Consider the following 451663-nt stretch of genomic DNA (forward strand, 5'->3'; position numbering starts at 1 on the left):
GCCATGCAGCCCGAGGTCAAGATGACCAACGAGGACTGGAAAGAAGGCGACGACGTGCAGGTCGAACTGACCTACGAAGCGCTGCCGGAAATCCCGGAAGTCGACCTGAAGTCGGTCAAGCTGGAAAAGCTGGTCGTCAAGGCCGAGGACAAGGACATCGACGAAGCTCTCTCCAACCTGGCTGAATCGGCTCAGGACTTCGAGGCGCGTGCCGAAGGCGAAGCCGCCGAGAATGGCGACCAGGTCGTGTTCGACTTCGTGGGCAAGGTCGACGGCGAAGCCTTCGAAGGCGGCAGCGCCGAAGACTACCCGCTGGTGCTCGGCTCGGGCCAGTTCATCCCCGGTTTCGAAGAGCAGCTGGTGGGCGTCAAGGCCGGCGAAGAGAAAGCCGTGACCGTGACCTTCCCCGAGGAATACGGCGCCGCGCACCTCGCCGGCAAGGAAGCCGTGTTCGATTGCACCGTCAAGGAAGTGAAGGCGCCCAAGGCTGCCGAGATCGACGACGAGCTGGCCAAGAAGTTCGGCGCCGAAGACCTCGCGACCCTGAAGGGTCAGGTTGTCGAGCGTCTGGAAGCCGAGTACGCCGGTGCCGCCCGCGCGGTCCAGAAGCGTGCCCTGCTCGACGCGCTGGACGGTCTGGTCAGCTTTGACCTGCCGCCGAGCCTGGTCGATGCGGAAGCAAGCCAGATCGCGCACCAGCTGTGGCACGAAGAAAACCCGGACGTGCACGACCACAACCACGGTTCGATCGAGACCACCGACGAGCACAAGAAGCTGGCCGAGCGCCGCGTGCGCCTTGGCCTCCTGCTCGCCGATCTGGGCCAGAAGGCCGAGGTCGAAGTGACCGATGCGGAAATGACCCAGGCGATCATGGGCCAGGCACGCCAGTACCCGGGCCAGGAGCGTCAGTTCTTTGAATTCGTTCAGAAGAACCCGCAGATGCAGCAGCAGCTGCGTGCTCCGATCTTCGAGGACAAGGTCGTCGACTACGTCTTCGAACTGGCAGAAGTGACCGAGAAGCCGATCTCGAAAGAAGATCTGCAGAAGGCCGTTGAAGCCCTGGAAGACGAATAAGGCGGGTCAGACACCCTCCGAAATCACGAAGGCCGCCCATTGGGCGGCCTTTTTCGTTGTCGGGGACTTGGTTGGAGAGCCGTCCGGGCTCAGGACCGCAGGCCGGTCTCCTGCAGCATGCCGCGCCGCTTGGCTTCGTAGTAGTAGCCGCTGGCATAGTGACGGACCGCGGTGTCATAGCTCCCGTCCGACAGCAGCCAGGCGCCGCGCAGGTACTTTACCGCGTATTTCAAGTTGGTCTCGGCATCGAGCAGGTCTTCGGGATTGCCACGGAAGCCCATCGAGCGGGCGGTGGCGGGGAGGATCTGCATAAGCCCGTAGTAGGGCCTGTTCATCGCCTCTGGGCGATGGGTGCTCTCGCGGACGATGACGCGCTGCACCAGCGGCCGGGGCACCTCGTAGAGATCGGCGTACTGGTTGATCAGCGAACGCATCTCGGGGGTTTCGTTGGGGTAGAGGGGCGGTCCCGCCGTTTTTGTCTTGGCGCCGGTCTGGGCGCATGCCGAAGTCGCGAGGCTGGCGACGAGGGTGAGGGCAAAGGAACGGCGGGTAAGTGGCGACATCTATCTACCGAAAGCAGTTGAACGGGCGCAGATTACCCAGCATGCCTCTCCCGGCAAGCGCGCAGATCCCCGCTGGGCGGTCTGCCGCCGATAGATCGGGCCAAATTCGCCTATGCGCCGCCCAAAGAAAAACCGCGCCCCGAGAGGCGCGGTTCAATTCGTCTTGGAAGGGGAAGGAGATTACTCCTTCGATTCCTCTTCCGCAGCGGCCGGGGCGCTGTCGTCGTCGTCGGAGGCAGCACCACCGATATCGTCGAACAGTTCCGAGATTTCGAACTCGGCAGCGGCTTCTTCTTCGGCAGCCAGTTCCTGGATCGACTTGCCGGATGCCTGAATCTCGGCTTCTTCCGGCGAACGTGCGACGTTCAGGGTGATGACCACGGAAACTTCGGGGTGCAGCGTCACGTTGACGGGGTGCAAGCCCAGTTCCTTGATCGGCTTCTCGATGACGACCTGCTTGCGGTCGACGGTAAAGCCAGCTTCGGTTGCCGCATCGGCCGCGTCGCGGGTGGTGACCGAACCGTAGAGCGAGCCGCCGTCAGACGCCTGGCGAATCACGACGAACTGCTGTCCGTCGAGCTTGTCACCGAGGGCTTCTGCCTCTTTGCGGGTTTCCAGGTTGCGGGCTTCGAGCTGGGCTTTCTGCGCCTGGAAGTTGGCGATGTTCGCCTCCGACGCGGTCAGAGCCTTGCCCTGCAGCAGCAGGTAGTTGCGCGCATAGCCGGGCTTGACGTCGACGACGTCGCCCATCTGGCCAAGCTTGGCCACGCGTTCGAGCAGGATAACTTGCATTGCGGTCTCTCCTTACTTCACGGCGTAGGGGAGCAGGGCGAGGAAGCGGGCGCGCTTGATGGCGCGGGCCAGTTCACGCTGCTTCTTGGCCGACACTGCGGTGATGCGGCTCGGCACGATCTTGCCACGCTCGGAAATGTAGCGCTGCAGAAGGCGGGTGTCTTTGTAGTCGATCGCCGGAGCGTTGTCGCCCGAGAAGGGGCAGACCTTGCGGCGGCGGAAAAACGGTTTCGTTGCCATGGTTTAGTGTCCTTTTCCCAAGCTTGTGATCAACGGCGCTCGCGGCGCTCGCTGCGCTCGTCGCGCTTCTGCATCTGGACCGACGGGCCTTCCTTGTGCTCGTCGACCTTGATGGTCAGAACGCGCATGACGTCGTCGTGCAGGCGCATCAGGCGCTCCATTTCCTGAACGGCGGTCGCCGGGGCGTCCGAGCGCAGGAAGGCGTAGTGGCCCTTGCGGTTCTTGTTGATCTTGTAGGCCATCGTCTTGACGCCCCAGTACTCGTGATCCACGAGTTTGCCGCCGTTATCGGACAGCACGGTGCCAAAATGTTCGATGAGGCCTTCGGCTTGCGTGTTGGACAAGTCCTGACGCGCGATCATGACATGCTCGTAGAGTGGCATGTAGACTCCTGTTTCTATCAAGGCGCATTTCATAGGTGGGGCCCAAGTCCTTTTGCGGCCCCGCCACGAGAGACTGCGCGGATCGGTGAAGATGCAAAAGGAGCCGCCCATATACACGGTTTTGGCGCAGGAGCAAGCCGTCTGTCCCTGTCGCCCGTGGGCGTCACATCGGCATCGCGCGGCCGGGGGATGCAACCTGCCCGTGTAATTCCCAGAGCGCGCCCAAATCTTGACGCTTTGTTTACGTTAATCGGCATCCAAGCGGCTGGCGAGGCACCAGGTACCGGACACAGGTCCGGGTTCGATGCCATCGCCGGCACGAGTCATGAATAAGGCGAGAGAGATGAAGACGGTTCCCGGCGATTTCGAGCAAGCCACCGAGATCGAGGACAAGTATGGCGAAGAGGCGCCGGTCATGCTGCGGTTCGCGCCGAACTGGCAGCTGCGCGCGCTGATCTTCCGGGGCACCGGCGTCCTGCTGGTGCTTGGCGCCGCGGCGCTCTGGCTGCTGCCCGGCGTAGGCGGTGGCGATACCGAGATGGTGCTCTTCAAGCTCGGGATCTCGGTCATCTTCCTCTTCGCGGGCCTCGCCCTGCTGCTCCAGCATCACACAGACAATCGGCCGGACGCCTATTTCGACCCGATCCGCCACGAGGTGCGGGTGATGCAGAAGAACCGCCGTGGCCGACCCCAGGTGATCCTGCGCCGGACTTACGACAGCCTTGGCAGCGCCAGCTTCACCAACAAGTGCGTTCAGCTGTTCGACGTCGACGGCAGCCTGCTGATGCGGCTCCAGATCGACAATGCCGAGGTGCGGCATTCCCTGCGCAACCAGCTTGGCGGACGGGTCCGGCTGGCGGGCTGAGACACCAATCTCGACAGACTTCGAACGAGGCGGCAGGAATGCCGCCTTTTTCTATTTTCCAACCACTTACCTGTTCGCACGAACACAGGTCATGTGGGGTTTTGAAGAGTTGAGCGCAGGGGGTGCGCATTCTTTATTCGGGGCAATGCAGTTGCAGCATCCCAATTCAGGAGATACCCCATGAAGACACTTGCACTCGCCTCCCTGCTGGCCACCGTCGCGACCGTCGGTTTCGCCGAACCGGTCAAGTACAACCTCGACCCGAGCCACAGCCAGGTGATGTTCCACTACTCCCACCTCGGCTTCTCGACCACCTACGGCCTGTTCTCGGGCTTTGAGGGCGAGATCATGTTCGACAAGGAAGACCCGGCCGCGTCCAGCGTCACCGTCACCATCCCGGTCAACTCGCTGCTGACCGGCTGGGACGCACGATTCGAGCACTTCATGACCGACGACTTCTTCGGCGCCGAAGCGAACCCGCTGGCGACCTTCACCTCGACCGGCATCGAAGTGACCGGTGAGAACACTGGCAAGATCACCGGCGACCTCACCATCAACGGAATCACCAAGCCCCTCGTTCTGGATGCCGTTCTGAACCAGACCGGCCCGCACCCGCAGGCCGGCACCGAGTGGGCCGGGTTCTCGGCCACCGGCACCATCCTGCGTTCGGACTACGACATGGGCGCCTTCGTTCCCTACGTCAGCGACGAAGTCGAACTGAACATTTCGATCGAGGCCGGCAAGGCCGAGTGATCGGACCCGACCGATAGAGAATAAGGAACCGCCGGACCCTGTGCAGGGCCCGGCGGTTTTCTTTTGCGCGGTGGGTTCGGGTGTCAGTGCGAGGTGCGGCTGGCGGTCAGGGCGACCTTGATCGCGACCGTGAACCCGACCGACCCCTCGTCCGGCATCGACTTGCCAAGGCCAAAGTCCAGCCGGTTCACCTCTGCCTCGCCCGACATGGTCGCCGTGTCGCCGTCGATGGCCAGCGTGAAGGGCAGGGTGAGCGGAACGCTCTGCCCCTTGATCGTCAGCGGACCGGTGGCGACGTAGCCATCGGCGGTCTTCTCGATCTTGCCCGCAAACTCGGCTGTCGGGTGGTTCTCCGCATCGAAGAAGTCCGCCGCCATCGCCTGTTCGGTGACCGAGCCGAGCGTGAGCGAGGGGATGGATACGGTAACCTTGACCTCGCCCGCAGGCCCCGGGGCCACCGGTTCCTCGAAGGTGATGGCAGCGGTCCAGTCGGCAAAGCTCCCTTCGACCGGCTTGCCAAGCTGGGTCACCGTGATGCCAAGCGTACCGGTCTCGACCTGCCAGTCCATCGCGGCGGCCTCCAGCTTGGGCGCCTCGGCGGCGGTGCCGCGCACCGGCAGGTAACCGGCTGCGGCGCCGATGCCGATGGCGACGGCCCAGATGACCAGCGCGGCCGCAAACGGGGCGGGCCCGTGCGACGCTGCAACCGGGGCAGCAGCCGCGACCCGTCCGGGCAGCATCCGGCGCAGCGTGGCATCCCGGTCGATCACGTGGTGCTTGAGCGCCCCTGCGACGTGCAGGCCCACCGCGCCTCCAAGGACGTAGACCAGCACCTTGTGCAGTCCGCCGAAAAAGGCAGCGACGCCCTCGTCGGTGGGAACGAACGGCAGGCCCTGCCCGAAGGGCCACCAGATGGGTGCAAAGCCGGTCGTCGCGGCGTTGTGGATCCAGCCCGAGAGCGGCACGAGCACGAGCGAGCCGTAGAGCACCCAGTGGATCGCATGGGCGAGGAAGGCCTCGGCCTTGCGGTCAGGGTGGAGGAGGCCCGGCCGTGTCTGGCTCAGCGCCCAGAGGATTCGGGCCAGCGCGACAAAGAAGATCGCAACGCCAAGGGTCTTGTGCAGGGAAAACAGGAACACGACGGTGTCGACGCCGGTGTCAGCACCGGCGCGCAGGGACTGGGCCATCGTGTCGGCCACGAATCCCAGCGGGAACATGGTGAGAATGAGCAGGGCGATCAGCCAGTGAAAGGACTTGGCGACCGCCCCGTAGGAGGAGGAGGTGTTCGAAAGGTTCATTTGGGAACTCCGGACTGTCATGCCCCGAACCTGTGTGGCGCGGGCCCGACACTCAATCTCCCAAAGCGCGCGACCCCGCACAGGAACCGTGCGTCAGGGCAGAGCGCCCGGCCACGCTGCGCCGGGGCGTTGCCATATGCGCGGACGCGGGATATGCCACCCCAACTCACAGCAGGAGGACAGGCGATGAGCAGAGCATTGGTATTCCCCGGTCAGGGCGCGCAGGCGATCGGCATGGGACAGGCCCTGGCCGAGGCCTATCCGGCAGCGGCCGCCGTCTTTGCCGAGGTCGACGAGGCGCTTGGTGAAAAGCTCAGCGCGCTGATCTGGGAAGGCGACATCGACACGCTGACCCTGACCCAGAATGCGCAGCCCGCCCTGATGGCGACCTCGATGGCGGCCATGCGGGCGCTGGAGGCCGAGGGCTTTACGCTCGGGTCCGCCGCCTTCGTGGCCGGTCACTCTTTGGGCGAATACTCGGCGCTGGCCGCGGCGGGCAGCCTGTCTGTCGCCGATGCCGCGCGACTGCTGCGCACCCGCGGGCAGGCGATGCAGCAGGCCGTGCCCGTCGGCGTCGGCGCAATGGCCGCCGTGCTCGGGCTCGACCTCGAAACGGTTCGCGCCGTGGCCGCCGAGGCCGCCCAGGGCGAAGTCTGCGAGGCCGCCAACGACAACGATCCCGCACAGGTCGTTGTTTCCGGCCACAAGGCCGCTGTGGAACGCGCCTGCGAAATCGCCAAGGAAAAGGGCGCCAAGCGCGCGCTGCTGCTGCCGGTCAGCGCCCCGTTCCACTGCGCGCTGATGCAGCCCGCCGCCGACGTGATGGCCGAGGCGCTGGCGCAGGTCGAGATCAAGGCACCTGCTGTGCCGGTCGTGGCCAACGTGGTCGCCGCGCCGGTCAGCGCTCCCGAGGACATCCGCCGCCTTCTGGTCGAGCAGGTCACCGGCTCCGTCCGCTGGCGCGAGAGCGTCGCGGCGATGGCCGCCGCCGGGGTCGACGAGATCTGGGAGATCGGCGCAGGCAAGGCGCTCTCCGGCATGATCCGCCGGATCGAGAAGAGCATCGCCTGCAAGGCCGTCGGCACGCCGGACGAGGTCAAGGCCGCGCTGGAAGGCTGAGCCTTCGCCGTTTCAGGCGCTCTCGGCCGTCTGCTCGGGGGCGATCTGGCGCAACAGCATCCAGCGGATGTGGTCGGCATCGTCGCTCGGCAGCACTTCGATCATGTTAAGCCCTGCCTTGCGCAGGGCTTCTCGTTTCACGGCATCGCGCATGAACGCGTTTTGCAGGTGATGGCCGGTGCCCTGATACTCGATAGCGGCCGCGAGATAGCCCTCCCGGTCGATCACTGCGATGTCCAGACGCTTGGAATTGATCGAGGCATGGGCGTCCCTTTCCAGCGTCGGTTCCTTTGCCTCCGCCCTGATGACCTCGCCCAGGCTGACCTGCGCCATGACCCGAAATCCTCTGTTCAGATCATGGCAGACCCGTTCGACGGCTTCGAACACGCGGTACTCCTCCCGGTTCAGCAGCGGGCGCTTGCGAAACTCCGCCTGCCGGACGATCGACTGCTGATAGGCGGGGTCCGCGAGCGATTTCGATTTCGCGTTGGTATATGAAGTCGGGCGGAAACGCTTGGACGTCGAATAGCTCTTGGAGGCCGTGGTACCATTAGACCTGCGCCCCCCGGACCGCCGCCGGACAACAGACATGACGGCCAGCGCGGAAAGGAACACGGCGATCAGACCGAGGACGATCAACTCGTCGATCGTGCCCCTCGAACTGCCGGGCAAAAGGGCCTTCAGCAGGCCCGATCCGCTCTCGCGTGCTTCTACCGTCTTCCACATGGCAAAACCTGTTTCTTGAAAACCGGGGTTCAGGGTGCAATACGCAGGGGAATACAGAACAAATCGGGTCATTTTGGGGCCTGATCGTGGAACGAGGACAAACCCATGTTCGATCTGACAGGTAAATGCGCGCTGATTACCGGCGCGTCGGGCGGAATCGGGGGCGAGATCGCCAAGGCGCTGCATGCGGCCGGGGCCACGGTGGGGCTTTCGGGCACCCGGGTGGAGCCGCTGGAGGCGCTGGCGGCCGAACTGGGCGAGCGCGCCCATGTGCTGCCCTGCAACCTCTCCGACGCCGAGGCCGTGGCGGCGCTGCCCAAGCAGGCCGCCGACGCGATGGGCGCGGTCGACATCCTGGTGAACAACGCCGGCATCACCCGTGACAACCTGTTCATGCGGATGTCCGACGACGAATGGCAGAGCGTCATCGACGTGAACCTCACCTCGACCTTCAAGCTCTGCAAGGGCGTGCTGCGCGGCATGATGAAGGCCCGCTGGGGTCGCATCATCAACATCTCCTCGGTGGTCGGCGCCACCGGCAACCCGGGGCAGGGCAACTACGCCGCCTCCAAGGCCGGGATGATCGGCATGTCCAAGTCGCTGGCCTACGAGGTGGCGAGCCGGGGGATCACGGTGAACGCCGTGGCGCCGGGTTTCATCACCACCGCGATGACCGACAAGCTGACCGACGACCAGAAATCGGGTATCCTCACGCAGGTTCCCGCCGGCCGGATGGGAGAGGCCAACGAGATCGCCGCCGCAGTGCTGTATCTTGCCAGTCCCGAGGCCGCTTACGTCACCGGTTCGACCTTGCATGTGAACGGCGGTATGGCCATGTTCTAGGCCGTGAGGGGGCCATCGGGAAAGCGTTTGCCAATGTCGATCTCTGTGCTATAGGCGGCGCAGATTTCGAAGGCAGGCTCTTGACTTTGCCCTGTCTGGCCCCGGATACCGGGAACGAACTGCTCCAATCGGGGCGAATCCAAACCCACCCCGAGAGGGAACGGGCAGATCAGGGCACAACGCCCGCGAATGAATGAGGAACGGACATGAGCGACGTCGCAGACCGCGTTAAGAAAATCGTTGTCGAACACCTGGGTGTCGAAGAAGACAAGGTCACCGAAAACGCATCCTTCATCGACGATCTGGGCGCAGACAGCCTGGACACCGTCGAGCTGGTGATGGCCTTCGAAGAAGAGTTCGGTATCGAAATTCCGGATGACGCGGCCGAAACCATCCAGACCTTCGGCGACGCTGTGAAGTTCATCCAGGAAGCTTCCTGATCCACTTCGTCAGTTGAACGTCAAAGCGGCGCCCTCCGGCAAGGAGGCGCCGCTTTTTCTTTTTTTCACCGGCAAGGTCTTGCCACCGGGGACCCCTGCCTGCCACAGATTGGTCCGAGGCAGGAATACAGGACGGGCGCGCAATGATCCGATCCACCCCGAACATCAACACGTCGCGGCTGGCGCTGCGGGGCATGCGGCCCGAGGACTTCGACCGCTATGCCGAGATCTGGTCGATGCCGGACGTCGTCCGCAACATCGGCGGCGCCCCCTGGGACCGCAGGCGCGCTTGGGAATCCTTCCTGCGCAACGCCGGGCACTGGCAGATGACGGGCTTTGGCCAATGGGCGGTGATCGACCTGAGAAGCCGGACGATGATCGGCCAGGTCGGGTTCTTCTACGGCAGCCAGGAACTGGGGGACGATTTCGACAGCTTTCCGCAGGCGGGCTGGCTGCTGGTCCCCGAAGCGCAGGGCAACGGGTTCGCGCTCGAAGCGGCCCGCGCGGCCCATGACTGGTTCGACAGGGTCATCCCCGGCAAGCTGGTGGCGCGTATCTCGGGCGGCAATGCCCCGTCGCTGAGGCTGGCCGACCAGCTTGGCTACCGCGAGATCCGCCGCATCGACGATCCTGACGGCGACCTCGTGCTGCTGCGCCGCGATGGCCCACCGGGCAACCGCTAGGGCAGGCGAGCACTGCCGGTGAAGGTTACGAAATCTTAAACATTGGCCCGTCCGACTGTGCTATGATCGCCTGCGTCGATCATGGACAAGAGGGAGGTCCTGGCCATGTTGATCTATCCGACCATCGAAATTCAGGACGGCCGCTGCGTCTCGCTGGACAAGGGGCGGCTGGACGAGCCGCTGATCTGGCACGTCGATCCCGTGGGCATGGCCCAGAGCTTTGCCAAGGCCGGGGCCGAGTGGATGCACCTGACGGATGTCGATGGCATCACCGGCAACGCACGCAACGCGGAACTGGTCGAAACCATCATCCGCAAGGCGGGCATTCCGGTGCAGCTGGGCGGCGGCTTTCGCAGCCGCGACGGCGTGGAGCGGTGGATCGACAAGGGCGCAGGCCGCATCGTGATCGGCACCCTGGCCGCGCAGGAGCCGGACATCGTCAAGCAATTGGCCAAGTACCACCCTGACCAGATCGTGCTCGCACTCGATGTCTGGAACGGCCACGTGATGATCGACGGCTGGCGCCGTCAGAGCGCGATCACCCCCGAGGATTTCATCGCCGAGTTCGAGGATGTCCCGCTTGCCGCGATCATCATCACCGATATCGACAGCGATATCGACGCGGTGGATGGTCGGCTCGGCGTGATCTCGGGCCTCGCGGCGCATTCGCGTACGCCGGTGATCGCCAGCGGCGTGGTGCGCACGGTGGACGATATCGCGCGGCTGAAATACATTCCCAACATCTCCGGGGCGCTGGTCGGGCGCGCGTTGTTCCGCAAGACCGTGGAACTGGGCGCGGCACTGCTCGAGGCGCGCCGTGGTCCCGAGAAAGTTGCGGAATTCATCTGATACATGACGACACTAAGTGAACTGCTGGGCGGCGCGGGCGCGCCGGAAACCTTCCTCGGCCTGCCAAAGGCGGCGGACGCGGGGCAGGGTGACATCGTGATCCTCGGCGCCGATTGCGCGACGCCCTACGCCAGTGTCGGCGCCTACTGCGCGGGCGGGGCCGACGCCATCCGCGCAGGCTCGGCCGATTACATGGGCGACCGGGCGCGGATCAACTTCGACCTCGGCACCTCCATGTTCCCCGAGGGGGTGCAGGTCGTCGACGCGGGCAACCTGCCCACCGATGCGCAGAACGCCGAAGGCAACCGGGCCCGCATCCGGCAGGCCATTGCCGAGGTCGTGGACGCCGACGCGGTGCCGGTCCTGCTGGGCGGCGACGATTCCCTGCCCATTCCCATGCTCGAGGCGCTGGCGCCCCGCGGGCCGCTGACCATCCTCCAGATCGACGCCCATATCGACTGGCGCGACGATGTCGGGGGCGAACGCTGGGGCCTCAGCTCCACCATGCGCCGCGCCAGCGAGATGGCGCATGTCGAGCGGATCATCCAGGTGGGCGCGCGCGGTGTCGGCTCGGCCGGACCGGCCGACCTCGCGGCAGCGCGGGCCTGGGGCGCGACGATCGTGCCCGCGGTCGAGTTGGAGACCGGCGGGCTTCAGGCCGCGCTGGACCTGATCCCGGAGGGCGCGCAGGTGGTTGTCTGTTTCGACTGCGATGCGCTGGACCCCTCGATCATGCCTGCGGTCATCGCGCCGACGAACGGCGGGCTGAGCTATGGACAGGCGCTGACGCTGATCCGAGGGGCCGCCGCGCGCGGCCGGATCGTGGCCTTCGACATGGTCGAGTTCATGCCCGCGAACGACAGGGACGGGGTCGGCGCACGGACCGCGGCACAGCTTCTGACCTCGGTTTTGGGAATTATTGCGGGACAGGTGGCGTGATCGTGCTGGGTTAAGACGGCTTGCGCCCTTGCCCCGGTCCCCCGGTGCAGGGTAATAGCGGTTCGCAATTGAATACTCGCAAGCAGAGTTTAACGGGCAGAAGGGCAGTTCATGCGCAGAGTCGTCGTAACGGGATTGGGTCTGGTCACACCGCTGGCAGACGGGGTGGAGGCAAGCTGGTCGCGGCTGCTGGACGGGCAGTCGGGCGCTGGCCCGATCACCCAGTTCGATCCGGAAGGTCTGGCAACCACCTATGCCTGCGAAGTGCCGCGCGGCGACGGTGCCGACGGAACCTTCAATCCGGACGCCTACATGGAGCCGAAGGAACAGCGCAAGGTCGATACCTTCATCCTGTTCGGCGTGGCGGCGGCCCAGCAGGCCGTCGAGGACTCCGGCTGGAAGCCCGAGAGCGACGAGGACTTCTATCGCACCGGCGTCCTCATCGGCTCGGGCATCGGTGGCCTGAACTCCATCGCCAACACCGCCGTCATGATGGAAGAAAAGGGCCCCCGCCGGGTGAGCCCCTTCTTCGTGCCGGGCGCGCTGATCAACCTGATCTCGGGGCAGGTCAGCATCAAGTACGGCTTCAAGGGCCCCAACCACTCGGTGGTCACGGCCTGCTCGACCGGCGCGCACGCCATCGGCGACGCGGCCCGCATCATCATGCTGGGCGACGCGGACGTCATGGTTGCAGGCGGCGCCGAGGCGGCGATCTGCAAGATCGGCATCGCGGGCTTCAACGCCTGCAAGGCCCTGTCGACCAAACGTGCCGATGACCCGACCAAAGCCAGCCGCCCCTACGACGCGGACCGCGACGGTTTCGTCATGGGCGAGGGCGCGGGCATCGTCGTTCTGGAAGAATACGAGCACGCCAAGGCACGTGGCGCCAAGATCTACGCCGAGGTGCTGGGCTACGGCATGTCGGGCGACGCCTACCACATCACCGCCCCCTCCGAGGATGGCGACGGTGCCGAACGCTCGATGCGCGCAGCGCTGCGCTCGGCCGGGCTGGAGCCGTCTGCGGTCGACTACATCAACGCGCACGGCACCTCGACGATGGCCGACACCATCGAACTGGGCGCCGTGGAGCGCCTGCTGGGCAACCACGCCAGCAATGTAACCATGTCGTCGACCAAGTCGGCCACCGGGCACCTGCTGGGCGCGGCCGGGGCAATCGAGGCGATCTTCTCGATCCTCGCCATCCGTGACCAGGTGGCGCCGCCGACGATCAACCTCGACAACCCGGCGGTGGAAACCCCGGTCGATCTGGCGCCCAACGCCAAGCGCGAGCGCAAGATCGACGTGGCCCTGTCGAACTCCTTCGGCTTTGGCGGCACTAACGCCAGCGTCATCTTCGGAAAGCCCAGCTGATGTGGCGCAGCCTGGCCTCCAACATGCTTACCTTCCTGGTGGTCGGGCTGTTCCTGATTGGCGGCGCGATCCTCTGGGGGCAGTCCCAGTACACCGCCGAGGGCCCGCTGGACGAGGCGATCTGCCTGCGCGTCCAGTCGGGCTCGAACATGGGTAAGGTCAGTCTGAACCTGGCCGAGGAGGGCGCGGTCTCCAACGCTTCGATCTTCCGGATCGGCGCGAACTATTCTGAGAAGTCCAGCCAGCTCAAGGCCGGCAGCTTCCTGATCGAGCCGCACTCCTCGATGTCCGAGATCGTTGACCAGATCACCCGCAGCGGCGCCAGTACCTGCGGCACCGAGATCGTTCTGCGCGTCGGGGTAAACCACCTCGAGACGCAGGTCCGCGAACTGGACCCGTCGACCAACGAATTCACCGTAACCGCCGAGTTCGACCCGGCAGTGGACGAAACCCCGGCACTCTACACCGAGAAGGCCGCCGAGGCCGACACCCGGTTCCGCATCTCGCTGGCCGAGGGCGTGACCAGCTGGCAGATCGTCGAGGGGCTCAAGCAGATGCCGATCCTCGAAGGCGAGATCGCCACTGTGCCGCCCGAGGGGACCCTGGCCCCGGACAGCTACGAGGTCATCAAGGGCGCCTCGCGGCAGGAACTGCTCGACAAGATGGCCGCCTCGCAGAGCAAGCGCCTCGCCGATGCCTGGGAGTCGCGTGATGACGGGCTGCCGCTGGAAAGCGCGCAGGAACTGCTGATCCTTGCCTCGATCATCGAGAAGGAAACCGGGATCCCGGAAGAGCGGCGCGACGTCGCCAGCGTCTTCGTGAACCGTCTCAAGCAGGGCATGCGACTGCAGACCGACCCGACGGTGATCTACGGGATCACCAAGGGGCAGGGCGTGCTGGGCCGTGGCCTGCGCCAGAGCGAGCTGCGCGGCGTGACGCCGTGGAACACCTATGTGATCGAGGGGCTGCCGCCCACGCCGATTGCCAGCCCGGGCGCGGCCAGCCTCGAGGCAGCAGCGCATCCGGCGGCGACCGACTTCGTGTTCTTCGTGGCGGACGGCAGCGGCGGTCACGCGTTCTCGTCGACTCTGGAAGAGCACAATCGCAATGTCGCCAAGTGGCGTCGGATCGAAGCGGAGAAGGCCAACAACTGACGCCGCTCTGCCGCACGCGTTAACGGGTTGTTTACCAACTTCGTTGCGAATCAGTGGGTTAGGCGGCGCGTTTCCGCAAATTTCCTTGACTTTGCGCGCGCTGGGGCGTATGGGTCTAGGCACACTGGAACAAGTGAATGACGGTCGTCGGGATACCCCCGGCGACCGTTTTGCTTTTCCCCCTGCGGCGGGCGTGGCCCACGCGAGAGGACCCCATCGTCATGACCCGAAGATCCGACGAAGACCGGCTGGCTGACAAGACCGAGCTGCTGGAGTCGCTCCACGGCTCGGTGCGCCGTGTGCGGCAGCAGGCGGAAACCCTCTTTCGTGACCTCGCGGCCGGGGAGGACGGCGACATCGCGCAGGTGGGTCGCGAGATCGCGGCGGCCGAGGGGCTGATCCGGACCTGTCAGAAAGTGGAGGCGAGCCTTGTCGAGCAACTCGAAAAGACCGAAGGGGTCGCCGGAAGTGCAGGGGCTCTCGATCTGGACTGGGCCCGGTCAGAGGTCCGCAGCCGGCTGGATCGCCTCCGGACCTCGGCACAGGCAGACCCTCTTCCTGAATGAGCTGAGCGACGGCGAGATGCGGGCGCTGCCCTTTCTCTTCGAGTTCTGGGCCATGTCCCATCAGTTGCCCCCGCCCGGCGACTGGCGCAGCTGGGTGGTGATCGGCGGGCGCGGTGCGGGCAAGACCCGCGCCGGGGCAGAATGGGTCCGCCATCAGGTCGAAGGGGCGCGACCGGGCGATCCGGGCCGCGCCATGCGCGTCGCGCTGGTCGGCGAGACCTACGATCAGGTGCGCGATGTCATGGTGCGCGGAGACAGCGGGATCCTGCATTGCTCGCCCCCCGACCGGCGCCCGCAGTGGCGGGCCAGCGAACGGCGCCTCGTCTGGCCGAACGGGGCCGAGGCGCAGGCGTTTTCCGCCAGCGATCCGGACGGTCTGCGCGGGCCGCAGTTCGACGCCGCCTGGGTCGACGAGCTCGGATGTCCCGCAGTCGACAAGGGCACCAACCAGCCCAACAAGTTCGTGGACCCCAAGTCCTCGGAATCCTCGCTGCCACGCTTCTCCAACGGCCAGCGCGACGACCTGATCCAGGGGCAGTATCTGCGGGCCCAGCTGGGTCACTGGGAGGTGCCGCAGAACAACCCGCTCTCCGAGGTCTACGGCGGCCCGATGATCGACCTCGCCAACGCCTATGCCTGGGCATGGGACACGCGGCCGTTTCCCGCCTTTCCCGGTACGCCCGAGCTCTGGGCCGACGGCGAGAACTACAGGCGCGGCCACTGGCTGAATGGACGCGTCGGCGCACGCACCCTGCGCTCGGTGGTCGAGGAAATCTGCGCGCGCGCCGGTCTGACTGCGGTGGACGCCAGTGAGTTACACGGCACGGTGCGCGGCTATCTCGTCGAGGACGTCGCCGATGCCCGCGCGGCGCTGCAACCCCTGATGCTGCGCTATGGCTTCGACGCCATCGAACGCGACGGCATCCTGCTCTTCCGGCTGCGCGACGGGCGCGGCGCGGTGTCCCTCGACCGCGATCTGCTGGCCCGCGCCGACGAACTGGAGGGCGATGTCGAGCGGCAACGCGCGGCCGAGGCCGAGATCACCGGGCGCATCCGCCTGCGCTTTGTCGAATCCGGGGCCGACTACCGCATCCTCGCCGAAGAAGCGGTGCTGCCGGACGAGAGCACCCATGCCGTCTCGTCCAGCGAGATCCCCCTCGCCATGACACGGGCCGAGGGGCGGCAGGTGGTCGAACGCTGGCTGGCCGAGTCGCGGCTGGCGCGGGATACCGCACGATTTGCCCTGCCGCCCTCGCAGATGGCGCTGGGCGCGGGCGATATCGTCGCGCTGCCCGATGACCGGGGCGCGGGCAGGGCCCTCTACCGCATCGACCGCGTAGAGCAGACCGAGTCCCGGCTGGTCGAAGCCGTCCGCATCGACCCGGCGCTCTACACGCCCGCCGAGATGCAGGAGGATGCGGTCACGCTCAGCGCCTTTGCCGCGCCGGTGCCGGTCCTGCCGCTGTTCCTCGACCTGCCGCTGATGACCGGCGACGAGGTGCCCCATGCGCCGCACCTCGCGGTCAGTGCGCAGCCCTGGCCGGGCACAGTGGCGCTCTATGCCTCGGCCAGCGACGACAGCTACGCCCTGTCGTCGATCATCGCCGCCCGCGCGACCGTGGGGGTGACCGAAACCGCCCTGCCTGCCGCGCCGCCCGGTCTCTGGGACGAGGGCGAGGCGCTGCAGGTCCGGCTGATCTCCGGCAGCCTCGAAAGCCGCGAGGCCGAGGCGGTGCTGAACGGCGCCAATGTCATGGCCATCGGCGACGGATCACCGGGGGGCTGGGAACTGATCCAGTTCCGCGAGGCCGAGCTGATCGCGCCCGACACCTACTGGTTGCGCGGCCGCCTACGGGGGCAGGCGGGCAGCGACGGGGTGATGCCCGGCGCATGGCCCGCCGGGTCGTGGGTGGTGCTGATGGACGGCGTACCGGCCCAGATCGAGCTGACCAGCGCACAGCGCCGCATCGCCCGGCACTATCGCATCGGCCCGGCCCGGCGGGGCGTCGACGATCCCTCCTACGAACACATCGTCGCGGCCTTCGACGGCAACGGCCTGCGCCCCTACGCGCCCGGGCATCTCGTGCTGACCCGGACCTCGGGCGGTGCCATCGCGGCCAGCTGGATCCGGCGCACCCGCATCGACGGCGACAGCTGGGACCTGTCCGAGGTGCCGCTTGGGGAAGAGAGCGAGCTCTACCTGGTCCGGGTGCGCGAGGGAGGAACGATCCTGCGCCAAGAGAGCGTGACCGCACCGGGCTGGAGCTACCCGGTCGCCGACCAGACCGCCGACGGTCTCGGCCCGGAAGCAATCATCGAGGTTGCCCAGATCTCGGCCCGTTTCGGTCCCGGTCCCTTCACCTCGGCCGAGGTCCCCGCGTGATGCGGCCGCTCTACCACGGCGACATTGCCTCGGCCGCCCGCGCGCTGCTGGCCGTCCCGGCGGGCGAGCGCACTGATCTGGCAGAGCGGCTGGTCACCGAAGCGCGGCTCGCCGACCGTCACGTGCGCCGCACCGGCAGGCTGCACCCGGACTGGGGCAACGGTTCGCTGATGGGGGCCGCGCACAAGCAGCCGATGGCGCCGGAGCCCGGCTTTGACTGCGCCGACTACGTAGCCTGCTGGGTCGAGGTGCTGACTTGCCTCGGGCGGCTCGGCGTCACCCGCTGAGCCGGAAAGCGACGCGATCACCCATTACGATCCCGAATGTGGCACATCACGCCTTTGCGTTTGGGGTTCGGTCTCCTAAATGCCTATGCTAAGCTCCAGGCAGCAAAGGACGGAGACACATGCCAACGCCCCGCACCAAACTTGCCGCGGTCGATCCGGTCTGGGACCGCATCACCGCCGAAGCCGAACAGGCCGTCCGCGACGAGCCGCTGATGGGCGGGCTGATCCACGCCTGTATCCTCCATCACAAGTCGCTGGAGCGCGCGATTTCCTACCGGATTTCGGCCAAGCTCTCGTCGAACGAGATGTCGATGACCATCCTGCGCGAGATCGCGGACCAGGCCTTTGCCGATGATCCCGGTATTCTCGAGGCGGCCCGCACCGACCTCGTCGCGATCTACGACCGCGACCCGGCCTGCCATCGCCTGCTTCAGCCGATCCTCTACTTCAAGGGCTATCAGGCCACGCAGGGCTACCGCGTCGCGCACTGGCTCTGGAAGAACGGCCAGCATGACCTCGCCTATTTCTTCCAGATGCGGATCTCCGAGATCTTCGGCGTCGACATCCACCCCAACGCCCGTATCGGCAAGGGCCTGATGATCGACCACGCCCATTCCATCGTCATCGGCGAAACCGCCGTGGTGGGCGACAACGTCTCGATGCTCCACTCGGTTACCCTCGGCGGGACCGGCAAGGAAGACCAGGACCGTCACCCCAAGATCGGCGATGGCGTCCTCATCGGCGCCGGGGCCAAGGTGCTCGGCAACATCCGTGTGGGCGACCGCTCGCGCATCGCCGCCGGTTCGGTGGTGCTGAACGAGGTGCCGCCCTGCAAGACCGTGGCGGGCGTCCCGGCCAAGATCGTGGGCGATGCAGGCTGCGACCAGCCGTCGATCAACATGGATCAGAAGCTGACCGGCTGTAACTGCTCGGACTGAGGCTGACGCCTCATCCCATTTCGAACGGGCGGCCCACTCGGCCGCCCGTTTCATGTTGCACCCCTGTATCGCTTTTGCCCGCTCTTGGCCGGGGCGGGCAGGGCGGCCTTGACCGGGTTGCCCTCCGGTCCTATCCGGGCCGCATTCCAAGGATTACTTGCCGGAATTGTTGATGTTGGAGCTTGTCGCAAGACACTGATCGCCGCCGGAGCACCGGGGCGATCACGACCGGGCGGGGCGTTTGATCGCCTGTCGCCTGACGACGTGTGTTCTACGGACAGGCAACATCATGAATATCTCGAAGACCGAACAGCGCGTGCTGCACGTGCTGGCGCAGGGTGGGCTCATACGCTTCACCCGTGGGTCCAATGGCAAACTGCTCGAAACGGCCTGCTTTACCCATGACGGGGCAATCCTCGACGGCTGCACGCCGGACCTCGTTTCACGATTGCGGCGCAAGCGCCTGATCGAATCCCGCAACTCGAGCCCCTACCGCATTTCCGCGATCGGGCGCCGGGCTGTCAGGGCACAGCCGGACAACCGCACCTCCTAGGCGCAGGACCGGACAACGCAACGAAAAGGGGCCGCAACACTGCGGCCCCTGATCAGCATCCAGAAGGGTTTCGGCGGTCTCAGGCGCTCGCGCCAAGGGCACCGCGCCCGCGCTGGGCGTCGAGCCATGCGATGGCCAGCACGGCAATCCCCCCCGCCGCCAGCGTCGCGCCGACGATCCCGGTCGAGGCCCAGCCATAGCCCGCCGACAGTGCCAGCCCGGCAAGGAAGGGCCCGAGGGCGTTGGCCGCGTTAAAGGCGGCATGGTTCATCGCGGCGGCCATGGTCTGGGCATTGCCCGCCACATCCATCAGCCGCATCTGCAGCGGGATCACCAGTCCGGCGGTCAGGCCGAGGGCAAAGATCGCGAGGGTCATCAGCACCCAGTCCCCGATCACGGCCGAGTAGAACAGGGCCGACACGCCCATGCCCGCCAGCAGAACCAGCGTGGCGCCGAAATGCGACCACGTGGCCAGCCGCCCGGCAAGGAAGTTCCCGATGGTCGCCCCCACGCCAAAGGCCGACAGCGCCAGCGGAATGCTCCAGACGGGGCCCGCGGCAGAGTCGAGCATCGCGGCGGAGAGATAGGCGTAGACGGCAAAGACCGCACCGAAGCCGACCGCGCTGACGGCAAGGGTCAGCAGTACGGCCCGGTTGGCCAGCGCGCTGAGTTCGCTCAGCGGGTTGATCGCCATGTTGCGCGGCACCGAGGGGGCAAAGCGCGAGATCATCGCGCCCGACAGGATGGTGACCACCGTCACGATGGCAAAGCCCCAGCGCCAGCCAAAGACCTGCCCGATGGCGCCCGCCGCCGGCACGCCGATCACGTTGGCGATGGTCAGGCCGGTCAGCACCTTGGCCACCGCCGTGGCGCTGCTCCGCCCGGGCGACAGCTCGGCGGCAAAGAGCATCGACACCCCGAGGAAGGCCCCGTGGGGCAGACCGGAGAGAAACCGTGCCGCGATCAGCATCTCGATGCTGCCCGCCAGCGCCGAGACAAGGTTCGCCACCCCGTAGAAGGCGACCAGCAGCACCAACAGCAGCTTGCGGTTCAGAAAGGCCCCGAGCACGGCAAGAACCGGCGCGCCGATAACCACGCCCACTGCATAGGCGCTCACCGCGTGCCCGGCAAAAGGCTCGCTGACGCCGAGATCGGCGGCGTAGTAGGGCAGCAATCCCATGGAGGCGAACTCGGAAACACCAATGGCGAACGCGCCAATTGCAAGCGACAGGATCGTCAGGCGCGCCTGGCGGTCGTTAAAGGTCATGGATCTGCTCCAGCATGTCGGGGGCCGCACGAGGGGGAGGGATTCCGCAGTGCAGCATCGCCAGCTTTACCTAATGTGAGCGCAACCACAATGGGCCCGGGCACAAGGGCGGCATGACTTGGGCGCATAGATGTGCGGAACGGATTGACGGATCGCCGGGCCGCGCCCTAGCCTCGGCACATCCCGCCCTGCACATTTCTGCCGGGACGGGTCACCGCGAACGCGTGGCGCCCGGCACCCGGGGCCCGATCACCCTGCGGGAGGAGAGCCTGATGCTGCCGGACCACCTTCAGGACGACTGCGCCAGCTGCGCCGGGCTCTGCTGCATCGCGCTGGCCTTCGACCGTGGTCCCTCCTTTGCCGCCGACAAGGAAGCGGGCGAGCGCTGTCACCACCTGAACCGCGACGACCGCTGCGCCATCCACGCCTCGCGCGCGCGCCGGGGCTACCGGGGCTGCATCGGCTTCACCTGCTACGGCGCGGGCCAGCGGGTCTCGCAGGAGTGCCTGGGGGGCGACGGGCTGGCGGGCGAGGGCGCGGCCCTGCGCCTCGGCATCGAGGTCTTCCGCGACGCCAGAACCCTGCACGAATGGCTGGTCCTGCTGCACCAGGCAGCGGCGCTGCCCCTTTCCCCCCTCCAGCGCGGCGACAACGAGGCGCTGCTGGCGGCCCTGACCGCACCCGGACCGCTCGAGGCGGTCTGGCTGCGCGGCGTCGTGACCGCCGCCACCAGGGCCCGGATCACCGCCCACCTGCAGGGCCTGCGTGACCTGATCGCGTCCCGGATCACCCCGGCGGACCCCATCCCGGCGCAGCGCGCGGCCAGCGGACGCCTCTGACCGCGCCCCGCCCGATGGATCAGCTCAGCTGATCGTAGGCTTCCATCGCCTTGGCCCCGTACATCAGGGCCGGGCCGCCGCCCATCATCACCGCGACCGAGATCGTCTCGGCAATCTCTTCGCGCGTCGCGCCCGCACGCAACGCGGCCTTCATGTGGAATCCGATGCAGTCGATGCACTGCTTGGCGATGCCGATGGCCAGCGCGATCAGTTCCTTCTCCTTCACGCCAACCGCGCCGGGCGCCATCGCGGCGTCATGCAGGGCGGTGAACCCCGCGCCGGTGTCGGGCTGGCTCTGCCGGAAGGTCTTGATGTTGGCGCCGGAGGTCGAGAGTTCGTCTTTCCAGTTCATGGTGGCCTCTTACGGTTGTATTCCGCTATTGGAATGCGAAACGCCGGACAGATAGCCCGGCGTTTCCCCATGAACCTTGCGCCAGATCAAACCGGCGCGATGTGCCCTGACCTCAGGCCAGCATGACCATCGGGTTTTCGAGGTTCTCGACAATCGCCTGCAACAGCTGCGCGCCGAGCGCCCCGTCGATCACCCGGTGATCGACCGACAGCGTCACCGACATGACCGTGGCCACGGCAATCTCGCCATCCTTGCCGACGACCGGCTTCTTGACCCCGGCGCCCACGGCAAGGATCGCGCCGTGCGGCGGGTTGATCACCGCGTCGAAGTTGTCGATGCCGAACATCCCGAGGTTCGAGATCGCAAACGACCCGCCCTGGTACTCGTGCGGCGCAAGCTTGCGGTCACGGGCGCGGGTGGCGAGGTCTTTCATCTCGGCGGACAGCGCCGAGAGCGATTTCAGCTCGGCATCCTTCAGCACCGGCGTGAACAGCCCGCCCTCGATGGCGACGGCGACGGCCACGTCCGACGGCTTCAGCTTCAGCATCCGGTCACCGGCCCAGACCGCGTTGGCGTCCGGCACGGCCTGCAGCGCCAGCGCGCAGGCCTTGATGATGAAGTCGTTGACCGAGAGCTTCACGCCACGGCCTTCGAGCTGCTTGTTCAGGTCGGCCCGGAACTTCATCAGCGCATCGAGCTTGATGTCTCGGCGCAGGTAGAAGTGGGGGATCGACTGCTTGGCCTCGGTCAGACGCGCGGCGATGGTCTTGCGCATCCCGTCCAGCTTGACCTCTTCAAAGTCGCGGCCCTGGTACATCTTGATGACCGCGTCGGCAGAGGGGCCAGCGGCCAGCGGCGCAGCAGCCGGGGCCGAACCGGCGGTCGCAGGGGCTGCGGCGGCTGCCGGGGCAGGGGCCGCACCCGGCTTGGCGCTTTCCACGTCTGCCTTCACGATCCGCCCGCGCGGGCCGGAGCCCTTGACGGCGGCAAGGTCGATGCCCTTGTCGGCAGCAATCCGGCGTGCCAGTGGCGAGGCGAAGATGCGCTCGCCGTCCTTGCCCGGTGCCGGGGGAGCAGCCTTCGTCCCGGCCGAAGCGCCGGGACCTCCCGAAGCGCTTGCGGACTCCGGCGCTGGCTCTGGGGCCGGGGCGGAGGCAGCCATGGGTGCCGGGGTAGACCCGATATCATCCGCACTCTCGCCATCGGCCAGCAGCACGGCGATGGGGGTGTTCACCTTCACGCCCTCGGTGCCCTCGGCCACGAGGATCTTGCCGACGACGCCCTCGTCGACCGCTTCGAACTCCATCGTCGCCTTGTCGGTCTCGATCTCGGCCAGCAGGTCGCCGGAGGAGACGGTGTCGCCCTCCTTGACCAGCCACTTGGCCAGCGTGCCTTCCTCCATGGTCGGAGACAGGGCCGGCATCAGGATTTCTGTTGGCATCTCGCTCCCTCCTTACCGATAGGTCACTTGCTTGACCGCCTCGATCACCTCTGCGGTGGTCACCAGCGCCAGCTTTTCGAGGTTCGCCGCGTAGGGCATCGGAACGTCCTTGCCCGTGCAGTTGATCACCGGCGCGTCGAGATAGTCGAACGCCTGTTGCATGATCACCGAGGAAATGTAGCTGCCGACAGACCCCTGCGGCCAGCCTTCCTCGACGGTGACGCAGCGGTTGGTCTTCATCACCGATTGAAGGATGGTGTCGGTGTCCATCGGGCGCAGGGTGCGCAGGTCGATCACCTCGGCGCTGATCCCGTCCTCGGCCAGCTTGTCGGCGGCTTCGAGCGCGTACTGCATCCCGATGCCGAAGCTGACGATGGTCACGTCGGTGCCCTCACGCCAGATGCGGGCCTTGCCGAAGGGAACGGTGTAATCGTCCATGGCAGGCACCTCGAAGGCGCGGCCATAAAGGATCTCGTTCTCGAGGAAGATCACCGGGTTCGGATCGCGGATCGCCGATTTCAGCAGGCCCTTGGCGTCCGATGCGCTGTAGGGCATCGCCACCTTCAGGCCGGGGATCTGCATGTACCACGCCGCGTAGTCCTGGCTGTGCTGCGCCCCCACGCGGGCGGCCGCACCGTTCGGGCCACGGAACACCATCGGTGCGCCCATCTGGCCACCCGACATGTAAAGCGTCTTGGCTGCCGAGTTGATGATGTGGTCAATCGCCTGCATGGCGAAGTTGAAGGTCATGAACTCGACGATCGGCTTGAGCCCGCCAAAGGCCGCACCCACGGCAAGACCGGCAAAGCCGTGCTCGGTGATCGGCGTGTCGATCACGCGCTTGGACCCGAATTCGTCCAGCAGGCCCTGGCTGATCTTGTAGGCGCCCTGGTACTCGGCGACTTCCTCGCCCATCAGGTAGACGTCGCCGTCGCGGCGCATCTCTTCCGCCATCGCATCCCGCAGCGCCTCGCGCACGGTCTGCTCCTTCATCGGCGTGCCCTCGGGCCAGTCGGGTTCGAGCGCCTTCGCCGCAACCCGTCCCGGGCTCGCCCCGGGGCCTCCAGCCGGCTGGCTCGCACTAACTGCAACGCTGGGCTCCGGCTCGGCGGCCGGGGCTTCGGCCGGAGCGGTGGCGACGTCATCCGCGCTCTCGCCTTCCTCGACCAGCACGGCGATGGGCGTATTCACCTTCACGCCCTCGGTGCCCTCGGCGATGAGGATCTTGCCGACGATACCCTCGTCGACCGCTTCAAATTCCATCGTCGCCTTGTCGGTTTCGATCTCGGCCAGGATGTCACCGGACGAAACGGTGTCGCCTTCCTTCACCAGCCACTTGGCCAGCGTGCCTTCTTCCATCGTGGGCGAGAGGGCGGGCATCAGAATTTGGGTTGCCATCTCAGTTCACCTCCTGCGGGATCTCGGCGGCGTAAATGTCGGTCCACAGCTCGTCGAGCGCCGGTTCCGGGCTCTCCTTCGCGAAATCGGCAGAGGCGTTGACGATGGTCTTGATCTCCTTGTCGATCTCTTTCAGCTGATCCTCGGTGGCGTGATCGCCGGTCAGCAGCAGGCCGCGCACCTGTTCGATGGGATCGCGTTCCTCGCGCATCTTCTGCACCTCCTCGCGGGTCCGGTACTTGGCCGGGTCCGACATGGAGTGCCCGCGATAGCGATAGGTCATCACTTCGAGGATGTAGGGGCCCTTGCCCGCGCGGCAGTGCGCCACGGCCTTCTCGCCCGCTTCCTTGACCGCCAGCACGTCCATCCCGTCGACGGCCTCACCGGCAATGCCATAGGCTGCGCCGCGTTCCCAGAAGTCGGGGCTCTTGGTCGCGCGCTTGACGCTGGTGCCCATGGCGTACTGGTTGTTCTCGATCACGAACACGACCGGCAGATCCCAGAGCTGCGCCATGTTGTAGGTCTCGGCTACCTGGCCCTGGTTCGCCGCACCGTCGCCGAAATAGGTAAAGGTGACGTTGTCGTTGCCCTTGTACTTGTCCGAGAAGGCAAGGCCCGCGCCGATCGGCACCTGCGCACCGACGATCCCGTGGCCACCATAGAAATGCTTCTCTTTCGAGAACATGTGCATGGAGCCGCCCTTGCCCTTGGAGTAGCCGCCCTCGCGCCCGGTCAGTTCGGCCATCACGCCGTTGGGGTCCATCCCGCAGGCCAGCATGTGGCCGTGATCGCGGTAGGAGGTGACCCGCTTGTCGCCGTCCTTGGTCGCCGCTTCAAGCCCGACGACAACGGCTTCCTGGCCGATGTAGAGATGGCAGAACCCGCCGATCAGACCCATTCCGTAAAGCTGTCCGGCTTTCTCTTCGAATCGCCGTATCAGCAACATGTCGCGGTAGTAGCTCAGCAGCTCTTCCGCGGAAACGTTTGGTTTCTTTGTGGTTTTCCGGGTGGCCATGCGCGAGATCTCCCCCTTCTCCAAAGATAGTTTAGCGTTAAACTACCTTGTAAAGGATTATCGCGCGGCTGGCGAGAGCTTTCCGCGACGCACCCTCTGGGGGCTGTCTTCTGCCTAGTGGATGACGATTTCGTCCGAGCGCAACAGCCCGAGAACGTCGCGCGCCTGCTGGTCCAGAAGGTCGAGATCGAGGAAGTCGTCCGACAGGCGGTGGGTCAGGTTCTCCATCGTCGCGATCTGCTCTTCCAGCCCGTCGAGGTCATGGCTCAGCCGGTCCGCCTCGGCCGTGATCTCGACACGGCGGAACAGCCCGTAGTTGCCCTGCACGGCCGCGAAGGTGAAGTAGATGCTCAGCGCGAAGGCCAGCGCGAAAAAGAGAAGGCCACCGAAATTTGGCCGGGACGAACGGGTCAAAGCAACTGCCTCGCATGCGCACTCTGTGGACGCTTTCAGGCACTATGGCACAGGTGATTCGCCTTGTGAATCCCCGTTGTTTGTAAACAACGTGTTACAGGCTTGGATCGGGGCTTTTCCGCCGGGTCCGGGCGCGAAACGCGCGCCACGGACGGTGCGGGGCAGGGCGTCGGGAGACGCCGTGCCCCGGAGGTGTCCTCAGCCGGCGACCGAGGCGTCGTAGATGCTCTGGATGGTGGCGTCGATCACCTTGTTGAAGTCGTCGTCGTTCTGCCCGGCGGTCAGCCCTTCGGTCAGCGCGCGCGAGAAGGAGGCGATCATGCCCGCGTTCTGCGACAGGCGCTCGTTGGCCTCGTCGCGGCTGTAGCCGCCCGACAGCGCGACCACGCGCATCACGCGGTCATCGTCCACCAGCGGCTTGTAGTGGTTGGCGACCTCGGGAAGCGTCAGCTTGAGCATCACCTGCTTGCCTTCCGGCAGGGTGGCGAGGCGGCGGGTGATCTGCTCCAGCAGGATACCTTCGGCTTCCTTCTTGTCGCTGATGCTGATGGTCACCTCGGGTTCCACGATGGGCATCAGGTCGTGCGAGATCACCTGCTCGGCCAGGTCGAACTGCTGGTCGACGATGGCGCGGATGCCGCTCTCGTCGGCGGCATCGATCACCGAGCGCTCCTTGGTCCCGAAGATCCCGGCTGCGCGGGCACGGCTCAGCAGCGCGTCGAGCCCCGGGATCGGCTTCATCAGCTTCACGCCGTCGGCTTCATCGGCCAGGCCCTTGTCGATCTTCAGGAAGGGAACGACACCGCATTTCTCCCACAGGTAGGTCGCGGTCGGAATGCCGTCGATCGCGCGGTCCATGGTCTGTTCGAACAGGATCGCACCGACCACGCGGTCGCCGGTAAAGGCGGGCGAGGTGATGATCCGGCTGCGCATCGCGTGGATCAGATCGAACATCTCGTCTTCCGACCCATAGGCGCTTTCTTCGACGCCGTAGAGGCGCAGGGCCTTGGGCGTGGACCCGCCGCTCTGGTCCAGAGCGGCGATAAAGCCTTTGCCCGAGGTCATTTTTTCCGTCTGATCGGTATTCGCCATGATCTGTCAACTCGCTGATCTGAGCGGCGCGCACGGCCGCCGGACATTAAGGTTTACAGGGTCTTAGGCAAAGCCCGGTAACGTTTCAATGTTGATGGCGCTAACAAGCCTTACGCCGTTTCCAGAGCAGCGACGCCCGGCAGGATTTTGCCTTCCATCCACTCGAGGAACGCGCCACCGGCGGTGGAGATATAGGTGAAATCCTCCGCCGCGCCCGACTTGTTCAGCGCGGCAACGGTATCCCCGCCACCGGCCACGCTCACCAGCTTGCCCGCGCGGGTCAGCTCGGCAGCTGCCTTGGCGGCAGCATTGGTCGCCGCGTCGAAGGGGTCGATCTCGAAAGCGCCCAGCGGGCCATTCCAGATCAGCGTCTTGGCCTTGCCAAAGGCCTGCAGGATATGCGCGACCGATTCCGGCCCGGCGTCGAGGATCATCGCGTCGGCAGGCACGTTCTCCGCCACCACGACCTCGTTCTCCGCACCCGCCTTGAACTCGCGGGCCACCACGGCATCCATCGGCAGCAGCAGCTCGCACCCGGCCTCACCGGCCTTCTTGGCAATGGCACGCGCGGTCTCGGCCATCTCGTGCTCGCACAGCGACTTGCCCACGTCGATGCCCTCGGCCGCAAGGAAGGTGTTGGCCATGCCGCCACCGATCACCAGCATGTCGACCTTCTCGACGAGGTTGCCCAGCAGGTCCAGCTTGGTCGAGACCTTGGCGCCTCCGACCACCGCCACCACCGGACGCTCGGGCGCACCGAGCGCGGCCTCCAGCGCCTCCAGTTCGGCCTGCATCAGCCGTCCGGCACAGGAGGGCAGCAGCCGCGCCAGCGCCTCGGTCGAGGCATGGGCCCGGTGCGCGGCCGAGAAGGCGTCGTTGCAATAGACATCGCCGAGCGCGGCAAGACGCTTGGCAAACTCGGGGTCGTTCTTCTCCTCGCCGGGATGAAAGCGGATGTTCTCCAGCAGGATCACGTCGGCGGCGCGCTGTTCGTCGGTCTGGGACTCGGCCGCCTCCAGCGTTTCGTCAAAGGCCACCTTGCGCCCCAGCGCCGCTTCCAGCGCCTTGAGCGTCACGCGCAGCGAAAGGTCCAGCACCACCTTGCCCTTGGGCCGGCCAAAATGCGCGATCAGGATCGGCTTGCCGCCCTTGGCGAGGATATCCTCGATCGTCGGCACGATGCGCCGGATGCGGGTATCGTCGGTGACCTGCCCGTTCTCGACGGGCACGTTGATGTCCACGCGCACCAGAACGCGTTTTCCCGCGAGGTCCATGTCGTCCAGCGTATTCCAGCGCATCTTCATTCCCTTGTATCCGGCTTTCAGCGGGGTTTTTCCTGCATTTGCACCTTGGGTCAATGCCTCACTTGGCAATCGGCGGTGCGGGGCTTAGGTATCGGCGCAAACAAAACATGAGGAGTGCCCCCGATGGCCGAGATCAAAGACCCGGAAAACACCATCCTGATGGAGCTGAAAGACGGCACCGTCGTGATCGAGCTGCTGCCTGACGTGGCCCCGGCCCACACCGAGCGGATGAAGACGCTGGCCCGCGCAGGCGATTACGACAACGTCTGCTTCCACCGCGTGATCGAAGGCTTCATGGCCCAGACCGGCGACGTCCAGCACGGCGACATGGAAGATGGGTTCAACCTGCGCATGGCAGGCACCGGCGGCTCCGACCACCCGGACCTCCCGGCGGAATTCTCGCGCCTGCCGCACGACCGCGGCACCCTCGGCGCCGCGCGCTCGGCCAACCCGAACTCGGCCAACTCGCAGTTCTTCATCAACTTCAAGGACAACCACTTCCTGAACGGCCAGTACACGGTCTATGGCCGCGTGATCTCGGGCATGGAACATGTCGATGCGATCACCCGCGGCGAGCCGCCTGCGAGCCCCGACCGCATGATCAGCGTGAAAGTGGCCGCCGATGCGTAAGCTGACGCTCGCCGCCGCGCTCACGCTGCTGGCGTCGCCCGTGCTGGCCACCGGCCTCGACATCCAGGTCGGGGGCGAGGCCAACGGCACGATCCACATCGACCTGCTGGAAGATGTCGCGCCCAAGCACGTGGAACAGATCACCGCGTTGGCCAAGGAAGGCAAGTACGATGGCGTGGTGTTTCACCGCGTGATCGAAGGCTTCATGGCCCAGACCGGCGACGTGGAATTCGGCCGCAAGGGCGGTGACATGCGCCGCGCGGGCATGGGCGGTTCCGACCGTCCGGACCTGCCCGCCGAGTTCTCCGACGTGCCCTTCGACCGTGGCGTCGTGGGCATGGCCCGCGCGCAGGACCCGAACAGCGCGAACTCGCAGTTCTTCATCATGTTCGACGAGGGTCACTTCCTGAACGGCCAGTACACGGTTGTTGGCAAGGTCACCTCGGGCATGGACATCGTGGACAAGATCAAGCTTGGCACCGGCCCGAACGGCGCCGTCGTCGGCGAGCCCGACATGATGGTCAAGGTCACCGTCACCGAGTGACGGGCGCTGCCCCGGTTCGGCGCCGGGGCGAACGCCGCCAAACCTACGCTCCGGCCTCCGGGCCGGGGCGTGCACTCCCGACACCGCGCAGCGCCATCCACGCGATTGCCGCGCTGATCAGGGACAGGGCCGCTGCCAGATGGCAGATCGCGGCCAGCCCCGCCGACATGGCAAGGGCATGACCCGCCGTCGTCGAACTCTCTCCGAAACTCGCAACTCCCCCGGCCCGGGCATAGGCGCCCGCCGCCAATCCCCCTGTCGCCGCGACCGCGATCAGACCCGCCAGTCGCGTCGCCGCGTTGTTGATCCCCGAGGCGAGGCCGGATTCCTCTTCCTCGACCGCTCCCATGACCGCCGTCGACAGCGGCGCCACCACCAGCGACATGCCCAGCCCTACAAGGCACATGGCGGGCATCACGCCCCACCAGAACAGTTCCGCGGGCGCAGTAAAGGCCATCACCTCGTATCCCGCCGCCACGATCACTGCGCCTCCGGCCAGCAGCGGGGCAGGTCCCGTGCTCTCGGCCAGACGGCCCATGCGCGGGGACAGCAACGCGATGAAGACCGTCATCGGCGCAAAGGCGATGCTGGTTACGATCTCGCTCTCGCCCCAGCCCGCGACCAGCGTCATCGGCAGGTAGAAGAACACCATGCTCAGCGCCGAGTAGAGGGTGAAGGTGACAAGGTTCGCCGCCGAGAAATCCCGGTTCCTGAACATCCCCAGGGGCATCATCGGATGACGTCCGCGCGCCTGCGACAGCAGGAACAGGCCAAGCACGACCACCCCGGCCACAAGCCAGAGCGCACCCGCGCGCGGGTGTGCCTCGGTCTGTGTCAGGCCCCAGGCGATGCCGAGAAAGGCCAGCGTCGCCAGCAATGCGCCCAGCCAGTCGACCGGCGTGCCCGCGCGGGCCGGGTCGCGCTTGACCGCGCGCGCCAGCAGGGCGACCGAGATGATCCCCATCGGCAGGTTCACCGCGAAGATCCAGCGCCACATGCTCTCCCCGCCAAAGGTCAGCACCATGCCGCCCACGACCGGCCCCAGCGCGGTGGTCAGCGCCGAGGCTGCGGCCCAGATGCCGATGGCGCGGCCCCGCTCGCCGCGCGGATAGGCGCGCGCGATCACCGCGAGCGAGCCGGGTACCATGATCGCCGCGCCAATGCCCTGCAGGGCGCGCGCCGCGATCAGAAAGGCAGGGCCGGTCGCCATCGCGCATAGCAGCGAGGCCGCCACAAACAGCACGATCCCCGTGCCGAAGACCCGCGCCAGACCGAACCGGTCGCCAAAGGCGCCGCCCACGAGGATCAGCGCCGAGAGCGTCAGCATGTAGGCGTTGTGGACCCATTGCGCCTCGGCCAGCGTGGCGAGGAGGGAGTCCCGGATGGCGGGGATCGCGATGGCCACCACCGTCCCGTCGATGAACCCCATCGCCGAGGCGAGGATGGCGGCGGTCAGCAGCAGGGGGCGCCGGTCGGCCGCGCAGAAGTCGGAAACGAAAACAGGTGCCGCGGGCTCTGCCGCCGGCACCTGTCCGGGTCTGTCAGACATGGTGTCGTCTATCAGGAGGCGTCGGCCTTGGCTGCGGGCTGTGCCGATGCGGGGTTCCCGGTCTTGGCGGGCTGACGCGACGGGTTCAGCGGATCGTCCTGACGCTGGACCGAGCCCTCGAAATGCGCACCGCTCTCGATGGCGATGGTCTTGTGGATGATGTCGCCTTCGACGCGGGCGGTCGAGGTCAGGCGAACCTTGAGGCCACGGACGCGACCGATGATGCGGCCGTTGATCACCACATCGTCTGCGGTCACTTCACCCTTGACGGTGGCGGTCTCGCCAATGGTCAGCAGGTGGGCGCGAATGTCGCCGTCAACGCTGCCTTCCACCTGGATGTCGCCGGTGGTCTTGATGTTGCCGGTGATGTGCAGGTCCGACGACAGGGTCGACGCCGGCGGTTTCGGCTTCGGAGCGCTGGCCTTGAACTCGTTCTGAGAGGGCGAGCTCATTGCGGGAGTGGGAGCGGACGACACCGAGTCCTCATTCGCTTTTGAGCCGGGCTCGTTGATTTTGCTCTTTGAAAACATTGTTCGCAGCCTTGATGTAGGTCATGGGGTTTACGGGTTTACCGGCAACGCGCACCTCATAGTGCAGATGGGTGCCGGTAACTCGACCGGTGTTACCCATATCAGCTATGTGGTCCCCGCGCGAGACCCTTTGGCCCTCCTTCACAAGAATGCGCGAGGTATGGGCGTAATAGGTCTGAATGCCGAAAGCGTGCTTGATTTTCACCAGCTTGCCAAAGCCCGACATCCATCCGGCATGGACCACGACGCCGTCGGCGGTGGCATAGAGCGGGGTGCCGTAGGCGCCCGCGAAATCGACGCCGTTGTGCATCCGGCGGCTGCCATTCTTGGGGTCGTGGCGATAGCCGAAACCGCTGGTGTAGCGAAAGGCGCTGTGCACCGGCAGGGCAAAGGGTGCCTTCTCGGCGGCGATGCGGTACATGTTCAGCTGGTCCAGCTGGCTCAGCACGGCGTCGGCGCGCAGATCGTCGGCGGTCGGCTCCTCGCCGCGGGTGGAATAGCTGATCTGGGTCAGCGGGCCGCCCTGGCCGCCATAGCCGCGCCGGATCTGGCTCAGCAGGCTCTCGCTGTTCAGACCAGCGCTCTGGAACATGTCGTCCAGCGGCGCGATCGACAGCGCCACCGCATCCTCGATGCGGCGGAAGATGTCCTCGTTCTTCTCGTGCAGCAGCTTGAGTTCCAGCTCGGCCTCGTCGCGCTCATCCTTGGCGGCGCGGGCATCGGCCAGCATCTGGTCACGCTCGGCGGCGGTGCTCTCCAGCGCGTCGGACATGAAGTTCAGCGGCAACGGCGAGGCCTCGGCCAGCGCCACGTTGCTGTCCGCCGTCTCTTCCTTCAGCTTGGCAAGGTCGCTGCGCGCGGCTTCGCGGTCCTGCATGGTCTCGCGCAGGGTCTCCTGGATCACGTCGATCCCGGTGGAGAGCTCGTTGCGGCGCTGTTCGGAGGTCAGCAGCTCGGACTGCATCGCCGAGATGCGGCTCAGCGCGGCGTTGAACCGCTCCTGCGCGGCGCGGGCCTCGACGGCGCGGCGGTCACGCTCCTCGGCCATGGCGTTCAGCCGTTCCTGGAACTGCACCTGGTCGCGCCGGGCCTGGTCACGCAGGTTGCCCGAGCCGATGCTGTCCATCATCAGGATGGCCGTCGCGATGATGGCCCAGGAAACCGTCGCGCTGACACCTGCATAGATCAGCAGCTGTGTCGCAGGTTTGAGTCGGATGAAACGCGTGTCGGTCTCGGATTTCAGAAAAACGCGCCGCTCGGGAAAAAGCCTTTCCATGATGGCGTGTGTCTTAATTGCCAGCCGTGTTCGCACGCTGTGTTCCCTAGTTCCATCCCCATGCAGAATACCTGTCCCATTAACTCGGCATTCTGAGGCAAGTGCATAACTAGGGGATTAACATCGGGCAAGCTGCGAGGCGGCCGATGGGTGGAATCCGCCATTCGATTGAGCAGATCGGCGAAATTTCGCCGATCTGCAAGGGCTTGAGGATAGATTAAGTGTTAATCACTGTGGAAAACCCGGGGGTCTACCCGGCCAGTTGCTCGGAAAGTGGCCAGTAGAAGTCCGGGGGAATGCCCGCCTCGGCCCGTTTCTCCTCGTTGAACGGCGGCTTCAGCGCCCCGTGGAAATAGCGCCGCACCAGTTCGTGAAAGACCTCCTTCGGATCCCGGTCCTCACGCCCGCAGAGGAAGTGGAACCACTTCGACCCATAAGCCACGTGCGAGACCTCTTCCGCATAGATTGTCTCCAGCGCCGCCACCGCCTGCGCGACATCCGCCTTGCGGAAGATGTCGATCATGCCCGGCGTCACGTCCAGCCCGCGCGCCTCCAGCACCATCGGCACCACGGCAAGGCGGCCCATCAGGTCCTCCGCCGTATCCGACGCGGCGCGCCACATGCCGGCATGGGCGGGCAGGGCGCCGTAATGGCTGCCCAGGCTTTCGAGGCAGTCGCACATCAGGTTGAAGTGTCGGCTCTCATCGTCCGCCGCCCGGACCCAGTCGTCGTAGAACCCCATCGGCATCGGCACATGACCGAACCGCGCGAGGATGTCCCAGTGCAGGTCCACCGCGTTCAGCTCGATATGCGCCACCGCGTGCAGCAATGCGATGCGGCCCGCCTCGCTGCCGGTGCGGCGGCGGGGCACGTCACGGGGCGCCAGCAGTTCGGGCCGCTCCGGCCGGGCCGGATGGTCCGGCGGCGACCCGGTGCCCACCGGGATCGGCTCGGCGCCCGGCACGCGCGAGGCCAGCCATGCAGCCGCATGCTCGCGCGACACGCGGGTCTTCTCGCGCCCGTCCGCGGTGCTCAGGACCTCGACCGCGCGCTCGGCCAGCGAGAGCGTCACAGCGCGCGCACCGCGTCCAGCACCTCGGCCACGTGGCCATCGACCTTCACCTTGCGCCAGACCTTCGCGATCTTGCCATCTCCGCCGATCAGGAAGGTCGACCGCTCGATGCCCCAGAAGGTCTTGCCGTACATCGACTTCTCCTTCCAGACTCCATAGTCCTCGCAGACCGTGCTGTTCTCATCCGATAGCAGGGGCACGCTCAGCCCGTGCTTGGCGACGAAATTGTCGTGCTTCTTCACGCTGTCCTTCGAGATCCCGAAGACCTGCGCCCCGGCATCGGCGAAAGCCTGCGCATCGCCGGAGAAGGCGATCGCCTCCTTGGTACAGCCGGGCGTGTTGTCCTTGGGATAGAAATAAAGGACCACCGGCGTGCCCTTCAGCTCGGACAGCGTGACCTCGCCACCGCCGTCCCGAGGCAGAGTGAAATCCGGGGCGGCATCGTCGATATCTGGCATTGCGGGGCTCCGTGGTTTGCGACAAATGTGAGTTTCATAATAGTCCGTTATCGGCAACAATAAAGGCGGGCAGGCATTCATGAACGGTTCCGGCGATCTGTGACAGAAAGTGGCAAGACCCCCACCGCGAGGCCAAGGCGACAGCGGTCGCGGGCCCATAGGATCGGGCTCGCCACGCTGGCCGTTTTCGTGGCAATCGGCCTTGCTGCCGCCGGTGGCCTCTACCTCCTGATGGACCAGACCATCCGCGCGCCCGACTGGCTCCAGTCCCGCATCGAAGAGCGGATCGAACAGGGCACCAACGGGCTGCAGGTCACCTTTTCCGATGTCGAGTTCGTGCTGGGCGAGGGCTGGCGGCCCCGCCTGCGGTTGCGCAACTTCGCCCTTGTCCGCCCCGACGGGCAGCCGGTGGTCCAGCTTTCCAACGCCGAGGCCAGCCTTGCCATGCGCCCGCTGCTGCGCGGTCAGGTCCAGCCCAAGCGCATCTACCTGACCGGCGCCCTCGCCACCCTCCGCCGCAACGCCGACGGCCGGTTCGAGTTCCTCTTCGACGAGGCCGCGCCGCTGCACAGCGCGGCGTCGCTGCCCCTGCTGCTGGACCAGTGGGAACGGATGCTGGACCTGCCGCAGTTCTCCGCCCTCACCGTGGTCGAGCTGCAGTCGATCACGCTGCGCTACGACGACCTGTTCAACAAGCGCAGCTGGACGCTCGACGGGGGCAGGGTACGGCTCGACAGGGACGGGGCCAACGTCGCGGTCACCTCCAGCTTTGCCCTGCTCGGCGGTGGCGATGTCGCCAGCATCGTCGAGGCGGGCTATGCCAGCCGTGTCGGCTCCCCCGAACTGACCTTCGGCATCACGGTGCGCGACGTGCCCGCGCCCGACGTGGCGGTTCAGGCCCCGGCGCTGAACTGGCTGGGCGTGCTGCGTGCCCCGATCTCGGGCGCCCTCCGGGGCAGCGTGAACGACGACGGCAGCCTCGGCCCGCTCTCGGCGACGCTTCAGATCGGCGCGGGGGTGCTGCAACCCAACGACTCCGCCCGGCCGATCCCCTTCGACGGCGCGCACAGCTACTTTACCTATACCCCCGACCAGCAGATGCTGGAATTCAACGATCTCTCGATCTCCAGCGCCTGGGGGTCCGGCCAGGCCGAGGGGCGCGCCTACCTCGGCGATATCGCCTCGGGCAAGCTCGACGAGATGATCGGGCAGTTCACCTTCTCCAACCTCAGCCTCAGCCCGGGCCGGCTCTATCCCGAACCGCTCCAGATCGGGTCGGTCACCGCCGACCTGCGGCTCAAGCTCAATCCCTTCGAACTCGACTTCGGGCAAATCCAGCTCGACATCGGCGACAGCAAGATGCTGGCCAAGGGAGCCTTCGACGCGGGCCCCGGGGGCTGGTCGCTGTCGGTGGACGGCAACCTCGACCAGATGGCGCCGGAGCGGCTGGTGGAGCTCTGGCCCGAGGCCGCCGCACCCAAGCCGCGCGAATGGGTCGAGGAGAACATCTCGGACGGGCTGCTGCGCGACATTGCCGTCGCCCTGCGGATGAAGCCGGGCGAAAAGCCCGAGATCTTCGCCGACTTCCAGTTTCAGGACGCGCAGATCCAGTTCCTGCCCACCATGCCCCCGATCACCGGCGCCGCCGGGCAGGCCACGCTGGTCGGCAACCGCTTTGTCGTGACGGCGGGCGCCGGGCGGGTCGAGGGCGACGAGGGCGGCGCCATCGACGTCACCGGGACCTCCTTCATCATCCCCGATATCTCCATCCGCCAGGCCGCACCGGGGATCGTGCGCTTTGCGGGCGAGGGCTCGATCACCAGTATTCTCTCGCTCCTGAACCGGCCTCCGCTCTCCGTGCTCAAGGACACGCCGCTGCCGGTCGCGCTGGCCGACGGGCAGGTCCGTGCAACCGGCACCGTCTCGATGCCGCTGACCAAGGGCGTGCCGCTGGACGAGATCGAATTCCACTTCAACGGCGTCTCGGGCCCGGTGGTCAGCACCGAACTGGTGCCGGGCTACACTGTTACCTCCGACCGCCTGCGCATCGAGGGCGACCAGACCTACGTGCGAGTCTTCGGGCCGGGGCGGATCGGCGAGGTTCCGGCGGAGGTCTCGTGGCGGCAGGCCATCGGCAAGGGCGCCAGCAAGGACAGCCGCGTCGAGGGCACGGTGGAGCTGTCGCAGACCACCGTCGACACCTTCCACATCGGGCTCCCGGCCGGGACGGTCTCCGGCAGCGGCAAGGGACGCTTCACGCTCGATCTCAGGCCCGGCAAGCCGCCCGAACTCGCTCTCGAGTCCGAGCTTGAGGGCATCCGCCTGCGCGCGCCCGAGATCGGCTGGACCAAGCCTGCCGAAAGCAAGGGCCTGCTGCGCCTGACCGCCACGCTGACCGAACCCGCGCGCGTCGACTCGCTGGTGGTGCAGGGCGGCGGCCTCAAGTCCTCGGGGTCGGTCACCATCAAGCCCGACGGCGGCCTCGACCGCGCGCTGTTCGGGTCGGTCCAGATCGGCAACTGGTTCAACGGTCAGGTGGAACTGATCGGGCGCGGCGCGGCGGCGCCCGCCGTCCGGGTGCGCAGCGGTCGGCTCGACCTGCGCACCGCCGATTTCGGCAGCGGCAGTTCTGGCGGCTCCGGCTCGGGTTCCGGCCCCATCGACATCGCGCTCGACACCCTCCAGATCACCGACAGCATCTCGCTCGCAGGCTTCTCCGGCAGCTTCACCACCGCCCGGGGCCTGACCGGCGATTTCCGGGGCCGGGTCAATGGCCAGACCGGCGTCACCGGGCAGGTGGTGCCGCAGAACGGCGGCAGCGCCTTCCGGATCCGGTCGAACGACGCGGGCGGCGTGTTCCGCTCGGCCGGGCTGCTGCGGCAGGGCCGGGGCGGAGACTTCTCGCTCACCCTGCTGCCCGCCGATCAGGCCGGTCAGTTCGACGGCACCCTCCGGGTCACCGACACCCGGGTCAAGGACGCCCCCGCCATCGCCGCGCTGCTGAACTCGATCAGCGTGATCGGTCTCGTCGACGAGCTGACGGGGCAGGGCATCCAGTTCACCGAGGTCGATGCCAAGTTCCGCCTCGCCCCGTCCCGGCTGACCCTCTATTCCTCCAGCGCCGTTGGTCCCTCGATGGGTATCTCGATGGACGGGACCTACAACGTGCCCACCGGGCAGCTGGATATGCAGGGCGTGATCTCGCCGATCTACATGCTGAACGCCATCGGCTCGGTCCTCACCCGCAAGGGCGAGGGGCTGATCGGCTTCAACTACCGCCTGCGCGGCACGGCCTCCGACCCCTCGGTCAGCGTCAACCCGCTCTCCGCCCTTGCCCCGGGCATGTTCCGCGAGATCTTCCGGGCCCCTCCGCCGCAGGATCCGAACAAGCCGGCCCGCCCCCAGACCCCGCCCGCGAGCAGTGCCGCACCGCCCGACGCCGGGCGCTGAAATCACCTGTGGTCAATCCGCGCGACCGGGACTATAGCGCGCCCGATGAAACTCTCGGATTTCGATTTCGACCTGCCTGACGACCTGATCGCGACACGCCCCGCCGTGCCGCGCTCCTCGGCGCGCCTGCTGGTGGCCGAGGGCGACCGTCTGCATGACCAGATCGTGACCGACCTCGTCGACTGGCTGCGTCCCGGCGACCGGCTGGTCCTGAACGATACCGCGGTGATCCCGGCCCGCCTGATGGGGCGCCGTTTCCGGACCGGTCCCGAGGGCGAGACTTCGGCCAAGATCGAGGTCACCCTGCTGGAACCCCGCGCCGACGGCACATGGGCCGCGCTCCTGAAGCCGCTCAAGAAGGTCCGCACGGGCGAGGCGATCGTCTTTTCCAGGGCGCTTTCGGCCGAACTGACCGGCACCGAAGACGGGCAGGGGCTCCTGCGCTTCAACCTGGCGGGCCAGGATTTCGACGCCGCGCTGGCCGAGGCCGGGCAGATGCCGCTGCCGCCTTACATCGCGGCGCAGCGTGCCGCCGACGAGCAGGACAAGACCGACTACCAGACCGTCTTTGCCGAGCACCCGGGCGCCGTTGCCGCGCCCACCGCATCGCTGCACTTCGACCAGCCGCTGCTGGACCGTCTCGCCGCCAAGGGTGTCACCTTTACCAAGGTCACCCTGCACGTGGGCGCCGGCACCTTCCTGCCGGTCAAGGTCGAGGACGTGACCACACACAAGATGCACGCCGAATGGGGCGAAGTCAGCGAGACCGCCGCCGCCGAGATCGCGGCGACGCGGGCGGCAGGGGGCCGGGTGATCCCGGTCGGCACCACTGCGCTGCGCCTGATCGAGAGCGCGGCGCGCAGCGGCGCGATCCAGCCCTGGCGCGGCAAGACCGACATCTTCATCTATCCCGGCTTCACCTTCCATGTTGCCGATGCGCTGATGACCAACTTTCACCTGCCCAAATCCACGCTGATGATGCTGGTGGCGGCCTTCATCGGCTACCGGGAAATGCAGGCGATCTATGACCACGCCGTGGCCAGCCGCTACCGCTTCTTCTCCTACGGGGACGCCTCGCTGCTCCTCCCTGAAAGACCGACCTAGCCGCTGGCGTCGGAAAAAAGTCGCAAGCGGAAAGAAATGCGCTCCGTTTTCTGTCACATTGTACGGGCAGAGGGGAGCTGAGGAGACTTAAGGGGTCAGGGAATGTTGCAAGTACTGTCGAGTGCCTGGGCGCTGTTGCTCGGGCTCTGCCTGCTTATGATCGGCAACGGGTTGCAGGGCACCCTCCTCGGGGTGCGCGGCAACATCGAAGGCTTCACGACGCTCGAGCTATCGCTCGTGATGTCGGCCTATTTCATCGGCTTCCTCGGCGGTTCGCGCATGGCACCCGAGATGATCCGCCGGGTCGGCCACGTGCGGGTCTTTGCCGCGCTGGCCTCGCTGATCTCCTCGGTGTTCATCCTCTACCCGGTGCTGCCCTCGCCGATCTACTGGATCCTCGGGCGGATCGTCATCGGCTTCTGCTTCTCCGGTGTTTACGTCACCGCCGAAAGCTGGCTGAACAACGCCGCCGACAACGCCAACCGGGGCAAGGCGCTCTCGCTCTACATGATCACCATGATGCTCGGGGTCGTCGCCTCGCAGGCGGTGATGCTGATCGCCGATCCCTCGGGCTATGAAACCTTCATCATCGCCTCGGTGCTGATCTCGATCTCCTTCGCGCCCATCCTGCTGTCGATCAGCCCGACCCCGGCCTTCGAATCCACCAAGCCCAAGAGCCTGCGCGAGATCATGGAGATCTCGCCCCTTGGCTGCGTCGGCATGTTCTTCCTCGGCGGTGTCTACTCCGCCCAGTTCGGCATGGGCGCGGTCTACGGCGCGCAGGCCGGTCTCTCGGTGCTGCAGATCTCGATCTTCGTCGGCACCTTCTATGTCGGCGCACTGCTGCTGCAGTACCCCATCGGCTGGGTTTCGGACCGGATGGACCGCCGCCAGCTGATCATGATCGTGTCGCTTGCAGGCGGCGCAGCCTCCGTCCTCGGGATGCTTCTGGGCGGCAGCTACACGCTCCTGCTGGTCTCGGCCTTCATCGTCGGCGGCACCACCAACCCGCTCTATTCGCTGCTGATCGCCCACACCAACGACTACCTCGAACACGAGGACATGGCCGCCGCCTCGGGCGGGCTTGTCTTCATCAACGGCCTCGGAGCTGTGGCCGGGCCGCTGCTGACAGGCTGGATCATGAGCGACGCCGCCTTCGGTCCGCCGGGCTACTTCCTCTTCCTCGGCGCTTTGCTTTTCGCCGTCACCGTCTACGCGGGCTACCGGATGACCCAGCGCGCCTCGGTCCCTGTGGCAGACACGAGCGGCATCTCGCCCATGACTCCCGTCGCCACGCCGATGGCCGTCGAGTTCGCGCAAGAGGCGAGTTTCGAGGCAGAGCACGGAGATCAGGACACCGTGTGATCGTTCACACTATGTCGAATGTGTTGCAATTTGTTACTGTAACAGCTGTGTAAAACACCCTTACCCTGAACCCACCCTGGGAATGTGACCATAGGAATCTGGAGAGGATCCATGACTGGCCCTGAAGACGTATTGAGTTTCTGGTTGGACGAGGTTGGCCCGAAAGGATGGTACGAGGCGAATGACGACCTCGATGCCAAAATCCGAGACAAGTTTCTGACGACCTGGGAAAAGGCACGCGAGGGCGCCTATTCGCTCTGGCTGACCTATCCCAGCGGCGCCCTGGCCTACATCATCCTGACCGACCAATTCCCGCGCAACATGTTCCGCAATTGCGGCAAGGCGTTCTCGACCGACCGCGCGGCGCTCGCCGCCGCCAAGGCCGCGATCCACAAGAACTGGGATCTGCGGATCGACGAGCCTGCACGGCAGTTCTTCTACCTGCCGATGATGCACTCCGAGAACCTTGTCGATCAGGACCGCTGCGTGCGCCTGTTCTGCGAGCGCATGCCCGAGACCGGGGCGGCGAACATGCTCCACGCCCGGGCGCACCGCAAGGTGATCCGCGAATTCGGCCGCTTCCCCTATCGGAACGAAGCGCTCGCGCGGCCCTCGACCAAGACCGAGATGGCCTATGTCACCGCCGGGGGCTACGGCCAGACGGTACGCGAACTGCAATCCGCCGGCTAAGCCCGGCGGCACATTGCCAGATCACATCGGGCCGGCCCTCGGGACCGGCCCTTTGCTTTCCGGGCGCTCCCACGCCACGCTGCTGCGCGGCAGGGCATCCGTGGCAAATTCCCGCGCTCCCTCGTCACCGTTCCCGCATGGGAAACGACCACCAGAGGGGGGCCAGCACCTTGATCCGGCGCTCTCCGCTATGGGTTACACAACCCCTGCGCGAGTTGCGGCGCGCCTCGGCAAAGGCGTTTGCCCCTGTCCGCGACTGCGCTAGAGTGGTCGGAAACGGGGGCAGAGCTCCCCGCGAGAAAGCGGCATTGAAGCTGCGCGAAAACTAGTTTAACGCTGAACTAGTTTTCGGAGCGCCTGGCGGAGGACATGCAATGGCTGCCCAATCCTTTGACGTGATCGTAATCGGCGCCGGCCCCGGCGGCTATGTTGCCGCCATCCGCGCGGCCCAACTTGGCCAGAAGGTCGCCATCGTGGAGCGCGAGCACCTCGGCGGCATCTGCCTCAACTGGGGCTGCATCCCGACCAAGGCGCTGCTGCGCTCGGCCGAGGTGTTCCACCTGATGGAGCGCGCCAAGGATTTCGGCCTTACCGCCGATAAGATCGGCTACGACATCGACGCCGTGGTCAAGCGGTCGCGCGGTGTGGCCAAGCAGCTCTCGGGCGGCGTCGGCCACCTGATGAAGAAGAACAAGATCACCGTGTTCATGGGGGCGGCCACGCTGCCCGCCAAGGGCAAGGTCGCGGTCAAGACCGACAAGGGCACCGAGGAACTGACGGCGAAGAACATCATCCTCGCCACCGGCGCCCGCGCCCGCGAACTGCCGGGGCTCGAGGCTGACGGCCAGCGGGTCTGGACCTACAAGCACGCCCTGCAGCCGCCGCACATGCCCAAGAAGCTGCTGGTCATCGGCTCGGGCGCCATCGGCATCGAGTTCGCCAGCTTCTACAACACGCTTGGCGCCGAGACGACCGTGGTCGAGGTGATGGACCGTGTCCTGCCCGTGGAAGACGCCGAAATCAGCGCCTTTGCCAAGAAGCAGTTCACCAAGCAGGGCATGACCATCATGGAAAAGGCGACGGTCAAGAAGCTGGACCGCGCCAAGGACAAAGTCACCGCTCACATCGAGAAAGGTGGCAAAATGGAAGCAATCGAGGTCGATACGGTCATTTCGGCGGTCGGTATTGTTGGAAATGTGGAAGGTCTCGGCCTCGAGGAACTGGGCGTCAAGATCGACCGGACCCATGTCGTCGTGGACGGTTACTGCCGCACCGGGGTCGAGGGGCTCTATGCCATCGGCGATATCGCCGGTGCGCCCTGGCTGGCGCACAAGGCCAGCCACGAAGGGGTCATGGTGGCGGAACTGATCGCCGGCAAGCATCCCCACCCGGTGCGCCCCGAGGCGATTGCCGGCTGCACCTACTGCCAGCCGCAGGTCGCCTCCGTCGGCTATACCGAGGCCAAGGCGAAGGAGCTCGGCTACGACGTCAAGGTCGGCCGCTTCCCCTTCATCGGCAACGGCAAGGCCATCGCGCTTGGTGAACCCGAAGGGATGGTCAAGACTGTCTTCGACGCCAAGACCGGCGAGCTGCTCGGCGCGCATATGGTCGGCGCCGAGGTGACCGAGCTGATCCAGGGCTACGTGATCGGGCGCACGCTCGAAACGACCGAGGCCGAGCTGATGGAGACCGTCTTCCCGCATCCGACGCTCTCCGAGATGATGCACGAATCCGTCCTCGACGCCTACGACCGGGTGATCCACATCTGACGCCGGGCCGCACTGCGGGTAGCGCGACAGGCGGTGCCGCTATGGGCGCCTTCCGATGGACGCCTTCCGCCGGGCGTCTCACGACAGGCGTTTGCGCTGAGGGCGCCTTCTGACGGACACCGCCCGACAGGCGCCTTCCTCCGGTCGCCGTCCTCCGGTCGCCTTCCGCCGGGCACCTTCCGCCGGGCACCTTCCGCCGGGCACCTTCCACCGGGCGCCTTCTGCCGGGCGCCGTCCTCCGGACGCCTTCTGACGGGCACCGCCCGACAGGCGTCTTCCTCCGGTCGCCGTCCTCCGGCGCCTTCTGCCGGGCACCTTCCGCCGGACGCCTTCCGACGGGCTCCTCCCGACGGGCGCGTCCTGGCAGGCGCCTTCCGACGCTCGCCTCCGGCCGGTCGCTTCCGCTAAGTGCGACGTCCGACGGTGCCTCCCGACGGTGCCTCCCGACAGGCGCTTCGCGACAGACGCCTTCCGACAGGCGCGCTCCGACAGGCGTCTACCTACAAGCGTCTTCCGACAACCGTCTTCCGACAGGCGCCCCAAGATGGTCCCGGCAACTCGCCCAGCTACGGCCCGGCACCACGGAACAGAGGTCGCCTCTCGGGCGGCCTTTTTCTTTTTCCCCATGCAGGGTAGGGGGTGGTCATCGCAGGAAAGGTTCGACCATGACCGCCACCGCCCAGCCGGCCCCCTCTGAACGGACCTCCTTTGCCACCGTGCTTGGCCTCTGGGCCGCGGGGCTCGGCGCCGCGGCCCAGTTCGGCAAGGTCTCGGTCAGCTTCACGCTGCTTTCCGAACACTACGGCGCCGCCGGGGCCAAGCTCGGGTTCGCGGTGTCCCTTGTCGGCTTCGTCGGCGTACTCTTCGGTGTCGTGGCCGGGCTCATCGTGGCCTCCATCGGGTATCGCCGCGCGCTGATCGCCGCGCTGGCACTCGGGGCCGTGGTCTCGGCATGGCAGGCGATGCTGCCCTCCCTGCCGCTGTTCCTGTTCAGCCGGGCGCTCGAGGGCGCCTCGCACCTCGCCATCGTGGTCTCCGCCCCAACTCTCATCGCCCAGATCAGCGCTCCGCGCCATCGCGGCCTCACCCTGTCGCTCTGGTCCACCTTCTTCGGGGTCGCCTTTTTCCTCCTCGTCCTCTTCGGTCTGCCCCTTGCCCGCGCCTGGGGTGTCGGCGCGCTCTACGGGGCGCATGGCATCTACATGGCCGCGATGGCCCTGCTGGTGGCGCTGATGCTGCCGCGTGACGTCGTCGGGCCGCGCAGCGGGCTGCTCTCATTGCGCTCGGTCGTCGCCGAGCACATCCGCATCTACCGCTCGCCCTGGCGCAACGCCCCAGCGCTCGGCTGGTTCTTCTACGCCGCCACCTGGGTCGCGATCCTGACCATCATGCCCCAGTACCTGCCCGAGGGCACCATACGCGACAGCGTGGTTGCCTTCATGCCGCTGGCGGGCATCTGCTCTTCGATGACGCTCGGCGTGCTGCTGCTGCGCCGCTTCCCGGCGGTCACCGTCATCCGCATCGGCTTTGCCGCCTGCACCCTGGCCAGCATCGCGATCTGGTTGGCACCGCAGAATCCGCTCTGCTACATCGCCCTCGCGCTCTGCCTCGGGCTGGTGCAGGGCTCCAGCTTTACCGCCATTCCGCAGCTCAACGAGGATGCGACCGCGCGGGCCGAGGCCAATGGCGCGCTGGCCCAGATGGGGAACCTGGGAACGACGACCGGCACCCCGATCCTTGCCGCGATGGTCGGCACCTGGGGCCCGAGTGGTTTTCTCGTCTTCGCCCTGGGGCTCTACTGCTGTGGATTCGTGATGCACATGCTGCTGGCACAGCGCCGCCGGCGTGCATCCGCCTGATCGTTCTCCTTATGTTCGCATTTTTCTATTGGAGACTCGATAACACTCACCTATGTCTAAACCGTTAACGGGGACTGCCATGGCCGAGCTGAAACATATCGAGGTGCGCGGCGCGCGCGAACACAACCTCAAGAACATCGATGTCGACATCCCGCGCGACCAGCTGGTGGTGATCACCGGCCTGTCGGGCTCGGGCAAGTCGAGCCTTGCCTTCGACACCATCTATGCCGAGGGCCAGCGCCGCTATGTCGAGAGCCTGAGCGCCTATGCCCGCCAGTTCCTCGACATGATGGAAAAGCCGGACGTCGACCACATCAGCGGTCTCTCTCCGGCGATCTCCATCGAGCAGAAGACGACCTCGAAGAACCCGCGCTCGACCGTCGGCACGGTGACCGAGATCTACGACTACATGCGCCTGCTCTACGCCCGCGCCGGCACGCCCTTCAGCCCCGCAACCGGCCTGCCGATCGAGGCGCAGCAGGTGCAGGACATGGTCGACCGCATCATGGCGATGGAGGAGGGCACGCGCGCCTACCTGCTGGCGCCCATCGTGCGCGACCGCAAGGGCGAGTACCGCAAGGAATTCCTCGAACTGCGCAAGCAGGGCTTCCAGCGGGTCAAGGTCAACGGCGAGTTCTACGAACTCGACGAGCCGCCGACGCTCGACAAGAAGTTCCGCCACAACATCGACGTGGTGGTCGACCGGATCGTGGTGCGCGAAGGGCTCGAGACGCGGCTGGCGGATTCGCTGCGCACCGCGCTCGACCTTGCCGACGGCATCTGTGTGCTGGAGACCGCACCCAAGGAGGGTGAGCCGGAGCGCATCACCTTCTCCGAGAATTTCGCCTGTCCGGTCAGTGGCTTCACCATCCCCGAGATCGAGCCGCGCCTGTTCTCCTTCAACGCGCCCTTCGGGGCCTGCCCCGATTGTGACGGCCTCGGGGTCGAGCTGTTCTTCGACGAACGCCTCGTGGTCCCGGACCAGAACCTCAAGATCTACGACGGCGCGCTGGCGCCCTGGCGCAAGGGCAAGTCGCCCTACTTCCTGCAGACCATCGAGGCCATCGCGCGCCACTACGAGTTCGACAAGAACACCAAGTGGAAGGATCTGCCCAAGCACGTTCAGCAGGTCTTCCTGCATGGCTCGGGCGACGAGGAGATCGAGTTCCGCTACGACGAGGGCGGGCGCGTTTACCAGGTTTCGCGCGTCTTCGAGGGGGTCATCCCCAACATGGAACGTCGCTATCGCGAGACCGACTCCAGCTGGATCCGCGAGGAGTTCGAGCGCTACCAGAACAACCGTCCCTGCGGCACCTGCAATGGCTACCGCCTGCGCCCCGAGGCGCTCGCGGTCAAGATCGCGGGCAAGCACGTGGGCGAGGTGGTGGAGCAGTCCATCCGCGAGGCCTATGCCTGGTGCGAGACGGTTCCGGGCAGCCTGAGCAAGCAGAAGAACGAGATCGCCAAGGCCATCCTGAAGGAAATTCGGGAACGCCTCGGGTTCCTGAATAACGTTGGTCTTGAGTATCTTACGCTGTCTCGCTCAAGTGGCACGCTAAGCGGTGGCGAGAGCCAGCGCATCCGTCTGGCAAGCCAGATCGGCTCGGGTCTGCAGGGCGTGCTCTATGTCCTCGACGAACCCTCCATCGGCCTGCACCAGCGCGACAATGGCCGCCTCCTGACCACGCTCAAGAACCTGCGCGATCAGGGCAACACGGTGATCGTGGTCGAGCATGACGAGGAAGCCATCCGCGAGGCCGATTACGTCTTCGACATCGGCCCCGGTGCCGGGGTGCATGGCGGACAGGTTGTCAGCAAGGGCACGCCGCAGGAGATCGCGGCCGATCCGGCCTCGCTGACCGGTCAGTACCTTGCCGGCACGCGCGAGATCGCGGTGCCCGAGCATCGCCGCGAGGGCAAGAAGAACAAGTCCATCACCGTGGTGAAGGCGACCGGCAACAACCTCAAGGACGTCACGGCAGAGTATCCGCTGGGCAAGTTCGTTTGCGTCACCGGCGTCTCCGGCGGCGGCAAGTCCACGCTGACCATCGAGACCCTGTTCAAGACCGCCTCGATGCGCCTGAACGGGGCCCGCCAGACGCCCGCGCCCTGTGAGACGATCAAGGGTCTGGAGCATCTCGACAAGGTCATCGACATCGACCAGCGTCCGATCGGGCGCACGCCGCGCAGCAACCCGGCCACCTACACCGGGGCCTTCACCCCGATCCGCGACTGGTTCGCGGGGCTGCCGGAGGCCAAGGCGCGCGGCTACAAGCCCGGGCGTTTCTCCTTCAACGTGAAGGGCGGGCGCTGCGAGGCCTGTCAGGGTGACGGCGTCATCAAGATCGAGATGCACTTCCTCCCCGACGTCTACGTGGAGTGCGAGACCTGCAAGGGCGCGCGCTACAACCGCGAGACGCTGGAGATCAAGTTCAAGGGCCAGTCCATCGCCGACGTGCTCGACATGACGGTGGAAGAGGCGCAGGAATTCTTCAAGGCGGTGCCTTCGATCCGCGAGAAGATGGATGCGCTGATGCGCGTGGGCCTTGGCTACATCAAGGTGGGCCAGCAGGCGACGACGCTCTCGGGCGGCGAGGCGCAGCGGGTCAAGCTCTCCAAGGAACTCAGCAAGCGCGCCACGGGGCGCACGCTCTACATCCTCGACGAGCCGACGACGGGTTTGCACTTCGAAGACGTGCGCAAGCTGTTGGAAGTGCTGCATGAACTGGTCGATCAGGGCAACTCGGTCATCGTGATCGAGCACAACCTCGACGTCATCAAGACCGCCGACCATATCATCGACATCGGCCCCGAGGGCGGTGATGGCGGGGGCCGCATCGTGGCGACCGGCACGCCGGAAGAGGTGGCCGCCGTGCCCGAGAGCCATACCGGGCACTACCTCAAGGACATGCTCGACCCCAAGCGCGTCGCGGCCGAGTAGGCCAGGTCACAACGAAAACCGCCATGCCCCGGGGCATGGCGGCGTAACTCGTTACATACAAACAAAACTCAGTTCAGGAACGCACTCGCGAGGCCGATGACGGCCAGTACCTTGCGGGTGTCCGAGTCCACCTGGTAGACGGCTTCGCCCATCCGGTAATAGGTACCGTTCGGGTCGAGGCCATAGCGCGACGGTTCCCGGATCACGATGTAATCGCCATGCACCACGTCGCCGACGCGGTAGTCGTAGTGGCGGTCATAGTCGCGGCTGTCATAGACCGGGCGGCGGCCATCGTGGTCGCGGTCGTGACGTTCGATCACCACCGGTGCCTTCTTGGCCTGGCCGGGCGGAACACAGGGAACGGCCTTCTTGGCAAGCCCCGGCGGGCAGTTGGCGGCGATGGTGTAAACGTTGCCGCCCTTGTTGTGCGATTTGTCCGCCATCGCGGCGCCGGGAAGCGCCAGGGCCGCGATCGCGAGGATCGGGATCATGCGGGTCGTGCGGGTCATGACTGTCTCCTTCCGGTTCGTGAATTCACTTTCCGTCTGCTGGATAAACGCGCGAAATGACAGGAGAGTTCCCGGCGGCGGCGGGAAGCCGCCACCGGGGCCGGGTCAGTGGAGGACGGATGCGGCAAGGCCGATCAGGGCCAGAACGACGCCAGTGTTCGGGTCGATGCGGTAGACATAGCTGTCACGCACGACAAAGGTCTGGTTCTTGGGCAGGCCATAACGATGCGGGTCGGAAACGCGCTGGAAGTTGTCCACGCGGTGGCCGGGTTTGATCGACGGGCCCTTGGGTTTGCCCTGCGCGAACTGCGGCTGGTTCCCGTGACCCTGCTGTTGCTGCGGCTGGTTCCCGTGGGCCTTCTGCGGCTGCTGTTGCTGCGGCGGCCGGTTGCCCTGCTGCGCGTTCTGCTGGTGCTGCTGACCCTGCGCGGGCGGGCGATTGCCCTGCTGCTTGTTGCCCTGCGGCTGCTCGCACTTCTGACCCTGCGGGCAGGCGGGCGGTTGCTGTCCTTGGGCAAAGGCGGCAGGGGCCATCGCGCAGGTGGCCAGGATCGCTGCAAGATAGGTGAGCTTACGCATGTCAGTCTCCTTTGTGACATTTGGTCTTTGATGAACCAAACGTCCCGCAGGAAACTTTCCGTCGGCGCCCTGTCCGGGCGCCGGCGGGAGAGTGCCGATCTCAGCCGCGCCCGCGCTTTTCGAAGCGGGGCAGCATGGCGCTGAAGTCCGTGCCCGAACCGCCCTCGTTCTCGACGAACTGCGTGTAGAGCGCCTGCGCCAGCTGGCCCATCGGGGTGTCGGCATCGACGCTTTCGGCGGCCTGCTGCGACAGGCGCAGGTCCTTCAGCATCAGGTCCGAGGCAAAGCCGGGCTTGTAGCCGTTGTCCGCCGGGCTCTGCGGGCCAACACCCGGGGCAGGGCAGTAGGCGTTCATCGACCAGCTGTAGCCGGAGGAGGTGGAGACCACGTCGAACATCTTCTGCCGGTCGAGCCCCAGCTTGTCGGCCAGCGCAAAGGCTTCGCAGGTGGCGATCATGGTGACGCCAAGGATCATGTTGTTGCAGATCTTGGCAGACTGGCCCGCGCCGGAGTCGCCGCAATGCACCGCCTTCTGGCCCATGATCTCGAACAGCGGCTCGGCACGGGCAAAGGCCGCTTCCGATCCACCGGCCATGAAGGTCAGGGTCCCCGCGGCCGCGCCGCCGACGCCGCCCGAAACCGGCGCGTCCACCGGCAGCAGCCCCGCGTCCTCGGCCAGCGTCGCAACGGCGCGGGCGCTGTCGACGTCCACGGTCGAGCAATCCACAAAGGCCGCGCCCTGGCGCATCGCCGGGATGATCTCCCCGGCCACCTTGCGCAGGATCGCCCCGTTCGGAAGCATGGTGATCACCACGTCCTGATCGGTCGCCGCCTCGGCCGCGCTCGCTGCCATCTCGACGCCCTCGACCGAGACATCGGCCATGTCGAACCCGGTGACGTTGTGGCCTGCCTTGGCAAGGTTGGCGGCCATCGGTCCGCCCATGTTGCCCAGTCCTATGAACCCGATATTCATTCTTGCTCCTCCTCAGGCGTCAAATGTCAGCTCGTCCGCACCCAGCGGGGCCAGCATGGCCTCCACTGTCTCGGCCGGAACGCTGTCGAGCGTATGTTTCCATGTCGGATTGCGATCCTTGTCGATGATCTGCGCGCGGATCCCTTCAAGGAAATCGCCCTGCTCGATCGTGCGCCAGGTCGCGCGGTATTCCTGCTGCAGGGCGCTGCGGATGTCCTGCGCGCCCACCCGCAGCCGCTCCAGCGCGGCAAGCGTCATGGCCATCGCCAGCGGAGAGTTCCGCCGGATCGCCTTGGCGGCAGAAGCGGCGAGGTCGCCCTTGGCGGCCTCGGCGGCGGCCAGTATCTCCGCGAGGGTCCCTGCGCCAAAGATCGCGTCGATCTGCTCGGCCTGTCCGGCTAGCTCTCCCTCCGGCGGGGTCTCGCGCGCCTCGGCCAGCGCCTCGACCCGGCCGGACTGGCAGAGCCCGGCCACCAGTTCGGGCCAGCGGTCCTCACGTATATAATAGTCGGCAAACCCGGCATGGATCGCGTCACCGGGCCCCAGCCGCGCGGCGGTCAGCCCGAGGTAGTCCCCCAGACGCCCCGGCGCCCGCGCCAGCAACAGTGACCCGCCCACGTCCGGGATCAGGCCGATACCCGTCTCCGGCATGGCGATGCGGGTGCTGTCGCAGACGACCCGGTGCCGCACGTGGCCGCCCAGCCCGACGCCGCCGCCCATGACAAAGCCCTGCATCAGGGCGACGATGGGCTTGGGGTAATCCGCCAGCCGCGCATTCATCCGGTACTCGTCGCGCCAGAAGGTCCGGGCGTAGCCAAAGTCGCCCGCCTTGCCGGTGCGATAGAGCTCGGCGATGTCACCACCCGCGCAAAAGGCCTTGTCGCCCTCGGCGTCGATGATCACCAGCGCCACCGTGTCATCCGTCTGCCAGTCGATCAGCGCCCGGTCGATGGCCAGGCACATCTCGTAGGTCAGCGCGTTCAGCGCCTTGGGGCGGGTGAGGGTGATCCGGCCTGCGCGACCTTCCTTGCGTATGTGAATGTCGCCCATGCCGCTCTCCCTACCGTGCCGCCAGCAGGTGCCGCGCGACGATCACCCGCATGATCTCGTTGGTGCCCTCGAGGATCTCGTGGACCCGCAGGTCACGCACCAGCTTCTCGATACCGTAGTCCGCGAGATAACCATATCCACCATGCAGCTGCAGGCACTGGTTCACCGCCTTCGATCCGGCCTCGGTGACGAATTTCTTGGCCATCGCGCAATACTTGGTGGCATCCGGTGCGCCCTGGTCCAGCTTCCACGCGGCCTGCCGCAGGAAGGTGCGCGCCGCCTGCAACTCGATCTCCATGTCGGCCAGGCGGAACTGGAGGCCCTGGAACCCGTCGATGCTCTTTCCGAAGGCCTTGCGCTCGCCCATGTAGGTCAGGGTGGCGTTCAGCGCGGTCTGCGCCGCGCCCAGCGAACAGGCCGCGATGTTCAGTCGCCCGCCGTCCAGCCCGATCATGGCGTACTTGAACCCGTCGCCTTCGCGCCCCACAAGGTTCTCCGCCGGCACCTTGCAGTCGTCGAACTGCACCTGCGCCGTGGGCTGCGCACGCCAGCCCATCTTCTCCTCCAGCGCGCCAAAGCTCAGGCCCGGCGTCCCGTCCTCGACATAGAGCGTCGAGATCCCGCGCGGCCCGTCCTCGCCCGTCCGCACCATGCAGACGTAGGCGTCGGAATAGCTGCCGCCAGAGATGAAGGCCTTGGTTCCATTGAGAGAATAGCCCTCGTTGGTACGTTCCGCCCTGGTCTTCAGCCCTGCCGCGTCCGAGCCCGAACCGGGCTCGGTCAGGCAGTAGGACAGCACCGTTTCCATCGAGACGACGCCGGGCAGGACCCGCGCCTTCAGGTCGTCGCTGCCAAAGGCGTCGATCATCCGGGCGCACATGTTGTGGATCGACAGGAATGCCGCCACCGAGGGGCAGGCCATGCTCAGCGCCTCGAAGACCAGCGTCGCATCCAACCGGCTCAGACCGGAGCCGCCGGAGCTCTCGCTGACGTAAAGCCCGCCGAAACCAAGCGCGCCAACCTCGAGCCACAGCTCCTTGGGAATGGTGCCGTCCTTCTCCCACTGGCGGGCAAAGGGCGCGATGCGCTCCTGTCCGAAGTCGCGGGCCATGTCGAAGATGGCCGTCTGCTCCTCGCTCAGGCTGAAATCCATGATCTTCTCCCCGTCCGCCGCCGGTGAACACCGGCCCTCCACGCAACTTGGGTAGCCTCCGGCAGGGGGGCAATCAAGACCGCTAAGCGCAAAGGAGCTTTGCGAAAACGCAAAATCGCAGGGGCAGGGATGCGGAGCGCCGTGCAAAACCGCCCTTGTAGCTCCGGGAAGGAAATTCGCCCAAAGGGCCAGTCGCCTTTTCGCCGCACAACTGGTCGTTGTGTCAGGAAGTCCCCTAAATTCATGCGGTTTCTTGACCGGAGTGCCGCCGATCCCCTTTTAGGCAAGGTGATTCGGGACGTCGGGCAAGTAATCCCTTCGGACATGGCCATCCTGAGTAATGCGGGTCAGCGAGTTTTGAAACCTGAGGTTGCATTTTCGTCTATTCTTGCCACATTTCACGGATTCCCTTCGGGGCCGTTCTTAAGATGTGTTAACGTCCCCTTTAGAAGTAACTTAAGTCTCAGCCAGTTCGACGGCGATTGACCGTCCAGGGGTAGCTACAATGTATACCAAGTTTATTGCCGGCATCGCGACCGCAGTCGTCCTGTCCGCCGGAGCTGCATCCGCAGCGACAACTTTCACCATCGATGTCGGCGAAGACAGCCTGTTCTCGACCAATTCGCCGGCAACTGGTTCTTCTGCATCGCTGACCTTTGCGTTCGAGCAGGTGACTGCACCCGGAATTACGAGCGACGTCAAACTGACCGTTACCGTGGACAACACCACTGGCGATGGCGACGCTTTTGGAAGCGGGGCGACCGCCAGCAAGCTGGTTGGGTTCGCATTCACCACGCCTGACGCAGTGTCGCTCGGTGACACCGCGTCCAACTATGTGGGTAGCAGCTATTTCCCGTACCTGTTGCTGAACGACGATTCCGTAAACGGTAACCAGTTCAACAGCATCACCTTCGACCTCGGTGGCGGCCTCAAGTCGACGCTCGAAGGGTCGGGTAGCCCGTCGGCTGGCCTCGATCCCGAAGATGGTACGACCTCTGTCTCCTTCTATCTGAAGGGCCTCGATGAAGTGACGATGGCGTCCTACTTCGAAGATGGCTTCGAGGACGGTACCCTCAAGTTGGGTCTTCGCTTCAAGGCGGTGAATGGCACGGGTGCCAGCAGCGACAAGCTTCTGTACGTTGCTCCGACGACCCCGGTTCCGCTCCCGGCTGGTGGTCTCCTGCTGCTGACCGGTCTCGGTGGCATTGCTCTGATGCGGCGCCGCTCGAAAGCCTGACGGCACCACGCAGACACGGATCCTCTAGGGCGGCCTCGGGCCGCCCTTTTTGCATTCCGCATGGCAAACCCGCTGCTGGCGGAGCCTGCGCCCGGAGATTCGGGCAGGGGAGCGCCCACAGCGCACCTTGGATCATTCGTAAACAATCAATATTCTGACCTATATGTTGTTTCCGATATGCCGGAAATTCAGGTCGCGGAACTGCGCGGGAGAGAGCGATTTTCTAGTAAACTTTTGGAAGAAAGGCGTTCATTTTCAATATGATAAATTCATATTCCGGTTCTCGAATTAAATCCGGCCCAAATTGAGCGATACGCCCTGAAATGATAACAAAGCCCCAAGCGACGGCGTCCGGAATTTGTTGGGCGAGACCATCGCCTTGTTCCAAGTAGGGAAGATACCATTGACTGTTAAGACCCTTTTCGCAGCGGGGGCTGCAACGATCCTTATGGCCGGCGGCGCCTCTGCCACCACCATCGACTTCAACGTTGGCAAGGGCTGGAGCAGCTCGGGCCACACATACGGCGCAGTGACCGTGACCGGTGCCACCGTCGACACCAACGGCAAGATCCTGACCAACGACGAGTATGTCGCAAGCTGGTCCGGCTCGTCCGGCGGTCTGGGCATCTGCAGCGCAAGCTCCACCAGCAAGTGCACCACCGGCACCTCCGAATCCTATGGCAAGGACCAGCACACCATCGAGGGCGCGAACAAGTCCGAGATGGCGCTGCTCGACTTCGGTTCCGAAACCGTCCAGATCAACTCGGTGACCTTCGCGTACTGGGATTCGAACGACGACTTCGACTTCGCGACCTACGCCTCCACCAACCTCGGGACCGAGGCAACCCTCTGGAGCGAAGACAACTACAGCAACTCCAACCCGTCGATCAAAACCTTCACCTTTGCCGAAGGGCAGCTGGTTGGCAAAATCTTCGGCTTCGGTGCGGACGACTCCAGCGACGAGTTCAAGCTGCGCAGCATCTCCTACACCGTCGTCTCGACCGTGCCGCTGCCGGCCGGTGGCCTGCTTCTCATGACCGGCCTGGGCGGCATCGCCGCGCTGCGCCGTCGCAAGAAGGCCTGAGACCTCTCAGACGTCAGGAACTCGGGGAGGGCGGCCATATGGCCGCCCTTTTCGTTGGCGGCCCCGAGGCACGGGTCGGGTCAGCTGACAGACTGCAACAACTGGTCCAGGCTCCGCTCGCGCAGACCCAGCAGCGAGAGCGCGTCGGCTTCCGTCTCCTGCACCAGCGAGACGACAAAGCTGAAGGGCCGCCACGAGCGTTCGGCCAGCAGGGCAAGGTCAAAGGCCAGCTTTGTCGGCGCATAGTAAACCAGCAGGGTCTGCACACCGGGGTCCATGAAGACCTCGGCCTTCTTGGCCTGCAGTTCGAAAAGCTTGGGAAAGTCGTTCTCGAAACCCGTCAGCCGGCTGAGATCGACCAGCTGCTTCTGTCCCGGCCGCCGGTCAGGGTGGCGGGCATATTCCGAGAAAATTCTGAGACTCTCCTCCATTCTCTGGTGCCCTTCGTAGCGGACGTAAACCAGACCGTGCTTTGGAAGAATTCTAAATGAAACTGGCATTCAGGCGTGCGTCCAATTCAGAGGGGTGAATACTTATTGATTCGCTTCGTACATGAAAAATTATACATTCTAAATTTGGAATAAATAAAGTTAACATATTTAATTCAATGGGTTAATGTACATGCACATGTCAGGGTATCCGCTAAGCCTGTGTTTTGTGGCTGTTTTCCCTGTTCTGAGTCGATTCTGATCTGGGAATGCCCGCTCATGGGGAGGTGGGAAAATACCGCTCCGCCATTGGTTGAAAATCGGCGCGCTATCGTCCGAAAAACCTGACAATACTACTAAAGAACAAGTGGACATTAATGCATATTCTTTTTCTCGGTTTCGGGATGGGTTAGCGTCAGATAGGGAATGGGGGCAAAAAAGCTTATTCCTTTGAAGTGAAGAACTTGAACCGCCGGTTTGCCGGCCTTGTATAGTATTGAGGAAAACAACATGAAACTCAAAGCAATCGCGCTCGGTGCCGTTATGGCCCTCGGCGCAGCCGCGGGCGCACAAGCTGCGACCACGACCTACTACGCGAACTCGACCGGTCCTTTCACGCTGGGCTGTGCCGTGAATGGTATCCTGAACAACAACTGCTCCGTCACCACCTCGTCGTCCGGCGCAGGTGTCAGCGGCAACCCGGATACCAATCCCTACGAGATCGACAACTTTCCGCTGAGCTCCGAGACGCTGATCGTCACCTTCGACACCGGTGTCATCCTCGAGAGCTTCTACCTCGGCAACTTCGATCGCAACGACGACTACGAGTTCTCGCTGAACGGCGGCGCTTTCAGCGGCGTGACCACCGACAACCCGAACATCGTCGGTCAGTACGTGACCTCGTTCGCAATCCGCGCGTCCTATGACCTGTCGGATGCAAACTTCTTCGACGGCGGCTTCCTCGGCGACGACAACTTCACCCTGAAGAAGTTCACCGTGACGACCGTTCCGCTGCCGGCTGGCGGTCTGCTCCTGCTGGGCGGCATCGGCTCGCTCGCGGCGCTGCGTCGTCGCAAGAAAGCGGCCTGAGCCGTCTGAACGACCCCAGGTAAAAACGAAAGGGCGGGGAATTTCCCCGCCCTTTCCTGTTTCCGAAACCGGACTGGTATCAGTCCATGGCCTTGAAGTTGAACTGGCTGCCGTCCTTGATCCCCGAGAACCAGCGCGCCGTGACGGTCTTGGTCTTGGTGTAGAAGCGGATCGCGTCCGGGCCGTACTGGTTGAGGTCGCCAAAGGCCGACTTCTTCCAGCCGCCGAAGGTGAAGTAGCTCAGCGGCACCGGGATCGGGAAGTTGATGCCGACCATGCCGACGTTCACCCGGTGGGCAAAGTCGCGCGCGGTGTCACCGTCCGCGGTGAAGATCGCCGTGCCGTTGCCGTACTGGTTGTCCATGACCAGCTTCAGCGCTTCCTCGTAGGACCCCGCGCGCACCTGGCTCAGGACCGGGCCAAAGATCTCTTCCTTGTAGATGTCCATGTCCGGCGTGACATTGTCGAACAGCGAGGGACCGACAAAGTAGCCGTCCTCGTAACCCTGCAGCGAGAAGTCGCGGCCATCGACCACCAGCTTCGCACCCTGGTCGACGCCCGAGGACACCAGCCCGTCGATGCGGCGCTTGGCGGCGGCGGTGATCACCGGGCCATAGTCCACGTCTTCGCCCGCGGTGTAGGGCCCGACCTTCAGCTTCTCGATGCGCGGCACCAGCTTCTCGATCAGCGCGTCGGCGGTCTTGTCACCAACCGGAACCGCAACCGAAACGGCCATGCAGCGTTCGCCAGCCGCGCCGAAACCGGCACCCACCAGCGCGTCGGCCGCCTTGTCCATGTCGGCGTCGGGCATGACGATCATGTGGTTCTTGGCACCGCCAAAGCACTGGGCGCGCTTGCCGTTGTTGGCGGCGCGGCCATAGATGTACTGCGCGATCGGGGTCGACCCGACAAAGCCCACGGCGGCGACGGTGTCGTTGTCGAGGATCGCGTCGACGACTTCCTTGTCCCCGTTGACCACCTGCAGCACGCCCTCGGGCAGACCGGCTTCGATGATCAGCTCGGCCAGGCGCAGCGAGGTCGAGGGCACGCGCTCGGAGGGCTTGAGGATCATGGCGTTGCCCGCGACGAGGGCAGGAGCCATCTTCCACAGCGGGATCATCGCGGGGAAGTTGAAGGGGGTGATGCCTGCGACCACGCCCAGCGGCTGGCGCATGGAGTAGAGGTCGATGCCGGGGCCGCCGTCATCGGTGAACTCGCCTTTCAGCATGTGGGGCGCGCCCATGCAGAACTCGACAACCTCGAGGCCGCGCTGCACGTCGCCGCGCGCGTCGGGCAGGGTCTTGCCGTGTTCCTTCGACACCAGCTCGGCCAGCTCGTCCATGTGCTCGTTGATCAGGGCACCGAACTTCATCATTACGCGCGACCGGCGCTGCGGGTTGGTGGCGGCCCATGCCTTTTGCGCTTCCGCGGCGCGGGCAACCGCGTCGTTCAGCTCTTCGACGGTCGCCAGCGGCACCTTGGCAATCTGCTCGCCGGTGGCCGGGTTCATGACCTCGGCAAAGCGCCCCGAGGTGCCCTTGACGTGCTTGCCGTCGATGAAATGCGTGAGTTCCTGCATGTCGGATCACTCCTCCTGATTGGATTTTGCGCGCACCATAGGATTGCAAAATTCCCATGAACAGGGAAAAGGCTTCAAAAAGGTTTTGCAGAAATGCAAAATGAGCGGACTGTCGAGGGAGATGTCATGCCTGAACCGCATTGGGACGATCTCAAGATCTTTCTCGCCGTCGCGCGGGAGGAGAGCCTGTCTGCGGCCGGTCGGGTGCTGCGGGTCGATCCGGCCACCGTGGGCCGCCGCATCGCGCGGCTAGAGGCCGCGCTGGAGGTCCCGCTGTTCCTGAAATCGCCGCAGGGCTACCGCCTCAGTGCGGCGGGCGAGCGCCTGCTCGGTCATTCCGAGGCGGTGGAACAGGCCATGCGCGGCGGGCTCGACGCGCTGGCAGGGCCAGGCGAGCGGCTCTCGGGGCAGGTCCGCATCGGCGCGCCCGATGGCTGCGCCAATTACCTGCTGCCCGGGGTGGTCACCGCGATGGCCCGCGACAACCCCGATCTCGATATCCAGATCGTCGCGCTGCCGCGCGTGGTCAACCTCTCCCGCCGCGAGGCTGACATGGCCATCACCGTCAGCGCCCCCACGGCGGGCCAGTTGCTGGTCCAGAAGATCACCGACTACCACCTGCACCTCACCGCCTCCTGCGACTACCTCGACGGCACGCCGCCGATCACCTCGCTGGAGGACCTCCGGGGGCGGCAGATGATCGGCTACATCCCCGACATGATCTTCGACGCCGAACTCGACTACCTGCAGGAGTTGCAGGTGACCCGCGTCCCGCTCGCATCCAACTCGGTCTCGGTCCAGCTGAACCTCGCGGCGCAGGGCACCGGGCTCTGCATCGCCCACGATTTCGCGCTGCCGGTCTACCCGCGCATGGTCAAGGTGCTGCCCGATCAGATCGCGCTGACCCGCAGCTTCTACCTCGTGCGCCACCAGAGCGACCGCAAGAGTGACCGCCTGAACCGCTTTGCCCAGCTTCTCGTGGACGGAATGCGCGCGGAACTGCTCCGTCTCGAAAGCCTGACTTGACAGAAATTTCCGTTACGGCAACGCTGTAAGTATCAGACAGTATTGGAGGTGTCCTGTCATGCTCGTCCAGCAGATCCTTAAGGCCAAGGCGACGTCCGGCGTCCTGACCATCACGTCCGATGCCACCGTTGCAGAGGCGGCCAAGATCCTCGCAGAGAACAAGATCGGCTGTGTCGTCGTGTCCGACGACGGGGAATCCGCGGTCGGAATCCTGTCCGAGCGCGACATCGTCCGCGAACTGTCAAAGGTCGGCGCACCCTGCCTGCAGCAGCCGGTCAGCGCCTACATGACGCGCAAGCTCGTCACCTGTACCCCGCACTCCAGTTCCGAGGAGGTGCTCTCTGGCATGACCGAGGGCCGCTTCCGCCACATGCCCGTCCTCGAGGACGGCAAGATGATCGGCCTGGTCACCATCGGCGACCTCGTCAAGGCCCAATTGTCCGAGGTTGCCATGGAAAAACAGGCGCTTGAAGGCATGATCATGGGGCATTGACCTACCCGCCCTTGCAATCGGCCGCGCAATGGTGTTTGCAGGTGCGGCATGACAGGCAGGGGCAGGAGGGTGTGCCATGCGCGTGGGTTTGTACCCGGGAACGTTTGATCCGGTCACGTTGGGCCACATGGACATCATCCGGCGGGCGACCGTGTTGGTCGACAAGCTGGTGATCGGCGTTGCGATCAACCGCGACAAGGGGCCGTTGTTCTCCCTCGAGGAGCGCGTGGCCATGATCGAGGCCGAATGTGCCACCTTGTCCGAGGAAACCGGCACCGAGATCGTCGCTCATCCTTTCGAGAATCTGCTGATCAACTGCGCCCATGACGTCGGCGCCCAGATCATCATCCGCGGCCTGCGCGCCGTGGCCGATTTCGAATACGAATTCCAGATGGTCGGCATGAACCGTGCCCTCGACCGCGAGGTCGAAACGGTCTTCCTGATGGCCGAGGCGCGGCACCAGGCCATAGCGTCAAAGCTGGTCAAGGAAATCTGCCGGCTCGAAGGCGACGTGTCCAAGTTCGTCACCCCGCGGGTGAACGAAGCGCTTCTGGCACGGCTCCGCAGCTAATCATCCGATCTCGTCCTGCGCCCGTTCCGGCGGGCGCGGTGGACAAAAGGCAAGGGGGCGTCCCATGAACGCCCCCCGTTAGTCTTTGTCAGGCCGTCGCCTTGCTCAGCGCCTGGTCCAGATCGGCGATCAGGTCGTCCGGATCCTCGATCCCGATGGAAATCCGCACCACGCTCGGACCGGCACCTGCGGCTTCCTGCTGCTCCGGCGTCAGCTGGCGGTGCGTGGTCGAGGCCGAATGGATCACCAGCGAACGCGTGTCGCCAAGGTTCGCCACGTGGCTGAAGATCTCCAGCGCGTTTACCAGCTTGACGCAGGAGTCATAGCCGCCCTTCACCGCAAAGGTGAACAGGCCGCCCGCGCCCTTGGGGCAGATCCGCGCCACGCGGTCGTGGTAGGGCGAGGAGGGCAGGCCGGCATAGGTCACGTAATCGACGCGCGGATCTTTCTCCAGCCATGCCGCCACCTTCTCGGCGTTCGACACGTGCTTGCCCATGCGCAGCGACAGTGTCTCGATCCCCATCAGCGTGTAATGCGCCGCCTGCGGGTTCATCGTCATGCCAAGGTCGCGCAGGCCGATGGCGATGCCGTGGAAGGTATAGGCCAGCGGCCCGAAGGTCTCGGCGAACTTGAGCCCGTGATAGGCCGGCTCCGGCGCGCTGAGCGAGGGGAACTTGTCCGAGGCCGACCAGTCAAAGCGCCCCGAGTCGACCACGCAGCCGCCGGTGACGGTGCCGTTGCCGGTCAGGTACTTGGTGGTCGAATGCACCACCAGCGTCGCGCCATGCTCGATGGGGCGGCAGAGGTAGGGCGTGGCCGAGGTGTTGTCGACGATCAGCGGCAGGCCCGCCTTGTCGGCCACCTTCGCCACCGCGTCGAGGTCGGTGATGTAGCCGCCCGGGTTCGCCACGCTCTCGCAGAAGACCGCGCGGGTGTCGTCGTCGATGGCGGCGGCGATGGCGGCAACGTCGTCGAAGTCGACGAACTTGGCCGACCAGCCGAACCGCTTGATGGTCTGGCTCATCTGCGTGACCGTGCCACCGTAAAGACGGGTCGAGACCACCACGTTCTTGCCGGGGCTCATCAGCGGGAACAGCGCCATAATCTGCGCCGCGTGGCCCGAGGAACAGCAGACCGCGCCCGCGCCGCCTTCGAGCGTCGCAATGCGTTCCTGCAGCACGGCCACGGTGGGGTTGGTCAGGCGGGAATAGATGTAACCCACTTCCTGCAGGTTGAAGAGCGCGGCGGCATGGTCCGCGTCGCGGAACACATAGGCCGTGGTCTGGTAGATCGGAGTCTGCCGCGCTCCGGTGGCCGGATCCGGCCGCGCGCCCGCATGAATTTGCAGGGTGTCGAAACCATAAAGGGGTTGGTCGCTCATTGTTTCTCTCTCTCCCGTGAAAAACCTCTGCGCAGGGGTAGGCTATTGCAGAATCCCTTTCAACAGGCACGTATGGTTGCAACAGTCGGAGAGTTTCCGCCGACAGTTGTTTTAATGGTTTTGGATTCGCGGCGCCTCGAATTAACTATTCGTTATTCTTCGCCAATCCATAGTAGTGAGGGTGCGATGGTTCGCTTCTTGTCTGTTCTTGGCATTGCCTTCGGCGCGATGTCCCTGCTGTCGACCGCGGCCACGGCTTCGACAATCCGCTACGAGTTTGACGTCGTCAAAGTCCGTGCAAACTACCAGGAACTGCTGAACCTCGACACCGGCGAGTCCGCGACCACGCAGGAAAAGAACAGGTTCACCCGCGAGTATCACACGCTGTCCGACTATCGCGGCGATTCCGGTCATGCCGTGCTGGAGTTCGAACTCGACGAGTTCAACCAGGCGACGCTGACCTCCTGTTCAACCGATTTCTCGATCTCCGGCATGATCTGCCAGGGCTCGAGCTACTACGACTTCGTCAACGCCTCCAACCTCGGGTTCGACCTCTACGGCGCCTATTCCTGGTCGCTCAAGGCGGATTCGCAGACGCCGGGCGCGGGCTGGCTGAACTTCCTCGATGACTCCGAGTACTCGGGGATAGATGAACTCGACGGCACCATGTATTTCTGGACCGCGCCGACCTCGCGCTCGAAGGTCGAGAACATGACGGTCACCTACATGACCGAGGCTCCGCGCCTTGCCGCGGTGCCGCTGCCGTCCTCCTACCTGCTGCTTGCGCCCGTGGTGCTGCTGCCGCTCCTGCGCCGCCGCAAGAAGGCCTGAGCGCCCGCAAATCCGACATCACGAACCGTTTGGCCGTGCCGCCCCTCCGGGCTGCGCGGCCTTTCGCTACATAGTTTGCAACAATGTTGACCGGCGCGCGATTTCAACATAGTTTCAAACTATGTTAGCGTTGGAGGCAGGAATGCCCGCAGAGATCGAAACAGCAGAGAAACCCGCCGCCCGCAAGGCGGCCCGCCGCGCAGCCAAGGCGGCCGAAAAGGGCACCGCCAAAGGTGCAGCCAAGGGCGCAGGCAAGGCCAAGGCCGGCAAAGCCAAGGCCAAGGCCCGCCCGATGGCAGCCGAGGCCGACAAGGCCCCGAGCGCGGCCCAGAAGCGCGCGCAGAAGCGCAAGCGCCTGACCGAGGCCAATACCGTCACTTTCGTCATGGAAACCGAGGTGCGCAGGTTCGTGTCCGGACACGCCAAGGCCGCCGGCATGGATATCGCCCCCTTCATGCAGAAGCTGGTCGAATCCTACGTGCTCGAAAACGCGCCCGAAGGCGATGCCCTGGCCAAGCGGATCGCGGCCAAGCGGGCCGTCCTCGACCGTGTCGTCAGCCTCTCGCGCGAAATGGCGCAGGCCGGTGCCTTTGACGAGCACTTCATCCTGAACGTCGTCCGCAACGCCTCGGCCGACGCCGATTTCGTCGCCCAGTACGAGGCGGCGGTGGACGCCCAGACCGCGGACGAGCGCGCGCTCGCCCGGGCCCAGGCACCGATCAACCAGCAGATGGGCCGCCTGATCAAGCGCGCCGCCGCTGCCCGCTCCAAGCGCGACGACCAGGGCAAGATCCTGCGCGCCCAGGTGCAGGGAGAAATGATATCGAGCTACACCCTGCTGGAAAAAGCCGACTAACGGCACCGGCACACCTCAAGACAGGGGCCGCCTCCGCAAAGGGGCGGCCCTTGGCATGCGTGACGCGCCGCGTCTTCGAAGGGGATGCTGCCTCGGATGTCGGATGTGCGCAACGACGCGGACGACAATGTCGTACATCATTGTTCGTGTTGGTAACATGAGGTCGCGAGACTTTGGGAGAGTACCAACATGCGTATAGAACCGGTCGAAATTTACTCCGATCAGAGCAATGCAGCGGTTCTGAGGCACCCCGAGCGACAATTCCCCGGAGTCTTGCTCCAAGGGGACACCCTTCATGCTTTGTGCTGGCGCCTTGACGAGTCGATAAGACACCTGAATCAGGATAGCCCGGCGTACACTCACTTGAACCATGTTCGAAATGCGCTCTGGTCACTCAAGAACGAGTACAAGTCGGTCTTGGTCGAACATGATCTTCCGATGCCCTTTTCAGAGGAATAGCTCTGCGGCTGAACGTTAGAGCGCAAGTGTGGTTGGCGGTTCGACCAGATCGAGAAGCTCCCGGACCCGTCACCGCGACACCCTCAGCCCATCCCGATCTGCAACGCGGAACCACGGCCGCCTCCGCAAAGGGGCGGCTTTTTTCTTACGGCACCCGGAACTTGCGGCAGGCTTTTGAATTCTCTGTATGTGGTGCTAACATCCACGTAACCGATGAACGGGAGTATCGATCATGGCTGAGGTTAAGAAAATGGCTGAAGCGACCAAGACCGAGACCGAAGACCTTCAGGCGCAGCTCAAGCTGCTCGGCGACGACGTCGCCGGTCTGAAGGATATCCTGCGTGATCTGGCCAAGAATTCCGCCCAGCAGGTCAGCGCAGATGCCAAGGCCCGTGCCGACGAGGCGCAGAAATACCTTCTGGATCTCGCGGACAAGACCAAGGGCGCCGCGAAGTCGGAAATCGACTCGCTGGAAAAGACCATTGCGAACAAGCCCCTGCAGGCCACTTTTATTGCACTGCTTGCAGGTCTCCTGATTGGCCGGCTGACCAGACGCTGACTGAATGCTAAGAGCCGCACTGTCCATCCTGACCCGCTATGCGAGCATCGAAGCCGAGCTGATGCTCCGGCGGGTCATGCGCCGGGCGGTCCTTTTCGCCGTCGCCGCGATCCTCCTGCTGCTGGCGCTCGGCGCGCTCACGGCGGCGGCCATCCTCGGACTGGCCCCCGTCGTCGGCGCCTGGCAGGCCGCACTCATCGTCGGAGTCGTGCTGATCCTCCTCGCGCTGCTTGTCCTCGCGCTGACCCGCCGCCCCGGGCGCCGGGTCCGGGTCGCCCGGGCAACCGTCCCGACCGAGGCCGCTCCGGCGGCCACCTCGACGGACCAGCTGCTCAGGGCCTTCGAAATCGGCTATTCCGTGGGGCAGGGAAAAGACAAGTGAGCCGCGCAACGTGACGCCAGACCTCAGAGGCCCGCAACGACACTCCGTCGACCTGTTTGCCTCCTTCGGCCTGATCGCCCTCGTTCTCTACCTCACCTACCAGCTCTTCTCGCCGCTCTTCTCGGCCCTGCTCTGGGGCACGCTGCTGGCGATCATCTGCGCGCACCCCTACGAGAGGCTGGTCTCCCGCCTCAAGGGGCGCCGCCATCTGGCGGACGTGGTCTTTGCCATCGTCCTGTTGATGGTCCTGCTGCTGCCCGCCACCTTCTTCGCCTTCGAGCTGACGCTGAACTTCCCCCGCATCAGCTCCCATCTCGAGGGTCTCGTCACCGGGGCCGTGCCAAGTCTGCCCGAGTGGATCGCACATCTTCCGGGCATCGGCGAGGCGATACGGCAGGGTTGGGCCGAGGCCTGGGCCTATATGCGCACCTCGCTGCCCCAGCTGATCGCCCATGCGGGCGGCGTTGCCACGTGGCTGCTGGCGCAGGTCGGCACCTTCGGCGCGTTTCTCTTCGAGTTCGCGCTCGGCATGGTGCTGGCGCTCTTCATGCTGCACCACCGCTTCGTGCTGCGCAGTTACCTGCACCGCCTGCTCCAGCGGATCGGGGGCGCCTTCGCCGTCGGCCTCGTGAGTTCCGCCTTCGATACGACGCGCACCGCCTTCACGGGGGTCATCGTCGCCTCGGTGGTCCAGACCCTGCTCGCCGGGCTCGGGCTCTACGTGGCCGGGGTGCCCGCGCTCATCCTGTTCTGCGGCTTCACCTTCCTGCTGGCGCTGGTCCAGATCGGCGCGGCGGCAGTGCTGGTAGTGGCCGAGATCATCCTGATCAGCAAGGGAAGCTATCTCGCGGGCCTCGGCCTCGCGTTCTGGTTCATCGTGGTGGTGATGTCCGCCGACAACATCATCCGGCCCTACTTCGCCAGCAAGGGCTCCGACGTGCCCGGCATCCTGTCCTTCCTCGGCTCGGTCGGCGGCTTCCTGTCGTGGGGGCTGATCGGGGTCTTTGTCGGCCCGGTGCTGACCTCGATCCTCTACCAGATGCTGCGCACCTGGATTAACGCGGAAGAGCCGGGCGCCTCCTCGGTGTCGGACCCGCCCGCGCCGCCGGGCTACCCGCTCTGACCCGCCTCAGCGCATCCAGAACCCGTTGGCCTTGATCCGGTTCCGGATGGCCTTTTCCGTGCGGGGCAGCGCATCGCGGTCGAACAGCGCCCGGACCTTGGCGCCACGACCCTGGTAGACCATGCGCTTGATCGGCTCGTAGCTCTTCAACACCTTCTTCAGCCGGTTCGGCGCCGTCACCTGCTCCAGCACCTCCACCACCCGGTCGTTCTCGCGCGCATAAAGCAGGGGGAAGAACCGGTAGTGACAGGCAACCTCGCCGTCGAGCGCGCTCGACAGCGGGGTCGGGCGTCCGCCCCCCAGCGCGTGGATCACCAGCGGCAACGCCACCTGGTCGAGCCAGGGGGCGAGGCTCTGACCGGTCAGTTCCACCGGCGGGTCGTCGCGGATGCTGGTCGCATAGTCGAGGAAGCGCGCGCCGAACTGCCGGGGGCAGGGGCCAAGGAACCATCCCGCGTTGAAGTAGAGGTAGCGTTCCCAGTATTCGTCCGGTTGGCTCAGGTCGAGGCTGCTGGTGAAATCCAGTCCGAACCGATCGTAGAGCGCCTGCCAGATGCCGCCATAGCCCGGCCCGTAGAGCGTCGGCTCCGGCCATGTGCCCTCGCGCCGCATCGAGGCCGTGGGGCGCGTGAAATCGAGGGGCAGCGCGCCAAGGTCGCCGGTCACCAGCGTATCGCTGTCGAAGAAGATGAACGGCTCGCCCTCGGGCAGATGCGCCAGCGCCTCGATCTTGTTGCCCTGCGGATAGGACTGGCCAAATGCCCGGCTCTCGAAGGGCAGGACCTCGGCGCCATACTCGCCCAGCAGCTCCAGCACCGCCCCGTCCCGCAGGGTGGGGTTGTTCTCCCACAGCGGCCCGGCCTCGGGCGTGGCGACGAACAGGCGCCCGGTGAACCCCGGCGCCAAAGCGCGCAGCGAGGCGGCGAACAGCAGGCATTCGTATTGCAGACGGCCGGGTTGGCCGATGATCACGATGTTGAAGTTGCCCTGAGGCGACTGCTGCCCTGTCATGCTACCCCGGTCGCAGATTCTTGCTGCGGCCCCTGCCGTTTGCGGGCAGTATAGGTGCGTTGCCGCCTTGCAAAAACCCGCAATCGCTCGGAAATTTGCGGCCGGGCCGGTTGGGTCGGGGCAGGGTCCCCGAAGGCAGGGCGCAGTCAGGAGGGGTTCAGCGATGCTTCAGTTCTTTTTCACGATTCTCACGGCCGCGGCGCAGTCCGCCGGTGCATCCGGGGACGAGACCCCCTCCGCCGCCCTGACCACTCCGCCGCCCGCAATCACGACCCCCGCCACGCCGGAGCCCACCGCCCCGGCCGCCTCCGAACAGGTGGCCGCCGCCCCTGCGCCCGAACCCGAACCCGAGGCCACACCCGAACCTGCCGCCGCGCCCGAGCCCGCGCCGCAGCAACCGCCCGCCGCCGCGCCGGTCACCGGCATCATCGCGCCCGCGGCCCCGGAACTGACACCCGGCCTCGTCGCCGAACCGCAGACCGCAACCGGGCGCTTCCTGACCGCGACCGAGGTCAGGCCGATCCTCAACGCGACCAAGCCCAACTGGATCAGCGTCCGCGCCTTCGGCGGCAAGGACCTGCTCTACGTCACCCACATCTGGTCGTGGCGCTGCGGCCTGCTGGAACTCCGGGTGGGGGTCAACGGTGCCCAGCCCGAGATCTGGCCGCTGCCCGCCTGTCACACGGACCAGCCCGCGCCCGCCGCAATCCTCGAGAGCGACGGTCTGCCCTACCGCGAGTTCCCGCTGAAATCGGTGCAGCTGATTGAGGTCATGCTCACCTTCGACGACCTCTCGGTCTCGCGTGTGCGCTTCAATCGGGCCGGGATCGTCATTCCCTAGGGCGTCAGCCCATCAGCTGCTCGCCGGCTCCAAATTCGTTCTGCTCCAGCCACAGCCGGCGCAGCGCCTCGCCCTGGCCGGTAAACCTGTCCCCAAGGACCTCGCAACACCAGATCCGGTCCACCCGGAAATGCCGGAAGGCCTGCCGCCACTCGCACCACGCGGCCAGCATCACGCAGTTCAGGTGATAGACCACGGCAACCGGGCGCACGATGCGCCGGGTCTCGACGTCGGCCTCGTCGCGATAGGTCATGTCCAGCTTGCGCTCGTCCCGTACCGCGTCCCGTAGCATCGCCATCTGCACGCAGCCCCGGTCCGGGTCGTCCTGAGGCGCGCCCCAGGGCGCGACCTGCAGCCAGTCCACCGCGCAGTGCAGCGCGTCGATCTTGCCGCAAATCCGCGACGCCGCCTGCTGCAGCGCGCTGTCCCCGGTGCGCGCCAGCAGGGCCAGCCCGACCTGCAGCGCCTGAATCTCCTCGGCGTCAAAGTTAAGCGGCGGCAGATCGTAGCCCTTGCGCATCACGTAGCCGATCCCGGCCTCGCCCTCGATCGGGGTCCGCATCCCCTGCAACGCGGCGATATCGCGGTAGATGGTGCGCTCCGAGACCTCCAGAACCTCCGCCAGCCGGGCGGCAGTGACGGGCCGGCCACTGGCGCGCAACAGCTGGATGATCTCGAACAGTCGGTTGGATCGGTTCATCGGCGTACCCCTCATGCTGACACTCTGCTGACAGCATAGCGCCAGCCCCTGACAACAGGCTGTCAGGAGACCTGTGGTTTCTTCGGAAAGCAACAGGAAACAGGACCATGAATCATTACGACTACGCCACCTTGCTCGCCTGCGGTCTCGACCGCTGGTCGCCGCCCCGGCCCGAACGTCCCCACGAACGCGAGGCGCGACTCGTTCAGGAGCGCGAAAGCGCCAGGGCCCTCCCGAAACCGGAAAAGGCGCCGCTGTGGCGACGCCTCTTCCACCCGGCGCGCATGCGCCTCAGCCAGTGACAACGGACCCGGCCCGCAAGGGCCGGGCACGCCCGGTCAATGCTTCAGCCGGAACCGCTGGACCTTGCCGCTCTCGGTCTTCGGCAGCGCGTCGATGAACTTGACCGAGCGCGGGTACTTGTAGGGCGCGACCGAGTTCTTCACGTGGGTCTGCAGGTCCTTGATCAACTCATCCGACGGGGTGAACCCCTCGGCCAGCACCACATGCGCCTCGACGATATGGCCCCGGTCCTCGTCCGGCACCCCGATCACCCCGCACTCCAGCACCGCCGCATGCGACAGCAGCGCCGCCTCGACCTCCGGCCCGGCGATGTTGTAGCCCGACGAGATGATCATGTCGTCCGAGCGGGCGGCGAAATGGAAGAACCCGTCCTCGTCCTGCACGAAGGTATCGCCGGGCAGGTTCCAGCCGTCCTTCACATAGTTCTTTTGCCGCTCGTCGGCGAGGTAACGGCAGCCCACCGGGCCGCGCACGGCAAGGTGCCCCGGCGTGCCGCGCGGCACCTCGTTCATGTCGTCGTCCACCACCTTGGCGACATAGCCCGACAGCGGGCGCCCGGTGGTCGCCGACCGAGCCTCGCCAAAGCGGTTCGAGATGTAGATGTGCAGCATCTCGGTCCCGCCGATCCCGTCGAGGATCGGCTTGCCGGTCTTCTTCACCCATTCGTCGAACACCGGGGCGGGCAGGGTCTCGCCCGCCGAGACGGCGCAGCGCAAAGACGAGAGGTCGGCACCTTCGTCCATCGCGCGCAGCATGGCGCGATAGGCGGTCGGCGCGGTGAAGCAGATGGTCGCCTTGTACTTCTGGATGATCTCGATGAGGTTCGGCGGCGAGGCGTTCTCCAGCAGCACGGCGGCCGCGCCAAAGCGCAGCGGAAAGATCGCCAGCCCGCCGAGTCCGAAGGTGAAGGCCAGCGGCGGCGAGCCGACGAAGACATCCTCGGGCTGCACGTCCAGCACTTCCTTGGCATAGGCATCCGCGATGATCAGCAGGTCGCGGTGGAAATGCATCGTCGCCTTGGGCACGCCGGTCGAGCCCGAGGTGAAGCCCAGCAGCGCCACGTCGTCGCGCCCGGTCTTTACCGCCTCGAACTTCACCGACTTGCTCAGAGCCGCCCGGTCCAGTTCGGCGTCGTGGTTGGCCGAACCATCAAAGCCGATCACCTTCTGCAGGAACTCGGACTTGTTGGCGCAGGCCATCATCTCGTCCATCATCCGGGTATCGCAGAGGGCGAACTGGATCTCGGCCTTGTCGACGGTCTGGGTCAGTTCCTTCTCGCGCAGCAGCGGCATGGTGTTCACCACCACCGCGCCAACCTTGGTCGCCGCCAGCCAGCAGGCCACCTTGGCCGGGTTGTTGGCCGAGCGGATCAGGATCCGGTTGCCCGGTTTCACCCCGAAGTCCTCGACCAGCGCATGGGCGATCCGGTTGGTCCAGTCCGCCAGTTCCTTGTAGGTCCGCTGGCGGCCATTGCCGACCAGCGCCACGTTGTCGCCAAAACCCTTCTCGACCATGCGGTCGGTCAGTTCGACCCCGGCGTTCAGGTACTCGGGATACTGGAAGTCATCGAGGAGATAGACCGGCTGGTCCTCGGGCGAGGGCAGGTTGTCCCGCGCGAAGGTGTCGGTATGGGCGCTTGGCCCGAGTGCGTGAGCCGGTGACATGGGAATTAACCTCCTGTTGATTGGCGAGCGATCACCACTTTCTGGACGTCCGAGGCCCCCTCGTAGATCCGCAGCGCGCGGATCTCGCGATAGAGGCTCTCGACGATATGCCCCTTCCGGACGCCGTCCCCGCCATGCAGCTGGACGGCGGCGTCGATGACCGTCTGCGCGGTCTCGGTGGCATGTAGCTTGGCCATTGCGGCCTCGCGCGTGACACGGGGCGCGCCCATGTCCTTGGTCCAGGCCGCGCGATAGATCAGCAGCGCCGAGGCATCGACCCCCAGCGCCATGTCCGCGATATGGCCCTGCACCATCTGCAAGTCGAACAGGGGGGCGCCGAACAGCTCCCGCTCCTGCACCCGTTTCAGGCTCTCGTCCATCGCGCGACGGGCAAAGCCGAGCGCGGCGGCGCCCACGGTCGAGCGGAAGACGTCCAGCACCGACATGGCGATGCGAAAGCCCTTGCCGGCCTCGCCGATCAGGGCGGAGGCGGGCAGGCGCATGTCAGTGAACTTCAGCCGTGCCAGCGGATGCGGCGCGATCACGTCGATGCGCTCGGCGATCTCGAGGCCCGGCGTGTCGGCCGGGACGAGGAAGGCCGAGATGCCCTTGGCCCCCGGCGCCTCGCCGGTGCGGGCGAAGAGCACGTAGACATCGGCGATGCCGCCGTTCGAAATCCAGGTCTTCTCGCCGTTGACGACGAACTCATCGCCCTCGCGCACCGCGGTTGTGGTCATGTTCGCCACATCCGAGCCGCTGGCCGGTTCACTCAGCGCAAAGGCCGAGAGCGCTTCGCCCGCGCGGGTCTTCTTCAGCCATTCCCGCTGCTCGTCGCTGCCGAAGAGCGAGACCGAGCCCATGCCCAGACCCTGCATGGCAAAGGCGAAATCGGCCAGCCCGTCATGGCGCGCCAGCGTCTCCCGGATCAGGCAGAGCGAGCGGACGTCGATGTCCTCGCCGCCCGAGAACTGCAGGAATCCGGCCGCGCCGAGGTCGCGCACCAGCGCCTTGCAGGCCCCGTCTACGTCGGAATGATCCACCGGCAGGTTGGCCGCGCACCACTCCTCCAGCGCCGCCGCCAGCTCGCGGTGACGCTCTTCGAAAAACGGCCAGTCCAGGAATGTCCGGTCAGGCATGGTGATGACCTCCCATCATCTTCTCTTTTCAAATACTCAAATCCGGCGCTCGCCACGCAGAGATGCGTTAATCGGGGGCGCCGGGAAAGGGTCAGTCCCCTTCGAACACCGGCTTTTCCTTGGCCACGAAGGCACGGTAGGCGCGTTCGAAGTCCTTGCCCTGCATGCAGATCGCCTGTGCCTGCGCCTCGGCCTCGATGGCCTGGTCCAGGCTCAGGTTCCATTCCTGGTTCAGCTGGGTCTTGGTCATCGAGTTGGCGAATGTCGGCCCGGCCACGATGCGCTCGGCCATCTTGCGGGCCGCCGCTTCAAGCTCGTCCGCCGCGTGCAGCGCGTTCCAGTAGCCCCAGGCGAGGCCCTCTTCGGCACCCATGGCGCGCCCGGTGTAGAGCAGCTCGGCCGCGCGGCCCTGGCCGATGATGCGGGGCAGCATGGCACAGGCGCCCATATCGCAACCGGCAAGGCCGACGCGGTTGAACAGAAAGGCGCATTTCGCCTCCGGCGTCGCCAGCCGCAGGTCCGATGCCATGGTGATGATCGCACCCGCACCGGCGGCGATGCCGTCCACAGCCGAGATGATCGGCTTGCCGCAGTGGATCATCGCCTTGACCAGATCGCCGGTCATGCGGGTGAACTTCAGCAGGTCCTTCATGTCCATGCCGACCAGCGGGCCGATGATGTCATGCACGTCGCCGCCCGAACTGAAGTTGCCGCCGTTCGGGGCGATCACGACAGCGTGGATATCGTCGGCATAGACCAGCGCGCGGAAGGTGTCGCGCAGCTCGGCGTAGCTGTCGAAGGTCAGCGGGTTCTTGCGCTCGGGGCGGTTCAGGCGGATCGTGGCGATGCCGTCGGCGGCCTCCCACAGAAAATGCGTGGCCTTGTAGCCGGACATGTCGGTCATTCGTGGTGATCTCCCAGTCGGTCGAGTAGTTTGATCAGGGTGTCGAGCTCGGCCGCGGTGAAATCCGACAGCTTCTCGTCCACCCAGGTTTCATGCGCGGCGGCCATCTCGGCAAAGCGCTGGATGCCCTCGGGCGTCAGGCGCACCAGCATGGCCCGCCGGTCGCCGTCGACCACGGCCCGCTCCACCAGTCCCTCGCCCGCAAGGCGCTCGACGATGCCGGTGACATTGCCGTTCGAGACCTTGAGCTTGGCCGAAAGGTCGCTCATCCGCAGCCCGTCGCGGTAGCGGTCGAGGGCGGACATCACGTCGAACCGGGGCAGGGTGCTGTCGTGCTCGGCCCGCAGCTTCTCGCGCAGGTAGCCCTCCACCTCGCGCTGAGCGCTCAGCATGCGCAGCCAGAGCCGCAGCCGCTGCTTCGATAACTGGCGGTTGGCGGCGTTCATGTCTCTCCTCCCGAAATCGAAATGGCCTGTCCGGTGATGCCCTCCGAGCCGGGACCGCACAGCCACAGCGCGGCGGCGGTCACCTCGGCAGGCTGAATGAGGCGCTGCTGCGGGTTGGTGCGCTCAAGGCTCTTCCTCGCATCCGCGGCGCTCATGCCGGTCTTGTCCATGATATTCGCGATGCTGCGCTCGGTCATCTCGGTATCGAGAAAGCCGGGGCACAGCGCGTTCACCGTCACCGGGCCGCGCGCGGTTTCCAGCGCCAGCGACCGGACCATGCCGATCACGCCGTGCTTCGCCGCCGCGTAGGGGGCCACATAGGAATAGCCCTTCAGACCGGCGGTCGAAGCAACGGCGATCAGCCGGCCCCACCTGTCCTTGCCCAGCCGCTGAATGGCGGCCCGGAAGGTCAGGAAGGTGCCGGTCAGGTTGACATCGATCATCGCCTGCCAGTCCTCCAGCCGGGTGCGGGCGAAGGGCGCGCTGGACGACGCGCCGGCATTGGCGATGACGATGTCCGGGGTGCCGATGAAATCGAACATGGCCTCGACAGAGGTCTCGTCGGTCACATCGGCCTCGACGCCGTGAATTCCTTCGTGAGTGGCAGCAACAGCGTCGAGAGTCTTCGAGGTGCGTCCGGCAATCCAGACGGTCGCACCTTCCTTGGCGAAATGGCGGGCCATGTCGGCACCGAGCCCGGTGCCGCCGCCGGTGATCAGGACGGTCTTGTCGGCGACCGCCGTCATACGCGGATCCCCAGACCTTCGCCCCGTTCGGCAAGGCGCTGCATCTGGTCGCGGCCCGGCAGGTAGGGCAGCGGCCACTCGGTCGCCGTATCGCCGAGGGCGGCGGCGGCGTGCAGGGTCCAGTAGGGGTCGGCCAGATGCGGACGGGCAAGGCAGACAAGGTCGGCGCGGCCCGCCATCAGGATCGAGTTCACGTGGTCGGGCTCGTAGATATTGCCGACCGCCATGGTGGCGATCCCGGTGTCGTTGCGGATACGGTCCGAGAAAGGGGTCTGGAACATCCGGCCATAGACCGGGCGGGCCTCCTTGCTGGTCTGCCCGGCGGACACGTCGACGATGTCGACACCCGCGTCGCGGAACATCCGCGCGATCTGCACCGCATCTTCCGCGTCCACGCCGTTCTCGGTCCAGTCGGTCGCCGAGATACGCACCGACATCGGCTTTTCCTCGGGCCAGACGGCGCGCATCGCCCTGAACACTTCCAGCGGATAGCGCATCCGGTTTTCCAGCGCACCGCCGTACGCGTCCGAACGGGTGTTCGACAGCGGCGAGATGAACGACGAGATCAGGTAGCCGTGCGCGGCGTGGAACTCGACCATGTCGAACCCGGCGCGGGCGGCCATCTCGGTCGCGCTGACGAACTGGTCCTTCACCGCGTCCATGTCGGCGCGGTCCATCTCCTTCGGCACGGCATTGCCGTCCTGCCAGGGCAGGGCCGAGGCCGAGATCAGCGGCCAGTTGCCGTCCTTCAGCGGCGCGTCCATCGTCTCCCAGCCAACCTGGGTCGAGCCCTTGCGGCCCGAATGCCCGATCTGCATGCAGAGCTTGGCGTCGGTCTCGGCATGGACGAAATCACAGAGCCGTTTCCACGCCGCCTCGTGCTCGGGCGCATAGAGACCGGGGCAGCCCGGGGTGATGCGGCCCTCGGGGCTGACGCAGGTCATCTCGATGTAGACAAGACCCGCACCGCCCTTGGCGCGCTCGGCATAGTGCGAGAAATGCCAGTCGGTCGGGCAGCCATCGACGGCCTTGTACTGGGCCATTGGCGAAACCACGACGCGGTTCTTCAGGCGCATGTCGCGGATCTGATAGGGCGCGAACATCGGCGCGCGGTGCACACCATTGGCCCCGGCCTGCGCCTGGAACCACTCCTCGGCCGACTTCAGCCAGTCGGCGTCGCGCATCCGCAGGTTCTCGTGGCTGATCCGCTGCGAGCGGGTAAGCAGCGAGTAGGTGAACTGCACCGGGTCGAGATCGAGGTAGCGTTCCACCTGCTCGAACCACTCGGTCGAGTTCCGCGCCGCGGACTGCAGACGCAGCACGTCGAGGCGGCGGTCTTCTTGGTAGCGGGTAAAGGCATCTTCCAGCGTCGGCTGGTTCTCGACGAAGTCGGCCAGCGCAATGGCGGATTCGATGGCGAGCTTCGAGCCCGAACCGATCGAGAAATGCGCGGTGGCCGAGCTGTCGCCCAGCAGGACGACGTTCTTGTAGTGCCACTTCTCGCAGAGCACGCGATTGAAGTTGATCCAGGCCGACCCGCGAATGTGGTTGGCGTTGGTCATCAGCGCATTGCCGTCAAGATACTTGGCAAAGACCTTCTCGAGGACAGCGATGCTCTCCTGCTGGCTCATCTCTCCGAAGCCGAAGTTGTTGTAGGTCTCTTCGGTGCACTCGACGATGAAGGTCGCGGTATCCGAGTCGAACTGGTAGGCGTGTACCCAGAGCCAGCCGTGCTCGGTCTTCTCGAAGATGAAGGTAAACGCGTCGTCGAACTTGGCATGGGTGCCCAGCCAGACGAACTTGCACAGCCGGGTGTCGATCTCGGGCTTGAAGTGCTCGGCGTAATGCGTCCGCACCCGCGAGTTGATGCCATCCGCCGCAACGACGAGGTCGTACTCTTCCGAAAGCTTCTCGATATCGGTCGCATCGGTCTCGAACTGGAGGTCGACGCCCAGTTCCCGTGCGCGTTCCTGCAACAGCAGCAGCAGGCGCATCCGGCCGATCCCGCAGAAGCCGTGCCCGGTCGAAACGATGTGGCTGCCCTTCAGGTGAACGGCGATATCGTCCCAATAGGCAAAGTGCTCCTTGATCGCATCCGCGCTCTTGGGGTCGTTGTTGCGCAGGTTGGTCAGGGTCTCGTCCGAAAGAACCACGCCCCAGCCGAAGGTATCGTCCGGCTTGTTGCGCTCAAGGACGGTGATCTCGTGCTCGGGATTCCGCAGTTTCAGGCTGATGGCAAAATACAGTCCGGCGGGACCGCCACCAAGGCATACGACTTTCATGTCCGCTCTCCCTGTCAGGATTCTTGCAGCAAGAGTGGCAGCGGGGCAAATTTATTTCAAGCATAAAACATCAAGCTTCAAGTAAATCGCCCACATCCCGCCGCAAGGCCGGGGAAGGGGCTCCGGACAGGGCTTCCGGGCGAGGGGTTGGGGCACCGGATCGGCATCCAAAACCCCTGACCAGGGGTCGTTCCAGCGCTGAGTCGCCCGTAACCAGCCGGTTTCGGGCCGTAACTGCCAGTCCGATCTGGTGAATAATTGAGCAGCAGTTTTTCGAGGTTTCGAGCGCCTTCAGGTCCGAATTGGCGACGCCATCCAAGATTAAATCATTATTTATCAGGTTATTACACTGCAATCCCACCCGCTTTTCCTCCGTTCCCGCGGGTCAGCCATCATGAGCCCCTCCATTTTTTACCAATTGATAAAAATTCTGCTTGTGGCACTCTTTTCTCAAAACAAGAACGACCCATAGGGAGAATTCCATGGCGAACAGCCAGACGACCTCCGGCATCGTTGCCGGACGCCTTCCAGCCGATCGCATCGCCAAGAACTTCGGCGACTTGCATCCGGCCTATCAACCGCACGAGGCGGCCGTGGCGGCGGACCGCTGCTATTTCTGCCATGATGCCCCCTGCATGACGGCCTGTCCGACAAGCATCGACATCCCGCTGTTCATCCGTCAGATCGCGACCGGCACGCCCGAGGCGGCGGCGAAGACGATCTTCGAACAGAATATCCTCGGCGGCATGTGCGCTCGCGTCTGCCCGACCGAGACCCTCTGCGAAGAGGCCTGCGTGCGCGAAACAGCCGAGGGCAAGCCGGTCGAGATCGGCCGTCTCCAGCGCTATGCCACCGACACGCTGATGGCCCGCAACGCCCATCCTTTCACCCGCGCGGCCAGCACGGGCAAGAAGGTCGCCGTGGTCGGGGCAGGGCCCTCAGGTCTCGCCTGTGCGCACCGGCTGGCCATGCTGGGGCATGACGTGGTGATCTTCGAGGCGCGGCCCAAGGCCGGCGGTCTCAACGAATTCGGCATCGCCGCCTACAAGGCCCCGAACCACTTCGCCGAGCGCGAGGTCGCCTGGCTGATGCAGATCGGCGGCATCACCATGGAAGAGGGCAAGGCGCTCGGGCGCGACATCACCCTCGCCGGGCTCAAGGCCGACTACGACGCGGTCTTCCTCTCCATCGGCCTCGGCGGCGTGAACGCGCTGCGGGCCGAGGGCGAGGACAAGGACGGCGTGCGCGACGCGGTCGATTTCATCGCCGACCTGCGCCAGTCCGGCGACTTGACCGGCCTGCCCGTCGGGCGCGACGTGGTGGTGATCGGCGGCGGCATGACGGCAGTCGACGCCGCCGTGCAGTCCAAGCTGCTCGGCGCCGAGAACGTCACCATCGCCTACCGCCGCGGGCAGGAGTCGATGAGCGCCTCGCGCTACGAACAGGACCTCGCGGCCCAGAACGGCGTGCGCCTGATGTTCAACCTGCGCCCCGTCGCCGTGCACGGCAACGGCAGCGCCGCCGAGATCGAGCTGGAGTATACCACCACCGAGGGCGGCAAGCTGACCGGCACCGGCGAGACAATCCGCCTCAAGGCCGATCAGGTGTTCAAGGCCATCGGCCAGACCCTGACCGACGCGCCCGAGGGCATCGCCATCGAGGGCGGCAAGATTGCCGTCACCGGGGCGGGCCGGACCTCGGTCGCGGGCGTCTGGGCAGGGGGCGACTGTGCCTCCGGCGGCGAGGACCTGACGGTGACAGCCGTGGCCGAAGGGCGCGACGCCGCGCTCGACATCCACGCCACCCTGACCGCCTGAACTGTGCTATGCTGGACACGGGATCGCCAGATCGGGAGGACATCATGGACCACCTCGAAACCCGTGTAGCCCGGCATTACACGAGCGAAGACCTGCTGGGGCGGATCGACGCCGCCCTCGCTCAACTGGGGCTCTCGGGCCGCAACCCCGACGACCTCAAGCCGGTCGACGAGTTTCACACCGGCGGGCTCGAAGCCACCGACGCCCTGCTGTCGCAGCTCGAGATCTCGCCCGAGCTCAAGGTGATCGACATCGGCGCGGGGCTCGGCGGCACGGCCCGGCACATCGTGCACCGCTACGGGGCGCATGTGATCGGGGTCGACCTGACCCGCGCCTTTGTCGAAACCGGCCGCGCGCTGAACGAGCGCGCCGGACTCGAGAGCGCGATCACGATGATCGAAGGCAGCGCACTGAACCTGCCGGTGGCCGCCGGCACGGCGGACCTCGCGGTTATGTTCCACGTCGGCATGAACATCGACGACAAGGACAGGCTGATGCGCGAGGTCGCGCGGGTGCTCAGGCCTGGCGGCACCTTCGCCGTCTTCGACGTGATGCGCGACAACACGTCCGAGGAACTCGTTTTCCCGCTCCCCTGGGCGTCCGAGCGCGAGAACTCCTTCGTGGCGCACCCGCTGGCCTACCGCACCGCCGCCGAAACGGCTGGGCTGGAACTGGTCACCCAGCGCAACCGTCGCGACTTTACGCTGCACTACTTCGGGCGCGTGCTGGAAGCGGTCAAGACCAATGGCCTGCCGCCCCTCGGCATCCACCTGCTGATGGGGGAAACGGCGGGGGAGAAACTGCGCAACTACGTCGCCAACGTCGAGGCGCACCGCATTGCCCCCTGCGAGATGATCTTCAGGAAAACGCCCTGACGCCCTACCCACCAAGTTTCGAACAAGGACTCCGGCCAGACCCGGAGCAACGACAGGAAGGAAGACTAAATGGCTGATCTGACGACTGAATTCCTCGGAATCAAGAGCCCGAACCCGTTCTGGCTGGCCTCCGCGCCGCCCACCGACAAGGAATACAACGTCCGCCGCGCCTTCGAGGCCGGATGGGGCGGCGTGGTGTGGAAGACGCTGGGCTCCGAGGGCCCGCCGGTCGTGAACGTCAACGGCCCGCGCTACGGCGCGATTTACGGCGCCGACCGCCGCCTGCTGGGGCTCAACAACATCGAGCTGATCACCGACCGTCCGCTGCAGACCAACCTCGAAGAGATCACCCGGGTCAAGAAGGACTATCCCGACCGCGCCCTGATCGTCTCGCTCATGGTGCCCTGCGACGAGGAGAGTTGGAAGGCCATCCTGCCGCTGGTCGAGGAAACCGGCGCCGACGGGATCGAGCTGAACTTCGGCTGTCCGCACGGCATGGCCGAACGCGGCATGGGCTCGGCCGTGGGGCAGGTACCCGAGTACATCACGATGGTCACCGAGTGGTGCAAGAAATACTACTCCAAACCGGTGATCGTGAAGCTGACGCCCAACATCACCGACATCCGTAATCCGGCGCGCGCAGCGTTCCAGGGCAACGCCGATGCGGTCTCGCTGATCAACACCATCAACTCGATCACCTCGGTCGACCTCGACCTGATGGCGCCGCAACCGACCATCGACGGCAAGGGCACCCACGGCGGCTATTGTGGCCCGGCGGTGAAACCCATCGCGCTGAACATGGTGGCCGAGATCGCCCGCGACCCGCAGACCCACGGCAAGCCGATCAGCGCCATCGGCGGGATCACCACCTGGCGTGACGCGGCCGAGTTCATGGTGATGGGCGCGGGCAACGTGCAGGTCTGCACCGCCGCCATGACCTATGGCTTCAAGGTCGTGCAGGAGATGATCTCGGGCCTCAGCCAGTGGATGGACGACAAGGGCTATACCTCGACCTCCGATTTCATCGGCCAGGCCGTCCCCAACGTCACTGACTGGCAGTACCTGAACCTGAACTACGTGACCAAGGCCAAGATCGACCAGGACGCCTGCATCAAGTGTGGCCGCTGCTACGCCGCCTGCGAGGACACCAGCCACCAGGCGATCTGGATGAAACCCGGCCGCGTGTTCGAGGTCAACGACGCCGAATGCGTCGCCTGCAACCTCTGCGTCGATGTCTGCCCGGTCGAAAGCTGCATCTCCATGGTCGAACTGCAGGCCGGCGAGATGGACGAGCGCACCGGCAAGGTCGTCGAGGCCGAGTACGCCAACTGGACCACGCACCCGAACAACCCCGCCGCGCTCAAAGCGGCGGAGTGAGCAATCGCTTGCCCGCGTCGAAATTTCCCTGAAAAACCCTTTGCCAATTCCGGTCAAAGAGGCTTTGGGTGAAAGCAACGGGCAAGCGAAACGACTCTGAAAGGCGGCGCGCGTGAAACACTTTCTTCCCATCAGCGCGCTGCTACTCGGCTCGGCCATCCTGCTCTTCGCGGGCGGGATCAACGCCCTGATCCTGCCGATCCGCGGCACGATCGAGGGGTTCGACGCCGCCTCTCTCGGCTTCCTCGGCACCGGCTGGGCCATCGGCTACGTGCTCGGCTGCGTGTTCATGGCGCGGCTCGTGGCCAAGGTGGGCCATATCCGCGCCTTCGCGGTGATGGCCGCCTTCGCCGCCATCGCCGTGCTGATCCAGCTCCTGTTCATGACTCCCTGGGTTTGGGTGCCGGTGCGCGGCGTGTCCGGCTTCTGCTTTGCCGGGGCCGCCATGATCGTCGAGAGCTGGCTCAATGAACGCGCGGATCCGGCCTCGCGCGGCAAGATCTTCGGCATCTACACGATGGTGAACCTCTTCGCCTCCACCGCCGGGCAGATGTCGCTCGCCATCGGCGACACCCACGAGATCACCTGGTTCGTCCTCGCGGCGATCTTCTACTGCCTCGCCCTCGTGCCCCTCGCCATCTCCTCCACCGCCACGCCCAAGCCGCTGGTCCGGGTCAAGCTCGACCTGCGCGCGCTCTGGCGCAATTCCCCGGTGGCCGTGGTCGCTGTGTTCTGCGTCGGCGTCTCCAACGGCGCCTTCGGCACCCTGTCCGCCGTCTACGCGGGCCGGGCAGGGCTCGAACTCGGCTCCATTGCGCTCTTCGCCAGCCTCCCGGTCCTCGCCGGGGCAATCTCGCAGATCCCCATCGGCATGGCCTCGGACCGCACCGACCGGCGCTTCGTGCTGATCGGCGTGGCGCTCGGCGCCCTTGTGGTCGACATCGCTTTCATCACGGTCCAGCCCGACGGGCTGATGACCAACCTCGTGATGGCCGCCTGCTTCGGCGCGATGATCTACGCGATCTACCCGGTCATCGTCGCCCACGCCAACGACCACGCCGATCCGGGCACCTACATCCTCGTCAGTGGTGGCCTGCTGATGATCTACGGCCTCGGCGCCATCGCCGGCCCGACCATCGCGGGTGTCGCAATGGGCGTCTTCGGCCCGGCGGGGCTGTTCTTCACCTCCGCGGGCGCCCACGTCGTGACCATCCTGTTCACGCTGGTGCGCATCCGGTCGCGCAAGGCCGTCCCCGACGCCGACAAGGGCAGCTTCGTCGCCAGCCCGGCGGCACGGGCCCAGACGCCGGAAACCGTCGCGCTGGCCGCCGGGGCGGTCGAGGGCGAAGGCGCCGCGCGGTCCGAGGCCGCCTGATCCCCGGCGCTCAGGCCGAGGGGGTGAGCATCTTGGTAAAGACCTGTTCCAGGTAGCGTTCCGCCCCCGGAAAGGGGTCGGGTTCGCGCGCGCCAAGAACGGCACGGACCTGCACGTCGAAGTCGGCGTAATGCTGGGTCATAGACCAGATCGAAAAGATCAGGTGATGCGGGTTCACCGGCGCCAGCCGGCCCGCCGCGATCCAGCTTTCGATCACCGCCGCCTTTTCGTCGACCAGCGCCCGCAGGCTGCCGCTCAGCTCGTCGCCGATGCGCGGCGCACCCTGGATGATCTCGATGGCGAACAACTTGCTCTCGCGCGGCAGGTCGCGGCTCATCTCCAGCTTGCGCCGGACATAGGCCAGCAGTTCCTCCAGCGGCTCGCCCTCGGGATCGACCTCGCGCAGCGGGTCGAGCCAGGTGTCCAGCAGCCCGCTCAGCAGCGCCGAGTAGATCGCCTCCTTGGACGCGAAATAATACAGCAGGTTCGGTTTGCTCAGCCCCGCGGCCCCCGCGATCTGGTCCACCGTGGCGCCGCCAAAGCCGTTCAGCGAGAAGACGTCGAGGGCGGCCTCGAGAATGGCAGTACGGTTCTTCTGCTGGATCCGGGTCACCGGGCGGGCGTCATTCATCAAGCGGTCCTGCGAGTGCTTATTTTTGCGTCGTTAGTCTCCGGTGGCGAAGGCGTCCGGCGTGCGATCACCTTGACTGACCACCCCGCCGTGATAGCGTCGCTTTGACCAACTGGTCAAATCAGATCTCTTCCGAGAGCCCAACCCGTCCGGCAGCCACCGTCACCGAGATGATAATTGAAGCAAATCCGCACCTGAGCCGCTACCATGCTCCCCGGACCCGTGGTCCGGGCGCCCAGCATGTCGCGGGGCGCGGCCTTGCCATGTCGTCCGGCGGCGCGGGGCGGGCAGGGACGCCGGTTCGCGCCGGGGCAGGAGGGGACGACACCAACACCGCCGCATGCGCAGCCCCTGCGCCGCTCGGCGGAAAAGACTGGAAATGACAGGAGCAGCGCATGTCCGCACCGGGTGAAAATCTCAAGATCAATGGCGAACGGCTGTGGGACAGCCTGATGGAGATGGCCAAGATCGGACCGGGCATCGCCGGCGGCAACAACCGCCAGACGCTGACCGACGAAGACGCCGAGGGCCGCGCGCTGTTCCAGAAGTGGTGTGAAGACGCAGGCATGACCATGGGCGTCGACACCATGGGCACGATGTTCGCCACCCGCCCGGGCGAGGACCCGGACGCGCTGCCGGTCTACGTGGGCTCCCACCTCGACACCCAGCCCACGGGCGGCAAGTACGACGGTGTCCTCGGCGTGCTCGGCGCGCTGGAAGCGGTGCGCTCGATGAACGACCTCGGCATCAAGACCAGGCACCCCATCGTGGTGACCAACTGGGCCAACGAAGAGGGCGCGCGCTTTGCCCCCGCCATGCTGGCCTCGGGCGTCTTTGCCGGGGTGATCAGCCAGGACCACGCCTATGCCCGCACCGATCTGGAGGGCAAGACCTACGGCGAGGAGCTTGAGCGCATCGGCTGGAAGGGCGACGAAGAGGTCGGCGCCCGCAAGATGCACGCCTACTACGAACTCCACATCGAACAGGGCCCCATCCTCGAGGCCGAGGGCAAGGACATCGGCGTGGTGACCCACTGCCAGGGCCTCTGGTGGCTGGAATTTACCCTGACCGGGAAGGAGGCGCACACCGGCTCGACCCCGATGCTGATGCGGGTGAACGCCGGTCTCGCCATGTCCCGCATCCTCGAAATGGTGCAGGAGGTCGCGATGGCGGCCCAGCCCGGTGCCGTGGGCGGCGTCGGCCAGATGCAGTTCTCGCCCAACTCGCGCAACGTGCTGCCGGGCAAGGTGGTCTTCACCGTCGACATCCGCTCGCCCGACCAGGCCAAGCTCGACGGCATGCGCGCCCAGATCGAGAAACGCGCCGCCGAAATCTGCGCCGAGATCGGCGTCGGCTGCTCCGTTGAAGCCGTCGGCCACTTCGACCCCGTCACCTTTGCCCCCGACCTTGTGAGCAACGTCCGCGCCGCCGCCGAGCGGCTGGGCTACTCGCACATGAACCTGATCTCCGGCGCCGGTCACGACGCCTGCTGGGCCGCCAAGGTGGCGCCCGCGACCATGGTCATGTGCCCCTGCGTCGGCGGCCTCAGCCACAACGAGGCCGAGGAAATCACCCCCGACTGGGCCCGCGCCGGCACCGAAGTGCTGTTCCACGCGGTGCTCGAAACGGCGGAGATCGTGGGGTGACCTCACCCGGGGCATATCCGGCGCCACGCCCGAGCGATCCCCGCATCGCCGCGCGCGCTCTCGGCGTGCCCCACGCCCCCCGCGTGCCCCACGCCCCGGGCCTGACCCACGCCCCGGGCTCGCCCCACGCCCCAGGCCTGACCCACGCCCCGGGCTTGACCCGGGGCCTCGCCGACCACATCCCCACCACCGAGGCCCCGGCGTTGCGGCCGGGGCGTGTTCCGAGAGAGCCGAACGCCACCCCCCACGCCCCGGGCCTGCCCCGGGGCCTCGCCAAATCTCACCCAGACCCCCAACCATCTCAACCAGACGTTAACCCTGTGGCGCCATGCTCCGCAGATGCCGCACTTCGTCTACATCCTCGCCTCGCGTCCCGGCGGCGCGATCTATATCGGTCGCACCTCCAATCTGCGGCGGCGGTTCGAGCAGCATCGCAGCGGCGCGGTTCCGGGGCATACGAGCCTCTACGGCATCAGGACCCTCGTCTGGTTCGAGATACATGCGGAGTTCGAACCGAGCCTGCTGCGCGAACGACGGCTCAAGCGCTGGCGCCGCGCCTGGAAGGACGACCTCATCCTGCAGTGCAATCCGCAATGGCAGGATATCACGCACCTCATTCCGGACTGAACACGCCCCGACCCCCGCGCACGCCCCGGCCTACGTGCACGCCCCGGCCCCCGCACACGCCCCGGCCCCCGTGCACGCCCCGGCCCCTGCGCCGGGGCCTCACCGCACTACCGCCCGTCGGCAAGGCCCCGGGGCAGTCCCGGGCCGTGGCAATCCCAAGCAAGGGCGGTCACCAATGACCCCGGATATCCCGCACCAGATCAAGGCGCTCATCGCCTCCGAGATCGCCGAGTACCCGACCGAGGGGCGCGCGGGGCGGATGACCCTCGACGCCTTCCGTGCCGCCCTGCGCGAACCCCGCGAGGTCACCGTGAACTTCTCGGGCGGGATCACCCAGAAATGCTGGTCCGTGACCCGCCCGAACGGCCCCTACAGGGTCATCTACCTGCCGACGGCCGGCTATTTCTCGCTCTGCGTCGAGAGCGATTTCGGCCCGCTCGACATCGGCGTCCACGGCAAGGCGATCGGCTGCTATGCTTCGGTCTGAGGAGAAACATAACTTGGGCTGGCGCCTGCTGATCATATCCCTGAGCGCGGTTTTGTCTCTCTTGCCGCTCGACGTGCAGGCGCGTGATCATGCACGGTCTGGCGCTTCTCCTGAGATCGCCCAGCAAGGGTTCAGAAAATTGGAGCCAGGCCAGACTTGGAGCTACAAGTTTCAACAGAAATCCCCCGGAATCTCTTCAAGTTTCAAGTCGGTCTTTCAGGGGTGGTCCAATGGTCGCGCGGTCTTTTACTCTATCGGCACCCATCGCCTGGACGCGGCGCGCGCCCGGCGCGTCGACGCCGCCGCGGAAGCAGGCCGGGTGCAAATCATCTCGAAAAAGGGTCGAACCTATCAACTTGGTCTGAGGCTGGTGTTCGATGCCAAGGGGAGACTTGTCGAGAGACAGCACATCAGTGGCAACGAGACCTTCAAGCCTCATGATTGCCAGACTGTCGAAGGGACCTGCAGGTACTCGCTGACCGACTCCGAGATCGGCGACACGATCTACCTCGTGCGGCGATCCACCTACCGTGATGGGGTCTGGTACTTTCAGGTCAACGTCGATCCCACGCGTGACCCCAGCCACAGTGACAACCTCCTTGAGACCGGCGAAATTTCCTTTGGAACCGACGGGGTAGTGATGGACAGCGTGCGCTTCCGGGGTGGCAAGACCTTTTCCTGGCTGGAGCTGAGGTAGATGGCACGCGTTTGGCAGGATCTGCTGCGCAACGGGCGGTGTCTGACTGAGACACTGCAAAGGCCAGTGCGAGGGACCCCGCCTGGTTTTGTCGCACGTGTCGATGAAGCCACGCGGCGTCTTTCGGTGCTATTGTGGCCCAGTCCGTTCGGTCAGCAGCGACGCGGTGCACCAGATACCAACCTGCGGGCTGCTATGCTTCGGTCTGAACCACGGAAGGGAACGCAATATGCTTGACGGTCTCCAGGTCGGACGCGCGGCGGCGGCCATCATGGTCGTGCTGTTTCACGCCAATGTCTTCATCCTGCCCGACAAGCTGCTGGACGGCACCCGTGCGGGCAACGTCTTCAACATGGGGTATGCCGGGGTCGAGTTCTTCTTCGTCCTCTCGGGCTTCATCATGTTCTACGTCCATCGCAAGGATTTCGGGGTCGAGGGCAGGGCGGCGCGGTTCATGCGCAAGCGGCTGTTCCGCATCTACCCGATCTACTGGGTGGTGCTTTCGGGTCTGCTGGCGCTCTACTTCGCGATGCCCGGGCGCGGCCCCGAGATGGCGCGCGATCCGCAGGCGATCATCGGCTCCTACCTGCTGTTGCCGATGCCCCACGAACCGATCCTCAACGTCGCCTGGACGCTCCAGCACGAGATGCTGTTCTACGTGATCTTCGCCCTCGTGGTGATGAACCTTCGCCTCGGGATGCTGGCCTTCGTGATCTGGATGGCGGGCTGCGTCGCCAATCTCGGGGCCGAGCCGCAGGGCTATGTCCGGGCCTTCATCTTCTCGGCCTACAACATCCTCTTCCTCTTCGGCATGGCCGCCGCGCTGGTGTTCCGCCGCATCGAGGGCCGCGCCGCGCTGCCGGTGCTGCTGGCGGGCCTCGCCCTGTTCTTCGCCGTCGGCCTGTCCGAAGCCGTCTGGCACGTGAGCTGGAACGAGGACCTGCGCACCATCCTCTTCGGCCTCGGCGCCGCCCTCGCCGTCACCGCCCTCGCCGCAGGCGCCCTGATCCCGGCCACCGGGCGCGCCCGTGTCTCCGAGCACGCCCCGGCCTCCGCGCCGGGGCCCCGCCGAACCCTCACACCCCCCGGAGGCCCCGGGGCAAGCCCGGGGCGTATGGCAGGCCCGGGGCGTGGGGCAGGCCTCCGGCGCTTCTCCCCCCTCCGCGCAGGCGTCTTCCTCGGCGACGCCTCCTTCGCCATCTACCTGACCCACCTGCCGGCAATGTCCTTTCTCGCGGTGATCCTCGCCAAACTGGGCCTGCCCGCGCTGCTGCCGCCTCTGGCGGTGCTGGTGCTGGTCTGCGGCCTCGCCATCGCGGTGGGCTGCCTCGTGCATGTCTACGTCGAGAAACCCCTCAACCGCGCCCTGCGGCCCCTGACACAGGTGGCGACGGCATGAGCGCGCAAACGAACAAGAGCAGGGCGCAAAGCTCTGCCAGAGAACAGAAATTCTACAAGGAGGTGCCAAGATGAGCACAGTCATCAAGAACGGAACCGTCGTCACCGCCGACCTCAGCTACGAGGCCGACGTGCTGATCGAGAACGGGGTCATCATCGAGATCGGCAAGGGCCTGAAGGGCGACGAGGAACTGGACGCGACCGGCTGCTACGTGATGCCGGGCGGGATCGACCCGCACACCCACCTCGAGATGCCCTTCATGGGCACCTATTCCTCCGACGATTTCGACAGCGGCACCCGCGCGGCGCTGGCGGGCGGCACCACCATGGTCGTCGACTTCGCCCTGCCGAACCCCGACCAGGGCCTGCTCGACGCGCTCAAGACCTGGGACAACAAGTCGACCCGCGCGCATTGCGACTACTCCTTCCACATGGCGGTGACATGGTGGGGCGAGCAGGTCTTCAACGAGATGGAAACCGTGGTGCGCGAGCGCGGCATCAACACCTTCAAGCACTTCATGGCCTACAAGGGCGCGCTGATGGTGAACGATGACGAGATGTATGCCTCGTTCCAGCGCCTCGCCGAACTGGGCGGTATCGCCATGGTCCACGCCGAGAACGGCGACGTGGTGGCCGAACTCTCGGCCAAGCTGCTTGCGCAGGGCAACACCGGCCCCGAGGCGCACGCCTATTCCCGTCCGCCGCAGGTCGAGGGCGAGGCCACCAACCGTGCCATCATGATCGCCGACATGGCCGGCGTGCCGCTCTACGTCGTCCACGTCTCCTGTGAGGACAGCCACGAGGCCATCCGCCGTGCGCGCCAGCTGGGCAAACGGGTCTGGGGCGAGCCGCTGATCCAGCACCTGACGCTGGACGAGAGCGAATACTTCGACAAGGACTGGGATCACGCCGCCCGCCGCGTCATGAGCCCGCCGTTCCGTAACAAGCAGCACCAGGATTCGCTCTGGAACGGGCTGATGTCCGGCTCGCTCTCCTGCGTCGCGACCGACCACTGCGCCTTCACCACCGAGCAGAAGCGCTACGGCGTCGGCGACTTCACCAAGATCCCGAACGGCACCGGCGGTCTGGAAGATCGCCTGCCGATGCTCTGGACCTACGGCGTTGGCACCGGGCGTCTCACGCCGAATGAATTCGTGGCTGTAACCTCCACGAATATCGCGAAAATCCTGAACTGCTACCCCAGGAAGGGCGCCATCCTCGTGGGGGCGGATGCCGATATCGTCGTGCTCGATCCGGAGAAGGAAAAGACCATCGCGGCCGCCACGCAGGTCTCGTCCATCGACTACAACGTCTTCGAGGGCAAGAAGGTCAAGGGCCTGCCGCGCTTCGTCCTCAGCCGCGGCCATGTCGCGGTCTTCGACGGCGAGATGCGCAGCCAGGAGGGCCACGGCAAGTTCGTCAAGCGCTCGCCCAACACCGCGGTGAACAAGGCGCTCAGCAACTGGAAGGAACTCACCTCGCCGCGCCCCGTGGAGCGGACCGGCATCCCGGCGACGGGCGTGTGATACCAACCGGCGCTCCGGGCCAACCGGGGCGCCACGCGGCCGCAACAGGCCGTACAGGGATAACAAGGGGACGGGAGCAAGTCGGTTCATTCGCCACTTTGCTTTCGCGTAATAACAAAATGAAAAACCAAGAGAATACCGCGAAATGACGGTGATCCAGGCAAGCAATCTGGATCTCACCTTCCAGACCAACGACGGCCCGGTCCACGCTCTGCGAGACGTGAGCCTGACCATCGACAAGGGCGATTTCGTCAGCTTCATCGGCCCCTCGGGCTGTGGCAAGACCACCTTCCTGCGCTGCATCGCGGCGCTTGAGCAGCCGACCGGCGGCACGCTCACCGTGAACGGCGTCAGCCCCGAGGAGGCACGGCGCGCCCGCGCCTATGGCTACGTGTTCCAGGCCGCGGGGCTCTACCCGTGGCGGACGATCGCCAAGAGCATCAAACTCCCGCTCGAGATCATGGGCTACTCCAAGGAGGAGCAGACCCGCCGCGCCGAGGAGGTGCTGAAGTTGGTCGACCTCGAAGGTTTCGGCGGCAAGTACCCGTGGCAGCTGTCGGGCGGCATGCAGCAGCGGGCCTCCATCGCCCGCGCGCTAAGCTTCGACGCCGACATCCTCCTGATGGACGAACCCTTCGGCGCGCTGGACGAGATCGTGCGCGACCACCTGAACGAACAGCTGCTCAAGCTCTGGGCGAGGACCGACAAGACCATCGGCTTCGTCACCCACTCGATCCCCGAGGCGGTGTACCTCTCGACCAAGATCGTGGTCATGTCGCCCCGTCCGGGCCGCATCACCGACGTGATTGAAAGCCCGCTCCCCAAGGAGCGCCCGCTGGAAATCCGCGACACGCCGGAGTTCATCGAAATCGCCCACCGCGTGCGCGAGGGCCTGCGGGCGGGGCATGGCGATGAGTAGGTTTTCCGGCGTCGCCGTGGGCGCGCACGCCCCGGCCAACACCGCCCCGGCCCCCGAGCACGCCCCGGCCTCCGCGCCGGGGCCCCGCCGCACGCGCCCACGGCGCGAGGTCCCGGGTCAAGCCCGGGAAGCGGTTCACTTCACCCCGGTCTCCGCGCAAACCCCGGCCAACACCGCCCCGGCCCCCGCGCCGGGGCCCCGACGTGTGCGCCCACGGCGCGAGGTCCCGGGGCAAGCCCGGGAAGCGGTTCACTTCACCCCGGCCGCCGCACATACCCCGACCAACACCGCCCCGGCCCCCGAGCACGCCCCGGCCCCCGAGCCGGGGACCCGCGCCACCCTAACGAGGTCCCGGGGCAAGCCCGGGACGGGGGAGTGGCGCCGATGAACCGTATCTTCCCCATCCTCACCGTCGTTTTCGCCATCCTCGCGATCTGGTATGCCGGGTCGTTCCTGATGAACCGCGCCTGGGTCATGGACCAGGCGGCGCGGGCGGGCACCGAGCCGTCCGTCTCGGAGGTGTTCCGCGACACCATGAACCAGCCCCGGGCCAAGCTCCCCGCGCCGCACCAGGTGGCGGCCGAGCTCTACGACGGCATCTTCGACAAGAAGATCACCTCCAAGCGCAGCCTCGTCTACCACGGCTTCATCACGCTCGAGGCCACCTTCTACGGCTTCGTCCTCGGCATCGTCGTGGGCGTGGCGCTTGCCGTGCTGATCGTGCTGAGCCGCGCGGCCGACCTGACGCTCATGCCCTGGGCCATCATCTCGCAGACCATCCCGGTGGTGGCGCTGGCGCCGATGATCGTGGTGCTGACCAACGCCATGGGGGCAGGGAGCCTGATGGTGCCCAAGGCGATCATCGCGGGTTATCTCAGCTTCTTCCCCGTGCTCGTCAGCATGGTGAAGGGTCTGCGCAGCCCCGACCAGATGCAGCTCGACCTGCTCAGAACCTACGGCGCCAGCCAGTCGCAGACCTTCTGGAAACTGCGCCTGCCGGCCTCGCTGCCCTACTTCTTCGCCTCGCTCAAGATCGCGGTGGCCGCCAGCCTCGTCGGCGCCATCGTGGGCGAACTGCCGACCGGCGCCATCGCGGGCCTCGGCGCGCGGATGCTGATCGGGTCGCAGTTCGGCGAGCCGATGATCATGTGGGCCTCGCTCTTCGCCGCCGCCATCCTCGCGGCGCTGCTGATCTGGGTCGTGGGCGGGGTCGAGAAGGTCGCCGCCCGCCTGATGGGAGTGCGCCCGGCATGAGACAGTCCCCCTCGACCGCGATGAAGATCGCCCTGCCGGTGGGCTTCGGCCTCCTCGTGATCCTGCTGTGGGAAATGATGGTGAAGACCTTCGCCATCCCGCCCGCGATCCTGCCGGCGCCCTCGGCCATCGCCACGCGCTTTGCGGCCTCGACCGACATCCTCTGGATCGACTTCGTTCAGACCGTGCTCAAGGGCGCGGTCACCGGGCTGATCCTCGGCGCCATCGCCGGGCTGCTCGTCGCCATCCTGATCGACCGCAGCCCGTTCCTCAAGGCGGGGCTGCTGCCGGTGGCCAACTTCGTCGCCGCGCTGCCCATCGTCGGCATCGCGCCGATCATGGTCATGTGGTTCGGTTTCGACTGGCAGTCCAAGGCGGCGGTGGTCGTGGTGATGGTGTTCTTCCCGATCCTGGTCAACACGCTGGCCGGTCTGCAGGACACCGACAGAATGCAGCAGGACCTGATGCGGACCTACTCGGCGAGCTATCTCCAGACCCTGCTCAAACTGCGGCTCCCCGCCGCGATGCCGTTCATTTTCAACGGCTTGAAAATCTCCGCGACACTGGCCCTGATCGGTGCCATCGTGGCGGAGTACTTCGGCTCACCCACCCGTGGCATGGGCTTCCGCATCTCGACAGAGGTGGGGCGGCTCGGCATCGACATGGTCTGGGCCGAGATCGCCGTGTCCGCCCTCACGGGCACGGTCCTCTACGGCCTCGTGGCGCTGGTGGAACGGGCGGTGACCTTCTGGCACCCCTCGCAGCGCCGCGGGTGACGACGACAACGACAACAACAACGAACAGCCAAGACGACAACAAGGAGGTCTCTATGTTCAACTTCAAGACTATCATGGGCGCGACGCTCGCATCGACCCTGCTCGCCGGTGGCGCGCTGGCCGCCGACGAGGTCACGCTGCAGCTCAAGTGGGTGACCCAGGCCCAGTTCGCGGGCTACTACGTGGCGCTGGAAAAGGGCTTCTATACTGAGGAAGACCTCGACGTCACCATCAAGCCGGGCGGCCCCGACATCGCGCCGACCCAGGTGATCGCCGGGGGCGGCGCCGACGTGGTGATCGACTGGATGCCCTCCGCGCTCGCCGCCCGTGAAAAGGGCCTGCCGTTGGTCAACATCGCCCAGCCGTTCAAGTCCTCGGGCATGATGCTGACCTGCCTCAAGGAATCCGGCGTCGCCACGCCCGAAGACTTCCCGGGCCACACGCTCGGCGTCTGGTTCTACGGCAACGAATACCCGTTCCTGAGCTGGATGGCCCATCTCGGCATCCCGACCGAGGGCGGCACCGACGGCGTCGAGGTGCTCAAGCAGGGCTTCAACGTCGACCCGCTGCTGCAGAAGCAGGCGGCCTGCATCTCGACCATGACCTATAACGAGTACTGGCAGGTGATCGATGCCGGCATCAGCCCGGATGACCTGATCACCTTCAAGTACGAGGACCAGGGCGTCGCGACCCTCGAGGACGGCCTCTACGTGATGGAGGCGAACCTCGCGGACGAGGCCTTCAAGGACAAGATGGTCCGCTTCGTGAAAGCCTCGATGAAGGGCTGGAAATACGCCGAGGAGAACCCGGACGAGGCCGCCGAGATCGTGCTGGAATACGACGAGACCGGCGCCCAGACCGAGACCCACCAGAAGCGCATGATGGGCGAAGTGGCCAAGCTGACCGCAGGCTCTGACGGCTCGCTCGACGAGGCCGACTACCAGCGCACCGTCGACACGCTGCTGGCCGGCGGCTCGGACCCGGTGATCACCAAGGCCCCGGAAGGCGCCTGGACCCACGAGATCACCGACGCCGCGCTGAAGTAAGCGCCAGCGAACGGACCTGGGCGCGGCCTCCGCAGGGGGGCCGCGCTTTTCGTTGGGGGTTTGCCCGTGCCGGGCAAGCCTCCGGCGGGGATATTTGGGACCCAAAGAAGGGCTGGGGCTGGCACTTGGCGGCGCGCTCGGGCAGAACGGGCGCAACGGATGAAGGTGCGTCGGGGATGTGCCTTTTGCAGAAGGAGCAGGATCATGGCGGATCGGGATGCAGTTGTTGCGGCATTGTCGGGCATCGGGATGCCGGGGGGCGGGGGCGATATCGTCTCGGCCGGGGTCGTCAAGGCGCTGACCGTCGAGGGCGGCGAGGTGCGCTTTGTCCTCGAGATCGACCCCAAGCAGGCCGAGGCGATGAAGCCGGTGCGCGACGCCGCCGAGGCCGCGGTGCGGGCGCTGCCGGGGGTCACCAAGGTCTCGGCCATGATGACGGCCCACAGCGAGAAGGCGCCGCCGGAACTCAAGCCCAAGCCAAAGCCCTCGCAGACCGGGCCGCAGCGGGTGCCGGGCGTGCATCACATCATCGCCGTGGCCTCGGGCAAGGGCGGCGTGGGTAAGTCCACCGTGGCCGCCAACCTCGCCGTGGCGCTGGCCGCCGAGGGGCGCCGCGTGGGGCTGCTGGATGCCGATGTCTACGGGCCGAGCCAGCCGCGGATGCTGGGGGTCTCCGGGCGCCCGGCGAGTCCGGACGGCAAGACCATCCTGCCGCTCAGGGCGCATGGCGTGACCATGATGTCGATGGGCCTGATGGTCGAGGAAGGGCAGGCCGTGGTCTGGCGCGGGCCGATGCTGATGGGCGCGCTGCAGCAGATGATGAACCAGGTGCAATGGGGAGAGCTCGACGTGCTGATCGTCGACCTGCCGCCGGGCACCGGCGACGTGCAGCTGACGCTGGGCCAGAAGTTTGCCATCGACGGGGCCATCATCGTCTCGACCCCGCAGGACGTGGCGCTGCTGGACGCGCGCAAGGGGATCGACATGTTCCGCCAGATGAACACGCCGATCCTCGGGATGATCGAGAACATGTCGACCCACATCTGTTCGAACTGCGGGCACGAGGAGCATGTCTTCGGCCACGGTGGGGTGGCGGCGGAGGCGGCCAAGCTGGGCGTGCCGCTGATGGCCGAAATCCCGCTGCACCTCGACATCCGCGTCGCCGCCGACGGGGGCACCCCGATCACCGCCCAGAAGCCGGACAGCCCGCAGGCGGCGGCCTTCCGGACCGTGGCGCAGGGGCTGATCACCATCGGCGTCGCCTGAGCGCGGGAAAGATTGCAGAAATTCAATGGAACCGCGGCGTCGGTCCCCACGTTGTCCATCCACGGAACAGGGCAGCGGCAGAGCCCGCACGATGCGGCACCGCGGCCCCTGGCAACGGAAAGGAAAGACGATGTTCAAGAAGACGATTGTACCCGTTCTCGCTCTGACCACCGCCCTCGCGGGTGCCACCATGGCGACCGCCGATACCGACAAGCGTGTCGAGGTCGGCAACCTGAGCTGCGACGTGAGCGCAGGTACCGGCTACGTGTTCGGCTCGACCAAGGAAGTCACCTGCAAGTTCAACCCGGCGCAGGAAGGTCTGCCGGACGAGATCTACACCGGCACCATCAACCGCTACGGGGTCGACATCGGCAAGACCACCGACGGCAAGATGAGCTGGCTGGTGCTGGCCCCGACCGCCGACGACTATGCCTCGGGCGCCCTTGACGGCACCTATGGCGGCGTGGGCGCCGAAGCGACGGCCGGTGTGGGCGTGGGCGCCAACATCATGACCGGTGGCTCGGACAGCACCTTTGCCCTGCAGCCGGTGAGCGTTCAGGCCCAGAAGGGTGTGAACCTGGCCGTCGGCATCGCCGAGCTGGAACTGCACAAGACCGCCGGGTAATCCGACCCGCAGCCAAACGAAAAGGGGCGCCACCGGGCGCCCCTTTTTGCATTCCGTGGAGCCGTGTCGCTCAGGCGATGGCCTCGGCCGTGGTTTGCTGGATGGCGCTGGCCACGTCGTCGATCGCCAGCATCGCGTCCACCGTCTTCAGCACGCCGCGCTCGCCGTAATAGGCGATCAGCGGCGCGGTCTGGGCGTGATAGGCCTCCAGCCGGCTCGCCACCGTCTCGGCCTTGTCATCGGCGCGCCGCACCATGTTGCCCGAGCCGCACTTGTCGCAGATGCCGTAGACGTCGGGCGACTTGAAGGTGTCGTGGTAGCCCTCGCCGCAGTCGCCGCAGGTGTAGCGGCCCGAGATGCGCGAGACCATGGCGGCGTCGTCCACCTCGAGGCTGATTGCGGCGTTGATCTTCTGCCCGGTCGAGGCCAGCAGGGCATCGAGCGCCTCCGCCTGCACCGTGGTGCGGGGAAACCCATCGAGGATGACGCCCCTGGCGACGTCGGGCTCGCCCAGCCGGTCGCGCAGGATCGCGATGACGATCTCGTCGGACACAAGGTCGCCCGCTTCCATCACCGCCTTGGCCTGCAGACCGGCCTCGGTACCGGCCTTGACGGCAGCGCGCAGCAGGTCGCCGGTGGAGAGTTGCACGAGGCCGAATTTCTGTTCCAGCAGGCGGGCCTGGGTGCCCTTTCCGGCACCCGGAGGGCCGAGCAGGATTAGAACGGCGGGTTTGGTCAGCGTGGCAGCGTCCATGGGGTGTTTCTCCTCAAAAACACAAAAGAATGGGCCCGTCCGAGTGCCGGGCCCTCCTGTCACGATCATGTTACCTGATCGCAGGGAGGGGGGAAAGCGGCAGGATGTCCCGGGGGGTGCACCGGGATGGGGCTGTCCCATCCCGGGTCTTGCGGCTGAGGTTGAGGGACGGGGTGGCCCCCGTCCTCAGGCCTTGCGGTTGGCGATCAGGTCGTCGACCACCGAGGGGTCGGCCAGCGTCGAGGTGTCCCCCAGCGCGCCAAAGTCGTTCTCGGCGATCTTGCGCAGGATGCGGCGCATGATCTTGCCCGAACGGGTCTTGGGCAGGCCCGGGGCCCACTGGATCACGTCGGGGCTGGCAATCGGCCCGATCTCGTTGCGGACCCAGTTGCGCAGCTCGGTGCGCAGCTCTTCCGTGGGCTCCTCGCCGGTCATCAGGGTGACGTAGCAATAGATGCCCTGGCCCTTGATCTCGTGCGGATAGCCCACCACGGCCGCCTCGGCGACCTTGGCATGGGCGACCAGCGCGCTTTCCACCTCGGCCGTGCCCATCCGGTGGCCCGAGACGTTGATCACGTCATCGACGCGGCCGGTGATCCAGTAGTCGCCATCGGCGTCGCGGCGGCAGCCGTCGCCCGAGAAGTAGTAGCCCTTGTAGTCCGCGAAATAGGTCTTCTCGAACCGGGCGTGGTCACCCCAGACCGTGCGCATCTGGCCGGGCCAGCTGTCAGCGATGGCCAGCACACCCTCGACGCCATTGCCCTCGACCTCGGCGCCCGAGGTCGGGTCCAGCACCACGGGCTTGACCCCGAAGAAGGGCCGCTGCGCCGCGCCGGGCTTGGTGGCATGGGCGCCGGGCAGGGGGGTCATCATGTGGCCGCCGGTCTCGGTCTGCCACCAGGTGTCGACGATGGGGCATTTTCCCTTGCCCACGACGTTGTTGTACCAGGTCCAGGCCTCGGGGTTGATCGGCTCGCCCACCGTGCCCAGCAGCCGCAGCGAGGAGAGGTCGCATTTCTCGACATACTGCGGGCCCTGGCCCATCAGCGCGCGGATCGCGGTCGGAGCGGTGTAGAACTGGTTCACCTTGTGCTTCTCGCAGACCTGCCAGAAGCGCGAGGCGTCGGGGTAGGTCGGCACGCCCTCGAACATCAGCGTGGTCGCGCCATTGGCGAGCGGGCCGTAGACGATGTAGCTGTGCCCGGTGACCCAGCCCACGTCCGCCGAGCACCAGTAGATGTCGCCATCGTGGTAGTCGAAGGTGATCTCGTGGGTCATCGCCGCGTAGACGAGGTAGCCGCCGGTGGTGTGCACCACGCCCTTGGGCTGGCCGGTGGAGCCGGAGGTATAGAGGATGAACAGCGGATCCTCGGCGTTCATCTCCTCGGGCGGACAATCGTCGCCCACCTTCTCCATTTCCTCGTGCAGCCAGTAGTCGTTCTCGGGGCGGAAGGCGATCTGCTGGCCGGTGCGCCGCACGATCAGGCACTTCACCTCGTCAAGGTCGTGCATCAGCGCCTGGTTCACGTTGTCCTTAAGCCTGGTCACCTTGCCGCCGCGCGGGGCGCCGTCGGCGGTGATTACCAGCTTGGCGTCACAGCCGTTGACCCGCGCACCAAGCGCGTCGGGCGAGAAGCCGGCAAAGACAACCGAGTGGATCGCGCCGATCCGGGCGCAGGCCAGCATGGCGTAGGCGGCCTCGGGGATCATCGGGAGGTAGATCACCACACGGTCGCCCTTGCCGATGCCGAGCGCCTTCAGCACGTTTGCCATCTTCGAGACGTTGCGGTGCAATTCGGCGTAGGTGATGTGCTGCGCCGCGTCGTTCGGATCGTCCGGCTCCCACAGGATCGCGGTCTGCTCGCCGCGCGTGGCAAGGTGGCGGTCGATGCAGTTGGCGGCCACGTTCAGGCTGCCGTCGGCGAACCAGTTGATGTGGACGTTGCCCAGCGTGAAATCCACGTCCTTCACCTGCGAGAAGGGCTTGATCCAGTCGACCCGGCGGGCCTGTTCGCTCCAGAACCCCTCGGGGTCGGCGATCGAGGCCGCATACATCTGGTCGTACTTGGCCGCATCGACATGGGCGCGCGCCACGGTCTCGGCGGACGGCGCGTAGGTCGCTGGATGGCTGGTGGTTTCGGAATGCGCAGCAGTGCTCATGCGAGGCTCCTCCCTCTGACTGAATCTCAAATAACCGGAAACCCGCCGGATTCAAACGGCACCGGTTACCTTCTCCCCGACGCGGGATCATAACGCTCGCTGCAAAGAATGGAATAAGGCATGGGAAAGAAACGATTTCCGTGTAAACTTGTTGATCGCACGGGCGTCGGTTTGTAAACAAATTGACGCAATCCCGATAAATTTCATTCCGTATCATGGCCTTGACTGTGAAGCGATAGCGCTCACGGTGCCTTGCTCTTCACCGGGGGCAGCCGGGGCGCGCTCGGCTGTCGCAACGGCCCTTCGGCAGGCGCCGCATTACATGCCGCGGGCATATTTTATTGGCGGGATAAAGGGTTGGCATCACGGGATGGTCACGTTAGCCTTTCCCGCAAGCGGCTGGGGATGAGCAACGAAATCGGCCGCACAAGGGAGAGAGATCAATGAACAAGCTTATCACCGGGGCCATAGTGGCCGCCGCAGGTATCGGTATTGCGACCGAGGGCATGGCGCTGGAATGGAACGTGTCCGTCTGGGGCAAGCGCCGCGCCTTCACCGAGCACATCGAGAAGCTGGCCGAACTGGTCGCCCAGAAGACCAACGGCGACTTCACCATGAACGTCAGCTACGGCGGCCTGTCCAAGAACACCGACAACCTCGACGGCATCTCCATCGGCGCTTTCGAGATGGCCCAGTTCTGCGCCGGCTACCACCCGGACAAGAACCGCCTGATCACCGTGCTCGAACTGCCCTTCCTCGGGGTCGAGGACCTCAAGCAGGAAGTCGCGGTCTCCGATGCAGTCTATGCCCACCCGGCGGTGGCCGACGAGATGGCCCAGTGGAACGCCCGCCTGCTGATGACCTCGCCCATGCCGCAGTACAACCTCGTCGGCACCGGCGAGCCGCGCGACACTCTCGACAAGATGTCGGGAATGCGGGTCCGCGCCACCGGCGGTCTCGGCGAGGCCTTCGAGAAGGTCGGCGCGGTGCCGACCTCGGTGACCTCGTCCGAGGCCTATCAGGCGATGGAATCGGGCGTCGTCGACACCGTGGCCTTCGCCCAGCACGCCCACCTCAGCTTCGGCACCATCAACGAGGCCGACTGGTGGACCGCCAACCTCAACCCCGGCACCGTGAACTGCCCGGTGGTGGTGAACATCGACGCCTACGATGCGCTGACTGACGCACAGCGCGAGGCCCTCGACAGCTCGGTGCCCGAGGCCATCGCCTTCTACCTCGAGAACTACGGCAAGCTGCTGCAAAAATGGGACGCGGTGCTGGCCGAGAAGAACGTTCAGAAGGTCGAGATCAGCGAAGACGAGCTCGCCAAGTTCCGTGAACTCGCCGCCGCGCCGATCTCCAGGGAATGGATCGACAGCATGAACGCGCAGGGCCTGCCGGGTCAGGAGCTCTATGATCTGGTCGAGACCACGCTGGCCGACGCCAAGGCAAAAGGCATGTAAGCAGCACGGGCGGGGCAGGCCGACTGCCCCGCCCGATGCGGCCCCCGCCGCCGCCCAACCTCACTCTTCGATCAACAAGGGAGTCGTCCGATGGCCGGAGCCTCCGCGGTCCTGGAAGATTCGTCTCTTCTCAGCCGCCTAGACCGTGCATTGCTGCCGCTCGAGCGCCTGATGGCGCTGATCAGCGGTCTCTTCGTCTTCTCGCTGATGTTCCTCGCCGCATGGTCGGTCGGCGGGCGCAAGTTCTTCGGCGCCCCGCTGATGGGCTATGTCGACCTGATCGAGATGGCGATGCCCTTCATCGCCATCCTCGGCGTCTCCTACGTCCAGCGCGAAGGGGGGCACATCCGCATGGACATCCTCGTCGGCAACCTGCACGGGCGGCTGCTCTGGCTCTTCGAGACCATCTCGATCCTGCTGATCCTGCTGCTCATGCTGGCCCTGACCTGGGGCGCCTGGGACCATTTCGACCGCTCCTTCGACTGCGCCCGCCCGCTCTGCAGCCGTGACAGCACCATCGACATCAGCCTGCCGCTCTGGCCCGCCAAGCTGGTGGTCCCGGTCGCCTTCTCGGTACTCTGCCTGCGCCTCCTGCTCCAGCTCGTCGGCTACGGCCGGGCGCTGGTGCTGGGCCTCGACCGTCCCGCCGCGGTGCCGCTGAACCTCTCCGTCGAGGAGCAGGCGCGCGCCGAGGCCATTCATCTGGAGGGCCACGACTGATGGATCCCATCACCATCGGCCTCTGGGTCACCGGCGCCATGTTCGTCATGGTGGTGATCGGCATGCGGGTGGCCTTTGCTGCCGCCATGGCCGGCTTCGTCGGCCTCGTCTGGCTGCGCTGGAACGGCTTCGGCTACAACCCCGAGCAGTTCTGGAAAGCCCTTACGATCAGCGTGAAGATCGCGGGGCAGGTGCCCCATTCCAAGGTCAGCTCGCAGTCGCTCAGCCTGATCCCGACCTTCATCCTGATCGGCTACCTCGCCTATTACGCCAACCTCACCAAGGCGCTCTTCGAGGCGGCCAAGCGCTGGTTCGCCTGGGTGCCGGGCGGGCTCGCGGTCTCGACCGTCTTCGCCACGGCCGGCTTTGCTGCCGTATCGGGGGCCTCGGTCGCCACCGCCGCGGTCTTTGCCCGCATCGCCATCCCCGAGATGCAGGCGGTCGGCTACAACAAGAAATTCGCCGCCGGGGTGGTGGCGGCAGGGGGCACGCTCGCCTCGCTGATCCCGCCCTCCGCCATCCTTGTGATCTACGCCATCATCGTCGAACAGGACGTGGGCAAGCTGCTGCTGGCGGGCTTCATCCCCGGTGCCTTCTCGGCGGTGATCTACGCCAGCCTGATCATCGGCATCGCGGTGATCTGGAAGAACGTCGGCCCCCCGGTCACCGGCTTCACCTGGCGCCAGCGCTTCGCCGCGCTGCCTCCGGCGCTGCCCATCGTCGCGGTGGTCGTGATCATCATCTTCTTCGTCTACAACCCCTTCGGCGAGGCCTGGGGCACCCCGACCGAGGGCGGGGCGGTGGGCGCCTTCATCGTCTTCCTGATGGCGCTCTACCGCGGCATGCGCTGGGCCGAACTGAAGGACGCGCTGATCGAGACCGCCAAGCTCACGGTGATGATCTTCACCATCATCTGGGGCGTGCTGATCTACGTCCGCTTCCTCGGCTTCGCGGATCTGCCCGGCGCCTTCGCCGACTGGATCACCTCGCTGCACATGTCACCCATGCTGATCCTGGTCTGCATCCTGCTGGCCTATGCCGTGCTCGGCATGTTCATGGACGCAATCGGGATGCTGCTGCTCACCCTGCCGGTGGTCTACCCGGCGGTGATGGCGCTGAACGGGGGCGAGGGCGTCTCGGCCGCCGAGAGCACCTTCGGCATGAGCGGCACCATGTGCGCCATCTGGTTCGGCATCCTCGTGGTCAAGATGGCCGAGTTCTGCCTGATCACACCGCCCATCGGCCTCAACTGCTTCGTGGTGGCGGGGGTGCGTCCCGACCTCTCGGTGCAGGACGTGTTCAAGGGCGTCGCGCCCTTCTTCCTCGCCGATGCGGTGACCATCGCGCTGCTGGTGGCCTTCCCGGCCATCGTGCTCTACCTGCCAAGCCTCGCCTGACCGGGACGACAGAGCCGCCCCTGCCTTCCGGCACGGGCGGCTCCGCGACTGCTCTTCTTTGGGTCTTAAGTATCCCGGGGAGTGTGAGGGGCTGGCCCCTCACTCCCGCACTCTGGTCCGGTGCTGCCTCAGTGCACCGTGGCTCCGGCCGGCACGTCGCTGACCGCGATCCGCATCAGCGCGTGGCCCAGCGTCGCGGCAAGGCCGGTCAGGCTGGGGGCCATGTCGGCCCGGACCAGCAGGGTCGCGATCAGCATCGCGTCCTTGTGGTCTCCCGTCGCGGCGGCGGCGACGAAATTGGCAAAGCAGGCCTCGTCGCTGCCAAGGCAGCGGCAGCGCACGTCGTGGCGCAGGATCGGGCGGCGGCAGTGGCGCGCGCAGAGGCTGCAGAGATCGGCCAGCGCCATCAGCGCCCGGTGCCCGTCACTTGCCCCGAGGCAGCGGCGGAAGTCGTGCTCGACCCGGGCCTGCGCCGCGGGGCCGTCGTTCCACAGCCGCAGGTACATCACCGCGCCGGCCTCGACCGGGTCCAGCTCGGTCAGGTGGCCCACCGGCGCCCCGCCACGGCGCGCGGCTGTCATTTCGTCAGGATGAGCTTGCCCGCGCGAGTGATGCGCAGGGTGTAGATCTGGTTGTCCAGCCGGATCTGCGCCAGATTCCCGCCCTTGGTCAGGTCGTTCGCGTCGTAGACGGGAAGGGATTGGGAAACATCGTCACTGGTGGTTTCCAGCACGCGGGGCGCGGCGTGAGTCTGCATGGTCTGAGCTCCTGAATTTCCGATCGGGCTTCCCCTGGTGCAGACCTCGAACAGGCCGGGGTGGCTTGATGCGCTGTGCATTAGCTGACTAAAATTATCAGGTTTGTCAAGCGGCCTCTCGGTGAATTCCACGGGCGGGCCGGTCCCCGCCCTGTGCCGGGTGGGCCCGTGGGTGCGCATCGCGCCGAACCGGGGTCTTGGCCGCTTTTTTAGTCATCCGCCAAAGCGGCGAAGGCGTGCTCTGCGGGAAAAGATGCGAATCGCGAAAAAGTCGATAGTGTACGAACAATATTAAAAAAATCCGCACTCCCGGGCGTTTTCCGGTAAAGGGTGCGGGGGGCCGGAGGCCATGCCAAGGCCCGCGATAACTGGGACCAACAGAGAGCGCGACGACCATGCAAGATCTCAAGACTCACTCCGAATTCATGTTGCCCCGGCGCAAGCTGCTGACCGGGATGGCCGCGGCCGGAGCCGCGCTCGCGGCGCCCGGCCTCGTCGGTCGCGCCGTGGCCCAGTCGGGCGACGTCATCAAACTCGGCGCACCCTTCCACCGCACCGGCATCGGCGCCGCCTACGGCCGCTGGTACGAGCGCACCGCCAAGGCCGCGCTCGCCATCATCAACGAACAGGGCGGCATCAACGGCATGCCGGTCGAACTGATCATCGAGGATGACGGCACCGACCCGAAACGCGGCGTCGAGGCGATGGAGAAGTTCGCCGCCGAGCACAAGGTCGATGCGGTCTTCGGTCACCTGTTCAGCCACGTGGTCGCCGCCACCGCGCCCCGCGCGGGCGAGCTGAAGATGCCCTATTTCCTCTGCTCCGAGGGTCACGCGCTGGCCGCCGGGGCGTTCAACCGCTACACCTTCCAGCCCTGCATCACCGACGTGAAGAGCCAGATCAGCTCGATGGCGCCGTGGATGTCGAACAACCTCGGCAAGAAGGTCACGCTGATCTATCCCGACTACGCCTTCGGCTATGACCACCGCGACAACATGACGGCGGCGATGCAGGCGCAGGGCGGCGAGATCGTCGCCTCGATCGCGATCCCGCCGACCGAGACTTCCTACACCCGCTACATGCCGCAGATCCCCTTCAACACCGAGGTGATCTACCACGTCATGGTCGGCCCCGGCGTGCTGACCTTCGTCAAGGAACTGGGCGAGCACCTGGGCAGCCAGCGCCCCGAGATCTTCGGCTTCATCGACTCTCTCGAGGCCGTCGCGCTCGACATTCCCCAGCTCGACTACCTCGAAGGCACCTATTTCTGGGAGGCGATGCCGCGTTACGCGCAGGCCGAGCAGAACGAGTTCGACAAGTTCTACCGCGAGAAGGTGGGCGTCGATGCCAATGGCGCCAGCGTCGATGACGCCAAGGACGTCTCGACCTTCTCCCACATGTTCTCGGTCTGGGAGACGCTCTTCGCCATCAAGCAGGCGATGGAGATGGCCGACTACAAGGGACCGGACCAGAAGGTCGCGATGCTGGAGGCGATGGAATCCATCACCGGATTCGCGCAGTCCAACGAGTTCCCGCAGGGCGACAAGGTCTTCAACGGCAAGACCCACCAGGCCTTCGGTCACCAGAACATCTCGAAGGTGGTCGATGGCAAGCTCGAGCTGACCTACACCACCAGCATCGACGAAACGATGTACCCGGACGAGACCGACTATACCCAGATGTCGTTCTAGGGTCCGGTCACGTCCCGCGGGCGCCCCTGGCCGGGCGCCCGTTTCTCTACCTGCAACAGACCTCCCGATCGCGGCGCGCCCGGCGCGCGGGGATGGGCGGGGCACAGGGGTCTCATGAATATCGCTCCCTACCTCCTGCTGGCGACGCTCGAAGGGCTCGTGCAGGCGTCGGTCCTGATGCTCACCGCGCTCGGACTGTCGCTGGTCTTTGGCGTGATGCGCGTGGTGAACGTCGCCCACGGCGAGTTCTTCATGCTGGGTGCCGTCGGCGCCTGGATCTGCGCCACGCTGATCCCCGGACCGCCCGCCGTGGCCTTCGTCGCCGCGCTGGTGCTGGCCCCGCTCTTCGTCGGCGCCATCGCCTGGGCGGCCGACTGGGCCATCCTGAAGCGCATCGACTACAACCCCGAGGCCACCATCGTCGCGACCATCGGGCTGATGTATATCATCCAGCAGACTACGCTCTGGAGCTTCGGCCCGAACGCGCAGGCGGTCGATGCGCCGTTCTACTACACCCTCCGCTTCCCGTGGTTCGGCTACTCGACCTACAAGTTCTTCATCATCGGGGCCGCTGTGGTGCTGGTGGGCGGGCTGCTCTACTTCCTGCGCCATTCCAAGGTCGGCCTCGTCATGCGCGCGACCCAGTTCGACCGCGAAACCGCGCAGAACTTCGGCATCTCGGTCGGTCGGGTCTATTCCATCGTCTTCGCCGTCGGTGCCATGCTGGCCGCCATCGGCGGCGTGCTCGTCGTCCCGGCGCAGCAGGCGCATTACCTGATGGGCCACGACCCGCTGCTGCTGTCCTTCGTCGTCGTCATCGTCGGCGGGCTCGGTTCGATCCCCGGCACCATCGCCGCCGCGATCCTGATCGGGATGAGCGACGGGCTGCTCTCGGTCTTCTTCTCGCCGACGCTGGCCAAGATCTTCTCGACCCTGCTCGTCGCGCTCGTCCTCGTGTTCAAGCCCGAGGGCCTGTTCGGAAAGGCGGGGCGCTGATGGTCCTTCACAACAAGAAGCTGGCGGCGCTCTGCCTCGCCGTGCTGGTCCTGCTGTTCGCGCTGCAGTTCGTGCTGTCGAGCTACATGATCCTTGCCGCCACCCGCATCCTGATCCTCGCGGTCTTCGCGATGGGTTACAACATGCTGATGGGCTACACCGGACTGCTCAGCCTCGGCCACGCCATGTTCTTCGCCGCCGGGGTCTATGCCTCGGGCATGGTGACCTACTACTTCGGCGTCTCGCTGCCGCTGGCCTTTCTCATCGGCATCCTCGGGGCCTTCGCGGCCTCGCTGATCATCGGCCTGCTGGTGCTGCGCACGCAGACCGTCTCGTTCATGATCGTCACGCTGATGTTCGCACAGGCGGCCTACCTGACGACGCTCTACTTCTCGCGCTACACCGGCGGCGATCAGGGCCTCACGCTGCCGACCTCGGCGCGCAGTTTCCGCCTGTTCGGGCAGATCCTGGACATGACCTCGGACCTGACCCGTTACAACATTGCCTTCGCCGTCTTCGCGGTCACGCTGATCGGGCTCTACCTGATCACGCAGGGCCCCATCGGCCGTCTCTTCGTCGCGGTGCGCGAGAACGAGGACCGCACGCGGATGCTCGGCTTCGACACCTACCGCATCAAGCTTGTCGCCTTCACCGTTTCCGGCACTGTCTCGGGCATGGCGGGTGCGCTCTACGGGCTGATGTTCGGGTTCGTCGGATCGTCCTTCGCGGCCTTCCAGACCTCGATCGAGGCGCTGCTCTACACCCTGATCGGCGGCCCCGGGACGCTGTTGGGGCCGCTGCTGGGGACCACCGTCATGACCATGCTCATCGACCGGCTCTCGGGCCTGACTACCGCCTACCTCGTGGTGATCGGCGTGCTGCTGATCGTGGTGACCCTCTGGTTTCCCGCCGGCATCCTCGGAACCATCCGCAACAGGTGGCTGCCATGGCTGAAGTGAAATTGCTCCGGACGCAGGGCCTCGCCCGGCACTTCGACGGGATCAAGGCCGTGGACGGCGTCGACTTCACTCTGCACCAGGGCGAGATCCGCGCCATCATCGGCCCGAACGGGGCGGGCAAGTCCACTTTCGTCGGGCTGCTGTCGGGGCGCATCAAGCCCTCCGCCGGTCGGGTCGAATTCGCGGGCAGGGACGTGACCGGGCTGCCCGCGCACAAGCGGGTGCGCATGGGGCTGGCCTATACCTTCCAGATCACCAACATCTACAAGGAGATGACGGTGCTGGAGAACGTCGCCATCGCGGCCCAGAACCGCCTGCGCCCCAACATGCTGCGCCGCAATCCCGGCGGCGAGGCCGAGATCGAGCGCCTCGCGTCGGAGGCCGCGCGTTCCGTCGGCCTGGGCGAGATGCTGGGAGAGACCGCCGGAACGCTGGCCTATGGCCACCAGCGGCTGGTGGAGGTGGCGATGGGCCTTGCCCAGTCGCCGCGCCTGCTGATCCTCGACGAGCCGACGCAGGGCCTGTCGGACGGCGAGATCGCCAATTTCAACGCGGTGGTGCGCAAGGTGAGCGAAACCGCGACCGTTCTGCTGATCGAACACAACATGGACGTGGTGATGGCGCTGGCCGACCGGATCACCGTGCTGGATCAGGGCCGGGTGCTGGCCGAGGGCACGCCAGCAGAGATCACCGCCAGCGCCGCCGTGCAGGCCGCCTATCTGGGAGAGCCCGCATGAGCGTGATGACGGTCGAGGGCTTCAATGCCTATTACGGCAGCGCGCAGGCGCTGCGCGATTTCTCCATCGAGCTGCAGGCTGGCGAGATCCTCTGCCTGCTGGGCCGCAACGGCGCGGGAAAGACCACCGCGCTGAAGGCGATCATGGGCACCGTGCGCCCCGAGTCCGGGCGGCTGGTGCTGAACGGTGTGGACCTGACCGGCAGTCGCCCCGAGGAAATCCCGCGCGCAGGCATCGGCTATGTCCCGCAGGGGCGGCGGCTGTTCTCGGAACTCACGGTTTGGGAAAACCTCGAGATCGGGCTGATGACACGCGGGCAGGGCCGCGAGGGGCTGGACTATGCGCTGGAGCTCTTCCCGGTGCTGAAGGACCGGATGAAGCAGCGCTCGGGCACGCTCTCGGGCGGCGAGCAAACCATGCTCTCGATGGCGCGCGCCATGTGCGTGAACCCCACGGTGATGATGCTGGACGAGCCGACCGAGGGTCTCATGCCCTCGGCCATCGCCGGGATCCGCGATGCGGTGACGCGGCTGCGTGACGGCGGGGTGGCTGTGCTGCTGGTGGAGCAGAGGGTTGACGCGGTGCTGTCTGTCGCTGACCGGGTGGCCTTCATGGACCACGGCGAGATCAAGGCGCGGTTCCATATCGACGAGGTCCGGGACAACAAGGAGCTGCTGCATCGCTATGTCGGCGTGGGGCACTAGGGACGCAGAGTCTTGCGACAAGGGCAGCCGGGCGGGTGCTCGACACGGTCGACGGATCGCTCGTGTCGGAGCCATGCTTGGCCTGAACCTTCTGCCATCCGCCGCCCTTGCCCACGAGGCCTCGGGCGGCTTTGTCCTGCTGCTGCCGACCGGCTTCTACACGCTTGGCGCCGCGCTCGCCGTACTGGCCTCGCTGATCCTGCTGGCCGTGGTCCCGCAGGCCGGGTTTCATCGCCTTTATACCGGCTCGGTCAAACTGTTCCGCTGGTCGTTCCCCGATCTCGGTCTGCTCTCGCTGCTCTCGACCCTGCTGGTCTTTGCGCTGATCGCGGCAGGGCTCTTCGGGCTCAACGATCCGCTGCGCAATCCACTGCCGCTGGTGCTGTGGACGCTGGGCTGGATCGTCATGACGCTCGCCTCGGCGATGCTTGGCAACATCTGGAACGCGCTGAACCCCTGGACCGGGTTCGTGCGGCTGCTGGGCTGGGGTGAACGGCCCTACCTGCGGCTGCCGCGCCAGCTGGGCCACGGTATCGCGATCCTGCAGTTCGCCTGCCTCATCTGGGTCGACCTGATCTCGATCTACAACATGGACCCGGAGTGGCTGGTGCCGCGTCTTGGCTGGTTCTGGCTGGTGAACTTCCTTGGCATGGTGGTGTTCGGCGTCTCGGACTGGCGGGAGCGGGCCGAGCCGCTGAGTGTCTATTTCCGCCTTGTCGGGGCCATCGCGCCACTGAGACGGGACGGGGCCGGGAACATCCGACTTGGCCTGCCCGGGGCCCATGCCGTGGCGCTGCCGCCCCTTGGGGCCAGCGGCGTGGTCTTCGTGCTGATGTCGCTCGCGGCGGGCACTTTCGATGCGGTCTCGACCACCTTCCAATGGCTCGGGCTGGTGGGGCAGAACCCGCTCGACTTCCACGGGCGCTCGGCGGTCATGTGGCCCAATGCGTTGGGACTGCTGGCGGTGCTGGCGCTGTTGTGGATCGCCTATCAGATTTGCGTGCGGATCGGTGCTCGCCTTGCCGGGGCGCGGGGCGCGGTGGGCAACCTGCTGGGCAGGCTGGTCTATTCGATCCTGCCGATCTCGGTCGCGTTCCATGCCTCGCATTTTCTACCGCGTCTGATCGTGGATGCGCAGTACCTGCTGCAGGTCATCTCCGATCCGCTGGGGCGCGGCTGGAACCTGTTCGGCACCGCGCAGCTGCACACCACCACCTCGATGTTCGCGCGGCCCGAGGTGGTGTTCGTGCTGTGGAACCTGCAGGTCGCGATCATCACGCTGGGCCATGTCATCGGCATCTCGATTGCCCATGCCATCGCGCTCGACCGGCTGGGACACGGGTCCGCCGCGGTGCGGAGCCAGCTTCTGCTGGGTCTGTTCATGGTCGGCTACACGGCGCTTGGCCTCTGGCTGCTGGCCTCGCCACGGCTCTGAGCCCGCTCCACCCGGGGTTGCAAATCCGGGCGCTGGCCGCGTTGTCATCTGGCTGTTGCATCCGTGAACTACCCCCGAGGGACAAAATGTACTGGGGGTACCATGACTTATCGTATTCTCGGAACCGCGATGGCGGTTTCGCTTCTTGCCGTGCAAGCTGCCTGGGCGGATTGCACCCCTGACAACGCACCCAACGGCTCGATCGTCACCTGCACCGGCAGCGACACCGATGGCTTCGATTTCGAAGACCGCGACGAGATCGACATCACGGTCGAGGCCGGGGCGACAGTTTCGAACGGCAGTGAAGGTATCCGGACCGACGACGACCTGACCGCGAAGATTCACGGCAGCGTCACCAGCACCGGCAACAACGGTCTGCAGGCCGACAAGCGGGCGGACGTCACCGTCTACGAGGGCGGCTCGATCACCTCGACCAGCTCGGCCGAGGACGACCACGCGGTTGATCTTGGCGACGACGGCGAAGTCGACAACGCCGGTCTGATCAGCACCGACTACAACGATGGCATTCACGGCGATGCCGATCTGACAGTGACCAACAGCGGCACCATCTACGGCGGCGACGAGGGTATCCAGGCGGGTGACGGGCTCGACGTGACCAACGACGGCACCATCGAGGGCGCCGACGAGGGCATCAAGGGCGAGAACGGCACCAAGATCACCAACAACGCGACCGGCCAGATCATCTCGGGTGATCACGGCATCGACACCGAGGGCTTCGATGACCTCGACGTCACCAACGACGGCCTAATCCAGTCGGGCGGCAAGGGCATCCGCGCGGGCGCGGATGATGACGGCCTTGGCGGCACCGGTCTGGTTGTCGTGAACAACGGCACCATCGACTCGGTGGACGAGGGGATCGAGGCCGGGGACGGCGCGGACATCACCAACAACGGCCGCATCGAGTCGGACGAGGACGACGGTATCCAGCTTGGCGCGGGCGTCGTGCTGAACTCGGCCACCGGCGTGATCTATACCGAGGGCGGCGACGGCATCGACATCGACAGCGGCCTGATCACCAACCACGGCTGGATCGAGACCACCATGTCGGGCGAGGCGGGCATCGACGTGGACGAAGGCACGACCGAGGATGTCACCATCGTCAACACCGGGACCATCAAGGGCAGCTACGGCGTGCTCTCGGACCCGGCCAACACGCAGGGCACCATCATCACCAACTCGGGCACCATCGAGGGCTTTGACGGCTACGCGATGGACCTGGGTCAGGGCAGCGACTGGCTCAAGCTGCTGGATGGTTCGACCATCGTCGGCAAATCGGACTTCGGCACCGGGGACGACCAGCTCGACTTCCTCGGGACCGATTACGACCTTTCCGACGCGGGGCTGTTCGATGGCGGCGAAGGCACCGACCTCGTGACCTTCGCCATCGGCTTCGACGACATCAGCGCGCTGCTGCTGGAGGGCGAGAACCTGTTCTCGCTGACCTTCGGCGACACCACCGTACTGCTGGCCAACTGGGAAACCTTCCAGTTCTCCGACCGCAGCTTTACCGCTGCCGAGCTGGGCGCCATCGCGGCCGTGCCGCTGCCGGCCGGTTTCGTGCTGCTGGGCTCGGGCCTGCTGGGGCTGGGCGCGCTGCGCCGCCGTCGCCGCGCCGCCTGAGCGCCGACGAGACAGGACCAGGACATCGCCCGTGGCCGCCGGCCGCGGGCGATTCCTTTTGCCGAACGGGCTTTCGGGACAGCGTCCGACTACGCCGCAGCGGGATTTTCCGTCGACATCTTCCCGTAACGTCAGCGTGAGGGCGATCCGGGCTCCGGCGGGAAACAGCTTACGGTTTTCCCTTGTAAATCAGGGGATAGGCCATTTGTGGCCGATCCCGGGACCCGGCTTTCGGCGGGATCTTGATCGGTCTGCCGGAGAGGCACAGGTCTCCTGCGCACCGGGTGAGCAGCAAGCGGGATAACCCCGCAAGACCCCGGCGAACCAAGCATCCTTCGAGGTGCAGGACCAAGGAGACAAACATGAAACGTCTTGTGACCGCAGCAGCGCTGGCCGCGCTGAGCATCCCCGCTTCCGCCTATGCCGGCGACTGGACCGGCGCCTACCTCGGTGCCGGTGTGGGCAGCACCAAGGCCGACACCCAGAACCTTGACGACAGCGATGCCGTCTACTCGCTGCACGGCGGGTATGACTACGACATGGGCGAGTGGGTCCTCGGTGGCGAACTCGAATACAGCGATACCAACATCGGCGTTCCCTCGGTGGGCACCATCGACCAGATCGGCCGCTTCAAGGTGCGCGCCGGCTACGACTTTGGCCAGGTGATGGGCTACTTCCTTGCCGGTGTGACCCGTGCCGAGACCGACTTTGGCAATGACAACGGGATGAACTACGGTATCGGCGTCGCCTACAACGTGACCGACAACTTCGTTCTCAGCGGCGAATACATCCGCGACGATTTTGACAACTTCGCCAATACCGGCAGCGACATGAAGAACGACACCTTCCAGGTCCGCGCTTCCTACCGGTTCTGATGCCCTTCAGACGGTAGCAAGGATCGGGCGCCGTTTCCCTCGCGGCGCCCGTTTCTCGTTAATGGTTTGATGGCTTGAGGGAATGCATACATATATTGAATTTGGAATGTGATTGCCGCGACAGGGCTTAAAACCCGGTCGAATGGCAGGGCCGGTTCGCGGAGTTTCAGGTGCTTGGCCGGAAAATGTTTCGCGCGCGAAACAAGTTGAAATCCGGTTAAGGACGGTTGACCAGGGTTAACCGCTGGTCCCGATCTGCGTGGCGATGGCCGCCGTGTCGATGAGGGACCAGACCCGGTGGATGCGGCCCTCGTGGAGAGTGTAGAACACGTTCTCGTCGAACTGCACGCGCCTGCCGTTCACGGGGAGGCCGAAGAGCTCGCCGACCGGGGTGCAGTCGAAGTGCAGGCGGCTGGCGACGTTGGGGGGCTGCGCCACCAGCAGGGCGATGGTGAAGCGCAGGTCGGGAATGGCGCAAAAGTCGCCCTCGAGCATGGCGCGGTAGCCCGCCAGCCCCAGCGGGCGGTCGTTATGCGCGACCGCGTCGTGGACGAAGTCGCCCAGCCGGGGCCAGTCCTGCCGGTTCAGGCAGTCGATGTAGCCCCGGTAGAAGTCTTCCAGCTGGCCGGGTGTCACGCGACCGGCACCTCGGCGCGTTCGGCGGCAAACTCGCAGAGTCGTTCGAGCGCGGCCCCGAAGGCGGTGTCCTCGATCGTCATGGCGACGCGGACATGCCCGGCGGCGGAGCGGCCAAAGCTTTCGCCCGGCATCACTGCGATATGGTGGGTGTCGAGCAGCGCATGGGCGAATTCCTCGCCGGTCATCCCGGTGGCGCGGATATCGAGCATCACGTACATGGCGCCTTCGGCCGGGATCATGCCGACCGCCTGCTGCCTGCCGACGATCTCCTGCGCGATGGCACGGCGGCGGCGGAAGGGCTCGGCGATGCGGGTCTCGAGCTCCTGCCCGGCGTTGAGGGCGAAGAGCGAGGCATCCTGAATGAAGCCGGGAACACCGTAGGTCGTGGCAACCGAGAGATCGGCGAGGTGGGAGATGACCTCCTCGGGTCCGATGATCCAGCCGCAGCGCGAGCCGGTCATCGCGTGCGACTTGGACATGGAGCCGACCACCAGAGTGCGTTCGGCCATGCCGGGAAGCGCGCGGGGGCTCAGGTGGTCGCCGGACCAGACCTGGCTGTCGTAGACCTCGTCCGAGATCAGCCAGAGATCGTTCTCGATGCAGACCTTTGCGATGCCGTCCAGCGTCTCGCGCGAGTAGACCGCGCCGGTGGGGTTGTTGGGAGAGTTGATCAGCAGCGAGCGGGCCCCTTTCGCCAGCGCGGCGATGTCCTCGGCGCGCGGCTGGAAGCCGTCCTCGGCGTGGGTGGGGATGGCGACCGGGGTTGCCGCCGTGGCCCGGATGGTGCCGGGGTAGGTGGCGTAATAGGGGTCGATCATCAGCGCCGTGTCGCCGGGATTGCAGACGGCGGTATGGGTTGCGAAGAGCGCGGCCTGACCGCCGGGAGTGATCAGCACGTTCTCGCGGCGGGTCGGCACGCCGGTCCGCTCGGTCACGCGGGCGGCGATGGCGTCGCGCAGCGCGGGGATGCCGGGCACCGAGGCATAGCCGGTGTGACCGCCGGTGGCGGCGCCGTGCATGGCGTCGAGGATCGAACGGTCGGTGCGGACATCATGTTCGCCGATGGTCAGCTCGGTCACCGAGATACCGGAGGCGATCATGCGGCGCGCCTTTTCGAACACCTCCCACCCGTCGGAGCCGTCGGGATTGATATGGGTGATGCGGTGCGACAGCTTCATGTGGGGCTCCGGTCATGTGGTGCAGGGGGTGTATGGGTTGCAGGGAGAGGGCCAGAGCGGGGCGTGAAAGTCAATCGGCGGGGGAATCGCGTTTTGTGCGCAGGCGGATAACGGGACGTGATGGCGGTTTTGGGCCTAAGGACGGTCCGGCAGGCCGGCGCGCTGTTTCCGTGGCAGGCTGGCGCGGATCAGGTCGTAGGAGGTCAGCACGCGGTGGCGGACTTCCTCTGCCTCGGCAGGCCATTCGAGGCGTACCCAGCTGGCATGGAAATAGGGCGCGCGGATAGCCGGGCCCGCGTCGATCAGCATGCGGGCGGTCTCCACGTCGCGGGTCTTGACCGAGACGCCGTTGCGCCTGCGTCCGTAGAGGGCGAAGAGCTTGCCGCCGACCTTCCAGCCGTCGAGCTCTCCCTCGGCGCGGTGGGTGCGCTCGGCCCCGGGGAGGGTGGCGCAGAGGCTATCGACGATCTCCTCGCTCATGGGCGCGGGGGGAGCGCAGCCTGCGCCTTGCGGGTCAGCGCCGCGCGGATGATGTCGTAGGACTGGCCGAGGCGGTGCGCGATCTCGTCTTCGCCGGTGCCCCAGGGGAGCAGAACCCAGCTGCGGTGGAAATACTTGGCCCGCTCGCCCACGCCCGCGTCGATGAGCATCTGCGCGGTCTCGGGGTCCGGCGTCTTGACCGCGACGCCGAGATCCATCGAGCCGATGCAGGCGAACATCTTGCCGCCCACCTTCCACGCGTCGTGCCCGCCGCCCCAGGGGTCGGAGACTTCGGCTCCGGGGAAGGTGGCGCAGATGCGGTTGACGGTGTCGCGGCTCATGGGGGCAGGGTGGCGGAGGCCTCCGAGTCGTTCAAGACGCTTGATCCGCATCGCGGCTCGGCGTAAGACCGATCCCATGAACCGTACCTGCATCATCATTTGCTGCATTATTCCCTGCTGATACACCAGCGGGCCGGTTTTCTTCGTTTACATCCCACGAACAAGTTGCCAAGCCCGCGCCGGAGGCCCCCGTGCGAGGACGCATGACATGACGACGATCAAGCTGACCAATACCAGGACGCGGACGAAGGAAGCGTTCGTTCCCATCGATGCCGACAACGTGCGCATGTATGTCTGCGGGCCGACCGTCTATGACCGCGCGCACCTTGGCAATGCGCGGCCCGTGGTGGTCTTTGACGTGCTTTACCGGTTGCTGCGCCATGTCTATGGCGCCGACCACGTGACCTACGTGCGCAACTTCACCGACGTGGACGACAAGATCAACGCGCGGGCCAAGGAGAGCGGGCGCGCCATCGGCGAGATCACGGCGGAGACGACGCAGTGGTTCCTTGACGACATGGGAGCGCTGGGCGCGCTGGAGCCCAACGCCATGCCGCGCGCGACGCAGTTCATTCCGCAGATGGTCGAGATGATCGAGGAGCTGATCGCCAAGGGACACGCCTATGCGGCGGAGGGGCATGTGCTGTTTGCCGTGGACTCGTGGCGGGAGGGCTATGGCAAGCTCTCGGGCCGGTCGGTCGATGACATGATCGCGGGGGCGCGCGTGGAAGTGGCGCCCTACAAGAAGAACCCGATGGACTTTGTCCTGTGGAAGCCCTCGTCTGACGACCTGCCGGGCTGGGACAGCCCCTGGGGCCGTGGACGCCCGGGCTGGCACATCGAATGCTCGGCCATGAGCTACGAGCTGCTGGGGGCGAGCTTTGACATTCACGGGGGCGGCAACGACCTGATGTTCCCGCACCACGAGAACGAGATCGCCCAGAGCTGCTGCGCCCATCCGGAGGGGCAGTTCGCCAAGGTCTGGCTGCACAACGAGATGCTGCAGGTGGAAGGCAAGAAGATGTCCAAGAGCCTGGGCAACTTCTTTACCGTGCATGACCTGCTGGATCAGGGCGTGCCGGGCGAGGTGATCCGCTTCGTTTTCCTGAGCACCCATTACCGCAAGCCGATGGACTGGACCGAGGCGAAGGCCCGGGAGGCGGAGAAGACGCTGCGCAAGTGGTATGGGCAGGCTGAGGGGGCGCAGTCCAGCGGTGAGGTGTCTCAGACCGTGATCGACGCGCTGGCCGACGACCTGAACACCGCCGGCGCGCTGACCGAACTGCACCAGCTGTCGCAGGCCGACGATGTGGCGACGCTGCGCGCGACGCTGCAGTTCCTCGGGCTCATGGGGCAGGAGACGCCCGCATGGGCCGCCGCCCCGGATATCGACCTCTCGGGATATGCGGACAGGCTCGCGGCGCTTCGGTCTGCGGCGATGGAGAGCAAGGATTTCTCTGCCGTGGACGCGATGAAGACCGCGCTGACCGAGGCCGGGGTCGAGGTGCGGATGAGCAAGGCGGGCGTGGAACTGCTGCCCGGCGCCGGGTTCGACGCCGCGAAGCTGGAGGCACTGGCATGACGAAGGGTGTGCTGACGTTGGCCGTGGACGGGGGCTGTCTGCCCCCGCCGGACCGGACAGGCCGGTCCGCCCCCGAGGATACTTGGACCCCAAAGAATTCGCGTCGCGTCCCGGGCGTGCCCAGGGACCTTGCGGGTCTTTGCCGGGTGGAGGCCCCGGAGCAGGTCGGGGGCGGGACAGGTGGCTGGGGCGGCATTGAGGTTTTGGGCGGGGGCTGTCTGCCCCTGCCGGACCGTGCAGGATGGTCCGCTCCCGAGCATATTTGGACCCCAAAGAATTCGCGTCGCGTCCCGGGCTTGCCCCGGGACCTCGTGGGTCTTTGTGGGGGGGAGGCCCCGGAGCAGGTCCGGGGCGGGACAGATGGCTGGGGCGGCATTGAGGTTTTGGGCGGGGGAGTTTGGGCATGACACGCGAGCGGCTTTACATCTACGACACGACGCTGCGCGACGGGCAGCAGACGCAGGGCGTGCAGTTCTCGACTGCCGACAAGGTGACGATCGCCAAGGCGCTGGATGCGCTGGGCGTGGATTACATCGAGGGCGGCTGGCCCGGGGCGAACCCGACGGATTCGGCCTTTTTCGACTTGGCGCCGAAGACGCGGGCGCGCATGACCGCATTTGGCATGACCAAGCGGGCCGGGCGCTCGGCCGAGAATGACGACGTGCTGGCGGCGGTGATGAACGCGGGGACCGGGACCGTCTGCCTCGTGGGCAAGAGCCACGACTACCATGTCGAGACGGCGCTGGGCATCACGCTGGATGAGAACACGGAGAACATCCGCGCCTCGATCGCCCATATCGTGGCCGAGGGGCGCGAGGCGCTCTTCGACGCGGAGCATTTCTTTGACGGCTACAAGGCCAACCCGGCCTATGCGCTGGAGGCCTGCCGGGCCGCCTTTGACGCCGGGGCGCGCTGGGTGGTGCTGTGCGACACCAATGGCGGGACGCTGCCCGACGAGATCGCGCGGATCGTGCGCGAGGTGATCGCGGCGGGCATCCCCGGGGATCACCTTGGCATCCATACCCATAACGACACCGAGAACGCGGTGGCGGGATCGCTGGCGGCGGTGGTGGCCGGGGCGCGCCAGATCCAGGGCACGCTGAACGGGCTGGGTGAACGCTGCGGCAACGCCAACCTCGTGTCGATCATCCCGACGCTGCTGCTGAAGGAGCCCTATGCGAGTGCCTTTGACACCGGGGTGAACCTTGAGGCGCTGGAGGGGATCACCAAGGTCAGCCGGATGCTGGACGACATCCTGAACCGCATCCCGATGCGGCAGGCGCCCTATGTCGGCGCTTCGGCCTTTGCGCACAAGGCGGGGCTCCATGCCAGCGCCATCGTGAAGGACCCGAGCACCTACGAGCATGTCGATCCCTCGGTGGTGGGCAACGAGCGCATCATCCCGATGTCGAACCAGGCCGGGCAGTCGAACCTGCGGCGGCGGCTGTCGGAGGCCGGGTTCGAAGTGGAGAAGGGCGACCCGGCGCTGGGGCGCATCCTCGAGACGGTGAAGGCGCGCGAGGACGCGGGCTATTCCTACGACTCGGCGCAGGCGAGCTTTGAGCTGCTGGCGCGCGAGGAGCTGGGGCTGACGCAGCGCTATTTCGACGTGGAGCGCTATCGGGTGATCTCGGAACGGCGGCGCAATGCCAAGGGCATGGTCGTGGTCGAGTCGGAGGCGGTGGTGACCGTGCAGTTCCCGGACGGGACCAAGCGCACCGGCTATTTCAAGAACGAGCATCCGCAGGACCTGCATGACGACGGGCCGGTGAACGCCCTGTGGCAGTCGCTGAAGAGCGACCTCGGGCCCTACCAGGAGCGGATAGAGGATATCCAGCTGACCGACTTCAAGGTGCGGATCACCAATGGCGGGACCGAGGCGGTGACGCGGGTCATCATAGACTTCAAGGACCGCGACAACCGGCGCTGGTCGACCGTCGGGGTCAGCCCGAACATAGTGGACGCGAGTTTCCAGGCGTTGCATGACGCGATCCGTTGGAAGCTGGCGCAGGATGTGCGGGCGCTGTGAGGCGTTGGTGTGAGGTTGACTGGGTGAAGGTGTGTGTTTTCAGATGCTTCCGCCGTGGCGCTGATGTGGCGCGCGAGGTGATGCGTGAGCTTTGACGCGAACCTGACCGCCTGTGCGGCCCTGGTCGAGCGGGCCGATCCGGACCGGTTTTGCGCCGCGATGGCCGCGCCGGTGCGGGCGCGACGGGTGCTGTTCCCGCTCTACGCGATGAACGTCGAGATCTCGCGGGCGCCCTGGGTCACGGCGGAGGCGATGATCGCCGAGATGCGGCTGCAGTGGTGGCGCGACGCGCTGGGCGAGATCGCCGGGCGCGAGGTGGTGCGGCGGCACGAAGTGGTGACGCCGCTGGCGGAGGTGCTGGACCCCGAGCTTGCCGCGCTGCTGGACGAGACGGTGGCGGTGCGGCGCTGGGATATCTACCGCGATCCCTTCGAGGATGCGGGGCATTTCCGCGACTACATCGACCGTAGCTCGGGCAGCCTGTTCTGGGTTGCCGCCGCCTCGCTGGGCGCGGCGGAGGAGGGCGTGGTGCGCGACTTCGGCTGGGGCGTCGGCGTGGCGAACTGGCTGGTGGCGGTGCCGGAGCTGGAGGCGCGGCACCGGGTGCCATTGCTGGACGGAACCGAGGCCGGGGTGCGGGCGCTGGCGGGCGAGGCGTTGGAGCGGCTCGAGGGGGCGCGGCGGCAGCGGTCGAAGGTATCGGCCGGGGCCGCGGCGGCGCTGATCAGCGGCTGGCAGGCGCGCACGCTCCTGCGTCAGGCCGAGGCGGAGCCCGGGCGGGTGGCCGCCGGGGCGCTTGGCGTCGGGCCGGTGCGGTCGCGGGTGCTGCTGGTCAAGGCCGCATCGGGCCGGTGGTAGAGCCGGGGCGGGCGCCGCGCGCCCGCCGGTGATCAGGCCAGTTTCTCTTTCGGTTGGAACATCAGCCAGATCAGCGCGCCGCCGGCGAGGACGAGGGCCGGGGCCATCGCCATGTTGACGGCGGTCCAGCCCTCGACCGGAGAGCCGCCGGAGCAGTTCATCAGGCCGCCGGAGGAGAGCGAGGCGACGGTGACGCCGCCGAAGACGATCAGGTCGTTGAGACCCTGCATCCGGCCGCGTTCCTCGGCGGTATGGGCGCTGGCGAGCAGGGTGGTGGCGCCGATGAAGCCGAAGTTCCAGCCGATCCCCAGCAGCACGAGCGCCACAAAGAAGTTGCCGAGTTCGACGCCCTGCAGCGCCACGAGGCCCGCGCCGAGCAGGATCATCAGGCCGAGCCCCATGATCGGCTTGACCCCGAAGCGGGCGATCAGGTGGCCGGTGAAGAAGGAAGGGACGTACATGGCGAGTACGTGGCTGGTCACGATGTCGGCGGCATTGTCGCGGGTGAAGCCGCAGCCGACCACCGCGAGCGGCGTCGAGGTCATCACCAGGTTCATCAGAGCGTAGGAGACGGTGCCGCAGATCACCGCGACGGCAATGGTCGGGGTGGTGAGCAGCTGGAGTCGGCTGCGGCCCTGCGCGGCGCCCCGCGCCACGCGCGGGGGCGTCGGGATGTCGATCAGCAGGAACAGGAAGAAGCCGAGCACGTTGACCGCGACCACGGCGGCGTAGGTGCCGAGGAAGGGGATCACGAAAGCGTCGGAGGTCAGCTTGACCACCTGCGGGCCGATGATGGCCGAGGCGAGGCCGCCCGCCATCACGTAGGAGATCGCCTTGGGGCGGAAGGCGTCGGAGGCAGTGTCGGCGGCGGCGAAGCGGTAGAAGCCATGCGCGCTCATGTAGATGCCGGTCAGGAAGCTGCCGAGCAGGAAGATCGGGAAGGAGGCGAGGTAGAGGCCCAAGGCCCCGACCAGCCCGCCCGCGATGCCCCCGGTGGCCCCGACGAAGAAGCCCGCGCGGCGGCCCCAGCGCTGCATGATGGCCGACATCGGGGTGGCCGAGAGCATGGAGGCGAGCACGATCAGCGAGATCGGCAGGGTCGCGAAACAGGGGTTCGAGGCCAGCGACTGCCCCGCGAGGCCGCCGATTGTGAAGATCATCGGCATCTGGGCACCGAGGATGGCCTGCGCGAGGACGAGTACGGTTACGTTGCGCTTGGCACGGGCCTGGCTGGCTTCGCTGTCGGGGATGTCGGTGATCGTTGTCATGTGCAGCTTCGTATTCCTGACGCTTCACGGCGGCAAGAGGCTTGCCCCGCTGGAAGCCTGCGCGCATTCTCCGCGCCATGTGGTCCATCTCAGCTTTTCCTTTGCCCGTCGAGACTTGCAGCCGTGCGATCCTGCGGGGGCCTGTCGCATGAGCGTGGGCCGGGTGATCGTCGGGGACAGCTGCGTCGCCGAGGGGGCGGACTGGCTGGCGGGCCGCGACTCGCGATTCGCCGCCGCGCTGGAGCAGACCGGACCGCTGCCGCTGCGGCTGCGCGAGGACGGGTTCGCGGCGCTGCTGAGCGCCATCGTCAGCCAGCAGGTGAGCACGGCCTCGGCGCAGGCGATCTGGGGGCGGATGGTCGCCGCGGGGCTGGTGACGCCAGAGAGGGTGGCAGCGGCGGACGAGGAGGCCCTGCGGGCGGTGGGCCTGAGCCGGCCCAAGATGCGCTATGCCCGCGCCCTCGCCGGGGCCGGGCTGAACTATGCCGCCCTGCGCGCAACTCCGACGGAGGAGGTGATCGCGACGCTGACGGCGGTGCCGGGGATCGGGGTCTGGACGGCCGAGATCTATGCCATGTTCAGCCTCGGGCGCGCGGATGTCTTCGCGCCGGGCGATCTGGCCTTGCAGGAGGCCGCGCGGCTGCTGTTTGATCTGCCCGAGCGGCCGAAGGAACGCGTGTTCCGGGACATGGCCGAGGACTGGCGTCCGTGGCGCTCTGTTGCGGCGCGGCTGCTGTGGTCCTATTACCGGGTGGTCAAGAACAGGGAAGGCATTTCATGACAAGAGTTCTGCAGGCGGGCCGGGTCGAGCCCAAATCGGGGGAGACGCGTTCGGTCGTGGTGTTCCTGCATGGCTACGGCGCCAACGGGGCCGATCTGCTGGGTCTGGCCGATCCGCTGGGCGACCACCTGCCCGACACGCTGTTCGTGGCGCCCGATGCGCCCGAGGAACTGCCGGGGATGCCGGGCGGGTTCCAATGGTTCCCGATCCCCTGGCTCGACGGATCGAGCGAGGAGGAGGCCGAGCGCGGCATGGCGGCGGCGATCGACGACCTCAACGCCTTTCTCGACGCGCTGATGGTGGACGAGGACCTGCTGCCCGAGCAGGTCGCGCTGATCGGCTTCTCGCAAGGCTCGATGATGTCGCTGCACGTGGCGCCCCGGCGCGAGGATGCCATCGCGGGTGTCGTCGCCTTCTCGGGCCGTCTGCTGACGCCCGAAACGCTGGCTGACGAGGTCAAGGTGCGCTTTCCGGTGCTGCTGGTGCATGGCGACATGGACGACGTGGTGCCGCCGCAGTCGCTGCCCGCCGCCGCCGAGGCGCTGCAGCAGGCCGGGTTCGAGGAGGTCTATGCCCACGTGATGAAGGGCACCGCCCACGGCATTGCCCCGGACGGGCTGAGCGTGGCGCTGGCCTTCCTGCGGGACAAGCTGAGTTTCTAGAGGAGGAGACGGGGATGCTGATCGTGACGGGCACCATGCAGGTGCCGGAGACCGAGGTGGAGGCGATGAAGCTGGCGGCCAACGAGGTGGCGCGGGCGACGCGCCACGAGGAGGGCTGCATCGAGTACGCCTTCTGGCAGGACATCGACAACCCGGCCAAGTTCCGCGTTTACGAGGAGTGGCGCGACCTCGACTGCCTCAAGGCGCACGGGAAATCGGCACACATGGCGGTCTACCGGGAGAAGCTGGAAGGCATGGGCGCCTTCGGGCGCGACATCAACCTGTTCGACCCGGGCCCGATCACCAAGCTTTGAGGGGGTCCGTGACATCGGTCGCAGCGCCGCGGGTCAGTAGTGATAGCGGCACTGCGCGATCTCGAGATCCTGCGCCTCGCCGCTGCCGGAGACACGGTAGACCAGTCGGTGCTCGCCCGTGATCCTGCGCGACCACCAGCCCGAGAGATTGCCCTTGAGGGCCTCGGGTTTGCCGGTGCCGGTAAAAGGGTGCCGGCGGCATTCCTCGATGAGCTTGTTCAGGCGCGCCAGAACGGTCGGGTCTGCTGATTGCCAGTAGAGATAGTCGGCCCAGGCGTGGGTCGCGAACTTAACCTTCACGCATCAGGTCTCGTTCTTCGCCGCCTCCGGCGTCCAGTTCCTCGATCGCCTCGCGGAGACGCTTGGCATTCGTGGGAGAGGACAGCAGGTGCAGCGTCGCCTGGATGGCATCCCATTCGCCCTGCGCCACCATGACGACGGATTCACGGCCCGTGCGGGTGATCACGGTTTCTTCCCGGTCCTGAACAACCTTGTCCATTGCACCGGCCAGACCGTTGCGCGCATCTGTGTAGGTCAGGATGTTCATGTGGCCTCCGGTAGCATGGCGTCGCGATCCGGGGCTGCGACGCTCACCTCTATATGTACAGCATTCTGTACAAGTCAAGTGAGGCGGGCTCACACGCCGTCCCAGAGCCAGCCTTCGGCGAATTCCACCGAGTTGCCTGCCGGGTCGCGCACGTAGAGCGAATGGGCCCCGCTGGGCCAGTCGAACTCGGCATCCACCGCGACGCCTGCGGCGATGAGGCGGGCGCGCAGGGCGGCGATCTCGGCGCGGGGCATGGCGAAACAGACATGGCCCGGCCCGCGGGCGCCGTGGGGTGGCACCGGGAGCTTGGGGTTGCCGGGGGGCTTTTCCGTCTCGGCCGGGTTGAAGATCAGCAGGACGGCGGTGCCGACCCGGTAGAAGGCGTGCCGGGTGCCGATGCGCTGGATCCGCTCGAGGCCGAGCAGGTCGCCGTAGAACGCCTCGGCGGCATCGAGGTCGTCGACATAGAGCGCCGCCTCGAGGAGGGCGCCGGGGGCGGGGGCGTCGGGCAGGTGGGACATGGCCCCAGAGTATCAGCGGCGGCGGCGCCTGTCAGCGGTTGGTGTCGCGGGCGGGTCGATCAGGTCCCAGCGGCCGGGAGCGAGCCCGTCGAGGGTCCAGGCACCGATGCCGTAGCGGATCAGGCGCAGGGTGGGGTGGCCCACGGCGGCGGTCATGCGGCGCACCTGACGGTTGCGGCCTTCCGAGATGGTGAGTTCGAGCCAGGTGTCGGGGACCGACTTGCGCACCCGGATCGGCGGTGTCCGGGGCCAGAGGCCGGGCGGTTCCGCCATCAGCCGCGCCTTGGCGGGGCGCGTGAGCCCGTCCTTCAGTTCCACTCCCTTGCGCAGGGCGGCGAGCGCGGTTTCGTCGGGCGTGCCCTCGACCTGCACCCAGTAGGTCTTGGCCATCTTGTGGCGCGGATCGGCGATGCTGGCCTGCAGCTTGCCGTCGTCGGTCAGCAGCATCAGCCCCTCGCTGTCACGGTCCAGCCGGCCGGCCGGGTAGACCCCCTTGAGATCGATGAAATCGGCGAGAGTCGACCGGCCCTGACCGTCGGTGAACTGCGGCAGGACATCGAAAGGTTTGTTGAAGCGAAGAAGGCGGGGCATGGATTTCCTGCTAATGAAAGCTAGAACCAAATGGAAGGGCGACAGGCCGGATCGAGGCGCTGTATCTTCTGTGGATAACTGTCACCTGCCTGTCACGTAATCAGTTTAGGGACAAGCCGAGATGTAGTGGTCACTCCGCGCTTGCCAGAGTTCAACCACGATATATAGTCATACCGAAGCCGGGTGAGAACGGCAGTGGAATCGCTCCCGTTCGGGTCCGGCCGCAGGACCGGAAAGGACGATTACGCGCATGTCAGGCGATTTCAGGACGGAGTTCGTACGCGAACCCGGGGCGTTGAAACACCACCCGGCGCTGGTGCTGAACGCAGACTACAGGCCGCTCTCCTACTACCCCCTGTCGCTCTGGCCGTGGCAGGAGGCGATCAAGGCCGCCTGGCTGGATCGGGTGGATATCGTGGCCGAGTATGACGAGGTGGTCAGGAGCCCAAGTACCACCATCAGGATACCCTCGGTGGTGGTCCTGAAAGATTACGTGAAACCCAGAAAGCGCGTGGCCTTCACGCGCTTTAATCTTTTCTTGAGGGACGAATTCCGCTGCCAGTACTGCGGCAGCCGGGGCGACCTGACCTTCGACCACGTGGTGCCGCGCGCGGCGGGCGGGGTGACCAGCTGGCAGAACGTGGTGGCGGCCTGTTCGCCCTGCAATCTGCACAAGGGCTCCAAATCGCTGCGGCAGGCGGGCATGCACCTGATGAAACCGCCGCGCCAGCCCGGCGCGGAGGAGCTGCGCAACATGGGCCGCAAGTTTCCTCCCAATCACCTGCACGAGAGCTGGATCGACTTTCTCTACTGGGATGCGGAACTGGAGGCCTGACCCCCTGACGCCGCGCCCGGTGGCGGGCTTCGGGATGTGAGTATTTGGGGAGAAAAGATGAGCGGGACCCTCGCAGCTTTTCTTTCCAAATACTCGACTGCGCCGGCGGCGACGCCCGGTCCCACCGCGACAATGTGATCGCCACGGTGCCGCGAAAACCGTTGGCCGCGCCGCGCCGCCCTCCTATAGAGAGGGCATGATTACAGAGCTCGGCCACTTCTCCCTGATCCTCGCCACCTTGGTCGCCGTCGTGCAGATGGTGATTCCGATGGTCGGCGCCCAGAAACGCTGGACCGGATGGATGGCGGTGGCAGAACCGGCGGCGGTGCTGCAGTTCCTGCTGACCGCTTTTGCCTTTGGCGCGCTGATGCATGCCTTCATCGTCTCGGACTTCTCGGTCAAGCTGGTGGTGGAGAACAGCCATTCGCTGAAACCGATGCTCTACAAGATCAGCGGGACATGGGGGAACCACGAGGGGTCGATGCTGCTCTGGGTGCTGATCGTGACGCTGTTCGGCGCCTGTGCCGCGTGGTTCGGGGGCAACCTGCCGCCGAGCCTGCGGGCGCGGGTGCTGTCGGTGCAGGCGGCGATCGCGGTGGCCTTCTTCGCCTTCATCCTGTTCACCTCGAATCCCTTCCTGCGCATGGCGGTGCCGCCCTTCGACGGGCAGGACCTGAACCCGCTGCTGCAGGACCCCGGGCTCGCCTTCCACCCGCCGTTCCTCTACCTCGGCTATGTGGGGCTCTCGATGTCCTATTCCTTTGCCGTGGCCGCGCTGATCGAGGGGCGGGTCGATGCCGCCTGGGCGCGCTGGGTGCGGCCCTGGACGCTGGCGGCCTGGATCTTCCTGACCATCGGCATCGGGCTTGGTTCGTGGTGGGCCTATTACGAGCTGGGCTGGGGCGGGTTCTGGTTCTGGGACCCGGTCGAGAACGCCTCGTTCATGCCGTGGCTGCTGGCCGCCGCGCTGCTGCATTCCGCCATCGTGGTGGAAAAACGCGAGGCGCTGAAGAGCTGGACCATCCTGCTGGCGATCCTCGCCTTCGGTTTCTCGCTGATCGGCACCTTCATCGTGCGCTCGGGGCTGCTGACCTCGGTTCATGCCTTTGCCAACGATCCCGAGCGCGGCGTGTTCATCCTGATCCTGCTGGCGGCCTTCACCGGGGGCGGGCTGATGCTGTTCGCGCTGCGGGCCGGGGCGATGGAGGCCAAGGGGCTCTTTGCCATGGTCAGCCGCGAGAGCGCGCTGGTGGCCAACAACATTCTGCTGGCGGTGGGCTGTTTCGTGGTCTTCACCGGGACGCTCTGGCCGATGGTGGCCGAGATGGCCTTTGACCGGAAGCTGTCGGTGGGGCCGCCGTTCTTCGAGATGGCCTTTACCCCCTTCATGGTGCTGATCGGGCTGATCCTGCCCGTGGGGGCGCTGATGCCGTGGAAGCGGGCGCGGCTGGGGCGGGCGGTGCATGCGCTGCGCTACGTGTTCCTGCTGGCGCTGGCGCTGGCGGTGCTGGCATGGGCGGTGCAGACCGGGCGCAGCGCGCTGGGGCCGGTGGGCCTGTTCCTGGGGGCCTGGGTCGTCGGCGGGGCGCTGTTGGACCTCTGGGTGCGCGCGGGGCGCACGCCCGGGCGGCTGCCGCGACTGCCCCGCGCGGATTGGGGGCGGGTCGTTGCCCATGCGGGGCTGGGCATCACCATCTTCGCGATATCCGGCCTGATGGCGTGGCAGCAGGAAGACATCCGCGTGGCCCATACGGGCGAGAGTTTCGACGTCGGGGGCTATACGCTCTCGCTGGAGCGGGTGGAGCAGGGCCGGGGGCCGAACTACTTCACCACGCGCGGTATCGTGCATCTGAGCGACGGCAGTGGCGAGATCGCGGTGCTGGAGCCAGAGAAGCGGGTCTACCCGGTGGCCGGGATGCCGACCACCGAGGCGGCCATCGACTATCGCCTGCTGCGCGACGTCTACGTGGTGATCGGTGACGCGCAGGCTGACGGCGGCTGGGTGATGCGGACCTATATCAAGCCTTTCGCCAACTGGATCTGGGGCGGGGTGCTGATGATGGGGCTGGGCGGGCTGCTGAGCCTGACCGACCGGCGGTTCCGGGTGGCGGCAGGCGCGCGCGCCGGGGCCAAGGCGGTACCGGCGGAATGAAGCGGGTCCTGACGCTGATTGCGGTGCTGGTGGCGCTGGCGGCGCCTGCTTTCGCGGTGCAGCCCGACGAGGTTCTGGCCGACCCGGCGCTGGAGGCGCGGGCGCGCGAGATCAGCAAGGGTCTGCGCTGCCTTGTCTGCCGCAACGAGAGCATCGACGAGAGCAATGCCGACCTTGCGCGTGACCTGCGGGTGCTGCTGCGGGAGCGGCTGGTGGCCGGGGACAGCGACGCGGCGGCGGTGGACTATATCGTCGACCGTTACGGCGAATACGTGCTGCTGAAGCCGACCGCGGGCGGGGCGAACTGGCTGCTCTGGGCGGCGGGGCCGCTGATGCTGATACTGGCCGGGGGTATCGGTCTGTTCTATCTGCGTGGCCGCGCCCGGGCGTCCGAACCCGAGGCCGGGCTGAGCGCGGACGAGCGCGAACGGCTGAAGCGAATTCTCGAGGATTGACGCGCGGTTCCTCTTTCCACCCGCGCGCCGTTGCGTCACCTTGCGCGCAACCCGACCGGAGGAGAGATTTCCATGTCCTACCAGACCATCACGCTCGACATTGCCGATGGCGTTGCCGTCCTGACGCTGAACCGCCCCGACAAGATGAACTCGTTCACCGCGCAGATGCGGGCCGAGATCACCGACGCCGTGCGGTCGGCGCAGGAGACGGCCCGGGTCATCGTGCTGACCGGGGCCGGGCGCGCGTTCTGCTCGGGGCAGGATCTTGGCGATACCGGCGATGCCACCCAGATGGATCTGGAGCGTACGCTGCGCGACGAGTACACGCCGATGCTGGAAGCGATCACCGGTTGCCCGGTGCCGACCATCGCGGCGGTGAACGGCGCGGCGGCCGGGGCCGGGGCCAACCTCGCGCTGGCCTGCGACGTGGTGATCGCGGCCGAAAGCGCCTATTTCCTGCAGGCCTTTACCCGGATCGGGCTGCTGCCCGACGCGGGCGGGACGTGGTTCATGCCGCGCCACATGGGCATGGCCAAGGCGATGGGCGCGGCCCTGTTCGCCGACAAGATCAGTGCACGTCAGGCGAGCGACTGGGGCATGATCTGGGAAGCGGTGCCGGATGCGGAATTCGCGGAGCTGTGGAAGGCGCGGGCCGCCCACCTCGCGAGCGGGCCGACGCGCGCCTATGCGGCGGTCAAGGAGGCCATTCGCGGCAGCTTCGAGGCGGGTCTGTCCGAGCAGCTGGCCACCGAGGCGCACCTGCAGGGGGAATGCGGACGCAGCCGCGATTTCATGGAGGGCGTGGTGTCCTTCATGGAGAAGCGCAAGCCGGTCTTTGAAGGCCGCTGACTTGCCTAATCCGGGGCCGCCTCGTGGGCAGCCCCGGTTCGCCGCTCAGGCCGAGCGTTCGATCGCGTAGACGCCTACGGTGCGGTAGTCGATGCCGATGAGGGTCGACACCAGCTTGCCGTCGGCCAGAAGGATGGCGTTGCCCTCGTCGTCCTCGCTCATGGTCAGCTCCGGCTCCTCGGTGCCTTCGAGGTAGGAGTAGACGAGGAGGTCTTCGGCGGCGTCGAAGTCGGTGACGACCGATTGGCCGGTCTCGTCGGTTTCCAGCACGGTGAAGATATCGCTGCCGTCGCCGCCCGTGGCGGTATCTCCGGCGCCGATCACCAGCACGTCGTCGCCCGCGCCGCCATCGAGCGTGTCGGCCTCGCCATCGTCCTGAATGTCGAAATCGAGGATATCCCGGGTGGCGTCTTCGTCGCCGCGCTGGATCGCGTCGCGCAGGGCCTCGAGGGACTTGCCGCCGAGGTCTTGCGAGAAGAGATCGCCCCCGGCGAGGAAGTCGTCGCCGTAGCCGCCTTCAAGGGTGTCCTCTCCGGCGCCACCGACGAGGGTGTCGTCGTTCAGGCTGCCCTTGAGCGTGTCGTCGCCCTCGCCACCCAGCAGGAGGTCGTCTCCGGGACCGCTCTGCAGGAGGTCGTCGCCGGTGCCGCCGTTGAGGTAATCGTCGCCCTCGCTGCCGAAGAGCTGGTCGTCGCCGCCGCTGCCCACGAGAACATCGTCGCCTTCGTCGCCCCGGATGAAATCGTCGCCCGAGTTGCCCCAGACGAGGTCGTCGCCGGGACCGCCATAGATCTCGTCGGGCGCGCCCTGGCCGGTGATCGTGTCGTTGCCTTCACCGCCAAGAATGAGGTCGGCGCCGCTGGTGCCGGTGAGGACATCGTCGCCCTCGGTGCCGGTGATTTCCTCGCCGATCGGGACCGGCTTTTCGTCCTTGTCGTCGTCATCGTCGAAAGCCTCGACAAGACCGTAGAGACCGGCGACGCCAAGGACGCCGAGCAGAATGATTTCGATCATCGGAAAATGTGCCCTTTGAAAATTCCCCCGTACCTTGAGAGACCTCATCCGGGGGGAAGGGTCAACATGGGGCGCAGGACCCTCTGGTCATGGGAAACAGAGCGCGCGAAACCGGCGCGACTGTTTGCGGGTTTCGGCGAGGGGCGCGAGAAATGCCCGTGGGGCGGGAAAGGCGCTGCGGGCGTTCACCGCCTGACTCGCGCGCCTTTCCGCGTCAGCAGTTGTTCGACATCAGCGTCGCCCCGTCGGGGAGCAGGGTGTTGCAGGTGCGGGCCTTCTCAAAGGCCGACTCGTCGATATGGGCCCCCTTGAAGCGGGCGCCTGCGAGGTCTGCGCCTTCGAAGTCCACATCGCGGAAGCGGGCGTTGGCGAAGCTTGCGCCGCGCAGGCTGGCGTTGCGGAACGAGGTGCGTTCGATGCGGGCGTCATCGAAGATGGCGATCAGCAGGCCGGAGTCGGTGAAGTCGACGTTGTTGAGATAGGCGCGGGTGAGGTCGACCATGACATAGCTGTCACCGGAGAGGTCGACCTCGTCCATCTTGCAGTCAATGCAGCTGTGGTTCTCGAGGAACTTGTCCCTTGTGCTCTCCTCCGCCAGTGCCGGCTGGCACGAGGCCAGCACGGCAAGGGCAGCGGCCAGGGGTCTGGCAGAACGTCTCATGCCGCTGCTGTCTCCCTATTCGGTCTGGGGCGCGGCGAGGCGTTCGTTCAGCCGCGCGCCAAGCTCGGGGTCGCTCTGGGCGGCCTCGGCGATGGTCATGAATTCCTTGTAGTCGATGCCGTCGACCTTATCGACGCGCTCGCGGATCTCGGCGTTGCCCTTGTCGGCGATCTGCTGGCGCTCGGTATCGCTCTTGGCCTGTTCGAGCTGAGGCGTGTAGGTCTCGCGCACGTCCTGGATCTCGGCCATCGCGACGACGAAGGCTTCGAGCTTTTCGTCGGTGACGGGGCCGGAGGGGGTGGCTTCCGGGGTCTGGGCCTGGGCCTGCGGTGCGGCGGCGGAGGGGGCCTGCGGCGCGGTGGAGGTCGGGGCCTCGGCCAGTGCGGCGAGGGGGGCCACGCCGATGGAGAGGGCGAGGGCGGTCCCGGTGAGGGCGCGTTGAAGGGTCTTCATCGTGAACTCCTTGTGCTTTCGCGTTCGGTTGGTCGAGACACAAGAGTAAGGTCACCCGGGAGGTCCGGCAAATGGCTCAGCGGAATGGTGCGTGGGCGGCGCGAAACACCGGCATGAACCCGCGCGGCGCACGAAAAAGGCCGCCATCCTTGCGGATAGCGGCCTGAATTTACAGCGAAAGTCCGCTCAGCGGTTTTCGATGTCCGTGTAGTCGCGCTCGGTCGAGCCGAGGTAGAGCTGACGCGGACGGCCGATTTTCATCTGCGGATCGCCCAGCTGTTCCTTCCACTGCGAGATCCAGCCCACGGTGCGCGACAGCGCGAAGATCGGGGTGAACATCGAGGTCGGGAAGCCCATCGCCTCGAGGATGATGCCCGAGTAGAAGTCGACGTTCGGGAACAGCTTCTTCTCGGCGAAGTACGGATCCTCCAGCGCCTGCTTCTCGAGCTCCTTGGCGACCTGCAGGATCGGGTTGTTTTCGACACCCAGCAGATCGAGGACCTCGTCGGCGGACTTCTTCATCACGGTCGCCCGCGGGTCGAAGTTCTTGTAGACGCGGTGGCCGAAGCCCATCAGGCGGAACGGATCGTTCTTGTCCTTGGCGCGGGCGATGAACTCGGGGATGCGCTCGACCGAACCGATTTCCTTCAGCATCTCGAGGCAGGCCTGGTTAGCGCCGCCGTGTGCGGGGCCCCAGAGGCAGGCGATGCCGGCCGCGATGCAGGCGAAGGGGTTGGCGCCCGAGGACGAGGCCAGACGCACGGTCGAGGTCGAGGCGTTCTGCTCGTGGTCGGCGTGCAGCGTGAAGATACGGTCCATCGCGCGCGACAGGATCGGGTTCACCACGTATTCCTCGGCCGGAACCGCAAAGCACATGTGCAGGAAGTTCGAGGCGTAGTCGAGATCGTTGCGCGGGTACACGAAGGGCTGGCCCAAGTTGTACTTGTAGGCCCAGGCCGCGATCGTCGGCATCTTGGCGATCAGGCGGATCGAGGCGACCTCGCGCTGCCACGGATCGTGGATGTCGGTCGAGTCGTGGTAGAAGGCCGACATCGCGCCGACCACGCCGACCATGGTGGCCATCGGGTGCGCGTCGCGGCGGAAGCCACGGAAGAAATACTGCATCTGCTCGTGCAGCATGGTGTGGCGGGTCACGCGGGTCTCGAAGTCTTCGAGCTGGGACGCGGTCGGCAGCTCTCCGTAGAGCAACAGGTAGCAGACCTCGAGGTAGTGCGACTGTTCGGCCAGCTGGTCGATCGGGTAGCCGCGGTGCAGCAGTTCGCCCTTGTCGCCGTCGATGAAGGTGATGGTGCTGTCGCAGCTGGCGGTGGAGGTGAAGCCCGGATCGTAAGTGAAGACGCCTGCCTGACCGTAAAGCTTGCGGATGTCCAGCACGTCAGGACCGGCCGTTGGCGAGAGAATTGGCAGCTCGTAGGTCTCGCCATTCAGGCTCAACTGTGCGGATTTTTTGGTTTCGGTCATGATCGTCCCTTCCTCTTACGTATGCGGTTTCCGGGGTTCCGGGCCGCTCGGACAATGGCTGCATCGGGTGCAGCTCGGGTGGTACAGACGCCGCGTTACCCGAGTGTGAACATCAGGCAGGCTTGGCGGCATCCATAAGACGGGCCAGAGTTTCCTCGGGTCCAAGAACCAACATCATATCAAACACGGAAGGCGTTACCGCCCGGCCTGCAAGCGCCGCGCGCAGCGGGCCCGCCAGCTTGCCGAACTTGGTTCCCTGAGCTTCGGCAAAGCCGTTCAGGACCGCTTCCAGATCGTCACGCGACCAGCTAGCATTTTGCAATTGCGGCGTCAATTCTGACAGCATTGCTCGGGCTTCTTCGTCCAGCGCCTTGAGGGCCTTCTCGTCGCACTCAACCGGCCGTTGAGCCAGGACAAAACGCGCCTTTTCAAGAAGTTCCGGAAAGGTGCGGGCGCGGTCCTTGAGGCAGTACATGGCGCGCTCCAGCCCGTCGCCCTGACCTTGCGTCAGCGCCGGTTCCCCGGCTGCCACGAGATAGGCTTCGATCTCGTGCCGCAGCGCGGCATCGTCGCCGATGGCGACGTGCTGGCCGCAGAGGTTCTCGAGCTTCTTCATGTCGAAACGGGCCGGGCTCTTGCCGATGCCGTCGAGATCGAACCACTCCTGCGCCTGCGCGTCAGTGAAGAACTCGTCGTCGCCGTGGCTCCAGCCGAGGCGGGCGAGATAGTTGCGCATGCCGGCGGCGGGGTAACCCATCGCCTGGTATTCCTGCGCCCCGAGCGCGCCGTGGCGCTTGGAAAGTTTCTTGCCGTCGGGGCCGTGGATCAGCGGGATGTGGGCCCAGACCGGGACGGTCCAGCCCATCGCGTCGTAGATCATCATCTGGCGCGCGGCATTGTTCAGGTGATCGTCGCCCCGGATCACGTGGGTCACGCCCATGTCGTGGTCATCGACCACCACGGCGAGCATGTAGACCGGGGTGCCTTCCGAGCGCAGCAGGACCATGTCGTCGAGCTGGTCGTTGCGGATGGTGACGTCGCCCTGTACCCGGTCGCGGATTACCGTGGCGCCGTCCTGCGGGGCCTTGATGCGGATGACGTAGGGCATGTCGGGAAAGGTCGACGGGTCGGCATCGCGCCAGGGCGAGCGGAACAGGGTCGACTTGCCCTCGGCGCGGGCCTGTTCGCGGAAAGCCTCGATCTCTTCCTGGGTCGAGAAGCACTTGTAGGCCTTGCCCTCGGCCAGCAGTTGCAGGGCGACCTCGGCGTGGCGGTCGGCGCGCTCGAACTGGCTGATCACCTCGCCGTCGTGGTCGAGACCGAGCCACGACAGGCCCTGCAGGATGGCTGCCGTCGCCTCGGGCGTCGAGCGGGCCCGGTCGGTGTCTTCGATCCGCAGGAGGAACTTGCCGCCACGGCCGCGGGCATAGAGCCAGTTGAACAGGGCGGTGCGGGCGCCGCCGATGTGCAGGAACCCGGTGGGCGAAGGGGCGAAACGGGTGACAACCGGGTCTGTCATGGGGGCGATTTACCTTCTGGTAACCAATGGGGGCGTAGAGTTGGCGCCTGTCTATCGGGCCGAAAGGCGGGGGGCAAGATGCGCACCTTGTTGTGGCTGCCGGCAGGGATCCTGGGCACGCTCGACCAGATCCTGCTGGCACAGCGCGGGCATCTGTTCCCATGGGCGCCGGTCATATTCGCGGCCGGGATCGCCGCCTATTTCGCCTGTCCGGTAGAACCGCGATGGCCTGTCCACGCCCTGGCTGCGGCTGCCGGGGTCGTGGCGGCGGCGATCGCGTGGCGCCGGCCGGGAGGCTGGTCGGCGCTGGCCTGGGCGGTGGCCCTGGCGGCGGCCGGCTTTGGACTTGCCGGGTTGCGCGCTGCCTCGGTCGCCGCCCCGGTGCTCTCGTGGCACTACTATGGCCCGGTGGAAGGGCGCGTTGTCGGGCTGGATCGCTCCGCCTCCGACGCGGTGCGGATCACGCTCGACCGGGTGCGGCTGGAGCGTATCTCGCCCGCCCGGGTGCCGGAGCGGGTGCGCCTGTCGCTGCATGGCCCGCTCGCCGATCCCCAGCCGGGGGAGAGGGTCATGACCACCGCGCGCCTGTCGCCGCCGCAGGGACCGGTCGAGCCCGGCGGCTTTGATTTTCGCCGACATGCCTGGTTTCAGCGGTTGGGCGCGGTCGGTTACACGCGCGCGCCGTTGTTGACGGTGGCCCCGGCCGAGGGGGTGCGGCTGACCGCGCTGCGCATCGCTATCGCCTCGCACATCCGCGCGGCCTTGCCCGGCGAGGTCGGGGCCTTTGCCGCTGCAGTGACGACCGGTGACCGCAGCGGGGTGACGCAGGAGACGCTGGCCGACCTGCGCGCCAGCAACCTCGCGCATCTGCTGGCGATCTCGGGGCTGCACATGGGGCTGCTGGCCGGGTTCGTCTTTGGCGCGGTTCGCTTTGCGCTGGCGGCGGTGCCCTATGTCGCCCTGCGCTGGCCCCTGCGCGCCCTGTCCGCAGGCGCGGCGCTGGTGGCGGCGACCGGATACCTCGCGCTCTCGGGGGGCAACGTGGCGACGGAACGGGCCTACGTGATGGCGGGGGTGGCCCTGTTCGCGGTGATGGTGAACCGGCGGGCGCTGTCACTGCGCGCCGTCGCGCTGGCGGCGATGGTGGTGCTGGCGCTGCGGCCCGAGGCGCTGCTGGGCCCGGGGTTCCAGATGTCCTTTGCCGCGACCACGGCGCTGGTGGCGGTCTTTGGCGCGCTGCGGGGGATCGAACTGCCCCGGCTGCCGCGATGGCTCAGACCGGTGATGGCGGTGGTGATCTCCTCGACCGTGGCCGGGCTGGCCACCGCGCCGGTGGGGGCGGCGCATTTCAACACGCTATCGCACTACGGTCTGATCGCTAACCTGATCTCGGTTCCGGTGATGGGGCTGGTGGTGGTCCCCGCAGCGGTGCTGGCCGCCTGCCTTGCGCCGCTGGGGCTGGAGCAGGTGGGGCTGTGGATCATGGGGCGGGGTCTGGCCTGGATCCTTGGCGTGTCGGACCGGGTCGCGGCGCTTGACGGTGCGGTCGGGCAGGTGGTGAGCCCGGGGCCGTGGGTTCTGCCGCTGCTTGCGCTTGGCGGTCTGTGGCTGGTGCTGTGGCAGGGGCGCGCGCGGGTGGCCGGGCTGGTGCCGATGGTCATCGGCGCATGGCTCTGGGCCGGGGTGACGCGTCCGCCGGTGCTGGTGGCGGACAGCGGCGGGCTGGTCGGGGTGATGGAGGCGCAGGGGCGGGCGCTGAGCCGGGCGCGGGGCGATGGCTTTGTTGCCCGGGTCTGGCTGGAGAACGACGGGGATGCGGCGACCCAGCAGGAGGCCGCCGCGCGCTGGCCCGAGCAGGAGGGGCGGCTGCGGCGCATCGTCTTTGCCGGGCGCGAGATCGTGCATGTGGCGGGCAAGCGCGCGGCGGCGGAGCTGACGGATTGCACGGAGGGGCAGCTGGTGATCGCCTCGGTGCCCGTCGATCTGACGGGCCCCTGCGAGGTCTACGATGTCCGGCGGCTGCGCGAGACCGGGAGCCTTGCCATCTGGCCCGGGCGGGTGGTGACCGCGCGGGCCGTGTCGGGCGCGCGGCGCTGGAGCCCGGCGCCGCGACGCAAGCGTCAGTAGGTGCGGATCAGACCGACCAGACGGCCCTGGACCTTGACCTTGTCCTCGGGAAAGACGCGCGTTTCGTAGGCCGGGTTGGCGGCCTCGAGCGCGATGGCATTGCCCTTGCGCAGGAAGCGCTTGAGCGTCGCCTCGTGATCGTCGACCAGCGCCACCACGATATCGCCGTTGTCGGCCACCGCGGTTTCGCGGATCACCACCACGTCGCCGTCGTTGATCCCGGCCTCGATCATCGAGTCGCCCTTGACCACCAGCGCGTAGTGCTGGCCGCTGGAGGCGAGCATGGAGGCCGGCACCGCGACGTGACTCGACACTTCGCTGATCGCCTCGATCGGGACACCGGCGGCGATGCGGCCCATCACCGGCAGTTCGGTAGCCTCGGCCATGACGGGTTCGGAATTCGCGGGGCGCGGGCCGCTGGGGCGGTCGCCGTCGATCACGCGGGGCTGGAAGCCGGTCTGCGGATCGCCGCCAAGGCTCTCGGGCAGGCGGGTGATCTCGATGGCGCGGGCGCGGTGCGCGAGGCGTCGGATGAAGCCCCGTTCCTCGAGCGCGGTGATCAGGCGGTGGATGCCGGACTTGGAGCGCAGGTCGAGCGCGAGTTTCATCTCGTCGAAACTGGGCGGCACCCCGTCGCGCTGGATGCGCTTCTGGATGAAGTCCAGGAGTTCCAGTTGCTTCTTGGTCAGCATTGCTCTTGCCTCTTGGGGTTTATCTGCCTTTGTTCTACGCATGTTCCCGTTTTGTGTCAACGTGTTCGCGCTCTGCCCCGGTCCGGGGACCGGGGGTGTCGCGCGCTGGAACGGGGCGAGAGGGCTAGAGCGGGAGGTAAGAGACGGCTTCGCCGGCCTCGCGCGCGGGGTCGTGCGGCGGGCGGACCAGCAGGGCGTTGGCCTTGGCCAGAACCGAGAGCAGGGAGCTGTCCTGATTGTCGAAGGCGCTGACACAGCCGCTGCCGACCTGCGCCCGCATGTAGTGTTCGCGGGGGCCGTTCGGGCCGATGGGTTCGTTCAGCGTGGCCTCGCGCAGGGCGGGCAGCGCGGTGCCGAGGCCAAGCATGGCGCGGACCATCGGGGCAAGGAACAGGTGGCCGCAGACGATGGCCGACACCGGGTTGCCGGGCAGCCCGAGCATGGCGGTTTCGCCGAGGCGTCCTGCCATCAGCGGTTTGCCGGGGCGCATGGCCACCTTGTAGAAGGCGCGCTCCATCCCGAGTTCGGCGGCGACAGGCGCGACGAGGTCGTGATCGCCGACCGATGCGCCGCCGATGGTCACCACGAGGTCACAGCCGCGTGCGAGGTCGAATGCGGTCAGCAACGAGGCGCGGCTGTCGCGGGCGATGGGCAGCAGGCGCGGCGCGGCCCCCAGTTCGCAGAGCATGGCGTGCAGCGCGAAACAGTTGGAGGCGATGATCTGGTCGGGGCCGGGCGCCTCGCCGGGCATCACCAACTCGTCGCCGGTGGCGATCAGGGCGACGCGGGGTTTGCGGGTCACCTGGACCCGTCCGATGTTCATGGCGGCCAGCAGGGCGACATCCTGCGGGCGGAGCCGGCGGGGGGCGTCGATCCTCGCGCCCTCGAAGAAGTCGGACCCGGCGGGGCGCACGTTGTCCTTGTCGCCGGGATCGTCGGTGATGGTGATCAGGTCGCCCTGGCGCGTCACGTCTTCCTGGATCACCACGAAGTCCGCGCCCTCGGGCATCGGCGCACCGGTGAAGATGCGCACGGCCTGACCCGCGCCGACACGGCCGCCATAGCCGTGTCCTGCAGCCGCTTCGCCGACCACCTGGAACATGGCGTGCATTTCGACCTCGGTGCGGTTGACGGCATAGCCATCCATCGAGGAGGCGGCGAAGGGAGGCTGGTTGCGGGTGGCGGCGACCGGGCTCGCCATCACGCGGCCATGCGCCTCGATCAGCGGAACCTCTTCCACGTCGAGCGGCGAAACCAGCGAGAACAGCCGCGCGCGGGCTTCATCCACCGTGATCATTGTGCCTCGTAGCGGCCTGATTTTCCGCCATCTTTCAGGGTTACGCGAATGCCGCCGATCTCCATCGCGCGATCCGCCGCCTTGACCATGTCATAGACGGTGAGCGCGGCGGTCGAGACGGCGGTGAGGGCTTCCATCTCGACCCCGGTCTGGCCGGTGGTCTTGACGGTGGCCGAGATGCGCAGGCCCGGCAGGTCCGCGTCGGGCGTCAGGTCGACCGAGACCTTGGTCACCGGCAGCGGGTGGCAGAGGGGGATCAGCTCGGGCGTCTTCTTGGCGCCCATGATGCCGGCCAGCCGCGCGACGCTCATCACGTCGCCCTTCTTGGCGCGGCCCTCGGTGATCAGGGTGAAGGTCTCGGGCGCCATCCTGACCCATCCCTCGGCCGTGGCGATCCGCGCGGTCACCGGCTTGTCGGAGACATCGACCATATGCGCGTCGCCCTTGGCGTCGAAATGGGTGAGGCTCATCACATCACCCCGACGGTCAGCGGGTGGGCGAGCAACTCGCGCGTGGCCTGTTCGACATCGTCCTGCCGCATCAGGCTTTCGCCGATCAGGAAGCTGCGCACGCCGTAGCGGGCCATGTCGGCCAGATCATCGGGGGTGAAGAGACCGCTTTCCGATACGATGAGCCGGTCGGCGGGCACGTACTTGGCGAGGCCACGGGTGGTGTCGAGAGAGGTTTCGAAGCTGCGCAGATCGCGGTTGTTGATGCCGATCATCCGGCTTTTCAGCAGGGTCGCGCGCTCCAGTTCGGCGGCATCGTGCACCTCGATCAGGCAGTCCATGCCCCACGCTGTCGCGGCCTCTTCGAGGTCCTGCGCCTGGGCGTCACTGACCGAGGCCATGATGATCAGGATGCAGTCTGCCCCCAGCGCGCGCGCCTCGGCGACCTGGTAGGTGTCGTACATGAAATCCTTGCGCAGCGCGGGCAGTTCGCAGGCGTCGCGCGCGGCGGTCAGGAACGACTTCTCGCCCTGGAACGAGGGCGTGTCGGTCAGCACCGACAGGCAGGTCGCGCCGCCTGCCTCGTAGGCCTGTGCCAGCGCGGGCGGATCGAAGTCGGGGCGGATCAAGCCCTTGGACGGGCTGGCCTTCTTGATCTCGGCGATGAGGCCATAGCCCCGGTTCGCGGCCTTCTGAAGCGCGTCGGCGAAGGGGCGCACGGGGTCGGCGGCGCTGGCCTCGGCCTCGACGGCCTCGAGCGGTTTCGCGGCCTTGTCGGCGGCGACCTCCTCGAGCTTGTAGGCCTTTATCTTGTCTAGAATTGTGTCGGTCATGATGCCTCCGGTCAGGCCCAGTTTATGGCGCTGTCGCCGCGTGCCTGCAACCAATCATTCACCCGGCTGAAGGGGCGCGAGCCGAAGAATCCGCGATAGGCCGAGAGCGGCGAGGGATGCGCCGTGGCGATGCGCAGATGGCCGGGATGGGTCATGCGTGCGCCGAGCTTGTGGGCGGGTCCGCCCCAGAGCAGCAGGGCGCGCGGACGGTCGTCGAGCCGGGCGAGCACCTGATGCACGAGGGCCTGCCAGCCGATGGACTTGTGCCCGTTGGCCTTTCCCGAGGGCACGGTGAGCGCGGTGTTCAGCAGCAGCACGCCCTGGTCGGCCCAGTCGGTCAGGTCGGTATCGGTGCGGGGGAGCCCGAGGTCGGACTCCAGCTCCTTGAAGATGTTGCCGAGGCTGTCGAGGCGGCCTGGAAAATCGGTCGGGATCGAGAAGGCAAGGCCATTGGCCTTGCCGGGGGTGTGATAGGGGTCTTGCCCAAGGATCACGACGCGGGTCGCGTCGGGCTGGGTGTGCTCGAGCGCGGCGAACACGCGCTCGGCAGGGGGGAAGACCGGGCCAGCCTCGGCCGCGACGCGGGTCTCGACGGTCGCGAGCCCCCCGGCGAAGAAGGGCAGGTCACCCCATCCGCCGAGGCGCGAGGTGTCGAACAGGCTCACGCGCCCTGCGTGATGCGCGAGAGCGCGGTCACCTTGGCGCTGGCGGCGCCGCTGTCGATGCTCTCGGCGGCCATCGCGACGCCCTGTTTCAGGTCGTCGGCATCGCCTGCCACCAGCAGCGCGGCGGCCGAGTTCAGCAGCACCGCGTCGCGGTAGGCCGACTTGGCCCCGTCCAGAAGGTCGCGCAGCGCGCGGGCGTTCTGGGCCGGGGTCCCGCCGACGATCGACTCGAAGGGGTGGACGGGCAGACCCGCGTCCTCCGGCCCGATCTCGGTCTCGGTAACCTTGCCGTCCTCGAGGCTGGCGACCCAGCTGATCCCCGCGATGGAGAGCTCGTCGGTGCCGTCCGAGCCGTGGACGAGCCAGGCTTTTTCCGATCCGAGCTTGCCCAGCACCTCGGCCATCGGGCGGATCAGGTCACGGCTGAAGGCGCCGGTGAGCTGGCGTTTCACGCCTGCCGGGTTGGTGAGCGGCCCGAGGATGTTGAACATGGTCCGGGTGCCGAGCTCGGCCCGGACCGGGCCGACGTGGGCCATTGCCGGGTGGTGCATCGGGGCCATCATGAAGCCGATGCCGGCCTCTTTCAGGCATTCCTCGACCAGTTTGGGGCCGATCATCACCTTGATGCCAAGCTCGCCGAGCGCATCCGCCGAGCCCGACTTGGAGCTGAGGTTGCGGTTGCCGTGCTTGGCGACCGGAGTACCGGCGCCGGCCACCACGAGGGCCGTGGCGGTCGAGATGTTCAGCGTGCCCTTGCCGTCGCCGCCGGTGCCGACGATGTCGATGGCGCCTTCGGGGGCGTGGACATGGTGGCATTTGGAGCGCATCACGGCGGCGGCGGCCGCGTATTCATCGACGGTTTCGCCGCGCGTGCGCAGGGCCATCAGCAGCCCGCCGATCTGGCTCGGCGTGGCTTCGCCCGCGAACAGGATGGCAAAGGCGTGCTCGGCCTCTTCCCGGGTCAGGGGGCGGTCGGCGGCAGCACCGATCAGGGGTTTCAGCGCATCGCTCATGCCGGCACCTTCATCGTATTCAGGAAGTTCTGGAGCAGGGCATGGCCGTGCTCGGACGCAATCGACTCGGGGTGGAATTGGACCCCCTGGATCGGCAGATCCTTGTGGGCGAGGCCCATGATGGTGCCATCCTCCAGCTCTGCCGTGATCTCGAGGCAGTCGGGCAGGCTGTCGCGCTCGACCACCAGCGAATGGTAGCGGGTGGCCTCGAAGGGCGACGGCAGCCCGGCGAAGAGCCCTTTGCCGGTATGCTCGATGCGGCCCATCTTGCCATGCACGATCTCGCTCGCGCGGACCACGCGACCGCCGAAGGCCTGACCGATGGTCTGGTGCCCGAGGCAGACGCCCATGAGGGGCGTTCCGGTCTCGGCGGCGGCTTGCGTCAGCGCGAGGCAGATCCCTGCCTGGTCCGGATCGCAGGGCCCGGGCGAGAGAAGGATACCGGCGGGGTTCATGGACATGGCCTGCTGGACATCGAGCGCGTCGTTTCGCCAGACCCGTACATCGGCGCCCAATTCGCCGAGGTAATGCACGAGGTTGTAGGTGAAACTGTCGTAGTTGTCGATGAGCAGCAGCATGGGTTCATTCGCTCGATAATGGGTGGAGGCGGGATTGCTTCCGGCTATAGTGTTCGGCGACGAGTTGTTCAAGGATACCGGGCGGCGTCAAGGGCGCCGCGCCGATGGTCGCGTCGGCTGGACCGCTTCGAAGAGGGCGGCGCCGGGGCGGGGACGGGCCGTGACGGCCAGGCAGGGAAGGCAGAGCGGAATGCGCGGATTTTTCAGCGGAATCATTGTGGGCCTCGTGGTGACGGGCGGCGGACTGGCCGCCTTGTCGCTGGCGACGATGCCTCCCGCACCGCGCCCGGTGGTTGGCAGCGAGGCCCCTGCGGCGGCCCCGGCCGTGCCCGAGGCCCCGGCCGAGTCCATGGCCGAGACCGGCGATGCGGCGCGCCAGGGCGATCCGGACCTTGCAGATGCCGGGCCGGTGAGCCCGGATGGTGCCAGCGCCACGGGTGACAGTGCCGCGCTGCCGGACCCGGGCCCGGCGGTCCGGCCCGAGGTGGCGGCTGCGCCGTCGGCCCCCGAGGCGCCCGCGGAGGGCGGCGAGGCGGCGGTCGAACCCGGAGCGGCGCAACCGGTCGAAACGCCGGAACCGGCCACGGTGCCCGCAGCCCCCGATCCGGACCGGAGTGCCGGGGCGGACACGGCGGCACGGGCCCCGGCCACGCTGGGTGAGACGCCGACGATTGGCGAGGCAGGCAGCACCGGAAGCGACCCCGAGGTCGCCGCAGGCACCGACTCGGCCCCGGTGACCGGCGCGGTGGAGCCGGTGAGCCAGCCCGAGGAAGAGAGCGCGCCGGACGTCGCCACGGCGCCCGCGGAGCCGCCCGCGCCCGAGCCGGTGGCGGAGGCGCCGCAGGTTATCGTGCCCAAGCCCGAGGTGTCGCGCACGCTGCCGGTGATCACGGGCGAGACTGCGCCCGAACCGGCAGCGGAGACGCCCCAGCAGGAAGCCTCGGCCGCGGAGAGCGGTGGCGGGCTTGCGCCTTCCATCGGCCAGCCGGTGCGCCCGCTGGTGGAGCTTGGCGGGGAGCAACCCACGGAGTCGGCGGAGGCGGTCCCAGTCGCGCAGAAACCGCTCGACCGGTTCGCGGTGTCCTTCGAGAACCCCGACAACAAGCCGCTGATGTCCATCGTGCTGATCGACGATGCGCGTTCCTTCGGGATCGAGGCGCTGCAGGACTTTCCCTATCCGCTGACCATCGCGATCAATCCGCTTGCTTCGGACGCGGTTGCCCGCATGGCGCGCCTGCGCGCGGCGGGCTTCGAGATCGTGGCGGTGGTCGACCTGCCCGAAGCGGCAACGGCGCGCGACGCCGAGGTTCTGCTGGCCGCCTCGCTGGAGCGGCTCGACGAGGCGGTGGGCGTGCTCGAAGGGCCGGGCAGCGGCATTCAGGGGAACCGCGCGTTGTCGGACCAGGTCACCGATTTCGTCGGGGCCTCGGGGCTGGGGCTGATCACGCAGGGCAACGGGCTGAACACGGTTCAGAAGCTGGCGGTGAAGGACGGGGTTCCGGCGGTGCCGGTGTTCCGCGACTTCGACGGGGCCGGGCAGACGCCCACGGTGATGCGGCGGTTCCTCGACCAGGCGGCGTTCAGGGCGCGTCAGGAGGGCGGGGTCGTCATGCTGGGGCGGGTCCGTCCTGACACGATCTCGGCGCTGCTGCTCTGGGGGCTGCAGGACCGGGCGAGCCAGGTCGCGCTGGCGCCGGTCTCGGCGGTGCTGAGGTCATCGGTCGCGGCCCGGTAGGGCCGCGCCGCATCAGTTGGCCCAGGTCATCCAGCTTGCCGGGTTGCCGGCGAAGACGTTGATGTCGACCGGGCCGGAAATGCCGGGGACCACGCCGGTTCCGGTGTATTGCCAGAAGGTCCAGTCGCCGCCCGGGTAGACATCGCTGGGATGGCCAGCGACCGAGCGCAGCCAGAAATGGGTGCCGCCGAGGCTGCCGATGCCGGTATCGCGGTAGAAGTCCGGCGTGGTGTAGACGATCGGGCGGCGGCCATAGTGGCGTTCGAGGATATCGAGGAACTTGTCCGCGTCGGCCCGGACCTCGCGCCCGCTGGGACGTTTGGTGCAGGTCTTGGAGTGGTGGTTCCATTCCATGTCGAGGACATGGGGCAGGGCGCTTGCATCCTTGGGAACGTTGCGGATGAACCAGCGGGCCTGTTCCTCGGCGGTGCGGCAGAAATAGTAGAAGTGGTAGGCGCCGTAGCGCACGCCCGCCCGCTTGGCCGCGTCGCGGTGCGACTTGAACATCGGGTCGGCGACGTCGCCGCCCTCGGTCGCCTTGATGAAGGCGAAGGCGACGCCGGAGGCGCGCGCCTTGTCCCAGTCGATGTGGGTCTGCCAGCGCGAGATGTCGATCCCGTGGACCGGGTAGTGCAGGGGCTTGCGGCCCTGCCAGTCGTGCGGGTCGGAATCGTCGAAATCGGGCGGCGGCAGGAAGGCCATGCGCTCGGCGGCCAGCGCACCCTCCTGCGCGACAGAGGCCGCGACGGCCTCGGCCACCGCGTCTGACGAGGCGGTGTAGCTGGTTGTCGCGGTATAGCTGGTCGTTGCCGGGCTGGTGGCGGAATGGCTGGCAGGCGAATAGCTCTGCCGACTTCCGCCGCAGGCGCCAAGCACCATGACAGCGGTGCACATCAAGAATCGGGCGGGGGTCATGCTCGTTGTCCCTCTCATCGCTTTTCACGGAGGCATCTCACGCACCTCTCGCATTCGCGTTATGCGGCCATCATGCCGGTTTGCGCGATTCCCCGCAAGGTGCGGTCCGGGACGGGAGTGGGGTCAGCGGTTGCCGCTGCCCCCGAAACGCGCCGCGTCGGCAGCCGCCCGCCGGATGGCGTTGGACTTGTGCACCGTCTCCTGGAACTCGGCCTCGGGGTCACTGTCGTAGACGACGCCGCCTCCGGCCTGAATGTAGAGATTGGTGCCCTTCATCACGGCGGTCCGCAGCGCGATGCACATGTCCATGTCGCCACCGGCGCTGAAATAGCCCACGCCACCGCCATAGACGCCGCGCTTTTCCGGCTCCAGTTCGTCGATGATTTCCATCGCGCGGACCTTGGGCGCGCCCGAGACAGTGCCCGCCGGCATTCCGGCAAAGAAGGCGTCGAGCGCGTCCTTGTCCTCGGCCAGTTCGCCCACGACGTTGGAGACGATGTGCATCACGTGGCTGTAGCGCTCGATGATGAACTTCTCGGTCGGACGGACGGTGCCGATTTTCGAGACGCGGCCGGTGTCGTTGCGCCCGAGATCCAGCAGCATGAGGTGCTCGGCCAGTTCCTTCTTGTCCGCCAGCAAGTCGGCCTCGAGCGCGCGGTCTTCCTCGGGCGTGGCGCCACGGGGACGGGTGCCCGCGATCGGGCGGATGGTGATCTCCTTGCCGAAGACCCGCACGAGGATCTCGGGGCTGGCCCCGATGACCTGAAAGCCGCCGAAATTGAAGAAGAACATGAAGGGCGAGGGGTTGGTCCGCCGCAGGCTGCGATAGAGCGCGAAGGGCGGGTGGCGGAATTCCTGCGTCCAGCGTTGCGAGGGCACCACCTGGAAGATGTCACCGGCGCGGATGTAGTCCTTGGCCTTTTCCACCGCCGCGCGGTAGCTCTCGGGCGTGAAGTTGGACACCGGCGCGCCGGGTTCCTCTTCTTCGCCCATCTCGCGGGTTTCGGCGGGCATCGCGCGTTCGAGGTCGCGCACCGCGTCCATCACGCGTTCGGCGGCCTGGGCATAGGCCGCGCGGGCCGAGAGGCCGTCGCTGACCCATGCGGGGGAGACCACGGTGACCTCGCCCTTGACGCCGTCGAGCACGGCGACGACCGAGGGGCGCAGCATCACCGCATCGGGCAGGCCGATCGGGTCGGGCGGCACGTCGGGCAGGTGTTCGACAAGGCGGACCATGTCGTACCCGAGGTAGCCGAAAAGGCCGGAGGCCGCCTGCGGCAGGTCGGCGGGCAGGTCGATACGGCTCTCGCCGATGAGAGCGCGCAGGGTGTCGAGCGGGTTGCCCACGAGCGGCTCGAAGGCCTCCGGGTCGAAGCGTGCCGAGCGGTTGATCTCCGAAGCTTCACCGGTGCAGCGCCAGACGAGGTCGGGCTTCATCCCGATGATCGAATAGCGGCCGCGTACTTCGCCGCCGGTCACCGACTCGAGCATGAAGGCGTCCTTCTGGGCGCCCGTCAGCTTGAGCATCAGGGAAACGGGCGTGTCGAGGTCGGCGGCGAGGCGGGTGTAGACCACCTGATTTTCGCCCGCCTCGTAGGCGCGGGCGAAATCGGCGAATTCGGGGATCAGGGCCATCTCGGTGCCTTTAGTTGAAGCTCGCCATCACCGCGGCCAGCGTGTCCTGGTCGACCCGCGGACGGGCGCGCAACTGGACGTCGCGCACGTAGGCCGCGAAGATCGCCTGCGCCAGCGCCTGATCGAGCTGCTCGGACAGGCCGTCGCGCATCCGGGTCACGTCGGCGCCTTCGGCGGGCGGCAGCGTCTCGTCGAGGCGCACCAGCAGCACGGTCTCGTCGGAGGGGATCACCTGGTAGTCGCCGGGCTCCATTGCGAAGATCCGGTTCATGAAGTCCGCCGGGGTGCCGTCGATGAAGGCGGTGCGGGTCAGGCCGTTCTCGACCCGGACCTCGAGCCCGGTGTCGGTGAAGTCGGTCCCGGCCTTCAGCTCGCCCGCAAGGGTCTCGGCGCGGGCGGAGAGGGCGGCGCGCAGCTGCTCCTTGGTCCATTCCTCGGCCACCTTGTCGCGGGCGCTGTCGAAGGGCTCGGGGCGCTCGGGCAGGGTCTCGTCAAGGCGCAGGGCATAGATACTGCCGTCTTCGAGGTAGCCGATCTCGGGGAAATCGCCATCCTGCACTGCGGCGGCAGCCTCCTTGAAGCCGGGATAGGCGGCGGGGCCATCGGCGCTGGCCTCGTTCCATTCCATCTGCCCCAGTTCCATCTCGGTCTCCTGGCCGACCTCTTCGAGGGTCGCGCCACCGGCGAGCATGTCTTCGATGGGTTCGGCGCGGGATTCGATCTGGCGGCGGGCGCCTTCGAGCGCGAGTTCGTCGTGCAGCTCCTGGCGGACCTCTTCCAGCGGGGTGGTGCGGGCTTCGAGCTTGCCGTTCACACGGAACAGGGCGGGCCCGAGGTCGGAGGGCAGCGGGCCAACGACGTTGCCCACCTCGGCCGAGAACACGTCATCGGCAGCGGCGCCAACGTCGTCACGGGTCACGTCGCCGAGGTCGATATCGGAGAGCGACAGGCCACGGTTCTGCACCAGGGCCTCGAAGGTGGTACCGCCCACCTCGAGCTGCGCCTTGGCGCCGCTGGCGGACTGCTCGTCGGAGAAGACGAGGCGTTCGACCAGGCGGCGCTCGGGCTGCTGGTACTCGGTGCTGCGCTCGTCATAGAGCTTTTGCACGGCGGCCTCGTCGACCTCGATATCGCCGAGGATCATCTCGGGGGTCAGCAGCACGTAGGTCAGCTTCTTGGTTTCGGGCAGGACGAACTGGTCGCCGTGGGCGTCGAAATAGGTCTGCAGGTCGGCGTCGGTCGGCTGGGCCAGCGGCTCGGGCAGGGCGGCCTCATCGAGGCTGGCCCAGGTGAAGCTGCGGCGCGCGGCGACGTAATCGGTCATCCGGTCGGCCAGAACGGCGGGCATCTTGATGCCCGAGCCGATGGCCTGCTGAAGGATGGTGCGGGCCCCTTCGGCGCGCAGGTCCTTCTCGAAGTCGACCTCTTTCAGGTTCGCCTGCTGGAGCGCGAAGCGATAGGTCTCGCGGTCGAACTTGCCGTCGATCCCCTTGAAGGCGTCGATGTTCATGATCTCGCGCTGCAGGTTCGTGTCGCCCAGCGACAGACCCATCTGCGCGGCCTCGTCGTCGAGCGAGGCGAATTGCACGAGGCGGTTCAGCACCATCTGGTCGAGACCGTAGGCGCGGGCCTGTTCGACCGTCATCGCGGTGCCGGTCTGCGCCTCGATCGAGCGCATTTCGCGCTGCAGATCGCGGGCGAAATCGTCCACGCTGATCGACTGGTCGCCCACGACACCGAGGGTGCGGGTGGTGCCGCTGAAACTGGTGGCGCCAAAGCCGGCAAGGCCGACGATCAGTAGTGCGACGATGACCCAGACAACCGTCTTGGACATGGTTTTGACGCGTGCGGCCATGGTGCCTCCCTTGCGGCGCTGGTCTGCCTTGTAATTGCGGCCCTGCATACTGGCATGCTCGGGGGGGAGCAAGGTCAGAAGGTCAGGCCCTTCAGTCGTTGGAACATCTGCCCGATGCCGTCGCGGTCGAGGTTGGCGAAGGCGATGCGCAGGTGACGCTGGCCCGAAGGGTCGTCCTCGGGCACGAACATGGTGGCGGGCAGCAGCAGCACGCCGGCCTCTCGCACCAGTGCCTTGGCGAGCTGGTCGGAGGGCAGGTCGAAGGGGTGCGCCACGTAGGCGAAGTAGGCGCCGAGGCCGCGCAGGGCCCAGCCCTCGCTCTCCAGTGCCGGGAAGCCCTCGGAGATGGCGGCGCGGCGGTCGAGGATCTCGGCCCGTTCCCCGGCCAGCCAGTCACCGAGGTTGCGCATGCCCCAGAGCGCCGCGTGCTGGCCGATCTGGTTGGGGCAGATGGTGACGCTGTCGACGAACTTTTCGACCTCGTCGAGCATGGCGGACGAGGTCATGATCGCCCCGACCCGGTGGCCGGTCAGGCGGTAGGCCTTGGAGAAGGAATAGAGGTGGATCAGGGTCCGGTCCCAGTCGGGATCGGTGAAGAGATCGTGCGCGGCGCCGGTCCGGGCATCGAAATCCTTGTAGGTCTCGTCAAGGATCAGGCGGATCCCGTTGCGCTGCGCCAGTTCGTAGAAGGCGCGCACCAGCTCGGCCGGGTACTCGGCCCCGGCGGGGTTGTTGGGCGAGACCAGCGCGATGGCGCGGGTGCGGGGCGTGATCAGGGCGGCGGCGCGCTCGGGGTCGGGCAGCATGTCGGGGCCGGTGGCCAGCGGCACGGTCTTGACGCCCGACATGTCGAGCCACATGCGGTGGTTGAAGTACCACGGCGTCGGCAGGATGACTTCGTCACCCTCGCCGGTCAGGGCGTGAATGGCGGCGGCGAAGGCCTGGTTGCAGCCGGAGGTGATCGCGACCTGCGCCGGGGTGATGTTGCCGCCGTAATGGGCGGACCACTGGGTCGCGAGTTCGGCGCGCAGTTCGGGCAGGCCGAGGTCGGGGCCGTAAAGGTGCACGTCGTCCCGGTGCAGCGCCACGTCGGCCATCAGCTGGCGCAACTCTTGCGGGGGCGGGGCCACCGGGGCGGCCTGGCTCACGTTGATCAGGGGCCGGTCCGGCGGAAAGATGACACCGTCAAGCCAGCGCCGCGCGGCGACGATGGGCGGGGCAAAGGTGGACTGGCTGCGGGTGATCGGCATTGGCGGGGCTCCGTCGACTGGTCCGGAAGCCTTAGCAAGCCCCCTCAGGGAGCGGAAGGGGAGAGTATGGCGAATGCCGTCTCGATGATCGCGGAGGGCAGTTCCTTGTCGAGCGGCTGGTGGCCGACCAGCAGGCGGAAGAAGAGCGGCCCGTAGATCATGTCGAGCAGCACCTCCATGTCGGGCGGCGGCTGGAGGCGACCGAGCGAGATGAAGGTCTCGATCATCTCGCGCCCGTCCTGCCGCGCGGCGAGGATCACCCGGTTGCGAAAGGCGCGGGTCAGTTCGCTGCCGGGATCGGCCGAGGCGAGGGCGAGGGTGATCTGGCGCCCGCGCGTGGTGCCGAAGGCGGTGATCAGCCTGTCGAGCTGGCGGATCAGGGCGGCCCGTGGAGCGCCCCGGGTCTCGGGCATCTCCTCGGTATCCGAGATCAGCGCCTCCATCGCCAGCTCCTGCGCATTGGACCAGTGCCGGTAGATGGTCGGCTTGCCGGTGCCGGAGGCGGCCGAGACGGCCTCGACCGTCAGCTTGCCCATGCCATCGCGCATGAGGATGGTGCGCGCTGCTTCGAGCGCGCGGGCGCGCGAGGCGGCTGAGCGGGGGCGACCGGGGCGAGGAAGAGTATCTTGATTCATTTCGAAACGGAACGTATCGTAATTAGTGAAAGTGATTAACGAAACGTACCGTATTATCCGTTGTCCGGCAATCTGGGAGGTTTCCATGGCAACCGAATTTCAATCCGTTACCCCCTACCTGTGCTGTAGCGGTGCCGAAAAGGCGCTGGCGTTCTACATCGAAGCCTTTGATGCCAAAGAGGTTTTCCGCATGACCGACCCCGGAGACGGGCGCATCGGGCATCTGGAGTTCCGCATCGGCGAGGCGCTGTTGTTCCTTGCGGATGAGTACCCGGACTTTGGCGCGGTGAGTCCCGACACGCTGGGCGGCACGCCGGTGTCGCTGCACCTGCAGGTCAGCGATTGCGACGCTGTGGTCGCGCGGGCGGAGGCAGCAGGGGCGATGGTGTTGCGCCGACCTGCGGACCAAAGCTTTGGCGAGCGCATGGCGCAGATCCAGGACCCCTGGGGGCACCGATGGTTCATTGCCCAGACGGTCGAGCAGGTGAGCCCCGAAGAGATGCAGCGACGCTGGGAGGCGGAGACCGGGATCTAGGGGTGCGGTGGCGTTTCGGAGGCGCGGGTTGCGACGGCCCGGTTGGGTGCTCGGTTGCGGTGCGCGGGATCTTTGGGTGTGCCGCCCTGATGGTTTGGGCTTACCGAGGGGGCGTTCCGGGTGGCAGGGCTGGTTATCTGGCTGGTCTGTGGCTGCCCGCTGGCGGAGTTGCAGGCCGCGTTGGAGATACGGGTTCGGTTTGCAGGGGGCGGGTCGCGCCGGGAGGCGTTTCCGATCACGTCGGGCCGGATGTCTGAACGGACCTGGAAGAGTCGCCAGTTGCACCCCGCGGTGTTTTCGATTCCGTCAGGTTGCCTGGCTGGTAGCGGCTGGCTGAGTGACCGGTCGCAAGGGGCAAAAGTCTGGTCGCGCGGGTTGATCTCGAGACAAGCCAAGAGCCTGGGAGCGCGCTCGCGTTGGGGTGGAGGTTGCGGGAGGGGCTTGGATCAGCGCCCGGCGGGCCTTCGATCAAGATCGACCCTCAGGCGTACCGCCCGGCTGCTGCTGTTCGTCGGTCCGCCTTTACGTACCAGCCTGACGGTAAAAGCCCCGAACCGGAAACCTCGGCTCAGTCCTTGCCGCGGTAGGGTTCGACGTATTGCAGCGCCATGTCCCAGGGGAAGAAGATCCAGGTATCCTGGCTGACCCCGGTGATGAAGGTATCGACCTGCGGCTCGCCCGAGGGTTTGGCGTAGACGGTGGCGAAATGCGCCTTGGGATAGAGCTTGCGCACTAGTTCCAGCGTCTTGCCGCTGTCGACGAGGTCGTCGACCACGAGAATGCCTTCGCCGTCGCCCATCATCTCGGCATCGGGAGCTTTGAGCACCTTGGCCTCGGAACGGCTCTGGTGATCGTAGGATTTGACGCTGATGGTATCGACCGTGCGGATGTCGAGCTCGCGCGCCACGATCATCGCGGGGGCCATGCCGCCACGGGTGATGGCCACCACGGCCTTCCATGAGCCGTTGTGCGGGCCCTTGCCGTCGAGCCGCCACGCGAGCGCGCGGGCGTCACGGTGAATCTGGTCCCAACTGACGTGGAACCCCTTCTCATGTGGCAGGCGGTCATTCATGGCAGACATCTCCCTCTATGGGGCAACTCTCTTAGGCCAGGTCGCCGCCGAAGGGAAGCCGATCTTGCGCTCAGGACTTGGCGATATCGGGGGCGTCGACGGCCTTCATGCCCACGACGTGATAGCCGGCGTCCACATGATGCGTCTCGCCCGTCACCCCGGCCGAGAGATCCGACAGGAGGTAGAGTGCCGAGCCGCCCACGTCGTCGATCGAGACATTGCGGCGCAGGGGCGAATTGTACTCGTTCCACTTCATGATGTAGCGGAAATCGCCGATGCCCGATGCTGCGAGCGTCTTGATCGGGCCGGCCGAGATGGCGTTGACGCGGATGCCGTCCTTGCCCAGATCCTCGGCGAGGTAGCGCACCGAAGCCTCGAGCGCCGCCTTGGCCACGCCCATCACGTTGTAATGGGGCATGACGCGCTCGGCGCCGTAATAGGTGAGGGTCACGGCGCTGCCGCCTTCGGTCATCATCTTTTCGGCCCGCTGCATCACCGCGGTGAAGCTGTAGACCGAGATGTCCATCGACAGGGTGAAGTTGGCGCGGCTGGTATCGACATAGCGGCCGCGCAGCTCGTTCTTGTCGGAGAAGCCGATGGCGTGGACCACGAAGTCCAGCTTGCCCCAGCGTTTGCCGAGCTCTTCGAAGAGTGCGTCGATCGAGGCCTCGTCGCCCACATCGCAGGGCAGGACGATTTCGCTGCCCAGTTGTGCGGCGAGCGGGTCCACCCGCTTTTTCAGGGCGTCGCCCTGGTAGGAAAAGGCGAGCTCGGCGCCCGAATCGGACAGCGCCTTGGCGATGCCCCAGGCGATGGACTTGTCATTGGCCAACCCCATGATCAGTCCGCGCTTGCCGCTCATCAGCTGATTTGACATAGAGTTCTCCACCCCGATTGTGCCGTAGAGCTGACCTTTAGGCGATAGATTGGGGGGCTTCAAGAGGATGCGCACGTCGAGGGCTCTTAAGCCTGCCGTGGCGTCACCAGGACACGGAAAGGGACGGATATGAGCGACCGCGACGGCATTTTTGCAGGAGATGACCCTTTCGAGATCGTGCGCCGGTGGCTGGTCGAGGCCGAGGCGAGCGAGGTGAACGACCCGAACGCGATCGCGCTTTCGACGGTCGATGCGGAGGGCTTGCCGAACGCCCGGATGGTTCTACTTAAGGATGTGGAGCCCGACGCCTTCGTCTTTTACACCAATTACGAGAGCAAGAAGGCGGGCGAGCTCGACGGGGCCGGCAAGGCGGCGTTCGTCATGCATTGGAAGTCGCTGCGCCGTCAGGTCCGGGTGAGGGGCCTGATCACACGCGAAAGTGGCGAGAAGGCCGACGCCTATTACGCGTCGCGTTCGCTCAAGAGCCGGCTGGGAGCCTGGGCCTCCCGTCAGTCGCAGCCGCTCAGGAGCCGGGGCGCGCTGATGGCGGAAGTTGCTAAGGTGACGGCCCAACACGGGCCGAACCCGGCCCGCCCGCCATTCTGGGGCGGCTACCGGCTGAAGCCCGTGGAAATCGAGTTCTGGGCCGACGGGGCGTTCCGGTTGCACGACCGTTTCGTGTGGCGCCGGGCGGACCCGGGGGCGGCGTGGCAGGTAGACCGGCTGAACCCATGATGCGGGGATCACGCTATCTAAATGCGCTGTGTGGAAAAGTTTTTTTGGAACTTGAAATTATCTGTCAATATTGCGCAGATCGGTGTTTACTATGTTCGCGCGACTTTGTGACGGGTGTTTTGTGGCAGAAGACTTGAACAGCATGTATCACGTGCGTGGGCAGGTGAAGTGGTTTGATCCGACCAAGGGGTTCGGATTCGTGGTCGCTGATGAGGGCGGCCCGGATATCCTTCTGCATGTCAATGTTCTGCGTAATTTCGGCCAGAGTTCCGTCGCCGATGGTGCCCGTATCGAGGTGGTCAGCCACCGGACCGAGCGTGGGGTGCAGGCGGTCGAGGTGATCTCGATCACGCCGCCCGAGCGCGATGATACGCCCGTTCTCACCGATTTCGCCGACATGTCGCCGGATGCTCTAAAGACCATCCCGCTTGAACCCGCGCGGGTCAAATGGTTCGACAAGGGCAAGGGATTTGGTTTTGCAAACGTCTTCGGGCGGCCCGAGGACGTGTTCCTGCATATAGAGGTGCTGCGCCAGTCGGGCCTGGCCGACCTTCAGCCGGGTGAGGCGCTGGCCATCCGGGTGATCGACGGCAAGCGCGGTCGCATGGCGGCCGAGGTGCAGGCCTGGGAATTCGCGAACCCGAAACCGGGCGAGTGATGTTGCGCTCTTTCTGCCTTTCGGCCGTTCTGGCCCTGTCCGCCCATGCGGTTTCGGCCGGTTGCAGCGCGGATTCCGTCACCCTGCAGGGTGGTTGGGGCACGGCGATGTTCCGTGTCGAGGTTGCCGACGACGTGGACGAACGCGCCCGCGGGCTGATGTTCCGCGAGTCGATGGCGCGCAGCCACGGGATGCTCTTTGTCTACGAGGAACCGCAGCGCGCGGTGTTCTGGATGAAGAACACGCTGATCCCGCTCGACATGGTCTTTCTCGACCGTACCGGCACCGTGACACGGGTGCATTCCAACGCCATTCCCGGGGACCTCACGGGGATCGACGGGGGCGAGGGGGTCTACGCGGTGCTGGAGATCAACGGCGGGCTGGCCAAGGTTTACGGCATCGGGCCGGGCGACAAGATGCAGAGCCCGGTGTTCGAGGGCGGACCCGCGGCCTGGCCCTGCGACCCGTAGGCGCGGGCACCGGAAGAACCTGAATCTAGGGGTTTTCAAATCGCGGACTTGCGTCTAGACAGCCGCATGGTCCGGGGCGTGGCGCAGTCTGGTAGCGCACCTGTTTTGGGTACAGGGGGTCGTGAGTTCGAATCTCGCCGCCCCGACCATCCTCTCTCTCAAGTAGTTCTTTGACTCAGCTGGTTTCGACCGCCTGGGGCACGCCGCCCGCGGCGCGCATCATGTCGTTGACCTTGCGGGTGAAGAATGCGTCGCGGTGTTTGACGCGCACCGGCTGGCCGTGTTTCTGCGGCACGTTGAGGTAGGCGTCGAGCACCACGACATAGCCGGGATCGTCCGGCTGGGCGTTGATCCGCAATACCAGCTGCGGCAGCGACTCGGTGGTGCCGCCATAGCGCAGGATCATCGCGGCGGTGGCGTCGGGCGACAGGTAGGAGCGGCACTCGACCGAGTTGCGGTCAAGCCGGTGAAACTTGTCCGCAGGCTGGGAGCAGACTTCCTCGAAGGCGGAGAAGAGGTCTGTCGGGTACGAGTCGAAGCGCGCGCGATGCTCCAGCTGCGCTACATCTTGGGGTACGCATGCCGCACAGGTCAGGAGAAGAGCGGCAATCAGGCGTGTCATTCAGTGAGTCTCCGGGCGCGGTCGTGTCGCGATGTCTACACATACGACATATAGGGTCGGACTGCGAGAATCGCCCGGAAATAATTTTCGCGCCGCGCGCCATGTTGAGGCGAGGGGTTAAGAAAAAACCCCAAACTTCATGAATATAATGGGAATTCCCTAACGGAAGCGCGGTTGCCGGATCGGCGGTTGTTCACCGCTTCCTGTGGAGGAATCGGGATCCGCCTGTGCACAACCGGTGGGCAAAAGTGGTGCAAGACCAAAGAATCCCTCCGAGGGCAAAAAAACTCGTTGACCTCTTAGTGCGAGCTACGCCAGATTGTGTGTGCCGGGACGTGAGCCACTAAATCTGGTGTCCAACCCAGAGCGGTCACCGCAGCCGGCAGGGACGAACACGTACAACTCGACATATGAACGCGCAGAACGCGCATCCCTGCTTGGGCAGGGACCGGGAAAGTTGTGCCATTCGCCCTCCGGGCAAGGACGGCTCCGATTGGGCGGAGCAAGGCCGGGGCGCCCGCCCGTGCCGAACCGGGATAAAGCTGAAGACAGAGGCAGCAATGAAAATCGAAAGAAAATTCACCAAGGCAGGGCAGGATGCTTACGCGGCTCTGGATTTCGTTTCGGTCACGTCCGAGATCCGCAACCCGGACGGCTCCACCGTTTTTCATCAGAGCGATATCGAAATTCCCGCGACCTGGAGCCAGGTCGCCAGCGACGTGATCGCACAGAAATACTTCCGCAAGGCGGGCGTTCCCTCGAGCCTGAAGAAGGTCAAGGAAAAGGACGTGCCCGAGTTCCTGTGGCGGTCGGTTCCCGAGGAAGGCGCCGTGATGGGCGGCGAAACCTCCTCGAAGCAGGTGTTTGACCGCCTCGCCGGCGCATGGGCCTACTGGGGCTGGAAGGGCGGCTACTTCTCGACCGAGGACGATGCGCGCGCCTATTACGACGAGATGCGCTTCATGCTGGCCACCCAGAAGGCCGCGCCGAACTCTCCGCAGTGGTTCAACACCGGCCTGCACTGGGCCTATGGCATCGACGGCCCGAGCCAGGGCCACCACTACGTCGACTACAAGACCGGCAAGCTGACCAAGTCCAAGTCGGCCTACGAGCACCCGCAGCCGCACGCCTGCTTCATCCAGTCCGTTCAGGACGACCTGGTGAACGAGGGCGGCATCATGGACCTCTGGGTGCGCGAGGCGCGCCTGTTCAAGTACGGCTCGGGCACCGGCACCAACTTCAGCCACCTGCGCGGCGTGGGCGAAAAGCTCTCCGGCGGCGGCAAGTCCTCGGGACTCATGGGTTTTCTCAAGATCGGTGACCGGGCAGCCGGCGCGATCAAATCAGGCGGGACCACCCGTCGGGCAGCGAAGATGGTGATCGTTGACGCCGATCACCCGGATATCGAGGACTTCATCCAGTGGAAGGTTCTCGAGGAGCAGAAGGTCGCCAGCATCGTCGCCGGGTCCAAGATGCACGAGAAGATGCTGAACGGCATCTTCGCCGCCATCAAGTCCTGGGACGGCGCCGAGGCTGACGCCTTCGACCCCGCCAAGAACGACGGCCTGAAGACCGCGATCCGCGAAGCCAAGAAGGTCGCGATCCCGGAAACCTATATCAAGCGCGTGCTGGACTATGCCAAGCAGGGCCACACCAGCATCGAATTCCCGACCTACGATACCGACTGGGACTCGGAAGCCTACAACTCGGTGTCGGGCCAGAACTCGAACAACTCGATCCGCGTGACCAACGCCTTCCTGAAGGCGGTCGAGAAGGACGCGGACTGGGAACTGATCAGCCGCGTGGACGGCAAGGTCGCCAAGACCGTGCGTGCCCGCGACCTGTGGGAAAAGGTCGGCCATGCCGCATGGGCCTGCGCCGATCCGGGCATCCAGTTCCATGACACCGTCAACGAGTGGCACACCTGCCCGACAGACGGCGAGATCCGCGGATCGAACCCGTGCTCGGAGTACATGTTCCTTGACGATACCGCCTGCAACCTGGCGTCGATGAACTTGCTGACCTTCCTGAAGGACGGCCAGTTCCAGGCGGGCGACTACATGCACGCGGCGCGGCTGTGGACGCTGACGCTGGAAATCTCGGTGATGATGGCGCAGTTCCCCTCCAAGGAAATCGCGCAGCTCTCCTACGATTTCCGTACTCTCGGCCTTGGCTATGCCAACATCGGCGGCCTGCTGATGAACATGGGCTACGGCTATGACTCTGCCGAGGGCCGCGCCCTCTGCGGCGCGCTGACCGCGATCATGACCGGCGTGGCCTATGCGACCTCTGCCGAGATCGCCTCGGAACTGGGGGCCTTCCCGAGCTACGACCGCAACGCCGAGCACATGCTGCGGGTGATGCGCAACCACCGCAACGCGGCTTACGGCCGGACCGAGGGCTACGAGGCCCTGACGGTGAAGCCGGTGCCGCTGGATCACGGCAACTGCCCCGACAGCAAGCTGATCGACATTGCCAAGGCGGTCTGGGACGAGGCGCTGGAACTGGGCGAGAAGCACGGCTACCGCAACGCGCAGTCGACCGTGATCGCGCCGACCGGCACCATCGGTCTGGTGATGGACTGCGACACCACCGGGATCGAGCCCGACTTTGCCCTGGTGAAGTTCAAGAAGCTCGCCGGTGGCGGTTACTTCAAGATCATCAACCGCTCGGTTCCCGCCGCGCTGGAGAAGCTGGGTTACGGTTCGGCCGAGATCGAGGAGATCGTCTCTTACGCGGTCGGTCACGGCACCATCGGCAACGCGCCGGGCATCAACCACACCACGCTGGCGGGTCACGGCTTTGGCGCCAACGAACTGGCCAAGGTGGATGCGGCGCTGGCTTCGGCCTTCGACATCCGCTTCGTGTTCAACCAGTGGACGCTGGGCGAGGACTTCTGCAAGAACGTCCTTGGCATCCCGGCGGAGAAGCTGAGCGACCCGACCTTCAACCTGCTGGGTCACCTCGGGTTCTCGCGCAAGGATATCGAGGCTGCCAACGACCACGTCTGCGGCACCATGACCCTCGAAGGGGCGCCGTTCCTCAAGGAAGAGCACTACGAGATCTTCGACTGCGCCAACCCCTGCGGCAAGAAGGGCAAGCGCTTCCTCTCGGTCGACAGCCACATCTACATGATGGCCGCCGCCCAGTCGTTCATCTCCGGCGCGATCTCCAAGACGATCAACATGCCGAACGATGCGACCATCGAGGACTGCCAGAAGGCCTATGAACTGAGCTGGTCGCTCGGCGTGAAGGCGAACGCGCTCTACCGTGACGGGTCCAAGCTGAGCCAGCCGCTGGCTGCCGCTCTGGTCGAGGACGACGACGAGGCCGCCGAGATCCTCGAAACCGGTACGCCGGTCGAGAAGGCCACCGTGCTGGCCGAGAAGATCATCGAGAAGGTGGTGGTGAAGGAGATCGTCCGCAGCCACCGCGAGAAGATGCCGCAACGGCGCAAGGGCTACACCCAGAAGGCCGTTGTCGGCGGTCACAAGGTCTACCTGCGGACCGGCGAATACGAAGACGGCAACCTTGGCGAGATCTTCATCGACATGCACAAGGAAGGCGCTGGCTTCCGGGCGATGATGAACAACTTCGCCATCGCGGTCTCGGTCGGCCTGCAATACGGGGTGCCGCTGGAGGAGTTCGTCGACGCCTTCACCTTCACCAAGTTCGAGCCGGCCGGCATGGTGCAGGGCAACGACAGCATCAAGAACGCCACGTCGATCCTCGACTACGTGTTCCGCGAACTGGCGGTGTCCTACCTCGACCGGACCGACCTGGCCCATGTCAAACCGCAGGGCGCGAGCTTTGACGACATCGGCCGGGGCGAGGAAGAGGGCGTGTCGAACATCTCGGAGATCACCGAGAGCGCGGCAAGCCGGTCGCTGGAAGTGCTGAAGCAGATCAGCTCGACCGGCTACCTCCGCAAGCGCCTGCCGCAGGAACTGATGGTGTTCCAGGGCGGCGGCATGGACACCTCGGCGACGACGGTGCTGCAGCAGCCCGTCCAGTCGGCCCAGGCTCAGGCCAGCGGTTCGACCGCGATGAGCACGGGCACCGTGACCATGGATGCACGCACCAAGGCCAAGATGCAGGGCTACGAGGGCGAAGCCTGCGGCGAGTGCGGGAACTACACGCTGGTGCGCAACGGCACCTGCATGAAGTGCAACACCTGCGGCGGCACCAGCGGCTGCTCGTAAGGCAAGAGACTGAATCGCACCGCCCAGGCGGTGCGTAGGGGGCGCGGGCTGCCACGCGCTGACTGGCCCCCGACGAAACACCGGAAGCAGGCGGGACCCCAAGACCGTCGGTTTCCACGGGCCGGATTGCTCTCGTACCCAAGGAGGTGCGTCCGGTCCAACACCGCAGGTCATCCTCGGAGATCTGCGGGGGACAGGGTGGGGGCGGACAACTGTCCTTGCCCACCTTTCCACGGGGCGGGTGCGCTCGCCCCTGACGACGTTCAGGCCGCAGGCATAAAACCACCGGGCGGTAAATTAGATGAGCCTGAACGGCGAAACTCAAGAGGTGCCCCTCGGCACCTCTTTTTTCTTTGGGGGTGTCTGCATACTGTGTTGGTCGGCTATGCGGACAGAGCTGCCAATCAATAGGTCACGACCCGCATGGCGCTTTTCCAAACTAAAGGTATCGTAGCTTAGAATTATTCCCACAGAGGGTTTGGAACATGACGGCAGACGACGAAATGTTCAGGTGGGCGCAGCGCTGCATCAGCGGTGAAATTACACCAAATATGAGAATGGTTGTTTTGCGGATCGAGGAAAGGAGGGTAACCTTCCGGTACTATCTTGATATTGAGCCGAATTCCTTCCTCTTGGAAAGGGCGGAAATTATAGCTCTGAACTTTGACTGTGGCCTGTCGACGAATCTGGATGCTCTAGATATCGAACTGATTCATACAGTCGAGCCTTTAGGCAAACTGGAATATTTTGATGGCTCCCTCTTTCGCAGATGGGAGAACGATCAGGGCACGACGGAACCAGACGAGTAATTTGTCTCTAAGGGCTCCAAGCCGACCTTCGCCGCGCTTTGCCCAGGCGGACCGGCGTACAGGACCTGATTGACCAACACGGTATGCGGACACCCCCTTTTCCTTTCCGGGCCTCATCGGGCGGCGCGGCGCGGGCCATTGTTCCCCGGGCGCGAAGCGCTTAGGACTGCTGAGGCCATTCAAGCCGACGAGCCGAGCCATGCCAGACCTGCCCGACCTCCTGATCCTGCGCCACGGCGAGACCGAGTGGAATCGCGAGGGGCGGATGCAGGGCGTGCTGGACAGCGCGCTGACCGCCGAGGGGGAGGCGCAGGCGCGCGCGCAGGGCGAGATCCTGGCCCGGCATGGGGTGGAGGGGTTCGACTGGCTGAGTTCGCCGCAGGGCCGCGCCCTGCGCACCGCCGAGATCGCGCGCGCGGCGCCGGTTGCGACCGATCCGCGCCTGCGCGAGATCGGGATGGGGGGCTGGACCGGCCTGCTGCGCGACGAGATCGCCGTGCGTCACCCTGAGTTCTTCGGGCCGGAGGCGGCACCGCTGGCCTATTATGGCCATGCCCCCGAGGGTGAGACGCTGGTGGCCCTTGCCGGGCGCCTGAGGGCGCTGCTGGCGGCGCTGGAGCGGCCCACGGTGCTGGTGACCCATGGAGTGACCAGCCGCATGCTGCGCTGCCTCGCGCTGGACCTGCCGATCGGCGCCTTTGCGCATCTGGAAGGCGGGCAGGGCGTGGTCTATCGCATCGCCGGGGGAACCTACGAGAGGCTGGAACGCGAGGGCGTGGTGGCGCAGAGCCTGCCGCAGGACGGGGTCTGACCCAAGCCTATACCAAGCCGCGCGGAACTGTCGGAAGGATGGTGGGTGATGAGAGACTCGAACTCCCGACATCTTCGGTGTAAACGAAGCGCTCTACCAACTGAGCTAATCACCCGTGCCGCGAGGGTTTAGCCAAGCTTGCCGAGGGTTGCAAGACGGGTTTGGCGGGTGCGGGCGAGTTTCTGACGGGCACAGGTCCGGGGTCAGCTTCGGCGATGGCCCGGCGTGGCCTCGATCTCTCTTGGCAGCCAGTCGCAGAAGGCTACCGCGGCCGAGGACAGCCGCTCGGGCGGGCGGGTGACCAGCGCATACTGACCAAAGGCAAAGCTGCGCTCGCCGAAGGGACGCACCAATGTGCCGTCTGCGAGGAAGTGACCGCCCATGAAGGCATCGTTGATGGCAAATCCGGCGCCCGCACGGGCGAGCGCGAGGGCGTCCTGCGTGCTGGCCACGTGGATGTTGCGGCGCGGGGCGGCCTGATCGGCGCCGATGGCCGCGAACCAGCGCGCCCAGATGGCGCCGCCGTCTTCGTGAATCAGCGTGGCGTCGCGCAATTGCTCGGGCGCGGACTGCCGGGTCGTTGCCAGCAGGGCCGGGGCGCAAACCGGGAACATCTCCATCTCGGCGAGGGACTGCACCCGCATGCCGGGGAATCGGACCTCGTTGAAGGCGATCACCACGTCGGCCTTGGGCAGGACGCGATCCTCGCCGGGGGTGAGGCGGGTGAGCGTGAGCGAGAGATCGGGGTAGAGGTCGAGAAACCGGGGCAGGCGCGGGATCAGCCATTGCGACGAGAAGGCGGGCGGCGCGGCGACCGAGAGCGCGCCGGAATAGGCATCCTCGCCCAGTTGCAGCGCGGTGGAGGCGATGCCGTCGAGTGCCTCGCGCACGGCGGCCAGCAGGCGGCGCCCCTCGAGGGTGAGGACAAGGCGGCGGCGGTTGGCCTCGAACAGCGGTTTGCCAAGTGCGCGCTCGACCGAGCGCACCTGATGGCTGATCGCGCTCTGCGTCACGTTCAGCTCTTCGCCCGCGGCGCGCATGTTCAGGTGCCGCCCGGCGGCTTCAAAACCCTGGAGGGCATTCAGGGGCAGGTGCTTGTCGCCGATCCGCATGATTTCCTCAAATATTGCTCATCGAACAGGTGAATTATTCGCATTTTACAAGAGAAAATTTAACCGGCAAGCTGGATGCAACAATTCACATTCAGGGAGCATTACCGATGGAAGCGAGCTTCTCCCGACGCCGCCTGATCTCGCCGCAGGATCTGCGGGCGCTGATGCAGCGGTCGGACCTGCGGGGCGCGTTGCAACTGGGCAGCCACCTTGGGGCCATCGCCATCTCGGGTGCGCTGCTGTGGAGCCTCTGGGGCAGCTGGTGGGCCGTTCCGGTGTTCATGGTACACGGTGTCCTGATCAACTTCCTCTATGCCGGCCAGCACGAGCTGAGCCACGGCACCGTGTTCGAGACCAAGTGGATCAACGTGCTGTTCGGGCGGCTGTTCGGGTTTGTCCTGCTGTACCCGCGCGATTTCGACAAGATCCAGCACTGGGCGCACCATCAGCATACCCAGAACTGGGAGAAGGACGGTGAACTGGTGCGCGAGCCCTATACGCTGAAGTCCTATCAGCTGTGGTTCTGGGGCGTGACCTACTGGCAGAGCCGGGTGATGCGGATCGTGCGGTTCTGCCGGGGCGAGGTGATCGAGCCCTATATCCGCAAGGAGGAGCATGCGCTGGTGATCCGCGAGGCGCGTCTGCACGCCCTTGGTTATCTGGCCATCGCCGTGATCTCGGTCGCGGCGCAGAGCTGGGCGGCCGTGATCCTCTGGCTGGCGCCGATGATCGTGATGAAGCCGGTGCACCAGTTGCAGAACACCATCGAGCACCTCGGCCTGTCGCACAAGGACGACATCCTCGAGAACACCCGCTCGACCCGGACCAACGCGCTGATGCGCTGGCTGTGCTGGCAGATGCCGTACCATACCGCGCATCACACCTTTCCCAGCGTGCCGTTCTGGCAGCTCAAGCACCTGGACCGCGAGATGCGCAAGAGCGGGGCGAAGCCGCACCAGATGGGCTGGATCGAGTTCCAGGTCGAGGTCTGGAAGAAACTGAGCGCCAAGAACGAGGATGAATACCCCTATGACGACGTCTGGATCGTGCCCCGTGGCGATGGCCGCAGCGTGAAGGTGGAAGCCGCGTGAGAAAACTGAAGGTGTTTCAGTCGCTCTGGTCCATGCAGCCGCATGACCAGAGCGGTGTGCGTCTGCCGGTGGACCGCGTCTGCGGTATGGTGAAGGATGCGGGCTACGACGGGCTGGCGCTGGATTTCGGTGCGTTCGACGTCGATACGGTGAAGGCGGCGCTGCCGCATCTGCAACGCGAGGGGCTGACGCCGCTGGCGGTGGCCTTTCCGAAATCGGTGGGCGAACTGCGCGACACCCTGAAGTTCGCGCGGGACTGCGGCTCGCCCTTCGTCGATGTCGTGGGGCAGGTGTTTCCGCTGACCGTCGAAGGTGCGATCCCGGTGATCCGGAAGTGGATCGAGATGGGCGAGGAGGAGGGCGTTCCGGTGCAGTTCGAAACGCACCGCAACTGTATCACCAACGACCTGTTCACCACGCTGTGCCTGATGGACGCGATTCCCGAGATGCGGCTGGCGGCGGACCTGTCGCATTACATCGTGGACCGCGAGTTCATGCATCCGCTGACCGCCCAGCAGCGCGGATGGCTGACGCGCTGTCTGCAACGGTCGGACAGTTTTCAGGGCCGGGTCGGCGGGCGCCAGCAGGTGCAGTTGCAGATCAATTTCCCCCAGCACAAGAAGTGGGTGGATCTGTTCCGCCAGCTCTGGACCGAGGGGCTGGCGGACTGGCGCAAGCGCAACCAGACGGGCGAGGTGGTGTTCCTTTGCGAGCTGGGTCCGCCGGAATACGCGATGACCGGACCGGACGGAAAAGAGCTGTCGAACAGGTGGGACGAGGCGCTGCAGATCCGGGCGATGATCGAGGAGATCTGGGCCGGTCTGGAGGCTGCCGAACAGGGGTGAAACGCGGTTTTGCTGGAGATGCGGAATTCTGCTTTTTGCCTTGATTTTCAGCATCTTTCGGCGTGTTTCGAAGTTTCTTTCACAGCTGCAGATCAATCCGGTACGTGACGATTGAGAGCCTCGTTTCGAAGGGGCAGAATGACCTCGGGACGGGTGGCAAGCAAGGGTAGCCAGATGCTCGACAAGGTGACGGCAGGAGAGATCGGGGCGGAGGGAATCGGCAAGACGTTCGGCCATTTCACCGCGCTGGACGGGATCAGCCTGACCGTCGGTCGGGGTGAATTCCTGACCCTGCTGGGGCCGTCTGGATCGGGCAAGACCACCTTTCTGATGATCCTTGCCGGGTTCGAGGCGCCGACCAGCGGACGGCTGACCCTGAACGGGCTGGACGTGACCCGGACCACCGCCGAGGACCGCGGATTCGGCATGGTTTTTCAAGGCTATGCGCTGTTCCCGCATATGAGCGTGGAACAGAACATCGCATTTCCGCTGAAGGTGCAGAAACGCAGTGCGGCGCAGATCAGGGCCCGCACGGACGAGATGATCGAGATGGTCGGGCTGGGCGGGCATGGGCACAAGAAGCCCGCCGCGCTCTCGGGCGGGCAGCAACAGCGGGTCGCGCTGGCCCGCGCGTTGGCCTACGAGCCGCCGGTGCTGTTGCTGGACGAGCCGTTTTCGGCGCTCGATCGCAACCTGCGCGGCCAGATGCAGGACGAGATGCGGCGCATTCACCGCGACACCGGCACGACCTTTGTGTTTGTCACCCACGACCAGGAAGAGGCGCTGGCCCTATCGACGCGGGTGGCGATTTTCAACCACGGCCGGTTGCAGCAGATCGCCACGCCGCGCGAGATCTACGACCACCCGGACAATCGGTTCGTTGCCGAATTTCTTGGCGATATCAATGTTCTGCCGCTTGCTTCTGTCGTGATGCAGGAGGGTGCGGCGCAGGCAGTGTTCGAAGACGTGCCGCTGCGCGTGGCGCTGGATGGTCGAGACCCGACCGAGGCCGTCGCGGTGCGCCCCGAGCACATGCACCTCGCGCTGGCGCGCCCCGCCGAGGGCAATGCCATACCGGCGAGCGTGCGCGAGATCGTGTTCCTTGGCGCCGAGACGCGGCTGACGCTGGCTTCGCCGGGGGGGCAGCCGCTGGTGCTGTCGATCCCGAGCGAGGCGGTTCCCGCCGGTCTGGTACCGGGGGCGGAGGTCTGGGTCGGCTGGCCCGAAGACAAGGGAGTTTTCGTCTGACGGCGGCGACGCCGTCACAAAACACACCGGCGGAAGACATGCCGGGTTCAAAAACATAACCCCAACGGAGTGTATGAAATGAAAGACAAGTTCGAACAGGACCAGATCGAGATCCTGGCGGAACGGGCCCGCAGCGGCCTGATTTCGCGCCGTCGCTTTACCCAGCTTGCCGTCGCGCTGATGGGAGGCGCCGCCGTTGCCGCCAAAGGCACGCCGGTGCTGGCCGAAGACGGGCAACTGGTCTTCGTGAACTGGGGCGGCGACGCCGGAACGGCCTATGACACCGCCTATGGCGTGCCCTTCAGGGAGGCCACCGGGATCACCGTGAAGCAGGACGGCTCGGGCCCGACCGAGGGCGCCATCGCGGCCCAGTTCCAGAGCGGCAGCCCGTCGTGGGATATCGTCGACGCCGACCCGTTCTCGGCCGAGACGCTGGGCAAGAAGGGCATGATGGAGCCGATCGACTACTCGGTGGTCGACAAATCCAAGATGCGTGAGGGCTTTGGCTGGGAATACTCGGCCTCGACCTACTTCTTCTCCTACATCATCGCCTATGACACCACGAAGTACGAGACCCCGCCGACCTCGATGGCCGACTTCTTCGACGTCGAGAAGTTTCCGGGCAAGCGGGCCATGTACAAGTGGGGCGCCGGCATGTGGGAGGCTCTGCTGCTGGGCGACGGGGTGGCAGCGGCGGACCTCTATCCGCTGGACATCGAGCGCGCGCACAAGAAGCTCTCGGAGTTCAAGGAGAATGTCGTGTCGTTCTGGGGCGGTGGCGCCGAGAGCCAGTCGCTGCTGCTGAACGGCGATGCCTCGATGGCGCTGATCTGGTCGACCCGGGCCAAGCTGATCGAGGAAGACAGCGAAGGCGACGTGAGCTTTACCTGGGACGAGGGCCTGATCTCGCCGGGGGCGATGGCGGTGATCAAGGGCAACCCGGGCGGGGCCAAGGCGGCGATGGACTTCATCGCCTCGGCGCAGGACCCCGAGAAGCAGCTGGTGATGTTCGAGATGCTGGCGCAGGGCCCGGCCAACCCGGCGGCCGACGCGCTGATCCCCGAGGACCAGAAGCGGTTCAACCCGGTGGACCCGGCGAACTTTGCCAAGCAGATCCCGCTGGACATGGCGTGGTACGAGGAGAACTACGGCGCCGCGCTCGACGCCTATCTCCAGATCGTTTCGTCCTGATCACGACGCCGCCCCGGCAACGGGGCGGCTCTGACCTGCGGAGACGCGCGTGCGTAACCTCTCCAAACCCGCGATCCTGCTCGGGCCGCTGCTGGTATTTCTCTGCCTGACCTACGTGGTCCCGTTCCTCGGCATCCTGCGCTGGAGCGTCACGCTGCCCGAACCGGGGCTGGGCCAGTACCAGGCGGCGCTGAGCGATCCGCTGATCCTCTCGGTGTTCTGGCGCACGCTGCGCATCTGTGCCGTGGTTACCGCCGTTTCGGTCGCCGCCGCCTACGTGGTGACCCTGCTGTGGGTGCGGGGCGGGCCGGTGCAGCGGTTGCTGATCGAGTTCTGCATCCTTATTCCCTTCTGGATCTCGGTGCTGACCCGCGCCTTTGGCTGGCTGGCGCTGCTCTCGAACAAGGGGCTGATCAACACCTGGCTGCAGTCGCTGGGCGTGCTGTCGGAGCCGCTGAGCATGGTGCGCAACGAGTTCGGGGTGATCGTGGGCATGTCGCATTTCCTGATTCCCTTCGCGGTCTTTCCGCTGGCCTCGGCCATGCGCAACCTCGACGAGCGGGTGCTGCTGGCGGCGCGCGGCATGGGAGCAGGGCGGCAGCGCGTGTTCTGGACCGTGTTCCTGCCGATGACCCTGCCGGGCGTGCTGGGCGCCGCGCTGATCGTCTTTGTCTTCGCGCTCGGGTTCTTCGTGACGCCTGCGATCCTTGGCGGCGGGCGCAGCGTGATGATTGCCGAGCTGGTCTACCTGCGTATCTTCCAGAGCCCGAACTGGGGCCTTGGCGCGGCGATCAGCGTGATCCTGATGGCGGGGGTCGCCCTGCTGATGGGGGCGCTGATGCGCGCCGTGCGGCCGGGAGACAAGTCATGAGGCCGACCCGTCCCGGGCTGGTGGCCTCGGTGCTTGCCGCGCTGGTCGGGGTCTTTCTGCTGATGCCGCTGGTTGCGGTGATTCCGGTCTCGTTCACGTCCAAGCGGTTCCTCTCCGTGCCGTCCGGCGAGTGGTCGCTGCGCCACTACCGCGCGCTGGTCGACAATCCGGAGTGGCTGCAGGCGGCGGGCATGTCGGTGAGCGTGGGGCTGATGAGCGCGGTGCTGGCGACCACGTTGGCGCTGCTGTTCTCGCTGGGCATCTGGATGTTGCGGCCGCGCTGGTCGGGAGCGCTGATGGGGCTGGCGCTGCTGCCGATGGTGGCGCCGCCGGTGGTTTCGGCGCTGACGCTCTATTTCTTCCTGATCTCGGTGGGGCAGATGAACGGGCTGGTCGGCTATGACAGCGTGCCCGGCGTGGTGCTGGCGCATACGGTCATGGTCTCGCCCTTTGCCGTGGTGCTGATCACCGTGGCGCTGGCGCAGGTGGACCGGCGCATCGACCTCGCCGCGCGGGTGATGGGCGCGGGGCTCTGGACCCGGATGGTTCGGGTGATCCTGCCCAACATCCGCTTCGGCGTGCTGAGCGCCTTTCTGCTGAGTTTCGTCCTGTCGTGGGAAGAGATCGGCGTGACGATCTTTATCACCTCGGTCAACGTCGCGACCCTGCCGCGGCTCATGTGGATGGGGCTGCGCGACAACATCGACCCCGCGATCGCGGCGGTCTCGGTCGTGCTGATCGCCATCGTCATCGCGGTGATCGTCGCGCGTGCGGTCGTGCGTGGCGTCAGGGGCGGCTGAGAGGGGTGCCGCGCTGCGGGCAGGGGTCTGACGCAGGGGCAAGTGATATGCGGAATCAGGGGGTTAGGGCGAAAACCCCTTGTTCCTAAGGGGGGCGGAACCGGCCGCGAAAATAATCTCGAATTTCGTGCCGAATGTTGCTTGACGCCCCCGCGAGCCTCGCCTATTCAGCGGCTCCACGCGCGGTTGTAGCTCAGTTGGTTAGAGTACCGGCCTGTCACGCCGGGGGTCGCGGGTTCGAGCCCCGTCAACCGCGCCACTTCTTCCTGAAAACTTGTTTTCGCCCACGCGCCCGGCTTCGGCCGGGCCGCCTGGGGCCTGTCCGGCACCCGGTTTGGCACCCGTTTCGGCCTTCTGAATTTTGTCCCCGGAAAAGGTTCAAAAGGCGCTTGACGGGGGGCAAGGCTTGGCCTATCCCCCAATCCCACGCGCGGTTGTAGCTCAGTTGGTTAGAGTACCGGCCTGTCACGCCGGGGGTCGCGGGTTCGAGCCCCGTCAACCGCGCCACTTTCCCCCTTCTCAGAGAATACCCGCTCCCGGGGCACCCTGTTGCTGTCAGTAGCTGTAGCCGAGGGTGGCTTCTTCCTGCATGTTCAGACGCTTGCGCAGATAGGCGAGATCCTCTGCGGCAAGGCGGGCGGGCGTTGCGGGCCGCGACTCGACGGCGGGTTTGAAGCGCGAACCGAGGCGTTTGTTGACCGGCCGGAACGGGGCGCTGCGCGGCGGCTGCCCAAGGGCCGCGAGGATGCGGTCCACGGTCTGCTCGGGCGCCTTCTGGGCCTCTTCCATCCGCAGCACGACGCAGGCACAGCCGCGCCCGAGGTAGGACAGCAGGCCGGCCAGCTTGGCGCGGCGGAGCGCGAAGAGATCGGCAAAGACCTCTCCCGTCTCAGGGTCGCGGTCGGCGGCCAGCGGCAGGCCGACCAGATGCTCGGCCCCACCGAAGTAGCGGGCGCGGTCATAGATGGTCTCCCACGGCGCGCGGATGAACTCGGCGAATTCCATGCTCTGCATGGCGGGCGGCGTGTGCCAGGGCTTGGCGTGCATGGAGCGCGCCCAGTCGGCGGCGTTGCGGACGCAGCAGATCACGGCGAGGTCGGCGGGCACCGGGCCGGGGCCGGGAAAGCCGTGTTTCCATCCAAGCGCCTCGGTCGGTTTCAGCTGCGAATTGCGCCCCAGCAGGCGCTTGACGAAGTTGGTGCCGGAGGAGCGTTCCCCGAGAACATGGAACCGGGTCGGTGGGTCGGCAGGGGCAACGGCGTGAAACCCGGTGGAGGCGAATTCAGGGGGAAGCAGGGCCTGGTCCTCTGGTCCTATGGCGGGGCGGTCACGCCGGCCGCGGTCTTGGATATTTCGATTCTCTTATACCTTCGGGGCCGTTAAGCATATGGCCAAGGCAGAAACGGGGCGGGACAGGCAATGCAGACAGCGGCCGCGGTGACCATGGTGCGCGACGATGCGTTCTTTCTGAAGGCATGGCTGCGCCACTACGGCGGGCAGTTCGGCCGCGAGAACTGCTACATCGTCAACCACGGTCGCGGCGATGAGGTCGCACGGCTGGCCGAGGGCTGCAACGTGATCGGGCTGCCGGGCGATCCGCACCCGAACTTCGACATCAAGCGCTGGCGGCTGCTGAACGGGCTCGTGGCGGGGCTGCGTAACTACTACAACCACGTGATCGTCGGGGATGTGGACGAACTGGTGGTGGTGGACCCGGAGGGGGGCCGCGACCTCGTCTCCTTCCTTGCCACGGTGCCGGCCAACCGGGTGCTGACGCCGCTGGGGCTGGAGGTGATTCACCGGATCGACGTGGAACCGGAGCCGGTGACGGACACGATCCTCGGGCCGCGCCGCCACGTGCGCCCGGCACCGCATTATTCCAAGCCCTGCGTGATCTCGACCCCGACCAAGATCGCGCGCGGGGGGCACTTCACCCAGAACGAGAAGCTGCGCGCGCCGGACGATCTGTACCTGCTGCACCTGAAGTTCTGCGATTTCGCCAACTACGCCGAGGTGATGAACCGCCGGAACGCGGTGAGCGAGGCGACGGGGGCTGGGGTGAAGGAGGCGAGCATCGGGCGCCACTGGTTCGCCGAGGCGCGGGGCGAGGACAGGGCGGTGTTCGAGGCCTTCGCGGACCTCGACATGCAGGAGGGCTTTGACATGGGCCCGCTGAGGCGCAAGATGCATCGCAGCTGGCGGGCGCGGGGCGAAACCGGGTACTGGGAATTCGACCGCCCGGCCTACCAGACGCAATACCTGCTGCCGGAGCGCTTTGTCGGGCTGATCTAGCCGGTCACGTTCACGTCATACCCGCTGCGGCCCGGGGTCGGGGCCTTGACCTTCCAGCGCTGGAAGTCCCGAGAGCCTGCGGCCGAACATGGCACGTATCGAGGGATGAGATATGCGAAACAGGACGGGTTTGATCATTGCGGCTGCAGGGGCCTTTGCCCTCGTCGCCCTGTCGGGGATGCAGGATGCGCTTTGGGCGCAGGGGGATGGCATGGTCGACGTGCAGCTCCCCGAGAGCCTCAGCGCGAATGCAGAGATCGGGCGGACCATGTTCGAGGCGAAATGCGCGGTCTGCCACGGTGCTTCGGCGGCGGGGCAGGACGGGTTGGCGCCGCCGCTGATCCACCGGTTCTACGAGCCGAACCACCATGCCGACGAGGCCATCCAGCGCGCGGTGGCGATGGGTGTGCAGCAGCACCACTGGGATTTCGGGGACATGCCCCCGGTCAGCGGGCTGACCCGTGGCGACGTGCAGATGATCATCGCCTATATCCGCGAGGTGCAGCGCGCCAACGGGATCGAGTAGGTGCGGGAGGAGAGAGGGCGTTTGGGGGGAGGCGACCCTGTTGCAGGGGAAGCAGTTGCCCGCGACCAGGAGGATGCGGCGCACGCCGATTTGTGACGCCATGATCCCGTGGCCGGCATGGCGCACAGTGACCCCAATCCAGGACAGGGGAGTATGGACCCAAACCCTGCCCCACGGAGTGCTCGGTTGTGCTCTATTGGATCGTAATACGCGGTGCTGTTCAGTTCGGGCGGGGGTGACTCAATTTTTGCCTAATGAACGCCCCAACCGGGCGTTCAAATTTTCTGTGTGCGTATGATGCCAAGACCACAGAAATGCAAAGGTAGATCGGCAAAGTGAGATAGCTATCTGCGAACTCACGAGTCCCATCAAAAAGAAGGTCTGCAAGAACCAAGGCTGTCATTTGAATAGGTACATGGATGAGGTAAACGCTGTAACTAATGTCTCCGAGGGCACTCAAGCGAAACCCAGAGACTGGAAAAATCTTATCTAGCCTTGCGGCGAGCGACACTGCTGCGAGAGCGAAACCAGATATGTAGAAATCCTCAATCTCAAAGTGTATTCCCAGAATGACCAGTATGGATCCTGAGAGAAGAATTATTGCAAGTCTATGGTTGTTGCGATCTGGTTGGAGCAAATAGACCAGTGATCCCAGGAAGAAGTATCCAGCACACCTGAATACTCCGCTCTTCAGGAAAGGAAGATCGCTCGAATAAAGGTAAAAAATAGTCCAAGAGGCAGAAAGAAGCGCTATTGTTGATGCTATTGGCCGGCGCCGTAGGAAATAAAGTGAACAGAAGAAAATGGCGTAAACGACGATCTCCAATGAGACTGACCAAATCGGACCGTTGAAGCTCAAGCCGTGAGACCAAGTGTTCCAGTTTGACGACATGAACAGTTGCAGGATGAAATGTTTGATGTCGTTGTTCGCATAGATTTGCCAGTGGCCAACTAGATTCAAGCTAACCAATTGAAGGAATGCGACGTAAAGCAGTGTTGCAAAATGCAGAGGATACAGCCGAGCGAAGCGGGCTACAGAAAATTGCCACGCTGAAGTTGGGCGGTGTAGATACACATGTGCGAATACGAACCCAGATATCAGCCAGAACATTTCGACGGCGCTTGCCGCAAACGACGAATAAAGAGGCCAAACTACGCTTGCATAGGGAAATTCCGTTATGGGCGGAATGGCGTCTCTACCAAATGCATCTTCGAGATAGAAGTGATGGTAGTGAAAGACCACGATGCATAATGCTGCAATGCCACGAAGGGCATCGACCCAGAAGTATCGATGGGATTGAAGATTCACAGTGATAGAGCGAGCAATATCACGGAGCCTACAGCAATCGAAGTTTATACATTACCTTTTCTCCAAAGGCATGCAGGACTGGTGGCGTATATTTCCGCATAACCCGGATTCGATCCTGCTTGGTCGTACGTTGATCTTGCGTACCGGGGCGTGGCCGGAACAAGGTGCTATGGGCCACGTGACTATCTGTCCACGTGGCAGTGTAGTAATAAAGCGCAATGGAAATTCGCGGTTTTCCATCTGGATGGTTAACGGGCTCCGGATTGCCGTGCATGCTTGTTGATGAGGTGCTGAAGCAGCACATCCGATTCATGATCGGAGCATAACTTGCAATCCGTTCCTTCATGTCATCGGTCCAGACCTCAAAAGAACCGCCATACTCGGCTTTCCAGTCTGGGTTGAGATAGATGAGAACGTTGAGCCGTCTCTCCAGGTTCATCTGTTTGTGTTGGTTAAAGTCGGCGTGTATCCCCAGGTAACCACCATTGTTGGTACGGTGTATGCCGCCGCCTTTGAAATAGGGATCGGGAATCAATCCGGTGATGCCGGTCATTTCTTCCAGAAAACGGATGAACGATTGCGAGTTGAGGGCGTTAAAGACAAGCCGCGTGTAATCAGGCAAGATATCAGGGTTGTAGGATGCCTTGAGGTGCTCTTGTGCAGAGCTGTGCTCTGGCGGCTCTTGATCGGTGGCCAAAGCTTCCTGGTAAACCTTCTCGGTGATCTCCAATGGAAGGAAGTCATCGATGCCAATATAGTGGAATGGCTTGCCGGACTGATACTGCTCAGCATAGGTCTTACCGACCTCAGCGGCTTCCTTGGGCGGCAAGTAGAGTGTTTTGGGATCGACCGGATAGGCGGGTTTTTCTGAAGACATTGGAACACTGGTGATTAGAGGTTACTGCGTCGTTCGAGCATAAGGTCGTTCAGACTACAACTATTTTGGGGAGTCAGGCCTCAGCTTCGGGCGATAAGGGTCGTTTTTGTCACGTTCAATCTCCGCACGAGTTATCAAGCTGTTAGCCGCGCCAGCCGACAGTTCCCAAGTAGAACGCTGACCGCTCCATGTTGCGGCGCACCCTGCGCACTGATCAAGCTTCATGGGCCCGCTGTGCCGTAATTTGGTATCTCACGCACGAACCGAGCATGATTTATGGCCTCGTCGGCCGGGATGATCCGGTTCTTGGGCGTGTCGGCGCCCCATTGGGCAGACCAGTCGGCCATCTCCTCGGGAAGGTTTGTGCCTTGCAGGAAGACGCCGAGATTGTGGGCCATCGCTGGCGCCTCGGTCTCGAACCGTCCATCTGGCTCGCGGATGCAGCGTTGGCGCCGCCCGCCCCCAATGGGCCTGTCACACCGCTGAACTGAAAAGGGGCGCCGTGGCGCCCCTTTCCGTTCCGGGTGTCGGTTTACCGGGTCAGCGCGGCGAGGACTCGGGCCCAGCTGCGGATGCCCTTGTGGAAGCTTTCCATGTCGTACTTTTCGTTCGGCGAATGGATCTGGTCGTCGTCCTTGCCAAAGCCGATCAGCATGGGGGTCGAGCCGATGATGCGGGCAAAGTGTCCGGCGATCGGGATCGAGCCGCCGCAGCCGATGTAGGCGGCCGGATCGGGCCATTCGTCGCTGAGGGCCTGTCGGGCCGCTTCGAAGGCGGGGTCGGAGACGTCGAAGGCGCCCGCGCGGGATGCGCCGTGGCCCTTGAACTCGACCTCGACATCGGGGGGCAGCATCTCGCGCACCATCTTGCGGAAGCTCTCGCGGATCGCCAGCGGGTCCTGGTCGCCGACCAGTCGGAAGCTGATCTTGGCGTGTGCCTCGGAGGGCAGCACGGTCTTGAAGCCGGCGCCGGTGTAGCCGCCCCAGATGCCGTTCACCTCGCAGGTGGGGCGCGACCAGATCATTTCGAGCGGGGTGCGGTCCTGTTCGCCGGCGGGCGTGCTGAGGCCCACATCGCCAAGGAAGCGCCCGTGGTCGAAGGCCAGACCCTGCCATTGCTGGCGCAGCTCGTCCGGGATCTCGGGGACGCCGTCGTAGAAGCCCGGCACGGTGATGCGGCCGGTGTCGTCATGCAGGCTGGCGATGATCCGGGAGAGCACGCGGATCGGGTTCATGGCGACGCCGCCGTACATGCCGGAATGCAGGTCGCGGGAGGGCGCGGTGATGGTGAGTTCTTCGCCCAGCAGGCCGCGCAGCATGGTGGTGATCGCGGGCACGCGGCTGTCGAAGAGGCCGGTGTCGCAGATCAGCGCGATGTCGGATTTCAGCTCGTCCTTGTTCTCTTCCATGAAGGGCACCAGCGAGGGCGAGCCCGACTCTTCCTCGCCCTCGAGGAAGAAGGTCAGTTTGCAGGGCAGGGCGCCGTTCACCTCTTTCCAGGCGCGGCAGGCCTCGATGAAGGTCATCAGCTGGCCCTTGTCATCCGCCGCGCCGCGCGCGCGGATCACCTTGCCCTTGGGGGTGTCCTGGATCTCGGGGTCGAAGGGGTCGCGCTCCCAGAGGTCGAGCGGATCGACCGGCTGCACGTCGTAGTGCCCGTAGAACAGCAGGTGCGGGCCCTCGCCGTCGAGATGGCCCACCACCATCGGGTGGCCGGGGGTGGGGCGCTTCTCGGTCTTGATCCCGAGGCTGTTCAGGTCGGCCACCAGCCAGTCGGCGGCGGCGTCGCAGTGTTCCTTGTAGGCGGGATCGGTCGAGATCGACGGGATCCGGAGCAGCTCGAGCAGGCGGTCGGTGGCCGCGGGAAGATCCGCATCGATTCGGGAAAGGACGTCGTCGAGTGACATGGGCTGGGCTCCGGTATTGAGGTTCGGCGCGAACCGTATCAGCCGGGCGGGCAGTGTCCAGTGGGGAGGGCGGAAGGCAGGGGTGCGGAGGGCGCAAGCCCGGTCGCCCCGGGCATGGCCGGTATGACGGGACGGAAAATACCAAGCATTGAAGGTAATCGGGTGCCGGCGACGGCCTGCCTCGACGGGGAGGTACGTGGCTGCCATCGCCGGCGACATGCCTGCCTGTTCCCGCCCGCGGAGAGCCGGGTACAGGTCCGTGCCAGTCACGGACTCCAATAAGAATGGACGCAGGCAACCCTCTGAAAACAAACAGTTACCGGGTTACCGTTGAATGACGGATACTGTTCCTGTTACTCTTACTTCACTTAACGATCACAGACTGGACCCGTGGCGGCTTTACGTAAAGTCGGGTATTCCAGACTTCGCTTCATCATCGGGTTCTGGCTTGATCGAGATCAAGGCTGCGACATGTCGCCCGCGCGTATTCGGTTGAATGCAGGACGCAGAACTTATAATTATTCAAAACCGTGAATGCGGTCCCGCTGTGTCACAGAATGCCGTGATCGGCACCCAGTATAAGGAGGACCCCGGTGGACTACACCGCGAAACTCGATGACGCGATCGCGCGCCTGCATGAAGAAGGCCGTTACCGGACCTTCATCGACATCGAACGCCGCAAGGGGCATTTTCCGCATGCGGTCTGGACGCATCCCGATGGCGGCGAGAGCGAGATCACGGTCTGGTGCGGGAACGACTACCTGGGCATGGGGCAGAACCCCGTCGTTCTGGAAGCGATGCACGAAGCCATCGACGCGGCCGGCGCCGGGTCTGGCGGCACCCGCAACATCTCGGGCACCACGGTCTATCACAAGCGGCTGGAGGCGGAACTCGCCGACCTGCACGGCAAGGAAGCGGCGCTGCTGTTCTCGTCGGCCTATATCGCCAACGACGCCACGCTTTCGACCCTGCCCAAGCTGTTCCCGGGGCTGATCATCTATTCCGACGAGCTGAACCACGCCTCGATGATCGAGGGGATCAAGCGCAACGGCGGGCACAAGCGGATCTTCCGGCACAACGATCTGGCGCACCTGCGCGAACTGCTGGAGGCCGACGATCCGGAGGCGCCCAAGCTGATCGCCTTCGAGTCGGTCTATTCGATGGACGGCGACTTTGGCCCGATCGGCGAAATCTGTGACCTGGCCGACGAATTCGGCGCGCTGACCTACCTCGACGAGGTGCACGCGGTGGGCATGTACGGCCCGCGCGGCGGCGGCGTCTCCGAGCGGGACCGTCTGGCGCACCGCATCGACATCATCAACGGGACGCTGGGCAAGGCCTTTGGCGTCTTCGGCGGCTACATCGCGGCGTCTGACCGCATGTGCGACGCGATCCGGTCCTATGCGCCGGGCTTCATCTTCACCACCTCGCTGCCGCCGGCGGTTGCCGCGGGTGCCGCGGCCTCGGTCGCCTACCTCAAGGGCGCGACCGAGCTGCGCGAGAAGCACCAGACCCAGGCCAAGATCCTCAAGCTGAGGCTCAAGGGCATGGGGCTGCCGATCATCGACCACGGTTCGCATATCGTGCCGGTCATCGTCGGCAACCCGGTTCACACCAAGATGCTGTCGGACATGCTGCTGAAGGACTGGGGCATCTACGTTCAGCCGATCAACTTCCCCACCGTTCCGCGCGGAACCGAGCGGCTGCGCTTTACGCCCTCGCCGGTGCATGGGCCGAAAGAGATCGACAGGCTGGTGCAGGCAATGGATGCATTGTGGTCGCATTGTGCGCTCAACAGGAGCGAACTTGCCGGCTGATTTCTGCCAAGCTGTGCAACCCCTAGGTAGTATGGTAACGTCATCCCAACGAAAAGCGTAGACGAATCATCGGGACGATTCCAATACGCTGCGACTGGGACATTGCAGGCGAGACGGGGCGGCAGTTATGATCGGGCGCAAATCCTCGCGCACATCGACGGATGATAATGCATTCGTGAAGCCGAAAGGCTTTGACGATTTTGAACTCCGCCTCGGGGATACAATGCGTGGCGAGCGTGCGACGATGGGCAAGTCCCTTCTCGACGTTCAGCGCGAATTGCGCATCAAGGCCTCCTACATCGCCGCCATCGAGAATTCCGATCCTTCGGCATTCGACACCCCGGGTTTCATCGCGGGTTACGTGCGTTCCTATGCGCGCTACCTTGGCATGGACCCGGACGAGGCGTTCAGCGTCTTCTGCGAGGAAAGCGGCTTTTCCGTCGCGCACGGCATGTCTGCCGCAGCCTCCGGCGTGACCAAGCGCGCGACCTTCGAGGAGAAGGCCAAGCGCCCGGCGCAGGACCGCGACCCGTTCACCATGCCGAACACGCCCTTCGTGCCGGGCACCGACAGCATCTTCAGCCGGATCGAGCCGCGCGCGGTGGGGTCCACGCTGGTCCTGCTCGCCCTGATCGGCGGCATTGGCTATGGCGCTCTGTCCGTGCTGCGCGAAGTGCAGCAGGTGCAGTTTGCTCCGGTGGAACAGGCACCCGTCGTTCTCTCCGATCTCGATCCGCTGGCCGGGGCGACCCGCAGCGCGACCGAGTCGACCGTCGACTCCTCGACCGCCGAGGCGAATGCCACCGGCCCCAGTGTCGAGGCGCTGGATCGTCTTTACCGCCCGCAGGCGCTGGATGTGCCGGTTCTGGTCGCGCGCGATGCGCCGATCTCGACCCTGGACCCGCGTCTGGTTGGCTCCTTCGCGCAGCCGACGCTGCCCGATGTGCAGGACAACATCGCGGGTGAGGTGAACTCGCTGCTGGCGGGGCTGGTCACGCAGGATGGCTCGATCCAGCCGCAGGGGGCGGGCGAGCAGATGCCGCAGGTGGTGGAGATGCCGGGCTCGGCCCTGCAGATCGTTGCCGTGCGGCTGTCGTGGGTCCGCGTGCGCGCTGCCGATGGCACGGTGATCTTCGAGAAGACCATGCAGCCGGGCGAGACCTGGGAAACGCCGATGACCGAAGAGCCGCCGACGCTGCGGACCGGTGAGAGCGGCGCGATCTACTTCGCCATGAACAACCATTTCTACGGGCCCGTGGGCGAGACGGGGGCAGTGACCTCGAACCTCGCGCTGTCGGTGGCGACGCTGGAAGAGAAATACCAGCCGGTCGACATCAGCCAGGACGAGGGTCTTGTCCGCTATGCCGAGGCGCAGGGGCTGACCGTCCGTCAACCTTCGGAATAAGCCCCGCGTGCATTGCGGCCCGGCGCCGCCGGGACTATCTTGGCGGCAAATCCGGGGCTCGGCCCCGCCCCGTGTCCAAAGGACAGCTCATGTCGCTGAACCACGTGCGCCCGTGGCGCAACATCTATCGCCGTAAATCCCGTCAGATCATGGTTGGCAATGTGCCGGTCGGGGGCGATGCGCCGATCGCGGTGCAGACCATGACCAACACGCTGACGACCGACGTGCCGGGCACCATCGCCCAGGTGCAGGCGGCGGCAGAGGCGGGGGCGGATATCGTCCGCATCTCGGTGCCGGATCAGGCCTCGTCCAAGGCGCTGAAGGAGATCGTGCGCGAGAGCCCCGTGCCGATCGTTGCCGACATCCATTTCCACTACAAACGCGGGATCGAGGCTGCCGAGGCGGGCGCCGCCTGTCTGCGGATCAACCCTGGCAACATCGGCGACCGGACCCGCGTGGCCGAGGTGATCCGGGCGGCGCGCGACCACAACTGTTCGATCCGGATCGGGGTGAACGCGGGGAGCCTCGAAAAGCACCTGCTGGAGAAGTATGGCGAGCCTTGCCCGGACGCGATGGTCGAGAGCGGGCTGGAACACATCAAGATCCTGCAGGACCACGATTTTCACGAGTTCAAGATCAGCGTGAAGGCCTCGGATGTCTTCCTCTCGGCGGCGGCCTACCAGCAACTGGCCGAGGCGACGGACGCGCCGCTGCACCTTGGCATCACCGAGGCGGGCGGTCTGGTGTCGGGCACCATCAAATCCGCCATCGGGCTGGGCAACCTGCTGTGGATGGGGATCGGGGACACCATCCGCGTGAGCCTGTCGGCCGATCCGGTCGAAGAGGTGAAGGTGGGTTTCGAGATCCTCAAGTCGCTGGGACTGCGCCATCGCGGGGTCAACATCATCTCCTGCCCGTCCTGCGCGCGGCAGGGGTTCGACGTGATCCGGACGGTCGAGATCCTCGAGAAGCGGCTGGAGCACATCAAGACACCGATGAGCCTGTCGATCATCGGCTGCGTGGTGAACGGCCCGGGCGAGGCGCTGATGACCGATGTGGGCTTTACCGGTGGCGGTGCGGGGGCCGGGATGGTCTACCTTGCAGGCAAGGCCAGCCACAAGATGAGCAACGAGCAGATGGTCGACCACATCGTCGAAGAGGTCGAGAAGAAGGCGGCCGAACTGGAAAGCCTGCCGAGCGCGGCGGAATGATCCACGCGAAAAATCTCAAGTGATTTCAGTGATCTGAAGATAGGCCCTCATCCGAAAGATGAGGGCCTTTTGCTGTCTCAGCTACGCTTTTCGGCGATGATCTGCGCCATCTGGTTGGCGGGCAGGAAGCCGCGGAGCAGTTCGTCCTGCAGCACGAAGGTCGGGGTGCCGGAGATTTCCAGCGCCTTGGCGAGCTGGTGGTTCTTCGCGATGACCTCGGTCACCTCGTCGCTGTTCATGTGGTCGATGATTTCGTCGGTTTCGAGCCCCAGACCCTCGCCCAGACGGCGCAGGGCCACGTCGCTGACCTCGCCGTTGAAGGCGAGCAGGGCGTCGTGCACCTGGGCATAGGCCTCGTCGCCCGCGATCTGCTTGGTCGCGATGGCAAAGCGCGAGGCGGCGACGGAGGCCTCGCCGAGGATCGGGAACTCCTTGACGATCAGGCGGATGTTGCCGTCGGACTCGAGCAGGCTCGCCACCTCGGGAACGGCCTTGCGGCAATAGCCGCAGCGGTAGTCCATGAACTCGACGAGGGTAATGTCGCCGTCGGGGTTGCCGCCGACCCACGAATAGCCGTCATCGAACAGCGCGTCGGCATGGATCTGGACCAGCTCCAGATCGGCCTGATCCTGCGCGTCGGCCTGTTTCTGCTGCATCAGGGCGACGGCTTCCATGATCACTTCGGGATTGTCGAGCAGGTAGGCGCGCACCTCGGCCCGGAACGCCTCGCGTTCGGAATCGCTCATCGCGGCGGGGTCGAAGGCGAGGAGGGGTGTGGCTGCGAAGGTCAGCGCCGTGACGGCGGAGATCAGGGCAGGGCGAAGCATCGGCAATACCTTTGTTCTTTGGTCTCGGGATGTTGAGCGATGCCGCCATTGACCTTGCGGGGCGACCGCGATCAAACACGGGTTCAGCGCACAATGGGAGACGAAGATGCGAAACTCAACCCGGTCCAATGTCGATCCCTTCATTGTGATGGACGTGATGGAGGCCGCCCGCCGAGCCGAGGAGACCGGGCGCCACATCATCCACATGGAGGTCGGCCAGCCGGGCACCGGAGCGCCCAAGGGGGCCACCAAGGCGCTGACGGCCGCGCTGGACAACGATGCGCTGGGGTACACCGTCGCGCTGGGTCTGCCCGCGCTGCGGCGCCGGATCGCGCGGCTCTACGGTGAATGGTACGGGGTCGATCTGAACCCCGAGCGGGTGGTGATCACGCCCGGCTCGTCCGGCGGTTTCCTGCTGGCCTTTACCGCGCTTTTCGACACCGGCGACCGGGTGGGCATCGGCGCGCCGGGCTATCCCTCGTACCGGCAGATCCTGAGCGCGCTGGACCTTGTTCCGGTCGATATCCAGTCGTCGCCCGAGAACCGGCTTCAGCCGGTCGCGGCGGACCTGATCGGCAAGAACCTGAAGGGGCTTCTGGTGGCCTCGCCCGCGAACCCGACGGGGACCATGCTGGACCGGGCGGCGATGGGTGGGCTGATCGAGGCCGCGGATGCGCAAGGCGCGAGCTTTATCTCGGACGAGATCTATCACGGGCTGGAGTACGAGGCGAAGGCGGTGACCGCGCTGGAGCTGACGGACGAGGCCTACGTGATCAATTCCTTTTCCAAGTACTTCTCGATGACCGGCTGGCGGGTGGGCTGGATGGTCGTGCCGGAGGATCACGTCCGGGTGCTGGAGCGGATCGCCCAGAACCTGTTCATCTGTGCGCCCCATGCAAGCCAGGTGGCGGCGCTGGCGGCGATGGACTGCACCGAGGAGTTGGAGGCCAACCTTGCGGTCTACCGCGAGAACCGCAGGCTGATGATCGAGGGGTTGCCCAAGGCCGGGTTCACCTCCTTTGCGCCGCCGGACGGGGCGTTCTACGTCTATGCCGATGTCTCGGAGCACACCGACGACAGCCGCGCTTTTGCCGCCGAGATCCTGGAGAAGGCCGGGGTCGCGGTGACCCCGGGGCTGGATTTCGATCCCGTGCGCGGGGCAACGACGCTGCGGTTCTCCTACGCCCGGTCGAGCGCGGATATCCGCGAGGGGCTGGAGCGTCTTGCGGACTTCATGAAGGCGCGCTGAGGCGTTCCATCTCGGGGCCCGCTGCGATAGGGTGGCGGGCAAAGGGCCGAACCACGGGCCCGGCAGGCACTATCGGGGCATTTCCATAATGAGCAGGCTGATCGCGGCGCTGACGATCCTGTTGACGATCGCGTGTACCAAGGGGGCGGGGGCCGAGGATTTCTCGGCGCTCACGCGGGTCGATTCCGCGCGCAGCGGGATTTCCGCTGCCGGGTCGGACGGCGTTGCGCTGGACCTCTACCTTGATTTCGGGGTGCCCTGGCGCCTGTTCATGCTCGACTCGCCGCCGCGGCTGGTGGTGGATTTCCGCGAGGTGGACTGGAGCGGGGTACAGGCGGCCGATCTGCTCAAGACCGACCGGATCAAGGGCGTGCAGTTCGGCACCTACGTTCCCGGCTGGTCGCGCCTGGTCGCCGAACTTGGCGGGCCGATGGGGATCGAGACCGCAGCGCTGAAGGTCGAGGAGGCGACGCGCAACGCGCACCTTGCCATTCGGTTGAAGCCGGTCTCGAAGAAGGTATTCGCCGAACGCTCCGGCGCGCCGCACGATCCGCGCTGGGATTTGCCCGCGCCGGCGGTGGTCGAGGCCGCGCCGCGGCGTGGGCCCGACGATCCGCTGGTGGTGGTGCTGGACCCGGGGCATGGCGGGGTCGATCCGGGGGCCGAGACCGACGTGGTCGACGAGAAGGACCTGATGCTGACCTTTGCGCGGGAGCTGCGCGAAGTGCTGCTGCGCACCGGCGGTTTCAAGGTGGTGCTGACGCGGGAGGACGACAGCTTTGTCTCGCTCGAGCGGCGGGTCTCGATCGCGCATCAGGCGGGCGCCGACGTCTTCATCTCGCTGCACGCGGATTCGCTGGCCGAGGGGGCGGCGCATGGGGCGACGGTGCATATGCTCTCGCGCGACGCCTCTGACGAGGCCAGCGCCAAGATGGCCGAGCGCCATGACCGGGCCGACCTGCTGGCGGGCATGGACCTGAGCGAGACCGATGACGAGGTGACGGGGGTGCTGATGGACCTTGCGCGGCAGGAGACGGCGCCGCGCACCCGCGCGCTGGCCGAGGCGCTGGTCGACGGCATGGCGCAGACCGGGGGGCCGATGAACCGCAGGCCGCTGCGCTCGGCGGCCTTCTCGGTGCTCAAGGCGGCCGACATTCCCTCGGTGCTGATCGAGATCGGGTTCCTGTCGAGCCCGCGCGACCTGAGCAACCTGCAAAATCCCGAGTGGCGCGCGACCATGGCCCGTGGTATCCGCAACGGGCTCGCCGCCTGGACACAGGGAGATGCGGCGCAGCGTCCGCTCGTCCGTCAATGAATGCGCGCCTTTCAGCCGTTCGTGTTTTGACCCGGTCCGGGCCCCTCTTTATATTGTGCCTACCGCTAACAAGGGCAGTCTCGTGATCAGGTTCATATTTTCTTTCTTCGGTGCGATTTTCACATTCGTCACCCTTGGCATCGCCATGGCAGCCCTGACCGTGGGCGGTGTGATCTGGATGTATGCGCGCGACCTGCCGAGCCACGAGTCGCTGGCGCAGTACAAGCCCCCGACGATCAGCCGGATTTATTCGGGCAAGGGTCAGCTGATCGACGAATTCGCCAAGGAACGGCGGCTGTTCACCCCGGCGGACGAGATCCCCGATCTGGTGAAGGAAGCGTTCATCTCGGCCGAGGACAAGAACTTCTACGTTCACCACGGCTATGACCTTCGCGGGATCGCGGCCGCTGTCTTTGACGCCGTGCGGACGCGCGGGCAGGACGTGCGCGGGGCCTCGACCATCACCCAGCAGGTCATGAAGAACTTCCTGCTTTCGGGCGACCGCAAGGCCGAGCGCAAGATCAAGGAAATCATCCTCGCCTCGCGGCTCGAGGAATCGCTGTCCAAGGACCAGATCCTCGAATTGTACCTGAACGAGATCTTCCTCGGTCAGAACTCCTACGGGGTGGCGGCGGCGGCGCAGACCTATTTCAACAAGACCCTGTCGGAGCTGGAACCGAGCGAGGCGGCGATGCTGGCCTCGATGCCCAAGGCGCCGTCGGACTTTCACCCGGTGCGCAACAAGGAGCGGCTGAAACAGCGCCGCGACTATGTGCTGCGGGAGATGAAGGAAAACGGCTACATCACGGACGAGGTCTATGAGCACGAGGTGGCGGAGCCCATCCGCTCGGTGCAGAACGGCGACTTCGAGAGCTTCCGGACGGCGGTTCCGCCGCGCAACTACTTCACCGACGAGATCCGCCGCCAGCTGAGCCAGGATTTCGGCGAGGGCGAGTTCTTTACCGGCGGTTTCACCGTGCGTGCGACCATCGACGAGGAAATGCAGGTCATCGGCGAGCACGCGCTGCAGCGGGCGCTCGAGAAGTACGACCGTGGCCGGGGCATCTGGCACGGGACCTACACCACGCTGCCGGCCGAGAAGCTGACGGACGAGAGCACATGGCGCGCGGCGCTGGCCGAGACCGAGGTGCCCCGTGATATCGACCTCGACGGGCGCTGGCGTCCGGCGGTGGTGCTGAAGGTCGGCAACAGCGATGCGCGCATCGGGATCGAAGGCGTCGAGGAAACGGCCGAGGGTCACTGGATCCGGGCCGAGGACGTCACCTGGGCGCGCAAGCGCCAGGCAGACGGCACCCTGTCGAAGAAGGCCACCACGGCGGGCGACCTGCTGGACGTGGGCGACGTGGTGCTGGTGCGTGCCATCACCAAGGACGCCGACGGTACCTTCGTGCGCTGGTCGCTGCGCCAGCCGAGCGAGGTGCAGGGCGGGTTCATGGCGATGGACGTGAACACCGGCCGGGTGATCGCGATGCAGGGCGGCTTCTCCTACCAGGACTCGGTGTTCAACCGCGCGACGCAGGCACAGCGGCAGCCGGGTTCGTCGTTCAAGCCCTTCGTCTATGCCGCCGCGCTTGACAGCGGGTACAGCCCGGCAACCATCGTGGTCGACGCGCCGATCGAGATCAACACGCCCTCGGGCCTCTGGCGGCCGCGCAACTCCTCGAACAAGTATTACGGCCCGACACCGCTGCGGACCGGGATCGAGCAGTCGCGGAACCTGATGACCATCCGCCTTGCGCAGGAGGTCGGGATGGACGTGGTTGCGGGCTATGCCGAGCGGTTCGGGGTCTATGACCACATGGGCACCTTCCTTGCGAACTCGCTGGGGTCGGAAGAGACCACGCTCTACAAGATGGTGGCGGCCTATGCGATGTTCGCCAACGGCGGCGAGCGGGTGGAACCGACGCTGGTCGACCGGATCCAGGACCGCTACGGGCGGACCATCTATCGTCACGACAAGCGCACCTGCACCGACTGCGACCAGCTTGGCCTGCCGCAGGGCGAGGCGCCGCGCATCGTGTCGAACCGGAACCGGGTGATGGACGCGATCACTGCTTACCAACTGACCTCGATGATGAAGGGCGTTGTGGAGCGAGGCACGGCCTCGGGCGTGGTCAACCTGCCGGTGCCGACCGCCGGCAAGACCGGGACGACCAACGACGCCCGCGACGTCTGGTTCATCGGCTTCACCTCGAACATCGTGGCGGGCTGCTACATCGGCTTCGACCGTCCGCGCCCGCTGGGCCACGGCGCTTATGGTTCGTCGCTCTGCGGCCCGGTGTTCCAGGAGTTCATGACGGAGGCGGTCAAGAAGTACGGCGGTGGGCCGTTCAACGTGCCGCCGGGCGGTCACTTCATCAAGATCGACCGCTACACCGGCTCGCGCCTGCCGGATGACGCCTCGGGGCCCTATGTGCAGGCCGAGTACTTCCGCGATGGCTGGGAGCCGATCTTTGGTCTGGCTTACGACGGTGGTTTCGCGATGGGTTCGAACCTGCCGCTGATGGACGAGGTGCGCGAGTCCGGTCGGCAGGTGACCACCTCGACCGGGGAGAGCGTGATCGTCGGGCCCAAGGCCGACTTCGGCACGGTCAGCTCGGGCGGATTGTACTGAGCGACGCGCAAATCGCCTGAGATTACCGGCCGCCCTCTTACCGGAGGGCGGCCGTTGTTTTTGGCAGGGGCCGCGCCAGAAATCCGGTTGACTGTGTAACGGCTGTCATATTTCCTCATCCTAGGGCGGCTATGTCCTTTTTCCGTGGCTGCTGTTTCCATTTTGGAACGCAACCTCTGTGTATTTCGGGAAGGTATTTGTTGTAATTTTCATGACTTGATCCTTCCCGGCCAATTTTTCCTGTCGGGGGCTAAAATGAATATCGTTGGAGATCTTTCCATCGTCGATTCCGTTGTGGATCACGAAACAACTCCGGAACTGAGCGGCGCGACCGCGGTCAAGACACTGGTTCTGGGGAACACGACTTACGTCTATGTCACGTCCCGCAACGACTACGGCATCCAGATCCTCAAGATCGAGGACGATGGCAGCCTGTCGCCGGTCGGTACCTATGTGGACGACAATGCGACCTACCTCGGGCAGCCGTATTACTTCGATATCGTCACGGTCGGCAGCAACTACTTCCTCGTGGTGCCGAGTGCGAGCGAAGACGGGCTGACCACGCTCAAGGTGACCAAGACCGGCATCAACCAGGGCCTGCTGGCAAAGGCCGACACCATCCAGGACGGCACTGGCGATCTGCTCGACTATGCGACGACCGTGGAGGGGTTCAGCACCGCCAACGGCAGCTACGTGGCGGTGAGCGCGTATTATTCGGACGCGATCTCGATCTACAAGGTGTCGGGCACGGGCAAGCTGACGCTGGTCGATACCGCCACCGATGCCTCGAACGCGAGCTTTCTTCTGGATGGCGCCGAGGCGCTTTCGATCCATTCCATCGGCAAGAAGACCTTTGTCTACGTGGTCGCCAGCGGTGAGGACGGTGTCGCGGTCTTCGAGATCTCGGCGACGGGCAAGCTCGACTACGTGACCAGTGTGGCCGTGGCCAACGCCGGCACCCTTGGCGGTGTCGTCGCGGGCGAGTTCAACGGCAAGAACATCATGATCGTCTCGGATTACTACGATGGCGAGTTGAACGTCTATTCGCTGGACGCGGACGGGGTGCCGACCTTTCTCGCCATGTTCGATGCCGGGGCCGAAATCGGCGCCTACCGGATCAGCAAGATCGAGATCGTGGAGATCGACGGGGTCGACTTCGTGGCGGCCACGTCCAACTACTCCGACAGCATTTCGCTCTATTCGGTGGACCCGGATGGCACCATGACGGCGGTCACCACCACCTCGGACAGCACACTGCTGAACGGGGCGAACGACATCCACTACGTCGAGGTGGGCGGCAACCGCTACATCCTCGTCACCGCCACCGACGGCAACCGCCTGACGGTGCTGCAGGTGGATTCCGCCGATGACGCCCTTGTGGGCACGATGGACAACGACCAGATCATCGGGCTGGAGGGCGAGGACGAGCTTCTGGGCCGCGGCGGCAACGACATGCTGAAGGGCGGCGACGGTGACGATGTGATTTCGGGGCATCGGGGCAACGACAAGCTCTATGGCGACGCGGGCGAGGACGTGCTGATCGGCGGCGCGGGCAACGACATGCTGGAAGGCGGTGCGGGGCGCGATATCCTGATCGGCGGTTATGGCGTCGATACGGTTGCCTACGTCAAGTCGGCCGAGGCGGTGAACGTCAACCTCGGGTCCGGCGCGTCGAGCGGCGGCGACGCGGCGAGCGACGTTCTCGACTCCATCGAGAACATCACCGGCAGCAGCTTTGACGACACCCTGACCGGCGACGCTTCGGCCAACGTGATCCGGGGTGGCGGCGGCAATGACGTCATGAACGGCGGTGACGGCAACGACCGCCTGCTGGGCGGCGCGGGCCACGACGACGCCACCGGGGGTGCGGGCAACGACAAGATCATCCTTGGCGGCGGCAACGACACCGGCAGCGGCGGCGCAGGGCGCGATACGCTGAGCGGCGGCGGCGGCAACGATACGCTGACCGGCGGGGATGACCGCGACACCCTCAAGGGTGGCGCGGGCAACGACCGGCTGAACGGCGGTGCGGGCAACGACAATCTGACCGGCAACGCCGGGAAGGACGTCTTTGTCTTCAACGCCAGCTCGGGCAACGACACGGTCACCGACTTCGTGGCCGGAGCCGACCGCGTCGATTTCTCGGGGCATTCGGACTACAACAGCTTTGCCGACGTGAAGGATGACTGGTTCCAGTACAAGGGGACCACGATCATCGGCAGCGGAGGCAACACCGTCGAACTGACCGGGGTCAAGATCTCGGAACTGAGCGCGGACGACTTCATCTTCTGAGGTCTTTCGAACTGGCCGCCCCCGGTTGCTCTGGCCCAGATGTGACCGGGGGCAAAGCCTTGAGCGCTTGCCTGCCCCCGGGTGCTGGTTTATCACCCGCACCTACACAAAGCAGAGCAGGTCCCCCATGCGCGCCGAGACGCAGAACATCGTTGCCGAGATCAAGAAGTCGCTGAACCTCCTGGCCCAGCGGATGGACTGGGAGACCGCGCCGCACCGGCTGGAAGAGTTCAACGCGCGGGTCGAGGATCCGAACCTGTGGGACGATCCGACGGCGGCGCAGAAGCTGATGCGCGAGCGCCAGATGCTCGTGGATTCGATGGATGTCTACACCGGCCTGAGCCAGGAACTGGACGACAATGTCGAGCTGATCGAGCTGGGCGAGATGGAAGAGGACGAGGAAGTCGTCGGCGAGGCCGAGACCGCACTGAAGGCGCTGGCCGACAAGGCGGCGCAGAAGGAGCTCGAGGCCCTGCTCGACGGCGAGGCGGATGCCAACGATACTTTCCTCGAAATCAACGCGGGCGCGGGCGGCACCGAGGCCTGCGACTGGGCGGCGATGCTGCAGCGGATGTATGTCCGCTGGGCCGAAAAGCGCGGCTACAAGGTTGAACTGCAGTCCGAGGAAGCCGGGGCCGAGGCGGGGATCAAGTCCTGCGCCTACAAGATTTCGGGTCACAACGCCTATGGCTGGCTGAAATCGGAAAGCGGCGTGCACCGGCTGGTGCGGATCTCGCCCTTTGGCAAGGGCACGCGCGAAACCTCCTTTGCCTCGGTCTGGGTCTACCCGGTGGTGGACGACAACATCGAGATCGAGGTAAATCCGGCCGATATCCGCATCGACACCTTCCGGTCGTCGGGCGCAGGCGGTCAGCACGTGAACACCACCGACTCTGCCGTGCGGATCACCCACCATCCCACGGGCATCGTGGTGACCTCGTCCGAGAAGTCGCAGCACCAGAACCGCGATATCGCGATGAAGGCCCTGAAATCGCGCCTGTACCAGATGGAACTGGACAAGCGGAATGCGGCCATCAACGAGGCGCACGAGAACAAGGGCTCGGCCGGCTGGGGCAACCAGATCCGATCCTACGTGCTGCAGCCCTACCAGATGGTGAAGGACCTGCGCACCGAGCACGAGACCTCGGACACCAAGGGCGTGCTGGACGGCGACCTCGATGCCTTCATGGCGGCGACGCTGGCGATGGACGTGTCCGGCAAGAGCCGCGCCGAAGCGCGGGCCGAATAAACCCTTCTGACCATTTATCCGAATTGACGAGAGGGCCGGTCCGAAAGGACCGGTTCTTTCTGCTTTCGGGCAATTGTTTACCTAACGTTAACTTTAGCGGCGAAGCACGCATGGATTTCGTGTATTGTTGCCGAGTTTGAACAAATGGCTTTTCGCTCTAGGGGGACAATTCAATGGCGAAAGTGACTCTTGATGTGACATTTGACGGGACCACCACGGTCGATCGGCTTGATGGGCAATCCAGTATCCCATGGTTCGGAACGCCGCCGGATACGACTTCGATGGATATCTACAGCGTTTACCTGGAGGGCGACGACACGCTGGAGGCGACTGCGGGCCTCACGGGTTCGGATTGGCGGATCAAGTATTTCCGAATTGCGGGAGACAATCACGTCACGACGATTTCGGATCTCGATGCGGGGGAAGACCGGCGCATCGAGACGCTGCTGCTTGGTTACAATTCGGAGCTGAGCCTGATCTCGACCCGTGTCGATTTCATCTACGGATGGGAAGGCGACAAGCACGTGATCAAACTGGGGGACCAGCAGGAGAGCAGCATCAAGGCGATCATACTCGCTGCCGATCTGAACATCATCCAGACGGGGGTTGCCCATGTCTCCAACATCAGGACCGACAACGGCGACAACGTTTCACGGATTACCGTCAACAGCGGCGGGGTGGGTTCGATCAAGACCGGGGACGGTGCGGACCGGCTGATCGTCCAGGATGGCGGCTCGGTGGATGCGGTGAACCTCAAGGGGGGCGACGACACCGTCATCGTCCGGGGCGATGCGCGGGTGGAGTTCCTGCGCGCCTACGATGGCGACAAGACGATCAGCATCATCGGCGAAGAGAGCCGCCTGCGGAACATCAAGCTGGGTGACGGGTCGCACGAGGTGACCTCGGACAGCTACATCAGTCACATCAACGCCTATGAGTCCGACCTGACCCTGACGCTGAACGGAGGGGCCGGGGTTATCTCGATTGATCGGGAAACGGGGCAGACCCACAGCCATAACGTGGTGATCAACGGGTCCATCTCGTCCTTTGTCGCGACCGACAGGGGATCGGATGCCACCGACGACCAGAGCACGAGGATCACGCTGAACGGCTACAGCGGCTCGGTCATGCTGGGTAATGGCAAGGACCTCGTGAAGACGGGGACCGAGTATGTCGAACACATCTCGACCTCGGGCGGCAACGACAAGGTGGTCATGGGCACGGGCGGCATCGGGTTCATCCGCACCGGGGCGGGCAATGACACCGTCCAGCTGAATCGGTCAGACCCGGACTACGGGGTCGTCCTGCAGGGCGAGAGCGGGACCGATACGCTCGACTTTCTCAAGCTGAAGAGCGGGGTGGTCTTTTCGCTGGGCGAGGCGGGCGCCTACCAGAAGCCCGAGGGCGACATGTCGGGCTATTACAGCGCCGTCGGCTTCGAGAACCTCAAGGGCAGCAACGCGGCGGATATCCTTGTCGGCAGCGGCAGCAGCAACCAGCTGATCGGGCGCAAGGGCAACGACACGCTGGTCGGCGGGGAGGGGGACGATACCCTGGCCGGCAACGCGGGGCGCGATGTCTTTGTCTTCGGGGCGAATGGCGGGACCGATACCGTGCGGGACTATCAGGACGGGATCGACCTGCTGCTGATCGAGGACAACGCCGGAGGCTTCAAGACCCTCGACATCAGCAAGGAAGGCAAGCATTGGGTCATCGACTACGACGGCGGCACCATCATCCTGCAGGGGGCTGCGGGTGACACCACGCTGACACGGGCCGATTTCGACTTCGTCTGAAGCGCGGAGAGGCTTTTCACTCCCGGGTCATGGGTCTAGGTTCGTCTGACCAATCAGTATGAGCCTGCCCTGACATGACCATGACCCGCGAGTCCGCCAGTACCCTTCTTTCCGGCCTGCGTTCCGGTACCCTCTCTGCCACCGCCCTGATGGAGGCGACGCTGGACCGGATCGCCGAGGCCAACGGCGCGGTGAATGCCGTGGTGTCCCTGCGCGACCGCGCGTCCCTGATGGCCGAGGCCGCCGAAGCCGACAAGGTGCCGCCTGCCGAGCGGGGGGCGCTGCACGGGCTGCCGATTGCGGTGAAGGACCTTGCCGACGTGAAGGGCATCGCCACCACGCAGGGGTCGCCGCTGTTCAAGGACACGATTGCCGATCACGACGACCTGATGGTGGCGCGGATGCGCGCCGCCGGGGCGATCTTCATCGGCAAGACCAATACGCCGGAGTTCGGGCTGGGCTCGCACACCTTCAACCCGGTTCACGGGGCGACGGGCAATCCCTATGACCCCACGCTCAGCTGCGGCGGATCGTCGGGCGGTGCTGCGGTTGCGCTGGCCACCGGCATGACGGCGCTGGCCGACGGGTCGGACATGATGGGATCGCTGCGCAACCCGGCCGGGTGGTGCAATGTCTACGGTTTCCGCCCCTCGTGGAGCCGGGTGCCCTCGGACCCGGAAGGCGACAACTTCCTGCATCAGCTGGCCACGCTCGGGCCGATGGCGCGCAGCCCGGAGGATATCGCGATCCTGCTCGACGTGATCTCGGGCCCGGATCCGCGCCTGCCGCACGGTTGCCCGGCGGACCCGGTGGGCGCGCTGGAGCCTGCCGACATGAAGGGCAAGCGGATCGGCTGGCTGGGCGACTGGAGCGGCGCCTTTCCGATGGACGACGGCATCCTCGAGCTGTGCCGCGACGCCGTGAACGTCTTTGAAGACCTCGGTGCCGAGGTTCATGAACTGGCGGCGCCGTTCTCGTCGGAGAAGATTTGGGAGAGCTGGATCGCGCTGCGCTCGTGGCAGGTGTCGACCGGTCTGCTGCCTCTGCTGGAGACCCGGCGCGACAGCCTGAAGGACAGCGCCATCTGGGAGATCGAGCGCGGGCGCGCGATGAGCGGCATGGACGTGCACCGTGCCAGCGTGATCCGCTCGGACTGGTTCATCGCCGCCGCGAAGCTGTTCGAGAGCTACGATGCGCTGGTGCTGCCGACGGCGCAGGTCTGGCCCTTTGAACTGACCCGCCCGTATCCGACCGAGATCGCGGGGCACCGGATGGACACCTACCACCGCTGGATGCAGTGCGTGGTGCCAGTCAGCCTGCTGGGGCTGCCGTGCCTTGCCATGCCCGCCGGTTTCGGCGCGGCCGGTCTGCCGATGGGCATTCAGCTGTTCGGCGGGCGCGGGTCCGACGCCGCGCTGCTGGCGATGGGGCAGGCCTATCACAATGCGACCGAATGGCCGCAGAAGCGCCCGGCCATGTAAGGGCCGGCGCACAGGGAGGAACTGTCGGCGGGAGGAGGAGCCCATGGACAGGTCGATGGAATTTGGCGCACCGGCGTTCGGTCCGGTGGATGGGTCCGTGCTGCGCGAGGCGTTGCGGCGCGGCCTTGCCGACTTTCGCCGCGCGCCCTTTTACGGGCTGGCGATGGCCGGGGTCTACGTGATCGCGGGATGGATCATGCTGTGGATCACCGTGGCGACCGGCACCAGCTTCTGGCTGGTGCTCTCGGCCATCGGGTTCCCGCTGCTCGGCCCTTTTGCCGCCGTCGGGCTTTACGAGGTGTCGCGGCGGCTGGAGGCCGGGTTGCCGCTTGGCGCGCGCGAGATCTTCGGGGTGGTGCTGCGCCAGCGCAGCCGTCAGCTGCCCTCGCTCTGCGCCATCGTGGTGATGGTCTTCCTGTTCTGGTTCTTCCTCGGTCACATGATCTTTGCCCTGTTCCTCGGCCTGTCGCGGATGACCAACATCTCGTCCTCCTACGAGGTCTTCCTGACCGGCAACGGGCTTGCCATGCTGGCGGTCGGGACGCTGGTGGGGGCAGCCTTTGCGCTGCTGCTGTTCATGATCTCGGTGCTGGCGCTGCCGATGCTGCTGGACCGCGAGGTGGATTTCGTCACCGCGATGATCACCAGCTTCCAGTACGTGCTGGCCTATCCGCTGCCGATGCTGGGCTGGGCGGCGCTGATTGCGGTACTGACCTTCCTTGCCCTGTTGCCCTATTTCGTGGGCCTGCTGGTGGTGCTGCCGGTGCTGGGCCACGCCACCTGGCATCTCTATCGGCTGCTGATGGAGCGTGGGGCGGAAGCCGCGCCGCTGGATGGGGTGTCGGTGAGTTAAAGCTCTTCGCGCCCGTCCGCCACCAGTCGCGCGCGCAGGTGTTGCGCTGCGGGGTGGCCGGTGTCGAGGGCGAAGACATAGGCCTGTGTCAGGAAGAACCCGGCGGCGGCGGGGTCGGATGCGCCCTCTGCCGCCTCGGTGTAGAGGGCGACCAGCGCCTGCCGGTCGCCCGCCTCGTGCGCCGCCAGCAGGCGGGCGTCGAGGTCGTTCACTCGGCGGCCTCGGGGGCAGGGGCGCGGTGGGCCTGCAGGTGTCCGGCCACCCAGTCGTGGAACAGGTGGGTCGGCCCGTCCATCACCGGCGAGAAGCGGCCACCGTCGAACCCGGGCGAATGACGCCCGCGCTGCATGCCTTCGACGACAAAGATGTCCTCTTCGAACACGGTCTTCCAGAGAGCGGTGTTCTGCTGCCGCATGGCCGCGTCGGTCTCGGGGCGCGCGTAGTAGAGGTGCACGTGCTCGCTGGTGCGGTCCTGTGCCTCGGGCTGCAGGATGATGGCAAAGGCGTGGTCGCGGTGCACGCCGAGCAGGACGTTCGGGAAGGCGGCGATGTACTCGGCCGCAGTCTGCCACTTGGGGTCGAGACCGTCGAAATCGGGGAAGACCTGCCCCTCGGCGCCGTGGAACTGGCGGTAGACGAGGGTGCCCTGACCCGAGAAGCGCCCGGGGCTTTCGATGTGGTAGTGATCTTCCAGCCGGGAATAGCTGTTCAGGCCGGGATGCACCCACGGCAGGTGATAGCTCTCGCAGTAGTTCTCGACCGCCAGCTTCCAGTTGCAGGCGACGGGCAGGACAAAGCGGCTGTCGTCGCCGCCGTGGAACAGAGGCTTGTCGAACTCGGCCCAGCGGGCGATGACCTCGGCCATGGCATCCGCGAAGGCGGGGGCGTCGCCGCTGATGTTGACCCAGACCACGTCGCGCCAGATGTGGCTGCGGACCTCGATCAGCCCGAGGGTGTCGCGCTTGATGCCCTCGTGGGTGTTCTGACCCGGACCGCCGACGTGGGGCGTGCTGACCAGCTTGCCCTGGGTCGAGTAGCACCAGCTGTGATAGGGGCAGCGGATGGCGCCCTCGATCTTGCGGGGTTCCTCGACGAGGATCATGCCGCGATGGCGGCAGATGTTCTGGAACACGCGCACGATGCCATCGCGGTCGCGGATCAGCAGCAGCGGGATGTCGAGAAAGGTGATCGGCACCGCGTCGCCCGGTTCGGGGACATCAGCGGCCACGGCAAGGCCCGCCCACTGGCCGATCAGCAGCGCCCGGCTCTCCTCGGCGTGCACTGCGGGGTCGGTGTAATGGGCGTTGGGCAGGCCGTTGGCCTCGGCGATCGGGCGGCGGACGGCGGACAGGTCCGCTGGCATGGATGATCGGGGCATGGCTCTCTCCCGGCTGGCGTTTTGCCCGAGGGTAACGCCTCTCGGGTCGCCATTTCCGCGCGCGGAGCGACCGGAATCTTCCGTCTGCGACAGATCGCGCCGCCCGGGAGGGGGCGGCGGGGGCCGTGATCAGACGAAGGGTTCGTTGACCTTCAGGTAGTGGCGGTGAAACGGCTGAAGCTCGTCGGCGGTATGGAACCCGGCGGTGCGCGCCGCCGCGAGCACCGGCTTGGTCCGGCGACCGACGTATTCGTAGACCATGCGGACCGCGCGCATGCCGTCCGAGCTTTCGGGCATGGTGCGCGAGACGTAGCCGACCCAGTAGTTGTTGTCGAAGGAGGCGACGCGCGAGAGGAAGTTGAAGGAACAGGTCATCGAGTTGCGCCGGGCGACGGTGATGGCGATACCATCCTCCTGCCGCGCGACGTAGCCGCGGAACTCGCGGGTTCTGCCGTCCTCGGGGAGGCCCTGCTGGCGCATCGCGGCGCGGGATTCGAAGCCGCGCAGGTAGGTCGTTTCGCCGTCGCGCAGGATGTAGACGAGGCCGACGAGGAAGCGCGAGGTGTCGACGAAGCTGAGGCGGCTGAACCGGTAGAAGCCGGTCGGGAAGATCTCGGGCGGCACGTGGCTGACGCTGGGGCCGTGGAACTCGCGCAGGAACGGACCGTTCAGGATCGACTTGTCGGTGCCGAGCTGGTCCACCGGTTCGAGAAGGATGCGGGCATCGACCTTGAAGAAGGCGCAGATGCGGTCCAGCACATCCGGGCGGGGGAAGCTTTCACCCGAGAGATAGCGGTTGAACTGGGTCCGGTTGATTCCCAGCATTCGGGACAATTCGGAAATGGATTGATAACGTTCGGAGAGGCGGCGCAGGTTCTTTCCGAACATGTTCCGCAATTCAGAGGGTGATCTTGTTTGCCTGGACATTAACGGTTCATTTCAGTGGTCGTCCGAGAATTTAAGGTTTAAGACCTTCCGCTATCCCCGTATTATAGGTGAAAATTAACAAATCGACGCCAATTAGCGTCGGGCTGTCTCTCAACTTGTGCAATTGCTATGTCTTCTGACACAAAAAGCAATGCCTCGCCGCAACTTTTTCCCGTGGCCCCATCCGCTTTTTATCAGAAGCTTGGGGCGTAACTGGTCGGGGGAAGGCAATGTTTGGCGTAGTCATCTGGAGTGACAGGGCGGATCAAAAAGCCGTCATCTGGTGCGAGGACCAGGGCGATCTGGCCTATTTCCGCGCGGCGGAGTACGGCCCCGAGGCCAATCTTGAGAGTGGCGACTGGGTCGAGTTCGACGTGTCGCTGGACCGCAGCCAGCGGCTGGCGCACAACCTGCGGCTGGTCGGGCGCGGCGTGTGCCCCAATCCGCAGGACCCGCCGCGCGTGGTCGCGGCGGTGCAGGGGCGGGCACCGGCGGGAGGCCGGAACCCGGTATCCTTCATCGGCAGGCCGCGTCTGCGCGCCTGCAACTGATCCCGGACCGAGGAGCCGTCAGAGGCCGCGCCGAAGGGCGGCAACGCCGGTCCGCGCGATCTCGGCAAGGCCGAGCGGGCGCATAAGGTCGGCGAAGGCGTCGATCTTTTCCGGGGCGCCGGTAATCTCGAAGATGAAACTGTCGAGCGTGGTGTCCACCACGTTGGCGCGGAAGATCTCGGCCATCCGCATGGCCTCGACCCGCTTGTCGCCCTGACCGACGACCTTGAGCATGGCAAGCTCGCGCTCGACCGAGGGGCCCTCGACGGTGAGGTCATGCACCTCGTGCACCACCACGATGCGTCCCAGCTGGGCCTTGATCTGCTCGATCACCTGCGGGGTGCCCTTGGTGACGATGGTGATGCGGCTGCGGTGGCCGGTGTGGTCCACCTCGGCCACGGTCAGGCTCTCGATGTTGTAGCCACGGCCCGAGAAGAGACCGATGACGCGCGCCAGCACGCCGGGTTCGTTCTCGACCAGCACCGCAAGCGTGTGCCGCTCCTCGATCTCGGAGAAAGCGGGGCGTAGGTTGTAGGCGGAATGCTTGGTCGCGCCTTTCTTGATCTGCAGAGCGTTCATTTGCCCATTCCTTTGTCTCGGCTGCCAGACCCCCGGCAGGGGGCCCGGAAAAGAAGTGTCGCGATCGTTCCGGTCAGACCAGCACCGACCCCTTGGAGTCGATCACGCCCTGGGTATCGGCGTCGCCCAGCAGCATCTCGTTGTGCGCCTTGCCCGAAGGGATCATCGGGAAGCAGTTCTCGTGCTTTTCCACGAGGCAGTCGAAGATCACCGGCCCGTCGTAGTCGAGCATCTCCATGATGGCGTCGTCGAGATCCTTCGGGTCCTTGCAGAGGATGCCCTTGGCGCCGAAGGCCTCGGCAAGCTTGACGAAATCGGGCAGGGCCTCGGACCAGCTTTGCGAGTAGCGCTCGCCGTGCAGCAGTTCCTGCCACTGGCGGACCATCCCGAGCCGTTCGTTGTTCAGGATGAACTGCTTGACCGGCAGGCGGAACTGAACCGCGGTGCCCATTTCCTGCATGTTCATCAGCCACGAGGCCTCGCCGGCGACGTTGATGACCAGCGACTCCGGGTGCGCGATCTGCACGCCGATGGAGGCGGGCAGGCCATAGCCCATGGTCCCGAGGCCACCGGAGGTCATCCAGCGGTTGGGTTGCTCGAAGCCGAGGAATTGCGCGGCCCACATCTGGTGCTGGCCGACCTCGGTGGTGATGTAACGGTCGCGGTCCTTGGTCAGAGCCTCGAGACGCTGCAGCGCGTACTGCGGCTTGATCGAGGTTTCGGACTGGCGGTAGGTCAGGCACCTGACCGCGCGCCATTCGTCGATCTGCTTGTTCCACTTGGAAACGGCCTCGACCTCGGTCTTGCGTCCGCGCGATTTCCAGATCTTGAGGATGTCCTCGAGCACGTGCGCGACGTCGCCCACGATCGGGATATCGGCCTTGATCACCTTGTTGATCGACGAGGGGTCGATGTCGATGTGCGCTTTCTTCGACTTGGGGCTGAAGGCGTCGATGCGCCCGGTGATCCGGTCGTCGAAACGGGCGCCGACGTTGATCAGCAGGTCGCAGCCGTGCATCGCCATGTTGGCCTCGTAGAGACCGTGCATGCCGAGCATCCCGAGCCAGTTCTTGCCGGAGGCCGGGTAGGAGCCGAGGCCCATCAGGGTGGAGGTCACGGGGAAGCCGGTTGCGTCGACCAGTTCGCGCAGCAGCTGGCTGGCCGCCGGGCCCGAGTTGACCACGCCGCCGCCGGTGTAGAACACCGGGCGCTTGGCCTTTTCGATGGCGGCCACCAGTTCGGTGATCTCTTCCAGATCGCCCTTGAGGCGCGGCTTGTAATGAGAGGTCGAGGGCTTGGGCGCCTCGTAAGTGCCCGAGGCGAACTGCACGTCCTTGGGAATGTCGACCAGCACCGGGCCGGGGCGGCCCGAGCGTGCCACATGCATCGCTTCGTGGATGGTCGAGGACAGTTTGTCGGTGTCCTTCACCAGCCAGTTGTGCTTGGTGCAGGGGCGGGTGATGCCGACGGTATCGGCTTCCTGGAAGGCGTCCGAGCCGATCAGGAAGGTCGGAACCTGGCAGGAGATGACCAGCAGCGGGATAGAGTCCAGCAGCGCATCGGTCAGGCCGGTGACGGTGTTGGTCGCGCCGGGGCCCGAGGTGACGAGGCAGACGCCGACCTTGCCGGTCGAGCGGGCATAGCCCTCGGCCGCGTGCACCGCGCCCTGTTCGTGCCGTACCAGGATGTGGCGGATATCGTTCTGCTGGAAGATTTCGTCATAAATGGGGAGGGCGGCCCCGCCCGGGTATCCGAAGATCGTATCCACGCCCTGGTCCTTCAGGGCCTGGATCACCATCTTTGCACCGGTCATTTCACGTGTCATCTGCCTTGCTCCATCCGCGACATCGCTGATCCTTAAAAACAAAAAAGCCCCCGAAGTTTTTCGGAGGCGCATGGGTCTGATTATGGTCTACCGTCACCGGCCCATGCGCGTGCGTCCTACTACTACGATTAGGGTGGTCATACCCACAGACTCCTTTTGCGTGGGCGGACATTATGGGCCTGTTTGCCGGGCGTCAACAGGCAAGCTGACAAAAAAACATACGCGGACAGGGTAAATTCATGCTGTTTGTTGCCGAGAGGGGCCTTTGGTTGGAATTTTCTTCCGCTGTTCGGGGTTCGCCGGGCGGTGACGCCGGGAATCCGCCGAGTCGGGACGGTTCGGGCGGAGCTGGGGCAAGAGCGGCGCCGGGCGCGCGGAGAAATGCCGCGGGGCATCCCTGAAATTGCACTTGTTAAATTACTTAGGGGGAACTTCGGGTTCTGCACCGCGCGAATCGGACGCGCCGGAAAACTCCGGATTCGCGGTCGTCGGGGGCCTGAAACATTTGCGAAAGGATTGGATTGGTCTGGTTGGGTTCCTGACCGCAAAATTGTTGTAATCGCTCAAATTCTAGTCGCTCCGGGGCAGATTTGGGTATTCCTTTTGAGTCCCCGTCCGTTAATTTAGCAACACTCACAAGATCAGCCCGGAGCTTGAACCCGGGTGTGCAGAAAAACTCGGGAGGAGTTACTTAATGGATCGTCGTTCTTTTCTGAAAGCTTCGGCTTTCGGTGGTTCTGCTGCTGCGGCAACCGCACTTGCCGCACCCGCGATTGCGCAGGGCAAGCGGACACTCACCATGGTCTGCACCTGGCCGCGCGGCCTCGCAGGCGTGTGGGACTCGGTCGAGCGCGTTGCCAACAGCATCAGCGCCGCAACCGATGGCCAGGTCACGCTGGACGTGAAGGCAGCAGGCGAACTCGTCGGCGCGCTCGAGGTGTTTGACGCCGTGACCTCCGGTCAGGCTGACATGTACCACGGTGCCGACTACTACTTCGTCGGCCAGCACCCGGCCTTCGCCTACTTCACCGCCGTGCCCTTTGGCATGACCGCGCCGGAAATCATGACCTGGTACTATGGTCAGGACGGCATGGCGCTGCACCACGAGCTGGGCGAAGTGTTTGGCATCAAGAGCTTCCTCGCCGGTCAGACCGGTGCGCAGGGTGGCGGCTGGTACCGCAAGGAGATCAAGTCGGCCGACGACTTCAAGGGTCTCAAGTTCCGTATGCCGGGCCTCGGCGGCCAGGCGCTGTCCAAGCTGGGCGCGTCGGTCCAGAACATTCCGGGCGGCGAAATCTATCAGGCCCTGTCCTCGGGTGCGCTGGACGGCACCGAATGGATCGGCCCCTGGTCGGACGAGAAGCTGGGTCTGCAGGAAGTCTGCGACTACTACTATCCGGCCGGTTTCCACGAGCCGGGCGCGGCGCTCTCGATCGCCTGCAACCTCGACGTGTTCAACGAACTGACCCCGTCGCAGCAGAAGGCCATCGAGCTGGCTGGCGCAGACGCCCACCAGGCGAACTATGCCCAGTTCATCGCCAACAACGGCCCGGCGCTGAAGCGCCTGATCGACGGCGGCACCCAGGTCCGCGAGTTCAGCGATGACGTTTGGGACGCCTTCGGCCGCGCATCGGTCGAGCTGCTCGACAGCTACACCAGCGACGAGCTGTTCAAGAAGATCCATGACTCGGCGCAGGCGTCGATGAAGGCCTCTTCGGCCTGGCTGGCCCTGTCCGACAGCGCTTACTCGGCACAGCGTAACCGCGTGCTGGCGGCGATGTAAGCAACGAACAACAACAATGGCAGGCCGCGCGCGTCTCACGTGCGCGGCCCACCCAATTTTGGGGGACAGGGCGCATGCTGAACGCGCTAAGCTGGTTCTTCACCAACCTCGGGATGGGCTTCTACAACCTCGTCTATGCCCTGACGCACCCGCAGCTTTGGCTGGACTGGTCAAACAAGGAAGCGCTGATCCGCTTCATCTACTATGGGGCCTCGATCGAGCTCTTCTTCGTGATCTTCGACGTCGTCCTCGTCCTGACAATCATCGGGATCATCTGGCCGAGGTTCATGTGGGGCATGACACGCGGGCTCGAAGGCTTTGCCAATACGGTGGGCCGCGTCGCGGCCTGGGTCGGGCTCCTGATGGTGCTGCAGCAGGTCATGATCGTGTTCCTGCAGTCGATCTTCCGCCTTGGCGTGCTGACCATCGCCCCCTTCGGCTTTGGTTTCAGCCAGTCGGTCGGCTGGTTCTCGGAAGAGCTGAAACTTTACAACGCGATGATCATCGCGCTCTGCGTGACCTACACCTTCGTTCAGGGCGGCCACGTGCGGGTCGACCTTGTCTACGCGGTGGTGAAGTTCCGCACGAAGAAGGTGATCGACATGTTCGGTTCGCTCTTCTTCATGATCCCGGCGGCCGTGCTGACCTGGGTCTATGCCTGGTTCTTCCTGTGGCGCAGCCTGATCACGCCCAAGGTCTCGGCCTCGGACAAGCTGGAGCTGATGCTGCGCAAGGCCAAGATCGTGAAGTGGAACGTCGAGACGATCGGGTTCTCGCCCAGCGGGTTCAACGGCTACTTCCTGTTCAAGATCCTGATGTGCGCCTTCACCGCCATGGTGCTGATCCACGCCATCGCCTTCTTCTACCGCTCGCTGCTGGAATTCCGCGAGGGCGAGGAGAGTGCGGACAAGTATCTCGACAAGGACACCCTCGGCGCGGGTGAAGAAGCCTATGAAGGCACGCATTAAGGGGCAGCGCAGATGATTTTCGGACTAGACGGCGTCGAGATCGGCCTTCTGATCGTTCTGTTGTGCCTCTTCGGGGGCATTCTTTCCGGCTTTCCGGTGGCCTTTGCCATCGCGGGCGCCGGTGTCATTTCCTTCGGCATCATCGCGGGGCTCGACAGCGCCGGGTTGCTGATTCACCAGGCCATCGACACCTCGTCAGATGCCTACAACCAGATATTGAACAGCGGGGTACACCGGGACTCGATATCGGTCTTCCGATACCCGGACTTGCCACGGGTAGATCAGCCGGTCTTTGACGGTGGCTGGGAGCAGGCGGTCAACCGCAACCTCTCGTTCGTCATCAACCGGATGAACGACCGGGTCTTTGCAGGCCAGTCCATCGAGACGCTGCTGGCGGTTCTGATGTTCGTGATGATGGGCATCGTGCTCGAGCGGTCGAAGATCGCCGAGGATCTGCTGACCACCATGGCGCGGGTGTTCGGCCCGCTGCCCGGCGGTCTCGCGGTTTCGGTGGTCGTCGTCGGCGCCTTCCTTGCCGCCTCCACCGGCATCGTCGGGGCGACGGTCGTCACCATGGGCCTGCTGTCGCTGCCGACCATGCTGCGCAACGGCTACAGCCCCGAACTCTCCACCGGGGTCATCGCGGCCTCGGGGACGCTGGGGCAGATCATCCCGCCCTCGATCGTCATCGTTCTGCTGGGCACGCTGGCGGGCGATCTCTATTCGACCGCGCAGGAGGCCCGGGCGCAGGCGGCGGGCTGCAGCGATGCGTTGACCTACCTTGGCCGTCCGGCCGTGGTGTCGGTCGGCACGCTGTTCCAGGCGGCGATGCTGCCGGGGATCCTGCTGGCGGTGCTCTATGCGGGCTATGCCTTCATCTTTGCACTGCTGAACCCGTCGCGGGCCCCGGCCGTCATGCTGGACGCCAAGCGCGCCTCGGTCGCGACGCGCCGCGAGAACCTGACGTGGTTCGTGGCGATCCCGGTGATCCTGATCGGCGGGGCTATCCTGCTGAGCGAGGCGGGCGTGATCGGGTCGCAGACCGCGCATCTGGTCGACGCAAGCTCGTCCGAGCGGGTGTCGCTGCTGCGCACCAATGTCAGCCCGGACTGCCAGGCGTCGATGATCGAACTGCACGGCCAGGCCGCGTGGGACGCCTCGGTCGCGGCACGTCAGGCCGGTGGTGCCGCGGTGGCTGAAAGCGCGGGCGAAGCCGAGCACGCACGGGTCAGCGTCATGGGCGCCGCCCCGATCGGGACCGGCGTGGCGATCCTCGCCGTGATGGCGGCGGTGATGCTGGCGGTCGCGCGCGGGGTCGATCCGCTCGCACGGGCGCTGCCGCTGCTGATCGGTGCCGGTGGCGTCGTTCTGCTGCTGCTGGTCGATGCGGTGTTCATCAAGCCCGAGACGGGGCCGGGGGCGACGCTGATGATCCTGCTGATCCCGCTGGCGATCATCTACTGGTCAGGTCGCCATGCCGCGCAGCGGATGGCCAAGAACGACCTGATCCGGGTGGTGTTCCCGCCGCTGGTGCTGATCGTCGCGGTGCTTGGCTCGATCCTTGGTGGGATCACCAACCCGACGCCGGCCGCCGCGCTGGGGGCTGCGGGTGCGATCATGCTGGCCGCCTATCGCAAGCTGAAGGACCAGGGCAAGGACCCCAAGATCATCGTCCAGGCGACGCTCGCCATCGCGGTGATGATCCTCGTCGGCATCAACTTCGACCTGCGGATCAACCAGGAAGTCGTGACCTTCGAGAACTGGGCGGGCTTCATCGTGGCCTTTGCCGCCTACATGTTCGCCTTCTTCGGGCTGCTGTATGGCTGCTGGGTGCTCTATGCCACGGGCGTGCTGACGCCGGTGGTGCGCGAGACGGCCAAGGTGACCTCGATGGTCTTTACCATCCTCGTGGGGTCGCAGCTGCTGAACCTCGTGGTGATCTCCTTCGGGGGCGAGCACTACATCCAGCAGTTCCTGATGAGCTTCGACAACGAGTTCAAGGTCTTCCTGATCGTGATGCTGGTGCTCTTCGTGCTGGGCTTCGTGCTCGACTTCCTCGAGATCATCTACATCGTGGTCCCGATCGTCGGGCCGGTGATCTACGGCGGGTCGTTCGACCCGAAGTGGGTGACCATCATGATCGCGGTGAACCTGCAGACCTCATTCCTGACGCCACCCTTCGGCTTTGCGCTGTTCTACCTGCGGGGCGTCGCGCCGCCAGAGGTGACCACCGGCCATATCTACCGCGGGATCCTGCCGTTCGTGCTGATCCAGGTGCTTGGTCTGGCGCTGCTGTGGTTCATACCTGGCATCGTGACCATCGTCCCGGACCTGATCGGGGTGAAATGACAAGGAAAAGGGGCCTGAGGGCCCCTTTTTTCATGACGGTGATCTGTGACGGGTGCCGAACGCCCGGCGATGGGATCAGCGCGAGGTCGGGCGGCGGTCGGGTAGGTTGATGTTGGCGACCTGCTCGGCGATCGGGTCGGTCGAGAGCGGGTGCAGTTCCGAGGAATGCGCCTCGGGGTTGGTCATCGGCTGCCATTCGCCCCGGAGATAGACCTCCAGCCCCGAGAACTTGGACTTGTAGCCCATCTTCTGGCTGCCGGGCACCCAGTAGCCCAGGTAGACATAGGGCAGTCCGGCCTCGCGGGCGATCTCGACATGATCGAGGATCATGTAGGTGCCGAGGCTCTGCCGGGGCTGGCCGGGGTCGTAGAAGGAATAGACCATGCTCAGCCCGTCCTCGAGAACGTCGGTCAGGCTGACGCCGGTGAGGCGGCGGGTGGTGCTGTCGGAATACTCGATCACGCGGCTGCGGATCGGCGTTTCCTCGATCATCGCGGCGAATTCGAAGACGTCCATATCGGCCATGCCGCCATCGGCGTGGCGCGCGTCGAGATAGCGGCGGAACAGTTCGTACTGCTCCTCGGTCGCCCAGGGCGAGGTCGGCTTGCGCGAGAGGTGCGCGTTGCGCTTGATGATCTTCTTCTGGCCGCGCGTCGCCACGAAGCGCGAGACGTTGATGCGCGCCGACAGGCAGGCCGAGCATTCGGCACAAGAGGGCCGGTAGAGCACGTTCTGGGACCGCCGGAACCCCTGCTGCGACAGCGAGTTGTTCAGCTTGTCCGCGTTCTCACCCTGCAGCGCGGTGAACAGCTTCCGCTCCATGCGCCCTTCGAGATAGGGGCAGGGTTGCGGAGCCGTCACATAAAACTGGGGGGCTATCGGAAGAGTGTGGCGCATGGAATGACATAAAAACGTTTCGTCGATGATATCAACGCATTCTCATTGCGCCAAGACTCGAATCCGGCCCAAAACCGTGCCGTTTTCCGCTTAGCGGACCGGCACGGACCTGCGGTTGAGCATCACCGTTCCCATCACGGAATCGGTCAGGCCCTGTCCGAAACGTCCGGTCAGCATCATCACGACCGAAACCACCTGGATCAGCGGGAAGGCGAGGCTGAGAGTGTAGCCAGCGGTGTGCAGCACGGCGTCCGACAGGTCGAGGCGGCTGCCGTCGTTGCGGCGCAGTTCGATGCCGGTAAAGCGCATACCCCAGGTTGCCGATCCATTGGCCAGCGTCACCACGCGATAGGCGAAACCGAGGACGAGGTAGAGCAGGGGCCAGATGAACAGGCCGACAAAGGCCGTGAGTAGGACGGCGACGAGGCAGAAGAGGAAGATCACCACCGAGTCGACGATCCAGGCGATCAGGCGCTTGGTCGGTACGGCCTCGTAGAACTGCGGCTGGCGGTCGGGATCGGGAAGGTGCGACATGGGTCTCGTTGCGGTGTTGGGAAGGTTGGAAGGGCGGGCCGGCCCCAATGGGGGCCGGTCGCATCGTCGGTATCAGGCGCCGGCGGCGTCGCCGGGCTCGTCGGACTTGCGGGCGCGTTCGTCGATAAACTGATCGAACTCGGCCTTGTCCTTGGCTTCGCGCAGCCGTTCGAGGAAGGCTTCGAAGTCGTTCTGTTCCTGTTCAAGGCGCCGCAGGGTGTCGGCCTTGTAGGCGTCGAAGGCCGAGTTGCCGGTCGACGAGTAGGGGCTGTAGCGACGCCCGTGCGAGCGGGACTTGTGACGGCAGGACGATTTGAACATGCGTTTGCTCCAGATCATATAGGCCAGAAGGGCAAGGCCAACAGGCCAGAAGAAGATGAACCCGAGCACCATGACGGCGATCCAGGCGCCTTTGCCCTTGTGATCCAGCCAGGCTTCGGATTTTGCGAACCAGCCCGATGGCGACGGGCCAGGATAGGTTTCGGACATCGTGGTCATTTGCAGCTCTCTCCGGTGTTGGATCAGATGATGTGAAGGTCATTCACATTGCATAGATCGGGATCACCTGGCCGCCCTGCAAGATGCGATGTGAAAGTTTTTTACATTTTTGCGATTCAGTCATGAAAACAAGGGGGCAGATCTCGCGATGCGGGGATTATCGCTGGCAATCCCGCGCCATCTTGCCTAGTCAGGCCGCGGTCCCGGCCCGGAAAGGAAACCTGTGCATGTCCGATACACCGCAACTCGATGACCAGCATTTTCAGGCGATCGACACCGTGCGGCTGGGTGCCGGGGCAGGGAGCACGCACCGGCCGCGCATCCTGATCCTCTATGGTTCGCTGCGCGAACGCAGCTTTTCGCGCCTGATGTCGGAAGAGGCGGCGCGGGTGCTCGAGAAGTTCGGGGCCGAGGTCCGGTTCTTTCACCCCGCCGACCTGCCGCTGCCCGACAGCGTGGAGCCGGATCACCCCAAGGTCGCAGAGTTGCGCGAACTGGTGACGTGGTGCGAGGGCATGGTCTGGTGTTCGCCCGAGCGGCACGGCGCCATCACCTCGATCATGAAGGCCCAGATCGACTGGATTCCGCTGTCGCTGGGCGGGGTGCGTCCGACGCAGGGCAAGACCCTTGCGGTGATGCAGGTCTGTGGCGGCAGCCAGAGCTTCAACACGGTGAACCAGCTGCGCATTCTGGGGCGCTGGATGCGGCTGCTGACCATCCCCAACCAGTCCTCGGTGCCGAAGGCATGGAGCGAGTTCGACGAGGCGGGACGGATGAAGCCCTCGCCGTTCTACGACCGGATGGTCGACGTGATGGAAGAGTTGATGCGCTTTACATGGCTGACGCGCGATCTGAAGGAGCACCTCACCGACCGCTACTCGGAGCGGAAGGAGAGCCATGCCGAGTTGTCCCGGCGGGTGAACAGCAAGGCCGAGGAGTGACGCTCAGGCGGTGAAATGGGCGCGCGTCGCGCCGGTGATCTCTTCGAGACGCGCGGGCGAGATGGGGAAGACGTGATGCGGGGTGCCCGCAGCGGCCCAGATCTGGTCGAAGGCCGCGAGGCGCGGGTCGAGGAAGGCGCGGATCGGGGAGAGGTGACCCACCGGGGACACGCCGCCGATGGCAAAACCGGTCTGGGCGCGCACGAGGGCGGCGTCGGCCTTGCCGAGCGGTTCCCCGGCCAGTTCGGTCGCCTTGTTCGCGTCCACCCGGTTGCCGCCGGCCGTCAGGAAGAGGATCGCCTCGCCGCTGGTCTCGCCGCGAAAGATGATCGACTTGGCGATCTGGTCGACCTCGCAACCGACCGCCGCCGCCGCGTCCGCCGCGGTGCGGGCCAGTTCGGTCTCGCGGATCTCGGGGGTCAGCCCGGCGGCTTCCAGCGCGGCGCGGACCCGTTTCAGGCTCTTGCTCATCTTCCCTCCGATGCCTCCTTGACCCGTCTCGGTGTCCAAGGCTTTGTAGCCCCATGAGCGCCGATCACAAGACACCCCCCGACCTCGCCCTTTTGCAGGCCCTTGAAACCGAGGTCTGGCAGGCGCTTGTCACCGGCGATGCCGGTGCCGACCGCGCGCGGCTGGCGGAGGATTTCCTTGGGGTCTATCCGAGCGGCTTTTCGGGGAAGGACGGGCATTCCGGCCAGCTTGACGGTGGCCCGACCGTGGCCGAGTACCGCATCAGCCAAGCGCGGATGCAGGTCTATGGGCCCGATATGGCGATGTTCTGCTACCGGGCGGACTATCTGAGACCGGGGCGGGATGAGTGGGTGGCGATGTATGTCTCGTCGCTCTGGCAGCGTGACGGCGGTACCTGGCTCAACCGGTTCAGTCAGGACACGCCGGTCGGCGGCGCGGTTCCCTAGGACGGCCCCTTGCGCCCGCCGCGCCCGCATGGTTCCGTTTGGGCATGAGCTTTGCCGACCGGATCACCCGCTTGCCCCGTGCCTTTCTGCCCGACCTCGGAGAGGAGGCGCTGGCGCGTGTGCCCGGGCTCTCGGGCGATGCCGCCGCGCTGGTGCGGGGCACGGCGGGCAGCAGCCCGTACCTCAAGGGGCTGATCGAGGCCCATGCCGCATGGCTGGAGGGGGCGCTGGACGACCCCGAGGCGACCGCTGCCGAGATCTTTGCCGCCATTCCTGCCTATGGCGCGGATGAGCTTCCGGGGAAGCTGCGCCGGGACAAGGCGCGGCTGGCGCTCTTGCTGGCCCTTGCCGATCTCGGCGGGGTCTGGCCGCTGGAAACCGTCACCGGAACCCTCAGTGATTTCGCGGGGGCGGCCTGCGACGCGGTGCTGAAGGCAGAGATTGCCAAGCTGATCGCCCGGAGCAAGCTGCCGGGACAGGGCGAGGAGGATGTTGCCACCGCGGCCGGGCTGGTGGTGCTTGCCATGGGCAAGATGGGCGCGCGCGAGCTGAACTACTCGTCCGACATCGACCTGATCTGCCTGTTCGACGAGACGCGCTATGGCGCCGACGACTACCAGGAGGCCCGTGCCGCGCTGGTCCGGGCCACGCGCAACATGAGCGCGGCGCTGAACGACCGCACGGCCGAGGGCTATGTCTTTCGCACCGATCTGCGGCTGCGGCCCGATCCCTCGGTCACGCCGGTCTGCATCTCGATGGCGGCAGCCGAGAGCTATTACGAGAGCCTTGGGCGGACGTGGGAGCGGGCGGCCTACATCAAGGCGCGGCCTGCTGCGGGGGATATTGCCGCTGGCGAGCGGTTCATCGCGGCGCTGCGTCCCTTCATCTGGCGCCGTCACCTCGATTTCGCGGCGATCCAGGACGCTCACGACATGCGGCTGCGGATCCGCGAGTCGAAGAAGCTGGGGGGGCCGCTGGCGATCCCGGGGCATGACATGAAGCTGGGGCGCGGCGGGATCCGCGAGATCGAGTTCTTCACCCAGACCCGGCAGTTGATCGCGGGGGGGCGTGACGACTCGCTGCGGCTGCGCGGCACGGTCGAGGGGCTGCGAGCGCTGGCGGCGCGGGGCTGGGTGCCGCAGGAGGCGGCGGAACAGCTGATCGGCCACTACCGCGACCACCGCGAGGTCGAGCACCGCATCCAGATGCTGCACGACGCGCAGACCCACAAGGTGCCGGTGAACCCGGACGAATTGGAGCGGGTGGCCTGCCTGATGGGGACGGACACCAACGCCCTGATCGCCGACCTGTCGCGGCGTCTGGGCGAGGTGCACGAGCTGACCGAGGGCTTCTTTGCGCCCGATGCCGCGCCGCCGCCACTGCGCGAGCCCGAGACCGAGCGGATCGACACCGACATCTGCCGCCGCTGGCCGAGCTATCCGGCGCTGCGGTCGGAACGGGCGCGCCAGATCTTCGAGCGGCTGCGGCCCGAACTGCTGCGCCGCCTTGCGCGGACCGCGCAGCCGCAGGAATCGCTGATGGCGCTCGATGGCTTCCTCGCCGGACTGCCTGCGGGGGTGCAGCTGTTCTCGCTGTTCGAGGCGAACCACCAGCTGATCGACCTGCTGATCGACATCGTCGGGACCTCGCCGGAACTGGCGGGCTATCTGTCGCGCAACGCGGCTGTCTTCGACGCGGTGATCGGCGGAGCCTTCTTTGCGGACTGGCCGGGCCGGTCCGCGCTGGAGGCGGACCTTGGTGGCAAGCTGGCGCAGGAGCGCGATTACGAGACCCAGCTCGACGCCGCGCGCCGCTGGTGCAAGGAATGGCATTTCCGGATCGGCGTGCATCACCTGCGGGGGCTGATCGGCGCGGCCGAGGCGGGGGCGCAGTATGCCGACCTGGCAGAAGCGGTGATCGCCTCGCTGTTCCCGGTGGTGACCCGTCACTTTGCCGCCAAGCACGGCACGCCGCCGGGGCGGGGCGCCGCGGTGGTGGGCATGGGCTCGCTCGGGGCGCACCGGCTCAACGCCCGCTCCGACCTCGACCTGATCGTGATCTATGACTACGGCGAGGCCGAAACCTCGGAGGGGAAGCGCCCGCTGCCGTCGCGGACCTATTACGCGCGGCTGACGCAGGCGCTGATCACCGCGCTGACCGCGCCGATGGCCGAGGGCAAGCTCTACGAGGTCGACATGCGGCTGCGGCCCTCGGGCAATCAGGGGCCGGTGGCGACCAGCTGGGCCAGCTTCCGGAACTATCAGGAGAACGAGGCCTGGGTCTGGGAACATCTGGCCCTGACCCGTGCCCGCGTGATCGCGGGGGGCGAGCAGGGGCTGGCCGAAGATATCGAGGATTTCCGCGCGACGCTGCTGGGACAGTCGCAGGACGCGGCCAAGGTTATGGCCGAGGTGCAGGACATGCGCCGTCGCATCGCCGAGGCCCGGACGCCCTCGGGGCTGTGGGAGGCCAAGACCGGACCGGGGCGGATGCAGGACATCGAATTGCTCGCGCAGTCGGGCGTCTTGCTGTCGCCCGAGGCGATGCGCGACGTGGCGGGCGGGCTGGCGGCCCTGGGCGGGGCGGGGTTCGTCACGGCCGCGCAGGCGGAGACGCTGAATGCGAACTACGAGCTGTTCAGCGCGGTCATGACGGCCTCGCGCCTGATCTCGGCCGAACCGCTCGACCCCGAACGGATTGGCGAGGGCGGAGCGGCGTTCCTGTGCCGCGCGACCGGTTTGGGCGATCTGGCGTCGCTTCGGGACGCGCTCGAGGAGGGATACGCGGATAGCGAGGCCATCATCGACGCCTGTATCGAGGGCGTGCTGGAGGACGATACCGCATGAAGGGTGACCCGGAAACCGACCCCAAGGGGCTGATCTACGAGGCCTACCGGATCGAGAATATCACCCCGGCCGAGTGCCGGACGATCTTTCTCGACTGGGCGCTCAGCATGGCCGAGGGGACCGATACCCGCGTGGCGCTGCAGAAGCTGATCGCGCAGTATGGCGCCGGCTCTGACGATCACCCGATGACGGCGGTGCTGACCGCCGGGCTGGACAGCATGGCGACACCGCGCCGTCGGGGGGGCTGGCGCAGCCGCCCGAGGAGCTGAGCGAGGGGCGCCCAAGGCACCCCCGAGCGCTTTGACAATCGCCGCGAGACGGAATGATTCTCCCTGCAATTCTGGAGGGAGTTTCCGGCGTATTTCCGAGGTATCCGAGACAGTTTCGTGCAACCTATGGGCATTGTTCCGTCAGGTTCATCAATGACCCCGAATTAACTCAGTTTTGTCGAAAACCCGCCGTTTTGCGGTACCAAATGCGCCATCATTGATCGGGCCGCGTTGGTCTGGTTCTGCCGTAGGAGGCGAAGGTGAAAAAGTTTTTTGTTGCAGTGTTCATGAGTGTTTTCATCGGTCAGGCTGCCGTGGCCGAGCCGGGCGTCTCCGACCGGGGCGAGGCGGTGGTCATCAAGGCCGCCGCTTCCGCCGACGCGGCCTCGTTGAGCCGCGCGCCGCTGCGCGTGCGCTCGGTCAAGGTCAGCGTTCCGCGCAGCCTGAAGGTGTCTGAGAGCAGCCAGTTGCTGCCCTCGGGTGACATCGTCTGGCGCGAAGACCCCAAGGGTGACCGCTATGCCCAGGTGCAGGCGATCTTCGAAACCGCGATGAAGCGCGGCGTTGCCCCGCTCAAGGGCTCGATCCCGGTCGATATCAGCGTCGAGGTGGTGAAGTTCCACGCCCTGACCGAAACCGCGCGCCGCAGCACCGGTGGGGTGCACGCGCTGAAGTTCATGCTGACCGTGACCGACGCCCGCACTGGCAAGGTGCTGATGGAGCGCCATGCGGTGCAGGCCGATTTCGAAGCCTACGGCGGGCGCAAGGCCAAGGCCGCCGAGGCGCAGGGGCAGACCCAGAAGGTCCGCATCACCAATCACCTGGCGCAGGTTATCGCGATCGAGCTGAGCAACCCCGAGGGCTACACCGGGTCGCTGAAGAGTACGATCCAGCGCTGGAACTACATGTAACGCTTTCCCCGCTTCATCAGCCGGGATAAGAGGGCGCCATGACGGCGCCTTCTTCCTTTTTCGACCTCCCGCGCGTGCGGCTCAAGCCCAAGGCAAATGCCCGTGGACTGCGGCGAGGATTCCCCTGGGTTTATGACAGCGACCTGGTCACCGACCGGCGCACCAAGGCGTTGCCGCCCGGCGCGATCGCGGTGCTGGAGGATGGCGAGCGAACGCCCCTCGGCGTGGTTGCGGTGAACACCCAGTCGCGGATCGTGTGCCGGATGCTGGATCAGGATCCGCAGGCGGTGATCGACCGGGGCTGGTTCGCCACGCGCCTGTCGCGGGCGCTGGAGCTGCGGGAGCGGCTGTTCGACAAGCCGTTCTACCGGCTGGTCCATGCCGAGGCCGACGGGCTGCCGGGGGTGGTGATCGACCGCTTCGGCGAGGCCTGTGTCGTGCAGCCCAATGCCGCCTGGGCCGACGCCCATATCACCGAGCTGGCCGAGGCGCTCGCCGAGGTCACAGGCGTGACCACGATCCTCAAGAACGCCTCGGGCCGGACCCGTGCGCTCGAAGGGCTCGACGATGTTTCCTCGGTGCTGCTGGGGACGGCGCCCGAGGCGCCGATCCCGGTGCCGATGAACGGGGCCACCTACATGGCCGACCTGACCGGCGGGCAGAAGACCGGCCTGTTCTTCGATCAGCGTCCGAACCATGCCTTTGCCGCCTCGCTGGCGCGCGGGGCGCGGGTTCTCGATGTCTTCTCGCATGTGGGGGGCTTCGGCCTTGCCGCGCTGGCCAACGAGGCCGAGTCGGCGCTTTGCGTCGACGGGTCGAACCCTGCGCTGGACCTTGCCGCGCGCGGTGCCGCCGCGATGGGTGTTTCCGAGCGCTTCTCGTCCCGGCTGGGCGATGCCTTCGACGTGCTGACAGCGCTGGGGCAGGAGGGCGCGCAGTTTGACCTCGTGGTCTGCGATCCGCCCGCCTTTGCGCCCAGCAAGCAGGCGCTGGAAGCCGGGCTGCGCGCCTACGAGCGGGTCGCGCGCCTTGCCGCGCCGCTGGTGGCGCCGGGCGGTTACCTCGGGCTTTGTTCCTGTTCGCACGCGGCGGACCTGCAGCGGTTCCGCGACGCCTCGGTTCGGGGGATCGGCAGGGCCGGACGGTCGGCCCAGCTGCTCGCGACGGGTTTTGCCGGGCCCGATCACCCGCAGCTGCCGCAACTGGCCGAGAGCGGCTACCTCAAGGCGGTGTTCTTCCGGCTGTGAAGGTAGTCATCGACACCTGCGTCCTTTACCCGACGGTGATGCGCGAGATGGTTCTGGCGGTGGCGCGGAAGGGCCACTTCACGCCGCTCTGGTCAGCCCGCATCCTTGAGGAATGGGCGCGGGCGGCGATCAAGCTGGGCCCCGAGGGCGAGGCGCAGGCGCGGGCCGAGATCGCCATGCTGCGGGCCGACTGGCCCCGCGCTGAGCTGTCGCCGGCTCCGGGCGTGGAGGCGCGGCTCTGGCTGCCGGACCCGGCGGACCGGCACGTGCTGGCCGTGGCGGTCGCTGGCTCGGCGGACCTGATCATGACGCTCAACGCCAAGGACTTTCCGCGCAACATCCTCGCCGAGGAAGACCTCGACCGGGTCGACCCCGATGGCTACCTGCACGGTCTGTGGTTGGAGCATCCCAAGGATGTGGCGGCGGCGGCCGCGCAGGTGCTGGAACGTGCGCGCCAACTCTCGGACAAGGACTGGGAGATGCGCCCGCTGCTGAAGAAAGCGCGCCTGCCACGACTTGCCAAGGCTCTCGGGTAAATCGTTCATTTTCAGCAGGTTTCATGCTGAATTTAAATTATCATGTCAGGTTGTCCGGCGAAGTGCCGGGGTTTTGGGCGAGACTGCCGGTGCATCCTGCCGCGTGCTCCCGCTTGCGCAGGGGAGGCTTTTCCTATTTCTCTTCGCCCATGACACTTGATTCAGACTTTGTCCGCAGCCAGTTCCCGGCCTTTTCGCAGGATGCGACCGCCGAGATCGCCAATTTCGAGAATGCCGGGGGCTCCTATGCCTGCGGCTTCGTGATCGACCGGCTCACGCGCTTTTACACCGAGCGCAAGACCCAGCCCTATGGTCCGGCCTCGCCCTCGCGTCTTGGCGGCGAGGAGATGGACGAGGCGCGCACGCGCATGGCGGCGCTGCTTGGCGTCGCGGGGGACGAATTGAGCTTTGGCCCCTCGACCACGCAGAACACCTATGTGCTGGCGCAGGCCTTCCGCAAATGGCTGAAGCCGGGCGAGGCGATCGTGGTCACCAATCAGGACCACGAGGCCAACTCGGGTCCGTGGCGGCGGTTGGCCGACGAGGGCATCGAGGTCCGCGAGTGGCGGATGAACCCCGAGACCGGGCACCTTGACCCCGAGGACCTTGAGCCGTTGCTGGACGAGAGCGTGCGGCTGGTCTGTTTCCCGCAATGTTCCAACGTGGTGGGCGAGATCAACCCGGTGGTCGAGATCACCGCGATGGCCCACGCGGCGGGCGCCTTTGTCTGCGTCGACGGGGTGTCCTATGCGCCGCACGGGTTCCCGAACGTGGGAGAGCTGGGGCCGGATATCTACCTGTTCTCGGCCTACAAGACCTATGGCCCGCATCAGGGCCTGATGGTGGTGCGCCGCCCTCTGGCCGAGCTGCTGCCGAACCAGGGGCACTATTTCAACGGCGACGTGCTCTACAAGCGGTTCACTCCGGCAGGCCCGGACCACGCCCAGATCGCGGCCTGTGCCGGGATGGCGGATTACGTCGAAGCGCTGGCCGCACACCACGGAGCGCCGGAAGGCACCGCCGTGGCGCGGGGCGAGTTCGTCCACGACCTGATGCGCGCCCGCGAGGTCGAGTTGCTGCAACCGCTGCTCGACGCCGTGAAGGCACGCAATGCGGTGCGCCTGCTTGGCCCCGCAGAGGCGGAGAACCGGGCGCCGACCGTGGCGCTGGCGCTGGCCGCCGATCCGTTCGAGGCCAACGACAAGCTCGCGGCGCGGGGCGTCATGGCGGGGGCCAGCGACTTCTACGCCAACCGTGCGCTCGAAGGCATGGGCGTCAGCCCGGACAAGGGCGTGCTGCGGCTGAGCTTTACCCACTACACCAGCAAGGCCGAAGTCGACCGGCTGCTGAACGCGCTCGACGACATCCTGTGAACCACAGCCTTGCGGGCTACGTATAGTCCGCGAGGCGAAGGAACAGGCATGACCGACGAGACATCCCCGATACTGTTGTGGTTCAGGCGCGACCTGCGCCTGAGCGATCACCCGGCGCTGAGCGCCGCCTGTTCGAGCGGGCGGCCGGTGATACCGGTTTTCCTGCTCGACGAGGTGGCCGAGGGGCTGGGCGCGGCGCCTAAGTGGCGGCTGGGGCTTGGGCTGGAGCATTTCGCCGGGCGGCTGGAGGAGAAGGGCAGCCGCCTGATCCTGCGGCGCGGCAAGGCGCTGGAACAGTTGCAGCGGCTGGTCGAGGAGACCAGGGCGAGCGCGGTCTGGTGGTCACGCCTTTACGATCCAGAGAGCGTGGCGCGCGATACGAAGGTGAAGTCGGAGCTGAAGGCGGCGGGGATCGACGCGCGCTCCTTCGGCGGGCACCTGATGTTCGAGCCTTGGACCGTCGAGACTGGCGAGGGGAATTACTACAAGGTCTTTACCCCGTTCTGGCGGACGGTCAGCACCCGCGTGGTTGAAGAGCCCCTGCGTGCGCCTGCCCGCATCCCCGCGCCGAACGGCTGGCCCGACAGCGAGACGCTGGCGGACTGGCAGCTTGGCACGGCGATGAACAGGGGGGCCGTGGTCATGCTGGCGCATCAGAGGGTGGGTGAAGAGGCGGCGGTGAACCGGCTGGACTATTTCACCGACGCGCTGATCGACCGCTATCGGCGCGACCGGGATATTCCGGGCAAGGATGCGACCTCGGGGCTGTCGGAGAACCTCGCCCTTGGCGAGATCAGTCCGAACCGCTGCTGGTACGCGGCGGAGCGGGCCCGCGAGGGCGGTGCCGACGAGGCGGCGACCTTTCAGAAGGAACTGGTCTGGCGCGAGTTCGCCTACCACCTGATGCATCACACGCCGCGCTTGGTGTCGGGCAACTGGCGCGAGGACTGGGACGCCTTTCCGTGGAACGAGGACGAGCGCCGTGCCGAGGTCTGGGCGTGGAAGAAGGGGCGCACCGGCGTGCCCTTCGTCGATGCAGGGATGCGCGAGATGTACGTGACGGGACGTATGCACAACCGGGTGCGGATGATCGTCGCGAGCTACCTGACCAAGCACCTGATGTGCCACTGGCGGATCGGGCAGAAATGGTTCGAGGACTGCCTGACCGACTGGGATCCGGCCAGCAACGCGCTGGGATGGCAGTGGACGGCTGGCTCGGGGCCCGATGCGGCGCCCTATTTCCGGGTGTTCAACCCGGAGACCCAACGCGAGAAGTTCGACCCGGACAGCCGCTACGTCTCGCGCTGGATCGCCGAGGGGCAGAGATCGCCCGGCAAGGATGCGCTGAGTTACTTCGATGCCATCCCAAGGCGTTGGGCTATGGGGCCGGGGGATGATTACCCGAAACCCGTGGTCGGGCTGAAGGAGGGCCGGGAGGCGGCTCTCGCGGCCTATTCCAACCGGGCGGGCTGAAGCCCGGCTGACCCTCAGTACCCGCCGGGGCAGCAGCCGAACAGGCTGCGGATGTCGTTCTCGTGGGCGAAGGCCTCGGGGTGGAGGTCCATCATTTCGCGCACGAAGGCGCGGCGGGTTTTGTCCGTTTCGGTCTGCGGGGCGCCGGGCAAAACCCGCGGACGCGGGCGCCAGAACTGCGAGGTACCGGACGCAAGGGTGATGCGCAGGTGCTGGAACCAGGTCAGCCCCGGGACTGTGTCGAGCGATGCCATTTCTGCCTCCGCGTTGGGATGGGAACCTTACTCGAGGCTAGGTGACGCAGGGGTTTCGTGGTATCCGTTAGAATGTTGGACCGCTCTTCAGAAATGTAGAACGTCATGCTGAACTGGTCGGACATCCGGGTCTTTCTGGCCGTCTGCCGAGACGGCTCCACGCTCGCGGCATCGCGGCGGCTTGGGCTGTCGCAGCCCACCGTGGCGCGCCGGATCGAGGCGCTGGAGCACGATCTGGGGCTGCTGCTGTTCGAGAGGGACACGCGCGGCTTTCACCCGACCGCCGCCGCGCGCCAGCTGATGGATCATGCCTGCCGAATGGAGGAGGCGGCGCAGGCGCTGGACCAGGCGGCGCATTGTGCGCGGAGCCTGCGCGACGGGGCGATCCGGATCACCGCGCCCCGGAGGAACTTTTCGCCGACCTTCTCGTCGATCCTTGCCGAGTTTTGCCGCCTGCATCCCAGCGTGCGGTTCGAACTGATATCGAGCTACGAGGTGCTGGACCTCGTAGCCGGTGAGGCGGATGTCGCGATCCGCATCTCGCATGCGGTCCGGGACGACCGCTTGATCTGCACGAAGCTGACCGACGTGAAGTCGACGCTCTTTGCGTCACGCGCTTATGCGGACCGTTACGGTTTGCCGCGCTCGCCAGAGGAGTTCGCGGGGCACCGGTTCGTCGTCTTCGACCCGGCACCTCCGACCATGCTGCTGAACGACTGGTTGCTCCGCCGGATCACGCCGGAGCAGATCGTGACACGTTCAAGCGACACGGAGTCGATGACCGCGAGTATCGAGGCGGGTCTTGGGATCGGGCCGGTTCCCGTTGCCTTTGCGTTTGATTATCCGTCGCTGGTGCGCTGCTTCGATCCGCCGGAGGGAACCGATGTCTCCTCGTGGCTGCTGATCGGGCCGGATGCCTATCGCCGGGCGGAGGTGCGCGCCTTTGCTGCGTTCTTTGCACCGCGGTTCCGGGCGGCCTATCGGGCGATGGCGGTGCAGGCCTGTTGCCAGCAACGCTATCCGGGCGTCGCGGGGCCGGGGGCCTAACGGGATCAGCTGTGCGGACAGTCAGGAAACGCGGTGAGTTTCCACAACAGGTTCCGACAAATGTGAAACTTCCATTTGACGACGCGGGGCCCCGCTTGGACATTGCCTGCATGACGCGGCCCTGATCCGCGACGCCCGTAGTATGGACCCGAAATGCCCGACGCCGCCCGTCTTGTCGCTGCCTTCTCGCTCGCGCTGATTGCCTTCATCGTCTCGGGGCAGGTCATGCCCCTGATGGAGGAAGGCATGGACTTTGGCTATTTCACCCCGGTGAACATGGTCATCGGCCTGCTGTGTGGCTGGGTCATCATGGGCAAGCGCGCCGGGCGCGGGATCACACCGGCGATCAACACCGGCCTGACGGCGGTGATCGTCATGGTCCTGTGGGCGCTCTTCGTTCAGGGCTTCTACGAGATGCTGCGGCGCGCCGTGCGCAGCCGCTACGACAACCCCATCGATGCGCTCAGCGCGGCGTTCCGACTGTCTGCGGATTATGCACTTACCATCATGGTGCCCAATATCCTGATCACGCTGCTGGTCGGGGCCTTGCTGGCGGGGCTCGCCACCGAATATGCATGGCGCACCTGGCGCTGACTCTTCCTCCCCGCTGACAAGGAGACGCCGTAGTGGCCGATCTATTCTTTTACGGAACCCTTTGTCATGTCCCGTTGCTGGAGCGGGTTCTGGGCCGCACCGACCTGAACCTCGCCCCGGCGGTGCTGGAGGGGCACTCTGCCTATTGGGCACGGGACGAAGCCTTTCCGGTGATCCGGGCCGAGGCCGGGGGGCGGGCCGAGGGGCTGCTGGCGCGCGGGCTGGGCGATGGCGACGTGGAGCGCCTTCGGTTCTACGAGGGGGCCTTTGACTATGGGCTGCGCCCGGTGCCGGTGCGCGCCGGTGCGGCGGAGGTGGAGGCGCAGGTCTTCTTTCCCGCCGAGAACCGGTGGCCGGTGGGTGCGCCGTGGTCGCTGGCGGACTGGGCCGGGAGATGGGCCGACCAGCAGATGCGCGCCGCCATCGAGATCATGGCGTGGTTCGGGCGCATGGACGCGGCCAAGATGGAGAAGCGGTTCGTGCCCATCGCCATTCGCGCGCATTCATGGATTGCCGCGCAGGGCCGTCCCGCCGATGCAGAGCGGGACCTTGCGCAGGACGTGGTCGTGCATACGCACCGCAGACCCTACGTGAACTTCTTCTCGATCGAGGAAGTGGACCTTCAGTATCGCCGCCACGACGGCCAGATGAGCCCGGTCCTGAACCGGGGCGCCTTCATGGTGGGCGAGGCGGCGGTGGTTCTGCCCTATGACCCGGTGCGCGACCGCGTGCTGCTGGTCGAACAGTTCCGGGCGCCGGTGTACCTTGCGGGCGACCGTGCGCCCTGGGTCTGGGAACCGGTGGCGGGTCTGGTCGATCCGGGGGAAACGGCGGAAGAGGCCGCCATGCGCGAGGCGGAGGAAGAGGCGGGCCTGACGCCCCACCGGCTCGAGAAGGTGGGAGAGGCCTATTCCTCGACCGGGGCCTCGAACGAGTACCTCACGCTCTATGTCGGCATCTGCGATCTGCCGGACCTGCCCGAGGGGGGCGGCGGCGTTGCGGGCGAGGGCGAGGATCTGCGCAGCCGCCTGCTGAGCTTTGACGAGCTGATGCAGGGCGTGGACGACTGCACGTGGCGCGACATGCCGCTGGTGACGACCGCGCTGTGGCTGGCGCGGCACCGCGACAGGCTGAGAAATAAAGGATAACGTTTGCGGGAGCGGGCCGGGGGCCGGATTTCGTCCGGTTGTCGGGCCTTGGTGCCTGCCATATGTCGCCGGTCACGGCCCGGCGGCGGACAGGCGTTCGGCGTGGCTTTGCCGCCGGTCTCTTGAGGTCCCGCGAAACCGGGGCTACAGGTGTAAGTGACTGATCAGGAGGAGCGTTTCATGCGCATTGCAAACGATCTGGCCGAGGCCGTCGGAAACACGCCGTTGATCCGGCTCCGCCGCGTCAGCGAGGACACCGGGTGTGACATCTACGGCAAGGCCGAGTTCCTCAACCCGGGGCAATCCGTGAAGGATCGCGCCGCGCTGTGGATCATCCGCGACGCCATGGCCAAGGGCCAGCTCAAGCCGGGTGGAACCATCGTCGAAGGCACCGCCGGGAACACCGGGATCGGCCTCGCGCTGGTGGGAGCCTCGATGGGGTTCAAGACGGTCATCGTCATTCCCGAGACCCAGAGCCAGGAAAAGAAGGACATGATCCGGCTGGCCGGGGCCGAACTGGTCCAGGTGCCGGCGGCGCCCTACAAGAACCCGAACAACTACGTCCGTTACTCCGAGCGGCTGGCCGAGCAACTGGCGCAGTCCGAGCCCAACGGCGTGATCTGGGCCAACCAGTTCGACAACGTGGCGAACCGTCAGGCGCATATCGACAGCACCGGGCCCGAGATCTGGGAACAGACCGAGGGCAAGGTCGACGGTTTCATCTGCTCGGTCGGTTCCGGTGGAACGCTGGCCGGGGTCGGCATGGCGCTGCAGCCCAAGGGCGTGACGGTGGGGTTGGCCGATCCGATGGGGTCGGGGGTCTATTCGCTCTACAAGGACGGCGAGGCCAAGCCCGAGGGCAGCTCGATCACCGAGGGCATCGGACAGGGCCGCATCACCGCCAACCTCGAAGGGTTCCGGCCCGACATGATGTACCAGATCCCGGACGAGGAAGCGCTGCCCTACGTCTTCGACCTGCTGACCGATGAAGGTCTCTGCGTCGGCGGCTCCTCGGGCATCAACATCGCAGGCGCCGTGCGCATGGCGCGCGAGATGGGCCCGGGCAAGACCATCGTGACCGTGCTGTGCGACTATGGCACCCGCTACCAGTCCAAGCTGTTCAACCCGGAGTTCCTGGCGGACAAGGGGCTGCCGGTTCCCACCTGGCTCGACCGCGCCCCCGCGTCCATTCCCGGCGTGTTCGTGGACGGCTAACATGAGCGCTGCGCGCCCGATTGCGCGTTTCGGGGGGCTTCTCGTCGCGCTGATCCTGTGCCTGTTGGCCTCGGTCAGCCTAGCCGAGACCGCCCCCGACATGGCCGCCTGGCAACAGCTGGCGGACAAGGCCGAGCAGGCGACCGAGGCGGGCGACGCCTCGGACGACGTGCTCGATTCGATGCGCAGCGACCTTGCGAACTGGCGCGATACCTTCCTTGCGTCGTCCAGCCAGAACTCTGACCGGATCGCCACCCTGCAGGCGCAGATCAGCGCGCTGGGGCCGGCCCCGAACACCGAGAACGGCGAAGCGCCGGAATCGCAGGACGTGGCGGAGCGGCGGGCGCAGCTGAACAAGCAGCTGGCCGACCTGCGGGCCCCGGTGATCGCGGCGGAAGAGGCCTATCGCCGTGCCGACGGGCTGATCCGCGAGATCGACAACCTGATCCGCGAGCGGCGCACCGACCAGCTTCTGGAACTGCAGCCCTCACCGCTGAATCCCGCCCGCTGGACGCCCGCGGCCGAGGTGGTGGCCCGAACCTTCTCGGAGATCGTCGAGGACACCGTCGCACAGTGGCAGTCCGACGAGCGCCGCACCGAGATGCGCAACAACCTTCCGGTGGTGGTGGTGCTGGCGCTGCTGGGGCTGGTGCTGATCCTGCGCGGCCGCGCCTGGGCCACACATATCGTGACATGGCTGAGCAAGCGGGCCCGTCGCGGTACCGGCGTCTGGCGTTTCCTCGTATCGCTGGGCCAGATCGTCCTGCCGCTGGCGGGGCTGATCCTGCTGATCTCGGCCTTTCAGATCACCGGCATGGTGGGGGACCGGCTGGAACCCTTCGTGATGCGGATGGCCAGCTGGGGGACGACGATCCTGCTGATCTGGTGGCTCGGCGACCAGGTATTCTCGCGCGATGATGACGTCGCGACCGTGTCGCTGGAGTCGTTCCGGCGGGCCGAGGCCCGGTTCTATTCGCTGATCCTGGCTGTCTGCCTCGTGGTGCACGACTTTGTCAGCCTGCTGAGCGAGTCCGGGTCGCTGACCGAGGCGACGCGCTACCTGCTGGATTTCCCAGTCGTCTTCGTATCGGGGATGACCCTGTTCCGTCTGGGCCAGATCCTCGCCAAGGTGCAGGTCTCGGCCGAGGACGACGAGCAGACCTTTACCGGGCGGGTGATCTGGCTGATCGGCCGCGCGGTGATGGTGATCGGGATCGTGGCGCCGCTGCTGGTCGGGATCGGCTATGGCGCTGCGGGCACGGCGCTGGTCTATCCGGCGGTGAACACGCTGCTGCTGCTCGGCCTCGTCAGCGTGCTGCAGCGGCTGGTCTTCGACGTCAACGCATTGGTCACCGGCCCGCGCGAGGGCGAGCAGGGCGGGCTGGTGCCGGTTCTCGTCGGCTTCCTGCTGAGCATCTGCGCGCTGCCGTTCCTTGCCCTGATCTGGGGGGCACGCGTCACCGACCTGACCGAGGTCTGGGCCCGTTTCCGCGAGGGGCTGGTGATCGGCGACACCCAGATCTCGCCGACCGACTTCGTGACCTTCGCGGTGATCTTCGCCATCGGCTACATGATGACCCGCCTGCTGCAGGCCGCGCTGCGGACATCGGTCCTGCCCAAGACCCGGATCGATCCGGGCGGCCAGACCGCGATACTGTCGGGCATCGGCTATGTCGGGATTGCGGTGGCGGGGCTTGCCGCCATCACTACGGCGGGAATCGACCTGACCGCGCTTGGCTACGTGGCCGGGGCGCTCTCGGTCGGGATCGGTTTCGGCCTGCAGAACATCGTGTCGAACTTCGTCTCGGGGATCATCCTGCTGATCGAGCGGCCGATCGCCAAGGGCGACTGGATCGAGGTCGGCGGCCAGATGGGCTACGTGCGTGACATCTCGGTCCGCTCCACCCGGATCGAGACCTTCGACCGGACCGATGTCATCGTGCCGAACTCCGACTTCATCTCGGGCACGGTGACGAACTACACCCGGGGCAATACCATCGGCCGCGTGATCGTGCCGGTGGGCGTAGCCTATGGCACCGATACCCGAAAGGTCGAGAAGATCCTGCAGGAGATCGCGGGGGCGCATCCCATGGTGCTGGCGAATCCGGCGCCCAACGTGGTGTTCCGCGCCTTCGGGGCGGACAGCCTGAACTTCGAGATTCGCGCCATCCTGCGGGACGTGAACTGGGTGCTGGCGGTGCAGTCCGAGATGAACCACGAGATCGCCCGCCGTTTCGGCGAGGAAGGCATCGAGATTCCCTTTGCACAGCGCGACATCTGGCTGCGCAACCCGGAGGCCCTGCGCGCCCCGCCGGTGGCGCCGCCGCCGGCTGCCGTGGCCGAAGACGAGGGCCCGCGTACCAAGGGCGCGCCCGACGCGCCGCCCGAGAAGGACGCCGAGGGCGAGGCCGACGACGACTGACGGGGCGGGGCGACGCCCCGCTGCGTTGCCCTTGCCGCCAGCGACTGCCAGAGCCGACACGAGAGGCGCCCGGCAGGGGCGTCTGCGGGCATTGTGGCGCCGACCATCATGGGCTGCGCTTGGGGAGGCGGAAAATTTTGCGTCTTTCCCGTCAGATTCCGGCATTTCCGATCTTGCATTGCCCGTCCCGATCCGGCACATAACCGCCTCACGGAGAGGTGGCCGAGTGGTCGAAGGCGCACGCCTGGAAAGTGTGTAGGCGGGAGACCGTCTCCAGGGTTCGAATCCCTGTCTCTCCGCCATCATCACATCACACGTGAGTGGCAAGGTCCCGGTCGGGGCCTTTTTTCTTGCCGGACGAGAGGGGTTTGAAGACAGAACTCACCGTTCCGTCAGACGATCTTCGCGTGGAAACGCTCTCCCGCCGCGCATAGTCTCTTTCCACCAGCAATTCACACTCGGTAAGACGACTGTTCTGTGGGATCAGACTTGATCCGATCCAAACCGAGATGGAGTCGAAGGGGCGGCTGGGTACGTACGGCTCTAGAGAGCTGGGCGAAGTTGTTGATGACAAACGCACTTTGCGCTCATAGCCTGGCGCAATGTCAAACGGGCCTTGGACAGATCAAGAGAATGACCTGATCGTCGCGGATTACTTCGCGATGCTGTCCGACGACATCTGTGGCCGCCCTTACAACAAGGCAGCGCACCGGCGTGGGTTGTTGCCGCTGCTCAATGACAGGTCTGAGGGTTCAGTCGAGTTCAAGCATCAGAATATCAGCGCGGTCCTTAAGGGGCTCGGCGAGGACTGGATCTCGGGCTACAAGCCTGCCTTCAATTTCCAGATGACGCTTGTGGATGCCGTGGCGCGCTGGCTGGCGATGAATCCAGTTTGGCTTGGTCGTCATGCCGCTGCGCCTCCGCCGACCGGCCTGGCCGAGGCCGCGCCGATTTGGATTGGGCCACCGCCGACGCTGTCCAATCAGCCACCGCCGCAGGAACTTGAGCAGATGCTGCACATCGCCCGCAAGTTCGACGTGGCGGCTCGGGACGAGCGAAACCGTGCCCTCGGCCGTGCCGGTGAGGAGCGCGTGCTTGCCCACGAACGTGCGGTCTTGACCTCTTTGGGGCGCGATGACCTGGCCAATGAAGTGCGTTGGGTGTCGGAAGAAGACGGTGACGGCGCTGGTTATGATATCTCGAGTTTCACTCCGGAGGGCGCGTCACGGTTAATCGAAGTCAAGACCACGAACGGATGGGAGCGCACTCCGTTTCACATCAGTCGGAACGAGCTTGCGGTCGCAGAGGAACGACGCTCGGAGTGGTCCCTAGTCCGCCTCTGGAACTTCTCGCGTGAACCCAAGGCGTTCGAATTGCGTCCGCCTCTGGATGCGCACGTCACACTGACGGCCACGTCCTTCCAGGCAATTTTTCAGTAAGCACTTCGCGGCGCTCTTAGTACTCTCATTCAGCGAAGACATTTCCCAACCCGGCTACCTATGCGCGCGTTCAACGGATCAGGTCCGCGCGGGTTCCTTGGCGGTGGCGCGGTCGATCATTGGCTGGAACAGGTGGTGGAAGGCGGCGGTGGAGGGTTCGCCCTGGATCTCGCCCCGGCGGAGGTTCTGGCGCAGGGCCACTCCGTCGAATGCCAGCATCAGGGCCTGGGCCAGCGCTTCGCGTTCGTCCGCGGTGCTGGCGGGGACGGCGTCGGCGATCATTACCCGCAGTCGCTCCATCGTCCAGTTCAGCAGGGTGGAGCTGTAGTTGTCGGTGGGCTTGGCGGTGGCGAGCGCCTGAACCAGCGTCAGGGTCTGGCCGCTGTGATCGGCGGCGATGCCGTTCAGCAGGCCGGTGACCATCGCTTCCAGCTTGGCTTCGGCGCCACGTGTGGCGCCGACGTTGCTCTCGAGTTCGATCATCTTGGCGCGCATCCACGGGTCGAAGACCGCGAAGGCGATTTCGATCTTGGACGCGAAGTAGACGTAGACGTTGGACTGCGAAGTATTGGCCGAGCGCGCAATCGCGCTGATCGTCGTCGCGATATAGCCCTTTTCGGTGAACAACGTGTGGGCGGCGTCCAGGATCGCCTGTCTGACCTGCTCGCTTTTCTGACGCGCCATTGGGTGGTTCTCCTTCTGCTCGGTAAACGAATGACATTCGCTATTGACAGAATCAAGCGTTTTGCGACTGATTAAAGAACGTCATTCGTTAATGCGCCGATAGAGCGCGGAACCAACCGGGAGCCCTTAATGCACAGAGTCTGCAGCCACCCGAGATCTGTCTTCACGGCATCGCCCCGCGCGATGGCCGGGAAAGCGGCGCAATGAAGATCGCCGGAGAATTCGAGATCGACGCGCCGCGCGCCGAGGTCTGGGAAAAGGTGCGCGATCCGCAGGTGATGGTGCAGTGCATTCCGGGCTGCGAGGGAATCGAGCAGATCGACGCCACGACCTACCGATCGCAGGTCTCGGTCAAGGTCGGGCCGATCAAGGCGACCTTCAACCTCAAGGTCGAAGTGGTGTCGGAAGAGGCTCCGCATACGGTCCTGTCGCGTACCTCGGGTGAAGAGGGCACGCGCGCCAGCGTGGTGTCGTCGGAGAATGTGTTGCGGTTGGCCGAGACGCCGGAGGGCGGAACGCTGGTCAGCTACGAGGCCGATGTCTCGATGACCGGGCGCCTTGGCAAGTTCGGGCTCGGCATCTTTCGCAAGAAGGCGGATCAGCTTGCCGGGGTCTTTGTCGAGAACTTCCGCGCAAAGCTGGGGGTGAGCGCATGACCGAGCTTCTGTTTCCGACGACCGTGGAAGAGGCCGTGGCCCTGCTAGCCGCGCACGAGGACGCGCGCCCGATTGCCGGGGGCGCCACGCTGGTCGCAATGCGCAACGCCGGGCTGGTCGAGTCCACGCACCTTGTCAGCCTTGACCGGATCGCGGGCCTTGCCGGGATCGTCCGGCTGGAGGACGGGCGCATCCGCATCGGCGCGATGACCAAACATGCCGAGACTGCTTCCTGCGAGATGCTCTCGGGGTCCCTCGAGGTGTTGCGCAAGGCGGCGGGCATGATCGCCAACCGCGTGGTGCGCAACATGGGCACCATGGGTGGGTCGGTCGCCAATGCGGACCCGGCGGCGGATTACCTGCCCGCACTGGCCTGCTGCGACGCGGTGCTGACCATCGCCGGACCGGGGGGGACCCGCGAGGTCTCGATCCTGGATTATGTCGAGGACTGGTACGAGACGGCTTTGGGCGAGGGGGAAATCATCACCGCCTTCACCTTGCCCGCGCCCTACGCGGCGGCGTCGTCCTATCGCAAGATCGCCCGTGTATCGGGGGACTTTGCCACTGCCTCCTGCGCGATGGCGCTGGAGGCAGACGGGCAGGGCGTGCGGGTTGCCATCGGCGCCTGCGGGCCGGGACCGATCCGCGACCCCGAGGCCGAAGCGGCCCTGTGCGGGCATCTCGGGGACCCGGAGGCTGTTGCGACGTTTGCCAAGGCGCTCGCCGATCAGGCCGACCCGGTGGACGACGTCCGGGGCAGTGCCGAGTACCGGCTGCAACTGATCCCGCGTCTGATTTCCGGGGTTCTGAACGACATTTCCAAGGAGACGGTCTGATGGCGAAGAAGATGCTGCACAGCCTTACCCTGAACGGTGAAGAGGTCGAGGTGGCCTCGGCCCCGGAGGCGACGCTGCTGGAAACCCTGCGCGAGGACCTGCGGGTTCTGAGCTCGAAGCGGGGCTGCAATCAGGGCGTCTGCGGGGCCTGCACGGTGATCATCGACGGCAAGCCGGTGCGCTCGTGCCTGACGCTGACCGCGCGCTGCGAGGGGCACGACGTGCGCACGGTCGAAGGGCTGAGCGATGACCGCATTCTGAACGCGCTGCAGAAGCACATGGTCGAGGCTGGGGGCGTGCAATGCGGCTTCTGCACCGGCGGCATGCTGATGTCGGCGCGCAACCTGCTGGCGGAGGTCCCGCGCCCCAGCCGCGACGCGGTGAAGTCGGCGCTTTCGGGCAATATCTGCCGCTGCACCGGCTATCGCACCATCGTCGACGCTGTCTGCGGCGCGGCAGAGGAGCTGGCGCAATGAGCCTCGATCAGCCGAACCCGAGTTTCACCGGCGGCGCCGTTGGCAAGTCGGTGCCCAAGGTGGACAGCCTCGAGAAGGTGCAGGGCCGCGCGGAATACATCGCCGACCTCTATCGCCCCGGGATGCTGCATGGCGCGATCCTCGCCAGTCCCTATCCGCATGCGCGGATCCTTGGCTATGACCTGACCGAGGCGTTGGCCGCGCCGGGCGTTGTCGCGATCATCACCGGCGATGATGTCGGCGAGGGGCGGATGGGGGCCTTCATCAAGGACGAACATGCCATCGCCAAGGGTAAGGTGCTGTATGTTGGTGAGCCGGTGGCCGCTGTCGCCGCGCGGACCGAGACGGAGGCGCGCGCCGCCTGCCGTCTGATCCGGGTGGATTACGAGGAACTGCCCGCGATCCTGTCGCCCGAGGAGGGGCTGGAGGAGGGCGCGGCGATCCTCCACGAAAAGCTCGCCGACTATATCAAGGTGTTCGACGCCGGATCCGAAGGGAACCTCTGCAGCCGGACCGAACTGTCGGAAGGCAACGTGGATGGCGCCTGGGCCGGTTGCGATGTGATCGTCGAGGGCGAGTACACCACCCAGCCGCAGGCGCATGTGTCGATGGAGCCCTGCGGGGCGCTGGCTGAGGTGGATGCCAACGGACGGGTGACGCTGTGGTCGGCCAACCAGTCGGTGTTCCGGGTGCAGGCCAATGTCTGCGAGAGCCTGTCGTTGCCGATGTCGAAGCTGCGCAGTCTGACGCCGCGCGTGGGGGCAGGGTTCGGCAACAAGATGGAGCCGCATATCCAGCCGATCACCGTGGCGCTGGCGATGAAGGCGCAGCGGCCGGTGAAACTGATCCTGACGCGCGAGGAAGATTTCGAGATGGTCCGGGCCCGACACCCGTTCAAGGTGCGGATGAAGACGGGGGCCAAGAAGGACGGCACGCTGGTGGCCCGGCATTGCGAGGTTCTGGTGGACTGCGGCGCCTTTGCCGACGACAGCCCGGGGGTGATGGGCTATGCGCTGCTGATGTGCGGCGGGCCCTATCGCTTCCCGCACATGAAGGCCGAGGGCAGGCTGGTCTACACCAACAAGCTGCGGTTCGGGGCCTTCCGGGGTTTCGGCAACCCACAGGTGCTGTTCGCGGGCGAGCAGCAGATCGACCAGATCGCTGAGCGGATCGGCATGGATCCGTTCGCCATTCGCCGCAAGAACATGGTGCGCGAGGGAGACCGTTGGTTCGTCGGGCCGGAGATCGCCTCGAACGGGCTGGCCGGATGCCTCGACGCGGTCGAGCAGGCGGCGAAGCTGCCCCGTGCGGATGGTTCGGCGCGCAACTTCGGGCTGGCGGTCACGGCGCATATCTCGGGCCTGCTGGGCACCGGGGCCATCGTGAAGATGCTGGAAGACGGGACCATCTCGCTCAACACCGGGGCGACGGATATCGGGCAGGGCTCTGACACCGTGCTCGCCCAGATCTGCGCCGAGGAGCTAAAGCTGCCCTTTGACCAGGTCGCGGTGGCGAGCCCCGATACGGACGGGTCGCCCTACAACTGGGGCACCACGGCCTCGCGCGTGACCTACACCACGGGCCGCGCGGTGAAGGCGGCGGCGAAGAAGGTCGTCGATCAGGCGATGGAGCAAGCGGCCGAGATGCTGGACTGCGACGTGGACGAGCTGGAACTGCGCGAGGGCGGGCGGATCGGCAAGGTCGGGTCCAACAGCGACGTGACATTTGCCCAGATCTCGGGGCGCGCCCACTGGGCCGTTGGCGGGCCGCTTGTCGGCAGCGAGACGCTGGTGTTCGACCAGCCGACCCATGACCCCAAGCGCGCCATCGCGCTCGGCCTGCCGTTCCCGCGCATCGGCGTGTTCAGCTTCGCCGCGCTTGGCGTCGACGTCGACATCGACGAGGTGAGCGGGCAGGTTTCGGTGCGCGAGGCTTGGTCAGCGGCGGATGTCGGACGGGCCATCAACCCCAAGCTCGTCGAGGTGCAGCTTCACGGTGGCTTTGTTCAGGGCCTTGGCTACTCGCTCTTCGAGGAAATGGTCTGGGACGGGCCGCGCCTCGCGAACCCGTCGCTCATGGACTACAAGGTGCCGACCATGCGGGACGTGCCCGATGCGATCCACACCTACATCATCGAAGACCCGGACCCGACCGGCCCCTTCGGCGCCAAGGGCGCGGGAGAGATCGGGCTGAACGCGGCCCCCGGCGCGCTGGCAAATGCCGTCGCGCAGGCCACGGGGTTCCGGCACAACCACCTGCCGCTGACTGGCGAGCGGGTGCTGAACGGCATGCTCGCGGCGGAGAAGACCTGAACCGGCCCCCGCCAGGACGCGAGTGACAAGACATAACAAGCAACCCAACAGGAGTGACACCATGAAGACAACAAGGAGACTGGCCTGCGCCGCCCTCGGCGCCGCAGCGGCGCTCTCGGTCGCGGGCGCGGCCTGGGCCGCCGACCCGATCCGCATCGGCTATTCCATGGCGCGCACCGGCATCTTCGCCGCCGCCGCGCCCTCGCAGGAAAACCCCTACGAGCTGTGGAAGGAACAGGTGAACGCGGCTGGCGGCCTCGAACTGCCGGGCGGCGAGAAGCGTCCGGTCGAGTTCGTCAGCTACGACGACCAGTCGAACCCTGCCAATACTGTGCGCATCTACGAAAAGCTGATCACGCAGGACAAGGTCGACCTGCTGGCCGCACCCTGGGGCACGCCCATGCACCTCGCGCTGGCGCCGGTGCTGCAGCGCTACAAGTTCCCTATGGTGGGCAACACCGCCGCTTCGGTGCAGCTGCGCAAGGTCGCGCCGGGTTACATCTGGTTCCCGACCTCGGCCATTCCCGATGCGATGGGGCCGGCGCTGGCCGAGATGATGGCCGCGAACGGGATCACCTCGGCGGCGATCATCGCCAACGAACTGCCCTACGCACAGGAGTTCCGCAGTTTCCTCCTGCCCGCACTGAAGGAGAAGGGCATCGAGGTGGTGATGGACGAAAGCTATCCGCCCGATATCAAGGACATGACCAGCAGCCTCGTGCAGATCCGGGACAAGGCGCCTGACGCGGTGATCGCGATGACCTATCCCTCGGATGCCTTCCTGTTCGCGGGTCAGGCCAAGGAACTGGGCCTCAAGTCTCCCTTCGTCCTGTCGCTGATCGGGCCCACCATCGACGCCTATCGCAAGGTGTTCGGCAGCGCGGCGGACGGGATCATCGCCTCGGCCCACTGGTCGCCGGAAGCCACGGAATGGACCCGCGGCAAGGCCTTCTTTGACGCCTATGTGGCCAAGTTCGGCGAAGAGCCCGACGCGCTCGACTCGGCGCTGTCGTACATGTCGCTGGAGATCCTCCAGCAGGCGGTGGCCAAAGCCGGTCTGGACCACGAGGCGCTGCGCGAGGCGATCGCCACCGGCACCTTTGACACCATCAACGGCGAAGTGAAGTTCGACGGGGTGCAGAACGACGTCACCCCGACCGGGTTCGTCCAGATCCAGGACGGCAAGATCGAGCTGGTCTGGCCGGAGTCGATCAAGACATCGGACTACCAACCCAAGCAGGGCTGGTAGGTCGCTGCGGCCGGGTTCTTCCGGCCCGGCCGCTAAATCACCGAACGAACGGCCCGGGGCGCAGCTCCGGGCAAGGAAGACCGCCTCCACATGGCGCACCGGGCCACCGGCACGTCGCGGGGCCGCTTACCAGACAGGACAGGTCGTTGGATACGCTTCTCTCCGGACAACTGCTCTTTGCCGCGCTGGTCTCGGGTTCGCTCTATGCGCTGATCGCGCTTGGGCTGAACCTAGTCTACGGCACGCTGCGGCTGCTGAACATCGCTCACGGCGATCTCGTGATGATCGGCGCTTACACGGCCTTCTGGCTGTTCACGCTGCTGTCGATCCCGCCGGTCGTCTCCTTCTTCGTCGCCGCAGCGCTGTGCGCGCTGCTGGGCTGGGCGGTCTACGAGGGCATGTTCCGCCGTCTGCTGGCCAACCCGGGCCTTGCCAAGCGGGTCGAGGCGAATTCGCTGATCCTGTTCTACGGCATCTCGGTGATCCTCCAGAACCTGACGGCGCTCGCCTTCACCTCGTCCTCGCGGGGCTACCAGTACCTCGACACGGTCATCACCTGGCAGGGGGTGAGCATGACGGGCAACCGGCTCCTGTCGCTGGGCGTGGCCGGGGGCATCTGCATCGCCGCGCTGCTGTTCCTGCGCTTTCACCTCTTCGGCTGGGAGCTGCGCGCGGTGATCCAGCGGCGCGAGGCGGCGCAGATCGTGGGGGTGAACCTGAACCGGGTCCAGCCGATCATCATCTGCGCGGGCTTTGCCATCGCGGGCATCGCGGGGGTGCTGGTGTCGATGACCGAACAGATCACGCCCTTCATGGGCTTTCCCTTCACCATCATCGCCTTCGTGGTGATCATCATCGGCGGTCTCGGCAACATCGGGGCGGGGGTGCTGGCGGGGCTGAGCCTTGGCCTGATCGAGACCTACGGCGTGGCGCTGACCTCGCCCGGTTACCGCTCGATCCTGATCTACGGCCTGTTCGTCGCTGTACTGCTGATCCGGCCCGAGGGCATCTTTACCAAGGCGGTGCGTTCATGAAGGCGCTCGACATCATCTTTGGCCTCGCGCTAGCCATCGGCGGCCTGCTGGTGCCGCTGTCGGGCGATGCCTACCTGATGGGGCTGGTGTTCCAGCTCGCCATGTGGATCGCGCTGGCGCAGAGCTGGTCCATGCTCTCCTCGACCACGGGCTATCTCTCGCTGGGCCATGCGGTGTTCTACGGGATCGGCGCCTATGTCTGCGTGCTGCTGACCGGGGTTGTGCCCTTCGGCGTTGCGCTGGCGGCGGGCGCGGCGGCTTCGGCGGTGTTTGCCGGACTGATCGGCCTGCCGGTGCTGCGGGTGCAGGGACCGTACTTCGTGATCCTGACCTACGGGCTGGCCGAACTGGTGCGCAACGTGGTGATGCGGATCGAATCCGCGCTCGGCAGCTTTGGCCGGATGATCTTCATGGTGCCGAGTTTCGAGGTGCTGGTCTGGTGCATGGTCGCCCTTGGCATCCTCGCCACCCTCGGTGCCGCCGCCGTGCGCCATTCGGCGCTTGGGGCCGGGCTGGCCGCCATCCGCGAGAACGAGGTCGCTGCCGAAACGGTCGGGGTTCCGGTGGCACGGCTTAAGCTGCTGGCCTTCGTGGCCTCGGCGACCATTCCCGGCGCTGTCGGAGGGCTGGCCCTGCTGCGGACCGGCTATTTCGAACCGGCGCAGGCCTTTGACCCGGTGATCTCCTTCACCATCGTGACCATGGCGCTGGTCGGCGGCACCGAGACGGTGCGCGGCCCGGTTCTGGGCGCCCTGGGCTTTACGCTGCTGTCCGAGGCGCTGTGGTCGAGCCTGCCGCAACTCTACATGATTGTGCTGGGCCTGACGCTCATCGCCTTCATCCTGTTTGTTCCCCGGGGCCTGTCGGGCCTTGCGGATCGCGCGCTGGGGAGGGGCTGATGGCATTTCTGGACGTCAGGGGCGTGAGCAAGCGGTTCGGCGGGCTGATGGCGCTGAACAATGTCGACATGAGCGTGGAGAAGGGCGAGATCTTTGGCCTGATGGGCGCCAATGGCGCGGGCAAGACCACGCTGTTCTCGGTCATCGCGGGGCATGTCGCGCCAACTACGGGCGAGGTGCATTTCAACGGTCGGCGGATCACCGGGCTGTCCCCGAGCCGGATCTGCCGCGCGGGGATCTGCCGGACCTTTCAGATCGTCAGGCCCTTTGCCGGGCTGAGCGTGGAAGAGAACGTGCGGGTCGCAGCGATCTACGGCAGCGGGCGTGGCCGGTCCCGCGCAAGCCGCGACACCCTGGTGAACGAGGCGCTGGAGTCGGTCGGGCTGACCCGGCAGCGGGCCGGGCTGGCGGGTGGTCTGACGCTCTCGGGCCAGAAGCGGCTGGAGATCGCCCGGGCGCTGGCCACCGGTGCGGACCTCGTGATGCTGGACGAGGTGATGGCGGGGCTCAACCCCACCGAGATCGGCGAGATGCTGGAAACGCTGGCCGAGCTGCGCCGCAGCCGGGGCATCACCTTTGTCATCGTGGAGCATGTGATCGGCGCGCTGATGACGCTCTCGGACCGGATCCTCGTGCTGCATCACGGCGAGCGGATCGCCTTTGGCACGCCCGAGGAGATCGGGCGCAACAAGCATGTCGAGGAGGTCTACTTCGGATGACCGATACGCTTCTCACGGTGCATGGGCTGAACACCGGCTATGGCGCGGTGCAGGTGTTGTTCGACGTCGCCTTCGGGGTCCGCGCCGGAACCGTCACCACGCTGGTCGGGGCCAATGGCGCGGGCAAGAGCACCATCATGAAGACCCTCGCGGGACTGGTCGCGCCGCGCGCGGGCAGCCTGCTGTATGACGGGCGCGAGATCGTGGGGCTGGCCAGCCACGAGCGCGTGGATGCCGGGCTCTGCCTGATCCCCGAGGGCAGGCTGGTGTTCCCGGGCATGACGGTCGAGCAGAACCTGCGGCTGGGGGCTGTTTCGCCCAAGGCGCGCTCGGGGCACGAGGAAATGCTGGCCGAGGTCTACCGCCGCTTTCCGCGCCTTCAGGAGCGGCGGCGGCAGCTGGCCGGGCTGATGTCCGGGGGCGAACAGCAGATGCTGGCGCTGGGGCGAGGCCTGATGGCACGGCCCCGGCTGATCCTGATGGACGAACCGACGCTGGGGCTTGCCCCGGTCATGGTGAAGCAGGTGTTCGAGATCATCCGCGAATTGCGCGACGCCGGGTTCACCATCCTGCTGGCCGAACAGAACGCGCGGGTGGCGCTGGAACTGGCCGACCATGCCTACCTGCTCGAGAACGGGCGGGTCGGGCTGTCGGGGACGGGGCAGGACCTGCTGGAGGCGCCGGAGGTGCGTCGCGCTTACCTCGGGATGTGAGAAGTGGCCTGCAAGAATATGAAAACATGAGATATGTTGCGATTTTCTTTGACGATGTGCAGCCCGGCCAGATCGACGCCGACCTGACCCGTGCGCATTTCGACTACCTTGCCGAATGCGGCGGACGGATCACCGATGCAGGCGGGCTGCGCACCGACCCCACGGCGCCGTTCTGCGGCTCGCTCTGGGTGATCGAGGCCGAGAGCCTTGCCGAGGCGCAGGCGCTGGCCGACGGCGACCCCTATTGCAAGGCGGGCCTGAGGCCCGACTACCGCGTGCTGCAGTGGAACAAGGCTCCGCTGCCTTCAACCAAGTGACAACAGAGAGGACCAAGCGATGACGACTCCAGACGGAACCGAGGTGAAGATCTTCACCCCCGAGACCACCAGCCAGGCCAAGCAGGGGATGCCGCAGTTCTTCGGCGTTTCCGAGAACAGCGTCGGCTCCAAGCACCTGTCGCTGAACCTCACGGCCTTCGGGCCCGGGGGCCGCGCCAAGAGCCATCGCCACAAGGACTACGAGACCGCGATCTACACGGTGTCGGGCAAGATCATCCTGCTGCACGGCCCGAACCTCGAAACCGAGAGCCTGATGGAGCCCGGTAGTTTCTGCTTCATCCCGGCCGAGGTGCCGCATGTCGCCTTCAACCTGTCGATGACCGAGCCTGCCACTGCGCTGACCGCGCGCAACGACCCGCGCGAGCAGGAGAACGTGGTGCTGATGCCGGAACTGGACACGGCAGAGCTGGACGAGCGGATCGCAACCCGTCGCGCGGAGGGCTGAGGCATGAAGGTCATCATCGCGGGCGGCGGGATCGGCGGGCTGAGCCTTGCCCTGTTCCTCCACAAGGCGGGCGTGCCCTGCAAGGTCTTCGAGAAGGTGCCAAAGATTCAGCACCTTGGCGTCGGGATCACCCTGTTGCCCCACGCGGTGAAGGCTTTGGATGAGATCGGGCTGGTTGAGGCGCTGGACCGGCTTGGGGTTCAGACCGACCGGATGATCTTTCGCACTCGCGCGGGGCAGGACGTGTGGAACGCGCCGCGCGGGCTGGCGGCGGGCTACGACGTGCCGCAGATCACCGCGCATCGTGCCGACATCCACGATGTCCTGCTCGACGCGGTGTCCGAACGGCTGCCGGCGGGGACGCTGACGCTCGACGCGGCCTTCGAGAGCGTGGAGGACACCGGGGACGGCGTCCGCGCGACCTTCCGGCGGGAGGATGGCAGCCCGCTGGTCGAGGACGGCGATGTGCTGATCGGGGCGGATGGCATCCATTCGGCGGTGCGGCGGTGGATGAACCCGGACGAGGGCGCACCGCGCTGGTCCGGCCTGATGCTGTGGCGCGGGTCGGTGGACTGGCCGAGCGTCATGGACGGGCACACCATCATCAACTCGGGCGGGATCGACCGAAAGTTCATCTTCTATCCCATCGGGCCGGGCCGCACGGAGGGCACGCAGCTGATGAACTGGGCCTGTGTCGTCCGTCAGGCCGAGCCGGGCGCGCCCGCGCCGGGGCGCGAGGACTGGAACCGCGAGGCCAAGGCCGAGGTGCTGCACCCGATCCTCGAGCACTTCACCGTGCCGGAGACCGACATCCGCGCCATGGTCGATGCGACCGACGTGTTCTGGGACTTTCCCATGTGCGACCGCGATCCGCTGACCAGCTGGACCCGGGGCCGGGTGACCCTGATGGGCGACGCGGCGCACCCGATGTACCCCTTTGGCGCCAACGGTTCGGCGCAGGCGATCCTCGACGCGCGCGCGCTGGGGCGGCTCTGCGGGGACGCGGGCGGGCGGACGCCGGAACAGGTGCTGGCCGCCTACGAGCAGGAACGGCTTGGCCCGGTAAACGAGGTCGTGGCCGGAAACCGCTCGGGCGGGCCGGAACGGGTGATCGACGAGGTGGAGAAGCGGATCGCCGACCTGCCGGGCGAGCGGTTCGACGACCTTGAATCGGTGCTGCCCTTAGCCGAGCGGGACGCCATCGTGAACGGCTATTCTCGCATGGCGGGTTTTGCCAACGAGCAGGTGCGCTGACCGCTTACGCAGAAACGGCGCCGGTCCGGGGAGCAGGTTGCTCTGCGGGCTGGCGCAGGTCGCGCAGTTCGGCTGCATGGATGCCGAGCACGACCAGTCCGGGCCAGATCATGTAGGCCTCGATCTCGAGGTTTTCGCCGAAGGACAGCAGGATGATCGTCATCATTATCGAAAGCGGCAGGCGGCCGCGCGGAGAGCGGGCGGCGTCCAGCAGGGCGATCATGGTCTGCCAGGCCAGCGGCACCAGCAGGGACAGCAGGCCGCTCAGCCCTTTGACGAAGAGCAGCCCCCACCACGTGTGATGGCTGCCGATCATCATGTATTCGACGATATGGGCACCGGGCTGAACGGTGCCGTGGCCGAACCAGAACGCCTCGTTCTCCCAGCGCTCCCCGGCGATGCGCTGCAGCGTTTCGCGGACCCGCGTGCTGTCGGCGCGGGCGCCCTTGAAGGCGGCGACTCCGTCCTGCAGGGCCTGCAGCAGCGCGCTGCCGACAACGGCGAGCGAGGCGGTGGCGGCGGCAAGCGCCTGCCATGCCCAGCCGCGCAGCACCAGCGGCAGCAGGCGGGGCCCCATCGTGCAGGCGACGAGCCCGACCAGACCCATGCGGGATTTCGAGAGCAGGATCATCGCGATCCCTGCCGTGACGCCGATGCTGCGCCAGCGCAGGTTGCGTTCCTCCAGCGCGAAGCAGACCTGAAGAACCCCGAGCAGCGCCGCGAAGGGCGCCCAGGGCGCGTAGAACTGCCAGCGCGGCGTCCAGCTGGCCGGGTCGAAGGTAAAGAGAAAGACGGTGAAGTACTCCGGCCCCGGCCCGCCGATGGCCTTGAGCGGCGAGGTGAAGATGCGCTCGGGCAGTCCGGCGTAGGGGGCGGCGAGGAGGAAGGGTAGCAGTGCCAGCGTCCAAAGGCCGACGACGCATTGCGCCCGCACGAGGATGGCGCGGCGGATCGGCAGCACCGCACCGGCGAGCTGGAAGAGGGCGAGGAGGGCCCAGCCCTTGGCCCAGCCGATGGAGGACTTGATGGTCTGCTTGAGCCCGAGGCCCCAGTCGATATGTCCGATCCAGAGGATCACCAGCAGGGCGGACATGCCAAGAAGCCAAGCCGTGGTGACAGGCGGAATCGCTCCGGTAGCGCGCAGGTCGCGGCGGATGGCGGGCCCGAGGTAGAGCGAGAGCACCGCCAGACCGCCGAGGCACCACGCCAGCACCGGCCCGACCACATAGAGCGCGCCGAGCGCGTAGAAGGGCCAGGTCCAGGTCAGCGCGCGGTAGACCATCGCCTCGGCCGCGTTGGCGGGAGACAGGTCGCGGGGTCGGCTCATTCCGCGGGCACCAAGTTCGCGGGCATCGCCGCGTCGCCCTCGGCCAGCAGGCGCGAGATCAGCGGGCGGCGGAGCCAGGCGAGAAACAGACCCATCAGCAGGAACAAGGTTGCCGCGATACCCGCCGCCAGCGCGAGCTTGCGCTTGGGCGAGGAGGGTTCGTCGGGCAGCGAGGGGTCCTCCAGCACCTGCACCAGCGGGTAGGAGGCGTAGAGATCGGCCTTGCTGGTCTGGGTGCGTGCCATCGCCGAGGCAAAGACGGCTTCGGCCACGGAAAAATCGCGCTGGAGGTCTTCGAGGCGTGCCGCCGGTTCGATCAGGTCGAGGCGGCGCGCCTCGGCCGTTTCAAGGCGCTGGGACATGGTGGCGTATTCGGCGGCGGTGCCCACGCGCTCGGCCTCGAGACGGACAAGCTCGCTAAGCAGGGTGGCGCGGTTGCCGACGTGGCTGAGGTCGAGGGTGTCGAGGTCGTCGGCGCTCAGACCGGTCAGCGCCGTGGCGCGCGCGCGGGCCTGACGGCGGGCCGTGTCGTGACCGGCCAGCGCGGCGCGCACCTCGGGGTGCCGGTCGCCGTATCGGCTGCGCGCCTCCGAGAGCGCGGCGGCCTTCTGCGACATCTCTTCGGCCAGCGCCGCGAACTCGGTGTCGGCGTGCAGCCGCAGGGCCGCCGCGGCAAGCCGGGGATCGGTGTCGAGCGTGGTGCGCAGGGTGGCGACGGCCTCGGTCTTTTCTTCGAGGCTCGCCCCGAGGTCGCGCACCCGTTGGGCCAGTTCGTCGGCCTCGGTGACGAGCGCGTGGTATTGCTCGGCCGAGATCAGCCCGGTCTCGCGTTGCAGGCGGGTGATCTCGTCGCGGGTCGCCAGCACCGACTGGCGGTATTCCTCGATGGCGCTGCGCCCGCTGTCCTGACGCAGCGAGACCTCGTCGCTGCGCAGGGCCGCGATCTCGGTAAAGAAGGCCTTTAGCAGGGCGTCGCCCCGTGCCTTGGCGTCTTCGGGCGAATTGCCGACGATGGAGACGTGGATCAGGCTGGTCTGGTCGACCAGCTGGATGCGGGGCTTGCCGAAGTCCTGCGCGCGCATGTCGACCGTGGCGGCGGCGGCGTCGAGGATGCGGCTTGCTCCCAGCAGGCGCTTGTAAGTCTCGGTCGGGCTGATGGAACTGCTGGAAAAGGGCGAGTTGGCCGAGGAGGAGGCCTGCCCTATGCGGTCGAGATTGACGGAGGCCGCCGCGCCGGAGCCCGGGAGGATAAGGGAGGTGTCGCTGGTGTAGCGCAGCGGCGCGGTCTGCAGGTAGCTGACGATGGGCAGCCAGATGCACAGGGCTCCGAGCGCGAACAGACCCGCGTAGCGCGGCAGGCGGCCCGCGTCGTTCAGCCGACCGCCACGCAGGAGACGCGCGAACGACAGCTCGCGTAGCGGCAGGCGTAGCAGCCGTGGCAAGTATGGGCGGGGCAGGGTCGGGATGCGGGGCATGGCAAGTCTCCTTGCCATGGTGATACACCGCCGGGCCTTTCGGCGCGCGCTGCCCCACGGATACGTGGGGCACGCGGCGGGGTAGGTTCCTATCCGAGGGGATAGGACGGGGCGAGCCCCGGGTCTGGCCTCAGAACAGGCCCTTGTCGCGCGCGATCATGGCAGCCTGGGTCCGGTTGGAGGCGCCGATCTTGCGGTAGAGCGTCTTGACGTGAAGCTTGACCGTGGGTTCGCGGATATCGAGATCGCGGGCGATCTCCTTGTTCGACTTGCCCTCGGTCAGGCCCTGAAGCACCTCGAACTCGCGCTGAGAGAGCAGTTCGGCGAGCGGGTGCTGGGGCTCGTCGTCCTCGGCGCGCATAAAGTCGAGCGGGGCATATTGCTCGCCCATCGCCATGAAGCGGACGGCGTTGATCAGGGACTTGGCCGACAGTGTCTTGGGCAGGAACCCGGCGGCGCCCGAGGCGAGGGCCTGTTCGGCAACCTCGCGGTTGGCGGTGCCCGAGATGATGGCAACCCGGTGGTTGCCCTCCATCGCCATGATCCGTTCGAGCCCGGTCAGCCCCTCCATCCCGGGCATGGAGAAGTCGAGCAGCACCAGATCGAAGGCGTCCGCCGCGACCAGGTTGGCGGCGGTGGGGTAGTCCGGCGCGGTGACGGTCTCGAAACCGCCCTCGCTCTGCAGGTAGAGGACAAGAGTGTCCCGTAGAAGATCATGATCGTCGGCGATCAGAATTCGCATTTCACTCCCCTTTGGAGTCACAGCCCCGGCGGCAATGCTAGGACGTAGTGACGGGGCAAGTCCAATTTCCATTCGTTCCATTTCATCCCCTCAGAATCGCTGTTGATCAAGGCGGGGACCACAATAGGCGCGAAGAGCGTGGCAAAAACAGGGCGCGGAGGGACTGCGCCCATGTCCGAAAGGATAGGTCACCGGTCAGAGTGACACGGCGGGCCAACCCGTCCGTCTGGCCCGCCCGTTCCGGTGTGCCCGAGGCGCTCCGAATGAGGCTCCGGACTCTCCTCCCGCGTCGTTGAGACGGTGCGGCTGCCTGCTTCAAGGTCATGGAAACGCAACCAAAAAAGGGATTGCACCCATGACCTACATGAACCAGATCGAGGCCGTCGCACCGGCCATCTTCACACCGGACATGCCTCACGCCGCACAGACTGGCGAGGACCGTTTCGACCACGTCCGACTATTCGGACTGCCGGTTGTCAGCGCCACGACCGGTGCCGTGATCCGTCGCCTGCTGGTGCCCGGGCGCGCCAGCCGGGTGGCCTTTCTGAACGCCCATTGTGCCAACGTCATGAGCCGCGACGCCGCCTATCGTGACGCGCTCTGCAGCGCCGACATGATCCTGCCCGACGGAATCGGGGTGGAGCTGGCGGCCCGGATGCGGGGCGAGGAGATCCGCGAGAACCTGAACGGCACCGATTTCGTTCCCGCGCTGCTGGCCGAGGCGGCCCGGCGCGGTCTGGGGGTCTACCTGCTGGGTGGACGCCCCGGCGTGGCCGAGCGCGCCGCGCGCAGCCTGTGCCTGGCCACCCCGGGCCTGCGTGTGGTCGGGACCTGCGACGGTTTCGAGGGGGCGGCACGGACCAGCCGCGTCCTCTCGCGGATCAACGCGGCGCGGCCCGACATCGTGCTGGTGGCAATGGGAGTGCCGCGGCAGGACGTGTGGCTCGCTCGCAATGCGCGCCATCTCGACGCCCGTATCACGCTGGGGGTCGGGGCGCTCTTCGACTTCCTTGCGGGTGAGGTGCGCCGGGCTCCGCGTCTGGTCCGCAAGGCCCGCAGCGAGTGGCTATGGCGGCTGGCGATGGAGCCGCGCCGGATGGCGGGACGCTACCTGCTGGGCAATGCCAGCTTTCTCCTACGCGCGGCTGCCGACGCCTTTCACTCGCGCGATCGACTTGCGGTTGCCCGCCGTGCCATCGACGTGATCCTCTCGAGTCTCGCCCTTCTGAGCCTGATGCCGCTGTTCCTGCTGCTCGCCGCCGCGATCCGGCTGGAAAGCCCCGGGCCGGTCCTATTCCGTCAGACCCGCATCGGGCGCGACGGCCGCCCCTTCACCATGCTGAAGTTCCGTTCGATGTACAGCGACGCCGAGGTGCGCCGGGCGGCGCTGCTGTCGCAGTCGGACCGCGAGGGCGTCTGCTTCAAGGCGCGCAACGATCCCCGGATCACCCGCGTCGGCAGGTTCCTGCGGCGCTACTCCATCGATGAGATGCCCCAGATCCTGAACGTGCTGCGTGGCGAGATGGCCATCGTCGGCCCACGCCCGGCGCTGCCCGAAGAGGTCGCAGCCTATCCCGAACGCGCGCTTGGCCGTCTTGCCGTCAAGCCCGGGCTGACCGGCATCTGGCAGGTCTCCGGCCGGGCCGAGATCGGCTTTGACAAGATGATCGACATGGACCTCGCCTATGTGAACGCGCGCTCCATCCTGCTGGACATCGTGCTGGTGTTCATGACCTTCCGCGCCGTCGTCGGCGGTCGCGGCGCCTATTGATCCCTGACATGAGGAACAGACCGATGAGCCATGTAAAGATTGCCGTTTTTCCCGTTGCCGGTCTTGGCACCCGGTTCCTGCCCGCGACCAAGTCGGTGCCCAAGGAGATGCTGCCGCTGATCGACCGTCCGCTGATCGAATACGCGATGGACGAGGCGCGCGAGGCGGGGATCGAGGAATTCGTCTTTGTGACCTCGGGCGGCAAGAGCGCGCTGGAGAACCACTTTGGCGCGGCGCCGGAGCTGGAGCGGCGCCTGCGGAGCGGTGGCAAGACCGACGCCCTGGCCGCCATCGAACGGAGCCGACTGCCCGAGGGCGCGCTGAGCTTCGTGCGGCAGGAGGTGCCGCGCGGGCTGGGGCACGCGGTGGGGCTGGCCCGTCGGCTGGTGGGCAATCGGCCCTTTGCGGTAATGCTGCCCGACGACGTGATCGACGCGCCGCGCGGCTGCCTGCGCCAGATGGTCGAGGCCCACGCGGTTCACGGCGGCCACATGGTCGCGGCGATGGAGGTGCCGCAGGAGGCGGTGCGGGCCTATGGCATTCTCGACGTGGCCGAAGAGACCGCGCGGCTGGCCCGTGCTCGGGGGCTGGTGGAAAAGCCCGACCCGGCGCTGGCGCCCTCGCGGCTGGCGGTGGTCGGGCGCTACCTGCTGGAGCCGTCGATCTTCGACCGGCTGGCAAACGCCGTGCCGGGCGCAGGGGGCGAGATCCAGCTGACGGATGCGATCAACGCCGATGCCAGGCGCGTGCCGGTGCACGGGTTGCGGTTCGAGGGGGAACGGTTCGATTGCGGGTCGGTGCCGGGCTACCTGGAGGCGACGGTGGCCTTCGCGTTGAAGCGTGCCGACCTCGGTTCAGACCTTGCGCGCACGCTCCGGCAACGTCTGGCGGGTGCACCGCGGGCGGCGGCCTGATCTCTATCCGATCGGATAGGTCGGCGAGTCCGATGCCCCGATGACGCGGGACCGGAACCTGTGCAATAGTTCATGGCAAGCCAACCGGAGTATGCCGAATGACCTTGCTTTCCCGTACCCTGCAGGCCGCTGCCTGTCTCGCCCTCTTGCTGCCGCTGCCGCTTGCCGCGCAGGATCTGCCTGTGCCCGAGGGCGAACCGGTGCTGACTGTCAGCGGGGCCATCGGGCAGACGAACGCGGGGGACACCGCCGTTTTCGACATGGCGATGCTGGAGGGCATGGAGCCGGTGACCATCGAGACCTCGACCATCTGGACCGAGGGCGTGCAATCCTTCACCGGTGTTCCGCTGCATGTGCTGATGGATGCGGTGGGCGCGACCGGCGAGGTCCTGAGCGCGAAGGCGATCAACGACTATGCCGTCGATATTCCGATTGCGGACTGGAGCGAGGGCGGCGCCATCGTTGCCTTTCTCAACAACGGCGAGCCGATGTCGACGCGGGACAAGGGGCCGCTATGGGTGGTCTACCCCTATGACTCGCGGACCGAGTACCAGTCCGAGGTGATCTATTCCCGCAGCATCTGGCAGCTTGACCGGATTACCGTGAAGTGAGCCGGACCCGCGGATGAGCACGACGCCGCCGGACAAGGCCCGCCGGTCGATCTGGACCCGGACATCGGCGATCATCCTGCTGCTGGCCTTTTGCATGGGCACGGTGGCGGGGATGGCGTGGGTCGTCCTGCGCCAGATCGACGAGCTGAGCACGGCGAACTCGGACAATTTGCAATGGAGCCTGGCCCAGGCCGATGTCGAGGTGCTGCAGCTGGAACTGGCGCTGCGCAAGGCCATTGCCGACCCGGCGCAGCTGGGCGAAGTACGGCGGCGGTTCGACGTGTTCTACAGCCGCATCGGCACGCTGGAACGGGGTGACGTGTTCCGGACGCTGCGGAGCGCGCCCGACTTCTCGGAACCGCATGGCGCGGTGCGCGCGTTTCTTGACGATACCGTCCCGCTGATCGACGGCGACGATGCTCAGCTGATCGCGGCGCTGCCCGATCTGGCGGCGCAGGTCGCGGACCTCGCGGGCACCGTGCGGGAGCTCTCGCTCTTCGGTCTGGCGACCTTTGCCCGGGTGTCCGACAGCCAGCGCTCGGAGATCACCGGCACGCTGATCCGGCTCTCGATCATCCTCGCCGGGCTGCTCGCCGGTCTGTCGCTGCTGACCTATTCCTTTCGGCGTCTCTACCGCACGGCGGAACGCCATGCCCACGTGGCCCGTAGCTCCGAGGCGCGGGTCCGGGCCATTGTCGAGGCGGCGGTGGATGCGATCATCGTCTGTGACGAGGCGGGCGCCATCGTTGACATGAACGAGGCCGCGCGACGGCTGTTCGGCTACACCCGGGAACAGGCGCTTGGGCGGCGGGCGCTCGACCTCTACTTCCCGGAGGTGAACCACGACGAGTTGAGGGCCGGGCCGCTGCGCGTGTTCGACAACGGGCGCCGCCCCGCGCCGGAGGAACGGCTGTTCGAGACGCTGGGCACCGATGCCTCGGGGCGGGTGTTCCCGGTCGAGGTGTCGATGGACCGGACCGACGACGATGCCGAGGTGATCTACGTCGCGCATATCCGCGATATCTCGCACCGCAAGGCGGCAGAGGAGGACCTGACCGAGGCGCGCGACAAGGCGCTGGCGGGCGAGCGGGCAAAGGCCGAGTTCCTTGCGCTGATGAGCCACGAGATGCGGACCCCGCTGAACGGGTTGCTTGGGACCATGCAGCTGATGCGCGATCATTCCCTGACGGAGCGGCAGACCGACCTGCTGGACCACATGCAGTCCTCGGGGCGGCTTCTGCTGGGGCTGGTGAACGACGTTCTGGACCTCGAGAAGTTCGAGGCGGGCAAGCTGACGGCCGAGAGCCGCCCGTTCTCGGTCTCGCGGTTGCTGGATGCGGTCGTCGAGACGACGGCAGCCCTCGCCACGCAGGGCGGCAACGAGATTGCCTGGAGCTGGCTCGGGACACCGGAGGACCGGGTGCTGGGCGATACCCGCCGCCTGCGGCAGGTGCTGCTGAACCTTGTGGGCAACGCGATCAAGTTCACCCGGGCCGGTTCGATCGATATCGAGGTCGAGCGGCTGGGCGGGGCTGGTGAGATGGTCGAGTTCCGGGTGGTCGATACCGGCGTCGGGATCGCACCGGAGCATCTGGAGCGGATCTTCAACGACTTCGAGACGCTCGATTCCTCATATGCGCGGCGCGCGGGAGGCACCGGGCTGGGGCTTGGCATCGCGCGGCGGCTAGTCGGGTTGATGGGCGGGACCATCGGGGTCGAGAGCGAGCCGGGGGCTGGCAGCCTGTTCTGGATCCGCGTGCCGTTGCCCCGGGTGGATCAGGTGCCGTCGGGCGCGGATGCTCCGGCCACCCTTGTGACCGAGACGGCGGCGGGGGAACCGCTGGAGGTGCTGCTGGTCGAGGACAACGAGATCAACCGCTTCGTGGCCCGCGCCATGCTGGAGAGCGATGGTCACGTGGTGACCGAGGCCGTGAACGGGCAGGCCGGGGTGGAATGGGCGGAGGCGCGGGCCTTTGACGTGATCCTGATGGACGTCTCGATGCCGGTGATGGACGGGCAGGAGGCGACGCGGAGAATCCGGGCGGGCGCCGGGCCTTCTGCGGGGACGCCGATCATCGCCGTCACCGCCCATGCGCTGCCGGAAGAGGTCGCGCGGTTCCGCGAGGCGGGCATGGATGACTGCATCAGCAAGCCGATCGACCGCGCCGCACTGGTCACGCTGCTGCGCGGGATCCGGGGTGCTGAGGCGAACGAGGGGGAGCCGGTGCGGGACGACGCCTCGCCCGTGCTGGATGAGGCGCAACTGGCCGATCTGCTCGATACCCTTGGGCCAGAGGCGACCGGGCGGCTGATCAGCCGCTGCTTGACCGAGGTTGACGCCAGTATCGCGCGGCTGGCCGGGACCGATCCGGGCGACGCAGAACTGTCGGCGGCCGCGCACAAATGCGCGGGCTCCTGTGCCTCCTTCGGGCTGGTGCGGTTGCGCGAGGCGCTGGGGCGTATCGAGACCGGTGCGAATTCCGGTGGGGTCACGTCCGGGGACCTTGGGCAGCTTGGCGAGCTCTGGCAGGAGGGCCGCGCGGCGCTGCTGGCGTGGCAGGCGCGCAGCCAAGCCTAGTTGTTGATCAGCGTTCCGAGCGTGAAGACCCCGATCAGCTTGCCGATCTCGCCGATGTTGGTGACGCTGCTGTCGTAGCAGGCGATGGAGTCGCCCGGCAGCAGGTAGGGGTCGTAGTCGTCCCGGTCGGCGCGGGTGCGCATCTCTTCGACCTTGCGTTCGATCACCACCGAGTTGCCGGTGAGCGGATTGCGCGAGAACAGCGCGGCCGATCGGTTGGCGCTGGTCGCCCGGGGGCCGCCGACGCAGTTGGCGTCGATCACGGCCTGCATGTAGCGCGTGCCGTAGGGCACCTCGCGCACCACCTGTCCGATGGCCGAGGTGGCGTTGCTGCTGGCGGGTTGCGTCAGGTTCGAGAGGTAGAGCGAGATCCCCGGCGGGCTGAGCGGGCCGGGTTTCATCAGCTCGTCCTGGAAGCATTGCCGGGAGGGGACGTAGACCTCGTCGCCCGTCATCAGCATCACGTCCTCGAAGCCGCGCCCCTCGACCGCGCCGCGCAGGTCGAGCGTGTAGTTGGTGCCCGCGCGGGTGATGCGCACTGCGGAGAGGTCGGCGTCGGGGCGGATGCCGCCTGCGCCGCGCAGCGCCACCGAGAGGTTGCGCCCCTCGGTCGAAGCGCCGATCGCAGCCTGCCGCCGGTTGTCCACGGTGTCGCCCGCGATGCCGCCGATATCCATGCTCTGCGGTTCGAAGACGGCGCCGGACACACCGACGCGCGCCGGGGCGAAATCCATCACCAGCAGCGAAACCTCGGGCGTGTCGGCATAGTAGCCGCCCGAGACCAGCGCGCTGCGGATCGCTGCCTTGACCTGATCGGCTGACCGGCCCTGGGCCGGGATAGGCGGCAGGAAGGGCAGCTTGAGAAACCCGTCGCGCGACACCACGAACTCGCCGGTGAAGGTCGCGTCGTCCGGTAGCCGCAGATCGACGAGGTCGCCGCGTGACAGCAGCTCGCCGCGCAGGGCACCGGGCACGTAGCCCGACCCCTTGCCGCCGGTGCTGCCCGATTGCTGGGTGCAGCGCGCGGAATTCATGTAAGCGGAGCGCAGGACAGGATTTTCCGCCACCGGGTGCGGCAGGTCGCGGTACTGGGCCTGATAGGAGTCCCCGCGCGAGACCGGTTCCATGTTGGCAGGCGTTCCCCCCGAACAGGAGGCGAGGACAAGCAGCGAGAGCGCGCTCGCCACCACGGTCGTCCGGTTGCCTGTCATGTGGGGTGCTCCGGTCAAGGGCCACCTCTTTCCGCTCGTTTCCGACATTTGTAACCACCGCAACCCGGGCGCGTCTACCGCGACGGCGGATGCGCCACCTATCCGAACGGATAGGACTCCTGATCCGTTGCGCCTTTGCACTGTCCCGGCGCGCTGACGACGGGAAGGGAGCGGGCGGGCTATGCAGAGGGTGGCCGCAACAGGCCACCACTCACGAAGGCACAGTCATGATCACGATCCAGCGACTAGGACCCTTTTTCCGGCACCTGATGGCGTATTGCCTGTCAGAGGTCGCGGCGAAGGCATCCCGTCTGGTCGTGGTCATGGCTGTCGCTCGTTCGATGGACCTCGTTTCGATCGGGATCGCGGCCACTGCGCTGGCGGCGGCCGATATTCTCAAGGCGCTGGCCGAGACCGGCGCCGGTCAACGCATCATCGCGGCGCCCGAGGACGGGCTGGCTGCCGCCTGCCGCACCGCCAGCCGAATCTTCTGGGCATGGTGCGTGGGCCTCTTCGTGCTACAGGTCGGCGTCGCGGCGGTGATCTGGCTGGTCAGCGGCAATGCGCTGCTGTTCCTGCTGGTCGCCCTGTTGGCAGGCGAATACCTCTTCATGCCTGCCGGGCTGGTGCAATGCGCGCTGGCGATGCGGGCGGGCAAGCTGAAGCAGACCGCCGCCATCGCCGCCGGGCAGGTGGTGGGGGCCAACGTGATCTCCGCGGTCATGGCGCTGGCCTTTCCCGGACCTATCGCGCTTGTGCTGCCGAGACTGCTCTCCGCGCCGATCTGGCTGGTCGCCATGCGCCGCCTGCACCCGTGGCGCGCCGACCGCAGCGTGCGCCCCGCGCCGCTGGCACCGTTCCTGCGCTATGGCTGGGCGGTGCTTGGAGTCGAGGTGGTCAAGGCTCTGCGGTTTCAGGCGGACAAGCTGGTGATCGGCGCCATCGGCGGGGCCGAGATGCTGGGCCTCTACTTCATGGCGTTCAATGCCGGGCTGGGGCTGGCCAATTCCTTTGCGCAGGCATTCTCTACCGCGCTGTTCCCGCACCTCTGCGCCGCCGGTGACCGCGGGCGCGCTCTGCGTCAGGCGCTGGGGATGAGCACGGTGCTGATTTCGGGCGCCGTGGTCCTTCAGGCGCTGGCGGCGCCGATCTACGTGCCGCTGCTGTTCGGCGCGGGCTGGGAGGGGCTGTCGGGTGTCGTCTCGATCCTCTGTCTTGCGGCGATCCCGGGCGTGGTCTGGTCGGGCGCGGCGCAGTGGCTGCGCGCTCACGACCGCCCCCAGCTTGAACTGGTCGTCACCCTGGCGATGACGCTGGCGTTGGTGGCCAATACGGCGCTGCTGGCCCCGCACGGTCTGGTCGCCATCGCATGGGGCTATCTGGCCGTCGCTGCCATCACACAGCTCGGGGCGGCGGTTCCGACCCTCGCGCCTGCCTTCCGCAAACCTCTGGCCGGGAGCGTCTGACATGCCGCGCTTTTCCATCGTCATGCCCTGTTTCAACGCGGCGGCGACCCTGCCGGAGACACTGGCGAGCCTGCGCGCGCAGACCTTCTCCGACTGGGAACTGCTCTGCGTCGACGACGGCTCCAGCGATGCAACGCTCGACCTGATCCAGGCCGAGGCCCGACGGGATACCCGCGTTAGGGTGCTGCGCAATCCGGGGAAGGGCCCGAGTGCCGCGCGCAACCTCGCCCTGCCGGAAGCCCGGGGTGACATCCTCGCCTTCTGCGATGCCGACGACCTCTGGGAGCCGGAAAAGCTTGCCTGCCTCGTGGCGGCCTTTGCCGAACCCTCGGTCGCTGCGGTATTCGCCCAGATCGCTTTCTTCGACGGCACGCGGTCGTCCTCTGTATCGACGGTGCCGGCGGGTGATCTGACGGTGCCGATGTTGCTGGCGGAAAACCCGGTCTGCACCATGTCGAACCTTGCCGTGCGGCACGAGGTGTTTTCGCAGACTGGCGGTTTCGATACCCGTCTCGTCCACAACGAAGACCTCGAATGGCTGATCCGGCTGGTCGCCACGGGGCACCGCGTGGTCGGGCTCGACCGATGCCTCGTGCGCTATCGCACCAGCGTCTCTGGCCTGTCCTCCGACCTTGGGCGGATGCGGGCAGGGCGGCGGGCGGCGCTGGCCACCGCCGAGCGCTTCGGCTTCCGCGCCGATCCGCGCGCCGAGGCGATCTATTGCCGTTACCTCGCGCGGCGTGCGCTGCGGGTCGGTGCGCCGGGTGTCGAGGCGCTGCGGTTCGTCCTGACCGGGCTGATCCTCAGCCCTGCCGGGTTTCTGTCCGATCTGCGCCGGGGTGGTCTGACCGTGGCGGCGGCGCTCTGTGCGCCACTGCTGCCGGGCCGCCTGCGCCAGTTTCTGTTTGCCGGTTGAAAGGAGCCATCCCATGCCCAGAGCAACGATCGTCGTCCCCGCCTACAATGTCGCCGCGACCCTGGGTGACACGCTGGCGAGCCTATGCGCCCAGACGTTCCGGGAACTCGAGATCGTGGTGATCGACGATGGTTCGACCGACCGCAGCGTCGCGGTGGCGCGCAGCCTTGGCGACCCGCGCATCCGGGTGGTGCAGCAGCCCAACCGCGGGCTTGCCGGGGCGCGCAACTCGGGCATTGCCCACGCCCGGGGCGAATTCATCGGGTTCTGCGATGCCGACGACCTGTGGCGGCCCGAGAAGCTGGAGGCGCATGTGCGCCACCTTGTGGCCAACCCGACCGTGGGGGTCAGCTTCTCCGGCTCCGAGATGATCGACGAGGCGGGCCGGTCCACCGGCCTTGCCCAGCGGCCCCGGCTGCGCGGTATCACGGCGGCCCACGTGTTCCGCCGCAACCCCATCGGCAACGGATCGGCCGTGGTGCTGCGCCGCGCGGCACTGGACGCAATCGCCTGGCGGCCCGAGGGAGAGACGCTGCGGGACTGGTGGTTCGACGAGCGGTTCCGGCAGTCCGAGGACATCGAGTGCTGGCTGCGCATCGCGCTGACCACCGACTGGGAGATCGAGGGCGTTCCGGGGCTGCTGACGCGCTATCGCATCGCGGGCGGCGGGCTCTCGGCCGGGATCGCGCGCCAGTATGCCTCGTGGGAGCGGCTGGTGGAGAAGCTCGCGCCGCTCGCGCCGGAGTTCTTCGCGCGGCACACCCCGGCGGCACGGGCCTACCAGCTGCGTTATCTCGCGCGCCGGTCGGTGAGTTCGGGCTATGGACCCGAGGCGCTGCGGCTGGCGCGCGCCTCGCTCGGTGCTTCGCTGCGTCCGCTGGCGGAGGAGCCGCTGAAGACCGTGACGACCCTTGCTGCCGCTGCGGTGCTGGCCCGCGTCGGGCCCGGGCCCGTGGCTGCGCTGCGCCGGCTTGCTGCCGGACGGACCTGAGAACCGAACCAAGGAGACCTGCCATGTTTCGCATCGTTCACCTGATCGACGACACCCAGCCGGGCGGCGTCATGCGCTACCTCGACTTCCTCGCGAATGATCCGGTGCTGGCCCGCGAGGCCCGGCACGAGGTGGTGACCGTATCGCGGACCCGTCCGGTGCCCGGCGCGGTGGCGGCCGACCTCATCGTCTCGCACCTCACGGTGACGTGGCGGGGGCTGCCGGGGCTGATGCTGCTGCGCGCGACCCATCCCGGGGTGCCGCTGATCCATGTGGAGCACAGCTATTGCGCCGGGTTCGCGGCGGCCAACGTCAGCGCGCCGCGCCGGTTCCACACCTTGTTGCGCAGTGCCTATGCGCTGTTCGACCGGGTCGTCGCGGTGAGCGCCGCGCAGGGGGCCTGGCTGCGGCAGCGTGGGCTGGTCCAGCCCGGTGCACTCTCGGTCATCCAGCCCTGCGTGACGCTCGATGCCTTTCGCGCGGTTCCCGCGCCGCAGGGGCCTGCGCTGGTGATCGGGGCGGTCGGGCGCTTTGATCGGCAGAAGGGGTTCGACCTGCTGATCGAGGCCTTTCGCGGGTTGCGTCACGAGGCGGTCGAGCTGCACCTGTTCGGCGACGGGCCGGAGCGGGCGCGGCTGGAGTATCTTGCCCGGGGCGATCTTGGCATCCGGTTCCGGGGCTTTGCCGCCGACCCGGCGGCCGCCATCGCGGCCTGTGACGTCATCGCCATGCCCTCGCGGTGGGAACCCTACGGGCTGGTCGCCATCGAGGCGCTGGCCGCCGGCCGCCGTCTGCTGGTCTCGGGCGCGGACGGGCTGACGGACCACGTGGTGCACGGGGCCGAGGTGGTGCGCGAGGGGTCGGTCCGGGGCTGGACCGCTGCGCTGGCGGGGGTCGTGGGGCAGGAGCCCCGGCCGCTTGAACCGCTGCAGGCCGAGACGGCGACGCGCGTCGGCTGGTCGCGGCTGCTGCGCTCGGTTGGCGAGCGGGTGGCGGAGGCCGCCTAGGCTGCGTACTCTCAGTGAAAATCGCGGCTGGGGAACAGCCGCTTGGCCTGCTCGCGCGGATGCATCGCGCGGGCGGGCTGGCGCGCGGGGCGGGGGGCGTCATCGACCTCGGCCTTGGTGATGCCCACGGCCTCGTCCATCGGCGAGCCGAGGTCCGACAGGCGGTAGGAGAGATCCTCCACGTGGTCGGCGATCAGGTGCACGACGATGCCCTCGCGCTCGAGCCGCCCGGTGACGCGCAGCAGCCGCCCACCGATGACGGTGCGGCGGAACTGTTCATAAACTCTTGGCCAGACGACGATATTCGACACGCCGGTTTCATCCTCCAGCGTGATGAAGATGACGCCGGAGGAGGTGCCGGGGCGCTGGCGGGTGATCACCAGCCCGCAGACGGTGGTGCGTTGCAGGGGGGCGGTGGGCAGCTTGTCGTGCGGGGTCAGCCCGGGGATCGAGGGGCGCAGCAGATCCATCGGGTGGGCGCGCAGGGTCAGGCGCAGGGCGACGTAATCCTCCACCACCTCTTCGCCCAGATGCATGGGCGGCAGCACCACCTGCGGTTCGCGCAGGCCCTCGCCGTCGAGCGGGTCGGCGAACAGCGGCAGCGGTTTGGGCGCGCGGATTGCCCGCATCGCCCAGAGCGCGTCGCGCCGGGTGAGGCCGAGCCCGGCAAAGGCATCAGCCTCGGCCAGCCGCTCGAGCGTGGCGGGCTGGATGCCAGCGCGCAGCCACAGGCTCTCGGGGTCGGGATAGCCGTTGCCGCGCGCGGCGACGATCCAGTCGGCATCCTCGGCGCGGAATCCCTTGATCTGGCGGAACCCCAGCCGCAGGGCCAGCGCGCCGTCGGGGCGGCGCTCCAGCCGGTTGTCCCAAGTGCTGTGGTTGACACAGACCGGGCGCACCTCGATCCCGTGATCGCGCAGGTCGCGCACGATCTGGGCGGGGGCGTAGAAACCCATGGGCTGGGAGTTCAGCAGGGCGCAGCCGAAGATCGCCGGGTGGTGACACTTGAGCCATGACGAGACGTAGGTGAGCATGGCAAAGGCGGCGGCGTGGCTCTCGGGAAAGCCATAGTCGGCAAAGCCCTCGATCTGGGAAAAGCACTGTTCGGCGATATCGAGCGGATAGCCGTTCTTCATCATGCCCGCGACAAAGCGGTCGCGGTGCTGGCCGATGGTGCCCATGCGGCGGAAGGAGGCGAGCGAGCGGCGCAGGCGGTCGGCCTCCTCGGCGGAATAGCCGGCGCCGACCACGGCGATCTGCATGGCCTGTTCCTGAAACAGCGGCACGCCCAGCGTCTTGCGGGTGACCTCGGCCAGCGCCGGGCCGAAGGGTTCGGGCTGTTCCAGCCCCTGACGGCGGCGGATGTAGGGTTTGACCATCCCGCCCTGGATCGGGCCGGGGCGGACGATGGCGACCTCGATCACCAGGTCGTAGAAGGTTTCGGGCTTCATCCGGGGGAGGAAGTTCATCTGCGCCCGGCTTTCCACCTGGAACACGCCCACCGCATCGGCCCGCTGCAGCATCTCGTAGGTGGTCGTGTCCTCCTGCGGGACGGTGTCGATGGTCAGCACCTTGCGGTCGTGTTCTTCCAGCAGGTCGAAGGACTTGCGGATGCAGGTCAGCATCCCGAGGCTGAGCACATCGACCTTGAGGATGTTCAGCGCGTCGATGTCGTCCTTGTCCCACTCGATGACGGTGCGGTCCTCCATCGCTGCGTTCTCGATGGGGCAGAGTTCGTCGAGCCGCCCGCGCGTGATGACGAAGCCGCCGACATGCTGGCTGAGGTGGCGGGGAAAGCCGATCAGCTCGCCGATCAGGCGGATGGTCTGGCCCAGCCGCCGGTCTTCGAGGTCGAGCCCCAGTTCGCGCATCCTTTCGGGGTCGGCCCCGCTGCTCGACATGCCCCAGATCTGGCCGGAGAGGCTGGCGGTGACGTCCTGGCTGAGGCCCATGGCCTTGCCGACCTCGCGGATGGCGGCGCGCGAGCGGAAGTGGATCACCGTTGCGCAGAGCCCGGCGCGATGGCGGCCGTATTTCTCGTAGATCCACTGGATGATCTCCTCGCGCCGCTCGTGCTCGAAATCGACGTCGATGTCGGGCGGCTCGCCCCGGTGGCGCGAGATGAAGCGTTCGAAGACCATACCGATCATGTCGGGCGAGACGTCGGTGATGCCGAGCGCCCAGCAGAGGATCGAGTTGGCGGCCGAGCCGCGCCCCTGGCAGAGGATCCCGCGCGAGCGCGCCTCTTGCACGATGTCGTGGACGGTGAGGAAGTAGGCGGCATAGCCGAGTTCACCGATCAGGCTCAGTTCCTTGTTGGCCAGCACGTGGTAGCGCTCGGGGATGCCCGCGGGGCAGCGGCGGTTCAGCCCCTCCCACGCCAGCCGCTCAAGGCGGGCCTGCGGGCTTTCGCCGTCCGAGATCTCGTCGGGGTATTCATAGCTGAGGTCCGAGAGGTCGAAGCTGCAGCGCGCGGCGATTTCGAGGGTGCGGCGGATGGCGCCGGGGTGGTTGCGGAACAGGCGCGCCATGTCGCCGGGGCCCTTGAGGCGGCGTTCGGCGTTGGGTAGGGCGCGGGTGCCGATCTGATCGATGGTCAGGCCTTCGCGCATGCAGGTCAGCACGTCGGCCAGCTGCCGCCGGGATGCGCGGTGCATCAGCACGTCGCCCACCGCGACCATCGGGGCCGAGGTCAGCAGGGCAAGGCGCGCGCAACGGTCGAACCAGGACTGGTCGGAGCCGTCGTAGCGGGGGGCGGCGCCGAGGAAGACATGGCCGGGATAGCGGCGTTGCAGCAGCTGGAGCGGCGCGCGGGCGGTGGACAGATCGTCGGGCGGCAGGGCGATCAGGATCATGCCGCGCGCGCCCTCGGACAGGTCGCGCAGGTCGAGATGGCACTCGGCCTTGCCAGCGCGGCGCTTGCCCAGCGTCAGCAGGCGGGCCAGCCGGTGATAGGCGTCGCGGTCCAGCGGCAGGGCGAGCCATTCGACGGGGCAGTCGCGTAGCACGATGCGGGTGCCGACGATCAGCTTGGGAAACCGCGGCACCTGCGGCAGGGGCAGGTCCTGCGGGGTGCCGACCTCCTGCCGCGAGCAGGCGTCGGTCTGGTGGGTGGAGCGGATGCGCAGGGTGTCCTCCGCCTCGCGACGCAGGGTCTTCAGGGCGCTGTAGGCGCGCACTACCCCGGCCAGCGAGTTGCGGTCGGTCACCGCGATGGCGTCGAGCCCCAGTTCGGCGGCGCGCAGCACCAGTTCCTCGGGGTGCGAGGCGCCGGTGAGGAAGGTGAAGTTGGTGGTGACGCAGAGCTCGGCATAACCGGGCCCGCCCGAGGCGCGCGGCAGGTCCTCGGGGCGCAGCGTTCCGATCGGGGTGCGGTCGCGCTTGCCGCTGTTGGCGGGCGGGCTCATGCGAACTCTCCCTGCACGAACCAGCCGGGGTTCTGCGGGGTGTAGAACAGCCAGAGCCGGCGGCCCTGCCGGGTTTCCACGTGCCAGTAATCGCGCAGGCCGGAGCGCCAGTTGTCGTCCTCCAGCCACCATTCGGGCGCGATCCGTTCCGGGCCGGTGGCGCGCGCGGTGGAGAGTGGCATGCGCCGCCAGCGGAAGCTGCGCGGCGGGCGGTTGCCGGTGCCGGCGATGGGTTCGGGCGGAAACAGGCGCAGGGGGCGCGGCCGGGGGCTGAACCAGCCGGACTCGGGCGCGCTCCATGCCGCAGGGGCGATGAGGAAGCTGCGCTCGGGGATATGGCTGTCGGCAGGCAGGAAGCGTTGGATGTTCTCCAGCCCGATGCGGGTGCCGATGCGGGTGACGAGATCCTGCTGGCGGTCGGGGCCGGAGGGCGCGGCCGAGGCGCTGATCTGCTGCACCGGCAGGGATTCGACGAGCTTGGCCTCCAGCCGCATCTGGTCGATGCCGAATCCGGCGTCGACTTCGCTCACCCCCCGTTCGAAGAGCGGCAGGATGCGGGCCGGGTCGCGCATCGCGGCGGCGAGGCGCAGTTCGACATGGGGGCTGCCCTGGTCGACCCGGCGCAGGGTCAGGACGAGCGTGCGCGCGCCTGCCTCGTTGGCCTTGAGCTTGGCGCAGAGCGCCTCCAGCAGGCGGGCGGTGGCGCCCATCACGTCGTCGACCAGCCCGATGGGCTCGGGGAAGGTGAGGCGGACGCCGTAATGGGGCGGTTCGCGCTCGGGCGAGATGCTCTCGGGCTGGCGGCCGAGGGCCTGATCGAGCCGCATCAGCAGGTCGGGGCCGAGACGGCGGGCGAGCGGCGCGCGCGGCGTGGTGCAGAGGTCGCCGACGGTGCGCAGGCCAAGCCGCTGGAGCGCGGTGACCGTTTCGGACCCGAGGCGCAGGGCGGCGACGGGCAGGGCGGCAAGGGCCTCCTGCGCGGCGCCGGGGGGGGCGATGCCCTCGCCGTGGTGAGCCAGCGCCCAGGCCGCGCCGCGGGTGTCGGCCAGCCCCAGCCGCAGCGACAGCCCGGCCCGGGTGGCGCGCATCCGCATTTCCGAGAGCATGGCGGCCTCGCCGTCCCAGAGGTGGGTGGAGCCGGTCACGTCGAGCACCAGCCCGTCCTCGCCCTCGCAGGCGACCCAGGGGCAGTAGCGGGTGGCCCAGCGGCGCAACGCGGCGAGGAAGCGCGCGTCGAGGTCGGGCCGCGCCGGGCGGCTGACAAGGTCGGGGCAGAACACGCGGGCATCGGCCATGCGCATCCCCCGGTGCAGCCCCTGCCGCTCGGCCCGGGCGTTCAGGCAATGCACCCACTCGGTGTTGGATTGCCGGAGGGTCAGCGCAAAGGGCGCGTCAACCGGGCACGTTCTGAGAGCCCGGTCGCTGGCCAACCGGGGAAACCACATGCAGACGACGCGACGCTGCATCCCATCGAACATGCCAGGCTCCGTTTGTTCCCGATTTGTTCTTAATAATTTCCCAGTGCATCAGAGTCGAGTCTCCCGGTGCGGATTCTGACGGATCGAGGACCGGAGAGGCGCGCCAGCGCGTTTCGGCGGCATTCGATCCCATGCCCTCGGGGATCAGGCATAGGCCGGTGGTGTTTCCCGCCTTGGCGGCCAGTTGCAGCCGCCGTCCTTCGCGCAGATCGAGAGCCCGGGTGCATTCGATCACCACCACGGGGATCGCGCCGTCCTTCAGCGCCTCTTCGGCCACGGCGAGGCTGTCGGTCTGGTCGCGGGTCTGGGCCAGCAGCAGGCGGGACGGGTCGAGGAACGGTGCGAGGCCGAGCGGGTTGAGGGATTCTGTCTGCCAGGATTCGCGAATCCAGAGCACGTCCTGTGCCCCCGCGGCGATGGCCGCGAAGGTTGTGGCGCCCGGCCCGCAGGCCTCGTGGACGCGGGATCGGCGCAGCTGGAAAGGGTCTGGCAGCGATGACATGGGGCTGAAAATACAGCTGGCGCGGAAAGTTTCAAACTGTCTGTGGAGGGGAAATCGACAGGGTCAGGCTGCATGGGATGCGCTGACGTCGTTTCATTATCATTTTGTATCAGTTAGATGCGCATCATTTCTAACGCAGCACGCAAAGTATCGGGCCCGGGGTGGACGATGCCCGGGCCCGAAAGCTCAGCGACCTGTTCGTCCCATCACCGCGTGAGCGGTGCGCAGAAGGATCCGAAGGTCGGCCGCGAGCGAGAGGTCGGCGTAATAGCTGGAGTCGAGCGCAACCCGGCGGCTGTAGGACACGTCGTTGCGGCCCGAAACCTGCCACAGCCCGGTGATGCCGGGGCGCAGCGCCTTGTAGACGCGCTGCTGGCTGCCATAGCGTTCCAGCTCGGGTTCGGTCACCGGGCGCGGGCCGACGAGGCTCATCTCGCCGACGAGGACGTTCCAGATCTGCGGCAGCTCGTCGAGGCTGGTCTTGCGCAGGAAATCCCCGATCGGGGTGACGCGCGGGTCGTTGCGCAGCTTGCGGTCGCGCTCCCATTCTTCGCGGGCCGCGGGGTCGGATTCGAGAAGCGCTTCCAGCCGGGTCTGCGCATCGACCACCATCGTGCGTATCTTCCAGCATCGGAAGGCCCTGCCGTTCTGACCGATCCGGACGTGGCCGAAGAAGGCGGGGCCACCGTCCAGACGGGCCACGAGGTAGAGGCAGGCGATGATGGGCAGGAGGCCCGGAAGCAGAACCGCGCAGATCAGGAGGTCGATCAGGCGTTTGGTCGTGGCTTGATAGCGCTCAGCCCGGAACGGGTGTGAACTGGGGGACGCAGAACTCTTGGCCTGGGAACTGCGCGTATAGATATCGGTCATCTGGCTCGTCCAATCTGCATTTATGGAATCCGGGGTACCCGGTTCCGAAGCGCCCCCACCTCGGATGCCACTCTCCCGACCGGACCACGGTCTTCCACATGGGAGAGTTGCCCGCTCACGCTACCCGTAATGCGTGTATTCTCAATGACATGCTCGCGCATAGGAGTTTTTCCGCTGTGCCGGGTAGGTAAAAATTCTGTTTTCTTTCAGTGTGTTGCGAGGTCCTTTCACGAAGCCCGGATGGGCGGAATCCTGCCGCCCTCTCTGCGGCGCAGAAAAACTGCTCAGATGCGCGGCGAATGGGCAGAAAATGAATCTCCGAAACATTCCTGAACGTCCGAACCGCCCGGCGAGTCGCAATGAGAATCAGATGCTTAGCGCCGACCGCGGGGCGGTGACGGGCTAACCTTCCTGATTTGGCAGGCGCAGCGAAAACTCGATGAAATCGCCGGGCCGAACGGGCATGTCCAGCGCGTCCTCGAAGACCTCTTCCTTGCCGTCGGGCGCCGCGCGTCGCACCGTCACCCCCAGCAGTTCGTCGGGCCGTGTGCTGGCCTGCATCGACACGGTCAGCCGTTCCTTGAGGCGCCGGTTTTCCCGGACCTCGGCCAGTTCCGCCTCGGCGGTCTGCTGGTCGGCCAGCAGCTGCGCGGCGCGGCCCTGCACCAGTTCGAGCCTCTCGCTCTGGGCGGCGGAGAGGGCCTGACGCGCTTCGAGGATGGTCGTGGTGGTGTCGAGCTTCTGGGTTTCGAGCGTCGCGAGCGTGCGCTCGGCATCGAGCAGGCGGGTGTTCACGGTCAGGCCGCGGTCGGCCAGCTCCTTGACGGAATCCTTTTGTTCCTCGGCCATCTGCCGCTGGCGTTCCAACACGTCGAGCTTGGCTTCGAGCGACGAGACCTCGGCGGTCAGGAACTCCTCGCGCCCGTCGATCAGTTCCAGCGCGCGGGCGGACTTGTCGCGGTTCATCCGCAGCAGGTCACGCTCCTGCGCGCGGATCGCCTCGCCGCCGGTCGGTTGCTGCAGCAGGGGAAAGTCGATGCTGTCGCGGTCGGCGCGTTCCGCCACCAGCCGGGCCACGCGGGCGGCGAGGGTGTCTTCGCGGGTGCGCAGGATTTCCAGCTCGCTGGTGGCCTGAAGCATGTCGCGCAGGACGCTGTCGTTGGAGGATTGGAACAGCCCGACACCGCCCGCGCGTGCGAACAGGCGGCGCGGGGTCGATCCGGGCTCGTAGTCGAAGGCGCCGGGGTCGCGCACCACGCCGCCGACGGTGACGGGCAGGCGGCTGGCAAAGGTGAGCTGAACGCCGGGTTCTTCGGCCAGGGCGAAGCGCTGGAGGATTTCCTGGGCGATATCGCGGGTCAGATCCTGCCTGCTCTTGCCGGCGGCCTCGACCGGGCCAATGAACGGCAGGTCGATGGTGCCCTGCCGCGAGACGGCGAAGGTTTCGGAAAAGGCGCCCCATGCGCGCACCTCTCCCTCGACCGGCAGCCATTCGGTCACACGCAGGGTCAGCGTGTCGGAGGGAACGATCTGTTCCGCGTCAAAGACGAGGCCGGCGCTGTCCTGCGCCTGAAGCCGACTGACGGGGGATACGGTGGCAAGGGCGAGGGAGAGAGCGGAGACGAGAAGATATTTCATGCGGAAACCCGTTTCGGACCGGCGGATTTACCACGGGTCCTGGCGATGTTCAGGATTTCGGTGATCTGGGGACGGGCCCCGGCGAAGAGGACGACCGTGTAGAGCACGAGGCCGAGAGCAAGCTGGCTGGCCAGCAGCGTCTTGGCCGAGAGCCCGGGCACCAGCGCAGGGAAGGCGAGAACCCCGGCAATGGCGGCAACTGTTGCTGCGGCGGGCGCGGCGAGCGTGGTCAGGTAGGCGCCGCGCTCGAGGTCCAGCATGACGCGGGTCTTGCGCACGGAGAGCGGCCAGATCAGCACCATGCGGATCAGCGAGGCGGCGATGACGGCGTTCAGGCCCAGCGGGAAGACCGCGAGGATCAGCGCGAACTCGGTCAGGCGCAGCCCGGTCTGGAACCAGAACCACCAGCCCGATTCCCCGAGGTTGCGGATGACTGCCGCTTGCAGGGTGCCGATGCCGCCGAGGATGCCCATGACGGCCAGCGCCTGCACCGCCGGGATCGCCTCGGTCCACTGGCTGCCGAAGACGGTCGGCACGGCGGTCGGGGCGAGGGCGATCAGGCCGCCGAAGACGGGGAGGTTGAAGGCGCCGACGGCGAAGAGGGCCTTGGTAAAGGCGATCCGGCGCTTCTCGACGTCCGATTGCAGGCTGGCGAAGAGCACGTTGGAGACCGGCGAGAACATCCCCACGGTCAGGTTGCGCAGCATTTCGGTGAGTTTCTGGGCGAAGAAATAGAGGCCGAGTGCTGCGGGGCCAAGGACGAGGCCCATCAGGAACTGGTCGATCCGGGCCTGGTTCATCATGCGGTTGCCCATCGCGTAGAGGCCGAAATAGCGCAGGTCGCGCAGGGCCGAGAGGCTGAGGGCGACGCCGGGGCGCCACTGGGCGGCGATTGCCGTCACCACGAGGTTGGCGAGCGAGGTGGTGAGCTGTTGCAGGACGAGCGCCCAGAGCGCGAAGCCCTGAAAGGCCAGCAGCAGGCAGACCACGGCGCCGAGCCCGTTGGCGATGATGGTGCGGAAGGCGATGTAGCGGAACTGCATCCGCCGGGTGACGAGGGCGAAGGGCACAGCGAGCAGGCCCTCGAAGATCAGCCGCAGCGCCAGCACCGGCAGGATCACCGCGATGGAGCCCGCACCGACCAGCCGGCCGATCAGCGGCGCGCCAAAGGCGAGCACGGCGTAGAAGGCGAGGCAGAAGACGGTGGTGAACCAGAAGGCCGAGTCGAGGTGGCGGCTGTCGATCTCCTCGCGCTGGATCAGTGCCTCGCCAAAGGCGATGGGCGCGATGGCCGAGGCGATGAGGACGATGGCGGTGGCCATCGAGACGGCACCGAAATCCTCGGGCGAGAGCACGCGCGAGACGATGGCAAAGACCACGGCTGCCAGCACTGTGCCGAAGCCGACCTGCACGAAGGACCAGAAGACACCGGATACCGAGGCCCGCGTCCGGCCCTGCGACAGGTGCCCGAGTTCGGCGGTCGCGGTGCCGGACCCGGTGTCACGATGCGTCATCGGTCGTACTCCAAACGGCAGCGATCCCGGCCCGCCGGGCCGGTCTCACGAATGCCTGTGTCGCCCCCGACTACATCCCGTGATAGTTCCAGATTTCAAACTCGGCCCGATGATTGCTGCAAAGCAGCGACCGGGCAAGCCCATGCCCTGACTGGACTTTGACTAGTCGGCGCCGATCAGCGCAGCGTCGGCGGGTTCCCGCGCGGAGTAGGTGAATCCCATCCGCTGTTCGAGCGCCGGGTCGACTGTGCGCAGCACCCAGTCGCGGTCTTCGGGGCCGAACAAATCTTCGCCCTTGCGGGCTCCGACCGTTCTGTCCTGCCAACTCCAGCCGAAGTGGCCCTGCGGCACCGACATCTCGGCAGAGGGGTCGAGACCGGTCTCGGCGGCAATGCGCCGGACGGTGGCCTGCGGGTCGCGGGTGACGCTGTCGAGCGTGCAGTAGATCACGCGCGCGCCGCGCGCCGGCAGCGACAAAAGCGACTCGGCCTTGGCCTTGCGCAGTTCGACGAGCGAGGCGAAGGGCTGCCCGTTGATCGGGTGCAGGTCGTAGTTCAGCGGCTGGCCAAGGCGGCTGTCGCCACTCTCGAGCCGGAAGTGCTCGGGTGCGTCCACGGTGCTGCGCCATTCGCTGCGGATGAAGTCGGCAAAGGGCAGGGCGCGAATCTCTTCGGTGCTGTGCCAGGGCTTGCCGTACATGCTTTGCAGCCAGCCGAAGACCTCGCGGAAGATGACCACGAAGACCACATCTTTTGGCGCTGCGAGGAAGTCGGGAAAGCCGTGCTTCCATGCCATCGCATAGCTGCGTTTCATGGCGAAATTCGCCGCGATGAGATTGTCGAGAAAGTTGGTTCCCGAGCAGCGCTCGCCCAGCACCTGATAGCGCACCGGCGGTTCCTTGGCGACCTGGCGCTTGAGCCGCGCCGCGCGGTCGATGAACGGCTTAAGGTCCATTACTTACTCCGTTTTCTGCTCGCGCCCGCGATTGCGGCACGGTTGCTGTCCACAATTCGATCATCGTGCACGGGTTCCGGGCGAGTCAATGAATCTGCTCGCCCTTGAGTGGTATTTCGCTTGAATCGACACAACCTCTGATAAAGGTTGCCGAGGGTGCCGTTTTCCTGTGCAGGTCGGGGCGACGGGTGGTGATTGAAAGTGAGCCGGAGGTCGCATTGCGGACGGAAATATCAAGGGATGCCGATGCGGGACTGTGCGACGTGATCGTGATCGGCGCGATGAAGGCAGGCACCACGACCTTGTTCGACATGCTGGCGCGCCACCCCGAGATCGGGGTCTCGCGCGAGAAGGAAACCGACTTCTTCCTTGGGCACAGGGTCTGGCAGCGCGGGCTGTCGTGGTACGCCGACCAGTTTCCGCGCGACCGGCGCGTGCGCGTCGAAGCCTCGCCGAACTACACCAAGCGCGAGGCATTTCCCGGTGTCCCCGAGCGGGTGCGGGAGTTGTTACCGCATTGCCGCTTCGTGTTCCTGGCCCGCGACCCGGTCAAGCGGGCGCTGTCGCAGTACACCCACCTGGCACTTCAGGCGCCGGACACGCCGCCGCCGGACAAGCTGATCGGCAGCGAGACGCTGCGCCATATGGTCGATGTCAGCTCTTACGCGCGGCAGATGGAGCCGTGGCTGGAGGCGTTCCCGAAGGAGCGCTTTCTCTTTGTGGAGTTCGAGGACTACGTGCAGGATTCGGCGCCGACGCTGCGCCGGGTGGCGCGGCATATCGGGGTGTCCGAGACTTGGGGCTTTGATTCGGTGGCGCAGTCCAACTCGCGCGAGATGGTTGCGAAACTGCCCGGCTGGTATTTCCGCGTTCGCGACGGCAGCGTCGGGCGGGTGGCCAAGGGCATGCTTTCGCCGCAGGCGCGCAGCCGGGTCAAGGAAATGCTGAGTTTCGGGGCCGAGCGCCGGGTCTCGCCCGTCGGGCGCGAGGTGCGGGAAATCCTGATCGAACAGCTGGCGGAGGACGCGCGGCGGTTCCGGGCGCTCAGCGGGTTGCAGGGCGCGAGCTGGACGGTGTGACCCGGTTCAGGGCAGCGGCAGGCCGGAGGTTCCGGCCGCCGAGGCCGCGTCGAAGGTCACGCTGCGATAGCGCGGCAGCAGCCAGAACGACCAGAGCGCATCGTCGCCCGAGACCGTGACATCGAGGTCGTGGCGCGCGGAGAGGTCGGAGAGACGCCCGGCGAATGCCGCCGGTGCCTCGGACCAGGGGTCGCCCGGCGCGGGCAGCGCAGGGGCGCGCAGGGGTTCCATGTCGCCCGGCGTGGGATGTTCGCCCGGCGAGAGGATGGCAAGGGCGAGAGCGCTGCGGCCCGGATCCTGCGGCGTCATCTTGCGGCGCACCCGGGCAAGGGCGATCCGGCCGAGATCGGCGGCGAGCGCCGGACGCCGCGCCAGTTGCCGAAGGGCAGTCGCGTGGTCGCGCGCCTTGATCGCATCGACCAACAGCTGGAAGTCGAGCAGCGCCACCAGTTCGCCCCGTCGCGCCTCGATCTGGGCGCGCAGGGTCGGGTCGTCGAGCGTTTCGCGCATCCTGTCCTGGCTGTCGATCATCGCGCGCAGGTCGCGGGCGCTGAGGCGGAAGGAGATCGACGCGCTATGGCGGCGGTAGAGGTACATCGGATCGGGCAACAGGAACAGCCTCGCACCATTGAGCATGAGGCGCAGGTAGAAATCGTAGTCTTCAGAGTTCTTGAGCGACTCGTCGTAGCGCAGGTCGCCGATGCAGGCGCGGCGCATCAGCGGCTTGAGGTAGCCGAGCGGGGGCATCTCCGAGCCGGGGCGGCCCGCATCGAGGAAGGCGCCGAGGTCGGTCTCGAGAGGGGCGCGGAGCGAGAGTTGCCCCAGCAGGGTACGCCCCCCGGCGCCCGGCATGTCGCCGAAGAACAGCTTGTCGTCGGCGACCATGTCGGCACCCAGCCGGTCGGCGGCGGCCAGCAGACGGCGGATGCGGTCGGGGTGGATCATGTCGTCGCTGTCCATGACGGCAACCCAGTCACCGGTCGCCGCGTCGAGCGCGCGGTTGCGCGCCGCCGCCGGGCCGCCGTTTGACGGGGCCTCGATCAGCCGGACGCGGCTGTCGCGATCACCATAGGCGCGCACGATCTCGGGGCTGGCGTCGGTGGATGCATCGTCGGAGACGATCAGCTCGAGATCGGCGTGGGTCTGGCGCAGAACCGATTCGATGGCGGCCGCCAGGTAATCTGCGCCGCAGTAGTTCGCCATGATGATGGTGACCGTCATGCTGATCTGTCCTGTTGCAACCCCAGCGGGAAATCACGACGCACAATCCTGAGGCAGGGTCAGGTCCGGCCCGGCGAGAATTCGCGGGGTTTCGCCGGTCCCGGCCCCTCTTTCCCTAATTGATTTGCCAAGATTTTTCATTCCAATACGATCATTTAAGTGAACGATTTGCCAGAGAAATGATGGGACCAAAAATGGCCGAACGCGAGTTTTCGCTCAATTCATGGTTGCGTGGCGTTCGGCTGTGCAAGCGCGGCATCGCGAGTGCCGCCCTGCTGCTGGCAGGGCTGTTGCCGGGGGCGGTGGCGGCGACGGACAACGCGGCCTTCCGCGAGGAATTCGACCGGTTCGACCGCAAGGCGTGGTACGTGTCCGACGGGTGGTCCAATGGCGATCACCAGAACTGCCAGTGGTCCAAGCGCGCCATCGGGGTGAGCGAGGGCAACCTGAGCCTGCGCTACATTCCGCTGCCGAATGCCAAGGCGGGCAAGCCGGCCGCGCTCTGCGGTGAGATCCAGACCAAGGCGCGCTATGGCTACGGCACCTACGAGGCGCGCATTCGCACCGACGCGGGTTCGGGCCTGAACGCGGCCTTCTTCACCTACATCGGACCGGTTCACAAACAACCCCACGACGAGATCGACGTGGAGATCCTGCCGCGCAGCGCCGACAGGGTCTGGCTGAACAAGTACCAGGACGGCACCGACCAGGGCATGGGGCAGCTGGCGGACCTGCCGGGCTTCGACAGCGGCGTGTATCACACCTATGCCTTCATCTGGGAACCCGGGCGCATCCGCTGGTTCATCGACGGGCGTCAGATGATGGAGCAGACCGAGAACCTGCCGAGCCACCGGCAGAAGATCTATTTCAGCTTCTGGGGCACAGATACTTTGGTGCGCTGGATGGGGCCGTTCACCATGCCCGATCAGCCGCTCACGATGAACGTCGACTGGGTCGCCTTCACTCCGCTTGGGCAGGGTTGCGCCTTTGAGGGGTCGGTGCTGTGCACGCTGGAATGATGGCTGCGGGCGTCGCCACGGAGCGGGGGTGGATCGTCCGGATCTGTCCGAATGTCGTGTTGGTGACGGTCGCGATGATCTGCCTTCTGTACCTGACCCGGCTGGGCGCGGCGGGGGCAGGGCTGTTCCTGCTTTCGGGGCTCGTGCTGCTGGGACGTGAACCCACCCGGACCCTGTGGGAGGCGCGCAGTTTTGTCCTGCCGATGCTGCTCTGCGGGTTCTGCGTGGCCTCGACGCTCTGGTCGAACTACCCGGCGGTGACGCTCAGGTACTCGGTCCAGCTGACCCTGACCTTCATGATCGCCATTGCCATCGCGAACCGGCTGTCGCCCATCGCGCTGCTCAAGATCGCAACGGTGGCATACATCCTCGCGGGGATCGGCAGCCTGGTGATCGGGCGCGCGGGCGAGAACGGCATCTGGTTCGGCATCTTCGAATCCAAGAATGCCTTTGCCCAGGCATCGACGGTGCTGGTGGTGGCGGGGGTGGCCTGGATCTGCGACCGCGCGCAGTCCGTGACATGGCGCCTTGCGGGGCTGTTCTGTGTTGCGCTCGGGCTGGCCGAGCTGGTCATGGCGCAGTCTGCCGGGGCGCTGATCGCGACGATGGGGACCGTCCTGCTGATGCTGACCATCATGACGATGCGGCGCATGACGCGGCTGCAGCGGGCCTTTGTCGCGACCCTGGCGATGGCCGGGATGGTGGGAATGGTCCTGTTCCTGACCGGCTATTTCGAGGAGTTCTCGCACGCCTTCCTGCAACTGACCGGGAAGGACGTGACGCTGACCGGGCGCACCGAGCTGTGGGAAATCGCCTTTGGTCAGATTCAGCAGCACCCGCTGCTGGGACAGGGCTACAAGGCCGTCTGGGTGCGGGGCAATCCGCTGGCCGAGGCGCTGTGGAGCTACTTCGACATCAAGAGCCGGTCTGGGTTCCACTTTCACAACACCATGATCTCGAACGCGGTCGAGATCGGGGTGGCCGGGGTCCTGCTGCAGGCGGGGCTGTTCCTGTCCGGGCTGGTGTTCTGCGTGGCCTGGGCGCTGCGCTCGCCGCGCGCCGAGGTGATCTTTCTCGCGGGGCTGATGCTGCGGCAGCTGCTGCTGATGCACAGCGAGGTGGTGTTCTTCACCCAGTTCGACGCGATGTCACTGCTGACCGTGGTGGCCTTTGTCTTTGGCCTGCGCGCCGCGCGTCAGGAAAAGACCCGGGCGGCGCTGCGCCGCCATGCGGCGGAGGGGCGGCTGCGGGTGCTGCACCGCCGCCCCGTCGCGGCTCAGTAATAGTCGCCATAGTCGCCGATGTAGGAGGCGCCGTCGGCGTCTCCGGCAAAGTCGGGCAGCTTGCGCATGTCGACCTTGTTCAGGATCACGCCGGTCAGTTTCTTGAGCAGGGCGGCATCGCCACCGACCAGTCCGCGCAGCAGAGCGCGCGAGGTCTTGCCCCATTCGGCCACGAGGATCAGCTGGCTCAGTTCCGGCAGGATCAGGCGGGCGTCGATCACCGGGCCCATCGGGGCGAGGTCGACGATGACGTAGTCGAATTCCTTGCGGAGCTTTGCCAGCAGCGATTTCATCGCCGCCCCGCCGATCAGTTCGCCGGACTGGCTGAAATCCTCGGGCACGACGGCGGGGATGATGCGGACCCCGGTGCCGGGCAGCTGCCGCGCGGCCTCTTCCCAGCTGACCTCGCCGATCAGGACCTCGATCAGCCCGGCGCCCCAGTCGGTGCGCGTCTTGCGGCTGAGCGTGGGGTGACGGGTGTCGCCGTCGATCAGCAGGACCGAGGCGCCGGAGGCGGCAAAGATCGCCGCGAGGTTCATGGCGATGGTGGTCTTGCCCTCCTGCGGCCGCGCAGATGTGAGACCGAGAGCGACGCCCTTGTCGGAGTCGTTCTTGAGCTGCACGGCGAGGCGCACGTTGCGCAGGGTTTCGGCGAAGGGCGAGCGCATGTGGTTCATCACGTAGACCGAGTTCTCGCGCATGCGCTCGCGTGGGGTCGGCGGCGCCTCGTCGACCACGGGGGGCGGAGTGGCTTGGGACCGGCGGAACACCCAGGTGTGACCGGTGTCGGTGTCCGAGGTCTTCGCCGTCTCCGAGATGGCCGGGAGGTAGCCGAGGAAGGGCAGGTGCAGCGCCTCGCGCACCTGTTCCGCAGTGCGCAGGTAGCGGTCGCGCCATTCGCGCAGTCCGGCCACGAAGGTGGCGGCCATCAGGCCGAAAATCACCGCGAGCGCGAGCACGATCGGGGCGCTGGGGCCTGCCGCGCTGGTCGGGACCTCGGCGGTCGAGAGGATACGGACGTTGGAGATTGGGAAGGTCTTTTGCTGGTCGACCTCCTGCATCTTCGACAGGAAGTTCTGGTAGAGGCGCGAGAGGGTGTCCGAGCGTTGTTCCAATGCGCGCAGCCGGACCTGTTCGGTGCCCTGTTCGGCGTCCTCGTTCATCGCCAACCCGAGCCGGTCGCGCAAAGTCTGTTCGCGCTCCTGAGCGAGGGCGAGTTCGCCCCTGGCGCGGTCGAGGTTCTGCGAGATCTCGGCATAGAGCAGGTCTGAGGTTTCGCGTGCACGGCGTTCGTAGGAGGGCACCTGCGGATGGTCGGCCCCGAAATCGCGTTTGATCCGGTTCAGGTTGTTCAGGGCATCCGATAGAGTGCGCTGCAACTCCTGCAGCTTGGGGTCACCAAAGGTCGGCAGTGCCGAGGGAACGCCGGTCAGGAACGCCTCGGGCCCGGCGCGAACCACGGCGTCGAGCGCGTTGACCTTGGCCTGGGCGCGGGTGACCTCGGAAATGGCGGTGGTGAGCGCGTTGCCAAGGCTCGACACCGCCTCCTGCGACATCGGGGTCGAGGAGGAGGTCAGCCCGTGCGCGGCGCGGAACGCCTCGACGTCCTCTCCGGCTTCGCGCGCGGCGGTCTCGAGTTCGACCAGCCGGGTCTGCATCCATTCGGTCATGCGCTGGATGGCGACGAAATTGGCGTTCAAGACGTCCGAGACATAGGCCTCGGCATAGGCATTGGCGACGGCGGCGGCGAGGGCCGGGTCATGCGAGCGGTAGGAGATCGCGAAGCCGGTGCTGAGACCGATGCGCGACACCTTGACCTTCTTCTTGAGCTCGGTGGCGACGGCGGCAACGCGCGACTCCTCGGTCGCGGGGGGCAGGTTGGCGGCGGGGGACGGCATCAGTGGCGACAGCAGGGCCTTGATGCCGGACTTGAGCCCGCCCACGGCGCGTCCTGCCAGCGATTCCGGCGGGTTGAGGTAGGTCGGGTTGTCGACCAGCCCGAGCGTCTGTACCACCCGCCGGGCGATCTCGTCCGAAGTGATGACCAGCTGCGCGCTCTCCAAGGCGGTGTCGGTGGTGCTGAACTGATCGAGTTCGGTGACCTGGCTGATGGTGCCGTTGATGTTCCCGTCCACCAGCAGGGCGGATTCCGCGCCGAAGTACTTGGGCGTGGTGGCAAGGTAGAAGACGCCCGCCAGCAGGGCGATGGCGACCGACCAGTAGGCCACGCGCCGCTGCCGCCAGAACACCTTGGTGATCCGGTCGAGGTCGATCGTCTCGGCATGGCGCGGGACGGCGGATTCGAGCGCGTTGCTGCTGGTGTCGATCAGGAATTCTACTTGTTTCAATGGGATGTCCCGTCAGTTTGATGGTCTTTGCGAGGCGCCAAGGGGCTTGGTTCCGTAGATGTCGAGGGTGCGGGACCCGGCGCAGACGCTGACGTTGCCGAGGTGGAGTGCGCCGCGCACGAGGGCCCCGTTGCGCTTGACCGGATTGGCGAGATGGCCGAGCCCGAGCGCGAGGCAGGCCAGCGCCTTGGCCCCCGCCGTGGCCGCCTGCGCCGCACGGCGCAGCGGACCGGCATCGCGCAGCAGGAGGTCGCCGTGGGTCTGGCCCATGCGGAAGCGTCGACGCAGCAGCCAGCCCAGCCGGGCGCGCTCGGGCGGCACCACTTCGTAGGCGATGGCCTGCGGCGCATAGGCGATCTGGCCACCCTGCCGCAGGATACGGTCGAAGAAGGCGGTATCCTCGCCCCCGGTCTTGCCGCGCGCGGGGTCGAACTCGCAGCCCGCAAGCGCCGGATGGCGGAGGTCGATCAAGGTGTTGCAGGTATAGCCGGTGACGGCGAACCCCTCCGGGTCCAGCTTTGGCACCGTGTCGTGCATCCGGCCACGCCGCATCCAGGGCGGGGCGGTGTCGTGGTAGTCGGCCTGCACCGGCCCGATGGCGCAGGCGCATTGGCGGTCACGCACCGCATCCAGAAGGGTGACCAGCCACGCGCTGTCGACCGTTTCGTCGTCGTCGAGAAAGGCGAGATAGCGCGCGCCCGAGGTGCGGGCGGCTTGAAGGATGGCGTTTCGTGCCACCGAGATGTTGTTGGCGGGGGCGAAGAGATAGGTGACCGGAAAGGGCAGCTCGGTGCCCGCGTTCCGGACGATGTCTTCGCCCGTGGGGGTGGTGTCGTTGTCGGCGACGATCACCGACACCTTGACACTCCCGGGCAGTTGCAGCCGGCCCAGCGAGGCCAGCGTCTCGGCGACCGAAGGACGGCGGTAGGTGCAGAGACCGATGGCGATGCTCTCCCCTTGGGTCATGGCGTCACCCTCCCGATGCCGAGGCGCTGGGTCCAGAACCCGGCGGACCAGGCGACCTGCATCACCCCGGCGGCAAGGCCGGAGAGCAGCGTCGCGCCCTCGCCCGAGGTCACCACCGAACGAAGGCCGCTGTAGAGGCAGAGCGCGAGCCAGCCTAGGAAGGGCAGCGCGAAGACGGGGCTGAGACCGGCGAGGGCGATCAGCATCAGCGCCGGGCCGATGGCGGCCGCGATCCATTGGCGCAGGGCCGGGCGGCTGTGATGCTTGGCGAGGTTTCGAGCGCGGCCCCGGCCAAAGGCGAAGTACTGGCGGAAGAGGCCCCTGACCGTGCTGCGCGGGTAGTAATCCACGTGGGTCGCCGCGGTGAGCCAGATGCGATAGCCCGCCGCGCGCAGCCGGTGGTCGAGTTCGGCATCCTCGTTGTGGCTGAAACTGGCATCGTAGCCGCCGACCGCCCGGAAGGCGGTGATCCGCATCAGCGCGTGGTGGCCGTGATCGACCCATTCGCCGTCGGTGCGGTTGCGATGGGCCGAGCCGCCGTTTCCAAAGCGGCTGTTCTGCGCCGCCGCGACCATTCGTTGCGACGGGGTCTGGCCGATGGCGACCATCGAGACGACGACACTGTCCGCGCCGGTATGCTCGGCCTCGGCGAGGAGCACGTCGCAGTAGCCCTCGGGATAATCGGAATGCGCGTCGATGCGGATCAGGTACTGGCAGTCGGCGCCATAGCGCTCGACCGCGAGGTTGATCGCGGCGCTCTGGTATCGTTGCGGATTCTGCAGGAGGCGCAGGCCGGGTTCGGTCTCGGCCCGGTCACGGACGATCTGGCAGGTGGAGTCGGTGGAGCCCCCGTCGGCGACGACAAGGATGGCGTCCTGCCGGTTGAGGAACGGCAGCAGGCGGTCGAGGACGCGGCCGATGTGGGCGGCCTCGTTGAGGGTCGGGATGACGACCAGTGTGCTCATGAGGTCACCTCTTCGGCGTTGTCCTGCGGCGACCGCCCCGGACGCAGGTGGGCGCGGGCGATGGCGTCGGTCAGCGCCCGGCAGTCCTCGTCATCGGCCAGCCAGGTGGAGCGCGGCAGGCCGGAGACCTCGGCGCGGGCGCGTTCGATGTCCTCGGGCGTCAGGGCGGCGAGCATCGGCTGCACCGCCTCGGGGTCCGCCGCCAGCAGGCCACAATCCAGCGCCACCAGCCGCCTCCCGAGCTGGTTCGAGGCCAGCGCGATGGGAACCGCGCCGAACAGGCCGCCCTCATACAACCGGTTCGGGAGCAGCCATTCCGAGTTGCCGTCGGCCTCGTACCGGTCGATGAGCCAGCTGAGGTCGCAGGGGCCGTAGACCTCGGCCAGATCGCGGGGCCATTGATAGGCGCCGCCGAAGGTCATGTCGGGATTGGCGGCGACGATCTTGTGGAAGTCCGGCACGACATCGAGGGCGGGCTTGCCGCGCAGGAGGACGCGATAGCGGCCAGGGGCCGCGCGCGTGATCCGGTCGAGTTCCTCGAGGCTCCAGGCGCAGCGCAGGATGCCGGACCAGCCGATCACGATGGGGCCGCCGGGCGTGCGGGCCGGGGCGCAGTCGAGGCGCAGGTCGGGCGTGGCGAAGGGCTTGTTCTCGATCAGCAGGGTCGGTGGGACGCGGGAGAAGTTCGGGCGCAGGTACATGTCCTCGAACCCGGGTGAGGAGATCAAAACCAGCGCGCAATGGCGCATGAGGTAGCCCTCGACCTGCCGCAGCGCGCGGGAGGCGAAGGAACTGCCGAGCATCAGGCGGTGGACGTCCAGCAGTTCGTAGACGAGGCGGGCGGCGGGATAGCGGCGCAGCAGCGCGCGGCCAAGCACCAGCATCTCGAGGTTGCGGGCAATGATCACGTCGGGATCGGGCACCCCGGCCTGGGTCAGCTTGTCGGCGATCCGGGGCAGGGTGCGCAGCACGGTCCCCGCACGCTCAAGCAACTTCGAGTTGTGAGTCTGGCCCAGCACCACGGCCTGCTGCGCCAGCGCTCCGACACCCCGTCGGAAGCCGGCCACGGCCATGGTCGCGCCGCCGCGTTGCAGCATCGTCACGCGACGCCATATGGCGCTATCATCAAGATTGTGCGCCAAATACAAGATATTCATCAGTAATCCGGTCCTGTGCGTTAGCCAGAACCACCCAGCACATCTACCTTCTGCGAACCAGATGACAATGAAATGTCTTTTTGATCCGGGCGGGAGATTGCGCAGGTTTCGGCCCTCGGGTGGCCGAATCTTGCCGGGGTCCTCCGCGCGATGCCCGGATTATGTGCAACCCTTGGTTGTTGTCTCTTGCCATGCCGGAGCGAGGTGATAGCGCTCGCGCAGGTCGCGCCAAGGAACGGGGGCGAGGATTCGGAGCGGGGTCAGTCGGTACCGGCGGAAGAGCGTCCGAGGAAATAGCTGATCAGGGTAAAGAGGATGGTCAGCGCCGCGGTGGCGAGGCCGTAGACCGGAACTGCCCAGACCAGGGTGATCGCCGAGCGCATCACGAGGATGACGGTTCCGAGCAGCGCGAGGGGCACCGCGAGTACCAGCGCTCCGAAGGCAATGCGAAGTTGATCGCCTGCGCGGAAGGGCACCCGGCCTGCGTTCATCCCCTTGGGGGAAACGGTCTTGTCGGCGGTCGGATGCACGCGGGTATGGGTGTCCACAATAGGTTCCTCGATACTCCCCCGACGGCAAGTTTATGCCAGTCCGAAGGGTCGGACAATGAATTGTTCCCAATTGAACGGGAACCATGGCTGAATCTTTCAATATCGGAAAATCGTTGCTCCTCGCTGGACAATGGCGGCCGAATGGACGCTGCCGGGATACCGTCGAGGGGATGGTGACGCTTGCACTGATTCAGAAGCGGTGTGGTGCGCAGGGGTGCATCCCCCGCGCGCCGGGCGAGGGAAATCTCGTTACGTCTGGCCCGAGCGGTCGCGGACGAGGTTGCCTTCCCCGGTGACACGGGTCTAGCGTGCCGCTCGATGACGTCCCGATGGGGCGCGATGGTCTGGCCCGGTCTCTCCGGGCAGATGTCGCACCGCCGGACGCCCGCCAAATCTGTCTCGGAGGTCGCATCTGATGCGCTACACATCTGCTCACTGGGGTATCCGCGAAGTTCATGACACGGACGAGGGCGTAACCCTGTACTCCCTGGCCGATGATCCCTGTCCCAACCGGATCGGTCTGGACCAGCTGACGCCCGAGGTTCAGTCGGCGCGGGTGCTGCGCCCGGCGGTGCGGGAGAGCTGGCTGAAGGGCGGGCCGGGCAGCGCGACCGACCTACGGGGAGATGAACGTTTCGTCGAGGTCAGCTGGGACGAGGCGCTTGACCTCGTGGCGACCGAACTGGACCGGGTGCGCGGTACGCATGGCAACGGGGCGATCTATGGCGGCTCCTACGGCTGGTCGAGCGCCGGGCGGTTCCACCACGCGCAAAGCCAGGTCCATCGGTTCCTCAATTCCATCGGTGGCTATGTCGCGCATCGCAACAGCTACAGCCTCGGGGCGGCGCACGTCATGTCGCGCCACGTGGTCATGCCGCTGTGGGAGATGCTGGAGACGACGACCGACTGGTACGTGCTGGCCGAACACTGCGAGCTGTTCGTGACCTTTGGCGGTGTGCCGGACAAGAACGCCCAGATCGCGGCGGGCGGGGTGCGGAGGCACCACCTGCCGATCGCGCTCAAACGGATGCGCGACAACGGCTGTGCCTTCGTCAACATCGGTCCGGTGGGCGACAACATCGCGCCCGAGGCCGAGGCCGACTGGATCGCGGTGCGCCCCAATACCGATACCGCCTTCATGCTGGCGCTGGGGTACGTCCTGCTGGAAGAGGATCTGCTGGATCGCGCGTTCCTTCAGACCTACTGCGTCGGGTTCGACACCTTCGCGGCCTACCTCAGGGGCGAGAGCGACGGCTGCGCCAAGACGCCGGACTGGGCGGCAGGGATCACCGGCGCCGAGCCGGGCGCGATCCGCGATCTGGCGCGGCGGATGGCGGGCAAGCGCACGATGATCAACATGGCGTGGTCGTTGCAGCGCGCGGATCATGGGGAACAGCCGCTGTGGATGCTCTTCGTGCTTGCCGCCATGCTGGGGCAGATCGGTCTGCCGGGCGGCGGCTTCGGCTTTGGCTACGGGGCCGAGAACGGGATCGGCAGCCCGGGACGGCGGCTGCCGGGGCCGACCCTGCCGCAGGGCCAGAACGGGGTGGGCGACTTTATCCCGGTGGCGCGCATCGCCGACATGTTGCTGAACCCCGGCACCACCTATCGTTATGACGGCGAGGTCAGGACCTATCCCGACATCCGGCTGGTCTATTGGGCGGGGGGCAACCCCTATCACCACCACCAGGACCTGCACCGACTGCGCAAGGCCTGGGCCAAGCCCGACACGATCATCGTGAACGAGCAGTACTGGACGGCCACGGCCAAGCACGCCGACATCGTGCTGCCCGCCACCATCGCGCTGGAGCGCGAGGACATCGGTTATGCCTCGCTGGAGGAGCATATCCTCTGGATGAGCAAGGTGTCCGAGCCTGCGGGCGAGGCGCGTGACGATTACTCGATCTTCGGCGCGCTGGCCGCGCGGATGGGCACGGCGGATGTCTTTACCGAAGGGCTGGACGCCGAGGGCTGGCTGCGCCGCCTCTACGACGAGAGCCGCCAGCGGATGCGCGGCGAGGGGGTCGACCTGCCGGAGTTTGACGCGTTCCGCGAGACAGGGTTGGTCGAACTGCCGGGCGAGGGCGGCACCGTCCTGCTGGAGGCGTTCCGGAAGGACCCGGTCGCGAACCCGCTCGCCACGCCCTCGGGGCGGATCGAGATCTTTTCGCAGACCATCGCCGACATGGGTCTGGAGGACTGCGGGCCGCACCCGATGTGGTTCGAGCCCCGGGAATGGCTGGGTGCGCCCGAGGCGCAGACCTGGCCGCTGCACATGCTGTCGGACCAGCCCAAGGGCAAGCTGCACAGCCAGCTCGACCACGGCGAGGCCAGCCGCTCGCTCAAGGTTGGCGGGCGCGAGGTGCTGTGGATGAACCCCGGCGATGCCGCCGCGCGGGGCCTGACCGAGGGCGACGTGGTGGTGGTGCAGAACGGGCGGGGCCGCTGCCTTGCCTCCGCCCGCCCCGATGCGATGATCATGCCCGGCACGGTCCGCCTCTCGACCGGGTCCTGGCTCGATCTTGTCGACGGGCTGGAGCGGGCGGGCAATCCGAACGTGCTGACCGCCGACCGTGGCACCTCGGGGCTGACCCAGGGCGCGGTGGCGCAGAGCTGCCTTGTCGAGGTCGCGCGCTTCGAGGGCGAGGCCCCGGCGCCCCGCGGCTGGGATCCGGCGCAGATCGCGGCGGAGTGAGAACGGACGGCGCGGGGGCTGTTGCCCCGGCGCCGCGACGCGCGGGAGGACACATGACAGGACAGGAAGAGCGCGGCGGCGGCATCCAGGTGATCGCCCGTGCGGCGTCGGTGATGCGCGCGCTGGCCGACAACCCGGGCGGGCTGAGCCTTGCCCAGATCGCCGAGCGCGTGGGGCTGGCGCGGTCCACGGTGCAGCGGATCGTGCAGGCGCTGGAGGCGGAGCGGTTCGTCGAGCTTTCGGGCCCCCAGGGAGGTTTCCAGTTGGGGCCCGAACTGGCGCGGATGCTGTACCGGCGGCAGATCGACATCGTCTCGGTCGCGCGGCCCTTTCTCGAACGGCTCTGTTCCGAGCTGCACGAGTCGGTAGCGCTGTGCATGCTGAACGGGGACGAGGTGACGGCCCTTGACCGCTGCGTGGCGGAACGGGTGCTGCGCGTGGTGTTCCCGCTGGGGACGATCCCGCTGCCGGCGCGAGACCTCGCGCCGGGGCTGGCGATCATAGCCGAGAGCCCGGAGCTGCCCGCCGCATGGAGTGACCCGGAACTAGCGCGCAGGCTCGACGCCGTGCGCGCCTCGGGGCGGGCGCGTGACCGGAACGACGATTTCGTGGGGTTCTCGGTGGCGCTTCGCAGCCCCTTGGGGGTTCATGCGCTGGTTGCCGTGGTGCCGGAGTCACGGGCCGAGGGTCGCGACGACCAGATCTTTGCCGAACTTGAGGCCTGCCGCGACGCGCTGGCCGGGCGTCTGGGGTCGGCAGGCTAGGGCAGGCGCGGCCCGTCGGGGCCGCGCCGCATTCTCAGCGCGGGGTGGAGGAGCCGACGTAGGCCCCGGCCCCGAGCGCCACCTGCAGCGTTGCCCAGTCCACTGCCATCGACTGGATCGACGAGGCGAGGCTCAGGCGCGCGGATTCAAGCGAACGGTCGGTGTCCAGCAGGTCGAGCAGCGACAGCGCACCCTGTTCGTAGGACTGGCGCGAGAGTTCCAGCGCGCGCGCGTAGGAGTCGACCGAGTTGCTGACGTGGGTCACGATCTGGCGGTCGCGGATCCAGCGGCTGTTCGAGGATTGCACGTCCTCGACCGCGCCCAGAACAGTGCTGCGCCAGCTGATCTCGGCCTGTTTGGCGGTCGAGACGGCGGCGTCGCGGCTGGCCTGCAGCACCGGCTGGTTGAACACCGGCAGCGAGAGCGAAGGGCCGAAACTCCACGGGGTGCCGCTGCTGCCCGAAACGTCGCCCGCGAGGGTGACCGAGGGCAGCAGATCCGCCTCGGCGACGCCGACGGCGGCCGTGGCCGAGGCCAGCGACATCTCGGCCGAGCGCACGTCGGGACGGTTGCGCAGCAGGTCGGCGGGAATGCCGATGGAGCCAGAAGCGCGCGGACGCGGTTGGGCGCTGCCCTTCTGCATCCGGCTGACCAGCGGATCCGCGGGTTCGCCAAGCAGGGTGGCGATGGAATAGACCTGCGCGAGGAAGCTTGCCTCGAGGCTCGGGATATCGGCGCGCGCGGAGTCGAGCAGGGCGCGGACCTGCACGAGGTCGAGTTCGGTCGAAGAACCGGCGTCGAACTTCTGCTGGGTGATCCGGAGCGTTTCCTCGCGGCTGGAAATGGTGCCGCGCGTCAGCGCCAGCGCCTCCTGATAGTAGCGGGCGTCGATGTAGGCCCCGATCAGCGCCGAGAGATAGGCGAGGCGCGCGGTGCCCTCGTCGGCCTGCGCGGCGGCGAGGTCGGCCTGCGCCCCTTCGCGGGCGCGCCGGATGCCGCCGAAGAGGTCGAGGGCGACCGAGGCCGAGAGGCCGCCGGTGCTGGTGGTCGTGGTGCGGGTGGCGTCCGCGCCCGCGCGGGTCGAGGATGCGGTCAGGTCACCGCTTACCGCCGACGGCAGGCCCGTGCCGAGCAGCGTCGCCTCGGCGGCACGGATGCGTTCCATCGCCTCGGCGATATCGAGGTTCTGACGCAGGCCGCGCGCCACGAGGTCGTTCAGGGTGGAGTCGCGGTATTCGCTCCACCACTGCTTGGTCGCGACTTCGCCGATGCGGCTGGCCGAGGCCTCGGAATAGGTGGAGGTCAGGGCGATGTCGGGCCGCTTGTAGTTGGGCCCGACGGGCGCGCATGCGGTCGCGAGCAGCGCCGCGGTGAGGATCAGCCGTTTCAATGGATCAACTCCGAGCTTTATCGTTACGCGTGAACAGCTTGCGCACGCAGACATAGAAGGCGGGGATCAGGAACACCCCGAGCACCGTGGCCGAGACCATGCCCCCGAGCACCCCGATGCCGATGGAGTTCTGCGCCGCGGCTCCGGCCCCGGAGGCCACCGCCAGCGGCACCACCCCGAGGATGAAGGCGAGCGAGGTCATCAGGATGGGGCGCAGACGCTGTCGCGCCGCCTCGATGGTCGCGTCCACCAGTTTCATGCCCTTCTCCTGCAGCTCCACCGCGAACTCCACGATCAGGATGGCGTTCTTCGCCGCGAGGCCGATGGTCGTCAGCAGGCCGACCTTGAAGTAGACGTCGTTGGACTGGCCGAAGAGCTTGGCCGCCGCCAGCGCCCCGAGGATGCCGACGGGAACCGCGAGGATGACCGCGAAGGGGATGCTCCAACTTTCGTAGAGGGCCGCGAGGCAGAGGAAGACCACCAGCACCGAGATCGCGTAGAGCATGGGCGCCTGCGAGCCGGACAGGCGTTCCTGATAGGAGATGCCGGTCCAGGCGACGCCGTAGCCGCCGGGCATCTGGGCCACCAGTTCCTCCATCGCGTCCATCGCGTCGCCCGAGCTGACGCCTGCACCCGGCTCGCCCGAGAGTTCGAGCGCGAGGGTGCCGCCGTAGCGTGCCAGCGAAGTCGGGACGCTCTCCCAGTTGATGGTGGTGAAGGAGGGGAAGGGCACCATCTCGTCGTCGGAGTTGCGCGCCGACCAGCGGAACAGGTCGGTCGGCTGCATCCGGTAGGGGGCATCCCCCTGCACGATCACCGGGCGCAGTTCGGTTTCCATCTGGAAATCGTTCACGTCGGTGCCGGAGAAGATGGTGGTCAGCATCGAGTTCACGGAGGACAGCGTGAGCCCGTAGCTCGACGCCTTCTGCCGGTCGATGTCGATCCGCATCGCGGTGCGGTCCTTTTCCTCGTTGCCGCGGATGTTGGTCACGCGCCCGTCCGCCTCGGCGGCGGCGACGAGGTCGTCGGCGGCCGCCCGCAGGGCGGCGATACCGCGCGCGCCCTGATCGAGAAGGTACATCTGGAAGCCCGAGGTGGAGCCCATGCCGCTGATCGCGGGGGGCTGGGCGAAGATCACGCTACCCTGACGGTTGGTCTGCATGAAATGCATGTTCGCGCGCATGGCGATGGCGCTGGCCGAGAGCTCGTCCTTGCCCTTGCGTTCGTCGAAGTCCTTGAGCTTGACGAAGACCATGGCGGTGTTCTGGGCCGATCCCGAGAAGCTGAAGCCGAGCGAGGCAAAGGTCGACTGGACGCCTTCGCTTTCCTCGTCGAGCAGGTAGTTCTCGATCTTCTCGACCACGTCGAGCGTCTGGGCCGTCGTCGATCCGTCCGGCAGGCGGATGATCGTCATCAGCACGCCCTGATCTTCGGCCGGGAGGAAGGAGGAGGAGATCTGCGTGAACAGCACCCAGACCAACCCGCCGACCGCCGCCAGCGCGACGAGCGCGGCGAAGGGTCGTCTCAGGATGCGCCGGTTGGCCCCGAGGTAGCCGTTGGTCATGCGGTCGAAGTTGCGGTTGAACCAGCGGGCGGGCGCGATGCCGCTGTCCTCCTTGCGGGGGCGCAGCAGCGTGGCGCAGAGCGCCGGCGTCAGGATCAGGGCGACGAAGACCGAGAGCGCCATGGCTGAGACGATGGTGACCGAGAACTGGCGATAGATGATCCCGGTAGAGCCCGACATGAAAGCCATCGGCAGGAACACCGCCGAGAGGACAAGCCCGATGCCGACGAGGGCCGAGGTGATCTGGTCCATCGACTTCTCGGTCGCCTCGACGGGGCCGAGGCCCTCTTCCTCCATCACGCGTTCGACGTTCTCGACAACGACGATGGCGTCATCCACCAGCAGGCCGATGGCCAGCACCATGGCGAACATGGTCAGCGTGTTGATCGAGTAGCCGAAGACCGAGAGGATGCCGAAGGTTCCCAGCAGAACCACCGGCACCGCCAGCGTGGGGATCAGCGTGGCGCGCCAGTTCTGCAGGAAGACGAGGATGACGAGAAACACCAGCACGATGGCCTCGACCAGCGTGTGCGCCACCTTCTCGATGGAGAGTTCGACAAAGGGCGAGGTGTCATAGGCGTATTCGACGCTCACGCCCTCGGGAAAGCTGGATTTCAGCCCGTCCAGTGCCGCGCGGACCCGTTTGGCGGTTTCCACCGCGTTGGCCCCGGTGCTGAGGTTGACGGCGAAACCGGCGGCGTTGTGGCGGTTGAAGCGGGCGTCGCCGCCATAGCTCTCCTGTCCGATCTCGATCCGGGCGACATCCCCGAGGCGGACCTCGGCGCCGGCGTTATCAGTCTTCAGCAGGATGTTGCGGAAATCGTCCACCGTGCGCAGCTGGCTTTGCGCCGTCACGTCGACGGTGAACTGCTGCGCCGAGGTGGCAGGCGCATCGCCAAGTGCACCGACGGCAACCGTGGTGTTCTGGGCCTCGACGGCCGAGGTGATGTCTGCCGGGGTCAGGGCGAACTGGAACAGGCTGTCGGGGTCGAGCCAGATGCGCATGGCATAGCCCGAGCCGAAGGTGTTGATCGAGCCCACGCCCTCAATGCGCTGCACCGGGCCCTCGACACTGGTGTCGAGGAGGTCGGCCAGTTCGATGGTGGAATAGCTGTCATCCGCGCTGACGAGGGCGCCGACCATCAGGATCGAGCTGGTGGAACGGGACACGCGGACACCCGCGTCCTGCACCGAGTCGGGCAGCTGCGACAGGATCAGCTGGACCTTGTTCTGCACCTCGGTCTGCGCGGTCTCGGGGTCGGTGTCCTGATCGAAGACGAGGCTGATCGAGGAGGACCCGCTGGTCGACGACGAGGTCATGTAGATCATGCCGTCGAGCCCGGTCATCGCGTCCTCGATGGTGGAGGTCACCGAGTTCTGGACCGCTGCGGCAGCGGCCCCGCTGTAGGTCGCGGAGATCCGCACTGTCGGCGGCGAAACCTCGGGGTACTGCGAGATGGGGAGATTCAGGAGGCCGAGGATGCCGCCCAGCATGGTCACGATGGCGAGAACCCAGGCAAAGACCGGGCGGTGAATGAAGAAGCGCGCCATCGGTTCAGTTACCGCCCTGGCTGTCGCTGATCACACCGGTGTCGGAGATCGTCACGGCCACGGGATTGATGCTGACGCCGTTGCTGATGCGGTCGAGGTTGTCCACGATCAGCCGGGTGCCGTCCTCCAGCCCGCTGGCCACGATCCATGCGTTGTCGGTCGAGCCGATGGAGGAGACGATGGCCTCCTGCGCGGTGTTGTCGTCGCCGAGGGTGAAGATCTTGAGCGTCCCGTCGGCCTGCAGCGTCGCGGCAAGCTGGGGCACGAGGATGGCCTGCGAGGTGCCGAGGGTCATCTCGGCCCGGACGAACATGCCGGGCAGGATGCGGCGTTCCGCATTGGCGAACTCGAAGCGGACCTTGCGGGTGCCGGTGGTGGTGGAGACCACGCTGCCGATGCTGTCGAGGCGGCCCTCGCCGTTGAAGACCTGTCCGTTCTCGAGGGTGATGCGGACCTTGATCCGGTCGCCCGGCTTCATCTCGCCGCTTTCCATCCGCGCCCGCAGTTGCAGCATGCGCGCGCTTGCCTCGTTCAGGTCGACGTAAATCGGGTCGAGGCTGGTAATGGTGGTCAGCGCGTCCGACTGACCGCTGGTCACGAGGTCGCCGACAGACACATCCGCAACGGCGGGAATGCCGTCGATGGGGCTCGTGATCTGCGCGCGGGCAAGGTTGATCTCGGCGGTCAGCACCGAGGCCTGGGCCTCGGCCACGGTGGCCTCGGCCTGGGCATGGGTCACGCGGGCGGATTCGAGGGTTTCCTGTGTCACGCTGCTGCCGACAAGGCGTTCCGCGCGGTCGAGCGCGGACTTGGCGGCGGGCAGGGCGGCCTCGGCGCTCTGCAGGGTGGCCTTGGCCGAGGCCAGCGCGGCCTCGTAGCTGCGCGGGTCGACCTGGAACAGCAGGGTGCCTTTCACGATGGGCTGGCCGGGACGATAGGCGATTTCGGTGATCACCCCGTCGACCAGCGGCCGGATCGTTGCCGATTGCGAGGCCGCGGCCTGACCCGAGAGCGGCACGTTCACCGGCACGTCGCCGCGCGAGAGTTCGACGACGCCCGCATTCACCGCCGTGTTCGGCGGTTGCTGCGCATGGGCGGGCTGCAGCGTCAGCAGGGCCGCGGCGAGGGCCAGCAATGGCCGGGAAAGTGCTCTGCCAGTCACGCCTGGTTTCCAGTTCTTCATGAAATGCCTCTTTCCGGTCGTTTCTGCAGCCGCAGCAGCCCGTGTTTCGAAGGCCGCAGGCGACCTTGCAGGGCGGGCAGGAGCCCCCTCGGGCGTCGCGTCGCTCCGGTTGACCCAACGTCGCCCCGCATCAGTTCTATCTGACCCATTTGGGGAGGTGCGACAAGTCACCGGCGGCGACGGCCGGAACCGGCCGCACCGTTTAATCTTCGGAAATGACATCAATCGTCCTTTGTTCGTTTCTTGTCCTGTCGCAATGGATCGACAGCCTGCTCGCGAGCTTTAACGCAGCCTCCGGGTACTTCCGTCGCCGTTCAAGTTCTTGTGATCCGTGAGGCGCGCGCGGCGGTGCAAAGGTTGCGTCCCGCGGTCGCCGGGCCGGTTCTGGCGGGTCGCGCACCGCAAGACATGACAACACCGCCCCGCCATGCTAGAGAGCCCGCCGCACCGCAGCGCGCCCGCCATACCCCGGCGGCTCGCGCAAGAGCAACCGACCCCGCGCGCGGCACTGCCGCGTTCCCAGGATTCAGGAAGTACGCCATGAGCGCCCGTATCGGCCACGCCGCCCGTCTCTCCGTTGCACCCATGATGGATGGTGCCGATCTTTTTCCTTCTGGTTTGATTTTGCCTTATTTATAAGGCTTCGATGCGTGCTGCCGAAGAGCTGTAGGCCCGGATTTTAGGCCCGTCCTCCAACTGGCACAGAAGATGATGTCGCCTTCTAACGTGAAGATTCAAGCGAGAAACGAACACTCGTTGCCTTTTGATAGACCGGAATTTTTGCGAAGCGTCGCTGCACGGGCGGCCGGGAAGGTGCATCCGGCGGTAGGCAGATAGGAAGGCGATTCAGATGGAGGGGCAGATCTGGCAGACCTACAGCAACGCGGCCAGCCAGACCTGCCTTTCGATGAAGCTGTTGGGGCAGCGCCTCATGGCACGGGACTTCGACCGCCAGGTCGCCGAGCTCCAGATCCGCGTCGCCGTCGCCAATGGCCACACAGCGTTCGCAATACCCGTCAAGGAAACCAAGGCATAAATCGGTCCAGGGAAAGGGGTCGTCCGACCGTCAGCCGATTTGCAGAACAGAGTCGTTCCACTACCTCACGGTTGCGTGATGTGTGAAGAAGCTGGCAATATATTCTTGGTCTGCTGATTCCCCTGGTGTTTGATCCAGAGCTTTTAGGACGACGCATCGGCCGAACCGATCAGGCTATCGCATCATTTCGGAGCGGTATGATGACAAATGGCAGCAGCAACCCGCCAGACAGCCCTCGAACACTGAACAGGCGGCAAGAATTACTCAGATTCTTCGTGCTCGCATTTGGCATATGGCCGATTGTAGCCGTGGGAGTTGTCGGCGGTTATGGCTTTCTTGTCTGGATGTATCAGATCATCGCTGGTCCTCCGGGGCCGCTTGGGCACTGATCAAACATGCCAGCCCAAGCCAGCATATCCCGCCGCCAACTTCTGAAAGGGTCTCCTCGACCGGCTGAATTTAGGCCGAGACCGCCGGGCGTGGACCTCGCGTCGAGTAGCGCTTGCACGGGATGCGGCGAATGCGTTTCCGCCTGCCCCGAGCGTGTCCTCGCCATTACCGGCTGCGGTGTGGTCCTGGTGCCCGACCAGGGCGAGTGCACGTTTTGCGGAGCCTGTGCGGAGGTTTGCGAAGAGCCGGTCTTTGCGACTGATCTTCGCATGACTCACACGTTCGCGATTTCGAACGATTGCCTCGTGCAGGCCGGTATTACCTGCATGTCTTGCCGGGACGCCTGCCCGGAGGAGGCCATTTCGATGCAGCCTCGGATTGGCGGCCCTTTCGTGCCTGTCCTCGACGAGTCGGCCTGCACGGGCTGCGGCGCTTGCGTTGCACCGTGCCCGGCCGATGCCATTCATGCCGTGAAAAAGGAGCCCGCCAATGCCTGAGCGCTGGCACGTCTCGTCCGCAGTCGTGAGCGTCAGGGATACGCATCGCGATGCTGTCGCAGACCGTCTTGTGAGCTTGGAAGGGGTGGAAATCCACGGTGGCGATGCGACCCGGTTGATCATCACGATCGAGGGTGGCAGCACCGGTCAGCTTGGGGACCGACTGACCGAAATCAATCTCATGCCCGGGGTGCTCGTGGCGAACATGGTTTTCGAACACGCAGAAGACCCCGACGAAATGGAGGAGCCCATATGCCACTCGATCTGAACAGACGCCAGCTTCTGAAAGCGCAGGCCGCTGCACTGGCTGCATCAGCTGTCGGAATTCCGCACGATGCGCTTGCGCAGCCGGTTCCGGGCGGTGTCGAAGCCCTGAAGATCAAGTGGTCCAAGGCGCCCTGCCGGTTCTGCGGCACCGGCTGTGGCGTGATGGTCGGCGTGAAGGAGGGCAAAGTGGTGGCCACGCACGGCGACATGCAGCATGAGGTCAACCGCGGCCTCAACTGCGTGAAGGGCTACTTCCTCTCCAAGATCATGTATGGCGAAGACCGCCTGACCACGCCGCTGATGCGCAAGACTAATGGTGAATTCGACAAGAACGGCGAGTTCGAGCCGGTTACCTGGGACGAGGCCTTCGACGTGATGGCCGAGCGGGTTAAGAAGCAGCTGAAGGAGAAGGGGCCGGAGAGCATCGGTATGTTCGGCTCAGGCCAGTGGACCGTGCTGGAAGGCTATGCCGCGACCAAGCTTATGCGGGCGGGGTTCCGGTCGAACAACCTCGATCCGAACGCGCGGCATTGCATGGCATCTGCTGCCGTTGCCTTCATGCGGACCTTCGGCATCGACGAGCCGATGGGCTGCTACGACGATTTCGAACACGCCGACGCCTTCGTGCTCTGGGGCTCGAACATGGCCGAGATGCACCCGATCCTCTGGACGCGGCTGGCTGACCGACGGCTGGGCACGCCCGGGGTCAAATGCGCGGTGCTATCGACCTTTACTCATCGTTCGATGGATCTTGCCGACATCCCCATGGTGTTCAAGCCGGGCACCGACTTGGCGATCCTGAACTACATTGCCAATCACATCATCCAGACCGGTCGCGTGAACGAGGAGTTCGTCGGCAAGCACACGACCTTCATGAAGGGGCAGACGGATATCGGCTACGGCCTGCGCGACGAGGACCCGCGCGAGCAGGCTGCGACTGGCGCCGCCAATGCTGGGCTGATGGAACCGTCGGACTTCGAAGCGTTCAAGGAGCATGTTTCGACCTACACACTCGACTACGTCAGTGACCTTTCGGGGGTCGAACCGGGGTTCCTCGAAGAACTGGCTGAACTTTATGCCGATCCGGACATCAAGGTCATGTCGCTCTGGACCATGGGCTTCAATCAGCATGTCCGCGGCGTCTGGGCAAACCAGATGGTCTACAACATCCACCTGCTCACCGGGAAGATCTCCGAGCCTGGCAACTCACCGTTTTCGCTGACCGGCCAGCCCTCGGCCTGCGGCACCGCGAGGGAGGTCGGGACCTTTGCGCACCGTCTGCCTGCGGACATGGTGGTGACCAACCCCGAGCATGTGCACCACGCGGAGGAGCTGTGGAAGCTGCCACATGGCTTGCTGAACACCAAGCCAGGGTTCCATGCGGTGCTTCAGGACCGGATGCTGAAGGACGGTGTGCTGAACTTCTACTGGGTGCAGGTGAACAACAACTTGCAAGCGGCACCCAACTCGCAGAACGAAACCTACCAGGGCTACCGGAACCCCGACAATATGATCGTGGTCTCCGACGCGTATCCGACAGTTACGGCCATGGCCGCGGACATCATCCTGCCTGCCGCCATGTGGGTGGAGAAGGAAGGCGTTTACGGCAACGCGGAACGCCGCACCCACGCATGGCACCAACTGGTCGATGCGCCGGGCGAGGCGCGGTCGGACCTCTGGCAACTGGTCGAGTTCTCGAAACGCTTCACGACAGACGAGATCTGGCCGGCTGATATCCTCGACGCGCATCCTGAATACCGGGGCAGGACGCTCTACGATGTTTGCTTTGCCAATGGTCAGGTCGATGCCTTCCCCTTGGATGAGGTGCGCGACGACTACGAGAACCAGGAGGCGAAGGATTTCGGTTTTTACCTCCAGAAGGGCCTGTTCGAGGAATACGCCTCCTTCGGGCGTGGTCACGGTCATGATTTGGCTCCCTACGACACCTACCAAAGCGACGAGGTCCGCGGGCTACGCTGGCCGGTTGTCGATGGCGAAGAGACCAAGTGGCGCTTCAAGGAGGGGCATGATCCCTATGTGACCCCCGGCAGCGGGTGGGAGTTCTATGGCAAGCCGGACGGGCGGGCTGTCATCATCTCCGTCCCCTATGAACCGCCGGCCGAAAGTCCGGACGACGAGTTCGACATGTGGCTGGTGACGGGCCGGGTGCTGGAACACTGGCATTCCGGCTCGATGACGATGCGCGTGCCCGAACTCTACAAAGCGTTTCCGGGAGCCAAGGTATTCATGAACGCGATCGACGCGCGGAAACGCGGATTGAATCAGGGCATGGAGGTGCGGGTGATCTCGCGCCGGGGTGAGATACGCAGCCGAATTGAGACACGCGGACGTAACCGGATGCCACCTGGAGTGATCTTCGTGCCGTGGTTCGATGCCAGCCAGCTAATCAACAAGGTGACGCTGGATGCGACCGACCCGATCTCGAAACAGACGGACTTTAAGAAATGCGCTGTGCGCGTGGAGAAGGTCTGATGAGACAGTTTCGCCTGTCCGCTATCCTCGCCGCCTGCCTGACAGCGACCTTCGTTCTTGCGCAGGGCGTGCCGGAACTTTCCGGTCCAGCACCGGACCCGATGGAGCCAGTCCCAGCCGCTCCACTGGAACGCTATGTGACAGACGATGTGCGCCAGATGCGGGCCTATCCCGAACAGCCACCGGTGATCCCGCATTCGATTGAGGGTTACCAGCTGTCTGTCAATGCGAACCGCTGTATGTCCTGCCACAAGCGGGAACATTCACTCGGGTCCGGGGCCCCGATGATCTCGATCACACATTACATGACACGAGATGCACAGATGCTCGCCGACGTGTCTCCTCGTCGGTATTTCTGCACCCAATGCCATGTGCCGCAGGCCGACACGTCGGCACTGATCGGCAATACTTTCACAGACATGTCTGAATTGGGCGCGTCCGGCGCGGGGAGTGAGTGACATGCGCTGGATACTTGCCCCTTTCCGCTGGTTCAGGAACGTCTTGTGGACCCCGGCGGGGACGCTTGGGCTCGGTTTCCTGACCCTGGGCGGGTTCGTTGGAGGGGTGATCTTCTGGGGCGGTTTCAACACAGCGCTCGAATACACCAACACCGAGGACTTTTGCGTCTCCTGCCACGAGATGCGGGACAATGTCTTCGAAGAGTTGTCACACACCGTCCATTTCTCCAACAGGTCCGGGGTGAGGGCAGGGTGTCCCGACTGCCACGTGCCTCATGAATGGACCGACAAGATCGCCCGCAAGATGCAGGCGTCGAAAGAGGTCTGGGGAAAGATTTTCGGGACCATCGATACCCGCCAGAAATTTCTGGAGCACCGATTGGTCATGGCGCAGCGGGAATGGGTGCGGCTGAAATCCAATGACAGCCTTGAATGCCGGAACTGCCATTCCGAAGTGGCCATGGACCTGAGCCGCCAATCGCCGCGCGCAGCGGAAATCCACACCGAATACCTGCTGTCCGGTCAGCGAACCTGCATCGACTGTCACAAGGGCATCGCGCACGAGCTGCCGGACATGACCGGTGTCGCTCCGGGCTGGACCGTGCCGGAGGAACTTCAGGGTAAGACCCAACCGGGCCTTTCGCCGGCCGAGGAGATCCAGAGTTTTCTTCTCGAACGGCAGGTCGGCAACTGAAACTACGCGAGTTTGCTGAAGCGCAAAGACTGATGCCGTAGGGATGCGCATGTCTACCAGCGTTCTTCGCCGTTGGTGCGAAGTTAGGCGCGAGCGACCAACGTGCCAGTGTTTGCGCAAAGAAAGGACATGACGTCATGCTGAACAATATCGGATTGCCGGGTCTGGCGATCATTCTCGTCGTAGTGATCGTGCTGTTTGGGCGCGGCAAGATTTCCTCGATCATGGGCGAGGTCGGGCAGGGATTGACCGCCTTCCGTCGAGGTATCAAGCAGGAGCCGGAGGCAGACGAGACCACAGCCGCCTGAACCGCAGGCAAAAGAAAAACAGAAAGAGAGTGCGGGGCCCAAGGCCCCGCTTTTCGTTTCACCGAGGCTGTAATTCAGCGAGAAGGTTGCTCCAGCGCAAACTCCGCATCCGGCCCCGCCTTTAGACAACGCCCAAACAAGTTTGAGCTGAAGTGAGGCGGAGTAAGGATGCGAAGCGCGATACGCCAAATTTCGTGGGCATTGGCCGTCCTGTCGGGCTTTTCTATTCAGGCCTTCGCGGCTCCTATGGTGGATCAATTCATTGAGGCTGTAGAGCCTCAGGAACTTGTGCCTGGAGCCGAGGCCTACGGCGTTCCACGCGAAGACGGCCTCGTGCCGGCCTTGAAGGGCGGCGACACGATCGGTTGGGTGTTCCTTACCTCTGATTTCGTGCCGACGACGGGGTATTCGGGCAAGCCGATCCATATACTTTCTGGCCTCTCGCCTGAGGCACATCTGACCGGCGCGAAGCTGATCAAGCATTCGGAGCCGATCGTTCTGGTTGGTATTCCAGAGAGCGAGATCCGGGCGGTCATCGACCACTATACCGGATTCGATCTGCGGTCCGTGGCCGGTCCGAGGGATACGGGTGACCTGGAAATTGTCTCGGGGGCCACGGTCACCATCATGGTGATCGACGACTCGATCCTGAGGGCCGGCGTGAAGGCTGCCCGCGCTTTGGGGCTGGATGGTTTCGCGGCCCCTTCCGCGGCTGGTCCGGGAAAGGAGATCGACCCCGATTCCGGTCAAGTCACTGACTGGGAAACGTTGGCCGGCAACGGCGCCATTCGTCGCCTCATTTTGGAAGTCGGGACGATCAATGCGGATTTTGCCGCGCTCGGTGATCCACGGACAGAGAAGGCCGCGGAAACAGCAGCACTTGACCAAGCCTATGTCGATGTCCGGACGGCGTTGGTCAGCCATCCAGCCATAGGCCAGTCCCTGCTTGGCGAGGCGGGGTGGGAAAATCTGGCGGCACGGTTGGAGCCGGGCGACCACGCCATCGCCGTCCTCGGCGCCGGGGACTGGTCCTTTAAGGGGTCAGGCTATGTGCGTGGTGGCATTTTTGACCGTTTTCAGCTGATCCAGGGCGAGATGTCCTATCGGTTTCGTGATCGCGGGCATCAGCGCATCGGACGGATCGCGGCCGAGGGCGCCCCGGAATTCGAAGAGATGGACCTATTCATCATCCCCGCCGGTTCCGGGTTCGATCCAGCGAGAGAATTCCGGCTGCAATTCCTCGTCAGCCGTGCCGTCGGTCCGATCGAAAAGGTCTTCCTGACCTATGACTTGGGCTACGAGCTTCCGTCTCCGTATGTCCGCGACGTTCCCTCTGAGCCCGTGGCAAACCCGGAACCGGCAGCGGCTGACACGGACGCCCGCGACGCGCTTTGGCAACGGATTTGGGATACCAAGCGGCTCCAGGTGATTGTTCTTGCCGCCGCGCTGGCGTTCCTGTCGGGCATCTTCTTCTTCCAGGCTTTCGCCACACGGAACGCGCGGACCTTCGCGATCTTACGCAACACCTACCTCGTGTTCACGCTTGTCTTCGTCGGCTGGATCGCCAATGCGCAGCTTTCGGTCGTGAACATCCTCGCCGTGGTCAACGCGCTCTTCAGCGACTTCCAGTGGAACACCTTCCTGATGGACCCGCTGATCTTCATCCTGTGGTTCGCTGTGGCGGCTGCTCTGCTGTTCTGGGGGCGTGGGGCCTATTGCGGCTGGTTGTGCCCGTTCGGCGCGCTCCAGGAACTGTCGAACAAGATCGCACGTCGGGTCCGGGTGCCGCAGGTGACACTGCCCTGGGGGCTTCACGAGCGGCTATGGGCGATCAAATACATCATTTTTCTCGGGTTGTTCGGCCTGTCGCTCTATTCGCTCGAACTGGCTGAGCGTTTCGCCGAGGTCGAACCGTTCAAGACCGCGATTATCCTCAAGTTCGCGCGGCCTCTGCCCTATGTGCTGCTTGCGCTGGCCTTCCTGCTTCCGGGGCTTTTCATCGAGCGGTTCTATTGCCGATACGTCTGCCCCCTCGGCGGTGGGCTCGCTATCCCTGCGCGACTGCACATGTTCCGCTGGCTCAAACGCTACAAGGAATGTGGCAATCCGTGTCAGCTCTGCGCGAAGGACTGTCCGGTCGATGCCATCCACCCGACGGGCGAGATCAACCCGAACGAGTGCATCTCCTGCCTGAATTGTCAGGTTCTTTACCAGGATCACGCGCGCTGTCCCGTCGTCATCAAGACCGACAAGAGACGCGCCAAGGACGCGGCATCGGCGGCTGCGCTCGCCGCCCATACCGAACGACCGAACCTCGGTCATCCCAACCAACTTTCCAATGCCAAATGAAGGAGAAAGACAATGAGCGAAGAAACCAAGGGTGTGTCCCGCAGGGGGCTCTTCAAGGGAACTGCTGGTGTCGCGGCGCTCGCGACCGTCGCCGGCACCAGCGGACTGGGCCTGCTTGCCTCGTCCCGCAAGGCGGCGGCTGCCACGGCCTCAATTGAGGTCGCTCCAGGCGAGTTGGACAGTTACTATGGCTTCTGGTCTTCGGGCCAGTCTGGCGAGGTGCGTATCATCGGCGTGCCGTCCATGCGTGAGCTCATGCGCATCCCGGTGTTCAACCGTTGCTCGGCCACCGGCTGGGGGTCGACCAACGAAAGCCTGAAGATCCTGACCGAGGGGCTGCTGCCGGAAACGAAGGAGTTCCTCGCAAAGCGCGGTCGCGTCACCTACGACAACGGCGACCTGCACCACCCGCATATGTCGTTTACCGAGGGCACCTATGACGGGCGCTACCTGTTCGCCAACGACAAAGCGAACACGCGCGTCGCGCGTATCCGCTGCGACATCATGAAGACCGACAAGATCATCGAGATCCCGAACACGTCGGACATTCACGGTCTGCGGCCGCAAAAATACCCGCGCACCGGCTACGTCTTCGCCAATGGTGAACACCGTATCCCGCTGCCGAACGACGGCATCGTGCTGGACGAACCCGAGAAATACGTCTCGATCTTCACTGCCATCGACGGTGACACGATGGAGATCGCCTGGCAGGTGATCGTCAACGGAAACCTCGATAACTGCGATGCGGATTACGAAGGCAAATACGCGTTCTCGACCTGCTACAACTCCGAGAACGGGGTCACGCTGGCGGACATGACCGCGAACGAGCAAGACTGGGTTGTCATCTTCGACATCAAGGCGATCGAGGCCGGCATCGCGGCCGGGGATTATACCGAATACAACGGCGTGAAGGTGTTCGACGGTCGTGAAGCCGGGAAATACACCCAGTATATCCCTGTGTCGAATAGCCCGCATGGCTGCAACATGGCCCCCGACAAGCGCCACCTGTGCATCAACGGCAAGCTGTCGCCCACGGTGACTGTGATCGACGTAACCAAGCTGCCCGAGGTCTTCGGCGGCGCAGAACCGCGCTCGGCCGTGGTGGCAGAGCCGCAGCTGGGCCTCGGCCCGCTTCATACCGCATATGACGGCAAGGGCAACGCGTTCACGACCCTCTTCCTCGACAGCCAGATGGTGAAGTGGAACATCGAGGACGCCATTAAGGCCTTCAACGGCGAGGACGTGGACCCGATCATCGAGAAGATCGACGTGCACTACCAACCCGGTCACAACCACACCACGATGGGCGAGACGCTTGAGGCGGACGGGCAGTTCCTGATCTCGCTGAACAAGTTCTCCAAGGACCGGTTCCTGAACGTGGGCCCGCTAAAACCCGAGAACGACCAGGTCATCGACATCTCCGGCGAGAAGATGGCGCTTGTCCACGATGGCCCAACGTTTGCCGAGCCGCATGACTGTATTCTTGTGCGTGCCGACAAGGTGAACCCCGCGTCGATCTATGACCGTGGTGACAGCCTGTGGGAAGAGGCGCGGCTTCAGGCTGAGAAGGACGGCGTGGAACTGGAATACGGTGCCGATGTCATCCGTGACGGCAACAAGGTGCGGGTCTACATGCACTCGGTCGCGCCGGCGTTCAGCCTCGATCAGTTCGAGGTGACACAGGGCGACGAGGTGACTGTCTACATCACCAACATGGACGAGGTCGATGACCTGACCCATGGCTTCACCTTGGGCAATCACGGCATCGCCTTCGAGGTCGGTCCGCAGGCGACGGCGTCGGTCACCTTCACCGCCGATCGTCCGGGCGTGCACTGGTATTACTGCCAGTGGTTCTGTCACGCACTCCACATGGAGATGCGCGGACGCATGCTCGTGAAACCGGTCGCGTAAGGGGAGAGGACCGGATCATGCGCTCTCTGGTTTTCGTGCTGGCCCTTTGCCTCGCTCCGCTTGCGTCCCTTGCGGAGACGGTCGAGGTGCGGCCGGGACCGGGGGCGCTGGTGCGGGCCCTCGCGACCGCCCGGCCCGGCGATACATTGGTGCTTGGGGAAGGCGCCTATGCCGGGCCGGTGATTATCAAGACACCTGTTACGCTCACGGGACCTCTTGCCCGGATCGAAGGTCCGGGCGAGGGCTCCGTCGTCACGGTCGAGACCGGCGGCGTGACGATCACCGCGCTCACAATCACGGGCGCGGGTGCCCGACTCAGCGATCTCGACAGCGGCATTCGCCTGACGAAAGCGGCGAAGGGCACCATCATCGACGGGGTGACGTTGAATGGGAACCTGATCGGGATCGACGTTCACGGTGCCCGTGATGTCACCATCAGGAACAGCCGGATCGACGGCCGCAACGATCTGCGCGTGGCTGAACGCGGGCCGGGCATTTACGTCTGGAACGCACCGGGTCTAACGGTGGAGGACAACCGGATCTCGAAAGGCCGGGACGGCGTGTTCATCACGACGTCCAATGACGCGGTCTACAGGCGCAACAGCTTCAGCGACCTGCGGTTCGCGTTCCATTCCATGTATGCCAACCGGATCGAGGTCACGGACAATATCAGCCGCGGCAACGACATGGGCTTTGCCTTCATGTATTCAACGCGGCTGCTCGTTGAACGGAACCTGTCGGACGGCGACGCCAACCACGGCTTTTTCATGAACTTCGCCAACCGCGCCGAAATGCGTCGGAACGAAGTGCGCAATGGCGGCGAAAAATGCCTGTTTATCTACAATTCCAACCATAACCGGTTCGAGGGCAACCGCTTCGAAGGATGTGGGATCGGTGTCCACTTCACCGCAGGTAGCCAGGGCAATGTGATGGCCCGAAATGCCTTCATCGGCAACAGGACCCAGGTGAAATACGTCGGCACCACGTGGATGGAATGGTCGGCCGACGGCATGGGCAACTACTGGTCCGATCACGTCGCCTTTGATGTGAACGGCGACGGCATCGCCGACAGTCCATATCGGCCCAATGACAGCATCGACCGGCTTGTCTGGTCGCAGCCGGCGGCAAGGCTGCTGATGGGGGCGCCGGCGATGCAACTCATCCGCTGGTCGCAATCACGGTTCCCCGGGCTCTTGCCCGGGGGCGTGACCGATACCCATCCGCTGACGTCGCCGATCGGAACCGGACTGCCGCAAGGAGCACCATCATGACTGCAATCCTCGATATCAATGCTCTCTGTCTGTCTTTCGGTGGGCAAAAGGTGCTCGACGATGTGTCGCTTTCGGTTCAACCCGGCGAACGGTTGGCCCTGCTCGGCCATAACGGGGCAGGCAAGTCGACGCTGTTCAAGACGGTTCTCGGGTTCCTGCGTCCAAGCTCCGGCACCGTTGCCGTTGCTGGACACGCGCCGGGCTCCAACCCGGCCAGGGAGGCCCTGAACTACCTTCCCGAGGTCGTCTCGTTCCAGAGGAACCTGTCGGGCCGCGAGGTCCTGAGCTATTTCTCAGGCCTGCGGGGAACGCCGAAAACCGAGGTTTCGGACCTACTGGCGCGCGTTGGCCTTCTGGACGCCGCCGATCGGCCGGTCGGGGCCTATTCCAAGGGGATGCGCCAACGTCTCGGGCTGGCGCAGGCCCTGATCGGTGCCCCGCGGCTTCTTCTGCTCGACGAACCGACCAGCGGTCTCGACCCGGTGTCACGGCACGAGTTCTACGAGGTGATTGCGGATGCGGCGGCCCGGGGTTCTGCCGTGCTGCTCTCGTCGCACGGGCTGGAGGAAGTGCAGGACAAGACGGACCGCATCGCGATCCTCGCCCGCGGGCAGCTGAAGGCAGAGGGCACCCTGGCCGACCTGGCCCAGGAGGCGGGGCTGCCGATCACAATCCGTATATCAGCCAAGCCGGGGGCGGCAGACGATCTTCATGGCGAATTCGGCGGGCGGCGGATCAATGGATGCCGATTGGACCTCGATTGCGGGCAGGGCACGAAGGTGGACCTTCTGGCGCGCCTCGGGCGGCACCAGGACAGGCTGCGGGACATCGAGATTTGTCCGCCCGGTCTCACCGACATCTACCGGCATTTTTCCCGAATGGGCCCGACGGAGGACCAGATATGAGCACGCGCATCGGCACCGTTTTCGGACAGGAGTTGCGGCAGGCGCGCCGCAACCTCTGGGTCATTCTGGCAACCGCAGTGCTTGGCTTGTTCGCTTTGGCGCTGGCGCTCTTTGGTGCCGGGCAGGGAAGTGGCCTGAAGGTCGATGTGCTGACCTTGACGGCGGTCAGCCTTGCGACCCTTTCGGTCTACCTGATCCCGCTGATCGCCTTACTCATGTCCTATGACTCGATTTCCGGAGAGGTCGAGCGGGGTTCTCTTGCACTGACCTTTGCCACGCCGGTCCGTCGGTGGGAGGTTTTCGTCGGGAAGTTTCTTGCCCAGACAGTTGCCGTCTGCGTCGCAATCCTGATCGCCTTCGGGACGGTCGGATGTATCATCGGCTTCCTGGCAGAGGTAAGCCAGGAAGGTGTGTATGCGTGGCTCCGGTTGATGCTATCGGCGGGCGGGCTGGGAGCAATCTTCGTCGGGACGGGGCTGATGCTGTCGGCGCTGACTGGTCGAACTGCGCGGGCTGCTGCGGCCGCTGTGGGTGTTTGGCTGCTGCTGGTCGTTCTTTATGACGTCGCGCTTCTGGGCGCCATTATGGCGGCGGGTGAGGGTATCTTCTCCACCCACGTCTTCCCATGGCTTGTCATCGCGAACCCCGCCGATGCGTTCCGCCTCTATAACCTTGCCATGATCGACGCCGCGCCCGTCGCGGGGATCGACGGTCTTTCCCAAACCCTTCCGTTCCCGCCGGTGGCCGCGCTGGCCGCCCTCGGGCTTTGGCTGATGGCAACGATCGCCATTGGCTCCGCCCGCACCAAGAGGATTGTCCCATGAAGAAAGTCGTGTTCGCCCTTGCCGTGTCTTTGGCCCTGACCGCCTGCAAGGAAGATGTGGCGAGCGTCGTTGTCCCCGTCGAGATGACGGACGATGCGCTCGGCCATTACTGCCAGATGTTTGTCGCAGATCATCCTGGTCCCAAGGCGCAGGTCCATCTGAAAGGCCGGGCTGAGCCGCTCTGGTTCAGCCAAGTGTCCGATGCCGTCGCTTACATGCATGACCCGGAGCGGGAGATGGAGATCGCTGCGGTCTTCGTCTCCGACATGAGCCACGCGGAAAGCTGGAGCGTGCCGGGCATCGCCAACTGGCAGGCTGCCGAAACCGCCTTTCTCGTCATCGAGAGCGATCAGCTTGGCGGAATGGGGGTGCCTGAAGCGCTACCGTTCAGTCGCCAAGAGGACGCGACAGCCTTCATAGCGGATCGGGGTGGACGCATCGTTCATTGGGGCGAAGTGCCGGAAATTTACGTGCGTCCCGCGGAAATCGGGATGAGCGGGCATGCCGCCCACGGGGAGGTCATGCAATGACCCGGTTCTCGAGACGTCGTTTCATTGCCATGTCGGCCGCGACCCTTGCGGCTGGCCGTGCATCCGCTGCGGGCAGAGAGGTCGCCTACTGGCGGGGGCAAGCCCTTGGCGCGAGCGCCGAGATCGCCCTTTGCGGCATTTCGCCGGCCGAGGCGGCTCCGCTTTTTGACGGCCTTGAATTGGAGCTTTCGCGTATCGAGAGCCTCTTCTCGCTCTACCGGGCGGACAGCGCCCTGGTTCAGCTGAACCGGGATCAGATACTGCATGACCCAGATCCTGCTATGCTACATCTCTTGTCGGAGGCCCGAGCGGTCTTCACCGCGACGGAGGGCGCCTTCGATCCGACAGTCCAACCGTTGTTCGACCTTCATGCTCGTGCGTTTGCCGAAGGGCGCCGTGTGGGGGCGGACGAAGTGCAGCACGTGCGTCGCCGCGTCGGATTCGAACATGTATCGCTATCCACGCAGGCTATCAGGTTTCAAAGGGGTGGTATGGCTCTGACCCTGAACGGGATCGCACAGGGCTATGCCACAGATCGTCTTGCCTCTCTTCTGAAGAGTGCAGGTCTCCGGGACATTCTGGTGAACGCAGGAGAAATCCGGGCTTTCGGGGACGGGCAGGGGCAGGGATGGACCGTATCGATCCCCGGCGGCCGGGCCGTCACTCTGAAAGACAAAGCAATTGCCACTTCGGATGTTTCGGGCACTTTGGTCGATCCCGTCGCGGGTATCGGGCACATCTTTGACCCCAGGCGTGAAGCGCAGCCCACTTCCGGGCCGGTCTCGATATGTCATGACAGTGCGGCGATTGCGGATGCCGCATCGACCGCCGCTGTTCTCATGTCGTCATCGGAACGCGACCTGCTTCGGCCGCTCGGGGCGGAAATCGTCGGCCCGAGCGGCATTCGATCCTGAAGTTTGTGTTTGCGCAACGTTCGGGAACACCAGGACCGTTAGTGTCTTCTCAAACGGCATTCAAACCTGAAAGGAGCTTGGAAATGCTGACGAGAAGAGCCGCACTGATGGGCGCTGCCGGCATCGCCGCGCTGCCCGTCCTCGCGAAGGCCGCCAAGGCCGAAGAGATTATGGACACTTCGATGGCGCCCCCCGCGGACCTGTCCAGCCTGAAGCGCATCAAGCGCAAGCTCGTGCGTCCTCCGATGGTGCACGAACATGAGCAGGAGGCCCCCGCCGAACCGCGCATCGTCGAATTCGAGATGCAGATCGTCGAGAAGGAAGTCGAGGTCGACAACGGTGCCTACCTTCAGGCGATGACCTTCAACGGGTCGATCCCCGGTCCCATGATGGTCGTTCACGAGGGCGACTATGTTGAGCTGACGCTGTTTAATTCGCCCGAGAACATGATGCAGCACAACATCGACTTCCACTCGGCGACCGGTGCGCTTGGTGGCGGCTCCCTAACGCTGGTGAACCCCGGCGAAAAGACAACGCTGCGGTTCAAGGCAACGCGTCCGGGGACATTCGTCTACCACTGCGCCCCGGGTGGCCCCATGATCCCCTGGCACGTCGTCAGCGGCATGTCTGGCTGCATCATGGTCCTGCCGCGTAGCGGCCTGACCGACCACAAGGGTGACCCAGTCCGCTATGACCGGGTGTTCTATATCGGGGAGAACGACTTCTACATCCCGAAGGACGAAAACGGCGACTACAAGCGGTTCGAGGATGTTGGCGAAAGCTATCCCGATACGCTCGAGGTGATGAACGGTCTGATCCCGAGCCACGTCGTCTTCAACGGCAAGGTCGGCTCTCTGACTGGCGACAATGCGCTGCATGCGGCGCAGGGTGAAAAGGTCCTGTTCGTGCACAGCCAAGCCAACCGGGACACCCGGCCGCACCTTATCGGTGGCCACGGGGACCTCGTCTGGGAACGCGGGAAGTTCAACAACACGCCGGAGCGCGACCTCGAAACGTGGTTCATTGCGGGCGGGTCCGCCGGCGCTGCTCTCTACGAGTTCCTTCAGCCGGGCGTCTATGCCTACGTGAACCACAACCTGATCGAGGCTGTGAATCTCGGCGCGACGGCCCACGTGGTGGTCGAGGGCAACTGGAACAACGACCTGATGGAGCAGGTTCAGGCGCCTGTCGAGTATAACGCCGCCTACGAAGGAAAGACCGCGCTACCATAAGGCGCGGCTGTTCCAAGGCGGAAGTTGACTGGGGCGGCCGGACATTCCGGGCGCCCCCTATGTGATGAGGTCCCGATATGGACAGGATGAGAGTGATGATCGGGCTGGCCGGTCTGACACTGGTCTGCGGCCTCGGGGCTGGGGCATGGCTTGGCGATCAGGCGCGCGATCGAGTTGCCGACCAGGCTTTGCACGCGGCATCCCTGCAAGCGGATATCGTGCGGGTGCCTGCTGGCGAGGTGGCGTATCGACCGCTTGGCAACTTCAGCCGCGACGGCAAGGCGGCGACGCCCGGCGTGCAGAGTCTTTCGGTCGGCGCGTTCGATATGATGAAATACCAGGTCTCACGCCGGGACTACATGGCCTGTGTAGCGGAAGGCGCCTGTTCAGACGTGGATACTGGCACTGGCGGGCTGGCCCAGACAAACGTCAACTGGATCGACGCGACAGCTTACGCCGCGTGGCTATCCGAACAGACCGGCCAGACATGGCGTCTCCCGACTGTGCTGGAGTGGCATCGGGCTGCCGCCGAGCGTCAGGGAGATGCAGCCCCGGATGAGGGCGACCTCGACCCTGGAGAACGCATGCTGTCGCAATACCAGCGCGGCGTGTTATTACGTGGCAGTTCCAGTCCGGCCCTGAGGCCGCGCGGCGGGTTTGGCGAAAACAGCCTCGGTCTGGCGGACATGGGCGGCAACGTCTGGGAATGGACGGATGGATGCATGGAGAACGGCGAGGTCGGAGAGGATGGTGAGATCATTGGCCGCGATCCCTATTGCGGGGTGCGCATTGCTGGCGGTCGTCATCAGGCAGCAATCATCGACTTTGTCCGGGATGCCAGCGTCGGTGGGTGTGCCGTTGGGTTTCCACCGGATCATCTGGGGTTCCGGCTGGTGCGAGAACGATAAACCGGCATTGCTCGAATATGTGCTTGAACTCTGGGCGGTGTGCTGAAAATTTGCGCACAATATAAATGGGGGTTGTTTGCAAATTTTCAGATCTTTCGGACCTGCGGTAGGACACGTTCAAATCAGTGAAGCTATGCGTGCCGGTCTCGGTGCGGTCGTCGGTCTGGGGCTGACAGGGCTGTTGCTACTGTCGCCGTCTATCGATTTGGAGTGGGGCCGTTACCTCGTCGCCCCGTTCGGAGCGACCTCGGTCCTTCTCTTTGCTGTTCCGAACTCGCCTCTTGCTCAACCCTGGTCAGCCGTCGTCGGCAATACCGTCGCAGCACTGGTTGCTGTTGGAGTGTGCCTGCTTGTCTCGGATCCCCTGATACGGGTGGTTGCGAGTGTCGGTTTGGCAATCAGTGTCACCATGATGTGCCGCGCCTTGCATCCACCGGCCGGTGCCGTGGCGATGACCGCTGCTCTCTCGCCGGACGCTACCGAGAGCCTTGGGTTTTGGTTCGCGATTATGCCGATCGGTTTGGGAACAGCGGCTCTGGTCGCTGTCGCGATGTGCTTTGCACGTCTGACCGGCCGACGTTATCCCTTCCGCCAGTTTGACGAACCGGGTCCGCAAGGCACCGAAGGCACCTCTCCGATCGAACGCCTCGGCCTTACAGAGAGTGAACTGAGTTCTATTCTCGAACGATACAGACAGTCATTTAACCTGGGGGTCGAGGATCTGGCCCGTTTGATCGGTGCGGCCGAGATCCAGGCGGCTACTCACGAAACCGGACCACTTACCGCAGCCCAGATTATGTCCACGGACCTTGTTACGGTCGCCCCGGATACGGAACTTGTGGAAGTTGCGAATCTTTTTCGACGTCACAAGTTCACCTCACTCCCGGTGATTGACCAGAGCGGTAAGTTTTTGGGCGTAATCTTTCAGATCCACTTGATAGGGAAAGCACGGGAGGACGCGCTGCGTCTGAATCGAGGGTTCGTGTCGGCATTTAGGCGGTTGCTGGATAGCCGGAGAGACCGACCTGTCCAGGCTAAGGACATTATGAGCGTCGCCGGACCTCGTGCCACGACCAATACTCCGATCAGTGCTCTGCTCCCAATGATGGCTGATGGTGATGTCGATGCAGTGCCGGTTATAGAACGCGGCGCGATCACGGGCATCGTTACGCGAACGGATTTGATTGCTGCGCTTGCGAGAAGCGTCGTAAGGAAGATGTAGAAAAGCGCGGTTGCTGTTCGATCACACCGGGGTTCGGGCATGGCTTTGGTAGTTGTCTGTTCCCCAAGAGTCCCCATTCGGCGCTTCGAGTTCACCCTGTCGTCGTGGATTTTTTGGTGTTCGAACAGTATCGCTTTCACCGGCAGTGCATATCGAACTGGTCTACATGACTCGCCGTTCCTCGATCGGTGGCAAGAACCAGACAGCAAGCCCCGCCAAAGGCAGAAAGGCGCAGAGTCGATAGACCGCCTCGACTCCGTAGCTGTCCGCCATTACGCCAAGGAGTGCCGCCGCGATCCCACCGAGACCGAAGTTTAGACCGTAGAACAAACCGCCGATCAGACCGATGCGGTTCGGCAGCAGGTCCATGGCATATATCAGGATTGAGGCGAAGGCGCTGGCCATAATCAGGTTGATCGCCACCGTCAGCACGCCGGTCCAGAACAGGTCGGCGTAGGGCAGGATCAGGGTCAACGGAAGGGGCCCCAGCACAGAGATCCAGATAATCTCCCGCCGCCCGATCGCATCACCGACGATCCCGCCGATCAGCACGCCAACCGCTGCCGCGATTAGGAATAGGAACAGCATCATCTGCGACGCGGGGATCGAAAGGCCGAACTTCTCGATCAGGTAGAAGGTGTAGAAGGATCGGAAGCTCTCGCCATAGGTGTTCTTGGTGAACATGAGGAAGGTGAGCACGCTCAATCCCAAAGCGATCGTTGCTGCGCTATGCTCGGGGGACGGGGTGTCGGCTCGGCGGCGGGCGGAGCGTTCCGTAAACTCTGAGCGGATCCGATGCTGTTGGCTCCCGATCCAGGTCAGCAACGCCATCGCGAGAAGCGCGAGCACTGCGAACCAGGCCAGGCTCGGCTGGCCCCAAGGCACGATGATCAGCGCAGCAAGGACAGGACCGAGAGCGCCACCCGCCTGTCCGCCCACTTGGAATATCCCCTGTGCAAGTCCCTGTCGGTCGCCTGCCGCGTAGCGTGCCATGCGCGTTGCCTCAGGATGAAAAATCGAGGAGCCGATGCCAATCAGCGCCACCGCGACGAGGATCCCACCATAACTTGCGGCGAAGGCCAGGCACCCCAATCCAGTCAAGGTGAAGGCCATGCCAACCACGGGTGAATACGGCGCTGGATAGCGGTCCGTCACCATACCCATCACTGGTTGCAGCAGCGATCCGGCGATCTGGAATGTTAATGTGATGAGTCCGATCTGCACGAAGTCGAGCCCGTATGCCTCCTTCAGGATGGGATAGGCTGCGGGTATGAGCGACTGCATCAGGTCGTTCAAAAGATGTGTCGCGCCGAGGGCGGCAAGCACGACGACGTAGGTCCGGGCAGGCATGGTGGTGGTCAATTCAGTCACTTCTGGCTCGTTTCGGCGAATTATGCCTCCAACTGCCGAAGCTACAAGTATGATGAGGAAGAGTTAGAACCCTCTAAGAGGCGCGGCGTGGATATCGTCGGCGCTTTATACGCGTGGGGCGGTTCGCTGCTGCCATCGGCAGCGAGCTGCCGACAGCCCTGCCAAATGCGGTGAATAAAGGCAGTTGGCCCCGTTCGCCATTGGTTTGTGCAATCTCCAAGTTGTTGGAGACCCGTCGAGAAATCCAGCGCTTCCGGCACTCGTGGAGCATCCGTTCATGAGGCCTGACTATATTTGACGCCGTCCGGGACATAAGCGTCGAACCAGCTTGCGATGATGCGCGTGAGTGGCCTGCCCGCATGGGAAATGTCGAGATAGTTTTCCGAAAGCTGCACGTAGTCGCGATACCGGGTTGCCACCTGCGCAATAATTGGATCGACCAGGTTTGACGTGTCGCCGAACATCTGACGAAGTGCAGGTCGGTTGAGGCAGAAATCGCACATCAGCATCTCGATGACGCGAGCCCTGAGTAGGTCGTCCTCTGTCATTTCGTGACCGCGCGACCCTGCCAACGTCCCGCTCTCAATGCGCTGGATGTAAGCGGCGGTGGCCGGCGCGTTCTGGATGTAGCACGCGGGAAGGCGCGAGATAGAGGAGGCTCCGAGGCCGATCAGCGTCGGGTAGATGTCGTCGGTATAACCCTGAAAGTTGCGCCGCAGGTGGCCGGAACGTGCTGCTTCGGCGAGCGAGTCACTCGACCGGGCGAAGTGGTCAATTCCGATCGCTTCGAAGCCCGCGCCCATGAACCGCTTTGCGGCGAGGGTCGCAAGTTCGTATCGCTCGACCTCCTTCGGCAGGGCGTCGCTGTCGATCAGTTGCTGGCGTTTGGACACCCATGGGACATGGGCATAGCCAAAGATAGCCAGTCGATCCGGCGCCAGCTCGAGCACCTTTGAGACAGTGTGGTCCAGCCGGGCCATGTTCTGGTGGGGGAGGCCATAGACGAGGTCCGCGTTTAGCGATTGAATGCCCGCCGCGCGCAAGTTTTCGACGCAGGCCTTCGTGATATCGAAGGGCTGTATGCGACCGATGGCCTCCTGCACCTTGGGGTCGAAGTCCTGGATGCCGATGCTTGCACGGTTCATGCCCTCTTCGGCGAGCGCCGCGATCTTGTCTGGGTCGACCATGGTTGGGTCGATTTCGACCGAGAATTCGTGATCCGCTGTCGGGGGAATGATCGCACGGACCGCGCGCGCAAGGCGGTGGATGAGATGCGGTGGCAGGATCGTCGGCGTGCCGCCTCCCCAGTGCATCCGTCCCATTCTCAACCCTTCAGGAAGGATTTCCTTCAGAAGCGCAAGTTCCTGTTCCAGCGTGCCTATGTAGCTTTCGACCGGGGATAGTGTCTTGGTGCCCTGCGTGCGGCAGGCGCAGAACCAGCAGAGCCGCTCGCAGAAGGGTATGTGGAGGTAGACCGAGACGGGTTCGTCCGGGTTCAGCGCGGCGAGCGTTTTGACCTGGTGAGCGGCCCCTACCTCCGGCGAGAAGACTGGGGCGGTTGGATACGAGGTGTAGCGGGGCACCCGGGCGTCGAAGAGGCCGAGGGATCTGAGGCGGTCGATCTGTTTCATACGCCCGGTATGTGCCTTTTCCGGGTTGTGAACTTTGCGCAGGATCAAGCTCAGGCCGGAAAGGGCGAGACACCGATCACGAGGGCGTGCAGGTGCAGCGCGGCGACCCAGAGGAAGAGCCCGAGCGCGGCGCGCATCGCCATCGGCCGGGCATTGGCTCGGAGCCATTCGGCGCGCGCCAGCGGGGTGAGAGAGAGAATCGCCGTCCGTTCGAAAAACGCGGCGGTCTGCGGCCCGAGCGCGCGCGGTGCCTTTGCGTCGAAGGCGGGGATCGCGGCCAGCGCCATGATAGTGAAGCTGCCGAATAGAATCACATGGGCGAGGTCTCCGTTTGGCACCAGATGGGCGCTGGCCCAAAGCGCCAGCGCAAGAAACAACGGGTGTCGGGAGACTGCCGCGAAACCCGGGTCGTCGGGATCGACGATGGCGTCGCGCTTGCCCCCAAGCGTGAAAGGGTTTCGCACACCGAAGCCGCAAGCGACCAGCACGGTGGCGATGGGCATCGCGATGTTGGGCACGCATCTCGTCCAAGGTGCCTGTGGCCATAGTTCGACATAGGGCGCCCGGCCCGCCGCCACGATGACCCAGACGAGCAGACCGATGGACAATAGCCCGTAGGCGGAGAAATACACGCGCCGCCCGACCGCGCCGATCAGCCCGTCGCGCAAGCCGCCGATGCGCGGCAGGAAGTGGCTGGCGACGAAGATCGCCAGTGCGAGCGTGTATTCCGTCCATCCGGTCATCAGCTTTCGGCCTTCTCCATCAGTCGCATGATGTGACAGGCAAAGGCGTAAGTCGCGGGAAGACCGATGACCAGCCCCCCAGCGGCGGACTGCCAGGGCGTCAGCACGGGCCAGCCCATCCATGACCCTATCAGCGAGGCGAAGAAGAGGTTCACCCCCATGGCCCCTGCGCCAAACGGATAGAGCGCCGCGAAGAGCTTCAGGGAGGGTCTCATCGGCGGCTCACCAGCATCTGCACGGCGACAAGTGACAGGACCAGCGCGACGGAGCCGACGAAAAACCAGAACTCCGCCGTTTCGGTCTGGGGCTGGGGGATGGGGCGGTCATAGGCCTCCGCCAGCGCGGTGGTGGGCAGAAGCAGGGCAATGGTGAGGATGCGTTTCATCTCAGCTCTCCATGGTCAGGGTTTGATATATCTCGGGCAGGGCCCGAGGCAGGCGTTCGGGATGCGGCAGCAGGGTAAATCCGGCGCGACCGAAGATACGTGCGAACCAGTCCTGCCCGTCCTGATCGACGATGACGCCATGCACGGCCTGGCCGAGGGCGCGGGCCTCGCGGACGGCCATGCGGCTGTCCTCGATCCCGTGCTGGCCCTCGTAGTGATCGAGGTCGTTGGGTTTGCCGTCGGTCAGCACCAGCAGCAGGCGGCGGGTCGCGCCTTCTTCTGCCAGCTGGGCCGAGACATGGCGGATCGCGGCACCGAGTCGGGTGTAGTGGCCGGGCGCAAGGCCGCCGATCCTGGCGGTGACCTCGCCGGACATTGGTTCCTCGAAGGTCTTGGCGCGATGCAGGAAGACACGGTCGCGGCGTAGGGACGAAAAGCCCCAGATGCCAAGCCGATCGCCGGCGGTGTCGATGCCTTCGGCGAGCGAAGAAAGTGCCTCCCGTGCGACCTCGATAACCGAGGTATCGCCGATCGCGGCCTCGGTCGAGCGCGAGCAGTCAATCAGAATGGCGACGCTCAGGTCGCGGGCCGTGGGACGTCCAGCCTGCCAGACCCGGTCGGACCCTTCCTGCCCGCAGGCGATATCCGTGCGGGAGGTGACAAGCGCGTCGAGGTCGAGATCCTCTCCGTCGATCTGGCGGGGCAGGACGACGCGGCGCGGGTGCAGAGGCGCGAACTGGCGTTTGACCCGGGCGACGAGGCGCGGGTTTGGGGCGTATTCTGCGCGGGGTTTCGCAGGCGCCTCCAGCACGCGTGTATGGCCGGGCATGTAGTCGCCGGTGCGGCGGTTCCACTCGGGGTAGGTGAATTTGTCCGCCAGCATCTCGTGATCGGTGTCCTGCGGCGAGAGGTCCAGCGACAGGCGCAGCAGGGTCGCGGCGCGCTTCATATTCTCCGAGAATGTCAGGTGGTCCTGATCCTCTGCCGCCTTGGCGGCATTGTCCTGATCGTCGTCATCGACCATGCGGTTGATGTTCAGGCTTTCGGCCCATGACATGATCGTCTCGAACCGATGGATGATGAACCCGTCGTTGCGGTTGGCCTGATCTCGGTCTTCGCGTTTCGCCTCTTTCCGGCTGGGCAGGGCGAAGGCGGGGGTCTGATCGGGTTCCTCCGCTGTATCCGCCGCGCCCTTGCCGGTGGTGCGCGGCAGGAACCGCAGCCAGATCGGCACCGGGGCATAACTGCGGTAGCCGCGCGGGGCGGGGGTGCCGATTTCTTCGATACCGCCGCGCTGGCAGCCGATCTGGTCGAGGATCATCAGCTCGACCGAGGCCTCGTGCCGGGGCAGGGCCGAGCGTTTGCGTAAGGCGCAGGTCTCAACGCAGAGAACCCGGTAATCTCCCTGAATACCGGGGCAGGCGCGGAAGGCGCGGTCCATTGCGGTCTCATTCGCCGCGATCTGGGCGAGATCGTTGCGGTAAGGGTCGTCCAGCGACGCGGGCACCTCGGCAAAGGCGGCGATGGCAGCGAGCCAGAGATAGGCCGTGCGGTTTAAGCCCGGGGTGGAAAAGCAGTCCATCACTGGGGGTAGACGCAGGCGGTCACCGTCGAAATCTGCCACATGCACCATTTCGCGCGCGGTGCCGATCCGGCGGAAGAGACCGGGACGATGGTCAGAGGAGGCGAGTGGGGAGGCCACGATCTCTACCCCCGCCGGGCCACCGAGGGCCCGGAAGAGTGCGGCCAGGCTGGGGCGCATGGCATCGAAGCTGACGGCGCGGTCCGAGTCTGTTGTCGCCTTGCGCGTCGCCATGTCGTGCCACAGGTTGCCGACGGTTTCCTCCGGCTCCATGAGGTCGAGAACATGGATCATGGCATCACCCGAACACGGCGCTGGCGATATCGCGCAGGGCCTGTTGCACATCCGGCTCATCGCTGAGCGGTTCGATGATGGCCGCCTGAAGCGCCCGGTCGACGGGCATCCCCTTGGCGATCATCGTGGCGGCATAGATCAGGAGGCGGGTCGAAACCCCTTCCTCAAGGTCCATGCCCGAGAGGTTGCGGATACCGCCCGCCAGTCGGACCAAGGCCTTCGCCCGGCCCTCGTCCAGCCCGCTTTCGCGCATGACCACTGGCACCTCGACCTCCGGTGTCGGGAAATCGAACCCGACGGAGACGAAGCGCTGCCGGGTCGAGGGCTTTAGCTTCTTCAGGATGTTCTGGTAGCCCGGATTGTAGCTGGCGACGAGCATGAAGCTGTCAGGCGCCACCAGTTCCTCGCCCGTCTTGTCGATGACGAGCCGGCGGCGGTCATCGGTCAGAGGGTGAAGGACGACGGTGACATCCTTGCGGGCCTCCACCACCTCGTCGAGGTAGCAGATGCCGCCTTCGCGCACCGCGCGGGTGAGCGGCCCGTCGACCCAGACGGTTTCGCCGCCCTTCAGCAGGTAGCGCCCGATCAGGTCGGCGGCCGAGAGGTCGTCGTGGCACGCGACGGTGTGCAGCGGCAGGTCCAGACGCGCCGCCATGTGTTCGACAAAGCGCGTCTTGCCGCAGCCGGTCGGCCCCTTCAGAAGAAGGGGCAGAGCGTTGGCATGGGCCGTTTCGAACACCGCGCACTCATCGGCGACGGGCTGGTAGAACGGCAGGTCGGCTGTGTTGAGGTCTTTCATCGGATCACTCTCCCGGAATGGCCGCGTCTTTGATCACGGGGCCGGGTTTGACCACCTCGCGGCGCACCACGAGCATGGAGTAGATGAAGAGGATGGCGCCAAGGACCACCGCCACACCCGAGCCGAAGCGCATCAGGTAGAAGAGGCCAAGCTGGTCCTGCACGTCCATGTAGTAGTCGCCCACGATCCGCTGCATATGCGTCTGGATCGTCCCGGCGAAGGTCAGCGTGAAGGTCATGAAGGCCATCCCGCCGGTCATCAGCCAGAAGCTCGCCATGTTGAGCACTTGGTTATAGGGCGCGCGGTTGCGCAACAGCGGCATCGCATAGCTGAACATTGCGAGGTTGAGGGCCACGTATGCACCGTAGAACGCGAGGTGCCCGTGGGCGGCGGTGATCTGCGTGCCATGGGTGTAGAAGTTCACCCCGTGCAACGTGTGCAGGAAACCCCAGACACCAGCGCCAAAGAAGGCAACAGTGGAGGACCCGAGCGACCACAGAAGCGCGGCCTTGTTCGGGTGGTTCTTACGGCCCTTCCAGACCATCACGAAAGCGAAGGACATCATGGCGAAGAAGGGGACCACCTCGAAGGTCGAGAAGATCGAACCGATCCACTGCCAGTAGCCCGGCGTGCCGATCCAGTAGAAGTGGTGCCCGGTGCCAAGGATGCCCGAGAAGAGCGCGGTGGCGACGATGACGTAGAGCCATTTCTCGATCACCTCCCGGTCGACGCCGGTGAGTTTGAGCATCAGGAAGCCGAGGATTGCGGCCATCACAAGTTCCCAGGTCGCCTCGACCCAGAGATGCACGACCATCCACCAATACATCTTGTCGAGCGACAGGTTGTCCGGGTTGATGAAGGCGAATACCCAGAGCAGGCAGAGCAGCCAGAGCCCCATCATCAGGATGTTGGTGATCGCCGTCTTGCGCCCTGCGAGGAAGGTCAGCGAGACGTTGACGAGGAAGATCACCGCCGCGACGAGGATGCCGAACTTGACCCAGAGCGGCTGTTCGAGGAACTCGCGCCCGCCGTGGATACCCACGAGGTAGGAGCCGACCGCGCCGAGCGTGCCGACCACGAGGATCGCCAGCTGGATGTAAGCGAGCTTGACCGAGAAGATTTCGCGTTCGCTTTCCTCGGGGACGAGATAGTAGGCCGCGCCGAAGAAGCCGAGCAGAAGCCAGACGATCAGCGCGTTGGTATGGATCATGCGGATGACGTTGAACGGCAGGACCTCAGACAGCGTGTTTGGCGAGACGTAGATCCAGCCAGCAAGAAGCCCGCCCAGCACCTGGATGCCGAAAAGGGCCATGGCCACGAGGAAATAGGCGTAGGCCACTTTTTGCGATTGGTATTTCATGGTTTTTCTCCTGGAAAAGGCTCAGCCCGCGTCGTTCGGCGGCCAGTTCTGGGTGTCGGTCTGATCGGCCCAGCGGAGGAATTCAGCGAGTGCGCGCATCTCCTCCTCGGTGATCTCAAAATGCGGCATCTGGCGGCGGCCCTCGATGCCCGAAGGCTGCGCCTGCATCCATCCGTCCAGCATCTCGTAGGCAAGTTCGGGGTCGTCTTGGGCGCCCCACCTTGTCATCACGTTACCGACCTCAGGCGCGAAATAGGCGCCCTCGCCGTGCAGCGTGTGGCAGTTGATGCAGGAGTTGCGTTCCCAGACGTGCTTGCCCAGTCGAACCTCTTCGGTGAGGGGCATTCCGGCAGTGGCCTTGTCCACGATGTGACGGTGGCTCTGCGCCGTCAGGGCCACGAACACGACGACGAAGAAGATGGATCCCCCGTAGAACACGTTCCTGGCCCGCGATTTGGTGAGTAGTTCTGACATGTCGCGGTCCCGACAAATTGTTGCGGATACCGGCTGTCTAAGGGTGGTGGTGTATCCGGTTATTGCGCAAACGCAAAGAACGGGACGAAAGAAGAGCACAGCATGAGGGTATGAAAGGACCCGCCATGAGCAAGCCTGACTTCGACGACCCCTGTTTGCCTTTGTCAGAGCTGTTTGCGGCCTGGCCGGAGGTCGCATCGGTGTTTTTTGAGCGGCGGATGCTGTGTCCTGGCTGTCCGATCGCGCCTTTTCATGCGATCACTGATGCGTGCCTTGAATACGACTTGGACGAAGACGCATTTCGGGCGGAGTTATCTGCGCGCATCAAAGACCAAACAGATACCGCGGGGAAACCCGGGTTAAACAAACGATCAAGGTAGGGGCTTTGTAAGAGACACCCCCGCGCAGTTCCTACCGGCAATCAATTGTCTCTTCATGCGAGGGTCATCCCTCTATGCCGCTCAAAACAACAAGGCGGTGTGGTGCCGTGACCACAATATGTTTGCGTGTCGACTGCACGATGCCGTCCTTCTGCCAGGATGAGAGCAATCGGCTGACCGTGTGCAAGGTAGTGCCGGTCATCTCTGATATGTCGTGCCGAGTGACTGGGAAGGCAATTTCGATCCCTTCCTCCGTCTTTCGTCCGGTTTGGTTCACAAGTCGTAACAGTGCACAGGCCACCCGTTTTTCCACGGCCTGCGTCGCCATTTCGGTCAACGTATCCTGGATCTGCCCCAACCGTTGTCCAAGCGTCTTGTAACTCTCGGTTGCGAACCCGGGGTAGTTCGCCACGAATTCCGGCCAGAGACTGGTGGGCCAGGAAAGCGCTATCGATTCAGCCGCTGCGATCGATGTGGCGGGGTAGGTATCGCGCTGAAGCGCCGGGGCGATCCCGAAGAGCTGACCGGGCGAGATATGCAGAACGATGATTTGATCGCCCCCCGGAGTCGTTCGGACCACCCGCAGGTATCCGTCGAGCAGCAGGTAGAAACGGTCGGCATCATGGCCTTCGCGAAAGATCGCGGAACCCTCCTCGTATCGGCGTGACACCGCGCGATCAAGGATTTCGCGAATCTGGGACTTCTCCAGAAGGCAAAAGGGCGGCAGATCGCTCAGAAGGCTTTCGTCGAGCTTTGGCAATATTTGGGTCCGGAGTTTGTTTCAGAGCAACGTTCTGTCGCGCATCTTAACGCACAAGCGGGGCAGCAAACGCAACCGGACAAATGAAAGGATGTTCCGATGCTGACGAAACTGATGATGACCGCCGCCCTTGTTCTTGCCGCTGGCACTGCCGGGGCGGAGACGTTCGAAATCCACATGATGAACAAGGGGGAGGCCGGAGCCATGGTTTTCGAACCTGCCTTTGTGAAGGCCCAACCTGGGGATGTCGTGAAATTCATTCCGACCGACAAAGGCCACAACGTCGAGGATATCGACGGGATGCTTCCGGACGGGGTTGAAGGCTTCAAGACCAAGTTCAACGAGGAATTCGACCTGACCGTCGACGCAGAAGGCGTCTACGGCGTCAAGTGCACGCCGCACTACGCGATGGGGATGGTCGCGCTAATCCAGGTGGGCGAGGCGGTCAACCTCGAGGCGGCTGAGGCCGTGGCGCAGAAAGGCAAGGCCAAGGCGCGCATGGCGGACCTGATCGCCCAGGTCGAATGACGCAGCGTCCCGCGTCAATCGACTGATACGGGCGGTGCCACTGGCGCCGCCCGATTGCATTCTTAGGGGTAAAACCAATGAAAACGCGCGATACTTATCGAGGACCGGCCCTCTTTAGCTACGGTTTTCGTCCTTTTTTTCTTTTCGCAGGCGTCTTTGCTGTCGCCGTCATGCCGATCTGGTGGCTGATTTGGCGCGGAGAAGTCGCAATCGGTGGCCACTTTGCCCCGACTGACTGGCATATCCACGAAATGATATTTGGGTATGGATCCGCTGTGGTCGCCGGGTTTCTATTCACGGCCGTTCCGAACTGGACAGGGCGGATGCCGACACGTGGATGGCCTTTGGCGATCCTCCTGGCAATATGGGTGGCCGGGCGTGCAGGTGTCGCGGGTCTCTTGCCGGTCGGTCCGATAGCGGCCGTCATCATTGACCAAATGTTCCTGCTCGCTGTCGCCTCGATGATCGCACGGGAGATCATGGCGGGGCGTAACTGGAGGAACCTGAAGGTTCTTGTCCCGGTGTCCTTGCTTTGGGGAGCAAATATAGTGTTTCACGTCGAGGCGCTTACCCAAGGTGTGTCCGACATCGGTCGCCGACTTGGGATCGCTCTGCTGATCTTTCTGATCATGCTGATCGGTGGCCGTATCGTGCCGAGCTTCACACGGAACTGGCTTGCTCAAGGCAGGTCGGAGCGGTTGCCGGTTGCGTTCAATCGTTACGACGGTGCCTGTATCCTGGTCGGCGTCACAGCGCTGGTCAGCTGGGTTGTTATGCCATTTCATGCCGCGAGCGTTCTTGCCGGCAGCTCTGCGGCTATTCTACACCTGATCCGACTGCTGCGCTGGCGAGGGCTGGCTACCTGGCGGTCGCCACTTCTTCTGATGCTCCATCTCGCATCCTTGATGGTGCCGCTGGGCTTTGCTTCCATCGGGGCTGGAGCGGCGGGCCTCGTGGGGCCGGCCGCCAGCGCTCACGTGCTTGGCATCGGCGCCGTTGCCGGGATGACACTGGCGGTCATGATGCGGGCAACAATGGGGCATACCGGCCGTCCGCTGGTTGCTGGACCTTGGCTCACAGGCGCATTCGCCCTGATCTGTGCTGCCACTTTGGCGCGTGTGGGTGGCCAAGGTGTGTCGGTCGGTGGTCTCGACGGTGTGGATGTTTCAGTTTTTCTCTGGACGCTGGCATTTGGTATCTACCTTTGGCACGTCGCGCCTTGGCTCATTGGCCCTAAGGTCGGGCGCAAGGACGTTTCAAAGGTCTGACATGGATTTCTCCGGCTCTTGTGGAGAGCGTTTGGCGCACTTTCCTCGCCTTTCGCCTGAATGCCATCGGGATCTGGAAGTCAAGCAATGAGTGCCGTCTGACGGGATTCCAGAACCTGCCGATGTATCTTGCGAACGCGTTTTCCTCCTACTTTCGGGTTTGCCAGCCCCCGCTGATTTGCCAGGCCACGCTGAAATGACGATCATGAGGTTGGTCGAGAAATTCGGTCGTCTGAAGGCCCAAACGTTCGGCCGATTGAAGTATGACGGGCGACCTCAAGTCTGGCCTTCGAGTTCCCGGGCATGATCCCGGGAACTTTCGCTGGCTTGGGAGCCGCCTGTGGGCGCAAGGATGCGAGATCAGTCGTCTGGCGACATCTGCATGGCAAGCATTGCCTGGCGATGCTCGGAAGCCAGGTCCGCGATCCTGGCACCGTAGTAATTCCATGCGGAGAGGAGATCATCGCCTCTGAAGTTCGCCGATCGAATAAAGATCGTGGCGCAGGACATGCTCTCAAAGGTTTCGAGCAACTCTGCTATGAGATTTTCGGCCCAATCATAAGCTGTGGTTCGCTCAAACGCGCCGTTCGTGAGGCAGGTAAGCGCTTCGAGTGCGTAGTCATCCCGGACCGCATCGAGCACATCGAACACTCCGGCTCCATGATTTGCAAGAAAGTCTCGAATGCCTCCGTCGTCTTGAAGGTTCGTAGGAATGCCGCTTTTCGGCGTGAAGGTGATGCTCATTTGAGCCCTCCGGACGAGCAGTGCGAGGCGATGTGCCAACGCTTTCCAACTGCCGTCGTCAAGCGCCGCAGGCGAAAGGGAACCTGCGGCGTCGACCACACCCGAACGGATGCCTGGTCGAGAGCGAGGAGCGCGGGTGAGTCAGCCCCGTTGTCCGTTCCTTGCCAGTGGTCATCAGTGGGCGCCTTGCGCGCTCTGCGTCACTCACTTTCGAGTATGAAGTCCGTCTCCAAAGCCGCTCGGAGGCCTTCGGAAAGCAGGCAAATCTCTTCGACGGCCGGTGAGGCGGGATCGATCTCCGCGAAGCACCAGAACTCCACCCTGGTATCGTCGTGAGCATGGCGCAGCTCGAGAATGTCGAGCAGTTGTCGCAGGTTCCTTTGCAGCCGCCGCGGCAGGCGGGCCTGGTCGGCAGCGTCGTCGATGACGCCCTGGGCCAGGCGTTTCCCGCCGGCGCCTGCGAGCAGCGCGCTGGCGGAGATCAGCGCTACGGCATACTCCGAAACAAATTTTCGAGCCGCCGCGTGTGACACCTCTGTCGTATCGTAGTCGGTGGGGTGCGAGAGTTGGTCGAACATTCTATCCTCCTGTTCGCCGTGGGTCCGGCACATTGGCCGGGTCAAGCCTCTCTTTTCCGCTGGCGCCTCTCCGTTTCTCCGCCTGTTCACTTCTCACAAGGAGGAAGTGAACATGAGGAAAACGCTGCGCCGAAACACCTTCTCCAGGTCCCTATTAACTCGTAGAATTCGCCTTCTCGGGCTGGTCACTATCCACGTTCCAACCGAACGTGGCCCACAGATCGTCCCGGTTATCGCGCGTTCGTGCTTCCCGCCGGGTGCGCAGGTTGTTGGAGTGTATTTCGGCCACCTGCTCAGCGATGTAGTGCATCTTGACGATATCAACGCTCTTGTGCTGTGCAGCCGGCTTGGCGAGTTCTACGCCAGCGACTCCGTGGTGCTGCACGGCATCAGAATAATGCATGACCCTCAAGGTCGTGAAACTGTTCCCAGTCAGCGCCTGGAAGACCCGGGGCACGTAGGTCGCTGCGGCAGGAGTGCCGTCCGACAGGACGAAAAGTTGTCGCCGCTCCGATAGTGCCCGGTCACGCAGCGCCGGAAGCATCGCCAGCGAAGCATCACCAAGGATGATGGCGTCGACGAACCGGCCGCATTCGGGGTGCAGCGGAAACTCGAACAATTCGGGCCGACTGGTATGCGTCTTCTGGATGGCCATCCGGATCACCCACTCGGAGCCTCGCCATAAGATGGTCTCGCCGAGGACCAACTGAGCGGACGCATTGCGCAGGGGGGCGTTTGCGAAGACAGCGAGGATCGCGGCGCCGTTGCGCATCTGGTGACGTCTTTTTGGGCTCAGTTCGGCGTCGGCGCCAAGAAGCAGATTGTCGGCGAGATCAAGGAGCTTGTCGGTCGAATTTCCCGTGCGCAACAGCTTGAAGAATTTGAGCGCGCGTTGGCCACGCTCCCGCATTTCGAATTCCCGCAATTGCGCGCGCAGGATCGCAATGATGTCATCCGGTTCCCCGACGAAGCGCGCGAAGAGATAAAGGGCGGCGACGCTCGCGCGGACCGTCGCCCAGCGAAGCCCAAATTTCCTTGCGGAGCTCCGCTGGATCACGTCGACGATGTAGCCGTCAAGGCCGGCGATGCTGAGCGGGGCAGGCAGACCGCGCTGCGATGAAGACCACACATACTGGCACAGCTTCTCGCGCATACGAACCACCATGCTGCGCGCCGGCACCCGCATCCCTGCCTCCTTACCCGGAAGGCGATCGGCGGCGCGACGAAGCGCTATCTGATACTCTTCCGGGAGGTCCCATGGCTCCACGGAAATTTGCCGCGGGACCGGAGGCCTGCGCGACGGGGGAGCGATCGGGTCCCAACCGGTGGCTTCGTGGACTGGTCTGAGTCCGTTAGAACTTTCGAGCGGTTGGCGCACTTCCTCCTGGTGTTTCCTGGATACGGCAGGTTGAAAGTGCCGGGCCTCGGCGACCCTTCGGAGAAAGCTGGGGTCGCAAACGCTGAAGACCTCCTCGAGAGCATTGAGAAGATGGATTCGCTCTGTTTCAGGGACATCCGAGACCCAAGTGCGGATGTCCCCGGCAGTTGGGTCATAAAGACTTTGCTTCAGAACATACGTAAAGAAGTCGTCAGTAGCCTCGATGGCCGCTGCCGAGAGACGGGCGAAGCCTGGCCGCTGCACAAGCGTCTGCCACACGGGCTTCGCGAGGACCTGATGGATCTTCATGCCGCCGACTCCGGCCGATGCTCCTGACTTTCGGTTCTGCTGGCCCGTCGCTCATACCGCCGTGCCTGGAACTGGCGTATCCTCATTTCCGCATCGACGAAGGCGTAGAAGCGGCGAAGCGTGGCTTCTGTATCTCCTGTCACGGTTTCGAGTTCCGCGTAGCAATTCGGATCGTAATAGACTTCGATAGAGCATACACCGTGTCGGTAGTTGTGCGCGGTAAGCGGCAGCCCGATCTCAGTAGAACATTCGGCCAACCAGCTGTCGAAGGTCTGGGTGACGAGCGACTGTGACTTCGGCTCGATGGCTGGAAAGACGAGGCTGGAATGGCTTGCGCCGCAGAACAGCGGTCGAATGCTGTTCAGAAAGAAAGACAGGATTCGGTAGGCGTCGGCACCATGCCCGATTTTGTAGAACTTGAACTTTGGCATCGATTGACCCCGTTTCGTCATAGCGCCGCCGTTTTTCAGAAGCTCGTTCGGGATGTGGATCTCGATCCGCGGCGAACTCGGGTCTCGACGGTGGTCAAAAAATGTCTGGGGATGGCCAGCCATCAAAAGATCATCGAGCACGTTTGATTTCCGGAATGGCGCCCCGTCGAGTTCGACCGCTGCGAAGGCAGCGCAGGTTCCAAACATGCGCGCCCGCCGCAGGAACCGGCTGGCAAGCCGCCGCTGCTCCCTGGAAAGCGGCTGCGTTTCGGGTGACCGTGCAAAAGCCTCGAGATCTATGCCTTCGATACGCGCATGCTCTAACGCCGCCATGGCGTGCTGAACATAAAGGAGATGCTGGGTCTCGAACCGCTCCCGGTTCACTGCGCTCTCGAGAAGGTTCCGGCACCAGTTCTCGGTATCCTTCGACATCATATCACTGGCGTTCCGGCCTTCGATTAGTCTCGGCAGCGATGAGATAAGTGTTTCAATCTTTGTGGCTTCCGCTGCCATGTTGCGACCGAGCATGCATAGCTTCAGCTTTTCGGCGTAAGCGTAGAGACTTCGGGGGGCGAGACCTCCGGGGGAGCTGCATTTCTTATCGAGATCAACGAAGACCTTCTCGATCAGGTCGGGATCGAATAGAGGTGTCAGTCCATTGACGTCTTTGAGATCTCGATAAACGCCGGCGCCGATGACGTAGGTGCGCAACGCTGCGGTGTAGATGCCCCGGCTTCCTTCAGAATGCTCTTTGGCCGTGGCTGCGCGGCCTTCTTGCGTATTCATCGACTCTACAAATTCGGTCGTTGCAGCTTTGACCCACTGGGCAGCCTCGTTGCCGAGAAAATCCGGGATTGGCGATGTGAGGCGAAATATGCCGGTGAGATCTCCGATTTCCTCTGGCGGCAACAGCGGACGACATGTCGGGAACTGGCGCAAGTAATCGAGCAGCGCGGCGCCTTGCTTGACCCGGCCCCAGTCGTCGGATGTCCAGCAGTCATCGCGCAGTGAGATGAGACGATCCCGGGTCAGGTTGGAAATGTCCCAGTTCCTCGCTCGCGCGAGGTCGATGAGCCGCGGCAGGTTCCTCGTCTGCGCTTGCTTGAGTAGGTTAGCTTCGACTAACTCGGGGAGGAGGGCCTGCAACGCGGCGAAGGTGTCTTGCCGGCTCCGGCGGGCCATACGTTTCTCAAGATCACCGTGATAGGTCTCGATCATCCGGCGGCCATCGCTTTGATATTGTTTATAGGTCGACGGTGAGAAGCCCCAGCCAGCGATGCGCTCGTTTAGTTTCAGATTTCGCTTCGCGTATTTGGGAGCGATGTCGAGATAAAGCCAAAGGTCGCCGTCGAGGGTCTCAAGGTGATGCGGCTGGTAACCGCGTCGAGCTAAGAGACGTTCGAGGTGGATGGCGTATTGGCGAACTGTTGCGCTTTCGTTTGCCTTTCCGAACTCGATAACGTCCAGCATAGAGGGTTTATTCGTGGTCATTCATACTACTCTTGTTGTCGGCGTTATCGGGAAGATTGGCCGTTATCGGGAGGCCGGTAATAAAAACCGGTAGTTTTTTCCGTCCCGAAAAACTGCCGGGGGATGTTATTTTCGGCGCTATTGGGGCTTCCCGCCTGGAGCGGCAAACAGAGTTGAAAACACACTGGATTCGATCTCAGCTGCGGTGGCTTTCGCGGACTCCTGACGACGGGTTCGATCAGGTTCCCTTGCGGGCCAGGATGTCTTTGGAATGGGGGCGACACTGGCGAAAGCCGGGGCGGGGGACCCCAGAACCGCGGTTCGTATCAGCGCCGGGATCCACCGCCGTAGGCGTGGCGGTTTTTCGGGATCATCGTCACCGAGTTGCACGCCGTCGTCGTATTGCCAGCGGCCACTCCGCAAGCATCCCCGGAGCGTTGATCGCGGGACGCCAGTCGCCTGGCTGACCCAGCAGCTGTCCACGAGTGGTTCCCGGAGCAAGGCACGTGCGTCTTCGTCTTCTGGCGCAATCCCGAAGAGCTGGCGCCATATGATCGGTTCGGGGTAAAGGCCGTGCAGCTTTTCGATCCGGAACCGACGCGCAATGGCGGTCACGTTGTTGCGGCCGACTCCGAGGAAACGCTGCATTTCGTCGGTTGTGAGACCGGCGGGTTTGGCTGGAATGATCGGATCGTGAAAGAGGTCGAACGACATGGGGCATCTCCTTTGCGAGGAGATGGGTCCCGTTCATCCGAACCGGAAATTCAGTGAGAAGGGGGCTCCAAGACACCGACAGGGAAGCTGCTTCATGACGCGGGTGCCTTCGGAATATCTGGCGGGGGCCAAGGCCCCGGCGCCCTCTTCCGGATCAGAAGTTGTCGTCGACTGGACCTTGCGAATGTTCGCCCACAGGTGGCCGGAGGCGGGAGTAGTCCTCCGGTGGTTGGTAGTTGCCGGCAAGAGCTGCTTTCACTCGACCGAGGCACCGAACAAGTTGGTGGGCTGACAAATGGTCGTGTGGCGCCGCCCAGATCTGAAATACATCCATGCCGGATGGTGCGATCCTATAGCCGAGCGCAGACATCGCCCGCTTCGTGTCTGACTGTATGATCTTGCCAGCATCTTGTCGCGCGCAGAACGGAACAGCGTCCGCAATATCGCCGGACTGGTAAGTCCAGTTCACGTCCGCGACAAGGCCGAGCACGATGCCGGGGTAGCATTGATTGAGCCAGACGCGGACATCGCGTAGGTCGAGACATAAATTGTTAATGAAATTTCCTCCAAGTTGGGTTGCCCTGGTGCACGTCAATAAAGTCATCCTGGCGATGAATTTTTCGGGAGCGTTGAAAGCTGTGATTTTCGGGCTATCGGGAGAGCATTTCCACATGGTCAACGGGTCTGCGCGTGGGCGTCGAAGGATGTGGAGTTCACCATGACGCTCTTTGTCTATCTGTCTTTCTTTTTTGCCGGTCTACGCTGTCTCACCAGACCGCTCTTACTGTTCGGCAGCAGGCTTGAAGGGAAGTCATGGAGTTCGGAGAGGGCGTCGATCGCAAAGATGCCGGTCCTGAACTGGGATAGCTTCGTGCCGGACAGGGACATTTCCGTCTCTACAATCCACCCAGGCGTAATGTCTGCCGGGCGGAGGCTTTGGGGGACGGCTTGCCCGGACACCGCAATTGTCCTGTTCATCACGGATTTCAGTCCCCGGCGAGACAATTCGTGCCGAAGTTCAGACCAGGCGTGCTCCACTGGATCCGCTGATGACCGTCTGGGAGCATCCACGGGACCGACGTGGCGCACGAGCCGTTGCACATAGATTTTGAGCGTCGCCTTCGCAGGTCGTTCAAATCCAAATTCAGCAGGGTCAAGGCCGAGTAGGACGACTTCATTGGAACCGCACACCAGGTCTTTTGTGGAGATGTTTTCCGACGATGAGATTAGGCCCCGCATCACCGCGATACGATAGATGAACGGGATCGCACAACGGACATTGGCTGGAGCTCTCTCGAATTCCTTCGCGAGTTTGTCCGGTAGGGGGGCATATCTGCGATGATCGCTATCGGAGGGGAGGGGACCAATCGGCTCCGCCGGGAGGAGGCCTGTCCCCTTCGCCAGAGCGCTCTCCTGCAAGCGGTCCATAACGCTGATCGATTGCCGGAAGTTGGACAGGACGAACCCTGACAGCTCGGCATTGATCCGGAGCGCAATTGACCGATCTATGGCTGCCGGGTCCGTGGCTTCCGGCAGGACCTTGCGCAAAGTGTAGAAGGAATTGACTGCCCAGTCGCCGATCTCGATCCGCGCGACACGCTGCAACCCTGTAATGGGATCATCGTCGACCCTCGTGCCGTCCGTAAGCAATTGCAGGTCGAGAAGCCGTCTGCGCCAGGACTGATAACGGGTCAGCTCAGACTTGAAGGTGCCTTGTGCCTGAACAGGAATGACATCGCGGGGGAATTTCGTAGCGAGTTCCGTGCCAGAGTAGGACATGGCAACAAGGGGAAGGCTTTCGAATTCCGCGAGCAACAGCAGTGCAGTCTTGAGCGTAAAGGCGCCGCCGGCCCGCAGGAGATGGGCCGGCGGGGTATCACCATTGAGTGCTTGGTATGTCTCTGCAACTTTCATGCAGGGAATATTGGTCGCTTTCTCTACGACCGAAGGAAAAAGTTCGTGGACGCCCTGTGCTGCGTGCGCCTGAACGTGATCCTGTGCCCTACCGACCAAACCAGCGCACGAAGGGCGCTGCTTTCATCCATTTCTTTGGATTCACCAGATTCACCAGATTCAGGGGGTCGTAACCCACTGTGAACACGAAGAAAAACGTGGGTCTGGTCGCGAACTATCGGGGCAAGGTCGCAAAATCCCGGCTGAAAGTCGCAGAACCTCGGACGTGGGTCGCAAGTTCTTGAACTCAGGTCGCAAATTTTCGGACGGAAGTCGCAGGAAGTCGGAAGGTGAATTGTGGCGGACAAAAGCTGTGAAAAGGCGGCAGATGTTCTCTTTGAGGGGGCGCAAAGGGGCTGGGGTCAGGCGTTGTCCCTGTCATAGGCGACGTGCTCGCGCAGTTCGGGGAGTTCAGTCCGAAGAACGCGACAGCGGTTGTGGACCGATGGACCGAACGTGTTGTAGGATCTCGCTTAATCGTGCGCGGTCCGCAAAAGTTTGCGCGGGTCGACAAAAACGGAAAGCTTTGGTCGGAGTAAATCCGCGTCGCCCAAGTCTTTGGGGGCCTTAAACTTGCAGCCTGATCATCGACAGGCCGATCCGTCTGACGCAACTGCTTGGAGCCGGTTGAGCCTCGGATCAAACCGGCGGGAAGTGGCCTTTCGCTGCAAGCGAGCGATATCTGGGGTAACCTGGTGAAAGCGGCTGTCAAATGAGAGGTCAAATCCACCAATACCGACATCGATCCAGTGGTGTTAGGGAGACCAATGTGCGGATGCTGCCGGTTGCAAAAATTTCTGTGCCTAAAGACGACATCAGTCAAAATTGTCGCTTGGGCTGCGATCAAGCTCTTGAAGCTCTGCTCCATGACGGTAGGGTGGCCGAAAGCAGAGACACTCTATGACGGAAAGATAAATGATTGGTAACTTTGGTGACCGAAATCCACGGAATAGAGATATTAAAGTCTCCGACTATGCACCTGAGAAATGGAGAGAGTTCTCGTTTGCCAGAGAAGAAGTGGCAACGAAAGCCATCAAACAAGCTGGCGGAAAAGTCGAGACTTGCAGAGTGCTCATTCAAGTTGATCTCAACGGAATGTATATGCGCTTGCATAAGTGGCTTTCTGAGGCTGGGATGCCTATCAGGGACGGGCTCATTTTAAGTCGCTTCGCCTTCTTTCAAATTTATGATGCCTTTGAAAGGATTAAAAGGAGTGTCATAGAGCACGCAGGAGGAGAGTTCGCAGACTTTGATGGTGTCACAGAGGACATCCGAACGACGGACAACGAGGGTATATGGATCAATTCAAGTAAGACATATTTGAAGTTTTCCCCCCAGTTTGATCTTTTCTATGCGCCAGCACCCCACAAAGATATTGAGTGGAAGCTACGCAAAGAGGCGCGGTCCGGAAATATCAATCTGCAAAGGCTCGCCGAGAATGCGAGCAAAGGAGTCATCGAAATTTATGGAAGTGAACGCGATTACAATGCTTACGATGACTTCATTGCAAAGTTGAAAGCTAATCCAGAATACTCTCAATCTCAGCAAGGTTTTTTTTGTTACCACGTAGGGCCGAAAGGGATTAACAGATTTGGCGAGAAGGAGGTTGATACGCGCATTGTGATTCGCGCCATGGATGCTCTTTACAATTATGAAGCTGACGTGATTTGTGTAGTTTCCTCTGACCAAGATTTCTTACCGCTGAGCAAGAAGGCTTCAGAGTTCGGGGTATCCTTTTACCAGGCCGACTTAGCTAAGTTTAACTTGCAGGGCAATGTCGGCAGGAAAATTAAAGAGTTGGGGTCAAACTTCTTAGAGGGCCGGATTGATCCAGGTTGGCCCCTTAAAGTGATTCTGGAGGCCTCCAAGTCTGACGAGCATAATTTGTCCGCCCTATACGAGATAGATGAAGACGAGCTTAGAGTGCTTTGCCAGATGCATAATGAAATGAATAGCTTTCATATCTCACCGAGCTTTGGTTCGGATGAAACAGCATCAGGGTTGGTTCTATCAAAACCACTAAGTCAGTGACCGATGATCTCGATCGGAAACCCCATGCGCCAACATCAACTATCACTTTTCGGTATGGCGGCAATGAAACAAGTCTTACCTATCCTTCATTGCGCACGAAACCATTGTCGGGTTGTCCGCACCCTGTGAGCTCCCCCATCATCGGATATTATGGCTGCTGCAACTGTTCACTATGACGGGCCGCACCGCAGTATCTTGAAGCGCTGGTCAAGGTCCGCGGGCGCTGCTGCATGAGGGATTGAGGATGGCCCGGTTGACCTTGGCCTACCCAGCCATGCTGCACGACGCCGTGAATAGCCGGTTCGGGGAAGCCGCACCGCAGTGACCTGCTGCCTCTTGCACGGCAGCTATGGGCGTTGGCCATCATCTTTGATCCACACAGGGCGCCGTGCATGAGCGGTTCTTCGCTGCGGCTCCGCCAGCACCGTCGCTCAAGGTGAGAACCAGCCCTTCGTTGCACTCGGGTTCAGTGACGACAACGCGGGACAATCTGCTCCTTTGGCGTGTATGTGATAAGTCAAAACCCTGGCGCCAAGCTTTGATATTGAGGCGAAGCATCTCGCGCCCGGCTAATATATGAACTTGATCGAGCCCCCGTCTCACAAAGCCCATTCCTCTCATTCGGCGCCTAACTTATCGACCACCAATAGGTAGAGCGATATATGCGCCGGTTATTTTGGGCAGTCCATTGTCGCTCCTCCCACATATTGATGCCTTTAGAATATTTTACGTCATCATTCATGCCGTCATATACCTTATCCGAAATCCAAGTCGGATGGCTCGATGACATTGCGGAAAGCTTGGCCGCGTGGTTTGCCGCCTTTCCTACCCATACCAGGTCGTTCGAGTTCCTAATTCCTGCTTTGGCGACCATGACATTAGTTGAGTCAATGCCGGTAACGTGCTTCATGACATATTTCGTATTGTATTGCGCGTTCATCTTCGGTTGGATGATCTGCTTCACTGCATAATTGATTTTCAAGCCGCATCGCACAGCAGATGTATTTTTGCTTTCTCCGATGAAAACCCCCATTACCCGGTCGCCGTCAAATGAGCGAATATGCCCTCCCTCGCTCCTAATGATCTTGGTGGCACACTGAAGGAAGGTTTTGTAGTTTTCCGCGGCAAACTCATCCTTGTAGTTGTCTACAAGCTTGGTCGATTCATCCAAATCTGTATACAAAATGGTCGCTTGAAGATCGACGGCATCGTTGCCGGCCCTTAGGTCGGTATCTTCCGGAACCTTTTGGCCCTTCCTTCTCGTCCAAACAGACGAATATATCCGTTTTACATCCTCTTCGAGGTCACTCTTTAGGCCCATTTACTATCTCCAATACCGACCCGATTATCTGGGCCCAAGTTCCGATACGCGTTCCTCAACTTGGGCGCAAACTTCCGAAATGTCTGGTTCCGAGCCTTCATGCCAATGAAAGCGCAAAGAAGTGATGCCGGCCAAGTCTGAGGGTATCTTTATGTCCTCGGCCTTCTGGACGGCAAAGAAAGACCTGGCTCGCCCGATCGCACCTGCAAAAAGCCCCAACTCAAAGACTGTATTGTCGCGCGGAGCAACCTTTTCTTCACCCCGACTCTCAACTTTGTCGTCTGCACTGAAAACTGCAACAGTGAAATCCGCAGACATCAATTTAGCCTCCAGACTCTCCATAGTTGACTGAGAAGGTTTGAAGACGCCGTCGGTCCAGATTTCAACGACGACTTCACGCGCCTCGAAATAGGCTTGTATTGCTTTGGCAACGGGCAGCGACTCAGCCGCGCACGCGACGAACATGAACGGAACGGGGTTTGAAGCGCGGATGAACTTTTTGCGCTGGCGGAGACGATCCGCTATTTCTTTTGAAATTTGCCGCCACATGTCTGGGTGATGTGCAGCGACTGCTACAAAATCTTCTTCCGACACGATCAGAGTTGCGGTTGGCTCCAAAGCTATCGCTGATGCCGAGCGCGGCTGCGAGGGATCGATCAGTGCCATTTCTCCCACATGCTGACCCGCACTGCGTTCGGCAACCTTGAAGCCTGTGATCGTGATTTGCACTTTTCCAGCCAAAATGAAGATAATACTATTGGCCCAGTCACCCTCAGATGTAAGAATTTCCCCTTCACGAAAGAATACCAGATTGCCGCGTGCCATCAATTCTTCTGCGGCTGCTGCATTGCCGAGGATTGTTTTCTGATCTTTTAGGGCATCAACAATGAGTGCTTTCCCCCTAATTCCGGAAAACCGACCAAAAACCTCTGATTCTTTTGCGTCATTCATCACGAAGCCTTCTCAATGCATAGCCCCCTGATGTTGAGGTTTTGCCGATCAATATCGCAAGATATGCCATCAATATGCTACGCGAACAAGTTGTGCGCGTCAGCACCTACGACCAACGGCAGAAATGTCCGCACTACTGACCTTCGTAAGCCAGAATATGCTGCACGATGCCATGCATGAACGTTTCGGGGAAGCTGCACCGCAGCGGCAGGCCGTCCCATGAAAGGCAGGTCAGGGCCGAAGGCCGCCGGTTATTGCATTGGTAGCGTGGCAAGCCTCGCGCCGAACGCCGACTTTCCCCATCCGCGCCGGAGTTGGTCCTGCACCATGTAGCGGCTATGGGCCTACGCCTCGATGTGATATGATCGGTCCATGAGTGATGATCCGGAACAATTTTCATTTCGTGAGCGTGCGGCTGAAAAAGCCGCAGCACGTGCTAAGGACGAAGCGCGCCTTTTGGATGGCAGCATCACTCCTGCTAAACTCTCACGTGAGAATGGCGGGAATTTGCGGGGCAGGGTAACCTACAAGGGGCCTTCCCACCGGATACAACGTCTGGCAAGAAAGCTTACCTATGACTGACCAAGTCGCGCGGTTTCAGCGGACTTGGCGTGCCACAACGCATGTCGCCTATGCCGTTGTTGCGGAAGGTTATATTCGCGTTCTCCAGCTTACCTTGCCACTGTCTCTTGCCACTATCTTCGCTGGAGCGGACGATGGCATCACATCATCCCGTTGATCGCATTGCCGTCTCTTCATCCCCACGCTCCAGTTGGCCCCCGGGCGACCTGGGGTGCGCCGTTTCCGCCCCATTGATTTGGGACGTTCTTGTCTTGTGACGTCTCTGCCAGAAGGTCTGTGGATAGAGACGGAGATTTTTCATGGCGGATGTCGGTGATGGGTATATTGGGCGGTATGAGATTGTCGAAGCCCATCGTTCAGCGGGTAGCGGTGATCCAGCTATTGAAGAAGCACAATAGCTGGATGAAACCGGCTGCCGGAATCTCTGTCACGTAAAGCGATATTTCTCAACCTGCTTGCGGGCCAGTTCTGCCTGGGATTCGATGTGCTTCGCCAGATCGAAGACATGGACGCCCTTCCTGCCCTTGCGGTTGTCGGGTTCCATGTGCGTGACCGGAATGAGCAGCTGCTTTGCAGCGATCTTCTTCAAAAAGGCTTCGGGTGACTGTTCGAAGTGGTGCCGCGCGACCTTCTCGATATTGATCACTGGGTCACCGTTGTTGAAAGCCAACAGTGTCATCATGGTGTATTGCAGCGTGTCCATTCTTCCATCCTTGTCATTGGAGGTTGTTGTGCGTGGGGAAGGGTTTCTTTCCCGGAGGGGAGAACCTTGGGTGGGTAAGGCCGGCCGCGTGTAGTCCTTGCGGCCGGCCTCAGTTCTTCAAAGACCAATCAGCTTGAGCCAAGGCCAATCGGCGAATTTGTCGTCGTCCTGCTTGATGTGGGCGTAGCGCTGAAGCGTCGTCCAGTTCTTGTGGCCCGTATGTCGTTGCACTCGGGGGATATCCAATCCGATTTCGAACAGCCGGGATACTCCCTCGTGGCGCAAATCATGGAAGTGCAAGTCCACAATTCCGAGAACTTTGCATGCTTGAGTGAAGCGTCGGCTGATCGTGTCGGGATGATACGGAAAGATGCGCTCATCTGTTCTCGGCATCGCTCGGATCACAGCCAAGCCTTCCGTTCGAAGTCTGACCTCGACGTCGTTGCCGAGCTTCGCGGACGGGTGCTTCATGTCCCGAATGGTCAACGTCGGGTCTTGATCGGCCAGATCGGCTTCGAGATCCTTCCACTTGATCCGCGTATGTTCCGACTGACGGTAGGTAAGGAAGATCGCTGCAAGCACGATCATATGCATTGGCACGGCTCGTGGCTCTTCTGCGCTGAACGCCTCGAAATACTCCATGAGTTGATCCAACTCCTCAATCGTGGGGCGACGAGTCCTATTTTTCGATTTTCCGATAAGGCGGAAGTGGCGGCAGCTGCTGCGAGCCTGGAGAAACGATGCTTTCGGCATCACAAGGCCCGTGAGTGGGCCGGCATGCTCAATCACAACACCAAGATACGACATGTATCCCGCTACGGTCGCCGGTGTCCGCGGCTTGAGGACGTAGTAATTTTCGTCAGCGGCCAATGGATCAATAGGCGCAGGTTGATCGCCTACACGCAACGATCTGGCGATATCAAGGAAGTCCTTATCGGTCATGGTCGTGACGTTCTTTGCCGCGAAGTCGAACCTCATGAGAGACCTCAGGCACTGGAGCTTCGTCTTGCCGATGTCCCCCGGGTGCGCATCAATGTAGGCCTTAATGGTTTCGGCCAGCGTCTTGTCTCTCTGTTTTTCGATCTGTTCGGCCGCGAAGCCGGGCGCGCTAAGACACTTCTCGACGTGCTTAATCCAAGATTTGGCCTCCTTCAGGTCGTCGAAGGTCTCGACCTTGTTGAAGACGGTCTTCCCCTTTTTCTTTCTGCGAACCTGAGCGGTGTAGGTGGTGGAACCGTCTTTGCGGTTGTTCGATCTAATGGTTCCCATGATGGGTCCTTTCATTGCTGGTGATCAGCAAATCGGGTCATCGAGGTGGAATGACGTGAACTTCCTCAAGGGGTTTCACAGCTCTCACAGAAGTCCGTGCTCTGCGAGGTCGTAGTGAGGTTTGAAGTGTGGTCCGAGGGCTGATATGAGCCTCGAAACGGGCCTACAATTCCAACCTCGGGCCTACAATTGTAGGCCCTGATGCCTGAAAACCCGCGAAAAGCGGCCAAAGTGACGGAATAGGCGGATGCTACAGCCTCCCGGAGAGCCAATGAAACAAGGGATTCCCAGTGTCCGTTCGGCCGCGCGCCTTTCCGTCGCCCCGATGATGGACTGGACCGACCGCCATTGCCGCTACCTGCATCGCCAGCTGAGCCGCGAGGCGCTCCTTTATACCGAGATGGTGACCTCGCCGGCGCTGGTACGGGGCGGGGCGCTGCACCTGCTCGACCATGATCCGGCGGAGCATCCCGTGGCGCTTCAGCTTGGCGGGTCCGATCCGGCGGAGCTGGCCGAGGCCGCGCGGATCGGGGCCGAGGCGGGGTATGACGAGATCAACCTCAACTGCGGTTGCCCCTCGGACCGGGTGCAGTCGGGCTGTTTCGGGGCGGTGCTGATGGAACGCCCCGTGCTGGTGGCCGAGTGCGTCACGGCGATGCGCGCGGCGGTCGATGTCGATGTCACGGTGAAATGCCGGATCGGCGTGGATGATCAGGACCCCGAGCAGGTGCTGCCGGATTTCCTGTCGCGCATGTCCGATGCCGGGTGCCAAAGGATCACCATACACGCGCGCAAGGCCTGGCTGCAGGGGCTGTCGCCCAAGGAAAACCGGGATATCCCGCCACTCGACTACGACCTCGTGCTGCGCATGAAGGCGCGCTTTCCCCACCTGCATCTCTCGATCAACGGCGGGATCGCTTCGCTCGCGGCGGCACGGGAGTTCCTTGAGGCGGGGCTGGACGGGGTGATGATCGGGCGCGCGGCCTACCACGACCCGAGCGCGATCCTGAGCGCTGCCGATCCCGAGATCTTCGGCACTGGCGCGGCGGTCGCGCCGGAGGCGGCAGTGCGGGCGATGCTGCCCTATATCGCGGCGCATCTGGAGGCCGGTGGCCGGTTGCACCAGGTGACCCGGCACATGCTGGGGCTGTTCGCTGGGCGTCCGGGCGCGCGGGCCTGGCGGCGCATGTTGTCGGAGGGCGCGCATCGTCCCGGCGCAAATGGCGACCTGGTCGAGGAGGCGCTGGCGACCGTGCTGGCCTCCGCCGCCGAGACGGCAGAGGCACAGCCGGTCTGATCCGGCCTCAGGCCAGTTGCCGACGCGGGCGCAGCAGCAGGCTGAGCAGCAGCGCGGCGGCGCCGCAGAAGCCGATCGCGGCCAGCATCGGCAGCACCGATCCGTCGAAGAAGGGACCGGCGGCGGCGATCATGATGCCCCCGGCCAGCATCTGCAGCGTGCCGCCGAGCGAGGAGGCGAGCCCGGCGACCTCACCGTGATCGTCCAGGGCGAGGACCATCGCCGTGGGGATCACCACGCCGAGGCAGGCATTGGCGAGGAACAGCCCGGCCATGACCACAGGCAGCGTCGCGAGCCCGGCCATGCCCAGCGGCACCAGCGCCAGCGAGAAGAATGCGAATCCGACGACACCGGTGCGCACGAGCCGCTCCATTCCCATCCAGCGCCCCAGCGTCGAGGCAGCCTGCGAGGCCGAGAAGAAGCCGATGGCGTTGACGGCGAAGGCCAGCGAGAAGCCGGTCGGGCTCAGCCCGAAGGCCTGCGTGTAGACGAAGGGCGCGGAGGCGATGAAGACGAAGAAGCTCGCCATGCCGAAGCCGCCCATCAGGGTCAGCCCCATGAACTGCGGATCGGCCAGCAGACCCCGGGCATTGCGCAGCATCTGGCCGAGCTTCATCGACCGCCGCTGGTCGAGGGGCAGGGTCTCGGGCTGGAGGAAGATGGTCAGCAGGATGGAGAGCACCGCCGCGCCGGAGAGGATCCAGAAGATATCGCGCCAGCCCGCCAAGGCGATGACGGCGCTGCCCGCGAGCGGCGCCAGCATCGGCGAGACCGAGATCACGAGCATGATCATCGCCATCAGCTGCGTGGCCTGGTGGCCGGTGTACATGTCGCGGACGATGGCGCGGGGCACCACCATCAGCGCCGCGCCGCCCAGACCCTGCAGGAAGCGCCAGCCGGCCAGCGCCTCGACGCTCGGGGACAGCGCCGCACCGGCGCTGCCGAGCGCGAAGATCACCAGCCCGGCAAGGATCGGCAGTCGACGGCCCAGCCGGTCGGCCAGCGGGCCATAGACCAGCTGCGCGATCCCGAAGGCGAGGAAGTAGGCGGTCAGCGTCATCTGCACCGATGTTTCGGGCGTGCTGAACTCTCCTGCGATCCGCGGCATGGCGGGCAGGTACATGTCGATGGCGAAGGGGCCGACAAGAGCGAGCAGACCCAGCACGAGACCGGTGCGCAACATGGCATCATCCTTTCCGGAATTTCAGTCGCCCGCCCTTGGCGGGACGCCTGACCCCCGATAGGCCAGAGTGACGGCGCTGCCAAGGGCTTTCACCTTGCCGCCCCTGCACATTGCGCTAAAGATCGCGCCGTATCCCTCGCGCACGACAAAGGAAAAACGATGCCCGATACCACGCTGCTGCTCGAAATGCTGGCCCTCGTGATGGCGATCGGGGCGCTGGCGGGGGTTCTCGCGGGCCTGCTGGGGGTCGGGGGCGGCATCGTCCTGGTGCCCTGCTTCTTCTATGCCTTCCAGACGCTTGGCTACGACGGGCCGCAGCTGATGCAGATGTGCCTTGCCACGTCGCTCGCCACCATCATCGTCACCTCGGTGCGCTCGGTCCTCAGCCACAACCGCAAAGGTGCGGTCGACTGGTCGATCCTGCGCGGATGGGCGCCCGGCATCGTCGTCGGCGCCATCGTCGGGGTGATGGTCGCCGCTTCGCTGCGCTCGACGACGCTGCAGATGGTCTTCGGTATCCTCGGTATCGTGATCGGCGCCTACCTCGGCCTCGGCAAGTCCGACTGGCGGCTGGGTGAGGAAATGCCCAAGGGCATTCGCCGCGCGATCCTGTCGCCCTTCGTCGGCTTCCTCTCGGTGCTGATGGGCATCGGTGGCGGCAGCTTTGGCGTGCCGCTGATGAGCCTCTACAACACCCCGATCCACCGCGCCGTCGCCACCGCCGCCGGGTTCGGCGTGCTGATCGCGGTGCCTTCGGTGATCGGCTTCCTGTTCCTGCCGATCGACCCGGCCATGCGGCCGCCCTATACCGTCGGCGCGGTGAACCTGCCCACCTTCCTGGTGGTCATCGCGATGACCCTGCTGACCGCCCCGCTGGGCGTGAGGATCGCGCATGCGATGGACCCCAAGCCGCTCAAGCGCGTCTTTGCGGTGTTCCTGACGCTGGTCGCGCTGAACATGCTGCGCAAGGCGATGGGGTACTGAGGGCCGCGCCGCGCGCCCGCTGGAGCGCGCGTGACATGAGTATTTGAAGAGAAAAGATGAGGGGCGCGCGCCTGTTCATCTTTTCTTCCTAAATACTCGCGGCGCGCCGCCTGCCGGGAGGTGGGACGCCTATCAGGGGCTTTAACGGATGGCTTCGATCGGGCCTTCGGCGCTGCCGGTGATGAACTGCTCGAGATAGGGATCGCCCGAGTTGTCCATCTGGGCGACGGGGCCGGTCCACTTGATCACGCCTTCGTGCAGCATCGCGACGTTGTCGGCGATGGCGCGGACCGAGCTCATGTCATGGGTGATGGTCATGGCGGTGGCGCCCATTTCCACCACGATCTCGCGGATCAGGTCGTTGATCACCCCGGCCATGATCGGGTCGAGCCCGGTGGTCGGTTCGTCGAAGAAGATGATCTCGGGGTCGGCGGCGATGGCGCGGGCGAGGCCCACGCGCTTCTGCATGCCGCCGGAGAGTTCGGCGGGCAGCTGGTCGGCGACGCTGGCCTTGAGGCCGACGCGGCGCAGCTTCTCGATGGCGATCTCGCGGGCCTGTTCCTTGGGTTTCTTCAACGAGCCGCGCAGGTGGCGGAACGAGACGTTCTGCCAGACCGGGAGCGAGTCGAAGAGGGCGCCGCCCTGGAACAGCATGCCAAAGCGGGCAAGGAAGGCATCGCGGTCGCCGGTGCCGGCCTGCTGACCGTCGACGGTGATGGTCCCACTGTCGGGCGTAACGAGGCCGAGGATGCATTTCAGCGCCACGGACTTGCCCGTGCCGGAGCCGCCGATGATCACCATCGACGTCCCGCGCTCGATTTCGAGGGTCAGGCCGCGCAGGACGCGGTTGCTGCCGAAGGTCTTATGAACATTATCCAGACGTATCATACCGAGAAGAACAGTCCCGTGAGCACGAAGTTGGCGGCGAGGATGAGGATGGCGGCGGCCTCGACGCTGCCCTTGGTGGCGCGGCCCACGCCCTGTGCGCCGCGATCGGAGTGCATGCCGTAGAAGCAGCCCATCAGCGCGGCGATGACGCCGAAGACACCCCCCTTGACGAGGCTCGACACGATGTCGCGCAGCTCGAGGAAGTCGGCGGTGTTCTTGAGATAGGCGGCCGGGTTGAACCCGAGGTTCTGCACCCCGACGGCATAGCCTCCGGCGATCCCGATAATGTCGCCGATGCCGACCAGCAAGGGCACGGTGATCAGCGCGGCAAGAAGGCGCGGCACCACGAGGTACTTCATCGGGTTGGTCGAGAGGGTCACCAGCGCGTCGATCTGCTCGGTCACCTTCATTGTCGCGATTTCGGCGGCGATGGAGGAGGTGACGCGGGCGGCGATCATCAGGCCGACGAGCACGGGGCCGAGTTCGCGCACCATGCCGATAGCGACGATCTGGGGCACCACCGCCTCGGCGTTGAAGCGGGCGCCGCCGGAGTAGATCTGGAGCGCCAGCGCGCCGCCGGTGAAGATCGCGGTGAGGCCGACGACGGGCAGCGAGAGCCAGCCGATGGTCAGCAGCGAGATCGCGAATTCCTTGGGATAGTAGGGCGGGCGGAAGATGTGGCTGAAGCTGCGCAGCAGGAAGAGGACGAAGCGGCCGAGCTTGGCCAGCACGTTCATGGTGAGCGCGCCGATCAGCGCGAGCGGAGCCAGGACACTGCTCATCACTTGTAGCTCCGGCTGTAGCGACGACCGAGCGAGGTAAGCACCTCGTAGCCGATGGTGCCGCCGATATCGGCGACCGCGTCGACGCCCTGGTGCGGGCCGATCAGGGTCAGGAACTCGGGGTCGCCCGCGACGTCGGTGACATCGACGGTGATCAGGTCCATCGAGACGCGCCCGGCCATCGGGCAGGGCTGGTCGCCGTGGAAGAGGTTGATGCGGTTGCTGATCGCGCGGTGGATGCCGTCGGCGTAGCCCGCAGCGACAGTGGCGATCCGGCTGGGCCGGGTGGCCGTCCAGCTGTTGCCGTAGCCCGCGCTTTCGCCGGGGTGGACCTCGCGCACCTGGATCACGGGCAGGTCGAGGGTGACGACGGGCAGCGCCTCGGCAAAGGGGCGGCCGCCGTAGAGGCCGACGCCGGGCCGGGTGAGGTCGAAGTGGTAGTCCTGCCCCAGCAGGATGCCCCCGGTCGCCGAGAGCGAGCGCGGCACGTTCAGACCGTCGGTCATCTCGCGGAAGGTGCGCAACTGGCGGGCGTTCATCTCGTGGTCGGGTTCATCGGCACAGGCGAGGTGCGACATGATCAGCACCGGCTTCTGCCCGAGTGCGATGTCGCGGAGCGCGGCCCATTCCGCCGCTTCCATGCCGAGGCGGTTCATGCCGGAATCGAGCTGGACGCCGAAGGAATGACCGGGCAGGGCCTCGACATGGCGCAGCATCTGGTCGACCGAGTTCAGCATCGGCGTCAGCATGTTGTCGCGGATCAGGTCGGTATCGCCGGTCATATGGCCGGAGAAGACGCCGATCATCGGGCCGGGGCCGAGCGCCTTGCGCACGGCGACGCCTTCTTCGGCGGCGGCGACAAAGAACCGCCGGGCGCCCGCTTTTGCCAAGGCAGCGGCAACCTGCGCCGCGCCGAGTCCGTAGCCGTCCGCCTTGACGACGGCACCGGCTTCGCATGTGCTGATCGCGCTCAGGGTCCGCCAGTTGGACGCGAGTGCGCTCAGGTCGATAGTTAGATGGCCACTGCTCATGCCCCGTTCATGACATGGGGGCGCGGGGCGTCAAGAGGGAATGATGCCTCTCTGCAGGCGAGGGACCGCCGAGCGCCGCTCCGCTGGGCTCAGGGCGAGAAAAACCCGCCGAAGTTTCGTTCCCAGATCTTCTCGCCGATCATGCAGTCGTAGGAGTAGGCCTTGTGAAGGCTGGAAAATTCGGCGTCCTGCGCGCCTGCGATTTCCAGCACCAGCTTGCGGCGCACCGCCTCGGCGAAGGCGCTCCAGCCATGCACCGGAATCATGAAGGACCCGGGGCCGCCGATCACGCATTCGTTGTAGTAGATGTCGAGATCTTCGATGCCCCAGCGGGAACTGACCTCGTCCTCGGTCATCAGGGGGAGCCCGTTGATGATGATGCCCTGGTCGAGCACCGCGGCGCGGGCTTCGAGGACCGGGAGGCCCTGGTTGTTGGGACCATCGCCCGAGATGTCGATGACCCGGCGCAGGCCCTGGAAGTCGTTGGAGTGGAACGACCCGGCGGCGAAGGCGAGCGCGCCGGAGATCGAGGTACGCCGCATGCCTGAACTCGGTTCGGCCGACAGGGTCGCGGCGACGTCGGCGGCGGTGGCGTCATTGTCGATCAGCGTCCAGGGCACCACGACGTTCTGCGCGTTGGACCCGGCCCATTCCACGTAGGTGAGGGCGATGCGCCCGATCAGGCCGCCCCGGATGGCGCTGAGCACATCGGGATGGGTCAGCGCCTCGGCATAGCCACGGCGCTGGAGTTCGAGTTCGTAGGGGGACATGGACCGCGAGACATCGACCGCAAGAAACAGCTCGATATCGACCTCGTCGTACTCCGATGCCTCCTGGGCCGCGAGGGGGGCGGCCGCGATAGAGAGGGAGAGCGCGAGAGACCGGAGCATGAGGGAATTGCGCCAGAGCAGGCGGAGCCTGTCCAGTCACGTGTTCGTGCTCCGGGCGGAATGGCGGTTCGGTGCGCAGGAATTACGCGGTTCGGTCTAGTATTCGTCCCCGCCGGACGGTCCCTGCTGCCAGGGTTTGGCAAGGTTGCCGAAACGGGTGAATTGCGCCTCGAAGGCCAGTTCGATGGTGCCGATGGGGCCGTGACGCTGCTTGCCGACGATGACCTCGGCCTTGCCATGCAGGCGCTCCATGTCCTCGATCCACTTGGCCATGGCCTCGACGTTCTCTTCGCCGGGTTTCTCCCGTTCCTTGTAGTACTCGCCACGGTAGACGAACATCACCACGTCGGCGTCCTGTTCGATCGAGCCGGATTCCCGCAGGTCCGACAGCTGCGGCCGCTTGTCGTCGCGGCTTTCCACCTGACGCGAGAGCTGGGAGAGCGCGATCACCGGGATGTTCAGTTCCTTGGCGATGGCCTTCATGCCCATGGTGATCTCGGAGATCTCGTTCACCCGGCTTTCCGAACGGCCGGTGCCGCGCACCAGCTGAAGATAGTCGATGATCAGCAGGTCGAGCCCGTGGGTCCGCTTGAGGCGGCGCGCGCGGGCGGCCAGCTGCGAGATGGGCAGCGCCGGGGTGTCGTCGATGTAAAGCGGGCAGGCCTCAAGTGCCTTGGCTGCCTCCACGAAGCGACGGAATTCCGCTTCGGTCATGTCCCCCTGCCTGATCTTGTGGGACGAAATTTCGGAGGCTTCCGCGAGGATCCTGCCCGCGAGCTGCTCGGCGCTCATCTCGAGTGAATAGAAACCGACCACCCCGCCCTGCACGGCACCTTCGGTGCCATCGGGCATGCGGCCCTTCTTGTAGGCCTTGGCGACGTTGAAGGCGATGTTGGTGGCCAGCGACGTCTTGCCCATCGAAGGACGTCCGGCGAGGATAAGAAGGTCGGACTTGTGCAGGCCGCCGAGCTTGCCGTCCATGTCGAGCAGCCCGGTCGAGATGCCCGCAAGGCCGCCCTCGCGCTGATAAGCGACGTTGGCGACGTTCACCGCCTCGGTGACGGCGCGCAGGAAGCTCTGGAAGCCGCTTTCGGTCTGGCCCTGTTCGGAGAGCCGGTAGAGATGCTGTTCGGCCTCAACGATCTGTTCCTTGGGCTCGCTGGAGATATCGACGCGCGATGCCTTGTCCGAAATGTCGCGGCCCAGCTGGATCAGCTCGCGGCGGATCGCGAGGTCATAGATCATCTGTGCGTAGTCGCGCACGGCAAAGGCGCTCATCGCGGTGCCGGCAAGGCGGGCGAGGTAGGCGGGGCCGCCGAGTTCCTTGAGGCCCTCGTCGTCCTCCATGAAGGTCTTGAGCGTAACCGGCGAGGCAAGCTGGTTCTTGGCGATGCGGGCGGCGGCGATCTCGAAGATGCGCGCGTGCACCGGGTCGTAGAAATGCTTGGAGCCGATGATCGAGGCAACGCGGTCATAGACGTCGTTGTTGGTCAGGATCGCACCGAGGAGCTGCTGCTCTGCCTCGACCGAGTGCGGCATGGTTTCGGGCGTCTGGACATTGGCCTGGCGCGCGTCGAATCCGGTAATCTCGTTCATCTCGTCCCTCAGGTCACGCCGCCTTGGTGCGGTCTCTTAGTGGTTCGGATGTGTTACCAAATCGGGTCGGTAACGGGCAATCTGGATATCTCGGGGGATAACTCGATGATACCCGCCAGCCTACCATATCTGGCAGGAGGCGGCAAAACACCTTCCACATCTTGCCGCCGACAGCGCTGGTTTCCCTTGCGGCAACCTTTCGCCGCCCGCGGCAAACCGCCTAGGGCATGGTCAGCCCTGCTGACGTGCTTCCTGCCATTTGCGGGGCGCGTGGAGGAAGCTTTCGACCTCGCGCAGCGTCTCGGCCGAGAAGGCGCCGGAGGACTTGGCTTCGGCCAGAACGTCCCACCAGGTGCAGAGGTGGTGCAGACTAACCCCATGGTCGCCCAGCGTTTTGATCGTTTCCGGGAAGATCCCGTAATAGAAGATCACCGCGGTATGGGCGCAGGTGGCCCCGGTGTCGCGGATGGCGTCGACGAAGCTGAGTTTCGAGCCGCCGTCGGTGGTCAGGTCCTCGACCAGCAGAACGCGCTGGCCCTCGGTCATCTGACCTTCGATTCGGGCGTTGCGACCGTACCCCTTGGGTTTCTTGCGGACATAGGTCATCGGCAGCGCCATGCGCTCGGCCACGAGGGCGGCAAAGGGGATGCCCGCGGTCTCGCCGCCGGCAATGTTGTCGAAGGCTTCGAAGCCCGCGTCGCGCATGACGGTGACGGTCAGGAAGTCCATCAGGGTGGAGCGGATGCGCGGGTAGGAGATCAGCTTGCGGCAGTCGACGTAGGTGGGGCTGGGCAGGCCGGAGGCCAGCGTGAAGGGCTGTTCGCCGTTCAGGTGCACCGCGCCGATTTCCAGCAGCATCCGGGCCGACAGGCGGGCGATTTCTTCCTTGGGGGGAAAGGCGGACGGGATCATGTGCGGCGGTCCTCTGCTGACGGTTTTCCAGCGCATAGTGCAGGTGGTCTGAAAAGGAAAGCCTGCCACGACCGGCAGGCCAGTGGGCAGGGGCTCCTGTAAAGAAAAGCCCGCCCCGTTGGCAGACGGGGCGGGAAAGTGGCCCACTCGCGCATTGGCGCGGGGCCGTCCGTTCGGAGGGCGAGCAGAGCCTCGGAACAGAGTAACCGGAACCGGCGGCGGATTTCCGCGCATCGATATGCACGTGATCACTCACGGGGCCGAGTCTGTCAATTCGGATCGGGGCCGCCGCGCGGATTTGCTCCATCGCTTTGGGATCGCCGAACTCCGGCAAATCTCGTGAAACCCCAACAAAAAGCCCCCCGCGCCGGGATGGCGCGAGGGGCGTGTGTTGCGTATTGGCTGCGCCGGATCAGAAAATGAAGTCGTTGGCAGAAAGGTCGGCCTTGACGACCCCGTCGAGCGTGATGGTGTTGCCATCGTCGTCGGTGATCACCGCGTTGCCGTCCACCATCGAGAGGTGGTTGTTCTTGAGGTCCTTGAACGACCTGATTTCGTCGATGGCCGAGAGGTCGATGCGCTCTTTGGTGCCCGCGGTCTGGAAGTCGTGGATCGTGTCGTGGCCGAAGTTGCCCTTGAACACGAACTTGTCCGCGCCGCCGTTGCCGTAGAGGTCGTCGTTGCCGTTGCCGCCGTCCAGCAGGTCGCGGCCAGCCCCGCCAGAGAGGGTGTCATTGCCGTTCATGCCGTAGAGCTTGTCGTTGCCGCCTTCGCCCTCAAGCTGGTTGGCCTTGCCGTCGCCGGTGATGCGGTCATTGTAGTCCGATCCGCGCACGTTCTCGATGTTGCGAAGGGTATCGGTGTCACCGAAGCCGTCGGTGGCTGTTCCCTGCTGCAGGTTCACCGTCACGCCGCTGTCGCCGCCATGGCGGTCGTCGCGGTCATAGCGGACCTCGTCACGCCCTTTGCCGCCGTTCAGGATGTCGTCACCGGCGAGACCGCGCAGGATGTTGCTGCCGTTGTTGCCGATGAACGTGTCGTCATAGGCCGAGCCGCGCAGCATCTCGATGCTGTTGAGAGTGTCGGTGTTGCCCCAGCCATCGGTGGCGGTGCCCTTCAGAAGGTTGGCGATCACGCCGCTCGGGTCATTCTGGAAGGTGACCTGGTCATAGCCCTGGCCGCCGTTGTAGGTGTCGTTCCCCTTGGAACTGACGAAATAGTCGTCACCGATCCCGCCGTTCAGCGTGTCGCGGCGGTTGGTGCCGTAGATTTCATCGTCTTCGGTGGCGATTTCGAACTCTGCCAGATCGGCCCATTCGATGTACTCGCCTTCGGCCAGGTCGCCGGAGGCTTCGCTGACGCCGGTGAGATTGTTTTCGGTGAAGGTCTCGAACTCGGACAGCGAGGAGAACCCCGGCAGGGACGCGCCGTCCAGCACGAAGTAGTAATCGGAGCCCGTCATGCGGCCATCCGAGTCATCGCCCCATTCGATCGAGAACTCGACAAGGGTGGTGGTGTAGGTCTTGCCGCCGCTCTTCCAGGTGAGCTCGAGGAAGCTTACGTTCGAGTCCTGAACCCCGCCGGTTTCGGTGGGCCACACCGAAAAGTCATCGAGGCCAACGTTGTAGGTTCCGGTCAGATCCACCTCGGCCCAGACGTCACCGTCGGACTCGGCGGCGTCGTTCACGTAAGTGAAGCCGCCCCCGGCTGCCGCAACGACCGTAAATGTCGCGCTTGCACTGAAGCCGGTGTAATCGATGTCGGTGAAGTCCGCGTTGTCGCGCCAGTCGACCTGAAACCCTTGCATCGTGTAAGTCGTCATCGTCTATCCCTAAATCTTGAGTATTCCGCAAATGACGCGCAATTAATTGCGCCGTCCGCACAAATTCCTTGTGCCCAACGAGCGTTAATTCTCAACGATTTTGTGGCGACGACCGGGAAACTTTTTGCCCGAACGGACAATTTTGCGTCAGTCGACCTTCCAGTGCAGTTCTGTCAACGGATCGAAAACAGTCACCGGACCGTCTTCGGTTTCGATCTGCGAGGGATAGGTCACCGCAGCGCCCTTGCTAAGGGTGATGGTCTCGTCGTTCACGGGCAGGCCGTAGAAGGCCGGGCCGTTCAGCGAGGTAAATGCTTCGAGCCTGTCGAGGGCACTGTCCTCCTCGAAGACCTGCGCGAGGATCGAGAGGGTGTTGGTCGCCGTGAAACAGCCCGCGCAGCCGCAGGGCAGCAGCTTGTTCGCGTCGGTATGCGGCGCGCTGTCGGTGCCGAGGAAGAAGCGCTTGCTGCCCGAGGTCGCGGCCTTGCGCAGAGCGAGACGGTGGGTTTCGCGCTTGGCCACCGGCAGGCAGTAGTAGTGCGGCTTGATGCCCCCGGCGAGGATGTGGTTGCGGTTGATCACCAGGTGATGGGTGGTGATCGTCGCGCCAAGGTCGTCGCCCTGGGCGCTTGCGTAGTCCACCGCGTCGGAGGTGGTGATGTGTTCCATGACCACGCGCAGGCCGGGGGTGGCACGGCGGACCGGGTCGAGGACGCGGTCGATGAAAACGGCCTCGCGGTCGAAGATGTCGACGTCGCTGTCGACCACTTCGCCATGCACGCAGAGCGGCAGGCCGATCTCGGCCATCTTTTCAAGCACGCCGCGCACGTTCTCGAAAGTCTTCACGCCGCTGGCGGAATTGGTGGTCGCGCCCGCGGGGTAGAGCTTGACCGCCTTGACGAGGCCGGAGGCATGGGCGGCGGCCACGTCGGCCGGGTCGGTATCCTCGGTCAGGTAGAGCGTCATCAGCGGCTCGAAGGCCATGCCCTCGGGCAGGGCGGCGAGAATGCGATCGCGGTAGGCGGCGGCCTGGGCGCCGGTCACCACCGGCGGCACGAGGTTCGGCATCACGATGGCCCGGGCAAAGTGACGGGCGGTTTCGGGCAGCACGGCGCGCAGCATGGCGCCGTCGCGCAGGTGAAGGTGCCAGTCGTCGGGCCGGCGGAGGGTCAGTGTCTCGCTCATGGCGCTCCGCTAGCACAGCTCTCGCGTTCAGGCCAGCGGCTTTGGCGGCGGACTACTGCGCCGCGGACTGGGCGTCGGCGGGGAAGTCGAACTCGCCGTCCTCGGCCGCCTTTTCCAGCTGGTCCAGCCGGCGGCGGAACTTGGGCGCGTTCTTGCGGGTGATCACGTTCCGGCACAGCAGCATGTTGAGATAGGGGCGCTCGATCTTGTCGAGGTGTCCCATCAGGTTGCGCAGGTAATTCACGTTGTCGCGGCGGGCGCGGTACATGCGGTAGAAGCTACGCGCATCCAGCTTGCCGAGCCCGGCGAGGGTCAGCAGCGGATAGAGGATCTCCATGTCCATCAATTGGGTCTGCAGCGCGGCGCCCATGAAGGGAAGCCGCAGCCGCGTGACGTTGGAGCGCGCGAAGAGCGCCGCGTGCATGGCGTCGTATTCCTCGCGCGGGTCATAGAGCACGAAGGCCTGCTGCGCCGCGTCGAGCATGTCGGGCGCATAGCCGAAGCGGTCGCGGAACGAGGTACGGCGCATCTCGGGAAAGCGCGGGTCCCATTCGGCGAGGCGGGCGTCGAGCGTCGCCTGCGGCTGAACCACGACCACGGTCGAGCCCGGAGAGGCGACCGAGTAGGCCGCCGCCGCATAGCCGCAGGGGCCGGCGCCGTAGAACAGCACGCGCTGGAATTCGTCGAAGAAGCCCTCGTCGATCAGCTCGTCGAAGTAGGCGTAGATCGCCGGATCGCGGAACCATGTGTCGCCGTTCGAGATGATGCAGAGGTGCGACCAGTTGCGCGCCCTTACCATGTCGAAACCAAAGGGCTGAGCGGTGCTGGAGAGCGCGCGGATGCCCTGCACAGTCTCGAAGGTCACGAGCAAGGTCGGGGTCTGCTGGATGAAGGTGGCAAAGTGGTTCTTGCCCAAGGCGCGGTAGCTGCCAAGCTCCTGCGTCAGTTGAATCAACCGGCTTTTCCAGACGGCGGCATCAAGCCCCGTCATGGGCGTTTCCAACTTGTTTACTAGGTTCCGCATCGCCCGAATTCCCCACCGTTGAATCCAGTTAAACAGGGTTTCGGGCTAAAGCTAGAGCGGTGATCTCATTCCGCCAGATGGCGACACAATGGCCTGAAACATATGCTACTGTTTCGCGTTCTTTCGGTCCATCAGGGCAAACCGGGTGAGGAACTGAGCCGCCTTGGGCGAAATCGGGCGAGAGGGCGGTGCCATCAACAACCTGGCGTAGAGTGCGCGCGAGGGTTCCTGCTGCATCAGCTCTTCGAAGCGGGTTTTGCGCCAGTTTACCGCCGCGCTGTGCAGGGGGGCGAGAATCGGGTCTGCCAGCAGCTCCTGCCGGATCGGGATGGCGCGGTCGGACAGCGCGGAGATCGAGGTGTCGGTGTCCGTGCAGTAGTTCCGCTCGACCCAGTAGTCCGCGTCGAGGGCATGGCCGGAGTGGACCGCGCGCCCCCGATCCGCCTTGAGCACGAAGCTTTCCATCGCGCCCAGCGGGTAATGGTTCAGCTGGGCAAGGCCATAGTTCGGGCGGCCATAGTCCGAAAACAGGCGGCGGTTGCGAAAGGCATCGCCAAGCTCGCGGCCCTCGCCATCGAACCAGCGGCTGGCCCCGAGCCGGGCGGGTGCCGGGCTGCGCGGGCGATGCACGCCAAGCTTTCGGTAGGTTCCGTCGTTGCGATAGAGCGTCTTGAACATCACAGCGCGCCACGGCCAGTGAATGACCTCGGGCGCACAGGCGGTGAAGGTCTCGGTGACCGGAGCATCCTCGTAGCGTTCGATGCCGCCATTGCCGAAGAGCCGCCAGGTGAGGGTGATCGCATCGGCCTCGGGGAGAGCGGCGATGAGGGCAGGCAGGGTGTTGTCGCCGGTGTGGACGTTGACGAACTCATCAATGTCGAGGGGCAGCAGCCAGTCGGCCCCTTGCACGGCTTCGGCCTCGCCCGCGCGGGTCAGGGCGGTGAACTGCACCCCACGCTTGTCATAGGGGCCGTCGTTGCGGATGTGGGTCAGCCAGCCGAGCTCGGCCAGCCTGTCGAGCATGGTGTCGGTGCCGTCCGCGCAGTCGTTGGAGAGGACGACAAAGTCGGTGATCCCCGCCGCACGATGATGGGCGAGCCATTCCAGCAGGAAGGTGCCCTCATTCTTGATGGTGAGAACTGAACATATTTTCAATGTTTTGTGCGCCGTTCTTGATGCGTCATGTCAGCTTTCCATGTCCAGTGCCAGCGCGTAGGCGACACGCTCGGTTTCGGTCAGCTTGACCGCGAGGGCCTGCTCGTAGAGCTCGCGGAACTCGGGCTGGGCGTGCAATTCGTCGGCCTTGGCGCGGTGCCAGTCCAGCCCCTTCTGGTGCCAGGACCGGAGCGTGTCGTCCTCCAGCAGGCGTTCGTATTCGGCGCGCACCCGCGGCACGTTGCGCTTGATGGTGATGTCGCGGAAGTCGGACCAGTCCATCCGGATCCAGTAGTTCAGCCCGATGGATCGGTCGACATGCAGGGCGCGGCCACGCTGGCGTTTGATCAGGAAGCTCTCGGCCGAGCGCAGCGCGTAGTGGTTCAGTTGCAGCAGGTCATAGCCGATGGACTTGCGCGAATTGCGCCAGCCATTGCGCGCCACCTCCGATGTCATGTCCTCGCCGGAGCCGTTGACCCAGAGCACACGGTCCTCGTAGCCCTCGGCCAGCTTGTTGGGCCGATGGCAGGACATCTTGCCGTAGGCGCCGATGTTCTTGAACATGGTCTTGAAGCCCCAGACGGTGTGGGGCTTGGGGCAGTACTTTGGCGCACAGGTATCGAATTGCTCGATGACGAAGTCGTCGGCCAGCTTGGTCACCCCGTTATGGCCGAACAGCCGCCACGTCATCGCGACGTTGGTGGCATCGGGAACCCGTGCGAAAAAGTCTTCCAGCGTGCCGTTGCCGCAGCGCACGTTGATGAACTCGTCCACGTCGATGTGGACGATCCAATCGGCGTTGCGGATCAGCGGTTCCTTGAGGGCGCGGTTGAGGGCGAACTGCTGGGGCGAATTGCCCTTCCAGTCGTCGTTCAGCCGGTGCTGGAGAACGCCCATCTCCTGCAGGCGGTCGAGGATCTCGTCGGTCCCGTCCTCGCAGCCATTGGTGTAGATCAGGAAGTTGTCGATCCCGATGGCGCGGTGATAGGCGACCCATTCGAGGATGTAGGGCGCCTCGTTCTTCATGCAGCCGACGATCACGTTGCCGCTCGACCCCTGCGGGAGAATGCGGGCCGGGGCGGCGGCATAGGCCGCGGCGAGCTCCTCCTCGTTCACGGCGCCAATGCGGTTGTGTGGCCTGAACGACGAGGTCTGAAGGGATTCGAATTTCTGCACCGCCAGCGGCGGCATCAGGGCGCGCGCGGTCTCTGTCAGGGGGATCTGCCGCGGCCGGCGCGGCGCGGGCGCGTCGGTCAGCCGGGCGATGTCGGCGCCCTTGGCCTTCTCTTCCTCGCGCGTGGCCTTGTCGATGCGATACATGAAGGCCAGCAGGTACTGCGAGGCGCGGTAGCCGTTCAGCGGGTCCGCCTCGTGCCAAGTGGGCAGGGCTGCATCGGGCGCGAGATCACCAGGCGCAAGCGCGGGATGCGCGGCGCAGAGCAGGGCATTGTCCGCCGCGAAGCGCTCGGAAATCGCGCTCAGGCTACCGGGCGCGGTCGGCGCGCCCTCGATTGCCACCTCGTTGAGGAACCCGCGCCAGACCTGCCTCGGCAACAGCTTGTTGCGGGTGTCGAGCAGGTGCAGCAGCAATTCGTTCAGCCGCCGTGCCCGCGTGAGCCAGGCCGCAGAGGGGGCAGCGGCGTCTGGCGCGGCGGGGGGCTTGCCGAGGTTCCGGGTGATCGCGAAACTCTCCCGCAGTTCGTCGGTGACGCGATCCGAGGCAAACTCTGCAGCGCGGTAGGGGCGCAGCGCGACCGTGTCCGCGCCAAAGACATCCTCCCAGAAGCCGACCAGACGTCGGTAGTCGAGCCAGAAGGGCGCGCCCTGGGTTTCCTCGAAGCATCCGTTCTGCGGAACGATCGGGGGCAGGGTGTTCATGCAGGCGTTCCACCAGCTCTCGCTCGGTGCCAGCGCCATTTCGCGATCCAGCGGCTGGGGGCGTCCGTCGAGGATCTGATCATCGTAGTGCCGCACGAGCGCGCGCGCCTGCTCATCGACATGGGCGACGATGCGGATGTCCTGCGACAGCGGCGCCAGCAGGGCCTTCAACCGTTCCAGCTCGGTCCGGCGCGAGAGCGACTGGCCCAGTTGCGGCGCGGCAAGGATCAGCGTCTGCGGGCGGTGCTGCGCCACCTCGGCGGCCAGTTCCGTCGCCAGCATCTCGCGCAGGCGCGCCTGCTTCTCGGCGGTGATGTAGCCCCGGTTGTAGCGCAGGGGGTCGATGTGGCCGGGGTCGGTCACAGCCATGTAGAGGCGGGTGTGGTTCCCGGAACCCGGGCTGCGCGGGAACAGGATGCCTTCCGACAGCAGCGCGTCGCGCTTCTCGGCCAGCACCTGCTGGAGGCGTTCCGCGGCGATGCGCTCGGGCCCGATATGAAGGTAGATGCGCATCAGGACGTTCTCCGCAGCGGATTGGCGTTGGCGGTGCCCCACCACGGCAGGTCGACGCCGAGGAAGGCCGAAATGCGGTTCGGCGCCTCGGGGTCAGCGATGTCGAATTCGAGGAAGTCGGGATCGCCCGCGAACCATTCCCTGAGGTTGCCGTAGTGGCCGTCGATCCAGCGCTCGCGCTCCTTGCTGGTCTCGCCAAACCCCGCCGGCAGCCCCGGTACGGCCCCGGTCGGGAGCCTGTCGGTGCCGAGGTTCGACCAGGCCAGCATGGACTGCGACATGGCAAAGGCCTCGCGCCGCGAGGCGAGGAACCTGACCCCCGGATGATGCGCCCGGATGGCGCGGATCAGGGCGAAATCGGTCTGCGGCCAGGCGCAGCGATCCTTGTGCATCATGCTCATTTCCGAGATCGCGGTGACCTCGGGCATCAGCGCCGCCGGATCACCGGTGTCGAAATAGGCGCGGTACAAGAGGTCGGCGACATAGCGGCCCTTCTTCGACGGGTCCTTGGTGTTGCGCCCCCTGAGGCGGTGGTCGGCGACCACCATGCCCGAGAGGCGCAGCGCCTTGGCGAGCGTCGTGGTGCCCGATTTGGGCAGGCCGAGGTTGACGGCGCGCAGGGTCACGGGGCCAGCCCCAGTTCGGCCAGCAGCGCCTCTTCCTGCGGCGGCAGGGTCGGGGCATCGCGCAGTGCATCGCGCATGAGGCGGTAGCTTTCCTGCGCCAGCAGCGCATCGCGCCGCGCCCGGTGACGGGCGACCGCCTGCTCGTGCAGCGCGCCGATCTCCGGGTCGCTCTTCAGCTCGGCCAGCGCGGCGTCCAGCGCCGGGAGATGGCGCAGGATGCTCCGGTCCTCGGTCGCCGGGTCGTTGCGTTCGCGCCAATAGCTGTCGTCGAAGGCGCGGTTCTCGCGGTTGACGTCGCCCCGGTCGGTCTTGACCAGATAGCTGTCGAGGCTGCGCAGGGCGTAGTGGTTCAGCGTCGCGAAGCGCCGGGCGCCAAGGGCCGGGAACTTGCGCATGCGACGCGGGTTCGATGCCTTGAGGAAAGCCTCCGGCACCTTGCGCCCCGAGGCATCGGTCCAGGTCGGCAGCGCCTCGCCGGTACGCTTGGCGTTGAAGAAGGGCCGGTGTGCACCGTAGTACTGCAGCGGAAAGTCCTTCCGCACCAGTGACTTGACCTCGATTGCCAGCTCGCCGCACCAGATGTCAGGATTGTGCGAGCGGGTGAACTGGGCGATCACGGGGCTGTCCTCGAACCGCTCGACGCCATCGTTGGCAAAGAACTGGAACGGGATCGAGATCGCCTGCGGGTCATCGCAGGCGTCGATCAGCGCCGCGATGGTGTGATCGCCCGTGTGGATGTTGAGAAACTCGTCCACGTCCGCGATCCAGACCCAGTCCGCTCCGGTGACGCAGGGCTGCGTGCGGGCGTGCTTCAGCGCCTCCATCTGGTAGTTGCGCCCCTCGGCGGGGTTGGGCAGATGCGCGACCAGCCCGCGCCGCGCCAGCGCGTCCAGCAGATCGTCGGTGCCGTCGCTGCAGTCGTTGGAGTAGAACAGGAAATCGGTCACGCCGATCAGGCGATTGTAGGCAATCCATTCCAGCAGGAACGGACCCTCGTTCTTGACGCAGGTGACCGCGGTCACCCGCAAGTCGCTCGTCGGCGCGCTGCTGCCCATCGTCTCGTTTGCCCCTGCACCTCGTCGCCGCTCCCGTCAGGGAGGCGGCGGGGCGCCCGTTTTATCCTTGTGTCATGACATTTGCCCCGGAATCCGTCAACATTTTGCCCATACTTCGGCGATTGCGGGGTTGCCGGTAAACATCAGCCCGCGCGGCTCCGGTTGACCTCCCGGCCCACTCGTGACCTTCTGAGCCAAAAGGGAGGAGCCATGTCAGAGCCAATACCCGTTCCCGCCTCGATTGACGCGGTCCAGGACATGCTGGGCGCCGAGGGCTACGTCTGCGGCCGCGCGCTCGCCACGGTCTGTTTCCTCGCGTTGAAACTCGGCCGTCCGCTGTTTCTCGAGGGCGAAGCCGGCGTCGGCAAGACCGAGATCGCCAAGGCCATCGCCGCCGGCCTCGGGCGTCGCCTGATCCGCCTGCAATGCTACGAGGGGCTGGACGCGAACAGCGCGGTCTACGAGTGGAACTTTCCCGCCCAGATGATCGCCATCCGCACCGCCGAGGCCGGGGGCGGCGCCGACCGCGAGATGCTCCAGCGCGAACTCTTCGGCCCCGACTACCTGGTGGAACGCCCCTTGCTGCAGGCCATGCGCCCCGACGAGCATGGCGCGCCGGTGCTGCTGATCGACGAACTCGACCGTACCGACGAACCCTTCGAGGCCTTCCTGCTGGAGGCGCTCTCGGACTTCCAGGTCACGATCCCCGAACTCGGCACCATCAAGGCCCCCGAGCCACCCATCGTCATCCTGACCTCCAACCGCACGCGCGAGGTGCATGACGCGCTGAAGCGGCGCTGCCTTTACCACTGGGTCGACTATCCGGATTTCGACCGCGAGCTCGAAATCCTGCGCGCCCGGGCCCCCGAGGCCGCCGAGGCGTTGTCGCGGCAGGTCGTCGCCTTCGTGCAGGCCCTGCGCACCGAGGATCTGTTCAAGAAGCCGGGCGTCGCCGAGACCATCGACTGGGCAAAATGCCTGCTGGCGCTCGACGTGATCGACCTCTCGCCCGAGGTGATCTCGGATACGCTCGGCGCGGTGCTGAAGTACCAGGACGACATCCAGAAACTGCAGGGATCGGAAGCCAAGCGCATCCTCGATCAGGCCAGGGCGGCGCTGGAACCCGCCTGACCTTCTTTTCTTCAGAAATACTCCCGGGGGTCCGGGGGCAGGCAGCCCCCGGCGACGACCCGAACCAGAGGCGAGACATGCCGGAATACGCGCCCCTCGATCTGCCCGAGCACCCGAAGCTCGCCCAGAACATCCTGCATTTCGCGCGGGCGCTGCGGAAGGCCGGACTGCCGGTGGGGCCCGGGCGGGTGACCGATGCCATCCGCGCGGTCGAGGCGGCGGGGTTCACCGACCGGCGCGATTTCTACTGGGTGCTGCACGCCTGTTTCGTGAACCGGCCCGAGCATCGCGCGGTCTTTGCGCAGGTCTTCCGGCTCTACTGGCGCGATCCTCGCTTTCTCGAGCACATGATGGCGATGATGCTGCCCGCCGTGCGCGGGGTGCAGGAAGAGCGGGTCGCACAGGCGGCTGAGAAACGCGCGGCCGAGGCCCTGCTGGACGGCCACGCGCCCGACCTGCCCGAGGAGAGCGACGCGCGGGAGGAGGAGACGATGATCGAGGTCGACGCCTCGCTCACCATGTCTTCCGAGGAGCGCCTGCGCACCCTGGATTTCGAGCAGATGAGCACCGCCGAGATGGCGGCGGCCAAGCGGATGCTGGAGCGGCTGGAACTGCCGGTCAAACCGCTGCCGTCGCGCCGGGGCGAGCCTGCGGCGCTGGGGCGGCGGCTGGACTGGCGCGGCACCCTGCGCGGCGCCATGCGTCAGGGGGGCGAGATCCGCGACCTGAAGCACCTGCGGCCCAAACCCCGCTGGCCCAACCTCGTGGTGCTCTGCGACATCTCCGGGTCGATGAGCCAGTATTCGCGGGTGATCCTGCATTTCCTGCACGCGGTCTCGAACCGCAGGGGGCAGGGCTGGGCGAGGGTGCATGCCTTCACCTTCGGCACCCGGCTGACCAACATCACGCGCCATCTTGCCACGCGCGATGTCGATCAGGCGCTGCGGGCGGCGGGGGCCGAGGCGCAGGACTGGGAGGGCGGGACCCGGATCGGGGCCTGCCTGCACGCCTTCAACCGCGACTGGTCGCGCCGGGTCATGGGGCAGGGCGCGGTTGTGCTGCTGATCACCGACGGTCTGGATCGCGACGATCCTGACCAGCTTGCGCGCGAGATCGAGCGGCTGCACCTCTCGTCCCGACGTCTGATCTGGCTGAATCCGCTGCTGCGCTGGGATGGTTTCGCGCCGCGGGCGCGGGGCATCGCCGCGATGCTGCCGCACGTGGATTCCTTCCGCGCGGGCCATTCCATCGCTTCACTGGAAGACCTTGCGCGGGTGATCTCCCGCCGCGAGGACGCGGGCGAGAAGGCGCGGCTGATGGCGTTGCTGAACAGTTGAAGTAACATTTGTAATATCAATGTGTTGACCCTTGTATGCAACCGAATCCGGGTGCAGGTCGTTGTGTTGTCCAGACCGCGCAGGCGGCACAACGGAGGACCAGTTATGAAAAGGTTTCTGAAATCGTCGACGGCACTGGCGGTGACCCTGTCACTCGCCATTCCGCATGTCGCCATCGCACAGAGCCAGGCCGACGTCGACAAGCTGCGTCAGCAGCTCGAGGCACAGCAGGATCAGCAGGCTGAGGGTAACGCCGCAGCCGGGGAAGAGTTGCAGGCACAGGCCGCGGAAGACCAGCCCGAGAAGAAGACCAAGGAAGAGCGCAAGGCCGAGCGTAAGGCCGAACGCAAGGAACAGCGGCAGCAAGAGAAGGCCGCTCAAGCCGAGGCCGAGGCAGCTGCCGGTGCGAAGGCGACCGAGGAGTCTGCCGAGGCACCCGAGCCGAAGCCCGAGGCCGAGCAGCCGACGCAGGCCGACGCTGGTGCTGCCGAAAAGGCACCCGAAGCACAGTCTGCCCTGGGCGCGCCTGCTCAGGACAAGACCGCCGAGGAAAAGTCTGCCGAGACCACGGCATCCGAGCCGGTGAAGGCTGAAGCCGAGGCCGAGGTGAAGACCGAGTCCGCCGAGCCGAAACCCGCGGCGACCGCGGCGGTCGAGGATGGTGCAGACCAGACCAAGACCAAGGAAGAACGTCAGGCCGAGCGCAAGGCTGCGCGTCAGGCCGAGCGTGCCGAGGACGTGGAGAGCGCGCCCAAGCTCGACAGCCAGCAGCAGGCCGACCGCGCCGCGCGCCGTGAAGAGCGTCAGGCCGCAGCCGCTGCTGCCGCCGCCGGTGCTGAAGCCAAGGGCGAGGTCAAGACCGAGACCATCACCGAACAGGACGTGCGCCGCGCGGACGAGGAGTTCGCCAAGCCAGCCAATACCGTCAAGGACGATGACAGCGGCCTGTCCAACGTGGGCAAGGTGGCCTTGCTTGGCCTTGGCGCGCTGGCGGTGACCCAGCTGCTGAAGAACAACGACAAGGTCGTGAGCAATTCCGGCGACCGGATCGTGGTTCAGGGTGACGACGGCCTGCGCGTGCTCAAGGACGACGACGTGCTGCTGCGCCAGCCGGGCAGCCAGGTGCAGACCGAGCGCTTCAACGACGGCTCCACCCGCAGCTTCGTGACCTACGAGGACGGCAGCCGGGTCGAGACCATTCGCGCCGCCGATGGCCGGGTGCTGCGCCGCACGCGGATTATGCCCAACGGTCAACAGGTCGTCCTGTTTGACGATACCCGCTCGTTCCAGCCGGTGCAGGTCAGCGAATTGCCGACCTACCGCACCAACCAGGTGAACTATGGGCAAGGGGTGTCGCAGGACGATCTGCGCCTGGCATTGGCCGCGACGCAGGCTAACGAGATCGGGCGCACCTTCTCGCTCTCGCAGGTCCGTAACATTGACGCGGTGCGCCGCCTCGTGCCCGAGATCAACGTGAACAACGTGACCTTTGCCACGGGGTCCTCGGCGATCAACCCGGAGCAGGCGCAGCAGCTTGCCGCGCTCGGGTCCTCGATGCGCGAGGCGATCCGCGAGAACCCGGGCGACGTGTTCCTGATCGAAGGACACACTGACGCCGTGGGCACCGCGGGCAGCAACCTTGCCCTGTCGGACCGCCGGGCCGAGACGGTGGCGCTGGCGCTGACCCAGTACTTCCAGGTTCCGCCCGAGAACCTCGTGGTGCAGGGCTACGGCGAGTCGGACCTGAAGGTCGCGACCTCCTCCTCGGAGCGTGCCAACCGCCGGGTCGCGGTTCGCAACATCACACCGCTGCTGAACTGAGCGCGTCCCCCACGGGCAAGCGTTCAGCTTGGCAGAACACATCGGAAGGGCCGCGATCAACTCGCGGCCCTTTCTCGTGCGATTTGACCTATGTCATGTCGGACCTGTTGGCGATGCCCTAACTCTCTCCCTGCAAGTCACGAATTGGCAGGAACGGTGCATGGTCGCCGGGGGTACGGAGGGATCAGTCCCCTGGCACTGGTGAGTGGCGGACCATGTCGTCCGACCTGTCAAAGCCGCCGATCGAGGCGGCCACCCCGGGGAAAGAGAGGGCCCCGGATGAGCGTCTCCCGCGTGGTAAGGCGGAGGCGCGGGGGCGGGCCGGCGCCATGTGCAGCCGAGGCCCGCCCTATACAATTCCGGGGAGCGTGATTATCTCTGTGCGGTGGACGTCGCGCGCCGGGAGAAGATCATGGACCGTTTCGACAACAGCCCCGAAATCGCATTGCAGTGGCACAGGGATGGCGTCGGCGCGGCCCTCGCCACGGTGGTGGAGACCTGGGGCAGCGCCCCGCGCCGCATCGGGGCGCAGCTTGCCATCGGGGGCGACGGGCGCATCGAGGGCTCGGTCTCGGGGGGCTGCGTCGAGGGCGCGGTGATCGTCGAGGCGCTGGAAGCCATCGAGGATGGCGCGCACCGGATGCTGGAGTTCGGGGTCAGTGACGACGACGCCTTTGCCGTCGGTCTGGCCTGTGGCGGCACCATACGGGTGCTGGTCGAACCCATCGGCAGCGCGCTGCCCGAGGACCTGCTGGCCGAACTGGTCGCGGCGCGGGCCCGGCGAGAGCCGGTGGCTTACGAAGTTACGCTCGATACGGGTGTGCGGCGTCTGCTCCACGGCTCCTATCCCGAGCGGATGCGGATGGATCGTTCGGGGTTCGAGGAAGAGGGGCAGACCTTTGTCGCCGTCCACAATCCGCCGCTGCGCCTGATCGTGGTCGGCGCGGTTCATATTGCGCAGGCGCTGGTGCCGATGGCGCGCATTGCCGGATACGATCCGGCGGTGATCGACCCGCGCGAGGCCTTCGCCTCCGACGCGCGCTTTCCCGAGACCAAGCTGCTGCATGACTGGCCGGACGAGGCGGTGGCCCTGCTTGGTCTCGACTCGCGCACGGCACTGGTGTTGCTGACCCATGACCCCAAGCTCGACGACCCTGCGATCGAGGCGGCGCTGCGCTCGGGTGTGTTCTACATCGGCGCGCTGGGATCGACCCGCACGCACGCCAAGCGGGTGGAGCGCCTGAAGGCATCAGGGTTCAGCGAAGAGGAGATCGCGCGCATCCACGGCCCCGTCGGGCTCGACATAGGGGCCGCGAGCCCGGCCGAGATCGCCGTGTCGATCATCGCGCAGATGACCCAGGTCCTGCGCAAGGGGGCCGCATGAAATTCGGCCCCGTCCCGGTGGACGAAGCCGAAGGCGCGATGCTGGCCCACTCGGTCACGCTGGCCGGGCGGCGCCTGCGCAAGGGACAGGTCCTCACGGCCGAGCATGTCGCCGGGCTGAGGTCGGAGGGGATCAACGAGATCATTGTTGCGCGCGCCGATACAGGGGACCTTGACGAGAACGCGGCTGCCGGGCGGATCGCCGCGGCGCTGGTGCCCGAGCCGGAGGCGCAGGGGCTTCGGCTGACCGAGCCTTTCACCGGGCGGGTGAACCTGATTTCCGAGGGACCGGGCGTGGTCGAGATCGACGCCGCAGCCATTCACGCCCTGAACGCGGTGCACCCGATGGTGACGGTGGCGACGGTGCCGGAATGGCAGCAGGTCGGGCCGGGGCAGATGGTGGCAACGGTCAAGATCATTGCCTACGCGGTGCCGGAGGACGCGGTGTCTCGGGCCGGGGAACTGGCGTGCCGCGCGATCCGGCTGCGCGCGCCCGTGCACGTCAGCGCCGGGCTGGTGGTCACGGACATCCCGGGCGGACCGGACAACGCCAAGGGGATCGCCGCGATCCGGGACCGGCTGGCGGCGCTGGGGATCGAACTGGCCGATGTGCGCGAGGTGCCGCACGACACCGCGCAGCTGACACAGGCGCTGGCAGACCTCGGCGGCGAGCTCGCGCTGGTGCTGACCGGCTCTGCCACCTCGGACATGGACGACGTCGCCCCGAGCGCGGTACGTCGCGCAGGCGGGACCATCGAGCGCTTCGGCATGCCGGTCGACCCCGGCAACCTGCTCTTCCTCGGCGAGATAGGCGCGCGGCCGGTGATCGGACTGCCGGGATGCGCACGTTCGCCCGCGTTGAACGGCGCGGACTGGGTGCTGTCGCGGGTCGCCTGCGGCGTCGACGTCAGCAGCGCCGATATCGCGGCAATGGGCGTCGGTGGCCTGCTGAAGGAAATTCCGACCCGGCCGCAGCCCAGATCGGGACGCCGGGGCTGACCGGTATCGGTCTATCTATACCGGATTACAAAGAATCCTGTTCTCAAGCTTCGGGCGAAGTGATTTACTCGGCCCCGAAGGCATCAATCCGAAGGGAGAGACACTGATGACGAAAATCTCCATGAAAGTGAACGGCAAGGAGGTCAGCGGCGAGGTCGAAGGACGCACGCTGCTGGTGTCGTTCCTGCGAGATACGCTGGGGATGACCGGGACCCACGTGGGCTGTGACACGTCGCAGTGCGGCGCCTGCGTCGTTCATGTAGACGGGGCGGCGGTTAAGTCCTGCACCATGCTGGCCATGGAGGCCGAGGGTGCCGAGGTGGCGACCATCGAGGGCCAGGCCAATGCCGACGGCACCCTGAGCGTCGTTCAGCAGGCGTTCCAGGACCACCACGGTCTGCAGTGCGGGTTCTGCACGCCGGGCATGGTGATGAGCGCGACCGCGCTGCTGAAGGACAATCCGAAGCCCTCTGAGGCCGAGATCCGTCACTACCTCGAAGGCAACATCTGCCGTTGCACCGGGTATCACAACATCGTCAAGGCGATCCTGGCGGCCTCGGGCCAGCTGGAGGGAGCCATCGCAGCCGAATAACGGACCCCTCGACGCGCGCGGACTGCCTGACGAGGACACCTCGTTTGGGGTGGGGCGGTGCCGCAGGGCGGGAGGGCGACCAGCGCGCGGAGGGCGCGCGGAATTTCAGGGAGGAGTTTCCAAATGCCAAAGGACAGCGGCATCGGCGCCAGCAGCAAGCGGCGCGAGGACGTGCGGTTCCTGACCGGGGCCGGTAACTATACCGACGACATCAACATCCGGGGGCAGGCCTACGTCTATTTCCTGCGCTCCGACATTGCGCACGGGAAGATCAACAAGATCGACACCAGCGACGCCGAGGCCATGCCGGGCGTCGTTCGCATTTTCACGGGCAAGGATTTCGAGGGCGTCGGCGGGCTGCCCTGCGGTTGGCAGGTGACCGACCGCCACGGCCAGCCCATGCAGGAGCCGCCGCACCCGGTGCTGGCGCAGGGCAAGGTGCGCCACGTGGGCGACCCGATCGCCGCTGTCGTCGCGGACAGCGCGGCGCAGGCGCGGGATGCTGCCGAAGCCATCGTCGTCGACATCGAGGAACTGCCCGCCGTTATCGACATGAAGTCGGCGCTGAAGGACGGCGCGCCCAAGGTGCATGACGACCTGACCTCCAACCTCTGCTACGACTGGGGCTTCGTCGAGGACAACCGCGAGGCGGTCGACAAGGCGATCAAGGACGCCGCCCATGTCACTACTCTGGAGCTGAAGAACAACCGCCTTGTCGCCAACCCGATGGAGCCGCGCGTGGCCGTCGGCGATTTCGAGCGCGGCACCGGCAACTCGACGCTCTACACCACCTCGCAGAACCCCCACGTGATCCGCCTGCTGATGGGTGCCTTCGTTCTCGGCATTCCCGAGCACAAGCTGCGGGTTGTCGCGCCCGACGTGGGTGGTGGGTTCGGCACCAAGATCTTCCACTATGCCGAGGAAGCCTTCTGCACCTTCGCGGCCAAGGCGATCAACCGGCCCGTGAAGTGGACGGCGAGCCGGTCGGAGGCCTTCATCTCGGACGCCCATGGCCGTGACCACGTGACCAAGATCGAACTGGCGCTGGACAAGGACAACAACTTCACCGCCATCCGGACCGAGACCTACGCCAACATGGGCGCCTACCTGTCCACCTTTGCGCCCTCGGTGCCGACATGGCTGCACGGCACGCTGATGGCGGGGAACTACAAGACCCCGCTGATCTACGTGAACGTCAAGGCGGTCTTTACCAACACGGTGCCGGTGGATGCCTACCGTGGGGCCGGGCGGCCCGAGGCGACCTACCAGCTGGAGCGCGTCATCGACATGGCCGCGCGCGAGCTGGGGGTCGATCCGATCGCCCTGCGCCGTCAGAACTTCATCACCGAGTTCCCCTATGCCACCCCGGTGGCGGTGGAATATGACACCGGCGATTATCACGCGACGATGGACAAGCTGGAGCAGATTGCCGATATCGCGGGCTTTGCCGCGCGCCGCAAGGCGAGCGAGGCCAAGGGCAGGCTGCGCGGGCTCGGCATCAACTGCTACATCGAGGCCTGCGGCATCGCGCCGTCGAACCTCGTGGGTCAGCTCGGCGCGCGCGCCGGTCTCTACGAGAGTGCCACGGTGCGGGTCAACGCCACTGGCGGTCTGGTCGTGATGACCGGCAGCCACAGCCACGGGCAGGGGCACGAGACCGCCTTTCCGCAGGTGATCGCCGAGATGATCGGGATCGACGAGAGCATGGTCGAGATCGTCCACGGCGATACCGCCAACACGCCGATGGGCATGGGCACCTATGGCTCGCGCTCGATCGCGGTGGGCGGCTCGGCCATGGTGCGGGCGACCGAGAAGATCATCAACAAGTGCAAGAAGATCGCCGCGCACCTGATGGAGGCGAGCGAGGCCGATATCGAACTGAAGAACGGGGCGTTCAGCGTCGCGGGCACCGACAAGTCGGTGGCCTGGGGCGATGTCTGCCTTGCCGCCTACGTGCCGCACAACTACCCGCTGGAAGACATTGAGCCGGGGCTGGAGGAGACGGCCTTCTACGACCCGGCGAACTTCACCTATCCCTCGGGCGCCTATGCCTGCGAGGTGGAGGTCGACCCGGACACCGGCCGCGTGACCATCGAGCGGATGATGGCGGCCGATGATTTCGGCAACCTGATCAACCCGATGATCGTCTCGGGCCAGGTGCACGGCGGTCTGGCGCAGGGGATCGGGCAGGCGCTGCTCGAGAACTGCGTCTACGACGAGAACGGCCAGCTGCTCTCGGCAAGCTACATGGACTACGCCATGCCGCGCGCCGGGGATGTGCCGAGCTTCGAGATCGACCATTCGGCCTGCACGCCCTGCACCCACAACCCGCTGGGCGTGAAGGGCTGCGGCGAGGCCGGGGCGATCGGTTCGCCGCCGGCCGTGGTGAACGCGGTGATCGACGCGCTCAACTCGGGCGGCAAGAAGGTTGCGCATATCGACATGCCCATGAGCCCGGCACGGGTCTGGGCGGCCATGCAGGGGTAAGTCTTTTTCCGGCGTCGGCTCTTGCGGTCGGCGCCGGAAAGATGAGTATTTGCAAAGAGAAGAAATGAGGGGCCCCGCGCTCCGCATTCCTCCCGAAAGGAGAGATGGGATGTATGAATTCGAATTCGTGAAGCCGACCACCGTGGCCGATGCCGTGGCGGCGCTCGGCGAGGAAGAGGCACAGGCGCTCGGCGGTGGCCAGACGCTGATCCCGACGCTGAAGCAGCGGCTGGCGATGCCCGCCACCCTGGTGAGCCTGACCGGCATCGCCGAGATGAAGGGCGTCAAGGCCGAGGGCGGCACGGTCACCATCGGTGGCGGCACCACCCACGGCACCGTGGCCAAGGAGGCCGCCTCGGCCTATCCGGCGCTAGCCGCGCTGGCCTCCAATATCGGCGATCCGGCGGTGCGCAACCGCGGCACCATAGGCGGCAGCCTTGCCAACAACGACCCCTCGGCCTGCTACCCGGCGGCGGCGCTGGCGTCCGGCGCCACCATCGTGACCAGCTCGCGCGAGATCGCGGCCGACGACTACTTCCAGGGCATGTTCACCACCGCGCTCGAGGATGGCGAGATCGTCACTGCGGTGCGTTTTCCGGTGCCCGAGAAGGCGGCCTACATCAAGTTCGAGCAGCCCGCGTCGCGCTTTGCGCTGGTCGGTGTGTTCGTGGCCAAATACGCGGACGGCGTCCGCGTTGCGGTGACCGGCGCCTCGGAAGAGGGCGTGTTCCGCTGGAGCGAAGCCGAGGCCGCGCTGTCCGCGAACTTCTCGGCTGCGGCGCTCGAAGGGCTCTCCGTCCCGGCGGATGGGATGATCGGCGACCTGCACGGCTCCAAGGAATACCGCGCGCACCTCGTGGGCGTGCTGACCAAAAGGGCGGTCGCCGCCGCCTGATAGACGGCCCTGAAACGAAGAAGGCCCCGCTCTTGTGGGGCCTTTTGACTTTCTGAAACCACTGATTTCTTTGGGTTCCAAGTATCCCGGGGAGCGCGAGGGGCTGGCCCCTCGCTCTGCCATCTGCCAGGGGCGCCGGCCCTCCGGCCCCGGCTCAGGGAATGATCCGCGTGTACTTGGTGCCTTCCAGCGTAGCGCCGACGCGCAGGCCTGCGCGGCCGAAGACGGCGGCCAGCACGGGCGAGCGCAGCGTGGTGGTGTCGGCGGCCACGGAGTCACCCATGTCGCGCAGCACGTATTCGAGGTCGCCGCCGGCGGCCCAGCCGGACGAGCGGCGGAAGTCGATCAGCGCGTCATTGGTCATGAAGAACAGGACGTGAGCGTATTGCTGCGCCCCGATCTGAAGCCCTGCGCTGGCCTTGGTGGTCGAGTAGTAGTCGACCGTCACCCCGTTGACCCGCAGCGCGCCTTGCCCGTAGGCGCCGCCGATCCACAGGCCCGCCTCGGTGACCAGTGGCATCACCAGCATGCCGGTGGCCTTCTGCGCGAGGTCGCGGGTGTTGGGGTACTGGGTGTACATCTCGTTCAGCGTCGCATCGACCCGCGCGTCGATCCTCGCGGCATTGTCGCTGCCGACGCCGTTGCCGCAGGCGGCGGTTGCGGCCAAACCTGCAAGTGCGGTCAAGGTGAAGGCCCGGCGCCCGAGCCGGGAAGCGTTCGCATTGTTCATGGTTTGTCGCCTGTGTAACTGCTGCATATGGTCGGTTTGCCCGGCCTTGTCCCAAGATATACGCGGATCCTTGCCGCCTGTCACCCTGTGAGGCGCCCGATTCGGCAGGAAATCGCTATTGTTTCCGGGGGCTGGCCGGGACAGGCCCGGCCGGCCGCCCGTATCAGCCGTTCAGAAGCTTGGCGGCCTCGGGGGCGAAGTAGGTGAGCACACCGTTGCAGCCGGCCCGCTTGAAGCCCAGCAGGCTCTCCATCATGATCTTCTCGCCGTCGATCCAGCCGTTCTGCGCCGCCGCCTGGATCATCGCGTATTCGCCGCTGACCTGGTAGGCGAAGGTCGGTACGCCGAAGCTGTCCTTCACCCGGCGGATGATGTCGAGGTAGGGCGTGCCGGGCTTGACCATCACCATGTCGGCGCCCTCGCGCAGGTCGCGTTCGATCAGGCGCAGGGCCTCGTCGGAATTGGCCGGGTCCATCTGGTAGGTCTTCTTGTCGCCGGTCAGCGCGCCGCTGGCGCCCACCGCGTCACGGAAGGGGCCATAGTAGGCGCTGGCATATTTGGCGGAGTAGCTGAGGATCATCACGTTCTGGTAGCCCTCCTGCTCGAGAGCCGTGCGCATGGCGCCGATCCGGCCGTCCATCATGTCAGAGGGGCCGATGATGTCGGCGCCGGCCTGGGCTTGGGCGAGCGTCATGCGCACCAGCGCCTCGACCGTGCGGTCATTCACGATCTCGCCATTCACCACGTATCCGTCATGGCCGTTGATGTTGTAGGGGTCGAGCGCCACGTCGGTCATCACCGCCATATCGGGCACTGCGTCCTTCACCGCGCGGATGGCGCGGTTGGCGATGTTGTCGGGGTTCCAGGCCTCGGCGCAGTCCTCTGTCCGCGCTTCCAGCGGCGTGTAGGGAAAGATGCAGATGGCGGGGATGCCAAGCGCGTGAGCCTCCTTCGCAGCCTCGGCGATCTTGTCGACGCTGCGGCGGTAGACGCCGGGCATCGAGGCGACTGGCTCGATCTCACCCTTGCCCTCGCGGACGAAGACCGGCCAGATCAGGTCTTCGACCGACAGCAGGTTCTCGCGGGTCAGCCCGCGCAGGGCCGGGGTCCGCCGGGCGCGGCGCAGGCGGGTGTGGGGGAAGGGCGCGACTGTGGGTTTCATGACACGGTCTCCTTGCACATTTCAGCATTGGGTGGCATGGATTGCCGACCCCCACAAGAGTGTCAATCGCCGCAATTCATCGCGGTCGGGGCAAATGGACATAAAGGGCAGTACGGGTGGATTGGTACGACTCGATTTTCGAGCTGATCGACATGCGGTCGTTCTCGAACCTGTGGTTCTGGATTGCGCTGGCGGTGGTCTGGTCGACGACCAGCCATTGGGTGTTGGGCGTTCCCTTCGACATGGTCCAGCGCGCCCGGCGGCAGGGTGGTCAGGCCGAGGCTGACCTCGAGGACATCACCCGCGTCAACGTGAACCGGCTGCTCTATATCGCGCATGTGTCCGGGCTGTGGCTGCTGGCCTTCGGATGCTTCATCCTCACGGGGCTCGGCATGCTCGGGTTCTTCTACGGGATCGAGTTTGCCCAGGCGCTGTTCCTGCTCGGGTTCCCGATGTCGATCGTCGGGATGCTGAGCATGCGGACCGCGCGCCGCATCGCGATGGAAGAGGCGCAGGGCGAACAGCTGCGCAAGCGCCTGACGCGGCACCGGATCGTGACGCAGATGATCGGGACGCTCGCGATCTTTGTCACCGCGCTGTGGGGGATGTATCAGAACCTTTCGATCGGGGTGCTCTGACCTCGCCGAACCCGATCAAGGAAACGACGTATGACGGCACCGGAACACATCACTGTCGGCGGGGCCCCGGAGGGGTTTGACGCCCGGCTGATCCTCGACGAGATCGAGAAGCGCGGGGCGCCCGTGCTGCATATCGCGCGCGATGACAAGCGGATGGCGGCGATGGCCGCGGCGCTGGCCTTCTTTGCGCCCGACATGCCGGTGCTGACCTTCCCCGCCTGGGATTGCCTGCCCTACGACCGCGTATCGCCCAACGCAGATATCTCGGCGGCGCGGATGGCGACGCTGGCGGCGCTGGTGCACACCATGCCCAAGCGGTTCGTGCTGCTGACCACGCTGAACGCGGCAACCCAGCGAGTGCCGGCGCGCGAGGTTCTGCGCGAGGCGGCCTTCAGCGCGCGGGTGGGGCATCGGGTCGACGAGGAGGCGCTGCGCAACTTCCTCGTCCGCATGGGCTTTACCCAGAGCCCGACGGTGATGGAGCCGGGCGACTATGCGATCCGGGGCGGCATCATCGACATCTATCCGCCGGGCGAGAGCGGGCCGGTGCGTCTCGACCTGTTCGGGGACGTGCTGGATGGCGCGCGGCGGTTCGATCCGGCAACCCAGCGGACGACGGAAAAGCTGGAAGTGGTGGAACTGGCGCCGGTCTCGGAGGTGATCCTCGACGAGGCTGCGATCACCCGCTTCCGCCAGACCTATCGTATCGAGTTCGGCGCGGCGGGCACCGACGATCCGCTGTATGAGGCGGTCAGTGCCGGGCGCAAGCATCAGGGCATCGAGCACTGGTTGCCGTTCTTCCACGAGAAGCTGGAGACGCTGTTCGACTATCTGCCGGGCGCGACGATCACGCAGGACGACCAGACCACGCCGACGCGGCTGGCCCGGTGGGAGAGCGTTGCGGACCAGTACGAGACGCGGCGGCTGGCGATGGCGCAGAAGTCGCGGCTGGACAGCGTCTACAAGCCGGCGCCTCCGGGGCTGTTGTACCTCGACGAGGCCGCGTGGGACAAGGCGGTGTGGGATCACCGCATCCTGAAGTTCCATCCGCTGGCGCAGGCGTCGGGTCCCGGCGTGATCGACGCGGGCGGGCGCATCGGGCGCAATTTCTCGCCCGAGAGACAGCAGGAAAGCATCAGCCTTTTCGGTGCCTTGGCGGATCATGTTCGCAAACGACTCGAAGCCGGACCGGTGGTGGTGGCCTCCTATTCCGAGGGCGCGCGCGAGCGGCTTTCGGGGTTGATCGAGGATGAGGGTCTGGCCGAGACCATCGAGATTTCCAACGGCACGCGGATCGGCAAGCGCGGTCTGCACCTCGCGGTCTGGGCGCTGGAGCATGGCTTCGAGACGCCGGGATTGACGGTGATCTCGGAGCAGGATGTGCTGGGCGACCGGCTGATCCGGTCGACCAAGAAGAAGCGCAAGGCCGAGAACTTCCTGACCGAGGCTCAGTCGCTGTCGCCCGGCGACCTCGTGGTGCACGTCGATCACGGGATCGGGCGGTATAAGGGGCTGGAGGTGATCACCGCAGCGGGTGCGGCGCATGAATGCTTGCTGCTGGAATACGCCGAGGACGCGCGGCTGTACCTGCCGGTCGAGAACATCGAACTGTTGTCGAAGTACGGCCACGACGAGGGGCTGCTGGACCGGCTCGGCGGCGGGGCATGGCAGGCCAAGAAGGCGCGGCTGAAGGAACGTATCCGCGAGATGGCGGACCGGCTGATCCGGGTCGCGGCCGAACGGGCGCTGCGCACGGCGCCGGTCCTGGAGGCCGAGCACCATGCCTGGGAGGCCTTCTCGGCCCGCTTCCCCTACGAGGAGACAGAGGACCAGCTTCGGGCCATCGGTGACGTGCTGGGCGACATGGCCTCGGGCAATCCGATGGACCGGCTGATTTGCGGCGACGTCGGCTTTGGCAAGACAGAGGTCGCCATGCGGGCGGCCTTTGTCGCCGCCATGTCGGGCGTGCAGGTTGCCGTCATCGCGCCGACCACGTTGCTGGCGCGGCAGCACTATGCGAGCTTTGCCGAGCGCTTCCGTGGGTTCCCGGTGAACGTGCGCCAGTTGAGCCGTTTCGTGAGCGCGAAGGATGCGCAGCAGACGCGCGACGGGGTCTCGCGCGGCGAGGTGGATATCGTGATCGGCACCCACGCGCTGCTGGCCAAGGGCATCCGGTTCAAGAACCTCGGTCTGCTGATCATCGACGAGGAGCAGCATTTCGGGGTGTCACACAAGGAGCGGCTGAAACAGCTGCGCTCGGACATTCACGTTTTGACGCTGACGGCGACGCCGATCCCGCGGACGCTGCAGCTGTCGCTCTCGGGCGTGCGGGACCTGTCGATCATCGGGACACCGCCGGTCGACCGGCTGGCGATCCGCACCTACGTGAGCGAGTTCGATGCGGTGACCATCCGCGAGGCGCTGCTGCGCGAGCACTATCGCGGCGGGCAAAGCTTCTACGTGGTGCCGCGCATCACCGATCTCCCGGAGATCGAGGAGTTCCTGAAGGAGCAACTGCCGGAACTGACCTACGTCATTGCGCATGGGCAGATGGCGCCGGGCGAACTCGATGACCGGATGAATGCCTTTTACGACGGCAAGTACGACGTGCTGCTGGCGACGACCATCGTGGAGTCGGGCCTCGATATCCCGACCGCCAACACGATGGTGGTGCACCGGGCGGACATGTTCGGGCTGGCGCAACTCTACCAGATCCGGGGGCGCGTGGGCAGGTCCAAGACCCGCGCCTATGCCTACCTGACCACCAAGCCGCGTGCCAAGCTGACCGACACCGCCGAGAAGCGGCTTCGCGTGCTGGGCTCGCTCGATACGCTGGGGGCCGGGTTTACGCTCGCCAGCCAGGACCTCGACATTCGCGGTGCGGGCAACCTGCTGGGCGAGGAACAGTCGGGCCAGATGCGCGACGTGGGCTACGAGCTGTACCAGTCGATGCTGGAGGAGGCGATTGCCAAGATCCGGGCCGGGGAAATGGACGGGCTGGCCGAGGTGGACGACCAGTGGGCGCCGCAGATCAATCTGGGCGTACCGGTGCTGATCCCCGAGGAGTACGTGCCCGACCTCGACGTGCGTCTGGGGCTCTATCGGCGCCTCTCGTCGCTTTCGACCAAGGTGGAACTGGAAGGGTTCGCCGCCGAGCTGATCGACCGGTTCGGCAAGCTGCCACGCGAGGTGAACACGCTGTTGTTGGTGGTGCGGATCAAGGCCATGTGCAAACGCGCCGGGATCTCCAAGCTCGACGGCGGGCCCAAGGGCGCGACGATCCAGTTTCACAACGACAAGTTCGCCAATCCGCAGGGGCTGGTGGAGTTCATCCAGGACCAGAAGGGCCTCGCCAAGGTCAAGGACAACAAGATCGTGGTGCGGCGCGACTGGAAGAACGACGGCGACAAGATCAAGGGGGCCTTTGCCATCGCGCGGGACCTGGCCGAGAAGGTCGTGGAAGCCAAGAAGGCGAAGGGCTGAGAAAGTCTCTCCGGCGCGCGCACTCACAACACGCGCCGGAGACGGGCTTGCGCCCTAGGACCGCCTGCGCGCCGCAACCGACCGATCCGGAACCGCAAACGGCAGCCGGGACGGGATTGACGGTGGTACCGGGGCCACCGGGCTGGGCGTTTCGGCGAAAGCATTGTCTTCAAATGTAATTCTGTCGGCTGCCACGACACTCCCCGCGGCAGCCGACAGCGATTGCACCATGGTGGACGCAAGGTGACTTCCGTACATCTTGGTGATCCCCCTCGAAAAAATATCGTCATGAAAATAGCGTGCTGGGGCAGCAAACCGGCGGCGCCACCGTCCTGTCAACGCTGGCGTTCGCCGGTTTTCGGCGCGCAAACACGCGGAACGGGAAAGCCGGAGTGGCCCGTTCACCCGGCCGGGAAAATCCGAGCTGACCTTGGGCAGTCAGTGCAAATTCACGGATGACAGGACGGTAAGTTTTTCATTCCGAAAAATCGGGAAGCGGCCCGTTTCGGCGGGTTCACGCCTGAATTCCGCGTCGCATTAGCGAATCGACGGGTGCGCTACCGCCTCTCAAACAACGCAGGTCTAACGGGAACGCGCCCAGGGCCGCTCGATGACGGGCACGTCGGAGGAATCCTCGACATAGGACTGGATCAACCGGTCGAAGGCGCGCCGGGCGAGCCTGCTGTGATCGCGCGTGTGGCCGAGGCTTGCAACGAAACTCCAGTGGGCGTGCATCATCGAGACGAACATGAAGGACAGTTCCTCGCAGGCGGCGCTGCCGAGGTCGGGGTAGGCGATCTTGAGCTCGTGGACGATGACCTGGCCGAGGATCTTGTACTGGTCGCACATCCGCTCCTTCAGTTGGGGGCAACCGACGGAATAGGCGATCATCGCATCGTAGGTCTCGAGGTTGACCGGCATGGGATGGGTCTCGGCAAGGTCAAAGAAGAAATCGAGGAAGAACTTCAGCCGTTCGACCTTGCCGACCTTCACGATGCCATCCACCAGCGTGTCGCGGTAGCTGCCGCCAAGGTGGTCGCAGAGATCGCAGACCATCGAGTCCAGATCGGCGTAGTAGTAGCGGACCAGTTGCCGCGACAGTCCCGCCTCCAGCGCGACGTTCTCGAAGGATAGCGCTTGCAGGCCCTTGGTGCTCAGCAGGGTCGCCGTGGCCTCCAGGATCTGGGTCTTCTTGGATGGGGTTTGTTCGCCCGTGGTCAAATTCCCGACTCCCTTACCCTCTCAAATACGCAGGGTCCGAATTGGGGCGGGAGTGTAGAGAAACGCGGCGGTCTTGGGAACAATCGAGGTTCCGTCGACCGCCGGATCTGGTTGGCGCGGGTGCGCTGACTATTTCGCGGCGCAGCAGGCCTTCATCGCGGCTTGCGCGCAAAAGCAGGAGGCGCCGACAGCGCGGTCGGCCCGGGCCAGCGCGAGGTCGAGGCGCAGCTTGATCTGCCGCAGTTCCTCGCTGTCGCCCTTCTTCTGAAGGCAGTCGTGCAGTCCCTTGAGGCTCCACACATTGTCCGGGTGCACCGTTGCGCGGCTCAGTTGCCCGCCCAGCCCGAGATCCTCTCGGTAGGCCTGTTCCGCCTCTGCTACGTGCCCCTGTTCGAAAAGCAGCGCGCCAAGGGCATGGCGCACCGGCTGCATCCAGCCCCAGGGTTCGTCGTAGGGCAGGTTGTCTTCCAGCGCGACGGCGCGGCGCAGGTCGGCGAAGGCGACATCGTAGTTGGCCTTGCGGTACTCGATCTCGCCCCGCAACATCGCCTTGGCGACCTCCAGCAGATCGCGCACGGTATTGTTGTGCAGCAGACGGGCTTCCGGCACGAGGGCCGCGGCCTGCAGGAACTCCTGCTCGGCGGCCTCGGCCTCGGCAACCTGTCCCAGCGCGGCATGACCGAGGGCGCGCGCGTAGAGCGTGTTGGCCGTCAGCGTCTTCCAGAGCCCGCGATCTTCGGGCAGAGGCGCGTCGATGCACTCCTGCCAGCGGCCGAAGCGGACGAGTACATGGGGCTTCATCGCCATGTAAGCCTCGAAGTAATCCGCCATCGGCGGGCTCTCGATCCTGAGCGCCTCTTCCGGCACCGTGTCGAACATGCCCTGTACGGCGTCGAGCGCGGGCTGCATCTGGCCGAGGAACAGCGCGCCGTAGATCACGAAGTGATAGTCGTGGAGGCGGTAGCCCATGTAGAAGTTCAGCGCGCCCTCGCGTTCGTAGTACTTGAGGTCTGCCTTGATCGCCGCCTCGTTCCAGTGAACGACGTCGTGGTAGTTGCCGCAGAGCACGTCGATATGGGTGGGCATGTGCACGAGGTGCCCGGCGTCGGGCACAAGGGTGCGCAGCACATCGGCAGCCTTCAGGGCCTTCTCGGGGAAGGGCGACATCTCCATCAGGTGCACGTAGAGGTGCAGCAGGCCGGGGTGGCTCATGGCACCGGGCTGACCGTTCAGCGCCTCTTCCAGCAGGGCTTGCGCCTCGAGCGTGAGGGCGCCCTCTGCCGGGCAGGCGTTGGGCAGGTCCCACATCAGCCAAGGGGTGAGGTTCATCATCGCCTCGACCGCGACCGAGCGGATGTCCATGTGGTCGGGGTGCGCGCGGAGGGCGGTGCGCATGACCTCGACATAGGCGCGATTCCACGGCTCCATGTCGTCGATCAGCGTGCGTTGCGGGTATCGCGCGGTGAGAGTGCGGATCAGCGCCTGTTCGGGGGGCGTCAGCCCCTCGACCCGCGCGAGCGCTTCCTGCGTGGCGTCGAAGGCGGTTGCCAGCGCTTCGGCGCGGCTCCGTTCGTCGTAGAGATGCCAGGGCATGTTGTAGTTCGGGCCCGCGGCATAGGCGATGCCCCAATAGGCCATGGCGCAGTCGGGGTCATGCTCCAGCGCCTTGCGATAGCAGGCGACGGCCTCTTCGTGGTTGAAGCCGTAGGTCCAGTTCAGCCCGCGATCGAACCAGATCTGTGCCTCTGGCGAGGGGGTGGAGATTGCGAGGCTGTAGGTCCCCAGATCGTAGCCATAGCCCATGTCGTATCTCCCAGATTGGCGTGCAAAAATCCTAACCCAACCGATCCGAAACGCCAAACCCGAGGTCTAGGTGGCGGGCGCGGTCTTGATCCGCTCCAGCCGCCGCATCCGCAGCATCAGCAGGAACCCGAGCAGGGAAAAGACGAAGATACCCGCGGCGAGGGGCCGGATGGTGCCGTTGAACATCAGCCCGATGGGCGAGGCGATGACAGCCGCAAGCACGGTCGAGATCGCGCCGATCACCGAGGCGGCCATGCCGGCGATGTGCCCGACCGGTTCCATGGCGAGGGCGTTCAGGTTGCCAAGCGCGGTGCCGACCATGAAGAAGACCGAGGCCTGCCAGAACACGAAGAGCCCGAAGCTGGCCGCATCGGAGAGGTCCGAATGGCTGGCGATGATCATCAGGCCGGAGACCAGCAGCTGGAAGCTGATGGTCCATGTGACCAGCTTGCGCATGCCCAGACGCATCACCAGCGCGGCGTTCAGGAAGCTGGCGCTGGCGGTCACCACGGCGACTGCGGCGAACCAGAAGGGAAACTCGTCGGCCCGGTGGTAGAGCTGGTCATAGACCGGCTGCACCGAGGAGATCATGGCAAACATGATGGCCATGCAGAGCGTCTGGACCGTGATCGACAGGCGCACCATCTGGATGCCCATCATCTCCTTCACCGCATCCAGCATCAGCGGCAGGCGGAAGGGGCGGCGGCGCTCGGCAGGCAGCGGCTCGGGCAGGCGCATGGTCATCCAGATCGTCGAGACGGCCGAGAAAAGGATGAAGGCGATGAAGATCGACCGCCACCCGGCGACGGCGATGATGCCGGTGCCGATCAGCGGCGCGAAGGCGGGGAAGACCACGAAGATCATCATCACGATAGAGAGCATGCGCGCCATCGTGCGCCCGGAATGCAGGTCGCGCATGATGGCAATCGAGACGACACGGGGACCGGAGGCGCCGAGGCCCTGCGCGAAACGGGTCAGCAGCAGCAGGTCGAGGGAGTCGGCCAGCGTCGAGACGAAGGCCGCGACGACGTAGACGGCGCAGCCCGCAATGATCACCGGTTTGCGGCCGAAGGCGTCTGACAGCGGCCCCACGAAGAAGGTGCCCAGCCCCATGCCCGCCACGAAGGCGGTGACAACCAGCTGGGCGCGGTTGATCGCGTCCGGGCTCAGCTCGCCGGCGATTTCGGGCAGGGCCGGCAGCATGGCATCGACCGAGAAGGCGACCGTCGCCATCATCATGGCGGTCATGGCGATAAACTCGGGGCGGGAGATACTGGTCATGTGGGGATCCTTCTACACGCCGCCGGTAACACGAAGGTCAGGGGGGACCAAGGTGTGAAGCTAACAGAGAGATGTGTGAATTTGCACAAACCCCTTCCTGACCTGTGAACAGGTTAAGAAATGGGCGGTGCGCAATGAAAGCCGGGAATGGTCGTCGCGCCGGGCGCGCGGACGTCAGGCGTCGAGCTGCTGGGAGAGTTCCTCGATGACCTTCAGCCACAGCTCCGGCGGCTGGGCGCCGGGCACCGCGTGCTTGCCCCCGACGATGAAGGTCGGCACCGAGTTCACACCCATCTCGCGGGCGCTGGCGTCGCGGTCGATGATGTTCTGGCGGTCCGCATCCGAGCCCAGAAGCCGCAGGATCACCGAGGCGTCCAGCCCGATGCCATCGGCGATATCGCCCAGCACTTCGTGGTCACCGATATCACGGCCCTCGACGAAATAGGCGCGGAACAGGGCGTCGACCGCGTCGTGCTGCTTGTGCTCGATCCCGGCCCAGTGGATCAGCCGGTGGGCGTCCAGCGTGTTCGGCGTACGCTGCATCGCCTCGAAGTTGATCTCGAGCCCGGCGGACCTGGCATGTTCCACCACCGGCGCATAGGCGCGGACCGCGCCCTCCTGGCCGCCGAACTTGGCCTCGAGGTAGGCGCGACGGTCCATGCCTCCCTCGGGCATCTCGGGGTTCAGCTGGAACGGATGCCACTGGATCACGAAGGGATGGTCCGGCACCTGCGCCAGCGCCTTCTCCAGATGGGTCTTGCCGATGTAGCACCAGGGGCAGATCGGGTCGGACAGGATGTCGAGGGCGACGGTTTGCACGGTCATGCGGCGGGACCTTCGAAATAGGGTTTCAGCGCGCGGCGCAGCAGTTTCCCGTTGGCGCCGGTCGGCAGCGCAGGAAGGTGGCGATAGGCGCGGGGTTGCTTGTAACGGGCAAGCCGTTCGGCAGCATAGGCCTTGAGGGCGGCCTCGTCCAGTTCGGCAGGTCCGGAGTAGAAGGCCACGATGATGCGCGCGTCTTCCTTGATCTCCACGTCGGTCACGCCGACCTGCTCAATCCCCGGGTAGCCGGTCAGCGCGGATTCCACCTCGACCGGAGAGACCCGGTAGCCACCCGCGTTCATCATGTCGTCATCGCGCCCGAGGTAGGTGACCTGTCCGTCGATTGCCATAGCGCCCTGATCGCCGGTCAGGAACCAGTCTCCCTGCATCCGCGCTGCGGTGTCCTCGGGGGCGTTCAGGTAGCCCAGCATCAGGCCGGGGTCATCGCGGCGTACTGCGATGGTACCCGGTTCGCCCTGCGCGACGGGCTGGCCGTCATGGCCGAGGATCGCGATGCGCCGGCCTTGCTGCGGCTGGCCGAGCGCATGGCCGCGCGCGGGGCGCTCCGGGCAGGAGGAAATGAAGGTCGAACACTCCGACATGCCGTAGGCCTCGTAAAGCTCGGTGCCGGTCGCGGCCTTCCAGCTTTCGTGCAGCTTGGGCGAGAGCTTCTCCCCTGCGGCGAGCCCGTGTCGGAGATTGGGAAGATCGAGCGCCACGTTGTCCTGCATCAGCTTGCGGAAAACGCCCGGCGCAGCGGCGAAGATGGTCGCCCCGTGGTCCCGCAGCAGGGCGGGCAGGGCAGAGGGATCGGTGCCCGCCTCGGGGATCAAAGCGGTGGCGCCCATGGTCCAGGGATCCATCAGACCGGTGCCAAGCGTGTAGGTCCAGTTGAAGGCGCCCGCATGGCACAACCGGTCCTCCGGCGTCAGGCCGTACCAGCCCTGCATCATCATCTGGCGCGCCCAGATGGCGCGATGTGCGTGGGCGACGGCGCGCGGCTTGCCCGAGGTGCCCGACGTATAGACCACATAGGCCATGCGCTCCGGGTCGCCGAGGGCATAGTCGCAGGGGGCGAGTAGCCGCATGGCGCGCAGCGCGTCGAGGCCGATGGTCCGGTCGTGCGGCGCGCTCGCGACCTCAGGGTCGCGCAGGACGGCGGCGGGCTTGAGCTCCGCGATGATCCGGGCGGTCTCGGGTTCGGTCAACTGCGAGGAGGTCGGCACCGGCACGATCCCGGCGGCGATGGCGCCGAGGTAGGCGATGGGAAAGTCCACCGTATTGCCCAGCCGCATCAGGACGATATCGCCGGGGTTCAGCCCGGCTTCGAGGAGGCCGGTGCCGGTGCCACGCACGGCCGCTTCGAGTTGCGCGTAGGTCCAGTCGGAAGAGCCCGCGGTGGCGATCACTGAAAGCGCGGTCTTCTGCGGGGCCGCAGGCGCCTGTGACAGCACGTGCGCCGCCAGGTTGAAGGGCGCGGGGCAGGGCGGCGGCGGGCCTTGATCGAAGAGCGAGAGCATGGTCCGTGGCTAGCGCCTCACCGTGGCCGTTGCAAGCGTGTCTGGCGCCGCCTATAGAAGCTGATCATGACCGAGCGCGACCCGAAATCCCTGATCCGCATTGCCCATGCCAAGGGCGGTGAAACGAGCGGCGAACCGCTTGACCTGGGCGCGCGTGTGCGCGAGCTGCGCAAGGAACGGGACTGGACACTGGAACAGGCGGCCAATCAGGCCGGGCTGGCGCGCTCGACGCTCTCGAAGATCGAGAACGGGCAGATGTCGCCGACCTACGAGGCTTTGAAGAAGCTGGCGACGGGCCTGCAGATCTCGGTGCCGCAGCTGTTCACGCCGCCGCAGAAGGATCAGGTCAACGGGCGCATGGCGGTGACCAAGGCCGAGAACGGTCAGGCGCTGGCCACGGCGACCTACGAACATACGCTGCTGGCCGAGACCCTGACCAAGAAACAGATGCTGCCCTATCGTGCCCGGGTGCGGGCGCGCAGTATGGAAGAGTTCGACGGCTGGGTGCGTCACGACGGCGAGGAATTCCTCTATGTCCTGACCGGGGTCATCACGCTCTACACCGAATTCTACGAGCCGATCGAAATGCGGCGCGGCGACAGCGCTTATTACGACGCGACCATGGGGCACAACGTGGTCTCGGTCAGTCCCGAGGATGCGACAATCCTCTGGGTTACGTCACTGGTCTGAGTGGGATCAGGAGGCGCGGCGGACTTGAACCGGTTCGCGCAGTTCGCCTGCAAGGGTTTCGATATAAAGGAAATCCTCGAACTCTTCGCGGGCTTCTGTGAGGGAAAGGTCGTGGGTGAGGGCCAGGTAAGCTTCGAAGTCACAGCGGTCGCGGCAGGTCCGGACCATGCAATCCGGTTCCAGACGCGGGAACCTGTTGCGTAGTCGTACGGACCATCGCGGCCAGTCGTTCGTGATGTCGGACCAGTTCATTTGGCAGAACCGTCGTTTCCCCAAGGTGCACGTTTAACGGTATCCCTGCCCGGAAATTAATATATGCGACGTTTTGACGCAGCGCGAAATCGTGCCAGTGTCATCCGGCGGGTGTCTCCTCGAACAGTTTGCGCAGCAGCGGGACGGCGATACAGGCGGTCGCGAGCTGCACCACGATGAACATGGGCGCATGGGCGGGATAGATCCCGGCGAAGGTGTCGGAGAAGGCGCGCGCGAGCGTGACGGCCGGGTTGGCAAAGCTGGTCGAGGCAGTGAACCAGTAGGCGCCGGTGATGTAGAGCGCGACCAGGGTCGGCACGGCCTCGGGGCGCGATCTAAGCCCCCCGAAAATAACGAAGAGCAGCCCGAAGGTGGCCAGGCTCTCGGACCACCACTGGGCAAGGCCGGTGCGGTGCATCGTCTGCGATTGCTGCAGGATGGGAAGGTCGAACATCAGGTGGGTGGCCCAAACCCCGAGCAGCCCGCCCGCCACCTGCGCCAGCACGTAGAGCAGCGCGCTGTTCCGGTCGATCTCGCCGCGCAGGGCAAAGGCGAGGGTCACCGCCGGGTTGAAGTGGGCGCCCGAGATCGGCCCGAGGGTGGTGATGATCGCGAAGAGCATGCAGCCGGTCGCGATCGCGTTCGCCAGCAGGGCCACCGCCGTGTTGCCCTGTGCGAGGGTTTCGCCCATTATTCCCGACCCGATCACGCCGACCAGCAGCATCCCGGTGCCGAGCGCTTCGGCGGCCAGCTTGCGCGCGATCATGCGATCTTTCCGATCCGGTCGAGTTCCGCGACGAGCTCCGCGCGCGGCAGCCCCTCGATATCGAGCGCGAGGAACGCGTCGGCCCGGCGGCCCAGGATCTCGTAGGCGTCGCGGAAGGCGGCTGGTTGATCCTGCGGTGCCGCGGCGGCCGGATCTTCCACGCCCCAGTGCGCGCGAACCGGTACGCCCGGCCAGATCGGGCAGGTTTCCTCGGCGGCGGACCCGCAGACCGTGATCACCGCGTCCATCTTCGGTGCGCCGGGTGCGGCGAATTCATCCCAGCTCTTGGAGCGTGCCGCCGAGACGTCGTGGCCCTCGGCGTTCAGCAGGGCGATGGATTGCCGGTGCACCTTGCCAGCGGGTTGCGAGCCCGCCGAGTAGGCGGTGACCCGTCCCTTGCCCCGGGTGTTGAGCAGCGACTCGAGCAGGATCGAGCGGGCGGAGTTTCCGGTGCAGAGCACGAGGATGTTCATCGGGTAAAACCTTTGCAGTCAGGGCGGGCGTTGCGCACCCTCGATAGATCAGCGGTATGACGATTGATTGCGGCGGGGGCGTCACTTGGCCCCGGTGCGGCCGATGTCGTCCAGCCGGTGTTGCAGCGAAATGCGGTCCAGCGTTTCCCACGGCAGGTTCACGAAGGCCGAGATCCGGTTCTTCAGCACCCCGTAGGCTTGCTGGAACGCCAGCTTTTTCTGGGCCTCTGTGCCTGTTGCCTTGACCGGGTCGGGCTGGCCCCAATGCGCGCTGATGGGCTGGCCGGGCCATGCCGGGCATTCCTCGTTCGCCGCACGGTCGCAGACGGTGAAGACAAAGTCGAACTCCGGCGTTCCCGGCTCCCGGTAGAGTTCGGTGGACTTGGACGCGAGCTGAGAGACGTCATGGCCCTTGTGGTCGAGCAGTTCGACGACGAACGGGTGCGGCGCACTGCTGGGGTGGGTTCCGGCGGAATAGGCGTTGAAGCGCGCGCCGCCCTCGGTTCGCAGGATGGCCTCGGCCATGATCGACCGGGCCGAGTTGCCGGTGCAGATGAAGAGCACGTTCATGGGCCTGTCAGACATCGTCTTCTCCTCCGAAAGACCACCCTGCGGGAGGCAGAGGTCCGGCCTGTTCTGGCAGCAATCCTGAAGCAGTGTCCCGAAAAGGCCCCGCAGGCTGTCGAGGTCGGCGGCATAGCGCAGCGAGGTGCCCTCGCGGCTCTGCGTGATCAGGTCAGCCGCCTTGAGCGCGGACAGGTAGACCGAGGCGGTCGACGGCTTGATGTCGAGCGCGTCGGTGATCTCGCCCGCCGGCACGGCGTCGGGATAACGCCGCATCAGCAGGCGGAACACGTCCAGACGGCGTGGGTGGGCCAGAGCGGCGAGTTTATCGGGAATCGTTATTTCCATATTTCATGAAATATGGAAATAACGATCTCTCGTCAATCAGGATCGTACCACCAGACCTCGGGGAGGAAGCCCGGGATATCGCCATAGAGCGGCGTGTGCTCGGGGTACTTGAGGGCCTTGATATGCGCGATCCGGTCCGGCCCGTACTGCCAGAGCGGGATTACGTAGCGACCCGTCGTCAGCACCCGGTCCAGCGCGCGGGCGGCGGCAATGAAATCTTCCTGGCTTCGGGCGTTCAGCAGCGTGTCGATCAGCCCGTCCACGGCCGGGGATTTCACGCCCATCATGTTGCGGCTGCCGGGTTCGTCGGCCGCGGCGCTGCCCCAGTAGAGGCGCTGTTCGTTGCCGGGGGAGAGCGAGAGGTCGCGGCGGAAGGCGGTGATGTCGAAATCTTGCGAGGCTTCCCGCGCGGCGTATTGGGCATTGTCCACCCGGTCGATCCGCAAGGAGATGCCCAGCCGGGACAATGCCTTGGCATAGATGTCGATGATCGACTGGTTCTGCGTATCTCCCTGACGCAGCAGGACGGTGAAGCCGAGGGGCCGGCCATCCGGCCCGATCCGGGCACCATCCTTCACCGACAGTCCCGCTTCGGTCAGCAGGTCAGCGGCCTTGCGCAGGTTGTCGCGGTTGCGTTCGGTGCCGTTGCCCACGGGCATGGCGTAGCCCTCCAGAGCACCGGGCAGCAGGATGTCCTCGTAGGGCATCAGCATCTCGCGCACGCGCCCCTCGGCCGGTCCTGGCTGCATGGCGAGCGGTGAGTTGTCGAAGTAGCTCTCGCTCCGGGGCTGGTGGCCACCGGTGAAGGTCTCGTTGATGAACTCGTAGTTGAAGGCTTCGAGCAGCGCCTGCCGCACGCGCCAGTCGTCCAGCGGCGGACGTCGGCTGTTCATCACGAAGCCGGTCATGGCGGCAGGGCGCTGGTGCTGGATCTCGGACTTCACGATATCGCCGCGCATTACCGCGGGGAAATTGTACTGGCTGTTCCACGTTTCGGCATTGGTTTCGCGGACGGCACTGAGGATGCCGCCTTTGAAGGCTTCGAACAGGACCGTGTCGTCGCCGAAGAACTCGAGCTTGATCTCGTCGAAGTTCATGGTGCCGCGGCGGAAGGGCAGGTCGTTGCCCCAGTAGTCCGGGTTGCGGGTCAGGGTCACGGTGCGCCCGGCCTCGTAGGCGGTCACCACGTAGGGCGCCGTGCCGATGGGAATTTCGGGCAGGGGCGCATTGGCGAAATCCTTGCCCTCCCACTGGGCCTTTTTCAGGATCGGGCGCATCCCGGCCAGAAGGGCCAGTTCGCGGTTGTCGCTGTTGAAGGTCAGCCGGACCGTCCGGTCGCCGGTCTGCTCGATGCTGTCGACCTGGCTCCAGAAGCCCCGGTAGCGCAGGTGCCCTTCGGTGCCGAGCGTGCGGTAGGACCAGATCACGTCATCGACCGTCACGGGGCTGCCATCCGAGAACCTGGCCTCGGGGCGGAGGGTGAATTCCACCCAGCTGCGGTCGGGCGCGGTCTCGACCGATTCGGCGAGCAGGCCGTAGAGGGTGAAGGGCTCGTCCAGCGAACGGTCCATCAGGGACTCGTAGGCAAGGAAGCGCAACTGCCAGGGGGGTGTACCTTTAGTAGTAAAGGAGTTCAGCGTGTCGAAGCCGCCGGTATTGCCGAACACGGCCCGTCCGCCCTTGGGCGCATCGGGATTGGCGTAAGGCAGGGACACAAAATCGGGTGGGAGCGCGGGCGCGCCGTACATAGCTATGCCATGGCTGGGTTCAGCCGTGACGGCGACTCCCATGCCAAGGTTCCCGGCCGCGAGGGCGAATCCGAGTGCAGCCGCGCGCGCGCGGCGGAAAAAAACATACCCCATAATGGCAACAATTCCGCTCTGGCCTTATTTTCTTGATCCCCAAGCTAACGACGGATTCACGTCATTTCAAACTTTTAGCTTGGACGGACACTCGGAAACGCTTATAAAGGGGTCACTGCTCGATAGGTTTCTTGCCTGTATGAAACCTGCCTCAATAACTTAACGCCCGCTTCGTGCGGGCGTTTTTTTTTGCCCTTGTGATGCATTCAGCAGCCTTCTTTACATGGCTCCGCGTGTCGGAGGGTGACCCGGAGTCCGTGGGCGCCTCCCGGTGCTAGTGACAACCGCCACGACTCGAATCGCGTGCTGCCGTGGGCTCCTCCTGACGGGTTTTACGCCGACTTCCAAGGCGGCCCCGTCGCGATCACGGGGATTTTTCCGCATGGCAGCAAGAACCAGCCGAACCCTGCCTGGAGAGCGCGCACCCGGGTTACAGATTTGCAATCTCCCCGGCGCTGGGATCGACCGCAACATCAACTAGATGTGCAGGGAACGCCGGACTGCTGCGGCGCAGTATCCGTCTCCGCCGCACTATTTTCCGTTTGTTTCGCCCCTGCAGCATGGCAGGGTGCGCCTGACCTCAAATCGCAAAGGAGCTCTTCATGTCTCTCTCCGGCAAGACCGCCATCGTCACGGGTTCGAATTCGGGTATTGGTCTGGGCATCGCCTGGGAAATGGCGAAGGCCGGGGCCGATGTGGTGCTCAATTCCTTCACCGACTCCGACGAGGATCATGCGCTGGCCGAGAAGATGGCCAAGGAAACCGGCGTGAAGGTGCGCTACATCAAGGCGGACATGAGCAAGGGCGAGGAATGCCGCGCGCTGATCGAGACCGCCGGCGTCTGCGACATCCTCGTGAACAACGCCGGGATCCAGCACGTGGCGCCGATCGACGAGTTCCCGGTCGACAAGTGGAACGCAATCATCGCGATCAACCTCAACTCGGCCTTCCACACCACGGCAGCGGCGCTGCCGATGATGCGCAAGGCGGGCTGGGGCCGGGTGGTCAACATCGCCTCTGCACATGGTCTGACGGCTTCGCCGTTCAAGGGGGCCTACGTGGCGGCCAAGCACGGCATCGTCGGCATGACCAAGGTGGTGGCGCTGGAAACCGCACGCGAGCCGATCACCTGCAACGCCATCTGCCCGGGTTACGTTCTGACCCCGCTGGTCGAGGCGCAGATCCCCGACACCATGGAGAAGTACAAGATGGGCCGTGACGAGGTGATCGAGAAGGTCATGCTGGAGCGACAGCCGTCGAAGGAGTTCGCGACGGTCGAGCAGCTGGGGGGCACGGCGGTGTTCCTGTGCTCGGATGCGGCGGCCCAGATCACCGGCACCACGATCAGCGTCGACGGGGGCTGGACCGCGCTCTGATGCGGGGCGCGCGTGCCCGGGCCATTGGCAGTAACGCCGAGGCCCGGGCGGTGCGTCAGCTCTGCTCAGATGATGCGGACCTGGGTTCCGATCGGGGTGATCTCGAACAGTTCGGCAATCTTTTCGTTGTAGAGGCCGATGCAGCCGTCGGAAGACCGGCGGCCGATCTTGCGGGTGTCGTGGGTGCCATGGATCAGGTAGGCGGGCCAGCTGAGGTACATCGCGTGGGTTCCGAGCGGGTTGCCGGGGCCCGGGGGCATGTATTTCAGTTCCGGGTTGCGCTCGATCATCGAGGGCGTCGGGGTCCAGTCCGGACCGACCCGCTTGCGCACCACCTTGGTATAGCCGCGCTTGGTCAGTTCGTCGGTCAACGGCACCGACGTCGGGTAGATGCGGTAGTCGGAGGCGTCGGCATTCCAGTAATGCAGGGCGCGGGACCGGGTGTCGCAGACGATGGAGGCCACGCCGAGGCTGTCGAAATGGTCGCGCCAGTCCTGAGCTTCGAAACTGGAAATGTTGTTGCGGACGCCGTCCTTGACGATGGCCTCCTGCGCCATCAGCGGCGCAACGGGCAACAGGGTGGCGGAGGTCGCGACCATGAAGGTGCGGCGGGTCAGTCTGCTCATCGGGGCCTCGTGTTGTTATGGTTCGGCCCGGGTCTAACCCAGCGTGCGCGCAGGTTCATTTCACATATGCGCGATACGGAATGTTACTGACCCTGCGTGGTCCGGAAGGCGCGGCGCCGCGTAACGGTCCATGCGGGGCAGAAGGCGAAAGGAAGTCGGATGGCGGGTCGCAAGAGCAGCAGGAAGAAAGCCAAGCGGGTCAACCTCGCGCTACAGGGCGGGGGCGTGCACGGCGCGTTTACCTGGGGGGTGCTGGACCGTCTGCTCGACGAGGAAGACGTCGAGATCGCGGGGATTTCCGGCACCTCGGCGGGGGCGCTGAACGGGGCCGCCTTCAAGGCGGGGATGGTTCGCAACGGGCGCGAGGGCGCGCGCGAGGAACTGTCGAGCCTCTGGTCCAGCGTCGGCGCGGCCGACGTGCCGGGGATCGCGCGCTGGCTGGGCGAGTTCAGCATGGGGCCGGTGACCAAGGCCATCGAGTATTCGCCGATCTCGGCCTGGACCGACGCCTGGGCGCAGTTCTTCTCGCCCTACAGCTACGGCCCGTTCTACAGCAATCCGCTGCGGTCGGTGGTCGACGCGATGGATTTCGACTGTATCTGCTCCAAGGCGGCGCCCGATCTCTTCGTCTCGGCGACGCGGGTGCGGACGGGCAAGGTTCGCGTCTTTTCGGGCGAGGAAATCAGCACCGACGCGATCCTCGCCTCGGCCTGCCTGCCCACCGTGTTCCAGGCGGTCGAGATCGACGATCCGGAAACCGGCCGCTCCGAAGCCTACTGGGATGGCGGCTACACCGGGAACCCGGCGCTGTTTCCTCTGTTCCGCGAGGATCTGCCCGCGGATATCGTGATCGTGAACATCAACCCGCTGGAACGCGACATGGTGCCCGTCACGCCGCAGCAGATCGAGAGCCGGGTGAACGAGATCAGCTTCAACTCCTCGCTGCTGCGCGAGTTGCGCGCCATTGCCTTTGTCCAGCGCCTGCTGGATCAGGGGCGGCTGAAGTCGGAGGAGAAGTCGCGCGTGCTGATCCACATGATTTCGGACGATGATCTGATGAACGAACTCTCGGCTACGACCAAGATGGTTCCGAACCCTCTGATCTTCGACCGTCTGCGCGAGGCCGGGCGGGCGGCGGCGGACCGGTTCCTCGCCGCGCACAAGGATGCCCTCAACGTGCGCAGTTCGGTCGACCTAAAGGAGATGTACAGCTAGGCCGGGCTACTCGTAGCCGGTCATTTCGAGGTAACCCCGTCCGGTGTGGCTGCCGGTAATGGTCACCGGCCCCTCCCAGTAGGGAAACGAGGTGCCCATCCAGGCCTGCGGGTTCATCGCGCCGACGGTAATGTCCAGCCCGTGTGCGGGCAGCACCACGCGCCATCGGGTCGGAATGGCGCGGTCCTCGACGGTAGTGGTTTCCAGCGGTTCGAGCGTCAGCGCGCCGTCCGGCAGAGGCTTGGCGCTGCCATCGCTGCCGATCCACGTGGCCGAGGTGAAGCCCGGGCCACCGTCGCGCAGCCGGAACCCCATCATCTTGTCGCCCGAGTCGAAGCTGAGTGAGAACCAATCCCAGCCTCTCTGGTCCTCGGCGAGGGGTTGGGAGGACCATTCGCGGTCGAGCCAGCCCTGGCCGCTGACCCGGACGGTGCCACGCTCGGTCTCGATGGTTCCGGTGACCGTGTAGCCGGGCTGGGAGTAGTAGTAGCTTGCCTGTCCCTTGGGGGACTTCACCGAGTAGCCCGCGTCGCCGTGCAATACGATGGGCCCGCTGGCCTCCAGCCGGAGGTCATAAGCGAAATCCTTGCCGCGCGCGGTCAGGTGCAACTGGTCGATGCCCTTGCCGGGGGTACCGGTCATCTGCCAGTCGTCGATATGGGCGGCGAAGGGGGCGGCAGTAACACCGGCCTGCCCGATGCCGCCGCGCGCGAGCCGTTCGGCCACGTGATGCCGGTCGGGCTCGGTCAATGCGGCGTGCGCCATCCAGATCTGCGGGCTGCTCCAGCCGTCGCGTTCCTCCGGCGCGAGGGCCGAGCGGAACAGTGTCCACTGGATGCCGTAGTCGCGCCCGTCCTCGCCGGTCAGCGGCGCGGTCAGGTACCACCATTCGATGCGAAAGGCAGGGTGTGGGCCGTGATCCGCCGGAAAGGTCAGCGCCCGGCCTCTCTCGGGGATCGCAAAGCCCTCGGCCGTGGTGCCGAGACCGGCAAAGCCCTGTGCCAGCGCGCCGAATGGGAGACCACAGAGGAGAAGGGCGAGGAGACGGCGCCTAGCGTTCATTGGCGAAGATCCTCAGCAGGTGCGCAGGCGGCAGGCGGTGCAGGCGCCGGGCGGGCAGGGCGGCGGCCAGTCCGCCCGCGATGAGTGCAAGCAGGAACAGCCGCAGCCAGTCCGCCGGGAAGAGGTACATCGGCAACCGCCAGCCGAAGGCGGCCACGTTGATCACGTTCAGCAGCACCCAGGCCAGCGCCAGCCCCAGCGGCAGGGCCAGCAGGGCGGTGATCGCGGCGAGCGCAAGGCTGCGGCAGAGCTCCAGCCGCCCCAGCTGCGCGCGGGTCAGCCCAAGCGCCCAGGCGGGGGCAACCTGCGGCAGGCGCATGGTCCAGAGTGTCAGCAGCGCGGTCAGGATGGCAAACCCGGCCACGCCGAGCGTGAGGACGTTCAGGGCGCCGGTGACCACGAAGGTCTTGTCGAAGATCGCCAGGGACGAGGCCTTGAGCGCGGCCTGATCGACGATGGACTCTTCCGGCAGATCGAAGGACTGGCGCAGATCGCGGGCCAGCGCCTCGGACTTGGCAGGGTCGACGCGAATACCGAAACGGCGGTTCGGAACCTCCGGGTGGTGCGCGACGAGCGCGGGGATCGAGACCATCACCTGTCCCTTGGGGTTGCCGTAGTCCGAGTAGACCCCGGCCACCGTCAGGGTCCAGTCCGGGGCGATGGTCACCGTGTCGCCGGGCCAGAGGTTTTCGCGCCGGGCGAGCTGCTCGTTGATCAGCGCGGCCTCGCCAGCGGCGACCCGATCCCAGACGCCGGGTTCGGAGGCGATCAGCGGCCAGTTCTGACGGTAGGTGGCGTGATCGGCCACGCCGTAGAGTTCGCCGGGCTGCCCGGCGAGGGTAATCTCGGCCGAGCGCAGGGGCAGGACCGCGTCCGCCCGGCTGGCCAGCCAGCGCTCGATCGCCGCGCCCTGTTCATCGGAGGCCGCGCGAACGTAGAGTTCGGAGGCGAGGCGCTGGTCGAGCCAGCCGGTAAAGGTCAGCCGGAAGCTCGACACCATCGTGCCTACACCGATGTTCGCGGCGAGCGCTAGGAGCAGCGCCATCAGGGCAAGGGAGAGGCCGGGGAGCTGCACGCGCATGTCGGCCCAGACCCATTGCGCCACGGGGCCCTTGGCTCGCCGCTGACAGAGCTGAAGACAGGCGTCCACCAGCAGCGGCAGCAACAAGGCCGCGCCCAGCAGGAGACCCGCAAGCATCACGAAGCCGCCGGTCAGCCCCGGCATCAGCCGAAGGGCGAGATAACCCGCGAGGATCAGCGCGAGCCCTGCCAGCGCGAGGTGGCGGGCGCCGAGGCCCGAGGCGACGCTGCGCAGGGCCATACCGCTGCTGGCGAGAATGGGCAGCCTGACCAGCGCCCAGATGCCGCGCGCGCCCGCGAGCCCCGCGCCGACAACAGCCATCGCAAGTCCGCTCAGAACCCAGAGGGGGCGCAGCGTGAGGCCGCCTTCCACCGGGGCGCCGTAGAGACCGCGCAGGGTGGCGGCCACATCGGGTAGCAGCGCGGCGGCGACAAGATAGCCGAGCACCAGTCCCAGCAGCCCGGCGATGAGCGCGAGGGTCAGCAGCTCGGCAAGCACGAGGAGGGTGAGATGCCGGGCCGGGAGCCCCAGCGCGCGCAGGGTACGGAACAGCGGCCGGCGCTGTTCCATGACCAGCCCGGCGGTGCCGTGGACGATGAAGAGCCCCACGGCAAAGGAGAGCAGGCCGAAGGCGGTCAGGTTCAGGTGGAAACTGTCGGTCAGATGCGCGGCGTCCGAGGTCGCGGAGGGCGACGACAGCGACAGCTGCGGCGCGAGGTCCGCCAGTGGCGCGAGGCCCATCGGCTGGTCGGGGAGCACCAGTATCCGCGAGAGGGCACCCGGCCGGTCCAGCAGGGCTTCGGCCGTTCCGATGTCTGTCAGCACGACCCCGGCGGGAACGTCCTGCGAGAGGACCAGCCGCGGGTCGCCGTCAAAGCCTTCGGCCGTCACGCGGCTGGCGAAGAGGCGGCCCGGCGGCGTCAGGACATCCAGTGGCGCGATGCCGGAGAGCGCGGAACTGTCGGGCAGCGCCGGGTAGCTCAGCACGTCGACTCCGACGAGGCGCAGGGTGCGACCCCCGAGGCGGATGGGCCCTTCGAGCACCGGGCTCAGTTGCCACCCGGCACGGCGCAGCGCCACGTAGGTGTCGCTCGGGATCGTGCCGTCGGGCGAGGTCAGCGTCGGCCCCTGGCTCAGCCCGAGGCGGGACGCTGCGGCGGCGTAGCTTGCCCGCGCCTCGGCGTTGATCGCCTGCACCGCCGACCAAAGGCCGGTCGCCAGCGCCAGCCCGAGGATCATCGCCACCAGTTGCAGCGGCTGGCGGCGCCAGTGAGAGAGGAGGGCGAGGAAGGCCCAGCGGGTCATGCGACCTGTCCGCTGCCCAGGTGCAGCCTGCGGTCCAGCCGCGCCGCGATGCGTTCGGAATGCGTGACGAGGAACAGCGCCGCCCCGGTGTCGCGCACGAGGTCCAGCATGAGGTCCAGCACGGCGTCGCCCGTCGCTTCGTCGAGGTTGCCGGTCGGTTCATCCGCCAGCAGCAGCCTGGGCCGTAAGGCAAGGGCGCGCCCGATGGCCACCCTCTGTTGCTGACCTCCCGATAGTTGTTCGGGGTAGCGCGAGCCGAGATCGGCGAGCCCCAGCCGCTGTGCCAGCGTGGCGGTCCAGTCCGGATCGTAAGCACCGCCAAGCCGAGCGTGAAAGGCGAGGTTCTGCGCGACGGTCAGGGCAGGGATCAGGTTGAACTGCTGGAACACCAGCGCCACCGCGCCCCGCCGCAGACCCGCGCGCCCGGCTTCGTCAAGCTGCGAATAAGACGTGCCATCCAGCGTGATCTCACCGGCCTCGAAGCCGTCGAGCGCCCCCACGAGGTGCAGCAACGTGCTCTTGCCGCTGCCGCTTTCCCCGGTCAGGGCAAGCGTCTCGGACCGGTCGAGCGAGAGCGAAACGTCCTTAAGGACCGGCCGCTCGGCACCGGGGTAGGTCTTGGTCACGGATCGGACGTCTAGCAGCACACCGTTCTCCGGCAGATCTTGGCCCGCGACGGGCCGGTGGCATCCCGTCGCGGAGGATGCCGGTTTTGGCCGGGGTGTCCAGCCGTGCGGGCGGTTTTGCTACGTCGCGCCGCATCTGGCGCGCGGGCGAGGCCGGCCCTATCTTGGCGGTATGGAAAATCGCGTGCCGCTCGCCCTCAGTCTGGTCTGCCTTGCACTGGTCTTGCCACGCTCAGGGATTGCGGACATCTCTTCGGAGATGGCGCGGTCGGTCTGCGAGCGCGAGGCGCGCAATCTCAGCGGGTACTCCGGCGGTCTGGTACCGGACCTGTCCACCGGGCGGTTTTCGCTCGGCGTCAGCGGGTCTGCCTCGGTCGGCGTCGTGCGCAGCTGGGGCGACGGCCCGGGCGCCACTGCGCCAGCCCATGCCGGCGAAGGCGCACGGGAAAAACGCCGTCTGGAGCGCAAGGAGCGATACCAGCAGGTGTACGAGTCTTGCATGGCCGGAAAGTAGATATTTTTCAAGCATTAACGGGTCGAATCTGATCTGTTATGTGAGGTTTTTCGACCCCGCTAGGCCTCTGAACGGAGCCGAGCCTCCAGCTGCGAGACGCGCGTGCGGACCAACTCGCTGGCCGGAGCCCGATTGGGCGCATCGCGCAGCGTGGTGAACCAGTGCTCGGGCGGGTTGCGACCCGCACGGCGTGTACAGCTCAGCCGGCGCAACACGGCTTCGGCCTCCGATGGCAGGCGGTCGGGGATCTCGTAGCCATTCAGCACGGCCCAGACCCCGCTCCACAGCCGCCCCACCGACCAGGGATTGTACCCGCCGCCGCCGGTGACCAGCAGGCGCGGCGCGATGCGCTTCAAGGCTGCGACCGTCTCCCAGTGGGCATTGTTCGAGAAGTGGAGGCGCGAGAGCGGATCCTCCGTCACGGCGTCGGCCCCGCATTGCAGCACCACCGCCTCGGCGCGATGCCGTACCACCGCGGGCAGGATCACCCTGTCGAGCGCCTGAGCGAAGTCCTCGTCGCCGCTCTCGCGCGGGAGGGGCAGGTTGAAGACATTGCCGCATCCCCGGTCCTCCAGCGCCCCGGTGAAGGGCCACCGGCGCTCCTCGTGGGTCGAGACCAGCAGGACCTCCGGCTCGTTCTCGAAGGCGGCCTCGACGCCGTCGCAGTGATGCGCGTCGATATCCACGTAGGCGATCCGCCGCAGTCCGCGCTGGCGCAGGGTCAGGACGGCCAACACCGGGTCGTTGAAGAAACAGAAGCCCCCGGCGCGGTCGGGAAACCCGTGGTGGGTGCCGCCCGCGGGGTGATAAACGGTGTGCCCGGCGGCGACCAGGTCGGCCGCCAGCAGCGCACCGCCAGCCGAGGTTGCGGGGCGGCGGAACATCTCCGGGTAGACCGGGTTCGACAGCGTTCCGATGTGATGGCGCAGCCGGACCTCCTCGCTGACCTGCTGGCTGGCCTCGGCGGCCTGCAGCGCCGCGACATAGGCCGGGGTGTGGAAGATCTCGAGCGCCGCGGGCCGGATGCGGGGGCTGGTCCGGTAAACGCTCCGGGGCAGCCAGCCCATGGCACGCGACAGGTCGGTGACCACGGGAACGCGCGGAATCGCCAGCGGATGCGCGTGCCCATAGGTCGACCCGCGGTATATTTCGTTGCCGAGGAACAGGGGCGGTGCCGTTTCTGTGGTCGGCATGCGTTGCATCGAGGCATCCATCCGGCCATGCTGCCGCTTTTTCCGCGGTGCCGCAATCGGCAGCGGTGGTCACGGTGCCGTTATCGCACTAAGTCCTTGCCCATGCAGACCGAACGCTATCGATGGGACAGTCTACCGCGCGCCCTGCTGACCGCCTTCAAGCGGTTCGGCGGCAATCATGGTTTCATCCTGTCGAGCCATGTCGCCATGTCGATGATGCTGGCGCTGTTCCCCTTCATGCTCTTCGTGGTCTCGCTGGGCGGTGCGGTGTCGCGTGACCTGAACATCGACGACCTGATCGCGACGATCTTCGGCCTCTGGCCCGATACCATCGCCGAACCCATCGTTCGCGAGATCCGTGCCGTGCTCTCCGAGAGCAGCGGTCGCCTGATCACCGTCGGCGGGGTGCTGGCGATCTACTTCGCCTCCAACGGGGTCGACGCGGTGCGCCTGGCCGTAAGCTATGCCTACCGCGAGACCGACCCGCGCCCGTTCTGGAAGACGCGCCTGCTGTGCATCCTCTTCGTGGTGATCGGCGGGCTGCTGCTGATCCTCGCGCTGACCATCGGGCTGGGCTTGCCGACCTACCTGCGGCTGGTCACGGAAGCGATGCCGGAAGAACTGATGGACTGGGGCGACAAGATCGCCCTGATCGGCTGGCTCGAGAGCGGGCTGCTGCGCTTTCTCGTCACCCTGACGGTACTGTGCTTCGTCGTTTCGGCCTGCCACATCTGGCTACCGGGGCTGCACCTGCGGCCCCGCCAGATCTGGCCGGGGGTGGCGCTGACCATCCTGCTCTGGATCGCCGGGGTCTGGGGCTTCTCGATCTACATCAACAGGTTCGCGGCCTACAGCGCCACCTATGCCGGTCTGGCCGGGGCGATGGCGGCGCTGATCTTCCTCTACCTGCTGGCCGCCATCCTGATCCTCGGGGCCGAGTTCAACGGCGCGCTGATCCGCCAGCACCTGCCGGGCGAGGACGAGCCGGGACCGGATCCGCTCGCGCCGGACCAGGACAATTCGGATTAAACTGCACTGAATTTCCGCGTCTTCGCCCGCCCTGCGCCACGCTTCGGGCGCAATCCGGGGCGAGTGTGCCCTCCGTCGTTACGAGCGGAGACGCAGGTCAATGGAAACACTCAAGCCCGGTTCGCGCCATGGCATGCTGTTCGAACTGCTGCGACAGCAGGTGGTTTCCGATGCCTCCTCCCGTGTGGCGGCCCACCCCGAGCACGGGCTGATCGAGGCGATGCATGCCGACAGGTTCCTGTCCCGCGCCCTCAACTCGTGGAACCTCCCCGAACCCGAGGAAGAGCCGGAGGTCGGTGCGGCGCGGCAGTCAGCCCCGAAAGCCGCGGGCTACCACGAATTTTTCCGAGCTATCCGAGCGGGATGAGGGCGGCTTGACGTTCGCCACGCTGGTGAACTTCTGCTTCAGGAGCTTCTGCAATTCACCCTCGGCGCCACCGGCGAGGACCTTTGCCACGAAGGTGCCGCCTTCTTCCAGCACGTCGAAGGCCAGGTAGGCGGCAGCTTCGCACAGGGCGATGATGCGCAGGTGATCGGTCTGCTTGTGGCCCGAAGAGGCGGCGGCCATGTCGCTCATCACAACGTCGGCCTTGCCGCCCAGCCATTCCTTGACCAGTTCGTCGGCATCGTCCTGCATGAAATCGAGCTGGTGAATCTCGGCGCCCGGCAGCGGTTCGACCTCCTGCAAGTCCACGCCGAGGATGCGCCCGACAGCCTTGCCCTGCTTCTCCCCCAGAGCGTTGACCCGCTTGACCGCAACCTGCATCCAGCCCCCGGGCGCACAGCCGAGGTCGAGGACCCGGGCGCCGGGCACGAGAAAGCGGAACTTGTCGTCGAGTTCCATGATCTTGAAGGCCGCGCGCCCGCGATAGCCCTCGGCCTTGGCCCGCTGGACATAGGGATCGTTCAGCTGCCGCTGCAGCCAACGGGTCGAGCTCAGCTTGCGCCCGCGCGCGGTCTTGACCTTGACCGTGAGGTCGCGCTGTCCGCGTCCCGATGTGTTGCGTCCGTCCGGTTTCTTGGCCATCGTCTCAATCTCCTGATCCGGCGCCATAGCCTGCGGCGGTCTCTCCGGCAAGACCGCGCGGCCTGCTTCTTTGGGTCCCAAGTATCCCGGGGGTGAATTGGCCGCGAGGCCAAGAGGGGGCAGCGCCCCCTTTTCGACGCCCGATCAGAAGGGCCCGTCCTCCAGCACACCGTCCGCGCTCATCTGGGCGTAGAGCAGTCCCTCGCGCAGGCCGCGGTCGGCCACGCTCAGCCGGTCGGTTGGCCAGCAGCGCAGCAGCGCCTGCAGGATGGCGGCGCCCGACATGATCAGGGTCTGCCGGTCCTCGCCGATGCGCGGGTCGCGGCGGCGCCCGGCGGGGCCGAGTTCGAGGTAGCGGCGGATCACCTTGTCGATCTGGTCCGAGGTCATGCGCAGCCCGTCGACCTTGGTGCGGTCGTAGCGCTTGAGGCCGAGATGGCTGGCTGCCACGGTGGTCACGGTGCCCGAGGTGCCAACGATCTGGAACCCCTCACGCACCTGCTCGTCCTTGTATGGCGCGAAATCGGCGAGGTTTTCCTCGAAATACCAGCTCATCAGCGCAAAGCGCGCGGCGTCATCCTCCACGTCCGAGAACTGGTCGCGCAGGGTGGCGACGCCGAGGGGAACCGAGATCCAGTCCACCACCTTCGCGGCCGGAAAGGGGCTCTCGGGCGGGTGGAACCCGGCGTGCAGGCGCATGATGGCGCGCGGCCGGTCGCGGGCGGGCACGGATGAGATGTCGATCCAGACAAGCTCGGTCGAGCCGCCGCCGATGTCGACGACCAGCAGCTGTTCGGTCTTGGTGGAGACCAGCGGCGCGCAGGAGATCACCGCCAGCCGGGCTTCCTCCTCCGGCTGGATCACCTCCAGCGTCATGCCGGTTTCGCGCTTCACCTGGCGGATGAATTCGCGCGAGTTCTTGGCACGGCGGCAGGCCTCGGTGGTGACCAGCCGCATCCGGGTGACCTTGTTGCGCTTGAGCTTCTGCTGACAGATTCGCAGCGCCTGCACGGTGCGTGCCATGGACGAGCGCGACAGCCGACCGGTCCGCTCCAGCCCGGTGCCGAGCTGGACGGATTTCGAGAAGCTGTCGACCACATGGAAACCGCTGCCCTTGGGCTGGGCGATCAGCATGCGGCAACTGTTGGTGCCCAGGTCCAGCGCGGCATAGAGCTCGCTTGGATCGGGCGGGGTCGGCGCGGGGCTTTCGACCGCTTTCGGGAACGCGCCCGCACCAGTGGGACGCTTGGGCGCCATTTGTAACGCCCTCCGATTTTCGAGTTGTCTTTACGATAGGGGCGCGGCCGGTTTCGCGCAAGGTCTCGTATCGCGGGAACGGCAGGTGGCAAGCTCTCGCCGGGGCGATTTATTGTTGTGCTGCCTGTCGCCGCGCCGACGTCGCTCGTATCACGGGTTGTGTCGAAAACGGCACGTGGCGGGGGCGGGGGCTGACGTATTTAGGGCCGAAGAGAAGAGGAATCAGACGATGCCGGATGTCACAATCGTGTATTGGCGCGATATCCCCGCGCAGGTGATCGTGGGCAAGGGCCGTCGTGGTTCCAAGCGGCAGCTGGCCGAGCGCTTTGAACAGGCGATCGACCGGGCGGCGATGAAGGTGAATGCCAAGGATACGGATGCGTACCTTGCGGAATGGCGCAAAGGCGAGCCCTACGAGGTGGAGGGCGAACCGGACGCGGTGGCAGAGGCCGAGGCGGTTCGGCTCGAGACGGAATACGACACGAACCGCATCAAGGCCCTGATCGACAACGACGGGTGGGCATGAGTCCACGATCCTTATGGGAGGCCGCCATGGCTCTGTTGAACTTCAAGAAGCGCGAAACCACGGGGCCGAAACCGGCCAACGCCCAGGTCGAGGCGTTTCTTGACGGCTATTCCATCGAGGTGATGCCGCGCACCGCCGAGAAGGTCGAGGATTTCCGCGCCCTGCTGCCCGAAGGCACCCGCGTCTACATCGCCCATATCGAGGGCACCCCGATCGAGGACATGGTCGCCACCGCCAAGCGCCTGAATGCGGACGGTTTCCCGGTCATGCCGCACTTTCCCGCGCGCATCATCAAGGACAAGGCGACGCTCGGCGACTGGATCGCCCGCTACCAGGGCGAGGCCGACGTGAACCAGGCCCTGCTGCTGGCGGGTGGCGTGGCCACGCCCCACGGCGATTTCGACAGCTCGATGCAGTTGATGGAGAGCGGTCTGTTCGGCAAGGCCGGGTTCAAGCGTCTGCACGTGGCAGGCCACCCGGAAGGCAACCGCGACATCGACCCCGACGGCTCGATGAGCAATGTGATGGACGCGCTGCGCTGGAAACAGAAATTCGCCGAGAGCAGTGACGCCGAGATGGCGCTGGCGACGCAGTTCTGCTTCGACGCCAAGCCGATCATCGCCTGGGCGGACTCGCTGAAGGAGGCGGGCATCGACCTGCCGATCCACATCGGCATCGCCGGCCCGGCCAAGCTGCAGACCCTGATCAAGTTCGCCATCGCCTGTGGTGTCGGCCCCTCGCTGAAGGTGCTGCAGAAGCGCGCGATGGACGTCTCCAAGCTGCTGCTGCCCTACGAGCCGACCGAGGTCCTTGCCGATCTCGCCGCCCACAAGGCCGCGAACGCCGACTTCAACATCACCAACGTGCATTTCTTCCCGCTTGGCGGTATCAAGACCAATGCGACCTGGGCGATCGAAAATGGCGGCGCCTCCGGGCGTCCGGCCGACGCAGAATAACCAATTACCCCGGGGGAGGACGACATGACCCGCACCATCGTTGAGAGCAAATCCAAGACGGCGATCATCGGCTTTGACCAGCCGTTCTGCGTGATCGGCGAGCGGATCAACCCCACCGGACGCAAGAAGCTGGCCGCCGAACTGGAGGCCGGGGATTTTTCGACCGTCGAGAAGGACGCGCTGGCGCAGGTCGCCGCCGGGGCCACCATGCTCGATGTGAACGCGGGCGTGGTCTACAACTCGAACCCCAACCCGAACGAGACCGAGCCGCCGCTGATGGTCGAGATGATCAAGCTGGTGCAGGGGCTGGTCGACGTGCCGCTCTGCATCGACAGCTCGGTGCCCGCCGCGCTCGAGGCCGGTCTGGAGGTCTGTGAGGGCCGTCCGCTGCTGAACTCGGTGACCGGCGAGGAAGAGCGGCTGGAGTTCATCCTGCCGCTGGTCAAGAAGTACAACGTGCCGGTGGTGGCGATCTCGAACGACGACACCGGCATCTCCGAGGATCCGGACGTGCGCTTTGCGGTCGCCAAGAAGATCGTGGAACGCGCCGCCGACTTTGGCATTCCGGCCCATGACATCGTGGTCGATCCGCTGGTGATGCCGGTGGGGGCAATGGGGACGGCCGGTCTGCAGGTCTTTGCCCTGGTGCGCCGTCTTCGCGAGGAACTGGGTGTGAACACCACTTGCGGTGCGTCGAACATCTCCTTCGGGCTGCCGAACCGCCACGGGATCAACAATGCCTTCCTGCCGATGGCCATCGGTGCAGGCATGACCTCGGCGATCATGAACCCGGTGGCGCTGCCGGTGACGCAGAAGGCGATTGCCGAGAAGAAGGCCGCTGTCGAGGCCGCGGGTATCATGCTGCCGCCGGAGATGGACGACGAAACCTTCGTGACGGTCTTCGGCCTTGGCTCGATGCAGTCGCGCCCGGGCAAGGAGATGGAGGCGATCCGCGCCGCCAACTTCCTGATGAACAACGACGCCCACGGCGCCGAGTGGATCCGCTTCAACAAGCCACCTGCCGCCGCCGGGGAAGAAGGCCGGGGCCGCGGTGGCCGCGCCGGCGGACGCCGCCGCCGGGCGTGATGTAGGTTGCGCCCCGGACCTGATCCGGGGCCTTTCCTACACAAGCAAACCATCGGCGCCCCGGACGTGATCCGGGGCCGCGCGAACATCCCCCGGGGGCCCCGGATCACGTCCGGGGCGTTTTCGTGGCTTTAGCTGCTCGCTTCGAGGGCCGCCACGATGGGCGAGAAATCCTCCGCCGTCAGGCTCGCACCGCCGACAAGGGCGCCGTCCACGTCGCCCACCGCAAAGATCTCGGCGGCGTTGGCAGCCTTCACCGAACCCCCGTAGAGCAGGCGAATGGCCCCTGCGACGGAGCGGCCGAAGCGTTCGGCGAGCCGGTCGCGCATGAAGCCGTGAACCTCGCCGATCTGCTCCACCGTCGGAACCTTTCCGGTGCCGATGGCCCAGATGGGTTCGTAGGCGATCACCACGCTGTCGCCGGTGATCCCGTCGGGGATGGAGCCTTCCAGCTGGGAACCGATCACGGCAAGGGTCTGACCCGCTTCGCGCTGCTCGAGGCTCTCGCCGACGCAGATGACAGCGACCAGCCCCGCCGCGATGGCGGCTTCCGACTTGGCCCGCACGGCGGCATCGCTCTCGCCGTGATCCTGACGCCGCTCGGAATGGCCGGTGATGACATGGCTCGCGCCTGCATCTCGCAGCATGTCCGCGCTGATGTCGCCGGTATGGGCGCCGCTCTGCGCGGCATGGCAGTCCTGACCGCCGATCTTCAGCGTGCCGCCCTGCGACAACCCGGCGGCGCGGTGCACCAGCGTGGCGGGCGGGCAGATCAGGATCTCGCAGGCCGGGTCGGGATGGGCGGAGACCAGCCTAGCCAGTTCGGCCAGGTCTGCCCCCGTTCCGTTCATTTTCCAGTTCCCTGCCGCGAGTTTGCGCTTCATGCCGTTTTCCTTTGTCGTCATCGCTTTGCCTCGTGGTAGCATCGCCCCGACGGCGAAACAATCACGCGACCTTGCGGAAGGAGTTAGAGCGATGATCCCCAATCTCGACATGGCCAAGCTGGCGGCACGCGACCCCGGCGAAATGGCGCGCCTGACCCATGCGTTGCGCGAGGTCGGATTCCTGACCCTGTCGAACACCGCTCTGGACCCGGCCGAGGTGCGCGCGGCGATCGAGGCCTATCGCGGCTTCTTCCGGTTGCCCGAGGCCGAGAAGCGCAGTGTCGACATGGCGCGCACCGGATCCAACCGGGGCTGGGGCGCTCCGGCCTCGGAACAGGTCGACCCGGATGCCAATCCGGATTTCAAGGAAGTCTTCGACTGCGGCTGCGAACTTCGCGCCGACCACCCGCTGCAGGCGCTGGCCCTGCCGGTCTATGCCCCGAACCTCTGGCCCGCGGCGCAGCCGGATTTCCGAACGGCCATCGAGAACTACCTCGGCGCGGCGCGCGGGGTCGCTATGGATCTCCTGCGCGCGATGGCGGTGGCGATGGACGAGGAGGAGACCGCCTTTGACCGGGCTTTCGATGCGCCGATGGCGCTGCTCAGGGGCAACTACTATCCGAAGCGGCCCGAGTGGGCAGGTGAGAAGGATTTCGGCATCGCGGCGCATACCGACTACGGCTGTCTAACCTTGCTGGCCACCGATGGCATTCCGGGGCTGGAAGTGCGGCTTGCCGACGGGCGCTGGCAGCCGGTCTCGGCAAAGCCCGGCACCTTCATCGTGAACTTCGGAGAGATGCTGGAGTTCTGGACCGGCGGGCGGGCAAAGGCCACCCTGCACCGGGTCATTGGCGGCCCGCAGGAACGCATCTCGGTCCCGCTCTTCTTCAACCCGGCCCATGACACCAACGTGGCGCCCCCGGGATCGGGGCAGGTCATCTCGGCGGGGGATCACCTGTCGCGCCGGTTCAACGAGACCTACATCCACCTGCGCGAAAAGGCCTGAGGCGGGCGGGCGCCTGATCATCTCTTTTCTTCAAATACTCACGGCGTGACGATTCCGCCGACGCGCCCCCCGGGGTCAGAGCGGTTCGATATCGCCCTTGGCCCGCTGGGCGTGGAAGTCGGTCTCCCATGCTGCAAAGCGCTGCCCGGAGATGGCGTCGCGCATGCCCTGCATGATCTCCTGGAAGTAGTGCAGGTTGTGCCAGGTCAGCAGCATGCCCGAGATCATTTCCTGCGCGCGGAAGACATGGTGCAGGTAGGCGCGCGAGTAGCTGCGGCAGGCGGGGCAGGTGCAGGCCTCGTCCAGTGGGCGGGGGTCGTCCGAGTGGCGTGCGTTCTTGATGTTGACGACGCCGTGGCGGGTAAAGGCCTGGCCGGTGCGGCCCGAGCGCGAGGGCAGCACGCAGTCCATCATGTCGATGCCGCGCTTCACTGCGCCGACGATGTCGTCGGGCTTGCCCACGCCCATCAGGTAACGCGGCTTGTCGGCAGGCAGCATGTCGGGGGCGTAGTCGAGGACGCCGAACATCGCCTCCTGACCTTCGCCGACGGCGAGGCCGCCAACCGCGTAGCCGTCGAATTCGATCGCCTTGAGTGCCTCGGCGCTCTCGCCGCGCAGATGTTCGGTGACGCCGCCCTGCTGGATGCCAAAGAGCGCGCGGCCGGGCCGGTCGCCGAAGGCATCGCGCGAGCGCTGCGCCCAGCGCATCGAGAGCCGCATGCTCTCGGCCACGCGATCCTCGGTGGCGGGCAGGGCGGGGCATTCGTCGAAGCACATGACGATGTCCGAGCCGAGCAGCTTCTGGATTTCCATCGAACGTTCGGGGCTGAGCATGTGTTTCGAGCCGTCGATGTGGCTGCGGAAACTCACGCCTTCCTCGGTCAGCTTGCGCAGTTCGGCCAGCGACATGACCTGAAACCCGCCGCTGTCGGTCAGGATCGGCTTGTCCCAGTTCATGAACTTGTGCAGCCCGCCGAGGCGGTCGATGCGTTCGGCGGTGGGGCGCAGCATCAGGTGGTAGGTGTTGCCCAGCAGGATGTCTGCCCCGGTCGCCGCCACGCTTTCGGGCAGCATGGCCTTGACCGTCGCGGCGGTGCCCACCGGCATGAAGGCGGGGGTGCGGATCTCGCCGCGCGGGGTCGAGATCACGCCGGTGCGCGCCTTGCCGTCCACCGCGTTCAGCGCGAAAGAAAACCGTTCCGTCATCGTCTGTCTCCGGGTCTGTCGCGCATCCTTTAGGCGTCACGGCGCGCAATGCCAAGCCTTGCCAAGGGCGCGGGGCGGGGCCAATCTCGGCGTCGGAGGAGGAGACGAGATGAACCAACCCTACCAGCCCGAGCTGCTGAGCCGGGCGCTGAGCGATGGTGTGCTGACCCTGACGCTGGGAGGCGGGCGGGCGCATCCGCTGTCCTCCGCGATGATCGCCGCGCTGCACGAGGCCGTGCTGTCGGCGGGAGCGGACGCTGACATGCGCGTCGTGGTGATCCACGGGCCCGGCGGCATCTTCTGCGCGGGGCATGACCTGAAGGAGATCGCCCGGCACCGTGCCGACGCGGACGAGGGCGCGGCCTTCCTGACCGGCCTGTTCGCCGATTGCAGTGCGCTGATGGTGGCGCTGTCGGAGTTGTGCAAGCCGACCATCGCGATGGTGGAGGGCATCGCCACGGCGGCGGGGTTGCAACTGGCGGCGGCCTGCGACCTTGTGTTCGCCTCCGATGCGGCGCGGTTTCAACTGCCCGGGGTGAACAACGGCGGGTTCTGCACCACGCCTTCGGTCGGCGTTTCCCGCGCCATATCCCTGCGTCACACGATGGAACTGGCGCTGTCGGGCGAGGCGCTGGATGCCGAATGGGCGCTGCGCGCGGGGCTGGTCAGCCGTGTCGTTCCGGCGGACGAGTTGGAGCAGGAGGTGCGGGCCTTTGCCGAACGGCTCGCTGGGCGCAATCCCGGGCCCATCGCGGCGGGGAAGGCGGCGCTGCTGGCCCAGCGTGCGCTGCCGCTGGCCGAGGCCTATGCCCAAGCGACCCCGGTGATGGTGAGCCACTTCATGGATCCGGTCCGTCGGAGCCGGGAGGCCGAGAGCCCCTTCGGCAAGGGCGGCTGAGACACTGGTACGCACCGCTGGGCGTTGCGCTTTTGCCATCGCCCGGCGGCTCAAGGGGCCTGTCGGGCCCCGCGACTATTCCTTTCCGGCGAAGCCGCACCCACATTGACCTCGACTATTACTGCACGGAATCGATTTCATGACCGAAGATGACCTTCTCGCCCTTCTGAGTGGCAGCCTGCCGTACCTGCTGGGTGCGCTCCTTCTGATCCTCGTGGTGTTCAAGGGGATCAGGATCGTGTCGCAGTCCGAGAAACACGTGGTCGAACGCTTCGGGCGCCTGCATTCGGTGCTTGGGCCGGGGATCAACTTTGTCGTGCCCTTCCTCGACGTGATCGCGCACAAGATCTCTATCCTCGAGCGGCAGCTCCCGACCGCCAGCCAGGATGCGATCACCCGCGACAACGTGCTGGTGCAGGTCGATACCTCGGTGTTCTACCGGATCATCGAGCCGGAAAAGACGGTCTACCGGATCCGCGACGTGGATGCGGCCATCGCCACCACCGTTGCAGGGATCGTGCGGGCCGAGATCGGCAAGATGGATCTGGACGATGTCCAGTCCAATCGGTCCCAGCTGATCTCGACGATCAAGTCCAGCGTCGAGGACGCGGTGGACGACTGGGGGATCGAGGTGACGCGGGCCGAGATCCTTGACGTGAACCTCGACCAGGCGACCCGTGACGCCATGTTGCAGCAGCTGAACGCCGAACGAGCGCGGCGCGCGCAGGTGACCGAGGCCGAGGGCAAGAAGCGCTCGGTCGAGCTGGCCGCCGATGCCGAGCTCTATGCCGCCCAGCAGACCGCCAAGGCGCGGCGTATTCAGGCCGAGGCCGAGGCCTATGCCACCGGTGTCGTCGCCGAGGCGATTGCCAAGAACGGGCTCGAGGCGGCGCAGTACCAGGTGGCGCTGAAGCAGGTCGAGGCACTGAACGCGCTTGGCAATGGCGCTGGTAAGCAAACGATCATTCTGCCCGCGAATGCGCTGGAAGCCTTCGGTGACGCCTTCAAGCTGCTGAAGGGAGGGCGTTGATGCTGTTCTGGACGATCTGGTGGGTCTGGCTCTGCTTTGCTCTGGTCCTGGCGATCCTCGAGGTCGCGGTCTCGGGGTTCATCTTTCTGGGCTTCGCCATCGGCGCAGTGATCGTGGCGCTGCTGATCCTCGTGTTTGGCCTCCTGCTGAGCCTGCCGCTGCTGCTGCTGATCTTTGCCGCGCTGTCGCTGGTGGCCTGGCTGCTGCTGCGGCGCAGCTTCTCCACGGGGCACGGGCAGGTCAGGCGGGTGCACCACGATATCAACGACTGACGGCCAGCAGGGTCGCGGGCGCGCCGGTCGTCAGGCGTGAGCGTGCAAGGTCCAGCGCTTCCGCCAGCTCCGTTTTCAAGCGGCGGCGCGTTGAGCGGTCCTTGTAGCGTTCCACCTCGATGAACAACTCGGGGTCGAATTCGGGGTCGATGGTCATGAGACGGGCGGCGGCGCGGGTCAGCCTATCTTCGCGGTCAAGGTGCAGGGCGGCCGCCACGCGGTAGGCCGCCGCCCTGCGCGTGATGCGGGGAAAGGCCGTCGCCTCCTGGTAGCAGGCCTCGAAATCGCCCTTCTCCCAATTGGCCATGACCCCGATCTCGCGGCAGTACTCCGGCAGGAAGGGGTCCAGCCGCTCCGCGCGCCGCTGGTAGAGCAGGGCGGTTTCCGCATCCCCGAGAAAGCAGTGCACGGCTCCGACGAAGGCCACGACGTAGGCGTGGTTCGGCGTCAGTTCCAGCGCCCGGTTGTAGTGGTAGAGGCTGCTTTCGTAGTTTTCTTCGTAGAGGTTCAGCGAGCCGAGAATGCGGTGCACTTCGGCGCTGCCGGGGTCGAGCGCGAGCGCCTTGCGGCCCAGCGCCCATGCCTCTTTCATGTAGTCCTCGTGGCTCCACTCCGCCCGGGTCGCGACCGCGCAGGCCTTCCAGGCGTAGACCCGCCCGAAAGTGGGATCCTTCTCGATGGCGCGATCGAACCAGCGGATCGCCTCTTCGGCGTTTTCCTGCGTGATGCCGCCCATGCGATGATAGCTCATCCCGCGCAGGAAGCAGTCGAAGGCTTCCATGTCCTTGGGGCGCTTGCGTTCCGCCTCGGCGGTGGCGCTGCTCTCGACCTTGCCGCGAACCGCCGAGGCGATGCGACCGAGGAGATCGTCCTGCACCTGAAACAACTCGTCCTCGGGGAAGTCGTAATACTCGCTCCAGACCTGCTGGCCGGTCAGCCCGTCGGTCAGCCGTGCAGTCAGGCGGATGTTCGGACCCATGCGCCGCACACCGCCTTCGACACAGTAGCGGGCGCCGGTGATGCCGCAGACCTGCGCCACCGAGGCGTCGGTGTTCTTGAGCGCGAAGCTGCCGCTGCGCGAGATCACTTCCATGTCGGTAAAGCGGGCGACCTCGGTGATCAGGTCCTCGGTAAAGCCATCGGCAAAGAATTCCTGCTCGGGGTCGGTGCTGCGGTTGAGGAAGGGCAGAACGACGACGACATGAGAGCGCATCGGGGCCGGGGCGACCTGCCGGGGCTGGCTTGGTTGCTGCGAGGGCATGAGGCTGTGATACCCAAGCTCGCCGACAACGCAGTAGAGTTCCACGGGGTTCGCGAAGCCCTTGAGAGGATGGGTGCCGCGCGGTTCGAAGCGCAGCTGCGCCGCGGCCTTGACCATCTCGAAGACGGTGCGTGAGAGATAGACCTTGCCGGGTTCTGCCTCTGCCTCGATCCGGCTGGCGAGGTTGACGCCTTCGCCGAGGATGTCGTTGTCCTGCGCGATGACGTCCGCAAGGTGAATGCCCAGCCGGAGCTGGAGGTCGATGTTGGCCTGGCCGAGGGGAGAGGTCAGTTCCTGCTGCAGGTGCCAGCCAGTGCGAACAGCGTCCACCGGGCTGGAGAATTCCGCCAGAAACCCGTCACCGGCCCAGCTTACGACGCGCCCGTGGGCGTTCTCGATTTCCGTCTGGACGAGTTGGCGTAGCAGGTCGAGTCGTTGCAGAGTTCCAGTTTCATCGTCCGCCACGCGGCTGGAAAAGCCCACCACATCGCCTGCCAGAATGGTTGTAAGCCGTCTTTGCACGGATCACCCCCTATCGATGGAAACAGTATACCTTGACGTAGGGTCAATGTCATCCGGCCTGTTGTCCGTCCCGATCACAAATGACGCGAGGTGGGCCACTGGACGGGGTGGCCCATATTCCCTATATCTTTGGTAAGGAACAACCCAGAGGCCCCGATGTCCCATTCGCCCGAGCCCCTCGAAGGCACGCCGCTGATCGCGCCGTCGAGCACAGATCATCCGCTGTACGATCAGGTCGTCGATGCGTGTCGCACGGTCTACGACCCGGAGATCCCGGTCAATATCTACGAGCTGGGTCTGGTCTATACCATCGACATCAATCCCGAGAACGAGGTCAAGGTCGTCATGACCCTGACGGCACCGGGCTGTCCCGTGGCCGGCGAGATGCCGGGCTGGGTGGTCGATGCGGTCGAGTCGATCCCGGGCGTCAAGCAGGTCGATGTCGATCTGACCTGGGAACCGCCCTGGGGCATGGACATGATGAGCGACGAGGCGCGGCTTGAGCTGGGCTTCATGTAAGCCCCTCTGCCTGTTCGTCTTTCAAACCCGGTCACCTTTGTTGGCCGGGTTTTTTGATGGCGGTATGGCTTTCATTTTTTCATTGATAGCGATTTTGCTTTCTTTTTTGAGATGAAAGCGATATCGGTATCCCATGAAACGCTTTGCAGTCCTGACGGGCGATATCGTGGCCTCCACCGATCTCGGCCCCGAACAACTGACCGAAACCATGGAAGCGCTGCGCGCCGCGGCCCGCGAGATCGCGGGCTGGGCCGATGGCATGGAAACCGGGTTCGCCCAGCGCGGTGGCGATGGCTGGCAGATGGCGCTGGACCGCCCGGTGCTGGCGTTCCGGGCCACGCTCTACCTTCAGGCCGTCCTGCGGCGATTGGCCGAGGGGCGCACGACGCGCATCGCGGTGGCCGAGGGGGCAGGGAGCCTGCCCGACGACCGGGATCCGAACAAGGCGCATGGGCCGGCCTTTACCGCCTCCGGGCGCGGGCTCGACCAAATGGGCACCCACGTCCTCCTGCTGCATGCCGAGGGTGGGGCGACTGGCGCGGCCTACCGGCTGGCGGATGCACTGGCGGCCGGGTGGACCCAGGCGCAGGCAAGGGCGCTCTGCCAGATGCTGCCCCCCGGCACGGTGACTCAGGCCGAGGCCGCGGCCGAGCTTGGCATAACCCGGGCTGCGGTCCAGCAGGCGCTGGCGGCTGCCGACTACCGGGCCCTGCATGACGCGCTGCAAATGATGGAGACAGGTGCATGATGGAGACCTTTGCGGCGCTGCTGCTGGCCCTTGCGGCCTCCGAACTGCTCGACCCCTGCCGAGGCGGGCGCGCCGAGGTTCCGGGGCTCTGGGTCCTGCGCTCCGTCCTGTTCCTTGCGCTGGCGCTGCTCTGTCTAGGCACGTGGCACCCGGTCATTCTGGGGCTGGCCGCCGGACACCTTGCGCTTCGCCTGGCGCGTCGGCTGGCGCCCGAGGGCAGGCTCTGGCCGTTCATGGCGGAGAATGGCCTGCTGCTGGCCGGGATCCTCGGCACCGCGATCCTGCTGCCGGGGCTCTGGCCCGGGGGGCTCTGGAGCGCACAGACGGTCCTGCCGGGGCTGATGGCGGCGGCGGCGGGTCTGGCCATTGCGACGGCCATCGGGGGCGAGGCCATCGGGCTTCTGCTCAGCGGCTACGATGCCCCGGAGCAGAAGGCGGGTCTGCCCCACGGCGGGCGGCTGATCGGGTTGCTGGAGCGGAGCATGATCTTTCTGCTGATCCTCGTGGGTCAGCCTGCCGGGGTCGGCTTTCTGATCGCGGCCAAGTCGATCCTGCGGTTCGAGGAAACCCGGGATTCCAACATCGCCAGCGAGTACATCATCATCGGCACGCTGGCCTCATTCGCCTGGGCCATGGCCTGCGCCTGGGCCACACTGGCACTGATCGACGTCCTGCCCCCCATTGGAATTCCGACCGAAACACCATAGATTAGGACTCGAAACGCAATAGGAACCAGACCATGTTCGGTATTCCCGGCAAGCAGGCCGTATCCATGACCCCCGCTGCGGCGGCACAGATTTCGAAGCTGATGACCAAGGACGGCCATGCCGGCCTGCGCATCGGCGTCAAGAAGGGTGGCTGCGCGGGCATGGAATACACCATGGAATACGTCGACCAGACCGATCCGATGGACGAGGTGGTCGAGCAGGACGGCGCGCGGGTGATGATCGCCCCGATGGCGCAGATGTTCCTCTTTGGCACCGAGATCGACTACCAGACCTCGCTGCTGGAGTCGGGGTTCCGCTTCAACAACCCCAACGTGGCCGAAGCCTGCGGTTGCGGCGAGTCGATCAAGTTCAACGAGATGCCGGCCTCGCAGGGCTGAGGCCCTCGGAAAACACGTTTTCGTTAATCCTGCGGAAACCAGAATTCACGAAAGATGAAAGCAAGAGCGACCCCCGGTGGGCGCTTTCCCGGGCATTTCGGCCAGATGCCCGGCGCGCACCTGTTTTTGCACAAGTCCGACCGATTTCGGCCCTTGTGCTTGCCACGCACGGGGGTCATGCTGACCGTCAGCCGACCGTCGGCGAGGTTGAAAAAGGGGGACCAACCCCCCAACTATCCGAAGTGGAGACGGCCGGAGTTGCCCGCAATCGGGGACCGGCGCCGTTTTGCCTAATAAAGGAAAGAGCATGAAAGACCCTCTCAACTCCTCTTATCCTGTCCTGCCTCTGCGCGACATCGTGGTGTTCCCCCACATGATCGTGCCGCTCTTCGTGGGCCGCGAGAAATCGGTGCGCGCACTGGAAGAGGTGATGGCGGATGACAAGCAGATCCTGCTGTCCAGCCAGATCGACCCGAGCGTGGACGATCCGACGACCGACGGGATCTATGACAGCGGCGTTCTTGCCAACGTGCTGCAGCTGCTGAAGCTGCCCGATGGCACGGTGAAGGTTCTGGTCGAAGGCCAGGCCCGGGTCCGCATTACCGAATACCTGGACAACGACGCCTTCTTCGAGGCGCGCGCCGAGTACCTTGAAGAGGTGCCGGGCGACGAGGAAACCACCGAGGCGCTGCTGCGCACCGTGGGCGAGGAATTCGCGCGTTACGCCAAGGTCCGCAAGAACATTCCCGAGGAGGCACTGGCCGCCGTCGGTGAATCGACCGAGCCCGCCAAGCTGGCCGACCTCGTGGCCGGACATCTGGGCATCGACGTCTCGGCCAAGCAGGACCTGCTGGAAACCCTGAGCGTCAGCGAGCGGCTGGAGAAGGTCTATGGCCTGATGCAGAGCGAGATGAGCGTTCTGCAGGTCGAGAAGAAGATCAAGACGCGCGTCAAGAGCCAGATGGAGAAGACGCAGCGCGAGTACTACCTGAATGAGCAGATGAAGGCCATTCAGAAGGAACTCGGCGACGGCGAGGACGGCAGCAACGAAGTCGCCGAGCTGGAGCAGAAGATCGAAGAGACCAAGCTGTCGAAGGAAGCGCGCGAAAAGGCCGAGGGCGAGCTCAAGAAGCTGCGCAACATGAGCCCGATGAGCGCCGAAGCGACGGTTGTCCGCAACTACCTCGACTGGATGCTGTCGATCCCGTGGGGCACCAAGTCCCGCGTCAAGAAAGACCTGCACCGCGCACAGGACATCCTCGACAACGACCACTACGGTCTCGAGAAGGTCAAGGAGCGGATCGTCGAATACCTGGCCGTGCAACAGCGCAGCCAGAAGCTGAAAGGCCCGATCCTCTGCCTCGTCGGCCCTCCGGGTGTCGGCAAGACCTCGCTCGGCAAGTCGGTCGCCAAGGCGACGGGGCGCGAGTTCATCCGCATCAGCCTTGGCGGTGTGCGCGATGAATCCGAGATCCGCGGTCACCGTCGGACCTACATCGGCTCCATGCCCGGCAAGATCATCCAGGCGCTGAAGAAGGCCAAGACCACGAACCCGCTGATCCTGCTCGACGAGATCGACAAGATGGGCCAGGACTTCCGTGGTGACCCGGCTTCGGCAATGCTGGAGGTGCTCGACCCGGAACAGAACTCGACCTTCGTCGACCACTACCTCGAAGTGGAATACGACCTGTCGAACGTCATGTTCCTGACCACGTCGAACAGCTACAACATGCCCGGGCCGCTGCTGGACCGGATGGAGATCATCCCGCTGGCTGGCTACACCGAGGACGAGAAGCGCGAGATCGCGCATCAGCACCTCGTGCCGAAGCAGATCAAGAACCACGGTCTGAAGACCAAGGAGTTCGAGCTGACCGAGGATGCGCTGACCGAGATCATCCGCACATACACCCGCGAGGCGGGCGTGCGGAACCTCGAGCGCGAGATCGCCAAGGTCTGCCGCAAGGCGCTGACCAAGATCGTCAAGAAGGAGGCCGACACCGTCAAGGTCACGGCCGAGAACCTCGACGATTACCTCGGCGTGCCGAAGTACCGCTTTGGCCTGGCCGAACTGGAAGATCAGGTCGGTGTCGTGACCGGGCTGGCCTATACCTCGGTGGGGGGCGAACTGCTCCAGATCGAGGCGCTGCGTCTCCCCGGCAAGGGTCGGATGAAGACCACCGGCAAGCTTGGTGACGTCATGAAGGAGTCGATCGACGCGGCCTCGTCCTACGTGCGGTCCATCGCGCCGCAGATCGGGGTCAAGCCGCCGCGCTTTGACAAGTGGGACATCCACGTGCACGTGCCCGATGGCGCGACGCCCAAGGACGGTCCGAGCGCGGGTCTCGCGATGGTGACCTCCATCGTGTCGGTGCTGACGCAGATCCCGGTCCGCAAGGACATCGCCATGACCGGCGAAGTCTCGCTGCGCGGGAATGCCATGCCGATCGGCGGGTTGAAAGAGAAACTGCTCGCAGCTCTGCGGGGCGGCATCAAGACGGTGCTGATCCCCGAGGAGAACGAGAAGGATCTGCCGGATATCCCGGACAACGTGAAGAAGGGGCTCAAGATCATCCCCGTCAAGCACGTGTCCGAAGTGCTGAAGCTGGCCCTCGTGCGCGAGCCGGAGCCCATCGAATGGGACGAGGCGGCCGAGGAAGCGGCAGCGGCGCAGGCGGCGATCGCCACGCCGGAGAGCGGCACATCGGCAACCGCGCACTGAGCGGAAGCAGATATAACGACAAGGGCGGCCCAAGTGGCCGCCCTTCTTCGTTTCTACATGGCCGCGTCCGGCGCCGCGAGGTCGGCGGTCCCAGCTGTGCGGTCGGGCCGGAGGCCGAGGGTCGCGCAGAGCGCCAGCAGAGCGACGAGGGCAGCGGCACCCCAGAGCGTCCAGATCGGGCCGCTGGCGTCACCGGCCCGGAGGGCCGGGAACAGGCCGGAGACCCCCGCGACCCAGCCGCCGAGACCGGCGCCGACGGCGTAGCCTGCCGTGTGCACGGTCGGCATGAAGGAACTGGTGCGCGCGGCCTCCTCCTGCGATGTGGCTTCCATGATGGCCTGGTTGCAGGGGCCCCAGACCATGCCGAAGGCGAGCCCCGACAGGCTGTGGCCGAGGACGACCACGGGCAGAAAGCCTTGCGTAAGACCGTAGGCGATGAGCAGTGCGCCAAGAACCTGCGCCAACGGGCCGAAGCGCAGGACACGCCAGCGCAGGGTGGCAGACAGCCCGCCCACCCACATGGCGGAAAAGCTCCAGCTCAGCGCCATCGCGACGACGATCCAGCCGATCCAGACCGGCGAGAGGGACCAGGTGTGGCCGATGGCAGCGGCCAGGAACACCGAAGACACGCTTTGTGCCACGGGCATCAGCAGCAGCACCCATGTTCCGCGCCCCACGGTGCCGCGTCCAAAGGCGTTGGGCGGAAAGAACCGGTCGGCCCGGCGCGAGTCGCTGACCAGCGCCCAGGTGACAAGGGCGAGGCCCAGCGGAAGCCCCAGCGCGGCGAGCGGACGGTCGGGCAGGGCGGACGGACCGGCGAGGAACACCGCGCCCAGCAGGCAGAGCGCCGCGGGCGCCAGCGAGGCGGTCGCCCCGGGCCCCACGTGCCCCCGTTCGCGCGGCAGGCTGCGCGGCACGGTCGCGAGGAACACCAGTGCCAGCGGCAGGCAGACCAGCATCGCGGCGCGCCACCCGAGGTGCTCGGTGGCGTAGCCGCCGGCGAGGGGGCCCAGCACGGCCGCGATGGCCCAGACCGTCGCCTCGGCCGAAAACACCCGCGAGACAAGTCCCTTGGGAAAGAGGGTCGGGATCAACCCGTAGCACAGCGCCACGATCACCCCGTCCGAGATGCCCTGAAGCGCGCGGCCGAAGGCAAAGACCTCGGCGGTAGGCGCAAGGCAGCAGAGCAGCACACCGAAGAGGAAGCAGGAGGCACCGGCAAGCGCTGTGGTCCTGGCGCCGAAGCGACCGCGGAGCCGGGCCGAGATCAGCCCGCCCGCGATCACCCCGATGTAGAACAGCGCATAGGCCCAGGGCATCAGCCAGAGCCGCCCGAGGTCCTCGTAGGCGATGGGAATGGATGCGGCGATGGAGAGATCGTTGAAGGCATGCATCGCAATGCCGGCAGAAACGGTAAGGGTGGCGCCGCGATATTGAGGCGCGAGCAGCGCGCGGGCGGGCAGGGCGTCGGTGGTCATGCGGTGTCTTTCGATCCTTGGTGAGATTCGCAGCCTAAGAGCTCAAGTATGGTTGAGGTCAAGCGCTCGCTGCGACCCTCTCGATCCGCCCGGACCCTCCGCGCGGCCATATTGGAGTGAAGGCGGCAAAACGACGAGAAAGACAAGAACTTTGCCCCCGGACCCCTTGCATAGCCCGGAGAGTGACGGTAATACCCCGCCTCACGGGTGATTAGCTCAGTGGTAGAGCGCTTCGTTCACATCGAAGATGTCAGGAGTTCAAATCTCTTATCACCCACCATCTAACCCATTAATCTAAAACGCTTTTGGTTTCAATTTAGGCCGATTTGCGAAGTGCTTGGCGGTTCATTGAACCTAGCCGAGCCGGATTCGTGCCTCGGTGAAGTTCAAAACATCGGCCGCGTCCTGCATGTGGGACGGGGCATAGCGCGCATAGACGCGCTCGGTTGTCTGGGTATTCGAGTGACCCAGGTACTGGCTGATCTTCGAGATCGGCACGCCCGCCTCCGCCATGTGGACTGCCGAAGTGTGGCGCAGGGTGTGGATGGTGACGTCCTCGAGCTTTGCTCGCTCACAGGCCGAGTAGAAGCCCGTTCGGATCGATTTCACCCGCTCACCTCCGTACTCCACCACGTAGTCGCTAAGCGCCGCGTCACGGGCGGTCTGCAGAGCGGCCCGTGTCATGCCGTTCATCGGCACCACGGCGCGGCCCTTGCGCGTCTTGGAGTCATCCAGGCGCAGGTTGATCTGCGATCGTTCGAAGTCGACGCGATGCCATTCAAGATCCAGAATGGCGCCCACGCGGCCGGCCGTGCCAAGCAGGAGCGTGACGGCGAGCTCGATGTGCGGGCTGCCGCAGGAGGTCAGCAGGCGCCAAATCTCCTCGCGTGTCAGGAACCGCTCTTTCGGCGCCGGCTTCTCCGGCCGCCATATATGCGGGGCCCGGTCGGTCATCTTGGTGCGCTCGCCGTACTTCATGGCGGAGCGGAGATGTCCGAGTTCGGTATGGACGGTGCCCTGCGACTTGCCCTGGCGTTCCCGCAACTCGGCATAGGAGCGGCAGTGATGGATTTCGATCTGGTCAGGTCGCAACTTGCCGAAGTGCGGCAGGATGGCCTTCCCAGTGTATCGCAGCGTCGCTGCTGCTGGCTTGTCGCCCAGCGAAGCTATGTACTCGGCCCAGATGCGCTCGACAGTGCAACCCTCGTCTGGGATGATGGTCTCGTGCCGATAGACGTCTAGAGCCTCTGCCTCCGCTTCCTTTCGGGTGCGTGACGCAAGCTTATGGCGCCTCCGCTTGCCCCCGTCGTACCAGGAGACGCAGAAGCCTCCCCTGAGCCTACCGATGGTGAGATCTGGCATTTTTCTATCTCCTCGACTGCATTTGCCGGGATTCGGTATAGCCTACCGAGGCGGAAGTGGGGAATTTCTCCAGCGGCGCACTGATTGCGGATGGTGGTCGCACTGACGCCCCAGCGGTCGGCGAGTGTCTCTGGCGTGAACGGTCTCATACAGGACACCCCATCAGGTAGGATTGGTGATCGCCGCTCGCAGAGAGCGCAGTCTAATCTCCGTTTCGGCTGCATGCTGCTTGTACTCCGCTTCGGCAGCGATCTTGGCCTGCTTGTCCGCCAACTCCTCGAGCTGCTCCTCTGACAGCTTCGCGAATTCCTCGGAAAACTCAGCAGTGTCCTCTACCATGCCCTTGATCTTAAAGGTCAACGCCTGAACGTCATTGTTGTCCATGTCGCTTCTCCAGCGGTTAGAGTTTCAATCGATAGACCGCTCGCCCGATGCTTTCTGCGGCCTCGAGGTCGCCTCGCTCGGCCATCATGCGTGCGGTTGTTTCGTATGCGGGCCAAGGCAGATGCCGCCAATGACCGTCTGCTAGGACGCATCTCACTGCCATTTCACCGTAGGCCTTCTCTGGATCATCAGTGTCGGCCATGACTGCCTCCTGTTCGGGCTAATTGGCGTCCGCGGTGTCCATGATGTCCGCGAACCATTGAAATGCCTTGGCCCGCAGGTCATCGAGCGACCGTGCTTCCAAGGTGGTTTCCTGTTCCCAGTCGCCGGCGAAGATGAACACTTCGCTGCGTCCGTCCGCTTCGAAGTGAAACAGCAGGTCGAAGCCCTCTATGCGCCAGAGTTCTTCAGGACAGCCGCACTCGTCGCTTGGAACTCGGGCGAGCAGCGTGATGGGTGCGTCGCCAGTGGGTGCCGGCACATGACCTACACGCAGCTCCGCGAGGGCTTCAGCGCCGGCGCCGCTGACGAATGGAACTCTTGTGAAGGCTACCATGGTCCTCGCTGCCCCTCAGTTCGCCTGCCGCAGCTCGGTCGGCAGCCATCTGTCGATCGCGGCGGCGGCGTCGCGCGAGAGGCCCAGAGCCTCGCGGGTGGCGGCATCGGTGAACAGCTTCTCGAGCCCCTTCACCTTGTCGCCCTTCTTCAGTGCGCTGAAATCGCGGAGCTGGTCGCTGTCCGCCTCGATGTCGAGTAGCTCCGCCCAGATGCGGTCGAGCGCATCCGTCTTCAGGCGGCTGAAATAGGTGGGCCCATCGGGGGTCCAGACCTTCCGGACGCTGGCGCCGGTCGCTTCTACAAGCAACTGATAGAGGTCCAGCCGGTGGTCTCCCTGCGGGCCGCTGAGAGCGCGAACCAGGTGCCGGGTGAGGACAGCATTGCGGTGCTTCTTGCCAGCGTCCTGGAATGCCTTGAAGCTCTCTGCCTGACTGCCTTCCTTGCGGTAGTCGAAATCTGTCTTGTTGCTGCCGTTGCTCAACCGGCTGTCGATCTGCCAACCGTCCTCAACTGAAGACGCAATGGTCTGGTCGGTGAGCGTGATCTGAAACGGGCTGGCGTAGGTCGGCGCCGCCCGTTGAAGCTGCCAGGCGAAGAGGTCGAGGACCAACTCGGACTTGTCGACCATAGCGGTCTGCAGTGCGAGCAGTTTGACTGCCTGCAGGTCCAGACGTCCGGCTTCGGTCAGGTCGGGCTTGGCCGGCGCGCTGCTGACCCGACCGCCGGTGTCATCCTCCGGGGTCTCTGGGCGCTTTGCGTCACGGTATGCTCCCTCGATGACCAGCTTGCCGGCGCGGTCGACAATTACGAAGATGCCGCCTTTCTCGCGGTCTTCGTCGGTATAGTCACCAGCAGCTCGAGCGCGCAGGGCGGACAGTTCATCGCGCTCGGTATCCGAGATGTCGAAGTGGGCTTCCTTGTCCTCGAGCTCCTCGAGGCGGGTTTCGTCTCCGTCTGGCAGGTCATTTTTGGTCGGGTAGATCTGCTGAAGGCCTGCGACATCGTTCCCGCTCAACCACGTCTCGCGAGCTGTCTTGACCCATGCCCAGCCCTGAGACTTCCGGAGCTTTGACGCCTCGGTCAGCATCTTCTCATTGAAGATGCGGTCGACCAGGGCGCTGTCGTGAAGGTAGGAACATTCCTCGAAGAGGTCGGCCGAGAGCGTGCCGCCTTCCGCCTGGTAGTGGGTCAGCCCGATGTAGCGCACCTTGCGATCGTCGCTGCGGATCGTGTCCGGCGTCAGGGCTTGCCGGACACGGCCGGAGTTCCAATTCCCAGCGCGGGCCGTGGTGAGGACGCACAGCTGCGCCTCTGGATCGGCGGCGATGGTCAGCGCCCGCGCGACGTCAAGGCTGATCTGGTTCGCGCGCAGCGCGGCGAGGGCCTCCGGGATGAGGTCGGCAAGCTTCAGGCGCTTGCGCACATGGGCCTCTGTCTGCGCGAAGGCACGGGAAATCATATCGGGGGTGTTGCCCTGCTGGGCCATGGCGGCATAGGCCGCGATCTCGTCGGCCGGGTGCAGGGGCTTCTGGGTTGCGGCCTCGGCGCCAGCCCATGCCCGGGCCACCATCGGATCGGAGGTCACTTTGACCGGGATGAACGCAAAGTCGGGTTCCTTGCTGTCGAGCGTGCCGCTGCCGTTCTTCGCCAGGTGCTGCAGACCACGCAGGCGGCGGCCGCCGGCAACGATGCCGATCTCGCCCGGGCGCTCCGGGTCCTCGTAGCCGGCGAGGTTCTGGATCAGACCGTTGATCGCGATCGAGGCGGCCATCGCCTTGGTGTCTTCGGGATCGCCGTTCTGGCGCGGGTTGATCGGGTGCAGGTAGAGCTTGCTGAGCGGGTGCACCGTATCGTCGGCCGCGAGTTCGATGTGCTGGTTCATGGTGGTGTCCTGGATTGATGCCCCCGCCGCCCCAGCCCGGGAGAATGAGCAACGTGCCCAGCGGCGGGGGAGTGCAGCACCATGCTGCACGTTCCTATGTTTCGTTGACCTGGTCCCGGCCCGCTCCGCTGATGGAGTAGTTTCCGTGAGTGGCAGCGTCGGAGCGGGCCCGGTCGGATTGGGTGCGGTTGGTCAGCCCAGCACCCACAGCGCGACTGGCAAGCAGATCACGGTCGCGCGTGTCAGGTAGAGGCAGGCCATCGGCATTGCCGGGATGGCCAGCCCGTGAAGGTAGCAGATCGTGTGGCGCAGCAGCTCAACCATCAGCGCCAGCAAGGTCGCGACGCTGAGGGCGATCACCAGCCAGCCCATTGTCGCGAGCGAGATCACGCTGCGGCCTCCAGTCGGACTGCGATCAGCTTGCCGGTGTGGCGGTGATAGTCGTCGAGATGCTCGGCGCCGGCTTCATCGTCGCCCCGCAGGAAAGCACGGCGCGCGGCGCAGAGCTTCAGGCTGGCGGTAAGCTCACCTTGCGCGAGGTGGTGCTTTGCGACCTGGCGCAGGGTGATGGTGATCGGGGGGGAAGTCACTTCGCAGCCCCTTTGCAGATCAAGGGCGAAGGGCCTTTGCGGCCGAGCTGGGCCGCGCGAGCCTCAATGCGGGCGCTCCGAGCGGCTATCGCCTCGGGTCGCATCCACTGCGGGGTTTCGCGCCGGTTGGCGGTCGCCGTGGGGCGGATCGGGAAAGGGATGACGGTCATGTGTGCCTCCATCGGGTGAGCGATGGGGTTCACAGGTAGTACATCAAAAATGTACTGTCAAACGGTTTAGTAAATAATTGATGTACTTTTGCTGCGCCAAGTGTGAGCTTCGGCGCTGAATCGCGGTGTCCTGGGGTGGTGGTTGGCGATTCATCCTTGGTGCAAAGCGTGTTTGACCCGCGCCAGTTGGCGCTGGTCTAATTGTAAGGTTGTTAAGTACTTGCGGGATTTAGGGAGAGGTTAAGTGCGTGGGTTGGTTTTTATGGTCGCTTCGATTTTGCGGAAATGCGGAGTAAATCTCAACTGGGTCTTTGATCCGCTGGGAACTCGCCGTCAGCAAAAGCTTCAAAAAGAGAAGCTTGAACGTCAGAAGGAAGCTGAGCGTAGTCACCGTGCATCATGAAGTTGAAGTCGATGCGATGTTCACGATGTAAGTACAATAGAAGGTTGTGCCCCGGGTAGGAGCGTCCTTTCTCAACATTGCTAATCGCTGCTTTCGAGATGCCGATTTTTTCACCGAGCTGCTCTTGGCTGAGGTGAATAGCCTTTCTGGCCGCTGTGAGGCGGGCACCGCAAGCGTGTTTGCTCGCGTCACCGGTCATTGCGATCGATCTCTTGCTGGTCGCGTCCATGGGGTATGATTGCCCGACAGTACACGAATTGTGAACGTACATCGTTACTCTGCCTTGCAAGTACATTTATTGTGTACTACAGGTGGGCAGCATGGAACATATCGACCAGTCTAATCCGGTAAAAGCCATCTGTGACGGTGTGGGGCGGAAAGAGCTCGCCGATCGTCTGGGGGTTGGAAAAGCCTCGATTACCAATGCTCTCCGCGAGGGGGCCTTCCCAGCGAGCTGGTACATGGAAGTCAAGGCGCTCTGTGATGCGTCTGGCTTGGACTGTCCGCTCGAGGCTTTCAATTTTCGATCCTCTGCAAACGAGGACGCCGCATGATGCGGCGCCCTCTGGCTGAAATATCACTCTTTGAAAACATGCTCGCAGCATGCGGCCCAGCGTCGCTTTGCTCAAGCGAAATGCGCGTGAGGAGCTTCACATGAGGGCAACGAAGGCGGGAACAATTCAGGACGCGGTGGCGAAGTGCTATCGGGCGGGCGGCGGGGTTGAGGCAGTCGCAGAGCTGCTCGACCTCGCCAACTCGACGGTGTCCTACGGGACTGAGGTCAATGAAAACCGACCCGGCGGGATTGGCGTCAACTACCTGGTGCGGCTCGCGAAGATGGACCCGCTTTGCGCGGTCCCGCTCGCAGAGTTGTTCTGCGACTTGGCCGGCGGCGTCTTCCAGCCCGTGCAGCCCGGCGCTGACGTTGTCAGCCTGGCTAAGCGCTGCAGCTTGGTCGCAAAGGAATGCGGAGAAGCGCAGGCTGCGGCGATCCACGCGTCCGATACGCTGAGTGTGCGCGATATCGAGGCTGCTGAGCGCGAGATCGACGAGGCCATCACTTCGTTGGTGCAGGCCCGGGCGCATCTCCGTTGCGAGAAGGGGGCAGCCTGATGCGAGCGGTGAAGGCTGGCCTCGGTAGGCACCTCAGCTTTGGGTCGACTGGCTGCGTGGATCGTCCGGAAAGGGTGTGCCTGTATCGAGCTGCATCGCTTTCAGGTTCGACAGCAGAAACATCGCATCCAGAAAACCCATCCGCAGTTGGTGGGCTTCTTGGTTCTGGCTCATGTACTGCAGCTCGACATGGGAAGGATTGCCTTCATGGTCATATAGCAGTCGGGAGCCAAGTATATGACCCACGTCCCCACTGTTCGGTAGGCCCTGATCGGAAACGATATACTTTCCGTAGGTTCTGGTCCGCATGCAGATTCTCCATCGGTTGGTTGCGCTCGGATGGTGAATTCCGCCGGGGGCACTGTCTAGTCCCCGGCGGGGTAGATCGCCATGCCATACGCCTCAAGCTGTCTTGGGCAGGGCGGGCAGTGGTGAACTCCGAGGCGGCGCTTCGGGCCGGTGATCTTGAGCTTACGGCTCGCGAAGCGCAGAACGCCAAAATCTGGCTGAGGGAGGCGCTTGGTCCGATCGGGCTTTCTGAGCCGGAGGGCAAGGCATGAATGCGTGCCCTGGTTCCCGCCATTTCCCTGCAGCGGCGATCGGGCCGCGAGACGTTCAACTACTGGAGGCCTTCAATGTTCGATCCAGAGTTCTGGATGGTCGCGCGGTCGGTTTCGTCGGCTGTGCTGAGCATCGCGTTGCTCGCCTTAATCATAAGTCGTCACTGGTAGGGAGCACTCAAAATGGACCTGCAATTGACTTTGGATGTCATCGCGGTGGGCACTCAGTCATTCAGTCTGCTGGTCGTGGTGTACTTGCTGGTGCGCAACGAATTCTGGTGATCGCACCAGCGCCAGTGCAAGGCGATGGTGATCGGTTTCGGCGACAATTCATACCCCAGAATTGTGGTGTAGGCAGTATCGCCCCAAGTGAAAGTGGATTTCGGGGTGCCCGAAGGTGCTGCAGTCAGTCCGATTTTCACGCTTCTGGCGGTGCGGTCGATTGGCAGCGCCTCTGGAACCTTTTTTCCGCCGTGGTTGTCCGGGATCAAAGTGTCTCTTTCCAGGATGATCGATCCACGTTTTGGAGATTTCAGCGCGACACCCTCAAGCCTTACTTCGGTGGTTTGTGTGTTCCGGACGGTAATCGTTACTCGCTCCCAGCCAGTGTGCCCGGCCAACCTTGTTCGGGAGATCTCGAAATGGGGAGGGGCTCTCTTGGTGTTGCGCCAAAGAATTATGGTTTGCCACGTCAGGAGCCCGGCGCTGACTATACCGGTCCCTGCCGCGATGAAGGTCGCAATCGCCTGACTATCCACGCGCTTGCATCCCTAGTGTCGCGGGTGGCGCGCCGGCTTTTGGCGAACCGCTATATCGTTCAGGGTTACACCCGCAATCGGGTGCTTCGTCATTGCCATGGAAAATCTCCTTTCCTGGCATGTGCGGCATGGGAGGGGGTGAGATATCTCCCGGCCGCTTCGGATCACGGTTCACAGTGCCGTGGGTTCACTGGCCGGGTCAGCAGGGTGGAATCCACCAAGGCGCTGATCCGGCCTCGCAAATATAATTTACGCCGCGTTAACGCTGGAACCCCCTATTTTGGGGATAACCTCATAATCTTGTGGGATACCTTGCTGGTAACGCTGGGATTTGTGCCCTTATTCGGGGTACAAGAATGAATGTGGTGCGGCCATCGCCGCAAACCTACCGCCGATTGGTTGAACGAATCGGGCGCGCTCCGGGGCTTATCTCCAACGCCCATGCCTCGGGTCTTGTGAAATCGGGGGCGCACAGCGCGCCAAAAGACGCCCCCGACCTCGACCTCCCTGTTGAAACTGGGCGCGGGCATGTCCCGCGCCCCCTTTTCGACATCGCTTTCGATGATCGGGCTACCCCGAGGGAGCGGGCCTGCTTACGTTGTGTTTTCTCGCTCTTCTGGCTTGCTGGCGTGGTGACAGGTCTCTGGATCGCCCTCGGCGCGTCATGGATCGCCCGGATCGCGGATTGGGCGATTTGATGGGGGCGAATAGGTCATCGGCCGTCATGCAGCAGCGGAGCGAAGCTCCGGACAGCGTCGACGACTTTCCGACTCCGCCGTGGGCTACGCGAGCGTTGTGCGAGCAGCTGAAGGCCGAGGGGAGGCCGCTCGATCTTCAACACGTCTGGGAACCGGCCTGTAACCGCGGTTACATGGCGAAGCCACTCGGCGAATACTTCGACCTGGTCCACGCGACAGACGTCGCTGACTATGGCTACTCGGCGCAGGATGGTGTGGCCGACTTCCTGATCGACTGGGACGCCGATGCGCCCGACGTCGATTGGGTGATCACCAACCCGCCGTTCCGTCTTGCGCAGCAGTTCATCCTGCAGGCGCTCCGTTACGCCCGCGTCGGCGTCGCCGTCCTCGTAAGAACAGCCTTCGTCGAGGGGGGCGAGCGATACGAGGGGCTATTCCGCGATCGCCCCGAGGACATCTTCATGCCGTTTGTGGAGCGCGTCGTGATGTGGCGCGGGGTCCTTCTCGATCCGGATGTTCCGATCTGGAACGAGAAGAGGCGCAAGATGGCGAAGCCGACTTCGGCCACCAGCTACTGCTGGATGGTCTTCTTCAAGGATCGTCTCGAGTTCCCCAGGCTTCAGCGCATCGCGCCTTGTCGCAAGAAACTTACCCGGCCCGGCGACTACCCCGCTTTGCCTGAGCGCTTCTGGAAGCCATCTGCACCTGACCTGTTGAATGTCGGCGCATGTCTCGAGGGTGTTGGTTGATGGATCGCATCACCGCAGCTGAGGAATGCCAACGGCGGGGGGGCGAAGCAAGTGCACCGCGTCGCCTGCTGTGCCGCGAGCCGTCCAATAGCACTCATCACCGACTACATCGGAGGACTGCTGCATGCCCTTGCGCGAAATAGACATCTCGATGGCCACTCCTGTCGCCAGCATCGACCCGGGACCCTCTCCGGAGCTCCGATGGGTGGCGATTGGTTCCATGGTGATCGACGACACCTACCAGCGGCCATTGGGCACCAATAACTGGAAGGTCATCCGGCAGATCGCAATGCGCTTCTCCTGGTCGCGGTTCACCCCTGTGATGATCGCTCCGATGGAGGATGGTCAATACGCCTTGATCGATGGTCAGCACCGCGTCCATGCGGCGGCGCTTGCGGGGCACTACACGGTGCCGGCGATGATCGTTCAGGTTCCGATCGAGGCGCAAGCGGCGGCGTTTGCGGCTATCAACAGCCAGCGCACGGCCGTGAGCTTGTTCCACTTGTTCAAGGCTGGCCTGACTTCAGGCGCACCTTGGGCCTGCGCCAGTTACCGGGTCGTTGAGGCAGGCGGGTGTCGGCTGATGACCTACAACTGCTCCGCGAAGCTTCGGAAGGCGCGCGATATCTACTCGATCGGTCTGATCCGGAACTACGTCAAGGCTGGCAAGGGGGAATTGGTGACCCGTGGGCTGCGCGCGATCACCAGTTCCGTGCAGGCTGATCGCATCGACCTCTATCGGGAGACGGTGCTCAAGGCGTGGTTCGCGGCGCTGAGCGACAATCCTGCTGCTGACGAGGTCGACCTGGTTGCTTTCGTCTCGGAGCTCGACCTCGTAGATATCGTCTCCACCGCTGGGACGCTCCGCGAAGAGCCAAGCCTTGCCAATCTCTCGGGCTATCGGCTGGCGATTGAGGCGATGCGTAGGCAGTTGAGTGCGTTCATGCCGAGCGGGGTGTCTCAACCCGCTCTGCCGGACCCGGAGCCGCCTGCCGCGATCTCCGAGGCGGTTCCCATCAAGGTGCCCACCTATGTGAAGAGGAGCGCCGGAGAGGCGGCAAGGGTGGCCCCAGAGCCTCCTGCGCGGCCCGACCATTGGTCCGAGGCCCGTGATGCCGAGCTTCGTGACAGCGGCGGCGGCTTTGCGGCGATTTCGAGCCTTGCTGACAAGTGGGGCCTCCCGATCCGCACCGTTCAGGCGCGATGGCACAAGGTGAGGGCGGCGGCATGACGGGCCGGAGGGCGCTCGATCTGAATTTCGAGCTCGTCATGCTGGATTGTCTCCGGCTGGTCCTGTCCGCCCGCGATGGGCCCATCATCGACGTGGTTGAGGTCTCTCCCAGGTCTGAGGCGGCCTACGGGCCCTTTCTCGCGGTTCTCGACCTTGTGGCAGGGGAAAAGGATCTCCGGGTCATGACGAACTTTCCATACGAGGCGGGCCGGGCAACGGCCCCCAAAACCATATGCAAGCGCGTCGTGCAGGCGGCGCTGGAGGCAGGGAATGAGCGCCAGAGCGCCCAAAAGGTTTGAGCTCATCGAACCGGAAGAGACGAGGCTTATCGAGGCGGCAGAGTGGTCCTATCAGCGATGGGGCTGGCTTGAAAGCGTGCGCCGTGACACCAGCCTGTCCACACAGGCGCGGCTCGTAGCGCACGTGCTGGCGATGGACTTCACCAACGTCAAGACGCTCCGTTGTGACCCGTCCTACGCCCAGGTTGCGGCCGTGGTCGGGGTGTCTCTGGACACGATCAAGAGGGCTGTCGCGGCCCTCGTCGACGGTGGGTGGTTGGTCCGCTCGACGGGCCGGGGACGTGGTCACAAGAGCGGCTACGGGTTCGCGACTCGCGCCAAAATCGTCCACCTCAGAAGGCGCGATGTTGACGCGGAAAAGGGTGCAGAAATGCAGCATTTTAGGGGGTCGGAAAAGGGGGCAAAAATGCCCCCCCAAAAGGGTGCAGAAATGCAGCCTTTTAGCGACCCTCAAAAGGGGGCAAATTTGCTTGAAAAAGGGGGCAAAATTGCTTCCCCCTATAATAAGGATAAACCATATAAGAACCATGAAGGCGCGAGCGAGGCCGATGGTGAAGAAAAAAACTTCACGGAAGCGGCGCGTCGATGGGCTCAACTTCTCGCACCAAAAATCCGGGATGGCAAACCCGTTCCGGTGAACTCCATCAACCAAGAAACCGCCGCCTGCATGATCGCCTGTCACGGGGTGTCACTAGCTGAGCTCGATGGAGCTGGGCTGGGGCATCTCCTGCGATCCATGGCCGGCTCGAGAACCGGAGGCACGGATGAGCAGTGAAGAAACCAAGCGGGACCGGGTGCGCAGATTGTTGATCCAGCCGCTGACGGATGACGGGTTTCGCTTCAAGAGGGGCAGCGACGAGGCCAAGTGTGCTCGTGACCTCGATCGTATCGCCGACTCCCTGAGCCACATGTCCGACGTCGAACTGGAGCGGATGCGAGCGTGCCTCGTGACCAAAGGCGAGGGTGCATCGCGGAATTTCTGGCCACCCGTCGCCACGGTTCTGGCTTTTGGCGAGTTTGTGCATCCGCGTCCCCTCGAGGCGGTCCCGGAGCTGCTGAGCTGGTTTCGGTCCCGCGCCGGTGAAGCTGCGCTCAAGGATGGCCGCTTGGTCGCGGAATACCGTTTCTGGGAGCAAAAGAAGCGCCCGCCGATGTCCGCGATGGACAAGAAAAGGGTTGCCGATCGCGGGGCTGAGTATGAGCACAAGGCCACCGTGCTTCGCGAAAAGCGGGCCGATGGACGGTCACTCATGGTCGACGATGTGCAGTGGCTGGATTGGTACGAAGAGCTCTCGGATCGCCTCAGCCGCATGGTCGATGAGGGCATTCAGGCTCGTGGGCAGGAGGACGCTGCATGATGATGGCGCGCAGCGTTCGGCCAGCTCGTGGCGCGGCACCGGCAACGCCGGTCGGGATTCGGGAGTTGCTTGAGTGGGCGTTCCGCACAGAGTGCGCCCGGATTGAATTCGATGAGATCCGGGAGAGCTCCGGCGTCACGATGCGTGAGGTGGGGACGGAATACATCCTAATGCGCCGGGGTATCCTCGGGTGCCAGATTGACGGCGGCGGTCGGTCCGATCCGCATCCGGACGCAGACATCGTTGCCTCTGCGGTTGCTGCGCTTCCTGAGGGCCACGGCGGTCGGCAGATGGCACTGCGGATTGCCGAGCTGGCGAGGATCGGTGCCGAACCGGATTGGATGCCAGGGGCGACGCTGGCCTGCGTTCCCGTGTCCTGGGCGGCCCAAGTGAAGCAGGGAAAGCTATATGCCAAGACCACTTCGCTTGGCATTGGCAAATACAGCTACCGGGGCCGGGAGCGTGAATATGATCGGCGAGTGTGCCCGGTTACTTACCGAAATGATGCTCAGCAGATTGGCAGTGCGCGCCGCGCATATCTCCAATGGTGGGGAGCACTTCTGGAATTGCGCGAGACATTTCGGGTTTATGGTGGCCTTTCGTCGTTCTCGGTAACCGATGAGATGCCGCGCCAGACGCCTTGGAAGAGCAATCGATAGCGAGAATGTTCTTTAATGTGGCACTGGGTTTCGTCTAAGAAATATTCCGCAGGCCAATAATTGCCTGGAGGGAAGGGAAAATTAATGAAACTCAGATTAATTGGTGCGGGTTTAATGGTTCTCGCCGCTGCGGCATGCGCAAAGCAACCCGGCGAGATAGCCGCGGTGTCAGTCGGGGATGCATACAGCGGCGTTTCCTGCAGCCGGGCTTCGTCGCTCTACAATGCTGAAGCGGCAAAGGTTCCGGCACTGGTGTCGAAGCAGAAGAGCGCCGTCGCGGGGGACGCTGTCGGGGTGTTCCTGCTTGGTGTACCGATGGCCAGCCTTTCCGGAGAGGATCTCGAGGGGGAGATCGCTGCCACCAAGGGCAAGATCCTTGCGCTCACTACTCGTTTGGAGACCTGTGGCATCAACCCTGCGCCGGTCGACTGGGGTTAAGCTGGGCGGTCTCGTGGCTCTCTGGTGGATGGCTGGATCAAAAGCCTGTTGACCTGAGAAAGTGAGACTGTTTACAAAGAGCCAACAACTGATTTGCGCCCGGCGGGAAACCGACCGGGCGCTTTTCGTGTCCGGGTGGAGCAGTCGGTAGCTCGCAAGGCTCATAACCTTGAGGTCGCGGGTTCAAGTCCCGCCCCGGCAACCAATACCTGAGAGCCGCCCGGATCGTGATGCCTGCTGTCCCTCGCAGGGTCGCGATTGCGCACGTGCCTTGAGGATCGCCCCCGCTGTCGGGCCAGCGGGTTGGGCGATGCGCCCGCCTTCCTGATGGGGAGGGGGCGGCCTGTCGGTCGGAGGCGTCGGGCGGAGGGGGATAGGCAGGCCCCCCGGGGGGCACGGGTCCTTCCTGGGGTTTGGGCTGTATACGGTGCGGCGAAGCGCGGGTGCTCAACGCCGCTAAACCAACTGAAAAGCCTAAACTACGAGACTAAACTTGGCGCTAAACCTAAACTTGGAGACGCAGAGCGGATGGCAAGGCTGACAGCAACTCAGCTGGCTTCCGAGCTATCCTTGTCGAAGGGGCGGATCAGCCAACTGGTTTCAAGTGGGGTGCTGAACGGGTGCTTTGTTGGTGAGGGGCGGTCGCGGCGGTTCGATTTGACCGCCTGCGCGAAAGCTCTCAACCATCGCCTGGACCCGGGGCAGCAGCTGGGCAACGGGGCCGAGACCAAGCGACGGGTTCGCCAGATCGAGGAAAGCTCGAGCGACGGGGAGGATAACTTGCCTCTCCGCGACAGCGGGGAGCTCCAGCCACGTGACCCGGATCGATACGAGCTCGCCCGGATCCAGAAGGTCGAAGAGGAGGCGCGGAAACTTCGCCGGGCAAACGCCCAAGATGAGGGCACGTTGGTCCTCGCATCCGAGGTGCATCGGCAAGTTGCGCGCCAGATCGGGCAGGAAGTGGCGGAGTTCGAGACAGTGCTGCGCGATGGGGCCCGAAAGGTCGCAGATCGCCTGGGGGTCGACTACCGCACTGTCAGGCAAGTGCTTATCGAGACATGGCGCGAGCACCGAGGTGATCGACTGGTGAAACTTCAAGAGGAAGCTGACCAGGCGGAAATGACCTCGGAAGAGCAGGAGGCAGATTTTTAATGGGCTTTCTCGCCCCGGCGGGGCAAGTCATCGCTTTGGCAATCGCCGAGGCGATGGCTCCGCCGCCGAAGCCGGATATCACGCGGTGGTGCGAGGAGAACATTGTCTTTGACGAGCGGTCCCCGATGCCAGGGCCGTTCCGGATCGGGCGTTTCCCCTTCCTGCGCGAGATACACGAGGTGTTGTCGCCGGAGGACCCGTCCCGCGAAGTCACGATCCGTGGCTCGGCCCAATGGGGTAAGACAGTCTCGATCGTAAATCCGGTCGTTGGCGCTTGGCACGAGTTCGGTCCTCTGGATAGCCTGGTGGTTCACCCAACCAGCAGCTCGGCGACAGAATGGGTCGACAATAAGTGGCTGCCGATGCGCCGGCAGGCTCCGAGCCTTCGGAAGATCTTCGGTGAGGGCCGCGGCGACAATAAGGACGCCAAGTTCAACCAGGAAACGCTGGCGCGAAACGGATCGTTGAAGATCACCAGCGCGGGTTCGCCGGATGATCTTGCCGGCACGTCCCGTCGACTTGTCGTCATGGATGACGTGTCGAAGTTCGAGATGACGCCCAAGGGCGACCCGGAGGCGATGGCAGAAAGCCGGGCATCCGGGTTCGAAGATGCAAAGCTTCTGCGGGTATCGACCCCGCAGATCCTCGGGGCCTGCAGGGTGTCCCGGGCTTACGACCGCAGCGACCAGCGCCTGTACCACGTGCCTTGCCCCCACTGCGGGAATATGGCGCCCCTGACCTGGGAGAACTTTCGGAAGAACCTCGATCCGGAGCGGTTGCATGCGGCGTGCTTCAATTGCGAGGCATGCGGAGGGATCATCACCCACGCAGACAAGGAAACGATCGTTTCCCTGGGCAGGTGGGTGCCCCAGAACCCGAACGGCGATCATCCCGGGTTCCATCTGTGGCGTGCCTATGCACCGCAACGGGATTGGGCATCGATCGCGCTGGACTACGCCAGGGCGATGGGTTGGAACACGGCGAAGGCGAGCGGACAAACAGAAGCCGCGTTGACGGAGAAGGTCGAGGCAGAGACCGAGCAGACGTTCTTCAACGATGTCTTGGGGCTCCCGTACGAGCAGGCGAGCAAAGGTCCTGACTGGGAAGCGCTGCGCGACCGAGTGGAGAATGCGCCCGAGGAAGAGGGCCGGCCGAGAAGCATCGTGCCGGCACGCGGGATCATTCTGACCGCTGGCGTGGACTGTCAGGGCGACCGCATTGAAGTCCAGGTGGTGGCCTATGGTGAGAACTATCGGCGATGGGTGGTCGACTATGTCGTCATCCCTCATCACATCGGGGACGAAGAGGGTCGCGAAGCACTCGACGCGCTTCTGAAGACGACCTGGCGGACCGAGAGAGGCGTCCGTCTCCCGCTCGACATGATGGCGATCGACGGGGGGACTTACACCGAGGACGTTTGGGCATTCGCCAAGCGCTGGCCGTGGTCGCGCGTCATCATCGTAAAAGGTGCCAGCACTTCGACGGGCCCGGTGATGGTGCCGCAGAAGTTCGAGCGGCGAAAGGACGGCAAGGCCAAGAAGAGCCAGAAGCGGGCGTTCATGCTGAACGTCAGCCAGCTGAAAGCCGACTTCTACAGCTGGCTGGACAAAGAGGACCCGGTGCATCGCGGCTACTGCCACTTCGCGAGAGGCCTCGGTGATGAATACTTCCGGCAGGTGGTTTCAGAGGTTCGTGTTCTGAAGCGGGCGCGGTCTGGCGCGGTGACGAGCTCCTGGGAGCTGGTCGAGCCAACGCGACGGAACGAAGCCCTCGACACCATGAACTATTCTGAGGCAGCCGCGCGCCGGAAAGGCTGGACCGCGCTGACTGCGGAGCAATGGGCTGCGCTCGAGGATGAGCGGGGAGGGGAGCCAGATGACCCTCAGCCCGATCTGTTTGATGCTGATGTCCCGGTGACAGTGCCGGCGAGGGAAACCGAGGAGACCCCGAGGCGGGGTGGCCTCTTGGAGATCTTGAACAACAATGGCGACTGATACGGCAACGCTCGAAGCTCAGCTCGAGGAAGCCCGAGGGGCACTCCACAAACTCGCGATCGGGGGGCAGCTCGTGAAGATCAAGTATGAGGACGGCGAGACTGAGTATTCGCGAGCCAGCATGCCTGAGCTTCGTCGCTACATTCGCTCGCTTGAGCGCCAGCTCGGGCAGACGAGCAGCGCTCCCGGCTCCAGAAAGGTCATCTTTTGAAACAGAGCTATCCCCGTGTGCGCCCCGGATCGGTTCGACTGAAGCCTGGTGCGATGCGTGACGCCGGTTTCAATGGCACCGCGCCCTATGTCGCTGGCGATGCCGGGGTGGACACCATGCAGGGGTTCCACCCCTCGAGCCTACCCCCGGATGCCGAGATTGGACCGGGTCGCACCCGGATCACCGCGCGATCCCGGGACCTGGTCAGAAACAACGGTTGGGCGAGCGGCGCTGTCGCGAAAGAGATCGACGGGATCATCGGGAGCAGCTTCCGCCCGTTCTTCAAGCCTGATTGGCGAGCGCTTGAGCTCAGCCCGGAATGGGCGAAGGAGTTCAAGGAAGTGCTCGGCGCCCGCTGGCGCACATACGCGGATGACCCGCGCAAGTTTGCCGACACGACGAGGACTCAGACTATCCCGCAGATGTTCGGGACGGCCTATCGGTCCTACTTGGTGGAGGGGGAAGGTATCGGTCTCGTCGGTTGGAAACCCTCGCGGCCGTTTCACACGACCCTTCGGATTGTTGATCCTGACCTTCTGAGCAATCCCTCGGACGGTCCGGACACGCAGTTCCTTCGCGGAGGGATCGACCTGACACGCGACGGCGCGGCCTGGGCCTACAACTTTCGGCAAGGGCACCCAAATTCGCAGTGGGTCGAAGGCAACCCTTTCCAGTGGAAGCGGATCCGGCGCGAAGCTCGAACTGGACGTCCTCAGGTCATCCACTTCTTCGACAAGCTGCGGGATGGCCAAACACGAGGCGTATCTCGCCTCGCGCCGATCGTGGAAAAGCTCCGCATGGAGGATCACTACTCCAAGGTCGAACTGCAGGCGGCGGTGATCAACGCGGTTCTGGCCGCGTTTATCAAGAGCCCCATGGGCCCGGAGGTCGTCGATGAGATGTTCGAGGAGAACGGCGGCGACGGCTTCCTCAAGATGCAAGCAGAGCGGATGCAGTTCTACAACCAGAACAGTATTCGCCTGGGCGGTTCCCGGGTCTCGATGCTCTATCCCAACGACGAGATCGGGATGGTGCAGACGGCGCGGCCCGCAGCGCAGTTCGCGGACTTCGAGGCCGCGGTGCTTCGCAATGTCGCCTCGGGGCTCGGTATTTCGTACGAGCAGTTGGCAAGCGACTGGTCCAAGACCAACTACTCGAGCGCTCGGGCAGCAATGATCGAGATCTGGCGCGGTTGGACGTCGCGCCGCGTCGCGTTCGCCCAAGGCTTCTGCCAGCCCTTCGTCATGGCCTGGCTCGAGGAGCAGATCATGGATGGTCATATCGAGCTCCCGAAGGGTGCCCCCGACTTCTACGCCAACTGGTCCGCATACTCGCGGGCGAAATGGATCGGACCCGGCAAAGGGTTCGTCGACCCGGTCAAGGAGGCGCAGGCCGCCGCAATGCGGGTGGCGCTCGGCATGTCGACGCTGGAAGACGAGGCGGCGGAGCTTACGGGGACCGACTTCGCGGACAATATCGAGCAGATCGAGCGCGAGATCTCCATCATGCCCGAAGGAACGCTGCATCCCATCCGTGAGAGCTTCGCCAAACTCATCGGCCATAACGCCACGCAGCAATTCTCGCCAGAGGACTGAAACCAATGAAATATCCACAGATTGCGCAGCGTGTGTTTCACACGCCGCTTCTGGCTGCGCGCTCGAAAGCCGCCTCCTTTGTTCTCGGCCTTGGTCCACGGATACTCGACGGCACATCCGTGGAGATCGATGGCGGGCAGATCGATGCCGATGTGGCGCCGTCGAGGAAGCCGTACGCCTCGCTTCTGGATAATCGGCTGGGGGAGGAAATCCGGTCCGGGCGGCGCGACGCCTACCGCATGATCGACAACGTTGCGGTCATTCCCATCACCGGGGTGCTGGTTCACCGCGGCGCGTGGATCGGAAGCTACTCTGGCGAAACCTCTTATGAGGGTATCGCCGCGCAGATCGAGGCGGCGGCGAGCGCCCAGTTCTGCGAGGGGATTGCCCTGGAGATCGACAGTCACGGTGGCGAGGTTGCCGGATGCTTCGATCTTGCGGACCTGATCCGTGAGGTTCGAGAAACCAAGCCGGTGCAGGCCTTTGTCGCGGATCACGCATATTCGGCGGCCTACGCCATCGCTTCCCAGGCGGACAGGATCATTGTCCCGCGTACGGGTGGGGTGGGGTCGATCGGCGTCATCTGCATGCATGCCGACTACAGCCGGCAACTGGAAGAGATGGGGGTGAAGGTCACCATCATTGCCGCCGGTCAGCACAAGGGGGATGCCAATCCCTACGAGCCTTTGCCTGACAGCGTCCGGGATGAGCTCGAGCAGGAGATGGAAAGCCTGCGGGTCATCTTCGCCGAGACGGTGGCAAGCGGCCGTGGGGACCGCCTCTCCGTCGAGGCGGCACTTTCGACCGAAGCGCGCTGCCTTCTCGCCAGCGACGCGGTGGCCGCAGGTTTGGCCGATGAGGTGGCCAACCCCCGCGAGGCCTTCGAGCGGTTCGTTTCAGAAACTTCCGGGCGGCGCCAGCCGTCCGCCATGGCAACCCAGAAAGGATTGATGCCCATGACCAAGGTGGAAACCAATGCGCCGGAGGATGAAGTCGCGACTCCGGAAGATGAAGCCGAGCAGATCATCGCTCCGGACGAAGATGCCGATGATGCGAGCGTGGGCGCGGATCAACCCGAAGCTCTCGCTTCCGCTCCCGCCGAACCGGCCGCAGTGGACCAGAAAAAGCGCATCGCGTCCATTCTGAACGCCGATGAGGCGAAGGGGCGCGAGGAGCTGGCGAAGAGCCTGGCCTTCAACAGCGATATGTCCGCGGAAGAGGCGAAGCTCCACTTGGCTGCGGCACCCAAGGCGGCCAGCGGCGGCCTGAGCGCGGTCCTCTCGTCGGATGACACGGATCTCGACATTCCGGCCGCTTCGGCGGGTGGCGAGAACCTTGTGAAGTCCGCCCTCAAGTCTCGTTTCAACTGAACCGTGGCGCCCATCAGGGCGCTTCACCTGAACCCCAGAACGGAGAACTAGACTATGACCACCCTTACGGAAGGAAAGACCCCGGGTGATTGGCTGATGTTCGAGGAGAACAGCTTCTACAGCCGCGACGAAGTCACCATCGCGGCCGGTGCAGACCTCGAATCCGGCTCGGTCCTCGGGAAGGTTACCGCGACCGGCAAGTATGTCCTCTCGGAGGAAGATGCTGCCGATGGCTCTGAAGATGCAGCAGCTGTGCTGCTGAATGACGCCGCTGCAGAAAGCGCTGATGTCAGCGCTGTCGTCATCGCGCGTCATGCCACCGTTCGTCGTGGCGGGCTCACCTTCGATGCCACCTACGACAACGCCACCAAGCGCAACGCCGCTATGGCTGCCCTCAAGGCCCTCGGCATCACCGAGGCCTGAGGTCCCGAAACCTAACACCACCATCGCGCCTCTTGGTGCACACCATGAAAGGAGCCAATTGATGGCCCATATCAACATTTTCCAGAATGACGCTTTTCGGGCCATCGAGCTGTCGGAAGCGGTCCGCGAAATCCCCAACCAATGGGGTCGTGTCGGCCAGATGGGCCTGTTCTCGCCAAAGGGTATCCGGGGGGTGAGCTTCTCCCTCGAGTCCCATAACGGCGTGCTGCAGCTCATCAACTCGTCGTCGCGTGGCACCCCGCTCCCGGGCGCGACGCGCGGCAAACGCAAGCTGCGCATGCTCAGCACCGAGCGCTTTGGCCTGAAATCGCGCGTTACGGCCGATGACATCGACGGAATCCGCGCATTCGGCTCCGAAAGCGAGCTGAAGCAGGTTGCTGGCGAGGTCGCAGACCGCCAGATGGAGCTGCGCAGCAGCACGGACGTGACCCGCGAATTCCTGCGCTGCGGCGCATTGCAGGGTATCGTGCTGGACGCAGATGGTTCCGAGATCGTTGATCTGTTCGACGAGTACGGCATCACCCGCAAATCCGTGGATTTCGATCTCGGCAGCACTGTCGATCTCGGCGCCAAAGCCGAGGCGGTTGTAGACCACATCCGTATCAACCTGGTCGGCGACGTGATGACCAGCGTCGGCGCGCTGTGTGGTCCCACCTTCTGGGACAAGCTGATGGGGCACGAGGACTTCCGCGAGCGCTACCGCTACTTCGAGAATGCCCAGGGGGCCAATCCTGAACGTGAGAATGTCTCGCGCGGCTTCAGCTGGAAGGGCATCACCTGGGAGAAGTACCTTGCCGAGGCGCCCGTCCCGCAGGAAGACGGAACGACCGTTACCCGGAAGTTCGTTCCGGCGGCCGAGGCGACTTTCTTCCCGATCGGGACGCGCCAGACCTTCCGCCAGTTCAACGGGTCCGCAGACTACATGGGCATGGTGAACCAGCCCGGGCAGGAGTTCTACTCGGCCGTCTTCCCGGATCGTCAGGAGGATCGCTTCGTCGACGTCGAGGTCATGATGCAGACCCTTCCGGTGTGCCTCCGTCCCGCAGTCCTGGTTCGCGGCCACACCTCGACCTGAGCCAGCGTTAGCTGACAGCACTTCGACCCACGCGGATCCTTCGCGTGGGTCTCATTCCCAGTCCGAATGGAGGGCACGATGGTCAAGAAAAACGACGTTTGGGTCAAAATGCGGCGCCAGTTCACCTATGATCTTGATGCTGATACGCGTCGCAGTTTGCCTGCGGGATGGCAGGGTTTCGTGCCGGCGGATATCGCGGCCGCGATCAAGAAAGAAGGTGTCGGTAAGGTCGGCTCGGCACCGTCCGAAGCCGCTGAAAAGCTGGCAGCCGAAAAGGCCGCGGCTGAAAAGGCCGAAGCGGAGAAGGCAGCAGCTGAAAAGGCAGCCGAGAAAGCGGCGGCCGAGAAGGCCGAAGCCGAGAAGGCAGCCGCTGAAAAGGCAGCCGCCGAAAAGGCCGAAGCGGAGAAGGCCGAGGCCGAGAAGGCAGCAGCCGAGAAGGCAGCTGAAGAAGCCGGGGCGGCCAAGAAGGCTGCGTCGGGCTCCGGCAAGAGCTGAGTAACCAGCTTATGTTCACGCCTCAGCTCTGTGTCGATGCCGTGTTCGAAGAGTTCGGCATCGCGGCGGTCCTCGATCCTGACGGCGCAGCGAACGATGTCCTGGTCCTTCCTTCGCAGGAGGATCAGGAGCTTTCGTTTGGGCAGACGGAGATTATCGACGCCGGTGGCGTCTTCGAGATCAGGGCTGGAGACTTCGCTGGCTACAGTGCCGGTGCGATCCTCGAGGTGGCTGGTGAGCGCCGCAAAGTCAAATCCCATCGCGTCAGGGACAAGCGGCGGCTGAAGGTTGTCCTGAGTACGGCGCCGTCGACCTGAGCGCTCCCATGGTTCGTTGTCCTATCGAGGTCAGCCAATGAAGTTGGTGGTTGTCGGGAACGAGAGAGACCATCTCAAGCACTGGATCGGCGTTTCGCAGCGTGGAGAAATTGCGGTTCGCGGGGCCATGGCGGAGGTGGAAGACGAGCTCAAGACCGCCTGGCGCAAGGATATCACCGCGGCGGGGCTTGGTAAGAAGCTGGCCTATACGGTTCGCGGTGCGACCTACCCGGCGCGAGGAGGCAGCTTCGATGCCGCTGCCTCCATCTGGTCGAAGGCACCGGCAATCATCGCGGCGCACGAAGAGGGTACGCTGATTGTTTCATCCAGCGGCCGTTGGCTCGCGATCCCATTACCTTCTGCCGGCAAGGTTCGAAGCGGTCGCGGTGGCAAGCGGCCATCTCCCAAGGAATGGGAGCAGAAGACGGGCGTTCGGCTCCGGTTTGTGGCCCGGCCTGGCAAGCCTCCATTGCTCGTCGCTGACGATGCTCGGCTCGACAAGCGTGGGCGTGCTGGGCGCAAGGGGGGGCGGCGTCGAAAGTCGGATGGCATCCTGTCGGGCGCTCAAACCGTGCCGATCTTTGTTCTGATGCCGCAGGTCAAGTTGAAGAAGCGCACCAGCCTGACCAAGCTCGCGGAGCGAGTTGCGGAAACCATCCCGGGTCGGATTGCTGCGCGCTGGAAGGGGTAGGGGATGGCAAGCACATCCGAGACTGTTCTGGTTGCGCTCCTCGCGAGACTGCAGACCATGGTGGGGCCAAGTGTCTTGCGAAATGTGGATGTCCCCGTGGAGGTGCCTGACGGTGGGCTGGTCATCCTGCGAGATGGTGACCCCGGTGCGCCGGAGGTGCTGATGTCGCCGCCCTCCTATACCTACGAGCACGAGGCAGAGGTGGAGATCTTCGCCCAGTCTGAGGACGTCGACACAGACTTTGACGCCTTGAAAGTAGCGCTTGGCACGGTCCTGGCGGCGGACAGAACCTTAGGGGGGCTCTGTGACTGGGTTGAGGCTGATGCCCCCGAACCTTCGGAATTGCCCTTCGCAGGCGCCTTGTCCGTGAAGGCGGCCCTGATCCCGGTGCGGATCACCTACACGACCAGCGATCCGCTGATCTAACAACCGAAAGGAACCTGAGATGTCACGTGCACGTGGCTCCCGCGCTCAAATGGCGCTGGGGTTTGAATCTGTCTACGGTACTCCTCCAGCGGCCAATGCCTTCTGGAAGATGCCATTCGCCAGCAGCACCCTCGGCAGCGAGCAGCCGCTTCTTGGCAATGAGCTTCTTGGATATGGTCGCGATCCGCTTCCGCCCTCCAAGGATGCAATCACCGCAAACGGAGACGTGGTGGTGCCGCTGGATACGCGTTTCCTGGGCATCTGGCTCAAGGCCTTGTTTGGCGCTCCGGTGACCACGGGCGCGTCGGCCCCTTATTCTCACCTGTTCAAGTCCGGGGGCGATGCTCTGCCGAGCATGTCGATCGAGCTGCAGAACCCCGAGGTTCCCTCTTTCCGGATGAACACCGGGGTGAAGGCCAACAGCATCAACTGGTCGATGCAGCGGTCCGGGCTTGTGACTGCGACGGTCAGTTGCATCTCGCAAGGCGAGACCCCGGCCACATCGAGTTCCGCCGGTACGCTCGAGGAGCTGGTGCTCCAGCGCTTCGGTCCGTTCAACGGGGCGATCAAGCGGGACGGCAGTTTGCTCGGGAACGTCGTTTCCGGGCAGATCACCTACACCAACAACCTCGACCCCGTCGAAACCATCCGGGATGATGGCAAAATCGATGGCGCCGACGAGAGCGTCGCAATGCTCTCGGGTGAGATCGTCGTGCGGTTCGCTACGACGGCGCTGCTGGATCAGGCCGTTGACGGCAGTTCCTGTGAGCTCGACTTCGGCTACACGATCGACAGCGACAACAGCTTCAACCTCATCGCTCACGCGGTCTACCTTCCGAAACCGCGGCTCCCGATCGAGGGGCCCGGAGGCATGCAGGCGACATTCGCCTGGCAAGCAGCGCTTGATCCCATCGAAGGCGTGATGTGCAGCGCGATCCTGGTCAACGACATGGCCGGCTACAGCAACCCATCCTGAACGGAGCAGTAATGCGTCTGAATCTTTCCACCGCCTCGGAGCGGTATGAACTTTTTCCCCCTACTGAAGATGGTGACCCCGCGATTGTGATCATCGCCCGTCCCGCCTTTGCCGACGTCATCGAGGAGGCAAAGGGGGATGATACCCTCTTCGAGCACGGCGAGCAGATCCTCGAGCTGATCGAGGCGGCCGGCGGCGAAGACGCCAAGATGTCTCCCGCTCTTCTTCAGGCGCATGGCAAGGCCGGCGTCCTCTTTGCGCGCGCCGTCGGCCGCCTCGTCATCGAGGGGTGGGAGGGTGTCGCGGATCCGGACGGAACGCCGGCGCCCGTCACCCCGGACCGAGTTGATGCCTTCATCGGCATTCAGCCGATCTATGAGGCCTTCGGCGAAAAGTATCTCTCGAAGTGGCTGACCGTGCAGCGGGAAAAAAACGTCTCTGCGCCCTCGCTGACTGGCACTTCGGAGGGGGCGCAGCCTACTGCGCGGCGTGTCCGCGGGTCTGCAAAGAGTGCCCAGAAAAAGAGCTCGGGCCGGAAACCGTAGAAGGCAGGCAGGTCTGGGCGCTGGTCCGGAAGATCAGAAGCCAGGTCAGGGTCGCAAGTGGCATGTCAGTCAAAATCGTGGGGTGGGACTTCAATGCGGTTTTCGCCGTTGGGGATGCCATGGGCATCGACAGGGTCGTGATGGCTGAGTTCCTCCCTGACCTGGAAACCATTGCCATCAACCGCATGAACGAACAGGGCGCGGCAGTCGATGCGTGAGAAGAGGTTTTCCGTCCGCTTCGCTGCAGTTGGGGGAGCTCAGCTGCAGGCGGAGTTTCGCGGTATCGGAGTGTCTGGCCAAGAGGCGCTGAAGAGCGTCACTGACGCCGCTTACGTCACCTCTGCGGGGTTGGAGGCCGTCGAGGTGAAGGCGCTGCAGGCTCGCCAGCGCCACGAAGAGATGGCTGTCGCCGCCGCGCGTGGCGCTGCGGGAATGAGGTCCTCCGCAGTCGCCGCATCAGGTCTGGCGGATCAGATCAATCGCATGGTGGGCGTCAGCCCTGCAATCGGCCAGAGCACGGCTGAATATCTGCGCCAAGGGCAGGCGCTCGACGACCTGCGGGCCAAGTTCAACCCGGTGTTCAGCGTCATCCGGCAGTACCGCTCGGAGGTGTCGGAAATTCGCTCGGCGCACCTCGAGGGTGCCTTGTCGGCTGACGAAATGGCTGCGGCGATCTCCCGGGCGCGCACCGCCTCCCTCAACAGCATCGCGGCCTTCAAGGGGCAAACGCGCACTGTTCAACAGCTCTCGACTGCCACCCGGGCGACGTCCTTCAGGATGCAGCAGCTCTTCTACCAGGTGAACGATATCGGTGTTTCGCTCGCCGGTGGGATGAACCCTCTTCTGGTTCTTGCTCAGCAGGGGACGCAGATCGCGCAAATCTATGGTGCCGGCAATGGCGGCCTAGGCGGTCTCTTCAAGGATCTTGGGCGTGTCGTGGGCGGGGTTGTTACCCGGTTTGCTCCGCTTGCTGTGGCCGTGGGGCTCGGTTCCGTGGCGGTGGCTGGGCTTACCCATGAGATCAACGATGCGCAGAAAGTGACGGTCGGTTTTGGGGACACTGCGCTTGCAGTCTTTCAGGTCATCGGCCGTGGAATTCGAGACTGGATCAAGCCAGCGGTCGACGCGATCTCCGGCTGGTTCTCTACGGTTTGGGATGAGGTGGTCGAAGGCGTGGTCTGGGCCGGCAACGGGGTGATCAAGGGCATTCAGCTGGTTGTAGAGGATATCAAATACGCGATCACTGTCGTCCCGAGTGCCTTCGACAGTGCTTGGCAGAAGGCCAAGGGCTACGTGTTCTACGCGCTGAACGATATGACCTCTGGCCTCTACAAGTTCCTCGAAGAGGTGACATCTGGCCTCAACTCGGTGTTTGGGACGAGCCTTGCTGCCCCTCAGGGGCTGAACAGCGCGTCGACCTACTTCAACGAGGTCGGTAACGACGCGATGGTGGCGAGCGACGCGGCCACGAAGAGATATGCTGAAGGTCTGCAGGCCTATCGGGACCGGCAAAACGCAATCCTGAACAGCGATCCTCTGGGCGAATTCTACACTTCGGTGCAGGGCCAGGCGGTCAAGAATGCGAAGAACAGGAAGGATGAGGACGCCAAGGGGGGCCAGAAGGATCAAGTCGACGCGCTTGTGAAGTCGCTCAAGAATGAGTTGGCGGTGTTGCGTGAAACCGATCCCATCAAGAAGCAGATGCTCGAGTATGCCGACAAGCTCACCGGGGCAACCGACGCTCAGAAGAAGCAGGTTCGTGATCTCGTCATCGAGCTCGACAAGGAAAAGAACGGCTGGGGCGCTGTCACGAGGGCTCTGGCTGAGTACGCCGAGGATGCAAAGCGTGTCGGCTCTGATATCGGAGATGCCCTCGTCGGTGGTTTCAAGAGTGCCGAGGGTGCCTTCCGCGAGTTCGTAAGCACTGGCAAAACGGACTTCAAGAGCCTGATCCAGTCCATGGTCGCGGATCTCGCGGTGCTGAAGTTCAGGCAGACCATCCTGGGACCTGTCGCCGACTTCCTGTCCGGAGGCGGGCTTAGCAACGCGGTCGCAAGCCTGTTCCACTCTGGTGGTGTCGTCGGGGCTGGTGGGTCACCAAGAAGCGTTCCTGCCGAGCTGTTCCTTGGTGCGAAGCGATATCACTCCGGAGGCGATGTCCTGGCGCACGACGAGGTGCCAGCCATCCTGCAAACCGGCGAGCGTGTTCTCTCACGTAGCGAGGTCGCACGCGGCGCAAGTCAGGGAGGCGTCACCCGTGTCCTGATCGACCTCGGAGAGGGGCTGGTGGCAACCATCCTCGAGCAGGCCAACAACACTGCAGTGCAGATCAGCCAGTCCGGCTTCAGCCAATTCAGTCGCGATGTCCTCCCGGTCCGCGTCCAGGAAATCAACAAGAACCCGCGCCGGAGGTAACGGATGCCACTTTCGTTTCCGCTCGATCGCGACACCTTTCTGGGTGCAGCGCGGATCACCGAGCAGACCTTCTACCTCTCCGAGAATGTCGAGATTTCCGGCTTGGGGGATGGATCGATCATCCGCGACGACCTGGGCCCGCGCCTTTGGCGGGGCAGCTGCATGGTTGAACATGCCAGCCTCGCCGAAGGTCGCAGGCTCTCGTCCCAGATCGCGCTCCTGCAGGCCACCGGCGCATCCTTCCTCGCTTGGGACATCTCCTGCACCGCGCCGGCGGCCGATCCCGATGGCTCCAACCTCTCCGGGTCCTCGCCAGTCATCTATCAGCTCGAGAGCAACAACCGCGAAATGCGGATCTCCGGCCTGCCGGTCGGCTATGAACTGACGCCGGGCGACATGCTTTCGTTCACCTACGGCAGCAGCCCGATCCGCTACGCCCTGCACAGCGTCGTCACCGGCGCCGTGGCGTCCGGAGATGGGATCACACCTCTCTTCGAGGTGGTGCCGCCTCTCCGTCCCGGCGCTGCCGTCTCGGCCCCAGTCGAGCTTCTGCGCCCGTTCTGCAAGGCGGTCATCGTTCCGTCCTCGGCGCAGCCGTTCACCGCCCGCAACGTCAAGAAGCGCGGCTTGTCCTTCGAATTCGTCCAGACCCTGCGTTGATCCATGCGTACATTTGATCCTGCCGTCCTCGCTCAGTTCGCGGCCCGCGAGGGTATTGCTGCCGGCCTGCTTGTCTGGATCGAGGCGAAGAACCGGGAGACCTCGGAACTGGAGGCCATTGGTCTCTGGACGGGTGTCGATCACTTCGAGTTCTCGATCGGGGGGCAGTCCCGGACCTACTATGGGGCCGGGACACTGCTCAGGACTGACCCGCTCGATTCCGTGGTTGGCCTCAGTGTGCGCAGTCAAACACTCGTCTTTTCTTCTATCGCGCCTGAGGTTCAGCAGGCGCTGCGCGGATATGACCCCCGGCTGGCGCCAGCCGAGATGCACATGGCCTACTTCGACAAGATGACGGGCAACCTGCTGGCCGAACCGATGCGCGTCTTCAAGGGTCTGGTGAACACTGTCGAAATTGTCACCCCGGCCGCCGGCGGTGCTGCAGAGGCGACAGTGGAATTACTCAGCGCCTCCTACAGGCTGACCAAGTCGCTCGCGGTGAAAAAGTCGGACCAGAGCCTTCTGGCGCGCAGCCCGACAGACAAGTTCCGGCAGTACACAGCCGTTGCGGGTTCGATCGAGACGATCTGGGGTGGTCTCAAAGCCGCCAAGCCGGGCACCGGATCGGAGGAGAAGGAAGAGACACCGCGCCGTGAGGACCCGGGTCGATGAAGCGGCTCCCCGACTGGAAACCGCGGCTCATGAGCTATCTCGTGCGCGCTGCGCGGCGGCCGTTCAAGGAAGGCGAGCACGATTGCGCCCTGTTCCTTGCGGGCGGTGTCGAGGCCATGACGGGCGAAGACTATGCCGCGCCCTATCGCGGGCGCTACAGCACAACCCTCGGCGGTCTCCGCATCCTTAAGAAGGACGGGTTCGAGGACCACGTCGCACTCGCCGCGCATCATCTGAAGGAGAAGCCTGTCGCCTTCGCCGGTGTCGGCGACGGCGCGGCAGTGCCTACGTCCGATGGCCCAGCCTTAGGTATCGTCCAGGGGGAAGGCATCTACCTGCTGACCCCTGCGCGGATTGCTATCTACCCGCTCCTGCGGGCCCACAAAGTATTCGAGGTCTGAGATGCCCCCAGTCGCAGCATTCGTCGTAGGAGCAATTGGCGGTGGCGCTGCCGCAGCAGTCACTGCCTCTACGTTTCTCACGAATGCCTGGCTGGCCGGCGCGACCTTCGGCAAGTTCCTGACGACGACATTCGTTGGCAAGCTTCTCTCGACGGTCGCGATCTCCGCCCTGTCCGTCGCGCTTCAGAGCGGTCCGGCGGCTGCGCGGGATCCGGGAATTCGAACCGAGCAGACGATGACCGGTGCTACAACGCCGGCTTCGTTCATCCTTGGCAAGTACGCGACCGAGGGCAAGTTCGTCGCGCCGCCGATGACCTACAAGAAGTGGAACGACGTCCCGAACGCTCTGCTCGTTTACGTGATCGAGTTGGGCGACGTTCCAGGCCAGACCCTTGAAGGCATCCAGGTGAACGGTGAGCCGGTCCCGATCGGCGAGGAAGAGTTCACCGACGGGCAGGGCATTACCCACGGATTTCCGCTTGGGGACAAATACGACGGCTATGGCTGGGTCACTTATTACGATGGCACCCAGACCACCGCTGACCAGAGGCTCGTCGACAACTTCGGAGAGGACCCGGACCGGCCGTGGACGGCTGACATGGTGGGCTCCGGCATCTGCTATGCTGTCGTCACCTTCAGGCATAGCCGCAAGCTGTTTTCTGGTAGCTTCCCATCCGTCCGGTTCATCATGGGCGGCATTCCTCTCTACGACCCGCGCAAGGATTCCACGGTCGGCGGCACCGGCAGTCATCGTTGGAATGATCCCTCGACGTGGGAGCAGAGCGAAAACAACTACGTCCAGTCCTACAATATCATGCGCGGCATCGAACTGCCGAGTGGCGATGTTTGGGGCGGAGGCTTCGATGAAGAGGATTTGCCTCTCTCGAACTGGTTCGCCGCCATGAACGCCGCCGACGCACAGGTTGAGGCCGAGGCGGACGTCTACGAGAATGCCTACCGCTCAAGCTACGAAGTCTTCGTCTCGGATGAGCCGGCATCGGTGCTCGAGGAGCTGCTGAAGGCCGGGGCGGGGCAGGTCTGCGAGATTGGGGGCGTGTGGAAGGCGCGCTGCGGCGGTCCGGGGCTGCCAGTGTACTTTTTCTCGGATGAGGATGTGAACGTCCGGGAAAGCCAGCACTTCGATCCTTTTCCTGGCATCACCGAGATCTACAATGGCGTGCATGGCAGCTTCCCTGATCCGGACAGCGCCTGGAACGTTAATGAGGCACCCCCGCGCTACAATGAAACCTACGAGGCTGAGGATGGGGGAAAAAGGCTGGTCGCGGATCTGACGCTTGCGGCCGCGCCATATGCCAAGCAGGTGCAGCGCCTCATGGTCAGCTACATCGAGGAAGAGCGCCGGATGCGCCGGCACAACCTCACGCTGGCCCCCGATGCCATCCCGCTCGAGCCGCTCGACTCGGTCTCCTGGACCAGCCTGCGCAACGGCTACACCTCGAAGGTGTTCGAGGTCGCGAAGATGGTTGACCCGCTGCTGACCAGTAAGCCGGCGGTGTCGTTGAAAGAGCGGGATTCCGGCGACTATGACTGGAACCCGGCCAGCGCCCTGCCGCAGCCCACGACGAGCCTTGTGGTGCAGCTGCCCGAACCGTTTACCGTGACGAACTGGACCCTGTCCGCCAGCACCGTGAAAGACGGGGGGGACAACGATCGGCGCCCCGCGCTCAAGATCGAATGGAACGAGGCGGGCAAGGAGGAGGTGATCGGGATCACCTTCGAGGTCCGGTTGCCCGGGACCCTGTCCCCGGTATGTGACGGCACCGCGCTGCGCGGGCCAGTCGGCCAGGTCAAGACGTCCGAGGGGATCGTAAAGCAGACCACCTACGAGGCGCGGGTCAAACTGATCCCGCAGGATGGTCAGGACTCCGAGTGGTCGGACTGGGAAAGCGTCACCACTGGTAACGCGGGACTGACGGGAGACGACTTCGCTTCGGACGTGAGCGACTCCGCCGTCCCGACCGGCCTTGCGCTCTCCACGTCCCTACCGGCAGACGGGGTAGCCCATGTCGTTGCAACCTGGGCGGCGGCCGCCGGTGCGGTCAGCTATGAACTCGGCATCACGGAATCGGGCGGAACTGAGGTTGTCTTCCCGGCGGCGGGCCTGCGTTACGAGTGGGTGACACGCCCGAACGTGGGCTTCTCGGTCCGGGTGCGCGGCGTCTCTGCACTGGGCAAGAAGTCCGCTTGGACATCCGCCTCTGCGATCACCAGTGCCGCCGACGCCACGCCGCCAGATGTGCCTGGCACCCCGACGCTCAGCCCGGGCTTCGGGTCGATCTGGTTCGAGTTCACCGGCGTGACCAATGCCGACCTCTCGCACTACGAGGTCTGCTACAAGACGACGAGCACTACGCCCGGCACGAACCCGACGTCGCCGGTGATCAAGACGCTCGCCACGCGGGGCGTCATTTCAGGCCTCGACAACGGCCAGACCCGCTATGTCTTCGTGCGGGCGGTGGATACTTCGGGAAACCGCTCCGCCTGGTCCGCCGGCGCGGCGGCCACGACCTCGGACGGTGTCGCGATCACCCCCGAGATGATCGAGGGCATCGTCAACGAAACCTCCTTCGCCAGCGGCATCGAGCCGGTCTCCATCGAAACCGGTGGATCGCTCCCGACTGTGAAGTCGACCAACACGATCTACTACGGCGGCAAGCTCTACTACTGGGATGGGGCCGAATACGTTCTGAAGGTCGAGGCGGGCGACGTCATTGGCCAGCTGGTCGCGGGACAGATTGCGGCCGGTGCCATCGGCGTTGATCAGCTGGCCGCACATGCCATCGTGGCCAGCAAGGTGGGCGTCGGCGACTTCACCAACCTCTGGAAGGACGAGGACCAGACCGACACGAGCTATATCTCCAACGCCAGCGCGACGTACCTCGGCAGCTTCAACGCATCTTTCCTGTCAACGAATGTGATCCGGGTGTCCGGAACCGCAGGTGTTGCTGCTTATGCACCCTCGGATGATGTGTTCGAGGTAGACCCCGACTATGTGGCGCCGGACGGTACGAGAGGGGAGCAGTTCTGGATCGACTTCACGGCCAGTATCCAGAACGGAACGACCGGTGCCGCCCGGCTTCAGCTTCAGGTGAGCAACACGCCGGACTTCTCTGGCACCACCGCTTTTGTGGGTCTCGAGGCGACAACCACTGGCGTGTCTCGGGTAAAGAACAGCCTGACGGTTCCATCGGACAGCAACGGTGACGGGACCGGCGCCAAGTTTCGTTATGCGCGGATCCGCTTGGTGAAGGGCGGCGACGGCACCGCGACGCAAGTCAACTTCGGTCGCATCGCGGTGCGGCGGAAGAACGCGGGCAACCTGGTCGTCGATGGCACGATCCGGAGCAACCATCTGGTCACGGATACCGCGGTGATCACGGGCACCGCGCAGATCGCAAACGCCATCATCACGAACGCCAAGATCTCGGACCTGAGTGCCGCAAAGCTGACGGCCGGAACCACTCTCTCTGGATCTGTCCTCGTGTCTGGTACCGCGCTCTCGACGGTCGAGGCGCGCGCCGATGACCCCGGCGCCCGGATCAACGTCTACGCCGGCGCGACGAAGATCGACCCTGGCAAGATCACGATCTCGGGTTCGACCACGCTTGCCAACTGGCGCTACGGCACGGGCGGGACTTTTGACGCGAACAACATCCAGGCCGGGACGGTCACGGCGAACAAGCTCCAGATCGGCCTGCGCGGCCTGAACATCACCGGCATCAGCTTCTCGCGCAGCGGTCAGGTGCTCAGCTGGACCAGCGGCAAGATCAAGTACATCGACAACAACGGGACGGAGAGCGTTCGCACCATCACGGCCGGAACCTACACCTATACGCCCGGATCGGGGGTCTATTACATCTACTGGACCCGAGGCGGCACCACCCTGCAGTCGTCCAACGACCTGACCGTCGCCAACACCGGCGAGAACGTGGTCATCTGCTCCTATGATGGCGACGACCGGTTCAACCCGAACTATGGCCGCACAATCATCGACGGCGACTACATCGCGACGGGCGCCGTGGATGTCGACAAGATCGACACCATCAGCTTCTCGGCGGCCGGGCTCGCCGTGTTCGGTGGTGACCTGACGTCGACCGCCTTCGATGGGACCATCGACGGGTCTGGTGTGATTACCGACCGCGGCACACAAGGCTGGGCGATCACCAGCGCGGGCTATGCCATCTTCACCGATAGCATTGACCGGATCGGCCTTCAGGAGGGCGCGGTAACCGACGGCGACGCCTTCTGGAACAACGGCTCGGTACAGCTGGTCGAGCAGGCCTTTGGGACCGTCATCACGCTCAGCGAGACATTCGAGAACTTCGTCTCCTATGCCAATCCCGGTGACTATGTTGCCCCGAATGGTGACGTCCTGTTCACCATCAGCGCAACTGCGGAGGTGCGAAACCAGGAGGCATGGACGACCGAGGCTGGGGGCATCTTCACCTATCATGTTCGCCGGACCGGCTACATCATCCAGCACGCCACGAGGGTCAGCGGGACGTGGGGCAGCTGGATCACCATCTTCGACAGCGGCAGTGCCGAAACGAACGCATGGGTGCAGCGGCAAGGCGTGGTGGAACGGGTCTATTACGACGTCGAGGACGTACGCTGGCGCTTCTATGCCTACGACGTCGAGGACACCGTCACTGTCTCCCAGGGCACCTATGACCGCGACAACGTCCGCAGGATCGGCCTGTCGGTCCTCTCTTCGCCGAGGAGGTGAGCATGCCGCGCAGCGTCACACTGGATGAGAACGACTTCGTCACCGTCGCAATGAACCGGACCGCCCCGGAAGGCAGTCTGGTCGCGGTGCACCCGAGCGAGTTCAGCGACCCGGCGACACAGGTCATCTGCGAGTTCAGGTGGAACCTCCTGACGGCGACCCGCTGCTGGCGCGAGATCAGGGCCGATGGGCTGCCCTACCTCACCCAGCGCCCTGACGGCCCGATCCCTGTGCTGCTGGATGCTACCACCGTGTTCATCGAGGCATGTCCGGAAGGCACGAAAATCCGGACCTTCGACCTGGTCGGAAACGAACTGATGGGCGAGCACACCGCGACCGAGGCGGAAGATGTCACGATCAGCCTGACCGATCCGGGCACCTATCAGATCGAGGTTGATGCTCCGGCGCCCTTCCTCGAGTCGCCAATCCTTCGCTTCGAGGTGACAGCATGACCGCGCTCAGTTTCTCCCGCTCGGCCGAGAGCCTTGCCCGGGACACCGACGCCCGGAAGGAAGTCGCCCGCGCCGAGTGCCGCCGGCGCATCCTGGCTGTCGCCAGCGAGGCCACGCAAATGAACATCATCGGGGCGTCAGCGTCCGGCGCCCTCGATCCCGCCGAGCAGCTGGCGTTTCAGGCATCGGTCCAGTGGATCAAGGATATGCGCGCCGCCTGGGAGCCGATGGCCGTCGCCGGGGACGATCCTGCTGATGACGCGAACTGGCCGGCACTGCCGACGGCCGTGGTGGACCTGGCCGCGCGCTTCTGAACGAAAACCAAGAGCAGACAAACTCACAGGAACTCAGCATGAATGACTACTTCGGCGACGAGGCGCGCTGGATTGCGCGCGCGCTCGGCGCGGCGCTCGGGGTCATCGCTTCGATGATCATGGTGGCACCGGCGGGCACCAAGAATGCCTTCTACCGCCTGTGGATAGGCATCGTGATGGGGGCGATCTTCTCCCCGATCGTCGATGACCTCTGGTTTCTCGGCGGCCTGGCCGGGGAAGACTTCGACCACACGCTTGCACGCTCGGCCGTGGCCGGCTTCTCGGTGTGGTTCATCCTCGAGTTTTCCGCGCGTCTCATGAGCAGCACCGACTGGATGGTGGAGCTCGCAAAGGAAGTTCTCCGGATCAATGCGAGAGGAGGGAAGGGGCAATGATCTTCAGTCTGGCTCTTCTGATCGTTGAGCCTATCTCGGCGCTGATGCTGCTGGCACTCGTGCTGCGGTATCGGGTGGGCATCGGCATCCACGGGATGATGCGCGTCTGGCTCGCCTTCCTGGCGGGCGGGCTCATCGTTCACGCAGCGGGGCAGGCCGAGCTGCTCGCCAACTATCGTACGCCCAGAACATTCACTTGGATGCCGATGATCACAGCCGTGAACGGCGCGATCTGGACGTCCTACCTCACCGACCTGCTTCGGCGAAAACAAGGGTAACTCCATGGAAATCGACTGGCGCCGGGTGCAGACCCGGCTGGCCGACCTCGGATTCAATCCGGGGCCGATCGATGGCGTGTGCGGTCCGCTGACCTCGGCCGCCATCGTTGCATTCAAACGCACGAGGGGCCTGCGGGCCCGGCCCTATGTTGGGCCGATCACCCTCGGCGCCCTGGATGCCGCATGGATGGCGCAGCGCGAGCTCGTCACCGAGGCAAAGCTGCCTTGGATGGCAGTGGCAGACAGCGTCATGGGTTGGCACGAGCGGCGCGATAACGAGAGGCTGAAGGCCTTTCTCAAGAGCGACGGCCGTGCCCTCGGTGATCCGGCCAAGCTTCCCTGGTGCGGTGACTTCATCGAGACCTGTATTCGCATCGCGCTGCCCGATGAGCCGTTCCCCGGCGCCCTCGGCCAGAACCCCTACTGGGCACTGAACTGGGGGCTCTTCGGGGTCGACAGCCCGCCAACCTACGGTGCCGTCTGTTCGATCGAGCGGAACGGCGGTGGTCACGTCTTCTTCCTCGTCGGGGAGGATGACACCCACTGGTACGCCGAGGGCGGCAACCAGTCCGATTCCGTCAGCGTAAGCAGGATCTCCAAGCTGAGGCAGCTGAAGGGGTGCCGCTGGCCGGCAACCTACCCCGTGCGGCCGATCTACCTGCCGAGGTTGACGCCGGGCGACACCGTCATCACCACAAACGAGGCCTGACCATGCTCTACATCCGAATGTTTCTCTACCTCGCCGCCGGCGTTCTGGCCGGGCAGGGGCTCGCTGTGTTCGACCCAGAGGCCGGAACGGTGACGTTCCACCTCGAGAGCGTCGCCACCCTTCTCGGCGGAGTTGCAGCCTTTGCCGGAACATTCGCGGCCAGTCGGTTCGCGAAGGCCCGCGGAGGACGGACGTGATCAGCTCGCTCTCCGGGGATCTGCTGGCCCTGATCATCACCGCGATCGCCGCGGTGCTCGGGATCGGGGCCTATGGGGCCCGCCAGCGTTCCAAGGGCCGCGAGGCGGAGCGTAACAGCGCAGAGGAGCGCGACCATGACAAGGCTGACGACATTCGCGATCGCGTTGAGCGCGATCTGCCTGACCGCCTGCGACGCTACGACGACGCCGGCTATCGCGACTGACGGCGAAACCCGGACGGAGGCCGAGCTCTGCCGGCAGTGGGGGCAGTCTCTCCCGACCCGATCTCGCTCGGACACCCGGCAGACCCGGGATGAAATCCAGGCAGGCTACGCGGCGTTCGCGCTGGCCTGCCCGAATTGGCAGCACCTGGTACCCGGGACCTGAGGTCCGGGAACCCAACCATCAGAGGATTGAGCGATGGCAAAGAACGAAATTCAGCACCTCGACGGCAACGGTCCGGAGAAGATTACGGATGGCGACGTGGTTTCCATCACTGCCCAGAACCAGTCCGGGGTCAACGTCTTGCTCTACCCGAGTATTGGTGGGGCGGCGCCGGTCGAGGGCGTCGGATACATCATCCTTCCCCCGAAGCAAATCCTCGTCAACGAAGCCCTCGCCGATCTGTTCCCGGGGGTTGCTGGGGTGAACCAGCTGTTTGCTGAACCCAAGAACGGCAAGAGCGCGAACCTCTATGTCGCACATGACTGATTTCATGATCGGCCGCGGCGGCGGCAGCTTTGGCGTTCAGTCGAAGCGGCGGTTCGCCCGGCGGGGTGGGGGGCTCAACTACTCCGTCTCGATCGCAGGCCTGACCACCAACCCGACCTATGGGGCGACGGCGCAGATTGGCGTCGAACTGACCGCGTCGGCGAGCGGCTGGACGGGCGACACGCCGTCGTCGGTGGCATGGCAGTGGTATGCCGGCGGCGAGGCCATCAGCGGCGCCACCAGCGCCTCCTACACGCCTGTGACTGGTGACGACCTTACCAACCTCTACGCCCGCGCCACGCCTGCCGATGGTGGTTACAGCGCGAAGAACAGCCCGGCTTATGTCGTGCGGTATGCTCCGCCCGTCGCTGCGGGCGCGCTCGAGGATCAGACCTATGGCCAGGGTTCGGGCAACCGGACCTATGATGCGAGCGTGGATTTCACCGGCGGCGGTCTGACCTTCGCGGTAGGTACCGTCTCCGGGGTCTCGATCAACAGCGGCTCGGGGGTGGTCACCACCGACACAACGGATCTCAAAGCGACTGCTGTCGTGCTGGTCACGGCAACGAACTCTGGCGGTGCCGCGTCGTCCGGCTACTCGCTCGAGGTGCTGACCGTTGCTACGATGACGGTAAGTCTTCTTGGTCCGCAGCAGTCCGATGGCGATATCCCGATGGAGTATTCCACGGATCAGGATGCGACCTGGAAAGTCCTGCTCGGTCTCGCCGGGACTGCCACGCCAGGTGCTGCCCTCTTCGGTGCGACCTCAGGTGGTGGGGCCGATGCTGGCGGCTACTCCGCGCTTGATGATGTCGGTATCACCACCGACGGTTCGGCCATTCCTGTCGTGGTCCCTGATGGTCTCGGCGACAACGTGGACCCGGTCGAGTATCGCTTCTGGTTCCTTCCGCCATATGGGATCGACGCCGACGTCGTAAGCGCCGGTCCGATCGAGATCGACACCACCGACCCGAACCTGTCGGCAGTGAGCTTCGCTGATGCCTCCGCGAAGGCGACCTACTCTTTCACACCAGACCAGGCTGGTACGACCCGCGTCTCCTTTTTCCCTGACGGGACCAATCCGACCGACGAACAGATTGCCAGCGGCTCTGGCGCGACGCTTACCCTGACCGGGACCGGAGAGGCTGGGGTGGCCTTCGCTGGCACTACGGCAGCCCTTGCAGCCTCGACCTATCAGCCGACGATCTACTACATCGACGAGTTCGGCGAGGAAGTCTGGTTGACCTACTCCGACGTCGTCGTGACCGCCGGAGGACCGACGCAGGTCTTCGAGGAGCTGTTCGGTCAGGCCAATGGGACACAGATCGACAGTGACGCGAACTGGGACAACCTTCGAACGCTGAACACCGCTCGCCTGGTCGTCAATGATGGCGCCCTCGGAATGGCCCCTCTCGACACGCTCGGCTCGCAGTACGTGAAGCGCATCGAGGCGTTCGAAAACGATCAGTATGTCGAGTTCGATAACGGTTCCGTCGGCGCTGGGACGGCCCGCCTTCTCGGTGCCATGTTCCGGTGCACCGATGCTGATAACTTCTACTGGATCAGGACCCAGGGCAATTGGCTCGGTCTCCTGAAGCGCGTCGGCGGTGCCAGCCCCACCGTCATTGCCGATATCATGGCAAACACCTTCGTAGAGGGCTCGAAGGTGAGAGCCGAGGCAGAAGGCACGACCATTCGCGTCTATGTCGACGAAGGCTCTGGCTGGGTTCTGAAGGGGACCTACACCGATTCCGCTCACAGCGCCGGCGGGATTGGGGTCTACGCGCTCAGCAACTCGGGCGTGACTGCCGCTTCCACCATGACTGCCATCCGAGGAGGTAATCTCTAATGGCCCGGCTTCTTCTCACCGCAGTTTCCCCTGTCAGCGGCACGGTCTCGATCTACATGGATGAGACTTCCCTGAAGGCCGCGCCTGATACCGTGCGGTTCTGGGCGGTTCCCGAGGGCGAGCCCTATGGGATCCTCGGTCCCCAGGACACACCTTACGACGCGCGCCTGCATCGGCTCTTGTTCCTCTGGGACTTCGGGGACGAAGGGGCAACCTTCGACAAGCCAGAGCGCCTGTTGGCGGCGTGGCGCAACGCAAACGTTGCAAGGGGCCCGTTCGTCAAGCACGTCTACAAGCAGCCTGGCACCTACACAATCCAATGCATGGTGATCGACCAGCTGACCGGCGAGTACTTCATGGCCGAGGCAAGGGAGAAAACGGTCTACGATGCCGACACGATATTTCCAGGTTCGCAGACGATCTGTGTCAATCCGGTCGGAGACAGTGATTTCACAGGGGCTCCCGCCGGACACGTGCCGGCCAATGCTGACCTGATCAACGAGGCGTTCATCAGCACCTATGAGCCGGTCGACAAGACGACGACCCCGATCCGCTTCCTGTTCAAGCGAGGGGCTGAGTTCACGAGCGACATGTTCATGGATGACGATGCGCCCTATCTGCTCTCGCTCGGTGCCTATGGTTCCGGTGACCGCCCCAAGATGAATGCCAAGACAGACACCGACGATGCGGCGGAGATCTGGGCGCGGGCCATCTACTTCTACGGTCGCTATGGGGGCCTGGGCGGGGCGTTCATCCCCGAAGTGCGTATCTATGGGCTCAACTTCGTGGGGAACTTTGACCCGACGACGACAGCTGTAGCGCCGCGTGACTCTCCGGATTTGGATGGCATTTCCGTGAATGCCATCCTGATCCAGAAATACACGGACATGCTGATTGACGACTGCACCTTCAAAGGGTTCCAGCGCTCGACCATCGGTTTCAATGTCGGCGGGTTCGCTGGGAAAGTGCACTGTCACGTCAACGACTGCTTGTTCGAGGATTTCGGGGGCGAGTACCCGTTCATCGGTGGGGCAAGCGAGCACCAGTATTCTTCGCTCGGCTTCTCCGGATGCGGCATGGCTGAGAACGTCGATGCTCCAACGACCTACCTGACCTATGACAACACCGTGCCGGGGTATCCGGATTTCGCTGGGGGCGCGTCCAAAGCATTGATCCGCTACGACCATGGCCAGAACCAGTACATCGCGGCTTGCGACTTCTTCCACCTCGATTGGCGGCAGCCCTGCATCAAGGTGCAGAACTCCCCCAAAGCAGGGGGCTCGATCTGCAACGTGCATTCCTGCGTCATGGAGTTCGGCTACTATCTGATCGACATCGGGGGCAATGCCGGGAACGGGATCGGTTCGGGCGCGCACAACATCGTGGTGGACGGCGTTCGCGGCTTGGGGGCGTATTCCACGAGGGGAGCTGTCCTCGCGGGCCTCTCGGGGCTGACGGTGCGCAACATGTCGGCGGTTATCCCGGCGGTGCAATACTATGCAAATGACACATGGGCATTCGTGGTTGGGCGAGTTCTGGATGATGGTGGCGTCGCTGTTCCCGAGGCTGAGCTGGATGCGCCAATCGAGATCTACAGCTGCACTTTTGGCTTCATGAGGACAAAGGCTCAGCAGTGGTCCGGTGGCCCAGATACCGTTCCGTTCTATCGCGCAGAGGCTACGGGAGAGGGCGAGTTCACCAACGTTGTGATCGCCAACAACCTTGAGCACCAGCCCAACATGCCGATTCCGATCACCACTTACGATCCGGTAACTTCGACGGAGCTTTGGCCGCCGCGCTGCAAGGGACAAAGAGACCCAGCAAATTTCGTCCTCGATGACAGTTTCGAGACGCCAGCTGGCTCGTGGATCGAAATGGTGCCCGAGGAGGAATCCGCGGCCAATGGTGCGGCGTCTGGCGAGCTCATTGCGTATGATGATGTGCTGGGCGTTGTGCGCGGCTCCACCGCCTCGATCGGGGCGCTGGAGCCTGCCTGAGCCGTCATGCGGCGGGCTAATGTGCGTTGCGACGCCGCAGCCCGCCGAGAACCCCGAGCCCAGCCATTAGCAGAAGGGCGGTTGCGGGCAGGGGCACCTGCGTTACCCGCTCTGACGACAGGGTCCACTTGAGATTGACGGGTGTCTCTGGCGAAATGCCAGGGTAGCCGCCGCTGGCCGCTGTCTCGTTTCCCCACGGGTCAAGATACCAGTCGGGATTTGGCAACTCTGGAGCGTTGTAAAACTCGATTAGCCCCAGTGTGCTATAGTACTGGTCTACGAACGGCATAGAAAAGATGCAGGCTGCTCGATTACTTACGCAGATGTTGGCCAGTTTTGGGAACGCATCAAACAGGCCGAGAGGTCCATCGATCAAGACTTGGCCGATAAGTGCACTCACCGCCGAATACGCGTTCAGGGGAATGTCGGATAGCTCGTCACAGCCATTGTAGAATTCGGAGCAAGTCCCGTTCTCAAACCGAACGTCAAACAGCGTCCCGTCTACATCGACATCGTTTGCGCCATAAAGCAGGCCATCCTGCACAATCAGTGTTGCCGCATTGGCAGACAATGGCAGCGCCAGCAGCGCAGCCAGAAGAAATCTAAGCATAATATCCCCCAAGTATCTCCGCAGGGGACGCTAAAGCGATTCTGCTTATAGTGTGAAGCTTTTTGATCTAGGTGGAGTCGTCGCTCGCATCGCGGAGCCGGGCCGCCCCGAGCGATTCCTCTGCGATCCAGACCACCCGCATGTCCTCGGCCCCGATCCGCCTGCAGCGCCTGCACCTGGCGCGGGGCAGCACATAGTCCCTAAGGGTCGATCGCCCGTCTGGCCATTCGACGGACGCGGTGTGGCCACAGTAGCAGGTGATCGAGAGGACGCGCATGACGGCGGAAAATAGCTGCAATCCAAGCGGTGCCAAGGGTTCGCTTGTTCACGATTGGAGGCGCCGTTAGGCTTGAGATGCCTGGTTCTCCCCCGAGTATCAGGCAAAAGGGTCCCTATCCGATCGACCCTCGACTTGCCGCCCGGACACATGCCCCTGCATTCATCATTGCCGGGCGGCTCTTTCGCTTTGTTGCGGTTGGTCCGGATGTACTGCCTAGAGTTAAAATAGCCCGGGCAGCTCCCCTTTCATGAGTGACCGGCATCTTTCGAAGATCGGTTCTGCCTCTTCCTCGTAGGAAGAAACTCTCTGTCCATTCCGCGTTGGGTTTTCTTCCAGCTTTGAGACTGAGAGTTGTTCTTGGAAATCCTGCTCTTTCATTGGTTCGCGAATCGCAAGATCGAGCCAAGTGTTCATTTTATCTAGACGCGTTAAGTAGTCGTAGGTCAAAGCGGCGCTTACGGCGTCGAGTTTCATTTCGCCTGGCCCGGCGAAAACTCTAAGTCTTATTATTGCGGCTCCCACATCGTCCGCCCGAGATGACAGAGCCGATGTGTACTCCTCTTCAACTTCTTTTCTAGTGAAGTTTTCCCTTGGGAAGACCGTAACCATAGTTGGATCGCCCATCTCATACGTAGTTCTCGCAACTATTGACGGCAAGCCAACGGGATAAACCCACGCAGTGTGAGCTATGGCGAATTCTTCGCACGCATCAAGTTGTCTGATTTGAAGGTTTGTGAGGTAAGGATCGTCGACGGCCCACCTAAAGAGCAGGGCCTGATACCCAACAAACACTGCGGACGCGACGGAGGCCAAGGCGACCACATATTCAAGAGGCTTGGTCATGATGATCTTTTTCCATAGGCGATGAAACATACCATCCGGTTCCAGTTGCTCAGCTTTCAGGTGGATGCCTAGAAGGGCGAGATCACGCCCTTCTAGCTGTCGACTATGCGGCCTGATCTCGCTCGATCTCTTTCCGGGCCGCCATTGCGATGAAGGCAGAGCGGTTGAGGCCAACCAGGTCTGCCGCCTCGTCGATCGCCTGCAGAAGCCCTCGATCCAAGCTCAGGTTGACCCGCTCCGACTTGGTAGGGCGCGGGATCAGCGGCACCAAGATCAGATAGGCCCCTTCGGCGAGATCCTCAGCGACCTCTGCGCGAATGTCCTCGATGCTGCGAGGAGCGGGCAATGGATGACCATCGGCAAAATAGTCATCCAAAGCGGCGATCGCATTCTTCAAGACATCCTTCTCGTCGTCTGCTGCGGCAAAGCAGTCGGGTACGTCGGGGAAGCTGACGCCATATGCGCTCCCCGGATCATGATGGATTATTGCGATGTAGTGCATGCTTGTGTCTCTTTTCTGATTTCTGATTTCGGTCTTCGCTGAACGGCAAGTTTCCACCTCCCGATGCCTGCGGGCTGGATCAGATCCAGCCCGCTTGCTTTGCTATGTTACGGGCTGTGCCGGTAGGCAGGTCCCGCTTGGGGTGTGGTATGATCACTGTCCGCTCGCCTTTGCGCATTTTCACATGAGACCCTTTCTGGGAGATCACTGTGAACCCTTGCTCCGTAAGCTTCTTGATGATCTTCTTACTATCCTTCTCTATCATGATGTGTAAATATATACACAATCAAGTCCGGTCGCGCAAGAGGTTGTGCGCACATATTTACACAACAATTGCGCGAGAGCTAAGCTGAAATGTTCAATGGAACCTACGAGCCGTCGACAGCCATCCAGTACCTCTTGGTAACCTTTGACCTGGTGAAGGCGATTGCTTGGCCAATCGCAGCAATCTTTCTGGCTGCTGCATTCGCTGGAGACATCCGATCTCTGCTTCGTAGGATCAGCCGCCTCGGGCGAGATGGGATCGACTTTAAGGCTCCTGATCAGGAGGCGACAGAGCCTACAGGCCTACGCTTCGCCAGCCTGACACCGGTTGATCTGGAACCTTTTTCTGATCCCCAACTTCAGAAGATGGAAAGCCAAAACTTCGCTGCACTGGCCAAGTTCCACGAGGGGGATGTAACGAATGTATTGGTGCGCGAGCTAACGCTTGAGCAACTTCGTCGATCTTACGCGCTCGCCTATGCGAATATCTATGGGAGCCAGATTAGATTGCTGAGAGATCTGGAGACCCGAGATTTGACGCGCTTTGACGTCGAGAAAAGGTATGAAGATCTCCGCCTCAGCCACCCAATTTTCAATCAATGGTCTGTTAACCAGTACATGTTGTTCTTGATCAACTGGAAGTTTGTGATTGAGGAAGGTGGGCTTTTCAAGATCACTGAGACGGGAAGCAACTTTCTGAAGTTCCTCGCTGATTTTGGGCTAAGCGAAGAACGAAATCTCTAAAACTGGTTCGTGCATTGCATGCGACCGATGATGTCACGCCAGCGCGTAGCGAAGTGAAGATTAAATCTTGGAGGACCTAATGAGCGAAATCAGCGTTGCGCGCCTGGATGACGGCCGGGTGCATGTGAAGAACGGGAGCTGGTCGGACGTGTTCGAGGAGGAGCGACGGGAGCCTTGGGCCGCGTGGTACGAGAAGATGCACCAAGATTACGGCTACCCTGGTTATCTCGCGATGGCGGTGGCGCTTCGGGCGCTGCCAGCCGCCGGCTAAAGGCCCGGACCAGTCTGGGGATTATTCTGGGCGTCTGGTTCCTAAATGGCCCCAGACGTTCCCGATTCTTCCTAGGTCGAAGCCAAGGAGGAACGGCTTTCCGGGCACCTAAGTACATTGAATGTATTGAGTTTTTCGTGGAGCGGGTAACGGGAATCGAACCCGTAACTGAAGCTTGGGAAGCTTGTGGCGCACGAAGGACTCGAGATCAAAATTTTCTCACTGGTGAGGATTGCCTTCCATGACAGGCGTTCCCATCTGCCGACTGCTGAGGAATTGAATAATGAGAGCGCGAGATGGGAAGAGAGGAGCGTTTTCAAACTAAGTTCAGATGCGGCTGTGGCCACCAGGAGATTGTAGAGCTACACACAATGTGCCTGGTCGCGCTTCGCGACAAGATGGCCGTGTTCGTATGTCCGACTTGCGGGAAGGGCAATGACCATGAGGCTTTCTGCGAAGGGGTGATCGCAGCGGAGGAGGTGCCGCAGACAGTGGGTTAGGACCTGAAGCCTATGAGCACTCAGATTGATGTTGAGCGCGCCGAGCGGCGGAAACCGGCTCTCTATTGGAGGTTGCCAAGCCTTTGCTTGGCCCTGGTCAATGGGAAAGTTAGGTTAGCGTTTCCTGGTGTTCACCCTGAGGACCAGGCAAAGGGTCCCCTATCCGATCGACCCTGGAACTGCCGCCCGGTGAAAGAACCTGACGTGCCGTCTAGCCGGGCGGCTCTTTCTGTCTCTCGCCCCTTAATTCGCCGGACAAATGCAATTGGCGCGATTTGGATAGCAAGTGCAGAAAACTGGATACTCCTGGCGTATCCGCGGAGGCCATTGCCGGTTACTGCGCGGTGCGCGTGACCTACTTGCTCCGCGTAAGTGGCCTCGATATGTTTCACCTACCTTACCCTTGTTCCAGCGTGGGTGAGGATTCCTTGCTCATACGCCATGAGCCAGGGAACTGCCGCCCAGACGTTTGATTCCCCCCTAAAGGTTCACTCGCTGGGCGGCTTTCCGTAGCCCAGATTGCCCTCTTGCCCGATTGCAACGTCGTGGATAGCCTTGGGCTCCCTGAGACTCCCCAGAGGATCAGGTCAATGGGTCCCGTACCTAACGACCCATGAGTGCCGCCCGGCGATCAGCGGATGCAAGCATGAACGCTGGGCGGCTTTCGCCTTTAACGCACTGATTTCGCGTATTTTGGGGTGGCTCATAGGGATAAAGAGAATAGTCAGCGCGCTCTACAATCGTGAACTCATGCATGACTTGATGGGATACACGCTGAGACCTACGGCATGCAGTGTCTCCGGAAGAACAAGCTCTGTTTAGTAAGGGTGCGTCCTCGGCGTGATGCCGCTTTCTGACACAACAGTTACTTGAAAGGCTCGCATTGTACGGTACGTACGTAACGTGCGTTGACGACAGTTTGCGCATTTTGTACAAAGTGCACGCGTCACCCAGTGAGTGGGGGTGCTGCCATACGAGGACAAGGGAATGCAAGGAGTTGAATGGACAGAGAAAACGTACACAGCGACAGAAGCCAGAAAGAACTTCGCTGATCTGATCGATGCCGCCCACTTTGGTGAAAAAATCGTGGTTCAGAAGAGAGATCGTCGAGTGGCGGTTGTCTCTATGGAGTTCATGGAGCGCGTTGAACGTCTCTTGCGTATTGAGGCGGCCCTAGAAGCCGAAGCTGCGCAGAAGTCGCTTGATGAGTTCTACGAAAAGGGAGGGAAAACCATGGAAGAGATCGAGCAGGAACTAGGGATGGGCTAGTTCGACACAACAGCGGAGGGACCAGTGGACCCCAAGGAAGTAATCTTCTCGCCTGAGGCAGAGAGAGCAATAAGAAAGCTATCGAAGCAAGATCAAAAGACTGTCTGGGGTACCCTGCAACGTTTGCGGGATGGAGATGATAGTTTGAAGATCGAGAAAATTCAGGCGAACCCTGCGTTCTTTCGTATGAGAGCTTCTCACATGCGTGTAATATACTACCCGCTCTCGAAGGGGCGGGTAGTTTTACTGCTCATAGGTGATCGAAAGGAGATCTACAGAAAGATCACTAACCTCGATCAGAAGCTTTCGACGGCATTGCGGAAGTTGAAGATAGGAAAGGGCTGAGGCGGTAGCGCCAGAGATTGGTCTTGTTGGTGCGCTTCCTGAGTGTAAGACTGCGTCGCTCCTGGTGGGAGTTTTTTAATGAAATTCGATGGCAAGTGGAATTGCCCATAGAAGGTAGACTTAAATTGGCTTCAATGTCTGATGTTCTTAAAGGTGTTGATTTTAAAGATCAGAGCAGTGTGCTGTCGGCTTTGGAGAGAATGAAGGAGGTTCATTATTTTGAGCTGATACAGTTTGTGGTGATAGGGGAGATGTTGAATACTACGGCTCAAGAAACACGTGTGAAGGTGGCCCTAGCTAGGGCTGAGAAAGAAAGACGTGACATGGATCGAGCAGAGTGTTTCGCAACTAAAACTATGGTCACGTCAACATTGATAGGCGCCGCCGCGGTTGTGATAGGAGCAATAATAGGTGCGTTGTTAACAAGCGCTATTTGAATCTTATCTCCGTTTTCTAGACTGCCAGTAGAACAGAAGTGAGTAGTCGCTTGCCAATCGGTAGCAAATCTGAAACCGGAACATTGTTTGATGGCAGAGATCTAGTTTATGCTCATTTCGGCGCTGCTGCGTTTGCGGCCCAAGTTTTCGAGCAGAATATCATTCTGGTGTTGAAGCTTCGCGGCCGTATCGAGGACATCAAGGTCGCGATGAGCGACGAGATACAAACGTTCAATGCAAGAGGGCAGATAGATTATCGAAGGATGACCCTTGGCAAGCTTGTCAATCTGTTGAGAGGAAGGTTCTACTTGGAGAATTCGGTTGCCATACAATTCGCAGATGCACTGAAGCTTCGCAATGAACTGATGCATGGCTATTTCTCGCGCAATGCGGCACGCCTTCAGACCGCAGACGGCAAAAACGAAATGATCCTGGAGCTCGATACGGCGACAGAGACATTCTTCCAAGCTGTCCGGACGGCCGCGCTGTTTGCGATTGACGAAGGTGGGGATCTCCTTCGTTTGGTTGATAGTAATCCAGATCTACAATAACGAAATCGATAGGCGAGCGATATAGCGCTTGAGGCGGAAATGGCTTGTACTCCCGTTGTTGGATGAAGAGTTGCGACCACGCTCTGAGAGCTAGACGGGGTGAGTTGGGTAGTGCGAAACAGAGTTTCTCACGTTGACGAGGCCTTGCGGATACGAAGCGCATGGAAGTTCACTGAACCTGTGTGAACCGGAACAGGTTGCGTACATGGTCTAAGTTCCTCTTATAAGAAGCGCTTAGATCAATGGATTACGGTAGGTTGTGCTGAACCCGCTTCGTTCACATCGAAGATGTCAGGAGTTCAAATCTCTTATCACCCACCATCTACCTCCTTATTGTGAAACGCTTTCTGTCTGTCAGAAAGACGCATTTCCCTGGACAATGGTAGTTTAGCGCTCCCTTAGCGCAGTACTATCACCCTGTTGGGATCGGCGCTTGAGGCCTTCGGGTCATCGACCAGATACATCAAAACCCGTTATCACGCTTCCCCAATCGGAAAGCGGATCAGGAAGCAGCTTCCGTCCGTGGAGGGAACCAGCCGGATTGTCGCGCGGTGGGCGTAGAGTAGGTTTCGGACCACCGACAGGCCCATGCCGGTACCGCCATCGGCGCGCCGGGTCGTGAAGAACGGGTCGAAGATCCGCTCCGCGTGTCCGGGCGAGATACCCGATCCGTTGTCGGCGATGGAGATCTGCGCCCCGCGCGCGTCGCTTGCGGCGTGCAGCGTGACATGGTCCGCCCCGTTCTCGGCCGCGTTGCGCAGGAGGTGGCCGAGGGCGATCGACAGCCCCTCGGCGGCGATGGGCAGGAGCACCGAACCGCCCTCGGAGGAAAGCTGAACTGCGGGCCAGTCGGCCTGCAGACCGGGCATCAGGTCCTGCAGGCTGGTCTGACCCAGGTACCGGGTTTCCCGCGAGCGCGCGACGTCCCGCAGGGCCACGAGCTGGGCCTCGATCTGCGCGCGGGCGCCGTCGATCTCGGCGACGAGCCGGGCGTCCTCGGTGCCGAGCGCGCCGCCGTCCTCCAGCAACTCGCTGGCGGCGCGGATGGCCGCGACCGGCGTCTTGATCTCGTGGGTGACATGATCGGTGAAGCTGCGGATCGTGGCCTCCCGGTCCCTCAGGGCTTCGGCCATGGCGATCACCCGGCGGGCGGTCGCATGCAGTTCTCGCGTGCCGAAGTGCTGCGGCGGGGCCGGTTCCGAACCCTGCTCCTGCGCCTCCGCGTAGGCCTCCAGCGCGTGGATCGGGCGCAGCAGCAGGCGCACCAGAAGCCAGCCGAGCACTGCAGTGGCCAGCGCGATGGTGAGGCCCAATACGATCGCCGCGTGCCGGAAGCCGATGACCGGGCCGAGGTAGCGGAGTGTCACCAGCCCGGCGAAGGACATGGCGAGTGTGGCGGCCAGAGCGCCCCCGAGGACAAAGCCGAGCGACGGCCGCCAGCGACGGGTCATCCGCAGGGCCCCATGCGCATGCCCTGGCCATGCACGGTTTCGATGGCGTCGGGGCAGCCCATGTCGCCGAGCTTGCGACGGAGATTCCTGAGATGGCTGTCGAGGGTGCGGTCCGAGATGGAACTGCGCGCGCCCCAGATATCTGCCACCAGCTCCGCCCGCGAATGCAGGCGCGCCGGGTCGCGCATCAGCCGTGCTAGGAGGCCGAATTCGGTGGCGGTCAGGGCGACCTCCTGACCGTCGACGCGGCAGGTACGGGCCGACATCTCCAGCGAGAGCCTGCCATTCTCCAGCCGCGCCGGGGTGACCGGGCCGGCAGTGCGTTTCAGGATCGCAGCAACCCGCGCGACGAGTTCGCGCGGGCTGAACGGCTTGGTGACATAGTCGTCTGCGCCAAGCTCCAGCCCGACGATACGGTCGATCTCGTCATCGCGGGCTGTCAGGAACAGGATCGGAACGTCCGATCGCGCGCGGATGCGGCGGCAGGTCTCGAAACCGTCCATCTCGGGCAGCCCCACATCCAGCACGATCAGGTCGGGCGCGTCGCGCATGGCGTGGGTCAGGGCCTGGCTCCCGTCCGCAGCAGTGATCACACTGTGCCCGGCGCGGTCCAGCGCAAGGCGAACCAGATCGCGCAGCCGGGGGTCGTCGTCCACGATCAGGATCTTCATTGCTCGCCTTTCGCACTCTCGGTGCGCAGAACATAGCGACGGGCTGCCCATGTCCGAAACCCCCATTCCCTCCAGTCCTGCACCTCGGGGACGTTCAGCGCGCAGCCCTCGAGCCAGATGCGGTCTCCATGACGCTGTCCGATACCGCTTTCGACCACGGGTCCGGCGGCGAGAGGGCCTAGGGAGCAGAGGTAATTTTGATCTGGAGCGCTGCGCGTCACGTTCTGGGCCGCGATGACCTGCGCGATGTTAACGAAGCTGCAGAGGTAGAGCGTTGCCACGCCGAGGATCACGGCGCGCACCAGCAGCCATGCGTTGGACCTGTCGCGCAGCACCTGCACCAGTGCCATGATCAGTCCGACAGCCACCAGCCCCATCCAGATCAACGCGTAGAGGCGCAGGTAGGTCAGGCCGAACGCCGCGATGTAAAGGTCGAGCCGCAGCGCTGCGGCGGCGCAGAGCACCGTGTTCTGGGCGAGCCACGCGAGCAGCAGCGGCTTGATCAGGTGGTGTTCGCCGAGGAAGGGCCGCGCGGCGAGGGCGAAGACGCCTGCGAGAATGGCAGTTGCCAGCAGCGGGTAGGCGCCGCGGTGTGCGTATTCGGCCAGCGTCATCCCCGTGGGCAGTTCGGCGCCGCCAGTGATGATCGAAAGGTCGGTCAGGCTTTGAACGGCGATCAGGAGATTGAAGACGACCAGCGCGCGCAGCACCGAACCGGCGTTGAACGTTGCGCGGAGCACGGCAACCGGAAACCGGAAGGTCTTCGGCCCTCGCGGCCCGGGCTCTGCCATCGGCATCAGGAACGGCGAGACGACGATCGCCGTCCCGAACCAGAACAGGAGCCGTTGCAGGAGGCGAACGAGATCGAGGCGCAGATCGAGCAGTTGCGCGATCACCGGGTTCGCCTGCATCAGGAGCGCCGCGAAGATCAGGCTGCCGCCAATTGGCAGCGCCCAAGACCGGGCGAAGACGCGAAGGGTCTGAACTCTTGAGTTTGGGGTCTGGAGGGCGAGGCCGGTCAGGGATGCTCGCGGGTTGAGCGTTTTGATCCAGCTTCGGGGAAGGCGGCGAAGGAACCCGAGTGCGATCTGGAGGAGCAGCGCAGAGGGCGCGGCGGGGCGATGCAAACATGCGAGCGACGTGGCCAGACCGGCCACGAGAAACGCGAGAGAGAGGGGCTGGACATGATCCAGCGCCGGAAGGGCGGCAAGGCCAAGCAGCAGGGCAGGACGACGCCATGCCGGGGCGCGCGTCATCGCGACCTGAAGCGCGAAGAGGGCCGCCGCGAAGAGCACCACGGAGATGCCGAGAGCCTGACGCCAGAACAGGAGGTCTGCCAGCACGACAAGTGCAAGGACGGCCCCGAGGAAGGAGGGGGATACGGGTTGCGTCCTGCCTCCTTGCGCCCTGCCACCATCGCCGGGCGGCGCCGTGTCCAGCCACCACGCGTCCATTGCGAGCGCGCGCGGGACGCCGCGGATACTTGGTTCTATTGCCATGTTTCGGTCTCCGTTCACTGGGAATGCGCGGAGATTGCCCGGGAGTTTGTGCAGAAGTTTCAGGTGGTTCGTGCAGTTTCTGTGCAGAGGGATGGTTTGCTTCCGGGCTGCGAGCCCTGGTGCCGGCCAAGGGAGGCTCTGACCGCTGCTGTTACGGTCGAGCGCCGTCGGCCCATTCGTCCAGCAGGGCGCGCATCTCCCTGACGAAAATCTGGATCGCCGTCTTCTGCGCATCGGCGCCCATCGTGATCGCATGGATCTCGATAGGAATGTCCGTCTCCAGCGGCAGCGTCACGAGGCCCTGCACCCCGTGGAACGCGGCGGTGAATTCATCGACCACCGCCGATCGGTCCAGGCCCTTGGCAAGGTGAGGCACCGAGACGAGGGAATTCCCGGTGACCGTGTCGTCGTAGCTGAGGCCGCGCTCCACCAGCGACTCGTTCAGGACGCGCCCGAGGGGGCCGCGCGCCGTCAGGCCGAGCATGGGAACCGAGACAAGATCCTCCAGGTGAATGCGGTCCAGCCGGGTGAGAGGGCCGCCCTCCGGGCTCAATACGACGAGGCGGCCCTTACCGATGGGTTCGGAAACGATGTCGGCCTCGGCGAACTTGCCGACGATGAGGCCGACCTCGACCATGCCGGCGCGCATATAGGTCATCTGCTGTTCGGCAGTGCCGATGTCGACGGTGATGCGAAGGCCGGGCAGGGCGTCCATGGTGCGTTTGAGCGCGGTCGGAACGAAGTGCGGACCGAACAGACCGACTGACATGACCGGCAGCCGCGTGCCGGTTCCCTTGCGGAGGGACTCGATCCGCCGTTCGAGGCGCGAGATGCCGTCATCGAGGAATCGGCTGTCGTTGTAGATGGCATCCGCCTCTGCTGTCGGCAGCACGCGGCCCTTGTCGAGAACGAAAAGTGTGAGGCCCAGAGCCGCCTCGAAGTCTCGCAAATGGCGGCTGACAGTCGGTTGTGACAGTTTCATGAGCCGTGCGGCCGCGGTGATCGACTGGCGCTCGTAGACCGTGCAGAAGACCTGAAGTCTTTGAAGTGTAAGGGGTTTCATGGCGCTCGGTCGGTCCGGTCAGGTTGTGGTACATAGCAATATGCTATGCGATACTGAAAATATTTCTATTTCTTTTTGTCGAGAGCGCCAGCAGGCTCCGGGACATCGCAATCGGAAGAGGTCCACGTCACATGCAGGCTCCGTTCATCATGATCTTCATGGTCGTCGGGCTGCTCGCCGGTTCGGCGATCGCCTACGTGATCGGGGCCTCGGCCATTCTCACTTTCTTCGCCGCTGATCGCGCGGGCTTCATGGCCGCCCTGCCGCAGAGGCTGTTCAGTCAGCTTGACGTCTTTGCCTTCCTTGCCATGCCGCTGTTCATCTTCGCGGGCGACCTGATGAACCGGGGTGGCCTTGCCACCGCCCTGATCGACTTCTGCATGTCCTTCCTCGGTCGGCTGAAGGGCGGGCTTGGCCATGTGAACGTGATGACTTCGGTCTTCTTCGCCGGGGTTTCGGGGTCCGCCGTCTCGGATGCTGCCGCGCTCGGCAACTCGCTGGTGCCCGAGATGCAGCGGCGAGGCTATTCGCTCGACTACGCAGCGGCGATCACCGGGGCCTCGTCGATCATCGGGCCGATCATCCCGCCCTCGTCGATCCTGATCTTCTACGGCGCGCTGATGGAGACCAACGTCACCGCGCTCTTCGCCGCGGGTATCGTGCCGGGGCTGCTGCTGGCGGCGGTGCTGATGGCGATGAACGCCTTCTATGCCTGGCGCGACGACCATCCGGGCGGGTCCGGCGACGACGTGCCGCCGTTCTTTCCCTCGCTGTTCAAGGCGATCCCGGCGATGTTGCTGCCAGTGATCATCCTCGGCGGCACGCTCTTCGGGTTCATGACACCGGCAGAGGCGGCGGCGGCTGCGGTGATTGCCGCGCTGATCATCGGATTTGCCTACGGCAACATGACGATGGCCGACGTGCTGGCCAGCATCCAGCGCACCACGATCATGCTGGGCGCGCTCTTCATCCTGCTCTGCGCGATCTCGACCTTCTCCTACCTCGCGGCGCTGCTGCAATGGCCGCAGGCCATCGCCAGCACGGTTCAGGGCTGGGGGCTGGGCCCGATCCAGTACCTCATGCTGATCAACGCGATCTTCCTTGTCGCGGGCATGGTGATGGACGTGAAGGCCGCCGTCGCGCTCTTTGCCCCGATCTTCGTGCCGGTCGCGCTCAGCATGGGGATCGACCCCGTGCACCTCGGTATCGTGATCTGCTTCAACATCACAACGGGCCTGCTCTCGCCGCCGCTGGGTGGGGTGCTGCTGATCCTCGCGACGACGGTGCGGATGAACTACTGGCGCCTGATCCGCGCGACCCTGCCGTTCTTCATCGCCGAGGTGCTGCTGCTTTTCGTGCTGACCTACCTGCCGGACATCTCGCTGGCGCTGCCGCGCTGGCTGGGGCTGGCTTGATACAAAAACCAACAGAGGAGAATACAGATGAAAATGATACCGAAGCTCCTGGCCGCAAGCGCATTGGCGCTGGTCGCCGCCGCCGCACAGGCGACCGAGGTCAAGGTCGCCTTCAACGGCGCCGACGACCCAAAGACCAACGCCGAGGCTGCTTTCGTGCACGGCTTCGTCGACGCGCTCGAGGGCACGGGGTTTGACGTGAAGGCCTTTCCGACCGACACACTGGGCTCCGAGAAGGAGCGCTATGACCAGGTTTCGCAGGGGCTGATCGAGGTCGATCTTGCGGCACTGTCGACGACCTTCGGCCAGTCGCCCTTTGCCAAGGGGATCCAGCTGCCGTTCTTCTTCGAGAGCCGTGACGAACTCGACGCCGTGGTCGCCAAGACCGACGTGATGGACAAGGTGAACGAACCGCTGCTCGACAATGGCGTTCGCATGGTCGGGCTGAACTACATCGGCATGGATATCGGCATCCACAACACCAAGCACCCGGTCGCAAAGGTTTCGGACCTCGCCGACCTGCGCTTCCGCGCGCTGAACACCGAGCAGCTTGCGCTGCAAGAAGCGCTGGGAACCACCGGCACGATCATCTCGTGGTCGGAAGTGGCGAACGCGCTGCAGACCGGCGTGGCCGATGGCTATTTCAACCCGCCGAACTCGGCGATCCGGACCGGGCACACCGAGTTCCTGAAGCATTTCACGCCAGTGGACCTGACGCCGTCGACCCGTGTCGTTCTGATCTCGGAAGACTGGTACGCCGCACTCTCCGACGAGGAAAAGGGTCAGATCGACGGTGCGATCGAAGCCGGTCTGAAGGCGAACCGCGATTGGGTCGATGCATGGTCCGGCGAGGTCCGCGCCAAACACGAGGCGGCGGGTGTGACGATCACCGAGCTGGAGCCCGGCGAGCGCGAGAAGATGGCGGAGCTGGCGCGCGCAACCTGGAGCACGTCGCTGGACGATGCGGCGCTTCAGGCCTGGAAGGACGCCAAGGCGTCCGTGGCTCAGTAAATCCCGGCGGTCCCCATGAGCACCATTTCCCATACCGTCATCCGCATAAGTACGGGGCTCGACAGGGTCGCCTCGGTGCTGGCTGGCGCGGCGATCGTCGTGCTCGTGGGGGCTGTCGCCCTGCAGGTGGTGGCCCGCTACGTCTTCAGCCAGCCACCGATCTGGACCGAGGAACTGGCGCGCTATGCCATGATCTGGGCGGGCCTGATCGGCGCCTCGATGTCCTTCAAGCGCCGGTTCGACCCGGCACTGTTCAACGGATTCACCACCGGGCCGCTGTGGCTCCGGGCTGGGGCCGAACTGGTCAAGTCGCTGGTGGTTCTGGTCTACCTGCTGCCGATCCTGTGGCACGTCTTCTTCGGGCCCGGCATGAACCCGGCCCGCGGCTTCCTGTTGCGACACAGCCGGACAATGGCGGATGCGCTGCCGTTCTCGACCGTCTGGGTCGCCGTGGCCGTGCCGCTGATGATCCTGCTGATCCTGATCCATCTGGTCGCCCGCTGGTGCGGTGACGACGGCCCGGCCGATCCGGACCGCGACGCGACCTGACCCAAGTAAAATACAAGGAGCGGAGGCCCCATGAAGGCTGATCTCATCATCCGAGGTGCGGATATCATCGACGGCACCGGCGCCCCCCGTCGCCGCGGCGACGTGGCAGTGACCGACGACCGGATTGTCGCGACCGGTGATCTGCGGCACTGGACCGCGGGGCGCGAGATTGATGCGTCGGGTCGGGTGGTCGCGCCGGGGTTCATCGACCCGCATGTGCACCATGACGGCGCCATGCTGACGCAGCCCGACATGGAGTTCATGACCTCGCAGGGTGTCACGACGGTGATCAACGGCAACTGCGGCTTCTCGATTGCGCCGCTGAAGAACCTCGGCTCGGTCCCCGGTCCGCTGCGGATGATCATCGAGGACGAAAGCTATGCCTTTCCCACCTACGCCGCCTATCGCGACCGGATGCTCTCTGCCCCTGCGGCGGTCAACGCGGCCTGCCTGATCGGGCACTCGACGCTCCGCATCAACGAGGTCCCGGACCTCGGCAAAGCCGCCGATGCGGAGCAGACCAAGGCCATGTGCC

At 65.1% G+C, this 451663-nt stretch carries 432 protein-coding genes, 7 tRNA genes and 1 pseudogene (2 of these 440 running past the window's edge); 255 read left to right on the forward strand and 185 right to left on the reverse strand.

Going from position 1 to position 451663, the window contains the following annotated elements; all coding sequences use genetic code 11:
- A protein-coding gene (gene tig / locus DDT93_RS01590) for a trigger factor (RefSeq protein ID WP_109464037.1) crosses the window boundary here: on the forward strand, positions 1-1074 show its 3' portion. It extends 258 nt beyond the left edge of the window; the window shows 1074 of its 1332 coding nt (coding positions 259-1332); its start codon lies off the left edge, out of view; it ends in the stop codon at positions 1072-1074.
- Positions 1075-1163: 89 nt separating this feature from the next.
- On the opposite strand, the gene DDT93_RS01595 is transcribed toward tig, so the two are convergent.
- From DDT93_RS01595 to rpsF, 4 genes are all read right to left on the reverse strand, one after another.
- A complete protein-coding gene (locus DDT93_RS01595; RefSeq protein WP_109464038.1) occupies positions 1164-1637 on the reverse strand; it encodes a transglycosylase SLT domain-containing protein in 474 nt (157 codons plus the stop codon).
- A gap of 180 nt (positions 1638-1817) precedes the next feature.
- A complete protein-coding gene (rplI, locus tag DDT93_RS01600) occupies positions 1818-2429 on the reverse strand; it encodes a 50S ribosomal protein L9 (RefSeq protein WP_109464039.1) in 612 nt (203 codons plus the stop codon).
- A gap of 12 nt (positions 2430-2441) precedes the next feature.
- A complete protein-coding gene (rpsR, locus tag DDT93_RS01605; protein WP_025061827.1) occupies positions 2442-2669 on the reverse strand; it encodes a 30S ribosomal protein S18 in 228 nt (75 codons plus the stop codon).
- Positions 2670-2698: 29 nt separating this feature from the next.
- A complete protein-coding gene (rpsF, locus tag DDT93_RS01610) occupies positions 2699-3052 on the reverse strand; it encodes a 30S ribosomal protein S6 (protein ID WP_109464040.1) in 354 nt (117 codons plus the stop codon).
- 343 nt (positions 3053-3395) lie between these two features.
- Here rpsF and DDT93_RS01615 point away from each other — a divergent pair, with 343 nt between their 5' ends.
- Positions 3396-3917 carry a hypothetical protein gene (locus DDT93_RS01615; RefSeq protein ID WP_109464041.1) on the forward strand — a complete coding sequence of 174 codons (522 nt, stop codon included), beginning with the start codon at positions 3396-3398 and terminating at the stop codon, positions 3915-3917.
- 180 nt (positions 3918-4097) lie between these two features.
- Complete coding sequence (locus DDT93_RS01620; protein ID WP_109464042.1) at positions 4098-4670, forward strand: YceI family protein; 573 nt, start codon at positions 4098-4100, stop codon at positions 4668-4670.
- Between the two features lie 83 nt (positions 4671-4753).
- On the opposite strand, the gene DDT93_RS01625 is transcribed toward DDT93_RS01620, so the two are convergent.
- Positions 4754-5968 (reverse strand): cytochrome b/b6 domain-containing protein, encoded by a 1215-nt coding sequence (locus tag DDT93_RS01625; protein ID WP_109464043.1) that lies wholly within the window; start codon positions 5966-5968, stop codon positions 4754-4756.
- 186 nt (positions 5969-6154) lie between these two features.
- Here DDT93_RS01625 and fabD point away from each other — a divergent pair, with 186 nt between their 5' ends.
- On the forward strand, positions 6155-7087 hold the full coding sequence (gene fabD / locus DDT93_RS01630) for an ACP S-malonyltransferase (RefSeq protein ID WP_109464044.1): 933 nt from the start codon (positions 6155-6157) through the stop codon (positions 7085-7087).
- 12 nt (positions 7088-7099) lie between these two features.
- Here the strand turns inward: fabD and DDT93_RS01635 are convergent, their stop codons facing one another.
- Positions 7100-7885 carry a DUF2726 domain-containing protein gene (locus DDT93_RS01635; protein WP_157960067.1) on the reverse strand — a complete coding sequence of 262 codons (786 nt, stop codon included), beginning with the start codon at positions 7883-7885 and terminating at the stop codon, positions 7100-7102.
- Positions 7886-7918: 33 nt separating this feature from the next.
- Between DDT93_RS01635 and fabG the strand changes: the two genes are divergently transcribed.
- The 12 genes from fabG (at position 7919) to DDT93_RS01695 (ending at position 18819) form a co-directional block, all read left to right on the forward strand.
- Positions 7919-8656: a 3-oxoacyl-ACP reductase FabG gene (fabG, locus tag DDT93_RS01640; RefSeq protein WP_109464045.1), complete on the forward strand. Its 738-nt coding sequence runs from the start codon at positions 7919-7921 to the stop codon at positions 8654-8656.
- Positions 8657-8862: 206 nt separating this feature from the next.
- On the forward strand, positions 8863-9096 hold the full coding sequence (locus tag DDT93_RS01645; RefSeq protein WP_109464046.1) for an acyl carrier protein: 234 nt from the start codon (positions 8863-8865) through the stop codon (positions 9094-9096).
- A gap of 143 nt (positions 9097-9239) precedes the next feature.
- The gene (locus DDT93_RS01650) at positions 9240-9779 is read left to right on the forward strand and encodes a GNAT family N-acetyltransferase (RefSeq protein ID WP_109464047.1); all 540 of its coding nucleotides are present in this window, start codon (positions 9240-9242) and stop codon (positions 9777-9779) included.
- A gap of 105 nt (positions 9780-9884) precedes the next feature.
- Complete coding sequence (locus DDT93_RS01655; protein WP_109464048.1) at positions 9885-10628, forward strand: 1-(5-phosphoribosyl)-5-[(5-phosphoribosylamino)methylideneamino]imidazole-4-carboxamide isomerase; 744 nt, start codon at positions 9885-9887, stop codon at positions 10626-10628.
- 3 nt (positions 10629-10631) lie between these two features.
- Positions 10632-11567 (forward strand): arginase family protein, encoded by a 936-nt coding sequence (locus DDT93_RS01660; protein ID WP_109464049.1) that lies wholly within the window; start codon positions 10632-10634, stop codon positions 11565-11567.
- A gap of 111 nt (positions 11568-11678) precedes the next feature.
- On the forward strand, positions 11679-12938 hold the full coding sequence (gene fabF / locus DDT93_RS01665) for a beta-ketoacyl-ACP synthase II (protein ID WP_109464050.1): 1260 nt from the start codon (positions 11679-11681) through the stop codon (positions 12936-12938).
- The gene (gene mltG, locus DDT93_RS01670; protein WP_109464051.1) at positions 12938-14092 is read left to right on the forward strand and encodes an endolytic transglycosylase MltG; all 1155 of its coding nucleotides are present in this window, start codon (positions 12938-12940) and stop codon (positions 14090-14092) included. The genes fabF and mltG overlap by 1 nt, the downstream gene beginning before the upstream one ends.
- A 221-nt stretch (positions 14093-14313) precedes the next feature.
- Positions 14314-14658 carry a hypothetical protein gene (locus tag DDT93_RS01675; RefSeq protein WP_109464052.1) on the forward strand — a complete coding sequence of 115 codons (345 nt, stop codon included), beginning with the start codon at positions 14314-14316 and terminating at the stop codon, positions 14656-14658.
- Positions 14659-14710: 52 nt separating this feature from the next.
- Positions 14711-17041 carry a baseplate multidomain protein megatron gene (locus DDT93_RS01680; RefSeq protein WP_269800942.1) on the forward strand — a complete coding sequence of 777 codons (2331 nt, stop codon included), beginning with the start codon at positions 14711-14713 and terminating at the stop codon, positions 17039-17041.
- Positions 17041-17328, forward strand: a complete 288-nt coding sequence (locus tag DDT93_RS01685; RefSeq protein WP_232825347.1) for a DUF7742 family protein — start codon at positions 17041-17043, stop codon at positions 17326-17328. Before DDT93_RS01680 ends, DDT93_RS01685 begins: the two co-directional genes overlap by 1 nt.
- 119 nt (positions 17329-17447) lie before the next feature.
- A complete protein-coding gene (cysE, locus tag DDT93_RS01690) occupies positions 17448-18266 on the forward strand; it encodes a serine O-acetyltransferase (protein ID WP_109464055.1) in 819 nt (272 codons plus the stop codon).
- A 289-nt stretch (positions 18267-18555) separates the two neighbouring features.
- Positions 18556-18819 carry a YjhX family toxin gene (locus DDT93_RS01695; RefSeq protein ID WP_109464056.1) on the forward strand — a complete coding sequence of 88 codons (264 nt, stop codon included), beginning with the start codon at positions 18556-18558 and terminating at the stop codon, positions 18817-18819.
- Positions 18820-18898: 79 nt separating this feature from the next.
- On the opposite strand, the gene DDT93_RS01700 is transcribed toward DDT93_RS01695, so the two are convergent.
- Positions 18899-20086 (reverse strand): MFS transporter, encoded by a 1188-nt coding sequence (locus tag DDT93_RS01700; protein ID WP_109464057.1) that lies wholly within the window; start codon positions 20084-20086, stop codon positions 18899-18901.
- 272 nt (positions 20087-20358) lie between these two features.
- Here DDT93_RS01700 and DDT93_RS01705 point away from each other — a divergent pair, with 272 nt between their 5' ends.
- Entirely contained in the window at positions 20359-20925 is a 567-nt protein-coding gene (locus tag DDT93_RS01705; RefSeq protein ID WP_109464058.1) for a hypothetical protein, read from the forward strand.
- A gap of 19 nt (positions 20926-20944) precedes the next feature.
- Here the strand turns inward: DDT93_RS01705 and DDT93_RS01710 are convergent, their stop codons facing one another.
- The 7 genes from DDT93_RS01710 to DDT93_RS01740 form a co-directional block, all read right to left on the reverse strand.
- Positions 20945-21277 (reverse strand): carboxymuconolactone decarboxylase family protein, encoded by a 333-nt coding sequence (locus tag DDT93_RS01710; RefSeq protein WP_109464059.1) that lies wholly within the window; start codon positions 21275-21277, stop codon positions 20945-20947.
- Between the two features lie 112 nt (positions 21278-21389).
- The gene (locus DDT93_RS01715; RefSeq protein ID WP_109464060.1) at positions 21390-22718 is read right to left on the reverse strand and encodes a pyruvate dehydrogenase complex dihydrolipoamide acetyltransferase; all 1329 of its coding nucleotides are present in this window, start codon (positions 22716-22718) and stop codon (positions 21390-21392) included.
- A 12-nt stretch (positions 22719-22730) separates the two neighbouring features.
- Positions 22731-24116 (reverse strand): pyruvate dehydrogenase complex E1 component subunit beta, encoded by a 1386-nt coding sequence (locus tag DDT93_RS01720; protein ID WP_109464061.1) that lies wholly within the window; start codon positions 24114-24116, stop codon positions 22731-22733.
- A 1-nt stretch (position 24117) separates the two neighbouring features.
- Positions 24118-25131, reverse strand: coding sequence for a pyruvate dehydrogenase (acetyl-transferring) E1 component subunit alpha (gene pdhA / locus DDT93_RS01725; protein WP_109464733.1), 1014 nt, complete (start codon positions 25129-25131; stop codon positions 24118-24120).
- A 114-nt stretch (positions 25132-25245) separates the two neighbouring features.
- Entirely contained in the window at positions 25246-25545 is a 300-nt protein-coding gene (locus tag DDT93_RS01730; RefSeq protein WP_109464062.1) for an FtsB family cell division protein, read from the reverse strand.
- Positions 25546-25743: 198 nt separating this feature from the next.
- Positions 25744-26637 (reverse strand): fructose bisphosphate aldolase, encoded by an 894-nt coding sequence (locus tag DDT93_RS01735; protein WP_109464063.1) that lies wholly within the window; start codon positions 26635-26637, stop codon positions 25744-25746.
- Positions 26638-26747: 110 nt separating this feature from the next.
- Positions 26748-27935 (reverse strand): phosphoglycerate kinase, encoded by a 1188-nt coding sequence (locus DDT93_RS01740; RefSeq protein ID WP_109464734.1) that lies wholly within the window; start codon positions 27933-27935, stop codon positions 26748-26750.
- Positions 27936-28064: 129 nt separating this feature from the next.
- Between DDT93_RS01740 and DDT93_RS01745 the strand changes: the two genes are divergently transcribed.
- Entirely contained in the window at positions 28065-28571 is a 507-nt protein-coding gene (locus DDT93_RS01745; RefSeq protein ID WP_109464064.1) for a peptidylprolyl isomerase, read from the forward strand.
- Complete coding sequence (locus tag DDT93_RS01750; protein WP_109464065.1) at positions 28564-29115, forward strand: peptidylprolyl isomerase; 552 nt, start codon at positions 28564-28566, stop codon at positions 29113-29115. The genes DDT93_RS01745 and DDT93_RS01750 overlap by 8 nt, the downstream gene beginning before the upstream one ends.
- 43 nt (positions 29116-29158) lie before the next feature.
- On the opposite strand, the gene DDT93_RS01755 is transcribed toward DDT93_RS01750, so the two are convergent.
- The 5 genes from DDT93_RS01755 to bcp all read right to left on the reverse strand — a co-directional run bounded on the left by DDT93_RS01755 (position 29159) and on the right by bcp (position 34000).
- The gene (locus tag DDT93_RS01755; protein WP_109464066.1) at positions 29159-30664 is read right to left on the reverse strand and encodes an MFS transporter; all 1506 of its coding nucleotides are present in this window, start codon (positions 30662-30664) and stop codon (positions 29159-29161) included.
- Between the two features lie 11 nt (positions 30665-30675).
- Positions 30676-31194: a bactofilin family protein gene (locus tag DDT93_RS01760; RefSeq protein ID WP_109464067.1), complete on the reverse strand. Its 519-nt coding sequence runs from the start codon at positions 31192-31194 to the stop codon at positions 30676-30678.
- Complete coding sequence (locus tag DDT93_RS01765; RefSeq protein WP_109464068.1) at positions 31148-32506, reverse strand: M23 family metallopeptidase; 1359 nt, start codon at positions 32504-32506, stop codon at positions 31148-31150. The genes DDT93_RS01760 and DDT93_RS01765 overlap by 47 nt, the downstream gene beginning before the upstream one ends.
- A gap of 214 nt (positions 32507-32720) precedes the next feature.
- Positions 32721-33542 carry a ferritin-like domain-containing protein gene (locus tag DDT93_RS01770; RefSeq protein WP_109464069.1) on the reverse strand — a complete coding sequence of 274 codons (822 nt, stop codon included), beginning with the start codon at positions 33540-33542 and terminating at the stop codon, positions 32721-32723.
- Positions 33539-34000 carry a thioredoxin-dependent thiol peroxidase gene (gene bcp / locus DDT93_RS01775; protein WP_109464070.1) on the reverse strand — a complete coding sequence of 154 codons (462 nt, stop codon included), beginning with the start codon at positions 33998-34000 and terminating at the stop codon, positions 33539-33541. The genes DDT93_RS01770 and bcp overlap by 4 nt, the downstream gene beginning before the upstream one ends.
- 189 nt (positions 34001-34189) lie before the next feature.
- On the opposite strand from bcp, the gene DDT93_RS01780 reads away from it, so the two are divergent.
- From DDT93_RS01780 to uvrA, 7 genes are all read left to right on the forward strand, one after another.
- Positions 34190-37450, forward strand: coding sequence for a YhdP family protein (locus DDT93_RS01780; protein WP_109464071.1), 3261 nt, complete (start codon positions 34190-34192; stop codon positions 37448-37450).
- A gap of 45 nt (positions 37451-37495) precedes the next feature.
- Positions 37496-38554, forward strand: coding sequence for a tRNA preQ1(34) S-adenosylmethionine ribosyltransferase-isomerase QueA (queA, locus tag DDT93_RS01785; protein ID WP_109464072.1), 1059 nt, complete (start codon positions 37496-37498; stop codon positions 38552-38554).
- A 102-nt stretch (positions 38555-38656) separates the two neighbouring features.
- The gene (locus tag DDT93_RS01790; protein WP_109464073.1) at positions 38657-39919 is read left to right on the forward strand and encodes an MFS transporter; all 1263 of its coding nucleotides are present in this window, start codon (positions 38657-38659) and stop codon (positions 39917-39919) included.
- Positions 39920-40030: 111 nt separating this feature from the next.
- Positions 40031-40609 (forward strand): DUF924 family protein, encoded by a 579-nt coding sequence (locus DDT93_RS01795; RefSeq protein WP_109464074.1) that lies wholly within the window; start codon positions 40031-40033, stop codon positions 40607-40609.
- A 374-nt stretch (positions 40610-40983) separates the two neighbouring features.
- Positions 40984-42378, forward strand: coding sequence for a dihydrolipoyl dehydrogenase (gene lpdA / locus DDT93_RS01800; RefSeq protein ID WP_109464075.1), 1395 nt, complete (start codon positions 40984-40986; stop codon positions 42376-42378).
- Positions 42379-43043: 665 nt separating this feature from the next.
- A complete protein-coding gene (locus DDT93_RS01805; RefSeq protein WP_109464076.1) occupies positions 43044-44237 on the forward strand; it encodes an MFS transporter in 1194 nt (397 codons plus the stop codon).
- A gap of 79 nt (positions 44238-44316) precedes the next feature.
- Positions 44317-47178, forward strand: a complete 2862-nt coding sequence (gene uvrA / locus DDT93_RS01810) for an excinuclease ABC subunit UvrA (RefSeq protein ID WP_109464077.1) — start codon at positions 44317-44319, stop codon at positions 47176-47178.
- Between the two features lie 68 nt (positions 47179-47246).
- Here the strand turns inward: uvrA and DDT93_RS01815 are convergent, their stop codons facing one another.
- The 5 genes from DDT93_RS01815 to DDT93_RS01835 all read right to left on the reverse strand — a co-directional run bounded on the left by DDT93_RS01815 (position 47247) and on the right by DDT93_RS01835 (position 51442).
- A complete protein-coding gene (locus DDT93_RS01815; RefSeq protein WP_109464078.1) occupies positions 47247-47687 on the reverse strand; it encodes an excinuclease ABC subunit A in 441 nt (146 codons plus the stop codon).
- A gap of 105 nt (positions 47688-47792) precedes the next feature.
- Positions 47793-48266, reverse strand: a complete 474-nt coding sequence (locus DDT93_RS01820) for a hypothetical protein (RefSeq protein WP_109464079.1) — start codon at positions 48264-48266, stop codon at positions 47793-47795.
- 100 nt (positions 48267-48366) lie between these two features.
- Positions 48367-49239 carry a 3-hydroxyisobutyrate dehydrogenase gene (gene mmsB, locus DDT93_RS01825; RefSeq protein WP_109464080.1) on the reverse strand — a complete coding sequence of 291 codons (873 nt, stop codon included), beginning with the start codon at positions 49237-49239 and terminating at the stop codon, positions 48367-48369.
- Positions 49240-49251: 12 nt separating this feature from the next.
- Complete coding sequence (locus tag DDT93_RS01830; RefSeq protein WP_109464081.1) at positions 49252-50289, reverse strand: enoyl-CoA hydratase/isomerase family protein; 1038 nt, start codon at positions 50287-50289, stop codon at positions 49252-49254.
- Between the two features lie 10 nt (positions 50290-50299).
- A complete protein-coding gene (locus tag DDT93_RS01835) occupies positions 50300-51442 on the reverse strand; it encodes an acyl-CoA dehydrogenase family protein (protein WP_109464082.1) in 1143 nt (380 codons plus the stop codon).
- A gap of 505 nt (positions 51443-51947) precedes the next feature.
- Here DDT93_RS01835 and DDT93_RS01840 point away from each other — a divergent pair.
- Positions 51948-52679, forward strand: a complete 732-nt coding sequence (locus DDT93_RS01840; RefSeq protein WP_109464083.1) for a VPLPA-CTERM sorting domain-containing protein — start codon at positions 51948-51950, stop codon at positions 52677-52679.
- Between the two features lie 403 nt (positions 52680-53082).
- Positions 53083-53763, forward strand: a complete 681-nt coding sequence (locus DDT93_RS01845) for a VPLPA-CTERM sorting domain-containing protein (RefSeq protein ID WP_157960068.1) — start codon at positions 53083-53085, stop codon at positions 53761-53763.
- A gap of 80 nt (positions 53764-53843) precedes the next feature.
- On the opposite strand, the gene DDT93_RS01850 is transcribed toward DDT93_RS01845, so the two are convergent.
- Positions 53844-54194, reverse strand: a complete 351-nt coding sequence (locus DDT93_RS01850) for a hypothetical protein (protein ID WP_232825348.1) — start codon at positions 54192-54194, stop codon at positions 53844-53846.
- Between the two features lie 507 nt (positions 54195-54701).
- Between DDT93_RS01850 and DDT93_RS01855 the strand changes: the two genes are divergently transcribed.
- Complete coding sequence (locus DDT93_RS01855; RefSeq protein ID WP_109464086.1) at positions 54702-55280, forward strand: VPLPA-CTERM sorting domain-containing protein; 579 nt, start codon at positions 54702-54704, stop codon at positions 55278-55280.
- A 79-nt stretch (positions 55281-55359) separates the two neighbouring features.
- Here DDT93_RS01855 and DDT93_RS01860 read toward each other — a convergent pair whose 3' ends face one another.
- Positions 55360-56859: a CoA-acylating methylmalonate-semialdehyde dehydrogenase gene (locus DDT93_RS01860; RefSeq protein WP_109464087.1), complete on the reverse strand. Its 1500-nt coding sequence runs from the start codon at positions 56857-56859 to the stop codon at positions 55360-55362.
- A 126-nt stretch (positions 56860-56985) separates the two neighbouring features.
- Here DDT93_RS01860 and DDT93_RS01865 point away from each other — a divergent pair, with 126 nt between their 5' ends.
- From DDT93_RS01865 to coaD, 3 genes are all read left to right on the forward strand, one after another.
- Complete coding sequence (locus DDT93_RS01865) at positions 56986-57885, forward strand: LysR family transcriptional regulator (RefSeq protein WP_109464088.1); 900 nt, start codon at positions 56986-56988, stop codon at positions 57883-57885.
- A gap of 58 nt (positions 57886-57943) precedes the next feature.
- On the forward strand, positions 57944-58378 hold the full coding sequence (locus DDT93_RS01870) for a CBS domain-containing protein (protein ID WP_109464089.1): 435 nt from the start codon (positions 57944-57946) through the stop codon (positions 58376-58378).
- Positions 58379-58454: 76 nt separating this feature from the next.
- Positions 58455-58949: a pantetheine-phosphate adenylyltransferase gene (coaD, locus tag DDT93_RS01875; RefSeq protein ID WP_109464090.1), complete on the forward strand. Its 495-nt coding sequence runs from the start codon at positions 58455-58457 to the stop codon at positions 58947-58949.
- Between the two features lie 88 nt (positions 58950-59037).
- On the opposite strand, the gene DDT93_RS01880 is transcribed toward coaD, so the two are convergent.
- The gene (locus DDT93_RS01880) at positions 59038-60330 is read right to left on the reverse strand and encodes an O-acetylhomoserine aminocarboxypropyltransferase/cysteine synthase family protein (protein WP_109464091.1); all 1293 of its coding nucleotides are present in this window, start codon (positions 60328-60330) and stop codon (positions 59038-59040) included.
- Between the two features lie 186 nt (positions 60331-60516).
- Between DDT93_RS01880 and DDT93_RS01885 the strand changes: the two genes are divergently transcribed.
- The 6 genes from DDT93_RS01885 (at position 60517) to DDT93_RS01905 (ending at position 64540) form a co-directional block, all read left to right on the forward strand.
- On the forward strand, positions 60517-61161 hold the full coding sequence (locus tag DDT93_RS01885; protein ID WP_109464092.1) for a hypothetical protein: 645 nt from the start codon (positions 60517-60519) through the stop codon (positions 61159-61161).
- Between the two features lie 142 nt (positions 61162-61303).
- Positions 61304-62017: a hypothetical protein gene (locus DDT93_RS01890; RefSeq protein WP_109464093.1), complete on the forward strand. Its 714-nt coding sequence runs from the start codon at positions 61304-61306 to the stop codon at positions 62015-62017.
- A gap of 189 nt (positions 62018-62206) precedes the next feature.
- Positions 62207-62476 carry a DUF6959 family protein gene (locus DDT93_RS27135; protein WP_408607901.1) on the forward strand — a complete coding sequence of 90 codons (270 nt, stop codon included), beginning with the start codon at positions 62207-62209 and terminating at the stop codon, positions 62474-62476.
- A 250-nt stretch (positions 62477-62726) separates the two neighbouring features.
- Complete coding sequence (locus DDT93_RS01895; protein WP_109464094.1) at positions 62727-63035, forward strand: DUF883 family protein; 309 nt, start codon at positions 62727-62729, stop codon at positions 63033-63035.
- Between the two features lie 4 nt (positions 63036-63039).
- Positions 63040-63417 carry a phage holin family protein gene (locus DDT93_RS01900; protein ID WP_109464095.1) on the forward strand — a complete coding sequence of 126 codons (378 nt, stop codon included), beginning with the start codon at positions 63040-63042 and terminating at the stop codon, positions 63415-63417.
- Positions 63418-63427: 10 nt separating this feature from the next.
- Positions 63428-64540 carry an AI-2E family transporter gene (locus tag DDT93_RS01905; RefSeq protein WP_157960069.1) on the forward strand — a complete coding sequence of 371 codons (1113 nt, stop codon included), beginning with the start codon at positions 63428-63430 and terminating at the stop codon, positions 64538-64540.
- Positions 64541-64546: 6 nt separating this feature from the next.
- Here the strand turns inward: DDT93_RS01905 and DDT93_RS01910 are convergent, their stop codons facing one another.
- Positions 64547-65551: a hypothetical protein gene (locus DDT93_RS01910; RefSeq protein ID WP_109464097.1), complete on the reverse strand. Its 1005-nt coding sequence runs from the start codon at positions 65549-65551 to the stop codon at positions 64547-64549.
- A 163-nt stretch (positions 65552-65714) separates the two neighbouring features.
- Between DDT93_RS01910 and DDT93_RS26860 the strand changes: the two genes are divergently transcribed.
- On the forward strand, positions 65715-66392 hold the full coding sequence (locus DDT93_RS26860) for a hypothetical protein (RefSeq protein ID WP_232825349.1): 678 nt from the start codon (positions 65715-65717) through the stop codon (positions 66390-66392).
- Between the two features lie 4 nt (positions 66393-66396).
- On the opposite strand, the gene DDT93_RS01920 is transcribed toward DDT93_RS26860, so the two are convergent.
- Positions 66397-67092: a helix-turn-helix transcriptional regulator gene (locus DDT93_RS01920; RefSeq protein ID WP_109464098.1), complete on the reverse strand. Its 696-nt coding sequence runs from the start codon at positions 67090-67092 to the stop codon at positions 66397-66399.
- A 107-nt stretch (positions 67093-67199) separates the two neighbouring features.
- Between DDT93_RS01920 and DDT93_RS01925 the strand changes: the two genes are divergently transcribed.
- Positions 67200-67394 (forward strand): hypothetical protein, encoded by a 195-nt coding sequence (locus DDT93_RS01925; RefSeq protein ID WP_109464099.1) that lies wholly within the window; start codon positions 67200-67202, stop codon positions 67392-67394.
- Between the two features lie 36 nt (positions 67395-67430).
- On the opposite strand, the gene DDT93_RS01930 is transcribed toward DDT93_RS01925, so the two are convergent.
- The 6 genes from DDT93_RS01930 to DDT93_RS01955 form a co-directional block, all read right to left on the reverse strand.
- Positions 67431-69059: an AMP-binding protein gene (locus DDT93_RS01930; RefSeq protein WP_109464100.1), complete on the reverse strand. Its 1629-nt coding sequence runs from the start codon at positions 69057-69059 to the stop codon at positions 67431-67433.
- A gap of 5 nt (positions 69060-69064) precedes the next feature.
- Positions 69065-70195 (reverse strand): acyl-CoA dehydrogenase family protein, encoded by a 1131-nt coding sequence (locus DDT93_RS01935; protein WP_109464101.1) that lies wholly within the window; start codon positions 70193-70195, stop codon positions 69065-69067.
- 91 nt (positions 70196-70286) lie between these two features.
- On the reverse strand, positions 70287-71090 hold the full coding sequence (locus DDT93_RS01940; protein WP_408607908.1) for an enoyl-CoA hydratase family protein: 804 nt from the start codon (positions 71088-71090) through the stop codon (positions 70287-70289).
- A 5-nt stretch (positions 71091-71095) separates the two neighbouring features.
- Positions 71096-71545 carry a MarR family winged helix-turn-helix transcriptional regulator gene (locus DDT93_RS01945; protein ID WP_109464103.1) on the reverse strand — a complete coding sequence of 150 codons (450 nt, stop codon included), beginning with the start codon at positions 71543-71545 and terminating at the stop codon, positions 71096-71098.
- A complete protein-coding gene (locus DDT93_RS01950) occupies positions 71542-72291 on the reverse strand; it encodes an SDR family NAD(P)-dependent oxidoreductase (RefSeq protein WP_109464104.1) in 750 nt (249 codons plus the stop codon). Before DDT93_RS01950 ends, DDT93_RS01945 begins: the two co-directional genes overlap by 4 nt.
- Positions 72288-74573 carry a bifunctional salicylyl-CoA 5-hydroxylase/oxidoreductase gene (locus DDT93_RS01955; protein ID WP_109464105.1) on the reverse strand — a complete coding sequence of 762 codons (2286 nt, stop codon included), beginning with the start codon at positions 74571-74573 and terminating at the stop codon, positions 72288-72290. Before DDT93_RS01955 ends, DDT93_RS01950 begins: the two co-directional genes overlap by 4 nt.
- 482 nt (positions 74574-75055) lie before the next feature.
- Between DDT93_RS01955 and DDT93_RS01960 the strand changes: the two genes are divergently transcribed.
- From DDT93_RS01960 to DDT93_RS01975, 4 genes are all read left to right on the forward strand, one after another.
- The gene (locus DDT93_RS01960; RefSeq protein ID WP_109464106.1) at positions 75056-76390 is read left to right on the forward strand and encodes an NAD(P)-dependent oxidoreductase; all 1335 of its coding nucleotides are present in this window, start codon (positions 75056-75058) and stop codon (positions 76388-76390) included.
- Positions 76391-76434: 44 nt separating this feature from the next.
- Positions 76435-77265: a class I SAM-dependent methyltransferase gene (locus DDT93_RS01965; RefSeq protein ID WP_157960070.1), complete on the forward strand. Its 831-nt coding sequence runs from the start codon at positions 76435-76437 to the stop codon at positions 77263-77265.
- A gap of 69 nt (positions 77266-77334) precedes the next feature.
- Positions 77335-78642: an NAD-dependent dihydropyrimidine dehydrogenase subunit PreA gene (gene preA, locus DDT93_RS01970; protein ID WP_109464108.1), complete on the forward strand. Its 1308-nt coding sequence runs from the start codon at positions 77335-77337 to the stop codon at positions 78640-78642.
- 112 nt (positions 78643-78754) lie between these two features.
- Positions 78755-80017, forward strand: a complete 1263-nt coding sequence (locus tag DDT93_RS01975) for an MFS transporter (protein WP_109464109.1) — start codon at positions 78755-78757, stop codon at positions 80015-80017.
- 10 nt (positions 80018-80027) lie between these two features.
- Here DDT93_RS01975 and DDT93_RS01980 read toward each other — a convergent pair whose 3' ends face one another.
- Complete coding sequence (locus tag DDT93_RS01980) at positions 80028-80648, reverse strand: TetR family transcriptional regulator C-terminal domain-containing protein (RefSeq protein WP_109464110.1); 621 nt, start codon at positions 80646-80648, stop codon at positions 80028-80030.
- Between the two features lie 395 nt (positions 80649-81043).
- On the opposite strand from DDT93_RS01980, the gene DDT93_RS01985 reads away from it, so the two are divergent.
- The 12 genes from DDT93_RS01985 to DDT93_RS02040 all read left to right on the forward strand — a co-directional run bounded on the left by DDT93_RS01985 (position 81044) and on the right by DDT93_RS02040 (position 92915).
- On the forward strand, positions 81044-82294 hold the full coding sequence (locus DDT93_RS01985) for a Zn-dependent hydrolase (RefSeq protein WP_109464111.1): 1251 nt from the start codon (positions 81044-81046) through the stop codon (positions 82292-82294).
- 339 nt (positions 82295-82633) lie between these two features.
- A complete protein-coding gene (locus tag DDT93_RS01990; protein WP_109464112.1) occupies positions 82634-82921 on the forward strand; it encodes a GIY-YIG nuclease family protein in 288 nt (95 codons plus the stop codon).
- Positions 82922-83096: 175 nt separating this feature from the next.
- The gene (locus tag DDT93_RS26355) at positions 83097-83408 is read left to right on the forward strand and encodes a hypothetical protein (protein ID WP_157960071.1); all 312 of its coding nucleotides are present in this window, start codon (positions 83097-83099) and stop codon (positions 83406-83408) included.
- 13 nt (positions 83409-83421) lie between these two features.
- Entirely contained in the window at positions 83422-84105 is a 684-nt protein-coding gene (locus DDT93_RS02000; RefSeq protein WP_157960072.1) for a hypothetical protein, read from the forward strand.
- 229 nt (positions 84106-84334) lie between these two features.
- Complete coding sequence (locus DDT93_RS02005; RefSeq protein ID WP_157960073.1) at positions 84335-85504, forward strand: acyltransferase family protein; 1170 nt, start codon at positions 84335-84337, stop codon at positions 85502-85504.
- A gap of 70 nt (positions 85505-85574) precedes the next feature.
- Entirely contained in the window at positions 85575-87029 is a 1455-nt protein-coding gene (gene hydA / locus DDT93_RS02010) for a dihydropyrimidinase (protein ID WP_109464115.1), read from the forward strand.
- A 145-nt stretch (positions 87030-87174) separates the two neighbouring features.
- Positions 87175-87948 carry an ABC transporter ATP-binding protein gene (locus DDT93_RS02015; protein ID WP_109464116.1) on the forward strand — a complete coding sequence of 258 codons (774 nt, stop codon included), beginning with the start codon at positions 87175-87177 and terminating at the stop codon, positions 87946-87948.
- Positions 87949-88332: 384 nt separating this feature from the next.
- Positions 88333-89202 carry an ABC transporter permease gene (locus DDT93_RS02020; protein ID WP_109464117.1) on the forward strand — a complete coding sequence of 290 codons (870 nt, stop codon included), beginning with the start codon at positions 88333-88335 and terminating at the stop codon, positions 89200-89202.
- Positions 89199-89978 (forward strand): ABC transporter permease, encoded by a 780-nt coding sequence (locus DDT93_RS02025; RefSeq protein ID WP_109464118.1) that lies wholly within the window; start codon positions 89199-89201, stop codon positions 89976-89978. Before DDT93_RS02020 ends, DDT93_RS02025 begins: the two co-directional genes overlap by 4 nt.
- Positions 89979-90052: 74 nt before the next feature.
- Positions 90053-91024: an ABC transporter substrate-binding protein gene (locus DDT93_RS02030; RefSeq protein ID WP_109464736.1), complete on the forward strand. Its 972-nt coding sequence runs from the start codon at positions 90053-90055 to the stop codon at positions 91022-91024.
- A gap of 204 nt (positions 91025-91228) precedes the next feature.
- On the forward strand, positions 91229-92290 hold the full coding sequence (locus DDT93_RS02035; protein ID WP_109464119.1) for an Mrp/NBP35 family ATP-binding protein: 1062 nt from the start codon (positions 91229-91231) through the stop codon (positions 92288-92290).
- A 130-nt stretch (positions 92291-92420) separates the two neighbouring features.
- On the forward strand, positions 92421-92915 hold the full coding sequence (locus DDT93_RS02040) for a DUF992 domain-containing protein (RefSeq protein WP_109464120.1): 495 nt from the start codon (positions 92421-92423) through the stop codon (positions 92913-92915).
- A 70-nt stretch (positions 92916-92985) separates the two neighbouring features.
- Here DDT93_RS02040 and DDT93_RS02045 read toward each other — a convergent pair whose 3' ends face one another.
- A complete protein-coding gene (locus tag DDT93_RS02045; RefSeq protein WP_109464121.1) occupies positions 92986-93669 on the reverse strand; it encodes an adenylate kinase in 684 nt (227 codons plus the stop codon).
- 186 nt (positions 93670-93855) lie between these two features.
- Positions 93856-95829, reverse strand: a complete 1974-nt coding sequence (gene acs, locus DDT93_RS02050) for an acetate--CoA ligase (RefSeq protein ID WP_109464122.1) — start codon at positions 95827-95829, stop codon at positions 93856-93858.
- A 443-nt stretch (positions 95830-96272) separates the two neighbouring features.
- Here acs and DDT93_RS02055 point away from each other — a divergent pair, with 443 nt between their 5' ends.
- From DDT93_RS02055 to DDT93_RS02065, 3 genes are all read left to right on the forward strand, one after another.
- The gene (locus DDT93_RS02055) at positions 96273-97292 is read left to right on the forward strand and encodes a C4-dicarboxylate TRAP transporter substrate-binding protein (protein WP_109464123.1); all 1020 of its coding nucleotides are present in this window, start codon (positions 96273-96275) and stop codon (positions 97290-97292) included.
- 90 nt (positions 97293-97382) lie between these two features.
- A complete protein-coding gene (locus tag DDT93_RS02060; RefSeq protein ID WP_109464124.1) occupies positions 97383-98012 on the forward strand; it encodes a TRAP transporter small permease subunit in 630 nt (209 codons plus the stop codon).
- Entirely contained in the window at positions 98012-99409 is a 1398-nt protein-coding gene (locus DDT93_RS02065) for a TRAP transporter large permease (protein WP_109464125.1), read from the forward strand. Before DDT93_RS02060 ends, DDT93_RS02065 begins: the two co-directional genes overlap by 1 nt.
- Before the next feature lie 128 nt (positions 99410-99537).
- Here the strand turns inward: DDT93_RS02065 and DDT93_RS02070 are convergent, their stop codons facing one another.
- Both DDT93_RS02070 and hemP read right to left on the reverse strand, forming a co-directional pair.
- Positions 99538-99990, reverse strand: a complete 453-nt coding sequence (locus DDT93_RS02070; RefSeq protein WP_109464126.1) for a hypothetical protein — start codon at positions 99988-99990, stop codon at positions 99538-99540.
- Positions 99987-100166, reverse strand: a complete 180-nt coding sequence (hemP, locus tag DDT93_RS02075) for a hemin uptake protein HemP (RefSeq protein ID WP_109464127.1) — start codon at positions 100164-100166, stop codon at positions 99987-99989. Before hemP ends, DDT93_RS02070 begins: the two co-directional genes overlap by 4 nt.
- Before the next feature lie 395 nt (positions 100167-100561).
- On the opposite strand from hemP, the gene DDT93_RS02080 reads away from it, so the two are divergent.
- The 8 genes from DDT93_RS02080 to DDT93_RS02115 all read left to right on the forward strand — a co-directional run bounded on the left by DDT93_RS02080 (position 100562) and on the right by DDT93_RS02115 (position 109204).
- The gene (locus DDT93_RS02080; protein ID WP_109464128.1) at positions 100562-101857 is read left to right on the forward strand and encodes an ABC transporter substrate-binding protein; all 1296 of its coding nucleotides are present in this window, start codon (positions 100562-100564) and stop codon (positions 101855-101857) included.
- A 114-nt stretch (positions 101858-101971) separates the two neighbouring features.
- Positions 101972-102853 carry a branched-chain amino acid ABC transporter permease gene (locus tag DDT93_RS02085; RefSeq protein ID WP_109464129.1) on the forward strand — a complete coding sequence of 294 codons (882 nt, stop codon included), beginning with the start codon at positions 101972-101974 and terminating at the stop codon, positions 102851-102853.
- Positions 102853-103812 carry a branched-chain amino acid ABC transporter permease gene (locus DDT93_RS02090; protein ID WP_109464130.1) on the forward strand — a complete coding sequence of 320 codons (960 nt, stop codon included), beginning with the start codon at positions 102853-102855 and terminating at the stop codon, positions 103810-103812. Before DDT93_RS02085 ends, DDT93_RS02090 begins: the two co-directional genes overlap by 1 nt.
- Positions 103809-104549 carry an ABC transporter ATP-binding protein gene (locus DDT93_RS02095; protein ID WP_198654773.1) on the forward strand — a complete coding sequence of 247 codons (741 nt, stop codon included), beginning with the start codon at positions 103809-103811 and terminating at the stop codon, positions 104547-104549. The genes DDT93_RS02090 and DDT93_RS02095 overlap by 4 nt, the downstream gene beginning before the upstream one ends.
- Positions 104550-104551: 2 nt before the next feature.
- Positions 104552-105253, forward strand: coding sequence for an ABC transporter ATP-binding protein (locus tag DDT93_RS02100; protein ID WP_198654774.1), 702 nt, complete (start codon positions 104552-104554; stop codon positions 105251-105253).
- 73 nt (positions 105254-105326) lie between these two features.
- Positions 105327-106688, forward strand: coding sequence for a hypothetical protein (locus DDT93_RS02105; RefSeq protein ID WP_109464133.1), 1362 nt, complete (start codon positions 105327-105329; stop codon positions 106686-106688).
- Positions 106689-106790: 102 nt separating this feature from the next.
- Positions 106791-108329, forward strand: coding sequence for a VPLPA-CTERM sorting domain-containing protein (locus DDT93_RS26865; RefSeq protein WP_157960074.1), 1539 nt, complete (start codon positions 106791-106793; stop codon positions 108327-108329).
- A 362-nt stretch (positions 108330-108691) separates the two neighbouring features.
- On the forward strand, positions 108692-109204 hold the full coding sequence (locus DDT93_RS02115) for an outer membrane protein (RefSeq protein WP_109464135.1): 513 nt from the start codon (positions 108692-108694) through the stop codon (positions 109202-109204).
- Positions 109205-109441: 237 nt separating this feature from the next.
- Here the strand turns inward: DDT93_RS02115 and DDT93_RS02120 are convergent, their stop codons facing one another.
- The 4 genes from DDT93_RS02120 to DDT93_RS02135 form a co-directional block, all read right to left on the reverse strand.
- Complete coding sequence (locus DDT93_RS02120) at positions 109442-109840, reverse strand: ester cyclase (protein WP_109464136.1); 399 nt, start codon at positions 109838-109840, stop codon at positions 109442-109444.
- Positions 109837-111021, reverse strand: a complete 1185-nt coding sequence (locus DDT93_RS02125; RefSeq protein WP_109464137.1) for a pyridoxal phosphate-dependent aminotransferase — start codon at positions 111019-111021, stop codon at positions 109837-109839. Before DDT93_RS02125 ends, DDT93_RS02120 begins: the two co-directional genes overlap by 4 nt.
- Positions 111022-111156: 135 nt before the next feature.
- Positions 111157-111501 carry an MmcQ/YjbR family DNA-binding protein gene (locus DDT93_RS02130; protein ID WP_109464138.1) on the reverse strand — a complete coding sequence of 115 codons (345 nt, stop codon included), beginning with the start codon at positions 111499-111501 and terminating at the stop codon, positions 111157-111159.
- Positions 111498-111842 (reverse strand): MmcQ/YjbR family DNA-binding protein, encoded by a 345-nt coding sequence (locus DDT93_RS02135; RefSeq protein WP_109464139.1) that lies wholly within the window; start codon positions 111840-111842, stop codon positions 111498-111500. Before DDT93_RS02135 ends, DDT93_RS02130 begins: the two co-directional genes overlap by 4 nt.
- 208 nt (positions 111843-112050) lie before the next feature.
- Between DDT93_RS02135 and cysS the strand changes: the two genes are divergently transcribed.
- The 3 genes from cysS (at position 112051) to DDT93_RS02150 (ending at position 116311) form a co-directional block, all read left to right on the forward strand.
- Positions 112051-113424 carry a cysteine--tRNA ligase gene (gene cysS / locus DDT93_RS02140; RefSeq protein WP_109464140.1) on the forward strand — a complete coding sequence of 458 codons (1374 nt, stop codon included), beginning with the start codon at positions 112051-112053 and terminating at the stop codon, positions 113422-113424.
- Positions 113425-113827: 403 nt separating this feature from the next.
- Positions 113828-115453 (forward strand): citramalate synthase, encoded by a 1626-nt coding sequence (gene cimA, locus DDT93_RS02145; RefSeq protein WP_109464141.1) that lies wholly within the window; start codon positions 113828-113830, stop codon positions 115451-115453.
- An 84-nt stretch (positions 115454-115537) separates the two neighbouring features.
- Positions 115538-116311: a squalene/phytoene synthase family protein gene (locus DDT93_RS02150; RefSeq protein ID WP_109464142.1), complete on the forward strand. Its 774-nt coding sequence runs from the start codon at positions 115538-115540 to the stop codon at positions 116309-116311.
- Between the two features lie 32 nt (positions 116312-116343).
- Here the strand turns inward: DDT93_RS02150 and DDT93_RS02155 are convergent, their stop codons facing one another.
- Complete coding sequence (locus tag DDT93_RS02155) at positions 116344-117579, reverse strand: MFS transporter (RefSeq protein WP_109464143.1); 1236 nt, start codon at positions 117577-117579, stop codon at positions 116344-116346.
- A gap of 148 nt (positions 117580-117727) precedes the next feature.
- Here DDT93_RS02155 and DDT93_RS02160 point away from each other — a divergent pair, with 148 nt between their 5' ends.
- From DDT93_RS02160 to DDT93_RS02170, 3 genes are read left to right on the forward strand one after another with little or no spacing between them, the layout of a single operon-like run.
- A complete protein-coding gene (locus tag DDT93_RS02160; RefSeq protein ID WP_109464144.1) occupies positions 117728-118360 on the forward strand; it encodes a DNA-3-methyladenine glycosylase family protein in 633 nt (210 codons plus the stop codon).
- Positions 118357-119022, forward strand: coding sequence for an alpha/beta hydrolase (locus DDT93_RS02165; protein ID WP_109464145.1), 666 nt, complete (start codon positions 118357-118359; stop codon positions 119020-119022). Before DDT93_RS02160 ends, DDT93_RS02165 begins: the two co-directional genes overlap by 4 nt.
- Before the next feature lie 14 nt (positions 119023-119036).
- Positions 119037-119336 (forward strand): putative quinol monooxygenase, encoded by a 300-nt coding sequence (locus DDT93_RS02170; protein ID WP_109464146.1) that lies wholly within the window; start codon positions 119037-119039, stop codon positions 119334-119336.
- Positions 119337-119369: 33 nt separating this feature from the next.
- Here DDT93_RS02170 and DDT93_RS02175 read toward each other — a convergent pair whose 3' ends face one another.
- From DDT93_RS02175 to DDT93_RS02190, 4 genes are all read right to left on the reverse strand, one after another.
- Positions 119370-119636 (reverse strand): Txe/YoeB family addiction module toxin, encoded by a 267-nt coding sequence (locus DDT93_RS02175; RefSeq protein WP_109464147.1) that lies wholly within the window; start codon positions 119634-119636, stop codon positions 119370-119372.
- On the reverse strand, positions 119626-119883 hold the full coding sequence (locus DDT93_RS02180; protein WP_109464148.1) for a type II toxin-antitoxin system Phd/YefM family antitoxin: 258 nt from the start codon (positions 119881-119883) through the stop codon (positions 119626-119628). The genes DDT93_RS02175 and DDT93_RS02180 overlap by 11 nt, the downstream gene beginning before the upstream one ends.
- A gap of 89 nt (positions 119884-119972) precedes the next feature.
- A complete protein-coding gene (locus DDT93_RS02185; RefSeq protein WP_109464149.1) occupies positions 119973-120404 on the reverse strand; it encodes a VOC family protein in 432 nt (143 codons plus the stop codon).
- Positions 120405-120416: 12 nt separating this feature from the next.
- A complete protein-coding gene (locus DDT93_RS02190) occupies positions 120417-120995 on the reverse strand; it encodes a pseudouridine synthase (RefSeq protein ID WP_109464150.1) in 579 nt (192 codons plus the stop codon).
- 250 nt (positions 120996-121245) lie between these two features.
- Here DDT93_RS02190 and DDT93_RS02195 point away from each other — a divergent pair, with 250 nt between their 5' ends.
- The 4 genes from DDT93_RS02195 to DDT93_RS02210 all read left to right on the forward strand — a co-directional run bounded on the left by DDT93_RS02195 (position 121246) and on the right by DDT93_RS02210 (position 125286).
- The gene (locus DDT93_RS02195) at positions 121246-121830 is read left to right on the forward strand and encodes an HNH endonuclease (protein ID WP_109464151.1); all 585 of its coding nucleotides are present in this window, start codon (positions 121246-121248) and stop codon (positions 121828-121830) included.
- Positions 121831-122026: 196 nt separating this feature from the next.
- Entirely contained in the window at positions 122027-123982 is a 1956-nt protein-coding gene (locus DDT93_RS02200; RefSeq protein WP_109464152.1) for a heme lyase CcmF/NrfE family subunit, read from the forward strand.
- A complete protein-coding gene (locus DDT93_RS02205) occupies positions 123979-124437 on the forward strand; it encodes a cytochrome c-type biogenesis protein (protein WP_109464153.1) in 459 nt (152 codons plus the stop codon). The genes DDT93_RS02200 and DDT93_RS02205 overlap by 4 nt, the downstream gene beginning before the upstream one ends.
- Positions 124438-124509: 72 nt before the next feature.
- A complete protein-coding gene (locus DDT93_RS02210; protein WP_109464154.1) occupies positions 124510-125286 on the forward strand; it encodes an enoyl-CoA hydratase-related protein in 777 nt (258 codons plus the stop codon).
- Positions 125287-125331: 45 nt separating this feature from the next.
- On the opposite strand, the gene DDT93_RS02215 is transcribed toward DDT93_RS02210, so the two are convergent.
- From DDT93_RS02215 to gltX, 5 genes are all read right to left on the reverse strand, one after another.
- Entirely contained in the window at positions 125332-126300 is a 969-nt protein-coding gene (locus tag DDT93_RS02215; RefSeq protein ID WP_157960075.1) for a calcium-binding protein, read from the reverse strand.
- Positions 126301-126514: 214 nt separating this feature from the next.
- Entirely contained in the window at positions 126515-126961 is a 447-nt protein-coding gene (locus tag DDT93_RS02220) for a pentapeptide repeat-containing protein (protein WP_109464156.1), read from the reverse strand.
- Positions 126962-126976: 15 nt separating this feature from the next.
- Entirely contained in the window at positions 126977-127414 is a 438-nt protein-coding gene (locus tag DDT93_RS02225) for a DUF4168 domain-containing protein (protein ID WP_109464157.1), read from the reverse strand.
- 186 nt (positions 127415-127600) lie between these two features.
- Positions 127601-128896 carry a citrate synthase gene (gene gltA / locus DDT93_RS02230; RefSeq protein WP_109464158.1) on the reverse strand — a complete coding sequence of 432 codons (1296 nt, stop codon included), beginning with the start codon at positions 128894-128896 and terminating at the stop codon, positions 127601-127603.
- Between the two features lie 112 nt (positions 128897-129008).
- Positions 129009-130415: a glutamate--tRNA ligase gene (gltX, locus tag DDT93_RS02235; RefSeq protein ID WP_109464159.1), complete on the reverse strand. Its 1407-nt coding sequence runs from the start codon at positions 130413-130415 to the stop codon at positions 129009-129011.
- Between the two features lie 78 nt (positions 130416-130493).
- Between gltX and DDT93_RS02240 the strand changes: the two genes are divergently transcribed.
- Entirely contained in the window at positions 130494-132542 is a 2049-nt protein-coding gene (locus DDT93_RS02240; protein ID WP_109464160.1) for a ComEC/Rec2 family competence protein, read from the forward strand.
- Here the strand turns inward: DDT93_RS02240 and lexA are convergent.
- From lexA to DDT93_RS02275, 7 genes are all read right to left on the reverse strand, one after another.
- The gene (gene lexA, locus DDT93_RS02245; RefSeq protein ID WP_109464161.1) at positions 132536-133234 is read right to left on the reverse strand and encodes a transcriptional repressor LexA; all 699 of its coding nucleotides are present in this window, start codon (positions 133232-133234) and stop codon (positions 132536-132538) included. The two genes, DDT93_RS02240 and lexA, sit on opposite strands and share 7 nt — an antisense overlap.
- A 124-nt stretch (positions 133235-133358) precedes the next feature.
- The gene (locus DDT93_RS02250; RefSeq protein WP_109464162.1) at positions 133359-134531 is read right to left on the reverse strand and encodes a molybdopterin molybdotransferase MoeA; all 1173 of its coding nucleotides are present in this window, start codon (positions 134529-134531) and stop codon (positions 133359-133361) included.
- The gene (moaC, locus tag DDT93_RS02255; RefSeq protein WP_109464163.1) at positions 134528-135004 is read right to left on the reverse strand and encodes a cyclic pyranopterin monophosphate synthase MoaC; all 477 of its coding nucleotides are present in this window, start codon (positions 135002-135004) and stop codon (positions 134528-134530) included. The genes DDT93_RS02250 and moaC overlap by 4 nt, the downstream gene beginning before the upstream one ends.
- Positions 135001-135813 (reverse strand): indole-3-glycerol phosphate synthase TrpC, encoded by an 813-nt coding sequence (gene trpC, locus DDT93_RS02260; RefSeq protein ID WP_109464164.1) that lies wholly within the window; start codon positions 135811-135813, stop codon positions 135001-135003. Before trpC ends, moaC begins: the two co-directional genes overlap by 4 nt.
- Before the next feature lie 11 nt (positions 135814-135824).
- Complete coding sequence (locus DDT93_RS02265; RefSeq protein ID WP_109464737.1) at positions 135825-136472, reverse strand: uracil-DNA glycosylase; 648 nt, start codon at positions 136470-136472, stop codon at positions 135825-135827.
- A gap of 2 nt (positions 136473-136474) precedes the next feature.
- Positions 136475-137491 carry an anthranilate phosphoribosyltransferase gene (trpD, locus tag DDT93_RS02270; protein ID WP_109464165.1) on the reverse strand — a complete coding sequence of 339 codons (1017 nt, stop codon included), beginning with the start codon at positions 137489-137491 and terminating at the stop codon, positions 136475-136477.
- On the reverse strand, positions 137488-138069 hold the full coding sequence (locus tag DDT93_RS02275) for an anthranilate synthase component II (RefSeq protein WP_109464166.1): 582 nt from the start codon (positions 138067-138069) through the stop codon (positions 137488-137490). Before DDT93_RS02275 ends, trpD begins: the two co-directional genes overlap by 4 nt.
- 190 nt (positions 138070-138259) lie before the next feature.
- Here DDT93_RS02275 and DDT93_RS27030 point away from each other — a divergent pair, with 190 nt between their 5' ends.
- Entirely contained in the window at positions 138260-139804 is a 1545-nt protein-coding gene (locus DDT93_RS27030; protein ID WP_109464167.1) for a divergent polysaccharide deacteylase family protein, read from the forward strand.
- A 12-nt stretch (positions 139805-139816) separates the two neighbouring features.
- Here DDT93_RS27030 and DDT93_RS02285 read toward each other — a convergent pair whose 3' ends face one another.
- The 5 genes from DDT93_RS02285 to DDT93_RS02305 form a co-directional block, all read right to left on the reverse strand.
- On the reverse strand, positions 139817-140719 hold the full coding sequence (locus DDT93_RS02285) for a glycoside hydrolase family 25 protein (protein WP_232825350.1): 903 nt from the start codon (positions 140717-140719) through the stop codon (positions 139817-139819).
- Positions 140720-140842: 123 nt separating this feature from the next.
- Entirely contained in the window at positions 140843-142354 is a 1512-nt protein-coding gene (gene trpE, locus DDT93_RS02290; RefSeq protein WP_109464169.1) for an anthranilate synthase component I, read from the reverse strand.
- Between the two features lie 10 nt (positions 142355-142364).
- Positions 142365-144209: a peptidyl-prolyl cis-trans isomerase gene (locus DDT93_RS02295; protein ID WP_109464738.1), complete on the reverse strand. Its 1845-nt coding sequence runs from the start codon at positions 144207-144209 to the stop codon at positions 142365-142367.
- A 74-nt stretch (positions 144210-144283) separates the two neighbouring features.
- Positions 144284-145459, reverse strand: coding sequence for an aminotransferase (locus tag DDT93_RS02300; RefSeq protein ID WP_109464170.1), 1176 nt, complete (start codon positions 145457-145459; stop codon positions 144284-144286).
- Between the two features lie 44 nt (positions 145460-145503).
- The gene (locus DDT93_RS02305) at positions 145504-146094 is read right to left on the reverse strand and encodes a TetR/AcrR family transcriptional regulator (protein ID WP_109464171.1); all 591 of its coding nucleotides are present in this window, start codon (positions 146092-146094) and stop codon (positions 145504-145506) included.
- 85 nt (positions 146095-146179) lie between these two features.
- Here DDT93_RS02305 and DDT93_RS02310 point away from each other — a divergent pair, with 85 nt between their 5' ends.
- On the forward strand, positions 146180-146629 hold the full coding sequence (locus DDT93_RS02310; RefSeq protein WP_109464172.1) for a VOC family protein: 450 nt from the start codon (positions 146180-146182) through the stop codon (positions 146627-146629).
- Positions 146630-147197: 568 nt separating this feature from the next.
- On the opposite strand, the gene gpt is transcribed toward DDT93_RS02310, so the two are convergent.
- Together gpt and fabI are read right to left on the reverse strand one after the other, a co-directional pair.
- Complete coding sequence (gene gpt, locus DDT93_RS02315; RefSeq protein WP_109464173.1) at positions 147198-147701, reverse strand: xanthine phosphoribosyltransferase; 504 nt, start codon at positions 147699-147701, stop codon at positions 147198-147200.
- Positions 147702-147771: 70 nt separating this feature from the next.
- Positions 147772-148578: an enoyl-ACP reductase FabI gene (gene fabI / locus DDT93_RS02320; RefSeq protein ID WP_109464174.1), complete on the reverse strand. Its 807-nt coding sequence runs from the start codon at positions 148576-148578 to the stop codon at positions 147772-147774.
- A gap of 129 nt (positions 148579-148707) precedes the next feature.
- On the opposite strand from fabI, the gene pdxH reads away from it, so the two are divergent.
- The 4 genes from pdxH (at position 148708) to DDT93_RS02340 (ending at position 150590) form a co-directional block, all read left to right on the forward strand.
- On the forward strand, positions 148708-149313 hold the full coding sequence (gene pdxH, locus DDT93_RS02325; protein ID WP_109464175.1) for a pyridoxamine 5'-phosphate oxidase: 606 nt from the start codon (positions 148708-148710) through the stop codon (positions 149311-149313).
- A 121-nt stretch (positions 149314-149434) separates the two neighbouring features.
- Positions 149435-149971, forward strand: coding sequence for a cold-shock protein (locus DDT93_RS02330; RefSeq protein WP_109464176.1), 537 nt, complete (start codon positions 149435-149437; stop codon positions 149969-149971).
- Positions 149971-150441, forward strand: coding sequence for a DUF192 domain-containing protein (locus DDT93_RS02335; protein WP_109464177.1), 471 nt, complete (start codon positions 149971-149973; stop codon positions 150439-150441). The genes DDT93_RS02330 and DDT93_RS02335 overlap by 1 nt, the downstream gene beginning before the upstream one ends.
- Before the next feature lie 72 nt (positions 150442-150513).
- Positions 150514-150590: transfer RNA gene (locus DDT93_RS02340), tRNA-Pro, on the forward strand.
- A 26-nt stretch (positions 150591-150616) separates the two neighbouring features.
- Here the strand turns inward: DDT93_RS02340 and DDT93_RS02345 are convergent.
- Positions 150617-151063 carry a hypothetical protein gene (locus tag DDT93_RS02345; protein WP_109464178.1) on the reverse strand — a complete coding sequence of 149 codons (447 nt, stop codon included), beginning with the start codon at positions 151061-151063 and terminating at the stop codon, positions 150617-150619.
- Between the two features lie 560 nt (positions 151064-151623).
- Between DDT93_RS02345 and DDT93_RS02350 the strand changes: the two genes are divergently transcribed.
- The 3 genes from DDT93_RS02350 (at position 151624) to DDT93_RS02360 (ending at position 156885) form a co-directional block, all read left to right on the forward strand.
- Positions 151624-155265 (forward strand): vitamin B12-dependent ribonucleotide reductase, encoded by a 3642-nt coding sequence (locus DDT93_RS02350; RefSeq protein WP_109464179.1) that lies wholly within the window; start codon positions 151624-151626, stop codon positions 155263-155265.
- A gap of 485 nt (positions 155266-155750) precedes the next feature.
- Positions 155751-156074, forward strand: coding sequence for a hypothetical protein (locus tag DDT93_RS02355; protein WP_109464180.1), 324 nt, complete (start codon positions 155751-155753; stop codon positions 156072-156074).
- A gap of 199 nt (positions 156075-156273) precedes the next feature.
- Positions 156274-156885: a histidine phosphatase family protein gene (locus DDT93_RS02360; protein WP_109464181.1), complete on the forward strand. Its 612-nt coding sequence runs from the start codon at positions 156274-156276 to the stop codon at positions 156883-156885.
- A gap of 39 nt (positions 156886-156924) precedes the next feature.
- On the opposite strand, the gene DDT93_RS02365 is transcribed toward DDT93_RS02360, so the two are convergent.
- A tRNA-Val gene (locus DDT93_RS02365) sits at positions 156925-157000 on the reverse strand.
- Between the two features lie 88 nt (positions 157001-157088).
- Positions 157089-157997, reverse strand: coding sequence for a LysR substrate-binding domain-containing protein (locus tag DDT93_RS02370; protein WP_109464182.1), 909 nt, complete (start codon positions 157995-157997; stop codon positions 157089-157091).
- A 107-nt stretch (positions 157998-158104) separates the two neighbouring features.
- Between DDT93_RS02370 and DDT93_RS02375 the strand changes: the two genes are divergently transcribed.
- The 8 genes from DDT93_RS02375 to DDT93_RS02410 all read left to right on the forward strand — a co-directional run bounded on the left by DDT93_RS02375 (position 158105) and on the right by DDT93_RS02410 (position 164550).
- Entirely contained in the window at positions 158105-159088 is a 984-nt protein-coding gene (locus DDT93_RS02375; RefSeq protein ID WP_109464183.1) for a fatty acid desaturase, read from the forward strand.
- The gene (locus DDT93_RS02380; RefSeq protein ID WP_109464184.1) at positions 159085-159933 is read left to right on the forward strand and encodes a sugar phosphate isomerase/epimerase family protein; all 849 of its coding nucleotides are present in this window, start codon (positions 159085-159087) and stop codon (positions 159931-159933) included. The genes DDT93_RS02375 and DDT93_RS02380 overlap by 4 nt, the downstream gene beginning before the upstream one ends.
- 138 nt (positions 159934-160071) lie before the next feature.
- Complete coding sequence (locus DDT93_RS02385; RefSeq protein WP_232825351.1) at positions 160072-161181, forward strand: ABC transporter ATP-binding protein; 1110 nt, start codon at positions 160072-160074, stop codon at positions 161179-161181.
- Between the two features lie 78 nt (positions 161182-161259).
- Positions 161260-162372: an ABC transporter substrate-binding protein gene (locus DDT93_RS02390; protein WP_109464186.1), complete on the forward strand. Its 1113-nt coding sequence runs from the start codon at positions 161260-161262 to the stop codon at positions 162370-162372.
- A 49-nt stretch (positions 162373-162421) separates the two neighbouring features.
- Positions 162422-163243 carry an ABC transporter permease gene (locus tag DDT93_RS02395; protein ID WP_109464187.1) on the forward strand — a complete coding sequence of 274 codons (822 nt, stop codon included), beginning with the start codon at positions 162422-162424 and terminating at the stop codon, positions 163241-163243.
- A complete protein-coding gene (locus tag DDT93_RS02400) occupies positions 163240-164043 on the forward strand; it encodes an ABC transporter permease (protein WP_109464188.1) in 804 nt (267 codons plus the stop codon). Before DDT93_RS02395 ends, DDT93_RS02400 begins: the two co-directional genes overlap by 4 nt.
- A gap of 182 nt (positions 164044-164225) precedes the next feature.
- Positions 164226-164302: transfer RNA gene (locus tag DDT93_RS02405), tRNA-Asp, on the forward strand.
- Between the two features lie 171 nt (positions 164303-164473).
- Positions 164474-164550 (forward strand) — tRNA-Asp (locus tag DDT93_RS02410).
- Between the two features lie 48 nt (positions 164551-164598).
- Here the strand turns inward: DDT93_RS02410 and DDT93_RS02415 are convergent.
- On the reverse strand, positions 164599-165150 hold the full coding sequence (locus DDT93_RS02415) for a hypothetical protein (protein ID WP_232825352.1): 552 nt from the start codon (positions 165148-165150) through the stop codon (positions 164599-164601).
- Between the two features lie 312 nt (positions 165151-165462).
- Between DDT93_RS02415 and DDT93_RS02420 the strand changes: the two genes are divergently transcribed.
- Together DDT93_RS02420 and DDT93_RS02425 are read left to right on the forward strand one after the other, a co-directional pair.
- Positions 165463-166335 carry a glycosyltransferase family 2 protein gene (locus DDT93_RS02420; RefSeq protein WP_109464190.1) on the forward strand — a complete coding sequence of 291 codons (873 nt, stop codon included), beginning with the start codon at positions 165463-165465 and terminating at the stop codon, positions 166333-166335.
- Positions 166336-166513: 178 nt separating this feature from the next.
- Positions 166514-166861 carry a c-type cytochrome gene (locus DDT93_RS02425; RefSeq protein ID WP_232825377.1) on the forward strand — a complete coding sequence of 116 codons (348 nt, stop codon included), beginning with the start codon at positions 166514-166516 and terminating at the stop codon, positions 166859-166861.
- A 220-nt stretch (positions 166862-167081) separates the two neighbouring features.
- Here DDT93_RS02425 and DDT93_RS02430 read toward each other — a convergent pair whose 3' ends face one another.
- From DDT93_RS02430 to DDT93_RS02440, 4 genes are all read right to left on the reverse strand, one after another.
- Entirely contained in the window at positions 167082-168170 is a 1089-nt protein-coding gene (locus DDT93_RS02430; protein ID WP_269800938.1) for an acyltransferase family protein, read from the reverse strand.
- Positions 168171-168198: 28 nt separating this feature from the next.
- Positions 168199-169047, reverse strand: a complete 849-nt coding sequence (locus DDT93_RS02435) for a 2OG-Fe(II) oxygenase (RefSeq protein ID WP_109464193.1) — start codon at positions 169045-169047, stop codon at positions 168199-168201.
- 221 nt (positions 169048-169268) lie between these two features.
- Complete coding sequence (locus DDT93_RS26360; protein WP_157960077.1) at positions 169269-169445, reverse strand: hypothetical protein; 177 nt, start codon at positions 169443-169445, stop codon at positions 169269-169271.
- 134 nt (positions 169446-169579) lie between these two features.
- Complete coding sequence (locus DDT93_RS02440) at positions 169580-170953, reverse strand: M20/M25/M40 family metallo-hydrolase (protein ID WP_109464194.1); 1374 nt, start codon at positions 170951-170953, stop codon at positions 169580-169582.
- A gap of 593 nt (positions 170954-171546) precedes the next feature.
- Here DDT93_RS02440 and hemA point away from each other — a divergent pair.
- From hemA to ispG, 3 genes are all read left to right on the forward strand, one after another.
- Complete coding sequence (gene hemA / locus DDT93_RS02445; protein WP_109464195.1) at positions 171547-172770, forward strand: 5-aminolevulinate synthase; 1224 nt, start codon at positions 171547-171549, stop codon at positions 172768-172770.
- 127 nt (positions 172771-172897) lie between these two features.
- Positions 172898-174175, forward strand: coding sequence for a helix-turn-helix domain-containing protein (locus tag DDT93_RS02450; protein WP_109464196.1), 1278 nt, complete (start codon positions 172898-172900; stop codon positions 174173-174175).
- Positions 174176-174264: 89 nt separating this feature from the next.
- Positions 174265-175386: a flavodoxin-dependent (E)-4-hydroxy-3-methylbut-2-enyl-diphosphate synthase gene (gene ispG / locus DDT93_RS02455; protein WP_109464197.1), complete on the forward strand. Its 1122-nt coding sequence runs from the start codon at positions 174265-174267 to the stop codon at positions 175384-175386.
- Positions 175387-175463: 77 nt separating this feature from the next.
- Here the strand turns inward: ispG and DDT93_RS02460 are convergent, their stop codons facing one another.
- Positions 175464-176213, reverse strand: a complete 750-nt coding sequence (locus DDT93_RS02460; protein WP_109464198.1) for a DsbA family protein — start codon at positions 176211-176213, stop codon at positions 175464-175466.
- A 106-nt stretch (positions 176214-176319) separates the two neighbouring features.
- Between DDT93_RS02460 and DDT93_RS02465 the strand changes: the two genes are divergently transcribed.
- From DDT93_RS02465 to DDT93_RS02500, 8 genes are all read left to right on the forward strand, one after another.
- The gene (locus DDT93_RS02465; RefSeq protein WP_109464199.1) at positions 176320-177462 is read left to right on the forward strand and encodes a pyridoxal phosphate-dependent aminotransferase; all 1143 of its coding nucleotides are present in this window, start codon (positions 176320-176322) and stop codon (positions 177460-177462) included.
- 88 nt (positions 177463-177550) lie between these two features.
- Positions 177551-178777 carry an N-acetylmuramoyl-L-alanine amidase gene (locus DDT93_RS02470; RefSeq protein ID WP_109464200.1) on the forward strand — a complete coding sequence of 409 codons (1227 nt, stop codon included), beginning with the start codon at positions 177551-177553 and terminating at the stop codon, positions 178775-178777.
- An 82-nt stretch (positions 178778-178859) separates the two neighbouring features.
- Positions 178860-181412, forward strand: a complete 2553-nt coding sequence (locus DDT93_RS02475; RefSeq protein ID WP_109464201.1) for a penicillin-binding protein 1A — start codon at positions 178860-178862, stop codon at positions 181410-181412.
- Positions 181413-181667: 255 nt separating this feature from the next.
- On the forward strand, positions 181668-183704 hold the full coding sequence (locus tag DDT93_RS02480; RefSeq protein ID WP_109464202.1) for a beta-propeller fold lactonase family protein: 2037 nt from the start codon (positions 181668-181670) through the stop codon (positions 183702-183704).
- A 127-nt stretch (positions 183705-183831) separates the two neighbouring features.
- Positions 183832-184953, forward strand: coding sequence for a peptide chain release factor 2 (prfB, locus tag DDT93_RS02485; protein ID WP_109464203.1), 1122 nt, complete (start codon positions 183832-183834; stop codon positions 184951-184953).
- A 281-nt stretch (positions 184954-185234) separates the two neighbouring features.
- Positions 185235-186749, forward strand: a complete 1515-nt coding sequence (locus tag DDT93_RS02490; RefSeq protein ID WP_109464204.1) for a calcium-binding protein — start codon at positions 185235-185237, stop codon at positions 186747-186749.
- 74 nt (positions 186750-186823) lie between these two features.
- On the forward strand, positions 186824-188230 hold the full coding sequence (locus DDT93_RS02495) for an amidase (protein ID WP_109464205.1): 1407 nt from the start codon (positions 186824-186826) through the stop codon (positions 188228-188230).
- 43 nt (positions 188231-188273) lie between these two features.
- Entirely contained in the window at positions 188274-189083 is an 810-nt protein-coding gene (locus DDT93_RS02500) for a DUF2189 domain-containing protein (protein ID WP_109464206.1), read from the forward strand.
- Here the strand turns inward: DDT93_RS02500 and DDT93_RS02505 are convergent.
- From DDT93_RS02505 to DDT93_RS02515, 3 genes are all read right to left on the reverse strand, one after another.
- On the reverse strand, positions 189080-189295 hold the full coding sequence (locus DDT93_RS02505; RefSeq protein ID WP_109464207.1) for a hypothetical protein: 216 nt from the start codon (positions 189293-189295) through the stop codon (positions 189080-189082). The genes DDT93_RS02500 and DDT93_RS02505 overlap by 4 nt on opposite strands.
- Complete coding sequence (locus tag DDT93_RS02510; RefSeq protein WP_232825353.1) at positions 189292-190461, reverse strand: aromatic ring-hydroxylating oxygenase subunit alpha; 1170 nt, start codon at positions 190459-190461, stop codon at positions 189292-189294. The genes DDT93_RS02505 and DDT93_RS02510 overlap by 4 nt, the downstream gene beginning before the upstream one ends.
- 129 nt (positions 190462-190590) lie before the next feature.
- Entirely contained in the window at positions 190591-191388 is a 798-nt protein-coding gene (locus DDT93_RS02515; protein ID WP_109464209.1) for a helix-turn-helix domain-containing protein, read from the reverse strand.
- Positions 191389-191618: 230 nt separating this feature from the next.
- On the opposite strand from DDT93_RS02515, the gene DDT93_RS02520 reads away from it, so the two are divergent.
- On the forward strand, positions 191619-191939 hold the full coding sequence (locus DDT93_RS02520) for a hypothetical protein (RefSeq protein ID WP_109464210.1): 321 nt from the start codon (positions 191619-191621) through the stop codon (positions 191937-191939).
- Positions 191940-191957: 18 nt separating this feature from the next.
- Here the strand turns inward: DDT93_RS02520 and ilvN are convergent, their stop codons facing one another.
- On the reverse strand, positions 191958-192518 hold the full coding sequence (gene ilvN, locus DDT93_RS02525) for an acetolactate synthase small subunit (RefSeq protein WP_109464211.1): 561 nt from the start codon (positions 192516-192518) through the stop codon (positions 191958-191960).
- Between the two features lie 73 nt (positions 192519-192591).
- Entirely contained in the window at positions 192592-194343 is a 1752-nt protein-coding gene (locus tag DDT93_RS02530; RefSeq protein ID WP_109464212.1) for an acetolactate synthase 3 large subunit, read from the reverse strand.
- A gap of 694 nt (positions 194344-195037) precedes the next feature.
- Between DDT93_RS02530 and DDT93_RS02535 the strand changes: the two genes are divergently transcribed.
- The 3 genes from DDT93_RS02535 to DDT93_RS02545 all read left to right on the forward strand — a co-directional run bounded on the left by DDT93_RS02535 (position 195038) and on the right by DDT93_RS02545 (position 199443).
- Complete coding sequence (locus DDT93_RS02535) at positions 195038-196126, forward strand: TRAP transporter substrate-binding protein (protein WP_109464213.1); 1089 nt, start codon at positions 195038-195040, stop codon at positions 196124-196126.
- Positions 196127-196200: 74 nt separating this feature from the next.
- Positions 196201-197094 carry a TRAP transporter small permease subunit gene (locus tag DDT93_RS02540; RefSeq protein ID WP_109464214.1) on the forward strand — a complete coding sequence of 298 codons (894 nt, stop codon included), beginning with the start codon at positions 196201-196203 and terminating at the stop codon, positions 197092-197094.
- Between the two features lie 12 nt (positions 197095-197106).
- On the forward strand, positions 197107-199443 hold the full coding sequence (locus DDT93_RS02545) for a TRAP transporter large permease (protein ID WP_109464215.1): 2337 nt from the start codon (positions 197107-197109) through the stop codon (positions 199441-199443).
- Between the two features lie 75 nt (positions 199444-199518).
- On the opposite strand, the gene DDT93_RS02550 is transcribed toward DDT93_RS02545, so the two are convergent.
- From DDT93_RS02550 to DDT93_RS02560, 3 genes are all read right to left on the reverse strand, one after another.
- Entirely contained in the window at positions 199519-200340 is an 822-nt protein-coding gene (locus DDT93_RS02550; protein ID WP_109464216.1) for an arginyltransferase, read from the reverse strand.
- Between the two features lie 90 nt (positions 200341-200430).
- A complete protein-coding gene (locus DDT93_RS02555) occupies positions 200431-200874 on the reverse strand; it encodes an RDD family protein (RefSeq protein ID WP_109464217.1) in 444 nt (147 codons plus the stop codon).
- A gap of 72 nt (positions 200875-200946) precedes the next feature.
- On the reverse strand, positions 200947-201372 hold the full coding sequence (locus tag DDT93_RS02560; RefSeq protein ID WP_109464218.1) for a DUF2852 domain-containing protein: 426 nt from the start codon (positions 201370-201372) through the stop codon (positions 200947-200949).
- Between the two features lie 227 nt (positions 201373-201599).
- Here DDT93_RS02560 and arsH point away from each other — a divergent pair, with 227 nt between their 5' ends.
- A complete protein-coding gene (arsH, locus tag DDT93_RS02565) occupies positions 201600-202313 on the forward strand; it encodes an arsenical resistance protein ArsH (protein WP_109464219.1) in 714 nt (237 codons plus the stop codon).
- Between the two features lie 3 nt (positions 202314-202316).
- Here arsH and DDT93_RS02570 read toward each other — a convergent pair whose 3' ends face one another.
- Entirely contained in the window at positions 202317-202784 is a 468-nt protein-coding gene (locus tag DDT93_RS02570; protein WP_109464220.1) for a YbaK/EbsC family protein, read from the reverse strand.
- A gap of 53 nt (positions 202785-202837) precedes the next feature.
- Between DDT93_RS02570 and DDT93_RS02575 the strand changes: the two genes are divergently transcribed.
- The 8 genes from DDT93_RS02575 (at position 202838) to DDT93_RS02610 (ending at position 211885) form a co-directional block, all read left to right on the forward strand.
- A complete protein-coding gene (locus DDT93_RS02575) occupies positions 202838-203230 on the forward strand; it encodes a nuclear transport factor 2 family protein (protein WP_109464221.1) in 393 nt (130 codons plus the stop codon).
- A 44-nt stretch (positions 203231-203274) separates the two neighbouring features.
- On the forward strand, positions 203275-206076 hold the full coding sequence (locus DDT93_RS02580) for a [protein-PII] uridylyltransferase family protein (protein WP_109464222.1): 2802 nt from the start codon (positions 203275-203277) through the stop codon (positions 206074-206076).
- On the forward strand, positions 206073-206345 hold the full coding sequence (locus DDT93_RS02585; protein ID WP_109464223.1) for a hypothetical protein: 273 nt from the start codon (positions 206073-206075) through the stop codon (positions 206343-206345). Before DDT93_RS02580 ends, DDT93_RS02585 begins: the two co-directional genes overlap by 4 nt.
- Positions 206346-206605: 260 nt before the next feature.
- Complete coding sequence (locus tag DDT93_RS02590) at positions 206606-207256, forward strand: DUF6778 family protein (protein ID WP_109464224.1); 651 nt, start codon at positions 206606-206608, stop codon at positions 207254-207256.
- A 38-nt stretch (positions 207257-207294) separates the two neighbouring features.
- Positions 207295-208503 carry an RSP_2647 family RNA methyltransferase gene (locus DDT93_RS02595; RefSeq protein ID WP_109464225.1) on the forward strand — a complete coding sequence of 403 codons (1209 nt, stop codon included), beginning with the start codon at positions 207295-207297 and terminating at the stop codon, positions 208501-208503.
- Entirely contained in the window at positions 208500-209039 is a 540-nt protein-coding gene (locus tag DDT93_RS02600) for an RSP_2648 family PIN domain-containing protein (RefSeq protein WP_109464226.1), read from the forward strand. Before DDT93_RS02595 ends, DDT93_RS02600 begins: the two co-directional genes overlap by 4 nt.
- Positions 209040-209188: 149 nt before the next feature.
- A complete protein-coding gene (locus tag DDT93_RS02605; protein WP_109464227.1) occupies positions 209189-210412 on the forward strand; it encodes an aminotransferase class V-fold PLP-dependent enzyme in 1224 nt (407 codons plus the stop codon).
- A gap of 48 nt (positions 210413-210460) precedes the next feature.
- Positions 210461-211885 (forward strand): cryptochrome/photolyase family protein, encoded by a 1425-nt coding sequence (locus DDT93_RS02610; protein WP_109464228.1) that lies wholly within the window; start codon positions 210461-210463, stop codon positions 211883-211885.
- A 14-nt stretch (positions 211886-211899) separates the two neighbouring features.
- Here the strand turns inward: DDT93_RS02610 and DDT93_RS02615 are convergent, their stop codons facing one another.
- Positions 211900-212139, reverse strand: a complete 240-nt coding sequence (locus tag DDT93_RS02615; protein WP_109464229.1) for a hypothetical protein — start codon at positions 212137-212139, stop codon at positions 211900-211902.
- Between the two features lie 105 nt (positions 212140-212244).
- Here DDT93_RS02615 and DDT93_RS02620 point away from each other — a divergent pair, with 105 nt between their 5' ends.
- The 7 genes from DDT93_RS02620 (at position 212245) to DDT93_RS02650 (ending at position 220004) form a co-directional block, all read left to right on the forward strand.
- A complete protein-coding gene (locus DDT93_RS02620; protein WP_109464230.1) occupies positions 212245-213186 on the forward strand; it encodes a LysR family transcriptional regulator in 942 nt (313 codons plus the stop codon).
- Positions 213187-213339: 153 nt separating this feature from the next.
- Positions 213340-213780, forward strand: coding sequence for a TrgA family protein (locus DDT93_RS02625; RefSeq protein WP_109464231.1), 441 nt, complete (start codon positions 213340-213342; stop codon positions 213778-213780).
- Between the two features lie 32 nt (positions 213781-213812).
- The gene (locus DDT93_RS02630; protein ID WP_109464232.1) at positions 213813-214928 is read left to right on the forward strand and encodes an NUDIX domain-containing protein; all 1116 of its coding nucleotides are present in this window, start codon (positions 213813-213815) and stop codon (positions 214926-214928) included.
- Positions 214929-215108: 180 nt separating this feature from the next.
- Complete coding sequence (locus tag DDT93_RS02635; RefSeq protein WP_109464233.1) at positions 215109-216143, forward strand: cysteine synthase A; 1035 nt, start codon at positions 215109-215111, stop codon at positions 216141-216143.
- A 1-nt stretch (position 216144) separates the two neighbouring features.
- Entirely contained in the window at positions 216145-218565 is a 2421-nt protein-coding gene (locus tag DDT93_RS02640; RefSeq protein WP_112314407.1) for a DUF3772 domain-containing protein, read from the forward strand.
- 212 nt (positions 218566-218777) lie between these two features.
- Positions 218778-218867, forward strand: a tRNA-Ser gene (locus DDT93_RS02645).
- Between the two features lie 300 nt (positions 218868-219167).
- Positions 219168-220004, forward strand: coding sequence for a DUF3883 domain-containing protein (locus DDT93_RS02650; protein ID WP_109464234.1), 837 nt, complete (start codon positions 219168-219170; stop codon positions 220002-220004).
- Between the two features lie 78 nt (positions 220005-220082).
- Here DDT93_RS02650 and DDT93_RS02655 read toward each other — a convergent pair whose 3' ends face one another.
- Positions 220083-220688 (reverse strand): TetR/AcrR family transcriptional regulator, encoded by a 606-nt coding sequence (locus tag DDT93_RS02655; protein ID WP_109464235.1) that lies wholly within the window; start codon positions 220686-220688, stop codon positions 220083-220085.
- Between the two features lie 203 nt (positions 220689-220891).
- Between DDT93_RS02655 and DDT93_RS02660 the strand changes: the two genes are divergently transcribed.
- The 12 genes from DDT93_RS02660 (at position 220892) to DDT93_RS02715 (ending at position 231619) form a co-directional block, all read left to right on the forward strand.
- Entirely contained in the window at positions 220892-221344 is a 453-nt protein-coding gene (locus DDT93_RS02660; protein WP_109464236.1) for a CoxG family protein, read from the forward strand.
- Positions 221341-222180 (forward strand): FAD binding domain-containing protein, encoded by an 840-nt coding sequence (locus DDT93_RS02665; protein WP_109464237.1) that lies wholly within the window; start codon positions 221341-221343, stop codon positions 222178-222180. The genes DDT93_RS02660 and DDT93_RS02665 overlap by 4 nt, the downstream gene beginning before the upstream one ends.
- The gene (locus tag DDT93_RS02670; RefSeq protein ID WP_198654752.1) at positions 222180-222656 is read left to right on the forward strand and encodes a (2Fe-2S)-binding protein; all 477 of its coding nucleotides are present in this window, start codon (positions 222180-222182) and stop codon (positions 222654-222656) included. Before DDT93_RS02665 ends, DDT93_RS02670 begins: the two co-directional genes overlap by 1 nt.
- On the forward strand, positions 222653-224968 hold the full coding sequence (locus tag DDT93_RS02675) for a xanthine dehydrogenase family protein molybdopterin-binding subunit (protein ID WP_109464238.1): 2316 nt from the start codon (positions 222653-222655) through the stop codon (positions 224966-224968). The genes DDT93_RS02670 and DDT93_RS02675 overlap by 4 nt, the downstream gene beginning before the upstream one ends.
- 61 nt (positions 224969-225029) lie before the next feature.
- Entirely contained in the window at positions 225030-226217 is a 1188-nt protein-coding gene (locus DDT93_RS02680; RefSeq protein WP_109464239.1) for an amino acid ABC transporter substrate-binding protein, read from the forward strand.
- A gap of 146 nt (positions 226218-226363) precedes the next feature.
- Positions 226364-227251: a branched-chain amino acid ABC transporter permease gene (locus DDT93_RS02685; RefSeq protein ID WP_157960078.1), complete on the forward strand. Its 888-nt coding sequence runs from the start codon at positions 226364-226366 to the stop codon at positions 227249-227251.
- Complete coding sequence (locus DDT93_RS02690; protein ID WP_109464241.1) at positions 227248-228150, forward strand: branched-chain amino acid ABC transporter permease; 903 nt, start codon at positions 227248-227250, stop codon at positions 228148-228150. The genes DDT93_RS02685 and DDT93_RS02690 overlap by 4 nt, the downstream gene beginning before the upstream one ends.
- A complete protein-coding gene (locus DDT93_RS02695) occupies positions 228150-228869 on the forward strand; it encodes an ABC transporter ATP-binding protein (protein ID WP_109464242.1) in 720 nt (239 codons plus the stop codon). The genes DDT93_RS02690 and DDT93_RS02695 overlap by 1 nt, the downstream gene beginning before the upstream one ends.
- Positions 228866-229582 carry an ABC transporter ATP-binding protein gene (locus DDT93_RS02700; protein WP_109464243.1) on the forward strand — a complete coding sequence of 239 codons (717 nt, stop codon included), beginning with the start codon at positions 228866-228868 and terminating at the stop codon, positions 229580-229582. The genes DDT93_RS02695 and DDT93_RS02700 overlap by 4 nt, the downstream gene beginning before the upstream one ends.
- A 26-nt stretch (positions 229583-229608) precedes the next feature.
- The gene (locus DDT93_RS02705) at positions 229609-229899 is read left to right on the forward strand and encodes a YciI family protein (RefSeq protein WP_109464244.1); all 291 of its coding nucleotides are present in this window, start codon (positions 229609-229611) and stop codon (positions 229897-229899) included.
- Between the two features lie 19 nt (positions 229900-229918).
- A complete protein-coding gene (locus DDT93_RS02710) occupies positions 229919-230365 on the forward strand; it encodes a cupin domain-containing protein (protein ID WP_109464245.1) in 447 nt (148 codons plus the stop codon).
- Positions 230366-230368: 3 nt separating this feature from the next.
- Positions 230369-231619, forward strand: coding sequence for an FAD-dependent monooxygenase (locus DDT93_RS02715; protein ID WP_109464246.1), 1251 nt, complete (start codon positions 230369-230371; stop codon positions 231617-231619).
- Between the two features lie 4 nt (positions 231620-231623).
- Here the strand turns inward: DDT93_RS02715 and DDT93_RS02720 are convergent, their stop codons facing one another.
- The 3 genes from DDT93_RS02720 to DDT93_RS02730 form a co-directional block, all read right to left on the reverse strand.
- Positions 231624-232946, reverse strand: a complete 1323-nt coding sequence (locus DDT93_RS02720) for a capsular biosynthesis protein (RefSeq protein ID WP_109464247.1) — start codon at positions 232944-232946, stop codon at positions 231624-231626.
- Positions 232943-234421, reverse strand: coding sequence for a GumC family protein (locus DDT93_RS02725; protein WP_109464248.1), 1479 nt, complete (start codon positions 234419-234421; stop codon positions 232943-232945). Before DDT93_RS02725 ends, DDT93_RS02720 begins: the two co-directional genes overlap by 4 nt.
- Positions 234422-234551: 130 nt before the next feature.
- Positions 234552-235163: a response regulator transcription factor gene (locus DDT93_RS02730; protein WP_109464249.1), complete on the reverse strand. Its 612-nt coding sequence runs from the start codon at positions 235161-235163 to the stop codon at positions 234552-234554.
- 355 nt (positions 235164-235518) lie between these two features.
- Here DDT93_RS02730 and DDT93_RS02735 point away from each other — a divergent pair, with 355 nt between their 5' ends.
- The 4 genes from DDT93_RS02735 (at position 235519) to DDT93_RS02750 (ending at position 241037) form a co-directional block, all read left to right on the forward strand.
- The gene (locus DDT93_RS02735; RefSeq protein ID WP_408607902.1) at positions 235519-236934 is read left to right on the forward strand and encodes a WecB/TagA/CpsF family glycosyltransferase; all 1416 of its coding nucleotides are present in this window, start codon (positions 235519-235521) and stop codon (positions 236932-236934) included.
- A gap of 23 nt (positions 236935-236957) precedes the next feature.
- Complete coding sequence (locus DDT93_RS02740; RefSeq protein ID WP_109464250.1) at positions 236958-237848, forward strand: UTP--glucose-1-phosphate uridylyltransferase; 891 nt, start codon at positions 236958-236960, stop codon at positions 237846-237848.
- 98 nt (positions 237849-237946) lie between these two features.
- Positions 237947-238459, forward strand: a complete 513-nt coding sequence (locus DDT93_RS02745) for an oxidoreductase (RefSeq protein ID WP_109464251.1) — start codon at positions 237947-237949, stop codon at positions 238457-238459.
- A gap of 13 nt (positions 238460-238472) precedes the next feature.
- Positions 238473-241037: a hybrid sensor histidine kinase/response regulator gene (locus DDT93_RS02750; protein ID WP_109464252.1), complete on the forward strand. Its 2565-nt coding sequence runs from the start codon at positions 238473-238475 to the stop codon at positions 241035-241037.
- Here the strand turns inward: DDT93_RS02750 and DDT93_RS02755 are convergent.
- Positions 241034-242248: a polysaccharide biosynthesis/export family protein gene (locus DDT93_RS02755; protein ID WP_109464253.1), complete on the reverse strand. Its 1215-nt coding sequence runs from the start codon at positions 242246-242248 to the stop codon at positions 241034-241036. The genes DDT93_RS02750 and DDT93_RS02755 overlap by 4 nt on opposite strands.
- 227 nt (positions 242249-242475) lie before the next feature.
- Between DDT93_RS02755 and DDT93_RS02760 the strand changes: the two genes are divergently transcribed.
- Genes DDT93_RS02760 through DDT93_RS02775 form a run of 4 tightly spaced genes read left to right on the forward strand, consistent with a single transcriptional unit; the run spans position 242476 to position 246628 of the window.
- A complete protein-coding gene (locus tag DDT93_RS02760; protein WP_109464254.1) occupies positions 242476-243714 on the forward strand; it encodes an oligosaccharide flippase family protein in 1239 nt (412 codons plus the stop codon).
- Between the two features lies 1 nt (position 243715).
- Complete coding sequence (locus DDT93_RS02765) at positions 243716-244630, forward strand: glycosyltransferase family 2 protein (RefSeq protein WP_109464255.1); 915 nt, start codon at positions 243716-243718, stop codon at positions 244628-244630.
- Between the two features lie 13 nt (positions 244631-244643).
- Positions 244644-245621 (forward strand): glycosyltransferase family 2 protein, encoded by a 978-nt coding sequence (locus DDT93_RS02770; RefSeq protein ID WP_109464256.1) that lies wholly within the window; start codon positions 244644-244646, stop codon positions 245619-245621.
- Between the two features lie 23 nt (positions 245622-245644).
- Positions 245645-246628, forward strand: a complete 984-nt coding sequence (locus DDT93_RS02775) for a glycosyltransferase (RefSeq protein ID WP_109464257.1) — start codon at positions 245645-245647, stop codon at positions 246626-246628.
- A gap of 11 nt (positions 246629-246639) precedes the next feature.
- Here DDT93_RS02775 and DDT93_RS02780 read toward each other — a convergent pair whose 3' ends face one another.
- The 7 genes from DDT93_RS02780 to DDT93_RS02810 form a co-directional block, all read right to left on the reverse strand.
- Entirely contained in the window at positions 246640-250035 is a 3396-nt protein-coding gene (locus DDT93_RS02780) for an error-prone DNA polymerase (protein WP_109464258.1), read from the reverse strand.
- Complete coding sequence (locus DDT93_RS02785) at positions 250032-251513, reverse strand: Y-family DNA polymerase (RefSeq protein ID WP_109464259.1); 1482 nt, start codon at positions 251511-251513, stop codon at positions 250032-250034. The genes DDT93_RS02780 and DDT93_RS02785 overlap by 4 nt, the downstream gene beginning before the upstream one ends.
- Entirely contained in the window at positions 251428-252015 is a 588-nt protein-coding gene (locus tag DDT93_RS02790; RefSeq protein ID WP_109464260.1) for an ImuA family protein, read from the reverse strand. The genes DDT93_RS02785 and DDT93_RS02790 overlap by 86 nt, the downstream gene beginning before the upstream one ends.
- Positions 252016-252201: 186 nt before the next feature.
- The gene (locus DDT93_RS02795) at positions 252202-252885 is read right to left on the reverse strand and encodes a sugar transferase (protein ID WP_109464261.1); all 684 of its coding nucleotides are present in this window, start codon (positions 252883-252885) and stop codon (positions 252202-252204) included.
- Between the two features lie 402 nt (positions 252886-253287).
- The gene (locus tag DDT93_RS02800; protein WP_109464262.1) at positions 253288-254523 is read right to left on the reverse strand and encodes a polysaccharide biosynthesis/export family protein; all 1236 of its coding nucleotides are present in this window, start codon (positions 254521-254523) and stop codon (positions 253288-253290) included.
- Complete coding sequence (locus DDT93_RS02805) at positions 254520-256037, reverse strand: lipopolysaccharide biosynthesis protein (protein WP_109464263.1); 1518 nt, start codon at positions 256035-256037, stop codon at positions 254520-254522. The genes DDT93_RS02800 and DDT93_RS02805 overlap by 4 nt, the downstream gene beginning before the upstream one ends.
- A gap of 162 nt (positions 256038-256199) precedes the next feature.
- The gene (locus DDT93_RS02810; protein ID WP_109464264.1) at positions 256200-256991 is read right to left on the reverse strand and encodes a hypothetical protein; all 792 of its coding nucleotides are present in this window, start codon (positions 256989-256991) and stop codon (positions 256200-256202) included.
- Positions 256992-257209: 218 nt separating this feature from the next.
- Between DDT93_RS02810 and DDT93_RS02815 the strand changes: the two genes are divergently transcribed.
- Complete coding sequence (locus tag DDT93_RS02815; protein WP_157960079.1) at positions 257210-258070, forward strand: sulfotransferase family protein; 861 nt, start codon at positions 257210-257212, stop codon at positions 258068-258070.
- A 6-nt stretch (positions 258071-258076) separates the two neighbouring features.
- Here DDT93_RS02815 and DDT93_RS02820 read toward each other — a convergent pair whose 3' ends face one another.
- A complete protein-coding gene (locus tag DDT93_RS02820; RefSeq protein WP_109464266.1) occupies positions 258077-259291 on the reverse strand; it encodes a glycosyltransferase family 2 protein in 1215 nt (404 codons plus the stop codon).
- Positions 259292-259485: 194 nt separating this feature from the next.
- Here DDT93_RS02820 and DDT93_RS02825 point away from each other — a divergent pair, with 194 nt between their 5' ends.
- Positions 259486-260310, forward strand: a complete 825-nt coding sequence (locus DDT93_RS02825; RefSeq protein WP_109464267.1) for a family 16 glycosylhydrolase — start codon at positions 259486-259488, stop codon at positions 260308-260310.
- 74 nt (positions 260311-260384) lie between these two features.
- Complete coding sequence (locus tag DDT93_RS02830) at positions 260385-261593, forward strand: O-antigen ligase family protein (RefSeq protein ID WP_157960080.1); 1209 nt, start codon at positions 260385-260387, stop codon at positions 261591-261593.
- Here DDT93_RS02830 and DDT93_RS02835 read toward each other — a convergent pair.
- The 5 genes from DDT93_RS02835 to DDT93_RS02855 form a co-directional block, all read right to left on the reverse strand.
- Positions 261587-263941, reverse strand: a complete 2355-nt coding sequence (locus DDT93_RS02835) for a GNVR domain-containing protein (RefSeq protein ID WP_109464269.1) — start codon at positions 263939-263941, stop codon at positions 261587-261589. The two genes, DDT93_RS02830 and DDT93_RS02835, sit on opposite strands and share 7 nt — an antisense overlap.
- 12 nt (positions 263942-263953) lie before the next feature.
- Positions 263954-264907, reverse strand: a complete 954-nt coding sequence (locus DDT93_RS02840) for a glycosyltransferase (RefSeq protein WP_109464270.1) — start codon at positions 264905-264907, stop codon at positions 263954-263956.
- Positions 264904-265872: a glycosyltransferase family 2 protein gene (locus tag DDT93_RS02845; protein WP_109464271.1), complete on the reverse strand. Its 969-nt coding sequence runs from the start codon at positions 265870-265872 to the stop codon at positions 264904-264906. Before DDT93_RS02845 ends, DDT93_RS02840 begins: the two co-directional genes overlap by 4 nt.
- Positions 265869-266969: a glycosyl transferase gene (locus tag DDT93_RS02850; RefSeq protein WP_109464272.1), complete on the reverse strand. Its 1101-nt coding sequence runs from the start codon at positions 266967-266969 to the stop codon at positions 265869-265871. The genes DDT93_RS02845 and DDT93_RS02850 overlap by 4 nt, the downstream gene beginning before the upstream one ends.
- A gap of 320 nt (positions 266970-267289) precedes the next feature.
- The gene (locus tag DDT93_RS02855) at positions 267290-267577 is read right to left on the reverse strand and encodes a hypothetical protein (protein ID WP_109464273.1); all 288 of its coding nucleotides are present in this window, start codon (positions 267575-267577) and stop codon (positions 267290-267292) included.
- A gap of 418 nt (positions 267578-267995) precedes the next feature.
- Here DDT93_RS02855 and DDT93_RS02860 point away from each other — a divergent pair, with 418 nt between their 5' ends.
- Together DDT93_RS02860 and DDT93_RS02865 are read left to right on the forward strand one after the other, a co-directional pair.
- The gene (locus tag DDT93_RS02860; RefSeq protein ID WP_109464274.1) at positions 267996-270275 is read left to right on the forward strand and encodes a molybdopterin-dependent oxidoreductase; all 2280 of its coding nucleotides are present in this window, start codon (positions 267996-267998) and stop codon (positions 270273-270275) included.
- A gap of 53 nt (positions 270276-270328) precedes the next feature.
- Complete coding sequence (locus DDT93_RS02865; RefSeq protein WP_109464275.1) at positions 270329-271039, forward strand: IclR family transcriptional regulator; 711 nt, start codon at positions 270329-270331, stop codon at positions 271037-271039.
- A gap of 34 nt (positions 271040-271073) precedes the next feature.
- On the opposite strand, the gene DDT93_RS02870 is transcribed toward DDT93_RS02865, so the two are convergent.
- Genes DDT93_RS02870 through DDT93_RS02880 form a run of 3 tightly spaced genes read right to left on the reverse strand, consistent with a single transcriptional unit; the run spans position 271074 to position 276706 of the window.
- A complete protein-coding gene (locus DDT93_RS02870; RefSeq protein WP_232825354.1) occupies positions 271074-272429 on the reverse strand; it encodes an efflux transporter outer membrane subunit in 1356 nt (451 codons plus the stop codon).
- A 4-nt stretch (positions 272430-272433) separates the two neighbouring features.
- A complete protein-coding gene (locus DDT93_RS02875) occupies positions 272434-275544 on the reverse strand; it encodes a multidrug efflux RND transporter permease subunit (protein WP_109464277.1) in 3111 nt (1036 codons plus the stop codon).
- Between the two features lie 4 nt (positions 275545-275548).
- Positions 275549-276706 carry an efflux RND transporter periplasmic adaptor subunit gene (locus tag DDT93_RS02880; RefSeq protein WP_157960082.1) on the reverse strand — a complete coding sequence of 386 codons (1158 nt, stop codon included), beginning with the start codon at positions 276704-276706 and terminating at the stop codon, positions 275549-275551.
- Positions 276707-277634: 928 nt separating this feature from the next.
- On the opposite strand from DDT93_RS02880, the pseudogene DDT93_RS02885 reads away from it, so the two are divergent.
- The 18 genes and pseudogenes from DDT93_RS02885 to DDT93_RS02970 form a co-directional block, all read left to right on the forward strand.
- Positions 277635-277763, forward strand: a pseudogene (locus DDT93_RS02885) (IS5/IS1182 family transposase); the annotation flags it as partial.
- A gap of 200 nt (positions 277764-277963) precedes the next feature.
- On the forward strand, positions 277964-278152 hold the full coding sequence (gene napE / locus DDT93_RS02890) for a periplasmic nitrate reductase, NapE protein (RefSeq protein WP_109464741.1): 189 nt from the start codon (positions 277964-277966) through the stop codon (positions 278150-278152).
- A 6-nt stretch (positions 278153-278158) separates the two neighbouring features.
- Positions 278159-278650 (forward strand): ferredoxin-type protein NapF, encoded by a 492-nt coding sequence (locus DDT93_RS27140; RefSeq protein WP_109464279.1) that lies wholly within the window; start codon positions 278159-278161, stop codon positions 278648-278650.
- Positions 278643-278918 (forward strand): chaperone NapD, encoded by a 276-nt coding sequence (locus DDT93_RS02900; RefSeq protein ID WP_109464280.1) that lies wholly within the window; start codon positions 278643-278645, stop codon positions 278916-278918. Before DDT93_RS27140 ends, DDT93_RS02900 begins: the two co-directional genes overlap by 8 nt.
- Entirely contained in the window at positions 278903-281410 is a 2508-nt protein-coding gene (gene napA / locus DDT93_RS02905; protein ID WP_109464281.1) for a periplasmic nitrate reductase subunit alpha, read from the forward strand. Before DDT93_RS02900 ends, napA begins: the two co-directional genes overlap by 16 nt.
- Positions 281410-281868 carry a nitrate reductase cytochrome c-type subunit gene (locus DDT93_RS02910; RefSeq protein ID WP_109464282.1) on the forward strand — a complete coding sequence of 153 codons (459 nt, stop codon included), beginning with the start codon at positions 281410-281412 and terminating at the stop codon, positions 281866-281868. The genes napA and DDT93_RS02910 overlap by 1 nt, the downstream gene beginning before the upstream one ends.
- 1 nt (position 281869) lies before the next feature.
- On the forward strand, positions 281870-282562 hold the full coding sequence (locus DDT93_RS02915) for a NapC/NirT family cytochrome c (protein WP_109464283.1): 693 nt from the start codon (positions 281870-281872) through the stop codon (positions 282560-282562).
- 137 nt (positions 282563-282699) lie between these two features.
- Complete coding sequence (locus DDT93_RS02920) at positions 282700-282870, forward strand: twin-arginine translocase TatA/TatE family subunit (protein WP_109464284.1); 171 nt, start codon at positions 282700-282702, stop codon at positions 282868-282870.
- Positions 282871-283038: 168 nt separating this feature from the next.
- A complete protein-coding gene (locus DDT93_RS02925; protein WP_109464285.1) occupies positions 283039-285219 on the forward strand; it encodes a NosR/NirI family protein in 2181 nt (726 codons plus the stop codon).
- A 12-nt stretch (positions 285220-285231) separates the two neighbouring features.
- Positions 285232-287130, forward strand: coding sequence for a TAT-dependent nitrous-oxide reductase (gene nosZ, locus DDT93_RS02930; RefSeq protein WP_109464286.1), 1899 nt, complete (start codon positions 285232-285234; stop codon positions 287128-287130).
- Positions 287131-287147: 17 nt separating this feature from the next.
- On the forward strand, positions 287148-288401 hold the full coding sequence (locus tag DDT93_RS02935; protein ID WP_109464287.1) for a nitrous oxide reductase family maturation protein NosD: 1254 nt from the start codon (positions 287148-287150) through the stop codon (positions 288399-288401).
- Positions 288398-289306: an ABC transporter ATP-binding protein gene (locus DDT93_RS02940; RefSeq protein ID WP_109464288.1), complete on the forward strand. Its 909-nt coding sequence runs from the start codon at positions 288398-288400 to the stop codon at positions 289304-289306. The genes DDT93_RS02935 and DDT93_RS02940 overlap by 4 nt, the downstream gene beginning before the upstream one ends.
- Complete coding sequence (locus DDT93_RS02945; protein WP_109464289.1) at positions 289303-290130, forward strand: ABC transporter permease; 828 nt, start codon at positions 289303-289305, stop codon at positions 290128-290130. The genes DDT93_RS02940 and DDT93_RS02945 overlap by 4 nt, the downstream gene beginning before the upstream one ends.
- Positions 290127-290660, forward strand: coding sequence for a nitrous oxide reductase accessory protein NosL (locus DDT93_RS02950; RefSeq protein ID WP_109464290.1), 534 nt, complete (start codon positions 290127-290129; stop codon positions 290658-290660). The genes DDT93_RS02945 and DDT93_RS02950 overlap by 4 nt, the downstream gene beginning before the upstream one ends.
- Positions 290657-291574, forward strand: a complete 918-nt coding sequence (locus DDT93_RS02955) for an FAD:protein FMN transferase (protein WP_109464291.1) — start codon at positions 290657-290659, stop codon at positions 291572-291574. Before DDT93_RS02950 ends, DDT93_RS02955 begins: the two co-directional genes overlap by 4 nt.
- Positions 291575-291657: 83 nt before the next feature.
- Entirely contained in the window at positions 291658-292806 is a 1149-nt protein-coding gene (gene nirK / locus DDT93_RS02960) for a copper-containing nitrite reductase (RefSeq protein ID WP_109464292.1), read from the forward strand.
- A 95-nt stretch (positions 292807-292901) separates the two neighbouring features.
- On the forward strand, positions 292902-293714 hold the full coding sequence (locus DDT93_RS02965; RefSeq protein WP_232825355.1) for an SUMF1/EgtB/PvdO family nonheme iron enzyme: 813 nt from the start codon (positions 292902-292904) through the stop codon (positions 293712-293714).
- Positions 293715-293790: 76 nt separating this feature from the next.
- Entirely contained in the window at positions 293791-294936 is a 1146-nt protein-coding gene (locus tag DDT93_RS02970) for an HPP family protein (RefSeq protein ID WP_456297924.1), read from the forward strand.
- A 162-nt stretch (positions 294937-295098) separates the two neighbouring features.
- On the opposite strand, the gene DDT93_RS02975 is transcribed toward DDT93_RS02970, so the two are convergent.
- From DDT93_RS02975 to DDT93_RS03010, 9 genes are all read right to left on the reverse strand, one after another.
- Positions 295099-296286, reverse strand: coding sequence for an MFS transporter (locus DDT93_RS02975; protein WP_109464294.1), 1188 nt, complete (start codon positions 296284-296286; stop codon positions 295099-295101).
- 296 nt (positions 296287-296582) lie between these two features.
- A complete protein-coding gene (hemN, locus tag DDT93_RS02980; protein WP_109464295.1) occupies positions 296583-297938 on the reverse strand; it encodes an oxygen-independent coproporphyrinogen III oxidase in 1356 nt (451 codons plus the stop codon).
- A 50-nt stretch (positions 297939-297988) separates the two neighbouring features.
- Entirely contained in the window at positions 297989-298681 is a 693-nt protein-coding gene (locus tag DDT93_RS02985; RefSeq protein WP_109464296.1) for an NnrU family protein, read from the reverse strand.
- Positions 298681-298896 carry an NnrT protein gene (locus DDT93_RS02990; protein WP_109464297.1) on the reverse strand — a complete coding sequence of 72 codons (216 nt, stop codon included), beginning with the start codon at positions 298894-298896 and terminating at the stop codon, positions 298681-298683. The genes DDT93_RS02985 and DDT93_RS02990 overlap by 1 nt, the downstream gene beginning before the upstream one ends.
- A complete protein-coding gene (locus DDT93_RS26690; protein ID WP_198654754.1) occupies positions 298893-299066 on the reverse strand; it encodes a hypothetical protein in 174 nt (57 codons plus the stop codon). Before DDT93_RS26690 ends, DDT93_RS02990 begins: the two co-directional genes overlap by 4 nt.
- Position 299067: 1 nt before the next feature.
- Positions 299068-300942 carry a nitric oxide reductase activation protein NorD gene (locus DDT93_RS02995; RefSeq protein WP_109464298.1) on the reverse strand — a complete coding sequence of 625 codons (1875 nt, stop codon included), beginning with the start codon at positions 300940-300942 and terminating at the stop codon, positions 299068-299070.
- A 4-nt stretch (positions 300943-300946) separates the two neighbouring features.
- Positions 300947-301741 carry a CbbQ/NirQ/NorQ/GpvN family protein gene (locus DDT93_RS03000; protein ID WP_109464299.1) on the reverse strand — a complete coding sequence of 265 codons (795 nt, stop codon included), beginning with the start codon at positions 301739-301741 and terminating at the stop codon, positions 300947-300949.
- A gap of 4 nt (positions 301742-301745) precedes the next feature.
- On the reverse strand, positions 301746-303101 hold the full coding sequence (locus DDT93_RS03005) for a cbb3-type cytochrome c oxidase subunit I (protein WP_109464300.1): 1356 nt from the start codon (positions 303099-303101) through the stop codon (positions 301746-301748).
- 21 nt (positions 303102-303122) lie between these two features.
- Positions 303123-303575, reverse strand: coding sequence for a c-type cytochrome (locus tag DDT93_RS03010; RefSeq protein WP_109464301.1), 453 nt, complete (start codon positions 303573-303575; stop codon positions 303123-303125).
- Positions 303576-303700: 125 nt separating this feature from the next.
- On the opposite strand from DDT93_RS03010, the gene DDT93_RS03015 reads away from it, so the two are divergent.
- Entirely contained in the window at positions 303701-303955 is a 255-nt protein-coding gene (locus tag DDT93_RS03015; protein WP_109464302.1) for a DUF1858 domain-containing protein, read from the forward strand.
- 64 nt (positions 303956-304019) lie between these two features.
- On the opposite strand, the gene DDT93_RS03020 is transcribed toward DDT93_RS03015, so the two are convergent.
- Positions 304020-304715 (reverse strand): Crp/Fnr family transcriptional regulator, encoded by a 696-nt coding sequence (locus tag DDT93_RS03020; protein ID WP_109464303.1) that lies wholly within the window; start codon positions 304713-304715, stop codon positions 304020-304022.
- Positions 304716-304814: 99 nt separating this feature from the next.
- Between DDT93_RS03020 and DDT93_RS03025 the strand changes: the two genes are divergently transcribed.
- Together DDT93_RS03025 and DDT93_RS03030 are read left to right on the forward strand one after the other, a co-directional pair.
- Complete coding sequence (locus DDT93_RS03025) at positions 304815-305243, forward strand: pseudoazurin (RefSeq protein ID WP_109464304.1); 429 nt, start codon at positions 304815-304817, stop codon at positions 305241-305243.
- 77 nt (positions 305244-305320) lie between these two features.
- Positions 305321-306511: an NnrS family protein gene (locus DDT93_RS03030; protein WP_109464305.1), complete on the forward strand. Its 1191-nt coding sequence runs from the start codon at positions 305321-305323 to the stop codon at positions 306509-306511.
- Between the two features lie 360 nt (positions 306512-306871).
- Here the strand turns inward: DDT93_RS03030 and DDT93_RS03035 are convergent, their stop codons facing one another.
- The 7 genes from DDT93_RS03035 to DDT93_RS03060 all read right to left on the reverse strand — a co-directional run bounded on the left by DDT93_RS03035 (position 306872) and on the right by DDT93_RS03060 (position 314049).
- A complete protein-coding gene (locus tag DDT93_RS03035; protein WP_109464306.1) occupies positions 306872-307255 on the reverse strand; it encodes a hypothetical protein in 384 nt (127 codons plus the stop codon).
- 200 nt (positions 307256-307455) lie between these two features.
- A complete protein-coding gene (locus tag DDT93_RS03040; RefSeq protein WP_109464307.1) occupies positions 307456-307833 on the reverse strand; it encodes a hypothetical protein in 378 nt (125 codons plus the stop codon).
- A gap of 154 nt (positions 307834-307987) precedes the next feature.
- Positions 307988-309520, reverse strand: a complete 1533-nt coding sequence (locus tag DDT93_RS03045) for a hypothetical protein (protein ID WP_109464308.1) — start codon at positions 309518-309520, stop codon at positions 307988-307990.
- Positions 309517-311442 carry a hypothetical protein gene (locus tag DDT93_RS03050; protein ID WP_109464309.1) on the reverse strand — a complete coding sequence of 642 codons (1926 nt, stop codon included), beginning with the start codon at positions 311440-311442 and terminating at the stop codon, positions 309517-309519. Before DDT93_RS03050 ends, DDT93_RS03045 begins: the two co-directional genes overlap by 4 nt.
- 117 nt (positions 311443-311559) lie before the next feature.
- Positions 311560-312135, reverse strand: coding sequence for a hypothetical protein (locus DDT93_RS03055; RefSeq protein WP_109464310.1), 576 nt, complete (start codon positions 312133-312135; stop codon positions 311560-311562).
- Between the two features lie 154 nt (positions 312136-312289).
- Positions 312290-312814, reverse strand: coding sequence for a hypothetical protein (locus tag DDT93_RS26365; RefSeq protein WP_157960083.1), 525 nt, complete (start codon positions 312812-312814; stop codon positions 312290-312292).
- Positions 312815-312867: 53 nt separating this feature from the next.
- Positions 312868-314049 carry a hypothetical protein gene (locus DDT93_RS03060; protein ID WP_109464311.1) on the reverse strand — a complete coding sequence of 394 codons (1182 nt, stop codon included), beginning with the start codon at positions 314047-314049 and terminating at the stop codon, positions 312868-312870.
- Positions 314050-315003: 954 nt separating this feature from the next.
- Here DDT93_RS03060 and DDT93_RS03065 point away from each other — a divergent pair.
- Complete coding sequence (locus tag DDT93_RS03065) at positions 315004-316119, forward strand: NYN domain-containing protein (RefSeq protein WP_109464312.1); 1116 nt, start codon at positions 315004-315006, stop codon at positions 316117-316119.
- Positions 316120-316747: 628 nt separating this feature from the next.
- On the opposite strand, the gene DDT93_RS03070 is transcribed toward DDT93_RS03065, so the two are convergent.
- Positions 316748-317440, reverse strand: a complete 693-nt coding sequence (locus DDT93_RS03070) for an adenylate/guanylate cyclase domain-containing protein (RefSeq protein WP_109464313.1) — start codon at positions 317438-317440, stop codon at positions 316748-316750.
- Between the two features lie 24 nt (positions 317441-317464).
- On the reverse strand, positions 317465-318391 hold the full coding sequence (locus tag DDT93_RS03075; protein ID WP_109464314.1) for a TIR domain-containing protein: 927 nt from the start codon (positions 318389-318391) through the stop codon (positions 317465-317467).
- A gap of 372 nt (positions 318392-318763) precedes the next feature.
- Here DDT93_RS03075 and DDT93_RS26370 point away from each other — a divergent pair, with 372 nt between their 5' ends.
- Positions 318764-318973, forward strand: coding sequence for a hypothetical protein (locus tag DDT93_RS26370; protein ID WP_157960084.1), 210 nt, complete (start codon positions 318764-318766; stop codon positions 318971-318973).
- Positions 318974-319400: 427 nt separating this feature from the next.
- On the opposite strand, the gene DDT93_RS03080 is transcribed toward DDT93_RS26370, so the two are convergent.
- Both DDT93_RS03080 and DDT93_RS26875 read right to left on the reverse strand, forming a co-directional pair.
- Positions 319401-319676: a pyocin activator PrtN family protein gene (locus DDT93_RS03080; protein ID WP_109464315.1), complete on the reverse strand. Its 276-nt coding sequence runs from the start codon at positions 319674-319676 to the stop codon at positions 319401-319403.
- 117 nt (positions 319677-319793) lie between these two features.
- Positions 319794-320945, reverse strand: coding sequence for a site-specific integrase (locus tag DDT93_RS26875; protein ID WP_157960085.1), 1152 nt, complete (start codon positions 320943-320945; stop codon positions 319794-319796).
- A 271-nt stretch (positions 320946-321216) separates the two neighbouring features.
- Between DDT93_RS26875 and dusA the strand changes: the two genes are divergently transcribed.
- Complete coding sequence (dusA, locus tag DDT93_RS03090; protein WP_109464317.1) at positions 321217-322242, forward strand: tRNA dihydrouridine(20/20a) synthase DusA; 1026 nt, start codon at positions 321217-321219, stop codon at positions 322240-322242.
- 7 nt (positions 322243-322249) lie between these two features.
- Here the strand turns inward: dusA and DDT93_RS03095 are convergent, their stop codons facing one another.
- Positions 322250-323425, reverse strand: a complete 1176-nt coding sequence (locus DDT93_RS03095; RefSeq protein WP_109464318.1) for a multidrug effflux MFS transporter — start codon at positions 323423-323425, stop codon at positions 322250-322252.
- Positions 323426-323584: 159 nt separating this feature from the next.
- Between DDT93_RS03095 and DDT93_RS03100 the strand changes: the two genes are divergently transcribed.
- Positions 323585-324409 (forward strand): sulfite exporter TauE/SafE family protein, encoded by an 825-nt coding sequence (locus DDT93_RS03100; RefSeq protein WP_109464319.1) that lies wholly within the window; start codon positions 323585-323587, stop codon positions 324407-324409.
- 141 nt (positions 324410-324550) lie between these two features.
- Here DDT93_RS03100 and DDT93_RS03105 read toward each other — a convergent pair whose 3' ends face one another.
- The 13 genes from DDT93_RS03105 to DDT93_RS03165 all read right to left on the reverse strand — a co-directional run bounded on the left by DDT93_RS03105 (position 324551) and on the right by DDT93_RS03165 (position 339739).
- Complete coding sequence (locus DDT93_RS03105) at positions 324551-325297, reverse strand: ABC transporter ATP-binding protein (RefSeq protein ID WP_109464320.1); 747 nt, start codon at positions 325295-325297, stop codon at positions 324551-324553.
- Entirely contained in the window at positions 325294-326079 is a 786-nt protein-coding gene (locus DDT93_RS03110; RefSeq protein ID WP_109464321.1) for an MlaE family ABC transporter permease, read from the reverse strand. Before DDT93_RS03110 ends, DDT93_RS03105 begins: the two co-directional genes overlap by 4 nt.
- Positions 326079-327110 (reverse strand): alanine racemase, encoded by a 1032-nt coding sequence (gene alr / locus DDT93_RS03115; RefSeq protein WP_109464322.1) that lies wholly within the window; start codon positions 327108-327110, stop codon positions 326079-326081. Before alr ends, DDT93_RS03110 begins: the two co-directional genes overlap by 1 nt.
- Before the next feature lie 89 nt (positions 327111-327199).
- The gene (locus DDT93_RS03120) at positions 327200-328000 is read right to left on the reverse strand and encodes a DUF1194 domain-containing protein (protein ID WP_109464323.1); all 801 of its coding nucleotides are present in this window, start codon (positions 327998-328000) and stop codon (positions 327200-327202) included.
- Between the two features lie 96 nt (positions 328001-328096).
- Complete coding sequence (locus DDT93_RS03125) at positions 328097-329596, reverse strand: replicative DNA helicase (protein ID WP_109464324.1); 1500 nt, start codon at positions 329594-329596, stop codon at positions 328097-328099.
- A gap of 231 nt (positions 329597-329827) precedes the next feature.
- A complete protein-coding gene (locus tag DDT93_RS03130) occupies positions 329828-330508 on the reverse strand; it encodes an orotate phosphoribosyltransferase (RefSeq protein WP_109464325.1) in 681 nt (226 codons plus the stop codon).
- A gap of 412 nt (positions 330509-330920) precedes the next feature.
- Complete coding sequence (locus DDT93_RS03135) at positions 330921-332330, reverse strand: calcium-binding protein (RefSeq protein WP_109464326.1); 1410 nt, start codon at positions 332328-332330, stop codon at positions 330921-330923.
- Positions 332331-332477: 147 nt separating this feature from the next.
- On the reverse strand, positions 332478-333515 hold the full coding sequence (pyrC, locus tag DDT93_RS03140) for a dihydroorotase (RefSeq protein ID WP_109464327.1): 1038 nt from the start codon (positions 333513-333515) through the stop codon (positions 332478-332480).
- A gap of 52 nt (positions 333516-333567) precedes the next feature.
- A complete protein-coding gene (locus DDT93_RS03145) occupies positions 333568-334506 on the reverse strand; it encodes a phosphoadenosine phosphosulfate reductase (protein ID WP_232825356.1) in 939 nt (312 codons plus the stop codon).
- Positions 334507-334644: 138 nt separating this feature from the next.
- Positions 334645-335694, reverse strand: a complete 1050-nt coding sequence (locus tag DDT93_RS03150) for a glycosyltransferase family 2 protein (RefSeq protein WP_109464329.1) — start codon at positions 335692-335694, stop codon at positions 334645-334647.
- Between the two features lie 30 nt (positions 335695-335724).
- Positions 335725-338085 (reverse strand): glycosyltransferase family 2 protein, encoded by a 2361-nt coding sequence (locus DDT93_RS03155; protein ID WP_109464330.1) that lies wholly within the window; start codon positions 338083-338085, stop codon positions 335725-335727.
- Positions 338085-338711, reverse strand: a complete 627-nt coding sequence (locus DDT93_RS03160) for a sulfotransferase family protein (RefSeq protein WP_109464331.1) — start codon at positions 338709-338711, stop codon at positions 338085-338087. The genes DDT93_RS03155 and DDT93_RS03160 overlap by 1 nt, the downstream gene beginning before the upstream one ends.
- Positions 338708-339739 (reverse strand): glycosyltransferase family 2 protein, encoded by a 1032-nt coding sequence (locus tag DDT93_RS03165; protein WP_109464743.1) that lies wholly within the window; start codon positions 339737-339739, stop codon positions 338708-338710. Before DDT93_RS03165 ends, DDT93_RS03160 begins: the two co-directional genes overlap by 4 nt.
- A 237-nt stretch (positions 339740-339976) precedes the next feature.
- Here DDT93_RS03165 and DDT93_RS03170 point away from each other — a divergent pair, with 237 nt between their 5' ends.
- The 8 genes from DDT93_RS03170 to DDT93_RS03205 all read left to right on the forward strand — a co-directional run bounded on the left by DDT93_RS03170 (position 339977) and on the right by DDT93_RS03205 (position 350411).
- Positions 339977-340897 (forward strand): AAA family ATPase, encoded by a 921-nt coding sequence (locus tag DDT93_RS03170; protein WP_408607903.1) that lies wholly within the window; start codon positions 339977-339979, stop codon positions 340895-340897.
- A 77-nt stretch (positions 340898-340974) separates the two neighbouring features.
- Positions 340975-342234 carry a vWA domain-containing protein gene (locus tag DDT93_RS03175; RefSeq protein WP_109464332.1) on the forward strand — a complete coding sequence of 420 codons (1260 nt, stop codon included), beginning with the start codon at positions 340975-340977 and terminating at the stop codon, positions 342232-342234.
- A 105-nt stretch (positions 342235-342339) separates the two neighbouring features.
- A complete protein-coding gene (locus DDT93_RS03180) occupies positions 342340-344055 on the forward strand; it encodes an OmpA family protein (protein ID WP_109464333.1) in 1716 nt (571 codons plus the stop codon).
- A 412-nt stretch (positions 344056-344467) separates the two neighbouring features.
- Positions 344468-345439 carry an XdhC family protein gene (locus DDT93_RS03185; RefSeq protein ID WP_109464745.1) on the forward strand — a complete coding sequence of 324 codons (972 nt, stop codon included), beginning with the start codon at positions 344468-344470 and terminating at the stop codon, positions 345437-345439.
- The gene (locus DDT93_RS03190; RefSeq protein ID WP_109464334.1) at positions 345436-346437 is read left to right on the forward strand and encodes a molybdopterin-binding protein; all 1002 of its coding nucleotides are present in this window, start codon (positions 345436-345438) and stop codon (positions 346435-346437) included. Before DDT93_RS03185 ends, DDT93_RS03190 begins: the two co-directional genes overlap by 4 nt.
- Positions 346438-346543: 106 nt before the next feature.
- On the forward strand, positions 346544-347029 hold the full coding sequence (locus tag DDT93_RS03195) for a (2Fe-2S)-binding protein (RefSeq protein ID WP_109464335.1): 486 nt from the start codon (positions 346544-346546) through the stop codon (positions 347027-347029).
- Positions 347030-347152: 123 nt separating this feature from the next.
- Complete coding sequence (locus tag DDT93_RS03200; protein WP_109464336.1) at positions 347153-349516, forward strand: xanthine dehydrogenase family protein molybdopterin-binding subunit; 2364 nt, start codon at positions 347153-347155, stop codon at positions 349514-349516.
- A 109-nt stretch (positions 349517-349625) separates the two neighbouring features.
- Positions 349626-350411 (forward strand): FAD binding domain-containing protein, encoded by a 786-nt coding sequence (locus tag DDT93_RS03205; RefSeq protein ID WP_109464337.1) that lies wholly within the window; start codon positions 349626-349628, stop codon positions 350409-350411.
- Positions 350412-350565: 154 nt separating this feature from the next.
- Here DDT93_RS03205 and DDT93_RS03210 read toward each other — a convergent pair whose 3' ends face one another.
- Complete coding sequence (locus DDT93_RS03210; protein ID WP_109464338.1) at positions 350566-351141, reverse strand: lipid-binding SYLF domain-containing protein; 576 nt, start codon at positions 351139-351141, stop codon at positions 350566-350568.
- A 163-nt stretch (positions 351142-351304) separates the two neighbouring features.
- Positions 351305-352303, reverse strand: coding sequence for a porphobilinogen synthase (hemB, locus tag DDT93_RS03215; protein WP_109464339.1), 999 nt, complete (start codon positions 352301-352303; stop codon positions 351305-351307).
- Positions 352304-352419: 116 nt separating this feature from the next.
- Between hemB and DDT93_RS03220 the strand changes: the two genes are divergently transcribed.
- Together DDT93_RS03220 and mfd are read left to right on the forward strand one after the other, a co-directional pair.
- Complete coding sequence (locus DDT93_RS03220) at positions 352420-352941, forward strand: component of SufBCD complex (RefSeq protein ID WP_109464340.1); 522 nt, start codon at positions 352420-352422, stop codon at positions 352939-352941.
- A gap of 30 nt (positions 352942-352971) precedes the next feature.
- Positions 352972-356424 carry a transcription-repair coupling factor gene (gene mfd, locus DDT93_RS03225; protein ID WP_109464341.1) on the forward strand — a complete coding sequence of 1151 codons (3453 nt, stop codon included), beginning with the start codon at positions 352972-352974 and terminating at the stop codon, positions 356422-356424.
- A gap of 582 nt (positions 356425-357006) precedes the next feature.
- Here mfd and DDT93_RS03230 read toward each other — a convergent pair.
- The 5 genes from DDT93_RS03230 to DDT93_RS03250 all read right to left on the reverse strand — a co-directional run bounded on the left by DDT93_RS03230 (position 357007) and on the right by DDT93_RS03250 (position 363071).
- A complete protein-coding gene (locus DDT93_RS03230; RefSeq protein WP_109464342.1) occupies positions 357007-357645 on the reverse strand; it encodes a TetR/AcrR family transcriptional regulator in 639 nt (212 codons plus the stop codon).
- A gap of 129 nt (positions 357646-357774) precedes the next feature.
- Entirely contained in the window at positions 357775-359448 is a 1674-nt protein-coding gene (locus tag DDT93_RS03235) for a tetratricopeptide repeat protein (RefSeq protein WP_109464343.1), read from the reverse strand.
- 66 nt (positions 359449-359514) lie between these two features.
- On the reverse strand, positions 359515-360729 hold the full coding sequence (locus DDT93_RS03240; RefSeq protein ID WP_109464344.1) for an MFS transporter: 1215 nt from the start codon (positions 360727-360729) through the stop codon (positions 359515-359517).
- A 174-nt stretch (positions 360730-360903) separates the two neighbouring features.
- A complete protein-coding gene (locus DDT93_RS03245) occupies positions 360904-361554 on the reverse strand; it encodes a DsbA family oxidoreductase (protein WP_109464345.1) in 651 nt (216 codons plus the stop codon).
- Entirely contained in the window at positions 361551-363071 is a 1521-nt protein-coding gene (locus tag DDT93_RS03250) for a class I adenylate-forming enzyme family protein (RefSeq protein ID WP_109464346.1), read from the reverse strand. Before DDT93_RS03250 ends, DDT93_RS03245 begins: the two co-directional genes overlap by 4 nt.
- A gap of 66 nt (positions 363072-363137) precedes the next feature.
- Between DDT93_RS03250 and DDT93_RS03255 the strand changes: the two genes are divergently transcribed.
- Positions 363138-363761, forward strand: a complete 624-nt coding sequence (locus DDT93_RS03255) for a helix-turn-helix domain-containing protein (RefSeq protein WP_109464347.1) — start codon at positions 363138-363140, stop codon at positions 363759-363761.
- Between the two features lie 6 nt (positions 363762-363767).
- On the opposite strand, the gene DDT93_RS03260 is transcribed toward DDT93_RS03255, so the two are convergent.
- From DDT93_RS03260 to DDT93_RS03280, 5 genes are all read right to left on the reverse strand, one after another.
- Positions 363768-364013, reverse strand: coding sequence for a hypothetical protein (locus DDT93_RS03260; RefSeq protein WP_109464348.1), 246 nt, complete (start codon positions 364011-364013; stop codon positions 363768-363770).
- A 100-nt stretch (positions 364014-364113) separates the two neighbouring features.
- Entirely contained in the window at positions 364114-364779 is a 666-nt protein-coding gene (locus DDT93_RS03265; RefSeq protein WP_109464349.1) for an aquaporin, read from the reverse strand.
- Complete coding sequence (locus DDT93_RS03270) at positions 364776-365252, reverse strand: arsenate reductase ArsC (RefSeq protein WP_109464350.1); 477 nt, start codon at positions 365250-365252, stop codon at positions 364776-364778. The genes DDT93_RS03265 and DDT93_RS03270 overlap by 4 nt, the downstream gene beginning before the upstream one ends.
- An 81-nt stretch (positions 365253-365333) precedes the next feature.
- On the reverse strand, positions 365334-366164 hold the full coding sequence (locus tag DDT93_RS03275) for an arsenate reductase/protein-tyrosine-phosphatase family protein (RefSeq protein ID WP_109464351.1): 831 nt from the start codon (positions 366162-366164) through the stop codon (positions 365334-365336).
- A gap of 32 nt (positions 366165-366196) precedes the next feature.
- Entirely contained in the window at positions 366197-367954 is a 1758-nt protein-coding gene (locus tag DDT93_RS03280; RefSeq protein ID WP_232825357.1) for an extracellular solute-binding protein, read from the reverse strand.
- A 674-nt stretch (positions 367955-368628) separates the two neighbouring features.
- On the opposite strand from DDT93_RS03280, the gene DDT93_RS03285 reads away from it, so the two are divergent.
- The gene (locus DDT93_RS03285; protein WP_109464353.1) at positions 368629-369402 is read left to right on the forward strand and encodes a 3-hydroxybutyrate dehydrogenase; all 774 of its coding nucleotides are present in this window, start codon (positions 368629-368631) and stop codon (positions 369400-369402) included.
- 65 nt (positions 369403-369467) lie between these two features.
- Here the strand turns inward: DDT93_RS03285 and DDT93_RS03290 are convergent, their stop codons facing one another.
- Complete coding sequence (locus tag DDT93_RS03290) at positions 369468-369959, reverse strand: L,D-transpeptidase (protein ID WP_408607909.1); 492 nt, start codon at positions 369957-369959, stop codon at positions 369468-369470.
- Positions 369960-370187: 228 nt separating this feature from the next.
- Between DDT93_RS03290 and DDT93_RS03295 the strand changes: the two genes are divergently transcribed.
- The gene (locus DDT93_RS03295) at positions 370188-371243 is read left to right on the forward strand and encodes a patatin-like phospholipase family protein (RefSeq protein ID WP_109464355.1); all 1056 of its coding nucleotides are present in this window, start codon (positions 370188-370190) and stop codon (positions 371241-371243) included.
- 6 nt (positions 371244-371249) lie between these two features.
- Here the strand turns inward: DDT93_RS03295 and DDT93_RS03300 are convergent, their stop codons facing one another.
- From DDT93_RS03300 to DDT93_RS03310, 3 genes are read right to left on the reverse strand one after another with little or no spacing between them, the layout of a single operon-like run.
- Positions 371250-372305 carry a lipocalin-like domain-containing protein gene (locus DDT93_RS03300; RefSeq protein ID WP_109464356.1) on the reverse strand — a complete coding sequence of 352 codons (1056 nt, stop codon included), beginning with the start codon at positions 372303-372305 and terminating at the stop codon, positions 371250-371252.
- A complete protein-coding gene (locus tag DDT93_RS03305) occupies positions 372295-374691 on the reverse strand; it encodes an FtsX-like permease family protein (protein ID WP_109464357.1) in 2397 nt (798 codons plus the stop codon). Before DDT93_RS03305 ends, DDT93_RS03300 begins: the two co-directional genes overlap by 11 nt.
- On the reverse strand, positions 374688-375338 hold the full coding sequence (locus DDT93_RS03310; protein WP_109464358.1) for an ABC transporter ATP-binding protein: 651 nt from the start codon (positions 375336-375338) through the stop codon (positions 374688-374690). The genes DDT93_RS03305 and DDT93_RS03310 overlap by 4 nt, the downstream gene beginning before the upstream one ends.
- Positions 375339-375501: 163 nt before the next feature.
- On the opposite strand from DDT93_RS03310, the gene DDT93_RS03315 reads away from it, so the two are divergent.
- Positions 375502-375831, forward strand: coding sequence for a hypothetical protein (locus tag DDT93_RS03315; RefSeq protein WP_157960086.1), 330 nt, complete (start codon positions 375502-375504; stop codon positions 375829-375831).
- A 59-nt stretch (positions 375832-375890) separates the two neighbouring features.
- Here the strand turns inward: DDT93_RS03315 and DDT93_RS03320 are convergent, their stop codons facing one another.
- The gene (locus DDT93_RS03320; protein WP_198654755.1) at positions 375891-377024 is read right to left on the reverse strand and encodes an acetoin utilization protein AcuC; all 1134 of its coding nucleotides are present in this window, start codon (positions 377022-377024) and stop codon (positions 375891-375893) included.
- Positions 377025-377126: 102 nt separating this feature from the next.
- Here DDT93_RS03320 and DDT93_RS03325 point away from each other — a divergent pair, with 102 nt between their 5' ends.
- A complete protein-coding gene (locus DDT93_RS03325; protein WP_109464361.1) occupies positions 377127-378053 on the forward strand; it encodes a YihY/virulence factor BrkB family protein in 927 nt (308 codons plus the stop codon).
- A gap of 100 nt (positions 378054-378153) precedes the next feature.
- Positions 378154-378420, forward strand: coding sequence for a hypothetical protein (locus DDT93_RS26375; RefSeq protein ID WP_157960087.1), 267 nt, complete (start codon positions 378154-378156; stop codon positions 378418-378420).
- On the opposite strand, the gene DDT93_RS03330 is transcribed toward DDT93_RS26375, so the two are convergent.
- On the reverse strand, positions 378364-379080 hold the full coding sequence (locus DDT93_RS03330; protein ID WP_109464746.1) for an RlmE family RNA methyltransferase: 717 nt from the start codon (positions 379078-379080) through the stop codon (positions 378364-378366). The genes DDT93_RS26375 and DDT93_RS03330 overlap by 57 nt on opposite strands.
- Positions 379081-379224: 144 nt before the next feature.
- Positions 379225-380337: a Ppx/GppA phosphatase family protein gene (locus tag DDT93_RS03335; protein ID WP_109464362.1), complete on the reverse strand. Its 1113-nt coding sequence runs from the start codon at positions 380335-380337 to the stop codon at positions 379225-379227.
- A 229-nt stretch (positions 380338-380566) separates the two neighbouring features.
- Between DDT93_RS03335 and DDT93_RS03340 the strand changes: the two genes are divergently transcribed.
- From DDT93_RS03340 to DDT93_RS03350, 3 genes are read left to right on the forward strand one after another with little or no spacing between them, the layout of a single operon-like run.
- Complete coding sequence (locus DDT93_RS03340; protein ID WP_109464363.1) at positions 380567-380863, forward strand: virulence factor; 297 nt, start codon at positions 380567-380569, stop codon at positions 380861-380863.
- A 26-nt stretch (positions 380864-380889) separates the two neighbouring features.
- A complete protein-coding gene (locus tag DDT93_RS03345) occupies positions 380890-381819 on the forward strand; it encodes a methylenetetrahydrofolate reductase (protein WP_109464364.1) in 930 nt (309 codons plus the stop codon).
- A gap of 24 nt (positions 381820-381843) precedes the next feature.
- Positions 381844-382905: a methyltetrahydrofolate cobalamin methyltransferase gene (locus tag DDT93_RS03350; RefSeq protein WP_109464365.1), complete on the forward strand. Its 1062-nt coding sequence runs from the start codon at positions 381844-381846 to the stop codon at positions 382903-382905.
- A 131-nt stretch (positions 382906-383036) separates the two neighbouring features.
- Here the strand turns inward: DDT93_RS03350 and tpiA are convergent, their stop codons facing one another.
- On the reverse strand, positions 383037-383789 hold the full coding sequence (gene tpiA, locus DDT93_RS03355) for a triose-phosphate isomerase (protein ID WP_109464366.1): 753 nt from the start codon (positions 383787-383789) through the stop codon (positions 383037-383039).
- Positions 383790-383880: 91 nt separating this feature from the next.
- Between tpiA and DDT93_RS03360 the strand changes: the two genes are divergently transcribed.
- Positions 383881-384795, forward strand: a complete 915-nt coding sequence (locus DDT93_RS03360; protein ID WP_109464367.1) for an isopenicillin N synthase family dioxygenase — start codon at positions 383881-383883, stop codon at positions 384793-384795.
- 75 nt (positions 384796-384870) lie between these two features.
- Here the strand turns inward: DDT93_RS03360 and tgt are convergent, their stop codons facing one another.
- Positions 384871-386001, reverse strand: a complete 1131-nt coding sequence (tgt, locus tag DDT93_RS03365) for a tRNA guanosine(34) transglycosylase Tgt (RefSeq protein WP_109464368.1) — start codon at positions 385999-386001, stop codon at positions 384871-384873.
- Between the two features lie 109 nt (positions 386002-386110).
- Between tgt and DDT93_RS03370 the strand changes: the two genes are divergently transcribed.
- From DDT93_RS03370 to DDT93_RS03380, 3 genes are all read left to right on the forward strand, one after another.
- Entirely contained in the window at positions 386111-386899 is a 789-nt protein-coding gene (locus DDT93_RS03370) for an enoyl-CoA hydratase-related protein (protein ID WP_109464369.1), read from the forward strand.
- A gap of 139 nt (positions 386900-387038) precedes the next feature.
- The gene (locus tag DDT93_RS03375) at positions 387039-387929 is read left to right on the forward strand and encodes an SPFH domain-containing protein (RefSeq protein ID WP_109464370.1); all 891 of its coding nucleotides are present in this window, start codon (positions 387039-387041) and stop codon (positions 387927-387929) included.
- Entirely contained in the window at positions 387929-388201 is a 273-nt protein-coding gene (locus tag DDT93_RS03380; protein WP_109464371.1) for an NfeD family protein, read from the forward strand. Before DDT93_RS03375 ends, DDT93_RS03380 begins: the two co-directional genes overlap by 1 nt.
- Here DDT93_RS03380 and DDT93_RS03385 read toward each other — a convergent pair.
- Positions 388191-389984 carry an adenylate/guanylate cyclase domain-containing protein gene (locus DDT93_RS03385; RefSeq protein ID WP_109464372.1) on the reverse strand — a complete coding sequence of 598 codons (1794 nt, stop codon included), beginning with the start codon at positions 389982-389984 and terminating at the stop codon, positions 388191-388193. The two genes, DDT93_RS03380 and DDT93_RS03385, sit on opposite strands and share 11 nt — an antisense overlap.
- Before the next feature lie 156 nt (positions 389985-390140).
- On the opposite strand from DDT93_RS03385, the gene DDT93_RS03390 reads away from it, so the two are divergent.
- The 5 genes from DDT93_RS03390 (at position 390141) to lon (ending at position 395075) form a co-directional block, all read left to right on the forward strand.
- Entirely contained in the window at positions 390141-390503 is a 363-nt protein-coding gene (locus DDT93_RS03390; protein ID WP_109464373.1) for an SUF system Fe-S cluster assembly protein, read from the forward strand.
- A gap of 133 nt (positions 390504-390636) precedes the next feature.
- Positions 390637-391251 carry a hypothetical protein gene (locus DDT93_RS03395; protein ID WP_109464374.1) on the forward strand — a complete coding sequence of 205 codons (615 nt, stop codon included), beginning with the start codon at positions 390637-390639 and terminating at the stop codon, positions 391249-391251.
- Positions 391248-391958 carry a hypothetical protein gene (locus tag DDT93_RS03400; RefSeq protein ID WP_109464375.1) on the forward strand — a complete coding sequence of 237 codons (711 nt, stop codon included), beginning with the start codon at positions 391248-391250 and terminating at the stop codon, positions 391956-391958. Before DDT93_RS03395 ends, DDT93_RS03400 begins: the two co-directional genes overlap by 4 nt.
- Before the next feature lie 32 nt (positions 391959-391990).
- A complete protein-coding gene (locus tag DDT93_RS03405; RefSeq protein ID WP_109464376.1) occupies positions 391991-392356 on the forward strand; it encodes a HesB/IscA family protein in 366 nt (121 codons plus the stop codon).
- Positions 392357-392663: 307 nt separating this feature from the next.
- Entirely contained in the window at positions 392664-395075 is a 2412-nt protein-coding gene (lon, locus tag DDT93_RS03410) for an endopeptidase La (protein ID WP_109464377.1), read from the forward strand.
- Between the two features lie 53 nt (positions 395076-395128).
- Here the strand turns inward: lon and DDT93_RS03415 are convergent, their stop codons facing one another.
- Complete coding sequence (locus DDT93_RS03415) at positions 395129-396553, reverse strand: MFS transporter (RefSeq protein WP_109464378.1); 1425 nt, start codon at positions 396551-396553, stop codon at positions 395129-395131.
- Positions 396554-396758: 205 nt separating this feature from the next.
- Between DDT93_RS03415 and DDT93_RS03420 the strand changes: the two genes are divergently transcribed.
- A tRNA-Val gene (locus DDT93_RS03420) sits at positions 396759-396833 on the forward strand.
- 74 nt (positions 396834-396907) lie between these two features.
- On the opposite strand, the gene DDT93_RS03425 is transcribed toward DDT93_RS03420, so the two are convergent.
- The 9 genes from DDT93_RS03425 to DDT93_RS03460 form a co-directional block, all read right to left on the reverse strand.
- Positions 396908-397900 carry a tyrosine-type recombinase/integrase gene (locus DDT93_RS03425; protein WP_408607910.1) on the reverse strand — a complete coding sequence of 331 codons (993 nt, stop codon included), beginning with the start codon at positions 397898-397900 and terminating at the stop codon, positions 396908-396910.
- Positions 397792-398139, reverse strand: a complete 348-nt coding sequence (locus tag DDT93_RS27145; RefSeq protein ID WP_109464380.1) for a helix-turn-helix domain-containing protein — start codon at positions 398137-398139, stop codon at positions 397792-397794. Before DDT93_RS27145 ends, DDT93_RS03425 begins: the two co-directional genes overlap by 109 nt.
- Positions 398078-398299: a hypothetical protein gene (locus tag DDT93_RS26380; RefSeq protein ID WP_157960088.1), complete on the reverse strand. Its 222-nt coding sequence runs from the start codon at positions 398297-398299 to the stop codon at positions 398078-398080. Before DDT93_RS26380 ends, DDT93_RS27145 begins: the two co-directional genes overlap by 62 nt.
- A gap of 16 nt (positions 398300-398315) precedes the next feature.
- Entirely contained in the window at positions 398316-398501 is a 186-nt protein-coding gene (locus tag DDT93_RS03435) for a hypothetical protein (protein WP_109464381.1), read from the reverse strand.
- 18 nt (positions 398502-398519) lie between these two features.
- Entirely contained in the window at positions 398520-398855 is a 336-nt protein-coding gene (locus DDT93_RS03440) for a hypothetical protein (protein WP_157960089.1), read from the reverse strand.
- A gap of 15 nt (positions 398856-398870) precedes the next feature.
- Entirely contained in the window at positions 398871-400739 is a 1869-nt protein-coding gene (locus tag DDT93_RS03445; RefSeq protein WP_109464383.1) for a ParB/RepB/Spo0J family partition protein, read from the reverse strand.
- Positions 400740-400931: 192 nt separating this feature from the next.
- Entirely contained in the window at positions 400932-401129 is a 198-nt protein-coding gene (locus DDT93_RS03450) for a hypothetical protein (protein WP_109464384.1), read from the reverse strand.
- Positions 401126-401329, reverse strand: coding sequence for a hypothetical protein (locus DDT93_RS03455; protein WP_109464385.1), 204 nt, complete (start codon positions 401327-401329; stop codon positions 401126-401128). Before DDT93_RS03455 ends, DDT93_RS03450 begins: the two co-directional genes overlap by 4 nt.
- Before the next feature lie 469 nt (positions 401330-401798).
- A complete protein-coding gene (locus tag DDT93_RS03460; RefSeq protein ID WP_109464386.1) occupies positions 401799-402101 on the reverse strand; it encodes a helix-turn-helix domain-containing protein in 303 nt (100 codons plus the stop codon).
- A 121-nt stretch (positions 402102-402222) separates the two neighbouring features.
- Between DDT93_RS03460 and DDT93_RS03465 the strand changes: the two genes are divergently transcribed.
- Positions 402223-402456, forward strand: a complete 234-nt coding sequence (locus DDT93_RS03465; RefSeq protein WP_109464387.1) for a helix-turn-helix domain-containing protein — start codon at positions 402223-402225, stop codon at positions 402454-402456.
- 100 nt (positions 402457-402556) lie between these two features.
- Positions 402557-403015 carry a hypothetical protein gene (locus DDT93_RS03470; protein ID WP_109464388.1) on the forward strand — a complete coding sequence of 153 codons (459 nt, stop codon included), beginning with the start codon at positions 402557-402559 and terminating at the stop codon, positions 403013-403015.
- Between the two features lie 33 nt (positions 403016-403048).
- Here the strand turns inward: DDT93_RS03470 and DDT93_RS26385 are convergent, their stop codons facing one another.
- Together DDT93_RS26385 and DDT93_RS26390 are read right to left on the reverse strand one after the other, a co-directional pair.
- Complete coding sequence (locus DDT93_RS26385) at positions 403049-403324, reverse strand: hypothetical protein (protein WP_157960090.1); 276 nt, start codon at positions 403322-403324, stop codon at positions 403049-403051.
- A gap of 475 nt (positions 403325-403799) precedes the next feature.
- On the reverse strand, positions 403800-404333 hold the full coding sequence (locus DDT93_RS26390) for a hypothetical protein (protein WP_157960091.1): 534 nt from the start codon (positions 404331-404333) through the stop codon (positions 403800-403802).
- Between the two features lie 724 nt (positions 404334-405057).
- Here DDT93_RS26390 and DDT93_RS03475 point away from each other — a divergent pair.
- The 37 genes from DDT93_RS03475 to DDT93_RS03650 all read left to right on the forward strand — a co-directional run bounded on the left by DDT93_RS03475 (position 405058) and on the right by DDT93_RS03650 (position 436853).
- Positions 405058-405780: a class I SAM-dependent methyltransferase gene (locus tag DDT93_RS03475; RefSeq protein WP_198654756.1), complete on the forward strand. Its 723-nt coding sequence runs from the start codon at positions 405058-405060 to the stop codon at positions 405778-405780.
- 124 nt (positions 405781-405904) lie between these two features.
- Positions 405905-407011 carry a ParB/Srx family N-terminal domain-containing protein gene (locus DDT93_RS03480; RefSeq protein WP_109464389.1) on the forward strand — a complete coding sequence of 369 codons (1107 nt, stop codon included), beginning with the start codon at positions 405905-405907 and terminating at the stop codon, positions 407009-407011.
- Entirely contained in the window at positions 407008-407310 is a 303-nt protein-coding gene (locus DDT93_RS03485; RefSeq protein WP_109464390.1) for a hypothetical protein, read from the forward strand. The genes DDT93_RS03480 and DDT93_RS03485 overlap by 4 nt, the downstream gene beginning before the upstream one ends.
- On the forward strand, positions 407282-408085 hold the full coding sequence (locus DDT93_RS03490; protein WP_109464391.1) for a helix-turn-helix domain-containing protein: 804 nt from the start codon (positions 407282-407284) through the stop codon (positions 408083-408085). The genes DDT93_RS03485 and DDT93_RS03490 overlap by 29 nt, the downstream gene beginning before the upstream one ends.
- The gene (locus DDT93_RS03495) at positions 408075-408668 is read left to right on the forward strand and encodes a hypothetical protein (RefSeq protein ID WP_109464392.1); all 594 of its coding nucleotides are present in this window, start codon (positions 408075-408077) and stop codon (positions 408666-408668) included. The genes DDT93_RS03490 and DDT93_RS03495 overlap by 11 nt, the downstream gene beginning before the upstream one ends.
- A complete protein-coding gene (locus DDT93_RS03500) occupies positions 408665-409327 on the forward strand; it encodes a hypothetical protein (protein ID WP_109464393.1) in 663 nt (220 codons plus the stop codon). Before DDT93_RS03495 ends, DDT93_RS03500 begins: the two co-directional genes overlap by 4 nt.
- Before the next feature lie 84 nt (positions 409328-409411).
- Entirely contained in the window at positions 409412-409765 is a 354-nt protein-coding gene (locus tag DDT93_RS03505; protein WP_109464394.1) for a hypothetical protein, read from the forward strand.
- 128 nt (positions 409766-409893) lie between these two features.
- A tRNA-Met gene (locus DDT93_RS03510) sits at positions 409894-409970 on the forward strand.
- Positions 409971-410293: 323 nt separating this feature from the next.
- The gene (locus DDT93_RS03515; RefSeq protein ID WP_109464395.1) at positions 410294-410917 is read left to right on the forward strand and encodes a hypothetical protein; all 624 of its coding nucleotides are present in this window, start codon (positions 410294-410296) and stop codon (positions 410915-410917) included.
- The gene (locus tag DDT93_RS03520) at positions 410917-412911 is read left to right on the forward strand and encodes a phage terminase large subunit family protein (protein ID WP_109464396.1); all 1995 of its coding nucleotides are present in this window, start codon (positions 410917-410919) and stop codon (positions 412909-412911) included. The genes DDT93_RS03515 and DDT93_RS03520 overlap by 1 nt, the downstream gene beginning before the upstream one ends.
- On the forward strand, positions 412901-413122 hold the full coding sequence (locus DDT93_RS03525; RefSeq protein ID WP_109464397.1) for a phage head-tail joining protein: 222 nt from the start codon (positions 412901-412903) through the stop codon (positions 413120-413122). The genes DDT93_RS03520 and DDT93_RS03525 overlap by 11 nt, the downstream gene beginning before the upstream one ends.
- Before the next feature lie 53 nt (positions 413123-413175).
- Positions 413176-414717 (forward strand): phage portal protein, encoded by a 1542-nt coding sequence (locus tag DDT93_RS03530; protein ID WP_109464398.1) that lies wholly within the window; start codon positions 413176-413178, stop codon positions 414715-414717.
- Between the two features lie 5 nt (positions 414718-414722).
- Positions 414723-416087 carry a S49 family peptidase gene (locus DDT93_RS03535; protein WP_109464399.1) on the forward strand — a complete coding sequence of 455 codons (1365 nt, stop codon included), beginning with the start codon at positions 414723-414725 and terminating at the stop codon, positions 416085-416087.
- Positions 416088-416141: 54 nt separating this feature from the next.
- Complete coding sequence (locus tag DDT93_RS03540; RefSeq protein WP_109464400.1) at positions 416142-416510, forward strand: head decoration protein; 369 nt, start codon at positions 416142-416144, stop codon at positions 416508-416510.
- Positions 416511-416571: 61 nt separating this feature from the next.
- Entirely contained in the window at positions 416572-417606 is a 1035-nt protein-coding gene (locus tag DDT93_RS03545; RefSeq protein WP_109464401.1) for a major capsid protein, read from the forward strand.
- Between the two features lie 78 nt (positions 417607-417684).
- Positions 417685-418101 carry a hypothetical protein gene (locus tag DDT93_RS26700; protein WP_198654757.1) on the forward strand — a complete coding sequence of 139 codons (417 nt, stop codon included), beginning with the start codon at positions 417685-417687 and terminating at the stop codon, positions 418099-418101.
- A gap of 11 nt (positions 418102-418112) precedes the next feature.
- The gene (locus DDT93_RS03555; RefSeq protein ID WP_109464402.1) at positions 418113-418418 is read left to right on the forward strand and encodes a head-tail joining protein; all 306 of its coding nucleotides are present in this window, start codon (positions 418113-418115) and stop codon (positions 418416-418418) included.
- A gap of 37 nt (positions 418419-418455) precedes the next feature.
- Positions 418456-419109: a DUF6441 family protein gene (locus DDT93_RS03560; RefSeq protein ID WP_109464403.1), complete on the forward strand. Its 654-nt coding sequence runs from the start codon at positions 418456-418458 to the stop codon at positions 419107-419109.
- A 3-nt stretch (positions 419110-419112) separates the two neighbouring features.
- Positions 419113-419535 (forward strand): acyl-CoA transferase, encoded by a 423-nt coding sequence (locus DDT93_RS03565; protein ID WP_109464404.1) that lies wholly within the window; start codon positions 419113-419115, stop codon positions 419533-419535.
- A gap of 19 nt (positions 419536-419554) precedes the next feature.
- Positions 419555-420511, forward strand: coding sequence for a phage tail tube protein (locus DDT93_RS03570; RefSeq protein WP_109464405.1), 957 nt, complete (start codon positions 419555-419557; stop codon positions 420509-420511).
- An 11-nt stretch (positions 420512-420522) separates the two neighbouring features.
- Positions 420523-421056, forward strand: a complete 534-nt coding sequence (locus DDT93_RS03575; protein WP_109464406.1) for a hypothetical protein — start codon at positions 420523-420525, stop codon at positions 421054-421056.
- A gap of 62 nt (positions 421057-421118) precedes the next feature.
- A complete protein-coding gene (locus DDT93_RS26395; RefSeq protein ID WP_157960092.1) occupies positions 421119-421274 on the forward strand; it encodes a DUF7697 family protein in 156 nt (51 codons plus the stop codon).
- Complete coding sequence (locus DDT93_RS03580; protein ID WP_109464407.1) at positions 421267-423471, forward strand: phage tail tape measure C-terminal domain-containing protein; 2205 nt, start codon at positions 421267-421269, stop codon at positions 423469-423471. The genes DDT93_RS26395 and DDT93_RS03580 overlap by 8 nt, the downstream gene beginning before the upstream one ends.
- 3 nt (positions 423472-423474) lie before the next feature.
- A complete protein-coding gene (locus DDT93_RS03585) occupies positions 423475-424131 on the forward strand; it encodes a hypothetical protein (RefSeq protein WP_109464408.1) in 657 nt (218 codons plus the stop codon).
- Positions 424132-424134: 3 nt separating this feature from the next.
- Positions 424135-424803 carry a hypothetical protein gene (locus DDT93_RS03590; RefSeq protein WP_109464409.1) on the forward strand — a complete coding sequence of 223 codons (669 nt, stop codon included), beginning with the start codon at positions 424135-424137 and terminating at the stop codon, positions 424801-424803.
- Positions 424800-425204, forward strand: a complete 405-nt coding sequence (locus DDT93_RS03595) for a DUF6950 family protein (protein ID WP_109464410.1) — start codon at positions 424800-424802, stop codon at positions 425202-425204. The genes DDT93_RS03590 and DDT93_RS03595 overlap by 4 nt, the downstream gene beginning before the upstream one ends.
- Position 425205: 1 nt before the next feature.
- Positions 425206-429951, forward strand: coding sequence for a phage tail protein (locus DDT93_RS03600; protein WP_109464411.1), 4746 nt, complete (start codon positions 425206-425208; stop codon positions 429949-429951).
- Between the two features lie 2 nt (positions 429952-429953).
- Complete coding sequence (locus tag DDT93_RS03605; RefSeq protein WP_109464412.1) at positions 429954-430403, forward strand: hypothetical protein; 450 nt, start codon at positions 429954-429956, stop codon at positions 430401-430403.
- Positions 430400-430717, forward strand: a complete 318-nt coding sequence (locus DDT93_RS03610) for a hypothetical protein (protein ID WP_109464413.1) — start codon at positions 430400-430402, stop codon at positions 430715-430717. Before DDT93_RS03605 ends, DDT93_RS03610 begins: the two co-directional genes overlap by 4 nt.
- A gap of 38 nt (positions 430718-430755) precedes the next feature.
- Entirely contained in the window at positions 430756-431112 is a 357-nt protein-coding gene (locus DDT93_RS03615) for a DUF6107 family protein (protein ID WP_109464414.1), read from the forward strand.
- The gene (locus tag DDT93_RS03620) at positions 431109-431390 is read left to right on the forward strand and encodes a hypothetical protein (RefSeq protein WP_109464415.1); all 282 of its coding nucleotides are present in this window, start codon (positions 431109-431111) and stop codon (positions 431388-431390) included. The genes DDT93_RS03615 and DDT93_RS03620 overlap by 4 nt, the downstream gene beginning before the upstream one ends.
- A 4-nt stretch (positions 431391-431394) precedes the next feature.
- Positions 431395-432099 carry an NlpC/P60 family protein gene (locus DDT93_RS03625; RefSeq protein ID WP_109464416.1) on the forward strand — a complete coding sequence of 235 codons (705 nt, stop codon included), beginning with the start codon at positions 431395-431397 and terminating at the stop codon, positions 432097-432099.
- Positions 432100-432101: 2 nt separating this feature from the next.
- Positions 432102-432296, forward strand: coding sequence for a hypothetical protein (locus DDT93_RS03630; RefSeq protein ID WP_109464417.1), 195 nt, complete (start codon positions 432102-432104; stop codon positions 432294-432296).
- Positions 432293-432520 carry a hypothetical protein gene (locus tag DDT93_RS03635; protein ID WP_109464418.1) on the forward strand — a complete coding sequence of 76 codons (228 nt, stop codon included), beginning with the start codon at positions 432293-432295 and terminating at the stop codon, positions 432518-432520. Before DDT93_RS03630 ends, DDT93_RS03635 begins: the two co-directional genes overlap by 4 nt.
- Positions 432521-432716: 196 nt before the next feature.
- Positions 432717-433007: a hypothetical protein gene (locus DDT93_RS03640; protein WP_109464419.1), complete on the forward strand. Its 291-nt coding sequence runs from the start codon at positions 432717-432719 to the stop codon at positions 433005-433007.
- On the forward strand, positions 432991-434856 hold the full coding sequence (locus tag DDT93_RS03645) for a hypothetical protein (protein WP_109464420.1): 1866 nt from the start codon (positions 432991-432993) through the stop codon (positions 434854-434856). The genes DDT93_RS03640 and DDT93_RS03645 overlap by 17 nt, the downstream gene beginning before the upstream one ends.
- Positions 434856-436853, forward strand: coding sequence for a PKD domain-containing protein (locus DDT93_RS03650; RefSeq protein WP_109464421.1), 1998 nt, complete (start codon positions 434856-434858; stop codon positions 436851-436853). The genes DDT93_RS03645 and DDT93_RS03650 overlap by 1 nt, the downstream gene beginning before the upstream one ends.
- Positions 436854-436869: 16 nt before the next feature.
- On the opposite strand, the gene DDT93_RS03655 is transcribed toward DDT93_RS03650, so the two are convergent.
- From DDT93_RS03655 to DDT93_RS03675, 4 genes are all read right to left on the reverse strand, one after another.
- Complete coding sequence (locus tag DDT93_RS03655) at positions 436870-437463, reverse strand: VPLPA-CTERM sorting domain-containing protein (protein WP_109464422.1); 594 nt, start codon at positions 437461-437463, stop codon at positions 436870-436872.
- A gap of 499 nt (positions 437464-437962) precedes the next feature.
- Entirely contained in the window at positions 437963-438586 is a 624-nt protein-coding gene (locus tag DDT93_RS03665; RefSeq protein WP_157960093.1) for a hypothetical protein, read from the reverse strand.
- Between the two features lie 103 nt (positions 438587-438689).
- The gene (locus DDT93_RS03670; RefSeq protein WP_109464425.1) at positions 438690-439088 is read right to left on the reverse strand and encodes a type II toxin-antitoxin system HicB family antitoxin; all 399 of its coding nucleotides are present in this window, start codon (positions 439086-439088) and stop codon (positions 438690-438692) included.
- 79 nt (positions 439089-439167) lie between these two features.
- On the reverse strand, positions 439168-439353 hold the full coding sequence (locus tag DDT93_RS03675; protein WP_232825358.1) for a type II toxin-antitoxin system HicA family toxin: 186 nt from the start codon (positions 439351-439353) through the stop codon (positions 439168-439170).
- A gap of 89 nt (positions 439354-439442) precedes the next feature.
- Between DDT93_RS03675 and DDT93_RS03680 the strand changes: the two genes are divergently transcribed.
- From DDT93_RS03680 to DDT93_RS03705, 5 genes are all read left to right on the forward strand, one after another.
- Entirely contained in the window at positions 439443-440096 is a 654-nt protein-coding gene (locus DDT93_RS03680) for a hypothetical protein (protein WP_109464426.1), read from the forward strand.
- Positions 440097-440175: 79 nt separating this feature from the next.
- Positions 440176-440367, forward strand: a complete 192-nt coding sequence (locus tag DDT93_RS03685) for a hypothetical protein (RefSeq protein WP_109464427.1) — start codon at positions 440176-440178, stop codon at positions 440365-440367.
- A 1487-nt stretch (positions 440368-441854) separates the two neighbouring features.
- Positions 441855-442136, forward strand: coding sequence for a type II toxin-antitoxin system Phd/YefM family antitoxin (locus DDT93_RS03695; RefSeq protein WP_109464429.1), 282 nt, complete (start codon positions 441855-441857; stop codon positions 442134-442136).
- A 368-nt stretch (positions 442137-442504) separates the two neighbouring features.
- Positions 442505-442918: a hypothetical protein gene (locus DDT93_RS26400; RefSeq protein WP_157960094.1), complete on the forward strand. Its 414-nt coding sequence runs from the start codon at positions 442505-442507 to the stop codon at positions 442916-442918.
- A gap of 50 nt (positions 442919-442968) precedes the next feature.
- On the forward strand, positions 442969-443469 hold the full coding sequence (locus tag DDT93_RS03705) for a hypothetical protein (protein ID WP_157960095.1): 501 nt from the start codon (positions 442969-442971) through the stop codon (positions 443467-443469).
- Positions 443470-443945: 476 nt separating this feature from the next.
- Here the strand turns inward: DDT93_RS03705 and DDT93_RS03710 are convergent, their stop codons facing one another.
- The 4 genes from DDT93_RS03710 to DDT93_RS03725 form a co-directional block, all read right to left on the reverse strand.
- The gene (locus tag DDT93_RS03710; RefSeq protein WP_109464432.1) at positions 443946-444920 is read right to left on the reverse strand and encodes a sensor histidine kinase; all 975 of its coding nucleotides are present in this window, start codon (positions 444918-444920) and stop codon (positions 443946-443948) included.
- Positions 444917-445591, reverse strand: a complete 675-nt coding sequence (locus DDT93_RS03715) for a response regulator transcription factor (RefSeq protein ID WP_109464433.1) — start codon at positions 445589-445591, stop codon at positions 444917-444919. The genes DDT93_RS03710 and DDT93_RS03715 overlap by 4 nt, the downstream gene beginning before the upstream one ends.
- Positions 445588-447090, reverse strand: coding sequence for a DUF4153 domain-containing protein (locus DDT93_RS03720; RefSeq protein ID WP_157960096.1), 1503 nt, complete (start codon positions 447088-447090; stop codon positions 445588-445590). The genes DDT93_RS03715 and DDT93_RS03720 overlap by 4 nt, the downstream gene beginning before the upstream one ends.
- A 151-nt stretch (positions 447091-447241) precedes the next feature.
- Positions 447242-448153 (reverse strand): LysR family transcriptional regulator, encoded by a 912-nt coding sequence (locus DDT93_RS03725; RefSeq protein ID WP_109464435.1) that lies wholly within the window; start codon positions 448151-448153, stop codon positions 447242-447244.
- Positions 448154-448284: 131 nt separating this feature from the next.
- Here DDT93_RS03725 and DDT93_RS03730 point away from each other — a divergent pair, with 131 nt between their 5' ends.
- The 4 genes in view from DDT93_RS03730 to DDT93_RS03745 are tightly spaced (at most 30 nt apart) and all read left to right on the forward strand, a layout consistent with a single transcriptional unit that may run on beyond the window.
- Positions 448285-449568, forward strand: a complete 1284-nt coding sequence (locus tag DDT93_RS03730) for a TRAP transporter large permease (RefSeq protein ID WP_232825359.1) — start codon at positions 448285-448287, stop codon at positions 449566-449568.
- Between the two features lie 27 nt (positions 449569-449595).
- Positions 449596-450579 carry a TRAP transporter substrate-binding protein gene (locus DDT93_RS03735; protein WP_109464436.1) on the forward strand — a complete coding sequence of 328 codons (984 nt, stop codon included), beginning with the start codon at positions 449596-449598 and terminating at the stop codon, positions 450577-450579.
- Between the two features lie 15 nt (positions 450580-450594).
- On the forward strand, positions 450595-451128 hold the full coding sequence (locus tag DDT93_RS03740) for a TRAP transporter small permease (protein ID WP_109464437.1): 534 nt from the start codon (positions 450595-450597) through the stop codon (positions 451126-451128).
- A gap of 30 nt (positions 451129-451158) precedes the next feature.
- Positions 451159-451663, forward strand: the 5' end (the start) of a protein-coding gene (locus tag DDT93_RS03745) for an N-acyl-D-amino-acid deacylase family protein (RefSeq protein WP_109464438.1). 947 nt of this gene lie beyond the right edge of the window; only the first 505 of its 1452 coding nucleotides appear in the window; its start codon is at positions 451159-451161; its stop codon lies beyond the right edge, outside the window.

It is taken from the genome of Albibacillus kandeliae (assembly GCF_003116585.1).
Lineage (GTDB): Bacteria > Pseudomonadota > Alphaproteobacteria > Rhodobacterales > Rhodobacteraceae > Albibacillus > Albibacillus kandeliae.

Excerpts from the sequence above, each read along its gene's own strand:
- DDT93_RS02575 (WP_109464221.1), top strand. The coding sequence starts at position 202,838 with ATGAGCGCCGATCACAAGACACCCCCCGACCTCGCCCTTTTGCAGGCC.
- DDT93_RS02915 (WP_109464283.1), top strand. The coding sequence starts at position 281,870 with ATGCGCTGGATACTTGCCCCTTTCCGCTGGTTCAGGAACGTCTTGTGG.
- DDT93_RS03260 (WP_109464348.1), bottom strand. The coding sequence starts at position 364,013 with ATGAACTGGTCCGACATCACGAACGACTGGCCGCGATGGTCCGTACGA.
- tpiA (WP_109464366.1), bottom strand. The coding sequence starts at position 383,789 with ATGAAGCGCAAACTCGCGGCAGGGAACTGGAAAATGAACGGAACGGGG.
- DDT93_RS01745 (WP_109464064.1), top strand. The coding sequence starts at position 28,065 with ATGGCCGAGATCAAAGACCCGGAAAACACCATCCTGATGGAGCTGAAA.
- DDT93_RS03285 (WP_109464353.1), top strand. The coding sequence starts at position 368,629 with ATGTCTCTCTCCGGCAAGACCGCCATCGTCACGGGTTCGAATTCGGGT.
- DDT93_RS01655 (WP_109464048.1), top strand. The coding sequence starts at position 9,885 with ATGTTGATCTATCCGACCATCGAAATTCAGGACGGCCGCTGCGTCTCG.
- DDT93_RS02470 (WP_109464200.1), top strand. The coding sequence starts at position 177,551 with ATGAGCAGGCTGATCGCGGCGCTGACGATCCTGTTGACGATCGCGTGT.
- DDT93_RS02275 (WP_109464166.1), bottom strand. The coding sequence starts at position 138,069 with ATGCTGCTGCTCATCGACAACTACGACAGTTTCACCTACAACCTCGTG.
- DDT93_RS26860 (WP_232825349.1), top strand. The coding sequence starts at position 65,715 with ATGCTTCAGTTCTTTTTCACGATTCTCACGGCCGCGGCGCAGTCCGCC.
- DDT93_RS02710 (WP_109464245.1), top strand. The coding sequence starts at position 229,919 with ATGACGACTCCAGACGGAACCGAGGTGAAGATCTTCACCCCCGAGACC.
- DDT93_RS03720 (WP_157960096.1), bottom strand. The coding sequence starts at position 447,090 with ATGGCAATAGAACCAAGTATCCGCGGCGTCCCGCGCGCGCTCGCAATG.
- DDT93_RS03305 (WP_109464357.1), bottom strand. The coding sequence starts at position 374,691 with ATGACCCGCTGGGCCTTCCTCGCCCTCCTCTCTCACTGGCGCCGCCAG.
- napE (WP_109464741.1), top strand. The coding sequence starts at position 277,964 with ATGACAAATGGCAGCAGCAACCCGCCAGACAGCCCTCGAACACTGAAC.
- DDT93_RS03460 (WP_109464386.1), bottom strand. The coding sequence starts at position 402,101 with ATGACCGGTGACGCGAGCAAACACGCTTGCGGTGCCCGCCTCACAGCG.
- DDT93_RS01645 (WP_109464046.1), top strand. The coding sequence starts at position 8,863 with ATGAGCGACGTCGCAGACCGCGTTAAGAAAATCGTTGTCGAACACCTG.
- dusA (WP_109464317.1), top strand. The coding sequence starts at position 321,217 with ATGAAACAAGGGATTCCCAGTGTCCGTTCGGCCGCGCGCCTTTCCGTC.
- DDT93_RS02480 (WP_109464202.1), top strand. The coding sequence starts at position 181,668 with ATGAATATCGTTGGAGATCTTTCCATCGTCGATTCCGTTGTGGATCAC.
- DDT93_RS03295 (WP_109464355.1), top strand. The coding sequence starts at position 370,188 with ATGGCGGGTCGCAAGAGCAGCAGGAAGAAAGCCAAGCGGGTCAACCTC.
- DDT93_RS02740 (WP_109464250.1), top strand. The coding sequence starts at position 236,958 with ATGAGCCATGTAAAGATTGCCGTTTTTCCCGTTGCCGGTCTTGGCACC.
- DDT93_RS03035 (WP_109464306.1), bottom strand. The coding sequence starts at position 307,255 with ATGAGCATCACCTTCACGCCGAAAAGCGGCATTCCTACGAACCTTCAA.
- DDT93_RS02770 (WP_109464256.1), top strand. The coding sequence starts at position 244,644 with ATGCCCAGAGCAACGATCGTCGTCCCCGCCTACAATGTCGCCGCGACC.
- DDT93_RS03110 (WP_109464321.1), bottom strand. The coding sequence starts at position 326,079 with ATGAGCAGTGTCCTGGCTCCGCTCGCGCTGATCGGCGCGCTCACCATG.
- DDT93_RS02570 (WP_109464220.1), bottom strand. The coding sequence starts at position 202,784 with ATGAGCAAGAGCCTGAAACGGGTCCGCGCCGCGCTGGAAGCCGCCGGG.
- cysE (WP_109464055.1), top strand. The coding sequence starts at position 17,448 with ATGCCAACGCCCCGCACCAAACTTGCCGCGGTCGATCCGGTCTGGGAC.
- DDT93_RS02420 (WP_109464190.1), top strand. The coding sequence starts at position 165,463 with ATGCAGACAGCGGCCGCGGTGACCATGGTGCGCGACGATGCGTTCTTT.
- DDT93_RS02205 (WP_109464153.1), top strand. The coding sequence starts at position 123,979 with ATGAAGCGGGTCCTGACGCTGATTGCGGTGCTGGTGGCGCTGGCGGCG.
- rpsF (WP_109464040.1), bottom strand. The coding sequence starts at position 3,052 with ATGCCACTCTACGAGCATGTCATGATCGCGCGTCAGGACTTGTCCAAC.
- DDT93_RS03435 (WP_109464381.1), bottom strand. The coding sequence starts at position 398,501 with ATGGCCGACACTGATGATCCAGAGAAGGCCTACGGTGAAATGGCAGTG.
- DDT93_RS03590 (WP_109464409.1), top strand. The coding sequence starts at position 424,135 with ATGCGTACATTTGATCCTGCCGTCCTCGCTCAGTTCGCGGCCCGCGAG.
- DDT93_RS02820 (WP_109464266.1), bottom strand. The coding sequence starts at position 259,291 with ATGACGGTCACCATCATCATGGCGAACTACTGCGGCGCAGATTACCTG.
- DDT93_RS02790 (WP_109464260.1), bottom strand. The coding sequence starts at position 252,015 with ATGTCATCGCTGCCAGACCCTTTCCAGCTGCGCCGATCCCGCGTCCAC.
- DDT93_RS03155 (WP_109464330.1), bottom strand. The coding sequence starts at position 338,085 with ATGCGCATCTACCTTCATATCGGGCCCGAGCGCATCGCCGCGGAACGC.
- DDT93_RS03320 (WP_198654755.1), bottom strand. The coding sequence starts at position 377,024 with ATGCCGACCACAGAAACGGCACCGCCCCTGTTCCTCGGCAACGAAATA.
- tgt (WP_109464368.1), bottom strand. The coding sequence starts at position 386,001 with ATGACGGAACGGTTTTCTTTCGCGCTGAACGCGGTGGACGGCAAGGCG.
- DDT93_RS03245 (WP_109464345.1), bottom strand. The coding sequence starts at position 361,554 with ATGACCGTGCAAACCGTCGCCCTCGACATCCTGTCCGACCCGATCTGC.
- DDT93_RS01885 (WP_109464092.1), top strand. The coding sequence starts at position 60,517 with ATGGTTCGCTTCTTGTCTGTTCTTGGCATTGCCTTCGGCGCGATGTCC.
- DDT93_RS02180 (WP_109464148.1), bottom strand. The coding sequence starts at position 119,883 with ATGAACATCCTGACCTACACAGATGCGCGCAACGGTCTGGCCGGTGCA.
- DDT93_RS02620 (WP_109464230.1), top strand. The coding sequence starts at position 212,245 with ATGCTGAACTGGTCGGACATCCGGGTCTTTCTGGCCGTCTGCCGAGAC.
- DDT93_RS03005 (WP_109464300.1), bottom strand. The coding sequence starts at position 303,101 with ATGAAATACCAATCGCAAAAAGTGGCCTACGCCTATTTCCTCGTGGCC.
- DDT93_RS03080 (WP_109464315.1), bottom strand. The coding sequence starts at position 319,676 with ATGGACACGCTGCAATACACCATGATGACACTGTTGGCTTTCAACAAC.
- fabG (WP_109464045.1), top strand. The coding sequence starts at position 7,919 with ATGTTCGATCTGACAGGTAAATGCGCGCTGATTACCGGCGCGTCGGGC.
- DDT93_RS03665 (WP_157960093.1), bottom strand. The coding sequence starts at position 438,586 with ATGACCAAGCCTCTTGAATATGTGGTCGCCTTGGCCTCCGTCGCGTCC.
- DDT93_RS02680 (WP_109464239.1), top strand. The coding sequence starts at position 225,030 with ATGAAGACAACAAGGAGACTGGCCTGCGCCGCCCTCGGCGCCGCAGCG.
- DDT93_RS03475 (WP_198654756.1), top strand. The coding sequence starts at position 405,058 with ATGCAGCAGCGGAGCGAAGCTCCGGACAGCGTCGACGACTTTCCGACT.
- DDT93_RS03255 (WP_109464347.1), top strand. The coding sequence starts at position 363,138 with ATGACCGAGCGCGACCCGAAATCCCTGATCCGCATTGCCCATGCCAAG.
- DDT93_RS03275 (WP_109464351.1), bottom strand. The coding sequence starts at position 366,164 with ATGGAAATAACGATTCCCGATAAACTCGCCGCTCTGGCCCACCCACGC.
- DDT93_RS02945 (WP_109464289.1), top strand. The coding sequence starts at position 289,303 with ATGAGCACGCGCATCGGCACCGTTTTCGGACAGGAGTTGCGGCAGGCG.
- queA (WP_109464072.1), top strand. The coding sequence starts at position 37,496 with ATGAAACTCTCGGATTTCGATTTCGACCTGCCTGACGACCTGATCGCG.
- DDT93_RS03710 (WP_109464432.1), bottom strand. The coding sequence starts at position 444,920 with ATGACCCGTCGCTGGCGGCCGTCGCTCGGCTTTGTCCTCGGGGGCGCT.
- DDT93_RS01735 (WP_109464063.1), bottom strand. The coding sequence starts at position 26,637 with ATGGCGAATACCGATCAGACGGAAAAAATGACCTCGGGCAAAGGCTTT.
- DDT93_RS02530 (WP_109464212.1), bottom strand. The coding sequence starts at position 194,343 with ATGACACGTGAAATGACCGGTGCAAAGATGGTGATCCAGGCCCTGAAG.
- DDT93_RS02650 (WP_109464234.1), top strand. The coding sequence starts at position 219,168 with ATGTCAAACGGGCCTTGGACAGATCAAGAGAATGACCTGATCGTCGCG.
- DDT93_RS02875 (WP_109464277.1), bottom strand. The coding sequence starts at position 275,544 with ATGGCGCGCTTCTTCATTCACCGCCCGGTCTTTGCCTGGGTTCTCGCC.
- DDT93_RS03575 (WP_109464406.1), top strand. The coding sequence starts at position 420,523 with ATGCGTCTGAATCTTTCCACCGCCTCGGAGCGGTATGAACTTTTTCCC.
- DDT93_RS02615 (WP_109464229.1), bottom strand. The coding sequence starts at position 212,139 with ATGGCATCGCTCGACACAGTCCCGGGGCTGACCTGGTTCCAGCACCTG.
- trpD (WP_109464165.1), bottom strand. The coding sequence starts at position 137,491 with ATGAGCGATGCGCTGAAACCCCTGATCGGTGCTGCCGCCGACCGCCCC.
- DDT93_RS03010 (WP_109464301.1), bottom strand. The coding sequence starts at position 303,575 with ATGTCAGAACTACTCACCAAATCGCGGGCCAGGAACGTGTTCTACGGG.
- lexA (WP_109464161.1), bottom strand. The coding sequence starts at position 133,234 with ATGCTGACCAAGAAGCAACTGGAACTCCTGGACTTCATCCAGAAGCGC.
- DDT93_RS01695 (WP_109464056.1), top strand. The coding sequence starts at position 18,556 with ATGAATATCTCGAAGACCGAACAGCGCGTGCTGCACGTGCTGGCGCAG.
- DDT93_RS01870 (WP_109464089.1), top strand. The coding sequence starts at position 57,944 with ATGCTCGTCCAGCAGATCCTTAAGGCCAAGGCGACGTCCGGCGTCCTG.
- DDT93_RS03345 (WP_109464364.1), top strand. The coding sequence starts at position 380,890 with ATGGCTCTGTTGAACTTCAAGAAGCGCGAAACCACGGGGCCGAAACCG.
- lon (WP_109464377.1), top strand. The coding sequence starts at position 392,664 with ATGAAAGACCCTCTCAACTCCTCTTATCCTGTCCTGCCTCTGCGCGAC.
- DDT93_RS02735 (WP_408607902.1), top strand. The coding sequence starts at position 235,519 with ATGACCTACATGAACCAGATCGAGGCCGTCGCACCGGCCATCTTCACA.
- DDT93_RS02640 (WP_112314407.1), top strand. The coding sequence starts at position 216,145 with ATGAGCGCTGCGCGCCCGATTGCGCGTTTCGGGGGGCTTCTCGTCGCG.
- DDT93_RS01680 (WP_269800942.1), top strand. The coding sequence starts at position 14,711 with ATGTCCCATCAGTTGCCCCCGCCCGGCGACTGGCGCAGCTGGGTGGTG.
- DDT93_RS02625 (WP_109464231.1), top strand. The coding sequence starts at position 213,340 with ATGCCCGACGCCGCCCGTCTTGTCGCTGCCTTCTCGCTCGCGCTGATT.
- DDT93_RS02345 (WP_109464178.1), bottom strand. The coding sequence starts at position 151,063 with ATGACACGCCTGATTGCCGCTCTTCTCCTGACCTGTGCGGCATGCGTA.
- DDT93_RS02135 (WP_109464139.1), bottom strand. The coding sequence starts at position 111,842 with ATGAGCCGCGACACCGTCAACCGCATCTGCGCCACCTTCCCCGGAGCC.
- DDT93_RS02305 (WP_109464171.1), bottom strand. The coding sequence starts at position 146,094 with ATGAATCAAGATACTCTTCCTCGCCCCGGTCGCCCCCGCTCAGCCGCC.
- DDT93_RS02030 (WP_109464736.1), top strand. The coding sequence starts at position 90,053 with ATGGGCGCGACGCTCGCATCGACCCTGCTCGCCGGTGGCGCGCTGGCC.
- DDT93_RS02285 (WP_232825350.1), bottom strand. The coding sequence starts at position 140,719 with ATGACCCCCGCCCGATTCTTGATGTGCACCGCTGTCATGGTGCTTGGC.
- DDT93_RS02045 (WP_109464121.1), bottom strand. The coding sequence starts at position 93,669 with ATGGACGCTGCCACGCTGACCAAACCCGCCGTTCTAATCCTGCTCGGC.
- DDT93_RS02200 (WP_109464152.1), top strand. The coding sequence starts at position 122,027 with ATGATTACAGAGCTCGGCCACTTCTCCCTGATCCTCGCCACCTTGGTC.
- DDT93_RS03470 (WP_109464388.1), top strand. The coding sequence starts at position 402,557 with ATGAGGGCAACGAAGGCGGGAACAATTCAGGACGCGGTGGCGAAGTGC.
- DDT93_RS02390 (WP_109464186.1), top strand. The coding sequence starts at position 161,260 with ATGAAAGACAAGTTCGAACAGGACCAGATCGAGATCCTGGCGGAACGG.
- DDT93_RS02215 (WP_157960075.1), bottom strand. The coding sequence starts at position 126,300 with ATGATCGAAATCATTCTGCTCGGCGTCCTTGGCGTCGCCGGTCTCTAC.
- DDT93_RS02435 (WP_109464193.1), bottom strand. The coding sequence starts at position 169,047 with ATGTCTTCAGAAAAACCCGCCTATCCGGTCGATCCCAAAACACTCTAC.
- DDT93_RS03335 (WP_109464362.1), bottom strand. The coding sequence starts at position 380,337 with ATGGCGCCCAAGCGTCCCACTGGTGCGGGCGCGTTCCCGAAAGCGGTC.
- DDT93_RS03205 (WP_109464337.1), top strand. The coding sequence starts at position 349,626 with ATGTATGAATTCGAATTCGTGAAGCCGACCACCGTGGCCGATGCCGTG.
- DDT93_RS03530 (WP_109464398.1), top strand. The coding sequence starts at position 413,176 with ATGCGTGACGCCGGTTTCAATGGCACCGCGCCCTATGTCGCTGGCGAT.
- DDT93_RS01675 (WP_109464052.1), top strand. The coding sequence starts at position 14,314 with ATGACCCGAAGATCCGACGAAGACCGGCTGGCTGACAAGACCGAGCTG.
- DDT93_RS03675 (WP_232825358.1), bottom strand. The coding sequence starts at position 439,353 with ATGATAGAGAAGGATAGTAAGAAGATCATCAAGAAGCTTACGGAGCAA.
- DDT93_RS02585 (WP_109464223.1), top strand. The coding sequence starts at position 206,073 with ATGAAGGGTGACCCGGAAACCGACCCCAAGGGGCTGATCTACGAGGCC.
- DDT93_RS03235 (WP_109464343.1), bottom strand. The coding sequence starts at position 359,448 with ATGGGCTATGGCTACGATCTGGGGACCTACAGCCTCGCAATCTCCACC.
- DDT93_RS03360 (WP_109464367.1), top strand. The coding sequence starts at position 383,881 with ATGATCCCCAATCTCGACATGGCCAAGCTGGCGGCACGCGACCCCGGC.
- DDT93_RS02805 (WP_109464263.1), bottom strand. The coding sequence starts at position 256,037 with ATGACGCATCGTGACACCGGGTCCGGCACCGCGACCGCCGAACTCGGG.
- arsH (WP_109464219.1), top strand. The coding sequence starts at position 201,600 with ATGTCCGATACACCGCAACTCGATGACCAGCATTTTCAGGCGATCGAC.
- DDT93_RS03280 (WP_232825357.1), bottom strand. The coding sequence starts at position 367,954 with ATGGGAGTCGCCGTCACGGCTGAACCCAGCCATGGCATAGCTATGTAC.
- DDT93_RS01615 (WP_109464041.1), top strand. The coding sequence starts at position 3,396 with ATGAAGACGGTTCCCGGCGATTTCGAGCAAGCCACCGAGATCGAGGAC.
- DDT93_RS02745 (WP_109464251.1), top strand. The coding sequence starts at position 237,947 with ATGACCTTGCTTTCCCGTACCCTGCAGGCCGCTGCCTGTCTCGCCCTC.
- DDT93_RS02300 (WP_109464170.1), bottom strand. The coding sequence starts at position 145,459 with ATGCCGATCACCCGCAGCCAGTCCACCTTTGCCCCGCCCATCGTCGCC.
- DDT93_RS02845 (WP_109464271.1), bottom strand. The coding sequence starts at position 265,872 with ATGAGCACACTGGTCGTCATCCCGACCCTCAACGAGGCCGCCCACATC.
- DDT93_RS01710 (WP_109464059.1), bottom strand. The coding sequence starts at position 21,277 with ATGAACTGGAAAGACGAACTCTCGACCTCCGGCGCCAACATCAAGACC.
- DDT93_RS03070 (WP_109464313.1), bottom strand. The coding sequence starts at position 317,440 with ATGGGCCTAAAGAGTGACCTCGAAGAGGATGTAAAACGGATATATTCG.
- DDT93_RS03190 (WP_109464334.1), top strand. The coding sequence starts at position 345,436 with ATGAAATTCGGCCCCGTCCCGGTGGACGAAGCCGAAGGCGCGATGCTG.
- fabF (WP_109464050.1), top strand. The coding sequence starts at position 11,679 with ATGCGCAGAGTCGTCGTAACGGGATTGGGTCTGGTCACACCGCTGGCA.
- DDT93_RS02705 (WP_109464244.1), top strand. The coding sequence starts at position 229,609 with ATGAGATATGTTGCGATTTTCTTTGACGATGTGCAGCCCGGCCAGATC.
- cimA (WP_109464141.1), top strand. The coding sequence starts at position 113,828 with ATGACACGCGAGCGGCTTTACATCTACGACACGACGCTGCGCGACGGG.
- DDT93_RS02760 (WP_109464254.1), top strand. The coding sequence starts at position 242,476 with ATGATCACGATCCAGCGACTAGGACCCTTTTTCCGGCACCTGATGGCG.
- DDT93_RS01955 (WP_109464105.1), bottom strand. The coding sequence starts at position 74,573 with ATGAAAGTCGTATGCCTTGGTGGCGGTCCCGCCGGACTGTATTTTGCC.
- DDT93_RS02985 (WP_109464296.1), bottom strand. The coding sequence starts at position 298,681 with ATGACCGGATGGACGGAATACACGCTCGCACTGGCGATCTTCGTCGCC.
- DDT93_RS02900 (WP_109464280.1), top strand. The coding sequence starts at position 278,643 with ATGCCTGAGCGCTGGCACGTCTCGTCCGCAGTCGTGAGCGTCAGGGAT.
- DDT93_RS03600 (WP_109464411.1), top strand. The coding sequence starts at position 425,206 with ATGCCCCCAGTCGCAGCATTCGTCGTAGGAGCAATTGGCGGTGGCGCT.
- DDT93_RS03135 (WP_109464326.1), bottom strand. The coding sequence starts at position 332,330 with ATGACGACTTACACGATGCAAGGGTTTCAGGTCGACTGGCGCGACAAC.
- DDT93_RS02440 (WP_109464194.1), bottom strand. The coding sequence starts at position 170,953 with ATGTCACTCGACGACGTCCTTTCCCGAATCGATGCGGATCTTCCCGCG.
- DDT93_RS02560 (WP_109464218.1), bottom strand. The coding sequence starts at position 201,372 with ATGACCACGATGTCCGAAACCTATCCTGGCCCGTCGCCATCGGGCTGG.
- DDT93_RS03065 (WP_109464312.1), top strand. The coding sequence starts at position 315,004 with ATGATTGGTAACTTTGGTGACCGAAATCCACGGAATAGAGATATTAAA.
- DDT93_RS02085 (WP_109464129.1), top strand. The coding sequence starts at position 101,972 with ATGAATATCGCTCCCTACCTCCTGCTGGCGACGCTCGAAGGGCTCGTG.
- DDT93_RS03195 (WP_109464335.1), top strand. The coding sequence starts at position 346,544 with ATGACGAAAATCTCCATGAAAGTGAACGGCAAGGAGGTCAGCGGCGAG.
- DDT93_RS02935 (WP_109464287.1), top strand. The coding sequence starts at position 287,148 with ATGCGCTCTCTGGTTTTCGTGCTGGCCCTTTGCCTCGCTCCGCTTGCG.
- DDT93_RS02385 (WP_232825351.1), top strand. The coding sequence starts at position 160,072 with ATGACCTCGGGACGGGTGGCAAGCAAGGGTAGCCAGATGCTCGACAAG.
- DDT93_RS02775 (WP_109464257.1), top strand. The coding sequence starts at position 245,645 with ATGTTTCGCATCGTTCACCTGATCGACGACACCCAGCCGGGCGGCGTC.
- DDT93_RS03405 (WP_109464376.1), top strand. The coding sequence starts at position 391,991 with ATGTTCGGTATTCCCGGCAAGCAGGCCGTATCCATGACCCCCGCTGCG.
- DDT93_RS03180 (WP_109464333.1), top strand. The coding sequence starts at position 342,340 with ATGAAAAGGTTTCTGAAATCGTCGACGGCACTGGCGGTGACCCTGTCA.
- DDT93_RS26700 (WP_198654757.1), top strand. The coding sequence starts at position 417,685 with ATGGTCAAGAAAAACGACGTTTGGGTCAAAATGCGGCGCCAGTTCACC.
- DDT93_RS02495 (WP_109464205.1), top strand. The coding sequence starts at position 186,824 with ATGACCATGACCCGCGAGTCCGCCAGTACCCTTCTTTCCGGCCTGCGT.
- DDT93_RS02035 (WP_109464119.1), top strand. The coding sequence starts at position 91,229 with ATGGCGGATCGGGATGCAGTTGTTGCGGCATTGTCGGGCATCGGGATG.
- DDT93_RS02830 (WP_157960080.1), top strand. The coding sequence starts at position 260,385 with ATGATCTGCCTTCTGTACCTGACCCGGCTGGGCGCGGCGGGGGCAGGG.
- mmsB (WP_109464080.1), bottom strand. The coding sequence starts at position 49,239 with ATGAATATCGGGTTCATAGGACTGGGCAACATGGGCGGACCGATGGCC.
- DDT93_RS02490 (WP_109464204.1), top strand. The coding sequence starts at position 185,235 with ATGGATATCTACAGCGTTTACCTGGAGGGCGACGACACGCTGGAGGCG.
- DDT93_RS02910 (WP_109464282.1), top strand. The coding sequence starts at position 281,410 with ATGAGACAGTTTCGCCTGTCCGCTATCCTCGCCGCCTGCCTGACAGCG.
- DDT93_RS03495 (WP_109464392.1), top strand. The coding sequence starts at position 408,075 with ATGAGCAGTGAAGAAACCAAGCGGGACCGGGTGCGCAGATTGTTGATC.
- DDT93_RS03330 (WP_109464746.1), bottom strand. The coding sequence starts at position 379,080 with ATGGCCAAGAAACCGGACGGACGCAACACATCGGGACGCGGACAGCGC.
- DDT93_RS03625 (WP_109464416.1), top strand. The coding sequence starts at position 431,395 with ATGGAAATCGACTGGCGCCGGGTGCAGACCCGGCTGGCCGACCTCGGA.
- DDT93_RS03095 (WP_109464318.1), bottom strand. The coding sequence starts at position 323,425 with ATGTTGCGCACCGGTCTCGTGCTGGGTCTGCTCGCTCTTGTCGGCCCC.
- DDT93_RS01890 (WP_109464093.1), top strand. The coding sequence starts at position 61,304 with ATGCCCGCAGAGATCGAAACAGCAGAGAAACCCGCCGCCCGCAAGGCG.
- DDT93_RS03545 (WP_109464401.1), top strand. The coding sequence starts at position 416,572 with ATGGCCCATATCAACATTTTCCAGAATGACGCTTTTCGGGCCATCGAG.
- DDT93_RS01700 (WP_109464057.1), bottom strand. The coding sequence starts at position 20,086 with ATGACCTTTAACGACCGCCAGGCGCGCCTGACGATCCTGTCGCTTGCA.
- hemB (WP_109464339.1), bottom strand. The coding sequence starts at position 352,303 with ATGAAACCCACAGTCGCGCCCTTCCCCCACACCCGCCTGCGCCGCGCC.
- alr (WP_109464322.1), bottom strand. The coding sequence starts at position 327,110 with ATGAGCAGTGGCCATCTAACTATCGACCTGAGCGCACTCGCGTCCAAC.
- DDT93_RS02185 (WP_109464149.1), bottom strand. The coding sequence starts at position 120,404 with ATGTCCCACCTGCCCGACGCCCCCGCCCCCGGCGCCCTCCTCGAGGCG.
- DDT93_RS02550 (WP_109464216.1), bottom strand. The coding sequence starts at position 200,340 with ATGCGCCACACTCTTCCGATAGCCCCCCAGTTTTATGTGACGGCTCCG.
- DDT93_RS02225 (WP_109464157.1), bottom strand. The coding sequence starts at position 127,414 with ATGAAGACCCTTCAACGCGCCCTCACCGGGACCGCCCTCGCCCTCTCC.
- DDT93_RS03725 (WP_109464435.1), bottom strand. The coding sequence starts at position 448,153 with ATGAAACCCCTTACACTTCAAAGACTTCAGGTCTTCTGCACGGTCTAC.
- mfd (WP_109464341.1), top strand. The coding sequence starts at position 352,972 with ATGACGGCACCGGAACACATCACTGTCGGCGGGGCCCCGGAGGGGTTT.
- gpt (WP_109464173.1), bottom strand. The coding sequence starts at position 147,701 with ATGAATGACCGCCTGCCACATGAGAAGGGGTTCCACGTCAGTTGGGAC.
- DDT93_RS03145 (WP_232825356.1), bottom strand. The coding sequence starts at position 334,506 with ATGACGGGGCTTGATGCCGCCGTCTGGAAAAGCCGGTTGATTCAACTG.
- DDT93_RS01720 (WP_109464061.1), bottom strand. The coding sequence starts at position 24,116 with ATGGCAACCCAAATTCTGATGCCCGCCCTCTCGCCCACGATGGAAGAA.
- DDT93_RS02155 (WP_109464143.1), bottom strand. The coding sequence starts at position 117,579 with ATGACAACGATCACCGACATCCCCGACAGCGAAGCCAGCCAGGCCCGT.
- cysS (WP_109464140.1), top strand. The coding sequence starts at position 112,051 with ATGACGACGATCAAGCTGACCAATACCAGGACGCGGACGAAGGAAGCG.
- DDT93_RS02105 (WP_109464133.1), top strand. The coding sequence starts at position 105,327 with ATGCTTGGCCTGAACCTTCTGCCATCCGCCGCCCTTGCCCACGAGGCC.
- DDT93_RS02860 (WP_109464274.1), top strand. The coding sequence starts at position 267,996 with ATGCGCTACACATCTGCTCACTGGGGTATCCGCGAAGTTCATGACACG.
- DDT93_RS02465 (WP_109464199.1), top strand. The coding sequence starts at position 176,320 with ATGCGAAACTCAACCCGGTCCAATGTCGATCCCTTCATTGTGATGGAC.
- DDT93_RS02335 (WP_109464177.1), top strand. The coding sequence starts at position 149,971 with ATGTTGCGCTCTTTCTGCCTTTCGGCCGTTCTGGCCCTGTCCGCCCAT.
- DDT93_RS03390 (WP_109464373.1), top strand. The coding sequence starts at position 390,141 with ATGTCCCATTCGCCCGAGCCCCTCGAAGGCACGCCGCTGATCGCGCCG.
- DDT93_RS02460 (WP_109464198.1), bottom strand. The coding sequence starts at position 176,213 with ATGCTTCGCCCTGCCCTGATCTCCGCCGTCACGGCGCTGACCTTCGCA.
- DDT93_RS02675 (WP_109464238.1), top strand. The coding sequence starts at position 222,653 with ATGAGCCTCGATCAGCCGAACCCGAGTTTCACCGGCGGCGCCGTTGGC.
- DDT93_RS26355 (WP_157960071.1), top strand. The coding sequence starts at position 83,097 with ATGACCCCGGATATCCCGCACCAGATCAAGGCGCTCATCGCCTCCGAG.
- DDT93_RS02670 (WP_198654752.1), top strand. The coding sequence starts at position 222,180 with ATGGCGAAGAAGATGCTGCACAGCCTTACCCTGAACGGTGAAGAGGTC.
- trpE (WP_109464169.1), bottom strand. The coding sequence starts at position 142,354 with ATGGCCCTGATCCCCGAATTCGCCGATTTCGCCCGCGCCTACGAGGCG.
- DDT93_RS03715 (WP_109464433.1), bottom strand. The coding sequence starts at position 445,591 with ATGAAGATCCTGATCGTGGACGACGACCCCCGGCTGCGCGATCTGGTT.
- DDT93_RS02295 (WP_109464738.1), bottom strand. The coding sequence starts at position 144,209 with ATGGCCGCACGCGTCAAAACCATGTCCAAGACGGTTGTCTGGGTCATC.
- DDT93_RS02715 (WP_109464246.1), top strand. The coding sequence starts at position 230,369 with ATGAAGGTCATCATCGCGGGCGGCGGGATCGGCGGGCTGAGCCTTGCC.
- DDT93_RS02115 (WP_109464135.1), top strand. The coding sequence starts at position 108,692 with ATGAAACGTCTTGTGACCGCAGCAGCGCTGGCCGCGCTGAGCATCCCC.
- hemN (WP_109464295.1), bottom strand. The coding sequence starts at position 297,938 with ATGAAACAGATCGACCGCCTCAGATCCCTCGGCCTCTTCGACGCCCGG.
- DDT93_RS03415 (WP_109464378.1), bottom strand. The coding sequence starts at position 396,553 with ATGACCACCGACGCCCTGCCCGCCCGCGCGCTGCTCGCGCCTCAATAT.
- DDT93_RS02520 (WP_109464210.1), top strand. The coding sequence starts at position 191,619 with ATGTTTGGCGTAGTCATCTGGAGTGACAGGGCGGATCAAAAAGCCGTC.
- DDT93_RS01790 (WP_109464073.1), top strand. The coding sequence starts at position 38,657 with ATGTTGCAAGTACTGTCGAGTGCCTGGGCGCTGTTGCTCGGGCTCTGC.
- DDT93_RS01805 (WP_109464076.1), top strand. The coding sequence starts at position 43,044 with ATGACCGCCACCGCCCAGCCGGCCCCCTCTGAACGGACCTCCTTTGCC.
- DDT93_RS01715 (WP_109464060.1), bottom strand. The coding sequence starts at position 22,718 with ATGCCAACAGAAATCCTGATGCCGGCCCTGTCTCCGACCATGGAGGAA.
- DDT93_RS26395 (WP_157960092.1), top strand. The coding sequence starts at position 421,119 with ATGTCAGTCAAAATCGTGGGGTGGGACTTCAATGCGGTTTTCGCCGTT.
- DDT93_RS26380 (WP_157960088.1), bottom strand. The coding sequence starts at position 398,299 with ATGGACAACAATGACGTTCAGGCGTTGACCTTTAAGATCAAGGGCATG.
- DDT93_RS02580 (WP_109464222.1), top strand. The coding sequence starts at position 203,275 with ATGAGCTTTGCCGACCGGATCACCCGCTTGCCCCGTGCCTTTCTGCCC.
- hydA (WP_109464115.1), top strand. The coding sequence starts at position 85,575 with ATGAGCACAGTCATCAAGAACGGAACCGTCGTCACCGCCGACCTCAGC.
- DDT93_RS03250 (WP_109464346.1), bottom strand. The coding sequence starts at position 363,071 with ATGCTCTCGCTCTTCGATCAAGGCCCGCCGCCGCCCTGCCCCGCGCCC.
- fabD (WP_109464044.1), top strand. The coding sequence starts at position 6,155 with ATGAGCAGAGCATTGGTATTCCCCGGTCAGGGCGCGCAGGCGATCGGC.
- DDT93_RS01930 (WP_109464100.1), bottom strand. The coding sequence starts at position 69,059 with ATGTCACCGGCTCACGCACTCGGGCCAAGCGCCCATACCGACACCTTC.
- DDT93_RS03500 (WP_109464393.1), top strand. The coding sequence starts at position 408,665 with ATGATGATGGCGCGCAGCGTTCGGCCAGCTCGTGGCGCGGCACCGGCA.
- DDT93_RS02510 (WP_232825353.1), bottom strand. The coding sequence starts at position 190,461 with ATGCCCCGATCATCCATGCCAGCGGACCTGTCCGCCGTCCGCCGCCCG.
- DDT93_RS03025 (WP_109464304.1), top strand. The coding sequence starts at position 304,815 with ATGCTGACGAAACTGATGATGACCGCCGCCCTTGTTCTTGCCGCTGGC.
- DDT93_RS03200 (WP_109464336.1), top strand. The coding sequence starts at position 347,153 with ATGCCAAAGGACAGCGGCATCGGCGCCAGCAGCAAGCGGCGCGAGGAC.
- DDT93_RS01935 (WP_109464101.1), bottom strand. The coding sequence starts at position 70,195 with ATGCCTGACCGGACATTCCTGGACTGGCCGTTTTTCGAAGAGCGTCAC.
- DDT93_RS01835 (WP_109464082.1), bottom strand. The coding sequence starts at position 51,442 with ATGGATTTCAGCCTGAGCGAGGAGCAGACGGCCATCTTCGACATGGCC.
- DDT93_RS03480 (WP_109464389.1), top strand. The coding sequence starts at position 405,905 with ATGCCCTTGCGCGAAATAGACATCTCGATGGCCACTCCTGTCGCCAGC.
- DDT93_RS03490 (WP_109464391.1), top strand. The coding sequence starts at position 407,282 with ATGAGCGCCAGAGCGCCCAAAAGGTTTGAGCTCATCGAACCGGAAGAG.
- DDT93_RS01940 (WP_408607908.1), bottom strand. The coding sequence starts at position 71,090 with ATGTCCGGCTACAAGGCCACGCATTTTCTGTGGGAGGCCGCCGACGGC.
- prfB (WP_109464203.1), top strand. The coding sequence starts at position 183,832 with ATGCGCGCCGAGACGCAGAACATCGTTGCCGAGATCAAGAAGTCGCTG.
- DDT93_RS02310 (WP_109464172.1), top strand. The coding sequence starts at position 146,180 with ATGGCAACCGAATTTCAATCCGTTACCCCCTACCTGTGCTGTAGCGGT.
- DDT93_RS02515 (WP_109464209.1), bottom strand. The coding sequence starts at position 191,388 with ATGTCCAGGCAAACAAGATCACCCTCTGAATTGCGGAACATGTTCGGA.
- DDT93_RS03050 (WP_109464309.1), bottom strand. The coding sequence starts at position 311,442 with ATGACCACGAATAAACCCTCTATGCTGGACGTTATCGAGTTCGGAAAG.
- DDT93_RS03570 (WP_109464405.1), top strand. The coding sequence starts at position 419,555 with ATGTCACGTGCACGTGGCTCCCGCGCTCAAATGGCGCTGGGGTTTGAA.
- DDT93_RS02605 (WP_109464227.1), top strand. The coding sequence starts at position 209,189 with ATGACACTTGATTCAGACTTTGTCCGCAGCCAGTTCCCGGCCTTTTCG.
- DDT93_RS01755 (WP_109464066.1), bottom strand. The coding sequence starts at position 30,664 with ATGTCTGACAGACCCGGACAGGTGCCGGCGGCAGAGCCCGCGGCACCT.
- DDT93_RS03170 (WP_408607903.1), top strand. The coding sequence starts at position 339,977 with ATGTCAGAGCCAATACCCGTTCCCGCCTCGATTGACGCGGTCCAGGAC.
- DDT93_RS03440 (WP_157960089.1), bottom strand. The coding sequence starts at position 398,855 with ATGGTAGCCTTCACAAGAGTTCCATTCGTCAGCGGCGCCGGCGCTGAA.
- DDT93_RS02425 (WP_232825377.1), top strand. The coding sequence starts at position 166,514 with ATGCAGGATGCGCTTTGGGCGCAGGGGGATGGCATGGTCGACGTGCAG.
- DDT93_RS01990 (WP_109464112.1), top strand. The coding sequence starts at position 82,634 with ATGCCGCACTTCGTCTACATCCTCGCCTCGCGTCCCGGCGGCGCGATC.
- DDT93_RS01895 (WP_109464094.1), top strand. The coding sequence starts at position 62,727 with ATGGCTGAAGCGACCAAGACCGAGACCGAAGACCTTCAGGCGCAGCTC.
- pdhA (WP_109464733.1), bottom strand. The coding sequence starts at position 25,131 with ATGGCCACCCGGAAAACCACAAAGAAACCAAACGTTTCCGCGGAAGAG.
- DDT93_RS01980 (WP_109464110.1), bottom strand. The coding sequence starts at position 80,648 with ATGAATGACGCCCGCCCGGTGACCCGGATCCAGCAGAAGAACCGTACT.
- DDT93_RS02925 (WP_109464285.1), top strand. The coding sequence starts at position 283,039 with ATGCGAAGCGCGATACGCCAAATTTCGTGGGCATTGGCCGTCCTGTCG.
- DDT93_RS02360 (WP_109464181.1), top strand. The coding sequence starts at position 156,274 with ATGCCAGACCTGCCCGACCTCCTGATCCTGCGCCACGGCGAGACCGAG.
- DDT93_RS01820 (WP_109464079.1), bottom strand. The coding sequence starts at position 48,266 with ATGCGTAAGCTCACCTATCTTGCAGCGATCCTGGCCACCTGCGCGATG.
- DDT93_RS03515 (WP_109464395.1), top strand. The coding sequence starts at position 410,294 with ATGGCAAGGCTGACAGCAACTCAGCTGGCTTCCGAGCTATCCTTGTCG.
- DDT93_RS01985 (WP_109464111.1), top strand. The coding sequence starts at position 81,044 with ATGTCCGCACCGGGTGAAAATCTCAAGATCAATGGCGAACGGCTGTGG.
- DDT93_RS03465 (WP_109464387.1), top strand. The coding sequence starts at position 402,223 with ATGGAACATATCGACCAGTCTAATCCGGTAAAAGCCATCTGTGACGGT.
- DDT93_RS02070 (WP_109464126.1), bottom strand. The coding sequence starts at position 99,990 with ATGACAGCCGCGCGCCGTGGCGGGGCGCCGGTGGGCCACCTGACCGAG.
- DDT93_RS03210 (WP_109464338.1), bottom strand. The coding sequence starts at position 351,141 with ATGAACAATGCGAACGCTTCCCGGCTCGGGCGCCGGGCCTTCACCTTG.
- DDT93_RS26875 (WP_157960085.1), bottom strand. The coding sequence starts at position 320,945 with ATGGGAACCATTAGATCGAACAACCGCAAAGACGGTTCCACCACCTAC.
- DDT93_RS26385 (WP_157960090.1), bottom strand. The coding sequence starts at position 403,324 with ATGCGGACCAGAACCTACGGAAAGTATATCGTTTCCGATCAGGGCCTA.
- DDT93_RS02055 (WP_109464123.1), top strand. The coding sequence starts at position 96,273 with ATGAACAAGCTTATCACCGGGGCCATAGTGGCCGCCGCAGGTATCGGT.
- ispG (WP_109464197.1), top strand. The coding sequence starts at position 174,265 with ATGTCGCTGAACCACGTGCGCCCGTGGCGCAACATCTATCGCCGTAAA.
- DDT93_RS03565 (WP_109464404.1), top strand. The coding sequence starts at position 419,113 with ATGGCAAGCACATCCGAGACTGTTCTGGTTGCGCTCCTCGCGAGACTG.
- DDT93_RS03130 (WP_109464325.1), bottom strand. The coding sequence starts at position 330,508 with ATGATCCCGTCCGCCTTTCCCCCCAAGGAAGAAATCGCCCGCCTGTCG.
- DDT93_RS02755 (WP_109464253.1), bottom strand. The coding sequence starts at position 242,248 with ATGACAGGCAACCGGACGACCGTGGTGGCGAGCGCGCTCTCGCTGCTT.
- rpsR (WP_025061827.1), bottom strand. The coding sequence starts at position 2,669 with ATGGCAACGAAACCGTTTTTCCGCCGCCGCAAGGTCTGCCCCTTCTCG.
- DDT93_RS27140 (WP_109464279.1), top strand. The coding sequence starts at position 278,159 with ATGCCAGCCCAAGCCAGCATATCCCGCCGCCAACTTCTGAAAGGGTCT.
- DDT93_RS02025 (WP_109464118.1), top strand. The coding sequence starts at position 89,199 with ATGAGACAGTCCCCCTCGACCGCGATGAAGATCGCCCTGCCGGTGGGC.
- DDT93_RS02090 (WP_109464130.1), top strand. The coding sequence starts at position 102,853 with ATGGTCCTTCACAACAAGAAGCTGGCGGCGCTCTGCCTCGCCGTGCTG.
- DDT93_RS27135 (WP_408607901.1), top strand. The coding sequence starts at position 62,207 with ATGCGTATAGAACCGGTCGAAATTTACTCCGATCAGAGCAATGCAGCG.
- DDT93_RS03585 (WP_109464408.1), top strand. The coding sequence starts at position 423,475 with ATGCCACTTTCGTTTCCGCTCGATCGCGACACCTTTCTGGGTGCAGCG.
- DDT93_RS02370 (WP_109464182.1), bottom strand. The coding sequence starts at position 157,997 with ATGCGGATCGGCGACAAGCACCTGCCCCTGAATGCCCTCCAGGGTTTT.
- DDT93_RS02350 (WP_109464179.1), top strand. The coding sequence starts at position 151,624 with ATGAAAATCGAAAGAAAATTCACCAAGGCAGGGCAGGATGCTTACGCG.
- mltG (WP_109464051.1), top strand. The coding sequence starts at position 12,938 with ATGTGGCGCAGCCTGGCCTCCAACATGCTTACCTTCCTGGTGGTCGGG.
- DDT93_RS03015 (WP_109464302.1), top strand. The coding sequence starts at position 303,701 with ATGAGCAAGCCTGACTTCGACGACCCCTGTTTGCCTTTGTCAGAGCTG.
- DDT93_RS01865 (WP_109464088.1), top strand. The coding sequence starts at position 56,986 with ATGCCTGAACCGCATTGGGACGATCTCAAGATCTTTCTCGCCGTCGCG.
- DDT93_RS03505 (WP_109464394.1), top strand. The coding sequence starts at position 409,412 with ATGAAACTCAGATTAATTGGTGCGGGTTTAATGGTTCTCGCCGCTGCG.
- coaD (WP_109464090.1), top strand. The coding sequence starts at position 58,455 with ATGCGCGTGGGTTTGTACCCGGGAACGTTTGATCCGGTCACGTTGGGC.
- DDT93_RS01925 (WP_109464099.1), top strand. The coding sequence starts at position 67,200 with ATGAATCATTACGACTACGCCACCTTGCTCGCCTGCGGTCTCGACCGC.
- DDT93_RS03520 (WP_109464396.1), top strand. The coding sequence starts at position 410,917 with ATGGGCTTTCTCGCCCCGGCGGGGCAAGTCATCGCTTTGGCAATCGCC.
- DDT93_RS02545 (WP_109464215.1), top strand. The coding sequence starts at position 197,107 with ATGATTTTCGGACTAGACGGCGTCGAGATCGGCCTTCTGATCGTTCTG.
- DDT93_RS02170 (WP_109464146.1), top strand. The coding sequence starts at position 119,037 with ATGCTGATCGTGACGGGCACCATGCAGGTGCCGGAGACCGAGGTGGAG.
- DDT93_RS02940 (WP_109464288.1), top strand. The coding sequence starts at position 288,398 with ATGACTGCAATCCTCGATATCAATGCTCTCTGTCTGTCTTTCGGTGGG.
- DDT93_RS03640 (WP_109464419.1), top strand. The coding sequence starts at position 432,717 with ATGGCAAAGAACGAAATTCAGCACCTCGACGGCAACGGTCCGGAGAAG.
- DDT93_RS02210 (WP_109464154.1), top strand. The coding sequence starts at position 124,510 with ATGTCCTACCAGACCATCACGCTCGACATTGCCGATGGCGTTGCCGTC.
- gltX (WP_109464159.1), bottom strand. The coding sequence starts at position 130,415 with ATGACAGACCCGGTTGTCACCCGTTTCGCCCCTTCGCCCACCGGGTTC.
- DDT93_RS02375 (WP_109464183.1), top strand. The coding sequence starts at position 158,105 with ATGGAAGCGAGCTTCTCCCGACGCCGCCTGATCTCGCCGCAGGATCTG.
- DDT93_RS03680 (WP_109464426.1), top strand. The coding sequence starts at position 439,443 with ATGTTCAATGGAACCTACGAGCCGTCGACAGCCATCCAGTACCTCTTG.
- DDT93_RS01795 (WP_109464074.1), top strand. The coding sequence starts at position 40,031 with ATGACTGGCCCTGAAGACGTATTGAGTTTCTGGTTGGACGAGGTTGGC.
- DDT93_RS03610 (WP_109464413.1), top strand. The coding sequence starts at position 430,400 with ATGACCGCGCTCAGTTTCTCCCGCTCGGCCGAGAGCCTTGCCCGGGAC.
- DDT93_RS03730 (WP_232825359.1), top strand. The coding sequence starts at position 448,285 with ATGCAGGCTCCGTTCATCATGATCTTCATGGTCGTCGGGCTGCTCGCC.
- DDT93_RS02780 (WP_109464258.1), bottom strand. The coding sequence starts at position 250,035 with ATGAGCCCGCCCGCCAACAGCGGCAAGCGCGACCGCACCCCGATCGGA.
- DDT93_RS02080 (WP_109464128.1), top strand. The coding sequence starts at position 100,562 with ATGCAAGATCTCAAGACTCACTCCGAATTCATGTTGCCCCGGCGCAAG.
- DDT93_RS02125 (WP_109464137.1), bottom strand. The coding sequence starts at position 111,021 with ATGAAGCTGTCGCACCGCATCACCCATATCAATCCCGACGGCTCCGAC.
- DDT93_RS26370 (WP_157960084.1), top strand. The coding sequence starts at position 318,764 with ATGAGTGATGATCCGGAACAATTTTCATTTCGTGAGCGTGCGGCTGAA.
- DDT93_RS02690 (WP_109464241.1), top strand. The coding sequence starts at position 227,248 with ATGAAGGCGCTCGACATCATCTTTGGCCTCGCGCTAGCCATCGGCGGC.
- DDT93_RS02005 (WP_157960073.1), top strand. The coding sequence starts at position 84,335 with ATGCTTGACGGTCTCCAGGTCGGACGCGCGGCGGCGGCCATCATGGTC.
- DDT93_RS03075 (WP_109464314.1), bottom strand. The coding sequence starts at position 318,391 with ATGAATGACGCAAAAGAATCAGAGGTTTTTGGTCGGTTTTCCGGAATT.
- DDT93_RS02020 (WP_109464117.1), top strand. The coding sequence starts at position 88,333 with ATGAACCGTATCTTCCCCATCCTCACCGTCGTTTTCGCCATCCTCGCG.
- DDT93_RS01620 (WP_109464042.1), top strand. The coding sequence starts at position 4,098 with ATGAAGACACTTGCACTCGCCTCCCTGCTGGCCACCGTCGCGACCGTC.
- DDT93_RS02990 (WP_109464297.1), bottom strand. The coding sequence starts at position 298,896 with ATGAGACCCTCCCTGAAGCTCTTCGCGGCGCTCTATCCGTTTGGCGCA.
- hemP (WP_109464127.1), bottom strand. The coding sequence starts at position 100,166 with ATGCAGACTCACGCCGCGCCCCGCGTGCTGGAAACCACCAGTGACGAT.
- rplI (WP_109464039.1), bottom strand. The coding sequence starts at position 2,429 with ATGCAAGTTATCCTGCTCGAACGCGTGGCCAAGCTTGGCCAGATGGGC.
- DDT93_RS02130 (WP_109464138.1), bottom strand. The coding sequence starts at position 111,501 with ATGAGCGAGGAGATCGTCGATAGCCTCTGCGCCACCCTCCCCGGGGCC.
- DDT93_RS02355 (WP_109464180.1), top strand. The coding sequence starts at position 155,751 with ATGACGGCAGACGACGAAATGTTCAGGTGGGCGCAGCGCTGCATCAGC.
- DDT93_RS03375 (WP_109464370.1), top strand. The coding sequence starts at position 387,039 with ATGACCGAAGATGACCTTCTCGCCCTTCTGAGTGGCAGCCTGCCGTAC.
- DDT93_RS02975 (WP_109464294.1), bottom strand. The coding sequence starts at position 296,286 with ATGCCTGCCCGGACCTACGTCGTCGTGCTTGCCGCCCTCGGCGCGACA.
- DDT93_RS03655 (WP_109464422.1), bottom strand. The coding sequence starts at position 437,463 with ATGCTTAGATTTCTTCTGGCTGCGCTGCTGGCGCTGCCATTGTCTGCC.
- DDT93_RS03175 (WP_109464332.1), top strand. The coding sequence starts at position 340,975 with ATGCCGGAATACGCGCCCCTCGATCTGCCCGAGCACCCGAAGCTCGCC.
- DDT93_RS02610 (WP_109464228.1), top strand. The coding sequence starts at position 210,461 with ATGACCGACGAGACATCCCCGATACTGTTGTGGTTCAGGCGCGACCTG.
- DDT93_RS27030 (WP_109464167.1), top strand. The coding sequence starts at position 138,260 with ATGCGCGGATTTTTCAGCGGAATCATTGTGGGCCTCGTGGTGACGGGC.
- DDT93_RS26865 (WP_157960074.1), top strand. The coding sequence starts at position 106,791 with ATGACTTATCGTATTCTCGGAACCGCGATGGCGGTTTCGCTTCTTGCC.
- DDT93_RS03060 (WP_109464311.1), bottom strand. The coding sequence starts at position 314,049 with ATGAAAGTTGCAGAGACATACCAAGCACTCAATGGTGATACCCCGCCG.
- DDT93_RS01685 (WP_232825347.1), top strand. The coding sequence starts at position 17,041 with ATGCGGCCGCTCTACCACGGCGACATTGCCTCGGCCGCCCGCGCGCTG.
- DDT93_RS01740 (WP_109464734.1), bottom strand. The coding sequence starts at position 27,935 with ATGCGCTGGAATACGCTGGACGACATGGACCTCGCGGGAAAACGCGTT.
- DDT93_RS01840 (WP_109464083.1), top strand. The coding sequence starts at position 51,948 with ATGTATACCAAGTTTATTGCCGGCATCGCGACCGCAGTCGTCCTGTCC.
- nosZ (WP_109464286.1), top strand. The coding sequence starts at position 285,232 with ATGAGCGAAGAAACCAAGGGTGTGTCCCGCAGGGGGCTCTTCAAGGGA.
- DDT93_RS01595 (WP_109464038.1), bottom strand. The coding sequence starts at position 1,637 with ATGTCGCCACTTACCCGCCGTTCCTTTGCCCTCACCCTCGTCGCCAGC.
- DDT93_RS03615 (WP_109464414.1), top strand. The coding sequence starts at position 430,756 with ATGAATGACTACTTCGGCGACGAGGCGCGCTGGATTGCGCGCGCGCTC.
- DDT93_RS02655 (WP_109464235.1), bottom strand. The coding sequence starts at position 220,688 with ATGGCGCGTCAGAAAAGCGAGCAGGTCAGACAGGCGATCCTGGACGCC.
- pyrC (WP_109464327.1), bottom strand. The coding sequence starts at position 333,515 with ATGAGCGAGACACTGACCCTCCGCCGGCCCGACGACTGGCACCTTCAC.
- DDT93_RS02190 (WP_109464150.1), bottom strand. The coding sequence starts at position 120,995 with ATGCCCCGCCTTCTTCGCTTCAACAAACCTTTCGATGTCCTGCCGCAG.
- DDT93_RS02015 (WP_109464116.1), top strand. The coding sequence starts at position 87,175 with ATGACGGTGATCCAGGCAAGCAATCTGGATCTCACCTTCCAGACCAAC.
- DDT93_RS01750 (WP_109464065.1), top strand. The coding sequence starts at position 28,564 with ATGCGTAAGCTGACGCTCGCCGCCGCGCTCACGCTGCTGGCGTCGCCC.
- DDT93_RS01965 (WP_157960070.1), top strand. The coding sequence starts at position 76,435 with ATGGACCACCTCGAAACCCGTGTAGCCCGGCATTACACGAGCGAAGAC.
- DDT93_RS03055 (WP_109464310.1), bottom strand. The coding sequence starts at position 312,135 with ATGTCGTTCGACCTCTTTCACGATCCGATCATTCCAGCCAAACCCGCC.
- DDT93_RS02240 (WP_109464160.1), top strand. The coding sequence starts at position 130,494 with ATGCGCACCTTGTTGTGGCTGCCGGCAGGGATCCTGGGCACGCTCGAC.
- DDT93_RS03030 (WP_109464305.1), top strand. The coding sequence starts at position 305,321 with ATGAAAACGCGCGATACTTATCGAGGACCGGCCCTCTTTAGCTACGGT.
- DDT93_RS02920 (WP_109464284.1), top strand. The coding sequence starts at position 282,700 with ATGCTGAACAATATCGGATTGCCGGGTCTGGCGATCATTCTCGTCGTA.
- DDT93_RS01830 (WP_109464081.1), bottom strand. The coding sequence starts at position 50,289 with ATGGGCGACATTCACATACGCAAGGAAGGTCGCGCAGGCCGGATCACC.
- DDT93_RS02160 (WP_109464144.1), top strand. The coding sequence starts at position 117,728 with ATGAGCGTGGGCCGGGTGATCGTCGGGGACAGCTGCGTCGCCGAGGGG.
- DDT93_RS02195 (WP_109464151.1), top strand. The coding sequence starts at position 121,246 with ATGTCAGGCGATTTCAGGACGGAGTTCGTACGCGAACCCGGGGCGTTG.
- DDT93_RS03290 (WP_408607909.1), bottom strand. The coding sequence starts at position 369,959 with ATGGCGCAGGAGGCCATCGTCAAGGACGGCGTCCGCAACAACATTTCC.
- acs (WP_109464122.1), bottom strand. The coding sequence starts at position 95,829 with ATGAGCACTGCTGCGCATTCCGAAACCACCAGCCATCCAGCGACCTAC.
- DDT93_RS03645 (WP_109464420.1), top strand. The coding sequence starts at position 432,991 with ATGTCGCACATGACTGATTTCATGATCGGCCGCGGCGGCGGCAGCTTT.
- DDT93_RS02060 (WP_109464124.1), top strand. The coding sequence starts at position 97,383 with ATGGCCGGAGCCTCCGCGGTCCTGGAAGATTCGTCTCTTCTCAGCCGC.
- DDT93_RS03605 (WP_109464412.1), top strand. The coding sequence starts at position 429,954 with ATGCCGCGCAGCGTCACACTGGATGAGAACGACTTCGTCACCGTCGCA.
- DDT93_RS26690 (WP_198654754.1), bottom strand. The coding sequence starts at position 299,066 with ATGAAACGCATCCTCACCATTGCCCTGCTTCTGCCCACCACCGCGCTG.
- DDT93_RS03650 (WP_109464421.1), top strand. The coding sequence starts at position 434,856 with ATGGCCCGGCTTCTTCTCACCGCAGTTTCCCCTGTCAGCGGCACGGTC.
- DDT93_RS02040 (WP_109464120.1), top strand. The coding sequence starts at position 92,421 with ATGTTCAAGAAGACGATTGTACCCGTTCTCGCTCTGACCACCGCCCTC.
- DDT93_RS03525 (WP_109464397.1), top strand. The coding sequence starts at position 412,901 with ATGGCGACTGATACGGCAACGCTCGAAGCTCAGCTCGAGGAAGCCCGA.
- DDT93_RS02850 (WP_109464272.1), bottom strand. The coding sequence starts at position 266,969 with ATGCTGCAACGCGGCGGCGCGACCATGGCCGTGGCCGGCTTCCGACGG.
- DDT93_RS03380 (WP_109464371.1), top strand. The coding sequence starts at position 387,929 with ATGCTGTTCTGGACGATCTGGTGGGTCTGGCTCTGCTTTGCTCTGGTC.
- DDT93_RS01950 (WP_109464104.1), bottom strand. The coding sequence starts at position 72,291 with ATGACGGCGGTCGCCGACAAGACCGTCCTGATCACCGGCGGCGGCACC.
- DDT93_RS03240 (WP_109464344.1), bottom strand. The coding sequence starts at position 360,729 with ATGACCAGTATCTCCCGCCCCGAGTTTATCGCCATGACCGCCATGATG.
- pdxH (WP_109464175.1), top strand. The coding sequence starts at position 148,708 with ATGAGCGACCGCGACGGCATTTTTGCAGGAGATGACCCTTTCGAGATC.
- DDT93_RS03045 (WP_109464308.1), bottom strand. The coding sequence starts at position 309,520 with ATGAAGATCCATCAGGTCCTCGCGAAGCCCGTGTGGCAGACGCTTGTG.
- DDT93_RS01910 (WP_109464097.1), bottom strand. The coding sequence starts at position 65,551 with ATGACAGGGCAGCAGTCGCCTCAGGGCAACTTCAACATCGTGATCATC.
- DDT93_RS02500 (WP_109464206.1), top strand. The coding sequence starts at position 188,274 with ATGGACAGGTCGATGGAATTTGGCGCACCGGCGTTCGGTCCGGTGGAT.
- DDT93_RS02400 (WP_109464188.1), top strand. The coding sequence starts at position 163,240 with ATGAGGCCGACCCGTCCCGGGCTGGTGGCCTCGGTGCTTGCCGCGCTG.
- DDT93_RS26375 (WP_157960087.1), top strand. The coding sequence starts at position 378,154 with ATGGAAACACTCAAGCCCGGTTCGCGCCATGGCATGCTGTTCGAACTG.
- DDT93_RS02955 (WP_109464291.1), top strand. The coding sequence starts at position 290,657 with ATGACCCGGTTCTCGAGACGTCGTTTCATTGCCATGTCGGCCGCGACC.
- DDT93_RS01860 (WP_109464087.1), bottom strand. The coding sequence starts at position 56,859 with ATGCAGGAACTCACGCATTTCATCGACGGCAAGCACGTCAAGGGCACC.
- uvrA (WP_109464077.1), top strand. The coding sequence starts at position 44,317 with ATGGCCGAGCTGAAACATATCGAGGTGCGCGGCGCGCGCGAACACAAC.
- DDT93_RS02950 (WP_109464290.1), top strand. The coding sequence starts at position 290,127 with ATGAAGAAAGTCGTGTTCGCCCTTGCCGTGTCTTTGGCCCTGACCGCC.
- DDT93_RS27145 (WP_109464380.1), bottom strand. The coding sequence starts at position 398,139 with ATGCAGCCGAAACGGAGATTAGACTGCGCTCTCTGCGAGCGGCGATCA.
- DDT93_RS02535 (WP_109464213.1), top strand. The coding sequence starts at position 195,038 with ATGGATCGTCGTTCTTTTCTGAAAGCTTCGGCTTTCGGTGGTTCTGCT.
- DDT93_RS02725 (WP_109464248.1), bottom strand. The coding sequence starts at position 234,421 with ATGCCCCGCATCCCGACCCTGCCCCGCCCATACTTGCCACGGCTGCTA.
- DDT93_RS03400 (WP_109464375.1), top strand. The coding sequence starts at position 391,248 with ATGATGGAGACCTTTGCGGCGCTGCTGCTGGCCCTTGCGGCCTCCGAA.
- DDT93_RS03370 (WP_109464369.1), top strand. The coding sequence starts at position 386,111 with ATGAACCAACCCTACCAGCCCGAGCTGCTGAGCCGGGCGCTGAGCGAT.
- DDT93_RS03125 (WP_109464324.1), bottom strand. The coding sequence starts at position 329,596 with ATGAACGAGATTACCGGATTCGACGCGCGCCAGGCCAATGTCCAGACG.
- DDT93_RS03620 (WP_109464415.1), top strand. The coding sequence starts at position 431,109 with ATGATCTTCAGTCTGGCTCTTCTGATCGTTGAGCCTATCTCGGCGCTG.
- DDT93_RS02840 (WP_109464270.1), bottom strand. The coding sequence starts at position 264,907 with ATGACCCAAGGGGAGAGCATCGCCATCGGTCTCTGCACCTACCGCCGT.
- DDT93_RS03300 (WP_109464356.1), bottom strand. The coding sequence starts at position 372,305 with ATGAACGCTAGGCGCCGTCTCCTCGCCCTTCTCCTCTGTGGTCTCCCA.
- DDT93_RS02595 (WP_109464225.1), top strand. The coding sequence starts at position 207,295 with ATGACGGCGCCTTCTTCCTTTTTCGACCTCCCGCGCGTGCGGCTCAAG.
- DDT93_RS02750 (WP_109464252.1), top strand. The coding sequence starts at position 238,473 with ATGAGCACGACGCCGCCGGACAAGGCCCGCCGGTCGATCTGGACCCGG.
- DDT93_RS01855 (WP_109464086.1), top strand. The coding sequence starts at position 54,702 with ATGAAACTCAAAGCAATCGCGCTCGGTGCCGTTATGGCCCTCGGCGCA.
- fabI (WP_109464174.1), bottom strand. The coding sequence starts at position 148,578 with ATGTCAAATCAGCTGATGAGCGGCAAGCGCGGACTGATCATGGGGTTG.
- DDT93_RS02800 (WP_109464262.1), bottom strand. The coding sequence starts at position 254,523 with ATGAAATATCTTCTCGTCTCCGCTCTCTCCCTCGCCCTTGCCACCGTA.
- DDT93_RS02795 (WP_109464261.1), bottom strand. The coding sequence starts at position 252,885 with ATGACCGATATCTATACGCGCAGTTCCCAGGCCAAGAGTTCTGCGTCC.
- DDT93_RS02450 (WP_109464196.1), top strand. The coding sequence starts at position 172,898 with ATGATCGGGCGCAAATCCTCGCGCACATCGACGGATGATAATGCATTC.
- DDT93_RS02730 (WP_109464249.1), bottom strand. The coding sequence starts at position 235,163 with ATGCGAATTCTGATCGCCGACGATCATGATCTTCTACGGGACACTCTT.
- DDT93_RS03630 (WP_109464417.1), top strand. The coding sequence starts at position 432,102 with ATGCTCTACATCCGAATGTTTCTCTACCTCGCCGCCGGCGTTCTGGCC.
- DDT93_RS03350 (WP_109464365.1), top strand. The coding sequence starts at position 381,844 with ATGACCCGCACCATCGTTGAGAGCAAATCCAAGACGGCGATCATCGGC.
- DDT93_RS26360 (WP_157960077.1), bottom strand. The coding sequence starts at position 169,445 with ATGGCCCACAATCTCGGCGTCTTCCTGCAAGGCACAAACCTTCCCGAG.
- DDT93_RS01635 (WP_157960067.1), bottom strand. The coding sequence starts at position 7,885 with ATGACCCGATTTGTTCTGTATTCCCCTGCGTATTGCACCCTGAACCCC.
- nirK (WP_109464292.1), top strand. The coding sequence starts at position 291,658 with ATGCTGACGAGAAGAGCCGCACTGATGGGCGCTGCCGGCATCGCCGCG.
- DDT93_RS01880 (WP_109464091.1), bottom strand. The coding sequence starts at position 60,330 with ATGAGCGACCAACCCCTTTATGGTTTCGACACCCTGCAAATTCATGCG.
- DDT93_RS01760 (WP_109464067.1), bottom strand. The coding sequence starts at position 31,194 with ATGTTTTCAAAGAGCAAAATCAACGAGCCCGGCTCAAAAGCGAATGAG.
- DDT93_RS03445 (WP_109464383.1), bottom strand. The coding sequence starts at position 400,739 with ATGAACCAGCACATCGAACTCGCGGCCGACGATACGGTGCACCCGCTC.
- DDT93_RS02700 (WP_109464243.1), top strand. The coding sequence starts at position 228,866 with ATGACCGATACGCTTCTCACGGTGCATGGGCTGAACACCGGCTATGGC.
- DDT93_RS02785 (WP_109464259.1), bottom strand. The coding sequence starts at position 251,513 with ATGTTCGATGGGATGCAGCGTCGCGTCGTCTGCATGTGGTTTCCCCGG.
- DDT93_RS03735 (WP_109464436.1), top strand. The coding sequence starts at position 449,596 with ATGAAAATGATACCGAAGCTCCTGGCCGCAAGCGCATTGGCGCTGGTC.
- DDT93_RS01850 (WP_232825348.1), bottom strand. The coding sequence starts at position 54,194 with ATGGAGGAGAGTCTCAGAATTTTCTCGGAATATGCCCGCCACCCTGAC.
- DDT93_RS01960 (WP_109464106.1), top strand. The coding sequence starts at position 75,056 with ATGGCGAACAGCCAGACGACCTCCGGCATCGTTGCCGGACGCCTTCCA.
- lpdA (WP_109464075.1), top strand. The coding sequence starts at position 40,984 with ATGGCTGCCCAATCCTTTGACGTGATCGTAATCGGCGCCGGCCCCGGC.
- DDT93_RS02250 (WP_109464162.1), bottom strand. The coding sequence starts at position 134,531 with ATGATCACGGTGGATGAAGCCCGCGCGCGGCTGTTCTCGCTGGTTTCG.
- DDT93_RS02555 (WP_109464217.1), bottom strand. The coding sequence starts at position 200,874 with ATGTCGCACCTTCCCGATCCCGACCGCCAGCCGCAGTTCTACGAGGCC.
- DDT93_RS02995 (WP_109464298.1), bottom strand. The coding sequence starts at position 300,942 with ATGATCCATGTTCTCGACCTCATGGAGCCGGAGGAAACCGTCGGCAAC.
- napA (WP_109464281.1), top strand. The coding sequence starts at position 278,903 with ATGCCACTCGATCTGAACAGACGCCAGCTTCTGAAAGCGCAGGCCGCT.
- DDT93_RS02220 (WP_109464156.1), bottom strand. The coding sequence starts at position 126,961 with ATGAGACGTTCTGCCAGACCCCTGGCCGCTGCCCTTGCCGTGCTGGCC.
- DDT93_RS02660 (WP_109464236.1), top strand. The coding sequence starts at position 220,892 with ATGAAGATCGCCGGAGAATTCGAGATCGACGCGCCGCGCGCCGAGGTC.
- DDT93_RS03560 (WP_109464403.1), top strand. The coding sequence starts at position 418,456 with ATGAAGTTGGTGGTTGTCGGGAACGAGAGAGACCATCTCAAGCACTGG.
- DDT93_RS03535 (WP_109464399.1), top strand. The coding sequence starts at position 414,723 with ATGAAATATCCACAGATTGCGCAGCGTGTGTTTCACACGCCGCTTCTG.
- DDT93_RS02635 (WP_109464233.1), top strand. The coding sequence starts at position 215,109 with ATGCGCATTGCAAACGATCTGGCCGAGGCCGTCGGAAACACGCCGTTG.
- DDT93_RS02865 (WP_109464275.1), top strand. The coding sequence starts at position 270,329 with ATGACAGGACAGGAAGAGCGCGGCGGCGGCATCCAGGTGATCGCCCGT.
- ilvN (WP_109464211.1), bottom strand. The coding sequence starts at position 192,518 with ATGAACGCTCTGCAGATCAAGAAAGGCGCGACCAAGCATTCCGCCTAC.
- DDT93_RS03395 (WP_109464374.1), top strand. The coding sequence starts at position 390,637 with ATGAAACGCTTTGCAGTCCTGACGGGCGATATCGTGGCCTCCACCGAT.
- DDT93_RS03270 (WP_109464350.1), bottom strand. The coding sequence starts at position 365,252 with ATGAACATCCTCGTGCTCTGCACCGGAAACTCCGCCCGCTCGATCCTG.
- DDT93_RS03685 (WP_109464427.1), top strand. The coding sequence starts at position 440,176 with ATGAGCGAAATCAGCGTTGCGCGCCTGGATGACGGCCGGGTGCATGTG.
- DDT93_RS03740 (WP_109464437.1), top strand. The coding sequence starts at position 450,595 with ATGAGCACCATTTCCCATACCGTCATCCGCATAAGTACGGGGCTCGAC.
- DDT93_RS03105 (WP_109464320.1), bottom strand. The coding sequence starts at position 325,297 with ATGATACGTCTGGATAATGTTCATAAGACCTTCGGCAGCAACCGCGTC.
- DDT93_RS03265 (WP_109464349.1), bottom strand. The coding sequence starts at position 364,779 with ATGATCGCGCGCAAGCTGGCCGCCGAAGCGCTCGGCACCGGGATGCTG.
- DDT93_RS01705 (WP_109464058.1), top strand. The coding sequence starts at position 20,359 with ATGCTGCCGGACCACCTTCAGGACGACTGCGCCAGCTGCGCCGGGCTC.
- trpC (WP_109464164.1), bottom strand. The coding sequence starts at position 135,813 with ATGACCGACACAATTCTAGACAAGATAAAGGCCTACAAGCTCGAGGAG.
- DDT93_RS02540 (WP_109464214.1), top strand. The coding sequence starts at position 196,201 with ATGCTGAACGCGCTAAGCTGGTTCTTCACCAACCTCGGGATGGGCTTC.
- DDT93_RS01815 (WP_109464078.1), bottom strand. The coding sequence starts at position 47,687 with ATGACCCGCACGACCCGCATGATCCCGATCCTCGCGATCGCGGCCCTG.
- DDT93_RS02665 (WP_109464237.1), top strand. The coding sequence starts at position 221,341 with ATGACCGAGCTTCTGTTTCCGACGACCGTGGAAGAGGCCGTGGCCCTG.
- DDT93_RS03695 (WP_109464429.1), top strand. The coding sequence starts at position 441,855 with ATGCAAGGAGTTGAATGGACAGAGAAAACGTACACAGCGACAGAAGCC.
- gltA (WP_109464158.1), bottom strand. The coding sequence starts at position 128,896 with ATGACCGAAACCAAAAAATCCGCACAGTTGAGCCTGAATGGCGAGACC.
- DDT93_RS02810 (WP_109464264.1), bottom strand. The coding sequence starts at position 256,991 with ATGGACCTTAAGCCGTTCATCGACCGCGCGGCGCGGCTCAAGCGCCAG.
- DDT93_RS03485 (WP_109464390.1), top strand. The coding sequence starts at position 407,008 with ATGACGGGCCGGAGGGCGCTCGATCTGAATTTCGAGCTCGTCATGCTG.
- DDT93_RS03340 (WP_109464363.1), top strand. The coding sequence starts at position 380,567 with ATGCCGGATGTCACAATCGTGTATTGGCGCGATATCCCCGCGCAGGTG.
- DDT93_RS01920 (WP_109464098.1), bottom strand. The coding sequence starts at position 67,092 with ATGAACCGATCCAACCGACTGTTCGAGATCATCCAGCTGTTGCGCGCC.
- DDT93_RS03325 (WP_109464361.1), top strand. The coding sequence starts at position 377,127 with ATGCAGACCGAACGCTATCGATGGGACAGTCTACCGCGCGCCCTGCTG.
- DDT93_RS03595 (WP_109464410.1), top strand. The coding sequence starts at position 424,800 with ATGAAGCGGCTCCCCGACTGGAAACCGCGGCTCATGAGCTATCTCGTG.
- DDT93_RS03540 (WP_109464400.1), top strand. The coding sequence starts at position 416,142 with ATGACCACCCTTACGGAAGGAAAGACCCCGGGTGATTGGCTGATGTTC.
- bcp (WP_109464070.1), bottom strand. The coding sequence starts at position 34,000 with ATGCCAGATATCGACGATGCCGCCCCGGATTTCACTCTGCCTCGGGAC.
- DDT93_RS03580 (WP_109464407.1), top strand. The coding sequence starts at position 421,267 with ATGCGTGAGAAGAGGTTTTCCGTCCGCTTCGCTGCAGTTGGGGGAGCT.
- DDT93_RS02765 (WP_109464255.1), top strand. The coding sequence starts at position 243,716 with ATGCCGCGCTTTTCCATCGTCATGCCCTGTTTCAACGCGGCGGCGACC.
- DDT93_RS03000 (WP_109464299.1), bottom strand. The coding sequence starts at position 301,741 with ATGAAAGACCTCAACACAGCCGACCTGCCGTTCTACCAGCCCGTCGCC.
- DDT93_RS03185 (WP_109464745.1), top strand. The coding sequence starts at position 344,468 with ATGGACCGTTTCGACAACAGCCCCGAAATCGCATTGCAGTGGCACAGG.
- DDT93_RS03120 (WP_109464323.1), bottom strand. The coding sequence starts at position 328,000 with ATGCTCCGGTCTCTCGCGCTCTCCCTCTCTATCGCGGCCGCCCCCCTC.
- DDT93_RS02065 (WP_109464125.1), top strand. The coding sequence starts at position 98,012 with ATGGATCCCATCACCATCGGCCTCTGGGTCACCGGCGCCATGTTCGTC.
- DDT93_RS01625 (WP_109464043.1), bottom strand. The coding sequence starts at position 5,968 with ATGAACCTTTCGAACACCTCCTCCTCCTACGGGGCGGTCGCCAAGTCC.
- DDT93_RS02825 (WP_109464267.1), top strand. The coding sequence starts at position 259,486 with ATGGCCGAACGCGAGTTTTCGCTCAATTCATGGTTGCGTGGCGTTCGG.
- DDT93_RS02165 (WP_109464145.1), top strand. The coding sequence starts at position 118,357 with ATGACAAGAGTTCTGCAGGCGGGCCGGGTCGAGCCCAAATCGGGGGAG.
- DDT93_RS01650 (WP_109464047.1), top strand. The coding sequence starts at position 9,240 with ATGATCCGATCCACCCCGAACATCAACACGTCGCGGCTGGCGCTGCGG.
- DDT93_RS02965 (WP_232825355.1), top strand. The coding sequence starts at position 292,902 with ATGATCGGGCTGGCCGGTCTGACACTGGTCTGCGGCCTCGGGGCTGGG.
- DDT93_RS01660 (WP_109464049.1), top strand. The coding sequence starts at position 10,632 with ATGACGACACTAAGTGAACTGCTGGGCGGCGCGGGCGCGCCGGAAACC.
- DDT93_RS03100 (WP_109464319.1), top strand. The coding sequence starts at position 323,585 with ATGCCCGATACCACGCTGCTGCTCGAAATGCTGGCCCTCGTGATGGCG.
- DDT93_RS01900 (WP_109464095.1), top strand. The coding sequence starts at position 63,040 with ATGCTAAGAGCCGCACTGTCCATCCTGACCCGCTATGCGAGCATCGAA.
- DDT93_RS01945 (WP_109464103.1), bottom strand. The coding sequence starts at position 71,545 with ATGAACGCCGCCAACCGCCAGTTATCGAAGCAGCGGCTGCGGCTCTGG.
- DDT93_RS03555 (WP_109464402.1), top strand. The coding sequence starts at position 418,113 with ATGTTCACGCCTCAGCTCTGTGTCGATGCCGTGTTCGAAGAGTTCGGC.
- DDT93_RS03040 (WP_109464307.1), bottom strand. The coding sequence starts at position 307,833 with ATGTTCGACCAACTCTCGCACCCCACCGACTACGATACGACAGAGGTG.
- DDT93_RS02720 (WP_109464247.1), bottom strand. The coding sequence starts at position 232,946 with ATGAGCCGACCCCGCGACCTGTCTCCCGCCAACGCGGCCGAGGCGATG.
- preA (WP_109464108.1), top strand. The coding sequence starts at position 77,335 with ATGGCTGATCTGACGACTGAATTCCTCGGAATCAAGAGCCCGAACCCG.
- DDT93_RS02695 (WP_109464242.1), top strand. The coding sequence starts at position 228,150 with ATGGCATTTCTGGACGTCAGGGGCGTGAGCAAGCGGTTCGGCGGGCTG.
- DDT93_RS03670 (WP_109464425.1), bottom strand. The coding sequence starts at position 439,088 with ATGCACTACATCGCAATAATCCATCATGATCCGGGGAGCGCATATGGC.